General features: G+C 71.9%; 410 protein-coding genes, 3 tRNA genes, 3 rRNA genes, 25 pseudogenes and 2 riboswitches (2 of these 443 cut by a window edge). Of the genes and pseudogenes, 247 read left to right on the top strand and 194 right to left on the bottom strand.

What is annotated here, in order from left to right; all coding sequences use genetic code 11:
• The 3 genes from V2W30_RS19095 to V2W30_RS19085 form a co-directional block, all read left to right on the top strand.
• Positions 1-1,893, top strand: partial view of a DEAD/DEAH box helicase gene (locus V2W30_RS19095; protein ID WP_338698137.1) — the 3' portion only. 354 nt of this gene lie to the left of the window's left edge; the window shows 1,893 of its 2,247 coding nt (coding positions 355-2,247); the start codon falls outside the window, past its left edge; the stop codon is at positions 1,891-1,893.
• Positions 1,894-2,014: 121 nt separating this feature from the next.
• The gene (locus tag V2W30_RS19090; RefSeq protein ID WP_338698135.1) at positions 2,015-3,517 is read left to right on the top strand and encodes an amino acid permease; all 1,503 of its coding nucleotides are present in this window, start codon (positions 2,015-2,017) and stop codon (positions 3,515-3,517) included.
• A gap of 101 nt (positions 3,518-3,618) precedes the next feature.
• A tRNA-Lys gene (locus V2W30_RS19085) sits at positions 3,619-3,691 on the top strand.
• A gap of 118 nt (positions 3,692-3,809) precedes the next feature.
• On the opposite strand, the gene V2W30_RS19080 is transcribed toward V2W30_RS19085, so the two are convergent.
• Together V2W30_RS19080 and V2W30_RS19075 are read right to left on the bottom strand one after the other, a co-directional pair.
• Positions 3,810-4,061, bottom strand: coding sequence for a chaplin (locus tag V2W30_RS19080; RefSeq protein WP_425244563.1), 252 nt, complete (start codon positions 4,059-4,061; stop codon positions 3,810-3,812).
• Between the two features lie 438 nt (positions 4,062-4,499).
• Positions 4,500-5,699: an FAD-dependent monooxygenase gene (locus V2W30_RS19075; RefSeq protein ID WP_338698133.1), complete on the bottom strand. Its 1,200-nt coding sequence runs from the start codon at positions 5,697-5,699 to the stop codon at positions 4,500-4,502.
• 204 nt (positions 5,700-5,903) lie between these two features.
• Here V2W30_RS19075 and V2W30_RS19070 point away from each other — a divergent pair, with 204 nt between their 5' ends.
• Together V2W30_RS19070 and V2W30_RS19065 are read left to right on the top strand one after the other, a co-directional pair.
• Complete coding sequence (locus V2W30_RS19070) at positions 5,904-6,299, top strand: hypothetical protein (RefSeq protein WP_338698132.1); 396 nt, start codon at positions 5,904-5,906, stop codon at positions 6,297-6,299.
• Between the two features lie 158 nt (positions 6,300-6,457).
• The gene (locus tag V2W30_RS19065; RefSeq protein ID WP_338703686.1) at positions 6,458-6,724 is read left to right on the top strand and encodes a chaplin; all 267 of its coding nucleotides are present in this window, start codon (positions 6,458-6,460) and stop codon (positions 6,722-6,724) included.
• A gap of 110 nt (positions 6,725-6,834) precedes the next feature.
• Here V2W30_RS19065 and V2W30_RS19060 read toward each other — a convergent pair whose 3' ends face one another.
• From V2W30_RS19060 to V2W30_RS19045, 4 genes are all read right to left on the bottom strand, one after another.
• Entirely contained in the window at positions 6,835-7,704 is an 870-nt protein-coding gene (locus V2W30_RS19060) for a tyrosinase family protein (RefSeq protein WP_338698131.1), read from the bottom strand.
• 6 nt (positions 7,705-7,710) lie between these two features.
• The gene (locus tag V2W30_RS19055; RefSeq protein WP_338698129.1) at positions 7,711-8,160 is read right to left on the bottom strand and encodes a tyrosinase cofactor; all 450 of its coding nucleotides are present in this window, start codon (positions 8,158-8,160) and stop codon (positions 7,711-7,713) included.
• Between the two features lie 100 nt (positions 8,161-8,260).
• Positions 8,261-8,767, bottom strand: a complete 507-nt coding sequence (locus V2W30_RS19050) for a hypothetical protein (RefSeq protein ID WP_338698127.1) — start codon at positions 8,765-8,767, stop codon at positions 8,261-8,263.
• 151 nt (positions 8,768-8,918) lie between these two features.
• Positions 8,919-9,578 carry a vitamin K epoxide reductase family protein gene (locus tag V2W30_RS19045; protein ID WP_338698126.1) on the bottom strand — a complete coding sequence of 220 codons (660 nt, stop codon included), beginning with the start codon at positions 9,576-9,578 and terminating at the stop codon, positions 8,919-8,921.
• Between the two features lie 133 nt (positions 9,579-9,711).
• Between V2W30_RS19045 and V2W30_RS19040 the strand changes: the two genes are divergently transcribed.
• Positions 9,712-9,921, top strand: coding sequence for a hypothetical protein (locus tag V2W30_RS19040; RefSeq protein WP_338698124.1), 210 nt, complete (start codon positions 9,712-9,714; stop codon positions 9,919-9,921).
• A 65-nt stretch (positions 9,922-9,986) separates the two neighbouring features.
• Here V2W30_RS19040 and V2W30_RS19035 read toward each other — a convergent pair whose 3' ends face one another.
• The 5 genes from V2W30_RS19035 to V2W30_RS19015 all read right to left on the bottom strand — a co-directional run bounded on the left by V2W30_RS19035 (position 9,987) and on the right by V2W30_RS19015 (position 12,822).
• Positions 9,987-10,490: a DUF5949 family protein gene (locus V2W30_RS19035; RefSeq protein WP_338698122.1), complete on the bottom strand. Its 504-nt coding sequence runs from the start codon at positions 10,488-10,490 to the stop codon at positions 9,987-9,989.
• A 202-nt stretch (positions 10,491-10,692) separates the two neighbouring features.
• Complete coding sequence (locus V2W30_RS19030) at positions 10,693-10,938, bottom strand: chaplin (RefSeq protein ID WP_338698120.1); 246 nt, start codon at positions 10,936-10,938, stop codon at positions 10,693-10,695.
• A gap of 118 nt (positions 10,939-11,056) precedes the next feature.
• Positions 11,057-11,341 (bottom strand): hypothetical protein, encoded by a 285-nt coding sequence (locus tag V2W30_RS19025; protein ID WP_338698118.1) that lies wholly within the window; start codon positions 11,339-11,341, stop codon positions 11,057-11,059.
• Positions 11,342-11,509: 168 nt separating this feature from the next.
• Positions 11,510-12,331 carry a hypothetical protein gene (locus V2W30_RS19020; protein ID WP_338698117.1) on the bottom strand — a complete coding sequence of 274 codons (822 nt, stop codon included), beginning with the start codon at positions 12,329-12,331 and terminating at the stop codon, positions 11,510-11,512.
• A 251-nt stretch (positions 12,332-12,582) separates the two neighbouring features.
• The gene (locus V2W30_RS19015) at positions 12,583-12,822 is read right to left on the bottom strand and encodes a chaplin (RefSeq protein ID WP_338698116.1); all 240 of its coding nucleotides are present in this window, start codon (positions 12,820-12,822) and stop codon (positions 12,583-12,585) included.
• Between the two features lie 363 nt (positions 12,823-13,185).
• On the opposite strand from V2W30_RS19015, the gene V2W30_RS19010 reads away from it, so the two are divergent.
• From V2W30_RS19010 to V2W30_RS18970, 9 genes and pseudogenes are all read left to right on the top strand, one after another.
• Entirely contained in the window at positions 13,186-14,250 is a 1,065-nt protein-coding gene (locus V2W30_RS19010; protein ID WP_338703685.1) for a DUF3344 domain-containing protein, read from the top strand.
• 32 nt (positions 14,251-14,282) lie between these two features.
• On the top strand, positions 14,283-15,434 hold the full coding sequence (locus V2W30_RS19005; RefSeq protein ID WP_338703684.1) for a glycosyltransferase: 1,152 nt from the start codon (positions 14,283-14,285) through the stop codon (positions 15,432-15,434).
• The gene (locus V2W30_RS19000) at positions 15,431-16,903 is read left to right on the top strand and encodes an exopolysaccharide biosynthesis polyprenyl glycosylphosphotransferase (RefSeq protein ID WP_338698114.1); all 1,473 of its coding nucleotides are present in this window, start codon (positions 15,431-15,433) and stop codon (positions 16,901-16,903) included. Before V2W30_RS19005 ends, V2W30_RS19000 begins: the two co-directional genes overlap by 4 nt.
• 112 nt (positions 16,904-17,015) lie before the next feature.
• A complete protein-coding gene (locus V2W30_RS18995; RefSeq protein ID WP_338703683.1) occupies positions 17,016-18,263 on the top strand; it encodes an O-antigen ligase family protein in 1,248 nt (415 codons plus the stop codon).
• Positions 18,260-19,939, top strand: coding sequence for a murein biosynthesis integral membrane protein MurJ (murJ, locus tag V2W30_RS18990; protein ID WP_338698112.1), 1,680 nt, complete (start codon positions 18,260-18,262; stop codon positions 19,937-19,939). The genes V2W30_RS18995 and murJ overlap by 4 nt, the downstream gene beginning before the upstream one ends.
• On the top strand, positions 19,929-20,711 hold the full coding sequence (locus V2W30_RS18985) for a polysaccharide deacetylase family protein (protein WP_425244562.1): 783 nt from the start codon (positions 19,929-19,931) through the stop codon (positions 20,709-20,711). The genes murJ and V2W30_RS18985 overlap by 11 nt, the downstream gene beginning before the upstream one ends.
• Entirely contained in the window at positions 20,708-21,871 is a 1,164-nt protein-coding gene (locus tag V2W30_RS18980; RefSeq protein WP_338698110.1) for a glycosyltransferase, read from the top strand. The genes V2W30_RS18985 and V2W30_RS18980 overlap by 4 nt, the downstream gene beginning before the upstream one ends.
• Positions 21,871-22,500 (top strand): annotated as a pseudogene (locus V2W30_RS18975) (lipopolysaccharide biosynthesis protein); the annotation flags it as partial. The gene V2W30_RS18980 and the pseudogene V2W30_RS18975, both read left to right, overlap by 1 nt.
• A 31-nt stretch (positions 22,501-22,531) precedes the next feature.
• The gene (locus V2W30_RS18970; RefSeq protein ID WP_425244561.1) at positions 22,532-23,656 is read left to right on the top strand and encodes a GNAT family N-acetyltransferase; all 1,125 of its coding nucleotides are present in this window, start codon (positions 22,532-22,534) and stop codon (positions 23,654-23,656) included.
• 37 nt (positions 23,657-23,693) lie between these two features.
• On the opposite strand, the gene V2W30_RS18965 is transcribed toward V2W30_RS18970, so the two are convergent.
• Positions 23,694-25,007 (bottom strand): glycoside hydrolase family 26 protein, encoded by a 1,314-nt coding sequence (locus tag V2W30_RS18965; protein ID WP_338698107.1) that lies wholly within the window; start codon positions 25,005-25,007, stop codon positions 23,694-23,696.
• A 132-nt stretch (positions 25,008-25,139) separates the two neighbouring features.
• On the opposite strand from V2W30_RS18965, the gene V2W30_RS18960 reads away from it, so the two are divergent.
• Both V2W30_RS18960 and V2W30_RS18955 read left to right on the top strand, forming a co-directional pair.
• The gene (locus V2W30_RS18960; protein ID WP_338698106.1) at positions 25,140-26,429 is read left to right on the top strand and encodes an ATP-grasp domain-containing protein; all 1,290 of its coding nucleotides are present in this window, start codon (positions 25,140-25,142) and stop codon (positions 26,427-26,429) included.
• A complete protein-coding gene (locus V2W30_RS18955; protein ID WP_338698105.1) occupies positions 26,429-27,703 on the top strand; it encodes an NAD(P)-binding domain-containing protein in 1,275 nt (424 codons plus the stop codon). The genes V2W30_RS18960 and V2W30_RS18955 overlap by 1 nt, the downstream gene beginning before the upstream one ends.
• Positions 27,704-27,947: 244 nt before the next feature.
• On the opposite strand, the gene V2W30_RS18950 is transcribed toward V2W30_RS18955, so the two are convergent.
• From V2W30_RS18950 to V2W30_RS18940, 3 genes are all read right to left on the bottom strand, one after another.
• Positions 27,948-28,697 carry a chaplin gene (locus V2W30_RS18950; protein WP_338698104.1) on the bottom strand — a complete coding sequence of 250 codons (750 nt, stop codon included), beginning with the start codon at positions 28,695-28,697 and terminating at the stop codon, positions 27,948-27,950.
• A gap of 115 nt (positions 28,698-28,812) precedes the next feature.
• Positions 28,813-29,046: a chaplin gene (locus V2W30_RS18945; protein WP_338698102.1), complete on the bottom strand. Its 234-nt coding sequence runs from the start codon at positions 29,044-29,046 to the stop codon at positions 28,813-28,815.
• Between the two features lie 265 nt (positions 29,047-29,311).
• Complete coding sequence (locus V2W30_RS18940; protein ID WP_338698100.1) at positions 29,312-29,722, bottom strand: rodlin; 411 nt, start codon at positions 29,720-29,722, stop codon at positions 29,312-29,314.
• Positions 29,723-29,954: 232 nt separating this feature from the next.
• Here V2W30_RS18940 and V2W30_RS18935 point away from each other — a divergent pair, with 232 nt between their 5' ends.
• The 3 genes from V2W30_RS18935 (at position 29,955) to V2W30_RS18925 (ending at position 32,390) form a co-directional block, all read left to right on the top strand.
• The gene (locus tag V2W30_RS18935) at positions 29,955-30,365 is read left to right on the top strand and encodes a rodlin (RefSeq protein ID WP_338698098.1); all 411 of its coding nucleotides are present in this window, start codon (positions 29,955-29,957) and stop codon (positions 30,363-30,365) included.
• 547 nt (positions 30,366-30,912) lie between these two features.
• Positions 30,913-31,872, top strand: coding sequence for an LCP family protein (locus V2W30_RS18930; protein WP_338698096.1), 960 nt, complete (start codon positions 30,913-30,915; stop codon positions 31,870-31,872).
• 107 nt (positions 31,873-31,979) lie between these two features.
• Positions 31,980-32,390: a rodlin gene (locus V2W30_RS18925; protein WP_338698094.1), complete on the top strand. Its 411-nt coding sequence runs from the start codon at positions 31,980-31,982 to the stop codon at positions 32,388-32,390.
• Positions 32,391-32,453: 63 nt separating this feature from the next.
• Here the strand turns inward: V2W30_RS18925 and V2W30_RS18920 are convergent, their stop codons facing one another.
• Entirely contained in the window at positions 32,454-32,744 is a 291-nt protein-coding gene (locus V2W30_RS18920) for a hypothetical protein (protein WP_338698092.1), read from the bottom strand.
• 206 nt (positions 32,745-32,950) lie between these two features.
• On the opposite strand from V2W30_RS18920, the gene V2W30_RS18915 reads away from it, so the two are divergent.
• The 11 genes from V2W30_RS18915 to V2W30_RS18865 all read left to right on the top strand — a co-directional run bounded on the left by V2W30_RS18915 (position 32,951) and on the right by V2W30_RS18865 (position 45,014).
• On the top strand, positions 32,951-34,117 hold the full coding sequence (locus V2W30_RS18915; protein ID WP_425244690.1) for a 4-hydroxybenzoate 3-monooxygenase: 1,167 nt from the start codon (positions 32,951-32,953) through the stop codon (positions 34,115-34,117).
• Between the two features lie 41 nt (positions 34,118-34,158).
• Positions 34,159-35,844 (top strand): methyltransferase, encoded by a 1,686-nt coding sequence (locus V2W30_RS18910; protein ID WP_338698090.1) that lies wholly within the window; start codon positions 34,159-34,161, stop codon positions 35,842-35,844.
• Between the two features lie 439 nt (positions 35,845-36,283).
• Positions 36,284-36,697, top strand: coding sequence for a sulfite exporter TauE/SafE family protein (locus tag V2W30_RS18905; protein ID WP_338698089.1), 414 nt, complete (start codon positions 36,284-36,286; stop codon positions 36,695-36,697).
• The gene (locus V2W30_RS18900; RefSeq protein WP_338698087.1) at positions 36,694-37,008 is read left to right on the top strand and encodes a hypothetical protein; all 315 of its coding nucleotides are present in this window, start codon (positions 36,694-36,696) and stop codon (positions 37,006-37,008) included. Before V2W30_RS18905 ends, V2W30_RS18900 begins: the two co-directional genes overlap by 4 nt.
• A gap of 198 nt (positions 37,009-37,206) precedes the next feature.
• A complete protein-coding gene (locus tag V2W30_RS18895; protein WP_338698085.1) occupies positions 37,207-38,436 on the top strand; it encodes an alginate lyase family protein in 1,230 nt (409 codons plus the stop codon).
• A 56-nt stretch (positions 38,437-38,492) separates the two neighbouring features.
• Positions 38,493-38,566: transfer RNA gene (locus V2W30_RS18890), tRNA-Met, on the top strand.
• Positions 38,567-39,056: 490 nt separating this feature from the next.
• Entirely contained in the window at positions 39,057-40,088 is a 1,032-nt protein-coding gene (locus V2W30_RS18885; protein WP_338698083.1) for a cysteine synthase family protein, read from the top strand.
• The gene (locus tag V2W30_RS18880) at positions 40,088-41,320 is read left to right on the top strand and encodes an MFS transporter (protein WP_338698082.1); all 1,233 of its coding nucleotides are present in this window, start codon (positions 40,088-40,090) and stop codon (positions 41,318-41,320) included. The genes V2W30_RS18885 and V2W30_RS18880 overlap by 1 nt, the downstream gene beginning before the upstream one ends.
• Before the next feature lie 95 nt (positions 41,321-41,415).
• Entirely contained in the window at positions 41,416-42,528 is a 1,113-nt protein-coding gene (locus V2W30_RS18875) for a PP2C family protein-serine/threonine phosphatase (RefSeq protein WP_338698081.1), read from the top strand.
• Positions 42,529-42,732: 204 nt separating this feature from the next.
• Positions 42,733-42,879: riboswitch (cyclic di-AMP (ydaO/yuaA leader) on the top strand.
• 11 nt (positions 42,880-42,890) lie between these two features.
• Positions 42,891-43,937 carry a M23 family metallopeptidase gene (locus tag V2W30_RS18870; RefSeq protein WP_338698080.1) on the top strand — a complete coding sequence of 349 codons (1,047 nt, stop codon included), beginning with the start codon at positions 42,891-42,893 and terminating at the stop codon, positions 43,935-43,937.
• Between the two features lie 129 nt (positions 43,938-44,066).
• Positions 44,067-45,014, top strand: coding sequence for an aldo/keto reductase (locus tag V2W30_RS18865; RefSeq protein WP_338698079.1), 948 nt, complete (start codon positions 44,067-44,069; stop codon positions 45,012-45,014).
• Positions 45,015-45,025: 11 nt separating this feature from the next.
• Here V2W30_RS18865 and V2W30_RS18860 read toward each other — a convergent pair whose 3' ends face one another.
• The 4 genes from V2W30_RS18860 to V2W30_RS18845 all read right to left on the bottom strand — a co-directional run bounded on the left by V2W30_RS18860 (position 45,026) and on the right by V2W30_RS18845 (position 50,356).
• Entirely contained in the window at positions 45,026-46,321 is a 1,296-nt protein-coding gene (locus tag V2W30_RS18860; protein ID WP_338698077.1) for a PrsW family intramembrane metalloprotease, read from the bottom strand.
• Between the two features lie 57 nt (positions 46,322-46,378).
• Positions 46,379-47,119 (bottom strand): tRNA (guanosine(46)-N7)-methyltransferase TrmB, encoded by a 741-nt coding sequence (trmB, locus tag V2W30_RS18855; protein WP_338703680.1) that lies wholly within the window; start codon positions 47,117-47,119, stop codon positions 46,379-46,381.
• 523 nt (positions 47,120-47,642) lie between these two features.
• Positions 47,643-48,842 (bottom strand): L-2-hydroxyglutarate oxidase, encoded by a 1,200-nt coding sequence (gene lhgO / locus V2W30_RS18850; protein ID WP_338698076.1) that lies wholly within the window; start codon positions 48,840-48,842, stop codon positions 47,643-47,645.
• Between the two features lie 74 nt (positions 48,843-48,916).
• Positions 48,917-50,356 carry an MFS transporter gene (locus V2W30_RS18845; protein WP_338698074.1) on the bottom strand — a complete coding sequence of 480 codons (1,440 nt, stop codon included), beginning with the start codon at positions 50,354-50,356 and terminating at the stop codon, positions 48,917-48,919.
• A 616-nt stretch (positions 50,357-50,972) separates the two neighbouring features.
• On the opposite strand from V2W30_RS18845, the pseudogene V2W30_RS18840 reads away from it, so the two are divergent.
• Positions 50,973-53,065, top strand: a pseudogene (locus V2W30_RS18840) (asparagine synthase-related protein).
• A gap of 263 nt (positions 53,066-53,328) precedes the next feature.
• Positions 53,329-56,565 carry an ATP-binding protein gene (locus V2W30_RS18835; RefSeq protein ID WP_338698073.1) on the top strand — a complete coding sequence of 1,079 codons (3,237 nt, stop codon included), beginning with the start codon at positions 53,329-53,331 and terminating at the stop codon, positions 56,563-56,565.
• Here the strand turns inward: V2W30_RS18835 and V2W30_RS18830 are convergent.
• Positions 56,552-58,438: pseudogene (locus V2W30_RS18830) on the bottom strand (sigma-70 family RNA polymerase sigma factor). The gene V2W30_RS18835 and the pseudogene V2W30_RS18830 overlap by 14 nt on opposite strands.
• 225 nt (positions 58,439-58,663) lie before the next feature.
• Positions 58,664-59,428, bottom strand: a complete 765-nt coding sequence (locus V2W30_RS18825; protein ID WP_338698072.1) for a helix-turn-helix domain-containing protein — start codon at positions 59,426-59,428, stop codon at positions 58,664-58,666.
• Positions 59,429-59,790: 362 nt separating this feature from the next.
• On the opposite strand from V2W30_RS18825, the gene V2W30_RS18820 reads away from it, so the two are divergent.
• The 3 genes from V2W30_RS18820 (at position 59,791) to V2W30_RS18810 (ending at position 63,903) form a co-directional block, all read left to right on the top strand.
• Positions 59,791-61,224, top strand: coding sequence for an NAD(P)/FAD-dependent oxidoreductase (locus tag V2W30_RS18820; RefSeq protein WP_338698070.1), 1,434 nt, complete (start codon positions 59,791-59,793; stop codon positions 61,222-61,224).
• A gap of 158 nt (positions 61,225-61,382) precedes the next feature.
• Positions 61,383-63,035 carry an ATP-binding SpoIIE family protein phosphatase gene (locus tag V2W30_RS18815; RefSeq protein WP_338698068.1) on the top strand — a complete coding sequence of 551 codons (1,653 nt, stop codon included), beginning with the start codon at positions 61,383-61,385 and terminating at the stop codon, positions 63,033-63,035.
• Between the two features lie 49 nt (positions 63,036-63,084).
• A complete protein-coding gene (locus V2W30_RS18810) occupies positions 63,085-63,903 on the top strand; it encodes a class I SAM-dependent methyltransferase (protein WP_338698066.1) in 819 nt (272 codons plus the stop codon).
• Between the two features lie 7 nt (positions 63,904-63,910).
• Here the strand turns inward: V2W30_RS18810 and V2W30_RS18805 are convergent, their stop codons facing one another.
• A complete protein-coding gene (locus V2W30_RS18805) occupies positions 63,911-65,182 on the bottom strand; it encodes an MFS transporter (RefSeq protein ID WP_338703679.1) in 1,272 nt (423 codons plus the stop codon).
• 141 nt (positions 65,183-65,323) lie between these two features.
• Between V2W30_RS18805 and V2W30_RS18800 the strand changes: the two genes are divergently transcribed.
• The 5 genes from V2W30_RS18800 (at position 65,324) to V2W30_RS18780 (ending at position 72,500) form a co-directional block, all read left to right on the top strand.
• Entirely contained in the window at positions 65,324-65,878 is a 555-nt protein-coding gene (locus V2W30_RS18800) for a MarR family transcriptional regulator (protein WP_338698064.1), read from the top strand.
• 675 nt (positions 65,879-66,553) lie between these two features.
• A 16S ribosomal RNA gene (locus tag V2W30_RS18795) occupies positions 66,554-68,078 on the top strand.
• 304 nt (positions 68,079-68,382) lie between these two features.
• Positions 68,383-71,505, top strand: a 23S ribosomal RNA gene (locus tag V2W30_RS18790).
• An 88-nt stretch (positions 71,506-71,593) separates the two neighbouring features.
• Positions 71,594-71,710, top strand: a 5S ribosomal RNA gene (gene rrf / locus V2W30_RS18785).
• The 16S, 23S and 5S rRNA genes sit together here, the layout of an rRNA operon.
• Positions 71,711-71,954: 244 nt before the next feature.
• Positions 71,955-72,500 carry a GNAT family N-acetyltransferase gene (locus V2W30_RS18780; protein WP_338698062.1) on the top strand — a complete coding sequence of 182 codons (546 nt, stop codon included), beginning with the start codon at positions 71,955-71,957 and terminating at the stop codon, positions 72,498-72,500.
• Here the strand turns inward: V2W30_RS18780 and V2W30_RS18775 are convergent.
• Complete coding sequence (locus tag V2W30_RS18775) at positions 72,497-73,084, bottom strand: NAD(P)H-dependent oxidoreductase (protein WP_338698060.1); 588 nt, start codon at positions 73,082-73,084, stop codon at positions 72,497-72,499. The two genes, V2W30_RS18780 and V2W30_RS18775, sit on opposite strands and share 4 nt — an antisense overlap.
• A 29-nt stretch (positions 73,085-73,113) precedes the next feature.
• The gene (locus tag V2W30_RS18770; RefSeq protein ID WP_338698059.1) at positions 73,114-74,625 is read right to left on the bottom strand and encodes an MFS transporter; all 1,512 of its coding nucleotides are present in this window, start codon (positions 74,623-74,625) and stop codon (positions 73,114-73,116) included.
• A 93-nt stretch (positions 74,626-74,718) separates the two neighbouring features.
• Here V2W30_RS18770 and V2W30_RS18765 point away from each other — a divergent pair, with 93 nt between their 5' ends.
• Complete coding sequence (locus tag V2W30_RS18765) at positions 74,719-75,360, top strand: TetR/AcrR family transcriptional regulator (RefSeq protein WP_338698057.1); 642 nt, start codon at positions 74,719-74,721, stop codon at positions 75,358-75,360.
• 10 nt (positions 75,361-75,370) lie between these two features.
• Here V2W30_RS18765 and V2W30_RS18760 read toward each other — a convergent pair whose 3' ends face one another.
• The 6 genes from V2W30_RS18760 to V2W30_RS18735 form a co-directional block, all read right to left on the bottom strand.
• Positions 75,371-76,996, bottom strand: a complete 1,626-nt coding sequence (locus tag V2W30_RS18760) for a TraM recognition domain-containing protein (protein WP_338703677.1) — start codon at positions 76,994-76,996, stop codon at positions 75,371-75,373.
• Positions 76,997-77,004: 8 nt separating this feature from the next.
• Positions 77,005-78,420 (bottom strand): ATP-binding protein, encoded by a 1,416-nt coding sequence (locus V2W30_RS18755; protein WP_338698055.1) that lies wholly within the window; start codon positions 78,418-78,420, stop codon positions 77,005-77,007.
• 15 nt (positions 78,421-78,435) lie between these two features.
• Positions 78,436-79,995, bottom strand: a complete 1,560-nt coding sequence (locus tag V2W30_RS18750; protein WP_338698053.1) for an SCO6880 family protein — start codon at positions 79,993-79,995, stop codon at positions 78,436-78,438.
• Positions 79,992-81,344 carry a hypothetical protein gene (locus V2W30_RS18745; RefSeq protein ID WP_338698051.1) on the bottom strand — a complete coding sequence of 451 codons (1,353 nt, stop codon included), beginning with the start codon at positions 81,342-81,344 and terminating at the stop codon, positions 79,992-79,994. The genes V2W30_RS18750 and V2W30_RS18745 overlap by 4 nt, the downstream gene beginning before the upstream one ends.
• Positions 81,334-82,146: a hypothetical protein gene (locus tag V2W30_RS18740; RefSeq protein WP_338698049.1), complete on the bottom strand. Its 813-nt coding sequence runs from the start codon at positions 82,144-82,146 to the stop codon at positions 81,334-81,336. The genes V2W30_RS18745 and V2W30_RS18740 overlap by 11 nt, the downstream gene beginning before the upstream one ends.
• A 199-nt stretch (positions 82,147-82,345) precedes the next feature.
• A complete protein-coding gene (locus V2W30_RS18735) occupies positions 82,346-82,654 on the bottom strand; it encodes a hypothetical protein (protein ID WP_188337772.1) in 309 nt (102 codons plus the stop codon).
• Positions 82,655-82,984: 330 nt separating this feature from the next.
• On the opposite strand from V2W30_RS18735, the gene V2W30_RS18730 reads away from it, so the two are divergent.
• Both V2W30_RS18730 and V2W30_RS18725 read left to right on the top strand, forming a co-directional pair.
• Entirely contained in the window at positions 82,985-83,974 is a 990-nt protein-coding gene (locus V2W30_RS18730; RefSeq protein ID WP_338703676.1) for a bifunctional lytic transglycosylase/C40 family peptidase, read from the top strand.
• Between the two features lie 178 nt (positions 83,975-84,152).
• Positions 84,153-84,886 (top strand): annotated as a pseudogene (locus V2W30_RS18725) (phosphatase PAP2 family protein).
• 286 nt (positions 84,887-85,172) lie between these two features.
• Here the strand turns inward: V2W30_RS18725 and V2W30_RS18720 are convergent.
• Entirely contained in the window at positions 85,173-86,732 is a 1,560-nt protein-coding gene (locus V2W30_RS18720) for an FAD-binding oxidoreductase (protein ID WP_338698044.1), read from the bottom strand.
• Between the two features lie 70 nt (positions 86,733-86,802).
• Complete coding sequence (locus V2W30_RS18715) at positions 86,803-86,952, bottom strand: hypothetical protein (protein WP_338698042.1); 150 nt, start codon at positions 86,950-86,952, stop codon at positions 86,803-86,805.
• A gap of 118 nt (positions 86,953-87,070) precedes the next feature.
• On the opposite strand from V2W30_RS18715, the gene V2W30_RS18710 reads away from it, so the two are divergent.
• Positions 87,071-87,919 (top strand): hypothetical protein, encoded by an 849-nt coding sequence (locus V2W30_RS18710; RefSeq protein ID WP_338698040.1) that lies wholly within the window; start codon positions 87,071-87,073, stop codon positions 87,917-87,919.
• Between the two features lie 100 nt (positions 87,920-88,019).
• On the top strand, positions 88,020-88,199 hold the full coding sequence (locus tag V2W30_RS18705) for a hypothetical protein (protein ID WP_338698038.1): 180 nt from the start codon (positions 88,020-88,022) through the stop codon (positions 88,197-88,199).
• Positions 88,200-88,217: 18 nt separating this feature from the next.
• On the opposite strand, the gene V2W30_RS18700 is transcribed toward V2W30_RS18705, so the two are convergent.
• Positions 88,218-88,562, bottom strand: a complete 345-nt coding sequence (locus V2W30_RS18700) for a metal-sensitive transcriptional regulator (RefSeq protein ID WP_338698036.1) — start codon at positions 88,560-88,562, stop codon at positions 88,218-88,220.
• Positions 88,563-88,774: 212 nt separating this feature from the next.
• Between V2W30_RS18700 and V2W30_RS18695 the strand changes: the two genes are divergently transcribed.
• Positions 88,775-89,395, top strand: a complete 621-nt coding sequence (locus tag V2W30_RS18695) for a DUF47 domain-containing protein (protein WP_116512248.1) — start codon at positions 88,775-88,777, stop codon at positions 89,393-89,395.
• 9 nt (positions 89,396-89,404) lie between these two features.
• Positions 89,405-90,403, top strand: a complete 999-nt coding sequence (locus V2W30_RS18690) for an inorganic phosphate transporter (protein ID WP_338698033.1) — start codon at positions 89,405-89,407, stop codon at positions 90,401-90,403.
• A gap of 115 nt (positions 90,404-90,518) precedes the next feature.
• Here V2W30_RS18690 and pstB read toward each other — a convergent pair whose 3' ends face one another.
• From pstB to mshD, 13 genes are all read right to left on the bottom strand, one after another.
• A complete protein-coding gene (gene pstB / locus V2W30_RS18685; RefSeq protein ID WP_338698031.1) occupies positions 90,519-91,295 on the bottom strand; it encodes a phosphate ABC transporter ATP-binding protein PstB in 777 nt (258 codons plus the stop codon).
• A 46-nt stretch (positions 91,296-91,341) separates the two neighbouring features.
• Positions 91,342-92,406 (bottom strand): phosphate ABC transporter permease PstA, encoded by a 1,065-nt coding sequence (pstA, locus tag V2W30_RS18680; protein ID WP_338698029.1) that lies wholly within the window; start codon positions 92,404-92,406, stop codon positions 91,342-91,344.
• Positions 92,403-93,410 (bottom strand): phosphate ABC transporter permease subunit PstC, encoded by a 1,008-nt coding sequence (pstC, locus tag V2W30_RS18675; RefSeq protein WP_338698027.1) that lies wholly within the window; start codon positions 93,408-93,410, stop codon positions 92,403-92,405. Before pstC ends, pstA begins: the two co-directional genes overlap by 4 nt.
• Positions 93,411-93,523: 113 nt before the next feature.
• Positions 93,524-94,651: a phosphate ABC transporter substrate-binding protein PstS gene (gene pstS, locus V2W30_RS18670; RefSeq protein WP_338698025.1), complete on the bottom strand. Its 1,128-nt coding sequence runs from the start codon at positions 94,649-94,651 to the stop codon at positions 93,524-93,526.
• A 257-nt stretch (positions 94,652-94,908) separates the two neighbouring features.
• Positions 94,909-95,337 carry an NUDIX hydrolase gene (locus tag V2W30_RS18665; protein ID WP_338698024.1) on the bottom strand — a complete coding sequence of 143 codons (429 nt, stop codon included), beginning with the start codon at positions 95,335-95,337 and terminating at the stop codon, positions 94,909-94,911.
• Positions 95,334-96,290 carry a CHAD domain-containing protein gene (locus V2W30_RS18660; protein ID WP_338698023.1) on the bottom strand — a complete coding sequence of 319 codons (957 nt, stop codon included), beginning with the start codon at positions 96,288-96,290 and terminating at the stop codon, positions 95,334-95,336. The genes V2W30_RS18665 and V2W30_RS18660 overlap by 4 nt, the downstream gene beginning before the upstream one ends.
• Positions 96,271-98,688 carry an RNA degradosome polyphosphate kinase gene (locus tag V2W30_RS18655; RefSeq protein WP_425244560.1) on the bottom strand — a complete coding sequence of 806 codons (2,418 nt, stop codon included), beginning with the start codon at positions 98,686-98,688 and terminating at the stop codon, positions 96,271-96,273. Before V2W30_RS18655 ends, V2W30_RS18660 begins: the two co-directional genes overlap by 20 nt.
• A 97-nt stretch (positions 98,689-98,785) precedes the next feature.
• Positions 98,786-99,751 carry a hypothetical protein gene (locus tag V2W30_RS18650; protein WP_338698019.1) on the bottom strand — a complete coding sequence of 322 codons (966 nt, stop codon included), beginning with the start codon at positions 99,749-99,751 and terminating at the stop codon, positions 98,786-98,788.
• Positions 99,748-100,698, bottom strand: coding sequence for an ABC transporter permease (locus tag V2W30_RS18645; RefSeq protein WP_338698018.1), 951 nt, complete (start codon positions 100,696-100,698; stop codon positions 99,748-99,750). The genes V2W30_RS18650 and V2W30_RS18645 overlap by 4 nt, the downstream gene beginning before the upstream one ends.
• Positions 100,695-101,675 carry a hypothetical protein gene (locus V2W30_RS18640; protein ID WP_338698016.1) on the bottom strand — a complete coding sequence of 327 codons (981 nt, stop codon included), beginning with the start codon at positions 101,673-101,675 and terminating at the stop codon, positions 100,695-100,697. The genes V2W30_RS18645 and V2W30_RS18640 overlap by 4 nt, the downstream gene beginning before the upstream one ends.
• Positions 101,672-102,568, bottom strand: a complete 897-nt coding sequence (locus tag V2W30_RS18635; RefSeq protein ID WP_338698014.1) for an ABC transporter ATP-binding protein — start codon at positions 102,566-102,568, stop codon at positions 101,672-101,674. Before V2W30_RS18635 ends, V2W30_RS18640 begins: the two co-directional genes overlap by 4 nt.
• Positions 102,565-102,963 carry a GntR family transcriptional regulator gene (locus V2W30_RS18630; RefSeq protein WP_338703674.1) on the bottom strand — a complete coding sequence of 133 codons (399 nt, stop codon included), beginning with the start codon at positions 102,961-102,963 and terminating at the stop codon, positions 102,565-102,567. The genes V2W30_RS18635 and V2W30_RS18630 overlap by 4 nt, the downstream gene beginning before the upstream one ends.
• Before the next feature lie 149 nt (positions 102,964-103,112).
• A complete protein-coding gene (mshD, locus tag V2W30_RS18625) occupies positions 103,113-104,057 on the bottom strand; it encodes a mycothiol synthase (RefSeq protein WP_338698013.1) in 945 nt (314 codons plus the stop codon).
• Between the two features lie 201 nt (positions 104,058-104,258).
• On the opposite strand from mshD, the gene V2W30_RS18620 reads away from it, so the two are divergent.
• Together V2W30_RS18620 and V2W30_RS18615 are read left to right on the top strand one after the other, a co-directional pair.
• Positions 104,259-106,061: a bifunctional metallophosphatase/5'-nucleotidase gene (locus tag V2W30_RS18620; RefSeq protein ID WP_338698011.1), complete on the top strand. Its 1,803-nt coding sequence runs from the start codon at positions 104,259-104,261 to the stop codon at positions 106,059-106,061.
• Positions 106,062-106,224: 163 nt separating this feature from the next.
• Positions 106,225-107,469 carry a DUF2993 domain-containing protein gene (locus V2W30_RS18615; protein WP_425244559.1) on the top strand — a complete coding sequence of 415 codons (1,245 nt, stop codon included), beginning with the start codon at positions 106,225-106,227 and terminating at the stop codon, positions 107,467-107,469.
• Between the two features lie 27 nt (positions 107,470-107,496).
• Here V2W30_RS18615 and V2W30_RS18610 read toward each other — a convergent pair whose 3' ends face one another.
• From V2W30_RS18610 to V2W30_RS18585, 6 genes are all read right to left on the bottom strand, one after another.
• The gene (locus V2W30_RS18610; protein WP_338698007.1) at positions 107,497-108,921 is read right to left on the bottom strand and encodes a HAMP domain-containing sensor histidine kinase; all 1,425 of its coding nucleotides are present in this window, start codon (positions 108,919-108,921) and stop codon (positions 107,497-107,499) included.
• A complete protein-coding gene (locus V2W30_RS18605; RefSeq protein ID WP_338698005.1) occupies positions 108,918-109,658 on the bottom strand; it encodes a response regulator transcription factor in 741 nt (246 codons plus the stop codon). Before V2W30_RS18605 ends, V2W30_RS18610 begins: the two co-directional genes overlap by 4 nt.
• Before the next feature lie 41 nt (positions 109,659-109,699).
• Positions 109,700-109,867 carry a hypothetical protein gene (locus V2W30_RS18600; RefSeq protein WP_338698003.1) on the bottom strand — a complete coding sequence of 56 codons (168 nt, stop codon included), beginning with the start codon at positions 109,865-109,867 and terminating at the stop codon, positions 109,700-109,702.
• A 26-nt stretch (positions 109,868-109,893) separates the two neighbouring features.
• A complete protein-coding gene (locus V2W30_RS18595) occupies positions 109,894-111,069 on the bottom strand; it encodes a S1C family serine protease (protein ID WP_338698001.1) in 1,176 nt (391 codons plus the stop codon).
• 132 nt (positions 111,070-111,201) lie between these two features.
• The gene (locus V2W30_RS18590; protein ID WP_338697999.1) at positions 111,202-112,224 is read right to left on the bottom strand and encodes a LacI family DNA-binding transcriptional regulator; all 1,023 of its coding nucleotides are present in this window, start codon (positions 112,222-112,224) and stop codon (positions 111,202-111,204) included.
• Between the two features lie 52 nt (positions 112,225-112,276).
• Positions 112,277-113,086, bottom strand: coding sequence for a response regulator transcription factor (locus tag V2W30_RS18585; protein WP_338697998.1), 810 nt, complete (start codon positions 113,084-113,086; stop codon positions 112,277-112,279).
• A 230-nt stretch (positions 113,087-113,316) separates the two neighbouring features.
• Here V2W30_RS18585 and V2W30_RS18580 point away from each other — a divergent pair, with 230 nt between their 5' ends.
• The 14 genes from V2W30_RS18580 to V2W30_RS18520 all read left to right on the top strand — a co-directional run bounded on the left by V2W30_RS18580 (position 113,317) and on the right by V2W30_RS18520 (position 123,325).
• Positions 113,317-114,141 carry an alpha/beta hydrolase gene (locus tag V2W30_RS18580; RefSeq protein ID WP_425244558.1) on the top strand — a complete coding sequence of 275 codons (825 nt, stop codon included), beginning with the start codon at positions 113,317-113,319 and terminating at the stop codon, positions 114,139-114,141.
• Positions 114,142-114,171: 30 nt separating this feature from the next.
• Positions 114,172-114,426 (top strand): MoaD/ThiS family protein, encoded by a 255-nt coding sequence (locus V2W30_RS18575; protein WP_338697994.1) that lies wholly within the window; start codon positions 114,172-114,174, stop codon positions 114,424-114,426.
• A 5-nt stretch (positions 114,427-114,431) separates the two neighbouring features.
• Entirely contained in the window at positions 114,432-115,565 is a 1,134-nt protein-coding gene (locus V2W30_RS18570; RefSeq protein WP_338697992.1) for a hypothetical protein, read from the top strand.
• 171 nt (positions 115,566-115,736) lie between these two features.
• Entirely contained in the window at positions 115,737-116,465 is a 729-nt protein-coding gene (locus tag V2W30_RS18565; RefSeq protein ID WP_338697990.1) for a DUF2993 domain-containing protein, read from the top strand.
• Between the two features lie 204 nt (positions 116,466-116,669).
• Positions 116,670-116,750: a putative leader peptide gene (locus V2W30_RS41625; RefSeq protein WP_359274367.1), complete on the top strand. Its 81-nt coding sequence runs from the start codon at positions 116,670-116,672 to the stop codon at positions 116,748-116,750.
• Between the two features lie 115 nt (positions 116,751-116,865).
• Positions 116,866-117,711, top strand: coding sequence for a sulfurtransferase (locus tag V2W30_RS18560; protein ID WP_338697989.1), 846 nt, complete (start codon positions 116,866-116,868; stop codon positions 117,709-117,711).
• Between the two features lie 31 nt (positions 117,712-117,742).
• The gene (locus V2W30_RS18555; protein WP_127832476.1) at positions 117,743-118,030 is read left to right on the top strand and encodes a DUF1416 domain-containing protein; all 288 of its coding nucleotides are present in this window, start codon (positions 117,743-117,745) and stop codon (positions 118,028-118,030) included.
• Between the two features lie 120 nt (positions 118,031-118,150).
• Positions 118,151-118,411 carry a DUF3099 domain-containing protein gene (locus V2W30_RS18550; protein ID WP_338697983.1) on the top strand — a complete coding sequence of 87 codons (261 nt, stop codon included), beginning with the start codon at positions 118,151-118,153 and terminating at the stop codon, positions 118,409-118,411.
• Between the two features lie 178 nt (positions 118,412-118,589).
• Complete coding sequence (locus V2W30_RS18545) at positions 118,590-119,354, top strand: hypothetical protein (protein WP_338697981.1); 765 nt, start codon at positions 118,590-118,592, stop codon at positions 119,352-119,354.
• Positions 119,351-120,121 carry a hypothetical protein gene (locus tag V2W30_RS18540; protein WP_338697979.1) on the top strand — a complete coding sequence of 257 codons (771 nt, stop codon included), beginning with the start codon at positions 119,351-119,353 and terminating at the stop codon, positions 120,119-120,121. The genes V2W30_RS18545 and V2W30_RS18540 overlap by 4 nt, the downstream gene beginning before the upstream one ends.
• Entirely contained in the window at positions 120,118-121,032 is a 915-nt protein-coding gene (locus V2W30_RS18535) for a hypothetical protein (RefSeq protein ID WP_338697977.1), read from the top strand. Before V2W30_RS18540 ends, V2W30_RS18535 begins: the two co-directional genes overlap by 4 nt.
• A gap of 216 nt (positions 121,033-121,248) precedes the next feature.
• Positions 121,249-121,821: an FABP family protein gene (locus V2W30_RS18530; RefSeq protein WP_338697975.1), complete on the top strand. Its 573-nt coding sequence runs from the start codon at positions 121,249-121,251 to the stop codon at positions 121,819-121,821.
• A gap of 30 nt (positions 121,822-121,851) precedes the next feature.
• Positions 121,852-122,310: a Fur family transcriptional regulator gene (locus V2W30_RS18525; RefSeq protein WP_338697973.1), complete on the top strand. Its 459-nt coding sequence runs from the start codon at positions 121,852-121,854 to the stop codon at positions 122,308-122,310.
• A 34-nt stretch (positions 122,311-122,344) separates the two neighbouring features.
• Positions 122,345-123,325, top strand: coding sequence for a YgfZ/GcvT domain-containing protein (locus V2W30_RS18520; RefSeq protein ID WP_338697971.1), 981 nt, complete (start codon positions 122,345-122,347; stop codon positions 123,323-123,325).
• Here the strand turns inward: V2W30_RS18520 and dtd are convergent, their stop codons facing one another.
• Entirely contained in the window at positions 123,326-123,751 is a 426-nt protein-coding gene (gene dtd, locus V2W30_RS18515) for a D-aminoacyl-tRNA deacylase (protein WP_338697970.1), read from the bottom strand.
• Positions 123,752-123,950: 199 nt separating this feature from the next.
• Here dtd and V2W30_RS18510 point away from each other — a divergent pair, with 199 nt between their 5' ends.
• Together V2W30_RS18510 and V2W30_RS18505 are read left to right on the top strand one after the other, a co-directional pair.
• Complete coding sequence (locus tag V2W30_RS18510) at positions 123,951-124,565, top strand: ABC transporter substrate-binding protein (protein ID WP_338697968.1); 615 nt, start codon at positions 123,951-123,953, stop codon at positions 124,563-124,565.
• A gap of 71 nt (positions 124,566-124,636) precedes the next feature.
• Positions 124,637-125,917: a GNAT family N-acetyltransferase gene (locus V2W30_RS18505; protein ID WP_338697966.1), complete on the top strand. Its 1,281-nt coding sequence runs from the start codon at positions 124,637-124,639 to the stop codon at positions 125,915-125,917.
• Positions 125,918-125,986: 69 nt separating this feature from the next.
• Here the strand turns inward: V2W30_RS18505 and V2W30_RS18500 are convergent, their stop codons facing one another.
• Positions 125,987-126,172 carry a hypothetical protein gene (locus V2W30_RS18500; protein WP_255978162.1) on the bottom strand — a complete coding sequence of 62 codons (186 nt, stop codon included), beginning with the start codon at positions 126,170-126,172 and terminating at the stop codon, positions 125,987-125,989.
• 218 nt (positions 126,173-126,390) lie between these two features.
• On the opposite strand from V2W30_RS18500, the gene V2W30_RS18495 reads away from it, so the two are divergent.
• Positions 126,391-127,323 (top strand): winged helix-turn-helix domain-containing protein, encoded by a 933-nt coding sequence (locus V2W30_RS18495; protein ID WP_338697959.1) that lies wholly within the window; start codon positions 126,391-126,393, stop codon positions 127,321-127,323.
• A gap of 42 nt (positions 127,324-127,365) precedes the next feature.
• Here the strand turns inward: V2W30_RS18495 and V2W30_RS18490 are convergent, their stop codons facing one another.
• Entirely contained in the window at positions 127,366-127,557 is a 192-nt protein-coding gene (locus V2W30_RS18490) for a hypothetical protein (protein WP_338697957.1), read from the bottom strand.
• Positions 127,558-127,768: 211 nt separating this feature from the next.
• On the opposite strand from V2W30_RS18490, the gene V2W30_RS18485 reads away from it, so the two are divergent.
• The 3 genes from V2W30_RS18485 (at position 127,769) to V2W30_RS18475 (ending at position 130,539) form a co-directional block, all read left to right on the top strand.
• The gene (locus V2W30_RS18485; protein ID WP_338697955.1) at positions 127,769-128,647 is read left to right on the top strand and encodes a winged helix-turn-helix domain-containing protein; all 879 of its coding nucleotides are present in this window, start codon (positions 127,769-127,771) and stop codon (positions 128,645-128,647) included.
• Positions 128,596-129,480 (top strand): HAD-IA family hydrolase, encoded by an 885-nt coding sequence (locus V2W30_RS18480; RefSeq protein ID WP_338697953.1) that lies wholly within the window; start codon positions 128,596-128,598, stop codon positions 129,478-129,480. Before V2W30_RS18485 ends, V2W30_RS18480 begins: the two co-directional genes overlap by 52 nt.
• Positions 129,481-129,633: 153 nt before the next feature.
• On the top strand, positions 129,634-130,539 hold the full coding sequence (locus V2W30_RS18475) for a GntR family transcriptional regulator (RefSeq protein ID WP_338697951.1): 906 nt from the start codon (positions 129,634-129,636) through the stop codon (positions 130,537-130,539).
• Between the two features lie 16 nt (positions 130,540-130,555).
• Here the strand turns inward: V2W30_RS18475 and V2W30_RS18470 are convergent, their stop codons facing one another.
• The gene (locus V2W30_RS18470; RefSeq protein WP_338697949.1) at positions 130,556-130,750 is read right to left on the bottom strand and encodes a hypothetical protein; all 195 of its coding nucleotides are present in this window, start codon (positions 130,748-130,750) and stop codon (positions 130,556-130,558) included.
• A 210-nt stretch (positions 130,751-130,960) separates the two neighbouring features.
• Here V2W30_RS18470 and V2W30_RS18465 point away from each other — a divergent pair, with 210 nt between their 5' ends.
• The 5 genes from V2W30_RS18465 (at position 130,961) to V2W30_RS18445 (ending at position 137,985) form a co-directional block, all read left to right on the top strand.
• Entirely contained in the window at positions 130,961-131,839 is an 879-nt protein-coding gene (locus V2W30_RS18465) for a winged helix-turn-helix domain-containing protein (RefSeq protein ID WP_338697946.1), read from the top strand.
• Positions 131,840-131,987: 148 nt separating this feature from the next.
• A complete protein-coding gene (locus tag V2W30_RS18460; protein WP_338697944.1) occupies positions 131,988-134,255 on the top strand; it encodes an aminoglycoside phosphotransferase family protein in 2,268 nt (755 codons plus the stop codon).
• 45 nt (positions 134,256-134,300) lie between these two features.
• Positions 134,301-135,206 carry a carbohydrate kinase family protein gene (locus V2W30_RS18455; protein ID WP_338697942.1) on the top strand — a complete coding sequence of 302 codons (906 nt, stop codon included), beginning with the start codon at positions 134,301-134,303 and terminating at the stop codon, positions 135,204-135,206.
• A complete protein-coding gene (locus tag V2W30_RS18450; RefSeq protein ID WP_425244557.1) occupies positions 135,118-135,861 on the top strand; it encodes a TetR/AcrR family transcriptional regulator in 744 nt (247 codons plus the stop codon). Before V2W30_RS18455 ends, V2W30_RS18450 begins: the two co-directional genes overlap by 89 nt.
• A 75-nt stretch (positions 135,862-135,936) precedes the next feature.
• Positions 135,937-137,985 carry an AAA family ATPase gene (locus tag V2W30_RS18445; RefSeq protein WP_338697940.1) on the top strand — a complete coding sequence of 683 codons (2,049 nt, stop codon included), beginning with the start codon at positions 135,937-135,939 and terminating at the stop codon, positions 137,983-137,985.
• A 34-nt stretch (positions 137,986-138,019) separates the two neighbouring features.
• On the opposite strand, the gene V2W30_RS18440 is transcribed toward V2W30_RS18445, so the two are convergent.
• Positions 138,020-138,511, bottom strand: a complete 492-nt coding sequence (locus V2W30_RS18440) for a MarR family winged helix-turn-helix transcriptional regulator (protein ID WP_338697938.1) — start codon at positions 138,509-138,511, stop codon at positions 138,020-138,022.
• Between the two features lie 125 nt (positions 138,512-138,636).
• Here V2W30_RS18440 and V2W30_RS18435 point away from each other — a divergent pair, with 125 nt between their 5' ends.
• From V2W30_RS18435 to argG, 6 genes are all read left to right on the top strand, one after another.
• Positions 138,637-140,097, top strand: coding sequence for an MFS transporter (locus V2W30_RS18435; RefSeq protein WP_338697937.1), 1,461 nt, complete (start codon positions 138,637-138,639; stop codon positions 140,095-140,097).
• A 14-nt stretch (positions 140,098-140,111) separates the two neighbouring features.
• Positions 140,112-140,300 (top strand): pentapeptide repeat-containing protein, encoded by a 189-nt coding sequence (locus V2W30_RS18430; protein WP_338697935.1) that lies wholly within the window; start codon positions 140,112-140,114, stop codon positions 140,298-140,300.
• A gap of 74 nt (positions 140,301-140,374) precedes the next feature.
• The gene (locus V2W30_RS18425; protein ID WP_338697933.1) at positions 140,375-140,824 is read left to right on the top strand and encodes a TIGR03618 family F420-dependent PPOX class oxidoreductase; all 450 of its coding nucleotides are present in this window, start codon (positions 140,375-140,377) and stop codon (positions 140,822-140,824) included.
• A 59-nt stretch (positions 140,825-140,883) separates the two neighbouring features.
• The gene (locus tag V2W30_RS18420; RefSeq protein ID WP_338697932.1) at positions 140,884-141,468 is read left to right on the top strand and encodes a GNAT family N-acetyltransferase; all 585 of its coding nucleotides are present in this window, start codon (positions 140,884-140,886) and stop codon (positions 141,466-141,468) included.
• Positions 141,469-141,503: 35 nt separating this feature from the next.
• Positions 141,504-142,031 (top strand): HAD domain-containing protein, encoded by a 528-nt coding sequence (locus V2W30_RS18415; protein WP_338703672.1) that lies wholly within the window; start codon positions 141,504-141,506, stop codon positions 142,029-142,031.
• Positions 142,032-142,099: 68 nt separating this feature from the next.
• Positions 142,100-143,557: an argininosuccinate synthase gene (gene argG / locus V2W30_RS18410; RefSeq protein WP_338697930.1), complete on the top strand. Its 1,458-nt coding sequence runs from the start codon at positions 142,100-142,102 to the stop codon at positions 143,555-143,557.
• Positions 143,558-143,675: 118 nt separating this feature from the next.
• Here argG and V2W30_RS18405 read toward each other — a convergent pair whose 3' ends face one another.
• Both V2W30_RS18405 and V2W30_RS18400 read right to left on the bottom strand, forming a co-directional pair.
• Entirely contained in the window at positions 143,676-144,434 is a 759-nt protein-coding gene (locus V2W30_RS18405; RefSeq protein WP_338697929.1) for a VOC family protein, read from the bottom strand.
• 113 nt (positions 144,435-144,547) lie between these two features.
• Positions 144,548-144,940: a hypothetical protein gene (locus V2W30_RS18400; RefSeq protein ID WP_338697928.1), complete on the bottom strand. Its 393-nt coding sequence runs from the start codon at positions 144,938-144,940 to the stop codon at positions 144,548-144,550.
• Here V2W30_RS18400 and V2W30_RS18395 point away from each other — a divergent pair.
• Complete coding sequence (locus V2W30_RS18395; protein ID WP_425244556.1) at positions 144,932-145,294, top strand: hypothetical protein; 363 nt, start codon at positions 144,932-144,934, stop codon at positions 145,292-145,294. The two genes, V2W30_RS18400 and V2W30_RS18395, sit on opposite strands and share 9 nt — an antisense overlap.
• 53 nt (positions 145,295-145,347) lie before the next feature.
• Here V2W30_RS18395 and V2W30_RS18390 read toward each other — a convergent pair whose 3' ends face one another.
• Together V2W30_RS18390 and V2W30_RS41620 are read right to left on the bottom strand one after the other, a co-directional pair.
• Complete coding sequence (locus tag V2W30_RS18390) at positions 145,348-145,554, bottom strand: hypothetical protein (protein WP_338692543.1); 207 nt, start codon at positions 145,552-145,554, stop codon at positions 145,348-145,350.
• A gap of 99 nt (positions 145,555-145,653) precedes the next feature.
• A protein-coding gene (locus tag V2W30_RS41620) for an IS630 family transposase (RefSeq protein ID WP_425244458.1) occupies positions 145,654-146,726 on the bottom strand; the annotation gives its coding sequence in 2 pieces (ribosomal slippage) (positions 145,654-146,280 and positions 146,283-146,726; 1,071 coding nt in all).
• Positions 146,727-146,749: 23 nt separating this feature from the next.
• Here V2W30_RS41620 and V2W30_RS18375 point away from each other — a divergent pair.
• The 7 genes and pseudogenes from V2W30_RS18375 (at position 146,750) to V2W30_RS18345 (ending at position 151,599) form a co-directional block, all read left to right on the top strand.
• A complete protein-coding gene (locus V2W30_RS18375; protein ID WP_338697927.1) occupies positions 146,750-147,190 on the top strand; it encodes a hypothetical protein in 441 nt (146 codons plus the stop codon).
• Positions 147,191-147,552: 362 nt separating this feature from the next.
• Complete coding sequence (locus tag V2W30_RS18370; RefSeq protein ID WP_338697925.1) at positions 147,553-147,753, top strand: hypothetical protein; 201 nt, start codon at positions 147,553-147,555, stop codon at positions 147,751-147,753.
• A 69-nt stretch (positions 147,754-147,822) separates the two neighbouring features.
• Positions 147,823-148,319 (top strand): annotated as a pseudogene (locus V2W30_RS18365) (vitamin B12-dependent ribonucleotide reductase); the annotation flags it as partial.
• Positions 148,320-148,644: 325 nt separating this feature from the next.
• Positions 148,645-149,643, top strand: a complete 999-nt coding sequence (locus V2W30_RS18360) for a serine/arginine repetitive matrix protein 1 (protein ID WP_338697923.1) — start codon at positions 148,645-148,647, stop codon at positions 149,641-149,643.
• Between the two features lie 98 nt (positions 149,644-149,741).
• Complete coding sequence (locus V2W30_RS18355; RefSeq protein ID WP_338697921.1) at positions 149,742-150,413, top strand: hypothetical protein; 672 nt, start codon at positions 149,742-149,744, stop codon at positions 150,411-150,413.
• 142 nt (positions 150,414-150,555) lie between these two features.
• A pseudogene (locus V2W30_RS18350) lies at positions 150,556-150,779 on the top strand (hypothetical protein); the annotation flags it as partial.
• A gap of 163 nt (positions 150,780-150,942) precedes the next feature.
• Positions 150,943-151,599: a hypothetical protein gene (locus tag V2W30_RS18345; RefSeq protein WP_338697919.1), complete on the top strand. Its 657-nt coding sequence runs from the start codon at positions 150,943-150,945 to the stop codon at positions 151,597-151,599.
• 226 nt (positions 151,600-151,825) lie between these two features.
• On the opposite strand, the gene V2W30_RS18340 is transcribed toward V2W30_RS18345, so the two are convergent.
• Positions 151,826-153,142 (bottom strand): ATP-binding protein, encoded by a 1,317-nt coding sequence (locus V2W30_RS18340; protein ID WP_338697917.1) that lies wholly within the window; start codon positions 153,140-153,142, stop codon positions 151,826-151,828.
• 172 nt (positions 153,143-153,314) lie between these two features.
• Here V2W30_RS18340 and V2W30_RS18335 point away from each other — a divergent pair, with 172 nt between their 5' ends.
• The 5 genes from V2W30_RS18335 to V2W30_RS18315 all read left to right on the top strand — a co-directional run bounded on the left by V2W30_RS18335 (position 153,315) and on the right by V2W30_RS18315 (position 156,250).
• The gene (locus V2W30_RS18335; protein WP_338697915.1) at positions 153,315-153,722 is read left to right on the top strand and encodes a hypothetical protein; all 408 of its coding nucleotides are present in this window, start codon (positions 153,315-153,317) and stop codon (positions 153,720-153,722) included.
• Positions 153,723-153,780: 58 nt separating this feature from the next.
• A complete protein-coding gene (locus V2W30_RS18330; RefSeq protein ID WP_338697913.1) occupies positions 153,781-154,437 on the top strand; it encodes a hypothetical protein in 657 nt (218 codons plus the stop codon).
• A 290-nt stretch (positions 154,438-154,727) separates the two neighbouring features.
• Positions 154,728-155,141 (top strand): helix-turn-helix transcriptional regulator, encoded by a 414-nt coding sequence (locus V2W30_RS18325; protein ID WP_338697911.1) that lies wholly within the window; start codon positions 154,728-154,730, stop codon positions 155,139-155,141.
• A 22-nt stretch (positions 155,142-155,163) separates the two neighbouring features.
• Positions 155,164-155,778, top strand: a complete 615-nt coding sequence (locus tag V2W30_RS18320) for a hypothetical protein (RefSeq protein WP_338697909.1) — start codon at positions 155,164-155,166, stop codon at positions 155,776-155,778.
• Positions 155,779-155,914: 136 nt separating this feature from the next.
• Positions 155,915-156,250: a DUF2516 family protein gene (locus tag V2W30_RS18315; RefSeq protein ID WP_338697907.1), complete on the top strand. Its 336-nt coding sequence runs from the start codon at positions 155,915-155,917 to the stop codon at positions 156,248-156,250.
• Positions 156,251-156,393: 143 nt separating this feature from the next.
• On the opposite strand, the gene V2W30_RS18310 is transcribed toward V2W30_RS18315, so the two are convergent.
• The 3 genes from V2W30_RS18310 to V2W30_RS18300 form a co-directional block, all read right to left on the bottom strand.
• On the bottom strand, positions 156,394-157,767 hold the full coding sequence (locus V2W30_RS18310; protein WP_338697906.1) for a fused response regulator/phosphatase: 1,374 nt from the start codon (positions 157,765-157,767) through the stop codon (positions 156,394-156,396).
• Between the two features lie 285 nt (positions 157,768-158,052).
• Positions 158,053-159,114: a C40 family peptidase gene (locus V2W30_RS18305; RefSeq protein WP_338697905.1), complete on the bottom strand. Its 1,062-nt coding sequence runs from the start codon at positions 159,112-159,114 to the stop codon at positions 158,053-158,055.
• Between the two features lie 160 nt (positions 159,115-159,274).
• On the bottom strand, positions 159,275-160,072 hold the full coding sequence (locus V2W30_RS18300) for a class I SAM-dependent methyltransferase (RefSeq protein WP_338697903.1): 798 nt from the start codon (positions 160,070-160,072) through the stop codon (positions 159,275-159,277).
• Positions 160,073-160,269: 197 nt separating this feature from the next.
• Here V2W30_RS18300 and mshA point away from each other — a divergent pair, with 197 nt between their 5' ends.
• The 3 genes from mshA to V2W30_RS18285 all read left to right on the top strand — a co-directional run bounded on the left by mshA (position 160,270) and on the right by V2W30_RS18285 (position 163,918).
• Positions 160,270-161,613: a D-inositol-3-phosphate glycosyltransferase gene (mshA, locus tag V2W30_RS18295; RefSeq protein WP_338697901.1), complete on the top strand. Its 1,344-nt coding sequence runs from the start codon at positions 160,270-160,272 to the stop codon at positions 161,611-161,613.
• Positions 161,606-162,106 (top strand): YbjN domain-containing protein, encoded by a 501-nt coding sequence (locus V2W30_RS18290; protein WP_338697899.1) that lies wholly within the window; start codon positions 161,606-161,608, stop codon positions 162,104-162,106. Before mshA ends, V2W30_RS18290 begins: the two co-directional genes overlap by 8 nt.
• 174 nt (positions 162,107-162,280) lie before the next feature.
• Complete coding sequence (locus V2W30_RS18285) at positions 162,281-163,918, top strand: glycosyl hydrolase family 28-related protein (protein WP_338703671.1); 1,638 nt, start codon at positions 162,281-162,283, stop codon at positions 163,916-163,918.
• Here V2W30_RS18285 and V2W30_RS18280 read toward each other — a convergent pair.
• The 3 genes from V2W30_RS18280 to V2W30_RS18270 all read right to left on the bottom strand — a co-directional run bounded on the left by V2W30_RS18280 (position 163,915) and on the right by V2W30_RS18270 (position 165,837).
• Complete coding sequence (locus tag V2W30_RS18280; RefSeq protein ID WP_338703670.1) at positions 163,915-164,106, bottom strand: hypothetical protein; 192 nt, start codon at positions 164,104-164,106, stop codon at positions 163,915-163,917. The genes V2W30_RS18285 and V2W30_RS18280 overlap by 4 nt on opposite strands.
• A 68-nt stretch (positions 164,107-164,174) precedes the next feature.
• Positions 164,175-164,450, bottom strand: a complete 276-nt coding sequence (locus V2W30_RS18275) for a hypothetical protein (RefSeq protein WP_338697897.1) — start codon at positions 164,448-164,450, stop codon at positions 164,175-164,177.
• A 109-nt stretch (positions 164,451-164,559) separates the two neighbouring features.
• Positions 164,560-165,837, bottom strand: a complete 1,278-nt coding sequence (locus V2W30_RS18270) for an MFS transporter (RefSeq protein WP_338697895.1) — start codon at positions 165,835-165,837, stop codon at positions 164,560-164,562.
• Between the two features lie 135 nt (positions 165,838-165,972).
• Between V2W30_RS18270 and V2W30_RS18265 the strand changes: the two genes are divergently transcribed.
• Together V2W30_RS18265 and V2W30_RS18260 are read left to right on the top strand one after the other, a co-directional pair.
• A complete protein-coding gene (locus V2W30_RS18265; protein ID WP_338697894.1) occupies positions 165,973-166,734 on the top strand; it encodes a phosphoglyceromutase in 762 nt (253 codons plus the stop codon).
• Between the two features lie 118 nt (positions 166,735-166,852).
• A complete protein-coding gene (locus V2W30_RS18260; protein ID WP_338697892.1) occupies positions 166,853-167,284 on the top strand; it encodes a cytidine deaminase in 432 nt (143 codons plus the stop codon).
• 2 nt (positions 167,285-167,286) lie between these two features.
• On the opposite strand, the gene cpt is transcribed toward V2W30_RS18260, so the two are convergent.
• The 3 genes from cpt to phoU all read right to left on the bottom strand — a co-directional run bounded on the left by cpt (position 167,287) and on the right by phoU (position 171,008).
• Positions 167,287-167,808, bottom strand: coding sequence for a chloramphenicol phosphotransferase CPT (cpt, locus tag V2W30_RS18255; RefSeq protein WP_338697891.1), 522 nt, complete (start codon positions 167,806-167,808; stop codon positions 167,287-167,289).
• Positions 167,809-167,833: 25 nt separating this feature from the next.
• Positions 167,834-169,783, bottom strand: coding sequence for an Ig-like domain repeat protein (locus V2W30_RS18250; protein WP_338697890.1), 1,950 nt, complete (start codon positions 169,781-169,783; stop codon positions 167,834-167,836).
• 541 nt (positions 169,784-170,324) lie between these two features.
• Entirely contained in the window at positions 170,325-171,008 is a 684-nt protein-coding gene (phoU, locus tag V2W30_RS18245) for a phosphate signaling complex protein PhoU (protein WP_338697888.1), read from the bottom strand.
• A gap of 196 nt (positions 171,009-171,204) precedes the next feature.
• Here phoU and V2W30_RS18240 point away from each other — a divergent pair, with 196 nt between their 5' ends.
• Both V2W30_RS18240 and V2W30_RS18235 read left to right on the top strand, forming a co-directional pair.
• Positions 171,205-172,533 carry a sensor histidine kinase gene (locus V2W30_RS18240; RefSeq protein WP_338697886.1) on the top strand — a complete coding sequence of 443 codons (1,329 nt, stop codon included), beginning with the start codon at positions 171,205-171,207 and terminating at the stop codon, positions 172,531-172,533.
• On the top strand, positions 172,530-173,210 hold the full coding sequence (locus tag V2W30_RS18235; RefSeq protein ID WP_338697884.1) for a response regulator transcription factor: 681 nt from the start codon (positions 172,530-172,532) through the stop codon (positions 173,208-173,210). Before V2W30_RS18240 ends, V2W30_RS18235 begins: the two co-directional genes overlap by 4 nt.
• 111 nt (positions 173,211-173,321) lie before the next feature.
• Here the strand turns inward: V2W30_RS18235 and V2W30_RS18230 are convergent, their stop codons facing one another.
• Positions 173,322-174,050: a DUF461 domain-containing protein gene (locus tag V2W30_RS18230; protein WP_338697882.1), complete on the bottom strand. Its 729-nt coding sequence runs from the start codon at positions 174,048-174,050 to the stop codon at positions 173,322-173,324.
• A gap of 624 nt (positions 174,051-174,674) precedes the next feature.
• On the opposite strand from V2W30_RS18230, the gene V2W30_RS18225 reads away from it, so the two are divergent.
• The 9 genes and pseudogenes from V2W30_RS18225 to rlmB all read left to right on the top strand — a co-directional run bounded on the left by V2W30_RS18225 (position 174,675) and on the right by rlmB (position 183,525).
• Positions 174,675-175,157, top strand: a complete 483-nt coding sequence (locus tag V2W30_RS18225; RefSeq protein ID WP_003953493.1) for a CarD family transcriptional regulator — start codon at positions 174,675-174,677, stop codon at positions 175,155-175,157.
• Positions 175,158-175,390: 233 nt separating this feature from the next.
• Entirely contained in the window at positions 175,391-176,140 is a 750-nt protein-coding gene (gene ispD / locus V2W30_RS18220; RefSeq protein WP_338697880.1) for a 2-C-methyl-D-erythritol 4-phosphate cytidylyltransferase, read from the top strand.
• Positions 176,130-176,627 (top strand): 2-C-methyl-D-erythritol 2,4-cyclodiphosphate synthase, encoded by a 498-nt coding sequence (ispF, locus tag V2W30_RS18215; protein ID WP_338697878.1) that lies wholly within the window; start codon positions 176,130-176,132, stop codon positions 176,625-176,627. Before ispD ends, ispF begins: the two co-directional genes overlap by 11 nt.
• A gap of 153 nt (positions 176,628-176,780) precedes the next feature.
• Complete coding sequence (locus tag V2W30_RS18210; protein ID WP_338697876.1) at positions 176,781-177,344, top strand: GNAT family N-acetyltransferase; 564 nt, start codon at positions 176,781-176,783, stop codon at positions 177,342-177,344.
• Positions 177,344-178,510, top strand: a pseudogene (locus V2W30_RS18205) (ABC transporter substrate-binding protein); the annotation flags it as partial. The gene V2W30_RS18210 and the pseudogene V2W30_RS18205, both read left to right, overlap by 1 nt.
• Before the next feature lie 295 nt (positions 178,511-178,805).
• Positions 178,806-180,502, top strand: a pseudogene (locus V2W30_RS18200) (ABC transporter permease subunit).
• 135 nt (positions 180,503-180,637) lie between these two features.
• Positions 180,638-181,042, top strand: coding sequence for a PPOX class F420-dependent oxidoreductase (locus tag V2W30_RS18195; protein WP_338697875.1), 405 nt, complete (start codon positions 180,638-180,640; stop codon positions 181,040-181,042).
• A gap of 46 nt (positions 181,043-181,088) precedes the next feature.
• Entirely contained in the window at positions 181,089-182,492 is a 1,404-nt protein-coding gene (cysS, locus tag V2W30_RS18190; RefSeq protein WP_338697874.1) for a cysteine--tRNA ligase, read from the top strand.
• An 82-nt stretch (positions 182,493-182,574) separates the two neighbouring features.
• Positions 182,575-183,525: a 23S rRNA (guanosine(2251)-2'-O)-methyltransferase RlmB gene (gene rlmB, locus V2W30_RS18185; protein ID WP_338697873.1), complete on the top strand. Its 951-nt coding sequence runs from the start codon at positions 182,575-182,577 to the stop codon at positions 183,523-183,525.
• Here the strand turns inward: rlmB and V2W30_RS18180 are convergent.
• Together V2W30_RS18180 and V2W30_RS18175 are read right to left on the bottom strand one after the other, a co-directional pair.
• Positions 183,498-184,208, bottom strand: a complete 711-nt coding sequence (locus tag V2W30_RS18180; protein ID WP_338697872.1) for an NUDIX hydrolase — start codon at positions 184,206-184,208, stop codon at positions 183,498-183,500. The genes rlmB and V2W30_RS18180 overlap by 28 nt on opposite strands.
• Positions 184,209-184,226: 18 nt before the next feature.
• Positions 184,227-185,708 (bottom strand): hypothetical protein, encoded by a 1,482-nt coding sequence (locus tag V2W30_RS18175; RefSeq protein ID WP_338697871.1) that lies wholly within the window; start codon positions 185,706-185,708, stop codon positions 184,227-184,229.
• Positions 185,709-185,930: 222 nt separating this feature from the next.
• On the opposite strand from V2W30_RS18175, the gene V2W30_RS18170 reads away from it, so the two are divergent.
• Entirely contained in the window at positions 185,931-187,562 is a 1,632-nt protein-coding gene (locus V2W30_RS18170; protein ID WP_338697870.1) for a DoxX family protein, read from the top strand.
• An 86-nt stretch (positions 187,563-187,648) separates the two neighbouring features.
• Here the strand turns inward: V2W30_RS18170 and V2W30_RS18165 are convergent, their stop codons facing one another.
• The 3 genes from V2W30_RS18165 to V2W30_RS18155 form a co-directional block, all read right to left on the bottom strand.
• Entirely contained in the window at positions 187,649-188,413 is a 765-nt protein-coding gene (locus tag V2W30_RS18165) for a nucleotidyltransferase family protein (RefSeq protein WP_338697869.1), read from the bottom strand.
• Between the two features lie 69 nt (positions 188,414-188,482).
• Positions 188,483-188,941 (bottom strand): hypothetical protein, encoded by a 459-nt coding sequence (locus V2W30_RS18160; RefSeq protein ID WP_338697868.1) that lies wholly within the window; start codon positions 188,939-188,941, stop codon positions 188,483-188,485.
• A gap of 221 nt (positions 188,942-189,162) precedes the next feature.
• Entirely contained in the window at positions 189,163-190,299 is a 1,137-nt protein-coding gene (locus V2W30_RS18155) for a sn-glycerol-3-phosphate ABC transporter ATP-binding protein UgpC (protein ID WP_338697867.1), read from the bottom strand.
• 214 nt (positions 190,300-190,513) lie between these two features.
• Between V2W30_RS18155 and V2W30_RS18150 the strand changes: the two genes are divergently transcribed.
• Positions 190,514-190,587, top strand: a tRNA-Thr gene (locus V2W30_RS18150).
• Positions 190,588-190,658: 71 nt separating this feature from the next.
• Positions 190,659-190,937 carry a hypothetical protein gene (locus V2W30_RS18145; protein ID WP_338697866.1) on the top strand — a complete coding sequence of 93 codons (279 nt, stop codon included), beginning with the start codon at positions 190,659-190,661 and terminating at the stop codon, positions 190,935-190,937.
• 328 nt (positions 190,938-191,265) lie between these two features.
• On the opposite strand, the gene V2W30_RS18140 is transcribed toward V2W30_RS18145, so the two are convergent.
• Positions 191,266-192,687: an FAD-dependent oxidoreductase gene (locus V2W30_RS18140; protein WP_338697865.1), complete on the bottom strand. Its 1,422-nt coding sequence runs from the start codon at positions 192,685-192,687 to the stop codon at positions 191,266-191,268.
• A 163-nt stretch (positions 192,688-192,850) separates the two neighbouring features.
• Here V2W30_RS18140 and V2W30_RS18135 point away from each other — a divergent pair, with 163 nt between their 5' ends.
• A complete protein-coding gene (locus V2W30_RS18135) occupies positions 192,851-193,588 on the top strand; it encodes a DsbA family protein (RefSeq protein ID WP_338697864.1) in 738 nt (245 codons plus the stop codon).
• Here the strand turns inward: V2W30_RS18135 and V2W30_RS18130 are convergent.
• Complete coding sequence (locus V2W30_RS18130; protein ID WP_338703669.1) at positions 193,585-194,241, bottom strand: rhomboid-like protein; 657 nt, start codon at positions 194,239-194,241, stop codon at positions 193,585-193,587. The genes V2W30_RS18135 and V2W30_RS18130 overlap by 4 nt on opposite strands.
• A 33-nt stretch (positions 194,242-194,274) precedes the next feature.
• On the opposite strand from V2W30_RS18130, the gene V2W30_RS18125 reads away from it, so the two are divergent.
• Together V2W30_RS18125 and V2W30_RS18120 are read left to right on the top strand one after the other, a co-directional pair.
• Positions 194,275-195,174: an aminoglycoside phosphotransferase family protein gene (locus tag V2W30_RS18125; protein WP_338697862.1), complete on the top strand. Its 900-nt coding sequence runs from the start codon at positions 194,275-194,277 to the stop codon at positions 195,172-195,174.
• A 22-nt stretch (positions 195,175-195,196) separates the two neighbouring features.
• Positions 195,197-195,676: a GNAT family N-acetyltransferase gene (locus V2W30_RS18120; RefSeq protein WP_338697861.1), complete on the top strand. Its 480-nt coding sequence runs from the start codon at positions 195,197-195,199 to the stop codon at positions 195,674-195,676.
• 53 nt (positions 195,677-195,729) lie between these two features.
• Here the strand turns inward: V2W30_RS18120 and V2W30_RS18115 are convergent, their stop codons facing one another.
• Together V2W30_RS18115 and V2W30_RS18110 are read right to left on the bottom strand one after the other, a co-directional pair.
• A complete protein-coding gene (locus V2W30_RS18115; RefSeq protein ID WP_338697860.1) occupies positions 195,730-196,746 on the bottom strand; it encodes a zinc-binding dehydrogenase in 1,017 nt (338 codons plus the stop codon).
• Between the two features lie 55 nt (positions 196,747-196,801).
• Entirely contained in the window at positions 196,802-198,073 is a 1,272-nt protein-coding gene (locus V2W30_RS18110) for an NAD(P)-binding protein (protein ID WP_338697858.1), read from the bottom strand.
• 197 nt (positions 198,074-198,270) lie between these two features.
• On the opposite strand from V2W30_RS18110, the gene V2W30_RS18105 reads away from it, so the two are divergent.
• Complete coding sequence (locus tag V2W30_RS18105) at positions 198,271-198,954, top strand: pentapeptide repeat-containing protein (RefSeq protein ID WP_338697856.1); 684 nt, start codon at positions 198,271-198,273, stop codon at positions 198,952-198,954.
• A 27-nt stretch (positions 198,955-198,981) separates the two neighbouring features.
• Here the strand turns inward: V2W30_RS18105 and V2W30_RS18100 are convergent, their stop codons facing one another.
• The 3 genes from V2W30_RS18100 to V2W30_RS18090 form a co-directional block, all read right to left on the bottom strand.
• Complete coding sequence (locus V2W30_RS18100; protein ID WP_338697854.1) at positions 198,982-199,482, bottom strand: hypothetical protein; 501 nt, start codon at positions 199,480-199,482, stop codon at positions 198,982-198,984.
• A 291-nt stretch (positions 199,483-199,773) separates the two neighbouring features.
• Entirely contained in the window at positions 199,774-200,421 is a 648-nt protein-coding gene (locus V2W30_RS18095) for a response regulator transcription factor (protein WP_338697852.1), read from the bottom strand.
• 73 nt (positions 200,422-200,494) lie between these two features.
• Positions 200,495-201,673, bottom strand: coding sequence for a sensor histidine kinase (locus V2W30_RS18090; RefSeq protein WP_338703668.1), 1,179 nt, complete (start codon positions 201,671-201,673; stop codon positions 200,495-200,497).
• Between the two features lie 331 nt (positions 201,674-202,004).
• Between V2W30_RS18090 and V2W30_RS18085 the strand changes: the two genes are divergently transcribed.
• The 4 genes and pseudogenes from V2W30_RS18085 (at position 202,005) to V2W30_RS18070 (ending at position 205,896) form a co-directional block, all read left to right on the top strand.
• A complete protein-coding gene (locus tag V2W30_RS18085) occupies positions 202,005-202,568 on the top strand; it encodes a heme-binding protein (protein ID WP_338697850.1) in 564 nt (187 codons plus the stop codon).
• A gap of 180 nt (positions 202,569-202,748) precedes the next feature.
• A pseudogene (locus V2W30_RS18080) lies at positions 202,749-203,335 on the top strand (ankyrin repeat domain-containing protein).
• A pseudogene (locus V2W30_RS18075) lies at positions 203,332-204,443 on the top strand (YncE family protein). Before V2W30_RS18080 ends, V2W30_RS18075 begins: the two co-directional pseudogenes overlap by 4 nt.
• A gap of 49 nt (positions 204,444-204,492) precedes the next feature.
• On the top strand, positions 204,493-205,896 hold the full coding sequence (locus V2W30_RS18070; RefSeq protein WP_338697848.1) for a M1 family metallopeptidase: 1,404 nt from the start codon (positions 204,493-204,495) through the stop codon (positions 205,894-205,896).
• A gap of 26 nt (positions 205,897-205,922) precedes the next feature.
• On the opposite strand, the gene V2W30_RS18065 is transcribed toward V2W30_RS18070, so the two are convergent.
• Positions 205,923-207,488 (bottom strand): M4 family metallopeptidase, encoded by a 1,566-nt coding sequence (locus tag V2W30_RS18065; RefSeq protein ID WP_338703665.1) that lies wholly within the window; start codon positions 207,486-207,488, stop codon positions 205,923-205,925.
• A gap of 1,072 nt (positions 207,489-208,560) precedes the next feature.
• A complete protein-coding gene (locus tag V2W30_RS18060) occupies positions 208,561-209,136 on the bottom strand; it encodes a TerD family protein (RefSeq protein WP_338697847.1) in 576 nt (191 codons plus the stop codon).
• A gap of 201 nt (positions 209,137-209,337) precedes the next feature.
• Between V2W30_RS18060 and arfB the strand changes: the two genes are divergently transcribed.
• On the top strand, positions 209,338-209,763 hold the full coding sequence (arfB, locus tag V2W30_RS18055; protein WP_338697846.1) for an alternative ribosome rescue aminoacyl-tRNA hydrolase ArfB: 426 nt from the start codon (positions 209,338-209,340) through the stop codon (positions 209,761-209,763).
• A gap of 69 nt (positions 209,764-209,832) precedes the next feature.
• On the opposite strand, the gene V2W30_RS18050 is transcribed toward arfB, so the two are convergent.
• Positions 209,833-210,420, bottom strand: coding sequence for a flavin reductase family protein (locus tag V2W30_RS18050; protein WP_338697844.1), 588 nt, complete (start codon positions 210,418-210,420; stop codon positions 209,833-209,835).
• A gap of 374 nt (positions 210,421-210,794) precedes the next feature.
• Here V2W30_RS18050 and cdgB point away from each other — a divergent pair, with 374 nt between their 5' ends.
• Positions 210,795-212,480: a diguanylate cyclase CdgB gene (gene cdgB, locus V2W30_RS18045; RefSeq protein ID WP_338697842.1), complete on the top strand. Its 1,686-nt coding sequence runs from the start codon at positions 210,795-210,797 to the stop codon at positions 212,478-212,480.
• Between the two features lie 112 nt (positions 212,481-212,592).
• Positions 212,593-213,552 (top strand): carbohydrate-binding protein, encoded by a 960-nt coding sequence (locus tag V2W30_RS18040; protein WP_338697840.1) that lies wholly within the window; start codon positions 212,593-212,595, stop codon positions 213,550-213,552.
• Positions 213,553-213,567: 15 nt separating this feature from the next.
• Here the strand turns inward: V2W30_RS18040 and V2W30_RS18035 are convergent, their stop codons facing one another.
• From V2W30_RS18035 to V2W30_RS18025, 3 genes and pseudogenes are all read right to left on the bottom strand, one after another.
• Entirely contained in the window at positions 213,568-214,497 is a 930-nt protein-coding gene (locus V2W30_RS18035) for a 1-phosphofructokinase family hexose kinase (RefSeq protein ID WP_338697838.1), read from the bottom strand.
• Between the two features lie 125 nt (positions 214,498-214,622).
• Positions 214,623-215,759 carry an N-acetylglucosamine-6-phosphate deacetylase gene (gene nagA / locus V2W30_RS18030; protein WP_338697837.1) on the bottom strand — a complete coding sequence of 379 codons (1,137 nt, stop codon included), beginning with the start codon at positions 215,757-215,759 and terminating at the stop codon, positions 214,623-214,625.
• Positions 215,759-216,711, bottom strand: a pseudogene (locus V2W30_RS18025) (ROK family protein). The gene nagA and the pseudogene V2W30_RS18025 overlap by 1 nt, the downstream one beginning before the upstream one ends.
• Before the next feature lie 196 nt (positions 216,712-216,907).
• Here V2W30_RS18025 and V2W30_RS18020 point away from each other — a divergent pair.
• Genes V2W30_RS18020 through otsB form a run of 3 tightly spaced genes read left to right on the top strand, consistent with a single transcriptional unit; the run spans position 216,908 to position 219,289 of the window.
• The gene (locus V2W30_RS18020) at positions 216,908-218,176 is read left to right on the top strand and encodes an ABC transporter substrate-binding protein (RefSeq protein WP_338697835.1); all 1,269 of its coding nucleotides are present in this window, start codon (positions 216,908-216,910) and stop codon (positions 218,174-218,176) included.
• A gap of 10 nt (positions 218,177-218,186) precedes the next feature.
• On the top strand, positions 218,187-218,423 hold the full coding sequence (locus V2W30_RS18015; RefSeq protein WP_338697834.1) for a DUF3263 domain-containing protein: 237 nt from the start codon (positions 218,187-218,189) through the stop codon (positions 218,421-218,423).
• A 32-nt stretch (positions 218,424-218,455) separates the two neighbouring features.
• The gene (gene otsB, locus V2W30_RS18010) at positions 218,456-219,289 is read left to right on the top strand and encodes a trehalose-phosphatase (RefSeq protein WP_338697833.1); all 834 of its coding nucleotides are present in this window, start codon (positions 218,456-218,458) and stop codon (positions 219,287-219,289) included.
• A gap of 96 nt (positions 219,290-219,385) precedes the next feature.
• Here the strand turns inward: otsB and V2W30_RS18005 are convergent, their stop codons facing one another.
• The 3 genes from V2W30_RS18005 to V2W30_RS17995 all read right to left on the bottom strand — a co-directional run bounded on the left by V2W30_RS18005 (position 219,386) and on the right by V2W30_RS17995 (position 223,926).
• A complete protein-coding gene (locus V2W30_RS18005; RefSeq protein WP_338697831.1) occupies positions 219,386-220,768 on the bottom strand; it encodes a trehalose-6-phosphate synthase in 1,383 nt (460 codons plus the stop codon).
• A gap of 90 nt (positions 220,769-220,858) precedes the next feature.
• Positions 220,859-222,940 carry a hypothetical protein gene (locus tag V2W30_RS18000; RefSeq protein WP_338697829.1) on the bottom strand — a complete coding sequence of 694 codons (2,082 nt, stop codon included), beginning with the start codon at positions 222,938-222,940 and terminating at the stop codon, positions 220,859-220,861.
• Positions 222,941-222,978: 38 nt separating this feature from the next.
• Positions 222,979-223,926 (bottom strand): glucosyl-3-phosphoglycerate synthase, encoded by a 948-nt coding sequence (locus tag V2W30_RS17995; protein WP_338697827.1) that lies wholly within the window; start codon positions 223,924-223,926, stop codon positions 222,979-222,981.
• 159 nt (positions 223,927-224,085) lie between these two features.
• Positions 224,086-224,241, top strand: a riboswitch (SAM riboswitch).
• Positions 224,242-224,259: 18 nt separating this feature from the next.
• Here V2W30_RS17995 and thrC point away from each other — a divergent pair.
• The 4 genes from thrC (at position 224,260) to groL (ending at position 228,518) form a co-directional block, all read left to right on the top strand.
• A complete protein-coding gene (gene thrC, locus V2W30_RS17990) occupies positions 224,260-225,561 on the top strand; it encodes a threonine synthase (protein WP_338697826.1) in 1,302 nt (433 codons plus the stop codon).
• A gap of 51 nt (positions 225,562-225,612) precedes the next feature.
• Complete coding sequence (locus V2W30_RS17985; protein WP_338697825.1) at positions 225,613-225,888, top strand: MoaD/ThiS family protein; 276 nt, start codon at positions 225,613-225,615, stop codon at positions 225,886-225,888.
• Positions 225,889-226,320: 432 nt separating this feature from the next.
• Positions 226,321-226,527: a cold-shock protein gene (locus V2W30_RS17980; protein ID WP_005486335.1), complete on the top strand. Its 207-nt coding sequence runs from the start codon at positions 226,321-226,323 to the stop codon at positions 226,525-226,527.
• Positions 226,528-226,892: 365 nt separating this feature from the next.
• A complete protein-coding gene (gene groL, locus V2W30_RS17975; RefSeq protein ID WP_338697815.1) occupies positions 226,893-228,518 on the top strand; it encodes a chaperonin GroEL in 1,626 nt (541 codons plus the stop codon).
• Positions 228,519-228,618: 100 nt separating this feature from the next.
• Here the strand turns inward: groL and V2W30_RS17970 are convergent, their stop codons facing one another.
• From V2W30_RS17970 to V2W30_RS17955, 4 genes and pseudogenes are all read right to left on the bottom strand, one after another.
• Positions 228,619-228,906, bottom strand: a complete 288-nt coding sequence (locus V2W30_RS17970; RefSeq protein WP_338697812.1) for a hypothetical protein — start codon at positions 228,904-228,906, stop codon at positions 228,619-228,621.
• Positions 228,907-228,952: 46 nt separating this feature from the next.
• Positions 228,953-229,779, bottom strand: a pseudogene (locus tag V2W30_RS17965) (hypothetical protein).
• 272 nt (positions 229,780-230,051) lie between these two features.
• Positions 230,052-230,285: a DUF397 domain-containing protein gene (locus V2W30_RS17960; RefSeq protein ID WP_338697810.1), complete on the bottom strand. Its 234-nt coding sequence runs from the start codon at positions 230,283-230,285 to the stop codon at positions 230,052-230,054.
• Positions 230,266-231,105 carry a helix-turn-helix transcriptional regulator gene (locus tag V2W30_RS17955; RefSeq protein WP_338697808.1) on the bottom strand — a complete coding sequence of 280 codons (840 nt, stop codon included), beginning with the start codon at positions 231,103-231,105 and terminating at the stop codon, positions 230,266-230,268. The genes V2W30_RS17960 and V2W30_RS17955 overlap by 20 nt, the downstream gene beginning before the upstream one ends.
• Positions 231,106-231,185: 80 nt before the next feature.
• On the opposite strand from V2W30_RS17955, the gene V2W30_RS17950 reads away from it, so the two are divergent.
• Both V2W30_RS17950 and V2W30_RS17945 read left to right on the top strand, forming a co-directional pair.
• A complete protein-coding gene (locus V2W30_RS17950; RefSeq protein ID WP_425244555.1) occupies positions 231,186-231,455 on the top strand; it encodes a hypothetical protein in 270 nt (89 codons plus the stop codon).
• Positions 231,452-231,655, top strand: a complete 204-nt coding sequence (locus V2W30_RS17945; RefSeq protein ID WP_338703948.1) for a hypothetical protein — start codon at positions 231,452-231,454, stop codon at positions 231,653-231,655. Before V2W30_RS17950 ends, V2W30_RS17945 begins: the two co-directional genes overlap by 4 nt.
• Positions 231,656-231,786: 131 nt before the next feature.
• On the opposite strand, the gene V2W30_RS17940 is transcribed toward V2W30_RS17945, so the two are convergent.
• The 3 genes from V2W30_RS17940 to V2W30_RS17930 all read right to left on the bottom strand — a co-directional run bounded on the left by V2W30_RS17940 (position 231,787) and on the right by V2W30_RS17930 (position 235,372).
• Positions 231,787-233,301 (bottom strand): PTS transporter subunit EIIC, encoded by a 1,515-nt coding sequence (locus V2W30_RS17940; RefSeq protein WP_338697806.1) that lies wholly within the window; start codon positions 233,299-233,301, stop codon positions 231,787-231,789.
• A 46-nt stretch (positions 233,302-233,347) separates the two neighbouring features.
• Positions 233,348-234,289 carry an N-acetylmuramic acid 6-phosphate etherase gene (gene murQ, locus V2W30_RS17935; RefSeq protein WP_338697803.1) on the bottom strand — a complete coding sequence of 314 codons (942 nt, stop codon included), beginning with the start codon at positions 234,287-234,289 and terminating at the stop codon, positions 233,348-233,350.
• 162 nt (positions 234,290-234,451) lie between these two features.
• Complete coding sequence (locus V2W30_RS17930) at positions 234,452-235,372, bottom strand: MurR/RpiR family transcriptional regulator (RefSeq protein ID WP_338697801.1); 921 nt, start codon at positions 235,370-235,372, stop codon at positions 234,452-234,454.
• A 107-nt stretch (positions 235,373-235,479) separates the two neighbouring features.
• Between V2W30_RS17930 and V2W30_RS17925 the strand changes: the two genes are divergently transcribed.
• The gene (locus V2W30_RS17925; protein WP_338697799.1) at positions 235,480-235,860 is read left to right on the top strand and encodes a hypothetical protein; all 381 of its coding nucleotides are present in this window, start codon (positions 235,480-235,482) and stop codon (positions 235,858-235,860) included.
• A complete protein-coding gene (locus tag V2W30_RS17920; protein WP_338697796.1) occupies positions 235,857-236,141 on the top strand; it encodes a DUF4031 domain-containing protein in 285 nt (94 codons plus the stop codon). Before V2W30_RS17925 ends, V2W30_RS17920 begins: the two co-directional genes overlap by 4 nt.
• On the opposite strand, the gene V2W30_RS17915 is transcribed toward V2W30_RS17920, so the two are convergent.
• Positions 236,080-237,300 (bottom strand): Cmx/CmrA family chloramphenicol efflux MFS transporter, encoded by a 1,221-nt coding sequence (locus tag V2W30_RS17915; RefSeq protein WP_338703663.1) that lies wholly within the window; start codon positions 237,298-237,300, stop codon positions 236,080-236,082. The genes V2W30_RS17920 and V2W30_RS17915 overlap by 62 nt on opposite strands.
• Positions 237,301-237,463: 163 nt before the next feature.
• Positions 237,464-238,102, bottom strand: coding sequence for a hypothetical protein (locus tag V2W30_RS17910; RefSeq protein WP_338697794.1), 639 nt, complete (start codon positions 238,100-238,102; stop codon positions 237,464-237,466).
• Between the two features lie 156 nt (positions 238,103-238,258).
• Here V2W30_RS17910 and V2W30_RS17905 point away from each other — a divergent pair, with 156 nt between their 5' ends.
• Together V2W30_RS17905 and V2W30_RS17900 are read left to right on the top strand one after the other, a co-directional pair.
• A complete protein-coding gene (locus V2W30_RS17905) occupies positions 238,259-238,933 on the top strand; it encodes a maleylpyruvate isomerase family mycothiol-dependent enzyme (protein WP_338697792.1) in 675 nt (224 codons plus the stop codon).
• A 555-nt stretch (positions 238,934-239,488) separates the two neighbouring features.
• The gene (locus tag V2W30_RS17900) at positions 239,489-241,468 is read left to right on the top strand and encodes an AAA family ATPase (protein ID WP_338703662.1); all 1,980 of its coding nucleotides are present in this window, start codon (positions 239,489-239,491) and stop codon (positions 241,466-241,468) included.
• 388 nt (positions 241,469-241,856) lie between these two features.
• On the opposite strand, the pseudogene V2W30_RS17895 reads toward V2W30_RS17900, so the two are convergent.
• Positions 241,857-242,550 (bottom strand): annotated as a pseudogene (locus V2W30_RS17895) (copper homeostasis protein CutC).
• A gap of 50 nt (positions 242,551-242,600) precedes the next feature.
• A complete protein-coding gene (locus V2W30_RS17890) occupies positions 242,601-243,500 on the bottom strand; it encodes a hypothetical protein (protein ID WP_338697790.1) in 900 nt (299 codons plus the stop codon).
• A 171-nt stretch (positions 243,501-243,671) separates the two neighbouring features.
• Between V2W30_RS17890 and V2W30_RS17885 the strand changes: the two genes are divergently transcribed.
• From V2W30_RS17885 to V2W30_RS17875, 3 genes are all read left to right on the top strand, one after another.
• Positions 243,672-245,930, top strand: coding sequence for a heavy metal translocating P-type ATPase (locus V2W30_RS17885; protein WP_338697788.1), 2,259 nt, complete (start codon positions 243,672-243,674; stop codon positions 245,928-245,930).
• A 146-nt stretch (positions 245,931-246,076) separates the two neighbouring features.
• Positions 246,077-248,521, top strand: coding sequence for a helicase C-terminal domain-containing protein (locus V2W30_RS17880; protein WP_338697786.1), 2,445 nt, complete (start codon positions 246,077-246,079; stop codon positions 248,519-248,521).
• Between the two features lie 145 nt (positions 248,522-248,666).
• Positions 248,667-250,310, top strand: a complete 1,644-nt coding sequence (locus tag V2W30_RS17875) for a DNA repair helicase XPB (RefSeq protein ID WP_338697784.1) — start codon at positions 248,667-248,669, stop codon at positions 250,308-250,310.
• Here V2W30_RS17875 and V2W30_RS17870 read toward each other — a convergent pair.
• Positions 250,262-251,410: a glycosyltransferase 87 family protein gene (locus V2W30_RS17870; protein WP_425244554.1), complete on the bottom strand. Its 1,149-nt coding sequence runs from the start codon at positions 251,408-251,410 to the stop codon at positions 250,262-250,264. The two genes, V2W30_RS17875 and V2W30_RS17870, sit on opposite strands and share 49 nt — an antisense overlap.
• A 121-nt stretch (positions 251,411-251,531) precedes the next feature.
• Between V2W30_RS17870 and V2W30_RS17865 the strand changes: the two genes are divergently transcribed.
• Complete coding sequence (locus tag V2W30_RS17865) at positions 251,532-252,545, top strand: hypothetical protein (protein WP_338697783.1); 1,014 nt, start codon at positions 251,532-251,534, stop codon at positions 252,543-252,545.
• Positions 252,546-252,582: 37 nt separating this feature from the next.
• Here the strand turns inward: V2W30_RS17865 and V2W30_RS17860 are convergent, their stop codons facing one another.
• From V2W30_RS17860 to V2W30_RS17845, 4 genes are read right to left on the bottom strand one after another with little or no spacing between them, the layout of a single operon-like run.
• Entirely contained in the window at positions 252,583-253,557 is a 975-nt protein-coding gene (locus V2W30_RS17860) for an iron-siderophore ABC transporter substrate-binding protein (protein ID WP_338697781.1), read from the bottom strand.
• Positions 253,558-253,579: 22 nt separating this feature from the next.
• On the bottom strand, positions 253,580-254,380 hold the full coding sequence (locus V2W30_RS17855; RefSeq protein WP_338697779.1) for an ABC transporter ATP-binding protein: 801 nt from the start codon (positions 254,378-254,380) through the stop codon (positions 253,580-253,582).
• Positions 254,377-255,447, bottom strand: a complete 1,071-nt coding sequence (locus V2W30_RS17850) for an iron ABC transporter permease (protein ID WP_338697777.1) — start codon at positions 255,445-255,447, stop codon at positions 254,377-254,379. Before V2W30_RS17850 ends, V2W30_RS17855 begins: the two co-directional genes overlap by 4 nt.
• Entirely contained in the window at positions 255,444-256,439 is a 996-nt protein-coding gene (locus V2W30_RS17845) for an iron ABC transporter permease (protein WP_338697775.1), read from the bottom strand. The genes V2W30_RS17850 and V2W30_RS17845 overlap by 4 nt, the downstream gene beginning before the upstream one ends.
• Before the next feature lie 90 nt (positions 256,440-256,529).
• On the opposite strand from V2W30_RS17845, the gene V2W30_RS17840 reads away from it, so the two are divergent.
• On the top strand, positions 256,530-257,168 hold the full coding sequence (locus V2W30_RS17840; RefSeq protein WP_425244553.1) for an HAD family hydrolase: 639 nt from the start codon (positions 256,530-256,532) through the stop codon (positions 257,166-257,168).
• On the opposite strand, the gene V2W30_RS17835 is transcribed toward V2W30_RS17840, so the two are convergent.
• Positions 257,150-257,407, bottom strand: coding sequence for a hypothetical protein (locus V2W30_RS17835; protein ID WP_338697771.1), 258 nt, complete (start codon positions 257,405-257,407; stop codon positions 257,150-257,152). The genes V2W30_RS17840 and V2W30_RS17835 overlap by 19 nt on opposite strands.
• A 168-nt stretch (positions 257,408-257,575) precedes the next feature.
• On the opposite strand from V2W30_RS17835, the gene V2W30_RS17830 reads away from it, so the two are divergent.
• The gene (locus V2W30_RS17830; protein ID WP_338697769.1) at positions 257,576-257,959 is read left to right on the top strand and encodes a cold-shock protein; all 384 of its coding nucleotides are present in this window, start codon (positions 257,576-257,578) and stop codon (positions 257,957-257,959) included.
• 30 nt (positions 257,960-257,989) lie between these two features.
• On the opposite strand, the gene V2W30_RS17825 is transcribed toward V2W30_RS17830, so the two are convergent.
• From V2W30_RS17825 to V2W30_RS17810, 4 genes are all read right to left on the bottom strand, one after another.
• Positions 257,990-258,844, bottom strand: coding sequence for a 1,4-dihydroxy-6-naphthoate synthase (locus tag V2W30_RS17825; protein ID WP_338697767.1), 855 nt, complete (start codon positions 258,842-258,844; stop codon positions 257,990-257,992).
• A complete protein-coding gene (locus V2W30_RS17820; protein ID WP_338697766.1) occupies positions 258,841-259,530 on the bottom strand; it encodes a futalosine hydrolase in 690 nt (229 codons plus the stop codon). The genes V2W30_RS17825 and V2W30_RS17820 overlap by 4 nt, the downstream gene beginning before the upstream one ends.
• Positions 259,500-259,976, bottom strand: coding sequence for a DUF2771 domain-containing protein (locus V2W30_RS17815; RefSeq protein ID WP_338697765.1), 477 nt, complete (start codon positions 259,974-259,976; stop codon positions 259,500-259,502). Before V2W30_RS17815 ends, V2W30_RS17820 begins: the two co-directional genes overlap by 31 nt.
• Positions 259,977-260,078: 102 nt before the next feature.
• A complete protein-coding gene (locus tag V2W30_RS17810; protein WP_425244552.1) occupies positions 260,079-261,497 on the bottom strand; it encodes an MFS transporter in 1,419 nt (472 codons plus the stop codon).
• Positions 261,498-261,799: 302 nt separating this feature from the next.
• On the opposite strand from V2W30_RS17810, the gene V2W30_RS17805 reads away from it, so the two are divergent.
• The 3 genes and pseudogenes from V2W30_RS17805 to V2W30_RS17795 all read left to right on the top strand — a co-directional run bounded on the left by V2W30_RS17805 (position 261,800) and on the right by V2W30_RS17795 (position 267,302).
• Positions 261,800-262,726: a DUF3027 domain-containing protein gene (locus tag V2W30_RS17805; protein WP_338697764.1), complete on the top strand. Its 927-nt coding sequence runs from the start codon at positions 261,800-261,802 to the stop codon at positions 262,724-262,726.
• Positions 262,727-262,990: 264 nt separating this feature from the next.
• A pseudogene (locus V2W30_RS17800) lies at positions 262,991-266,191 on the top strand (sacsin N-terminal ATP-binding-like domain-containing protein).
• A gap of 166 nt (positions 266,192-266,357) precedes the next feature.
• A complete protein-coding gene (locus tag V2W30_RS17795; protein ID WP_338697763.1) occupies positions 266,358-267,302 on the top strand; it encodes a hypothetical protein in 945 nt (314 codons plus the stop codon).
• A 10-nt stretch (positions 267,303-267,312) separates the two neighbouring features.
• Here the strand turns inward: V2W30_RS17795 and V2W30_RS17790 are convergent, their stop codons facing one another.
• Complete coding sequence (locus tag V2W30_RS17790; protein WP_338697761.1) at positions 267,313-269,712, bottom strand: HAD-IC family P-type ATPase; 2,400 nt, start codon at positions 269,710-269,712, stop codon at positions 267,313-267,315.
• Between the two features lie 82 nt (positions 269,713-269,794).
• Complete coding sequence (locus V2W30_RS17785) at positions 269,795-270,076, bottom strand: DUF2530 domain-containing protein (protein ID WP_338697759.1); 282 nt, start codon at positions 270,074-270,076, stop codon at positions 269,795-269,797.
• Positions 270,077-270,340: 264 nt separating this feature from the next.
• Here V2W30_RS17785 and V2W30_RS17780 point away from each other — a divergent pair, with 264 nt between their 5' ends.
• Positions 270,341-271,789: an NCS2 family permease gene (locus tag V2W30_RS17780; RefSeq protein WP_338697757.1), complete on the top strand. Its 1,449-nt coding sequence runs from the start codon at positions 270,341-270,343 to the stop codon at positions 271,787-271,789.
• A 35-nt stretch (positions 271,790-271,824) separates the two neighbouring features.
• On the opposite strand, the gene V2W30_RS17775 is transcribed toward V2W30_RS17780, so the two are convergent.
• The gene (locus tag V2W30_RS17775) at positions 271,825-272,007 is read right to left on the bottom strand and encodes a ribbon-helix-helix protein, CopG family (protein ID WP_338697755.1); all 183 of its coding nucleotides are present in this window, start codon (positions 272,005-272,007) and stop codon (positions 271,825-271,827) included.
• 154 nt (positions 272,008-272,161) lie between these two features.
• Here V2W30_RS17775 and V2W30_RS17770 point away from each other — a divergent pair, with 154 nt between their 5' ends.
• The 3 genes from V2W30_RS17770 (at position 272,162) to thpR (ending at position 274,660) form a co-directional block, all read left to right on the top strand.
• Positions 272,162-272,599: a MarR family transcriptional regulator gene (locus V2W30_RS17770; RefSeq protein WP_338697754.1), complete on the top strand. Its 438-nt coding sequence runs from the start codon at positions 272,162-272,164 to the stop codon at positions 272,597-272,599.
• A gap of 43 nt (positions 272,600-272,642) precedes the next feature.
• Positions 272,643-274,001, top strand: a complete 1,359-nt coding sequence (locus V2W30_RS17765) for an MFS transporter (RefSeq protein ID WP_338697752.1) — start codon at positions 272,643-272,645, stop codon at positions 273,999-274,001.
• Positions 274,002-274,102: 101 nt separating this feature from the next.
• Positions 274,103-274,660 (top strand): RNA 2',3'-cyclic phosphodiesterase, encoded by a 558-nt coding sequence (gene thpR / locus V2W30_RS17760; protein WP_338697750.1) that lies wholly within the window; start codon positions 274,103-274,105, stop codon positions 274,658-274,660.
• A gap of 130 nt (positions 274,661-274,790) precedes the next feature.
• Here the strand turns inward: thpR and V2W30_RS17755 are convergent, their stop codons facing one another.
• Positions 274,791-275,780, bottom strand: a complete 990-nt coding sequence (locus V2W30_RS17755) for an aldo/keto reductase (RefSeq protein ID WP_338697748.1) — start codon at positions 275,778-275,780, stop codon at positions 274,791-274,793.
• A pseudogene (locus V2W30_RS17750) lies at positions 275,777-276,600 on the bottom strand (helix-turn-helix domain-containing protein). Before V2W30_RS17750 ends, V2W30_RS17755 begins: the two are co-directional and overlap by 4 nt.
• Before the next feature lie 269 nt (positions 276,601-276,869).
• On the opposite strand from V2W30_RS17750, the gene V2W30_RS17745 reads away from it, so the two are divergent.
• The 3 genes from V2W30_RS17745 to V2W30_RS17735 are packed head-to-tail and all read left to right on the top strand — an operon-like array spanning position 276,870 to position 279,341.
• Positions 276,870-277,532: a DUF4097 family beta strand repeat-containing protein gene (locus V2W30_RS17745; protein WP_338697746.1), complete on the top strand. Its 663-nt coding sequence runs from the start codon at positions 276,870-276,872 to the stop codon at positions 277,530-277,532.
• 40 nt (positions 277,533-277,572) lie between these two features.
• Positions 277,573-278,562: an ATP-binding cassette domain-containing protein gene (locus V2W30_RS17740; RefSeq protein ID WP_338697744.1), complete on the top strand. Its 990-nt coding sequence runs from the start codon at positions 277,573-277,575 to the stop codon at positions 278,560-278,562.
• Entirely contained in the window at positions 278,559-279,341 is a 783-nt protein-coding gene (locus V2W30_RS17735; protein WP_338697742.1) for an ABC transporter permease, read from the top strand. Before V2W30_RS17740 ends, V2W30_RS17735 begins: the two co-directional genes overlap by 4 nt.
• 140 nt (positions 279,342-279,481) lie before the next feature.
• Here V2W30_RS17735 and V2W30_RS17730 read toward each other — a convergent pair whose 3' ends face one another.
• Entirely contained in the window at positions 279,482-280,141 is a 660-nt protein-coding gene (locus V2W30_RS17730) for a GDSL-type esterase/lipase family protein (protein WP_338697740.1), read from the bottom strand.
• 106 nt (positions 280,142-280,247) lie between these two features.
• Between V2W30_RS17730 and V2W30_RS17725 the strand changes: the two genes are divergently transcribed.
• Entirely contained in the window at positions 280,248-281,204 is a 957-nt protein-coding gene (locus V2W30_RS17725) for a WD40 repeat domain-containing protein (RefSeq protein WP_425244551.1), read from the top strand.
• 186 nt (positions 281,205-281,390) lie between these two features.
• Here V2W30_RS17725 and serC read toward each other — a convergent pair whose 3' ends face one another.
• The gene (serC, locus tag V2W30_RS17720) at positions 281,391-282,509 is read right to left on the bottom strand and encodes a phosphoserine transaminase (protein WP_338697738.1); all 1,119 of its coding nucleotides are present in this window, start codon (positions 282,507-282,509) and stop codon (positions 281,391-281,393) included.
• Between the two features lie 159 nt (positions 282,510-282,668).
• On the opposite strand from serC, the gene V2W30_RS17715 reads away from it, so the two are divergent.
• Positions 282,669-285,626 carry an FAD-binding and (Fe-S)-binding domain-containing protein gene (locus tag V2W30_RS17715; RefSeq protein ID WP_338697736.1) on the top strand — a complete coding sequence of 986 codons (2,958 nt, stop codon included), beginning with the start codon at positions 282,669-282,671 and terminating at the stop codon, positions 285,624-285,626.
• Between the two features lie 31 nt (positions 285,627-285,657).
• Here V2W30_RS17715 and V2W30_RS17710 read toward each other — a convergent pair.
• Positions 285,658-286,562 (bottom strand): annotated as a pseudogene (locus V2W30_RS17710) (LysR family transcriptional regulator).
• 125 nt (positions 286,563-286,687) lie between these two features.
• On the opposite strand from V2W30_RS17710, the gene V2W30_RS17705 reads away from it, so the two are divergent.
• From V2W30_RS17705 to V2W30_RS17645, 13 genes are all read left to right on the top strand, one after another.
• Positions 286,688-287,632, top strand: a complete 945-nt coding sequence (locus V2W30_RS17705; RefSeq protein ID WP_338697733.1) for an EamA family transporter — start codon at positions 286,688-286,690, stop codon at positions 287,630-287,632.
• Between the two features lie 60 nt (positions 287,633-287,692).
• Complete coding sequence (locus V2W30_RS17700) at positions 287,693-288,409, top strand: alpha/beta hydrolase (protein WP_338697731.1); 717 nt, start codon at positions 287,693-287,695, stop codon at positions 288,407-288,409.
• Between the two features lie 55 nt (positions 288,410-288,464).
• Positions 288,465-289,118, top strand: a complete 654-nt coding sequence (locus V2W30_RS17695; RefSeq protein ID WP_338697729.1) for a class I SAM-dependent DNA methyltransferase — start codon at positions 288,465-288,467, stop codon at positions 289,116-289,118.
• Between the two features lie 22 nt (positions 289,119-289,140).
• Positions 289,141-289,809 carry a VOC family protein gene (locus V2W30_RS17690; protein WP_338697726.1) on the top strand — a complete coding sequence of 223 codons (669 nt, stop codon included), beginning with the start codon at positions 289,141-289,143 and terminating at the stop codon, positions 289,807-289,809.
• A 189-nt stretch (positions 289,810-289,998) separates the two neighbouring features.
• Positions 289,999-290,796, top strand: a complete 798-nt coding sequence (locus tag V2W30_RS17685; RefSeq protein WP_338697725.1) for a TIGR03084 family metal-binding protein — start codon at positions 289,999-290,001, stop codon at positions 290,794-290,796.
• Positions 290,793-292,499, top strand: a complete 1,707-nt coding sequence (locus V2W30_RS17680; protein WP_338697723.1) for an acyclic terpene utilization AtuA family protein — start codon at positions 290,793-290,795, stop codon at positions 292,497-292,499. Before V2W30_RS17685 ends, V2W30_RS17680 begins: the two co-directional genes overlap by 4 nt.
• Entirely contained in the window at positions 292,496-294,103 is a 1,608-nt protein-coding gene (locus V2W30_RS17675) for an acyl-CoA carboxylase subunit beta (RefSeq protein ID WP_338697721.1), read from the top strand. Before V2W30_RS17680 ends, V2W30_RS17675 begins: the two co-directional genes overlap by 4 nt.
• Positions 294,104-294,108: 5 nt before the next feature.
• The gene (locus tag V2W30_RS17670; protein WP_338697719.1) at positions 294,109-295,968 is read left to right on the top strand and encodes an acetyl/propionyl/methylcrotonyl-CoA carboxylase subunit alpha; all 1,860 of its coding nucleotides are present in this window, start codon (positions 294,109-294,111) and stop codon (positions 295,966-295,968) included.
• A complete protein-coding gene (locus V2W30_RS17665) occupies positions 295,965-297,131 on the top strand; it encodes an acyl-CoA dehydrogenase family protein (protein ID WP_338697717.1) in 1,167 nt (388 codons plus the stop codon). The genes V2W30_RS17670 and V2W30_RS17665 overlap by 4 nt, the downstream gene beginning before the upstream one ends.
• A gap of 34 nt (positions 297,132-297,165) precedes the next feature.
• On the top strand, positions 297,166-298,728 hold the full coding sequence (locus V2W30_RS17660) for a 4-coumarate--CoA ligase family protein (protein WP_338703659.1): 1,563 nt from the start codon (positions 297,166-297,168) through the stop codon (positions 298,726-298,728).
• Positions 298,729-298,737: 9 nt separating this feature from the next.
• The gene (locus V2W30_RS17655; RefSeq protein ID WP_338697715.1) at positions 298,738-299,490 is read left to right on the top strand and encodes an enoyl-CoA hydratase family protein; all 753 of its coding nucleotides are present in this window, start codon (positions 298,738-298,740) and stop codon (positions 299,488-299,490) included.
• Positions 299,478-300,071 carry a TetR/AcrR family transcriptional regulator gene (locus tag V2W30_RS17650; protein ID WP_338697713.1) on the top strand — a complete coding sequence of 198 codons (594 nt, stop codon included), beginning with the start codon at positions 299,478-299,480 and terminating at the stop codon, positions 300,069-300,071. Before V2W30_RS17655 ends, V2W30_RS17650 begins: the two co-directional genes overlap by 13 nt.
• 85 nt (positions 300,072-300,156) lie before the next feature.
• The gene (locus V2W30_RS17645; RefSeq protein ID WP_338697711.1) at positions 300,157-300,747 is read left to right on the top strand and encodes a hypothetical protein; all 591 of its coding nucleotides are present in this window, start codon (positions 300,157-300,159) and stop codon (positions 300,745-300,747) included.
• A gap of 182 nt (positions 300,748-300,929) precedes the next feature.
• Here the strand turns inward: V2W30_RS17645 and V2W30_RS17640 are convergent, their stop codons facing one another.
• Positions 300,930-302,042, bottom strand: coding sequence for a citrate synthase 2 (locus V2W30_RS17640; RefSeq protein ID WP_338697708.1), 1,113 nt, complete (start codon positions 302,040-302,042; stop codon positions 300,930-300,932).
• A gap of 311 nt (positions 302,043-302,353) precedes the next feature.
• Between V2W30_RS17640 and pdxH the strand changes: the two genes are divergently transcribed.
• Positions 302,354-302,989, top strand: a complete 636-nt coding sequence (gene pdxH, locus V2W30_RS17635) for a pyridoxamine 5'-phosphate oxidase (RefSeq protein ID WP_338703658.1) — start codon at positions 302,354-302,356, stop codon at positions 302,987-302,989.
• Between the two features lie 64 nt (positions 302,990-303,053).
• Here pdxH and V2W30_RS17630 read toward each other — a convergent pair whose 3' ends face one another.
• Complete coding sequence (locus V2W30_RS17630; RefSeq protein WP_338697706.1) at positions 303,054-303,917, bottom strand: alpha/beta hydrolase; 864 nt, start codon at positions 303,915-303,917, stop codon at positions 303,054-303,056.
• 498 nt (positions 303,918-304,415) lie between these two features.
• On the bottom strand, positions 304,416-305,108 hold the full coding sequence (locus tag V2W30_RS17625) for a metal-dependent transcriptional regulator (protein WP_338697704.1): 693 nt from the start codon (positions 305,106-305,108) through the stop codon (positions 304,416-304,418).
• A gap of 231 nt (positions 305,109-305,339) precedes the next feature.
• Here V2W30_RS17625 and V2W30_RS17620 point away from each other — a divergent pair, with 231 nt between their 5' ends.
• Positions 305,340-306,110 carry an SIS domain-containing protein gene (locus V2W30_RS17620; RefSeq protein WP_338697702.1) on the top strand — a complete coding sequence of 257 codons (771 nt, stop codon included), beginning with the start codon at positions 305,340-305,342 and terminating at the stop codon, positions 306,108-306,110.
• Between the two features lie 19 nt (positions 306,111-306,129).
• Here V2W30_RS17620 and V2W30_RS17615 read toward each other — a convergent pair whose 3' ends face one another.
• From V2W30_RS17615 to V2W30_RS17600, 4 genes are all read right to left on the bottom strand, one after another.
• On the bottom strand, positions 306,130-307,494 hold the full coding sequence (locus V2W30_RS17615; RefSeq protein WP_338697700.1) for a PAS domain-containing protein: 1,365 nt from the start codon (positions 307,492-307,494) through the stop codon (positions 306,130-306,132).
• 482 nt (positions 307,495-307,976) lie between these two features.
• Positions 307,977-309,620 carry a transporter gene (locus tag V2W30_RS17610; RefSeq protein ID WP_338697698.1) on the bottom strand — a complete coding sequence of 548 codons (1,644 nt, stop codon included), beginning with the start codon at positions 309,618-309,620 and terminating at the stop codon, positions 307,977-307,979.
• Positions 309,620-310,402 (bottom strand): ABC transporter ATP-binding protein, encoded by a 783-nt coding sequence (locus tag V2W30_RS17605; protein ID WP_338697697.1) that lies wholly within the window; start codon positions 310,400-310,402, stop codon positions 309,620-309,622. Before V2W30_RS17605 ends, V2W30_RS17610 begins: the two co-directional genes overlap by 1 nt.
• 42 nt (positions 310,403-310,444) lie before the next feature.
• Complete coding sequence (locus tag V2W30_RS17600; RefSeq protein WP_425244550.1) at positions 310,445-311,164, bottom strand: bifunctional DNA primase/polymerase; 720 nt, start codon at positions 311,162-311,164, stop codon at positions 310,445-310,447.
• Between the two features lie 242 nt (positions 311,165-311,406).
• On the opposite strand from V2W30_RS17600, the gene V2W30_RS17595 reads away from it, so the two are divergent.
• Both V2W30_RS17595 and V2W30_RS17590 read left to right on the top strand, forming a co-directional pair.
• Positions 311,407-312,798 carry a transcriptional regulator gene (locus tag V2W30_RS17595; RefSeq protein ID WP_338697694.1) on the top strand — a complete coding sequence of 464 codons (1,392 nt, stop codon included), beginning with the start codon at positions 311,407-311,409 and terminating at the stop codon, positions 312,796-312,798.
• Between the two features lie 197 nt (positions 312,799-312,995).
• Positions 312,996-314,354: a hypothetical protein gene (locus V2W30_RS17590; RefSeq protein WP_338703657.1), complete on the top strand. Its 1,359-nt coding sequence runs from the start codon at positions 312,996-312,998 to the stop codon at positions 314,352-314,354.
• Between the two features lie 22 nt (positions 314,355-314,376).
• On the opposite strand, the gene V2W30_RS17585 is transcribed toward V2W30_RS17590, so the two are convergent.
• Positions 314,377-315,693 (bottom strand): ABC transporter substrate-binding protein, encoded by a 1,317-nt coding sequence (locus V2W30_RS17585; protein ID WP_338697692.1) that lies wholly within the window; start codon positions 315,691-315,693, stop codon positions 314,377-314,379.
• A gap of 117 nt (positions 315,694-315,810) precedes the next feature.
• On the opposite strand from V2W30_RS17585, the gene V2W30_RS17580 reads away from it, so the two are divergent.
• Positions 315,811-316,311, top strand: a complete 501-nt coding sequence (locus tag V2W30_RS17580; RefSeq protein ID WP_338697690.1) for an SCO4402 family protein — start codon at positions 315,811-315,813, stop codon at positions 316,309-316,311.
• Between the two features lie 85 nt (positions 316,312-316,396).
• Positions 316,397-317,275: a formyltetrahydrofolate deformylase gene (gene purU / locus V2W30_RS17575; protein WP_338697688.1), complete on the top strand. Its 879-nt coding sequence runs from the start codon at positions 316,397-316,399 to the stop codon at positions 317,273-317,275.
• A 43-nt stretch (positions 317,276-317,318) separates the two neighbouring features.
• On the opposite strand, the gene V2W30_RS17570 is transcribed toward purU, so the two are convergent.
• Together V2W30_RS17570 and V2W30_RS17565 are read right to left on the bottom strand one after the other, a co-directional pair.
• Positions 317,319-318,518, bottom strand: coding sequence for a zf-HC2 domain-containing protein (locus V2W30_RS17570; RefSeq protein WP_338703656.1), 1,200 nt, complete (start codon positions 318,516-318,518; stop codon positions 317,319-317,321).
• A gap of 88 nt (positions 318,519-318,606) precedes the next feature.
• A complete protein-coding gene (locus tag V2W30_RS17565; protein ID WP_338697686.1) occupies positions 318,607-319,179 on the bottom strand; it encodes a sigma-70 family RNA polymerase sigma factor in 573 nt (190 codons plus the stop codon).
• A gap of 337 nt (positions 319,180-319,516) precedes the next feature.
• Between V2W30_RS17565 and V2W30_RS17560 the strand changes: the two genes are divergently transcribed.
• Entirely contained in the window at positions 319,517-319,891 is a 375-nt protein-coding gene (locus V2W30_RS17560; protein WP_338697684.1) for an STAS domain-containing protein, read from the top strand.
• Between the two features lie 161 nt (positions 319,892-320,052).
• Positions 320,053-320,550 carry an EF-hand domain-containing protein gene (locus V2W30_RS17555; protein ID WP_338697682.1) on the top strand — a complete coding sequence of 166 codons (498 nt, stop codon included), beginning with the start codon at positions 320,053-320,055 and terminating at the stop codon, positions 320,548-320,550.
• Between the two features lie 27 nt (positions 320,551-320,577).
• On the opposite strand, the gene V2W30_RS17550 is transcribed toward V2W30_RS17555, so the two are convergent.
• Positions 320,578-322,110 carry a class I adenylate-forming enzyme family protein gene (locus tag V2W30_RS17550; protein WP_338697680.1) on the bottom strand — a complete coding sequence of 511 codons (1,533 nt, stop codon included), beginning with the start codon at positions 322,108-322,110 and terminating at the stop codon, positions 320,578-320,580.
• 162 nt (positions 322,111-322,272) lie between these two features.
• On the opposite strand from V2W30_RS17550, the gene V2W30_RS17545 reads away from it, so the two are divergent.
• From V2W30_RS17545 to V2W30_RS17530, 4 genes are all read left to right on the top strand, one after another.
• A complete protein-coding gene (locus V2W30_RS17545) occupies positions 322,273-323,466 on the top strand; it encodes an amidohydrolase family protein (protein ID WP_338697678.1) in 1,194 nt (397 codons plus the stop codon).
• 11 nt (positions 323,467-323,477) lie between these two features.
• Positions 323,478-324,638, top strand: a complete 1,161-nt coding sequence (locus V2W30_RS17540) for an acyl-CoA dehydrogenase family protein (protein ID WP_338697676.1) — start codon at positions 323,478-323,480, stop codon at positions 324,636-324,638.
• Positions 324,639-324,640: 2 nt separating this feature from the next.
• The gene (locus tag V2W30_RS17535; protein WP_338697674.1) at positions 324,641-325,498 is read left to right on the top strand and encodes an acyl-CoA dehydrogenase family protein; all 858 of its coding nucleotides are present in this window, start codon (positions 324,641-324,643) and stop codon (positions 325,496-325,498) included.
• 432 nt (positions 325,499-325,930) lie between these two features.
• Positions 325,931-326,449, top strand: coding sequence for an ATP-binding protein (locus tag V2W30_RS17530; RefSeq protein ID WP_338697672.1), 519 nt, complete (start codon positions 325,931-325,933; stop codon positions 326,447-326,449).
• Positions 326,450-326,743: 294 nt separating this feature from the next.
• Here the strand turns inward: V2W30_RS17530 and V2W30_RS17525 are convergent, their stop codons facing one another.
• A complete protein-coding gene (locus tag V2W30_RS17525; RefSeq protein ID WP_338697670.1) occupies positions 326,744-327,670 on the bottom strand; it encodes a cyclase family protein in 927 nt (308 codons plus the stop codon).
• Positions 327,671-327,771: 101 nt separating this feature from the next.
• On the opposite strand from V2W30_RS17525, the gene V2W30_RS17520 reads away from it, so the two are divergent.
• The 4 genes from V2W30_RS17520 to V2W30_RS17505 all read left to right on the top strand — a co-directional run bounded on the left by V2W30_RS17520 (position 327,772) and on the right by V2W30_RS17505 (position 331,818).
• Positions 327,772-328,686 (top strand): SDR family oxidoreductase, encoded by a 915-nt coding sequence (locus tag V2W30_RS17520; RefSeq protein WP_338697668.1) that lies wholly within the window; start codon positions 327,772-327,774, stop codon positions 328,684-328,686.
• Between the two features lie 13 nt (positions 328,687-328,699).
• Complete coding sequence (locus V2W30_RS17515; protein ID WP_338697666.1) at positions 328,700-329,914, top strand: acyl-CoA dehydrogenase family protein; 1,215 nt, start codon at positions 328,700-328,702, stop codon at positions 329,912-329,914.
• Positions 329,911-330,960: a Zn-dependent alcohol dehydrogenase gene (locus V2W30_RS17510; protein WP_338697664.1), complete on the top strand. Its 1,050-nt coding sequence runs from the start codon at positions 329,911-329,913 to the stop codon at positions 330,958-330,960. Before V2W30_RS17515 ends, V2W30_RS17510 begins: the two co-directional genes overlap by 4 nt.
• Before the next feature lie 213 nt (positions 330,961-331,173).
• Positions 331,174-331,818, top strand: a complete 645-nt coding sequence (locus V2W30_RS17505; RefSeq protein WP_338697662.1) for a SnoaL-like polyketide cyclase — start codon at positions 331,174-331,176, stop codon at positions 331,816-331,818.
• A 33-nt stretch (positions 331,819-331,851) separates the two neighbouring features.
• Here V2W30_RS17505 and V2W30_RS17500 read toward each other — a convergent pair whose 3' ends face one another.
• Complete coding sequence (locus V2W30_RS17500; RefSeq protein WP_338697661.1) at positions 331,852-332,856, bottom strand: GlxA family transcriptional regulator; 1,005 nt, start codon at positions 332,854-332,856, stop codon at positions 331,852-331,854.
• Positions 332,857-333,002: 146 nt separating this feature from the next.
• Between V2W30_RS17500 and V2W30_RS17495 the strand changes: the two genes are divergently transcribed.
• Positions 333,003-334,301 carry an MFS transporter gene (locus V2W30_RS17495; protein WP_338703655.1) on the top strand — a complete coding sequence of 433 codons (1,299 nt, stop codon included), beginning with the start codon at positions 333,003-333,005 and terminating at the stop codon, positions 334,299-334,301.
• On the opposite strand, the gene V2W30_RS17490 is transcribed toward V2W30_RS17495, so the two are convergent.
• The 5 genes from V2W30_RS17490 to V2W30_RS17470 form a co-directional block, all read right to left on the bottom strand.
• Positions 334,291-334,911, bottom strand: coding sequence for a flavin reductase family protein (locus V2W30_RS17490; RefSeq protein WP_338697660.1), 621 nt, complete (start codon positions 334,909-334,911; stop codon positions 334,291-334,293). The two genes, V2W30_RS17495 and V2W30_RS17490, sit on opposite strands and share 11 nt — an antisense overlap.
• A 74-nt stretch (positions 334,912-334,985) precedes the next feature.
• Complete coding sequence (locus tag V2W30_RS17485; protein WP_338697659.1) at positions 334,986-335,780, bottom strand: enoyl-CoA hydratase/isomerase family protein; 795 nt, start codon at positions 335,778-335,780, stop codon at positions 334,986-334,988.
• 195 nt (positions 335,781-335,975) lie between these two features.
• The gene (locus V2W30_RS17480; protein WP_338697657.1) at positions 335,976-338,198 is read right to left on the bottom strand and encodes an acetate--CoA ligase family protein; all 2,223 of its coding nucleotides are present in this window, start codon (positions 338,196-338,198) and stop codon (positions 335,976-335,978) included.
• A gap of 174 nt (positions 338,199-338,372) precedes the next feature.
• Entirely contained in the window at positions 338,373-339,869 is a 1,497-nt protein-coding gene (locus tag V2W30_RS17475; protein WP_338697655.1) for a flavin monoamine oxidase family protein, read from the bottom strand.
• A gap of 159 nt (positions 339,870-340,028) precedes the next feature.
• Complete coding sequence (locus tag V2W30_RS17470) at positions 340,029-341,198, bottom strand: NAD(P)/FAD-dependent oxidoreductase (protein ID WP_338697654.1); 1,170 nt, start codon at positions 341,196-341,198, stop codon at positions 340,029-340,031.
• 197 nt (positions 341,199-341,395) lie between these two features.
• Here V2W30_RS17470 and V2W30_RS17465 point away from each other — a divergent pair, with 197 nt between their 5' ends.
• Together V2W30_RS17465 and V2W30_RS17460 are read left to right on the top strand one after the other, a co-directional pair.
• Positions 341,396-341,845 carry a DoxX family protein gene (locus tag V2W30_RS17465; RefSeq protein ID WP_338697653.1) on the top strand — a complete coding sequence of 150 codons (450 nt, stop codon included), beginning with the start codon at positions 341,396-341,398 and terminating at the stop codon, positions 341,843-341,845.
• Positions 341,845-342,297, top strand: a complete 453-nt coding sequence (locus tag V2W30_RS17460) for a Zn-ribbon domain-containing OB-fold protein (protein ID WP_338697651.1) — start codon at positions 341,845-341,847, stop codon at positions 342,295-342,297. The genes V2W30_RS17465 and V2W30_RS17460 overlap by 1 nt, the downstream gene beginning before the upstream one ends.
• A gap of 134 nt (positions 342,298-342,431) precedes the next feature.
• Here the strand turns inward: V2W30_RS17460 and V2W30_RS17455 are convergent, their stop codons facing one another.
• Together V2W30_RS17455 and V2W30_RS17450 are read right to left on the bottom strand one after the other, a co-directional pair.
• Positions 342,432-343,097, bottom strand: coding sequence for a pyridoxal 5'-phosphate synthase (locus tag V2W30_RS17455; protein WP_338697649.1), 666 nt, complete (start codon positions 343,095-343,097; stop codon positions 342,432-342,434).
• A 58-nt stretch (positions 343,098-343,155) separates the two neighbouring features.
• Positions 343,156-343,731, bottom strand: coding sequence for a CGNR zinc finger domain-containing protein (locus V2W30_RS17450; protein ID WP_338703653.1), 576 nt, complete (start codon positions 343,729-343,731; stop codon positions 343,156-343,158).
• A 91-nt stretch (positions 343,732-343,822) separates the two neighbouring features.
• Here V2W30_RS17450 and V2W30_RS17445 point away from each other — a divergent pair, with 91 nt between their 5' ends.
• The gene (locus tag V2W30_RS17445) at positions 343,823-345,079 is read left to right on the top strand and encodes an MFS transporter (RefSeq protein ID WP_338697647.1); all 1,257 of its coding nucleotides are present in this window, start codon (positions 343,823-343,825) and stop codon (positions 345,077-345,079) included.
• A 642-nt stretch (positions 345,080-345,721) separates the two neighbouring features.
• Here the strand turns inward: V2W30_RS17445 and V2W30_RS17440 are convergent.
• The 4 genes from V2W30_RS17440 to V2W30_RS17425 all read right to left on the bottom strand — a co-directional run bounded on the left by V2W30_RS17440 (position 345,722) and on the right by V2W30_RS17425 (position 348,878).
• Positions 345,722-346,270, bottom strand: a complete 549-nt coding sequence (locus tag V2W30_RS17440) for a TetR/AcrR family transcriptional regulator (RefSeq protein ID WP_338697645.1) — start codon at positions 346,268-346,270, stop codon at positions 345,722-345,724.
• A gap of 11 nt (positions 346,271-346,281) precedes the next feature.
• The gene (locus V2W30_RS17435; RefSeq protein WP_338697643.1) at positions 346,282-346,899 is read right to left on the bottom strand and encodes a sugar O-acetyltransferase; all 618 of its coding nucleotides are present in this window, start codon (positions 346,897-346,899) and stop codon (positions 346,282-346,284) included.
• Positions 346,900-346,976: 77 nt separating this feature from the next.
• Entirely contained in the window at positions 346,977-347,549 is a 573-nt protein-coding gene (locus V2W30_RS17430) for a dihydrofolate reductase family protein (protein WP_338697641.1), read from the bottom strand.
• A 150-nt stretch (positions 347,550-347,699) separates the two neighbouring features.
• Complete coding sequence (locus V2W30_RS17425) at positions 347,700-348,878, bottom strand: thiolase C-terminal domain-containing protein (RefSeq protein WP_338697639.1); 1,179 nt, start codon at positions 348,876-348,878, stop codon at positions 347,700-347,702.
• A gap of 105 nt (positions 348,879-348,983) precedes the next feature.
• Here V2W30_RS17425 and V2W30_RS17420 point away from each other — a divergent pair, with 105 nt between their 5' ends.
• Both V2W30_RS17420 and V2W30_RS17415 read left to right on the top strand, forming a co-directional pair.
• Entirely contained in the window at positions 348,984-350,177 is a 1,194-nt protein-coding gene (locus V2W30_RS17420; RefSeq protein ID WP_338697637.1) for an acyl-CoA dehydrogenase family protein, read from the top strand.
• Positions 350,177-350,665, top strand: a complete 489-nt coding sequence (locus tag V2W30_RS17415; protein ID WP_338697635.1) for a nitroreductase family deazaflavin-dependent oxidoreductase — start codon at positions 350,177-350,179, stop codon at positions 350,663-350,665. The genes V2W30_RS17420 and V2W30_RS17415 overlap by 1 nt, the downstream gene beginning before the upstream one ends.
• A gap of 78 nt (positions 350,666-350,743) precedes the next feature.
• On the opposite strand, the gene V2W30_RS17410 is transcribed toward V2W30_RS17415, so the two are convergent.
• On the bottom strand, positions 350,744-351,391 hold the full coding sequence (locus V2W30_RS17410; protein WP_338697633.1) for a TetR family transcriptional regulator: 648 nt from the start codon (positions 351,389-351,391) through the stop codon (positions 350,744-350,746).
• Between the two features lie 172 nt (positions 351,392-351,563).
• On the opposite strand from V2W30_RS17410, the gene V2W30_RS17405 reads away from it, so the two are divergent.
• The 3 genes and pseudogenes from V2W30_RS17405 (at position 351,564) to V2W30_RS17395 (ending at position 355,552) form a co-directional block, all read left to right on the top strand.
• A complete protein-coding gene (locus V2W30_RS17405) occupies positions 351,564-352,379 on the top strand; it encodes a VOC family protein (RefSeq protein ID WP_338697631.1) in 816 nt (271 codons plus the stop codon).
• A 164-nt stretch (positions 352,380-352,543) separates the two neighbouring features.
• Positions 352,544-354,900 (top strand): annotated as a pseudogene (locus V2W30_RS17400) (PQQ-binding-like beta-propeller repeat protein).
• Between the two features lie 58 nt (positions 354,901-354,958).
• A complete protein-coding gene (locus V2W30_RS17395) occupies positions 354,959-355,552 on the top strand; it encodes a hypothetical protein (RefSeq protein WP_338697629.1) in 594 nt (197 codons plus the stop codon).
• A gap of 29 nt (positions 355,553-355,581) precedes the next feature.
• Here the strand turns inward: V2W30_RS17395 and V2W30_RS17390 are convergent, their stop codons facing one another.
• The 3 genes from V2W30_RS17390 to V2W30_RS17380 form a co-directional block, all read right to left on the bottom strand.
• Positions 355,582-356,355 carry an enoyl-CoA hydratase/isomerase family protein gene (locus V2W30_RS17390; RefSeq protein WP_338697627.1) on the bottom strand — a complete coding sequence of 258 codons (774 nt, stop codon included), beginning with the start codon at positions 356,353-356,355 and terminating at the stop codon, positions 355,582-355,584.
• Positions 356,352-356,807, bottom strand: coding sequence for a Zn-ribbon domain-containing OB-fold protein (locus tag V2W30_RS17385; RefSeq protein WP_338697625.1), 456 nt, complete (start codon positions 356,805-356,807; stop codon positions 356,352-356,354). Before V2W30_RS17385 ends, V2W30_RS17390 begins: the two co-directional genes overlap by 4 nt.
• A gap of 74 nt (positions 356,808-356,881) precedes the next feature.
• Positions 356,882-358,030, bottom strand: coding sequence for a lipid-transfer protein (locus tag V2W30_RS17380; protein ID WP_338697623.1), 1,149 nt, complete (start codon positions 358,028-358,030; stop codon positions 356,882-356,884).
• Positions 358,031-358,130: 100 nt separating this feature from the next.
• Between V2W30_RS17380 and V2W30_RS17375 the strand changes: the two genes are divergently transcribed.
• Positions 358,131-359,711: a FadD3 family acyl-CoA ligase gene (locus tag V2W30_RS17375; RefSeq protein ID WP_338697621.1), complete on the top strand. Its 1,581-nt coding sequence runs from the start codon at positions 358,131-358,133 to the stop codon at positions 359,709-359,711.
• A gap of 28 nt (positions 359,712-359,739) precedes the next feature.
• Here the strand turns inward: V2W30_RS17375 and V2W30_RS17370 are convergent, their stop codons facing one another.
• Positions 359,740-360,399 (bottom strand): nucleoside/nucleotide kinase family protein, encoded by a 660-nt coding sequence (locus tag V2W30_RS17370; RefSeq protein WP_338697619.1) that lies wholly within the window; start codon positions 360,397-360,399, stop codon positions 359,740-359,742.
• 12 nt (positions 360,400-360,411) lie between these two features.
• On the bottom strand, positions 360,412-361,398 hold the full coding sequence (locus tag V2W30_RS17365; protein WP_338697617.1) for a helix-turn-helix transcriptional regulator: 987 nt from the start codon (positions 361,396-361,398) through the stop codon (positions 360,412-360,414).
• Positions 361,399-361,508: 110 nt separating this feature from the next.
• Here V2W30_RS17365 and V2W30_RS17360 point away from each other — a divergent pair, with 110 nt between their 5' ends.
• Both V2W30_RS17360 and V2W30_RS17355 read left to right on the top strand, forming a co-directional pair.
• Positions 361,509-362,288 carry an ABC transporter ATP-binding protein gene (locus tag V2W30_RS17360; RefSeq protein ID WP_338697615.1) on the top strand — a complete coding sequence of 260 codons (780 nt, stop codon included), beginning with the start codon at positions 361,509-361,511 and terminating at the stop codon, positions 362,286-362,288.
• Positions 362,288-364,807, top strand: a complete 2,520-nt coding sequence (locus V2W30_RS17355; RefSeq protein ID WP_338697613.1) for an ABC transporter permease — start codon at positions 362,288-362,290, stop codon at positions 364,805-364,807. Before V2W30_RS17360 ends, V2W30_RS17355 begins: the two co-directional genes overlap by 1 nt.
• On the opposite strand, the gene V2W30_RS17350 is transcribed toward V2W30_RS17355, so the two are convergent.
• Complete coding sequence (locus tag V2W30_RS17350) at positions 364,794-365,486, bottom strand: DUF4232 domain-containing protein (protein WP_338697611.1); 693 nt, start codon at positions 365,484-365,486, stop codon at positions 364,794-364,796. The genes V2W30_RS17355 and V2W30_RS17350 overlap by 14 nt on opposite strands.
• Positions 365,487-365,661: 175 nt before the next feature.
• On the opposite strand from V2W30_RS17350, the pseudogene V2W30_RS17345 reads away from it, so the two are divergent.
• Positions 365,662-366,971: pseudogene (locus tag V2W30_RS17345) on the top strand (helix-turn-helix domain-containing protein).
• A 10-nt stretch (positions 366,972-366,981) separates the two neighbouring features.
• On the opposite strand, the gene argS reads toward V2W30_RS17345, so the two are convergent.
• Positions 366,982-368,760, bottom strand: coding sequence for an arginine--tRNA ligase (gene argS, locus V2W30_RS17340; protein WP_338703652.1), 1,779 nt, complete (start codon positions 368,758-368,760; stop codon positions 366,982-366,984).
• A gap of 127 nt (positions 368,761-368,887) precedes the next feature.
• Entirely contained in the window at positions 368,888-371,224 is a 2,337-nt protein-coding gene (locus tag V2W30_RS17335; RefSeq protein ID WP_338697609.1) for a PA14 domain-containing protein, read from the bottom strand.
• 162 nt (positions 371,225-371,386) lie between these two features.
• Between V2W30_RS17335 and lysS the strand changes: the two genes are divergently transcribed.
• Positions 371,387-373,159 (top strand): lysine--tRNA ligase, encoded by a 1,773-nt coding sequence (gene lysS / locus V2W30_RS17330; protein WP_338697607.1) that lies wholly within the window; start codon positions 371,387-371,389, stop codon positions 373,157-373,159.
• 96 nt (positions 373,160-373,255) lie between these two features.
• Here the strand turns inward: lysS and V2W30_RS17325 are convergent, their stop codons facing one another.
• The 3 genes from V2W30_RS17325 to V2W30_RS17315 all read right to left on the bottom strand — a co-directional run bounded on the left by V2W30_RS17325 (position 373,256) and on the right by V2W30_RS17315 (position 376,513).
• Entirely contained in the window at positions 373,256-374,557 is a 1,302-nt protein-coding gene (locus V2W30_RS17325) for a DUF2637 domain-containing protein (protein ID WP_338697605.1), read from the bottom strand.
• 146 nt (positions 374,558-374,703) lie between these two features.
• On the bottom strand, positions 374,704-375,540 hold the full coding sequence (locus tag V2W30_RS17320; protein WP_338697603.1) for a DUF3558 domain-containing protein: 837 nt from the start codon (positions 375,538-375,540) through the stop codon (positions 374,704-374,706).
• Positions 375,541-375,703: 163 nt separating this feature from the next.
• On the bottom strand, positions 375,704-376,513 hold the full coding sequence (locus V2W30_RS17315) for a DUF3558 domain-containing protein (RefSeq protein ID WP_338697601.1): 810 nt from the start codon (positions 376,511-376,513) through the stop codon (positions 375,704-375,706).
• Positions 376,514-376,702: 189 nt separating this feature from the next.
• On the opposite strand from V2W30_RS17315, the gene V2W30_RS17310 reads away from it, so the two are divergent.
• Entirely contained in the window at positions 376,703-377,896 is a 1,194-nt protein-coding gene (locus V2W30_RS17310; RefSeq protein ID WP_338703650.1) for an RtcB family protein, read from the top strand.
• A gap of 47 nt (positions 377,897-377,943) precedes the next feature.
• Here the strand turns inward: V2W30_RS17310 and V2W30_RS17305 are convergent, their stop codons facing one another.
• On the bottom strand, positions 377,944-378,795 hold the full coding sequence (locus tag V2W30_RS17305; protein ID WP_338697599.1) for a hypothetical protein: 852 nt from the start codon (positions 378,793-378,795) through the stop codon (positions 377,944-377,946).
• Positions 378,796-378,953: 158 nt separating this feature from the next.
• On the opposite strand from V2W30_RS17305, the gene V2W30_RS17300 reads away from it, so the two are divergent.
• The 3 genes and pseudogenes from V2W30_RS17300 to V2W30_RS17290 all read left to right on the top strand — a co-directional run bounded on the left by V2W30_RS17300 (position 378,954) and on the right by V2W30_RS17290 (position 382,241).
• Positions 378,954-379,817 carry a GNAT family N-acetyltransferase gene (locus tag V2W30_RS17300; protein ID WP_338697597.1) on the top strand — a complete coding sequence of 288 codons (864 nt, stop codon included), beginning with the start codon at positions 378,954-378,956 and terminating at the stop codon, positions 379,815-379,817.
• Positions 379,818-379,827: 10 nt separating this feature from the next.
• Positions 379,828-380,654 (top strand): annotated as a pseudogene (locus tag V2W30_RS17295) (sugar nucleotide-binding protein).
• A 144-nt stretch (positions 380,655-380,798) separates the two neighbouring features.
• On the top strand, positions 380,799-382,241 hold the full coding sequence (locus tag V2W30_RS17290; RefSeq protein ID WP_338697595.1) for an MFS transporter: 1,443 nt from the start codon (positions 380,799-380,801) through the stop codon (positions 382,239-382,241).
• A gap of 38 nt (positions 382,242-382,279) precedes the next feature.
• On the opposite strand, the pseudogene V2W30_RS17285 reads toward V2W30_RS17290, so the two are convergent.
• Positions 382,280-383,168 (bottom strand): annotated as a pseudogene (locus tag V2W30_RS17285) (NADP-dependent oxidoreductase).
• Positions 383,169-383,341: 173 nt separating this feature from the next.
• Here V2W30_RS17285 and V2W30_RS17280 point away from each other — a divergent pair.
• Positions 383,342-383,755 carry a helix-turn-helix domain-containing protein gene (locus V2W30_RS17280; RefSeq protein WP_338697593.1) on the top strand — a complete coding sequence of 138 codons (414 nt, stop codon included), beginning with the start codon at positions 383,342-383,344 and terminating at the stop codon, positions 383,753-383,755.
• A gap of 184 nt (positions 383,756-383,939) precedes the next feature.
• On the opposite strand, the gene V2W30_RS17275 is transcribed toward V2W30_RS17280, so the two are convergent.
• The gene (locus V2W30_RS17275; protein ID WP_338703648.1) at positions 383,940-384,356 is read right to left on the bottom strand and encodes a MarR family winged helix-turn-helix transcriptional regulator; all 417 of its coding nucleotides are present in this window, start codon (positions 384,354-384,356) and stop codon (positions 383,940-383,942) included.
• 103 nt (positions 384,357-384,459) lie between these two features.
• Positions 384,460-384,909 carry a hypothetical protein gene (locus tag V2W30_RS17270; protein WP_338697592.1) on the bottom strand — a complete coding sequence of 150 codons (450 nt, stop codon included), beginning with the start codon at positions 384,907-384,909 and terminating at the stop codon, positions 384,460-384,462.
• Between the two features lie 108 nt (positions 384,910-385,017).
• Here V2W30_RS17270 and V2W30_RS17265 point away from each other — a divergent pair, with 108 nt between their 5' ends.
• From V2W30_RS17265 to V2W30_RS17250, 4 genes are all read left to right on the top strand, one after another.
• Complete coding sequence (locus V2W30_RS17265; protein ID WP_338697591.1) at positions 385,018-385,353, top strand: YnfA family protein; 336 nt, start codon at positions 385,018-385,020, stop codon at positions 385,351-385,353.
• Between the two features lie 75 nt (positions 385,354-385,428).
• Positions 385,429-386,196 (top strand): SDR family NAD(P)-dependent oxidoreductase, encoded by a 768-nt coding sequence (locus V2W30_RS17260; protein ID WP_338697590.1) that lies wholly within the window; start codon positions 385,429-385,431, stop codon positions 386,194-386,196.
• On the top strand, positions 386,186-386,368 hold the full coding sequence (locus V2W30_RS17255) for a hypothetical protein (protein WP_338697588.1): 183 nt from the start codon (positions 386,186-386,188) through the stop codon (positions 386,366-386,368). The genes V2W30_RS17260 and V2W30_RS17255 overlap by 11 nt, the downstream gene beginning before the upstream one ends.
• 22 nt (positions 386,369-386,390) lie before the next feature.
• On the top strand, positions 386,391-386,822 hold the full coding sequence (locus V2W30_RS17250) for a GNAT family N-acetyltransferase (RefSeq protein ID WP_338697586.1): 432 nt from the start codon (positions 386,391-386,393) through the stop codon (positions 386,820-386,822).
• Between the two features lie 33 nt (positions 386,823-386,855).
• Here the strand turns inward: V2W30_RS17250 and V2W30_RS17245 are convergent, their stop codons facing one another.
• Positions 386,856-387,656: a helix-turn-helix domain-containing protein gene (locus V2W30_RS17245; protein ID WP_338697584.1), complete on the bottom strand. Its 801-nt coding sequence runs from the start codon at positions 387,654-387,656 to the stop codon at positions 386,856-386,858.
• A 79-nt stretch (positions 387,657-387,735) separates the two neighbouring features.
• On the opposite strand from V2W30_RS17245, the gene V2W30_RS17240 reads away from it, so the two are divergent.
• The 4 genes from V2W30_RS17240 to V2W30_RS17225 all read left to right on the top strand — a co-directional run bounded on the left by V2W30_RS17240 (position 387,736) and on the right by V2W30_RS17225 (position 391,248).
• The gene (locus V2W30_RS17240; protein ID WP_338697582.1) at positions 387,736-388,326 is read left to right on the top strand and encodes a TIGR03086 family metal-binding protein; all 591 of its coding nucleotides are present in this window, start codon (positions 387,736-387,738) and stop codon (positions 388,324-388,326) included.
• Positions 388,327-388,429: 103 nt separating this feature from the next.
• Entirely contained in the window at positions 388,430-389,521 is a 1,092-nt protein-coding gene (locus tag V2W30_RS17235) for an LLM class flavin-dependent oxidoreductase (protein ID WP_338697580.1), read from the top strand.
• Positions 389,518-390,168: a CE1759 family FMN reductase gene (locus tag V2W30_RS17230; RefSeq protein WP_338697578.1), complete on the top strand. Its 651-nt coding sequence runs from the start codon at positions 389,518-389,520 to the stop codon at positions 390,166-390,168. The genes V2W30_RS17235 and V2W30_RS17230 overlap by 4 nt, the downstream gene beginning before the upstream one ends.
• 72 nt (positions 390,169-390,240) lie before the next feature.
• Positions 390,241-391,248: a S66 peptidase family protein gene (locus V2W30_RS17225; protein WP_338697576.1), complete on the top strand. Its 1,008-nt coding sequence runs from the start codon at positions 390,241-390,243 to the stop codon at positions 391,246-391,248.
• An 11-nt stretch (positions 391,249-391,259) separates the two neighbouring features.
• On the opposite strand, the gene V2W30_RS17220 is transcribed toward V2W30_RS17225, so the two are convergent.
• Complete coding sequence (locus tag V2W30_RS17220; protein WP_338697574.1) at positions 391,260-391,838, bottom strand: TetR/AcrR family transcriptional regulator; 579 nt, start codon at positions 391,836-391,838, stop codon at positions 391,260-391,262.
• Between the two features lie 92 nt (positions 391,839-391,930).
• On the opposite strand from V2W30_RS17220, the gene V2W30_RS17215 reads away from it, so the two are divergent.
• Positions 391,931-392,377 (top strand): DUF1772 domain-containing protein, encoded by a 447-nt coding sequence (locus V2W30_RS17215; RefSeq protein ID WP_338697573.1) that lies wholly within the window; start codon positions 391,931-391,933, stop codon positions 392,375-392,377.
• Here V2W30_RS17215 and V2W30_RS17210 read toward each other — a convergent pair whose 3' ends face one another.
• The 4 genes from V2W30_RS17210 to V2W30_RS17195 form a co-directional block, all read right to left on the bottom strand.
• A complete protein-coding gene (locus V2W30_RS17210) occupies positions 392,378-392,566 on the bottom strand; it encodes a GntR family transcriptional regulator (RefSeq protein WP_338703647.1) in 189 nt (62 codons plus the stop codon).
• A 212-nt stretch (positions 392,567-392,778) separates the two neighbouring features.
• Positions 392,779-393,420: a glyoxalase gene (locus V2W30_RS17205; protein WP_338697572.1), complete on the bottom strand. Its 642-nt coding sequence runs from the start codon at positions 393,418-393,420 to the stop codon at positions 392,779-392,781.
• Positions 393,421-393,493: 73 nt separating this feature from the next.
• On the bottom strand, positions 393,494-395,008 hold the full coding sequence (locus V2W30_RS17200) for a hypothetical protein (protein ID WP_338697571.1): 1,515 nt from the start codon (positions 395,006-395,008) through the stop codon (positions 393,494-393,496).
• Positions 394,968-396,263 carry a glycosyltransferase family 4 protein gene (locus V2W30_RS17195; RefSeq protein ID WP_338697570.1) on the bottom strand — a complete coding sequence of 432 codons (1,296 nt, stop codon included), beginning with the start codon at positions 396,261-396,263 and terminating at the stop codon, positions 394,968-394,970. The genes V2W30_RS17200 and V2W30_RS17195 overlap by 41 nt, the downstream gene beginning before the upstream one ends.
• A 166-nt stretch (positions 396,264-396,429) precedes the next feature.
• Here V2W30_RS17195 and V2W30_RS17190 point away from each other — a divergent pair, with 166 nt between their 5' ends.
• The 3 genes and pseudogenes from V2W30_RS17190 (at position 396,430) to V2W30_RS17180 (ending at position 399,581) form a co-directional block, all read left to right on the top strand.
• A complete protein-coding gene (locus tag V2W30_RS17190) occupies positions 396,430-397,149 on the top strand; it encodes a response regulator transcription factor (protein ID WP_338697568.1) in 720 nt (239 codons plus the stop codon).
• 1 nt (position 397,150) lies between these two features.
• Positions 397,151-398,643 (top strand): annotated as a pseudogene (locus tag V2W30_RS17185) (HAMP domain-containing sensor histidine kinase).
• A 71-nt stretch (positions 398,644-398,714) separates the two neighbouring features.
• Positions 398,715-399,581 carry an LLM class flavin-dependent oxidoreductase gene (locus V2W30_RS17180; RefSeq protein WP_338697564.1) on the top strand — a complete coding sequence of 289 codons (867 nt, stop codon included), beginning with the start codon at positions 398,715-398,717 and terminating at the stop codon, positions 399,579-399,581.
• Positions 399,582-399,688: 107 nt separating this feature from the next.
• On the opposite strand, the gene V2W30_RS17175 is transcribed toward V2W30_RS17180, so the two are convergent.
• Positions 399,689-400,288 (bottom strand): hypothetical protein, encoded by a 600-nt coding sequence (locus V2W30_RS17175; protein ID WP_338697562.1) that lies wholly within the window; start codon positions 400,286-400,288, stop codon positions 399,689-399,691.
• Positions 400,289-400,551: 263 nt separating this feature from the next.
• On the opposite strand from V2W30_RS17175, the gene hemL reads away from it, so the two are divergent.
• The 7 genes from hemL (at position 400,552) to ccsB (ending at position 408,286) form a co-directional block, all read left to right on the top strand.
• Positions 400,552-401,877, top strand: coding sequence for a glutamate-1-semialdehyde 2,1-aminomutase (hemL, locus tag V2W30_RS17170; RefSeq protein ID WP_338697560.1), 1,326 nt, complete (start codon positions 400,552-400,554; stop codon positions 401,875-401,877).
• Positions 401,874-402,566, top strand: coding sequence for a histidine phosphatase family protein (locus tag V2W30_RS17165; RefSeq protein WP_338697559.1), 693 nt, complete (start codon positions 401,874-401,876; stop codon positions 402,564-402,566). Before hemL ends, V2W30_RS17165 begins: the two co-directional genes overlap by 4 nt.
• A gap of 342 nt (positions 402,567-402,908) precedes the next feature.
• On the top strand, positions 402,909-404,015 hold the full coding sequence (locus V2W30_RS17160) for a hypothetical protein (RefSeq protein ID WP_425244689.1): 1,107 nt from the start codon (positions 402,909-402,911) through the stop codon (positions 404,013-404,015).
• Positions 404,016-404,081: 66 nt separating this feature from the next.
• The gene (locus tag V2W30_RS17155; RefSeq protein ID WP_338697558.1) at positions 404,082-404,702 is read left to right on the top strand and encodes a TlpA disulfide reductase family protein; all 621 of its coding nucleotides are present in this window, start codon (positions 404,082-404,084) and stop codon (positions 404,700-404,702) included.
• Positions 404,703-404,747: 45 nt separating this feature from the next.
• On the top strand, positions 404,748-405,485 hold the full coding sequence (locus V2W30_RS17150) for a cytochrome c biogenesis CcdA family protein (RefSeq protein WP_338703646.1): 738 nt from the start codon (positions 404,748-404,750) through the stop codon (positions 405,483-405,485).
• A gap of 3 nt (positions 405,486-405,488) precedes the next feature.
• Positions 405,489-407,204, top strand: a complete 1,716-nt coding sequence (resB, locus tag V2W30_RS17145; protein ID WP_338697557.1) for a cytochrome c biogenesis protein ResB — start codon at positions 405,489-405,491, stop codon at positions 407,202-407,204.
• Positions 407,201-408,286 (top strand): c-type cytochrome biogenesis protein CcsB, encoded by a 1,086-nt coding sequence (gene ccsB, locus V2W30_RS17140; protein WP_338697555.1) that lies wholly within the window; start codon positions 407,201-407,203, stop codon positions 408,284-408,286. Before resB ends, ccsB begins: the two co-directional genes overlap by 4 nt.
• A gap of 27 nt (positions 408,287-408,313) precedes the next feature.
• Here the strand turns inward: ccsB and V2W30_RS17135 are convergent, their stop codons facing one another.
• Positions 408,314-409,294 (bottom strand): isopenicillin N synthase family dioxygenase, encoded by a 981-nt coding sequence (locus tag V2W30_RS17135; protein WP_338697554.1) that lies wholly within the window; start codon positions 409,292-409,294, stop codon positions 408,314-408,316.
• 109 nt (positions 409,295-409,403) lie between these two features.
• Between V2W30_RS17135 and V2W30_RS17130 the strand changes: the two genes are divergently transcribed.
• Both V2W30_RS17130 and V2W30_RS17125 read left to right on the top strand, forming a co-directional pair.
• The gene (locus tag V2W30_RS17130) at positions 409,404-410,138 is read left to right on the top strand and encodes a PucR family transcriptional regulator ligand-binding domain-containing protein (protein ID WP_338697553.1); all 735 of its coding nucleotides are present in this window, start codon (positions 409,404-409,406) and stop codon (positions 410,136-410,138) included.
• A complete protein-coding gene (locus tag V2W30_RS17125; RefSeq protein ID WP_338697551.1) occupies positions 410,099-410,659 on the top strand; it encodes a helix-turn-helix domain-containing protein in 561 nt (186 codons plus the stop codon). Before V2W30_RS17130 ends, V2W30_RS17125 begins: the two co-directional genes overlap by 40 nt.
• Here V2W30_RS17125 and V2W30_RS17120 read toward each other — a convergent pair.
• Entirely contained in the window at positions 410,608-411,201 is a 594-nt protein-coding gene (locus V2W30_RS17120) for a TetR/AcrR family transcriptional regulator (protein WP_338697549.1), read from the bottom strand. The two genes, V2W30_RS17125 and V2W30_RS17120, sit on opposite strands and share 52 nt — an antisense overlap.
• Positions 411,202-411,303: 102 nt before the next feature.
• Between V2W30_RS17120 and V2W30_RS17115 the strand changes: the two genes are divergently transcribed.
• The gene (locus tag V2W30_RS17115; protein WP_338697548.1) at positions 411,304-411,903 is read left to right on the top strand and encodes an LppU/SCO3897 family protein; all 600 of its coding nucleotides are present in this window, start codon (positions 411,304-411,306) and stop codon (positions 411,901-411,903) included.
• A 66-nt stretch (positions 411,904-411,969) separates the two neighbouring features.
• Here V2W30_RS17115 and V2W30_RS17110 read toward each other — a convergent pair.
• The 5 genes and pseudogenes from V2W30_RS17110 to V2W30_RS17090 form a co-directional block, all read right to left on the bottom strand.
• Positions 411,970-412,937, bottom strand: a pseudogene (locus V2W30_RS17110) (quinone oxidoreductase family protein).
• 57 nt (positions 412,938-412,994) lie between these two features.
• The gene (locus V2W30_RS17105) at positions 412,995-414,401 is read right to left on the bottom strand and encodes a purine-cytosine permease family protein (protein ID WP_338697547.1); all 1,407 of its coding nucleotides are present in this window, start codon (positions 414,399-414,401) and stop codon (positions 412,995-412,997) included.
• A 99-nt stretch (positions 414,402-414,500) separates the two neighbouring features.
• Complete coding sequence (locus V2W30_RS17100; protein ID WP_338697546.1) at positions 414,501-414,950, bottom strand: nucleoside deaminase; 450 nt, start codon at positions 414,948-414,950, stop codon at positions 414,501-414,503.
• A gap of 15 nt (positions 414,951-414,965) precedes the next feature.
• Positions 414,966-416,366, bottom strand: a complete 1,401-nt coding sequence (locus V2W30_RS17095; RefSeq protein ID WP_338697545.1) for a purine-cytosine permease family protein — start codon at positions 416,364-416,366, stop codon at positions 414,966-414,968.
• Positions 416,367-416,449: 83 nt separating this feature from the next.
• Positions 416,450-416,839, bottom strand: coding sequence for a PLD nuclease N-terminal domain-containing protein (locus tag V2W30_RS17090; RefSeq protein ID WP_338697544.1), 390 nt, complete (start codon positions 416,837-416,839; stop codon positions 416,450-416,452).
• Positions 416,840-416,936: 97 nt separating this feature from the next.
• Between V2W30_RS17090 and V2W30_RS17085 the strand changes: the two genes are divergently transcribed.
• Together V2W30_RS17085 and mqnP are read left to right on the top strand one after the other, a co-directional pair.
• A complete protein-coding gene (locus V2W30_RS17085) occupies positions 416,937-418,394 on the top strand; it encodes a menaquinone biosynthesis decarboxylase (RefSeq protein ID WP_338697542.1) in 1,458 nt (485 codons plus the stop codon).
• Positions 418,394-419,299 (top strand): menaquinone biosynthesis prenyltransferase MqnP, encoded by a 906-nt coding sequence (gene mqnP / locus V2W30_RS17080; protein ID WP_338697540.1) that lies wholly within the window; start codon positions 418,394-418,396, stop codon positions 419,297-419,299. Before V2W30_RS17085 ends, mqnP begins: the two co-directional genes overlap by 1 nt.
• A gap of 79 nt (positions 419,300-419,378) precedes the next feature.
• Here the strand turns inward: mqnP and V2W30_RS17075 are convergent, their stop codons facing one another.
• Positions 419,379-419,990: a rhomboid family intramembrane serine protease gene (locus tag V2W30_RS17075; RefSeq protein WP_338697538.1), complete on the bottom strand. Its 612-nt coding sequence runs from the start codon at positions 419,988-419,990 to the stop codon at positions 419,379-419,381.
• Between the two features lie 95 nt (positions 419,991-420,085).
• Between V2W30_RS17075 and V2W30_RS17070 the strand changes: the two genes are divergently transcribed.
• The gene (locus tag V2W30_RS17070) at positions 420,086-420,766 is read left to right on the top strand and encodes a UbiX family flavin prenyltransferase (protein ID WP_338697536.1); all 681 of its coding nucleotides are present in this window, start codon (positions 420,086-420,088) and stop codon (positions 420,764-420,766) included.
• On the opposite strand, the gene V2W30_RS17065 is transcribed toward V2W30_RS17070, so the two are convergent.
• The gene (locus V2W30_RS17065; RefSeq protein ID WP_338703946.1) at positions 420,763-420,897 is read right to left on the bottom strand and encodes a hypothetical protein; all 135 of its coding nucleotides are present in this window, start codon (positions 420,895-420,897) and stop codon (positions 420,763-420,765) included. The genes V2W30_RS17070 and V2W30_RS17065 overlap by 4 nt on opposite strands.
• 148 nt (positions 420,898-421,045) lie before the next feature.
• Between V2W30_RS17065 and V2W30_RS17060 the strand changes: the two genes are divergently transcribed.
• Positions 421,046-421,501 (top strand): Lrp/AsnC family transcriptional regulator, encoded by a 456-nt coding sequence (locus V2W30_RS17060; RefSeq protein WP_018528218.1) that lies wholly within the window; start codon positions 421,046-421,048, stop codon positions 421,499-421,501.
• A gap of 74 nt (positions 421,502-421,575) precedes the next feature.
• The gene (gene mqnE, locus V2W30_RS17055) at positions 421,576-422,739 is read left to right on the top strand and encodes an aminofutalosine synthase MqnE (protein ID WP_338697533.1); all 1,164 of its coding nucleotides are present in this window, start codon (positions 421,576-421,578) and stop codon (positions 422,737-422,739) included.
• A 31-nt stretch (positions 422,740-422,770) separates the two neighbouring features.
• Here the strand turns inward: mqnE and V2W30_RS17050 are convergent.
• Positions 422,771-423,292 (bottom strand): annotated as a pseudogene (locus tag V2W30_RS17050) (N-acetyltransferase family protein); the annotation flags it as partial.
• Between the two features lie 107 nt (positions 423,293-423,399).
• Between V2W30_RS17050 and V2W30_RS17045 the strand changes: the two are divergent.
• The 3 genes from V2W30_RS17045 (at position 423,400) to V2W30_RS17035 (ending at position 426,215) form a co-directional block, all read left to right on the top strand.
• On the top strand, positions 423,400-423,705 hold the full coding sequence (locus V2W30_RS17045; protein ID WP_338697531.1) for a DUF4229 domain-containing protein: 306 nt from the start codon (positions 423,400-423,402) through the stop codon (positions 423,703-423,705).
• 403 nt (positions 423,706-424,108) lie between these two features.
• Positions 424,109-425,425: a dicarboxylate/amino acid:cation symporter gene (locus V2W30_RS17040; protein WP_338697528.1), complete on the top strand. Its 1,317-nt coding sequence runs from the start codon at positions 424,109-424,111 to the stop codon at positions 425,423-425,425.
• Between the two features lie 196 nt (positions 425,426-425,621).
• Positions 425,622-426,215, top strand: coding sequence for a TetR/AcrR family transcriptional regulator (locus V2W30_RS17035; protein WP_425244688.1), 594 nt, complete (start codon positions 425,622-425,624; stop codon positions 426,213-426,215).
• Between the two features lie 45 nt (positions 426,216-426,260).
• On the opposite strand, the gene V2W30_RS17030 is transcribed toward V2W30_RS17035, so the two are convergent.
• Both V2W30_RS17030 and V2W30_RS17025 read right to left on the bottom strand, forming a co-directional pair.
• Positions 426,261-427,124, bottom strand: a complete 864-nt coding sequence (locus tag V2W30_RS17030; protein ID WP_338697525.1) for a MaoC family dehydratase — start codon at positions 427,122-427,124, stop codon at positions 426,261-426,263.
• 58 nt (positions 427,125-427,182) lie between these two features.
• Positions 427,183-428,501: pseudogene (locus tag V2W30_RS17025) on the bottom strand (3-oxoacyl-ACP reductase).
• 69 nt (positions 428,502-428,570) lie between these two features.
• On the opposite strand from V2W30_RS17025, the gene V2W30_RS17020 reads away from it, so the two are divergent.
• The gene (locus V2W30_RS17020; protein ID WP_338697523.1) at positions 428,571-429,875 is read left to right on the top strand and encodes an acetyl-CoA C-acetyltransferase; all 1,305 of its coding nucleotides are present in this window, start codon (positions 428,571-428,573) and stop codon (positions 429,873-429,875) included.
• Between the two features lie 12 nt (positions 429,876-429,887).
• Here V2W30_RS17020 and V2W30_RS17015 read toward each other — a convergent pair whose 3' ends face one another.
• On the bottom strand, positions 429,888-430,754 hold the full coding sequence (locus V2W30_RS17015; RefSeq protein WP_338697522.1) for a helix-turn-helix transcriptional regulator: 867 nt from the start codon (positions 430,752-430,754) through the stop codon (positions 429,888-429,890).
• A 228-nt stretch (positions 430,755-430,982) separates the two neighbouring features.
• Between V2W30_RS17015 and V2W30_RS17010 the strand changes: the two genes are divergently transcribed.
• Positions 430,983-432,410: an MFS transporter gene (locus V2W30_RS17010; RefSeq protein ID WP_338697520.1), complete on the top strand. Its 1,428-nt coding sequence runs from the start codon at positions 430,983-430,985 to the stop codon at positions 432,408-432,410.
• 34 nt (positions 432,411-432,444) lie between these two features.
• Here the strand turns inward: V2W30_RS17010 and V2W30_RS17005 are convergent, their stop codons facing one another.
• Positions 432,445-433,263: an AraC family transcriptional regulator gene (locus V2W30_RS17005; protein WP_338697519.1), complete on the bottom strand. Its 819-nt coding sequence runs from the start codon at positions 433,261-433,263 to the stop codon at positions 432,445-432,447.
• Positions 433,264-433,312: 49 nt separating this feature from the next.
• On the opposite strand from V2W30_RS17005, the gene V2W30_RS17000 reads away from it, so the two are divergent.
• Positions 433,313-433,777, top strand: coding sequence for a DUF2000 domain-containing protein (locus V2W30_RS17000; protein WP_338697518.1), 465 nt, complete (start codon positions 433,313-433,315; stop codon positions 433,775-433,777).
• Between the two features lie 33 nt (positions 433,778-433,810).
• Here V2W30_RS17000 and V2W30_RS16995 read toward each other — a convergent pair whose 3' ends face one another.
• Positions 433,811-434,125 (bottom strand): AzlD domain-containing protein, encoded by a 315-nt coding sequence (locus V2W30_RS16995; RefSeq protein ID WP_338697516.1) that lies wholly within the window; start codon positions 434,123-434,125, stop codon positions 433,811-433,813.
• Positions 434,122-434,769 (bottom strand): AzlC family ABC transporter permease, encoded by a 648-nt coding sequence (locus tag V2W30_RS16990; protein WP_338703645.1) that lies wholly within the window; start codon positions 434,767-434,769, stop codon positions 434,122-434,124. The genes V2W30_RS16995 and V2W30_RS16990 overlap by 4 nt, the downstream gene beginning before the upstream one ends.
• A 230-nt stretch (positions 434,770-434,999) precedes the next feature.
• Between V2W30_RS16990 and V2W30_RS16985 the strand changes: the two genes are divergently transcribed.
• Positions 435,000-435,578 (top strand): XRE family transcriptional regulator, encoded by a 579-nt coding sequence (locus V2W30_RS16985; protein ID WP_338697515.1) that lies wholly within the window; start codon positions 435,000-435,002, stop codon positions 435,576-435,578.
• Positions 435,579-435,825: 247 nt separating this feature from the next.
• Here the strand turns inward: V2W30_RS16985 and V2W30_RS16980 are convergent, their stop codons facing one another.
• Positions 435,826-436,029 (bottom strand): cold-shock protein, encoded by a 204-nt coding sequence (locus V2W30_RS16980; RefSeq protein WP_003948780.1) that lies wholly within the window; start codon positions 436,027-436,029, stop codon positions 435,826-435,828.
• A gap of 365 nt (positions 436,030-436,394) precedes the next feature.
• Here V2W30_RS16980 and V2W30_RS16975 point away from each other — a divergent pair, with 365 nt between their 5' ends.
• From V2W30_RS16975 to V2W30_RS16950, 6 genes and pseudogenes are all read left to right on the top strand, one after another.
• Entirely contained in the window at positions 436,395-437,189 is a 795-nt protein-coding gene (locus V2W30_RS16975; RefSeq protein ID WP_425244687.1) for a menaquinone biosynthetic enzyme MqnA/MqnD family protein, read from the top strand.
• Positions 437,190-437,378: 189 nt separating this feature from the next.
• Positions 437,379-438,584, top strand: a complete 1,206-nt coding sequence (locus V2W30_RS16970; RefSeq protein WP_338697499.1) for a serine/threonine-protein kinase — start codon at positions 437,379-437,381, stop codon at positions 438,582-438,584.
• Positions 438,520-439,008 carry a hypothetical protein gene (locus V2W30_RS16965; protein WP_338697497.1) on the top strand — a complete coding sequence of 163 codons (489 nt, stop codon included), beginning with the start codon at positions 438,520-438,522 and terminating at the stop codon, positions 439,006-439,008. Before V2W30_RS16970 ends, V2W30_RS16965 begins: the two co-directional genes overlap by 65 nt.
• A 2-nt stretch (positions 439,009-439,010) precedes the next feature.
• Positions 439,011-439,675: pseudogene (locus V2W30_RS16960) on the top strand (prepilin peptidase).
• A gap of 57 nt (positions 439,676-439,732) precedes the next feature.
• Positions 439,733-440,941: a cyclic dehypoxanthinyl futalosine synthase gene (gene mqnC / locus V2W30_RS16955; RefSeq protein ID WP_338697495.1), complete on the top strand. Its 1,209-nt coding sequence runs from the start codon at positions 439,733-439,735 to the stop codon at positions 440,939-440,941.
• A gap of 14 nt (positions 440,942-440,955) precedes the next feature.
• Complete coding sequence (locus V2W30_RS16950; RefSeq protein WP_338697493.1) at positions 440,956-441,552, top strand: imidazolonepropionase-like domain-containing protein; 597 nt, start codon at positions 440,956-440,958, stop codon at positions 441,550-441,552.
• Between the two features lie 11 nt (positions 441,553-441,563).
• Here the strand turns inward: V2W30_RS16950 and V2W30_RS41615 are convergent, their stop codons facing one another.
• From V2W30_RS41615 to V2W30_RS16920, 7 genes are all read right to left on the bottom strand, one after another.
• A complete protein-coding gene (locus tag V2W30_RS41615) occupies positions 441,564-441,986 on the bottom strand; it encodes a DUF3152 domain-containing protein (RefSeq protein ID WP_425244686.1) in 423 nt (140 codons plus the stop codon).
• Complete coding sequence (locus V2W30_RS41610; RefSeq protein WP_425244549.1) at positions 441,905-442,525, bottom strand: hypothetical protein; 621 nt, start codon at positions 442,523-442,525, stop codon at positions 441,905-441,907. The genes V2W30_RS41615 and V2W30_RS41610 overlap by 82 nt, the downstream gene beginning before the upstream one ends.
• Positions 442,515-443,309: a hypothetical protein gene (locus tag V2W30_RS16940; RefSeq protein WP_338697491.1), complete on the bottom strand. Its 795-nt coding sequence runs from the start codon at positions 443,307-443,309 to the stop codon at positions 442,515-442,517. The genes V2W30_RS41610 and V2W30_RS16940 overlap by 11 nt, the downstream gene beginning before the upstream one ends.
• Before the next feature lie 8 nt (positions 443,310-443,317).
• The gene (locus tag V2W30_RS16935; protein WP_338697488.1) at positions 443,318-443,917 is read right to left on the bottom strand and encodes a SigE family RNA polymerase sigma factor; all 600 of its coding nucleotides are present in this window, start codon (positions 443,915-443,917) and stop codon (positions 443,318-443,320) included.
• A gap of 94 nt (positions 443,918-444,011) precedes the next feature.
• Positions 444,012-444,446, bottom strand: coding sequence for a helix-turn-helix transcriptional regulator (locus tag V2W30_RS16930; protein WP_338697486.1), 435 nt, complete (start codon positions 444,444-444,446; stop codon positions 444,012-444,014).
• Between the two features lie 69 nt (positions 444,447-444,515).
• A complete protein-coding gene (locus V2W30_RS16925; protein WP_338697484.1) occupies positions 444,516-445,496 on the bottom strand; it encodes a hypothetical protein in 981 nt (326 codons plus the stop codon).
• Positions 445,497-445,663: 167 nt separating this feature from the next.
• Complete coding sequence (locus V2W30_RS16920; RefSeq protein ID WP_338697482.1) at positions 445,664-446,095, bottom strand: hypothetical protein; 432 nt, start codon at positions 446,093-446,095, stop codon at positions 445,664-445,666.
• A 297-nt stretch (positions 446,096-446,392) separates the two neighbouring features.
• On the opposite strand from V2W30_RS16920, the gene V2W30_RS16915 reads away from it, so the two are divergent.
• From V2W30_RS16915 to V2W30_RS16900, 4 genes are all read left to right on the top strand, one after another.
• Positions 446,393-446,950, top strand: coding sequence for a hypothetical protein (locus V2W30_RS16915; RefSeq protein WP_338697480.1), 558 nt, complete (start codon positions 446,393-446,395; stop codon positions 446,948-446,950).
• 63 nt (positions 446,951-447,013) lie between these two features.
• Positions 447,014-448,597 carry a peptidoglycan-binding protein gene (locus V2W30_RS16910; protein WP_338697478.1) on the top strand — a complete coding sequence of 528 codons (1,584 nt, stop codon included), beginning with the start codon at positions 447,014-447,016 and terminating at the stop codon, positions 448,595-448,597.
• Positions 448,594-449,343 (top strand): ABC transporter ATP-binding protein, encoded by a 750-nt coding sequence (locus tag V2W30_RS16905; protein WP_338697476.1) that lies wholly within the window; start codon positions 448,594-448,596, stop codon positions 449,341-449,343. Before V2W30_RS16910 ends, V2W30_RS16905 begins: the two co-directional genes overlap by 4 nt.
• Before the next feature lie 20 nt (positions 449,344-449,363).
• A protein-coding gene (locus tag V2W30_RS16900) for an ABC transporter permease (protein WP_338697475.1) crosses the window boundary here: on the top strand, positions 449,364-449,512 show its 5' end (the start). Its footprint extends 1,192 nt past the window's final position; 149 of the gene's 1,341 nt are visible here — the first part of the coding sequence; its start codon is at positions 449,364-449,366; its stop codon lies beyond the right edge, outside the window.

Below are 449,512 nucleotides of genomic sequence, written 5' to 3'. Positions count from 1 at the left end.
ATCATCCTCACGCCGACGCGTGAGCTCGCGATGCAGGTCGCGGACGCGCTCCAGCCCTACGGCGACCAGGTCGGCCTCAAGATGAAGGTCGTCTGCGGCGGTACGTCGATGGGCAACCAGATCTACGCCCTGGAGCGCGGCGTCGACATCCTCGTCGCCACCCCGGGCCGCCTGCGCGACCTCATCAACCGCGGCGCCTGTGACCTGAGCAACATCGAGGTCGCCGTCCTCGACGAGGCCGACCAGATGTCCGACCTGGGCTTCCTGCCCGAGGTCACCGAGCTGCTCGACCAGGTCCCGGCCGGCGGCCAGCGCATGCTGTTCTCCGCCACGATGGAGAACGAGATCAAGACCCTGGTCTCGCGCTACCTGAACAACCCGGTCAGCCACGAGGTCGACAGCGCCCAGGGCAACGTCACGACGATGTCGCACCACATCCTCATCGTGAAGCCCAAGGACAAGGCGCCGGTCACGGCCGCCATCGCCTCCCGCAAGGGCCGCACGATCATCTTCGTCCGCACCCAGCTGGGCGCCGACCGCATCGCCGAGCAGCTCTGCGACGCCGGTGTGAAGGCCGACGCGCTGCACGGCGGCATGACGCAGGGCGCCCGTACCCGCGTCCTCGAAGACTTCAAGAAGGGCTACGTCAACGCCCTCGTCGCCACCGACGTCGCCGCGCGCGGCATCCACGTCGACGGCATCGACCTGGTCCTGAACGTGGACCCGGCCGGCGACCACAAGGACTACCTGCACCGCGCGGGCCGCACGGCGCGTGCCGGGCGTACGGGCACGGTCGTGTCCCTCTCCCTGCCGCACCAGCGCCGCCAGATCTTCCGCCTCATGGAGGACGCGGGCGTCGACGCCGGGCGTCACATCATCCAGGGCGGCGCCGCGTTCGACCCCGAGGTCGCGGAGATCACCGGTGCCCGGTCCATGACCGAGGTCGAGGCCGAGTCCGCGGGCAACGCCGCGCAGCAGGCCGAGCGCGAGGTCTCCAGCCTGACCAAGCAGCTGGAGCGCGCGACCCGTCGCGCCGCCGAGCTGCGCGAGCAGGCCGACCGCCTCACCGCCCGTGCCGCCCGTGACCGTGGCGAGGACGAGGAGGGCGTGGCCGCGGCCGTCGCCGCCGCAGCCGAGGCCGCCGCCGAGCAGGTCGCCCAGGCCGTCGCGGCGCAGGAGCCGGAGCGCTCCGAGTACACCGAGCAGCCGCGTCAGCGTCGTGACGACCGCGGCAACTACGAGCGTCGTGACAACCGCGGCGGCGGTTTCGACCGTCGTGACAACGACCGTGGCGGCGACCGCGGTGGCTTCCGCGGCGGCGACCGTGGCGGGCGTTCCTTCGAGCGTCGTGACAACGACCGTGGCGGCGACCGCGGCGGCTTCCGCCGTGACGACCGCGGTGGCGACCGCGGCGGGCGTTCTTTCGAGCGTCGTGACAACGACCGTGGCGGCTTCCGCCGTGACGACCGTCCCTCGGGTGACCGTGGTGGCTTCCGTCGCGACGACCGTCCGTCCGGTGACCGTGGTGGCTTCCGCCGTGACGACCGTCCCTCGGGTGACCGTGGTGGCTTCCGCCGTGACGACCGTCCCTCGGGTGACCGTGGTGGCTTCCGCCGTGACGACCGTCCCTCGGGTGACCGTGGTGGCTTCCGCCGTGACGACCGTCCGTCCGGTGACCGCGGCGGCTTCCGTCGCGACGACCGCCCCGCCGGCGGTCACCGGGGCAGCGACCGCCCGTTCAACCGCGACCGCCGCGACGACCGTCCGGCGACCGGCGGCCACCGCCCCTACGGCCGTCGCGACGACCACCGCGGCACCGGCTCGGCCTCCGGCTCGGGTTCGTCCTCCTTCGGCCGCCGTGACGACAAGCCGCGCTGGAAGCGCAACGGCTGACGTCTGACCACAGCACGCTGAAGCGGGCCCACTCCTCACGGGGTGGGCCCGCTTTGTCGTACGGGGACTTGCCCCTTGATCAGGAGCTTGCCGTGCCCCCGGCAAGGGAATCGCTGGGGGCATGACAAGTGATGCCAGCAAGGCCACTGACCGGAATCCGCCCCCGGCGACCGCCGCGGCCGGGTCCGACGAGGAGCGGCTCGCCCAGCTCGGCTACACGCAGGTGCTGGCCCGCCGGATGTCGGCGTTCTCCAACTACGCCGTCTCCTTCACGATCATCTCGGTCCTCTCCGGGTGTCTGACGCTGTACTTGTTCGGCATGAACACCGGCGGGCCGGTCCTCATCACCTGGGGCTGGGTCGCGGTGGGCCTGATGACGCTGTTCGTCGGGCTGTCGATGGCCGAGATCTGTTCGGCGTACCCGACGTCGGCGGGCCTCTACTTCTGGGCGCACCGCCTTGCGCCGCCGCGCTCGGCGGCCGCGTGGGCCTGGTTCACCGGTTGGTTCAACGTCCTCGGTCAGGTCGCGGTGACCGCCGGCATCGACTTCGGCGCGGCGTCCTTCCTGGGCGCCTACCTGAACCTTCAGTTCGACTTCGAGGTGACGCCGGGCCGCACGATCCTGCTCTTCGCCGGGATCCTGGTGCTGCACGGCCTCCTCAACACCTTCGGCGTGCGCATCGTCGCCGTCCTCAACAGCGTCAGCGTGTGGTGGCACGTGCTGGGCGTCGCGGTGATCGTCGGCGCGCTCGCCTTCGTGCCCGACCACCACCAGTCGGCCTCGTTCGTCTTCGGCGAGTTCGTCAACAACACCGGCTGGGGCAGCGGCGCGTACGTCGTCCTGATCGGGCTCCTGATGGCGCAGTACACCTTCACCGGCTACGACGCCTCCGCCCATATGACGGAGGAGACCCACGACGCGTCGACGGCGGGCCCGAAGGGCATCGTCCGCTCGATCTGGACGTCGTGGATCGCGGGCTTCGTCCTCCTCCTGGGCTTCACGTTCGCGATCCAGTCGTACGACGGTGCGCTCGGCTCGGCGACGGGCGCGCCGCCGGCGCAGATCCTGCTCGACGCCCTCGGCGCGACGGCCGGCAAGCTCCTGCTCCTGGTCGTCATCGGCGCTCAGCTCTTCTGCGGCATGGCCTCCGTGACCGCCAACTCCCGCATGATCTACGCCTTCTCGCGCGACGGGGCGCTCCCCTTCTCCCGCGTCTGGCGCTCGGTCAGCCCGCGCACCCGGACCCCTGTCGCCGCGGTCTGGCTGGCGGCGGCGGGCGCGCTGGCGCTCGGCCTGCCGTACCTGATCAACGTCACGGCGTACGCGGCCGTCACCTCGATCGCGGTCATCGGCCTCTACATCGCGTATGTCATCCCCACGCTGCTGCGGCTGCGCAAGGGCGACTCGTTCGAGCGGGGCCCGTGGCACCTCGGCCGCTGGTCGACGCTGATCGGCGTCGTGGCGGTGGCCTGGGTGGTCGTCATCACCGTTCTCTTCATGCTGCCGCAGGTCTCCCCGGTGACCTGGGAGACCTTCAACTACGCCCCGATCGCGGTCCTCGTGGTCCTGGGGTTCGCGGGGGCGTGGTGGGCGTTCTCGGCCCGCCACTGGTTCCTGCGCTGACCCCCGCGCCACCACTCGCCCGCCCTACGATCCCGATACCCGATCGGCGACCGGGGCCCGGCGGGCTATGCTCGGGGGTGCGTCGACTCCGGTCGGCGTGTGGACCCTTAGCTCAATTGGCAGAGCAGTGGACTTTTAATCCATTGGTTGTGGGTTCGAGTCCCACAGGGTCTACGAGTACGGGGCAGCGCCCGGGTCGGCTTCGGTCGGCTCGGGCGCTTCTTCGTCTCCGGGCCGGGACCGGCGTGTCCGCCGCCGGTGACAGCACCGGCGGCGGACACGGCGGGGAACCCTAGTCGTTCACGCAGGTGTTGCCGAACGCCGGGTTGAGCAGCCCCACGAGGTTGAGCGAGTTGCCGCAGGCGTTGACCGGGACGTCGACCGGGATCTGGACGACGTTGCCGGACAGGACGCCGGGGCTGTGCGCGGCGACCCCGGTCGCGTGGGCCCCGTCGGGGCCGTCCAGCGCGGAGGCCATGGCGGCCGACCCCAGAACGGACGTCCCGGCCAGTACCGCGGCGGCTGCGAATGCGCGAAGACGCATCGGTTCTCCCTGAAAGGTGAGGGAATATGACGCGCCAATCACACCGCCGCCCGGTACCCGGGACGAGGAATTGAGCCGTCGGCGGGCGTGTCCGTCAATGCCGCCTGTTCGGCGGTTGATCCACGCGGACCCAGCCACGGGCGGGCCGCCCCGGGCGGCCCTGCCGGGGGATCTCCCTGCCGTGCGCCTGCCACAGTCGGACCACGGTTTCGTAGATCGGAGTATCCGATGTGCGCAGTGACGTGACTGTCGGATCGTTTCTCTTCTTCTCCATGGTCTGCTCAACGAATTCCGCCGACCGGGGGGACCGATTGTTATCCGGGCGAAATGTCCTCTCATCCTTCCCGGTCGGCGCGGGGCCCGGGACCCGGTTCTTCCGTTCCGGTCTAGAACAAGCTGTCTAGAGCAAGCTGTCTAGAACGAGCTGTCTAGAACACGTCAGGGAGAGTTCTGCAGGAAGCGGGCGAGACGAGGTCCGACCCAACGCTTCAGCGAACGGAGCACCTGCGTCCGGTCCACCGCCCGGTCCACCCGGTAGTACAGCTGCGGAGGGATGTACGGGAGCAGCGGCGAGTGCCGCTGGCCGAGCAGGGCGAACATCTGATGCGGTTCCAGGTGGATGTAGCGCGTCAGGTTCTCGTACCAGTCGGCGCTGTGCCGGGCCGCGCTCTGGAGCGGCAGCAACTCGCGCCTGCGGACCCGCTCGTAGTGGCCGAGGGCCGAGGCGAGCGGGGCGGGGCCGCGCAGGGCCTCGGCCAGGGCCATGGCGTCGTGCATGGCCAGTGTGGTGCCGGCGCCGATGGAGTAGTGCGTGGTGTGGGCGGCGTCCCCGAGCAGCACCAGATTGCCGTGCGACCAGACGCGGTTGGTGACGGTGCCGAACTGCTGCCACTGCGACGGCCCGTCGACATCCGTACGGCCGATGAGCGGGTGCCCTTCGAGGGGCTCCGCGAAGAGTTCCTCAAGGAGCTTCAGGGCGGCGTCCCGCACCATGACGTCGAGGCCGAGCCCCGCCCAGGTGGCGGGGGAGCACTCGACGATGCAGGTGCTGTGTTCGCCGTCGAAGCCGTACGCGTAGCACCAGAGCCACCCGTGGTCGGTCTCCACGAAGGCGAAGGTGAAGGAGCGGAAGACCTTCGTCGTACCGAGCCAGACGAACCGGTTGTGCCCCGGCGCGACGTGCGTGCCGAAGTGGTCCGCGTGCTGGTCGCGCAGGGCGCTCCGCGCCCCGTCCCCGGCCACGATCAGGTCGCCGTCCAGGACGGGGTCGCCGGGCGAGACCGGGTGGCCGAAGTGCACCTCGACACCGAGGGACGTCGCTCGTTCGGCCAGGATCGTCAGCAGCCGGTGGCGGCCGATCGCGAAGCCCTCGTCGCCGTGGTGGACCGTGGTGCGTCCGCGGACGTGCGCCACGCCGTCGTTCCACCGCACCGAGTGCTCCTCGATGGCGCGTGCGGACACCTCGTCGTGCGCCGAGAGCGCGTCGAGCATGTCGGGCCAGTAGGTGACGCCCCAGCCGTACGTCGCTCCCGCGGGGTTCCGCTCGTACACGGTGACGTGCCGGCCGCGGTCCTGCTGTTTCAGGAGGATGGCCAGGTACAGCGACGCGGGTCCTCCACCGGCGCAGACCACCTTCATGTGTGCTCCCTCATGCGGCCCGGAAAGTACCGGTTGGTACTAATGAGGAAACGACGGGGCGGTCGCGGGGTTCTTGAGGAGTTCCCGCTCTTCGCGGCGGGGTGCCCGTTCGGTTCCCTCCGCCTGCGCGGGGCCGCGGAGGGGATCAGTCTGGGATGTACCCGGCCACTGCGGTGGAGGTGCGAACGAAAGGCATGTACAGGGATGTTCCTCACGCGATGTGCTCTCCTGGCCGGCGCGGTGACGCTCGCCTGGCTGCCCGCTTCCTCCGCCGGCGCGGACAGCGAGGACCCGCCGCCCCTGCTGACCGCGGCGGAGTGCCGGGCGGAGGGCGGTACGCCCGCGTTCCGTTTCTACGGGGGCGGCGACGCCTATCGGTGCGTCAGGGAGGCGGCAGGCGCCGGTCCCGTCGCCGCGGGATCGGACCCGGGTTTCGCCTTCGTCCGCAGACCGCATTTCGATCTGGACTACCTGGCGCCCGCCGAGTGCCAGGTGGGCGGCGGCGTCATGAGCTGGGAGGAAGGCGGCGATGCGGGCGGCGGATCGCAGGTGTGTCAGGGCGGTCTGTACGACGGGAAGACGGTGGCGCCCGCCTTTTGAAAAGCGGGTACGGGTGAAGAATTGAGCCAGGTGGGGCCCATTCCTTCCCTTTTCATGATGTATCGCTGTATCAGCCGTTACTCCCCGTGCCGCATTCCGTTGAACAGGCCGACGGCTGCGACGACGCGGCCGCACCTGCCAAGCAAAAGGAGAACGTGATGTCTCGCATCGCGAAGGCAGCCGCTGTCGCTTTCGGCACGGGTGCTGTGGTGCTCAGCGGCGCCGGTCTGGCCATGGCCGACGCAGGCGCCCAGGGCGAAGCCACCAACTCGCCGGGTGTCCTGTCGGGCAACCTGCTCCAGGCTCCGATTCACGTCCCGGTCAACGTCTGCGGCAACACCGTCGACGTCATCGGCGTGCTGAACCCCGCGTTCGGCAACACGTGCGTCAACAGCGACGGTGGCGACTCCGGTTACGGCGGCTGACACCTCCGTACCCACGGGGAACACGGCCGACGGGACCGGTTCCACGCGCTGAGCCCTGACGACGTCCCCCGGCACACACCGTGCCGGGGGACGTCGTGCGTGCGGGGCGGTCACTCGTAGCGGTACAGCGACGTGTGGTCGAGCATGTCGCGCAGGGGCGTGTCCCACGGCGGCATGGTGTCGCCCGCGACCAGCACCCGGCCGTGCTGGGCATGGCCCAGCGGCGGCGCTTCCACCGGCAGGTAGGGAGCCGCCCCCTGATGCCGCTGCCGCCACCGCGACCAGCACAGATCGACGAAGGCGTGGTGGAGCCAGAAGATGGGGTCGTTCACCGAACCGGCGCCGAGCATGTGCCCGCTCACCCAGCGGTGCACCCGGTTGTGGTTGAACCAGGTGCGGTCCCCGCGGCGGGTGGGCCAGCCTTCGAGCCGGTTGCGAAAGCCCTTGGGGGAGAGCGAGTTCCACGGCTCCACGTCGTACGTGGACTCGCCCATGGCCCGGTCGAGCTCTTCCTTGCTCGGCAGTTCGACAGGGGCCTGCGGCCGGCCGAAGTCCCGCATGAGGAAGTCGCCGTCCGTCACGGCCTCGGTGACGGTCCATCGGCCGCTTCGGCGGGCGAAGGGCCCGGACATCACCTGGCGGTCGGACCGGCGGCCGTTGCCCCCGAGGAAGCCGTCGCTCCACAAGGAAGCGCCCGCCGTACGGTCCACGGTCCAGTCCCAGTAGGGAACCGAGACGCCCGGATCCACCCGCTGCAAGGCCCGTTCGAACTCGAGCAGGAACTTGCGGTGCCACGGGAAGAACGACGGGGTCATGTGCGCCACCCGCAGGCCGCCGTCGCCGTCCCCCATGTAGAAGTCGATGTGCATCCGCACGAACTCGTCGTACCGGCCCTTGGCCTTGAGGGTCAGCACGGCCTCCACGAAGCGCCGCTTCTGGGTCTTGCTGAGCGCGCTCTGGTTCTGACGCACGTGAGCCATCGGGCATCACACCGTTCGGTCGGGGGACGACTGCAAGGCCTGGCCGCCGAGCTCCGCCACGGCGCCTCGCGCCGCGGCGAGCGGGGTGGGGTACGACTCGTAGTGATCGACCATGCTCAGATACGAGCCGTCGGCCCGGCGCATGAGGTGCAGCGGGCGCCCGTCGACGCTGACCTGCCACGCACCCGCGGTTCCCGCCGTGTCGGGGAGTCGCGTGCCGGTGATCCGCCGCCCGCGGTACGTCTCGTCGAACGCCTCGGGCACGGCCTTCGGCTCCTCGCGCCCGAGCGGCCGGATCCGCAGGACGGCGGTGGCGGTGCCGGCCGCGCCCAGCAGGATCAGGCACGCGCTGCGCCGGGTCAGCAACGGTCTCGCGCGCGCTCCGGGCTCCGTGGCGGCGGGCGCGGTCGCGCTCCGCGCCGCACGCTCGTCGATCGACGACACCTGGGGATTCACGTGCATCTCCTCCTGCGGGTCTGGAGCCCGCCCACCGCCGGGGAACGCCGGTGAGTCGGGTGGGCCAGGACGGGCTCATGGGCCGGCCCACCCGGCGCTTCTAGCCGAGTGCCAGGTCCGCCCCCGGCTGCGCCTGTACGTCGGGGGTGCCGACGGCGGCCTGCGGGGCCGACACGTCCGGCAACCCGAACAAGTGGGGCCGCGGACCGCTCAGCGGGGGATTCACGGAGGCTCCCGGCGTGAGGGTCCGGACGGCGGACTCCTCGGTCGTGAGTCCCAGGCGGTCGACGTCGTCGGTCGCCAGGAGCTGAGGCAGCGGCACCTCGGCGTCGGTGGCGGGCAGTTCGCTGCTGAGGGGAAGCCGCGGCACCGCGTGCTCGGGCAGGACATGGTCCTTCGCGTACCGAGGTCCCTCGGGAGTGCCGGGGATCGGGATGGGCGCCTCCGTGCTCAGCCGGGGTGCGTCGATGTGCAGCGCGTTCTCCACGCCGCCGAGGGGCACCTCGATGGGTACGTTCCCCGAGGCGACGGCCGGGGCGCTGGAGCCGGCGGCCGCGGCGATGCAGCCCGCGAGCACGGCGATCGTTCCTCGTAGTGTGATGCTCATTCTGGGTGGGTCCCCTTCAGCTCAGGATGATGACGCAACAGGGGTAACGACCCTTTCCGTGGCATCAGTGCAGAATTCCCTCTGCGGGACTAATCCGTAGATTTTTGGCTTCCCGTGCGGTCGCTTTGCCGGACAAATGACCGCCCAGTTCTCAGCTCGTCCAGAAATCCCACCAGCGGGTCAGGATCAGCATTCCTACGGCGCCGATGTGCAGCGTGGGCGGAACCCAGGAGAACTCGGTGAAGAAGGTGCGCACCGCGCGTCCCGCGGGCAGAAATCCGTTGCGGACGTTGAATGCGGCCAGGCTCCAGAACATGACGATCGTGGCCACCCAGGCGAGGCAGCACCACAGGCACAGCGAGTGGATCCGGTAGAGCGACTGGAACTGCAACCACGACACGAAGCCGACCCCGAAGAGGCACCCCGCCTGGAAGGTCAGCCAGTACCAGCGGGGGAACCGCGCGCGGGCCAGGAGGCCCGCCCCGGCGGCGACCACCACTCCGTAGGCGATGAGCCCGAGCATCGGGTTGGGGAACCCGAAGGCGGCCGCCTGTGCGCTCTTCATGATGTTCCCGCAGGACACCACGGGGTTCAGGCTGCACCCGGGGGTGAAGTTCGGGTCTTCGAGGAGCTTGAACTTGTCGAGGGTGATGACCCAGGAGGCGAGCAGCCCGGCGACTCCGGTGAGGACGAGGACCAGCGCGAACCCGAGGTGCCGCTCGGCAGGGGGCGCCGCTTCCTCGCTCCGTACGGGCTGACGGTCGGCCGCGGGCCGAACAGGCGCGGCGGCCCTCTGGACGTCGGTGCTCATGGAGCCCTCCTGGCGGTGACGAGCAGGGTCGATCGCGGAGGGTCACGGACGGTGACTCTCGGCGCGACAAGTGCCGGAGGGGGGACTAGCGTCGCTCATGTCCCCAAAAAACCGGCTAGATAGGACTTCTCCCGTGAAGCAGATAGCCCGGCGGACCTCTGTGGCCGCCCTGTTCGCCGTAGCCGCGATCCTGCCCCTCACCGGTGTGGCTCAGGCCGCCACGCCCCAGGCACCCGCCCAGTCCGTGGCCTCCCACCCGTGCGGTGGCGACTGGGAGTGCTGGCACCACTGGCACCACCACGGCCTGGACCTCGGTCTGGGTCTGGGCGTCTCGCTCGGCTGAGACAGCGCGTAGAGGTCATCGATCGTGGTGCGGAGTCGGCCGGCTCCGCACCACGATCGCGTGTGTCACGTGCGGATGCGGCGGATGGGCAGAAGGCAGTGCGCGGCGGCGTTGAGGGTCTCCTCGTCGCCGGCGAACTTCTGCAACTCGCTCTCGGTGACGGGCTGCCCGGGAGTGGCGGTGGGCCAGGGGCGGGCGGTGAAGAGGAAGTACGCGGTCCCCGTCTCCTCCGCGGCCTCCAGCCACTCCGGCGGTACCGGGCACTGGGCGTTCAGCAGGGGCATCGAGACGACGGCCTGGCCTGCCTCCACGAGCAGGGAGACGGGGAAGCTCGGATGGCGCGACCCGTCGTGGACGGTGGTGCCGATGGTCAGCCCGTTGTTGCTCAGGAGGGCCCGCACGGCGGCCTCCGAGGCCTCGGGGCCCGCCGGGGAATCACCCATGGAGTAGGCGAGAAGGAAAGGCGTGGCGCCTTCTTCCTCCGCGTGTTCTCCACTCCAGGCGATGACGGCGAGAGTTCCCAGATCTGCGGCCCGAAACGTGGTGTCAATACTCGACGTTGAAGTCACCTGGGGAGCCTAGCCAAGCGGTCGGGGACCCTTGTCGCACCGTCACTCGATCGGGCCAATGAAGCACACTCGAACGAGGAGCGCGGGACCGTGTATTTGACCCGCACGTACGAATTCAGGGGTGAAAACGCCGAAGGCTGGTTCGATTTCCGAACCAGCCTTCGTGCGGGGACCAGCGTGCGGAGTGGAGCGCCGCGCTGTGTCAGTCGTTGACGGCGCTGTTGCCGAAGGCCGGGTTGAGGCCCGCGATGCCGTTGACGGTGTTGCCGGAGACGTTGACCGGAACGTGCACCGGGAGCTGGCCGACGTTGCCCGAGGCGACACCGGGGGAGTTCACGGCGGCACCCTCGGCGCTGGCGCCACCATCGGCGAAAGCGGCGCCCGACGCGGCACCCGCCGCGAGGCCGGCCGTGGCAATGACGAGAGCGGCCTTCTTGGCAGTGTTCATTTTCAGAACCTTCCTTCGGGGGTTTTCGTGGATCGTATGGGGGCGGTCTGCACGGTCAGCCGTAAAGACACACCCTCATAAACCCTTCGCTCATTCGGGCCAATGAGCGGGAAGGGGACTACTTCGCGAGGGGGAGGCCACCGAGCAGGTCGGTGGGGGCGCCCGCGGCGTCGGCCGGGTTCAGGCCGTCGGCGGCACCCGTGACGGTGTCGACGACACCGTTGCCCTTCGGGTCGAGAAGGTTGCTGTCCAGCGGCTGCACGTCGAGCGTCGGCTGGCTGGCGATGGTGTCAAGGGCGCCGTTGAGGCTCGTCGGAGTGAGGTCCGAGGCAAAGGCGGGCGCAGCGGCTCCGGCGATCACCATGGAACCGGCGACAACGGCAGCGGCCTTCAGAGCCTTCATTATTTATCCTTTCTTCGATGGCTTATCGCCATCGGCGTGGCATATTCACCGTTCGAGGCATTGGGAATGCCTGATGTATCGCTTCTCCCTGCTTAACGACGGTGTTCGCCGACGGAAACTCCGGTGCGCCTCGATTTGTTGATCCCACTCGAAAGAACGGTGCGGCGGTCATACATATGAAAGTGCGCGGGCATGCCGAGAGCCCGCCGGGGGCAGCGGTGCGGCTGCCCTCGGCGGGCTCGGGCGCCTGCTTCGCCGCAGGCGCGAGGCGGCTAGGAGGTGAGGGGGTCTGGGGAGGGCCGGTGTCTGCGGGACGGCCGGTGTCTGGGGCAGGGTCGGGGTCTGCGGTAGCGCGGGGGTCTCGGGCACGGCGGGCGTGGGCGGGACCGGCACGCTGGACGTCGGCAGCTGCGGGAGCGCGGGGAGGCCGGGCAGGTCGGGCGCCGGGAGCCCGCCGCTGAGCAGCGTGGCCGCGACGAAGTTGACCAGTCCGGTCACGACGACGGGGGCCTGGGTGGCGACGGCGGTGACGTCGCCGGCCGTCGCGGCCTTCACGAGGGCGTCGACCGCGGACTGCAGCGCGGTCAGCGCGTCGCCCTTCACGTCGAACAGCGCTTTCGCGTCGTCAGGAACCGCCGCGTCGGGGGCCTTCGGCACCGGGACCGCGGCCGCCGGTTCCTTCGCCGCGTCGATGGCGGTCTTGACCGCGTCGGCGTGCTTCTGGGCTTCGTCGGCGGGCAGCTTCCCGTCCTTCGTCTTGAGGACGGCGTCGAGGAGGTCGGTGACCGGCGTCAGGACCCCGCCGGTGTCCTTCAGGGTCTTGACCTGACCGAGCAGGGCACTGGCGTCGGGGACCGGGGCGGATGACACAACCGTGCGGCTGACGCGCTCATCGGCGGAGTCCGCGGCGAAGACCGGAGCTGCCGCACCGATCAGGAAGGACGCGCAGAGAGCGGAGGTCGCAAGGCGCCGTACGGGCAGAGCGGGCATGATTTTCCCTTTCGAGGGCGTGTTGGTGCTTGAGTTCACCGTGAGATGCCCTACTACAACTTGCAACCGAGCGACCGCTCTCCGTGTCCGGTCAGCGCCTTCGTCCTCGTCGTTCTCCCTGGTGGGGGCCTGTATGACGGCCTGTCGGCCGCCCACCTCCATACGAGGCACACGGGCGCGGACGGGTGAAGGCGCACAAAAGCAGCCGCCCCTGGAACAGGGGCGGCTGAGGAAGAGTCAGGCTGCGCGGGTCAGCTGTTGACGCAGCTGTTGCCGAAGGCCGGGTTCAGCAGGCCGATGACGTTCACGGTGTTGCCGCAGGCGTTGACCGGCACGTGCACGGGCACCTGGACGACGTTGCCCGAGACGACTCCGGGGGAGTCGGTGGCGGCACCCTGCGCGCCGCTGTCGGCGGCGGCGATGCCGGCGGTGCCGGCCATGGCGGCGGCGGCCATGGCGGAGAAGACGACTGCCTTCGCGGTACGCGACATGAACATGCTCCTTGGGTCGTTCTGTACGGCCGGGACAGGCGCCCGGCGGGTGGTGCAACGGAGCGGCACCGCACGGGGTTGCGGCTCCGAACGAGTGAATGGCCTTTAGGTCATTGCAGTGCGCTGCGGAGAGTTGACGCACGGGAGCCGGGAATTTCACAACTCCAACACACATCGTGTATCAAGTGAAACTGACTTTCTGGCCGCTACTGTTGGCCGCTCCCCGTTCGGGCGGTAGGTGCTGCGGGGGATCGACAGATAAGTGTGACTTTCCTATCTACTTGCCTGGTGCTGCAGAGCGTCTGCTCATTCCTGAAAGGGACGCCGGCCGTGCGTAATTTCAAAGGCTGTTTCCTGCGCCGCATGACGGTGGGCCTGCTGTCGCTGGCGGCGGCGTCCCTGCCCTGCCAGGCAGCGGCGACGGCGACGGAGCCGAGTACCGAGAAGCCCAGCATCCCGTTCACCACGCGGTACGACGCCGAGCTCCATGGCGGAATCGTCCGTGCGGCGAATGCCGCCATCACGTGCCGCGGTGCCGACCCACTCAAAAGAGTGGGGTGCGCCGAGGCCCGTTCGGGCGCTATCGCAAGCAATGGCGATTTCGACATGTTCTATACGGACATCGACGACGACCCGAACACGTACAACTCTTCGAGTGCCGAGGTCCGCATTCCCGCGGGATCTCGCGTGACATACGCACGTTTGTACTGGGGTGGAAATCTCCGGGTCGGCGAGCAGAAGCCGCCGCGGGACAACGGGCGGGTGCTGGTCGCCGAGCCCGGCGGCGCGTACAAGCAGGTGCTCGCCGACACCGTGGTCGGGCACCGGGTCGCCAACGGCGCGGACGCCTACCAGGCCTCCGCGGACGTCACCGAGCTGGTGCGCTCCAGCGGCGCCGGCCTGTACACCGTGGCGCAGCTGAACGTCGCCATGGGGCGTACCGCCGCCGGCGCCTGGGGCGGCTGGACGCTCGTGGCCGCGTACGAGAATCCGTCCGAGCCGCTGCGGCGGCTGTTCGTCCGGGACGGGTTCGACACCTTCACGCGGCAGCAGCCCAGCAGGACCTTCCGCATGACGATGCCGCTCGCCGAAGGGGCGAGCGGCTCTGCCGGGCTCGTCGCCTACAACGGCGATCGCGGCAGGGGCGGTGACTCGCTGACCGTCTCGACCGGGCGGGGCGGCCCCGTGGCGCTGTCCGACCGGGCCAACCCCGCGGACGACGTCCTCAACTCGACCATCAGCCAGCCGGGCGAGCGGCAGCCGGAGCGGGTCCCGGCCCACGCGAACACCCTCGGCTACGACTCCGACGTGTTCTCGCTGGACAAGGCCGTGGCCCGGGGCGGCAGGTCGCTGGACTTCCGGCTGGACTCGGCCGAGGACACGGCGTGGATCGGAGCGCTCTTCGGAGCGGTCGACGTCCGGTCCTAGCCGCTTTCTTCAGTGCACCCATGGAAGAGGCGATGCATGTGACGTCCGCACCCTTGCCGCTACGCGTGCTCCACGTGACGCAGCCGGTCGACGGCGGAGTGGCGCGCGTAGTGGCCGACCTCGTGCGCATGCAGCGTGCCGCCGGGATGAGCGTACGGGTGGCATGTCCGCCCTCCGGCAGCCTCCCCGGCCACCTGACCGACCTCGGATGCGAGGTCCTGGCCTGGGAGGCATCGCGGTCTCCGGGCCGCAGCGTCCTGGGCGAGGCGCGCCGGCTCGCCGAGGTGGTGGACCGGGTCCGCCCCGATGTCATCCACGCCCACAGCGCCAAGGCGGGACTGGTCACCCGGCTCGTCGTCCGGGGGCGCATCCCCACGGTCTTCCAGCCGCACGCCTGGTCCTTCGAGGCCGTCGAAGGGCTCGGGGCGCGGATGGCCCTCACCTGGGAACGGCGGGGGGCGCGCTGGGCCTCCCGGCTGATCTGCGTCAGCCGGGCCGAGCGGGACACGGGCACCGCCCACGGGATCGCCGCGGAGTGGCGACTCGTGCCCAACGGCGTGGATCTGGAGCGGTTCAGTCCCGCGGGGCCGTCCGCGGCGGGGCGATTCGGCCTTCCCGCGACGGGCCCGCTCGTCGTGTGCGTGGGCCGGCTGTGCCGTCAGAAGGGCCAGGACGTGCTCGTCGAGGCGTGGCGGGGCGTGCTCCGCGAACGGCCCGGGGCGCACCTGGTCCTGGTGGGGGACGGGCCGGACCTGGCGGAGCTGCGGGCCGCCGCTCCCCCGTCCGTCACCTTCGCGGGGAGCGTCGACGATCCGGCTCCCTGGTACCGGGCGGCCGACCTGGTCGTGCTGCCCTCGCGGTGGGAGGGCATGGCGCTCGCCCCCCTGGAGGCCATGGCCTGCGGGAGCCCGGTTCTCGTCACGGACGTGAACGGGGCCCGCGAGAGCCTGCCGCCCCCTCTGGCACCCAAGTGCCTGGCCCCGCCGGAAGACCCCGCTGCCCTGACCCGGGCGCTGGTCGGTCTGCTGAGCGACGCCGAAGACCTTCGCACGCTGGGCCGTGACGCCCACCGCCATGTGCACGCACACCACGACGTCCGGCGCACGGCAGCAGCGGTCGCGGATGTGTATGGCGAACTTCTGGGTCTGGAGACCATCAAGTGCAGAGAGCCGGTCACGACATGACCCCGGAACGAACCGTCGCCTCGTCCACCGAACAGCAGCGTGCCGTGGAGGAGGCAGGCGCCTTCGCCACGGTCATCGCGCAGCGGACCGCCGACGGCAACAGGACCACGCTGGTCGGCGGCCCGGAGCAGGACCACTCCTCCCGCGCCTTCCTGCTCGCGATGGACAGCACGGCCGCGCTGCTCGGCACCGTCGCCCTCTCTCCGCTCCAGCGCCACCCGCTGCTGGTGGCGGGATTCCTCGTCCTCGTCCTCGGCCTGTACCGCAACGCGGGCCTGTACGGCCTGTTCGGCAAGCGGTACATGCTCGACGACTGCCCTGCCGTCGTGGGCCGTATCGCCCTCGCGTGGTGTGTGCTGACGGCCGTCTCGGCGAGCCTGCCCGTGATGCGGCCGATTCCCGTGACGTCGGTGCTGTCGGGGTGCGCCGTCCACTGCGTCCTCACCCTGATGGGCCGCGCGCTCGTCCACTGGCGGCGGCGGGTGGCCATGGTCCGGCGGCCCTGCACGACGCTCCTGGTGGGCCCGGAGCCCGCGGCCGCGCGGGTCGCCGCCGCCCTCCAGCGGTGTCCGCGCAACGGGATCCGCCTGGTGGGCATCGTCAGCGACGGTGCGGCGGAGCAGGAGCAGCGGAAGAGCGGCGCGGCCCTGCCGGTGCTGACGAGCGTCGGGGACATGCGGCGCGCGGTGATCCAGAACGACGTGCGGCGGGCCATCGTCCTGGGCAGGTCGAACGCTCCGGAGTACCTTCCCTGCCTGCGCAGCCTCAGCGAACTGCGCTGCGAGGTATGGGAGTTGGACCCGGACCCGTCGGCGTACGTCCCCGAGGGCCGCGAGCGGCTCCAGCACCTGGCGGGGTTCCGCTGCCGGCCGGTCGTGGGGCCGCCCTTCCCGCCGCACCCGGGCAAGCGCGCCCTGGACCTGGTGATCTCCTCGCTGCTGCTGGTGCTGTTCAGCCCGGTGCTCCTGACCTGCGCCGTGTGGCTCCGGCTCAGCGAGGGGCCCGGTGTCGTCTTCCGGCAGGAGCGGATCGGGAAGGACGGCCGGCCCTTCACGCTGCTCAAGTTCCGCACGCACCGCCCCGCCGACCCGATGGAGTCCGCGACGCGCTGGAGCGTGGCCAACGAGCACCAGATGCCGTGGTTCTGCAGCTTCCTGCGCCGCACCTCGCTCGACGAGCTGCTCCAGCTGTGGAACGTCTTCCGCGGCGACATGAGCCTGGTCGGCCCGCGCCCCGAACGCCCGTACTTCGTCGTGAAGTTCAGCGAGCTGCACCCCGGCTACAGCGAGCGTCACCGTATGCCGACCGGCATCACCGGCCTCGCGCAGATCAACGGGCTGCGCGGTGACACCTCCATCGAGGACCGCTGCCGGTTCGACAACGCGTACATCGACGGGTGGTCGCTGTGGCGGGACATCAGCATTCTGATGCGCACGGCGACCGAGTTCTTCCGTCCGACGGGAAGTTGACGACGTGACGGTTCTCCCTGTCCTCGCCGCCCCGCCCGCCGGACCCGCGGCTTCGGTCCGCGGTGCCGTGCGCCGGGCCGGACCCGTGATCCCCGTACTGCTGCTGGTCGCCATGCTGGCGCTGCCCCTGGGCGCGGGCAGTGACCAGGAGGGCAGCGGCGGGACCCTCGCCGACGCCGTCTCCGGTCTGGTCGTGCTCTTCTGCGCCGTCCGTGCCGTGCGGCTCGGACAGCGCACGCTGACGCGCACCGCCTACGTCGTGCTGGGGCTGCCCGTCGTCGCCGTCGCGGTCGCCGCGCTCGGCGCGGACTCGCTGCCCAACGCCCTTGAGGGGCTGGTGCGTTACTACCAGATCCTGGTGCTCGTCCCGGCGGCCGTGCTGCTGCTCGTCCGCGACCGGCGCGACTTCCGGCTCGTCGGCTGGGCGCTGGTCGCGCTGGGCCTGTGGCAGGGGGCCATCGGCGTCTACCAGTACCTGACCGGTACGGGCGCCTCGTACGCCGGGGAGGACATCCGGGCCGTCGGCACGTTCGGGGCCACGGACGTGATGGGCATGTCCACCGTGGTCGCGTACGGGCTGGTCTGCGCGGTGGCGCTGGCCCTCGGGGGCGGCACCGCGCGCGGGCGGCTCGTCGCGCTGCTCTGCGCGCTCGGTCTCCTGGTGCCCCTGGCGCTCTCCTTCAGCCGTGGCGCGTGGATCGCGACGGCCGTGGTCTGCGTGGCGCAGATCGTGCTCGCCGGACTGCGCCGGGCCGCACGCCTGCTGGCGGTCGGCGCCGCCGCGGCCGTCGTCCTCGTCGGTGGGTTCGGCGTGGGGACGTCGATGCTCCAGGAGCGGCTGAGCAGCATCACGCAGGTCACGGCCGCGCCGGACCAGTCCGTGACGGACCGGTACACGATGTGGGCGGCGGCCGTGGACATGTGGGAGGAGCACCCCGCCACCGGGGTGGGGCTCAAGAACTTCCCCGCCTACCGCGACAGCCACGCCTCGATCGCGCTGTCCGCGGGCAGCGACGTGGCCGGTGCGGGCGCGGAGTTCCGCAGGCAGCCGCTGCTGTCGCCGCACAACATGTATCTGCTGGTCCTCAGTGAGCAGGGGCTGCTCGGCCTGTGCGCCATCGTGGGGGCCTGGGCGGCGCTGCTCGTGCTGGGCGTGCGCAGGCTCGCCACGGCGCACCGCGAGGCCCGCGGCCTCGACTGCGCGCTCATCGCCTGCGGACTGCTCACCTGGCAGATGATCGACTTCGTCTACGCGGACATCGGCGGCCCCTCGACGGTGCTCACCGCCGTCGTGTTCGGCCTGGTCGTCTGGTGGGCCCTGGCGCCGGCGGCGGTCTGCGAGGCGTCGACCGAACGATGAAACCGACCCTTCCCGCCGACGGGGACGAGACCCTGCTGGCCCCGGCCGTTCCCCCGCAGCAACCCGCTCCGGCCGCCGTCGACACGGCTCAGGAGCAGCACCGTACGTCGAACACCTTCCTGGTCAGGGCCGCGCTGCTGACCGCCTCGCTGTCCGCCGCCGGGTCGCTCCTCGGCCTCGGCCGGGACCAGGCGCTGGCCCATCTCTTCGGGGCGGGCAGCGAGACGGACGCCTTCCTGGTGGCCTGGACCGTGCCCGAGGTGGCCTCGACGCTGCTCATCGAGGACGGGCTCGCGTTCATGCTGGTGCCCGCCTTCAGCGCGGCCATCGCCGCGCGCGGCGCCTCGGCGGCGTCGGGCCAGGGCCACCAGGACCCGGTACGGGCCCTGGTGGCGACCTCGCTGCCGCGCCTCGCCCTGGCGTTCGTGGCCTGCGCGGTGCTCCTGATGATCAGCGCGCCGCACCTGGTCGCGCTGCTCGCCCCGGGGCTCCCCGACCCCCAACTCGCCGTCGACTGCACGCGGTTGACCGCCACCTGCGTCCTGACCTTCGGGCTCACCGGGTACTGCAGCGCCGCGCTGCGCGCCCACAGCAGCTATCTCGCCCCGGCCGCCATCTATGTCGCGTACAACACGGGCATCATCGTCACCCTGTTGCTGCTCGCCGACCGCTGGGGTGTGCGGGCCGCCGCCGCGGGAGTGGCGGTGGGCGGCTGTCTGATGGTGCTGGTGCAGGCGCCGTCCCTGCGCCGCAGGCTCAGGAGCACCGCGCCTGCGGCCCGGGTGGACGGAGGTGAGGCGAAGGCGTCGAAGAAGCAGTCGATGAACATGGCGCTGATCGCGACCGTGCTGCTCTTCGCGCTGTGCCGGCAGTCGCAGGTCTTCATCGAGCGCTTCCTCGCCTCCTCGCTGCCGTCGGGCGCCATCTCGCACCTCAACTACGCGCAGAAAGTCGCGCAGTTGCCGATGGTGCTGTCGCTGATGCTGTGCACGGTGACCTTCCCCGTGGTGGCGAAGGCGCTGGCGCGCGGCGACACCGAGCGGGCCCGGGACCGGGTCGAGCGTGATGTCGCGCTCGCGGCCTGCATCGTCCTGTCGGGCGCGGCCGTGGTGTTCGCCTGCGCCCCGCAGATCGTCCACCTTCTCTTCCAGCGCGGGGCGTTCACGTACGAGGACACCGCCGCCACCGCGGACATCATGCGGGTCTACTCGCTGGGGCTGCTCGGGCACTGTCTCGTCGGCGCGCTGGTCCGCTCCTACTTCTCCGCCGGGCGGCCCACCTGGTACCCGGTGGCCTCGATGGCCGCGGGCATGACGCTCACGGCCGGGGCGGGCACCTGGGCGGTCCACGCCTGGGGGGTCGGCGGCATCGCCGCGGCCAACGCCCTGGGCATCACGTTCACCGCGGTGCTGCTCCTGACGGCGATGGACAAGCGCAGCGTCCCTGTCCGCATCCCCGTGGTGCTGCTCGAACTCGGCAAGACGCTGCTCGCGGCGGTGGCCGCCACCGCCGCGGGGATGGCGTGCGCGGCCCGGGTCGCGCAGCCGCTGGGCTCCCTCGCCGTCGGCTGCCTGGCCATCGGCGCCGTCTTCGGCCTCCTCCTGTGGGCCCTGAAGGTCCAGGCATTCCTGCCCGCCGTCCGCATCGTGACCAGAAAGCACCGCAATGCCCGCTGACACAGCACTCCAGGAACCCTCCGGCCCCAGAACGAGGGAACTGCTGCCCGGGCGCCCCCCGTGGGTGGCGATGTACCACTCGGTGGACGACTGCACCGACGACCCGTACAACGTCACCGTCACCCCCGACCGCCTGCGGGAGCAGCTGCGCTGGCTGCGCTCGCGCGGACTGCGCGGCGTCAGCGTGGCCGAACTCCTCGACGCCAGGAGCCAGGGCGCCGACCGCGGTCTCGTCGGACTCACCTTCGACGACGGGTACGGGGACTTCGTCGAGAACGCGCTGCCCCTGCTCAGGCACTACGAATGCTCCGCCACGGTCTTCGTCCTCTCCGGCCGCCTCGGCGGGGAGAACGCGTGGGACGAAGAGGGCCCGCGCAAGCCCCTGCTGACCGCGCAGGGCATCAGGCAGGCCGCGGCCGCCGGTATGGAGATCGGCTCCCACGGCCTGATGCACGTCGACCTCACCCGCCTCGACGAGGAGGCGCTGCACGCCGAGATCCGGCGGAGCAAGGCACAGCTCGAAGAGATCACCGGCCGGACGGTGCACGGCTTCTGCTACCCGTACGGGCACGTCGACGCGGCGACCGCGCAGGCCGTCCGCCGCGCCGGCTACCGCTACGGCTGCGCCATCTCCCCGGGCCCCCTGACCAGCGTGTACGCGATGCCGCGGGTGTTCGTCGGCCAGCGGGACACCTTCTGGCGGCTCGAACTCAAGCGCCGCGTCCACCGGGTCCGAAGACGCGCCTGGCGGATCGGGGAGGACGCCCGGTGAAGGTCCTGCACGTCATCACCGGCCTGGGAGCGGGCGGCGCGGAACAGCAACTGCGCCTGCTCGTACGCCACCTGCCGGGACCGCACGACGTCGTGACGCTGACGAACCCGGGGCAGGTCGCCGAGGGGCTGCGCGGCGACGGGGTGCGCGTCGCCCACCTGGGCATGGCCGGCAACCGGGACGCACGCGCCGTGCCCCGCCTGGCGCGGCTCATCCGCGGCGGGCGGTACGACGTCGTCCACACGCACCTCTACCGCGCCTGCCTGTACGGCCGGATCGCCGCACGGATGGCCGGCGTGCGGGCGGTCGTCGCCACGGAGCACTCGCTGGGCGACGCCCAGATCGAGGGGCGGCCGCTGACCCGCGGCGTGCGTGCCCTCTACCTGGCGGGCGAGAAGCTCGGCCGGACGACCATCGCGGTGTCCCCGGCGGTCGCGGACCGGCTGCGCCTGTGGGGCGTGGCCCCGCACCGTGTGGCCGTCGTCCCGAACGGCGTCGACGTCCCGCGCTTCGCCTTCGACCCCGCGGCCCGCGCCGCGACCCGGCTCGCCCTCGGCCTGCCGCCCGGAGCCTTCGTCGTCGGCGGCGTGGGGCGCCTGGTGGCGGGCAAGCGGTTCGACGTACTGGTCGCCGCGCTGCGCGACCTCCCCGACGACGTCCGCCTCCTCCTGGTCGGCACGGGCCCCGAGGAGGAGGCCCTGCGCCGGGCGGCCCGGGAGTCCGGCGTGCTCGACCGTGTCGTCTTCGCCGGGGAGCGCCCGCACACGGCGCCGGGCCCTGCGGGCGCCACGGTCGACCTGCCCGCCCTGATGTCCGCCATGGACGTGCTCGCCGCGCCGTCCGTCGACGAGGCGTTCGGCCTGGCCGTGGTCGAGGCGCAGGCCAGCGGACTGCCGGTGCTCTACGTGACCTGCCCCGCGGTCGACGACCTGCCCGCGGGGACACGCGCCCGCGCCGTCCGTGTCCCGTGCGACGCCGCCTCGTTCGTCCGTGAAATCCGTCGTGAAATCCGTGCAGCCCACAGCTCCCGCGAGGAGTCAGGCGGCCCCAGAACGCCGTCGGAGGCTGCCCTCCACTACAGCATCGCCCGCAGCGCCGCCCTGCACGAGGACGTGTACGCGACGGCCATGGGCGCACCGACGTCAGGAATGAGTACGTGATGACCGAAGCAGCCCAGGACAGCGGAACCCCGCGCGCCCCGTTCGCCCGGACCGGCACCCGCCCGAGGAGGCTGCCGCGGTGGTGGCCGCTGCCCGCGGGCATCCTGCTCGGCGCGCTCGGCGGCGGCCTGTACGGCGCGGTCAGCACGCCCCAGTACACGGCCACGAGCTACGTGATCGCCGTACCGACGGAGAAGTCCGACCCGATGTCGGCGCTCGGCTTCGCCCAGGCGTACAGCCGCGTGGCGACGCAGGTCGCCGTACTGAGCGACGCCCAGGTGGCGGCCGGTGTGCCGGTCGAGACCCTCCAGGCGAACGTCCGCGCGGAGACGTCGCCCGACGCGCCCATGGTCGCGATCTCGGCGTCGTCGGCCGAACCGGCCCAGGCCATGGAGATGGCCAACGCCGTCGCCCGCGCGCTCACCACGAACGCCAGCCACACCAAGGACGACACCCATGTGGAGCTCCTGCGGTTCACGCGGGCCGTCAAGCCCACCGAGCCGTCGACGGCCTCGGCCGCGCTGACCACCCTCGTCGGCGCGTGCGCGGGCGGGCTGCTCGGTGGCCTCGCCCTGCTGATCCGCCCGCGCCGCGAGTCGGAACCGGCCACGGCGACGGTTCCGGCCCCGCGCACGCGGCCGCGCTGCGGGGCGGCGCCTGATGCCGAGCGTCGTGTCCGCGCCTGTCGTCACGGTGTGCACGGACCCGGCCGAGTTCGCTGCGCTGCGCGAGGAGTGGAACCGCCTGCACCGGTCGTCGGCGACCGCGACACCGTTCCAGAGCCACGCCTGGCTCCACTCCTGGTGGCTCTCCTACGGCGGCGCGCGCCGGCTGCGCGTCGTCCTCGTACGCCAGGAGGGCCGACTCGTCGCGGCCGCCCCGCTGATGCGGCAGACCCGGCCCTTCCCGACCCTGAGGCCGCTGGGCGCGGAGATCTCCGACTTCAGCGACGTCCTCGTCGACCAGCGCTCCGCCGGAACGGCCGACCGGGCCGTCGACGCGCTGGGCGCCGGGCTGTGGAAGCTGGCCCGCGGAGCCGTGATCGACTTCCGCGAGGTGCGGCCGGGCAGCGTGGTGGAGACCCTGCACGACCGGTGGCCGGGCCCGCGCCGCCGTCTCGACGACTCGGCGTGCCTCGAACTGCCGGCGCTGCCGATGGACGATCTGGTGCAACGGCTGCCGCGCCCGCGGGCGCAGCGGGCGCGGGCCAAGATGCGGAAGCTGGACGCGACGGGCATCGAGCGCCGGGTCGTGCCCGCGGACGAGGTCGGTTCCTCGGTACGGCGCCTCCTCGACCTGCACCGATTGCAGTGGCAGGAGCGGAAGGTGACGACCGAGCACGTCAAGCCGCGCTTCGCCGAGCACCTGACCCGCTCGGTCACCCTCATGGCGGAGACGGGGGACGCCGTCGTCACGGAGTTCACGCTGGACGGCACCGTGGTCGCCGCCGATCTGACCTTCGTGTCCCCCCGGCTGGCGGGCGGATACCTGTACGGCGCCCACCCGCAGCTGCGGGAACGCAAGATCGACGTCGCCACGATGCTGCTCCGCTCGTGCGCGCAGCACCTCCAGGACGGCTCCCAGGCCCAGGTCCTGAGCCTGTTGCGCGGTACGGAGCCGTACAAGATGCACTGGCGCCCCGAGCGCCTGGTGAACCAGCGGTTCCTGCTCGCGCGCCGCAGCTCCGCGCCCCAGCTGGGCGCGCTCCTCGCGGACGTCCGTGCCCGGTCCGTGGCGAAGCGGGCCCGACGCGCCTGGAAGGAGCGCGGTGACGGCCCGGCCTAGTGCTCGGGCCGCCACCCGGTGGACCGGTGACGCCGGTTCAGGAGTTCCGCTCCCACCAGTCGAACCGCAGGCAGAGCTTGCCGCCGAGCCAGTGCTCGACCCAGTCGCCCAGGTCGACCGGGGAACACTGCGGAGGCTGGACCGGAGGCGTGGGCTCGGTCGGCTTGTCGCGTCCGGTCAGCGCGGCCCGGTAGATCTCCGCGGCCTTCGGGTTCTCGTCGCACTGCCACACGCCGTGCGGGCAGTAGTCCGTGAGCGTGTTGTAGAGCGGCTTGTGCTCGTCCATCCACCCGAGCATCCGCCGCATGTACTCGGCGTTGTCCCCGTTACGGAACAGCCCCCACTCCGGGTAGGAGATCGGCTTGTCGTGCTTCGCCGCGAAGTCGACCTGGGCCTGAAGTCCGTAGGGCTCGGAGACCTGTTCGTCGAAGGACTTGCCCTCCGGCTGGTCGTACGAGTCCATGCCGACGATGTCCACGACGTCGTCGCCCGGGTAGCACTCGGTCCACGGCACGGCGTCCCGGCCGCGGCTGGGCGTGAAGTCGAAGCGGAACTTCTGCCCCGGCACGGACCGCATCACCGTGACGATCCGGGTCCAGTACTTCTTCCACGCCGCCGGATCGGGTCCACAGCGGTGTGTGTAGGTGATGCCGTTCATCTCCCAGCCGAGCACCACGACGGTGTCCGGCACGTCCAGATCGACCAGGCGCTCGGCCAGCGTCCGGAAGTGCTCGTCGAAGTCGCCCGCCGCGCCCTGCTGGAGCAGGCCGCGCACCTGGGCGTCCGGGACGCCCTCCTCGTTGCGCTCCAGCATGGGCACGTTGAGGACGAAGAGCCGGTCGTCGCGCTCGCGGCGCCACTTGGCCCAACTGTCGAGGAACGACGGGGAGCCCTCGATGTTGCTCCACCGGTCACCGGGAAGATAGGTGTGCCCGACGCGCAGATCGGCTCCCCCGAGCCACTGCGACAGCTTCGCCATCCGGGTCACGCCGCGCGGGCCGAAGTCCAGGTAGGCCCCGAACGCGGGGAACCTGTCCGCCGCGGGTGTCGTGTCCGGATCGGGCGACGCCGTCGCGGACGGGGTCGGATCCGGGCTCGGTGACGCGCTCGGTGACGTGCTCGGCAGCGTGGAGGGCTGGGTGCTCGCCGGTTCCGTGGGAGTCGGATCGCCCGTGTCGGACGGCCACCACGGGATGGGGCGGGTCGGGGCGGGCGGGGTCGGCTCGCTCCGTGGGCTCGCGTCCGCGCGCTCGATGGACACGGATCCTGACGCCACCACCAGGGAGATCAGGGCTCCCGCCGCGATCAGTGGGAGTTTTCTGCGCTTCGCCCATCGGCGTTCTCCGACCATGCCTGCTCCTCATGCCGCTCTCGCTCCATTTCTGACACTCAGTCATATGAATGCTTATGGCGCCAATCGTGGAGCAGCCGATGGCTGCCCTTCGTCACCCTCACGGGCTAGTTCCTGGAAAGGAATCGACACATGCTCGACCCCTGTGTCCCGGTCGTGCTGCTGCGGATCGACCCCAACCCCTTTCACCACGGAACGCTGGGGGCGGTCCGCTCCCTGGGACGCTGCGGCGTGGAGGTCCATGTGGCCGCGGAGGCCGAGGGCAGCCCGGTCGCCCGCTCGCGCTTCGTCAACCGGATGCACCTGCCGCCGCCCCCGGGAGCGTCCCCGGACGAGGTGGTCGAAGTGCTGCGGCGGACGGCGGCCCGGATCACCCGACCGGCCGTACTGATCCCGATGGACGACGCCGGAGCCATCGCGGTGAGCCGTTCGCGTGAGGCGCTCGCCGGGACCTTCCTCCTGCCGGAGCAGCCCGGACACCTCGCCGAGCGCGTCGCCGACAAGGCGCGGCTGCCGGAACTCTGCCGCTCCGTCGGCATCGGCCACCCGGTCACCGTGCGGCCGCGCGACGAGCACGAGGCGTACGCCGCGATCGCCGGCCTGGGCCGTCCCGCCGTCGCCAAGTGGAGCCGCCCGTGGCTCCTGCCCCAGGGCTCCGGGTTGCGCAGTACGAGCCTGGTGAGCTCCCCGGCCGAGGCGCGGAGCCTCTACCGGCGGGGCCTGGGCACGGGCAGCGAACTCCTGCTCCAGAAGTACCTGCCGGCGGGGCGCGGCGGCGACTGGTTCTGCCACGGGTACGCCGACCGGCACGGGCAGCTGCACGGCGGCGGCGCCGGCAGCAAGGACCGGGCGTGGCCCCGAGGCGCGGGGTTGACCGCGGTGGGCCGCTGGGCCCACGTACCGGAGCTGCGCACCATGGTCGAGCGGCTCGTCGCGGCCCTGGAGTACCGGGGCATCTTCGACATCGACTTCCGGGTGGACGTCGACTCGGGCCGGTACTGCCTGCTGGACTTCAACCCCCGTCCGGGAGCGCAGTTCCGGCTGTTCGCGGACGGCAACGGCCTGGACGTCGTCCGCGCCCAGTACCTCGACCTGACGCACCAGCCGCTCCCCGCCGGGCACGCCCTGCCGGGACGCACCTTCGTCGTCGAGAACTACGCGCCGCTCTCCGCGCTGCGGGCCCTGATGACCTCCGCGCTGCCCGCCCAACGCGGCGCGGCCGCACGCGAATTCGCCTGGCACGCCCAGGACGACCCCGCGCCCGGCCGGAGCATGGCCGCCGAGTGGTCGCAACACGCGGCCCGCCGACTGCTCCGCCGGGCCCGCCCGGCGGCCGGGGGCCCGCCCCCTGGCAGCACCGAACCCGTGATCGCCGCCCCGACCGCCCCGACCGCCCCGGCCGAACGAAAGATGAGCTGTTGATGTACGACCTGCTGATCGTGGGGGCCGGTCCCTACGGCCTGTCCATCGCCGCGCACGCCGCAGCCCGAGGACTCGACACCCGGGTCTTCGGCCGGCCGATGGAGTCGTGGCGCCACCACATGCCCCGCGGCATGTTCCTCAAGTCGGAGCCCTGGGCCTCCAACCTGTCCGCGCCCGGCTCCCGATTCCGCCTGGACCAGTACTGCGCCGGCCGTGGCGTGACCGCCGAGCACGGCCACCCCATCCCCGTCGACATGTTCGCGTCCTACGGCCTGTGGTTCGCCCGCCAGGCCGTGCCGCGGCTGGACGAGCGGATGATCGAGCGCATCGACGCGGCCCCCGACGGATTCACGCTGGAGACCGAGGACGGAGAGGTCCTGCGCGGCCGGGCGGTCGCCCTGGCCACCGGAGTGCTGCCGTACATGAACCTCCCGGAAGCCCTGCGGGATCTGACCGAGGAGCATGTGACGCACAGCAGTCGGCACAGCGACCTGGCCCGTTTCAGGGAAGCGGACGTCACGGTCGTGGGCGGCGGCCAGGCGGCGCTGGAGACCGCGGCGCTCCTGGCCGAACAGGGCACGCGCGTACGCATCGTGGCGCGCTCGCCGGAACTGGCCTGGAACAGCGTCCCCCCGCCGTGGAAGCGCCCCTGGTGGCAGAGCCTGCGCGCCCCGCACAGCGGCCTCGGCTGCGGCTGGCGCAACTGGTTCTACGCGGAGCGGCCGGGGGCGTTCAGCAGACTGCCCGAGCACGTGCGCGCCGGGATCAGCGCGACCGCGCTGGGGCCCGCAGGCGCCTGGTGGGTCAGGGACCGGGTGGCGGCCGGGGACATCGACATCCGGATGGGGCGGCAGATCGTGGAGGCGCGGCTGTCGTCCGGGCGGCTTCAGGTGCACACGGCCGGTGCGTCGGCGGGCGCGGAGGTCTTCGAGACCGATCACGTCATCGCGGCCACGGGCTTCCGGGCGAGCTGCGCGCGGATGACGGTGCTCGCGCCGCGCGTGAGAGGCGTGCTCGCGCGCTCCGCCGACGGCACCCCGCGCGCGCGGCGGGGCTTCGAATCCGCCTACCCGGGCCTCTTTCTCGCGGGCCTGGTGACAGCGGCCGACTTCGGGCCCGCCATGCGGTTCGTCCACGGGGCCTCGTACACCGCGCCGACGCTGGTCGACGGAGTCGAGCGGCATCTGAGGCGCCGGCCACGGCCGGGCGGCGGGGTGGTTCCGCCGGGCAGGAAGCACGCACGGGAATCGGTGACGGTCCCGTCCGACGGCTGATCAAGTGCCTTTCGGGACACGGGACTTGTGTGCGCGCCGGGACCCGTTGGGGTGACTTCGCGGGCGAACGGGTGAACCGGTTCCTCGGGGCGGGAACGCCGGTGGTCCACTGGGCCCTGTCATGAGAATGGCCGCGCTGCCCTCCTCCCCAGCCGTCGGCTTCGTGCCGTGGGACGGCAGTCTCCATCCGCGGCATCCTCTGTGGGTCGGGAAGAGCTGCGCACAGCTCTTCCCGACCTGACGGTCAGCGTCCCGCGGCACGTGCCCTGCGGTACAGGATTCCGCCTCCCACGAGAAGACCGGCGCTGGTGGCCGCGGCCGCCAGGAGGTTCTGGTCGACGCCCGTGTCCGCGAGCTGGTCGTGCGCCACCGGAGGCGCCGCGGGAGCGGGCGGAGCGACCGGCGTCTCGTAGGTGGGCAGCCCCTCCTGCCGCACCGTCGGCTTCGGTACGGAGACCTGAACGGGCTGCGGAAGTCCCCGGGTCGTCGGCGGCGTGGGCGGGGTCACCGTCTCCGCCGGGGGGAGTTCGCCGGTGGGCGGGGCCGAGATCGCGACCGACTCCGCCGAGCTCGCGCAGGAATTGCCCGTCGCGGGATTGGCCGCACCCACCACGTCGACGGTGTCGCCGCACAGATTCAGGCCGATGCTCACCGGGGCCTGCACCGAGTTCCCCGACAGGAACCCCCCGGACTGCGTGCCGTGGTCGGCCTCTTCCTCGTCGTACCCGCTGGTCTCGTCCGCCTCGTCGCCGCCCGAAGAGGCGACAGCGGTCGCGTCCGCTTCGCCGGCGCAGTCGTTGCCCGAGGCAGGGTTCGCCGCAGCCAATACGTCGATGGTGTCGCCACAGAGGTTCACGGGAACCGCCACCGGAACCTCGACCGAGTTGCCCGACAGCACGCCGGCCGAACCGCTCGGCTGCTCCTGGTCACCGGTCAGGGCGGAGGCGCTCGCTCCGGGCATGGACAGCATGCCCGTCGCCGCCGCGGCCGCCATGACACCGATCCTCAGTGCCTGCCTCAATGCATTTCCCTTCGTGCTCGAAACTGAAGCCGACCCTGGATCGCGAAGGCGTCCAGGGTCGGCCGGGAGGCGGACTGCCGTATCGGTGTCAGTCGTTGACGCAGGTGTTGCCGAAGGCCGGGTTCAGCAGCGCGATGACGTTGACGCTGTTGCCGCAGACGTTCACCGGCACGTGGACGGGGACCTGCACGACGTTGCCGGACAGGACACCCGGGGAACCGGCGGCGACGGCCTCGGCGCCGGAGTCGGCGAAGGCGGGGGCGGCCATGCCGAGAGCCATGATCGCGCCGGCCATGATCGTGGCGGTCTTCTTCAGGGACATGTTTCTCTCCTTTTATCGAAAAAGATGACTCAGATGCCTTTCGGGACGGGTCGTCCGCCCCAACCGGCTCCTGTGGAATGCAAACGAGTCACCATTGGGTGAGGAAACTGTGAAACCCCGCCTGCCGCACAGATTCACTCCGATGAAGTTGCGTACGCAATCGGCGGAATGCTGATCCGGCTAAAGCTTTAAAGCCCATGGCGACAAAAAGCCCGGGTCGCCACCGGTTGGAGGTGGCGACCCGGGCTTTCTGCGCAGCGGCTGATCAGCCGTTCTGCACACCGTTGCCGGAGAGGACCGGGATGTCGCTCAGGATGTGCGACAGCGGCTCGTCGCCCTTGGCCTGGGTCGAGTTCTCGGTGCACTGCTGGTTCTGCGGGGCCGACAGGACGGGGATGTCCTGGACGGCGATCGGCACGAGGCCGACCAGGGAACCGGCGTTGGCCTTGGCCGGCAGGCCGATGCAGGGCTTGTTGAGCGAACCCTGGACCAGGCCGAGCTGCGGGCTCATGTCACCTTCGGTCATGGAGTTGCCGAAAGCCTGCTGGGCGCCGTTGCCGCTGGACGAGGTGGTACCGCCGTCGTCGCCGAGGGCGAGCGCCTGCGGGGCGGCCGCAGCCGAGACACCGACGACCGAAACGGCGACTGCCGCGGCAGCCATAACCTTCTTCAGCATTGTTTTTTCCTTTTCTGACAGGCACCGGTTACTGCGAAGGAAACAACTTCGTCACGGCGGGAATAGTTCTGCGGGTTCACCCGGATGGCCAGCGGATATGCTCACGCGATTGTCATACTCTTCGGGTAAAGAGTATGAGAGGTACTCCCCATCCGGGTGAACCAGGACAACCGATCCAGAAGAACGAAGTTGAACCCGGTGCTCCGATCAAGCAAATGAAGGGGAACCTCTCATGATGAAGAAGGCTGTGGCTGCCGCGGCTGTCACCGCGTCGCTCGTGGGTCTTGCGGCGGCGGCGGCTCCGCAGGCCCTGGCCGTCGGCAACGACGGCGGGACGACCTCCGAGAGCGGCAACAACGCCGAGCAGGCGTACGGCAACTCCGCCACGTACGGCAACATGAGCCCGCAGATGGCGCTCATCCAGGGCTCGCTCAACAAGCCCTGTGTCGGCCTGCCGGCCAAGGCCAACCTCGGGTCGCTCGTCGGCGTCGTCCCGGTGTCGGTCCAGGACATCCCCGTCCTGTCCGCCCCGCAGAACCAGCAGTGCACCGAGAACTCGACCCAGGCGAAGGGCGACGAGCCGCTGTCGCACGTCCTGGACGACATCCCGGTCCTGTCGGGCAACGGCGCCGGCAACCACTGACGGAGCGCGTAGTTCGGTTGGGCCGCCAGTCATGGCGGCCCAACTTTTTTTATTCCGACCCGGGCCAGAAATCGCGGGAGACGAGATCGGTCCACTCCGCGTCGAAGCGGTCCGGAAGTGTTTTTCCTTCCGCGCGCCATTCGTCCATCAGGGACGAGTAGATGGGTGCTGCGCACGGGGTGTCGGGTGACGTTCTGCTGGTGGGGATCAACCCTTGTCGTCGCCAACGCTCGTGGGGGACTCCCATGTCATCGACCTTTGCTGTCTAGCGGTCAGTTGTGTGTTCCATACCGCCGCCGGCCAGGAGGCGAATCGCGCCGTGCGGCGAAAGGGTTACTTTCGCCCGACGCGGCGCGAGCCGCCTGATGAGAAAACGTGATCTGCCTATCCTCATCTCGCACCTATCCCTTCTCAGTGGAGTGTCAGGATGAGGAAAAGACTCCTCCGGGGCGGCCGTGGAGGTATTGCTCTCGGAGCGTTGGCGCTTGGCTTCCTGGCATTCTCGACCGCCGGGTTCGGACAGGTCGCGGGAGCCCTTCCGGGCCGCGTGGACGCATTCAACGGATTGGCGTCCCGGCCCGACGGCGGGGCGGGTACCAACATTCTTCTGCTGGGCACGGACGGCCGGAACACCATCACGCGTGCGGAGAAGGAACGTTTCCACGCCGGTGGTGTCGCCTGCAATTGCAGCGACACCATGATGCTGGTGCACCTGTCGGAGGACCGCGACCGGGTCAGCGTGGTGAGCCTGCCGCGGGACTCGTACGCGGAGATCCCCGAACACCGCGCTGCCGACGGGTCGTTGAGGGAGCAGCACCCGGCCAAGATCAACGCCGCGTACGCGGAGGGTGGGGCGCCGCTCGCGGTGCAGACGGTCGAGTCGATGACCGGTGTGCGTATCGACCACTTCCTGCAGATCGACTTCCGCCGGTTCATCGACAGCGTCGACGCCGTGAAGGGAGTGGATGTCTGCACCACGCGCCGGCTCTCGGACTCGGCCACCAAGCTCGACCTGCGCCCGGGGCGGCACCGTCTCGCCGGAGGTCCCGCGCTCCAGTACGTGCGCTCACGCCATGTGGACGCGAGCGCGGATCTGGGACGCGTGCAGCGGCAGCAGCGATTCCTGGTCAACGTCCTGCGGAACGCCGGTCTGAAGTCGATCCTCGCCGACCCCCGCAGGTCCGCGGAACTGGCCCGGACCGTGCTCGGTTCGATGTCGGTGGACCAGGGATTCAGCCTGGACGACCTGCTGTCCATGGCTCGGGATCTTCGGGCCGTCCCGCTGTCGCGGACGGAATTCGGGACGGTGCCCATCGGCGGCTTCAATCCGCTGATCGAGAACGTGGGTTCGACGCTGCGCTGGGACCAGGAGCGCGCCGCGCACCTCTTCTCCGACCTCCGGGAAGACCGTCCCGTCACACCCCCCGGCTCGCACGACGAGCCCCAGGATCCGCCGCGCCTGAACGTCCAGACGTTCGTGCACGGCGACACGTTGGACTGCGCGTGACGCGTGGCGCTGGGCCGAACGGGTCTCGGTCCGCAACCGTCTGTTTTCTGACCAGTTGATCAGACGTGACTCCGCAATCGGAGTTCGTTTCAGTGAAGGGAATTCCTATGAACAAGAAGCTGTGGGCAACCGCAACGATCGCTGCTTCCGTCGCCGGCATGTCGGCGGTCGCTGCCCCCCAGGCCCTGGCCATCGGCGACGACGGCGGCACGACGTCCAACAGCGGCAACGGGGCGCAGCAGGCGTACGGGAACTCGGCGACGCACGGTGACATGAGCCCGCAGCTCGGTCTCGTCCAGGGCTCGCTGAACAAGCCCTGTGTCGGCCTGCCGGCCAAGCTCAACGCCGGTTCCCTCGTCGGCGTCGTGCCGATCGCCGTCCAGGACATCCCGATCCTGTCGGCGCCGCAGAACCAGCAGTGCACCGAGAACTCGACCCAGGCCAAGGGCGACGAGCCGCTGTCGCACGTCCTGGACGACATCCCGGTCCTCTCGGGCAACGGCATCGAGAACCACTGAACAACCGGAAGGGGCGGCGGATCGCGTGCGATCCGCCGCCCTTCCCGTGTGCCTGGTGGGTCTCTACTGGACCGACGGGACCATGTTGGTGACCGGGGCCACCAGGTCCGTGAGCTGGTGCAGTTCGTTCAGCCGGTCGAGCCCGGAGAGCTGGCCGGCCGTGGTGGGCAGGTCGCCGCGGTGCTCGGCGGGGATCGCCATGGTGGACACCGAGTCAAGCGTCGCGACGGGGGAGATGGCGTCGCTGCCCTCACCGGTCAGCGGGAGCGGAGCGGCCCCGGCGGTCGGCATGGCGATCGCGGTGGCTCCGACTGCGAGCAGGACCGCGGTGATGGCTCGTCGAGTTGAGGTCATGCCGGGTACAACGGCCGCCGAGTCCGGGCAGATACGGGAGAGGAAAGGCACCCACCCGTCAGGTCTAAAGCGGTGGGCGGGCCGGGCCCCTCTTTGTTTCCTCTGACCGCTATCTGATCATTCAGGTGATTTCTGATCAGCTAGGCACTTTGGCCCACTTAGTATCCGGTCTCGTGACAGACGGGCAGATGCCGGCAGTTGCCGAAGTGGTCATCCTCGGCGCCGGACCGGCCGGGCTCGTGCTCGGCAATCTTCTTCAGGACAGCGGGATCGACTGCGTCGTCCTTGAGCGGGCGGAGCGTGCCCGGCTGCACGCGCGGGCGCGGGCCGGATTCCTGGCCGCCCACACCGTGCGGGTCCTCGAACGCAACGGGCTCGCCGAGGGCATCGCGCTGCGCGGGCAGCCGCACAGCACCTGCGAGTTCCGGTCCGCGGACGGGCGGTTCCGGCTCGACTACAGCGGGCTCGGGCGGCGCGAGCGGCACACGGTGTATCCGCAGCAGGAGCTGGTCGGCGATCTGCTGGCGCGGTTCGAACAGCGCGGCGGGCGGGTCGAGTTCGGGGTGGAGGCCCTGGCCGTGCGCGACGCCGACACGCGCCGCCCCTCGGTCTCCGTACGGGCGGCCGACGGGCGGCCCGGGACCTGGCGGGCGCGGTACGTGGCCGGCTGCGACGGGCGCCACGGTGCGGCCCGGCGCTCGCTCCCGGACGGATCGGTCCGTCGCCACCAGCGCGACCACGGGGTGACCTGGCTCGGGCTGCTGGCCGAGGCGCCGCCCAGCCTGGACGCCGTCGGGTACGCCGTGCACGAGCGGGGCTTCGCCGGGCACATGGCGCGCACCAGCGAGATCACCCGCTACTACCTCCAGTGCGAGCGGGGCACTCCGGCCGACGCCTGGTCCGAGGACCGGATCTGGGACGAGCTGGCGCTGCGGATGGGCGAGGAGAAGTACGGGGCGCTGCTGCGCGGCCCCGTCGTCCAGCGGACCGTCGTCGACCTGGAGTCCGACGTCCTCGAACCGCTGCGCCACGGTGCGCTGTTCCTGGTGGGCGACGCCGCGAGCCTGATCAGCCCGTCCGCCGCGAAGGGCGCCAATCTCGCGGTCCTCGAGGCGGAGCTCCTCGCCCGTGCCCTCACCGACGACCTCCGGCGCGGTGACAGCGCCGGGATCGGCGCGTACTCCGCGCGGTGCCTCGCCCGCATCTGGCGGGCCCAGGAGTTCTCGCACTGGATGGTCGGGCTGCTGCACGGCCCGGCCGGCTCCGACGGCGAGGCCCTGTTCCACAACTCCCTGCGGCGCTCGCGACTCGCCTCGCTGCGGACGTCGCGCAGCCAGCAGGACTGGTTCGCCGAGCACTACGTCGGCGTCTGAACTCCATCTCCTCGTACGCCCCGAAAGAGGGTTCCCTCGTCATGATCACGACGTTGTCCGGTGACACGTCCCGCCTGCGCGCGGCGGTCGACTTCGTCAAGGAGCAGGACACCACCACGCTCCTGCCGCTGCTGCTGCCCGGACTCGACGGTCCGGAGCTGCGGGCGCTCGTGGAGCGCTGCCGGTTCTCGCACGCGGCGCTGCTCGTCTTCCCCTCGGACGAGACGGAGCTGACGGAGCTGCTGGCCGGCTGCGGGCTCGTCGCGGACGCCCCGCCGTGGCCGAGCGTCGTCGTACGGGAGCGGCTCGCGGCGCGGCACCGGCGGCCGGTCGCCGAACTGGACGTCGGCATCCTGCGGCCCGCCGTGACCGGGGCCGACGGCGCGAAGCGGGTCGTCGAGGTGTTCGCGCTCGCCGTGCCGCCGGGGTCGGGCCTTGAGGAGGTCGCGGCGTACGAGCGGGAGCGGCAGCACGAGGCGCACGTCGCCTTCGACGTGTCGGTCCCTGACCCGCTGGTGCTGCGCGGTCTGTGCGCGGCGTTCGGACGGTACGGGGCCGTGCCCGACGGCGGCGGCTACAACCCGCACGAGAACGGCACGGTCTTCTACTTCGCCACGTCCGCCGAGGCCAAGGCCGGGTACGGGCGCGTGGAGCTGTACGCCCCCGGCGACTACCGGGACATCCTCGCCGCCCACCTCGACGCGCACCGGGCCCGGCAGCCCTCGGAGGCGCTGCTGCGGCTGCTGACCGGGGCGTGGACGACGCAGGCGCTGGCCGCGTTCGCGCGGCTCGGGGTCGCCGACGCCCTGGACACCGAGCGGGGGACGGGCGTCGAGGAGATCGCGGCGGCGGTCGGGGCGCGGCCCCGGAACCTGGCGACGCTGCTGCGCTATCTCGCGATGGTGGGCGCGGTGGCCGAGACGCACGACGGGTTCCGGCTCACCGAGATCGGCGGGCTGCTGCGGACGGGCGCCGCGGGGTCGATGCGGGCGCTGGCGCTGATGTACGGCGGACCGTTCTACCAGTCGTTCGCGGGGCTCGGGCACACCGTGCGGACGGGAGAGGTCGCGTTCGAGCACCACTTCGGCGAGAACCACTTCGACCACTTCGCGCGGGACCCCGAACTCGCCGCGCTGTTCGACCAATCGATGGCCGCGGGGGCCGCCATGTTCGACCCGGTCCCCGCGCATCCGGCGTTCACCGCCGCGGCCGACGGGGCGACCGTGGTCGACATCGCGGGCGGCAACGGCGAACTCCTCGGCCGGGTTCTCACCGCGCACCCGCGCCTGAACGGGATCCTCCTCGAACGCCCGCACGCCGTCGAAGCGGCCCGCCACCGGATGGCGCAGGCGGGGCACGCCGACCGGTGCGCCTTCCGCGCCGGTGACTTCGCCGACGTACCCGAAGGCGGCGACATCTACGTACTGTCCCGTGTCCTGCACGACTGGGACGACGACCGCTGCCGCGAGATCCTGCGGCACTGCGCCCGCGCGATGCCCGACCACGCCGACCTGCTCGTCGTCGAACGCGTCCTGCCCACCGACGGATCGCCCTCGCTGGCCACCGCGTGGGACCTCCACATGATGTGCAACGTCGGCGGCCGCGAGCGCCAGGCCGCCCACTACGCGCGGCTGTTCGCGGACGCGGGCCTCGAACTGGCGGGGCGCTCGCCGCTGCCGCTGGAAGGGCATGTGCTGCACGTCAGGAAGGCGGCGGCGGTCCGGTGACACGGTTGCCCGCCGCCCGCGTTGCCTGAACGATTCAGCGGATGACGACGCTGTTCCCGATGGTCGGCCTGCCGGGGGCCGGGAGGACGACCCGGGCCCGTGCGGGAAGCGGGACGTCCGCGAAGGACGGCCGCTGCGGCTCGCCCTGGAGCACCGCGCCTGGGGACGGACGTCGTCCTGGACTTCGGGTGCCGGCCGCGGGAGGAACGGCTCGCGATCCGCCGGCTGAGCCCGGACCCGAGGAGACCGAGGGCGCCCTACGGTCGCGGCGCGGCCGGCGCGCGCGGCGAGGCACGGGCCCGCTGTACGCCGCGGGACCGCACGGGCTGCGTCACGTACAGGCCGGGGCTCGCCGCCCTGTCGGGCGGCGCCCTGTTCGTCGACGTGATGACCGACGTACGCTCCGCCGGACGGTGATCGGCGACAGGGGTGCGTGCGCATGGGCGGGGCGGGCGAGCTGGCGCTGGCCGTGCTGGTGGCGGTCGCCGGGTGCGCCCAGTGGCTGACCGGCATGGGGTTCGCGCTGATCGCCGCGCCCGCCCTGGTGCTGCTCCTCGGCCCGACCGACGGGGTGCTCCTCGCCAACTGCGGTGCGGGGCTGGCGAGTTGCGCGGGCCTGGTCGGCAGCTGGCAGCGGGTGCGGCTGCGGGCGATGCTGCCGTTCGTCGCGGCGTCCGTGTGCACGGTTCCGGTCGGGACGTGGGCGGCGGCCCGGCTGCCGGAACCCGTCCTGATGATCGTCCTCGGCGCGCTGGTGTGCCTCGCCGTGGCCCTGGTCGCCCGCGGCCTGCGGCTGCCCGCGCTCGGCGGCACCGGCGGCGCGGTCGCCGCCGGGGAGCGGGCGGCTTCATGAACGCGGCGGCCGGTGTGGGCGGGCCGCCGATGTCGCTGTACGGCGTCAACGCGGGCTGGTCCATGCGGGAGTTCGTGCCGAACGCGCAGTTCTACGGGGTCGTGGTGAACGTCGTCTCGATCGCGGCGGGCGGGCTGCCCGGCCTCGACCGCGGGACGTGGTGGGCTGCGGGCGGCGCCCTGGTCGTGGGCGGGCTCGCCGGGTGGGGCCTGTCCGGCCGGGTCCCGGACCGCGGTCTGCGCGGCATGGTGCTCGGCCTCGCGCTGGTCGGCGGCTGCGTGGCCGTGGCCAAAGGACTGTGGGGGCTGTAGCCCGCACGTCACCCCGCGCGCCGACCCGTATGTCACCCCGCGCGCCGACCCGAGCGGCTCCCGAGCCGCCCCGGCGCCCCGCGCACGACCGGCGCTTTAAGCAATCTTGACGCGAGCACCGCTCCCGACCGGCGCAACAGATCCTGCGGCCACCGTCCGCACAGGTCAGGCTTCCAGTGACCGAACCGGAGGTGTTGCATGGCAGCGGGCCCGCGGACGCGACGCGTTCTTCTGGGGACCCTCGTCCCCGTCCTCGCCTGGGCGGCGACCGCCTGCGGCTCGTCGGCGGGGTCCGTCGGCGCGGACGTCGCCGCGCACCCCGACCCCCGCCCCTCCGGCGCTCCCTTCGCCCACCCCGGTGTCCTGGTCGACAAGGCGCAGCTCACCTCGGCCCGCGACCACGTGGCCCGCGAGGAAGAGCCGTGGCTGTCGGCGTACAAGGAGATGAGCGGCAGCAAGTACGCCGACCTCGACTACAGGGCGAAGCCGTACGACGTGGTGGAGTGCCCGCCCGACACCCGCCCGGGACAGGGCTGCGTCGAGGAGCGCGAGGACGCCATCGCCGCCTACACGCAGGCACTCCTGTGGAACATCACCGGCGAGAAGGCCCACGCGGACAAGGCCGTGCAGATCATGGACGCCTGGGCGGGCACCGTGAAGGAGCACACCGAGGGCAACGCCGGACTCCAGACCGCCTGGGCCGCCACCTCCTGGGCGAAGGCCGGCGAGCTGATGCAGTACACGTACGACGGCTGGCCGGACGGCGAGGAGCTCAAGTTCCAGCGGATGCTGCGGGAGGCCTACCTGCCGGTGGTCGAGACGGGCTCCGCCGACTTCAACGGCAACTGGGACCTGGTCATGGCCGACGCGACCATGAGCATGGCCGTCTACCTGAACGACCAGGCCGCCTTCGACAAGGCCGTCGGACACTTCCGTACGCGGGTGCCCGCCTACTTCTACCTGGAGTCGGACGGGGCGCTGCCGGTGAAGCCGGCCGGCAGCGACATCGACACCCCGGCGGAGCTGCGGACGTACTGGTTCGGGCAGTCCACCTTCAAGAACGGCCTCGCCCAGGAGACCTGCCGCAACTTCAAGCACGCCAGCTACTCCCTCGCCGCGACCTCGCACATCGCCGAGACCGCCTGGCACCAGGGCGTCGACCTGTACGGAGAGGTGAAGGACCGGCTCGCGGCCGCCCTCGAATTCCACTCCAAGTACCAGCTGGGCGCCGCCGCCCCCGCGTGGCTGTGCGGCGGGAAGGTGCAGCGGGACATGGGCCCCGACACGGAGGTGGGGCTCAGCCACCTCCAGGGGCGGCTGAAGATGGATCTCCCGCAGACGCAGGCGCTCACCCGCAAGCAGCGGCCCGAGGGCACGGACGACCTGTTCGTCGCCTGGGAGACCCTCACCCACGCGCAGTCCGCCTGACCCGTCTGAACGGATTCGCCTCACTGCTCCTGATGGCGTAGAGTTGCATTCAACGGCGCGGGGTGGAGCAGCTCGGTAGCTCGCTGGGCTCATAACCCAGAGGTCGCAGGTTCAAATCCTGTCCCCGCTACTGAAGAACCGGGCCCGGAATCTTTCGAGATTCCGGGCCCGGTTCGTTTTTGCCGTTGTTCCGTCACGCGTCGTAGTCTCGTCCGGACGATGAGTGACGTGCGGCGAGGGTGGACGAGAGCGGCGGCGCTGACCGTGCTGCTCGCCCTGTGCGCGCTGTTCCTCTCCGGCTCCTGCCACGAGGGGTACGACACCGGCGCCGTCGCCCATCACGACCACCACCAGTGCGCCCCCGCCGAGCAGCACGTCGCCGCCGCGCAGCCCGGCGACCGGGAGCGGCCCGACGGTCCTGGTGGACCCCAGGCCGCCCGGCACGGCGGCGCCCCTGGTCGCCGGTGGCGTACGCCACGGCTCCCCGCCCGCGCCGCGCGCCGCCGCCTCCCGCGGGACACCGGCTGCTCATCGCCCTCGGCGTCGACCGGAACTGAGGCCCGCCCGCCTCAGCACCTCCGAAGGACGGATCAGAACACCCGAAGGGCCACCACCACCCCATGCTCGGAAAGCTTCAGCCCACGGCCGCCCCGGCCGCCGTGGGAAACACGCCCGTGCTCGCGATCGACGGCTACTGGGCCAAACTCGAAGGCTTCAACTTCGGCGGCATCAAGGACCGCGCCGCGCTGTACATGGTCGAACGGGCCCGCGAACGCGGGGAGTTGCGGCCGGGCGGCGCCGTCGTCGAGTCGACCTCCGGCACGCTCGGGCTCGGACTCGCGCTGGCCGGGGTGCACTACGGGCACCCCGTGCACGTCGTCACCGACCCCGGGCTCGAACCCCTCGTGGAGCGCATGCTGGCCGCGCACGGCGCCCGCGTCCACGTCGTCGCCGCGCCGCACCCGGTGGGCGGCTGGCAGCAGGCGCGGGTCGAGCGGGTCGCCGAACTCATGGCGGAACTGCCCGGGTCCTGGTGCCCGAACCAGTACCACAACCCCGACAACCCGGCCGCGTACACCGGTCTCGCGGCCGAACTCGCCGAACAGGTGGGGGAGTTCGACGTGCTCGTGTGCGCGGTGGGGACCGGCGGGCATTCGGCGGGGATCGCGCGGGCGCTGCGGGGGCGGTACCGGATGCCGGACCTGGAGCTGGTCGGCGTCGACTCCGTCGCCTCGACGATCTTCGGGCTGCCCGCGGGGCCCCGGCTGATGCGGGGGCTCGGCTCGTCCATCCACCCCTCGAACGTCGACCACGCCGCCTTCGACGAGGTCCACTGGGTCGGCCCGGCCGAAGCGGTGCGCAGCGCGCGGGAGCTGGCCGGGCGGCAGTTCGCGACCGGCGGCTGGAGCGTGGGGGCGGTGGCGCTCGTCGCCGGGTGGCTGGCGCGGACCCGGGCGGCGGGGACGCGGATCGTCGCCGTGTTCCCCGACGGGCCGCAGCGCTACTTCGACACCGTCTTCAGCGACGAGTACTGCGCGCGGCACGGGCTGCTCGGCGCGGCGGTGCCGCACGCGCCGCGGGAGGTCGCCGGCCCCGAGCCGGGGATCACCGGCTGGTCGTACACGGCGCGCCGCCGGGCGGGGGTGCGGTGATGGCCGCCGCCCGACTCATGGCCCGGACACGGCGGTTCGACCCCGCCGTGCGGCTCCTCTTCGTCAACCAGTTCTCCATCAACCTCGGCTTCTACATGCTGATGCCGTATCTCGCGGCGCATCTGTCGGGCCGGCTCTCGCTCGCCGCCTGGGCCGTGGGGCTCGTGCTCGGCGTACGGAACCTGTCGCAGCAGGGGATGTTCCTGGTCGGCGGGGCGCTCGCGGACCGGCTCGGGTTCAAGCCGATGATCGTCGCGGGATGCGCGCTGCGGACGGCCGGGTTCGGGGCGCTCGCCGTCGCCGACACGCTGCCGGTGCTCATCGGGGCGTCGGTCGCGACCGGGCTCGCGGGGGCGCTGTTCAATCCGGCGGTGCGCGCGTACGTCGCCGGGGAGGCGGGGGAGGAGCGCAGGGTCGAGGCGTTCGCCCTGTTCAACGTCTACTACCAGGCGGGGATCCTGCTCGGGCCGCTCGTCGGGCTCGCCCTGACCGGCGTCGACTTCCGGCTGACGTGCGCGGTGTCGGCCACCCTGTTCGCGGTGCTCTCCGTCGTGCAGACGGTCCGGCTGCCCGCGCGGCGGCGTACGGACGTGTCCGGGGACGACGGCCGGGGGCAGTGGGCGAGCGTCCTCGGCAACCGCGCCTTCTGGCTGTTCTCGCTGGCGATGACCTGCTCGTACGTCCTGTCCTTCCAGATCTACCTCGCGCTGCCGCTCACCGTGGAACGGCTGGTCGGCGACGGGACGGCCGGGCAGGTCGCGACCAGCGCGCTGTTCGTGGTGTCGGGGGTGGTGGCGCTCGCCGGGCAGCTGCGGATCACCGACCGGTGCCGGCGGACCTGGAGCCGGGAGCAGTGCCTGGTGGCGGGGCTCGCGCTGATGGGCGCGGCGTTCCTGGTGCCGGCGGCGGGCGGCACGGGGTGGGTCGGGATCGCCGGTCTGCTGCTGTGCGCGGCGGGGCTCGCTACGGCGACGGCCGTGCTCTACCCGTTCGAGATGGACACGGTCGTCTCGCTCGCGCGGGGGCGCTGGGTCGCCACGCACTACGGGCTCTACAACACGGTGTGCGGGGTCGGCATCACCGTCGGGAACCTGGCCGTCGGGGCGCTGATGGAGTCCGACGGCGTGTGGTGGGCGCTGGCCGGGGTGGGCGGTCTCGGGGCGGTGGCGCTGCACCGGATCGGGGCGTCGCGGACCGCTGTGGCGGCGAGCGCCGCGGGCCCGCCGGGGTAACCCGTACGGCCCACCCTGCTCGCAGCCGTCCCGGTCGCCGGGAACCCTTGGTGAGACGCCCGGACAGCGGGCGCGGACCTGGCGGGAGACGAGCGGTGGGGCAGCGAGGAGGGAGCCGGAACAAGCATCGCCACAGGTCGGACACCGGCGCCACCCGCACCTTCCTCCGGCTGCTGCCGCTCCTGCTCGTCCTCTGCGGCGCGCTCTACGAGTACTTCACCCCGGCCGGATTCTCCGGGGCACCCCTGTTCAGCGCCGCGCCGCTGGTCGCCGCCCCCTTCTTCCTGCTGCGCGGCACGCTCTGGACCGGGGTCCTGTCGATCGTCCTGATCATCGCCGTGCACCGCAGGTACACGGGGGAGTTCGGCTCCGACGTCATCACGGAGATCCTCACCGTGGCGACCGTGTGCGCGCTGGCCTGCTTCATCAACCGGATCGTGCGGCGCAACGACGAACAGCTCGCGTCCGCGCGGCAGATCGCCGAGGCCGCGCAGTTCGCCGTGCTGCCCGTGCCGGCCGGGCGGATCGGCGGGCTGGCCGTCGCCGCGCGCTACGAGGCGGCGCAGGCGGGGGCGTTCATCGGCGGGGACCTGTACGCGGTGCAGGACACCCCGCACGGCGTCCGGGTCGTCGTCGGTGACGTACGCGGCAAGGGCATGGGCGCGGTCGCCGCCGTCGCCGTGGTCATCGGCGCGTTCCGGGAGGCCGCCGAGCAGGAGGGCAGTCTGGAGGCGGTCGCCCAGCGGCTGGAGCGGGCGCTCGCCCGCGAGGGCACCCGGCGCAGCGGCATCGACGACTTCGAGGGGTTCACCACCGCCGTGCTCGCCGAGATCCCGCACGGCGACACGGTCGTCCGCGTCCTCAACCGCGGCCACCCCGAACCCATCGTGCTGCTCGGCGACGGCACCGTACGCGTCGTCGGACCCGACGAGGCGGCGCTGCCGCTCGGCCTGAGCGAACTCGGCAGCCGGCCCGACCGGTCCACCGTGACGGACTTCCCCGCCGGGGCCACCCTGCTGCTCTACACGGACGGGCTCTCCGAGGCGCGGGACGCGGACGGTGTCTTCTACGATCCCGCGACCCGGCTCGGCGGGCGCCTCTTCCCCGGACCCGACGAACTCCTCGCGGCGCTCGCGGTCGAGGTGCACGCCCACACCGGGGGCGCCGCGACCGACGACATGGCGCTGCTCGCCGTACGCCGGCCGTGACTCTCCGCATAACAATTGACGCACCGTCAGGATTGCGGCCGGTTCGAGTGCTCGGCCAAGTCGACCCGTTCCGCCCGATCTTGGCCTGTTAAGTCCTGGCCAAAGACGTGAACGATCAGTGGGAACGGCTTGGAATTAGTGTCGGCTGTCTATTAACGTTCGATAACGCAGCGCGGTCGTCCCAGCCGTCACAAGAGATGGCTCCGTGCGCACACGCTTAATCCCGCAAGGGAGCCGGGGAACCACCAACTTGGGGTGAATCGGACATCGTTGATGTGTCGGCGATGTCGGTAGGAGACCTTCCTGCTCCGAACCCGTCAGCTAACCCGGTAGGCGAGAAGGAAGGAAAGGAGAGCGCCCCCGTGGCGTCGAACCGGCCTGCCCCCGAGGCCCCCACGTTCTCCTACGGCTCCGCCGAAGCACCCGCTTTCGGCGTCGAGCAGGAGAGCTGGGAGGAGTGGAACCCCACCGAGGAGTCCGTCCGCCCCGTCCGCGGCAAGCACCGCGTCGCACGGCAGCGCGGCGGACTCGCCCGCAGCTCCACGGTCCTCGGCGTCGGCGTGATCGCCGCTGTCGGCGCGGGCGGCATCGCCACCGCGCAGGGCGGCAAGCCCGCGGTCCAGATCTCCATGCCCGACCTCTCGGCCGTCAAGGACTCGCTGCCGGAGGCCAAGTCGCTGCCCGGCGTGGGCGCGCTGATATCCGACGACTCCGACACCACCCCGGCCGCCGCGGCCGCCCCGCTCACCACCATGGGCACCGGCAGCGGACAGTCGGACGCCGGCGAGACGCTGCGCGCCCGCATCATGCAGCAGGCCGAGACGCAGCAGGACGCCGCCGACGCCGCCCAGAAGCAGGCCGCCGAAGAGGCCGCCGCGCGGCAGGCCGCCGAGGAAGCCGCCGAGAAGCAGAAGGCCGCCGAGACCAAGGCCGCCGCCGAGAAGAAGGCGGCCGAGGAGGAGGCGCGCAAGAAGGCCGAGGCCGAGCGCCTCGCCAAGCTCGCCAAGAGCTACAAGATCCCTGTCGCCTCCTACACGCTCACCGGCACGTTCGGGCAGCCCGGCGCCATGTGGTCCTCCGGCTACCACACGGGTCTGGACTTCGCCGCTCCCACAGGTACCCCGATCTACGCCATCCACTCCGGCACCATCACCGAGGCCGGCTGGAACACCGCGTACGGCTACCGCACGGTCCTCACCCTCGACGACGGCACCGAGCTGTGGTTCTGCCACCAGTCGTCGATGAACGTCACGGTGGGCCAGAAGGTCACCACCGGCGACGTCATCGGCCGCGTGGGCGCCACCGGCAATGTCACCGGGCCCCACCTGCACCTGGAGGTCCACCCCGGCGGGCAGGCCACCGGCATCGATCCGGCCGCCTGGCTGCGCGGCAAGGGCCTCACCCTCTGACGTCCGCCCCCGATCTCCGGCGGTCCTGGCGGCAACCCCCCGACGTCAGGGCTGCCGGTTCCCCCGTGCCCGGGGGCTGACCTCGGCGTCTACGGAATATCGCATTCTGTCCGGGTGTTGAGCCGACACATGACTTCTCTTCGCAAGCTCGGCTCCTCGGACCTCGAGGTCTTCCCCCTCTCCCTCGGCGGCAACGTCTTCGGCTGGACCGCCGACGAGGCCACCTCGTTCGCGGTGCTCGACGCGTACGTCGCCGGGGGCGGCAACTTCATCGACACCGCGGACTCGTACTCGGCCTGGGTCGACGGCAACGAGGGCGGCGAGTCGGAGACCATCATCGGCAAGTGGCTCGCCTCCCGCGGCCACCGCGACGACCTCGTCGTCGCGACCAAGGTCGCCCGCCACCCCGACTTCAAGGGCCTGCGCGGCGCGAACATCAAGGCCGCCGCCGACGCCTCCCTCAAGCGCCTGGGCACCGACCACATCGACCTGTACTACACGCACTTCGACGACGACGAGACGATCCCCGTCGAGGAGATCATCGGCGCGCTCGACGAGCTGGTGAAGGCGGGCAAGGTGCGCAACATCGCCGCTTCCAACATCTCGCCCGCGCGGCTCCAGGAGTCCCTCGACTTCTCCGACCGCGAGGGCGTCGCCCGCTACGTCGCCATCCAGCCGCACTACAACCTCGTCTCGCGCGACACGTACGAGGGCGCCCGCCAGGACATCGCCTCGCGCGCCGGCCTCGGCGCCGTCCCGTACTACGCGCTCGCGTCGGGCTTCCTGACCGGCAAGTACCGTCCGGGCGCCACCGTCGACAGCGCGCGGGCCGCCGGTGCCGGCCAGCACCTGGAGACCGAGCGCGGCCGCAAGGTGCTCGCCGCCCTCGACGAGGTCGCGCAGGCCCACGGCGCCGAGATCGCCACGGTCGCCCTGGCCTGGCTCGCCGCGCAGCCCACCGTGGCCGCGCCGATCGCCTCGGCCCGCGTCGTGGAGCAGCTCCCCGCGCTGCTCGCGGTCGCGGACCTGGAGCTGACCGACGCCGAGGTCCGGTCGCTGACGGCGGCTTCCGCGTAGGTCGCGGGTCCTCAGTACCGGTACGGGTTGTACGCGGGGCCGTGCGTCAGCGCCGGGCCCGCGTACACCGGCGGCAGCCACACCGGGGCCGCCGCCCGTGACCCGTACGCGAGCGCGGCCCGCGCGTAGCCGCGCCGCTCCCACAGCGCGTCCAGCAACTGCCGTTCCCGTACGACGTAGTCGGCGCCGGCCCGGCCCCTGCGGCCGCGGTGGCGGAGCAGCGCGAGCGTCGTCGCGTACGACTCGTACTCGGCGACCGCCGCGGCCGCCGTCCGGCCGCCGTAGTGCGCGGCGTACTCCCGCGCCAGGCGCCGCGCCTTGAGCGAGCCGAGGGCGAACGGCTCGGGCGGTGCCAGCCAGCCCGCCGCGACGTACGCGGGCAGCTCCTGCCGCACGGCGCGCAGTTCGCGCTGGCGGACGAAGACCGCGAGCCAGGTCAGCAGGCCGAACACCGGCACCATGAAGGCCGCGTACACGGCGAAGAATCCGTACTCGCCGAGCGACGACGAGCCGTTCCAGAAGGCGTGCATGCCCATCGCGGCCAGCAGCCCGCCGAGCGGGAGCAGCAGGCGGCGGGCCCGGCCGCGGTCGGGCGCCATGACGGACGCGATGCCGAAGCCGATACCGGTGAGCACCGTGAACAGCGGGTGCGCGAACGGCGACATGACGATGCGGACGAAGAACGTCGCGGCGGTGACCGAGCTGAGCCCGGGGCCCGTGCCCGTGAGCTGGTCGGTGCCGAAGGCGTTGCCGAGATAGAGGATGTTCTCGGTGAACGCGAAGCCGGTCGCGGTGACGCCGGCGATGACGACCCCGTCGACGATCCCGTGGAAGTCCCGTCTGCGGAAGAGGAAGACGAGCAGCACGGCCGCAGCCTTCGCGGACTCCTCGACGATCGGGGCGATGACGGTCGCGCCGAGGGTGTCGGCGCGGGACGGGTCGGCGGTGGCGGTCTCGATCCACCGGGTCGCGAAGCTGTTGGCGACGATCGCTATCAGGGCGGCCGCGCAGGCGCCCCAGGCGAAGGAGAAGATCACGTTCCGCCAGGGTCCGGGCCGCACCCGGTCCAGCCAGCGGAACGCGGCTATGAGCAGCGGGACGGGCAGCACGGCCAGCCCGAGCCCGACCAGGAACCCTTCGGTGCCGGTCTGTTCGCGTACGAGGGCGAGGATGACGACCCCGGACAGCGCGAGCAGGGTCGCGAGCGCGGTGACCCGCACGCCCTTCCGCTCCCACCACCGCGGATGCGGGACCGCGCCGCCGGGGGCGGGGTCCTGGTGGTGCGGATAGGCGGGGTACGGGTCCACGGATTGACCCTAACGAGGGATGCGGAGCGCCGCGACGGGGCGTCGGAACGCTGCGGCTCAGCGGCGCCTGAACAGCAGGTCGTGCACTACATGCTGCTTGTCCAGACCCTTGCCCTCGAAACGGGTCAGCGGGCGGAAATCGGGGCGGGGCGCGTAGCCGCCGTCGGCGATCGTGTTCGCGTAGTCGGGGTGGGCGGTGAGCACGTCGAGCATCTGCTCGGCGTAGTCCTCCCAGTCCGTCGCGCAGTGCACGAGGGCGCCCGGCTTGAGCGGCCCGGCCACCAGGGAGAGGAACTCCGGCTGGATCAGCCGCCGCTTGACGTGGCGCTTCTTGGGCCAGGGGTCGGGGAAGTAGACGCGCAGCCCGTCGAGGCTGTCATCGGGGAGCATCGCGCGCAGCAGGATGATCGCGTCGCCGTTCGCCACCCGTACGTTGGTGAGGCCGGCCTGGTCCGCGAGGTTCAGGAGGTTGCCCTGGCCCGGCGTGTGCACGTCGACGGCGAGGATGCCGGTCGACGGGTCGTCGGCCGCCATCTGGACCGTGGCCTCGCCCATGCCGAAGCCGATCTCCAGGACGATCCGCTCGACGCCGGAGAACATCCCGGGCAGGTCGAGGACCCGCTGCCCGTCGATGTCCAGGCCCCACTTGGGCCACAGCCGTTGCAGCGCGTCGGCCTGTGCGGTGGTGACCCGGCTGCGGCGCGGCTGGAAACTCCGGATCCGCCGCTCGAAGTGCGACCCGGCGGGATCGGGCTTGGGCCCGTCGGGGAACCGGGGCTCATTGGGGCGGACGGGCACGGGGCCGTGGCCGGCGGCGGGCTCGGCGGCGTGGGCTTGGGCTTCAGACGACTCAGACACAGTGCGCCTGATTTTACGGACTCCGGGAGGGCCGGGCCTCTCCGGTGGCTTCGGTCCGGGGCGGAGCGCCGGAACCGCGCCACGAGGGCCGGGCCGCGTCCCGAGGGCCGGGCCGCGTCCCGAGGGCCGGAACCGCGCCACGAGGGCCGGGCCGCTCCGGCGACTCCGGATCGGGGGCGGTGTCCTGGAACATCGGCGATCGGTCCGGGGGCGGGGCGGGGCGCCGGAGCCTCGGCGATCGGTCCGGGGCGGGGCGGGGCCCTGGAACATCGGCGACGAAGGTCGGGCCTCTCCGGTGGCTTCGGTCCGGGGTGGTGTCCTGGAACTTCGGCGACGAAGGTCGGGTCGCTAGGTGGCTCGGTCCGGGGCGGGGCCGCGGAGCCTCGGCCACGACGGCCTGGCCGCACCGGTGGCTTCGGCCGGGGGCGGAGACCCTGGGCCCCGGGCGCGACGGCCCGCACGTTCACAGCAGGGCCAGGGCCCGTCGCGCGACCTCCCGGCCGATGGGCAAGGACGCCGTGGCCGCCGGAGAGGGCGCGTTCAGCACATGGACCGCGCGCTCCCCCTCCCGGATCAGGAAGTCGTCCACCAGCGTCCCGTCCCGGAGCACCGCCTGCGCCCTGACCCCCGCGTCGGCGCGGACCATGTCCTGCGGATCGACCGCCGGCACCAGCCTGCGCACCGCGTCCGTGAACGCCCGCTTGGAAGCGGAGCGCCTGAGCTCTCCCGCCCCGTACCGCCAGTGCTGCCGCGCTATCCGCCACGACCCCGGCCACGCCAGCGTCCCGGCCAGCTCGCCGGGGCGTACGACACTCCAGCGGTAGCCCTCGCGGGCCAGCGCCGGTACCGCGTTCGGTCCCACGTGGACGCCGCCGTCGATGCCGCGCGTGAGGTGCACGCCGAGAAAGGGGAACGCCGGGTCCGGCACCGGGTACACCAGGCCCCGCACCAGCTCGGGCCGGGCCAGCTCGTAGTACTCGCCCCGGAACGGAACGATCCGCATCTTCGGGTCGTCCCCGGTCAGGCGCGCGACCCGGTCGCACTGCAACCCGGCGCAGTTCACCAGGACCCGGCCCCGGACGATCTCCCCGGCAGCCGTCCGCACGGCCACGCCGAGCCCGGCCCGCCGGTCGATCTGCACCACGTCGGCCCCGTAGCGGATGTCCGCCCCGGACGACTCGGCGAGCCGCTCGGCGACGGCGCGATAGTCCGCGATACCGGTCGTGCCGACATGGATGGCGGCGAGCCCGCGCACCTCGGGCTCGTACTCCTGGATCTGCGCGGGGCCCAGCTCCCGCACCGGAATACCGTTCTCCCTGCCGCGCTGGACGAGGGCGTGCAGGCGCGGCAGCTCGTCGCGCCCGGTGGCGACGATCAGCTTCCCCGTGACCTCGTGCGGCACCCCGTACTCGGCGCAGAACTTGACCATCTCGGCCGCTCCGCGCACCGCGAACCGCGCCTTGAGCGACCCGGGCCGGTAGTAGATCCCGCTGTGGATCACACCGCTGTTGCGCCCGGTCTGGTGCCGGGCGGGCCCGGCCTCCTTCTCCAGGACGACGACCCGCGTCCCCGGCGCGGCCCGCGAGACGGCATAGGCGGTGGAGAGCCCGACGATCCCCCCGCCGACCACCAGCACGTCCCCGTCATACGCAGCCGTCCCCACCAGGCCTCACCTCCACGCCCTGCATCTTGCCCGACGCCACTGACAATCCAACCGGGACGCCCGCATCGCAGTACCTACGCCGGAGCCATCAGCAGGGGCCGCGCCCGCTCGCGCAGCTCCACCACCCGCGGCTCGTCCCCGTACGGCTCCAGGCGGTGCAGCAGGTCCCGTACGTACTCCGTGGTCCGCGCGGACGAGATCCGTCCGGCCACCTCCAGCGCCCGGGTGCCCTGCTCGCAGGCCGCGTCCAGGTTCCCCGACTCCAGCTCGGCGACGGCCGACACCACGAGCCGCAGGCCGTGCGAGCGCACGAACTCCTCCGTCGGCTTCGACAGCGCCTGCTCGGTGAAGCGGCGCACCTGTCGCGGTGCCTTCAGGTCGCGGTAGCACTCGGCCGCGTCCGCCGCGAAGCGGTCGTAGGAGTAGAAGCCGAGCCAGGAGGGGTCGCTGTCGCCGTCCCGTGCCCGCTCCAGCCAGCCCTCGGCGGCCCGCAGCGCCGCACCCGCCGCGTGCGCGTCACCGGCGCGTGCGTGCGCGCGTGCCTCGATGAGCCGGAAGAAGCTCATGGTCCTGGCGGTCGCGAGCCCCCGGTTGCGCTCGATCGCGGCCTGCGCGAGGTCGACGCCCTCGTCCCCGAACCCGCGGTAGGTGGCCTGGAGCGACATGGAGGCGAGCACATAGCCGCCGAGCGGCACGTCGGCCGCGGCCCGCGCCAGCCTGAGCGCCTGGATGTAGTACCGCTGCGCGGCCTCCTGCTGCCCGGTGTCGAACGCCATCCAGCCCGCGAGCCGCGTCAGTTCGGCCGTCGCCCCGAAGAGCGAACGGCCGACGTCGTCCGAGTACGAGCCGAGGAGCAGCGGGGCCGCCTCGACCCGCAGGCACTCCGGCACCATCGACGAACGCCAGTCACCGCCCCCGTACTTGGAGTCCCAGCGCCGTGCGTCCTGGGCGGCCTCGCGCAGCTTCTGCACATCGCTGTGGCCGACCTTCTGGACCTTCTGGGGCGCCTCCTCGGCGCCCTCCACCACATGGTGCGGCTCCCGCGCGACCGACGAGTCGGCCGGCGTTATCAGCCACCGGGAGGCGGGGGTCGCGTAGGCGCTCACCGCGAAGGAACCGGCCAGCGACTGCCAGATCCCGCCGCTGCCCGCCCGGCGCCCGGCGAGGTCGAGCCGGTACAGCTCGGTCGCCGACCGCACCGCGGCCTGGACGTCGCGCGGGAACGCGAGACCCACCTCGGGCGCGGGATCCGCGTCGGCGAGGCCGATCTCGTGCAGCGGCACCGGCCTGCCGAGCTTCTGGCCGATGGCGGCGGCGATCAGGTGCGGGGCAGCGCCCTGCGGCACCATGCCCTTCGACACCCAGCGCGCCACCGACGTCTTGTCGTAGCGAAGTGTCAACCCGCGTTGGGCGCCAAGGTCGTTGACGCGGCGTGCGAGTCCTGCGTTGCTGATTCCCGCGAGGGCGAGAACGGTGCCGAGTTTCTCGTTCGGCCCGCGTTGCTCCCTGGACATGCGCCACCCCTCGACACAGACGGCTGCCGAGCCAGGCAGCTACGCCGGAAGAAGAGCCCGACTCGATCTGGCATAACCGCGCGGCATTCGTACACCCAGCGTAGTTCGCCGCATCCCAAGCGTTAAGGGCGTGGTTCCGGATGGCGGGATTGTTGTCCGTACTGAAGTACGGCGCAGGCCACGCCGTGTGACCGTGTGCTCCGGCCGTGGTGCCGTGCGCCCGTGCGTGCGCTCTTACCCGGACCCCCGGTGAGCGCTTGCATGAGACCTGCGTGGGTCGGCCCGCTGTACTGGATCCAGTGGGCTGGGGGACACCGCCGCCTACATCCCCGCGGGCGGCGGACCGGTCCGGGAGGCGAACTACGCCTCCCGGACTGTGCGTTGCGCGCTGTGGCCGAAGCGGGGTGTCCAGCTCCGGCCATCACGGGCCGATTTGGCCGAATCTCGACCCCGTCGTCCTGCGTCGCGGGGGTAGTGCCACGGTTCAACCACCGCTCAAAAGGGGCGCATTCGGGAGCGCAGAGGCCATTTCGCGCTCCTCACTTGCCCCCTCTTCGACGCCTCCTTCGTGGCAGCATGGGGACCTCCTGGTTGTCCACAGCTTGTGGAGGCGGCGATGCGGTGGTTGGTGGGGTGGAGCAGTACCGCCCCCGGGGCGCTCGCCCTCGGCTCCGCGGGGGCCACCGGCACGGAGGGCGAGACGGTACACCCGGTCGGGTCCCAACTCCTGTGGGGCGACCCGGATCCGCTGTGGGCGGTCGGCGACTGGCGCCCCGACGAAGTACGCATCGTGAAGGCCGACGACCAGACCCGGATCGCGGTGCTCGGCGTGTGCGGCGCCTCCGACGAACAACTGCGCGTGGGCCTGTTCGCCGCGCGCGGCGGCGCCCTGCGCCACCTCACGGCCTGGCCCGGCAGCTACACCGCGGTCGTCCAAGTGGGCCGCCGCGTCATGGTGGTGGGCGATCTGGCGGGCGCGCGGCCGGTGTTCTACACCCCGTGGGCGGGCGGCACGGCGTACGCGACGGCGGCGCTCCCGCTCGCCGACCTCATCGAGGCCCACCTGGACGTCGGCCACCTGGCGGCGCTGCTCGCCGCCCCGGACGTCCCCGAAGCGCTGCACGACTCGACGCCGTACCAGGGCGTGCGCCGCATCCCGCCCGGCCACGCGCTGGTCCTGCGCGCGGGCGCCCGCGAGATCGCCGGCTACGAGGCCGTGGCGTCCCTCGCGGTGGCCGCGCCCTCCGGGGACCCGGAGCGCGCCGTGGACGGCGTCAGGGACGCCCTCGTGGACGCGGTACGGACCCGGCTCGCCGCACCCCGGCACGTACCGGGCACCGACCTGGACCCGGGGCCCGTGCCCGGCATGGGACCGGCCGAGCGCCGCGCGGCCCGCGGCATGCCCGTGCCCGGCATCGGCGCCGACCTCTCCGGCGGCCCGGCCTCCGGCACCCTCGCGCTGCTCGCGGCGGGGCTGCCCGGCATGCCCGGCACGGTCCTCGGCCACGGCACGGGAGCCGGCGAGCGCCTCCTCGCGGTGACCTTCAACGACATCTCGACCGCGACGTCCCACCACGAGGCGGAACTGGAGCGGGCCGGGGCGATCGCGGCCAACCCCCGCCTCCACCACGTGGTGGTGGCGGCGGGCGAGGAGGCCCTGCCCTACGCCGACCTGGAGGGGCCGCTCACCGACGAGCCCAGCTCCGCCCTCGTCACCGCGGCCCGGCACCGCGCCCGCCTCGCCTCCGGCAGCGCCGACCACTTCACCGGCTACGGCGCGCGCCAGGTCCTCGACGCCCATCCGGCGCGCCTGGCCGACCTGTTGATGGACCGGCGGCGCCGCTCGATGCTGCGGCCGGTCGCGGCGCTCACGAAGGCGGACGGTTCGTTCACCGTTCCGGCCCGCGTCTACGGAGCGGCCAGAAAGCTCGCCCGTACGTCCTACAAGGCGGGCCTCGACGGTCTCGCCGACCGCCTGCTGCACCGCCGCTTCGACGAGCCGGGCGGTGCCGTCGGCGCGTCCCTCGCCGCGCTCGCGTGGGCCAGACCCGGGCCCGCCGCGCGCTGGCTGACCGGTGAGGCCCTGGCTGAAGTATCGGTTCGCCTACAGGAGGGGACGACGCGGCCAGGGGCGGCCCGGGGCAGCGGCCCGGAGAGTTCCGGGCCCGCGCCGCCCTCGCCCGGCACGCGTCCGACCTGCGCATCCTCGAACAGGCGGCGGAGGTCCGCTTCCAGCGCCTGCACGCCCCGTTCCTCGACAACCAGGTGGTCCGCGCCTGCCGCGCCCTGCCCGAGTCCCTGCGCGTCCAGCCCGGCGCCCGCGCGGCGATCCTGCGCACCGTCCTGGAAGGCGCCGGCGTCAGCGACCTGCCGCCGGGGTGGGGCGCCCCGTCCCACGCCACCTCCGCGGCGGCGGCCCGCACCGGCCTGCGCGTCTCGGCGGACACCCTCATCGCCCTGTTCGACACCCCGCTGCTGGCCCAGACCGGACTCATCGAGGCCCGCGTCGTGCGCAAGGCCCTGCGCGCCGCCGCCGACGGCGAACCCCTGCCCCTCGACGGCCTCGCGGACCTCGTCGCCCTGGAGCTGTGGCTGCGCCGCCTCCTGTCCCGGCGCGGCACCTGCTGGACCGGCACCCCGGCCCGCGCGCGTGCCGTCCCCACCGGCAGCGTCGTACCGGAGAGGGCCTTGGGGGCGGGCACGTCCTGACCGGACCTGCCTCGGGGCCTGCCTTCGGGGCCTGCCTCCGGGTCCCGCCTCGGGGTCCCGCCTTCGGGTCCCGCCCGAGGGACCGTCCTGGGCGGACCCGCCCCGGGCATCGGCTCCCGCCCGCCGCCACGTCCTGGGCGGACCCACCCGGTGGCCCCGGCCCCCGCCCGAGGGCACATCCGGAGCGGACCCGTCCCCTGGCCCCGCCCGAGGCCCGCTCAAAAGGTCGGGTGTCCCGGGGCCGCCTCGGCGACAATGCCCAGGTGCAGTACACGATCCTGGGAACCACGCAGGCACACGACGACGGCACCCCCGTACCCGTAGGGGGGCCGCGGCTGCGTGCCCTGCTCGCGTCCCTGGCCCTGCACGTCCCGCACGCCGCGCCGACCGACGCCCTCATCGACGACGTCTGGGCGGACGATCCGCCCGCCGACGCCCCGGCCGCCCTCCAGGCCCTCGTCGGGCGGCTGCGCCGGGCGCTCGGCAAGGACGCGATCACCTCGCAGGCGGGCGGCTACCGGCTCGCGGCGACCCGCGACGACATCGACCTGTACGTCTTCGAGCGCCTGGTCAGGGAAGGCACCGCGGCCCTCGGCGCGGACGATCCGGAGACGGCCGCCCGCACCCTGCGCGAAGCCCTCGCCCTGTGGCAGGGCCCGGCCCTCGCCGACCTCCCCGACCACAGCGCGGGCACCCGCCCCGAGGCCCAGCGCCTGGAGGCCACCCGCGCGCGCGTGAGCGCCGACCTGCGGCTGGGCCGCGCCGCCGAACTCGTACCGGAACTGCGGGAACTCACCGCGGCCCACCCGTACGACGAGCCGCTGCACGCCCTGCTCATCCGCGCCCTGCGCGCCGCGGGCCGGGGCGCCGACGCGCTCGCCGCGTACGAGGAGGCCCGCCGCACGCTCGCGGACGGCCTCGGCGCCGACCCCGGACCCGAACTCGTCGCGCTGCACGCGGAGTTGCTGGCCGAGCCCGCCCCGCGAGCCACGCCCGCCCCGCACACCGCATCCGCACCCCGGGCCCCCTCCGGACCTTCCGTCGCACGGCCCCCGGCCAGGACCGGCAACCTGCGCCCCCGCCTGAATTCCTTCGTCGGCCGGGAACCCGAACTCGACGCGATCCGTTCCGACTTGCGAGGAGCACGCCTGGTCACGCTCACGGGCCCGGGTGGCTCCGGCAAGACCCGCCTGGCAGAGGAGGCCGCCTTCCCGGCCGCCGGCGCCTGGCTGGTCGAGCTGGCGCCGCTCGAGGACCCGCGGGCGGTCCCGGGCGCGGTCGTCAGCGCACTGGACCTGCGGGAGACGACTCTGATCACGAGCGAGATGTCCGTATCGCCGCACGACGATCCGACCCGGTTCCTCATCGAGCACTGCGCCCAGCGCACCCTGCTCCTGATCCTTGACAACTGCGAGCATGTGATCGACGCGGCAGCCGAGCTGGCGGAGACCCTCCTCACCCACTGCCCGGGCCTCACGATCCTCGCCACCAGCCGCGAACCCCTCGGCGTACCGGGGGAGTCCGTCCGCCCCGTCGAGCCGCTGCCACCGGACCCGGCCCACCGCCTGTTCACCGAGCGGGCCGCCACGGTCAGCCCCGGCTTCGACCCCAGCCAGGATCCACAGGCCATCGCCGAGATCTGCCGCCGCCTCGACGGCCTGCCGCTCGCCATCGAGCTGGCGGCCGCCCGGCTCCGGCTGCTCACGCCCCGCCAGATCGCGGACCGCCTCGACGACCGCTTCCGCCTGCTGACCAGCGGCAGCCGCACCGTGCTGCCCCGCCAGCAGACCCTGCGCGCGGTCGTCGACTGGTCCTGGGAGCTGCTCGACGAGCGCGAGCGCACCGTGCTGTGCGAGCTCTCCGTCTTCGCGGGCGGCTGGGACCTGGAGGCGGCCGAGACGGTCTGCTCCCCGCAGGGCGCCGCCGACATCGTCGGCTCCCTCGTGGACAAGTCCCTGCTGATCGCCACCCCGGCCGCCCGCGGGGCGTCCGGCATGCGCTACCGGATGCTGGAGACCATCCACGAGTACGCCACCGAGCGCGCCGCCGAGACCCCCGGGCTCCAGCGGGACGCCGAGCGCCGCCACCTCGCGTACGTGCGCGCGCTGGTCGCGGAGGCCGACCCCAAGGTGCGCTCCGCCGAACAGCTCCCGTGGATCCAGCGCCTGGAGACGGAGCTGGACAACATCCGCGCGGCCCTGCACCGCGTCACGTCCTCGCCCGACCTGATCGACGAGGAGACGGCGATCGCCGTGGCGCTGCACATGGGCTGGTTCTGGTGGCTGCGCAACTACCGCCCCGAGGGCTCGGAGTGGGTCGAGGCCGTCATCAAGCTGATGCCGGACCGCACGGCTCCGGACGACCCGGCGGACCCGCTGTACTGGCCCCGGATGAATCTGCGGCTGCTCGCCCTGTTCCTGATCTCCGAGTCGCATCCCCATCAGGCCGTCGCCAGTGACGAGGACCGCGCGTACGTGGACCGTGTGCGCGCCGCCTTCGCGCCCCCCAGCCGCATGGGCGCCCGGTTCCCGGGGATCATCTGGCCCTTCTCGCTCTTCCTCACGGAGAACGTGCGGGACGTGCGCGCGGCGCTGGACTCCGCCGTCGCCAACTGCCGCCGCTACGGCGGCGACTGGGAGGTCGGCGTCACCCTCATGTTCCGTACGCACACGGCGGTCGACGCGCCGGGCAACATGCGGGGGGTGGACGAGGACCTCGCCGAGCTGCGGGACATCAGCCGGCGGGTGGGCGACCGCTGGATGCGGGCGCAGGTACTCAGCGCCGCGGGCGAGGCCGACATGGGGCGCGGCCGCTTCCAGGAGGCGAAGACCGAGTACGAGGAGGCGCTGCGGCTCGCCTACGAGGTGGGGGCGTACGCCGAGACGCCGTTCCTGATGGCGCGCCTCGCCGAGATCGCCTTCCGCGCGGGCGAGCGGGAGGACGCGCAGCGGATCCTCGACGCGGCGAGCGAGGAGGCGGAGCAGTACGGGACCAAGGACAGCGAGGCGTTCGCCGCGCTGCTGCGGGCCCAACTCGCCCTTTCCGACGGGCAGGTGGCCCGCGCGCGCGAGCTGTGCGGGATCTCCCGCAGGGTGGCCCGCGAGGGCACACCGCCGCCGCAGTTCATCGCGGCGCTCACCTTGGTCGACGCGCGGTCCACGGCCGCCGAGTCGGGTCCGCAGGCCGGTCTCGCGCTCCTCGCCGAGGCGCTGGCGGACGAGCTCCTCGACCGCTGTTCGGAGGCGGTCGGCGCGGCCCTGGTGGACGTCGGCGCCGAACTCCTGGCCCGCTGCGGCGACATGGCGCGCGCGGCACGCCTGTTCGCGTTCTCGGAGGTGCTCCGCGGGGGCCGGCCGCGGCCCATGCCGGAGCGCGAGGAGTGCGCCGCCGTCGAGGCCGAGGTGCGGGCCTCCCTCGGTGCCGAGCGGTACCTGTCCGAGTGCGCGGCGGGCGCCGCCCTCACCAGGCCCGAGGTCCTGGCCGAGCTCAGCCGCAGGTGAAGCGGGACTCCGCCCAGTCGGCGAGGGCCACCGAGCCGAACGGGGTGTGGGGTTCGACCACGAGCCTGATCGTCTTCGCCCCCGCCAGGTTCACGTGCACCGGCACCGCCGGGTCGTGGCCGTGGACCACCGGCGACTGCCAGGCCCGCGCTCCGTCGACGTAGACGGAGAACCGGACGGCGCCCAGGCCCAGCGTCATGTCGTCGACGCCGGCGACCGCGTCGTACGCCGTGCAGCCGCGGTTCAGGTCGATGGTGACCGAGGACTGCGCGTGCACCGAGACCCCGTTCGCGTACTGCTTGTTGCCGATCGACAGGCCGTAGCGCTGCCACACCCAGCTGCTCTCGCCGAGCCGCATCTCGGGCTTGGTGCCGTCGCCGAGTGCGCCGTACGCCAGCTGGTTCCACTGGTAGACGGCCGGGGGCGCCGGCGGGGGAGTCGGCTTCGGGGTCGGCGTCGGGGTGGGCTTCGGCTTCGGTTTCGGCTTGGGGGGCGTCGGCTTGGGGTGGGCTTGGGCTTCGGCGTGGGGGTGGGCGTCGGCTTCGGGGTCGGCGTCGGGGTGGGCTCCGGCGCCGGGGCTCGGGCCGCTGCTTCGCGGGCTCCGGCGACGGCTTCTGCGGCACGATCGGCTGCGAGACCGGCGGCTTCTCCTGCTTCGCCTCCGGCTCGGCCTTCTTCGGCTCGGCGCCGGTGAGCGCGATCGCCAGCGCCGCGGCGGTCGCGGCCGCCACCACACCGGCCGCGATCCCGGCCTTCGCGGGCGCGCCGAGCCCTCGGAGGCGGCGGCGCCACCGGCCGCACCGCCCGACGAGCCACCCGACGCCGCGGCCGCACCCGCGGCCCCCGCGCCCGCCGCACCCGCGGCGCCACCGCCGATGAGGGCGGCGGCCTTCGCGTACCCGGCGGCACCGAACCAGCCGATGACCGCGATCGGCACGACACCGGGGATGCCGCTGGCGACTTCCTTGATCTGCCCGGCCGCGAGGCGGCACTTGGCGCACTCCTCCAGGTGCTTGCGCAGGCCGCGCTCGGCCCGGGTGCGCAGGCTGCCGCGGGCGTACGCGCCGAGCCGGTCCGCGTACCGGGAGCACTCCTCGGACTCGGTCAGCGTGGCCGAGACGTGCGCCTGGAGGTAGGCCTCCTTGAGGCCCTCGCGGGCGCGCTTGGCGAGCACCCGGGTGCCGTTGGCGTCGAGGCCGAAGAGCGTGGCGACGTCACTGGGCGACTCGTCCTCGACCTCGGTGTGCCACAGCACGGCCTGCCAGCGCTCGGGCAGTGAGCGGAAGGCCTGCATGGCCATCGACTGCTCGGCCTCGTGCATGGCGAGGACGTCGGCGCCGAGGTCGAGGGTGTCGTCGTCGGACACCTCGTTCGTCCGGGAGGCCTGCGCGGCGAACACCGCGAAGTCATCTACCAGATGTTCCCTTTTGGCCGACTTCGTCCACCCCGCGGCGACGCGTCGCACGGTGGTCAGCAGATAGGCGCGCACGGCGTGCTCGGGCCCGCTGCCGCCGCGCACGGCCTGGAGCATGCGGGCGAAGACCTCGGCGGTCAGGTCGTCGGCGGTGTGCCCGTCCCGGCAGCAGGTGCGGGCGTAGCGGCGTACGGCGGCGGCGTGCCTGCGGTACAGCTCCTCGTACGCGGTGTCGTCGCCCCCACGCATCCGCCCGATCAAGTCGGCGTCGGAGGAGGGAGGTTCACCCGGTCCGCTCTCGCGCTGCGCCGGGACGGACGCCTCGGCCCCGGTCCCGGCCCGTGCCGCGCCCGACGCCCGCCCGGGGCCGCCCTGGCTCGGCACCTGCTGGACCACGGGTTCCCCGGCGCTCTCCCCCTCACCGTCCGACCGCTGCTCGTCCCGCCCGTCAACGCTCATCGCGGAAAGCCCCCGACCCCACACTCTGACCCGACCACCGGGAAAGAGTGCCACACGGGCCGAGTGCGGAGCGGGTCCCTGCACGGCAACCACTCATCCGTGGAGACTTCCCGGACCTGAGCACTACGGCTCACCCGTACGGGGAAGGATCAACGAACTGTCCGTGTAAGGGAGTTGACCGCGAGCGGCGCGATCCTGCCGCCCGCGGTCACCTCACCCGACGTGCTATGCGGGCCGCGAGCGCAGCCCTTCCAGAAGGATGTCCAGCAGCCGCGAGGACGCCGCCTGCTGCTGCGCCGCGTCCGGCAGCGAGGGCGCCGCCGTCGCGATGACGAGCAGCACGTCCGAGACGGTCACGTCCGACCGCAGTTCGCCGGCCTCGCGCGCCCGGTCCACGAGCCGCCCCACGACCTCGAGCAGCGCCGCCGCCCCCGCGTCGTCCGCGGGCACACCGTCCTGCACCGGCGTCCGCTGCTCCACGAGCCGCAGCTCGGGCCCGTCCGCCGCGGCCCGCTGCTGCGGAACCCTGGTCTCGTCCCGCTCGGCGCCTTCGTCCGCGACGCCCACGCGCAGCACCTGGGGCGGCAGCAGCCGGCCCGCGCCCGAGGCCACCGAGGTCCGCAGGAAGCGCGAGAGCGCCGACCACGGCTCGTCCTCCTGGCCGAGCGCCGTCCGCGCCTGGTCGGTCAGCCGGGAGGTCTCCTCCTCGGCGATCCGTCGCACCAGTACGTCCTTGCTGGGGAAGCGCCGGTAGACCGTGCCCACACCGACGCGGGCGCGACGCGCCACGTCCTCCATGGGTGCCCCGTACCCCAGCTCGCCGAAGACCTCGCGGGCCGCGCGCAGCACGTGTTCGAGATTGCGCTGTGCGTCCACGCGCAGGGGCGTGTTGCGCGAACTGTCGCTCGCACCGCGCCCGTTGGCGCCTCCGGCGACGCCCGAAGGCGCGACGGCAGACGCTGAGGTCCAATGAGAGTCCTGAATGTGCATATGTGTTCCCCCGGTAATGACGTCTCCCCCCGGAGACACTCCCCGTCATTGTCAGCCGGAGCGTGAGGAACAGACAGCGATTTCCGGGTCCGCCTGACGGGCCCGCCAGTGCATCCCCCGACACCCCGACAGCACACGAACATAGTTGAGCGGGAGTCAATTCAGAAGGGGCAGGTTCCGCACAGAGCGCCCCCCGAACGGAGTACCCGCCGTTTCCGCCCCGATTGCACCCCTGTCGTCCACCCCCCGTGCGCCCCCTGACCTGCGGACCTTTCCCAGCCCCCGGTCGGCCGCCGGACCGGTACGAGCCCTTCCGTTCCGTCACACAAATTGTCGGGGCTGTGGACAAACACAAGGGGCCGATGCGTCATGGGAGGGTGAGGGCTGCAAACAAGCGGGGGACGACCCCCGAACCCCCGAGGGGTGCGCGCATTCTCGTTGTCGGCGGCGGCTACGTCGGGATGTACACGGCCCTGCGCCTCCAGAAGAAGCTCAAACACGAGCTCAGGAGCGGCGCGGTGGAGATCGTCGTGATCACCCCCGACCCGTACATGACGTACCAGCCGTTCCTGCCCGAGGCCGCCGCGGGCTCCATCTCGCCGCGCCACGTCGTCGTCCCGCTGCGCCGCGTCCTCGACCAGTGCCACGTCATCGTCGGCGAGGTCGTCGCCGTCGACCACACCAAGCGCAGCGCCACGTACACCACCCTCGCCAGCGACGAGGAGGGCACCGGCCCGGCCGCGCTCCCGTACGACGAACTGGTCCTCGCGCCCGGCTCGATCTCGCGCACCCTCCCGGTCCCCGGACTCGCCGACCACGGCATCGGGTTCAAGACGGTCGAGGAGGCCGTCGGCCTGCGCAACCACGTCATCGAGCAGCTCGACATCGCGTCCTCCACCCGCGACCCGGCGATCCGCGACGCGGCGCTCACCTTCGTCTTCGTGGGCGGCGGGTACGCGGGCGTCGAGGCGCTCGGCGAGCTGGAGGACATGGCCCGGTACGCGGCGAAGTACTACCACAACGTGAAACCCGAGGACCTGAAGTGGATCCTCGTCGAGGCCAGCGACCGGATCCTCCCCGAAGTCGGCCCGGAAATGGGCCGGTACACGATCCGTGAACTGCGCGGCCGCAACATCGACGTACGCCTGGAGACCCGCCTCGAATCCTGCGAGAACCGGGTCGCCGTGCTCAGCGACGGCTCCCGCTTCCCCACGCGTACGGTCGTGTGGACGGCCGGCGTCAAACCGAGTCCGCTGCTCGCCGCCACGGACCTGCCGCTGAACGAACGCGGCCGCCTCAAGTGCACCGCGCAGCTCGCCGTGGACGGCGCCCCGCACGCGTGGGGCGCGGGCGACGCCGCGGCCGTCCCCGACGTCACCGCGCCCGGCAAGGAGTGCGCGCCCAACGCCCAGCACGCCGTGCGCCAGGCCAGGACCCTCGCCGAGAACATCGCGGCCTCCCTGCGCGGGCAGCCGCTCACCGACTACGAGCACGCCTACGTGGGCTCGGTGGCCTCGCTCGGCCTCCACAAAGGCGTCGCACACGTCTACGGACGCAAGGTGAAGGGCTACCCTGCCTGGTTCATGCACCGCGTCTACCACCTCAGCCGGGTGCCCACCGTCAACCGGAAGGCCCGCGTCCTGACCGAATGGACCCTCTCAGGACTGTTCAAGAGGGAGATCGTCTCGCTGGGTTCCCTGGAGCAGCCGCGCGCCGAGTTCGAACTCGCGGCCGGTGCCGTCCCTCCTGAGGACCCTTCCGCACCGCCGTCCGGCAGCCCGAAAGGGTCGCCCTGACCGCTCTGTTGACGCCATCGCGGGCGTCCGGCCCACCGGAACGCGGAACTCCCGCCCACGGACCGGCGTCTGATGTTTGTCAGTACGGTCGGCCAGACTGGTCCACGACCATGGGCGGGCTCTTCGCCCGCCCTCGACCCCACGAGGCTTGTCCCACAGTGAACTTCACGCGCTGGAGCGCCCGGCTCCCCGGAACGCAGCGCCGCGCCGCGGCGCGGGTCGACCACGGCGTACCCCAGCGAGGCGACGGCGCGGTGCCCGCGGCCCGCGCCGAGCAGCTGCCGACCGACGAACTCCCCGAGGACGGCGGCGGTGGCGTCGTCGGCGAGCTGCCCGTCCGCGAGGTCCTCGACCGCATCCCGGCCCTGGTCGCCCTGGTGCACGGCCCGGAGCACCGCGTCGCGTACGTCAACGACGCGTACACCGCGGCCTTCGGCGACCGCCCCACCGGCGAACCGGCCCGCGAGGCCCTGCCCGAACTCGCCGACCTGAGCCTGCTGCCCCTGCTCGACCAGGTGCTGCGCAGCGCGAAGCCGCGCACGGTCAAGTCCCGCAAGGCCGCCGGCGGCCGCTCGTACACGATCACCTGCACTCCGCTGGAGACCGCGGAGGGCCCCGGCGTGCTGATCTTCGCGGCCGACGTCACCGACCACGCGGAGGCCGCCGAGCGGCTGCGGACCAGCGAGCGCGAGCAGCGCGAGACGGCCGTCACCCTCCAGCGTTCCCTGCTGCCCCAGGAGCTGGAGGAGCCCGACGACCTGCGGATCGCCGCCACCTACCAGCCCGGCGGCACCGAGGCCGCGGTCGGCGGCGACTGGTACGACGTCATCACCCTCGGCGGCGGCCGCACGGCCCTGGTCATCGGCGACGTCATGGGCCGCGGTGTCCGCGCGGCGGCCGTCATGGGCCAGCTCCGCACGGCGGTCCGCGCCTACGCCCGCCTCGACCTGCCCCCGCACGAGGTACTGCAACTCCTCGACGGCCTGGCCACGGAGATCGACCCGCAGCAGATCGCCACCTGCGTCTACGCCGTCCACGACCCGAACGAGGGCCGCCTGGTCTACGCGTCCGCGGGCCATCTCCCCATCCTCGTACGCGACGAGAACGGCACGATCCACCGCGCCGAGGAGCCCACGGGCCCGCCGCTCGGCACCGGCGGCTGGCTGCACACCTCGGGCTCGGTGCCGCTCGGCCCCGGCTCGACCGCCGTCATGTACACCGACGGTCTGGTGGAGCGCAGGGACGAGGACATCGACGAGGGCGTGGCCGCGCTCGAACGGGCGCTGGGCGGTGCGACCGGCACGCCCCAGGTCGTCTGCGACCGGCTGATCCGCGCGCTCGGCGTCACCGCGGACCACGACGACGACGTCGCGGTCCTGGTCCTCCAGCACCCGGCCCGCAAGGGCGCGGACGGCGAACTGTTCCGCAACGCGGCGCTCGAACTCCTCGGCGGCGTCGAGGCGGCACCGCGCGCGCGGGCCTTCGCCTCCGGCGTCCTGTCGAGCTGGCGCTTCACCCCGGAACTCCACGACCTGGGCGTCCTCGCCGCGAGCGAGCTCGTCGCCAACTCGCTCCAGCACGGCACCCCACCGATGCGGCTGCGGCTGCGCCGCACGGACCGCCGCCTGATCATCGAGGTGACCGACGGCGACGACCACCTGCCCCGTCGCCGCAGAGCGGACCCGGCGGACGAGACGGGCCGGGGCATCGCCATCGTCGCGACGATCACCTCGAACTGGGGCTCGCGGCGCACGCCGGGCGGCGGCAAGGCGGTGTGGTGCGAGTTCGTCCTCCCGCGCGCCACGGGCTGAGAGGCTTCCGCCCGCCGGGCGGGGGTGCTAGTCAGCTCCTATGACCGACATGAGCGACGCCTCAGCAGGTTTCCACCTCACCGGCAACGCCCCCGAGCGCTACGAGCGGTACGTCGCCCCGATCATGGCGCCGTTCGTCACCGCGCTCGTCGACAGCGCGGGTCTCGCCCCCGGCGACTCCGTCCTCGACCTGGCCTGCGGCACGGGCTTCACCGCCCGGCTCGCCGCGGCCCGGGTCGGCCCGACCGGCCGGGTGCACGGCGCGGACGTCAACGCGGCGATGCTCACGGTCGCCCTCGCGCACCGGCCGCACCTCTACCCCGACATCGAGTTCACCGAGGCTCCCGCCGAGCACCTGCCGTACGACGACGACCTCTTCGACGCGGTCCTGTGCCAGCAGGGCGTGCAGTTCTTCCCCGACCTCGCGACGGCGCTCGGCGAGGCGGCCCGGGTCACGCGCCCCGGCGGCCGGTTCGCCGCCACGACCTGGACGCATCCGGACCGTTCCCCCTACTTCACCGCACAGCACGAGGCCGTCGACCGGTACGCGGGTCCGGACGCCGCGACCGACTTCACCGCGGCGTTCCGCTGCACCGGCGACGTCGTCGCCGAGGCGCTGCACAAGGCGGGCTTCCACGACGCGACGTCCCGCGTCCTCACGCTCGACGTGACGCTGCCCCCGCTCGCCGGCTTCGCGGCGGGCCATCTGTCGGCGCTGCCGTGGGGCCGCAGGATCGCCGAGGCGCACGGGGAGCAGGCGCTGAAGGAGACCGGCCGTGTCCTCGCCGCCCGCTTCGCGGACCGCACGTCCCCCGACGGCACGGTGACGCTCCCCTTCACGGCGACGCTGACGACCGCGACCCGCTGACCCGCGCTCACGCCTCCGCTGCGGCCGGCTCCGGCACGCTCTGCGCCACGACCCGGCTCCCCGCCAGCGACGGCTGGTTCTGTACGGGGGTCAGCCGCTTCCCGAGCCGCAGCGCGAGGACCGTGATCCCCAGCGAGAACAGCACGAACGTCACGATGTACGGGCCGTGCAGCGCGGCCCCCATCGGCCCGCCCACGGCCGGACCGACGGCCAGCGCGAGCTGCTTGACCAGCGCGAAGGCCGAGTTGTACGAGCCGACCATTCCGGCCGGCGCGAGATCGGCGACCAGCGGCGCCACGGTCGGCGACAGCATCGCCTCACCGAGCCCGAACAGCGCGTACGTGGAGATGAACGCGGCGGTGGCCATGGCCTGGCTGCCGCCCCCGAGCCCCGCGTACCCCGCCGCGATCCAGGCGACGGCCCAGATCAGCCCGACGGAGGCGATGACCCGCGACCGCTTCCTGCGCTCGACGAACTTGAGCACGGCGAACTGCGCGACGACGATCATGGCCGTGTTGGCGGCCAGCGCGATGCCCAGCGTGGACGGGGAGATCCCGGCCGCCTCGACACCGTAGGCACTCAGCCCCGACTCGAACTGCCCGTAGCAGGCGAAGAACAGGACGAAGCCGAGCACGCACAGCTGCACCATCGCCCGGTGCCCGAGCAGCGTCCGCAGCCCGCCCCCGCCCTGCCCCTTCGGCACCGCGTCACCGATGCCGGGCGCGTGCGGGATCCGTACGGTCAGGACGACACCGGCGAGCACCAGGAACATCACGGCCTCGATGCCGAAGAGCAGCAGGAAGCTGTCCGGGCGGCTCTCGTCCACGATCTGGCCGCCGATGAGGCCGCCGATACCGAGACCCAGGTTCTGGAGGAAGAACTGCATGGCGAAGGAGCGCGTCCGTGTCTCCGGCGCCGAGCACCACACGATCATCGTCGCGAGCGCGGGCTGGAGCACGGCGGTACCCGCACCCAGCACGGCGGCCGCGGCGATCGCGGTCGCCTCACTGTTCGCGAGCCCCAGGCTCAGCGCACCGACGGACGCCACGACGGACGCCGCCACCAGTACGGGCAGCGGTCCGCGCCGGTCGATCGCGCGACCGGTGAAGGGCAGGACGATGAGGGCGGCCATGGCGAACGCGGCCAGCACGATGCCGGCCGCCCCGGCCCCCAGCTCCCTGACCTCCGCCACATACACGTAGAGGAACGGAACCGTGAAGCCGATGCCGAACGCGCTCAGCGCGCTGCCCACCTGGATCCGGCGCATCGCCGCGCCCATCGCCCTGGTCACTTTCACCTGCCCTTTCGAGTGTGCCGCCGTCAGGCGTTAGACCTGAAGACTTCGAAGCTAAAGTTCGATGCTAAACAGTACACAGAGAAGGACTTCAACGCCAACCACATGCGTGCCATACTTCCCGCCATGGCGGACACCCCCGGCGGGCCGACAGCCGAGCCGACCCTCGAAGAGCAGATCGCCGCGTACCAGCGCGAGTTCCAGGACCTCGACCCCCAGGTCGAGCAGATCGTCTCGGCGCTCGGCAGACTCAACCGCCGCATGAACGTGGCGTACGGCCGGCAGACCTCGGAGATCGGCATCAGCAACGCCGAGTGGGAGGTCCTCAAGGCCCTGGTCCTCTCGGGCGCCCCCTATCGGATGGGCCCCGGCGACCTTGCCAAGCGGCTCGGCCTCACCCCCGCCGCGATGACCCACCGCATCGACCGCATGGTCCAGGAGGGCCTGGTCACGCGGGACCGCGACGAGAGCAACCGCGTCCGCGTCATCGTCGAGCTCACCGCCGAGGGCCGCGAGAAGTGGCTGGCCGCGATGCGCCTGGCCTCGGTCTTCGAGGAGGACCTCCTCCAGGACCTCACCCCCGCGGAGCGCGGCGCACTCGGCGAGGTCCTCACCCGCCTGCTGCGCCGCGTGGAGGACGCCCAGCCGGACGCCGGCGGCCGCCTCAACGACCTCGACTGAGGCTCCCAGAGATTCATGGAGGCGGGGGTTGACACGCCCCCGCCCGATGCGTAAGGTTCTTCGGGTTGCCGCAGAGCCGTAACGGTTCTCCGACAACACCTTCCGCCGCTGATGCGGCACCCAAAACACCAGCACGATCTCCTTCCGGGATTGTTTTCGGCATGCCCGAATTCGATTTCGACCCCGATTAGGTACGGGGGCGGGAATCCGCTAATGTTCTGGACGTCGGAACGGCCCAACAGCCGCAAAGACAAACCCGGTTGACTGGGAATCAGGCCCGAAAGGATCTGATAGAGTCGACACCGCAGGAAGGCCGAAAGGCCGGAAAGCGAAAAGCAGGACCAGCAAGACCCCGAGGAAATCGGATCGGAAAGATCTGATAGAGTCGGAAACGCAAGACAGCAAGACCGAAGGGAAGCGCCCGGAGGAAAGCCCGAGAGGGTGAGTACAAAGGAAGCGTCCGTTCCTTGAGAACTCAACAGCGTGCCAAAAATCAACGCCAGATATGTTGATACCCCGTCTCCGGCCCTTTCGGGTCGAAGATGAGGTTCCTTTGAAAAAGTCCTGTCGGCCTCTAGTGGGTTGGCAGGCGCACAGCGAGGACGCTGTGAACGACCGGGATTATTCCTCCTGGTTGTTCCGCTCTCGTGGTGTCACCCCGATTACGGGGAAACATTCACGGAGAGTTTGATCCTGGCTCAGGACGAACGCTGGCGGCGTGCTTAACACATGCAAGTCGAACGATGAAGCCCTTCGGGGTGGATTAGTGGCGAACGGGTGAGTAACACGTGGGCAATCTGCCCTTCACTCTGGGACAAGCCCTGGAAACGGGGTCTAATACCGGATACCACCTCTCCTCGCATGGGGGAGGTTGAAAGCTCCGGCGGTGAAGGATGAGCCCGCGGCCTATCAGCTTGTTGGTGAGGTAGTGGCTCACCAAGGCGACGACGGGTAGCCGGCCTGAGAGGGCGACCGGCCACACTGGGACTGAGACACGGCCCAGACTCCTACGGGAGGCAGCAGTGGGGAATATTGCACAATGGGCGAAAGCCTGATGCAGCGACGCCGCGTGAGGGATGACGGCCTTCGGGTTGTAAACCTCTTTCAGCAGGGAAGAAGCGAAAGTGACGGTACCTGCAGAAGAAGCGCCGGCTAACTACGTGCCAGCAGCCGCGGTAATACGTAGGGCGCAAGCGTTGTCCGGAATTATTGGGCGTAAAGAGCTCGTAGGCGGCTTGTCACGTCGGTTGTGAAAGCCCGGGGCTTAACCCCGGGTCTGCAGTCGATACGGGCAGGCTAGAGTGTGGTAGGGGAGATCGGAATTCCTGGTGTAGCGGTGAAATGCGCAGATATCAGGAGGAACACCGGTGGCGAAGGCGGATCTCTGGGCCATTACTGACGCTGAGGAGCGAAAGCGTGGGGAGCGAACAGGATTAGATACCCTGGTAGTCCACGCCGTAAACGGTGGGAACTAGGTGTTGGCGACATTCCACGTCGTCGGTGCCGCAGCTAACGCATTAAGTTCCCCGCCTGGGGAGTACGGCCGCAAGGCTAAAACTCAAAGGAATTGACGGGGGCCCGCACAAGCAGCGGAGCATGTGGCTTAATTCGACGCAACGCGAAGAACCTTACCAAGGCTTGACATACACCGGAAAGCATTAGAGATAGTGCCCCCCTTGTGGTCGGTGTACAGGTGGTGCATGGCTGTCGTCAGCTCGTGTCGTGAGATGTTGGGTTAAGTCCCGCAACGAGCGCAACCCTTGTTCTGTGTTGCCAGCATGCCCTTCGGGGTGATGGGGACTCACAGGAGACCGCCGGGGTCAACTCGGAGGAAGGTGGGGACGACGTCAAGTCATCATGCCCCTTATGTCTTGGGCTGCACACGTGCTACAATGGCCGATACAATGAGCTGCGATACCGCAAGGTGGAGCGAATCTCAAAAAGTCGGTCTCAGTTCGGATTGGGGTCTGCAACTCGACCCCATGAAGTTGGAGTTGCTAGTAATCGCAGATCAGCATTGCTGCGGTGAATACGTTCCCGGGCCTTGTACACACCGCCCGTCACGTCACGAAAGTCGGTAACACCCGAAGCCGGTGGCCCAACCCCTTGTGGGAGGGAGCTGTCGAAGGTGGGACTGGCGATTGGGACGAAGTCGTAACAAGGTAGCCGTACCGGAAGGTGCGGCTGGATCACCTCCTTTCTAAGGAGCACTTCTTACCGAGTTCGCTCGGTCAGAGGCCACTACGTCGGCAAACGTTCGACGGTGGTTGCTCATGGGTGGAACGTTGATTATTCGGCACACTTGACCTGCTCTGGTCGTAAGTACTGCTTCGGCGTGGAAAGCGAAAAGATCAGGCGAGGGTGTCGGGCACGCTGTTGGGTGTCTGAAGGTACGGCCGTGTGGTCGCCTTCAGTGCCGGCCCCAGTGCACTCGAACCGGTTGGTTCGGGGTGATGGGTGGTTGGTCGTTGTTTGAGAACTGCACAGTGGACGCGAGCATCTGTGGCCAAGTTTTTAAGGGCGCACGGTGGATGCCTTGGCACCAGGAACCGATGAAGGACGTGGGAGGCCACGATAGTCCCCGGGGAGCCGTCAACCAGGCTTTGATCCGGGGGTTTCCGAATGGGGAAACCCGGCAGTCGTCATGGGCTGTCACCCATACCTGAACACATAGGGTATGTGGAGGGAACGCGGGGAAGTGAAACATCTCAGTACCCGCAGGAAGAGAAAACAACCGTGATTCCGGGAGTAGTGGCGAGCGAAACCGGATGAGGCCAAACCTTGTATGTGTGAGACCCGGCAGGGGTTGCATGCAGGGGTTGTGGGATCTCTTTGTCACAGTCTGCCGGCTGTGAGACGAGTCAGAAACCGTTGATGTAGACGAAGGACATGCGAAAGGTCCGGCGTAGAGGGTAAGACCCCCGTAGTCGAAACGTCAGCGGCTCGTTTAAGAGACACCCAAGTAGCACGGGGCCCGAGAAATCCCGTGTGAATCTGGCGGGACCACCCGTTAAGCCTAAATATTCCCTGGTGACCGATAGCGGATAGTACCGTGAGGGAATGGTGAAAAGTACCGCGGGAGCGGAGTGAAATAGTACCTGAAACCGTGTGCCTACAAGCCGTGGGAGCGTCGCGCAAGGAACTTGTTCCTTGCGTCGTGACTGCGTGCCTTTTGAAGAATGAGCCTGCGAGTTTGCGGTGTGTTGCGAGGTTAACCCGTGTGGGGAAGCCGTAGCGAAAGCGAGTCCGAATAGGGCGATTCAGTAGCGCGCTCAAGACCCGAAGCGGAGTGATCTAGCCATGGGCAGGTTGAAGCGGAGGTAAGACTTCGTGGAGGACCGAACCCACCAGGGTTGAAAACCTGGGGGATGACCTGTGGTTAGGGGTGAAAGGCCAATCAAACTCCGTGATAGCTGGTTCTCCCCGAAATGCATTTAGGTGCAGCGTCGTGTGTTTCTTGCCGGAGGTAGAGCACTGGATAGGCGATGGGCCCTACCGGGTTACTGACCTTAGCCAAACTCCGAATGCCGGTAAGTGAGAGCACGGCAGTGAGACTGTGGGGGATAAGCTCCATGGTCGAGAGGGAAACAGCCCAGAGCATCGACTAAGGCCCCTAAGCGTACGCTAAGTGGGAAAGGATGTGGAGTCGCAGAGACAACCAGGAGGTTGGCTTAGAAGCAGCCACCCTTGAAAGAGTGCGTAATAGCTCACTGGTCTAGTGATTCCGCGCCGACAATGTAGCGGGGCTCAAGCGTACCGCCGAAGTCGTGTCATTCCAGCATATAGGGCCAACGCCTGCTGGGATGGGTAGGGGAGCGTCGTGTGCCGGGTGAAGCAGCCGCGGAAGCGAGTTGTGGACGGTTCACGAGTGAGAATGCAGGCATGAGTAGCGATACACACGTGAGAAACGTGTGCGCCGATTGACTAAGGGTTCCTGGGTCAAGCTGATCTGCCCAGGGTAAGTCGGGACCTAAGGCGAGGCCGACAGGCGTAGTCGATGGATAACCGGTTGATATTCCGGTACCCGCTGTGAAGCGTCAAACATCGAATCCAGTGATGCTAAGGCCGTGAAGCCGTTCCGGACCCTTCGGGGAATGGAAAGTGGTGGAGCCGCCGGCCCAAGTTGGTAGTAGGTGAGTGATGGGGTGACGCAGGAAGGTAGTCCAGCCCGGGCGGTGGTTGTCCCGGGGTAAGGGTGTAGCCCGTGTGATAGGTAAATCCGTCGCACATGAGGGTGAGACCTGATGCCGAGCCGATTGTGGTGAAGTGGATGATCCTATGCTGTCGAGAAAAGCCTCTAGCGAGTTTCATGGCGGCCCGTACCCTAAACCGACTCAGGTGGTCAGGTAGAGAATACCGAGGCGTTCGGGTGAACTATGGTTAAGGAACTCGGCAAAATGCCCCCGTAACTTCGGGAGAAGGGGGGCCATCACTGGTGATTGGATTTACTCCATGAGCTGGGGGTGGCCGCAGAGACCAGCGAGAAGCGACTGTTTACTAAAAACACAGGTCCGTGCGAAGCCGTAAGGCGATGTATACGGACTGACGCCTGCCCGGTGCTGGAACGTTAAGGGGACCGGTTAGTGCACTTTCGGGTGTGCGAAGCTGAGAACTTAAGCGCCAGTAAACGGCGGTGGTAACTATAACCATCCTAAGGTAGCGAAATTCCTTGTCGGGTAAGTTCCGACCTGCACGAATGGCGTAACGACTTCTCGACTGTCTCAACCATAGGCCCGGTGAAATTGCACTACGAGTAAAGATGCTCGTTTCGCGCAGCAGGACGGAAAGACCCCGGGACCTTTACTACAGTTTGATATTGGTGTTCGGTTCGGCTTGTGTAGGATAGGTGGGAGACTTTGAACCAGCCACGCCAGTGGTTGGGGAGTCGTCGTTGAAATACCACTCTGGTCGTGCTGGATGTCTAACCTGGGTCCGTGATCCGGATCAGGGACAGTGTCTGATGGGTAGTTTAACTGGGGCGGTTGCCTCCCAAAGAGTAACGGAGGCGCCCAAAGGTTCCCTCAGCCTGGTTGGTAATCAGGTGTTGAGTGTAAGTGCACAAGGGAGCTTGACTGTGAGACCGACGGGTCGAGCAGGGACGAAAGTCGGGACTAGTGATCCGGCGGTGGCTTGTGGAAGCGCCGTCGCTCAACGGATAAAAGGTACCCCGGGGATAACAGGCTGATCTTCCCCAAGAGTCCATATCGACGGGATGGTTTGGCACCTCGATGTCGGCTCGTCGCATCCTGGGGCTGGAGTCGGTCCCAAGGGTTGGGCTGTTCGCCCATTAAAGCGGTACGCGAGCTGGGTTTAGAACGTCGTGAGACAGTTCGGTCCCTATCCGCTGCGCGCGCAGGAGTCTTGAGAAGAGCTGTCCCTAGTACGAGAGGACCGGGACGGACGAACCTCTGGTGTGCCAGTTGTCCTGCCAAGGGCATGGCTGGTTGGCTACGTTCGGAAAGGATAACCGCTGAAAGCATCTAAGCGGGAAGCCTGCTTCAAGATGAGGACTCCCACCCCCTTTGAGGGGTTAAGGCTCCCAGTAGACGACTGGGTTGATAGGCCAGATCTGGAAGCCCGGTAACGGGTGGAGGTGACTGGTACTAATAGGCCGAGGGCTTGTCCTCAGTTGCTCGCGTCCACTGTGTTGGTTCTGAAACCATGAACAACCGTCGTAGTCATAGGCCACGACTCCGGTTGACAGTTTCATAGTGTTTCGGTGGTCATAGCGTGAGGGAAACGCCCGGTTACATTCCGAACCCGGAAGCTAAGCCTCACAGCGCCGATGGTACTGCAGGGGGGACCCTGTGGGAGAGTAGGACGCCGCCGAACAAGTTTTAGGGAAAAGCCCCGTGCCTCTGGCACGGGGCTTTTCTGCGTTTCAAGGGTATTCGAGGCGTTCCGTCTTCTAGGCCGGCTCCACCAATTACGAGGTCGAGGACGGACTCCACCCGGGAGCGCGGGATGCCGTGGGTCGCCGGACAGGACCTAGCTGAAGTCGTCCGAGCGCACCCGGCACCGAGCAGCGGAAAATGGTGTAGTACCCCGGTACTGCGGGCCCGTAGGGTGCGGACGCATGGACTACGAGATTCGCCCGTTGCGTGCCGATGAGTGGGCCCTGGCGAAGGAGTTGCGGCTCGCCGCGCTGCGGGACGAGGCCGCGCCGATCGCCTTCCAGGAGTCGTACGAAGAGGCTCGCGCGCGGTCGGACTCCTTCTGGCGGGACCGGGCCGCGGGGAACGCGCGCGGCACGGACTCCCGGATGTTCGTGGCGGTCGCCCCCGACGGGCGGTTCGCGGGCAGCGTCGTGCTGCTCGTGGAGCGGGCCGGGGCGAAGGACTACCTCGGCACGGTCGTGGACCGCACCCAGGGCGTGATCGTCGGCGTGTACGTACGGCCCGAGGCGCGCGGCGGCGCCGTGATCCGGGGGCTGTTCGACGCGGCCGTGGCATGGGCCTGGACGCTCGACGGGGTGGACCGCGTGCGGCTGTACGTCCACGAGGACAACGCGCGGGCCGAGGCGTGCTACCGCCGGTACGGCTTCGTGCCCACCGGAGAGGTCACCCCGATGGCGAGCGACCCCTCGCGGATGGAGCGCGAGATGGAGTTCGAGAAGCCCTAGCGGTACGGGGTCTGGGCCCGTGCGGTGCGCAGGGCGCGGGCCCACCAGTCCAGCTGGTCGAGCATGACCTTGGCGGCGCCGGCCGCGCCCCGCTCGTCGTGGGCCAGGCCGCCCTCGGCGAAGTGGTCGCCGGTGACCTTGTGGAAGCTGACGCCGTCGCGGACCGTGGCGCAGTGCAACTCGGCGAAGACCAGGCGCAGTTGCTCCACCGCGCGCAGGCCGCCCGCCACGCCCCCGTACGAGACGAAGCCGACCGGCTTGGCCTTCCACTCGGTGTGGTGGAGGTCGATGAAGTGCTTCAGGTGGGCGGGGAAGCTGTGGTTGTACTCGGGGGTGACGATCACATAGGCGTCGGCGTCCTCGACGCGGGCCGCCAACTCGGCCTGGGCGGGGGTGCGTTGGTGTCCCCAGCTCGGATGGGTGTCCGGGAGGTCCAGGTCGGCGAGGTCGATGACGTCGAAGTGGGTGTGGGGGGAGTGGCCGCGGGCGCGGTCAGCGAACCAGGCGCCGACGGTGGGGGCGAGGCGGCCTTCGCGGGTGGAGCCGATGACGACGGCGACGCGGAGGGGCGTGGTGCTGGACATCTGGGTTCTCCTCGGGTGTGGGTCGGGGGTCAGGCTGTCTTCGTGTACGGGGAGGTGCCGGCGCGTGGTGCCGGGCGCCGGGCGGGAGGGGACAGCAGCCGGTACGTGAGCGCCGCCAGTGCCGCCATCAGGCCGGTCACCGACCACAGCGCCACTTTCCAGGCCGCTGTGAACGCGGCCGCGTGGCCGCCCGCGCCCGCCGTGATCCGCGCCGCCGACACGTCGGGGCCGACGCGGGACTCGACCGCGGTGAGGAGCAGCGCCCCGAAGGCCGTGAGCATGACGGCGCCGGTGCCGCCGCGCACCGTGTTCAGGAAGCCGGAGGCCATGCCGACCTCGGACGGGGCGACCATCGACAGGGCCTGCGCGTCGACGATGCCGAGGGACAGGCCCTGGCCGGCGCCGATGGTGAGCAGCGGGCCCGCGAGGGCGGTGGCGGGGATGTCGGGGTGGAGCGTGGTCAGCCAGGCGTTGCCCGCCGCGATCAGCAGCAGGGACAGGACCAGGAGGTGCCGGGCCGGGACGCCGCGGTTGACCAGGCGGGCGCCGAGCGGGGGCAGGGCGAGGACCGGCACCGTCATCAGGAGGAGGGTCAGGCCCGCGGTCCCGGCCGTCGTGCCGCTCGCGCCCTGGAGGTAGGTGGGCAGGAAGGCGAGGACGCCGGTGGTGCCCGCGCCGAGCCCGAAGGCGCCGACGATCCAGCCGAGGAACGCGGGGTTGCGGGCGAGCCGCAGATCCAGGATCGGGCGGCCCTCGCCGCTGCGGACGACGCGGCGCTCGACCCGTACGAAGGCGAGCAGGAGGGCCGCCGCGAGCGTCGCGGGCAGCAGGGTGGCGGGGGCGGTCGGGCCCGACGCGGAGCCCTGGGTGACGGCGAAGAGGGCGAGGGCCAGGCCGGCGATGAACGTCGCGGCGCCCGCCTTGTCGACGCGCGGCGCGAGGTCGGCCCGGGACTCGGGCATCAGGCGCGTACCGGCGAGGATGACGGCGCCCACGGCGACGTACGACAGGAACGTGGCGCGCCAGCCGAGGGCGTCGACCAGCCGGCCGGAGAAGGTCGGGCCGAAGGCGAGGCCGAGGCCCGCCGTGGTGCCGAGCGAGGCGAAGACGCGGGTGCGGGCCGCTCCGGTGAAGGTGGCGGCGAGCAGGGAGCCGCCGCTCGCCATCACGCCCGCGGCGCCGACGCCGGACAGGAGGCGGGCCGCGTCGAGCAGCAGGATGTGGTGCGCGAGGGCCGAGGCGAGGGTGCCCGCCGTGTAGAGGGCGGCGCCCGTCGTGAGGATCCTGCGGCGGCCGTAGAGGTCACCGAGCGACCCGGCGACCAGCATGAACGAGGAAGCGGCGAGGAAGTAGCCGACGACCACCCACTGGAGGGCGGCGCCGGAGGCGTCGAGGTCGGCGCCGATCCGGGGCAGGGCCACGGTGGTGCCGGACATCGCCATCGGGAGCGTGAGCATGCCGAGGAGGACGACGATCAGGGTGAGAGCGGCGCGGCCGCCGCCGACTTCGCGGGCCGCCGATGCCTGGGGTGCGGTTGCCATGCCGGTAAAGTACAACCGTGGTTGTAGTAGGTGCAACGGTCGTTGTACCTAGGTCTCTGTGCCTAGGCTGGACGTGAGCGGAGGAGTTCTGGCATGGCGGAGCAGCGGCAGGGGCGCAGGGGCACGGCCGAGAAGCGGCAGGCACTGCTGCGCGGGGCGCGGACGGTCTTCGGACGCGAGGGCTACACGCGCGCGGGCATCGACGAGATCGCGGCCGAGGCGGGGGTCTCGACGCGCACGCTCTACAACCACTTCGGCGGCAAGGAGAACCTCTTCCGCGAGGCGCTGCTCGACAGCGCCGCCGCCGTCACCGCGGTCCATGTCGCCATCGCGGAACGGCACTTGAGCAAGGTCACGGACGTCGAGAAGGACCTCGTCGCCTTCGCCCGGGAGTGGATGGGGCGGCGCGGCGAGCACGCCGCGCACATGCGGCTCGTACGCCAGATCATCTCCGAGGGGACGCGGCTGCCCGCCGGTGTCGTCGAGGAGTGGCAGCGCACGGGACCGCGCGCGTCGGTGGAGGCGGTGCGCGAGCGGCTCGCCGAGCTGGGCGCGCGGGGGCTGTTGGCGATCGACGAGGACGGATCGGCGGAAGCGGCACGGTACTTGATGCTGCTGGTGCCGGGGTCCGTGACCGTCGACACGTTCTTCGGGGTGGTGCCGATGCCGGAGGCGGAGGTCGAGGCGCGCGTGGAGAGCGGCGTGCGGACGTTCCTGAAGCTGTACGGGGTGTGAGCGACTCGCCTCAGGCGAGCGGCAGTTCCGCGTCCGGCCAGCGGGAGCGGCCCTGTTCCCGGGACCGGAGCAGGGCCAGGGTCAGAAGGCCCCGGTCCGCTCCGGTGGACAGCAGCTCCGGCAGCTGGGGAAGCGGAGCCACCGCCGCGACGTCGTCCAGGACGAGCGTCATTGGTGGGTCGAGCCGACCGGCGGGTGACCGTTCGGCCATGCGCCGGCCGTGCTCGACCACGCTCGAGGCGAGGGCCGTCAGGAGCGGCATCGCACCGGGATTTCCCTTCGGGTCCTCGATGGGTTCACCCACCACATAAAGCGTGCCCCCTTCGTCCACGAAGGAATCCAGGGTGAGCGCATCAGTTCGGTTCGGGGTGCACGCCTCACGGATGTGCACGGTGAACAGGGAGGACAGGGCGCGGGCGGTCAACTCCTGTGCCATGTCGCGGCGTTCGGGGTGCGAGGTGAGGGCGGCTTCGAGTTCACCCGCTGTGCCGGAGACGGCCTTGGGGTTCGTACGGAGGATGCGCACGGCGTCCTGGACCTGGGTGCCCTGCGCCCAGCGGTGGACATGGCGGAACGGTTTGCCTTCGGCGGCCGCGGCGTGCAGGTAGCAGCGCAGGAGGATCTCGGCGGTCTCGGCCAGCTCGGAGTCGAGGCGGGCCGTCGGCCTTATCGGGGCGAGCAGCGCACTGGCCCGGTGCGCCGCGACCGCCTTGTTCTCGCAGCCGGACGCGGGGTTCCAGTGCATACGGGCCGGGGTGTCGCAGCGGTGCGTGGGGTCGTAGAGGAGGACCGGGCCGAGCTTGGCCCGCGCGTCCTTCGTCTCCTCCCAGACCTGCGGCGACGACGTGATGACGAGGGCCGGGCCCTCGGCGTCCTGGATGGCCTGGACGGCCTGGGGGTGGCGGTCCTGGGGCGTGCCCAGGAGGAGGGGGCCGCGCGGGGCCGGGAGCCCCGCATGCACCACAGGCTCGGCCTGGACGGGGGATTCGGCTTGCGCCGGGGGTACCGCTTGGGTCGGGGATGCCGTTTGAACCGGGGGTACCGCTTGGTCCGGGGATGCCGCTTGAGCCGGCGGGGGTGCGGCTTCGAGGGGAGGTTCGGCCTCGACCGGGTGCGGGACGGGCGTCCGCCGGGCCGGAGGTTCGTCGTCCGTGACCGGCGCGGGAGACTGGCCGCGCCCCGCGGGGGAGCCGCTGACCGACACGGCCCCGCGCCCCCGGCGGGCGGCCCGCTCGGGGGCTCCCCGGCGCACCGCGCGCCACCGCGCCAGCGTTCCCGCCACGAACACCGCGAGGACCACCAGGATCATCAGCTGCCCGATGAACAGGCCCCAGAACAGGCCGTACCCCGACAGCTGGGCCTTCGGGGTGTTCGGCCAGGCGCCCACGAGATCGTGCGGCGCCGCGATCAACGACCGCATGGCGAGCGGCGTATGACCGAACGTCACCCGGTTCGGCCACGCGCCCTTCGCGAACAGACCCGAGAGGCCCGTCGCCGTCCACACCAGGATCGTCATGCCGAGCAGGAACGCCAGCACGCCGACGAGCAGGCCGTCCGGGACACCGCCACGGCCGCGCTCGTCACCGCCGTACCGGCGCCCGTCGTCACGTCGGTACCCGCGCTCGTCCCGCATCATCATCTCGCTCAGGCCACCGTGGATTCGGAGGAGTCGCTCAGCCGCTGCTCGACGAACGCCGCCGCCCGCTCCTCCGCCTCCAACTCGGCGGCGTGCAGGGCGTCCTCGGCCAGATGCTCCTCGGACGTCTCGGTCATGGCGCGGTCGGTGAAGACCAGTGGGCGTTCCGTCTCGGTGATCAGGTGCTTGACCACCTGGACGTTGCCGTTGACGTCCCAGACCGCGATGCCCGGTGTGAGCGTCGGGATGATCTCGACCGCCCAGCGTGGCAGCCCGAGGACGCGGCCCGTGGCCCGCGCCTCGTCGGCCTTCTGGGCGTAGATCGTCCTCGTGGAGGCCATCTTCAGGATCGCCGCGGCCTCCTTCGCCGCCGCGCCGTCCACCACGTCGGACAAGTGGTGGACCACCGCCACGAAGGACAGGCCGAGCCGTCGCCCGAACTTCAGCAGACGCTGGAACAGCTGCGCCACGAACGGGGAGTTGATGATGTGCCAGGCCTCCTCGACCAGGAAGATGCGCTTCTTCCGGTCGGGGCGGATCCAGGTGTGCTCCAGCCAGACGCCGACGATCGCCATCAGGATCGGCATCGCGATCGAGTTGCGGTCGATGTGCGAGAGGTCGAAGACGATCAGCGGCGCGTCCAGGTCGATGCCGACCGTCGTCGGGCCGTCGAACATGCCGCGCAGGTCACCGTCGACGAGCCGGTCGAGGACGAGAGCGACGTCGAGCCCCCAGGCCCGTACGTCCTCTATGGCGACGTTCATCGCCTCGGCCGACTCCGGTTCCGGGTGGCGCAGCTGCTCGACGATGTCGGTCAGGACCGGCTGGCGCTCGACGATGGTCTCGTTGACATAGGCGTGCGCGACCTTCAGGGCGAAGCCGGAGCGCTCGTCCAGGCCGTGCCCCATCGCGACCTCGATGATGGTGCGAAGGAGCGCCAGCTGGCCCGTCGTCGTGATCGCCGGGTCGAGCGGGTTGAGCCGGATGCCCATGTCCAGGGCGGCCGTCGGGTCGAGCCGGATGGGAGTTATCCCCAGCTCCTGCGCGATGAGGTTCCATTCGCCGACCCCGTCCTCGCCCTGCGCGTCGAGGACGACGACCTGCCGGTCGCGGAACCTCAACTGCCGCAGCACGTACGTCTTCTCCAGCGCCGACTTGCCGTTCCCGGACTCGCCGAGGACCAGCCAGTGCGGCGCGGGGAGCTGCTGCCCGTACAGCTGGAAGGGGTCGTAGATGTAGCCCTTGCCGGAGTACACCTCACGGCCGATGATCACGCCGGAGTCGCCGAGCCCGGGGGCGGCGGTCGGCAGATAGACGGCCTGGGCCTGACCCGTCGACGTCCGGACGGGCAGCCGGGTCGTCTCCACCTTCCCGAACAGGAAGGAGGTGAAGGCGTCCGTGAGAAGCGACATCGGATCCCGCATGCGCGCGCTCTCCCTCTACCGTCGGATGCCGGTGGCGAACGGCAGGGTGTTCACGAACGCCCGGTGGTGCTCGCGGTCGCACCATTCCAGCTTCAGGTACGACTTTCCGGCCGACGCCCTGATGGTCCGCTTGTCCCGGGCCAGGGCGTCCGGATTGCGCGAGGAGACCGTGATGTAGCCGACGATGTTCACGCCGGCCGCGCCGCTCGCCAGGTCCTCGCCGCGCTGGTCGAGGCGGCCGTGCGCGGCGATGTCGCGGGGGTCGACGGTCCGGTTCATCTTGGCGGCGCGGGACGCCTCCGCCTCGTCGTTCGTCTTCTCCGTCAGCATGCGCTCGATGGCGACCTCCGTCGGTTCCAGGTCCATCGTGACGGCGACGGTCCTGATCACGTCCGGGGTGTGCACGAGCAGCGGCGCGAGGAAGTTGACGCCCACCGGCGTCATCGGCCACTCCTTGACCCAGGCCGTGGCGTGGCACCAGGGCGCGCGCGTCGACGACTCGCGCGTCTTGGCCTGGAGGTACGTGGGCTCCATGGCGTCGAGCTCGGCCGGCCAGGCATTACGTTTCGTCATCGCCTGGATGTGGTCGATGGGGTGGTCCGGGTCGTACATGGAGTGGACCAGCGAGGCGAGCCGCCCCTGGCCCAGCGGCTGCCGGACCCGGATGTCGGCCTCCTGCAACCGCGAGCAGATGTCGGTCAGTTCCCGGGCCATGACGACCGCGAGCCCCGCGTCCCTGTCGACCTTCTTGCCGGCCTTCGGGCGGGTGGCGCGGGCCATCGCGTTGGCCTCGGCGGCGAGCTCGCGGGTGTAGTGCATGCAGGCCACCAGGTACGCGCGGTGCTGCTCACTGCTCGTCGACACCATGGACTGCAACTGTTCGTACGACTCCTGGAGCCAGCCGGGGGCGCGGTCGTCACCGCGTACCGCGACGTCCTTGGCGTGGGCGTCGGGGTCGGCGGGCAGGGTGCGGGCGAGCATCTGGAGCCGCGTCACGAACCCGTCCCCGTTGGCGACGTGCTTGAGCAGCGTCCCGAACCGGTCGACGAGGGCCTCCTGGTCCTCGGAGTCGCGCAGGCCCACACCCGGGCCCTCGATCTCGATGGCGGCGGTCACCGTGCGCCGGTCGGCGTGCAGCAGGACGGCGATCTCGTCAGGGCCGAACGGCGCGGCGAGCCAGGTCAGGCGGCCGATCCCGGGCGGCGGCCCGACCTCGACCTCACGCCCGTCGAGCCGGGTGCCGGCCTCCATGGGGCGCGAGCGGTAGGCGGTGCCGCGCCGCAGGGACCGCTTGTAACTCCGGTTGATCTCGAACCACTTGTAGAACGTGCGGTGCTTGTACGGGACGTAGACCGCGGCGAGTGCCAGCAGCGGGAAGCCCATGAGCAGCACGATCCGCAGGGAGAGGACCGGGACGAGAAGACCGCACATCATGCCGAGGAAGGCACCGACGATGATCAGGGCGAGCTCGCCGGATTCGCGGTTCCTGCCGACGATCGCGTTCGGCCGGGCGCGGCCGATCAGATATGTACGGCGGGGCGTGACCTGGGGGGACACATGGGACTGGGTCGTCAACGCCCTGCACCTCCTTGCGGTTTGCCGTTGCTTCGGGGACCGGTGTCGCTACCGCCGCGGCTGCCCGCGTGCGGGGTGTTCGTGGGACTCGTACGGGGTGGGGGTGCGGCGGAGGGGACAGTTCCGCCGCCGCCCCCTGACCCGCCCTGCCGCGAGCTGTGCGCGGCCACACCACCGGACGCGGGGTTGGACGGACGGGCCTGGCCGGCTCCGCCCGAGGCACCTCCGCTGTCCGCGCGGGTGCTGTGGGTCTTGATGCCCTGCGAGACGAGCGCGGCGGGCGAGGAGATCATCGCGGCGGCCTTGCCCTCGGCGCCCTGCATGATCCGGTTCTTTCGTACGTTGGCCATCTCGTCGCCGAAGCCGGGGACGAAGCGGTAGATCATGCCGCTCGCGAAGATGGCGAGCAGCACGATGGCGAGTCCGGAGACGACGGCCGCGAGCGCGTCCGGTCCGTCGTCGCTGCTGGACAGCGCGCCCGCGAGCCCGAGCACGATGACGATCACCGGTTTGACGAGGATGACGGCGACCATGATCCCGACCCAGCGGCGGACATGGCCCCACAGGTTCTTGTCGACGAGCCCCGAGTACACGATGACGCCGAGCAGGGCACCGACGTACAGCAGCACGGCCCGCAGATACAGCTCCAGGTAGAGCACACCGGCGGCGATGATCGACACGAGCGAGACGATGATCAGCATGATCGGCCCGCCGCCGATGTCGTCGCCCTTCTTCAGCGCCTGCGAGAACGTCCCGAAGAACGTGTCCGTCTGGTTGCCCGTCGCCTTGGCCAGCACGTCGGTGACGCCGTCCGCCGCGGAGACGACCGTGTACAGGATGAGCGGCGTGAACGCCGACGCCAGCACGGTCAGCCAGAGGAAGCCGACGGCCTCCGAGATCGCCGTGCTCAGCGGCACGCCGCGCACGGCCCGCTTGGCGACGGCGAGCAGCCACAGGAGCAGCGTGAGGATCGTCGACGCGGCGAACACGACGGCGTACTGCTGAAGGAACTTGGTGTTGGTGAAGTCGACCTCGGCGGTCTTCTTCACGGCCTCGCTGAGCAGGTCGACGGTCCAGGACGCGGCGTCGGCGCAGCCCTTGGCGAGGCTGGACAGGGGGTCGAGGGGGTTGGTGACGTCGGGGGTGGTCCCGCCACCGCCGGTGGTGCCACCGGTGCCGCCCTTGTCGCCGCGCTCGCAGTACTGCTTGGCGCGGCCGTGGATGAGGCCGCAGGGGTCGCTGGTGGGTTCGGGCGCGGCCATGGCCCGCGTGGCCAGCAGGACGGCCGTGGTCTGTACGGCCGCGACGGCGGCGGTGATCCTGAGCGCGCGGCGTGGACTACCGGGCATACGAGAACCCTCCGTACTCCTCGATGGCCTTGCTGATGTCGTCGGAGTCGGAGGCCCGCTGGTCCCCGGGGACGGGGGTGGGCCCGTCCTTCTGGGAGTCGGAGACGATCTTCCAGTCGCCGCCGGTCCAGCGCAGGTCGAAGGTCCAGGTCTGCCAGGTCGTGGTGACCGGGTTCGTGGAGTTCGTGCCGGAGACGCCGAGGAGCCCCATGAACCAGACCGAGACCTTCGCGGTGCCGCCGCCGTACCGGAGCGTCTTCGTGCCGGCCGGAATCGTGCGCGAGACGAACGTGCTGCCCTGCGGCGCCCGGCCGTCGGCGTCGAGACCCAGCTTGCTCAGGAAGTCCGTGGAGTACGCCTTGTCCATCGGGTCCTTGAGCCTGGCCGCCGCGGCGCTCGTGTAGAGGGCGTCCACGATGGAGTGCCGCCGCTCGGTGTTGAACATGCCGTCCCCGCCGAGCTGCACCGCGTAGTTCGCCGCCGCGGACTGCGCCCCCTGCTCGTCGTGGGCGAAGCCCGAACTCACCGGCTTCGTGCCGGTGGGGGCCGTCGGGGACGCCCCCGCCGCGGCCTCGGAGCCCGCCTCGCCGCCGGACGGCCCGTCGTCGCCGCGGTTCGCGAACGCGATCGCCGCGATCAGGAGCACCACCACGCCGACCACGGTCACCAGGGAACGGGACGAGGAGCGGCCCGGTCTGCGGGAACCGCCGTAGACATCGCTGCCCGAGCCCTCGGGGAGCCGGGTGCGGGTCTGCCCCGTACCGCCGTAGAAGTCGTCGTCACCACGGTCGTCGAGACTCATTCGGCGCACGCCCCCTCAACCTCTGGTTGAACCACCGCATACGACGGTAGCCGTGCTGGTTCCCGCGCGGGCGCGGTGTGGTGACTCGACATCAGGGAGACGCAACCTCAGCCGGTGGGCACGACGGGACGTGGGGGACAGGGGTGAAGGAGAGGTAACCGGGTGGGACCGGCCCGAAACTGACGGTGCGTGGGCCGGGCTAGACGGCCATGCCGTACACGATGGTGAAGAGCGTGCCGAGGGACCCGATGATGAAGACCCCGGTCAGGCCCGCGATGATCAGGCCCTTGCCCTGCTCGGCGCTGAAGGTGTCGCGCAGCGCCGTCGCCCCGATCCGTTGTTTGGCCGCGCCCCAGATCGCGATGCCGAGGCACAGCAGGATGGCCACCGCCATCACCACCTCGATCATCACGCGCGCCTCGTTGCCCAGGGTCCCGAACGGGCCCCAGTCAGGGGCGATCCCGCCGATGATGGTCGTGATGTCGCCCTTTTCGGCTGCCAGCAGCATGTGTAACTCACCGCCCCATGTGGGTAGTTCTGTCGCCCCCGCCGCAGCGCAGAGGTCAAGCCCATTCTTCCTCAGAACGCCGCTGATGCCTGCACACTTGGCGCCATTCCTTGGCTGAGTTCCTACGCCTCCGCGCTCGGAGGCCCGCTGTGGGAGGCGGGTCCGTATGCGAAGGAACGTATGGTCACTCTGTGTATCACGGGGGATTACGTGGAGCAATGAGCTGGGAGAACGCCACGACAGGCGACAACACCCCCTGTGTCCCGGCGGCCGCCCGTAGAATGCGGGCGTCCGGGCGTGGGACTTCCTTGTGGCGAGAGGCGGTTGACGGTGCGTAAGGCGTGGATCGTCGCGGGATCGGCCGTCGCCGGGGGCACCGGATTCATGACCCTGCTGGTCGTCGGCACGTACATGGCGGCGGGAAGCCTGACCAACGGGGTCGGGCAGGGGGCCGTCGGCCTCGCCAAGGGCTCCGTGCCGGCCGCGTACCAGGCGCTCGTGCAGAAGTGGGGCAATCTGTGCCCCGCGATCAACCCGGCGCTGCTCGCCGCGCAGCTCTACCAGGAGAGCGGGTTCAACCCGAAGGCGACGAGCCCGGCGAAGGCCTACGGGATCGCGCAGTTCATCGCCGGGACCTGGGCCACGCACGGGGTGGACGGGGACGGGGACGGGGACCGCGACATCTGGGACCCGGACGACGCCATCCCGTCGGCCGCGAGCTACGACTGCAAGCTCGCCTCGTACGTGAAGGACGTGCCCGGCGACGCGACGAAGAACATGCTCGCCTCCTACAACGCGGGCGCGTACGCCGTCATCAAGTACAAGGGCGTGCCGCCGTACCGCGAGACCCAGAACTACGTGAAGACGATCACGACGCTGGAGAAGTCCTTCGCCCGGCCGGTCGGGCGGGTGCAGCCGTCGCAGCAGGCCGCGGCGGCCATCTACTTCGCGCAGAAGAAGCTCGGCACCCCGTATCTGTGGGGCGGGAACGGCACCGCCGACCAGGGCGGGCGGTTCGACTGCTCCGGGCTGACCAAGGCCGCGTACGAGACGGTCGGGATCACGCTGCCGCGCGTGGCGAACGACCAGTACAACGCCGGACCGCACCCCAAGCGCGCCGAGCTGCTCCCGGGTGACCTGGTGTTCTTCTCGGACGACCTCACCAACAGCCGGGCCATTCGCCATGTGGGGATCTATGTCGGGGGCGGGTACATGATCGACGCCCCGCGGCCGGGGGCCGTCATTCGATTCGACCCCATCGACACGCCTGACTACTTCGGTGCCACGCGCGTCACCGAGGACGGGGCGAAGGCGCTGTGACGTGGCTTGAACTCTCTGTTAATGCCTGGCCCTGAGCTGCGGGTTTGTATCTCTCTTCGATAACGTCTGCGTGATCATTCGGTGGAGTGTGGAACGTAGGGAGTGGGACCGTGCGTTCCTTTTGCTGAACCGGAAAAACAACCACGGGGGTGGCTGAAGACGAAGGGGCCGCTGAACTATGGCTGGACTCGTGGCACTGGAAGCGCTCGAGACATCCGGATCCAACCCCGACGTCACGCTGCTCTACGACATCAACGGTCTGGCGCAGGACTCCCCCGGCTGGTTCGACCGGACCATGGAGTTCGTCGGCGAGTACGGGATCCTGCTCGGGCTCGTGCTGGTCGTGCTCTGGTGCTGGTGGGGAGCCCGTAAGCGGGGCGCCCTCGAAGACGCCGCCTCGTCCGTCGCCGCCGTCGTCTGGGCGCCGCTCGCCGCGGGCGTCGCCGTCCTCGTGAACGTACCGATCCGGTCGTTCGTCGAGCGGCCGCGGCCCTTCAAGGACCACGACGGACTGACCGTCCTCGTCGACGGGAAGAACGACTTCTCGTTCGTGAGCGACCACGCCACCCTCGCGATGGCCATCGCCGCCGCCCTCTTCGTCGCGAACCGGAAGATCGGCTTCGTCGCGATCGGTCTCGCCGCCCTCGAAGGGTTCTGCCGGGTCTTCATGGGCGTGCACTACCCGACCGACGTGATCGGCGGGTTCGCGCTCGGCACCGCCGTCGCGCTGCTGCTGTCGCCGCTCGCGTCGGCGCTGCTCACGCCCGTGGTGCGGGCCGTCGGGCGCTCCGGCGGCCGCGTGTCGCGGCTGGCCTGGGCGCCTACGACTGTGGCGTCGGCGTCCGGAGCGGTGGAGCTTCCTGAGGCTCGGGGTCCTCGGGTTCCTCGGAGGAGCGGGACTTGGCCGCGTAGTCGCGCCGCGGCGGGCCAGGGCGGTGCCGGTGGCGCCGGCCGCGACGGCGATGCCGGCGCAGGCGGTGGCCAGCAGTCCCGCCGCCGGATGGGCCGCTCCGTCGTCGACGGCGGAGGCGGTGGCCGCGCCCAGGGTGAGGACGGCCGCGGTGGCCGCCGTGGCGGCGGCTATTCGGGGAGTGTTCATGGATCCAGGGCAACCCCGGCCGGAGCTTTGGGCCACCCGAGGGCGTGTCGTGTGCGCCATACGGGGTGGGGGTTCCCCGGTCCGGCCCTCGCGCCCGGCCTACAGGGCCTGCGGGAAGGTGAAGAAGCCTGACGGGTCGTAGGACCGCTTCACCTTCGTCAGGCGGCTCGCCGCGTCCCCGTAGTACGCCCGCTTCCAGTCCTTCAGCGTCGCGTCCGTGTAGTTCTGGTACGCCGCCCCGGACGCGTACGGGCCCATCGCGTCGTGTGCCCTTTTCAGCCAGCCGCGGGCCGCCGTGCCGGACGTGCCGGCCCGCCACGACACGATGTACTGCGCGAGCATCCGCGAGCGGCGGTGGACGAACGCCGTGGCCGTCGGGTCGACCCGGTTGATCGCGCCGCCGAGCGCGGTGAAGGCGATGGAGCCCGCGCCCGCCGTCACGGTCTCGATCTGCTTCAGGAGCGCGCGGATCCCCGCGTCGGAGAGCGCGCGGTCGAAGAAGTCCGAGTGCGCCGCGTACGTCTCCCGCTGCAACGCGCCCTGCGGGGAGCGGCCCGGGGTGGCGCCGGGCAGGTGGCACTGGGCGTCCGAGGAGAACGCGGAGCAGCCCGCGTACACCTCCATCGACTCCTCGTAGGAGCGGCGCTTGAGGGAGACCGACGTCGCGGAGCCCGGACCGCCGGGGCCGTCGGCGAGGCGGTCGACCGCGTTCTGGAGCTCGGTGTAGGTGCCGAGCGAGAAGGCCGCGACCGAGATCGTGGGACGGCCGCCCGCCGCGTTCGCCACGTGCAGCGACGACCAGATCTCGTCCGGCTGGTCGGGGCCCCACTTCTGCCACGCCGTCAGCACCGCCGCCGCCTTCGACCAGGGCCACGTCATGTACGCCGAGACGCCCTGCGGCGCCGGGTGGGTCCTGAAGCGGAGCTCCGTGACGACCCCGAACTGGCCGTTGCCCGCGCCGCGCAGCGCCCAGAACAGGTCCTTGTGCGTGGCCGCGTCGGCGGTGACCTCCTTGCCGTCCGCCGTGATCAGCGTGGCCCGGGTCAGGCTGTCGCAGGTCAGACCGTACGCGCGCGAGACCACGCCGTGGCCGCCGCCGAGCGTGAGGCCCGAGACGCCCACCGTGGGGCAGGAGCCCGCGGGGATCGTGACGCCCTGGGCGGCCAAGGCGCGGTAGACGTCGATGAGTTTGGCGCCCGCGCCGACGACCGCCTCGTTCGCCGAGGCGCGGACCGTCCTCATGCGCGAGACGTCGAGGATCAGCCGGCCGTCGCCGGACGACCAGCCCGCGTACGAGTGGCCGCCGTTGCGGATCGCGACCGGGACCTCGCGGGCGCGGGCGTACGCGAGCACCGTCCGGATGTCGTCGGGCCCCGCGACGTAGGCGACCCCGCTCGGCTTCAGCGCGTCGAAGCGGGTGTTGTACAGCTGGCGGGCCGCCGCCCAGGAGGACTGCCCCGGGCGCACCAGGGAGCCGTCCAGGTCCTTGGCGAGCGCCGCCAGGTTCGCGGCCGCGCGGGTGGACGCCGACGCGCTCGTGGAGCGGACCGGGGCCGACGAGGAGGCCGCGCGGGACGGGTGGCCGCCGCCCGGGGTGCAGGCCGACAGCGCGCCCGCCGCGACCGTCGCCGAAGCCGCTATGAACGTACGACGCTGCATGCCGTGTCTCCCTCGGGCACCCGATGCTTCCCCGGGGTACGAGACGGCGTACAGGAGCGGGGGGTTCCCCTCACGCCGTGCTGGTGTGGTCCTCGGCGTCCGAGCGGGCCTTGCTGCGCGCCCTGCGGGCCGGCCCTCGCCAGCCGCAGGTGCAGCGGGCCAGACAGAACCGGCCCTGCTCGACGACGGTCGTCGTGTGCTCGTGCTGCTGTTGTGCCACCCCGCCACGGTAGCGGGCCGATGTAAACCCCCCGTTCGCGTGACGGGTGCCCCTACTCGTCGTTAACCCGGCGACAGGGGGCCGCACACCCACGGACCAGCTTGGGGGTAGACAAGCGATGGTGGTGCAGCAGCACGGGCGCCCGGGAGACTCGGCAGGGGTCCCGGCGAGGAGAGTGGCGGCGGCGGTGGCCGTGGCGTCCCTCGTGGCCGGCGTCAGCGGGTGCGGCGGCGGAGCAGAAGCGGGCGACCGGAACGCGGACCCGACGCAGGCCGTGCGCGAGGCCCCCGACCGGCTGGTCCGCGAGGGCAGTTCACGGGCCCGTACGGCGATGGAGATGGCCAGCGGCGGTACCCGCGTGACCATCGAGGGCGAGGGCGTCTACGACTACCGCAAGGGCATCGGCGAGCTGAAGGTGCGGCTGCCGCAGGACGCGGCCGGGGCCCAGGAGCACCGCCCGATCACCGAACTCCTCGCGCCCGGCGCCCTGTTCATGAAGAACCGCGGCTCGGGCGTGCCCGACGACAAGTGGGTCCGCGTCGACACCGCGTCCCTGACCGACGGCAACCTGGTCACCGGCGGCGCCACCGACCCGCTCGCGGCGGCCGAACTGCTGCGCGGCGCCCGGCAGGTGACGTACGCGGGGGAGAGCGAGATCGAGGGGACGACGACCCGGCACTACCGGGGGAGCATCGACCTCACCGCCGCCGCGCGGGCCGCGTCCAGGGGGAACGAAGGGGCGCTCGCCGCGGCGGCGAAAGGGTTCGGCAAGGAGCCGGTGCTGTTCGACGTCTACCTCGACGAGGACGGGCTGATCCGCAAGGTCCGGCACCGCTTCGGATTCGCCAACGGGCCGCAGAAGAAGGAAGTGGCCTCCACGACCCTGTTGTACGGGTTCGGGAAGACCGTCCAGGTCCGGCTTCCGGACAAGAAGGACATCTTCTCCGGGCGGGTGGCCGAGAAGTAGGGCTCCTCGGCCACCGGAAATGGTTCTTCCGTGCCATGCGCGCTGCGTAGGCCGCTCCCTACGCTAGGAAGTCGCATACGGCTGGAAGAGGTGATGCACCGTGGCTCCGGTGGGTGGTACGGCTGTGCAGGACCGCGTCGCCCTCGCCGAGATCGAGTTGTGCGGTGAATTGATCATCGCGGCGTCCGCGGTCCCCGACGAGCGGCTCAGCGTGGACCGGATCGACGAGGTGCTGCGGCTCGCCGAGGCGCTGCCCGAAGGGCCGGACGACGAGGGGTGACGGCACCCCGGGCGGTGGTCAGGTGCGCAGCATCCGGGCGATCGCCTTCGTCGCCTCTTCGACCTTGGCGTCGATCTCGTCGCCGCCCTTGATCGCGGCGTCGGCGACGCAGTGCCGCAGGTGCTCCTCCAGGAGCTGGAGGGCGAAGGACTGCAAGGCCTTCGTGGAGGCCGACACCTGCGTGAGTATGTCGATGCAGTAGACGTCCTCGTCGACCATGCGCTGGAGCCCGCGGATCTGCCCCTCGATGCGGCGCAGGCGCTTGAGGTGTTCTTCCTTCTGGTGGTGGTACCCGTGGATGCCTCGGTCGTGGTCGGTCACGATCTCGGCCGTGGGCCCTGCTTGTGTCGCGTCCGTGGTCATCGTGTCCGACCTCCCGTTGTCGATCTCACATACCCCCGGTGGGTATATGGTACCGGATTTTCCCCGGCCGCGGCCGGTTCGTCCCGGCTTGACCGGACCCCGTGCTGATCACTGTGCCTGATGGGCGACACTGGGGGAACGCCGGTTAGCCGTGGCCGGATGATGCGCCTAGCATCAGCCTGACCGAATCCAGAGCACCCCGAGGACCCCACGTGCGCTTTCGTCTGACCCCCAGGGAGACGAGCTTCTACGACATGTTCGCCGCATCCGCGGACAACATCGTCACGGGCTCGAAGCTCCTGATGGAACTGCTCGGGGCGGATTCCTCCGCCCGGGCCGAGATCGCGGAGCGGATGCGGGCAGCGGAACACGCCGGTGACGACGCCACCCACGCGATCTTCCACCAACTGAACTCCTCGTTCATCACGCCCTTCGACCGCGAGGACATCTACAACCTCGCGTCGTCCCTCGACGACATCATGGACTTCATGGAGGAGGCCGTCGACCTGGTCGTCCTCTACCAGGTCGAGGAGCTGCCCAAGGGTGTGGAGCAGCAGATCGAGGTCCTGGCCCGCGCGGCCGAGCTGACCGCGGAGGCCATGCCGAACCTGCGCACCATGGACAACCTCACCGAGTACTGGATCGAGGTCAACCGGCTGGAGAACCAGGCCGACCAGATCCACCGCAAGCTGCTCGCGCAGCTCTTCAACGGCAAGTACGACGCCATGGAGGTGCTGAAGCTGAAGCAGATCGTGGATGTGCTGGAAGAGGCCGCCGACGCCTTCGAGCACGTGGCTAACACGGTGGAGACCATCGCCGTGAAGGAGTCCTGAGGCCGGCTCATGGACACCTTCTCCCTGATCGTGACGATCGCCGTCGCGCTCGGATTTACGTATACGAACGGCTTTCACGACTCTGCGAACGCCATCGCCACGTCCGTCTCCACGCGGGCGCTGACGCCTCGCGCGGCGCTGGCCATGGCCGCCGTGATGAACCTCGCCGGTGCCTTCCTGGGCAGCGGTGTCGCCAAGACGGTGAGTGAGGGGATCATCGCCACGCCCCACGGCGACAAGGGGATGGGCATCCTGTTCGCGGCCCTCGCGGGCGCGATCGTCTGGAACCTCATCACCTGGTACTTCGGGCTTCCCTCGTCCTCCTCGCACGCCCTGTTCGGTGGCATGGTGGGCGCCGCTCTCGCGGGCGGCACCACCGTCTACTGGTCGGGCGTGTGGGAGAAGATCGTCATCCCGATGTTCACGTCGCCGGTGATCGGTCTCGTCGTCGGTTACCTCGTGATGTGCCTCATCATGTGGCTGTTCCGGCGGTCCAACCCGCACAAGGCCAAGCGCGGATTCCGTATCGCGCAGACCGTCTCGGCGGCCGGCATGGCGCTCGGCCACGGCCTCCAGGACGCGCAGAAGACCATGGGCATCGTGGTCATGGCGCTCGTCATCGGCGGTCACGAGTCGTACGACGACCCGATCCCGGTCTGGGTCAAGATCGCGTGTGCGCTGATGCTGTCGCTCGGTACGTACGCCGGTGGCTGGCGGATCATGCGGACGCTCGGCCGCAAGATCATCGAGCTGGACCCGCCGCAGGGCTTCGCCGCGGAGACGACGGGCGCCTCGATCATGTTCGGGTCCGCGTTCCTCTTCCACGCGCCGATCTCGACGACGCACGTCATCACGTCCGCGATCATGGGTGTGGGCGCGACCAAGCGGGTCAACGCGGTCCGCTGGGGTGTCGCCAAGAACATCATCCTCGGCTGGTTCATCACGATGCCGGCCGCGGCGCTCGTCGCCGCCGGTTCGTACGGGATCGTCTGGCTGGCCTTCGGGTAGGCCCGAACCCCCGAACACGATCGAAGGCCCGCCCCTCGCAGAGGGGCGGGCCTTCTCTCTGTCCTCGTGGTGGCACCGCCATGCAGCACCACGAGGGGTCGGGGTGTCCCGGGGATCAGCCGAAGCGGCCCGAGATGTAGTCCTCGGTGGCCTGGACCGACGGGTTGGAGAAGATGCGTTCCGTCTCGTCTATCTCGATGAGCCGGCCGGGCTGGCCGACCGCCGAGAGGTTGAAGAACGCGGTGCGGTCCGAGACGCGGGCCGCCTGCTGCATGTTGTGCGTCACGATGACGATCGTGAAGCGCTCCTTGAGCTCGCCGATGAGGTCCTCGATGGCGAGCGTGGAGATCGGGTCCAGGGCCGAGCAGGGCTCGTCCATGAGCAGGACCTGCGGCTCGACCGCGATGGCGCGGGCGATGCACAGACGCTGCTGCTGACCGCCGGAGAGACCGGAGCCGGGCTTGTTCAGGCGGTCCTTGACCTCGTTCCAGAGGTTGGCGCCCTTGAGGGACTTCTCGACGACGTCGGCCAGCTCGGACTTCTTGTAGTTGCCGTTCAGGCGCAGGCCCGCCGCCACGTTGTCGAAGATCGACATCGTGGGGAAGGGGTTGGGGCGCTGGAAGACCATGCCGACGGTGCGGCGCACGGCCACCGGGTCGACGTGGGAGCCGTACAGGTCCTCGTCGTCCAGGAGCACCTTGCCCTCGACGCGGCCGCCGGGGGTGACCTCGTGCATCCGGTTGAGGGTGCGCAGGAACGTCGACTTGCCGCAGCCGGAGGGGCCGATGAAGGCCGTCACCGAGCGGGGCTCGACGGTCATCGAGATGTCTTCGATCGCCTTGTGGGCGCTGTAGTAGGCGGTGAGACCGCTTACGTCGATTCGCTTGGCCATGGGGTCAGTTCACTTCCGATACGTCTGTCGCTGAGGGAAGGTCGCGTCAGCGACCGGCGCTCGGGGACTTCCAGCGGGCGATGCCGCGAGCCACGAGATTGAGGATCATGATGAAGGCGATGAGGACCAGGGCCGCGGCCCAGGCGCGGTCGTACGCCGCTTCGCTGCCGCCGCTGCCCGCGTACTGCTGGTAGATGTACAGCGGCAGCGAGGCCTGCGGGCCGTCGAACGGGTTGGCGTTGATCAGCGGGTTGCCGAAGACCAGGAGCAGCACCGGGGCCGTCTCGCCCGCGATCCGGGCGACCGCGAGCATGATGCCCGTGGTGATGCCGCCGATCGACGTGGGCAGGACGACCTTGAGGATCGTGCGCCACTTCGGGACGCCGAGGGCCAGGGAGGCCTCGCGCAGCTCGTTCGGGACGAGCTTGAGCATCTCCTCGGTGGAGCGGACCACGACCGGGATCATCAGGATCGACAGGGCCATCGAGCCGGCGAAGCCGGAGAAGCCGAAGCCGAGGATCAGGATCCAGAAGGACAGGACGAACAGGCCCGCCACGATCGAGGGGATGCCCGTCATGACGTCGACGAAGAACGTGACCGCCTTCGCGAGCTTGCCGCGCCCGTACTCCACCAGGTAGATCGCCGTGAGCAGGCCGATCGGGACCGAGATCAGGGTGGCGAGGCCGACCTGCTCCAGCGTGCCGAGGATGGCGTGGTAGATGCCGCCGCCGGGCTGGTAGCTGGTGACGAAGCCCATCGAGTGCGTCAGGAAGTACGGGTCGAGGACCTTGATGCCGCGCTGCACCGTCTCGTAGACCAGTGAGGCGAGCGGGACCACGGCGAGGATGAAGGCGACCCAGACGATGCTGGTCGCGACGCGGTCCTTGGCCTGGCGGGTGCCCTCGACCTTGGCGGCGAGCCCGTACGTGACGAGGACGTAGAGCAGCGCGGCGATCAGACCCCACTGGATCCGGCTGTCGAGGCCGCCGCCGAGCCCGATGGCGCAGCCCGCGGCGACCGAGCCGACCGCGATGGCCCAGGAGGACCAGCGGGGCAGGCGCGCGGCGCTCAGGGACGTGGCGCGCTTGGCGGGGATGGTGGCGTGGCTCATGCGTTGGCCCCCGAGTACTCCTTGCGGCGGGCGATGATCAGGCGGGCCGCGCCGTTCACCAGCAGGGTGATGACGAACAGGACCAGACCCGAGGCGATCAGGGCGTCGCGGCCCTGGTCGTTGGCCTCGGAGAACTTCGCGGCGATGTTCTGCGCGAACGTGCCGCCGCCCGGGTCGAGCAGGCTGGCGTGGATCAGGAAGTCGGGGGAGAGGACCGTGGCGACGGCCATCGTCTCGCCGAGCGCGCGGCCGAGGCCGAGCATCGACGCGGAGATCACACCGGAGCGGCCGAAGGGGATCACCGACATGCGGATGACCTCCCAGCGGGTGGCGCCGAGGGCGAGGGCCGCCTCCTGGTGCATCAGGGGGGCCTGCCGGAAGACCTCGCGGGAGACGTTCGTGATGATCGGCAGGATCATGATCGCCAGCAGGATGCCGACGGTGAGCAGGGTGCGCGGGGCGCCGCCCTGGTACTCGAAGATTCCGGTCCAGCCGAAGTAGTCGTCGAGCCAGCTGAACAGGCCCTGCATGTGCGGCACCAGGAAGAGGGCGCCCCACAGGCCGTACACGATGGACGGCACGGCGGCCAGCAGGTCGATGACGTAGGCGATGGTGCCGCTCAGCTTCTTCGGCGCGTAGTGCGTCAGGAAGAGCGCGATGCCGACGGCCACGGGGACCGCGATCAGCATGGCGATGACCGACGTGACGATCGTGCCGAAGGCGAGGACGGCGATGCCGAAGACGGGGGGTGTCGCGGTCGCGTTCCACTCGAAGGTGGTGAGGAAGTTGCCCTCGTTCTTCGAGAGGACCAGCGAGGCGCGGTAGGTCAGGAAGACCGCGATCGCGGCCATGATCACCAGCAGCAGGATGCCCGAACCGCGCGAGAGACCGAGGAAGATCCGGTCACCGGGGCGGGTGGCGCCGCGGGCGGCGCGCTTCTGCTGGGCCGGGGTCGGGCGATCGGCGGGCGCGGGTGGCGCGGGTGATTGCGTGGTTATGTCCATGGGGGTTCTCCGGTCTGCGAAGTCCCGTGTCACGCGGAGCAGTGACGGGACTTCTGGCGGCGGTGCACCGGACGGTGCGGGCCACCCGTGGTTCGGGTGGCCCGCACGCTGGGTCAGCTGAGGCCGGCGACGGTCTCGCGGACCTTGGCGTTGATCTCGGTCGGGATCGGGGCGTAGCCGAGCTTGGCGAGCGCGCCCTGGCCCTCGTCCGAGGCCGTGTAGGTCAGGAAGGCCTTGGTGGCGGCCAGGGTGTCCGCCTTGTTGCCCTTGTCGCAGACGATCTCGTACGTGACCAGGGTGATCGGGTACGCGCCGTCGGCCTTGGTGGCGTAGTTCAGCTCGAGGGCGAGGTCCTTGCCGGTGCCCACGACCTTGGCGTCGGCGATCGCCTTGGTGGCGTTCTCCGTGGTCGCCTTGACCGGGGCCGAGGCGCCCGTGTCGATGTCGACCGTCTTGATGTCCTTGGCGTAGGACAGCTCGAAGTAGGAGATGGCGCCGTCGACCTGCTTGACCTGCTGCGCCAGGCCGGAGGAGCCCTGCGCGGACTGGCCGCCCTTGGCCTGCCAGGCCTTGCCGCCCTCGTACTTCCAGTCGTTCGGGGAAGCGGCCTTGAGGTACTTGGTGAAGTTGTCCGTGGTGCCGGACTCGTCCGAGCGGTGGAACGCCTGGATCTTCGTCGACGGGAGCTTCGCCTCGGGGTTCAGCTTCTTGATCGCCACGTCGTTCCACTTGGTGATCTTCGAGTCGAAGATCTTCGCGAGGGTCGACGCGTCCAGCGTCAGGCTGTCGACGCCCGAGACGTTGAACGCGACGGCGATCGGGCCGCCGACCATCGGGAGGTCGATGCCCTGGCCGGTCTTGCAGACCTTCTTCGAGGCGGTGATCTCCTCGGGCTTGAGCGCCGAGTCCGAGCCCGCGAAGGCGACCTGGCCCTGGTTGAACGCCGTGACACCGGCGCCCGAACCGTCGGGCTTGTAGTTGATCTGGACACCCGAGCAGGCCTGGGCGAAGGACTGGCGCCAGGCGTCGACCGCGTTGGCCTGGGCGGAGGAACCGATGCCGAGGAGCTGGCCCTTGGCGTCGTCGCACTTGATGTTGCCGGCCTTCGCGGAGGAGCTGGAACCGCCCCCGCCGGTGCTGTTGGTGTCGTCGGAGCCGCACGCCGTGAGGGCCAGGGCGCCGGAGACGGCGAGAGCGCCGAGAGAGAGGGCGCGGAGCCGGTTCTTGCGCTGAAGCTTCACCTTCGGATGTTCCTTCCAGGAGCCGCCGGCCTCTTGTCGTCTGTGGCGGCGTGCGGAGTCTGCGGAGTGTTCGGTGCGCGGTGAGTCCTGCCTCCGGAGTCCCCGTAGTCCCCCGTGGTCGTTCCGGGGGCGGTGACTCACCGCGTAAGGCCGAAATTAGGCAGATCAGGTGAAGCGGTCGATGGGCATGAGTGAACGGCGGGTGAACCTAAGCAGGCGGTGTGGTTAGGTCACGGAGCGATTACGCCCGGTACAGGTCAGGCGACGCGGAGGGCGTCGAGCAGCGCGTCCACGAGCTTGCGGTCGCGGGGCTGTGTGAGGCGGTTTCTGGCCGCGGCCGGCGAGAGCCAGACAATGCGGTCGACCTCGGCGTTCGGGGTGAAGGCGCCGCCCGCGGCCTCCGCCGCCCAGTAGTCGACGCGCTTGGGGCGGCCGTTCGCGACGTAGCGGACCGTGGGCAGGGTGGTGCCCGGGGTGCAGGAGTGGCCGGTTTCCTCCGCCACCTCGCGCAGCGCGCCGGCCAGCGGGGCCTCGCCGCGCTTCAGCTTCCCTTTGGGGTGCGACCAGTCGCCGTACTTCGGCCGGTGGACCAGGCAGATCTCCAGGCCGTCGTCGAACGGCGAGCGGCGCCACAGGACGCAGCCCGCCGCTCGCACCGTGCGGGTGTCGTCCTCGGGTGCGGTCATGGGGTGCCCACCGCCTCTCGCTGCCATGTCTGCCGGAACTCGATCCTGGCGGCTTCCACCGCGTGCCGCTGGTCGGCGTGGAGCACACCGAGGGCGTACGCCGTCGCGGGGGCGATGCGCGGGGTGCGGGCCGCGTGCGCGGCGGCGGCCGCGGCCTCGGCGGCGTCCCGGTGCGTGTTCAGGGCGTGCGCGGCCCGCCGCAGCCGCGGGTCGGCCGCCGGTACGCCGAGCACGACCTCCTCGGCGTACCGGTGCAGGCGCAGCAGCAGGCGTACGTGGTGCCAGGGCGTGTCGGCGTCCGCGTTGTACGGGTGGCCGGTGTGGCGCAGGGCGGCGACCGCCTCGTCGAGCCGGGACGCGGCCTCCGCGGCGAGCTTCTCCAGGCCGGTGCCCGCGCCGGACAGCGGGACCTCGCTGGCGAGCACCGCGACGTTGTCCGCGACCGCGTGGAAGCGGGACGAGCCGAGGGCCTGGAGCGCGGTGCTGTGCGCGCGGGTGCGGGCGAGGGTGAGCTGACGGTCGAGCAGCGCCGCCGCCTTGGCCGCGCCGACCGTCAACGCGGTGGTGCCGGGCGCCTGTTGGGGCAGTCGGGCGGCCGGCGCGGGCCCGTTGGTGGTGAGCCGTTGCAGCGCGCCGTTCAGCCGGTCGAGGCGGTCGCCGTACGCGTGCTCCTGCGCCAACGTGCCGGACAGCCATGCCAGTTCGGGCCGCAGCGCGTCCGACCAGTCCGCGTCGAGCAGCGGGCGGAAGGTGTGCAGGGTCCCGCTGATCCGGCGGGCGGCGCGGCGCAGGGCGAGGGCCGCGTCCGCCGTGTCGCCGCCCGCGCCGCTCTCGCGGTGCAGGCGCAGCGAGCGCAGGAACTCGGTGGCCTGGGACCGCAGGTGGCACCCCAGGACCGTGCCCCCGTCCCGCGCTGTCGACGGCCCGCTGGAATCAAGGTGTCGCTGTGCCACGCCGGCGCCTCCGGGCGTCTATGAGCATCTCCTGTACGTTGCGCAGGGGGCGTCCGGCAGGATCCTGACTGTCCACCGCGTGGCGGGTCCAGTTGCCGTCCGGGCCCAGGTGCCAGGAGGCGGTGGCGTCGGACATCCCCGTTTCGAGCAGCCGGTTGAGGGCGGCCCGGTGGGCCGGGTCCTCGACGCGGACCAGGGCCTCGATGCGGCGGTCGAGGTTGCGGTGCATCATGTCGGCGCTGCCGAACCACACTTCGGGCTCGCCGCCGTTGCCGAAGGCGAAGACGCGTGAGTGCTCCAGGAAGCGGCCGAGCACCGAGCGGACCCGGATGTTCTCCGAGAGGCCCACGACGCCGGGCCGCACCGCGCAGATGCCGCGTACCCACACGTCGACCGGGACTCCGGCCTGCGACGCCCGGTAGAGGGCGTCGATGACGGCCTCGTCGACCATCGAGTTGACCTTGATACGGACGTACGCGGGGCGTCCCGCGCGGTGGTGCTGGACCTCTTTGTCGATCCGCGTGATCAGTCCCGTACGCAGGGACTTGGGGGCGACGAGGAGGCGGCGGTAGGTCTCGCGGCGCGAGTAGCCGGACAGCCGGTTGAAGAGGTCGGAGAGGTCGGCCCCGACCTCCTGGTTGGCCGTGAGCAGGCCCAGGTCCTCGTACAGGCGGGCGGTCTTGGGGTGGTAGTTGCCGGTGCCGACGTGGCTGTAGCGGACGAGCGAGTCGCCCTCCTGCCGGACCACGAGCGACAGCTTGCAGTGCGTCTTGAGGCCGACGAGGCCGTAGACGACGTGGCAGCCCGCCTCCTCCAGCTTCCTGGCCCACTTGATGTTGGCCTGCTCGTCGAAGCGCGCCTTGATCTCGACGAGGACGAGGACCTGCTTGCCCGCCTCGGCGGCGTCTATCAGCGCGTCCACGATCGGTGAGTCGCCGGACGTGCGGTACAGCGTCTGCTTGATCGCCAGCACGTCCGGGTCGTTGGCCGCCTGTTCCAGGAAGGCCTGTACGGAGGTGGAGAAGCTGTCGTACGGGTGGTGCAGGAGGACGTCGTGGTTGCGCAGGGCCGCGAAGATGTCGGGCGCGGACGCGGACTCCACCTCGGCGAGGTCGCGGTGGGTGCCCGCCACGAACTTGGGGTACTTCAGCTCGGGCCGGTCCAGGCCCGCTATGGAGAACAGGCCGGTGAGGTCGAGCGGGCCGGGCAGCGGGTACACCTCGGCCTCGCTGATCTTCAACTCCCGTACGAGCAGGCTCAGTACCTCGGAGTCGATGGTCTCCTCGACCTCCAGGCGGACCGGCGGGCCGAAGCGGCGCCGCATGAGCTCCTTCTCCAGGGCCTTGAGGAGGTTCTCCGCGTCGTCCTCCTCGACCTCCAGGTCCTCGTTCCGCGTGACGCGGAACATGTGGTGCTCCTCGATCGTCATGCCGGGGAACAGCTCGGCGAGGTGGCGGGGCGCGGAGATGACGTCCTCGATGGGGACGTAGCGCTGCGGGGACGCCTCCAGGAAGCGGGAGAGCAGCGGCGGCACCTTGACGCGGGCGAAGTGGCGGTGGCCGCTCACCGGGTTGCTGACGACGACCGCGAGGTTCAGGGACAGTCCCGAGATGTACGGGAACGGGTGCGCGGGGTCGACGGCCAGCGGGGTGAGGACCGGGAAGATCTGCTGCATGAACAGCGTGTAGAGCCGGGCCTGCTCCTTCTCCGTCAGCTCGTTCCAGCGCACGACGTGGATGCCCTCGTCGGCCAGTGACGGGGCGACGTCGTCCTGGTAGCAGGCGGCGTGCCGGGCCATGAGCTCGCGGGAGCGGTTCCAGATCAGTTCGAGGACCTCGCGGGGCTGGAGCCCGGAGGCCGATCGGGTGGCGACACCGGTCGCGATGCGGCGCTTGAGGCCCGCGACGCGGACCATGAAGAACTCGTCCAGGTTCGAGGCGAAGATCGCCAGGAAGTTGGCCCGCTCCAGGAGCGGGGTGTTCGGGTCCTCGGCGAGTTCGAGGACCCGTTCGTTGAACGCCAGCCAGCTGCGCTCGCGGTCCAGGAAGCGGCCCTGCGGCAGCTCGGCGCCGTCCTGGTTCGCGTATTCGTCCTCGTAGTCGTCGGGATCCGCGTCGATGTCGGCGACGATCCCGGCGAGCTTCGCGTCGAAGTCGCCGGACGCCACGGGATGCGGGCGGTGGGCGGCGAGGGAGCCCACGGAGGGCTGGGGCTGCGGGGCCGAGGGGGCTGCGGACTGGTCCTGGGCGGCATTCGGCTGGCTCATGGACCCATTCTTCCGCGTGGAGACGCTCTCGGGCGCGCCGACGAGGTCGCAGAGCGCGGGCGCGAGCCGGAGCCGGGCCTGGGGGGCCGGTTCCTGCGGGGCCTTCGAGGGGTCGGGCGCGGGGGGCTGCATTCCGTGAGCGTCGCAAGTCCGTCTGAATCGCTGGTTACGGCGACATGACGTCCGGGCTATGGGCGGGCGGCCCCCCGCTGTCCGGGGGCCTCGCCGGTCAGGCCGTGCGGCGTTTCAGCAGCCGGAAGGCGACGGCGGTGGCGAGCGCGGCCAGGATGAGCACCACGGAGGTTTCCGCCAGTTGGAGGGGCCAGTAGTGGGACTTCGGGTGGTACGTCACCCAGAAGTCCTGGAACTTCTGGGTGCAGCGGTGGAGGTCCGCGGCGCTGTCGGTGCCCACGCACGCGTTGTCGTTGGTGAGGCGTTCGCCGGTGCCTCGGAGGACGGCGCCGTGGACCAGGACGTCGGCGTCGGCGGGTGGATTCAGGGCCTTCCGGCCGGTGTCGGTGACGGTGGGCCACAGGCTCGGGCGGTAGCGCATGCCGAGGGTGCCGACGACGAGGAGGACCGGGATGCCGGCGAGGGCCGCGGCCGCCGTCTTGCGGTAGAGCACGCCCGCCAGCGCCCCGGCGCCGAGGCCGAGGAGGACCCGGGCGAACGGGAGGGGGCCCGTGAAGGCGAAGACGTCCGGGTCGTGCCAGGCGTGGTCGGCGGCGGGCAGCGGTCCCGAGGACCACACGAGGCGGTGCAGGACGACCAGCGGGACCAGGCCGGTGAGGAACCAGGCGGCGGGCACCGCGAGGGTCGTGGCCAGCCAGCGCGTCGGGGAGACGGACTGCACCCAGGTCAACTGGGCGGTTCCCTGCTCCAGTTGACGGCCTGTGCAGAGGCCGCCGATGAAGATCGCCGCGAGGTACGGGGTGGCGGAGATGACCGCGGTGGTCAGCCCGTAGAGGGCCTCGTACGTGTCGTACGCGCCGTTGGTGGGCTCGCAGGTCCCGGTGCACCGGGCCAGTTCGCGTGCCGCCGCGTCCGCTCCCGGCCCGTACAGCCACAGCAGCAGTCCGGTGGTGGCGAGGACGACGCCGGTCCAGGTCCACAAGGTGAGGCGGTGCAGCCGGAAGACCGTCCAGGTCAGCCCCGTGAGACGGCGGGGCCGCAGGGCCGGGAGCGCGTACGTCATGAACCCACTCTCCTGCTGAGGACGCGGAAGACGATCAGGGTGATGACTCCCGCGGCGCCCAACAGGAGTCCGGTCTCGACCAGTTGGAGCGGCCAGAAGTGGGAGGGCGGGTGGCCCTCGGTGTAGTAGCCGGTGATGTGGTGGTCGGTGAGGCAGGCGGTGTCGTCGCCGCAGAAGGGGTCGGCGATGTGGGCGCCGGAGGCGGTGACGGCCCCGTCGCCCATGGTCACGCCGGCGAAGGGGAGGTTTCCCTGGGCGACGGTGCCGACCACGGTCTTCGTCGGCCACAGGTGAGGGCTCAGGTACCCGGCGGTCTGCCACAGCAGGAGCGTGAGGACGAAGCCGACGCCCGCCCCGGCGAGCATCCGGCGCCGCAGCAGGGCTCCGAGGGTGCCGCAGGCCAGGCCCAGCAGCGGCAGCGCCACCACGATCGGGCCGAGGACCTCGAAGTTGTCGGAGAACGAGAACCACCGGTTGTCGGCGAGGTCGGGCTGTTGCGCCGCGACCGCCCGGCGCAGCAGGACCAGGATCCCGGTGCCGAGGGTGAGCGCCAGTGCGGGCAGGACCAGCTTGGCCATGAGCCAGCGTGTGGGGGACACCGACTGGGTCCACGCCAGGTGGGCGGTGCCGCTCTCCAGCTCGCGGCCGATCAGCGTGCCGCTCGCGAACACCGCGACGGCCAGCGGCAGGAGGGTGAGGAAGGTGTCGACGGTCAACAGGACGTAGTGGTAGGCGTCCGCGGTCGGGCCCTTCGCGGCGCAGGCGTTCGCCACCAGCGAGGAGCAGTGCCCGGTGACGCCGAGCCCCGCGGTGCCGGGGCCCCAGGCCCACAGCAGCAGGCCCGCCGCGACGGCCACGTAGGCGCACCACAGCCACAGGGCGCCCCGGTGCAGGCGCAGCACCGTCCAGTTGAGGCCGGTGGAGGGGGAGAGGAGTGCGGTGCTCACGCGGTGGTCTCCTTCTTCGGCTGGTACCGGCGCAGCACCAGGAACGCGGCGACGACGGCGAGCGCGGTGAGGCCGAGCAGGATGCCCGTCTCGGTGAGCTGGCGCGGCCAGTAGTCGGGGGAGGGCAGGTAGTGCCGGGTGAAGCCGGTGACGTGGTGGCTGTCGAGGCACCTCTGGTCCAGGTAGCAGCCGGGGTCGCTGATCTCCGCGCCGCCGGACGTGATCGCCTTGCTGTGCACGGGCAGCACCGGCTGCTGGTAGGCGCCCTGGAACGGCCAGGAGTTGCCGCGTGCCGCGCCGACCAGGTACTGGCCGATCCCGGCGACGGCCATCGCGGGCAGCGTGCGGCGGAGCACCAGCGCGGCGAGCACGCCGAGGGCGAGACCGAACAGGGCGTTCGCGATGGTCGCGGGGCCGACGGAGAAGGCGACGTCGCGCGGGCCGATCCCGGCGATCAGCAGGTGGTTGCCGTCGTCCCACACCAGGCGGTAGAGGGCGACGACCAGGCCGGTGCCGACCGTGATCAGCAGCGCGGGCACGGCCAGCTTCGCGGCGAGCCAGCGGGCCGGCGACACGGACTGCGTCCACGCCAGCCGCGCGGTGCCCGACTCCAGTTCGCGGGCGATCAGCGGGCCCGCCGCGAACACGGCGACGGCGACCGCGACGATCCGGGTCAGCGTCAGCGGATCGTAGAAGAGGGCGTCGAAGGAGGTGCCCACCCCGGGGAAGGAGAGGGAGCGCCCCTCCCACCCGTTCTCCTGCGCCCCGGCGTAGCCGAACGTGTCGAACGCCTTGCGCGCGGCGGACGAGCCCGGTCCCCACAGCCAGAGCAGCAGGCCCGCGCTGACGGCGACGTATCCGGCCCACACCCACAGGGCGGTGCGGTGCAGCCGGCGCACGGTCCACACGAGGCCGTCGGTGCCGGGCAGGGTGCGGCGGGCCGGGGCGACGGGCCGCTCCAGGGTCGGGGCGCTCATGCGGACACCGCCGGACGGTACGTGCCCGCGGTGGTGCCCGGGGTGAGCAGGGCGGGGGCCTCGGGGGAGCGCAGGTGCGCGAGGAGCAGCTCCTCCAGGGAGGGCTCCTGCACCTGCCAGCCCTCGCCGACCGGTCCGTCGCGGCGGATCAGGGCGGTGAGGCCGCGGCCCGAGGGGCGGGACTCGACGACCGTGTGGCCGCCGAGGTCGCCGCGGCCGGTGACCAGGCTGTGCGCGCCGATCAGATCGTCGATGCCGCCGCCGAGACGGATGCGGCCGCCGCCCAGGAGCAGCAGGTGGTCGCAGGCGTCGGCGAGCTCGGAGACGATGTGCGACGACATCAGGACGGTCGTGCCGTGCTCGGCGGCGTCCGCCATCAGCGTGCCCATCAGCTCGTGCCGGGCCAGCGGGTCCAGGTCGGCCACCGGCTCGTCCAGGAGCATCAGCTCGGGCCGCTTGCCGAGGGCCAGGGCGAGCGCGACGCGGGTGCGCTGGCCGCCGGAGAGGGTGCGGACCTTGGCCCGCGGGTCGAGGGAGCCCTGCTCGACGATGCCCGCCGCGTAGGCCGCGTCCCACCGGCCGGGGTTCAGCTCGGCGCCCATGCGCAGCGTGTCCGCGATGGACAGCTGGGGGTGCAGGGGCTTGTCCTGCGAGAGGTAGGAGACCTTGGCGCGGTGCTCGCCGGGGGCGCCGCCGAGCACGCTGATCCGGCCCGAGCTCTGCCGCAGCAGACCGGCGGCTATGGACAGCAGCGTGGACTTGCCCGCGCCGTTGGGTCCGACGAGGGCGCTGATCCGGCCGGCGGGCAGCCGGAAGGAGCAGTCCTCCAGGGCGGCGGTGGCGCGCCGCCCGTAGCGCTTGGCGAGACCGGTGGCCTCGATGGCCGTGCTCATGCGTTCCCCTTGGTGGTGATGGTGCCGAAGTGCGCTTCCAGCGCGCTGCTGAACAGGGCCGCCACGTCGTCGCGGTCGAGCCCCGCCTCCCTGGCCCGCCGCGCCCAGTCGTCGAGCTCGCCCCGGAGGGGGGAGTCGGCGGGGGCGGAGCCGAGCGTCCTGCGCACGAAGGTGCCGAGGCCCCGGCGGGCCTCGACGAGACCCGCGCGCTCCAGCTCGCGGTAGGCCTTGAGCACCGTGTTCGGATTGATGGCCGTCGCCTCGACGACCTCGCGGGCCGTGGGCAGCTTGTCGCCGGGCTCGAGCATGCCGAGCCGCAGGGCCTGCTCCGTCTGATGGACGATCTGCAGGTAGGTGGAAACGCCGCTGTGCCGGTCGATCCGGAACTCGATCACACGCTCGGACTCAGCCACTGGCGCACCCCCCTTTCACTAATCAAGTAGTGAAAGGGTCATGCAAGAGAGGGGGCGGCGTCAAGCGACGCCGCCCCCTCTTTTGGAAATCCCAGGTCAGAGCGGTCTCAGGGCGCTGGACGGCCCTCGGGTCAGGACTCGGTGCGGTACATCAGGTCCGTTTCGTACGTAGTGAAACCCAGCCGCTCGTACACGCTCACGGCCGCCTTGTTGTCCGCGTCGACGTAGAGCATCGCGGTCGGCAGACCGGCCGCGGCGAGGTGCCGCAGGCCCGTCGTGGTGAGCGCCTTGCCGAGGCCGCCGCCCTGCTGTCCGGGTGCGACACCGACCACGTACACCTCACCGAGTTGCTCCTCGGCGTGCACCTTCGTCCAGTGGAAGCCGACCAGCGTCTCGCCCTTGAACGCGAGGAAGAAACCGGCCGGGTCGAACCACGGCTCCGCCTTGCGGTCGTCCAGGTCGCGCTGGGTGAGGGAGCCCTGCTCGGGGTGGTGGGCGAACGCCGCGGCGTTCACCGCCAGCCAGGCCGCGTCGTCCTGACCGGGTACGAACGTGCGGATCCGCACCCCCGCCGGGACCACGGGGTCCGGCAGGCCGAGGTCGTCGGCTCCACCCAGGGGCCGCCGCATCTGCCGCAGTTCGCGGAACAGGGTGAGCCCGAGCACCTGCGCGAGATGCCGCGCCGCGCTGTGCCCGCCGTGCGCCCACACCCGCAGCCGCTTGCCGGACGCCGCGAGCAGCGCCGCGCCGAGCGCCCGCCCGTGCCCGTGCCCGCGGTGCGCCGGGTGCACGACCAGCTCGGCGGCCGGGGCCTCGATCGGATCGGTGTCCTCCAGCTGCGCGTATCCGACCAGCTGCCCGTCGACGCGGAGCAGCAGATGCCGGACCCCCTCTCGCTCCCCGCCGCGCAGTTGCAGCCGCCCCTGCTCCGAGACGGCCTGCTGCCCGTCGGCCCGCGCGGCCTCGGCGAGGAGGGCGAGCACGGCGCCGGCCTGCTCGGAGGTCAGGGTGGTGAGCGTCTCGACGGAGCGGCCGGAGGAGTCCGGATCGGTGCTGGGTGCGGGGTCCGTGGTCATGGGTACGAGGGTACGGCGCGGGTGTGACGAGGCGATGGCAACGAGCTCGTAACCCGCAATCCCCTGTTGCGCTACGCGCGTTGACCCTAGGCTGCCCCCGCGGTCACCGACCTCGCGCGTCACGCACGGCGCGCACGGCACGGACCGAACCCGCAGCACGCACAGCAGGTACAGCACGCACCGCATCCCCAGGGGGGACACATGCCCGCACAGAACCGTAGGCCGGGGCGCCGCCTGAGAGCCGCTCTCGCCGGTGCCGCCACGCTCGCCACCGCAGGGGCGCTGATCGCCGCCCTGCCCGCGGACGCCGCCCGCCACCCCGCGCAGGGCCGCTACCAGGACGTACAGCTGCTGTCCTTCAACGACCTGCACGGGAACCTGGAGCCGCCGACGGGCTCGTCGGGCCAGGTCACCGAGACGCAGGCGGACGGGACGACAAAGAAGATCGACGCGGGCGGTGTGGAGTACCTCGCCACTTCCTTGCGCACCGCGCGCAAGGGGCACCCGTACAGCGTGACCGCCGCGGCCGGCGACCTGATCGGCGCCAGTCCGCTGCTCTCCGGGCTCTTCCACGACGAGCCCACCGTCGAGGCCATGAACAAGCTCGACCTGGACGTCACCGGTGTCGGCAACCACGAGTTCGACGAGGGCGCCACCGAACTGGCGCGCCTCCAGAACGGCGGCTGTCACCCCAAGGACGGCTGTTACGAGGACGGCCGCACCTTCGAGGGCGCCGACTACCCGTACCTCGCCGCCAATGTGACGGACGAGAAGACCGGCAAGCCGATCCTCGCCCCCTACTGGGTGTGGAAGCAGCACGGCGTGAAGGTCGGCTTCATCGGCGTCACCCTGGAGGGCACGCCGAACATCGTGTCCGCCGAGGGCGTCAAGGGACTGAAGTTCCACGACGAGATCGAGACGGTCAACAAGTACGCGAAGATCCTCGACAAGCAGGGCGTGAAGTCGATCGTCGCGCTCATCCACGAGGGCGGCACCCCCGCCTCCGGTTCGTACAACTACACCTGTGACTCGCCCGGCGCCGGTGACGGCATCTCCGGCCCGATCGTCGACATCGCCAAGGGCATCACGCCCAAGGTCGACGCCCTCGTCACCGGCCACACGCACCAGGCGTACGTGTGCACCGTCCCCGACCCGGCGGGCAACCCGCGCATGGTCACGTCCGCGTCCTCGTACGGGAAGCTCTACACCGACACGACGCTGACCTACGACCGCCGTACCCAGGACATCGTCCGCACGTCGGTGAAGTCGCCGACGTCGGCGAACCACGTCGTGTCGCGTACGCAGGAGAAGGCGCCCGACATGACGGCGCTGATCGGGCAGTGGAACAAGCTGGCCGCGCCGGTCTCGAACCAGAGCGTCGGGTACATCTCCGCCGACATCCCCGGGCGCGGTGCCACCACACCCGAGGAGCCGCTCGGCGACCTGATCGCGGACGCGCAGCTCGCGCACGCCAAGTCCCTCGACCCGAAGGCCTCGCTGGCCCTGATGAACCCGGGCGGCGTCCGCTCCGACCTGGTCTTCAAGGCGAGCGGGAGCGAGGGCGACGGGGTCGTGACGTACGGCGAGGCGTTCACCGTGCAGCCGTTCAGCAACACGGTCAACCTGGTCGATCTGACCGGTGAGCAGGTCGTCACCGCGCTCCAGCAGCAGGTCAGCGGCTCCAACGAGGCGTCGCCGAAGATCCTTCAGCCGTCGGCCGGACTCACCTACACGCTCGACATGACGAAGTCGGGCGCGGCCCGTGTGGTCGTCGACTCCATCAGGCTGAACGGGGCCGCGATCGACCCGGCCGCGACCTACCGCGTCGCGATGAACTCCTTCCTCGCGGGCGGCGGCGACGGCTTCGCGGCGCTCGGCGCCGGCAAGAACCCGCTGGTCGGCAGCGACGACCTGAAGGCGTTCAACGACTACCTGACCGCCAACTCCTCGGCGGCGAACCCGATCGCGCCGCCCGCCGCGAACCGGATCACCCTCATCAAGTAGCCCCACCGGGCGGCACCGAGCGGCATCAGGCAGCAGCCGCACGGGCCGCGACGCGGTCTTCCCGTCGAGTGGCCTACGGTCGAACCGTGGGCCACTCGGCGTTGACTCGTACGCGGTGAAGATCGTTTGCGTAGAGGGTGGGGGTGTGTGGTGGAATCAGCCGATGCGTACCCCCCACCGCATGTCCGACGACCACATATCCAACGACCGCGCTCTGTCTGATGGTTGGCCGGAGGAATTGGTTCCCCTCCGGGAGCTGTACGACGACGAGGCGGACGACCACGACGACCGCGCGGACGGCCCCGCGCGCGATACGGCGGTCGACGAGGACGCCTGGTCGCCGCCGAACCACCGGCGCGGCAGCCGCCGCCGCAACCGGTTCGCGGGCCTGCCGCTCGTCGCGAAGGGCCTCGTCGCGCTCGTCGTGCTCGTGTCGTTCCTCGCCCTCGCCGACCGCTGGGCCGTCCTGTACGCCGAGCATCGCGCCGCCCAGCAGCTCAAGAAGGAGCTGAAGCTGACGGCCGCGCCCGAGGTCGAGATCGAGGGCTTCCCCTTCCTCACCCAGCTCGCCGACCGCCGCGTCGACGAGCTGAAGGTCACCGTCCCCGACGTCGCCGCCGACCGCGTCACCCTCGCCAAGGTCTCCGCGACCGCGAAGGACGTACGGATCACGGGCTCGGGGCTCACCGGCATCAGCGGCGCCACCGTCGACGCGATGCACGGCGAGGTGCTGCTCAGCTTCGCCGACATGAACCGTGAACTGGGCGCCTCCCAGGTCACGTTCAGTGGCCACGGCCACGACCGGGTCCTCGCGCGCGGCACGCTGCCCGTCGCCGGGCACGACGTGAAGGTGCGGGCCGACGCCACGATCCGGCGGCTCGGCGCGCGCGGCGTCGCCACCGACATCGACGGGATGCGCCTGGACCTCGGCGACCTGGCCACGTACCGGCCGGGCACCGGCGAGAGCGAGGGCCTGCACCTGACCGCGAAGTCGGTCGCCCGGATCACCGAGGAGACCGACAAGGCCAGGCGGCTGCTGGCCATCCCCGCGCTCGCGCACCGCGCGGGCGTGCCGGACGCGGCGCTGCACCAGGCGCTGAGCAGCGACGAGAAGGTGAGCGAGCTGACCGGTTCGCCGCGCTTCGTGAAGAACCTGATGAAGATGAACCTGATCGACATCGCGCTCGACCACCCCTGGCTCCTGAAGAAGATCGGCCTCGACCCGGCCCTCCTCGACGGCCTGACCCGGCTCACCCGTCCGCAGCTCGCCGACCGCCTCTCCCTCGCCTTCAACCTGCCGAAGGTGCCGGGCGACCACGGATATGTGCGGCTGCGGGACGTCACCGTGGAGAAGGACGGCATCCGCGTCGACCTGTCGGGCGCCGGCCTCTCCGTGGGGCACCAGTAGGACTTTGTCAGGCGGTGCGGCCGAGGATCAGGGGAGCTCGGGGGGCGGGGTCGGGGCGCCGGGCAGGCGCAGCGTCGCGACCGTGCCGCCGCCGTCCGCCGCCGCGAGCGTGACCTGGCCGCCGTAGCTCTCCACGGTGCGGGCCACGATCGACAGGCCGAGACCGGAGCCCGGCAGCGCGCGGGCCGTCGGTGAGCGCCAGAACCGGTCGAAGACGTGCGGGAGTTCGTCGGCCGGGATGCCGGGGCCGTGGTCCCGTACGGTCAGCGTGCCGCGCATCAGGTGGACCTCGACGGTGCCGCCGGGCGGGCTGAACTTCACCGCGTTGTCGAGCAGGTTGACGATCGCGCGCTCCAGGGCGGCCGGCTCCGCCCGCACGTACCAAGGGGCCAGCTCGGAGACGATCTTCAGCTCGGGGCCACGCAGCCGGGCGCGCTCCAGGGCGGCGCGGGCCGTCTCGTGCAGCGACACGACCTTGAGCGGGCCGTCGTTCCCGCTCAGCCCGCTGCGGGACAGCTCCTGCAAGTCGCCGATGAGCGCGGCCAGTTCGGTCATCTGCGCCTTCAGGGACGCCATCAGGGCCTTGCGGTCGTCCGGCGGGATGGCGCGGCCCGTCTCCTCGCTGCGGGTGAGCAGTTCGATGTTGGTCCGCAGGGAGGTCAGCGGCGTACGCAGCTCGTGGCCCGCGTCGGCGATGAGCTGTTGTTGCAGTTCGCGGGAGGAGGCCAGCGAGGCGGTCATCGAGTTGAAGGACGCGGAGAGGCGGGCGATCTCGTCGTCGCCCTCGACCGGGATGCGGACCGTCAAGTCCTCTGTTCTGGCGACGTGTTCGACGGTCTTGGTGAGGTCGTCCACGGGCCGCAGCCCGGTGCGGGCGATCCACAGGCCGGCCGCCGTGGCTCCCAGCACGCCGATGCCGCCCACGAGGAGCAGGACCCAGGCGAGGGTGGTGAGGGGCTTCGTCACTTCGGACAGAGGGGTGGCGATGGACACCGCCACGCCTTGCAGCGTGCTGCCCGGACCGGGGCTCACCGGGACGGTCAGCACGCGCATGGCGTCGCCGTCGTCGTTGTCGGTCGTGTGGTACTCGGGGTCGGCCGTACCGTTCGCGACCGCGAGATCGGAGGGCTGCACGGGGATGGCCGGCTCCCCCTGCCACAGGCATACGTTGCCGTTGGACCAGACGACCTGGACGGTCGGGCCGGGACCCTGGCGCTGGGGCGTCGTGGTGTCGTCGATGCACGTGAGCAGTCCCGACGACCCGCGGCTCTGGCTCAGCGTCTGCACCTGCTTCTTCAGGTCCTGGTCCATCTGCCCGTACAACTGCCCCCGCGTGATGACCCAGCACGTCACCGCGACCGCCGCGACCGCCGCCGCCACCGCGACCGTCACCAGCAGCGCCAGCCGCGACCTCAGCGGCAGTGACCGCAGGCGTCGTAGGACTCTGTTCACTCCGACGCCCCGCCCGCACGCAGCACGTACCCCACACCCCGCACCGTGTGGACCAGCCGCGGCTCGCCGCCGCCCTCCGTCTTCCTGCGCAGGTACATCACGTACACGTCGAGGGAGTTGGACGACGGCTCGAAGTCGAAGCCCCAGACCGCCTTGAGGATCTGCTCCCGCGTGAGGACCTGGCGCGGGTGGGCCAGGAACATCTCCAGGAGCGTGAACTCGGTGCGGGTCAGCTCGACCGTGCGGTCGCCCCGCGTCACCTCGCGGGTCGCCAGATCCATCCGCAGATCGGCGAAGGAGAGCACGTCCGCGTCGTCGGCACCGCCGACCGAAGCGGCGGCGTAGGAGCTGCGCCGCAGCAACGCCCGTACCCGCGCGAACAGTTCGTCGAGCTCGAACGGCTTGACCAGGTAGTCGTCGGCGCCCGCGTCGAGCCCGGTGACCCGGTCGCCCACGGTGTCGCGGGCGGTGAGCATCAGGATCGGTGTCGTGGAACCCGTGGCGCGCAGCCGCCGCGCCGCCGTCAGGCCGTCCATGCGCGGCATCTGGATGTCGAGGACCACCAGGTCGGGGTGGTACGCGGTCGCCTTCTCCAGCGCGTCCGCACCGTCGACGGCGACCTCGGTCCCGTACCCCTCGAACGCGAGGGAACGCTGGAGTGCCTCCCGCACCGCGGGCTCGTCGTCGACGATGAGAATGCGGTGCTGGGCGTCGCGGTCGCCTTCGGCGGGGCTCATGGGCGGGGCTTCCTCACAGGTGGGTACGGGCAGGCCGGTTCTCAGCCTCGCACGGCCGCGCGGCGGGTGCGTGCCGCGCGGCGCGGCGCCGCGGGGGCCACTTCCGGCGCCCGGGTGACGGGCTCGTGCAGGGCGGAGGCGACGGCGACCGGGAGGGCGATGTCGGCGGGCCCGGTGCCTTCGGTGGTGTGACGGACGGTGCGGATCATGGTGGTTCCTCCCTGGGCGGGAACGGTCAGCTGTCGGAGCCTCCGGCCCGCAGCGAGTCGAGGTCGGCCTTGACGGTGTTGATCGGGATGGCGAAGCCGAGGCCCACGCTGCCCGCGCTCGACGAGGAGGAGGACGAGTCCGAACCGGCCGAGTACATCGCGGAGTTGATCCCGATGATGTTGCCGTTCATGTCGATCAGGGCGCCGCCGGAGTTGCCCGGGTTCAAGGACGCGTCGGTCTGCAACGCCTTGTACGTGGTGGTGGACGAGCCGGTGTCGCCGTTGAACTGCTGACCGCCGTACTCGAACGGCCACTGGTCTCCGCCGCCCTGCTGCCCCTGCGATTCCTCGCCCGTGGAGACGGTGACGTCGCGGTCGAGTGCGGAGACGATGCCGCTGGTGACCGTGCCGGTCAGACCCTCGGGGGAGCCGATGGCGACGACGTCGTCGCCGACCTTCACGCCGTCGGAGTCGCCGAGCGTGGCGGCCTTGAGGCCCGAGGCGTTCTTCAGCTTCAGGAGCGCCAGGTCCTTCTTGGCGTCGGTGCCGACGACCTCGGCGGTGTACGACGTGCCGTCGCTCGTCCGCACCTTCACCGAGGAGGCGCCGGAGATGACGTGGTTGTTGGTGAGGATCTCGCCGTCGCTGGTCAGGATGACGCCGGAGCCGGTGGACGAGCCCGAGGTGAGCGTCGCGTTGACCTCGACGATCGACGGGCTGACCGCTTCCGCGACCCCGGCGACGGTGCCCTTCTTGGCGCTCGGTACGACGGTGGTGCTGGTGGAGCTCGACGCCGTCGCGGCGTCGGAGCCGGTCAGCTCCTGGAAGGCGTACGCGGTGCCGCCGCCGACGGCCGCCGCCGCGATGGCCACGGCCGCGAGCAGCCCGAAGGGCCCGCGCATCCGCTTCTTCCTCGGCTGCTCGCCGACCACCGGACCGGCGGCCGGCGGCTCGGCGCCGAAGGCCGCGAACCGGCTGGTCGGCTCGCCGCCGTCGCCACCGTCACCGTTGCCGCCGCCCGGCCACACCGTGGTGCCCGGCGCGACGCCGACCGGCTCGGCCGGCCGGTAGGCGGGCGGGGGCGGCCACGCGCTGTCGACCGGGGTCGACGCGGTGGGGTGGTTCTGCTGCGGGCTCTCGGAGTACGGGGACTGCTCGTGGCCCTGGGGGTACTCGCCGTCGCGGCGGAAGCTCTCGGTCATGGAAGCAAGCGTGTGCCGCCTACATGAGAGCCGCCTGAGCGTGTCCTGAGAGTCCCGGCAGAACCCTGTTTGCCCGAAATAAAGAGAGGCCCGCGCGGTGACGCGCAGCGCAGGACCGACGGGTCCGCGCGGTTACGCGCAGCCGCAGGACTGACGGACCACGAGCCGCGACGGGAACAGCTTCAGGCGCTCGCGCCGCGACCCCGCCACCCGCAGCGAGTCGTCGAGGACGAGGTCGACGGCGGCCCGCGCCATCGCCGAGCGGTCGGAGGCGACCGTGGTCAGCGGCGGATCGGTGAGCCCCGCCTCCTTCACGTCGTCGAACCCGGCCACCGCCAGCTCGCCCGGCACGTCGATGCGCAGCTCGCGCGCGGCGCGCAGCACACCGATGGCCTGGTCGTCCGTGGAGCAGAAGATCGCCGGCGGCCGGTCGGGCCCGGCGAGCAGACCGAGCGCCACCTGGTACGCGTCGTAGCGGTTGTACGGCGCCTCGAAGAGCCGGCCCTCGGTGGAGCGGCCGGCCTCGTGCATCGCGCGCCGCCAGCCCTCGACGTGGTCGGAGACGGGGTCGCCGACGGTCGGCGTCTCGGCGGTGCCGCCGAGGCACGCCACGTACTCATTGCCGTGTTCGAGGAGGTGCCGGGTGGCGAGCTGGGCGCCGCCGACGTCGTCCGTCACGACGGCGACGTCGTCGATGGCCTCGGGCCGCTCGTGCAGCAGCACGACCCGGGCGTCCCACGCCTCGATCTCGGCGGCCGCCAGGTCGTTGAAGCCGTGGCTGACGAGGATCAGCCCGGACACGCGCATGCCGAGGAACGCGCGCAGATAGTGGACCTCGCGGTCGCCGACGTAGTCGGAGTTGCCGACGAGGACCATCTTTCCGCGCTCGGCGGCCGCCTGTTCCACGGCGTGCGCCATCTCCGCGAAGAACGGCTGGCGCGAGTCCGGCACGATCATGCCTATGAGGTCGGTACGCCGCGACGCCATGGCCTGGGCGACCCGGTCGGGCCGGTACCCCAGCTCCTTGATCGCGGCCTGTACGCGCTCGCGCGTGGCCGGGGCGACCGGCCGGGGTCCGTTGTTGATCACGTAGGACACGACGGCGGTCGAAGTACCCGCCAGTCGCGCAACGTCGTCCCGAGTCACCTTGGCCACGCGCGGAGTCTACGCGGATGGACCACCCTCTGGGCAGGCCGTTCCGGTGTTCCTACGGTTCGGCTGTGACGGCTTCCCCGCGCACCCCTGCCGGGCTGTCCGCTTCGTCCGCCTTGGGGGCGGGGACATCCGCGACCTTCTCGTGCTTGTCCGCGATCTTCTCCGCGTGCTTGTCGGCGTGCTTCTCCGGCTTCTCCGGAGTGACGAAGCGGTAGCCGACGTTGCGCACGGTGCCGATCAGCGACTCGTGCTCGGGGCCGAGCTTGGCGCGCAGACGCCGTACGTGCACGTCCACCGTCCGGGTGCCACCGAAGTAGTCGTAGCCCCAGACCTCCTGGAGCAGCTGGGCGCGCGTGAACACGCGACCGGGGTGCTGCGCCAGGTACTTGAGGAGCTCGAACTCCTTGAAGGTCAGGTCGAGGACCCGGCCCTTGAGCTTCGCACTGTACGTCGCCTCGTCCACGGAGAGGTCGCCGTTGCGGATCTCCATGGGGGAGTCGTCGGCGACGATCTGCTGGCGGCCCATCGCGAGCCGCAGCCGTGCCTCGACCTCGGCGGGGCCCGCCGTGTCCAGGAGTACGTCGTCGATGCCCCAGTCGGCGGTGACGGCCGCGAGGCCGCCCTCCGTCACCACGAGGACGAGCGGACAGCCCGGTCCGGTGGAGCGGAGCAGCTGACAGAGACTGCGGACCTGCGGGAGGTCACGGCGCCCGTCGATGAGGATGACATCGGCACCGGGGGTGTCGACGAGAGCGGGGCCCTCCGCCGGGGCCACTCGCACGTTGTGCAGGAGCAGGCCGAGAGCGGGGAGCACCTCCGTCGACGGCTGAAGGGCATTGGTCAGGAGCAGCAGAGAACTCATCGCCGCCCACCTGCCTGGGTCGTCTTACGTTCGTGCACGGTTCGCTCGCCCATAACGTCTGGTTCCTCCTCGGTCCCTGCGAGGACGTTTGCGGCACTGCTTCGTACTGCGGTGGGCCCGCGCCCTGGGCCCTGCACCTGCGGGAGTGAGGTCGTATACAACGCTCCTGAAAGCACAAAAGGACTCGGGGGCTGCATTGCCCGAGTCCTCTGCCCAGCAGAATAGCCCACATGAGTTGGGGTCCGGCAGGTGACGAACATGGATCTTCTGTGCGGCCGATCACTGAACGGCGACGACGCGTGATGCTTCGGACACAGGACGACGTCCTCGTCGACGCCGCGTACGACCCCGGTCCCGGCGGTCCCGACGCCCCGGTGATCGTGCTCGCGCACGGGTTCACCGGGGATCTGGAGCGGCCTCATGTGCGGCGCGCGGCAAGGGTGTTCGCGCAGCGTGCGGCCGTGGTCACGTTCTCGTTCCGGGGGCACGGGCGGTCCGGCGGGCGGTCGACCGTCGGCGACCGGGAGGTGCTCGATCTCGCGGCGGCCGTGGCCTGGGCGCGTTCGCTCGGCCACGCGCGCGTGGTGACGGTCGGGTTTTCGATGGGTGGTTCGGTGGTGCTGCGGCACGCGGCGTTGCACAGGGGGCGCACGGAAGCGCGCACGGACGCCGTCGTGGCGGTGAGCGCTCCGGCCCGCTGGTTCTACCGCGGGACGGCTCCGATGCGGCGGCTGCACTGGGTGGTGACGCGGCGTTCGGGGCGGATGGTGGGGCGGCTCGGGCTGCGTACCCGGATCCAGCCCTACGACTGGGACCCGATCCCGCTCTCGCCGGTCGAGTCGGTCCCGCTGATCGCGCCGACCCCGCTGCTCGTGGTGCACGGCGACCGCGACCCGTACTTCCCCGTCGACCATCCGCGGATGCTGGCCGGCGCCGCGGAGGGCGGCGCCGAGCTGTGGCTGGAGCCGGGGATGGGGCACGCGGAGCACGCGGCGAGCGACGACCTGCTCGGCAGGATCGGGGCGTGGGCCGTCGCGGCGGTTGCCGCACAATAGGACGCCGCACCACTGAGAGGAGCCGGGAGCATGGCGCGAGGCACGATCCGCTACTGGGCTGCGGCCAAGGCTGCCGCCGGCATCGCGGAGGAACCGTACGACGCCGAGACGCTGGCCGCCGCCCTGGCCGGGGTCCGCACGCGACACCCCGGTGACCTGGTGCGTGTCCTGCAACGTTCGTCGTTCCTGGTCGACGGCGATCCCGTGGGTACCCGGGAACATGAGACGGTACGGCTTGCCGAGGGCGGCACGGTCGAGGTGCTCCCGCCGTTCGCAGGAGGGTGACCCCGATGAGCGACAACCAGCAGTATCCGCAGTACGACCAGTACGGGCAGCCCTACGACCCGTACGGGCAGCAGGCGCAGCAGGCTCAGGCCCAGGCGCGGCAGCACTACGACTACGACGCGCCGCAGACCCAGCAGTGGCAGGCGCAGACGTGGGACACGCAGGTGCAGCCCGCGCAGGCGCCCGTCTCCCAGGCGTATCTGCCGCCGCAGGGCCAGGACCAGCAGCACCAGAACCAGCACCAGCAGCAGTGGGCGTCGTACGAGCCGCAGCCGCAGCCCCAGCCGCAGGTCCAGCCGCAGCCGCAGCCCGTGGCCGCCGAGCCCGTCGTTCCGGCCGGTGAGCCCGCCTACGGGCCCGCCACCGTCACCGGCAACACCCGGGTCACCGACGCGCAGCGCGCGCGTGCCGAGGGCCGTTCGCCGGTCATCGAGCCGGGCATGCAGCCCGCCGCGCTCACCGCGCTCCTCGGCCTGCTGCTCGCGGGCGGCGCCGCGATCGGCTCGTACGCGCTGGTGATCCCGCTCCTGATCCTCCAGGCCGTCACGGCCGCGGGCTGGTTCCGGCTCAACGGGATGTGGCCCGCGCGGCAGGGCATCGTGCTCGCCTTCGCGGGCGGCGTGGTCGCGGACGTGGCGCTGCTCGCGGCGGGCCGGGAGCACGGTCCCGCCGCGATCCTCGGCACGCTGGGCGTCTGGGTCCTGCTCACCCTGGTCCTCCAGCTGCGCTCGCACGCCTCGCCGGACGAGCGGATGTACGGCCTGATGGCGACGGTCGCCTCGGCGGCGCTCGCGATCATGGCGACCGGCCACCTGGCGGCCGAGCCGGACGCGGTGTCGGTCGGCGCGGTGTCCGTGGCGGTCGCGATCGTGGCCCGCGCCCTGCCGCTGCCGACGCCCGCGTCCGTCATCGTGTCCCTGGCGGCCGCCGCCGGTGCGGGGATCGCCGTCGGCGGCATGACCGGGCTCGGTTCGAACGGCGCGCTCCTCGGCCTCGGCGCCGCGGTCTGCGCCCTGATCGGCCACCGCGCGGCCTCGTACGACTACCCGTCCCGCTTCGTCCACATGACGGCGGGCGTGGCGCTGCCGCTGGCCGCCGCGGCTCCCGCGGTCTACGTCCTGGGCCGGGCGTTCGCGTAGCGGCGGGTCCGTGCTGCGGGGGCTCGAACCGCTGATCGACAACTTGGTGACAACTCCCTGTGCGGGGAGCTGTCACCGCCCCCGTCCACGTACGCTCGCGACCAGAAGCACTCCCGGCCGGGGGACCACAGGGCTGCCGGGGGACACCGGACGTGGGGGAGCCTCCAGGCCATGCGCGCACTGCGAATACTGCTGATCTTCGTCGTCATCGTCGGCGGCCTCTTCGTGATCGCCGACCGCGTCGCGGTCCACTTCGCCGAGGACAAGGCCGCCGACAAGATCCGCACGAGCGAGGGGCTGGCGAGCACCCCGGACGTGTCGATCAACGGCTTCCCGTTCCTGACCCAGGTCGCCGGCGGCACCCTGGACGACGTGGAGATCGGCATCCAGGACTACGAGGCCAAGAGCGGCTCGGACTCGATCCGGATCGCCGATCTGAAGGCCGAGATGCACGGCGTCACGTTCGACAGCAGCTACAGCTCCGCCACCGCCGAGTCGGCCACCGGCACCGCCCTCATCTCCTACGACGAGCTGCTCAAGGCCGTGAAGCAGCAGGAGCCCGCCGAGGTCGCCCCCGGCGTCACCGCGTCGATCGACGGCCTCACCTACGGCGGCGGCGACAAGGTCAAGGTGACGATCGCCGTGAAGACGCCGCTCGGCACGCTGCGCCCGCACGTCCTCAGCTCCGTCAAGGTCACCGACGGCAAGGTCTCGGCCCGCGCCGACAGCCTGCCGAAGGTGGGCGCGTTCGACCTGGCCGAGGGCCGGGTCCGCGGGGTCATCGACTTCCAGCAGGCCATCGACGACCTGCCCGCCGGCATCAAGCTGGACAAGGTGCAGGCGGGCACGGACGGCGTCGAGATCTCGGTGAAGGGTTCCGACCTCGACCTGGTCGGGTAGGACGGACCGTGAGGGCTCGGGACCGGCGTTGTCCGCGATACGAGACGGCGCCGTCCGCCCAGCAGAAGTGAGCGGAGCCACAGCGGGCCCGGGGTTCGACGGGACGGGCTTCTCGGCGTGATCCATCTCGGATCGTGGACGATCGCGTCTCATCATCCGACACGCCGGTGACACGGCCGCCGATGCGTCCTTACGATCGGTGTCATGCAGCGACAGGCGGATCTCACGAAGCGGCGGGCAGTAGACCTGTGCCGCGTCGCCGCCATGCTCTGTCGCACCGTCTGAGCGGGACGGTCAACCCCCGCCTCCAGCAGGCCCCTCGAGACGACTCGGGGCCGGCCGCGCACCCGTGCGCACACCCCTTCCGCATGCCCCCGCAACTGCCCCGGAGGAACACAGCATGAGCCGCAGCGACGTCCTGGTAGACGCCGATTGGGTCGAGGCCAACCTCGACAACGACAACGTGGCGATCGTCGAGGTCGACGAGGACACGTCCGCGTACGAGAAGAACCACATCAAGAACGCGATCCGCATCGACTGGACCAAGGACCTCCAGGACCCGGTCCGTCGCGACTTCATCGACCAGGCCGGCTTCGAGGAGCTGCTGTCGAAGAAGGGCATCGCCAACGACACGACCGTCGTCCTCTACGGCGGCAACAACAACTGGTTCGCCTCGTACGCGTACTGGTACTTCAAGCTCTACGGCCACCAGGACGTCAAGCTCCTCGACGGCGGCCGCAAGAAGTGGGAGCTCGACTCCCGCGACCTGGTCGACGGCTCGCAGGTCCCCAACCGCCCGGCCACGCAGTACAAGGCCCAGCCGCAGGACACGTCGATCCGCGCCTTCCGCGACGACGTCGTCAACGCGATCGGCAACCAGAACCTGGTCGACGTGCGCTCGCCCGACGAGTTCAGTGGCAAGCTGCTCGCCCCGGCCCACCTCCCGCAGGAGCAGTCGCAGCGTCCGGGCCACGTCCCGTCCGCCCGCAACATCCCGTGGTCGAAGAACGCCAACGACGACGGCACCTTCAAGTCGGACGAGGACCTGAAGGAGCTGTACGCCGCGGAGCAGGTCGACCTGGCCAAGGACTCCATCGCGTACTGCCGTATCGGTGAGCGCTCGGCGCTCACCTGGTTCGTGCTGCACGAGCTGCTCGGCGTCGAGAACGTCAAGAACTACGACGGCTCGTGGACCGAGTACGGCTCGCTGGTCGGCGTGCCGATCGAGCTCGGCGCCAACAAGTAAGCAACCCGCCCTTTTCTTCTAGGAGTTCAGCATGTGTGGAGCGAAGGCCGGCGGCCCCGACGCCTCGACGATCAAGCCCGGCGAGACCACCATCCAGGGTCAGGTCACGCGTGACGGCGAGCCGGTGACGGGCTACGTCCGTCTCCTGGACTCGACCGGCGAGTTCACCGCCGAGGTCCCCACCTCGGCCACGGGCCAGTTCCGCTTCTACGCGGCCGAGGGCACGTGGACGCTGCGCGCCCTGGTCCCCGGCGGTACGGCGGACCGCACGGTCGTCGCCCAGACGGGCGGGCTCGCGGAGGTAGCGATCGCCGTCTGAGCGGTCGGTGACGTGGTCGCCGACCACGTATGAACGGCTGAAGGGCCGCACCCCCGGGGGTTGGACGCCACTGGTACGGGGTGCGGTCCTTCGGCTTGCCCGCAGGCTTACGCTGGAGGCATGTACGCGCGGCGAAAGCATCTCTACTTCGCCATGATGGGCGTCTGCATCGCCCTCTTCGTCCTGGCGTGGGGCGTCGTTCGCCTCTGGTCCGTCCCCGCCGCCGTCGCCATGTGTGTCGTCGCCATGGTCATCCCGCCCGTCGCCGCGATCGTCGCGAACCGGCGCGGCCCGGACGACCGGTGGTGGGACGACCCGTCCGGTGACCCTGAGTCGGACGAGTGGTGGGACGAGATCGACGGGAAGAAGCGCCCGCGTTGACCGGTTGGTGCTTTTCGTTACTGGCCGAGTCGTATTCGTGACCAACTTCCGTGCAACCTGAGGCAGTTGTTGTGAGTCTCCTGTGCGCGCGGATACGGAATCCGTGCTTCGAGTTCCGTGGGGGGACCCGTTGGATCACGTACAACACGCACAAAGCGTGCCGGAATCACCGCCTGACATGCCCCTGCCTCCCTTGCCGCCCCTGCCGCAGCAGGAGGAAACGCAGTCGCAGCCCCGCCCCCGGCGCCGCGGCCGCACCGCCGCCCTGATCGCCTGCGCCGCCGTCCTCGGCGTCGTCGTGGGCGTGTGCACGGGGTATGTGGTGCAGGCGGGGCGGGAGCCGGACGCGTTGCCGCCGCTGGCGCAGCAGAACGTGGCGCGGGCCAAGGGCGGCAAGGCCCCCGAGCCGCTCTCCGCCACCCGCGACCACCGCGTCCGCACCGACGGCGACCTGCGCAAGCTGCTCGTCCGCCGGCCCGCGGGCACCCAGAAGGCGGAGTCCGTGCAGGGCTGGCTCGACCAGTACGCCTACGCGAACTACTTCAAAGCGCCGGACGACATGTTCGCCGACTTCTCCGCCTCCCGCTTCCGGCGGGCCGCGCTGACCGCCTGGGAGAAGGGGCAGTCGGCCACCTCGGTCCAGCTCGTCCAGTTCCGGGACGCCCAAGGCCTCGGCTCCCGCGACTTCCTCAGCGGACAGCAGGGCTACATGGCGGGGAACGAGTGGGCGGGCAATCTGGGCGAGGCGATCCCCGGCAGCTCCAACGGTCGCGTCTACGTCTTCGACAAGCCGCGCACCGAAGCCGGCTACCTGCCGCTCTACCAGGCCAGGGCGCTCGCCGCGACCGGCGACATCGTCATGGACATCTGGTTCTACGACACCAAGCCCATCCCGAAGAAGACCGCGATGGATCTCGCCAAGCGGCAGTTGGAGCGCCTGTGAGCGACCAGTTCCCGCCCCCGCCCGCCGTCGCGCCCGAAACGGCTCCGCGACGGCCCCGGCGCTGGCCCGCCGTCGTCATGGCCTGCGCGGTCGTGCTCGCCGTCGCGGGCGCCGCCGCCGTCACCGTCACGAAGGTGAAGGACGCCGACCGCACGGTCTCCACCTCGGTGTGGGGCAAGCCGAAGACGCCGAAGCAGCACGCGGGCGGCAGCGCGAGCCGGTCCGACCTGCGCTCGCGGCTGCTGCCGATGCCCGACGGCTACGTCCCGGGCCCTGACATCGACGAGTTCGGCAACGACAAGGCCATCGGCAGCAAGGAGGCCGTGGCCCGTTTCAAGAAGAGCAGCGACGACCTCCCGGCCCGCCAGCGCGAGGCCCAGCGCCGCTCCATCGACAAGCTCAAGCTCAAGGGCCTGGCGATGCGCAGCTACTCCGCCGAGGACACCGATCTCGTCGTCGAGATCCAGCTCGCCCAGCTCCAGAACCGGCAGGCGGGCCGCGACCTCAAGGCGTTCCAGTCGGAGTTCCTGCGCTCGCTCGGCGTCCTCACCAAGGGCCCGAAGATCAAGGGGCACCGCAACGCGGACTGCTTCCTGGGCCCCCGGGACAAGGACACCAAGCTCGACCTGCTGATCTGCAGCGCGTACGAGGACGACCTCCTGGTGTCCGTCACCGCCACCGGCCCCAAGGCGCTCGACAGCAAGGCCGTCGCCGACCTCCTCGCCCAGCAGCTCAACCACATCACGTCGCGGGGGGAAGCGGTATGACCCAGCAGCAGCCCGAGACGGCTCCGGGGACGATCCCCGAGACGGCGCCCGAGTCGACCATGCAGCTCGGTGTCGTGCCGCCACAGCCGGCTCCGTACCCGTATCCGCCCGCCTACGGCCAGCAGCCGCCCGGCCTCGTCGTTCCCGTCCCCGTGAAGAAGGACCGGCGGGTGCTGCGGGCCGTGCTGCGCTGGACCGCGGCCGTCGTCGTGTTCGGCGTGGTCGGGGCCGGTGTCGCGTACGGCGTCACCGAGCAGAAGCGCGGCGACCTGCCGGGCCTCGCCACCGAGAGCGACGGGCGGTGGGAGTACCCGACGATCGAGCGGCCGCCGCTGCCCTCCGGCGCCCCGGATCCCTTCGCCGAGGAGAACACCCGCGAGGAGCACTTCGCCGACCTCCGCGCGCTCGTGCTGCCCGCGCCCAAGGGCGCCACGGCGGACAAGAAGCTCGCCGGGGACGACGGCTGGCTGCCCGGCGCCACCTACGTGGACACGTACGACAAGGACTCCCGCGGAGATCTGCGTACGTCCCTGAAGGAAGGCGGCCTGCGGCAGATCGCCGCGCGCGGCTGGACCATGCCCGACGGCACGCGGACCCGTATCTACCTGCTGCGCTTCAACACCTCGGCGTTCGCCCGCGAGCACCTGAACGCCATCACGGACAACGGCGCCACCCTGCTGGGCGCGGCGGACGTGGAGGAGAGCTACGGGTGGTCGGCCAAGGGCAGCAAGGTGCCGTTCACCTCCCTGCACGTCTACGACGAGCAGAAGCCCTACGGCAAGGAACAGCTGCGCCAGGCCTACATCCAGGCCGGTGACGTGATCGGCCTCGTCGTGCAGTCCGGCGCGGGGACCACGCCGAAGATCCCCTTCCAGCAGACCGTCGCCCTCCAGAACCAGCTCCTGGGCTGAGCGGGAGGCGACCTCGCCGAGAGGTCCGGGCCCCACCCGACTAGAGTGGGGTCCGGCTCTGTTGTCCGCATCCCGCTCACCGAGGAGCATCCGCTGTGACCGTCTTCTTCGAAGCCCTTCTTGTCCTGGTCTGCGTCGGCGTTCTCGCCTTCGCCGGTCTGACCGTGAAGAAGCTGTACCAGGGCCAGCGCTGACTCCCCACTGATTGAGCTCCCCATGATCCAGATCCCGTCCGACCTGCACCCCGACCTCGTCCCGCTGGTGTTCCTGCTGGGCAACTGGGAGGGTGCGGGCGTCACCGACTTCCCCGGCGCCGAGAAGGCCAACTTCGGCCAGGAGGTCTCCTTCACCCACGACGGGCGGGACTTCCTCGAGTACCACTCGCACACGTGGATCCTCGACGCCGAGGGCAACAAGGTGCGGCCGCTCGAGTCGGAGTCCGGCTACTGGCGCGTCGACAAGGACCGCAAGGTCGAGGTCGTCATGGTCCGCGACGACGGTGTCGTCGAGGTCTGGTACGGCGAGCTGGCCGACAAGAAGCCGCAGATCGACCTGGCGACGGACGCCGTGGCCCGCACCGCGGCCTCCGGCCCGTACACCGGCGGCAAGCGTCTGTACGGCTACGTGAAGAGCGACCTCATGTGGGTCGGCGAGAAGCAGACCCCCGAGGTCCCGCTGCGCCCCTACATGTCGGCCCAGCTCAAGAAGGTCGTCACCCCGGAGGAGGTCGCCGAGATGGCGCGCAACCTCCCGGACATGCCCGACGACGGCATCGCCTTCTTCAAGTAGTCCCCGGACCCGGTCGTTAGACTCGGTGGTGTGGTGAGCACCGAAGGACTCGACTGGAAGAGTGATCTGCGGCAGCGCGGCTACCGGCTGACGCCGCAGCGCCAGCTCGTTCTCGAAGCCGTGGACACCCTGGAGCACGCGACCCCCGACGACATCCTGTGCGAAGTGCGCAAGACGGCGTCGGGGATCAACATCTCCACGGTCTACCGGACCCTGGAGCTCCTGGAGGAGCTCGGGCTCGTCTCGCACGCGCACCTGGGGCACGGCGCCCCCACGTACCACCTCGCCGACCGGCACCACCACATCCACCTGGTCTGCCGCGACTGCACGAACGTGATCGAGGCCGATGTCGACGTGGCCAAGGAGTTCACCGACAAGCTGCGCTCCGAGTTCGGCTTCGACACCGATCTGAAGCACTTCGCGATCTTCGGCCGGTGCGCCGACTGCTCCGAGAACCGGGAAGCCGTTCCGCGGGCCGTCCAGGAATAAGCGCGTCCGTCCGCTCGTCGTAGTGTGTGTGACCATGCAGCGACACGCGACGAACAGCCCCCTGCTGACCCTGCCCGGCGCCGTCCCCGGCGAAGGCGTCGACGAAGGCGTCGCCGCGCACTACGGCGACCTGTTCCGCGAGCAGCGTTCCCTCGCCGACGGCACGGGCGTCGTCGACCTCTCGCACCGCGGCGTCATCGCCGTCACCGGCGACGACCGGCTGAGCTGGCTGCACCTGCTGCTCAGCCAGCACGTCAGCGACCTGCCGCCGAACCAGGCCACCGAGGCGCTGATCCTCTCCGCCAACGGGCACATCGAGCACGCCCTGTACCTCGTCGACGACGGCACGACGACCTGGGCGCACGTCGAGCCCGGGACCCAGGAGGCGCTCCTCGCGTACCTGGAGTCCATGAAGTTCTTCTACCGGGTCGAGGTCGGCGACCGCACGGGCGAGTTCGCGGTCGTGCACCTGCCGGCCGGTTCCATCGCGCCGGTCCCCGACGGGGTGGCCGTGCGCGAGACGCCGTACGGGCGTGATCTCTTCCTGCCGCGCGCCGACCTGGAGTCGTACGCCGCCGCCCACGGGCCCGCGATCGGCCTGCTCGCCTACGAGGCGCTGCGCGTCGAGCAGCACCGGCCGCGGCTCGGGTTCGAGACCGACCACCGCACGATCCCGCACGAGCTGGGTTGGATCGGCTCGGCCGTGCACCTCCAGAAGGGCTGCTACCGCGGGCAGGAGACGGTCGCCCGCGTGCAGAACCTCGGCAAGCCGCCGCGCCGCCTCGTCTTCCTGCACCTGGACGGCAGCGAGGTGCACCTGCCGCCGCACGGCGCCGAGGTGCGGCTCGCGGCGGACGGCCCCGAGGGCCGCAAGATCGGCTTCGTCACCACGTCCGTACGCCATCACGAGCTCGGCCCGATCGCGCTCGCCCTGGTGAAGCGGAACGTGGCGGTCGACGCGGAGCTGATGGCCGAGACCACCGCGGCCGCCCAGGAAGTCGTCGTCGAGCCGTAGCTACATCTCGAGCAGGACCGTGAACGGGCCGTCGTTCGTCAGGGACACCCGCATCTGCGCCCCGAACCGGCCCGTCGCCACGGTCGCGCCGAGCGCCCGCAGCTGCGCCACGACCTCCTCGACCAGCGGCTCGGCGACCTCGCCGGGCGCCGCCGCGTTCCACGTGGGACGGCGGCCCTTGCGGGCGTCGCCGTAGAGCGTGAACTGGCTGATGACCAGGAGCGGCGCGTCGATGTCGCTGCACGACCTCTCGTCGGCGAGCATCCGGATCGACCAGAGTTTGCGGGCCAGTTGGGCCGCCTTCTCCTTGGTGTCCTCGTGGGTGACCCCGACGAGGACGCACAGGCCCTCGCCCTTGATCTCGCCCACGACGTCCTCGTCCACGACGACGCTCGCGCCGTCCACTCTCTGCACCACTGCACGCATACGGCCATCATGCCGTGCCCTCGCGGCGCCCTCGTCCCGCACTCCTGCGTGCTCCCGAACCCCCCATCCGGGGCGGATATGGGGCACTCGCGCACTTAGCGGCCATCAGGAGTGGCACCATGCTCACACGTGGTGCGCCGATGGCGCGCCGCGTCAGTCCGGTCGAGGGGACGGTAAGCACGCCATGGATGCCAATGCCATGAGCCACACCACTAGTTCGGGGCTGCCCGCTCCGCCCGGGGCACCCGTGTCGCTGACGCACGGGGGCCGGGGCGCGGCGCTCGCCCGGCCACCTGTCCAGCGCATCGGCAGCCCGGAGCTGCCGCCCGCACCCACGCCCGAACTGTCGGACCTGCGCCTGCCCGAGCTGCGGACGCTGCGCCGCGACTCGCAGCAGGACGAGGCGGACCTCAGTTACGTACGGCGTCTGCTCCAGGGGCGGATCGACATCCTGCGGGCCGAGTTGGCGCGCCGGCGCGATCCGGAGAGCCCGGTGGTGGACCGGCTCTCGGAGATCCTGCGGGACCAGCCGACGCGACAGCGCTCCTCGGCCCGGCACGTCACGCTGGGTACGCCGCACAGCGAGGAGTTCCGGCGGCTGGCCGCCGACATGCTCTCGGAGGTCGAGCTGTCCGACCTGGACGCGCGGACCGACGACGAGCTGCACACCGCGATGGGGCGCCTGGTCCGCTACGAGCAGCAGGTCTCCCGGCGCCGGCAGCAGTTGCAGCGCACGGCGGACGGATGCAGCGCGGAGATCGCGCGGCGCTACCGGGACGGGGAGGCACAGGTCGACGACCTGCTCGGCGGGTAGCACCCGGGCAGCCGGGGCGGCGCCGGGAAATCCCCGCGACACCGGCCCGGCCGCCGACCTAGCGTGAGGTCATGACCACCCGCACCGCCGAGGGCGCAGACGTACGGACGATCACCGATGACGAGCTGCCCGCGTGGCTGCGCTCCCTGAACACCGGATTCCTGCTCACCCCGACCGCCTCGGCGGAGCGCCTCGCCAAGGTGCGCGCCCACTTCGACCTCACCCGCACCCGGGCCGCCTTCGCGCCGGACGGGTCCGGTGACGTCCGGCAGGTCGGCACGTTCCGCTCCTTCGCGCAGCGGCTCACCGTCCCCGGCGGCGCCCGCGTCCCCACCGACGCGATCAGCAACGTCACGGTCAGCTCCACGCACCGCCGCCGCGGTCTGCTCAGCCGCATGATGGCCGACGCCCTGACCGACGCGAAGGCGCGCGGCGACGTCGCGGCCACGCTGATCGCCGCCGAGTACCCGATCTACGGGCGGTACGGGTTCGGGCAGGCGACCACGGCCACGGCCTGGGAGATCGACGTCGCCCGGACCGGGCTCGACCCGCGCTGGTCGGGCCCCGACGACGGCGGCCGGATCGACCTCGCGGACATGGCCGAGCTGCGCAAGGTCGGGCCCGAACTGCACGAGCGGCTGCAACGCGGGCGGATCGCGGGCGTGATCTCGCGCGACGACTTCTGGTGGCAGTACAACACCGGCCTGTGGCCGACCCCCGAGGACCCGTGGAACGAGCCCTTCTGCGCCGTGTACCGCAGCGCGCGCGGCGAGGTGGAGGGCCTGGTCACCTACCGGGTGGACGACCGCTGGGGCGACGCCAAGCAGCCGCGGAACACGGCGAAGGTGCTGAGCCTGACCGGTGTCACGCCGGCCGCCGAGCGTGCCCTGTGGCACTACCTGTGCGCGATCGACTGGGTGACGACCGTGCGCAGCGGCCTGCGCGCCCCCGACGACCTGCTGCCGCACCTGCTGCCCGACCCCCGGGCCGCCCGCGTCGTGACGCAGGCCGACTTCCTGTGGGTGCGGATCCTGGACGTCGTACGGGCCCTGGAGGCGCGGTCGTACGACGCGAGCGGTGAGCTGGTGATCGAGGTGCGCGACCGGGCCGGGCTCGCCGGGGGACGGTTCAGGTTGGCGGCGGCGCCCGACGGAGCGGTCTGTGAGCCGAGCGCCGCGGCACCCCAGCTCACGCTCGACGTAGGTGAGTTGGGGGCGTTGTGGCTGGGTGACGCGTCCGCGGTGCGGCTCGCCGCCCTGGGCCGGGTGGTGGAGGAGGAGACGGGCGCCGCCGTCGTCGCCGACGCCCTGTTCCGTACGCCGCGGCGACCGTGGTGCCCCGACGTCTTCTGACGGCCCGGTGAGCCCCGCTGGGGCTCAAGACCGACCGGGCTCCCGGCTCCCCTCCGGAAGGGAGCCCGGTCAGCCGCTCTGAGCCAGCAGCATGACGAGGACGACCGCCCCGATGCCGCTGATCATGGTGTTCTTGGCTTTGAGTCCGATGGAAAGCACGATGAACGCGATGATGCCCATCGGCCCGTACTTCCACTGGATGAGCTGCTCGAATCCGATGGCGAGCGCGGCGATGAGGATGGCGAAGACCGGCATGGGACTTACCTCCTTCGGGACCTATGGGTCCGAGTGGTGACCAACTCTCCCGACATAGCGGTGACGTAGACCAACCTGTGTGACCGACGCCAACCCCCGAGGTTGTCCGACCAGGTCGCTCAAGTTGGTCACCAACTCACAGGTACTTATCTCCGCTGAAGCACGACTCATAACCACCTTCTTCTCAACTCCCCAAAGATGGCGGGAAGTTGTAGTGTTTGGTTGTGAGTGCGGAGCATGCAGCCGTCAACGGACGGCCCACGTCACAGCGGGCGCAGCAGTCGTACCGCGAGGTGGCAGATGAGCTGCGCGCCCGGATCAGGTCCGGGCTGCTGAGTCCCGGCCAACGCATGCCTACGCAGGCGCAGTTGGCGGACGAGTTCGGTGTGGAGCGGTCCGCCGTACGTCAGGCGCTGCGCGTTCTCCAGTCCGAGCACCTGCTGGCCAATGTCTCGAAGGGCAGCCCGGCCACCGTCGCCGAGAACACCAGGTCGGCCTTCCTGGGCCCCGGCGCGCCGCCGCAGCCCACGATGGTGGCCCTCGCGCCGCGGATCGCGACCGCCTTCCAGGAGCGCGACGTGGAGATCGACGCCCTGTGCCTGACGGCGGTCTCGCTCACCCTCGCGATGGGGGAGCCGCTGCGCCACATCCACGCGGGCCGCATGAAACCGGCCAAGGTGCGCGTACGGGTGCTGCTGCCCAGCAACGACATCGAGCTCGCCTTCCCGGCCCCGGCCGACGGCGAGGAGGGCTCCGGGTCGGGCGCGGTGGTCGGCGGCCGGCTCCAGCGCAGCTGGCTGGCGCAGCGCAACGCGCAGGGCCAGGTGCTCAGGCACAACCTGCTGGCCCTGCGCGCGACGCACGGGATCGACGTGTCGGTGGAGTTCCGGGCCCTGCCGTTCACGCCACCGGTCAAGCTCTATCTGCTCAACAGCAACGAGGCGCTGTTCGCGTACTACACGCTGTCCCGGCGCGGCGCGCAGATCGACCACGAGCGGGTGGACGTGTACGACGCACAGGGGGTGCGGCAGATGCTCTTCGCCTTCGAACAGGGGGCGGGACTGCGCGACACGACGTTCGTGGAGCAGTCCCACCTGTGGTTCAACAGCCTCTGGAACACCATCAGTTCGGACCTGACGCTCAGTTCCTAGATGCGGGGTTCCCAGCTGTGTCGACCCGCCCGGTGGGGAGGATCAGTGGAGCGCGGGGCCGGCCACCATGATCGCGAGCAGTACGCCGCCGATGGAGCTGCAGGTGGCGTTGCGGGCCTTGACGCCGAGGGTCAGCAGAAGCAGACCCGCGATGCCGGCCGGTCCGTAGTGCCACTGGACGAGCTGCTCGAAGGTGATCACGAACACCGCGGAGAGGAGGCTCAGGAGAGGCATGACGGTTTCCTCCTGCATCGGCTTCGGACTCGTACGGTGGTGACGGTTGGTCTAGGTGCTCGCCATCTCCGGCTAGCTTTCGCCAAGTTGGCTACCAACTGTATGAAGGTTGTCCCCACTTGGTTGCGGTACTAAAACAAGTCGCCAACAACTCCCGCCAAATCAAGGGAAGTTGTACCGTTTGGTTGTGACTCAGGAGAGCGTGGCAGACATGGCGGACACGACACTGAACGGCAGCAGAAGGCGCGGACCTCAGGAGATAGCCGACGACCTGCGCGAGCGCATCAGGGCCGGCGAGCTCAGGGCGGGCGACCGGCTGCCCACGCAGGCGATGCTCGCCGAGGAGTTCGGCGTGGAGCGCGGCACGGTCCGCCAGGCCCTCCAACTCCTCCAGACCGACGGCCTGTTGAGCAACATCAGCAAGGGCAGCCCGCCCCGGATCGCCTCCTCGGCCCCCGGCGGTGACCAGCCGCAGCCCACGATGGTCGGCCTCGCCCCCCGCCTGGTCGAGGCGTTCGACGCGCCGCACGTACGCATCGACGCGGTCTGCATGACCTCGGAGACGCTGATGCTGGCGCTCGGCGAGCCGCTGCGCCTCATCCACGAGGGCCGGATGCGCCCCGAGTCCATCGACGTACGCATCCTGCTGCCCAGCCGCGACATCGACCTCGCGTTCCCCGTCCCCGTCGCCGACGGATCGAGCGCGACCGACGAGGAGACCGTCCACCGGCGCTGGCTCGCCACGCGCAACGCGCAGGGCCAGGTGCTGCGCCACAACCTCCGCTCGCTGCGCTCCTCGCACGGCATCGACGTCCACGTGACCTTCCGCGCCCTGCCGTTCACCCCGCCGGTCAAGCTCTATCTGCTCAACGACGCCGAGGCGCTCCTGTCGTACTACATGGTCACGCGCCGCGAGGAGGAGATCGACAGCGGCACCAAGCTGGAGATGTACGCCGCCACGGGCACGCAGGCGCTGCTCTTCTCGTTCGAGAAGCGGGCGGGGCACCGGGACCGGGCGTTCGTGGAGGAGTCGCAGAAGTGGTTCACCGCCCTCTGGGAAACCATCACGTCCGACCTGACACTCTCCTAGTGACTTCAGATGCGACGAAGCAGACTGTTCCGGTGGCAGACGAGAAGGAACCTCAGCGGGAACCGGGCGAGCTGAGCGAGTCGGTGGAGCGGGCCGGTCCGGTGGAGCGCGCGGAGACGGCGGAGCCGGCCGCCGGGCCGGAGGAGCTGGCCGAGTTGGTCAAGGGCGCGCGCTACGTGCTCTTCGACTTCGACGGGCCGATCTGCCGGCTCTTCGCGGGCCGGCCGGCATCGATGATCGCCCGCGCGCAGGTGGAGTGGCTGGACGGACAGGGCCTGGGCGAGGCGCTGACCCCGGCCGAGCGCGTCGACGAGGACCCGCACAGCGCGCTGCGCAGCCTGGGTCTCCAGCGCCCCGACAGCGACCTCGTCGTCGAGATGGAGAAACGTCTCACCGACCAGGAGCTGCGCGCCGTCCGCTCCGCGTGGCCCACGGAACACGCGGATCCGCTCATCCGCACCTGGACCGCGGTGGGCGCGCGCCTCGCCATCACCACGAACAACGCCCCCGAGGCGGCCCGCCGCTACATCGAGGGCCGCGGCCTGTCCGCGTGCTTCGAGCCGCACATCTACGGCCGCACCCAGGACCTGAAACTCCTGAAGCCGGACCCGTACTGCCTCAACCGCGCGCTCCAGGCGATGGGCGCGGCCCCCGCGGCGACCCTGATGATCGGCGACACCCCCACGGACCTCGCGGCGGCGCGGGCCGCGGGCGTCGGATTCCTCGGTTACGCCCGCAACGAGCGCAAGGCCGGGCTGCTGCGGGACGCGGGGGCACGGCATGTGATCGGTTCACTGCAGACGCTCCTGGGCATCCTCATCAAGCGCACCTGACACGGCCCGACCCCGCCCGACCCTCTCCGTCCATGCCCTTCACCTGCCCGTTCAGGGAGTCGCACGCATGTATGCACGCACGCCTGGGCGAGTTGGCAGCCAACTGACGTAGAGTTGACGGGACTTGGCATGGCGCGAGGGGAGTGGGTCGCGGTGAACGACAAGAGCAACGCCCGCCCCGGATCCGCCCCCGGGTCCCCGTCGCGGGCCACGTCCGAGGAGATCGCCGACGAACTGCGCGCCCGCATCAAGGCCGGCACCCTCCGCCCCGGCGACCGGCTGCCCACGCAGGCCGCGCTGGCGGAGGAGTTCGGCGTGGAGCGCGGGACGGTGCGCAACGCGCTCCAGCGGTTGCAGGCGGACGGGCTGCTGACGAACGTGAGCAAGGGGAGTCCGCCGCAGGTCGCGCCCTCGGCCGTGGAGCCACCGATCGGCTCGCGCTCGGCCCGCAGCATCCTGGGTCCGCGCCTGGTGGCCGCCTTCGAGGACCCGGACGTACGGGTGGACGTGGCCTGCCTGACGGCGGAGACCCTCATGACGGCGCTCGGGGAGCCCCTGCGGCATGTGTACGAGGGGGCGAGCCGGCCGCGCTCGGTCTGTCTGCGTGTCCTGCTGCCCAGCCTGGAGCAGGACCTCGACTACCCGTCCCCGGTGGCCGGTTGGGGCCACGACGAGAAGCTGGAGAAGGCCGTCAAGGAGCGCACCCGCATCCAGCGGGAGGCCCAGAGCACGGTGCTGCGCAGCAACTTCGCGGGACTGCGGCGCAGCGGGATCGACGCGCGGATCGAGTTCCGCTACACGATCGGCACCCCGAGCCGTAAGGCGTACCTGCTGAACCGGCAGGAGGTGCTCATCGGCCACTACGTCCCCGGCCGCTTCCTGCGCGAGGTCGACGAGTACGCGGGGCCGAGCCCGGTGGAGCTGTGCGACGTGGAGGGGTTCGACACGTCGATGTTCGTCTTCGACCGGTCGAGGGGCGTGGGCGAGGCGACCTTCGTGGACGCGGAGCAGGCCATGTTCGACGGGGTCTGGGACCATGTGGCGCGGGGGCACGCCTGAGGGGCGGGCCCCGGACTCAGGACGTCTGCGCGAGGAGCAGCAGCGCCAGTACGGCACCGACGGCGGCCCACGGTACCGACTTGCGCTCGGCGGACCAGGTGAGGGTGCAGACGGTCAGGGCGAGGAGGCCGAGCAGCCCGTACTCGGAGCGGACGAACTCTTCGAGGCCGTAGCCCAGGAGCGTCGCCAGTACTTCGGGTATCAGGATCATGGTTCCCACCCCTTGTGTCATCGCCGGCGCGAGGTCGCCGTACGGACAATCGCTGTCAACTGTCGGACCAACCGGCCAACTGGACCGATTGGACTGGTTGACTTGGATTGGGTTTCCCCTGGCCGGGAGATCGTTACTCAACACCCAATAAATGTGCGAAAGTTGACTGAATCTGGTGTGCCGTTGGGCTGACAGCGGTACGTTCCCCCTGTGACGAACGGCCGGAGTGGTGGGAGTGGCGGCAGGGAGGTCTTCCGTGTCGTGGAGGAGCTGCGGGCCCGCATGGCCGGCGGCGACTACCCGCTCGGCTCCCTCCTCCCGGCGCAGCGCAAGCTGGCCGACGAGTTCCACATCTCCCGGGACACCGTGCAGCGCGCTCTGGAGCAGCTGGCCGGCGAGGGCTGGATCGAGGCGCGCCAGGGCAGCGGCACGCGGGTCATCAGGGCGCAGCAGGTGCAGTCGTACACGGCGCGGGCGGCCAAAGAGGGCAGGGTGACGCTGCGTGAGTTCTTCGACGAGGCGTTCGCCGGGCCCGACGTCGTCCTCGACGTCTGCACGCTCACGTCGGAGTCGCTCGATACGCAGGTGAAGGGGCAGATCGACCGGATCAGGTCGGGCCTGACGGCGCCGCGCAGCATCTCCATTCGTATGTTGCTGCCGACGGAGTCACTCGAATTGCCGTATCCGCGGGCACTGGACGACGCGGGCGGGGAACTCACCGCCCAGCTCCGGCAGCGGTTGCTGGGGATCACGCGGCGGCACAGTGGATCGATCCGGGCGGAGCTGCGCCAGCTCCAGGCCGAGAAGCTGGTGGAGTCCGCGCGCATCGACATCCGGCATGTGGACCTCACGCCGACCTTCAAGCTGTACTTGATCAACGGCACGCAGGCGCTGCACGGCCCGTACGAGGTGATCGAGCGGCCGATCGTCCTGGGGGACACCGAGGTCGACGCCCTGGACGTCCTGGGGCTCGGGGCGATGCTCACCCACTACGCCGTGGACCAGAACAACCCGGACTCGCGCGGATCGGTCTTCATGAAGGCCTGGCAGGCGTGGTTCGACTCGGTGTGGACGAACCTGGCGCACTGAATCGGTCATCGGTCGAACGCTGAGACCCGAGAGAGTTTCTTTACGTCGCCGATACAGCACACTCTCGGACTCCGGTAGTGGGGCCCCTGGTACGGCATTACTCTGTGGCCCTGTTGCGGCCCGATGCATAAGTAACCAGGAGCGGCCTGTGGGCGCTGTCATCGCCCCGAGTGCCAGTACGTCCGGCCAGATCGCCGACGCGGACGTCGACGACGTGTGGCGTGGCGTCGTGGCGCGTGCGCAGCGTCACGGCGAGGGGATGAGCGGGCACCACAACCTGAACCATGTGGTCACGCTGTCCGACCAGGAGGCCGCTCGTCTCGGGCTGTCCGCCGACACCCGTGTCATGGTCAGGCGGCGGAAGCCCGGGATCGCTCCGGTCGTGATCCGGACGTGGCGCGAGGAGCAGGCGGTCCTGGGCGCGATGGGCGGAACCCTGCGGCACGTGCCTCAGTGCCTGGCGCGCTTCGGGGACACGTCGATCCACAGCTACATGGAGGGCACACCACTCTCCAGCATCTGCCGGAACGGCAAGCCGGTGGACGCCCTGCTGATCGAGGCCTTCGCCGGGCTGCTGGCGGACATGGCGAAGGTGCCGTCGCACGCGCTGCCCGCCTGCCCCGAGTATTGGCCGAGGGACGGCGACAGCCGAGGGTTCCTGAGGACCCTGCTGATCCAGGCGGAGGGGCAGATCCGTCAGCCCAACTGGGCCGAGTTCGGTGGACTGTTCGTGGCGCTGGGCGTCCCGGAGAACGCCCTGCGGTTGTCGGACGTGTGGGCGCCCAATCTCACCCGCCGTCCGTTCCAACTCCTCCACGGTGACCTGCACCGGGACAACGTCATCGTCACGTACGAGGGCCGTCGGCCGTTCCGGCTCCTCGAGAGCGGTCCGGGCCGGGAGGTCGGAGGCATCACGTACGACGGCGAGCCTCCGATGGTCTGTGTGGACTGGGAGTTGGCGACGTACGGGGATCCGCTCCACGACCTCGCCGTCCACCTGGTGCGGATGCAGTACCCGCCGGATCAGGAGTCGGAGGTGATCAGGTGCTGGGAGAAGGCGATGGGGCAGGTCCGCCCCGAGGCGACCCGCGGCCTCGACGCCGATCTGCGGCACTACATCGACTTCGAGCACGCCCAGTCCGTGTATCCGGACGTGATCCGTGCGGTCGGCTCGCTGGGCGAGAACTTCAGCCAGAGCGATCTGGAGGGCGCGGCGGCGGAGGTGCACCGCGCGCTCACCGTCGCCCGCCGCCCGCTCAGGCTGCGCAATGTCCTGGAACCGGCGGCGATCGAGCCCCTGCTCTACCGCTGGCGGGTGGCCCGGGGCGCACGCCACCGCGGCACGTTCTCGGCCTCCATCAACTGGCAGCGGGACGAACGCGTCCAGTTGCGTGAGCACTTCACCGCCTCGGAGGTCGAGGAGGCGCTGTGGGCGGAGGGCGCGGCCACGGCCCGGCAGGTCTTCAAAGGCACCGCCCACCTGGGCACGGTCGTTCGCGTCGCGGGCTACGGGCCCGTCATGGTGCGCCGGAAGGTGGGCAACGCGACCCCGATCGAGCCCCGGTCGCTCTCGGAACACTCGGTGCTCCGGGCGATCGAGGACTCGGGTGCGGCCGTCAGCGTGCCCAAGGTCCTCGCGCTGGGGGTCAGCGACGTCGAGGACCAGTTCACCATCCAGTCCTACGTGGGGCCCTCCGACATCCAGAGCAGCCCGGTGCACCCGGTGCACGGACTGCTTCCCGGCGAGGCGCACGACCTGGTGGACCAGCTGGTGGCACTGTCGCAGGTCGACAACCGGTCGTTGACCCAGGACATGAGCGGCGTCGGCTTCTACGCGTGGATGTGCTCCCAACTCGCTTTGATGGTGCGGCAGTTCTCGCGCAAGACCAAGGATCTCGCCGCCATGCTGGGCCTGCCCGACGAGGTCGAGCTGGAGCTCAGGCTGCTCAGTCATGACGTGACGGATCGTCACTACAGCCTGCTGCACGGTGACTTGAATCCCTGGAACCTGGTGCGACAGGAACGCGGCTTCGGTCTCGCGCTCATCGACTGGGAGATGGCGATGGTGGGTGACCCGCTGTATGACCTCGTGCGGCACATCCATCTGACGCCGACGACCAGGGAGATCAGGGAGCGGATGTACTCCCGCTGGGAGCGGTGTCTTCCCGAGCGCTTCACCCGAGGCTGGGAGGGGGACGTCCCCGCCTACCGCGGCCTCGAACAGGTCCGCTCGGCCTATGTGGACCTGGACCGGCTCGTCACCGGCTCCGGCCTGGACGCTCCCAATGTCCGGCGGGCCGTCGGCTCCTACAAGACGACCCTCCGCAAGGCCCTTCACTGGCTGGAAATGCCTCAGGCGACACCGCAGGCAGCCAATCCCTACCTTGCCCTGGCCCTGCCGCACGCGGACGATTGACCTCTGCCCGGGTGCCGGAGCACCAGGTGACTACGAGGGAGCCGCATGGCGTCGACGGCCCTGTTCTGCGGAGACATCGCGTTCGACGTGGCGCTCAGGGTGCCTCGCCACCCCGTTCCCGACGAGAAGACGCACGCGTACGAGCATCTGTTGAGCGCCGGCGGAGTGGCCGCCAACTCGGCGGTCGCCTGTGCCCGGCAGGGCGTTCGCACGTCGCTCCTCGCCGTGGTCGGTGACGATGTGCTGGGGACCTACGCCGTCGACCTTCTGGCGAAGCGCGGTGTCGACGTCACGGGCGTCACCGCGATCCCCGGAGCGACCGCGGTCTCGGTCTGCACGCTGGCCGAAGACGGTGAGAAGCACCTCGTCTACACCTCGTCCGTCTCCCAGTACCCGCCGGTGGAGCGGCTGCGCGACGTCGACCTGCGCGGTGTGGACTGGGTGCACACCTCATGCCTGCACCCCGAGACCGCCGCTGTGCTGGCGGAGCGGGCACGCGCTACGGGCACGCCGCTGTCGATCGACCTGGAGCCCGCCGCTCTCGGCGAGGGCCTTCCCGCCCTGGCCGCTGCTCTGCACGGAGCCGAGGTCGTGTTCCTCAACGAGCAGACGGTGGCCCGGGTCGGTGACGTACGGGCGTTCGCCGCCCGTCACGACCTCAAGGCTGTCGTGTGCACCCGGGGCGAACGGGGTGCGGTACTGACGGCAGGAGCGCGGGAAACGGTCGTCGTTCCCCCGCCGGCCGGCCGGATGGTCGACACCACCGGAGCCGGCGACTGTCTGGCCGGGGTCTACATCGCCCGCGTGCTCTCCGGCCGGGACCCGCGCGAGGCGCTGCGGGCCGCGGTCGTGTCCGCCACCCATGCGTGCGGCCACCTCGGCGCCCAGGGCGGATACCCCGACCGGGAGACGACGGACGCGCTCCTCGGAGCCGTACCCTCCTCCCCATGACCCAAGGCCCCACCCCCACCCCCACCCCTCCCTCCGGGAGCGCAAGAAGCAGCGGACGCGCGCGTCGCTCTCCGAAGCCGCGATCCGGCTGTTCATGGAGAAGGGGTACGACCACGTGTCCGTCGCCGAGGTGGCCGCCGCGGCCGAGGTGTCGAAGCCGACCCTGTTCCGGTACTTCGCGAGCAAGGAGGACCTCGTCCTGCACCGGTTCGCCGATCACGAGGACGAGGCGGCGCGGGTCGTCGAGGGGCGGGCGGAGGGCGTGTCGGCCCTTGAGGCGTTGCGGCGGCAGTTCGTGGACGGGCTCGCGCGGCGGGATCCGGTGACGGGGCTGTGCGATCACCCCGCCGTGCTGGCGTACCAGCGGCTGCTGTTCGGGACGCCGTCGCTGGTGGCGCGGTTGTACGGGTACCGGGAGCGGTCCGAGCAGGCGCTGGCGCGGGCGCTGGGCGGGCCCGTGATCGAGGCGCGGCTCGCCGCCGGGCAGATCGTGGCCGTCCAGCGGGTGCTCGCCGAGGAGAACGGGCGGCGGATCGCGGCAGGGGAGTCCGCCGACGCCGTCGAGGAGGACGCGGTGCGCGCCGCCGAGGTGGGGTTCCGGCAGTTGGCGGACGGGTTGCCGGACCACCTCACCGGCGCCGGGCGGCCCGCTTAGGGCGGGGGGCGGCGCAAAGAAGAGGTACACGGTAAAAGATTTAACTCGGTAACGTTATTGCGTTACCGTGGAGCCATGACCGCTGCCGCCGCCCCCACCTCCGGCACCCTCGACGCCGAACGCCGCTATCACGACGCCTGCCGCGCCGCCCTCGCCGCCATGGTCGACGGCGCCGACGAACAGGTCGTCATCGGGGAGAACGCCTCCGCGTCCGGCGCCGACGCCGAAGTGCTCGGCTATCAGCTGCGCAGCAGGGCCAAGGGACTTCGGGAGCTGCCGCAGGCGCCGTCGTTCTTCGGGCGGCTCGACTTCGGGGCGGGCGGGGAGCACGCCGGGCAGCGTTACTACGTAGGGCGGCTGCGGATCAGTGAGCATCCGGCCGCGCCCCCGCTCGTCGTCGACTGGCGGGCACCGGTGTCGCGGGCGTTCTACCAGGCCGGAGCCACGGATCCCCAGGGTGTGGACGTACGGCGGCGCTTCGGGTGGGCGCCGGGCAGCGTCGGCGACTCGGCCGATCTGACCAGCCTGGAGGACGAGCGGCTCGGTGCGGGGGAGGCGGGTGGCGGCAGCCGGATCCTCGCCGGGGAGATCGAGCGGCCCCGCGTCGGACCCATGCGCGACATCGCCGCGACCATCCAGCCCGAGCAGGACGACCTGGTGCGGGCCGAGGTCGCCGCGTCCGTGTGCGTCCAGGGCGCGCCCGGCACCGGGAAGACGGCCGTCGGGCTGCACCGGGCCGCGTACCTGCTCTACACGTTCCCGCAGCGCGTTCAGCGGGGAGGGCTGCTCGTGCTCGGGCCCAACCGGACCTTCCTCTCCTACATCTCCGCCGTGCTGCCCGCGCTCGGGGAGACCGGGGTGCGGCAGTCGACCGTCGAGGAGCTCGTGGCGCACGGGGAGGTGCGGGCGTACGACGACGAGGCCGCGGCCGCCGTCAAGCACGACGTCCGGATGGCCGAGGTGCTGCGGCGGGCGCTCTACGCGCGGGTGCGGACCGGCCCCGTCGACCCGGGTGACGCGGTCGCGGTGCCCGAGGGCGCGTACCGGTGGCGGGTCCCGGCCGGTGAACTGCGCCGGATCGTCGACGGCGTACGGGCCGAGGGGCTGCCGTACGCCGTCGGGCGCGAGCGGGTGCGCAGCCGGATCGTGGCGTACCTCCAGGTGCAGGCCGAGCGGCGCGCGTGGCCCGTGAACGCCGCCTGGGTGCAGAAGATCGGGCGGGCGCGGTCCGTGAAGGACTTCGTGGACGCCGTGTGGCCGCGTGTGCGGCCGCAGGAAGTCGTGGCGCAACTGCTGTCGGACGAGCGGGAGTTGAGGGTGGCCGCCGAGGGGGTGCTGGAGGAGAGCGAGCGGCGGGCGCTGCTCTGGGCGAAGCCTCCACGCTCGTACAAGTCCGCCAAGTGGTCGGCCGCCGACCTCGTGCTCCTCGACGAGGTCGCCGGGCTGCTCGCACACCCCGAGAGCTACGGGCACATCGTCGTCGACGAGGCGCAGGATCTGTCACCGATGCAGGCGCGGGCCATCGCCCGGCGTGCGGAGTTCGGTTCGCTGACCGTGCTCGGCGATCTGGCGCAGGGCACCACGCCCTGGGCGGCGCGGAGTTGGCGCGAACTCCTCGGACACCTCGGCAAGCCGGAGGCGGCGGTGGTACCGCTGACGACCGGTTTCCGGGTCCCGGCCGCCGTGGTCGCCCTCGCCAACCAGGTCCTCGACCAGATCGACGTGGACGTGCCGTCGGCCCGATCGCTGCGCGGGGACGGGGAGTTGAGGGTCGAGCGGGTGGGCGACGTGGTCGTGGGCGCCGTCGACGCCGTGCGGCGGGCGCTCGCGTACGAGGGGTCGATCGGGGTGATCGCCGCCGAGGCCGACGTGGACGCGGTGCGCGAGGCGCTGGCCGCGGCGGGTGTCGCTGCGGCCGGGCCCGACGACCTGGGCGCCCGGGTCACCGTGCTCGCCGCGGGCGTCGCGAAGGGGCTTGAGTACGACCATGTCGTCGCCGTCGAGCCGGCCGCGATCGCCGAGGCGGGTACCCGCGGGCTCCAGCGGCTGTACGTCGTGCTGACCAGGGCGGTGTCGCGGCTGGACGTGGTGCACGCGCGGGCGTTGCCGTTCGCCCGAGCCTGAAAGAATGCCCGTCCGCCCGTGCCGGGCCCGCTGCTCAGCCGCGCTGGCGTGGCCGGCGGGCCGTCGCCGGGCTCGGTGACGGGGTGCTGAGATACCCGTCCACCAGGTGGTTCAGCAGGCGCAGGAACGTCTCGCGGTCCTCGGGCGGGAACGCCCCGAGGGCCTTCTCGTGCACCCCGTCCACGATCTCCTGACTGCGCGCCGCGACCCGCGCGCCCTCCTCCGTCACCGCGATGATCCGCGCCCGCCGGTCCGTCGACGACGGCCTGCGCTCCGCGAGGCCCGCCTTCTCCAGGGCGTCGACGGTCACCACCATCGTCGTCTTGTCCATGTCGCCGATCTCGGCGAGCTGGTTCTGGGTGCGCTCCTCCTCCAGGGCGTGCACGAGCACGCAGTGCATGCGCGCCGTCAGACCGATGTCGGCGAGCGCCGCCGCCATCTGCGTACGCAGTACGTGACTGGTGTGGTCCAGGAGGTACGAGAGGTCGGGCCTGGTCCGGGTGGGTGCGGGCGTCATGGCGGTCATGGCTCCAGGGTAGTCCACGGCTAGTTCCGAGAAATATAGTCTGCAACGGAACTATCTGTTACGGTCGTGTTGTCGCCGCAGCCCGGAAGGGGCGCGGCTCGACCGTCCGACCGAAGGGGTCCGCCATGTCCGCAGCGCCCGTCCCGTCCGCGTCCCCGGGAAGCCGGTCCCGCTGGCTCGCCCTCGGCGTCATCGCCGCCGGAACCCTGATGATCATCCTCGACGGTTCGATCGTCACCGTCGCGATGCCGGCCATCCAGAGCGACCTCGACTTCAGCCCGACCGGCCTGAGCTGGGTCGTGAACGCCTACCTCATCGCCTTCGGCAGCCTGCTCCTGCTCGCCGGGCGGCTCGGCGATCTGCTCGGCCGCAAGCGGATGTTCCTCGCGGGAACCGGCGTCTTCACCGCGGCCTCCCTCCTCGCGGGGGTCGCCACCAGCCCCGCGATCCTGCTCGCGGCCCGCTTCCTGCAAGGGGTCGGCAGCGCCATGGCGGCCGCCGTCGGCCTGGGCATCCTCGTCACGCTCTTCGACGACCCGCGCGAACGGGCCCGCGCCATCGGGGTGTTCAGCTTCACCGGCGCCGCGGGCGCCTCCATCGGGCAGGTGCTCGGCGGCGTCCTCACCGACGCCCTCGACTGGCACTGGATCTTCTTCATCAACCTGCCCATCGGCGCCGCCGTCCTCGCCCTCGCCGTGTCCGCGCTCCCCGCCGACCGGGGCCTCGGACTGCGCGCCGGGGCCGACGCCTGGGGTGCGCTGCTGATCACCGGCGGTCTGATGGCGGCGATCTGGGGGGTCGTCAACATCGATGCGTACGGCGTGAGTTCGGTGCGCGGGGGCGGTCTGATCGGGGCGGGGATCGTGCTCGTCGCGGCGTTCGTCGTGCGGCAGGCGCGGACCCGGACGCCGCTCATGCCGCTGCGCGTCCTGCGCTCCCGCACCGTCGTCGGCGCCAACGTCACCCAGATCCTCACCCTCGCCGCCATGTTCGCCTTCCAGGTGCTCGCCGCGCTCTACATGCAGAAGGTCCTCGGTTACGGGGCCGCGAAGACCGGCCTCGCGATGCTGCCGGCGGCCGTCGCGATCGGAGCTGTCTCGCTCGGCGTCTCGGCGCGGCTCGCGGCGCGCTTCGGGGAGCGGCGGGTGCTCCTGGCCGGGCTCGTGCTCCTCGCCGGAGCGCTCGGGTATCTGTCCCGGGTGCCCGTGCAGGGCTCGTACGTCCCTGATCTGCTGCCCGTGATGCTGCTGGTGTCCGGCGGCGGCCTCGTCCTGCCCGCGCTGGCCGGGCTCGGCATGTCGGCGGCGAACGAGGAGGACGCGGGGCTGGCCTCGGGCCTGTTCAATACGACCCAGCAGATCGGTATGGCGCTGGGTGTCGCGGTCCTGTCGACGCTGGCGGCCTCGCGCACCGACTCCCTCGCGGCGGACGGCAGTTCGGCGGCGGTGGCGCTGACCGAGGGATACCGGCTCGCGTTCGGGGTCGGGGCCGGGCTGATCGGGGCGGCGATCGTGGTCGCGCTGGTGGTGCTGCGCCCGGCGGCGGAGCGGGTGGCCGAGCCGGGGACTCCGGTGCCGGTGGCCTGAGGGGCGTAGTCCTGATGGGCGCCCTGACGAACGCAGACCTGATGGACGCAGACCTGATCAACGCAGTCCTGATGGACGTAGACCTGATGAACGCAGTCCCGATGAACGCAGTCCTGATGAACCTAGACCTGATGAACGCAGTCTTGATGAACGCAGTCCCGATGGACGCAGTCCTGATGGACGTAGAGACGACACACCCCTGATCGCCCTGATCGACATACACGTAGACCTGACCGCAGCACCCCCGATCGATCGTTCTCACCGAAGGAGACTTCTCATGGCCGGCGCCCCACCCCGTTCGCTCACCGAGTCCGAGCTTCAGCAGATCCTCGAAGAAGGGAACTTCGGTGTGCTCGCCAGTGTGCGCGCCACCGGGCACCCGCACCTGACGACGGTCCTGTACCACTGGAGCCCCGAGGAACGCATGCTGCGGATCTCCACGACGGAGGGGCGCCTCAAGCCCCGCCACTACCGGGCCGATCCGCACGCCGCGCTGCACGTCAGGCGCGACGACTTCGCCTTCGCCGTCGCGGAGGGGGAGGTCGAGGTGACCGATCCGACGGCGGAGCCGGGCGACGCGGTGGGGCGCGAACTGCTCGCCATGGCGGGGGACTTCCCCTCCGAGGCGGACGAGAAGGCGTTCCTGGCGGAGGTGGTCGCCGAGCGGCGTGTGGTCGTACGCATCAAGGTGGCGCGCCTCTACGGCACCGCGCTCGACATCGGCTGAGCCGCACGTCCCGGAAATGCGGTGGACCGGGGGAGGGCGCCCTCCCTACGGTGCCGCCCATGACCACTCAGCCCGCGGTTCCCCTGCGCCTGCGCCCCTCCCGCCCCGACGACGCCGAACGCGTGGCCCTGCTGCACGCCGACAGCTGGCGGCGGCACTACCGGGGCGCGTACGCCGACGCGTTCCTCGACGGTGACGTGGTCACCGACCGGCGGCGGGTGTGGCGGGAGCGGCTCGCCGGGGCGGCCGCGGGAGGCGGCGTGACGGTCCTCGCGGAGGACGGCGCGGGGTTCGCGGGGTTCGTGCACGTGGTGCTCGACGCCGACGCCCGCTGGGGCAGCCTCGTCGACAACCTGCACGTCACGCACGACCGCAGACGTACGGGCGTGGGGGCGGCGCTGCTGACCCGCGCCGCCGAGATCGTCACGGAGCACGCGAACGGCTCCGGCCCGGCACCCCTCTACCTGTGGGTGCAGGAGCAGAACACCGCGGCGCGGCACTTCTACGCGGCGATGGGCGGCACGACGGTCGAAACGGCCCCGATCGCACCACCGGGCGGCGTCCCGGAGTGGCTGAACGGCTCACCGAGGAAGCTGAGGGTGGCGTGGGAGAGCGCGACGTCACTGGGCCGAAAGCCGAGTTGACCTCCCGCCCGGTGCCGGTGCCCGCACCCGTGCTCGTGCCCGCACCCGTTCCCCTGCCGCTGCTGTTCCTGGACGTCGACGGCCCTCTGATTCCCTTCGGCCCGCCGCCTCCGGGGGGCCACCCGACCTACGCCCCGGATCCGGACCCGTCCGGCCACCCACTCCTCGCCCGCGTGAACCCGGCCCTGGGGGCGGCACTGGCCGCCCTGCCCTGCGAGCTGGTGTGGGCCACGACCTGGATGGACGACGCGAACGCGCTCGTCGCCCCGCGCCTGGGCCTTCCGGCCCTGCCGGTCCTGGACCGGCAGGAGGAGGACGCTGCGACGAGGGAGCACGAGGCGCTCCACTGGAAGACCCGTGCGCTCGTCGCCCAAGCGGCCGGGCGCCCCTTCGTCTGGATCGACGACGAGATCGGCCGTGCCGACCGGGACTGGGTCGCCGCGCATCATCCGGGACGGGCCCTGCTGCGCCGGACAGACCCGTGGCGGGGCATCGCGGCAGGTGACCTCGACGTCGTAGGGGAGTGGTTGAGAGGGCTCCGGAGGGTGGGGGAGGGGCTGTAGCGGGGGCGGTGCAGTGGGGGGCGGGATGGGGCGTTGCATGGTCATGCGTAATCGTGCATACTCTTCCTATGTCTAAGGTTCTCACTTCCCTCCCCGTCGGCGAGCGCGTCGGCATCGCCTTCTCGGGTGGCCTCGACACCTCCGTCGCGGTCGCGTGGATGCGAGACAAGGGCGCCGTCCCGTGCACGTACACGGCCGACATCGGTCAGTACGACGAGCCGGACATCGCCTCGGTACCCGGCCGGGCGAAGAGCTACGGTGCCGAGGTCGCGCGTCTGGTCGACTGCCGCGCCGCCCTCGTCGAGGAAGGGCTCGCCGCGCTGTCCTGCGGCGCGTTCCACATTCGTTCGGGCGGCCGGGCCTACTTCAACACCACGCCGCTCGGCCGCGCCGTCACCGGCACGCTCCTGGTCCGCGCCATGCTCGAGGACGACGTCCAGATCTGGGGCGACGGCTCGACCTTCAAGGGCAACGACATCGAGCGGTTCTACCGCTACGGCCTCCTCGCCAACCCGAACCTGCGGATCTACAAGCCCTGGCTCGACGCCGACTTCGTGACCGAGCTCGGCGGCCGCAAGGAGATGTCGGAGTGGCTGCTCGCCCACGAGCTGCCGTACCGGGACTCCACGGAGAAGGCGTACTCCACGGACGCCAACATCTGGGGCGCCACGCACGAGGCGAAGGTCCTTGAGCACCTGAACACGGGCGTCGAGACCGTCGACCCGATCATGGGCGTCAAGTTCTGGGACCCGTCCGTCGAGATCGCCACCGAGGACGTGACGATCGGCTTCCAGCAGGGCCGCCCGGTGACGATCAACGGCAAGGAGTTCGCCTCCGCCGTCGACCTCGTCATGGAGGCCAACGCCATCGGCGGCCGCCACGGCCTGGGCATGTCGGACCAGATCGAGAACCGGATCATCGAAGCCAAGAGCCGCGGCATCTACGAGGCGCCCGGCATGGCCCTCCTGCACGCCGCGTACGAGCGCCTCGTGAACGCCATCCACAACGAGGACACCCTCGCCCAGTACCACAACGAGGGCCGGCGCCTCGGTCGCCTCATGTACGAGGGCCGGTGGCTCGACCCGCAGGCGCTGATGGTGCGCGAGTCGCTCCAGCGCTGGGTCGGCGCCGCCGTCACCGGCGAGGTCACCCTGCGGCTGCGGCGCGGCGAGGACTACTCGATCCTCGACACGACCGGCCCCGCGTTCAGCTACCACCCGGACAAGCTGTCCATGGAGCGGACCGAGGACTCGGCGTTCGGCCCGGTCGACCGGATCGGCCAGCTCACCATGCGCAACCTCGACATCGCCGACTCGCGCGCCAAGCTGGAGCAGTACGCCGGTCTCGGCCTGCTCGGCGCCGTGAGCCAGTCCGCCGACGCCGCGATCGGTGCGGCCCAGGCCGCCGCGACCGGCCTGATCGGCAGCCTCCCCGAGGGCGGCGCCGAGGCCATCGCCTCCCGCGGCGAGGTCTCCGGCGACGACGCGGCGCTGGACCGCGCGGCGATGGAGTTCGGCACGGACTAGTACGGGCCACCGCCGGTACGCCGATCACCGGTACGTACCGGCCAGTGCTCACCAGGGTCGGCTGACGCTCGGCGTCAGCCGACCCTTGCGCGTCCCGGCGCGGCGGCCCCGCGGTCCCTCAATGCGGCGCCAGTACGCAGAACTCGTGGCCCTCCGGATCCGTCAGGCACGTCCACGGGACATCGCCCTGGCCGACGTCGAGGTCGGCGGCGCCGAGGGCGCGCAGGCGGGAGACCTCCGCCGCCTTGTCGTCGCCGGGGTAGGGCAGCAGGTCGACATGGAGGCGGTCCGGCACCGGCCGCGTACCGGGCGTGCGCAGGAATTCGAGGTACGGGCCGACGCCCTTGGCGGAGCGGAACACCGCCTGGTCATCGGTGACTTGGTGCGCGGTCCAGTCCATCGCCCCGCCCCAGAACCGGGCCATCGCCCGCGGGTCCGCGCAGTCGACCACCACGGCGGCGATCGGCCCGGTGTCCCGGTAGACCTCCCGGGGCTCCAGCACGCAGAACTCGTTGCCCTCGGGGTCGGCGAGGACCGTCCACGGGACGTCGTCGCCCTGCCCCACGTCGACGGGCGACGCGCCCAACGCCGTCAGCCGCGCGATCAACTCCGCTTGATTGGCCGGGGACGTGGTGGCCAGATCGAGGTGCACGCGGTTCTTCACCGCCGGGTTCTTCGGCTCCGGCACGGGTACCACGTCGATACCCAGGAAGACCGGGTCCGGCCAGACCGGCTTCCCGTCCGCGCCACCGGCGGGACCGACATACGTGACGACGCCGGGGCTGTACGCGTTCCAGCCGAGCGCCTCCGCCCAGAACCGGCCGACCGCCGAGGCGTCGACTGCCTTGAGGATCACGTGAACCGGTCGCAGCGCCATGCCGGCGATCCTAGCCTCGGCCGGTGTCCCGTCTCGGTCGAGGTGAACCATGACGAGGTGTTGGCCGGCAGTGGTTCATCGTGGCTGAAACGCTGTTCGGTGCGGCGTCTCACTCAACCCGAGGTCTGTGAGTCCTGCGCCGCCTCGCGCTCGGCGGCGAACTCGTCGAGGAGCTCGAACAGGACCGTGATCGCCCGCTGTTCGTCCTCAGGCGGAAGATTCCACAAGTCGTCCCAGCCGTTCGGGAGGACGAGGTGGAGGATCTGGCCCGGCCAGGCGTGGTTGCAGTCGCGTCCGCGACGGGCGACGAGCCAGTCGTGCCAGCCGGTGAGACCGGGCCCACCGTGCCGAAGAGCGTGCTGGTCATAACCGGTCAGGAACGCGGTCAGCGCGTGGAAGGAGGGCTTGCCGACGAACATGCCGGGACGTCGGCCGACGCTGGCGAAGTACTCCGCGGCGCCGATCCGGAAGGCGATGCGGTATTGACCATCGACGAGATGGAGCACGTGATCGCCACCTGGATCGTTGCTATCTGGCAACGACGTAAGCTCGGCGACTACGCACCCAGCTGGGACCCAGGCGGCGATCACAGCCCCAACTCGCTGTTCGCGGCCTCGTTCGCACAGGCTGGCTTCGCCATGGAGATCCCGTCACCGGAGCTGTTCTACGAGCTGCTGCCCGTCTACTACGTTCAGAAGATCGATGCCCGGCGCGGGGTGAAGATCCTCGGACTTCGGCGCCATGCGCAGCGTCGGAACGTTGGTCTCCACCAGCCAGTACTTCATGGACCTGCGCACGCTCATGGCCTTGATCTTTGCGTCCTGGCCCGCTGGACGCACCTACTGACCTTCAAACGGTGATGTCGTAGTGGATTCGACGCCGGGGCGGTCGGGCGAGCCTGATTCGGGGGCGTTCACAAGCCCCGGAGTGCCTGCTCCAGGTTGGGGTAGGCGGCCCAGCACAGGATCGAGCCGTCGTCGTGGATCGTCCCCATGTACCAGTCCTCGTCGTCGATGCACTTCACAATGCATAGGTGGTGGCATGCGATGACGATCTCTGGCTGAAGGGTGAGGATGCTTGCGTCGGCAGGCTGACCAGGGAGGTCGGCTGTGACGGTCATGGTGGGCTCCAGCGGGATGGCGGTGTCGTCGCCCGACACTGTGCGCAGTCGTTCTACTGTCCATCCACTAAGCAAGGGGCTCATCACAGAGCCAGTGTGTCAGTTGCCGCCGAGCACGGTGATGGACGCGAGTCCGGTGCCGGCCAGTGCGCCGTTGATGAGTCCGGGCCGATACTGGATCTCGCGCAGGTTGCGACGGACAGCAGCAAACAGGTGCTCAGGGTCGGCGAACGCGGTGTTGGCCAGGTCTCGACGGACCAGAGACCAGATGCCTTCGACCGGGTTCAGCTGCGGAGCATAGGCAGGCAGTTGGATCACGGTGAGCCAGTATCGGTCGGCGATGAACTGCTTCATCCCGCCGGTCAGGTGGGTGTTCAAGTTGTCCCAGACTAGGACGATCGGACCACCGAGCTGAGCGTGGGCAACAGTCAGCAGATCGCGGTAGTCGGTCCAGGCGAAGCTCTTGCGTCCGTCGGCACGTCGATCGGGTGCAGGACGGTAGATCAGCCGGGACCGTTCGCCGGGTTTGTAGCAGACCAGCGCCGCCACCGACAGTCGGCGTCGGGACCGGCCCCGGACGACGACCACGGGTGTGCGTCCCTGCTTGGACCAGGTGCGGGCGGTCGGCGGCGTCATCGTGAACCCGGCCTCGTCTTCGAAGATCAGCCAGGCTCCGAGCGCCGCCCGGGTGCTTCCACGTTTGGCCAGGTCTCCTTCACCCAGCCGGCCACCGCGGCTTCGTCGCGCTCGACTGCCCGACGGGCCGGTACCTGCACCGACCAACCATGTCTCCGCAGCAGGTAGTGCACACCCTGCACGGTGTAGGACTTGTGGAAACGCCGACCAATCAGCGTCTTGATCCGCGCCAGGGTCCATGTCTGATCTGGCCAGCCGTGCGTCGTCGGACCACGGGCAAGCTCGATCTCGAGCACCGCGAACTGCTCGTCCGTCAGGTGTGGGTGGCTCGGCGGACCCTTGGAGACCAGGGATGCTTCGCCACCAGCTGCCCAGGCCGCCCGCCAGCGCTGCACCGAACGCACATGTACCCGAAGCACCTTCGCCACGGTCGCGGTGTCATCCCCAGCGGCGAACCGCTCAGCCGCCGACATCCGGATCTGCTCCCGGAACGCCTGCCGCTCAGCGGTCAGCCCACCCCCTTGCGGATACCTCACGTCATAGACGTACCGCTGGAACTATGACCTGTCAGCCCTCTACGACATCGCCCATTGAAGGTCAGTATGCGGCTACCCAGAGCCTCGCATCGGCCCTCGACGCGGAAGCCGAACGCCGGCACAAGGCATACCGCGATCTCCAGGCGAGGCCAGGCAAGCGCCACCACTCGCGGGCCTACTCCGCTCCACCCGACGACGCCGTTATCACCGGCGCAGTTCTCGGCATCGCCGAGACTCTCCTCAGAATCCAGGACCACGACACAGCCACCGAGAGCTTCTTCCCCTTCGTATTCCAATCGATTGACCGCGACCCGGCCGCGAGTTACTACCTACGCGCTATGCGCCGCGGTACCTCGCCGTCCTTGCACGCGGCGCTGCACGTCGACCGACGCAAGGGCGAACTCCGGGCCCACGCCCGCGGTGACAACAGCGCGAGTCTGGGAGCCTCCGGCTCTCGACGATGACATAACTCGGGGTCCTCGGGTACCTGCGCTACGCGTCCGTGATGACGACCTGCCTGCGGTGACCACATGTGTGGCAGGTCACACTGAATGCAGAGTGCACCCGCCAGGGTCGCTCGGGTCCAGTCCCTTCTAATTTCCTCGGAGAAAGTAGAAGGGCGACTACATACAGTGGCGCTGTGCAGGAGGAAGGGGCCTGGTCGCCCCTTTCGACTTGTGGTCATCGGTCTGTCGCTGTCGCGCTGCGTCAGTAGACTCTGCCGAGACGCAAAAGGAGCCCTGATCCCCGGTGGTTTCTCAGGCCAGAACCGGGAGGGCTCCTTGCGCGGTGTCCCACCACGTCTGCATGACGAAAGGAACTCCGTATGGAGCAGAGTAGCCGGAAACGCAGCATCAAGCACAGCGCTCGCCTGGACGGGTGGTGCGTGTCCACCACCCGCCACCTGCGGAAATGGATGGCCAGGCATGGACAGAATGTCCAGCATCAGTTCATTCATGGGGCGGCGTACACCCTGGGCAGCGGCGCGGTGAGCCTGATCGTCGTTTGGGTTCAGAGCCGCTTCTGATCTGGCAGAACTGCGAGGCCCGTTACCTTTCTGGTGGCGGGCCTCATTTCGTGAGGGGCCTTCGACAAGATGTTCTGGGAGCGTCGTGACGTCGTCATGACCAACTGGCGCGACGGCTCGATCAACTTCGAGCAGCGTGGCGTCGAGTCCCCGACTTCTGGTCGGTGAACGCGGTCAACATCGTCACCAGCAAGTACTTCCGCGGGGACGTCGGTACACCGCAGCGCGAGACCAGTCTCAAGCAGCTCATCGACCGGATCGTGGAGACCTACACCAAGGCCGGCGAGGACTACGGCTACTTCGCCTCGCCCTCGGACACCGAGATCTTCGAGCACGAGCTGGCCTACGCCCTCCTGCACCAGATCTTCAGCTTCAACTCCCCGGTGTGGTTCAACGTCGGCACCCCCAGCCGCAGCAGGTCTCCGCCCACTTCATCCTGTCCGTCGACGACTCCATGGAGTAGATCCTCGACTGGTACAAGGAAGAGGGCATGATCTCCAAGGGCGACTCCGACACCGGCCTGAACCCCCTCCGGCATCCGCTCCTCCAATGAGTTGCTCTCCTCCCTTTATCTAGCGCTAGAGGGCACTATGCGCAGGCCAGACCGTATGCCCCGATGCCAGGCAGGTTTGGCAAGTGCGACTTGGAGTGCCGGTAAGAACGGTGGTCTCCGGGGTGAAGTTGGGCGCCGTTGATGTCCTTGCAGAAATCATCACGCACCCTCGGCCGGGGTAACCCGTCCGGCAAGGGGGACACTATGACGCCGTGGGCTGATGAAGGGGTGATGGGGCGATGACGCCGGACGGAGAGCACCATGAGAACGGGACGAGCGCGGGGCCGAGGCACCCGCGTCGGCCCCGCTCTGCTCCTCCCCAGCTCAACTTTCCGCTCGTGCGCAACGGGCTGGACTACCTGGAAAGCGTCGTCAACCACCTTGACGAGAATGAGTCGTTGGTGACGCCCCGGGATGTGAAGTACGCCGTGCTCCATCTCCAGGCGGCCGTGGAGGTGCTCCTCAAAGCCCGGCTGCTGGTCGAGCACTGGAGCCTCGTCTTCAGCAATCCTGGTGAGGCCACGCGTAAGGCACTCGATGAAGCCACGCTCTCCAGCGTCTCGACCGAACATGCTGTCACTCGCCTACGGAACATCGCGGGTGTGGACATCACGGATAAAGAAGCGACGGCGCTCAAGCACCTGGCGAAGGACCGCAACAAGCTCCAGCACTTCGCCATGACAGCCCCGGCCCCCGTGATCGAGGCCCGGACTGGCGAAGTCCTCGACTTCCTGATCCGCTTCGTCGACGACGAACTGTTACCTCGCCTCAACCACGAGGAGAAGACCGAGGTAGGGGAGACGTTGGGCCGACTGCGCGGCGGCCTGGCCAGCATCAACACCTTCGTCCGGAAGAGAACCAACCGCATCCGCGGCGAGGTGACGAAAGCTGGCGCCGAGAACCGGACCATCAAATGCCCCGAGTGCGACCATCTGGCCCTCGTGCTCGGTGAGGCGGCAGGTCCAGACGGTGAGACAGCATGGGCCACGTGCCGGTTCTGCATGATCCGATGGGAGCAGGAGGAACTGCTGTACTGCTTCCTGGAGGACGACCGGGGCGAAACCAGCGAGCTCAACACCTGCCCGCAGTGCAGAGAGTGGACCCTAGGTTGGGGCATCCGGGTACTTAGCGACCCTGAGAAAGACGTGCCCTTCTGCTTCGCGTGCTCCGTCGCCTTTCCCTCCGTCGTGCCCTGCGACCGGTGCGCGAGGCCAGTCGACCATGCAGGTGACAGCGGGGAGACCCTGTGCGGACGCTGCTGGGATGACGCAGTGGAGGAGGACCGCTACGGGCGGGAGGACCCCACGGATTACGGCTACGCCGAGGAACCAGGGTAACGGTTGGTTTCTGAGCTGATACGGGACCCCTATCAGCCCCCGATCATGTCCCGGTCCGGACACTCCACCGGGTGCGGCCGCTGCTGCTACGGTCCGGCATGAACACTGACGACTGGACGGCGTTCGGCGTCATTGTTGCTGCGGTCGGGGTGGTGGTCGCCGCGGTCATGGCGTACTGGACGACCAGCAAAGCGGCGGCGGCCGCCGCGGACTCGGCTGATACCGCGCGAGAGGTGGCGCAGATCGAACGCGACCGCTGGCACCGCGAGCTGACTCCTGAGTTGACCTTCAGCCTGATCCGCGTGGGCCACAGCCGTCTGAGGCTCACCACCACACTCGCCGGCCCGGTCGGCCTGGATCACCTCGACACGATCACCCTCACAGTGCGCGACGAGGCCGGACGGGATCACTCAGCCAGACCGCATTACGACGAAGCTATGCGTACGGAGCTGCCGTCGGTGATCTGGGGGCCCGCCCGATTCAGCCCCGGGGTCGACGGGGTTGCCGCGCCCGGCCGCCAGAGCATTATCCGGAGCCTGGAGCGCGGCAACTTCGTGTACCGGCAGATGGATAACTCCGAGCCGCCGAGCTGGTTCCAGGACCCGGGAGACTGGGTGGACGGGTACTGGGAGGCGAGACTGCGCTTGCACGCGGTCTGCGAAGTGGAGGGGCATAGACCCTGGATCGTCGTTACCGAGGTCGAGAACCCGGGGGTGGAGTACATCTCCGACGGCTCAGACGAGATGGAAATTCCGGAGCAATACCGCTGAATCACGGCTGCCCGGGGTCGAGGCCCCGGAGGACCCCGGCGGCAGGCCCTCGCCGAGCGCCGCTGAACGCCACCGGCCCCGGGCCAGCACAAGCAGCTCGCCCGGAGTCGATACGCCGCTGGAGAATCTCACCCGAGATATCTCCGGCGGCAACGCCTCTGGCCCGGTCTCCTTCATGCGCGGCGCCGATGCCTCCGCCGGAACGATCACTCGGGCGGGGCCACCCGCCACGCCGCCAAGATGGTCATCCTCGACGTCGACCACCCGGACATCGAGGACTTCATCGAGACCAAGGCCAAGGAGGAGATGATCCGCGCCCTGCGCGACGCGGGCTCCGACATGGACCTGGGCGGCGACAACATCACGCCGTCCCCTACCAGAACGGGATGCCGACAGCGACTGGCCCTGTCCGAGCCACTGGGAGCGATGAGATGAGCCGCCGCGACCTGCGGAACGACGGGTAGACCGGCACGGGGCGATCGCTCGGACGTGTCTTCGGCCGGTGTCTCGAATCCATATCCTGGCCACCATGGGCAAGAAGAAGAGCGGCAAGCTCGCGGCCGACCAGTTCCGGGTCACCACTCGGCGGATACGTGACTACCTTGATGAGATCGACGGCTTTAGTCTCACAGATCAGGCCGTGACCTGGGCGTACGAGTCCGCCCTGATCAAGACGAGCGTCGCGTTCGAGAAGCTGATGCTGGAGTGTTTGATTGTCGCACTCAACAAGAACACCCAGCCGTTCAGTGAAGCGACCGGAACCACGTTTCCGAAGCACCTGAACCAGAAGGTCTGCCAGTACCTCATCACTGGGGGCGGCTACTTCGACTTCAAGGGACGTGGAGCCTTGCTCGGCGACATGAAGAAGATCTCCGGTGAGCCTCACTACCTTCTTGCCGCGGTCAGCAAGGACAGGTACTACCACTCGCTTGAACTCCTATTTTCCCTAAGAAATTACGCCGCTCATGAGAGCCCGCAGAGCAAGGAAAAGGTGCGCGCGACTATCTTCTGCGCCCGAAAAAAGATCAAGAATCCGAAGTCCAACCAGCAACACGCCGCCGATTTCGCCAAGGCAAAAGCTCCGACGAGCGCGGGATCGTGGCTGAAGCGGCAGAATCGACTGCGCGGAATCCTCGATGATCTAGAAGCGTTGGCCAGCGACATCCATGCGGGTTCACCACACTGACGGTTATAGAAGCCGGAGGTCGTTCCAGCCCTCTGCGGTGACGGAGATGAGGAGCGGCCCGAGGCCCGTTATCTGGGTGCCCTCCGGACCCGTCCCGAGATCTACGGGACGCGGAGTCTGGAGGGTCGCACGACAGGTCGATGCAACCTCACGAGCCGTTGACCTGCGGGCTCTTGCCTCAACGGCACGTACCTACCGTGCTCCGGCTGGCCCCGCGCAAGGGCGATCACTTTGCCCGCAGCCGTACCTCGACTACCCGGTTGCCTTCGACGTCGGGATTGGTGGCCACGTCCACACCGAACAGCGTGTAGAAGCGCTCAAGCGCTTCGTACGCGTCCCGTTCCGGATCACCATTTGCCACCCAGGACCGGTCCCAGGTGTCATCGCTGGCTGGGACGGCTTCGCTGAGGAAGCTCTGCATCATGCCTCCCCCCGGGGCCAGGAAGCGTGGTTCCTCGCCTCCGAAGCGGTGCACGACGATGCGGTGCCGCCATGGCCCGGGCACGCGTGGGACGACCAGCCTGTCGGCGAGGCGGAAGTACTCGAGGGTCATCTCCGTCACGACGTGAGCGTTGATACGCATCACAACCGGGGCCGACTGCTGCGCGCCCCAGCAGAGCATGTCGGGATTGGCCACCGCGCCGGCGGTCATCAGGCCGTCGGGCCGCACCCACACCGCGCTACGCGGGCGGCCGATGAATAGGCCACCGCTGAGAGTCTGTAGGCGTCCGGTGTTGTCGGCGAAGTTGAATCCGGAGCCCCGCAGGACGTCCTGGTTACGCAGAGCGCCCTTGATCCCGTCGTGGCTGTGGAGTCCAGGCAGGATCTGTGACGGTGGCTGGGCCGGGATGCTCTGCCAGAACAGCACCGGCGTCTCCTCCCAGTCCTGCCGCTGCTCCAGCTCGTCCAGGACCTCGTCGGGCTCTTCGTGCCACTGTTCGTGCGCGGGCACCAGCACACCGGTGGGGGCGGTATCCCGCGCCCGCAGGCCCTCGTTGATGAGCTGATACACGTCCTCCGAGGGCATGTACACCGTCCGGTCGCCGTGGCGAACGGAGATCGCGAGCCCCTCGGCGAGCTTGTCCTTATCGTTGATCAGCTTTCGGACCAGGACGTACCGCGAGAGCTCCGGGAGCGGTTCCACTTCGAGCACCAGGTAGTACAGATCGGTTCCGGCGGTGCTCCGGCCTGGGTCGCGGTACCAGTGGTGGCTGATCTCTATGCGAGGGCGTAGGTACTCGTTCAGGGTGTCGACGTACTGGACGACGTCCGCGCGTTCCTGTGGGAAGGGGTGAAAGCTGGTGGCGACCTCCAGCGCCTGATTGCTCTTCTTCTCCGCCGTCACACCCAGCACGAGCAGCCCACCGTGCGCGTTGGCGAAGGCGGCCACATCCTTGCAGAGTTCGAACTTGCCCTTCTCGGATGCCAGGTTGTACGGAGACCGTTTGAAGTCCAGCCACGAGGTCTCGGCCACGCCGAGGAGGTCATCGGGACGGCCAGAGGTCAGCGACTCGATCAGCGCAGAGCGACTCAGAGATGTCACTCAGTCACCCTAGTGGGCGAGCGCGTTGGGAATGTTCGCTCGGTCGTCGCTGCGTCGCCGGGGCCGCTTCTCATCCGGCTCCCCTGCTGGAACCTCGGATTCATCTGCCGATGTCCGCTACCGGTTGCACAATGAACTCCTTCGCGTCCAGCCCTGATTCGTCACACTCCTGATGGCGCCGGACCTCGGCGCCACGCGCAGCGTCGGAACGTTGGTCTCCACCAGCCAGTACTTCATGGACCTGCGCACGCTCATGGCCTTGATCTTTGCGTCCTGGCCCGCTGGACGCACCTATGCGGCTACCCAGAGCCTCGCATCGGCCCTCGACGCGGAAGCCGAACGCCGGCACAAGGCATACCGCGATCTCCAGGCGAGGCTGGACCAATCGATTGACCGCGACCCGGCCGCGAGTTACTACCTACGCGCCATGCGCCGCGGTACCTCGCCGTCCTTGCACGCGGCGCTACACGTCGACCGGCGCGCGGGGGATCTCAGGGCCCACGCCCGTGGTGACAACGGCACGCGGCAGGGAGCCCTCAAAAACCTCCGTGACATCACCCGGCTCTGGGCCGCAAGCTGAATCGTCAAGCGAAAGGCTTTTGTCCATGTGTGACAAGGAAGGCAGCACACACTCAAGCGTGAAGCCTGCCGAAGAGACAGCGGCCAGGGTGGTCACGGCTTTGCTCGCTGCCGATCACAACGGTGCGGTGACGATCGAGCACTGGGACGTGCCACCCCGCCAGGGTGCCCATGACTTCTGGCTGCATCGCGGAGGGAAGCGAGAGGCGCTGGAGATCACCACGTTTGCTGAGCAGGACACCAAGACGCGTTCGGCGCATTGGCAGAAGCGGGGGCCCGGCTACTCCACGACGGTGGAAGGCATCACATCAGCCTGGACCATCATGGTCGACCAGGAGTTTCGCGCGGACGCGCTCACGAAGAACCTCTCCGGATGGCTCCGATCCCTGGAGGCCGAGGGCATTCGTGAGACCGGCCGATGGGACTCCCGTCGCGTCTATTCGCATCCGGTGATAGCTGCACTGGCCGAAGCCGGGGTGATGATCGCGCGGGTCGTTTCGGGGCCCCCGGCCGGGTTGGTGTCGTTGAGCTACGTCTCTGCCGTCCCTACGCGGACGGCGGGAGATCCCGGCCATGTCTCCAGAGCGTTGACGCAGGTGCTGGGCCTGGAGCGTCATCAGAAGGACGCTGCCAAGCTCGACCGCTCTGGCGTCTCAGTCAGACATCTCTTCCTCTGGGTCGACCCAGCCAGTCGCTGGGACGTGGTGCGGGCATGATGACCGGATCACGTGGGTATGGCTCGCCGTCCCCACTGAGCATGGTGCCCAGGTGCTGCGGTGGTCGGCGCCTTCTGGCTGGCTCCGAGACGACGTGACGATCCCCCTGGAATAGCCCCGGCAGGTGAAGCGCTGCTCGCGGCTGCCCACCCATCTGATCAAGGTGGTGACAATAAGCCCTGCGAAGTGACACCTATCGCTGCGAGGCACAAGCCGGGCCGCACGTGGTGCGGGACACTTTTGCAAGCAGGCGCTTGCAATTGTTAGCGCGAGTGCGGCAGTATCAACGTATGGCATCGCTCAACGTCGGAAGTCTCGGCGAATATCTGCGCGAGCAGCGTCGCAACGCGCAGTTGTCGCTCCGTCAGCTCGCCGAGGCCGCCGGGGTGTCCAACCCGTATCTCAGCCAGATCGAGCGCGGACTGCGCAAGCCGAGCGCGGAGGTCCTGCAGCAAGTCGCCAAGGCGCTGCGGATCTCGGCCGAGACGCTGTACGTACGCGCCGGCATCCTCGATGCGGAGCGCGAGCGGGACGAGGTCGAGACGCGTGCGGTGATCCTCGCCGACCCCTCGCTCGACGAACGACAGAAGAACGTCCTGTTGCAGATCTACGAGTCCTTCCGCAAGGAGAACGGGTTCGGGATCGCGGGCAGCGGGGCAGCCGAAGAGACCGGCGGCGATGCCGAGCCCTCAAGCAGCAGTTGATGTGATCCGGGAGGACCACGCCATGGCCATCAAGGACGACCTGCGCAAGACCCTCACCGACCCGACGCCGCTCTACTTCGCGGCCGGCACCGCCGAGTTGGCGTTCCAGCAGGCCAAGAAGGTGCCGGGACTCGTCGAGCAGCTGCGCGCCGAGGCGCCGGCGCGCTTCGAGAGCGTACGCAACACCGACCCCAAGGACGTACAGGAGAAGGCGGCGACCCGGGCCAAGGAGGCTCAGGCGACCGTCACCGCCAAGGTGAACGAGATCGTCGCCACGCTCGACACCGACCTGAAGAAGATCGGTGAGACCGCTCAGGAGATCGCGCTGCGCGGTGTCGGCTTCGCCGCCGAGGCCGCCGTGAAGGCGCGCGAGACGTACGAGAAGGTCGCCGAGCACGGCGAGGAGGCCGTGAAGGCGTGGCGCGGCGAGGCCGCCGAGGAGATCAACGAGATCGCCGTGGCCGTCGAGCCGGACGCCGAGCCGAAGTCCGAGGCGACGCCCGAGGAGAAGTCCGAGGCCGAGGCCAAGACCGCGGCCGCCAAGAAGACGACCGCCGCCAAGAAGACGGCGCCGGCCAAGAAGACCGCTCCCGCCGCGAAGAAGACGGGTTCCGGCTCCACGCCGCCCGCCAAGTAACAGGGCGTGTCGACGGGCCGGGCACTTGTGGAGTGTCCGGCCCGTTGTCCGGGTACGGTGGCCACGGCGGCCGCAGGCCCGGTCTTTCAGAAGTGTTCAGGCAGTCGAAGTCGATTCTGGTGGTGGCGTTGTGCTGATGCAGGGTTTCAACACGGTGATGTCACTGCTGAGCCTGGCGCTGATCGTCTTCAGCGGCTTCGCGTTCATCGACGCCGCCACCCGGCGCGAGGACGCCTACCGCGCCGCCGACAAGAAGACCAAGCCGTTCTGGCTGATCATCCTCGGCATCGCGTTCGTCGTGAACCTGCTGTTCCCGATCCTGTCGTTCCTGCCGATCATCGGGCTCGTCGCCACCATCGTGTACATGGTGGACGTGCGGCCCGCCGTCCGGCAGATCTCCGGCGGCGGGGGCCGCAAGGGCCGCGGTTCCAGCAGCGACGGCCCGTACGGGCCGTACAACGGCGGGCGCTGACCCGACCGCCGACCCCTGAGCGGTCCCAGCGGTCGGTCCTAGCGGTCCCACGGGTCCTACTGCCGGTCCTCCGTCTCAGCGGTGCCGACCGTCCGTTCCCCCCGTCTCAGCGGCGCCGACCGTCGGTTCCTCCGTGTCAGAGGTCAGCGGTCGAGCAGCAGCACCGCCACGTCGTCCGTCAGGTCGCCGCCGTTGAGGTCGCGGACCTCGTTCATCGCCGCTTCCAGGAGCGCGTCGCCGGTCAGACCCGCCGCGCGCTGGCGGCGGACCAGGTCGACCATGCCCTCCTGGCCCAGGCGCTGGTTGCCCTCGCCGATCCGGCCCTCGATCAGGCCGTCCGTGTAGAGCATCAGACTCCAGGACGCGCCCAACTCCACCTGCATACGCGGCCAGCGCGCCTTCGGCAGCAGACCGAGCGCCGGGCCGCTGTTCTGGTACGGCAGCAGCGTCGCGGCGCGTCCCGGGCTCGCGATCAGCGGCGACGGGTGGCCCGCCAGGCACAGACCGGCGCGCCGTCCGTCCGGCGATATGTCCACCGTGCACAGCGTCGCGAAGATCTCGTCGTCGGCCCGCTCGTGCTCCAGGACCTGCTGGAGCGTGGAGAGGAGTTCGTCGCCGCACAGACCCGCGAACGTCAACGCCCGCCAGGCGATGCGTAGTTGCACGCCGAGCGCCGCCGCGTCGGGGCCGTGCCCGCAGACGTCGCCGATCATCGCGTGGACCGTGCCGTCGGGCGTGCGCACCGTGTCGTAGAAGTCGCCGCCGAGCAGTGCCCGGGAGCGGCCGGGGCGGTACCCCGCGGCGAAGCGCAGCGGTGAGCCGTTCAGGAGCGGTGTCGGCAGCAGGCCACGCTCCAGGCGGGCGTTCTCCTGCGCGCGCAGCCGGGACTCGGTGAGGCCGCGCTGCGCGATGTCGGCGCGCTTGCGCTCGACCGCGTAACGGATGGCCCGGCCCAGCAGGCGCGAGTCCAGCTCGTCCCTGAACAGGTAGTCCTGGGCGCCCACGCGCACCGCCTCGGCGCCGCGCTCGGCGTCGCCGGACGTGGTCAGCGCCACGACGGCCTGGCGGGGCGCGAGGCGCAGGATGTGCCGCAGGGTCTCCAGCTCGTCCCCGTCCGCACGGGCCTTGGCTCCGGGCAGTGCGAGGTCGAGCAGGATGCAGTTGACGTCGTCCGTGAGCAGCCGCGCGGCCTCGGTGAGGTTGCGGGCGGTGCGCACACGGGTCGGTCCGCCCGAGGAGTCGGGCATCTCCGGGATGCTGAGGGACCCGGTGGGGTCGTCCTCGATGACCAGGAGGGTCAGCCCGGCGGCCGGAGCCGCCGGGGTGTCCACGGGCGCCGTGGCGTCCGTGGCCCGTGCGGCGTGCGCGGTGCGTGCGGCGGCGGTGCTGTGGTCGTGGTCGTCGGTCGCCTGCCGGGGCAGGTCGGCGGAGTGCAGAGTCGCTGGCGCGGACGCAGCGTGAGCCTGACCACCTTCCACGGCCGGGATTGCTCTCTGCCGCGGTACGGGTACGGGCATCGCTTCGGTTTCCTTCCCTCCCCCCGAGGGCGCGGTGGGACGAAGGTCCTCGAACCACCGACGGGGACATTAGCGGTAGCCGACGCCCGAACGGAATGGTGAGCGGCAAACGGCCAGCGTCATATGCCGTCACCAGTACCGCAATTGGGCAGGTTCCGGCCTTCCGTCCGGCGGTACGGGATGACGAACATCACGTGGAGGCGCCGGAACCGGAGCGCTGTGAGTGCGGTGCGTCACATGGGACGGGTCACGCGTCCCGGACACCCGCGCGCCTACGGGCCGACATCAGGCGTCGGGCCGTACAACACCCAATATCGCCATGGATCCGGCACCCGCGATCGTCACCGTGCGCCCGGGTCGGGGGGCGTGGATGATCGCGCCGTCGCCGATGTACATCCCGACGTGACTGGCGTCGTCGTGGTAGATGATCAGGTCGCCGGGGCGCATGTCCTTGATGTCGATGTGCTTGAGCTGCCTCCACTGCTCCTGCGAGGTGCGCGGTATCGGCTTTCCCGCCGCCGCCCACGCCTGGGAGGTCAGCCCCGAGCAGTCGAACGACTTCGGCCCCTCGGCGCCCCAGACGTACGGCTTGCCTATCTGGGCGCCGGCGTACCGCACGGCCGCCTCGCCGGCCTTCGTCGCCCTGCCGTTGATCTCCTTGAGGACGCCCGAGGAGAGCCAGGCCGACTGCGCCTTCTGCTCGGCCTCCTCCTCCAGCTTCTTCAGCCGGTCGCGCTCCTTCTTCTCCAGCGTGCCCTCAAGGTCCTGAGCGGCCTTGATCTGCTTCTCGATCCGCTTCTTGGCGGCGGCCTTCTCCTTGCGGCCCTCTTCCAGCCGCTTCCACTGGTCGGAGGCGTCCTCGGCGTATCCCGCCAGCGCGTTCTGCGTCTTGGTGAGCTGGGACATCAGGTTCTTGGTGGCCTGCTGGCCCTGGTACATCCGGCCCGCGTTGTCCAGGAACTGCTGCGGGTCGCCGGAGAGCAGGAACCGGGCCTCGCGCGGCACGCCGCCGGTGCGGTACTGCTCCCGCGCGGTCGCGCCCGCGCTCGACTTCAGCCGGTCCAGCTTCTGCTGGCCCGCCGCGATCTTCTGCGCCAGCTTCACGATCTCGACGGACTGCCGGTCGGCCTTCTCCTCCGCCGCGTTGTACTCGTCGGTCGCGACGCCCGCGTCGTGGTAGAGCTTGTCGATCTTCTTGCGGACGGCTTCGAGGTCCGTGCCGCCGGCGGGTGTCGAGGGCGAGGGTGTGGGAGCCGGCGCCGCGTACGCCGCACCCGGCGCCGTCAGGACGGTCAGGGCGCACACCAACGCCACGGCCGCCATCGTCGTCGTACTCCGCTTGCTCATCCGCTCCGCCCCCACAGCCGAGACCACCTGACGCCATGCCATAACTGATTTACCGTCAGTAACTTCCGCGTGCTCCGGGGATGGTGCCATGCGCACGCCCAATACGACAGACCCCGCACGGTGTGACGAACGGGACCCGTAGATCGTTCCCCCGGTCCGCTCAGCCCTCGCGGGGGGCCAACGCCGCCCAGTCCACGGTCACTTCGCCCTGCCGCCACCGTGCGGGACCGTCCACCACCGGCCAGTGGCCCGTCAGATCGCGCACCGCCCGGATCCAGCGCTGGCGCGCGCCGTACGAGGCGTAGGGCGCGGCCGCCGCCCACGCCCGGTCGAAGTCGCGCAGGAACGCGTGCACCGGCTCGCCGGGCACATTGCGGTGGATCAGCGCCTTGGGCAGCCGCTCGGCCAGGTCGGACGGGGTGTGCAGGGAGCCGAGCCGGGTCGCGAACGTCACCGTCCGCGGGCCCTCGGGCCCCAGCGCCACCCACACGTGGCGCCGCCCGATCTCGTCGCAGGTGCCCTCCACCAGGAGCCCGTCGGGCGCGAGCCGCGCGCACAGCCGCTCCCAGACGCCGGTGACCTGGTCCTCGTCGTACTGGCGCAGCACGTTCGCCGCGCGGATCAGCAGCGGGGGAGCGGAGAGGGGCAGTTCGAAGCCGCCGTGGCGGAATTCCAGGCCCTCGCGCTCGTACGGTTTCGCGGCCGCGACCCGCGCCGGTTCGATCTCGATGCCGACCACGCGCGCGCGGGGCGCGGTGTCGCGCAGCCGCGCCAAAAGCTCGACGGCGGTCCAGGGCGCCGCTCCGTAGCCGAGGTCGACGGCCACCGGGTCGGCCGCCCGGCGCAGGGCGGCGCCGTGCGCGGCCGCGATCCAGCGGTCCATGCGGCGCAGCCGGTTCGGGTTGGTCGTTCCTCGCGTCACCGTTCCCACGGGGCGGGAAGGGGTACGCGGGCTCATGGGAAAAGGGTATGCGGTGCGGGAGACGGGGCTCGGGTTGAGTCTCGTACGGTAATGATTCGGCAAAGTGGAAATGGAGGGCCTCGCTCCGGCGTTGCCGCCCTTGGACGGGGGCTTCTGCCCTCTCCCAGCCGTGCCCGCACGGCGCCCGTATGTGTCGTACGCCGCTGTATGCCCCACCAAGGAGGGCCCGCCACGTGAGTCAGTACGTGACCAGGTTCCGCCGTTCCGGGGCGGCCCCGGCCCGCCTCCGCTTCCCGGGGGCGCACCGGCGCCCGCGCCGCGTGGCGATGCTCAGCGTCCACACCTCGCCGCTGCACCAGCCCGGTACGGGCGACGCGGGCGGCATGAACGTCTACATCGTGGAGCTGGCCAAGCGTCTCGCCGCGATCAACATAGAAGTCGAGATCTTCACGCGGGCCACTACAGGCGGCCTGCCGCCGGAGGTCGAGCTCGCGCCCGGCGTTCTCGTCCGGCACGTGGACGCGGGCCCCTACGAGGGTCTCGCCAAGGAGGAGCTCCCCGCGCAGCTCTGCGCCTTCACGCACGGCGTCATGCAGGCGTGGGCGGGGCACCGGCCCGGCTACTACGACCTGGTCCACTCGCACTACTGGCTCTCCGGGCACGTGGGCTGGCTGGCCGCCGAGCGCTGGGGCGTGCCGCTCGTGCACGCCATGCACACCATGGCCAAGGTCAAGAACGCGGCGCTGGCCGAGGGCGACACCCCCGAACCGGCCGCCCGCGTCATCGGTGAGACGCAGATCGTGCGCGCCGCCGACCGGCTCGTCGCGAACACCTCCGAAGAGGCCGACGAACTGGTCCGCCACTACGAGGCCGACCCCGGGAAGGTCGCCGTCGTCCACCCGGGCGTCAACCTGGACCGGTTCAAGGTCGGCGACGGCCGGGCCGCCGCGCGCGCCCGCCTGGGCCTGCCGCAGGACGCGCTCATCCCGCTCTTCGCGGGCCGCATCCAGCCCCTGAAGGCGCCCGACATCCTGCTCAAGGCCGTCGCCGTGCTGCTCGACGAACGCCCCGAACTGCGCTCCCGGCTGCTCGTGCCGGTGGTCGGCGGCCCCAGCGGCAGCGGCCTCGCCAAGCCCGCCGCCCTCCAGAAGCTCGCCGCGCGGCTCGGCGTCGCCGACGTCGTCCGCTTCCAGCCGCCGGTCGGCCAGGAGCAGCTCGCGGACTGGTTCCGCGCCGCGTCCGTCCTCGTCATGCCGTCCTACAGCGAGTCCTTCGGGCTCGTCGCCATAGAGGCGCAGGCCGCGGGGACGCCGGTGCTCGCGGCGTCCGTGGGCGGCCTCCCGGTAGCCGTGCGCGACGAAACCACCGGCTTCCTTGTCGACGGCCACGAACCCGCCCGCTACGCGCGCGTGCTGCGCGAGTTCGCCGACCATCCCCACCTGGTGGACACGATGGGCGCGGCGGCCGCCCGGCACGCCCGCTCCTTCGGCTGGGACACCTCGGCCTCGGCCACGGCGGACGTCTACACCGCCGCCATGCAGGAACACCGCCGTCACGTACCCTCGCACCATGGCTGAGCACCTCACCCCTGCGGCGACCGTCGAGTCCGTGCTCAAGGACGCCGAGCTGGAGTGGGAGAGTCCGGAGCCGGGCTCGTACGTGGTCACACTCCCCGGCACCCGCAAGCTCTCCACCACGCTCTCGCTGCGCGTCGGCCGGCACAGCCTGTCGCTCAACGCCTTCGTGATCCGCCACCCGGACGAGAACGAGGCCGGGGTCCACCGCTGGCTCTTGGAGCGCAATCTGCGCCTGTACGGCGTGAGTTACGCGGTCGACCAGCTCGGCGACATCTACCTCGCCGGCAAGCTCCCGCTCTCCGCGGTCACGCCCGACGAGCTCGACCGGCTCCTCGGCTCGGTCCTGGAGGCGGCGGACGGCGCGTTCAACACGCTCCTGGAGCTCGGGTTCGCGAGCTCGATCCGCAAGGAGTACGCGTGGCGGGTGTCGCGCGGCGAATCGACGCGCAATCTCGACGCGTTCACGCATCTGATCGAGCGCCCCTCCAAGTAGCGGATCTCTTCCGCCGGCTGATGACTGCCTGACCCCTTCCGTGTCAGGGGTCTCCGTGGCATGCTCGCGCCCGGCACTCACATGAACGTCGTTCATATATCTGTACGTCGACTGGTTGTCCGTCGGTGAAGGGTGGCAGGGGTGGCAGCGGTACGGGATCTCAGCAGACGCGGCATGTTGGGCGGGGCGGTCGCCGTGGCGGCCGCGGCGGTGACCGGGATCGGGGCGGGGCCCGCGAGCGCGCGGGCGGGCCATGTGCCGGACATCTGGACCGAGTTCGCGAAAGCCCCCTTCACCCATCCGCAGATCCCGTACGTCGGCCGCGCGGGCTCCCGCCGGGCCGCCCGCCCCGACCGTCCCTCGCGCGTGCTGCGCGCCGAGTCCTACGGGGCCGTCGCCGACGCCACCACCGACAGCGCCCCCGCGATCAACCGTGCCCTCGCCGCCGCCGGAAGGGCCGGCGGGGGCACGGTGCTCCTCGGCGAAGGCACGTACCGCATCGACGACCTGATCCACATCGGCCACGACGACGTCGTCCTCAAGGGCGCGGGCAGCACCCGCACCAAGCTGTACGCCACCAGGAACCTCACCGAACTCATCGGCGTCTACGGCTCCCGCTACGGCGGCGACAAGTCCTCCTGGTCCTGGGCGGGCGGCCTGATCTGGCTCTGCCCGGCCGATCGTTTCCGTACGCTCACCGACGCGATCCGCGCGCGGGCCTGGCCGTTCGAGGGCTGGACCGGCAACCGGCGCGACGAGTGGCGGACCCTGACGACCGTCGCCCCGGCCCGGCGCGGTTCCTGGTCGGTCACGGTCGCGGACGCCGACGGGCTCCGCTCCGGCGACCTCGTCCTCCTGCGCCTCGCCGACGACGCCGACCACACCCTCCTGGAGCACATGGCGGGCGGCGGACCCGGCCCCGAGGCGTACTTCTGGGACGACAAGACCAAGCTCACCTCGTACGTGCCCTACGAGTGGCCGGTGCGGATCGCGGCCGTGCGCGGCACCCGCGTCACCTTCGAGCGGCCGCTCCCGCTCGACGTCAGGCCGGAGTGGGACCCGCGCCTCACCACCCACGTGACGGCCCTGACCGGCGCGGGCGTGGAGGGTCTGACGCTGGAGGCGGTCGAGACCCCGCAGTCCCCGCACCTCCTGGACAAGGGCTACAACGGCGTCGCGCTCCAGTGCACGTACGACTGCCTGATCGACGACGTCACGGTGTGGAACGTCGACAACGGCTTCGGGTTCGTCGCCGCCTCCGCCTCGACGCTGCGCCGCACCCGCGTCGGCGGTCGGGGCGCGCACCACCCGTACTTCTGCCGCGAGGGCTCGCACGACAACCTGGTCGAGGACTTCGCGATCGAGGGGCGCACGGTCCCGGCGCCGTCCGGCACGCAGCTGCACGGCATCAACGTGGAGGGCCTCTCCTCCTCCAACGTGTGGTCGCGCGGCCGCATGGAGATGGGCACGTTCGACTCCCACCGCGGCATGCCGTTCGCGAACGTCCGCACCGACATCACGGTGAACAACAACGGCCGGCACGGCGGCGACGCCTCCGCCGGGCCGCTGTTCGGGGCGCGCTTCACCCACTGGAACATCCGGGTCACCAACGAGCGCGCGGGCCTGATGAAGATCGACGGCCTCGCGCCGTACAGCGCGACGGTCGGCGTCAACACGGTCCGCGAGTTCGACCAGACCGACGTCCCGGACTTCACGGGCGACCTCAACTCCCGTCTGGAGCTGTACGGAACGACGGACGAGGTGCGCCCACGCAACCTGTACGAGGCCCAACAAGACCTTCGGCTGGGCTAGTTGAGGGCGACCATCCGCACGACGGTCACGGTGAGCACGGAACCGGAGACGTAGTAGAGGACTATCGCCCCGCCGATGGTGGCCTCGCGCCGGTCGCGTTCACCGGCCACCGTGGTGGAGCCGTGCCCGTACGGATCGTGGGCGAGGGTGCGGTTCATCTCGGCGCGGAACGCGTCCGGTTGGGCCATCTTGGCCAGGGTGTCGTCGGCGGGCGGTGCGTACGCGATACGGCAGGCGCTGCGCCTGCGGCGCCGGCTCAAGCCGTGCCCCGCCTCTCCGCCTCGTCGCGGGCGAGCCGGGCGAGGATCGCGTCGGCCTCCGGGTCGGGCACGGCCTCCAGCATCCAGTGCCGCATCACGGCGTGGATCTGGTCGACCCCGGCGGCGTTGATGGCCTTGTCGAACTCCGTGCGGCGCTTCGGATCGAGCGCCGCACGGATCGCCGGGATGTTGTTGGGCACGTCGACCTCGACCCCGCCCACCAGCGTTCTGGGTGGCTCGTCGGTCCTCGTGCTCCTCGGGGATTCGGGCATGTATGGTCCCGTACCCGCCGAACTGCCCGCCCACGCGGGGCGGTTCGGGCCGGGGCTCGCGATGCCCGGCGGCGGACCCGGGCCGACAGGCCTGACGACGAGGACGTCGTCAGGCCGCCTGGCCCGTCGCGGCGGCCGTCGGTGCGTCCGCCGGGGCGGCGGTCTGCTGCGACGGCTTCGACTCCTGCGCGGGCAGTGCTCGCATCAGGACCCGGTACCCGGCCGCGGTCACCGTGCCGAGCGCCGCGCACCCCGCCCACAGCCAGCCCGCGCCCGCCGAGTCGAGGACCCAGCCGCCCGCGAGCGGGGCGACGAGCGCCGCCGCCGACCACGACATCGTGTAGACGCCCTGGTAGCGGCCGCGTCCCTCGGCGGGGGAGAGGCGGGCGACGAGACCGGACTGGGTCGGCGCGTTGACCATCTCGCCGAGCGTCCAGACGATCACCGTGAGGGCGTACGCGGCCAGCGATCCGGCGAAGGCGGTGAGCGCGAATCCGTAGCCGATGAGGAGCGAGGAGACGGCGAGCAGCCGGCCGGGGTCGCGGCGCTCGATGAACCGGGTCAACGGGATCTGGAGCGCCACGATCACGACACCGTTCACGGCGGCGACGAGCCCCACGTCCGCGCTGGAGAACCCGTTCTCGCCCATGACGATCGGCAGCCCGACCGAGCTCTGCGTGAAGACGACGGCGACCAGGAACGACAGGCCGACCATGAGCATGAAGCGCCGGTCGCGCAGCACCGTCCCCATGGTGACGGCCGATCGCTGCCCGGGAACCGGCCCGCCGCCGGACGGACGCGACTCCTTGACCTTCACGAAGACGACGCAGGCGCACGCCAGGGTCATGGCCGCCTCGACGAGGAAGCCCAGCGTGTAGCTCTGGGCGACGAGGAAACCGGCGTACACGGACGAGACCGCGAACCCCAGGTTGATCGCCCAGTAGTTGAGCGAGAAGGCCCGCACCCGGTCCTCGGGGCGCACGATGTCGGCCATCATCGCCTGGATCGCGGGCCGCGACGCGTTCGAGGCGAGCCCGAGCGCGAAGCCGGTGACGGCGATCGAGACCGGGTCGCGCACGAAGGCCAGGACGGCGACGGTCGCGGCGGTGGCCAGCTGCGCGCCGAGCAGCGTGGGCCGCCGCCCGACCCGGTCGGCGAGCACCCCGCCGACCATCGACGCGATGACGCCGCCGAGCCCGATGAGCGAGGCGACGAGACCGGCGTACGCGGCCGAGAAGCCGCGCGCGGCGGTCAGGTACAGCGCGAGGAAGGTGAGGACGAAGCCGCCCAGCCGGTTCACGAGGGTGCTCGTCCACAGCCACCAGAACTCCCTCGGCAGCCCGGAGACGGACTCCTCGGCGGCACGTCTGAGCGAGGCGACTGACATGGGTGCATCCCCCGGGGGTGGTGTAAGTGGTGCGGCAGGTTTACGTAACTTACGACCCGGGTAATCGTGCGCGCCAATCAATTGACGACCACCGTCAATCGGCGAGGACGAGAGCCGTGGATTAGGCTCGGGGCCATGGCCGACGCACCGTACAAGCTGATCCTCCTCCGTCACGGCGAGAGCGAGTGGAACGCGAAGAACCTGTTCACCGGCTGGGTGGACGTCAACCTGAACGAGAAGGGCGAGAAGGAGGCGGTCCGCGGCGGTGAGCTGCTGAAGGACGCCGGCCTGCTCCCCGACGTGGTCCACACGTCGCTCCAGAAGCGCGCGATCCGCACCGCGCAGCTCGCTCTGGAGTCCGCGGACCGCCACTGGATCCCCGTGCACCGCTCGTGGCGCCTGAACGAGCGCCACTACGGCGCCCTCCAGGGCAAGGACAAGGCGCAGACCCTCGCGGAGTTCGGCGAGGAGCAGTTCATGCTGTGGCGCCGCTCCTACGACACCCCGCCGCCGGCGCTGGACCGCGACGCCGAGTACTCGCAGTTCTCCGACCCGCGCTACGCGACGCTCCCGCCGGAGCTGCGTCCCCAGACGGAGTGCCTGAAGGACGTCGTCGTCCGCATGCTCCCGTACTGGTTCGACGGCATCGTCCCCGACCTCCTGACGGGCAGGACGGTCCTGGTCGCGGCCCACGGCAACAGCCTCCGCGCCCTGGTCAAGCACCTCGACGGCATCTCGGACGCCGACATCGCGGGCCTGAACATCCCGACCGGCATCCCGCTCTCGTACGAACTGGACGCCGACTTCAAGCCGCTGAAGGCGGGCGGCACGTACCTGGACCCGGACGCGGCCGCGGCGGCGATCGAGGCGGTCAAGAACCAGGGCAAGAAGAAGTAAGCCCCACGCTCTGAGCCCCCTGCTCGCGGAGTGTCCGTGAGCAGGGGGCTTGTCGCTGACGTACGCCGCGACCCGGCGCCCCTTCCCGGCAGCTCCCCGCGCATGGCATTTTCGGGGGGTGACGATTCAGCAGCCTCATCCGCCCCGTACCGACGACATCGACCGCGAGCTCGTCGACGTCGCCGCCGACATCGCCCGGACCCGGTGTCGCGGTGACAACCACACCGTCGCGTCCGCCGCCCGGGACCGGGACGGGCGGATCGTGAGCGGGGTGAACGCGTACCACTTCACCGGCGGGCCCTGCGCCGAGCTGGTCGTCATCGGGGCCGCCGCCGCGCAGGGCGCGTACGAGCTGGAGACGATCGTCGCCGTGGGGGACCGGGAGCGCGGGGTGATTCCGCCGTGCGGGCGGTGCCGGCAGGCGCTGCTCGACTACTTCCCGCACATCAACGTCATCGTCGGTCCGGCGGACGCCCTGCGTGCCGTGCCCGTCGCCGAGCTGCTGCCCGAGACGTACGTCTGGGCCGACCACCAGCTCGACGCCGACTGAGGTCAGCGCACGCGGGCCGCGATCTCCCGGGCGCACGCCAGGGATTCGGCCCGCGTCGTGTCGACGACCAGGTCGTACGTGACGCCCTGGTGCACCGACTCGGCCTGCGACGCGGCCATCCCGGGCACCCGGTTCCCGCGCGCCACCTCGCGCCCCGCCGCCGTCCGCGCGTCGCAGCGCACCCCGACCCAGAGCACGTCGAGTCCGTCGAGCGCCTTGGACCAGCGGGCCTGTGAGTGCGGGCCGCCCAGGAACACCTCGTCGACGATCACCTTCGCCCCTGCCGCGGCCATCGCCGCGACGCCCACGGCCCAGGCCTCCTCCGCCCGACGGAAAGCGGGGCCGACGGACACGGATCCGTCGGCCCCGAAGTCGATCCCGCCCCCGGCCGCCGGCAGGGCGTCGACGAGCGTGTCGACGCCGAGCGTCAGCCATGACTCCGGCAGCAGCAGATGCTGGAGGCAGCGGGCGATGCCCGACTTGCCCGAGCTGGAACCCCCGTTGAGGACGATCACGTCAGTCATGGCGCCAACGTAACCGTCCGTGGGGTCAGTTGGACCAGTACAGGTACTTCCACGAGCCGTACGTCGTCGTGTTGACGTTGTCGCCGGACGAGGCGTTGATGTACGACGAGCGGACCCGCGCCTTCACACCGGACGTGCCCGCGGCGCCGGTTCGTGCCACCGAAGTGCCGTCGGACTTCAGCTCGATCCAGGAAGAGTTGCGTCCCACCCAGTGGCGGTCCACGTAGACCTGGAGCTGGAAGTACTGGTCCCGCTTCGGGTAGTAGCTCATCTTCGTGGTGAGCAGCGGGTTGGTGTCCTTGTGGAACCAGTAGTACGTGTGCGTCCCGATCGCGCCTGTCCTGTAGTGCTTGGAGACGGCCATGGACACCTTCACGCGCGCGTACGCCGTCGACTTCACGGACTTCGAGGCGGTGCGCCCGTCACCCGCGAAGACCGCGGTGACGACGGTGTCCCGGGTCATGTCGACCGTCGCGGAGAAGTTCCCGCTGGAGTTGACCGTCCCGGACTTGACGAGCTTGTCCGGGCGGTCGCCGCCGTACGGGTTCGCCCAGATCTCCACGGTGCGGTTCTTGTACGTCGTGCCGAGGTGCGCGGTGAAGGAGACGTCCGTGCCGTACGCGTAGACGTTGCCGTTCTTGTTGAGCGACAGGGACGGTGTCGTACGCGCGATGGAGACCTGGTCGGACGCGGTGGCCGGAAGGTGGTCCGCGTCGCCCGCGTACGCCACCCGGTAGGTGACCGTGCCGCCGGCCGGCGGCACATCGGTGAAGTGGTACGAGCCGTCGGCGCCGACGGTGGCGGAGGGGAGCGCCTTGCCGCCGGGGCTCTCCACGTCGACACGGGTGACGCTCAGCGTGGTGCCGGCCGGCAGCGGCACGCTCGCGGTGGCCGTCCCGGTCACGGTGATCTCCTTGCCGCGGGTGGCGGTCGAGGGGGCGTTGACCGTGAGGGTGGGATTGCTGAGCGTGGGGTCGGTCAGGACCTTGAGCGTGTGGACGTTGGTGCCGGAAGGGACCAGCGCGAAGATCCGGGAGGAGTCCGGGGCCCACGCGAGTTCGTCCCGGCCGGGGATGCCGAGGTCGTCCTGCGGGTTGATGGAGCCGGTCTCGTACGTGTGCAGCGCCTGCGTCGAGCCGGGCCGGAAGACGGCGACCCGGTCGCCGGTGGCCTGGGCGACGAGGCCGTTCGGCGCGACGTCGGCGGCGCGGGCGGCCGGAAAGGCGCCGGCGTCGGTGAAGGACCCGCTCGCGTAGTCGGCCCGTTGGTACCCGTTGGCGAGGACCTGCGGAGCGCCGGGAATCAGGTCGATGTCCCACAGGTCCGCGCTCATCAGGGCGTCGGTGCGAGCGGTGAACTCGGGCACGGCCCCGGAGACATCGACCACGGCGGCCTGGTGCGCCCCGTTGCCCACGACGCTGAGGGCGAGCGTCCCGGGTCGGCCCGGGTCGGCGTCGATCTTCAGCTGACCGAACAGGGCGGCGTCCGCCGGAAGCCGGTCGAGGGCGACCGTCCCGGAAGCCGGGTCCAGCGACCCGATGGTGGGTCCCTGGCGGCCGCTGTGCGTGAACCACAGCTTTCCGGCGGTGAAGGCGACGTGATCGGGACCGGCGGCCGCCGCGACCGGGTACCGGGCGGTGACGTCCAGCGTGGCCGTGGACAGCGCCACGATCTCGTGGGCGCCGGGGAGCGTGGCGTAGAGCGTCGCCCCGTCGTCGGACAGCGCGAGGTCCGTGACGAGCGGCAGACCGCTCACCGAGTCGACCACGCTGCCCGCGTAGTCGGCGGCCACGATCCGGCCGTCCGCGCGGTCGCCGACGAACACCCGGCGCTGCGCCCCGTTCACGACGATGCCGCCGGACGAGCGGACGGACACGATGTCGGCCGAGGCGGAGCCGGTCGCGGCGGCGCTCAACGCCACCGAACCGACAAGGACCGCGAGCGCTGCCGCGGTGGAAATGCTGCGCTTACGCACAGGTATGAACCCCCACACAGAGATCCCGGCGGACAGCCGGGAGACGAGGGCGCCGCGCGACGCCCCGGTTGCCTTGCGACGGCCCGGGGGCGCGGCTGCCATCGCGCAGCGTAAGGCACGAAGTTGCCTGATGGGGAGGGGGTTTGCCAGGGAGGGGAGTGACCAGGGAGAGACGGTGGCCGCGCGGCCGGGACGCGCGGCCGCGGGCGCGGTCGCCGACTCCCGCGCACATGTGCGCCGTTGATGCGCCCACCCCCCTGGGCATCAAATGGGAGAGGTACTCCATCGCGGAGGCCACCGAGGAGGGAAAACCGATGGCTGCCGAGTCCCCCAGGCCCGACCAGACGCCAGAAGCCCCCGTTGAAGTGAGCCGTCAGATACCGCAGTTGGTGCTGCTCGGAGCCTGTGGATGCGGCTCGGGGTGTGGCTGCGGCTGCCAGTCGGGCGCGCCCTGCCAGTGCGGCGGCTGCTGCGGCTGACGCGAGACGCGCGAGGGCCCCGCACGGCGCGACCGTGCGGGGCCCTCGCGTACGCGCGGGTGTCAGGCTCCCTCGGCGGCCGCGGCCGCCGACGCCTGTACGTCGTCCGCGTGCTCGCCCGTCACCAGATAGACGACGCGCTTGGCGACCGAGACCGCGTGGTCGGCGAAGCGCTCGTAGTAGCGGCCGAGCAGCGTCACGTCGACCGCCGTCTCGATGCCGTGCTTCCACTTCTCGTCCATCAGGTGCTGGAAGAGCGTGCGGTGCAGCAGGTCCATCTCGTCGTCGTCCTGCTCCAGCTGCATCGCCAGATCGACGTCCTTGGTGATGATGACCTCCGCCGCCTTCGCCATCAGGCGCTGCGCGAGCTGGCCCATCTCCAGGATCGTCGCGTGCAGGTCGTGCGGCACGGCCCGCTCGGGGAACCGCAGCCGGGCCAGCTTGGCGACGTGCTGGGCGAGGTCGCCGCTCCTCTCCAGGTCCGCGCTCATCCGCAGCGAGGTGACGACGATCCGCAGATCGGTCGCCACCGGCTGCTGCCGGGCGAGCAGGGCTATGGCCCGCGCCTCCAGTTCGTGCTGAAGATCGTCCACCCGCTGGTCGGCGGCGATCACGGTCTCGGCCAGCTTCAGGTCGGCGTCGAGCATGGCCGTGGTGGCGCGCCCGATCGCCGACCCGACAAGGCGGGCCATCTCGACCAGGCCCTCGCCGATCGAGTCCAGTTCCTCGTGGTACGCGTCACGCATACGACGTTCCCTCTCGTACGGGGTCTTCCGGTGCGGCGCTGCTGCGCCCACGGTCCCACGTTCGGCCCTGTACGCGTCGGGTTCCGGCACCCCAAGTGAATCAGCACCGTACCCAAGGTGAACTCTGGGCGACGAGTGTTCGAGCGACCACCCGGACGGCTGTGGAGGAACCGCTCCGCACGCATAACCTGAAGACATGGACGTGAACGCGGCGGTCGCCGCAGCGGCAGCGATCGCCGGAGTGTGTACCGGCGTGATCGCCATGCTGGCGTTTCGCTGGAGCGAACGCGACCAGAAACGCCCCACCCGCACCTCTCTGCACACGGACCCCGTGCTGCCGCCCGGCGTCGACACGGTCCTGTCCGTGCTGCGCTCCTCCGCCGTCGTCCTCGACGAGGCGGACAGCGTGGTCAAGGCCAGCTCCGCGGCGTACGCCCTCGGACTCGTACGCGGCGGGAAGCTCGCCGTCGAACCCATGCTGCAGATGGCCCGCGACACCCGGCGCGACGGCGAGATACGCCAGGTGGAGCTGGACCTGCCGCGGCGCGGCACCGGCCGGGGCGACGCCCTCGCCGTGTCGGCGCGCGTGGCCCCGCTGGGCTCCCGGCTCGTGCTGCTCCTCGTCGAGGACCTCACCGAGGCCCGGCGCATCGAGGCCGTACGACGCGACTTCGTCGCGAACGTGAGCCATGAGCTCAAGACCCCGGTCGGCGCGCTCTCGCTGCTCTCCGAGGCTGTCATGGACGCCTCCGACGACCCCGAGGCCGTCGAGCGGTTCGCCGGCCGCATGCAGATCGAGGCGACCCGACTGACCAGCCTCGTCCAGGAGCTCATCGACCTCTCCCGGGTGCAGAACGACGACCCGCTGGAGGACGCCGAGCCGGTCCGCGTCGACGAACTCGTCGCCGAGGCCATCGACCGCTGCCGCCAGCCCGCCGCGACGAAGCAGATCACCATGGCCACGAGCGTGGCGGCCCCCGCAGGGCCCGATCAGGATGGTGGCGGGCGACGGGCGGGCGGCACCGCCGACCTGTACGTATGGGGCAACCGCGGCCAGCTCGCCGCCGCCCTCGGCAACCTCGTCGAGAACGCGGTCAACTACTCACCCGCCCGGACCCGCGTCGGGATAGCCGCCCGCCGGGTCACGGCACCCGGCGGCGACCTCCTGGAGATAGCCGTCACGGACCAGGGCATCGGGATCTCCGACAAGGACAAGGAGCGTATCTTCGAGCGCTTCTACCGCGTCGACCCGGCCCGCTCGCGGGCCACCGGTGGCACGGGCCTCGGCCTCGCCATCGTCAAGCACGTGGCCGCCTCGCACGGCGGGGAGGTCACCGTGTGGAGCTCGGAGGGACAGGGCTCCACGTTCACCCTGCGGCTGCCCGAGGCGGCCGCCCCCCGCGGCACCCCTCAGACCAACAGCTCAGAAGGCTCCGGAAACGTACGCGACGAAGACGACGCACACGGGCCCGACCACACAACCGCATACGCATCCATTCCTGCCGCCCCGGAGGTCCTTCCGTGACCCGAGTGCTCGTCGTGGAGGACGAAGAGTCCTTCTCCGACGCCCTGTCGTACATGCTCCGCAAGGAAGGCTTCGAGGTCGCGATCGCGGCCACCGGGCCGGACGGCCTCGACGAGTTCGAGCGCAACGGCGCCGACCTCGTCCTGCTCGACCTGATGCTGCCGGGCCTGCCCGGCACCGAGGTCTGCCGCCAGCTGCGCGGCCGCTCCAACGTTCCCGTGATCATGGTGACGGCGAAGGACAGCGAGATCGACAAGGTCGTCGGCCTCGAAATAGGAGCCGATGACTACGTCACCAAGCCCTTCTCCTCGCGCGAACTGGTGGCCCGCATCCGGGCCGTCCTGCGCCGTCGCGGGGAGCCCGAGGAGGTCGCCCCGCAGGCCCTGGAGGCGGGCCCGGTCCGGATGGACGTCGACCGGCACGTGGTGACGGTGTCCGGCTCGAAGATCGACCTCCCGCTGAAGGAGTTCGACCTGCTGGAGATGCTGCTGCGCAACGCGGGCCGCGTGCTGACCCGTATGCAGCTCATCGACCGGGTCTGGGGCGCCGACTACGTGGGCGACACCAAGACGCTCGACGTCCACGTGAAGCGCCTGCGCGCCAAGATCGAGCCGGACCCGGGGGCGCCGCGCTACCTGGTGACGGTCCGCGGCCTGGGCTACAAGTTCGAGCCGTAGGCCGGACCCACGGTCTCCCGCAACGCCTGAGGGCGGCCTCCCCGACCGGGGAGGCCGCCCTCAGGCGTTGCACGACTGACGAGGCCGTTACGAGCTCGTACGGGGCGTCGCTCAGTGGCCCGCGGCCGAGTGCGACGCCGACGCGTCGGCGTCCGGCGTGGCCGAGCCGGAGGCCTCCGTGCCCGCGGCCGAGTGCGACGCCGACGCGTCGGCGTCCGGCGTGGCCGAGCCGGAGGCCTCCGTGCCCGCGGCGCCGTCGGCCGACTCCGACGGAGAGGCCGACGAGGACGAGGTGGCCGAGGCCGAGGCGCTCGGCGTGGCCGGCATCTCGCTCGGGCCCCACTTCTCGAAGTAGCTCTCGGCGGGGACGACGAACGCCTTCATCTTGACGTCGCCGGCCTTGCTGAACGAGAAGGTGATCGCCTGGGCGTTGCCGTCCAGGACCGCGGTGCGGCTGTTCGGCAGCTCGGCGGAGGCGTTGCCTTTGCCGCCCAGGACGATCGAGCCACCGGCCGGGACCGAGATGGTCGAGCCGCCCTTGGCGTCCGAGAGCTCCGCGGTCTTGCCGACCCCGTCGACGGTGATCGAGTCCAGGGTCTGGGCCTCGGTGCCGTTGTTGAAGAGCGTCGCGGTGACCACGGCCGGGCCCTTGGACGTGCGGTCGGGCTGGGTGATGACGGTGGCGTTCTGGATCTTGATGTCACCGACGGAGGTCGCGGCGTTGTCCGGCTTGACCTCGAGTGTCTGGGCGTTGTTGCCGGCACCGCACGCGGCGAGCGAGGCGATCGAGAACGCGATGGCGGCGGCGGCGAGGGCGCCGCGTCGAAGGCTGCTGCTCACGGCGGCGGCAACTCCTAGAACGTGGGCGGAGCGAACGGCGTCACGGGGTTGTAAAGCCGTCCTAAGGGTCTGTCAGCGGCCTTAGGTTACCGAGCCGTTCCCGCGCCGCCGCACCCGACCCGCCCCTAGAGCGTGGTCCGCCGCTTCGCCACGGTCGCACACACCCCGCGTACCCCGCGCTGCGCACCGTCATCGACGACCCCATTGGCATCCCGTTCACCATTCAAAAAACCGCTGTCCAGCGCCCCGTACGGATTTCCGGTAAGGAATGCGGGGCGGTACGGAAAAACGATCACCTGGGGCCGGGATTCGCGATGATCAATTCCGGATTCGACCCGAACGAGTCTCCGGTTCCTCGAACGGAGCAGCGGAAGTTCCTCGCTCCGAACCGCCCAAACCGGGACGTTCGACCCCTTGGGCGGCTGTTCAGACGCCTGTAACGTACGCGTTTCTGCCCCGCCGGAGAGCCGCTCCGACCTGCGAATACCCGCTTCCGCGACCCCTCCGCAGCACGTTCCTGTTGTTGTTGTCAAGCCCCGAGATATGCCCTGACCTGCGAAAACGCCATTCAGAACCCGCCGTTTCCGTGTTACCCTGGATAGCCACGGAAGGGGTACCTGTCACATGACGTTCAAGGTTGGCGACACCGTGGTCTATCCCCATCACGGGGCCGCGCTGATCGAGGCTATCGAAACTCGCCAGATCAAAGGCGTGGACAAGACCTACTTGGTGCTGAAGGTCGCCCAGGGCGATCTGACGGTACGTGTGCCAGCGGACAATGCGGAGTTCGTCGGCGTGCGTGATGTGGTCGGTCAGGACGGGCTGGACCGGGTCTTCGAGGTACTGCGCGCGCCGTACGCCGAGGAGCCCACGAACTGGTCGCGCCGTTACAAGGCAAACCTGGAGAAGCTCGCCTCCGGCGATGTCATCAAGGTCGCGGAAGTCGTACGTGACCTGTGGCGTCGGGAGCGCGAGCGCGGACTGTCCGCGGGTGAGAAGCGCATGCTCGCCAAGGCTCGCCAGATCCTGGTGAGCGAGCTCGCTCTCGCGGAGAACACGAACGAGGACAAGGCCGAGGCCCTGCTCGACGAGGTTCTCGCGTCCTGATACGCGCTGCCGCGCAACATGAATAAATGCCGTGGTGCCCGATGACCCCTGATGGTGTCGCCGGGCGCTGCGGCATGTTTCGTACCCGTACACACGAACATCCCCGGTACTTGGCGTGCCGGGCCCGGGCAGCTGGCTCGACCGGTGTCACGGAAGGGTCCGGTCAAGGCGTCGCGCCCGGCACGATGTGGCCATACCCACCCTTCCCGAGCGTACAAACCTGAACGGAACCGATGTCTGACGAAACGCGTCCCGTTGCCGGTGGCGCACGCACCGCGGCCGTGATCCCGGCCGCCGGACGGGGCGTGCGGCTCGGCCCCGGCGCCCCCAAAGCGCTCCGTGCGCTCAGCGGCATTCCGATGCTGGTCCACGCCGTCCGTGCGATGGCCGCCTCCCGCTCCGTCTCCCTCGTGGTGGTCGTCGCACCGCCCGAAGGGGCCGCCGAGGTGAAGAGCCTGCTCGCCGATCACGCGCTGCCCGAGCGCACCGACTTCGTCGTCGTGCCCGGCGGCGAGTCCCGCCAGGAGTCCGTGAAGATCGGGCTCGACGCGGTGCCGGACGGGATCGACATCGTGCTCGTGCACGACGCCGCCCGCCCGCTGGTGCCGGTCGACACGGTCGACGCGGTCATCGAGGCCGTCCGGGACGGGGCTGTGGCCGTGGTGCCGGCGCTGCCGCTCGCCGACACGGTCAAGGAGGTCGTGCCGAGCACCGACGGCTCGCCGGAGCCCGTCGTCGCGACGCCCTCGCGGGCCCGGCTGCGCGCCGTGCAGACGCCGCAGGGCTTCGACCGCGCGACGCTGGTGCGGGCCCACGAGGCCGTCACCGACGACGTGACCGACGACGCGAGCATGGTCGAGAAGCTGGGGCTCCAGGTCGTCCTCGTGCCCGGTCACGAAGAGGCGTTCAAGGTGACCCGGCCGCTCGACCTGGTGCTCGCCGAGGCCGTGCTCGCCCGCAGGAGGGCCAACGATGGGTTCTGACCGCATGCCGTTGCCGCAGGTCGGCATCGGGACCGACATCCATGCCTTCGAGGACGGGCGCGAGCTGTGGTGCGCCGGGCTCAAGTGGGAGGGCCAGGGCCCCGGGCTCGCCGGGCACTCCGACGCCGATGTCGTCGCCCACGCGGCGTGCAACGCCCTGTTCTCCGCCGCCGGGCTCGGTGACCTCGGGCAGCACTTCGGTACCGGGCGGCCCGAGTGGTCGGGGGCGAGCGGGCTGACGCTGCTCACCGAGGCCGCGCGGATCGTGCGCGACGCCGGGTTCGAGATCGGCAACGTGGCCGTGCAGGTCGTGGGCCCCCGGCCCAAGATCGGCAAGCGGCGGGACGAGGCGCAGAAGGTCCTGTCGGAGGCCGCCGGAGCCCCGGTGTCGGTCTCGGGCGCCACGACCGACGGGCTCGGGTTCCCCGGGCGCGACGAGGGCCTGATGGCGATCGCGACCGCGCTGGTCGTGCGGACGGACGGCTGACCGGCGCTGACCTGACGCTGACCAGGCGCTGACCAGGCAGCCGCTTCAGGGCGGCTGACCTGGGGCGCGGACCGGCCTCCCGGCTTATTGCACATGGCTTGCAGTTAGCATGGGCAGGCACGTGTCCGGTGGTGGTGAAGGCGGCGGCAGCTGATGGTGGTCGGTGAGTACGAGATCCGCGTGGCCGGTGACGGCGACGTGGACGGGGCCCGCGCCGTCATGCTGGACACCGTCTACGGCGACCTGCGGTCGGGGTACGTGCCGCGCTGGCACGCCGACATCATCGACCCGGCCGCCCACTACCTGCGCCCCGAGCGCCGCACCCTGCTCGTCGCCGAGCACCGCGCGAGCGGCGAGATCGTCGCGACCGGCGGCGTGCGCGACCGGGGTCCCGCCGCCCCGCCCAACCCGCGGTGGGTCGCCGACCGCTTCCCGTCCGGCAGCACCGCCCAGCTGTGCCGGATCTACGTACGGCCCGCACACCGCAGGCACGGCCTCGCGCGGGCGCTCGTACGGGAGTTGACCGACTTCGCGGCCCGCGTCGGCGGGTACGAGGTGCTGTACCTGCACACCGATCCGGCCGTGCCCGGGGCCGAGCCGTTCTGGCGGTCGATCGCCCACGAGGTCTGCGACGAGCGGGAGCTGCCCGGCGGCGGACAGGGCATCGTCCACTTCGAACTGCCGCTGCCCGCACCGGTTCCCGCGTCCGTCGCCTGATGCGCCGCCGCGGCTTCCTGCTGGCGGCGGCCGGGATCGGGCTCACCAGCGCGTGCGGCTCGTTCACCGGGACGTCGGGCGGCGGCCGGATCGCCGTCGACCTCGCCTTCGCCCCCACCCAGGGCCTGTCCCCGTACGGCGACGACGGGCTGCTGCTCAGCCGGCTCGCCGTCGTCGACGGCCTCACCCGCATGGACACCGACGGCGGCATCCACCCGGCGCTGGCCACGACCTGGTCCCGTACGAACGCCACCACCTGGGAGTTCACGCTGCGGGACGCGCGGTTCCAGGACGGCGGGGACGTCACCGCCGCCGCCGTCGTCCACGCGCTGCGGCGGGCCGGGCGGGCCGAGGTGACCCCGCGCGTGCTCAGCGACGTGGAGCTCGGTGTCGAGGCGCTCGGGGAGCGACGGGTGCGGATCGTGACCGGCGCCGCCGATCCGCTGCTGCCCGCGCGGCTCGCGAACCCGTCCCTCGCCGTCTTCTCCCCGAGGGCGTACGGGAAGGACGGCGCCGTCGACCCGGTCGGCACCGCCACCGGGCCCTTCGCGCTCACGCGGCTGAACGGGGCGGTGTCCGCGACGCTCGACCGGTTCGACGGGCACTGGCGCGGGCGGGCCGCGGCGCGCGGCGTCGACGTGACGTTCGTCGCCGACAACAACGCCCGCGCCAACGCCCTGCGTTCGGGCCAGATCGGGCTCGCCGAGTTCGTGCCCGCCGCCCAGGCGCTGATCCTCGGGGAGCGGGCCCGCAAGGTCGCCACCGTACGGACCACGACGCTGTACCTGAACACCGGCGCCGGGCCGCTCGCGGACGCCGGGCTGCGGGCCGCGGTCCGCGAGGGCATCGACGCGAGCGCCCTCGCGCGCAGCGTGTACGAGGGGTACGCCGAGCACGCCACCGGACTGCTCGGGCCCGGGTTCGCGTGGGCCGGCGGCGCCCGGCCGCCGGTCCGGGGAAGGGCGTCGGCGTCGAAGCCGCGCGGGCGGCGGATCACGCTCGCCACCTACGGCAACCGGGCCGAGCTGCCCGAGGTCGCCGCCGCGCTCCAGCAGCAGCTGGCGAAGGCCGGGTTCGACGTGCGGCTCGTCGTCAAGGACTACGCGCGGCTCGAAGCGGGGGCGCTCGACGGGGAGTACGACGCGTTCCTGATGTCGCGCTCGACGGCGCTCGACACCGGCGACCCCGTCTCCTACCTGGCCTCCGACTTCACGAGCGGCGGCAGTTTCAACATCGCGCAGCTGGCCGACCGGGACGTGGACGCCGCCGTGCGCGACGCCGCCGGACGGGAGGGGCCGCGCGGCGGCGGGCCGTGCTCGTCGCCGAGGCCGCGATCCTGCGCACCGACGCGGCCGTCCCGATCGTCCACGAGGAGCATGTGCAGGGCGTCGGCGCCGGGGTGCGCGGGGTCGTCCTCGACCCCTACGAGCGACAGTTCGTCGGTCTGGAGACACGCGGCTGATGAAGGTGGTGTGCGGGCGGCTGCTCGCGGCCGGCGGACTCCTCGTAGTGACGGCGCTGCTGCCCTGGCTGACCAGGACCGATCCGGCGCTCACCGTGCTGCACGCGCGGTACGGCGACGCGCCCACGACACCCGGACAGCTCGCCGAGGTGCGGGCGCAGCTCGGTCTGGCCGAGGGCCCCTTCACGTTCCTCGGGCAATGGGTGCGGGGGATCGCGCACGGTGACCCGGGCACGTCCTGGGTGACGGGCGCCGACGTCGGCCCGGACGTCGCGGCCGCGTTCGGGGTGTCCCTCTCGCTCATGACGTACGCGATGGTCGTCGCGGTCCTCGTGGCCGTCGCGCTGTGCGTGCCGACGCTGCGCCGGGCCCGGCCCGAGCCGGTGGCCGGGGCGGGCGCCGGGGTGCTCGCGGCGCTGCCCGAGTTCCTCCTCGCCTCGGTCCTCGCGACGGTGTTCGCCGCGCGGGCCGGCTGGTTCCCGGCCCAGGGCTGGGCCTCGCCCGCCTCCGCCGTGCTGCCCGCGCTCGCGCTCGGCATCCCGGCCGGTGCCGTCCTCGGGCGGCTCGGCCAGGACGCGCTGCCCGCCGCCTTCGCCGAACCCTGGGTACGGACCTGGCGGGCCAACGGCATGCCCCGCTCCCGCGTCGCCCGGCACGCGGCGCGGCGCGCGCTGCCCGCGGTGCTGCCGCAGGCGGGCCTCACCGTGGTCGGTCTCACCGGGGCCGCGGCCGCCGTCGAAGCGGTCTTCGCGATCCCGGGCCTCGGCGGAACGGCGGTCGCCGCGGCGCTCGACCTGGACCTGCCGCTGCTCCAGGGCTGCCTCCTCGTCCTGCTCGCCCTGGGAGCGGCGGCCGCCGTGGTCGTCGCTCTGGTACGGCGACGGCTGCTGGGCCCCGCCCTGAAGGCGGGCGCGCTGCCGGGGCTCGCGCGGGCGCGCGGGGCGGGCCCGCCCGGCTGTACGCGGCGGGGGCGACGGCCGCGGTGCTCCTGGCGATCGTGGTGTGGGGGCTCACCCGGGACCCGCTCTCCGTCGACCTCGGGGCCCGGCTCGCCGCACCGTCCTGGACGCATCCCTTCGGCACCGACGCGCTCGGACGCGATGTGCTCGCGCGGCTCGGGCACGGGGCGCTGCGCACGCTCGCCGTGGCCGCCGCGGTCTGCGCGGGCTGCTTCGTCGCCGGGGTCGCGCTCGGGCTCACCCGCTGGGCGACGGGCGTCACCGAGGTCGCCAACGCGCTGCCCGCGATCCTGGCCGGACTGCTGGTCACCGGGTTGTTCGGCGCGGGCACGGCGGGCGCCGCCGTGGCCGTCGCCGCGGTCGGGTGGGCGCCGCTCGCCGCGCACACCGCCGCGCTGGCCGAGACCGAGCGGGCCTCGGGGCATGTGGAGGCCGCGCTCGTGCACGGGGCCGGACGGTGGCACGTCCTGCGCCACCACGTGCTGGGCGGGGTGCTGCCCCCGGTCGCGCGGCACGCGGCGCTGCGGCTCGCGCCGACGACGCTGGCGCTGGCCTCGCTGAGCTTCCTGGGCCTGGGCACGCAGCCGCCCGAACCCGAGTGGGGGCGGCTCCTGATGGAGAACCTGCCGTACGCGGAGCGGGCGCCGTGGTCCGTCCTCGTACCCGCGGCGGCGCTGGCGGCGGTGGGTGCGGTGGTGGTGCTGGCCGGGTCGGCCCCGGCCCGGCGCGGCCGGTGACACCCGTGTGAAGCGGAGGCCGAAATACGGGCACGGGCCGATGTCTTCCCGCAGGATCGGGTACGCGTCAACCGACGCACGTGAAGTCCCCCCTGTGAAGTTCACCCGTGAAGTCCTGCGCAAAGGAGTGAGGCCATGTCCGCCCAGCTGTCCGACGAGCTCAAGGCGCTGCTCGACAGCACCGTCTTCATCGCGGTCGCCACGATCCAGCCCGACGGGAGCCCCCAGGTCTCCCCGGTGTGGGTCAAGCGCGACGGCGAGGACGTCCTGTTCTCCACGACCGTGGGCCGCCAGAAGGAGAAGAACCTGAGCCGCGACCCGCGCGTGACGGTCCTGGTCCAGCCCGCCGACAACCCGTACGCCTACGCCGAGATCCGCGGCAACGCCGAGATCACGACGGAGGGCGGCCAGGAACTCATCGACGAACTGTCCGTGAAGTACACCGGCAAGAAGTACGCGGACTTCAACCCCGCGTCGGGGCAGGACGCCGAGCGTGTGGTGGTGCGGGTGCGGGCGCGCAAGGTGGTCGGGCGGATCTGAGGGGCATCGGCCCATGGCACTCCTCCGGGCCCACTACCCTGGAGGGGTGACTATTCGCCTGTACGACACCAGCGCCCGGCAGATTCGTGACTTCGAGCCCCTCATGCCGGGCTGCGTCTCGATCTACCTGTGTGGCGCTACCGTCCAGGCGGCCCCGCACATCGGGCACATCCGGTCGGGGCTGAACTTCGACATCATGCGCCGCTGGTTCACGTACCGCGGCTACGACGTCACGTTCGTGCGGAACGTGACGGACATCGACGACAAGATCATCAAGAAGTCCGCCGAGCAGAACCGGCCCTGGTGGTCGATCGGGTACGAGAACGAGCGGGCGTTCAACGACGCCTACAGCGCGCTCGGTTGCCTGCCGCCCACGTACGAGCCGCGGGCGACCGGGCACGTCACCGAGATGGTCGAGATGATGCGCGGCCTCATCGAGCGCGGGCACGCGTACGAGGCCGACGGGAACGTCTACTTCGACGTGCGGTCCTTCCCCGGGTACCTCGAACTGTCGAACCAGGAGCTGGACAACCTGCTCCAGCCGTCCGGCGAGGGCGAGACCGGCAAGCGCGACCCGCGGGACTTCGCCATGTGGAAGGCCGCGAAGCCCGGCGAGCCCAACTGGGAGACGCCGTGGGGACGCGGCCGTCCCGGCTGGCACCTGGAGTGCTCGGCCATGGCCCACAAGTACCTGGGCTCCGCCTTCGACATCCACGGGGGCGGGATCGACCTGATCTTCCCGCACCACGACAACGAGATCGCGCAAGCCAAGGCCTACGGCGACGACTTCGCCCGGTACTGGGTGCACAACTCGTGGGTCACCATGAGCGGCGAGAAGATGTCGAAGTCGCTGGGCAACTCGGTCCTCGTGAGCGAGATGGTCAAGCACTGGCGGCCGATCGTGCTCCGCTACTACCTCGGCACCCCGCACTACCGCTCCACCATCGAGTACAGCGAGGCCGCGCTGCGCGAGGCTGAGTCCGCGTTCGCGCGGATCGAGGGCTTCGTGCAGCGGGTCACCGAGCTGGCGGGCGGCACCGTCGCCCCGGCCGACGAGGTGCCCCCGGCGTTCGCCGAGGCCATGGACGACGACCTCGGGGTCCCGCAGGCCCTCGCGATCGTGCACACCGCCGTCCGGCAGGGGAACTCCGCCCTCGCCGCCGACGACAAGGAAGCCGCCGTCGCCCGCCTCGCCGAGGTGCGTGCCATGCTCGGGGTCCTCGGTCTGGACCCGCTCGACCCGCACTGGGCCGGAGCGGCCGACAGCGGCACCGAGGACCTGCACGGCGTCGTCGACAGCCTCGTACGGCTCGTGCTCGACCAGCGCGAGTCGGCCCGTGCCCGCAAGGACTGGGCCACCGCCGACGCCATCCGCGACCAGCTCGGCCAGTCCGGGCTCGTCATCGAGGACAGCCCGAGCGGTCCGCGCTGGACGCTCGGTCCGCGCTGACACCTCGGTAAATGTGCCGCCCGGCTGTCCGGGCGGCACACTTCATAGACGTACACACATTCACGTAAGAGACAGGTAGGTCATGGCCGCCAACAACAACCGCCGCATGTCCGGCAAGAAGGGCGCGCAGGTCGGCAGTGGCGGCCAGCGGCGCAAGGGTCTCGAAGGGCGCGGTCCGACGCCGCCCGCCGAGATGCGCAAGAAGCACAAGAAGAACCGCATCGCCACCGCCCAGGCCAAGCGCGCCCAGGGCCGTCCCACCAGCCGCAGCGGCGGCCCGCGCGGCAAGGCCACCTCCGAGATGGTCGTCGGCCGCAACCCGGTCGTCGAGGCGCTGCGCGAGGGCGTGCCCGCCACGACCCTGTACGTGCAGCAGTTCATCGACAACGACGAGCGGGTGCGCGAAGCGCTCCAGCTCGCCGGTGAGCGCGGCGGCATCCACCTCATGGAGGCCCCCCGCCCCGAGCTCGACCGCATGACCAACGGCCTCAACCACCAGGGCCTCGTCCTCCAGGTCCCGCCGTACGAGTACGCGTTCCCGGAGGACCTCGCCGCCGCCGCGTACGACGCCGGTGAGGACCCGCTGATCGTCGCCCTGGACGGCGTGACGGACCCGCGCAACCTCGGCGCCGTCGTCCGCTCCGTCTCCGCCTTCGGCGGCCACGGCGTCGTCGTGCCCGAGCGGCGCGCGGCCGGCATGACCGCCGGTGCCTGGAAGACGTCCGCCGGCGCCGCCGCCCGTACGCCCGTCGCCCGCGCCACCAACCTGACGCGCGCCCTGGAGCAGTACAAGAAGGCGGGCATCGCCGTGGTCGGCCTGGCCGCCGACGGCGAGCACACGGTCGGTGACCTGGAGGCTCTCGCGGGCCCCGTCGTCATCGTCGTCGGCAGCGAGGGCAAGGGCCTGTCCCGCCTCGTCGGCGAGACCTGCGACTTCCGGGTCCGCATCCCGATGCCGGGCGGCACGGAGTCCCTGAACGCCGGTGTCGCCGCCGGTGTCGTGCTCTACGAGGCGGCCCGCCGCCGTTCCTGATCCGCCACGCCGGACCAGCGGGCCCGCGCGAGGACGGCGATGGTGAAGGCGTCGGAGATCCGGCCGTCCGTCACCATCGCCTCCGCCTCGGCGAACGGCACGGTCAGCGCGGAGCGGATGCCCTCGCCCGCGGCGAGGGTGCCCACGCCGTCGACGTGCGCCGCGAACAGCAGCACCCGGCTGCCGAGCATCCCGCTGTCCGGGTACACCTCGCCCAGCGGCAGCAATTCCCGTACGGACGCGCCGATCTCCTCGTGGAGCTCCTTCGCGGCGTTCTCCGCGTCCGTCAGGCCGAGGGTGCCGAAGCCGCGCGGGACCTCCCACCGCCAGTCGCGGGTGGCGTGCCGGAAGTGCTCGACGAGGACCACCTCGCCGTCGACGAGCGGCAGGATCACACAGCCCGGCTCGGCCGTCGGACCGATCGACCGGATGTAGGTGCCCGCCCGGCCGTCGGGGAACCGCACCGGGTCCCGCAGCAGGATCATGTACGGGTCCTCGTACAGCACCCCGCCCGCCGCCGCGACCGACTCCGGGTCGGTGAGGATGTCGATGCCGCCGGGCGCGTTGGTGAACAACTCCGGTCGCTGGGCGCGCAGTTGCTCGTAGCGCCGGACCCCGTCGGTGCCGCCGGCCCCTCCGGCGGGCTCGGCGGACTCGGTGGCTTCGGTGTGGTCGCTGTTCACGGGGGCCCCTCGGTCGGATCAGCTGCTGCCCGGGGCCTGGAGGTCGGCGAGGCTGTCGCGGTGACCGCGGTTCCCCTCGACGACCCGGCCGCCGTAGACCCGCAGGATCGTCTGCCAGTCCTTCTGGAGATTGCCCAGCCGTACGGCCGGAAACGTGATGCTGTGCCCGAGGCCGCCGCGGCCCCCGGACCGCAGCCTGCCCCGGTCCTCGAAGAGCAGCCGCATCACCAGCGGGCCCGCCGCCGCGGACGCCGCCTGGATCGAGCCGGACAGGACCGTCACCTCACCGCTGACCACCTGAAGGGTCAGACCGGCCGACTCCAGGAGCAGGGTCACGCCCATCTCCCGCTGGAAGCCGCGATGGCCGCGGCTGATCTTGCGGGCCTTGCCGAGCATGCGCGCGTGCAGCCGCGCGATGGACGACGCGGACTCGCTGAGCTCGTCGGGCGCGGGCACCCGGCCGCTGGTGAACCGCCCGAAGACCAGCGCGTTCAGCGCGTCGATGTAGTTCCGCCACTCCTCCTCGCGGCGCAGCGCGAGCACGTCCGAAAGGGACAGTGAGCCGTAGGAGTTGGGGCCGTCGACCGCCCGATGCAGATCGTCGGCGAAGAGCTGGCGCAGCAGCAGGCCGATCGACTCCGGGTCGCGCGGCTCGTCGGTCACCTGGTTCAGCTCGTCGAGGACCGAGCGGGGCGGGGAGTCCGGCGGCGTCAGCGGCACCACCGAGCCCGCCTTCGCCGGGACGCCGACGCTGTAGAGGAGGTCGACGAGTTGCTTCGCCGGGATGATCTGGTCGCCCTCGCGCAGCAGCAGATCGTGCGGCTCGGTGCCGGGGCGGGTGAGGAACTGCCGGTAGAGGCTGTTGCGGGTGATGTCCGAGTCGAGGTCCTGCTCGCCCGCCCAGACGTAGATGTCCTTGAGGATGCCCTGGCGCAGCGCCTGGGCCCGCTCGGTCGACAGCCGCAGGTGCTCGGCGAGCAGCGGGGCCGGGATGCGGCGCAGGGCGGATATCTGCCGGGAGAAGTAGCGGCCCACCACCCCGTTCTCCGTCGCGTTCGCCGTGTCGTCCCAGGAGAAGCGGACGCAGGCCGGCTCCGCCTCGTCGGCGATCAGCCGCCGCCAGGCGCCGTGCACGGTCCTGTCGTACGCCCACGCGTACTCGCCGCCCGCCTCGCGCTCGGTGTACAAGTACGGGACGATCACCCGGTCGTTGAGCAGGCGCGTGAAGGCGAGCCGGTCCGCGGGGTCCGCCGTCGGCAGGTAATTGCCGTACAGGGCGGGGTTGTTGACCAGGTGGGCCCGGTTCACGACGAGGGTCGCGCTGTTGACCAGGCAGCGCCGCAGCTCGGCGGCAGCGGCCCGGACCGTCTCCTCGGTCGCCCCGGTCGGGGCCCCGCGGCGCTGCCGTCCCGCGGCCAGGTCGGTCGGCATCCACTGGTTGTCGAGCGCCTGCGACATGACCGTGTAGTCGGTCAGATCGTCGAACACGAGCTGATGCATGGAGGGAGCCCTTACGGAACGGCGGCGGGGACCGGACGGCGAACGAGAACGCGGGTACGAACAGGAACCGGAGCGCTGAGAAGGGGACTGTGCAAGACAAGTGACGTCCCATGAGGTGAATTCGTTCCCTCGCGCCCGCCCGGGGACCCTCATCGGCGTTGACGCGTCTCGGACAGATCGGCACAGTCAAGGCAGTGTCCTAAACACACATCACTCGGTTAGATGAGTGTGGACACCAGAACGCCCCGCACACCCTCGGGGGACCGCTCGTCGGGCTTCGACGACGCTCCCGCGCTGAGCATGGTGAAGGTTCCGTGCGACCCGGCGCAGGTCATCGTCAACCACGCGAGCTTTCGCGTGCAGCTCCCCAGGGTGCAGCAGACGCAACTCCCGCGCATCGCACGGCACATGAGCGCCCTGAGCGTTCCCGGAGCCGACGCGGCGACCACCCGTATCCCTGTCATCACCGCCGCCGGGACGCCGGGCGCCCGGCGCAGGCCCGTCGTCATGAGCGGCGGCGGCGACCTCGCCGCCAGCGGCCTCCTCCAGGGCGCGCGCCGCGCGTCGGACCTGGACGAAGGCGGTGCCACGCAGGTCATTCCGCGCATCGACCGCGACACCGACCTCTACTCGGGCGATCCCACCGAGGAGACGCCCGTCGTCGGGCTGCACCCGGGCGGCGACGGCAACCGGATCCTGCCGCAGATGCGGCAGTCGGGCAGCGCCTTCGAGGACTCCGGAGAGCTCGCGCAAGTCCGGTACAGAGACGGCGAGTTCGACGACTTCGACGACGAGAGGGAGAGTGAGAGCACCGCCGCCCGGCGCTACGGGCCGGTCCGGCACGCCTACTATCCCGGCCGCCGGATGAACCTCGGCGTCGTGCTGCTGCCGCTGCGCGTCTTCCTCGGCTTCATCTCCATCTACGCCGGCATGGGCAAGCTCTGCGACCCCGTCTACTTCGACGGCGGCGAGCGCGGCTCCATGGTGAAGTGGCTGAATTCGCTGCACCCTTGGGCGCTCGCCGAGCCGATGCGCGACTGGGCGCTCCAGCACCCGGTGGGTGCCGGACTCGCCATCGCCTTCCTCCAGGTCATCGTCGGCGTCCTGACCGTGCTCGGCCTCTGGCAGCGGGTCGCCGCCGTCGTGGGCGCGCTGCTCTCGGCCGCGCTGCTCCTCACCGTCAGCTGGAAGACCGTCCCCGCGTACGACGCGCCCGACATCATCTACCTCGCCGCCTGGTCGCCGCTGATCATCGCGGGCGCCCCCGTCTACTCGATCGACGGACGGCTCGCGGGCGGCGCCTGGCGGCGGCTCGGACCGCGCGCCGCGCTGTGGGAGCTGCGCCGGTACGTGCTGCGCCGCGGCACCGTCGTCGCCACGCTCGTCATCGGCGGCACGCTGCTCATCGGTTCCCTGCTCGGTGGCGCCGTGCGCGACGCCGACCGGGTCACCGCCCCGGGCCCCGGCGACGCCCCGCGCAATGAACTGCCGGGCTCGCCGCTCCCCTCGGAGCCGGGCCGCAAGCAGCACCGCGAGTCGTCGAGCCCCTCGGCCTCGAACTCGCCGACGCAGGGCACCACCGCCAGCCCGTCCGGTGCGGCCAGCTCGCCCGGTGCCGCCCCCGCGACCGGCAGCACCAGCAGCGGTACGACGACGACCCCGACGCAGGGCGCCACCGCCGGTCAGGCGCCGCCGCGGCAGACGACGCCGCAGCAGCCGCCGACCAGCACCACCAGTGGGCCGACCTCCGGGGGCACGACCTCCGGCGGCACCTCGGACGGCGGGGCGTCGTCCGGTGGCGGCGGCGCCGACAGCGGCAAGAAGCCCGGCCTCGTGGGCGGCCTGCTCGGCTGACCCCGTTCCTTACGTACGCCGATGGGGCCCCGCACCAAGCAGGTGCGGGGCCCCATCGGCGTACGGGACGAAGGAAGGCCGGTGGCTCAACGGGTGAGCGCGGCGAGCTCCTTCGCGGCCTCCGTGAGGTCCTTCGCCGTGTCGATCGCCCGCCAGTACGCGCCCTGCGGGATGGGGAAGCCGGCCAGGCGCTTGGCGCGGGCCAGGCGCGGGAACGTGGTGCGCTCGTGGTCACCGGTGTCCGGGAGCAGTGACGCGAACTCGGGGGAGAAGACGTACACGCCCGCGTTGATCAGGTACGGCGACGGCGGGGCCTCGATGAAGTCCGTGATGTGGCCGAAGGCGTTCGTCTCGACGGCGCCCCACGGGATGCGCGGCCTGGCCAGCGCCAGCGTCGCGGTGGCCTCGCGCTCCACGTGGAAGTCGGCCATCTCCTGGAGCGAGAAGCGGGTCCAGATGTCGCCGTTCGTGGCGAACCAGGGGCGGTCCTGGTGGGGCAGGTGCGAGGCCGCGAACTTCAGGCCGCCGCCGCGGCCCAGCGGCTCCTTCTCGACGGCCGTGGTCACGCGCAGCGGCAGATCGGCCGAGGCGAGCCACTCCTGGAGCACCTCGGCGAGATGGCCGCAGGAGACGACGGCGTCGGTGACGCCCGCCTCGGCGAGCCAGGTCAGCTGGTGGCCGATGATCGGCGTCCCCGTACCCGGGATCTCCACCATCGGCTTCGGCCGGTCGTCGGTGTACGGGCGCAGCCGCGAGCCCTGGCCGCCCGCCAGGACGACGGCCTGGGTGGGGCGGAGCTCCTGGCGCGGATACGAGTGCGGGCCGTGCGCGGACGGTTCAGCGGTCGTCATGACCGGAACTGTACGTGCGCACGGCCCGTCGCGTTCTACGGGTTCGTCCGGCGGTTCATCCCCGCTCGGTCAGGCGCGGAAGCCGGCCACCCCCGAGGCGAAGGAGGTGTCGCAGACCGGGCGGGCGTACGACTGCGCGCGTGCCGGTCCGTAGGCCTGCACGGCCGCGCGGCCGAGGGCCTTCGCGATCGACATGCAGTGCTTGGCGAGGGAGGGGCGCCGGTCGACCTCCTGCTGAAGGTGGGTGAGCGCGGTGCCGGGGTCCTTCTCCTGGAGCTCCAGGAGAAGACGGTCGCGCAGTACGTCCTGGGGGGCGCGCGATTTGGCGCGCGCGGAGACGTCCTGTGAGGAAGCTGTGAGGATGGACTCGGAGGAGCCCCCCGACCAGTTGACTCGGGTGACCGCCAGGGTCCCGGAGAGCACCAGCATCACCGGCAGGACGAAGGCGAGCGTGCGGGCGGCGCGGCGGGCGGGGCCCCGGCCCGGGGCCCGGCGCGACTTCTGGGTGTAGGTAGCGGAGTGCGTCACGCGAGTGAGCGTAGCGGTAGGTGATGATTTGGCGACATTTAGTCACTCTGATGAGGGACTATCAATTACGTTTTGATGCTTACGTGTTGACGTTGGTGGTCCAAATGTCCGAGTTGCCGGGGTATTTGTCGACAACGTGAGGTGACGCACGACGGGCCCCGCACCGAAGTGCGGGGCCCGTCGGACGAGTTGCGGCGTGCCGATCGCCGCGTGCGCCGGCGTCAGTCGGTGAGGCGCTCGCCCGTGGAGGTCGCGAACACGTGGGTCTCGCCCGGACGCGGCACGACGTGCAGCTGGGTGCCCTTCTCCGGGACCCGGCGGCCGTTCACGCGGACGACCAGGTCCTTGTGCTCGCCGCCGACCTGGGCAGCGCCGTAGACGTAGCCGTCGGCGCCGAGCTCCTCGACGACGTTCACGGAGACCGCGAGGCCCGCCGGGGCGTCGCTCGCGTCCTTCGTGAGGCTCTTCACGGCCTCGCCGTCGTGCTCGACGATGTCGAAGTGCTCCGGACGGACACCGACCGTGACCGTGGTGTCGCCCTTGTCGGCGGCGGCCTTGAGGGCCTCGCGGTTGACCGGGACGACCGAGTTGCCGAACTTCACGCCACCGTCGGTGATCGGGACCTCGACCAGGTTCATGGCCGGGGAGCCGATGAAGCCGGCGACGAAGAGGTTCGCGGGGCGGTCGTACATGTTGCGCGGGGTGTCGACCTGCTGGAGCAGACCGTCCTTCAGGACGGCGACGCGGTCGCCCATGGTCATGGCCTCGACCTGGTCGTGCGTGACGTACACGGTGGTGATGCCGAGACGGCGCTGGAGCGACGCGATCTGCGTACGGGTGGAGACACGGAGCTTGGCGTCGAGGTTCGACAGCGGCTCGTCCATGAGGAACACCTGGGGCTCACGCACGATGGCGCGGCCCATGGCGACACGCTGGCGCTGACCACCGGAGAGCGCCTTCGGCTTGCGGTCCAGGTACTCGGTCAGGTCGAGGATCTTCGCGGCCTCTTCGACCTTCTGCCGGATCTCCGCCTTGTTCACGCCGGCGATCTTGAGCGCGAAGCCCATGTTGTCGGCGACGGACATGTGCGGGTAGAGCGCGTAGTTCTGGAACACCATGGCGATGTCCCGGTCCTTCGGCGGCAGGTGCGTGACGTCGCGGTCACCGATGCGGATCGCACCGCCGTTGACGTCCTCGAGACCCGCGAGCATGCGCAGGGAGGTCGACTTGCCGCAGCCGGAGGGACCGACGAGGACGAGGAACTCGCCGTCCTCGATCTCGATCTCCAGGCCGTCGACCGCGGGCTTGGTGGAACCCGGGTAGACGCGGGTCGCCTTGTCGAACGTGACAGAAGCCATGGCTGTGAAGCCCCCTTCACCGGCAGGAACGTGCCGGACGATCCGAGTAAAGGTGGTGAACCCCGCCGGGCGTTCCCGGAGAGGTGTAGTCCACACGAGTGAACTGATCGGACCGTACCCGGGGGGTGCCCGTTCTGTCAGTAGGTCCGGGGCTGTGAGATTCGCCGAAATTTTCGAGGGGAGGGGTGCCTGGTTTGGTTACACTGCTCAGGCTGCCTCCTTAGCTCAGATGGCCAGAGCAACGCACTTGTAATGCGTAGGTCGTCGGTTCGAATCCGACAGGGGGCTCCGTGAAACCCCAGGCCAGCCCGCTCTGACCTGGGGTTTTGATGTTCGCGCCATCCTCGGGGGGAGATCACATGAAGCGCGCTTTCGCCGTCCTCGCCACCGTCGTCGTGCTGGCCGCGCCGCTGACGGCCTGCGGCAGCGACTCGAAGTCCGTGACCGGCACGGTCGTCAGCAAGGACACGGACCACGAGTGCTCGAAGAAGAAGGGCAAGAAGACCCGCAGCTGCCACACCGAGTACGAGCTCCAGATCCGTACCAAGGGCGGGGACCAGGAAGAGGTCGACGTCAGCAGCAGCGCCTACGAGAAGTGCGCCGAGGGAGCCACGTACCCGAAGTGCGCCGACCGCTGACCGTCGGCGGTCACCGGCGGCCGGCGCGGCAGGGTGCGAAGAGGGCCCGGCCCATGGGGCGGGTGTCCGCGTACGCGCGGATCTCCGTGATCCTTCCGGCGCGCCCTTGACGAAGAAGTCGTCGATGAGCGCGTCGCGGCCCTGCCAGGCGCCGGACAGCGGCAGGTCCCTGCCGGGGAAGTGCCGGACCCCGTCCTCGGCGTCCCGCGAGGTGTCCACGGCACGGGAGTGAAGCAGGGCGCGCCGGGCGTCCACGACAACTCGCAGGCTGGAAGGTGGAGTTGAGGTCGACGCCCGGAGTGGACGCGGGGTGTCGGTGATCTCCCGGTCAGTGGCGGCCCGCCACCCGGTCCGCCGCCTTGGCCAGGCGGGAGGAGTCCGGGGTGTGGGTGGTCAGTTCGCGACGGTCGGCGGCGTAATAGGTCGCGTACATGCCGTGGACGCCGAGCCAGCGGAACGGCTCGGGCTCCCACTTGCGGACCTTGTGGTCGACCCAGGGAAGGGCGGTCAGGTCGGTGGGGCCCGACTGGCCCGAGTCCTGCTGGACCAGATCGCGCAGGGTGCGGGCCGCCAGGTTCGCCGTCGCCACGCCGGAGCCCACGTAGCCGCCCGCCCAGCCGAGGCCCGTCGAGCGGTCGAGGGTGACCGTGGCGCACCAGTCGCGGGGGACGCCGAGGACGCCGGACCAGGCGTGGGCGACCTCGACGCCGGCCAGCTGCGGGAAGAAGCGGGTCAGGATGGAGTACAGGGCCTCGACCGTGCGGGGCTGGGTGCGGCCGTCGTTGTCCGTGCGCGAGCCGAAGCGGTACGGGACCCCCCGGCCGCCGAGTGCGATGCGGTCGTCCGCCGTGCGCTGCGCGTACATGTACGCGTGGGCCATGTCGCCCAGCGTCTCGCGGCCCTCCCAGCCGATCGACTCCCAGACGTCCGCCGGCAGCGGCTCCGTCGCGATCATCGAGGAGTTCATGGGGAGCCAGGTGCGGCGCTGGCCCTTGAGGGACGCCGTGAAGCCCTCCGTGCAGCGCAGGATGTAGGGGGCGCGGACCGTGCCGTACGGGGTCGTCGCGTGCTTCGGCTTGATCTCGGTGACCGGGGTCGACTCGTGGATGGTGACGCCGAGCTCCTCGACCGCCCGCGCCAGTCCCTGGACGAGCTTCACCGGGTGCAGGCGGGCGCCGTGCGGGGTCCACGTCGAGCCGACCGCGCCCGCGACCCGGACGCGCTCCGCCGTCTCGCGGGCGCCGTGCAGGGTGCGTTCCTTCTCGCCGTAGCTCAGCTCCGTCGCGTGGAAGGCCTTGAGGCGGGCCAACTGGGCCGGGGTGTAGGCGACTTCGAGGACGCCGCCGTGGTGGATGTCCGCGTCGATGGACTCGGCGCGCGCCACGTCGATGACCTCGGTCACCGTGTCGTTCATCGCCTGCTGGAGGCGGACCGCCGCGTCGTGGCCGTGGAGCTTGGCGTAGCGGTCGCGGCCCGCGATGCCGTTGTAGAGCCAGCCGCCGTTGCGGCCCGAGGCGCCGTAGCCGCAGAACTTCTGCTCCAGGACGGTGATGCGCAGGAAGGGCGCGGCCTTCTTCAGGTAGTACGCCGTCCACAGGCCGGTGTAGCCGCCGCCGACGATGACCACGTCGGCGCTCGCGTCGCCGGACAGGGGCTCGCGGGCGACGGGGATGCCGACGCCCTGATTCCGGGCGTACCAGAACGATATGCCGCCGTTGACCGTCGCCGTCGCGTTGTTCGAGCTGCTCATGGCGGTGGACGTTACTGGGCGGGAGGGGCGTCGCGGCAGGGGGGCGGGGCCCTTGGTCCCGGCGGATCGGGTCCTTCGGCGGGCCGAACCGGCGTAAGGCGTGCGTAAGTTGGGGTGATCGGAACGATTCCGGACGCTTTGTATGACTCGGGAGGCTTTTGGTATGCGGAGCGCGGTGCGTGGCGCGGGGGCGGCTGCCCTGGCCCTGGGGCTCGGGGTGGCGGTCGCCGCCTGTTCGAGCGGTGCGGGGGTGAGGTCCGGGGCGGCCGAGGACTTCGGGGACTCCAGGCCCGCCGAGGTGCGGGCCGTCGCCGATCCGGGCGGGCTCGCCGGGGTGCCCGCCCGGGTGGACGGTGCCGTCGTCACGGTCGGCGACGCGGACGCGCCGCACACGGTGCGGGTCTACGAGGACGCCCGCTGCCCGTACTGCAAGAAGTTCGAGGAGGGCGGGGCGCGGGCGCTGGTCGGGCCGGTGGCCGACGGTGACGTGAAGGTCGAGTACACGATCGCGTCGTTCCTCGACAAGAACCTCGGCGGCTCCGGTTCGGTGAACGCCGCGAACGCGCTGCGCGCCTCCGTGGACGCCGGGAAGTTCCCCGAGTTCCACGCCGCCGTCTTCGCCAACCAGCCCGACGACGAGTCCGTGGACGCGTACACCGACGCCTTCCTCCTCAAGGTCGCGGACACGGTGGACGGGCTGCGCTCCGACGCCTTCGACCGGGCCGTGAACGACGGCTCGTACGAGACGTGGGTCGATGACGCGATGCGGGCGTTCCGCGACGACGGGGTGCGGGGCACGCCGACCGTCCTGATCGACGGGAAGAAGGCGGGCGGCGGTGAGGACGCGATGTACGGGCAGACGTCGTTCGCGGCGGTGCTGAAGGACGCCGGGATCGGCTAGACGTGCCCCGCGCCGGTCTCGACCCGCCGACGGAACGGGTTCCAGGGCGCGCCCCGGTCCCGTACCAGCGGGTGGCAGGCCAGACCGATCAGGACCGACGTGAAATGGCCGAGGTCGGTGAACGTGCGGCCGGTGATCAGCGGGCTGCCGTAGACGACGAGGACGCCCGCCAGATACCCGTAGCGCCAGGGCGACGCGATCCGGTACGTGAGGACCGCGACGATGCCCGCGAGGGCGTAACTCACGCCGACATCGAGCGTGTTGATCGATGAGGCGGGCGCGTGACCGTGCCGGATCGCCCAGAGCAGGGCGCCCTCGCTGATCAGCGTCGCGAGGATGTGCGCGGCGGCGGCGACCCCGAGCCAGCGGGCCGTACCGAGCCAGCGTTCCGCCTGCGCGTGGAAGACCGTGTAGAGCACGGCGTACGGCCACCAGCTGCCGCCGTCGATCCAGAACGCCGACGAGACCAGGACCCGGACCGGGTCCTCCGTCAGCTCGTGCAGGTTCGTGGAGCGCTGGCGCAGGAACTCCTGCTCGAAGTCGGGGCTCATGTGGTGCACGGCGACCGTGGTGACGAACAGCGCGGCCAGCCAGATGTACGTGCCGGGCGCGCTGCGGACGTAGGCCCTCACGCGGTGCGGAAAATGACGCATGGCTGATTGAGGCACGTCGGTAGGGTCGGCGCCGTGATCGACATTCCGGACGGCCTGGTGGAGTCGCAGCACACGTACGCGGGAGAGGCGGGCCGCGCCTTCATCGCGGCGCTGCCCGCGCGGGTCGAGGAGTTCCTGGAGCGCTGGGACCTGCGGCCGGACGGCGCCGCGATGCACGGGATGGCCGCGCTGGTGCTGCCCGTGGTGCGGGCGGCGGACGGCGTCCCGGCCGTGGTGAAGTTCCAGGTCCTCGACGAGGAGACCGAGGGCGAACCGGTCGCGCTGCGGGTGTGGGACGGCGACGGCGCGGTGCGGCTCCTCGACCGCGACGCCACGCACGGCACCGGCACGATGCTGCTCGAACGGCTCGACGCGGGGCGGACGCTGAGCGGCGTCGAGGACTCGCGGAAGGCGGTGCTCGTCGTCGCGGACCTGCTCGCGCGGCTCACGGCGGGCGCCGCCCCGGACGGCATGCGGCGCCTGTCGGACGTCGCGCGGCAGATGCTCGCCGACACACCGGACGCGCTGGGGCGGCTCGCCGACCCGGTCGAGCGGGGGATCGTGGCGGACTGCGCGGCCGCGGTGCGGGAGGTCGTGGACGAGCCAGGGGACCGGCTCCTGCACTGGGACCTGCACTTCGAGAACGTGCTGGCGCCCCGGGAGACCGCCGAGCGCGGGCCGTGGGTGGCGATCGACCCGAAGCCGCTCGCCGGGGACCCGGGGTTCGACCTGTGGCCCGCGCTCGACAACCGCTTCGAGCCGGACGAGGTGGTGTGGCGGTTCGAGGCGATGACCCACGTCCTCGGCCTCGACCGGGAGCGGGCCAGGGCGTGGACGCTCGGGCGGGTGTTGCAGAACGCCCTGTGGGACGTGGAGGACGGCCGCCCGCTCGCCGCGGACGGGCTGGAGATCGCGCGGCGGCTACGGGCGTGACCTGCGGCGGTACCCTGCGCGCATGATCCGTCACGCCACATCCGCCGATGTCCCCGTCATCCACGCCATGGTCCGCGAACTCGCCGACTACGAGAAGGCGTTGGACGAGGCGCGGGCCACCGAGGAACAACTGCGCGAGGCGCTGTTCGGGGAGCGGCCCGCCGCCTTCGCGCACATCGCCGAGGACGACACGACCGGCGAACCCGTCGGCTTCGCCCTCTGGTTCCTCAACTTCTCGACGTGGCGCGGGGTCCACGGCATCTACCTGGAGGACCTGTACGTGCGCCCCGCGGCACGCGGGGCCGGCCACGGCAAGGCGCTGCTGACGGAGCTGGCGCGGATCTGCGTGGCGCGCGGCTACGAGCGCCTGGAGTGGTCGGTCCTGGACTGGAACGAGCCGTCGATCGACTTCTACCGGGCGCTCGGGGCGCGGGCGCAGGACGAGTGGACGGTGTACCGGCTGACGGACGGGGCGCTCGGCGCGCTGGGTTCGGCCGGCTGAGCCGGTTCGGCCGGCCCGCCCGATGCGGCTGGTGCGGTTCGTTCGGCGGGGTTCTACGGTTCCAGGACGACCTTTCCCGTGGTGCCGCGCGTCTCCAGGGCGCGGTGGGCGGCGGCGGCTTCCGCGAGGGGGAAGCGGTGCACGGCCGGGATGAGGGTGCCGCTCGCGGCCTGGGCGAGGGCGGCCAGTTCGAGGGTGCGTACGGGGTTGTCGCCGCCGCCCGCCTTGCGCATCATCGCGGGGCCGAGGACCTGTTCCTGGGTGATCGACCGGCGGGTGAGTTCGTCCTCGTCGAGCAGGAGCGGGCCGCCGTCGTCGCCGATGCCCTGTTCCGACCAGCCGAAGATGAGGTGCTGTCCGCCGGGGCCGAGGAGGTCGAGGGCGGCGGTGGCCGTGGCGCCGCCGACGCCGTCGAAGAGGACGGTGGCGCGCAGGCCGCGTGCGGAGAGGAACTCCGCTGCCCGGGTCGGCCAGTCGGGCTCCTTGTAGTCGAGGGCGAGGTCGGCGCCGTTCGCCTCGACCTGGGCCGTCTTCGCGGGGCCGCCCGCCAGGCCGACGACCGTGCCGCCCGCGTGCTTCACGTACTGCACGAGGAGCGTGCCGATGCCGCCGGCCGCGGCGGGGACCAGGGCGACGGTGTCGGGCGTGACCGTCGTGAAGTTGAGGATGCCCAGCGCCGTACGGCCCGTGCCGATCATGGCGACGGCTTGTGCCGCGTCCAGGTTCGGCGGGATCTCGTGCAGCCGGGCGGTGTCCGTGACGGCGAGTTCGGCATAGCCGCCGGGCGCGAAGCCGAGGTGGGCGACGACCCGCTTGCCCAGCCAGGACGGGTCGGTGTCCGGGCCGAGCGACTCCACGGTGCCCGCGACCTCGCGGCCGGGGATCGTGGGCAGGTCGGGGAGCTGGGGGAGCGGACCCCTGGTGCCGCCGCGCAGCGCCGTGTCGAGCAGGTGGACGCCCGCCGCCGCGACCGCGATCCGGACCTGGCCGGGGCCCGGCTCGGGGTCGTCGGTCTTCTCGTACGTGAGGTTCTCGGCGGGGCCGAAGGCGTGCAGACGGATGGCGTGCATGGGCGCTCCCGTGAAGTGTCCGGGGCCGTTGGGGCCGGGCCGCCAGTCTTCGACCTCAAGCGCGGTTGAGGTCAAGGCCGGGGCGGCGGATCCGGGCGCGCAGGGCCAGCGTGGTCGCCTCCAGGGCGCTGGTGAAGGAGACCTCGGACAGGACGCCCGGGGCCGCGACCATGTCGCCGGCGAGGTGGACGCCGTCGCCCCGGTCGATCGCCGGGCGGTCCCGCCACGTCGTGCCGGGGCGGTCCAGGGCGCCGGTGCGGCCCTGGGCGACGGCGTCGCGGCGCCACGTCGTCCGCCCGCGCCAGCCGGGGAACGCGAGATCGAGGAGGCGGTCCGCGCGGGCGGAGCCGTCGGCCTTCGACTCGCCCGGCGCGATCGGGACCTGCCCCTGGATCAGGCTCTCGCCGTGCGGGGCGAGGGACTTGTCCTGCGCCGTGAACCGTTCCAGCCAGGCCGGGAAGTCCAGGCCCGAGACCGCGAAGGCGTCGCCGCGGCGGCCGCGGACGGCCAGGTCGATCAGTGTCGTCCGGCCGCTGTCCCAGACGAGGGAGTCGTCGCGCAGGAGGCGGCGTGCGGCGTCCAGGGACGTGGCGACGACCACGGGGCCGTGGGCGGGCACCTCGTCGACGCGGCTCAGGGTCTCCACGCGCACGCCCAGGTTCCAGGCGCGGGCCGCCATCCGGTCGATGACCGACGACCAGCCGCCGACCGGATAGCGGGCCTCGGGCGGGACCTTGGCGGTGCGGCGCAGGCGCTCCTGCACGAAGCGGGCGGAGAGCGAGCCGGGGTCGTGGTGGAAGAGGGCGACCGCCGTGTAGTGCGCGGCGGCGCGGGCTCCGGCGGCGCCGACGAGGCGGGTGGCCCACGTCGTGAAGTCCTCGTCCACGGGAGCCTGTCGGGGACTGCGGACCAGCAGGCGCAGGAGGGCCGCGGGGGGCGTGCGGCGCAGGGCCCCGTCACGGTGGAAGCGTAGGCGGCCGCCTTCGAGGAGCGGGATCGGGGCGAGGGGTCCGAGCAGGTCGCGCTGCGCGAGCCAGGTCCAGTGCGGGCCGCCGCTGTAGAGGGCGTGCGGGCCTTCGTGGGTCAGGTACGGGGCGTCGGCGGTGCGGGCCCGGCCGCCGAGGGTGTGGTGCGCCTCGTGGAGGGTGACGCGGGCGCCGGCCTCGGCGGCGGTGATCGCGGCGGTCAGCCCGGCGAAACCGCCGCCGATGACGGTGAGGGTGGGGGCGGAGGCGGAGCGGGGGGTGGAGGTGCGGGCGTCATGGGCGTGCGTGTGCGTGTGCGCGTGCGTGTCGGTGTGGGCACGGGCGGGGGTGCTGCGGGGCATGTTCCGACTCCTGCCTGGCGTGGGCGGTGCGCTGTCCTGCGGGGTGCTGTCGCTGTCGTGCGGAGTGCTGCTCCGGCTTCGCGTGTGTCCTTCCTCCGTACGACCGATCCGCGGGGCCCGAATGTGACATCGGGGGAGTCGGCGCAGGTCAGGGGTGTGGCTGGGGGATTGTCAGTGGGGGCGTGCAGCATGGGGGCATGGCGGACAGGCGTGGTGCGGCGGCGAAGGTGAAGAAGGCGCGGCGGCCGGAGGTGCGGCTGCCTCCTCTGGTGCCGTGGGAGGACGGGGCCGGCCTTGAGCCGGACGGGGATTACGACGGCGTGGAGATCCGCGACGCGGACTTCGCGGGGCAGGAGGGGATCGGGGCGCGGTTCATGGACTGCGCGATCGAGGGGTGCGGTCTCGACGGGACGGGGCTGGCGCGGGCGCGGATCCTGGACTCGACGCTGACCGGCGTGCGGGGTGTGGGCACGGACCTGGCGGGGGCGACGCTGCGGGACGTGGAGCTGGTGGACGCGCGGCTCGGCGGGGTGCAGCTGCACGGGGCCGTCCTGGAGCGGGTGGTGATCCGGGGCGGGAAGATCGACTACCTGAATCTGCGCAAGGCCAGGCTGAAGGACGTGGTCTTCGAGGGGTGCGTCCTGGTGGAGCCGGACTTCGGGGGAGCGAAGCTGGAGCGGGTGGAGTTCGCGGGGTGTGTCCTGAAGGGCGTCGACCTCACCGGGGTGACGCTGACGGACGTCGACCTGCGGGACGCGGCGGAGCTGGACATCGCCCGGGGGGTGGACCGGCTCGGCGGTGCCGTGATCTCCACGTCGCAACTCCTCGACCTGGCACCGGTGTTCGCGGGGTTCCTGGGGGTGCGGGTGGAGGGGAACTGAGGGGGACGGGCGCCCTGAGGAGCGCTGTTACTTCACGCGGGGGAAGCGGCCCTGGAGGTCCCAGATCGCCGGGTTGTCCGCCAGGTCCTCGTGCATGTCCGTGAGGTCGGCGATCAGGTCGTGCAGGAAGTCCCGTGCCTCGCGGCGGAGTTCGGAGTGGGAGAAGGTCAGCGGCGGCTCGTCGCCCGGCATCCAGTCGGCCTCGATGTCGACCCAGCCGAAGCGGCGCTCGAACAGCATGCGGTCGGTCGACTCCGTGAAGTCGAGCTCCGCGTACTGGGGGGTCGCGGAGCGGCTGCCGCGCGGGTCGCGGTCGACGCGCTCCACGATGTCGCACAGCGCCCACGCGAAGTCGAGCACCGGCACCCATCCCCAGGCTGTGGACAGCTCCCGGTCGGCCTTGGTGTCGGCCAGGTACACGTCGCCGCAGAACAGGTCGTGGCGCAGCGCGTGGACGTCCGCGCGCCGGTAGTCCGTCTGCGGCGGGTCCGGGAAGCGGCGGGAGAGGGCGTAACCGATGTCGAGCACGTAGGAGATGGTGTCACGGGCGCCGGACCCGGGCGCACGGGAGCCGGGCCGTGGCTGGGGGCGGGCCTTGGTTCGCGGGCGGCGGGCCGTGGCTCGCGGGCGCCGGATCGCGGCTTGTGGGGGCGGGCCTCGGTTCACGGGCGCCGGACCGCGGCTCGCGGGCGGCGGGCCCCGGCTCACGGGCGCCGGACCCTGGCTCGCGGGCGCCGGACCCTGGCTCGCGGGCGGCGGACCCTGGCTCGTGGGCGGCGGGGCTGAGGGGAGTCGCGGGGCTGAGGGGAGTCGCCGGGCTCAGGGCAGCAGTCGTTGCTCCTTCGCCACCGCGACCGCGCCCGCCCGGGTGTCGACGCCGAGCTTGTCGTAGATCCGGCCGAGGTGCGTCTTCACGGTGGCCTCGCTGATGAACAGGGCCTTGGCGATGTCCCGGTTGCCGAGCCCGTGCGCGAGCTGGGCGAGGATGTCGCGCTCGCGGTCGGTGAGGGTGGGCCGCGGCTTGCGCATGTTGGCCATGACGCGGCTGGCGACCGGGGCGGACAGCGTCGTACGGCCCTGAGCGGCGGCGTGGATCGCGGCGAACAGTTCCTCCGGGCGCTCGGCCTTCAGGAGGTAGCCCGTGGCGCCGGCCTCGATGGCGCGGGTGATGTCGGCGTCGGTGTCGTACGTGGTGAGGACGAGGACGTGGGGTCTGCCGCCCGGGTCGGCGGACGTGAGGCGGCGGGTCGTCTCGACGCCGTCGATGCCGTCGCCGAGCTGGAGGTCCATCAGGACCACGTCCGGGGACAGTTTCGCGGCGAGGGCGACGGCCTCCTCGCCGGTGCCCGCCTCGCCGACGACCTCGATGTCCGGGGCGCTGTCCAGGAGGGCGAGCAGCCCGGCCCGCACGACCACGTGGTCGTCGCAGAGCAGGATCCGGGTGGGCGGCTCGGCGGGGCCGGTCATGTGGTGGTGCCTCCTGGTGGGTGCGGTCGGGTCGGGCGCCGTCGTGGCGGGGCGGGGTGGTCCCCCGCGCTCCTCAAGGGGCCCGTGGTTCGAGGGGGACCGAGACGGATCCGAGCGGGACCGAGACCGAGAGGACCGTCCCCTCGCCGGGGGCCGACTCGATCGTCAGGGTGCCGCCGAGCTGGTGGACCCGCGCCCGGATCGCCGGAAGACCGTGGCCCCGTACGCCGGAGGGAGCCGCGGACACCGCCGCCGGGTCGAAGCCGTGGCCGTCGTCGGCGATGTCGAGCAGCGCCCGGTCGTCGTCGAGCAGCGTCAGCGTCACCGCCGCCGTGGTCGCACCGGAGTGCTCCCGTACGTTGGCCAGCGCGCCCTGCGCGATCCGCAGCAGGCCCGACCGCACCCGGTCGGGAAGCTCCGCGCCCCGGGCGCTCTCGGCGGCGTCGACGTGGACCCGTACGGTCAGCCGCTCGCCCGACTCCCGTCCGGCGAGCGCCCGCAGCGCCTGCTCCAGGCCGCCGCCGCGCGCGAGGTCCGCGGGCGCCAGGTCGTGCACGAAGCGGCGCGCCTCGACGAGGTTGTGCTCGGCGATCGACGCGGCGGTGCGCACGTGCGTGTGCGCCTTGTCCGGCGCCGAGTCCCACACCCGGTCCGCCGCCTGCAACAGCATCTGCTGGCTCGACAGGCCCTGCGCGAGGGTGTCGTGGATCTCCATGGAGAGCCGCTGCCGCTCGGCCAGCGTGCCCTCGCGGCGTTCGGACGCGGCCAGTTCACGGCGCGTACGGATCAGGTCGTCGATCAGCGCCCGCTGGCGCGCCGACTGCCGCTGCATCTGGAGGAAGACGGCGGCGGCGAGCGCGGAGACGGCCGGCGGGCCGAGCACCAGGTCCGGGTCCCAGCGCCCGGCGAGCCGCACCTGGGAGGCGACGACCAGCACGGTCAGCAGGCCCACGAGGACGAGGGCCGCGCGGGTGGGCAGGGTGCGCAGACCGGTGTAGAAGAGCGGGACCCCGACCCAGGCGAAGCTCGGCGCGAGGCCGACGAGCACGACGACCACCGCGACCACCAGGGCCAGCCAGAGCCGCCGCACGGCCGTGCGGCGCCGCGGGTTGTCGAGGGCGACACCGGCGACGTACAGCACCGCGAGGACCACGCTGAGGGCGATGATCCAGGGCGTCCGGGCGCCGCCGGGGTGACGCAGCAGGAACCGTGCGAGGGCGACGGCGAGCAGCAGGAAGAACGCGGCGTGCATGACGACCGTCAGCCACCGGGTGTCGTTCTCGTACGACCGGGCGGCGCGCACCGGGTTTCTGGCCTCGGCCACGGCCACCTCCTCATCGACCCCTGCACGTACGGGCTCCGAACTGGGCAAACACTGTCATTGTCGCCCGGCCGTCCGCCCCCGGGGTCAACCGATCGGATGACCCCGGTGTCGGCTGCTCGGCACGCCGCGACCAACCGGTCCGTCGATGGGTCCGGGCCGGTTCCGGACCCAGGATTGATGTCAGAGCGGGACGGCGGCGACCGGGCGGAACCGGAGAGCCGGACCCCGCCCCACCCCTTTCCCCCTGGAGTTGTTCCTCATGAAGCACGTCAAGAAGGTCTCGAAGCGCACCCGCGTCCTCACCGGCTCCGCCCTCGCCGCGGCCGTCGCCCTCGGTGGCGTCGGCGCCTACTCGGCGAGCGCCGCCGACACCGCCGCTCCGGCCGCCGCCAAGCCCGCCGCGGTGAAGGCGGGCAACACCCTCCAGACGAAGCACCTGACGATCGACGCCGCCCAGGACGCCGCCGAGGCCGTCCTCGACGCCGCGAAGAAGGAGAACCAGAAGGTCTCCGTCGCGATCGTCGACCGCAACGGCAACACGATCCTGACCCTGCGCGGCGACGGCGCGGGCCCGCAGTCCTACGAGGCGGCCGAGAAGAAGGCGTTCACCGCCGTCTCGTGGAACGCCCCCACCTCGGAGCTGACCAAGCGCCTGGAGTCGGCCCCGACCCTGAAGGACATCCCCGGCACGCTGTTCCTCGCCGGCGGCGCCCCGGTCACCGCCGACAACGCCCCGATCGCCGGCATCGGCGTCGCGGGCGCCCCGTCCGGCGATCTGGACGAGAAGTTCGCCCAGGCCGGCGTGGCCGAGCTGGCGAAGTAGGACGTACCCGGCAGGTTTCCCCGCCGGCCCCCGGGACGCCGCACCGAAGGTGCGCGTCCCGGGGCGCGGGGAACCGCGCGAGCAACCACGATGGTGTGGCACCCGCCCATGACACAACACCTGCGACGGCGCGTGGGCGGAGCGGTGCTCCAGCCCCGCCGCCTCACTCGGAAGGTCCCGATGAACCGCACCCTGCTGGAAGCGGCCCGCACCGGCGACGCCGCGGCCGTCCGCGCCGCCCTCGCCGCGGGCGCCGACCCCGAGGCCCGCGACGCCCACCGCCGCACCCCTTTGCTGCTCGCCGCGTTGAACGACCACGTGGCCGCGGCCGAGATCCTCGTCGCGGCCGGTGCCGATCCGAACGCGCAGGACGACCGTGACGACAGCGCCTGGCTGGTCACGGGTGTCACCGGCAGCGTCGCCATGATGCGGACGCTGCTGCCCGCCCGCCCGGACCTGAAGGTCACCAACCGGTTCGGCGGCGTCTCCCTCATCCCCGCCTCCGAGCGCGGCCACGTCGACTACGTACGGGCCGTGCTGCGCGAGACCGACATCGACGTCGACCACGTCAACCGGCTGGGCTGGACCGCCCTCCTGGAGGCCGTGATCCTCGGCGACGGCGGCCGCGCGCACCAGGAGATCGTGGAGCTGCTCATCACCGCGGGCGCGACGCCCGGCCTGCCCGACGGCGACGGCCTCACGCCGCTCGACCACGCCGAGCGGCGCGGCTTCCCGAGATCGCCGGTCTGCTGAGGGCCGTACGGTGAGGCGCGCGGCCCTCGCCGCCCTGGCCGCCGCCGTGCTCGCCACCGGCTGCGCGGCGACGCGGGACGAGGCCGAGCCCGCCGACCGGCTCACGGACCAGGCCACTTCGGCCGCGCCCGCCCCTCGGGCCGTACCCCGGACGGCACGCTGCTCGTCGCCGACTTCGGTGCCGACACCGTCACCTTCGTCGACCCGGACCGGGGCCCCGTCGACTCGGTGAAGGTCGGCCGGGCCCCCTACGGCCTGGCCGTCGGCGCCGACGGGCGCGCCTGGGTCGCCACCGCCGAGGGCGTCGCCGTCGTCGACACGGCGACCCGCGAGCGTATGGACCTCGTCCCGTACGAGACGCGGAACCTGGGCCCCGTGACCGACGGCGAGTACCGCGGCGGCGGCATGGGCATCGCCCTCGCGCCCGACGGCGAGCACGTGTACGTGGGCGTCAACGTCCCGGGCGGAGCGGGCGCGTTGGAGACCATCGACACCAGGACGCGGACGGTCACCGACACCACGGATGTCGGCCGCCGCCCCTTCGACGTCGACGTGTCGCGCGACGGCCGGGAGGTGTACGCGACCGACCACGACTCGTTCGACGTCACGGTCGTCGACGCGCGCACGCACGACACGCGCCGCATCGAGGTCGCCCCCTACGGCACCGAGGGCGGCCTCGGCTCCTGGCTCAAGCCGCACTACGCCGCCGTCCGGCCGTCCGACGGCAAGCTGCTGCTGCCCTTCGAGGGCGAGCGGCTCGTCGTGCTCGACCCGCGGACCGGCCGCTCGACCGTCGAGCGGATGACGGCCGACACCCATCAGCACGGCGTGACGATCACCCCCGACGGCACCCTGCTCGCCGTCGGCACGGGCCCGATCGACCCGGCCGAGGACGAGGGCCCCTCCCTGACGGTGCGGACGAAGGACGGCAAGGAGAAGGTCGTCCCGCTCGAAGGGCCGCACGAGGACGTCGCCGTCTCCGCCGACGGCCGCACCGCGTACGTCACCGGCGGCTTCACCCGCGACGGCTACTGGAACGGCATCACCGTCGTCGACCTCGGCAGCGGCGACACCCGCAGACTGGCCGCCGGGGAACGGCCGTTGGGCATAGCCGTGCTGTAGCCGGGCCGCGGACCCGCCCCCCGGGCATAAGCGGTCATAGGATCACGAGGTGCGCACCCCCCGCCTCCTCGTGGCCCTCCCGGCCCTCGCCGTCCTCGCCGCCCTCACCGCCTGCGACGGCGGCGTCCACGGCACCCCGGGCAGGGCCGGGCTGCGCGACCCGTACTTCCCCAAGCTGGGCAACGGCGGATACGACGTCGGCCACTACGCCCTGGATCTGTCCTACGACCCCGACACGCACCGCCTGACCGGCACCGCCGACATCACGGCGAAGGCCGGGAAGGACCTCAGCGCGTTCAACCTCGACCTGACCGGGATGAAGGTCCGGAGCGTCACGGTCGACGGCGAGCCCGCCACGGCCAGCCGCGCCGGGCACGAGGTGACGGTCAGGCCGCACGACGAACTCCGGCGGGGCGCCACGTTCCGCACCGTCGTCCGCTACTCCGGAGAGCCCGCCACCATCACCGACCCGGACGGTTCGCGGGAGGGCTGGCTGCGGACCCCCGACGGCGCGCTCGGGCTCGGCGAGCCCACCGGTTCGATGGCCTGGTTCCCCGGCAACCACCACCCGTCGGACAAGGCGACGTACGACATCACGGTCACCGTCCCCAAGGGCCTGAAGGCCGTCTCCAACGGCGAGTCGAAGAGTACGCGGACCTCCGCCGACGGCGCGGGGACGACCTACGCCTGGCACGTCCCGCAGCCCATGGCGAGCTATCTGGCGACGGTCGCGATCGGCCGTTTCGAGACGAGCCGGTCCACGACACCCTCCGGACTGCCGGTCTACACGGCCGTCGATCCCCAGGAGGCGGCGGCGAGCGCGAAGGTGCTCGGCCGGCTCCCCGAGGTCGTCGCGTGGGAGGCGGAGAACTTCGGCCCGTACCCGTTCTCCTCCACCGGCGCGATCGTCGCCCGCGACGGCGCCGCGGGCTACGCCCTGGAGACGCAGAACCGCCCGGTCTTCCCCGGCGCCCCCGACATCGGCCTGCTCGTCCACGAGCTGGCGCACCAGTGGTACGGCGACTCGGTCACCCCGAAGTCGTGGCAGGACATGTGGCTCAACGAGGGCTTCGCGACGTACGCCGAGTGGCTGTGGGAGGAGGACCACGGGGGCGACACGGCGCAGCGGACCTTCGAGGCCCTCTACGACACCGACGGGAGCGACGCCGTCTGGTCCTTCCCGCCCGCCGACCCGCCCAGCGCCGCGCACATCTCGGACGCGCCGGTCTACGAACGCGGCGCGATGGTCCTGCACCGCGTCCGCCAGGTGATCGGCGACGCCGCGTTCGCGAAGCTCCTGCGGAGCTGGCCGACCGACCACAGGTACGGGAACGCGGACACGGACGACTTCACGGCATACGTGGAGAAGCGGAACCCCGGCAAGGAAGAGGCCCTTGCCGGGGTCTGGGAGGACTGGCTCTACGGCAGAGGCAAGCCGCAGCGGTCCCGTTGATCCGCCCGCCGATGTGACGCGGCGCGCTAGTTCACGTTGACCCCGGTCCAGGCGGCCGCGACCGCCGCCCGTTCGGCGCTGCTCGCGCCGTACAGGTCGGACGCCGCCTGGAGGGTGGCGGTGCGCGCGGCGGCGTAGTCCGTCGACGACGTCATGTACGTCGTCAGCGCCTTGTACCAGATCTGCTGGGCCTTGTCCCGGCCGATGCCGGTGACCGAGGAGCCGTTGTACGTCGGCGAGTTGTAGCTGACACCGTTGATGGTCTTCGCGCCGCTGCCCTCGCTGAGCAGGTAGAAGAAGTGGTTGGCGACGCCGGACGAGTAGTGCACGTCGAGGCGGCCCACGCTGCGCGACCAGTAGTCGGCGGACCCGCCGTCCTTGCTGGGCTTGTCCATGTAGCGCAGCGGGGTGCCGTCGCCGTTGATGTCGATCTTCTCGCCGATGAGGTAGTCGCCGACGTCCGCGGAGTTGGCGGCGTGGAACTCCACCGCGGTGCCGAAGATGTCGGAGGTCGCCTCGTTCAGACCACCGGACTCGCGGCTGTACTTGAGGCCCGCGGTGGCGGCGGTGAGGCCGTGGCTCATCTCGTGCCCGGCGACGTCGAGGGAGGTCAGCGGGTGCTGGTTGCTGATCCCGTCCCCGTACGTCATGCAGAAGCAGCTGTCGTTCCAGAAGGCGTTGACGTACGCGTTGCCGTAGTGGACGCGGCTGTAGGCGGCCTTGCCGTCACCGGCGATGCCGTTGCGGTTGAAGGCTTCCTTGTAGAAGTCCCAGGTCTCGGCGGCTCCGTAGGCGGCGTCGACGGCGGCGGTCTGCCGGTTGCTCACCGTCCCGTCGCCCCAGGTGTCGTCGGCGTCGTGGAAGAGGGTGCCGGTGCCGGACGTGCCGCCGTTGAGGTCGTACGTCTTGTGGCCGCCGCGCCCGCCGTCGGTCAGGTCGAAGCCGCCGGAGGCGGAGGCGGTGCTGCCGACGGCGACGGTGCCGCTGTACTCGCTGACGCCCGTGCCGTTCTCGATGGCCTGGTAGCGGTACAGCTCCTTGCCGCTGGTGGCATCGGTGACGACGTGCAGCTCGCTGGGGGTGCCGTCCTTCTGGGTCCCGGTCACGACCGTCTCGTACGCGAGCACGGGCGCGGCGGACTTGTCGGCCGCCCACACGATCTTCCGTACGGAGTCGGCGGCGGCGCCCTTGATGGACTTGTCGGCGGCGACGGCGGACTTCTTCGCGGCGGCGGTGCTCGTCGCGGCGTCCGTCGACGCCACGGATATCGCACCCTTGCGGGCCTTCGTGGAGCCCTTGAGCGCGCCGTCCTTCGCGGTGTGCACGACGAGGTCACCGCCGAGGACGGGCAGTCCGTCGAAGGTCCGCTCGTAGCGGGTGTGGACGGTGCCGTCCGCGTCCTTGACGACGTCGCGGGCGACGAGCTTCTCGCCGTCGGCGAGGCCGAGCCGGCCGGCCGTGGCGGAGGCGTCGGCCTGCGCGTCCTTGAGGGCCGTGGCCCGTTGGGAGGCGCTGAGGGGGAGGGCGGCGGCGCCTTCCGCGCGGTCGGCGGCGCTGGCGGACGTGCCCGTCTGGACGCCGAGGACGACCATCGCGGCGGAGGCGACGAGGGCGGCGAGGCGGGGAGCGGTAGAGCGGTGTCTCACTCGGACTCCTTGGTGACCCGGAGAGTGCGTGGGGGGCGCGGGGAGAGAGTGACACCGGGCAGCCCTCGTTTGACAGGCCGCCGTCAAAGTTTTGCCGGTTCGTGTCCGGATGGGGCGGGAGGCTGTCCGTTAATCGACGGGGCTCGGCCGGTTCGCGCCCTTGCGCACCACTCGGCAGGGCCGTGCGAGACGACGGTCGGGCCGTTCCGGCCCCTGGGGCGATCGAGCAGCGGGATCCGGGGCGGGGTTCCGTGGCCTGCCCGGCATGGCTGACACCGTCGCCCTCCGAAGCGATGCCGAGACGGAACATGCGCTGGACGTTCTCACGGGCGACGCCAACTCCCGGTCCGCCGCTGTTCGGCAGGCCGTAGGGGAGGCCGCTCTCCGCAAGGAGAGGGCGGCGGCCATGCGGCGGGCGGTGTCACGGATGCCGAGAGGGGAGCCGGACGGGGGCGATGCCGGAGCGGAGATCGCGCGCGATCGCGAAGGCCGGCGCTGATGATCTCTCTCGATACGGCCGCGGTCGTGAAGCTCGTCCCTGCGGAAGCCGAGTCGCAGGCGCTGCGTGCGTGGCGCGACGAGCGGGCGGAGACCGGGGGCGAGCTCTGTTCTGCTGGAGATCGAGGCCTCGCGTGCCCTGGCCCGCTACGCCCCGGAGGCGGTGACGAGGCTGCACCCGGTGCTTGATCTCATCGAACCGCTGGAACGCGACGCGGCCACCCGGGTCCTGGCGCAGACCGTGAAGCCCGTGACCGTGCGGGGCTCGGACGCGGTGCACTTGGCGACAGTCCTGCGGAGGGGGTCGCGGCGCACGTCGTTCGTCACCTACGACAAGCGGCTCGCCGACGCCGCACGTCGTTCGTCACCTACGACAAGCGGCTCGCCGACGCCGCACGTGACGCCGGGCTGTCGGTGGAGGCTCCCGCTTGAGCCGTCGCCGAGGGGGCGGAGTGCGAAGAAGCGCGGCCCTCGGTGCGCATGTCGCACACCGAGGGCCGCCCCAACTGCCTCACGAACCTCAGACGTTGACGCCGAAGTCCTGCGCGATGCCCGTCAGGCCCGAGGCGTAGCCCTGGCCGACGGCGCGGAACTTCCACTCCGCGCCGTTGCGGTACAGCTCACCGAAGACCATCGCCGTCTCCGTCGCCGCGTCCTCGGAGAGGTCGTAGCGGGCGATCTCCGTGCCACCGGTCTGGTTCACGATGCGGATGTACGCGTTGCGCACCTGGCCGAAGTTCTGCGAGCGGGTCTCGGCGTCGTAGATCGAGACCGGGAAGACGATCTTGTCGACGTCGGCCGGCAGGGCCGCCAGGTTGACGTTGATCGCCTCGTCGTCGCCCGCGCCCTCGCCGGAGCGGTTGTCACCGGTGTGGACGATGGACTGGTCCGGCGTCTGCTTGTTGTTGAAGAACACGAAGTGGGCGTCCGAGTAGACCTTGCCCTGCGTGTTCACCGCGATCGCGGAGGCGTCCAGGTCGAAGTCGGTGCCGGTGGTGGTGCGGACGTCCCAGCCGAGGCCCACGGTGACGGCGGTCAGGCCCGGAGCCTCCTTGGTGAGCGAGACGTTGCCACCCTTGGACAGGCTTACAGCCATGGTTCGGGAGTCCCTTCCCTCGTTTAAGTACGGCGTACGTGATGTACGTGTGCAGCCGAAGCTACTCGTACCCGTATGAACGCGGAGAGGGGTACCTCAGGTTCCAGGTCTCTTTACTTTCTTTACCCGGATGTCCGGAAGCCGGTCGGAGCCCCGGAAATACGGGTGACGCGGAGCGTACGGACACGCGACCATGGACGCATGTCCGGTCCTTATCCCATCCGCGGTTCGGTCGTCCTTCCGGAGGCCGAGCTCCTCTGGCGTTTCTCGCGGTCGTCCGGGCCGGGCGGGCAGCACGTCAACACCAGCGACTCGCAGGTGGAGCTCCGCTTCGACCTGGCCGCCACGAAGGCGCTGCCCGAGGTGTGGAAGGCGCGCGCCCTGGAGCGGCTCGCCTCCCGTCTGGTGGACGGCGTCGTCTCCGTACGGGCCTCGGACCACCGCTCGCAGTGGCGCAACAGGGAGACGGCGGCGACCCGCCTGGCCGCCCTGCTCGCGGAGGCCAGCGCCCCGCCGCCCAAGCAGCGCCGCCCCACCCGCATCCCCCGGGGGATCAACGAACGCCGCCTTCGGGAGAAGAAGGCGCGCTCCGACACCAAGCGCGGCCGCACGGGCCGGGACTGGTAACCCCACCGGTCCCACCCGCCCTACCGGTCCCCCCTGGTCCCACCGGTCTCATCCGACCGGTCCGACGGGCTACCCCAGGTGCCGGTAGCGCCCGCGGAAGTACGTCAGCGGGCCCCCGTCCGCGCTCGGCACCGCCGCGCCGAGCACCCGCCCGATCACCAGCGTGTGGTCCCCGGCCACGACCCGCTGCTCCGTGCGGCACTCCAGCGTCGCCAGCGCCCCGCCGACCAGCGGGGCGTTCGTGTGCTCACCGCGTACGTAGGGGATGTCCTCGAAGAGGAGGCGGTCGCTGATGCGGCCCTTCATCGCGAACCGGCCCGCGATGTGGCTCTGGGACTCGGAGAGGACCGAGACGGCCCACAGGGGCTGGTCGTCGAGGAGGTCGTCCATCCGGGAGCTGTTGCGCAGCGACACCATGACCAGCGGCGGGTCGAGGGACACCGACATGAACGCGGTGGCCGTCATCCCGGCGTCCTCCCCGACCGGTCCGTCGGGGTCGAGCGCGGGCTCGTGCGCGGTCAGCAGGACGACGCCGGCGGCGAGGCGGGACAGGGCTGCGCGGAAATCGTCGTTGCTCACCCCCTCAGCATGCCCGGGGGAGCGGGGTGCGGGGGTGACGGGAGCGGCGGGGGGAGTGGCAGGGGGAGTCTTCAACACACCTGAGACGCTAACCTCGCGTCCACGCGCTCCGCATCGGGCCGACGACCGAGACCGGTCCTAGGACTCCGGCCCCATCGGCGGCGCCCGCCAAGGCCCGCCAAGGCCCGATCGGGGTCCGGCCCCGGGGTTCCGTCACCGCCCGCGTTCAGCAAACGCACAGACTCCGCACGGAAAGCCGCCCCAACCCTCCATAACCTGCTGTGACTTGAGTCACAGGGGCCATATTTTGTTGACCCTGTGTACCGGGTGGGCAGCGCGCTGTGATTCAGTGGCGGACGACACTGCGAGATGAACGTGCTGCTGCACGTGCGAGTGAGAACAGAGCCGATCAGAATTCTGGAGTGCTGTCGAGGTCTCGGGGAGAACTGAGCATGGAGACCGAGTCGGAGCCCTACGTCCGTCTTGCGACCCTGCGTCAGCTGCACCAGGTCATGGCGGACATGAACACCGCCCGCAGTCTGGCCGACACCTTGCAGACCGTCGCCGACGGTGTCGTCAACGGGCTCGGTTACGAGCTGGCCTGCGTCAATCTCGTACGCCCCGACGGAGACCTGGTCGTCGCCGCCTTCGCGGGGAACTCCGCCGCCGAAGCCCTGATCACCGGCCGGGTCGGCTCCCGCGCCTCCTGGGACCGCCGCCTGAACATGGGCGAGCGCTGGGGCGAGCTGCGCTTCATCCCGTACACCGAGGGCTGGATCCTCGACGAGGACGACGTGCCGCAGTGGTTCACCGACGGGCCGCCGCCCCGGTTCGACGACGAGTGGCACCCCTCCGACCGGCTCTTCGCCCCGATGTTCGCGACCGGCGCCTCCGGCGGCGAGCTGCTCGGCGTCATATCCGTCGACCGCCCGCGCAACGGACGCAGGCCGGGCGCCTGGGGCCGTGAAGCCCTTCAGATGTACGCCTTCCAGGCCGCGATCGCGATCAGCAACGCCCGGCTGCGCGCCAACATGCAGCGCGCCCTCGTCCGCCTGGAGCGCGAGCAGCAGGCCCTGCGCGCCAGCGAGGAGAGCTTCCGCCAGGCCTTCGAGTACGCGCCCTCCGGGATGGCCATCGCCGAGATGGGCGGGGACCAGCACGGCCGGATCCTGCGGACCAACGACGCGCTGTGCCGCCTCCTGGGCCGGCCCGCCTCCGCGATGCGGCGCTACTCCTTCTCCGACCTCGTCCACCCCGAGGACATAGGCACCCTGCTGCGCACCTCCGCCGAGGGCGGCCGCGCCGAGCTGCGGCTCGGGCGGCGCGACAACACGTACGTCTGGGTCAGCCTGCGCAACTCCGTGGTGGCGGACGCCGCCGACGGGCCGCGCTTCCTGCTCACGCACGTCGAGGACATAGAGGAGCGCAAGCGCCGCGAGCTCCAGCTCGCCCACCGCGCCTCGCACGACTCCCTGACCGGCCTGCCGAACTCGGCCGAGCTGCGCTCCCGCCTCTCCGCCCGGCTCTGCCGGCGCCCCCGGGAGGCCAGGCCGAGCGCCGTCGACTCGCTGGACGCGGCGTACGGGGACCACGGCGCCCTCGCGGCCACGGACTCCAACGGGCACGGCTTCGACTTCGCCGCCGTCCACGGCTCCGGCCTCTACGACGGGCTCGACGGCTTCGACCACCATGTGCACGTGGCGGCACCCGGCGGTGACGACTCGGGCGCGGACGACGGCACCAAGGGCCTCGCCGTCCTCTTCTGCGACCTCGACGGCTTCAAGTCGATCAACGACCGGTTCGGGCACAACGCGGGCGACGCGGTCCTCATCGAGGTCGCCCGGCGCCTGACCAGCGTGGTGCGGGACGGCGACACGGTCGCCCGGCTCGGCGGCGACGAGTTCGTGGTGCTCGCCGACGGACTCGGCCGGGCCGACGCCCAGGACCTCGCCGTCAGGTTGCGGAACGCCATCATTCCGCCGATTCGGGTGGACGGCCGCGCGGTGCGCGTCGGCGCCAGTTTCGGCATCGGCTGGGCCCACTGCGGGATGACCGCCGACGAGGTCCTGAGCTCCGCTGACCAGCGGATGTACATAGAGAAAAGATCGCGTGCCAAGCAGCACAGGCGCGCCGGCTGACCGTGCCCGGCACCGCGGTTCCCCGGTCTCGGTGAGGTCAAGGCCACTCCTTGGGGTGACTCGCAGCGGGTACGCTCGCCCCGGTAAGCAAACGTGTAGGGAGTGATCAGGGATGGCGCCCGGCAACAACGGCGCGAGCACCACGCCCGAGGACGACGATCCGTTCGGCTATCTGTACGCCGACGGACAGGCGGCCGGGGCGACCCCGCCCAGCGGTGGGGGCGGCGGCTACGGCTACCCGAATCCCCGTACACCCCGTTCGTACAACCAGGTCCGCGCGGTCGGCGAGCGCCAGTACGGGCAGCAGCCCGCGCAGCCGACCCAGCCGACCCAGGCGTATCAGCAGCCGAACACGTACTACCAGGCGCCCGAGACGCTGGCCGGTGGTGGCGTGCCCACCCAGCCGGGTCCGCCGCAGGCGCCGTCGCGCGGCCGGGGCTCCGGCGGGCGTGGTCCGAACACCAAGGCGCTGCTCATCGGCGCGGTCGCGGTGGTCGCGGCCGTCGTCATCGGCATCAGCGTGGCCATGCTCAGCAACGACTCGAGCGACGACAAGGGCGGCGAGGCCGGAGCCACGCCGTCGAGCGACTCGCAGACGGTGAAGCCCAGCCAGACCCCGTCGAAGTCGGCCGCGGCCGACCCGGTCGACCTGCCGAAGACGGACGCGAAGACCCTCAAGCTCGCCGGTGGCACCGCCGTGGCCTCCGACGTGAAGGGCGCGAAGGCGGCGGGCGGTGTGTACGTCGCGGGGTTCGACAAGGTCGGCGCGAGCGTCACCTGGACCGTCAACGACATCCCCAAGGACGGCCAGTACCGCCTGTACGTCAACTACGGCGTGCCCGGCAAGGACTCCGACGCCACGATCAACGTCAACGGCACGAAGCAGTCCCGCCCCCTGAACATGAAGAACTTCGCCGGTGCCGGTGAAGGCGACTGGGAGAAGGGCTGGACCAACACCTGGGCCATCGTCCAGCTCACCAAGGGGACGAACGCGATCACGGTCTCCTGCGAGCAGGGCAACACGTGCGACGCGAACCTCGACCAGATGTGGCTGACCGGCGGGAACGGCTGAGCCGTCCGGCCGGGCCTAGGCCGCCCCGAGTCGTTCGGCGACCGTGACCCGGCCGACCAGGTCCTCGTAGGTCGGCCGGTCGAACTCGCCGGCCACCGGTGAGACCACCGTGGCCGCCGACAGGGCGACCGCGCGGGCCAGCCGGTCGGGCCACGGCAGGCGCTCCGCGTGGCCGGAGAGCAGTCCCGCGACCGCCGAGTCGCCGGCGCCCGTCGGGTTGCCGGCCAGCCGGTCGGGGGCCGGGGCCCGCCACTCGCCGTCCGGGGTCAGGGCGCACAGCCCCTTGGCGCCGAGCGAGGCCACCACGGCGTGCGCGCCGCGCCTGCGGGCGTCCTTCATGGCCTGCAACGGCTCGTGGGAGCCGGTGAGTTCGGCCAGCTCGTCCGCGTTCGGCTTGACCATGTCGGGGCGGGCCGCGACACCGCGCCGCAGCGGTTCGCCACTGGTGTCGAGCAGCACCGGCACGGACGCCGCCCTGGCCGCCCGTACGAGCGTCGCGTACGCGCCGACCGGGACGCCCGGGGGCAGGCTGCCGCACAGGGCCACCGCGGACGCGGAGCGCAGCAGGTGCTCGTACGCCTCCTGGAAGGCCGACCACTCGGCCGGTGAGATCAGCGGGCCCGGCTCGTTCAGCTGGGTCGTGTCGCCGGTCGAGGTGTCGACGACGGCGACCGTGCGACGGGTCGAACCGTTGACGGGGACGAGGGCGTCCGACATCCCCTCGGCGTCGCGGAGCCGGTCCTGGAGCGAGCGTCCCGTCGCGCCGCCCACGAAGCCCGTGACGGTCACCTCGTGGCCGAGCGCGGCGAGCACCCTGGCCACGTTCAGGCCCTTGCCGCCGGGCCGTTCGGTGACCTCGGTGACGCGGTGCGAGGCGTGCGGGCGCAGCGCCTTGACCCGGTAGGTGATGTCGAGCGCGGTGTTCAGCGTGACGGTGAGGATCACCTGGCCCCTCCCCCTTACGTACTTTCGGTAACGGGGGCCGATCATGCCAAAGTCAGGGCGGTTGGCCCAGACCTCGGACCAACCGCCCTGACCGGCACCCGACCGGCACCTGGCCGGCAAGGGAGTTACGGCTGGACGATCCACTCGCCCTGGCGCATCACGCCCTTGAGCTCGAACTCCTCGTCCAGGACGACCAGATCAGCGTCCTTGCCGGGGTCGAGCGAGCCCACGGTGTCGTAGATCCCCAGGAGCTTGGCGGGGTTGGCGGAGATCGCGCTGACGATGTCCTCGACCGGCAGCCCGTCGATCGTGGCCGCCCGCTTGAACGCCCGGTCCAGGGTGAGCGTGGAGCCCGCGATGGAGCCGCCCTCGACGAGCCGCGCCACGCTGTCCTTCACCTCGACCTCCAGCGGGCCGAGCATGTAGCGCCCGTCGCCGAACCCGGCGGCGTCCATCGCGTCCGTGATGAAGGCGACCTTGTCACCGCCCTTGTGGTGGAAGGCCAGTTCGAGGGCGGCGGGGTGCAGATGCGTGCCGTCGTTGATCAGCTCGACGGTGATCCGGTCGTCCTCCAGGAGCGCGGCGATCGGGCCGGGCGCGCGGTGGCCGAGGGCCGGCATCGCGTTGTAGAGGTGGGTGGCGACCGTGGCGCCGGCGTCGATGGCCTGCACCGTCTGCTCGTACGTCGCGTCGGTGTGGCCGATCGCGGCGATCACGCCGTGCTCGGCGAGCAGCCGTACGGAGTCGACGCCGCCGGGCAGTTCGGTGGCGAGCGTGACCATCTTGGCGCGGCCGCGCGCGGCGTCGATCAGCTTGCGGACCTCGGCCGGGTCGGGGTCGCGCAGCAGCGTCTCGTCGTGGGCGCCCTTGCGGCACGGCGAGATGAACGGGCCCTCGAAGTGGATGCCGGCGATCTCGCCCTGCTCGGCCAGCTCGGAGAGCAGGCCCGCGCGCTGGGTCAGGAAGTCCATCTCGCCGGTGACGAAGGAGGTGACGACCGTCGTCGTGCCGTGCAGCCGGTGGGTGTGGACGCCCTTGAGGATCTCCTCGACGGTGCCGGAGGTGAAGGACGCGCCGCCGCCGCCGTGGTTGTGCATGTCGACGAAGCCGGGCACCACCCAGTGGCCGGAGAGGTCGACGACCGCGGCGTCCGCGGGAGCGCTCCCGGCGATTCTTCTGCCGTCGACGATGACGCGTCCGTCGGTGACGGTCCCGGTGGGCAGTACCACCTTGGCGCCGGCGAGCACCTTTGCTGTGGCCATCAGGCGGTTACCTCCGAGGGTCCAGTGGGTCCAGTGGTGTCGAGCAGGTCCCAGGCGAGGAGCCCCGCGCCCAGGCATCCGGCGGTGTCCCCGAGGACGGCCGGGACGATCGAGGGAAGCGACTGGAACGTCACGCGCTCCGCGACGGCCGCCCGCAGTGGTGTGAACAAGGTTTCCCCGGCCTCGGCGAGACCGCCACCGATGATCAGCGTGCGCGGGTCCAGCAGAGTGAGCGCCATGACCAGGCCGTCGGCGAGCGCGTCCACGGCGTCCTGCCAGACCTTGGCGGCCATCGGGTCCCCGGCGTCCACGGCCCGCGCGCAGTCCGCCGCGGTGGCCTTCTCGTCGCCGCTCGCGGCCTGCCAGGCCAGGGTGACCGCGGACGCGGACGCGTACCGCTCCAGGCAGCCGCGCTGACCGCAGCCGCAGGGCACGCCGCCGGGGCGCACCACCACGTGGCCGATCTCGCCCGCGGAGCCGTGCGCGCCGGGTTCGATGCGGCCCGCGATGCCGATGGCCCCCGCGATCCCGGTGCCCAGCGGCAGGAACAGGAACCGGTCGGCGTCCCGGCCCGCGCCGAGCCGCCCTCGCCGAGGCCGCCGGTGCGCACGTCGTGGCCGAGGGCGACGGGGATGGCGCCCAGGCGCTCGCTGAGCAGGGCCCGCATGGGGACGTCGCGCCAGCCGAGGTTGGCGGCGAACAGCGCGATCCCGTTCGCCTCGTCGACGACGCCGGGCACGGCGACGCCGGCGGCCACCGCGGGCTCGCCGAGGTGCTCCTCGCCGTACGCGCGCAGCTCGGCGGCGAAGTCGAGGATCGACGCGACGACCGCGTCGGCGCCGCGCTCGCGATCCGTGGCCCGGCGCGCCTGGTGCAGCAGCGCGCCGTCCGCCCCTACCAGGGCGGCCTTCATTCCGGTGCCGCCCACGTCCAGGGCGATGACATGTCTCACGGGGGACAGTGTCGCGCGTGCACCCCTGAGAGGTCTAGTCCACTGCGCGAGGAGCATGGTCAACTCGCGGGCGCTCCTGGGGAGGTGTGACCGGTTGTCGAACGTGCGTTTCCGCTGTGAGCCGCATGTGGTGTAGACCTTGTGCGACCGTGGGAGATCCTCGCGGCGATCGAGCAGGGCAGGGGTGGGTGCGGCAGTGCGCAAGGGGAGGGTGGCGCTGACCGCGGCGGCCGCGCTGGGTGTCGTGGCGACGTCCGCGCTGGTGACGGGCTGCGGAAGCGGCGGTTCCGACGATGTGACGCTCAAGCTGGTCGCCGCCGACTACGGCGACTCCTCGGCCAATGGCTCCCAGAAGTACTGGGACGAACTGACCGCGGCCTTCGAGAAGGACCACCCGGGCATCAAGGTCGACGTCGACGTCTACTCGTGGGACGTCGTCGACGACAAGGTCAAGGAGATGGTCGACGCGGGCAAGGCCCCCGACATGGCGCAGATCGGCGCGTACGCCGACTACGCCGCCGCGGGCAAGCTCTACTCCGCCGACCGGCTGCTCTCCATACCCGTCCAGGCCGACTTCCTGAGCGAGACGCGCGACGCCAGCCAGGTCGACGGCGTGCAGTACGGGCTGCCGTTCGCCGCCTCCACGCGCCGCCTCTTCTACAACAAGACGCTCTTCGAGAAGGCCGACATCGAGCCGCCGAAGACCTGGTCGCAGCTGGTCGCCGACGCCCGCGCGCTCAAGGCGCAGGGCGTGCGCTACCCCTTCGCGCTGCCGCTCGGCAAGGAAGAGGCGCAGGCCGAGACGCTGATCTGGACGCTGAGCAACGGCGGCGGCTACATCGACGACGTCGGCGGCTACGCCATCGACGACAAGCGGAACATCGCGGCCGTCGACTGGCTCAAGAAGGACCTGGTCGACGCGGGCCTCACCGGCCCCGTCACCCCCGCCAAGCTCAACCGGACCCCGGCCTTCCAGGCGTTCGCCGCCGGCCAGGTCGGCATGCTCGCCGGGCACCCCACGCTGATGAACATGGCCAAGGCGAAGAAGCTCGACTACGGCGATGTCGCCATCCCCGGCCCCGACGGCACGCCCAGGTCCACGATGGGCGTGAACGACTGGATGATGGCGTTCAAGCAGGGCGGCCACCCCGACCAGGTCGGCGACTTCCTCGACTACGTGTACAGCGAGAAGAACGTCCTCGCGTTCTCCCGCGAGTACACCCTCGCCCCGGTGACCGTCTCGGCGTCCGAGACGATGGCGTCGTCGGCCCGCGACAAGGACATCCGGCCGTTCATCGACGAGCTCAGCGGCGCCACGTTCTACCCGGCGAACAAGACGTCGTGGCCGCAGGTCAGCGCCGACATCAAGGCGCAGATCGGCACGGCCGTCTCGGGCGACGTCAGCGCGGCGGCCGTCCTCGGCGGGATCCAGAACTCCGCGGCGGCCGCGGAAGCCGCCGAGTAGCGTGACGGGCATGGACCCACGACCCCCTCTGGGCGCGCGCGAGCGCGCGCTGCTCGCGTTCGAGGGCCGCGGTTTCGCGTCACCGGGCGCGAAGGAGCGGGCCATCCGCGAGGAGCTCGACCTGGCGCCGGTCCGCTACTACCAGCTCCTGAACGCGCTGCTGGACGATCCCCGGGCGCTGGAGGAGGCGCCCGTGACGGTGAACCGGTTGCGGCGGGTCCGTGAGGACCGGCGCGGTCTGCGCTGACCCCGTTCCCCCGACGGGGCTATCGTCGTCGCATGGCCAGTCATCATGACCACCTCATGAGCCCGCGCACGGCCGCCGGACGGGACGGCCTCGCCGCCATCGTCGCCCGCCCGGACCGCGCCGTCATCGCCCTGGACTTCGACGGGACCCTGGCGCCGATCGTGCCGGACCCCGATCAGGCCCGCGCGCACCCGGACGCCGTCGCCGCGCTCGCCGCGCTCGCGCCGCGGGTGGCCTCCATCGCGGTGATCACCGGCCGGCCCGCGGGCGTCGCCGTCCGCCACGGCGGCTTCGCGGGGGTGCCCGGCCTCGAACACCTCGTGGTCCTCGGCCACTACGGCGCCGAGCGCTGGGACGCCGTCACGGGCACGGTGCACGCGCCCGCCCCGCACCCCGGGGTCGCCGCGGTCCGCTCCGAGCTCCCCGGCGTCCTGGCCGACCTGCACCTCTGGCACGACACGTACGTCGAGGAGAAGGGCCGCGCCGTGGCGGTCCACACCCGCCGCGCGTCCGACCCGCAGGGGGCGTTCGAGACGCTCCGCCGCCCGCTGTCCGACCTCGCGGCGCGGCACGGCCTGGTGGTCGAGCCCGGCCGCATGGTCCTGGAGCTGCGCCCGCCGGGCGTGGACAAGGGCGTGGCACTCACCGAGTACGTCCGCGAGATCGGTGCCGAGTCGGTGCTCTACGCGGGTGACGACCTCGGCGACCTCCCGGCGTTCGCGGCGGTCGAGAAGCTCCGCTCGGACGGGGTGCCCGGCCTGCTCGTGGCGGCGGACACGGTGATCACGGAGCTGGCGGAGCGCGCGGACCTGGTCCTCGACGGTCCCGCGGCCGTGGTGGGTCTGCTGCGCGATCTGGCCCGGTAGGGCGGGCGCACGGGGCGCGGGGCGCCGCGCGACCAGTCACCACGGCGCGGCACCCGCCGACGCATCCCCACCGGCAAGGGCGCCGGGGCCCGGCGCCTACTCCGCCTTCAGGGCCTCCAGCTGGTCCAGGAACCACTGCCCCGGGGGCAGCGCGGTCGCCGCGCCGGCCAGCCGCTTCGTGCGCTGCGCCCGCTCGTCCTCCGGCATGGCCAGCGCGGCGCCCAGCGCGGCCGCGGTCCCCGTCACGTCGTACGGGTTGACGACGAGCGCGTCCTCGCCCAGTTCCTCGTACGCCCCCGCCTCCCGCGAGAGCACCAGGACGCAGCCGTCGTCGGAGACCACCGGGACCTCCTTCGCGACCAGGTTCATGCCGTCCCTGATCGGGTTCACCAGCGCCACGTCCGCGAGCCGGTACGCCGCGAGGGAGCGCGCGAAGTCGTCCTTCACATGGAGGATCACCGGCGTCCAACCCTCCGTACCGAAGCGGGAGTTGATGGCCTGCGCCACCCGCGACACCTCGGCCGTGTAGTCCCGGTACACCGCGAGGTCCTGCCGCGACGGGTACGCGAACGCCACGTGGACGACCTTCTCGCGCCACTCGGGGCGGGTCTCCAGGAGGAGTTCGAAGGCGTGCAGGCCGCGCACGATGTTCTTCGACAGCTCCGTGCGGTCGACCCGCACGATCACCTTGCGGTCCTCGCCCACCTGCTCGCGCAGCGCCGTGAGCCGCTCCCCGACGTCGTCGCGGTGCGCCCGCTCGCGCAGGAAGTCCGCGTCGGCGCCGAGCCCGTGCACGCCGATCCGGGTGCCGGACGTGCCCCCGAGGATCCGCGTACAGCAGTCGGTGAAGGCGTCCGCCCAGCGGCGGGTCAGAAAGGCCAGCCGGTCCGCGCCCAGCATCCCGCGCAGCAGCTGCTCGGCGATGTCGTCGGGCAGCATCCGGAAGTAGTCGACGGGCGCCCACGGCGTGTGCGAGAAGTGGCCGATCCGCAGATCGTCCCGCAGCTCGCGCAGCATCCCCGGGACCAGCGCCAGGTGGTAGTCCTGGACGACGACCGTCGCGCCCGGCGCCGCCTCCTGCGCGAGCGCCTGCGCCAAGGCCCGGTTGTACGCCTCGTACGACGCCCAGCGGCGGCGGAAGTCCGTGCCGAACGACGGCTCCAGAGGCGTCTGGTAGAGCATGTGGTGCACGAACCACAGCACCGAGTTCGCGACCCCGTTGTACGCGTCCGCGTACACGTCGGCGTCGATGTCCAGCATCCGCACGCCCGGCTCGGCGACCCCGCGGCGCACCGCCTCGCGGTCGCCGTCGTCGAGGGCTGCGCACACCCACAGTTTGTCGTCGACGACGCTCAGGGCGGAGACGAGTCCGCCTCCGCCGCGCTTCGTCTCGATCGATCCGTCGTCGCCGACCGCGTAGGAGACGGGGCCGCGGTTGGACGCGACGAGAACCTCAGCAGCACCATGCGTGGAAGCCATAAGCCGAAACTAGCCCACCCCGGAAACGCTCAAACGTACGGCCGGGCTCCATCAGGAGCCCGGCCGTATACAACGCCCTGCGGGAGGGGGTCAGTCCTTGCGGCCGCGGACCGCCGCGAGGACCAGGGCGCCGAGTCCGCACAGCGACACGGCGAGCCCGCCGTAGAGCAGCGTGTGCGAGCCGGAACCGGTCTCGGCCAGCTCCTCGCCGGAGGCCGGCGGCACGGGCCTGGCCTGTCGGCGCTCGGTGACGACGACCGCGGTGCACGGGTCGTCGCCGCCGCGGGAGCGGGCGGCGCAGTTGGTGTGCGACACCTCGCCGGTCACCGGGATCACGGTGACGGCGCCGGGGGTGCAGGAGATCTTCACGGCGCCCTTGATCACGACCTTGCCGTGGGCGGGCACGTCGCCGGTCCAGAAGAAGGCCGAGCCCTTCCTGGTGAGGGTGCCCGACGAGGCGGTCGGGGTGCCGGTGAAGTTCTTCGCGGGCCAGGAGATCGTGGCGTCCGCGCGCGGCCGGTCGCCGGTGTTGCGGACCGTGATGGTGTCCTTGACCGTCGCGCACGGGGGCGCGGACGGCGTCTGCGGCTGGTGGACGATCTCCAGGCCCGGGGTGGGCGCGGGCGGCTCCTCGACGACGGGCGCGATGCCGCACTTCGGGTCCGTGGAGCCGTCCTCGCAGTTGGTGCGGGGGGTGTCGGCGACGATGTTGTTGGTGAGCCTGCCGTCGCCGCTGACCGGGTCGTTGATCTTCACCGAGTACGTGATGGTGGCCGTCTCACCGGCCGGGATGTCACCGGTGTAGCTGATCTTCGGAGCGGTGTAGGAGACGTCTCCGACGCTCGCCTTCGCGTCGCCGTTGTACGTCGCGTCGTCGAGGTTCTCGCCGAGGTCGTCGGTGAACTTGGCGTTCGGGTAGTCCAGCTTGCTGATGTTGTGGGCCGCGACCGTGTACGTCACCGTGTCGCCCGGCCGCACCTGGCTCGGGCTCGCCGTCTTGGTGATCTCCAGGTCGGGCACCGGGACGGACAGCGCGAACGCGGAGGGGACGTAGGTGTCGCCCTTGGTGGAGAAGCTCAGCGTGGTCGAGGTCGCGCCGACCGGGATCGGTTCCGCCTGGACGGCGGCCCGGGTGGCGCCGCCCGAGACGTCGAACTCCTTCGCGTCGATGCTCAGGTTGTTGCGCATCTTCGGGTCGAGGGCACCGTCGTCCTCGGAGATGAAGAAGTTGTTGGTGTTGCCGGTGTGCGTCTCGGTGATGTTCTGCCCGCCGACCGCGAACCTGTCGCCGGGGGTGTTCCAGTCGCCCTCGTACGCGGTGACGCTCGCCCGGGGCCTGCCCGAGGTCCGGTAGAAGCCGTCGACGGTGACCGTGGTGGCCGCTGACGTGGAGCGCTGGAGGACGTGGCCGCCGTAGATGTACACGTTGCGGCGGTCGGGCGCGTAGTCGTCGTTCGGCGCGTCGTACTTGTAGACGACGGTCATCGACCAGCCCGCGACGCAGCCCTTGCCGGTCGGCGCCCAGATGTCGCCGACGGCGACGGGGATCGGGGCGCCGGTCCCGGTGACCCCGCTGAACAGGTTCGTGACGTCGGCCTCGCCGGTGTAGTAGTGCGGGCCGCTGGTGCTCGCCGGGTCCCGCACCAGGTTCCGCGGGGTGACCTCGCTCGGCGCCGTGCCGTTCACGCCGACCACCGGGACCGCGGCGAGCGGGTCGCCGGGGGAGGGCTGCACGTCCGCGCCGGAGATGTCGCAGCGCTTGAGCTGGGCGCCGCTGGGGCCCTTGTACGTGCCGTCGTTGCCGCCGAAGAAGAGGCGGGCGTAGGCGACCTTCGCGCCGGGCGGGACGGTGACCCGGCCGGTGCTCGACCCGTAGCCGTCGGTCGTCCCCGCCCGGTTGATCCGCTCCATGACGAAGGTGTTGTTGTTGTCCTTGCCCTCGCCGTTCGCGGCGACGGCGCAGCGTGCGGGCATGTCGTCGGCGGTCGTCGGACAGCCCATCACGGTGTTGCCGATGGTCGTGAAGTCGCCGTAGATCGACTCGTCGTAGCGCTTGGCGAAGGGGGAGACGACGTCCGCCGCGGCCGGGACCGCGGCGGCACCGATCAGCGAACCCGCGAGTGCGGCCGTGGCGGCGAAGGCCGCGGTGCCCTTGAGCTGTCTGAACCACATAAAGGGCAATTTAGGCAAAATGCATGATGATCTACGGATTACGCCACGCGACGCTCCGCGTACTCACTGATTTCGGTCATCGGGGGCCGCTCCTCGGTGTCCACCGCGTACGTCCGCGGCTCGAACCCGTCCTCGCCGCGCTCGAACTGGGTGAGCACCGGACGCACCAGATGCCCGCGCGCGAGCCGCAACTGCGCGGTGCGGTAGATCGCCGCGGCCATCCGGCCGAGCGCCTGCCCGTCCTGGTGCCGGTGGATCCTGACCCCCACGTCGACCTGGGCGAGCGCGTCCAGGCCCACGGTGTGCAGCGCGTCCACCAGCAGGCCGAGCTCCACCCCGTAGCCGACGGGGAACGGCAGCTGTTCCAGCAGGGAGCGCCTGGCCGCGTACTCGCCGCCCAACGGCTGGACGAATCCGGCGAGTTGGGGCCAGTGCAGATTGAGGATCGGCCGCGCCATCAGCTCCGTCACGCGCCCGCCCTGGCCCGCCGCGCCGGCCAGCGGCCGGTCGTACATCGCCTTGACGAAGTCCACGCCCGGGTCGGTGAGCAGCGGCCCGATGATCCCGGAGACGAAGTCCGCCGAGAACTCCTTCAGGTCCGCGTCGACGAAGCAGACGATGTCACCCGAAGTGACGAGCAGGGAACGCCACAGCACCTCACCCTTGCCTGGCCTGGCCGGGACGCGCGGCAGGATCGCGTCGCGGTGCTCGACGCGCGCGCCGGCCGCCGCGGCCACCTCGGACGTGCGGTCCGTGGAGCCGGAGTCGACCACGACGATCTCGTCGACGAGCGGAGCGGCCTCCGTCATCAGCTCGCGCCGGATCACCGAGACGATCTCGCCGACCGTCCCCTCCTCGTTCAGCGCGGGCAGGACGACACTCACCGTCCGGCCCGACGCCCGTTTCGCGGCGATCAGCTGGTGCAGGGGGCGGTCGGCCACGGACCAGGAGCGCCTGCTCAGCCAGCGCTCGACTTCTTCCAGCACGTTGCGCGGCTCCTCACGGTGCGGGGGATGTGATCCATCTCGCGGTTCGGACGACTATCTCAAGGGTCCAGGGCGTCGGTTACAGTCTTGAACAAGGCCGGTGACCATCGCATGTCGGGGTCGCCGCCGCGCATCACCGCATGACACACAACCGAATACCGCTCATCCAGAGGGGCAGAGGGATACGGCCCGTTGAAGCCCCGGCAACCCTCCAGCCGGTCTCGTGTGACTGTCATCGTCGACGTCGCGAGGCTCCCGGCTAGGGAAGGTGCCAAATCCGTCTCGCGGCGAGGTGCGCCGCGAGGAAGATGAGGAGAAAGGGCCTCGCCTCTCATGGCTGTACAGACTGTCGCCACCGAAACCGCCGCTGTGACCGTTGATCTCGGTCCCGCCGCGGGCCTCTCCTGCCGCGAGTGCGGCGCCCGGTTCCCGCTCGGGCCGATCTTCGCCTGCGTCGAGTGTTTCGGGCCTCTGGAAGTCGCGTACGACCTTCCCGTCGGCGACCCCGAGGCGCTCCGCAAGCAGATCGAGGCCGGGCCCGCCAACATCTGGCGCTACGCCCCCCTCCTGCCGGTCCCGGCCGACGTCGCCGAGAAGCCGAACCTGAACCCGGGCTGGACCCAGCTGGTCAAGGCCGACAACCTGGCCCGTGAACTCGGCGTCGAGCAGGGCAAGTTGTTCGTCAAGGACGACTCCGGCAACCCGACCCACTCGTTCAAGGACCGCGTCGTCGCGCAGGCCATCGAGGCCGCCCGCGCCTTCGGCTTCACCACCCTCTCCTGCTCCTCCACCGGCAACCTGGCCGGCGCCGTCGGCGCCGCGGCCGCCCGCGCCGGCTTCCGCTCCTGTGTGTTCATCCCGCACGACCTGGAGCAGGGCAAGGTCGTCATGGCCGGTGTCTACGGCGGTGACCTCGTCGCCATCGAGGGCAACTACGACGACGTGAACCGCTTCTGCTCCGAGCTCATCGGCGACCCGCTGGGCGAGGGCTGGGGCTTTGTGAACGTGAACCTGCGCCCGTACTACGGCGAGGGCTCCAAGACGCTCGCGTACGAGATCTGCGAGCAGCTCGGCTGGCAGCTCCCGGACCAGCTGGTCATCCCGATCGCGTCCGGCTCGCAGTTCACGAAGATCGACAAGGGCCTCCAGGAACTGATCAAGCTCGGTCTCGTCGAGGACAAGCCGTACAAGCTCTTCGGCGCCCAGGCCGAGGGCTGCTCGCCGGTCTCGGTGGCGTACAAGGCCGGCACGGACGTCGTACGGCCGCAGAAGCCGAACACGATCGCCAAGTCCCTTGCGATCGGGAACCCGGCCGACGGCCCGTACGTGCTCGACATCGCCCGCCGCACCGGTGGCGCCGTGGAGGACGTGAACGACGAGCAGGTCGTCGAGGCGATCAAGCTGCTCGCCCAGACGGAGGGCATCTTCGCGGAGACGGCGGGCGGCGTGACGCTCGGTGTCGCGAAGAAGCTGATCGAGTCGGGCCACATCGACCCGTCGCTCACCACGGTCGTCCTGAACACGGGAGACGGGCTCAAGACCCTCGACGCGGTTGCCGATTCGTCTCAGGCGACCGCCACGATCCGGCCGAGCCTCGACGCGTTCCGCGACGCCGGTCTCGCCGCCGACCACTGAGCCGACCGCACCTGAGCCGACTGAACCTGTAGGAACGGGAGTCACCCAGCCATGAGCGTCAACGTACGCATCCCCACCATCCTCCGCACCTACACCGGCGGCCAGGCGGAGGTCCCCGCCCAGGGCGCCACGCTCGCCGAGGTCATCGCCGACCTGGAGAAGAACCACACGGGCATCGCCGCCCGCGTCCTGGACGACCAGGGCAAGCTGCGCCGCTTCGTCAACGTCTACGTCAACGACGACGACGTCCGCTTCGAGCAGGGCCTGGAGACGGCGACGCCGGACGGCGCGGGCGTCTCGATCATTCCCGCCGTCGCCGGCGGCTGATCTTTCGCCGTTCTACCCAGAGTCACGTGAATTGCCCCCTCCGCGAGAGAAGCGGAGGGGGCAATTCTGCATGGTTGAGCGCGGTACAGTTGGGGAACCTGATTCGTTTCCCCGAGTGGTGCATGACGGGCGCATATGAGTTCTCGCCCGAAGCCCGCCAAGAAGTAGCCAAAGTGCGCAGCCCTTTCGGGCCCTTTATGGCATTTATCTGGCCCGACTTGCCCTGGGATCTGTCCAGTTGGACCGTTTTCCCCGATCGGGCGTGCCCAGAATTCTCGTCCGACTGACCTGTTGCAGACGGCAGTTGGGCAGATACATTCAGCCGCGGTCGACGCGTTCCGGCGCACACCCCCAAACCCTTTGGGGAGTGAGGTCTGACCCGGGACCGCGAAGTGTGGTCTCGCGCAAGGGCCAGTAATAGGGGAGTTAGGCATGGCTCAGGGCACCGTCAAGTGGTTCAACGCGGAGAAGGGGTACGGCTTCATCGCGGTCGACGGTGGTGCGGATGTATTCGTCCACTACAGCGCGATTCAGATGGACGGCTACCGCACCCTCGAAGAGGGTCAGCGAGTTGAATTCGAGATCTCGCAGGGCCAGAAGGGGCCGCAGGCCGACATGGTCCGCCTGGCCGCCGGCTGAAGCGCGCGCGTCCGACTGACAGCTTCGTACGTCGCACGTCCATGGAGGGTCCGTCTCCCGGTCACCGGGGACGGGCCCTTCGTGCTGCGCCCGCCACCTGGGTCTTCACGGGAGCACCTTGCGCCCGCCCGTCGCCCGACCACCACCCCCCAACGATCCCGCTTCGCGGGAGCACCTTGCACTCGAAGGGGTCGAGTGCTAATCATTGGCGTTAGCACTCTCCGCGTGAGAGTGACAGAACTTGGATCGAGTCGGTGAGGTCCGCAGGCCGGTGGGGCAAGGAACCACAAGGGCTGTAGGCCGTCCGTCGCGGGCACCTGCACGATCCGTTTGCGTTTCCACCCCGTCCGGGAGGACCACTTCACATGGCCAAGATCATCGCGTTCGACGAGGAGGCACGGCGCGGCCTCGAGCGCGGCATGAACCAGCTCGCCGACGCCGTCAAGGTGACCCTGGGCCCCAAGGGTCGCAACGTCGTCCTCGAGAAGAAGTGGGGCGCCCCCACGATCACCAACGATGGTGTGTCCATCGCCAAGGAGATCGAGCTCGAGGACCCGTACGAGAAGATCGGCGCCGAGCTGGTCAAGGAGGTCGCGAAGAAGACGGACGACGTCGCCGGTGACGGCACGACGACCGCGACCGTCCTGGCCCAGGCCCTGGTGCGCGAGGGTCTGCGCAACGTGGCCGCCGGTGCCAACCCGATGGCCCTCAAGCGTGGCATCGAGAAGGCCGTCGAGGCCGTCTCCGCCGCTCTCCTCGAGCAGGCCAAGGACGTGGAGACCAAGGAGCAGATCGCTTCGACGGCCTCCATCTCCGCCGCCGACACCCAGATCGGCGAGCTCATCGCCGAGGCCATGGACAAGGTCGGCAAGGAAGGCGTCATCACCGTCGAGGAGTCCCAGACCTTCGGTCTGGAGCTGGAGCTCACCGAGGGTATGCGCTTCGACAAGGGCTACATCTCGGCGTACTTCGCCACCGACATGGAGCGTATGGAGGCGTCGCTGGACGACCCGTACATCCTGATCGTCAACTCGAAGATCGGCAACGTGAAGGACCTCCTTCCGCTGCTCGAGAAGGTCATGCAGTCCGGCAAGCCGCTGCTGATCATCGCCGAGGACGTCGAGGGCGAGGCCCTGTCGACCCTGGTCGTCAACAAGATCCGTGGCACCTTCAAGTCCGTCGCCGTCAAGGCCCCGGGCTTCGGTGACCGCCGCAAGGCCATGCTCGGCGACATCGCCATCCTCACCGGTGGCACCGTCATCTCCGAGGAGGTCGGCCTCAAGCTGGAGAACGCCGGTCTCGACCTGCTCGGCCGCGCCCGCAAGGTCGTCATCACCAAGGACGAGACGACGATCGTCGACGGCTCCGGTGACAGCGACCAGGTCCAGGGCCGCGTCAACCAGATCCGCGCCGAGATCGAGAACTCGGACAGCGACTACGACCGCGAGAAGCTGCAGGAGCGCCTGGCGAAGCTCGCCGGCGGTGTTGCGGTCATCAAGGCCGGTGCCGCGACCGAGGTCGAGCTCAAGGAGCGCAAGCACCGCATCGAGGACGCCGTTCGCAACGCGAAGGCGGCCGTCGAAGAGGGCATCGTCGCCGGTGGTGGCGTGGCTCTCCTCCAGGCCTCCGCGGTGTTCGAGAAGCTGGAGCTCGAGGGTGACGAGGCGACCGGCGCCAACGCCGTGAAGCTCGCCCTGGAGGCCCCGCTCAAGCAGATCGCCGTCAACGGTGGCCTTGAGGGTGGCGTCGTCGTGGAGAAGGTGCGCAACCTTCCCATCGGTCACGGCCTGAACGCCGCGACCGGCGAGTACGTCGACATGATCGCCGAGGGCATCCTCGACCCGGCCAAGGTGACGCGCTCCGCGCTTCAGAACGCCGCGTCGATCGCCGCGCTGTTCCTCACCACCGAGGCCGTCATCGCCGACAAGCCGGAGAAGGCGGGCGCTGCCCCGGCCGGCGGCGGCATGCCGGGCGGTGACATGGACTTCTGAGCCGGATCTTTCGGTTCAGCCGGTCTGTACGTTCCGAGGGCGGTACCTCCTCTTCACGAGGGGGTACCGCCCTCGGGCGTTTCCGGAAGGCGGCCCTGTCTCAGGAGGCGCCCTCTTCGTACGTGCTCCACGCGTCACGGCCCGCCCGCGCGGCGCTCTGGGTCGCCGTCTGCGCCTGGCGGAAGGCGCGGTGCGCCAGCTCCGTGGGCGGCACCTCCCAGCTGCCGGTCCAGTTGCGGCCCGCGCGGGCCAGCTCGTAGACGAGGAGGCCGACGCCCGCGGTGGCGACGACCATGCCGATCCCGGCGAGCCCCGCTCCGGCGGTCAGCCGGCTTCGGTTCGGGCGGAACTCGGTCCAGGAGATCTTGGAAAAGGTGCTGTCAGCCATGGGGCCAGGATGCGGGAGCGCGGCGCGGGGCGCATGTGGAGCGCGGTCATACGCGTGTTCGCTCGGCCCGGGGCAGCATCGCCGCGCGGGCCTCGGCGGCGCGGGCGCGGACGGCCTCCGGTGTGAGCGGACCCGTGGGCGGCCAGGCGGGGCGGGCACCGCGGCACCCGGAGCAGAATCCGCCCGGCAGGGCCTGTGGGGGCCGGGTGTCCCGCAGGTCGCGCACTCGATGAGGCGCAGGACGGGGCGGGCGGCGACGGGGGCCGGGGCCGGGATCTTGTCGATCAGGCGGCGGTGCAGCAGGGCGGCCGGGCTGTGGACGGGGCTGGGCAGTCCCGCGGTCAGGGCGTGCCGCAGGTCGTCCTCGGTGGCGCCTCGCGTGAACCACCGCTCCACCTCCGGCGCGAGCCGCGCGCACTCGGCGGCCGACAGCGCCAGGGACGGAGCGGTGCGGCCGAGAGCGGCCAGGAGCAGGAACGCCCGGGTGCGGGTGGGGCGGGGAGCCGCCCGCGTCGCGTCGGGGTCCGGCTCCGGTACGTCGCCCTTCGCGTACGCCGTCCACCAGGCGTCGCCGCGCGCGGTACGGGAGAACCAGGTGCGTGTCACCCAGCGCGCGCTGCCCGAGCCCTGGACGTGCTCACGGCCGCGCCTCAAGTGGCCCGCGCGCTGCAGGTTGTTGAGTGCCGTACGCATGGCCGCCTGCCCGTACGGGAGGCAGCGGGACAGCGCCTTCACGGAGATGTCGGCGCCGTCGGGCAGCCGGTCGATGAGGCCGGCGATGTGCGCCTCGCGTTCCGGGAGGTGCGCGAAGTCGTGCGCGGTGCGCGGGAGTTGGTCCGGCGCGGAGCGTTTGCCGTAGCCGGGGTTGGCCAGCGGGTGGGGTTCCTGGGCAGGGGCAGGACTAGACTGGGCGTCAGCCACGGGATCTCCTTGGGTGAGATCTTGATGGTCAGACCCCCGCATGGTGTTGCTAGCACCGGCGGGGGTCGTTCGTTGTCCGGGCACGCTAGAGCGCTGTCACGCTCCGTGGCAAATCGGTGCCGGAAAGTGTCCGGATTTCTCAACTCGCTGGGTGGGAGGGTGGGTTGAGGCCCACCTCCCGTTCCTTGAAAAGAGGGCTCGGGGCTCGGGGCTTGAGCTTCGGGTCAGTTCCGCCGCAGGTCGGCGATGAACGCGGACCAGGCCTCCGCCCGGAGCCCGAGCTTCGGGCCGTCGGGGTTCTTGGAGTCGCGGACCGGCACGATGCCGGTGGATGGGGTGTGGGCGTCGGCGACTTCGAGGCAGTCGCTGCCTTCGCCGCCGCTGTACGTGGACTTGCGCCAGCTCCGGGCGGCGGCGTCGTGCAGGTCGAGGTCGAACTCAGGGGTGCTGTTCCTCATGGCCGTAATCATGCGCCACGGCCTCGATGAGGGCCAGGGACTGCTTCGGGGTGAGCGAGTTGGCCCGCACCAGGTCGTAGGAGAGTTCGTTGCGGGCGACCGTTGCCGGGTCGTCCAACAACCGCCCTGTTGTGGGGGCTTCGATGAAGGAGAGAGGCGGGGCGTCGTCGAAGTACATGAGCTTCAGTGAGCCGTGCAGGGAGGCGTGGCCGCCTGCCGAGAACGGGAGCACCTGGACGATGACCCGGCGGGCGCGCACCAGGGCGGCGATGTGGTGGAGCTGGTGCGCCATCACGGCGGCGCCGCCGACCGAGCGACGCAGGGCCGCCTCGTCCAGAACGGCCCACAACAACGGCTTTGTTGGGTTGTCCAGGAGGCGGGTGCGCTCCATGCGGGCGGCCAGCAGCTCGCCGATGGTCTCGTCGGGGGCCGTGGGCTGGTAGTCGAGGAACACCGCGTGCGCGTAGTCCGCCGTCTGGAGCAGGCCGGGGATGAGCAGTGCCCCGTACTGCCTGATCTCTGTCGCGAGGGCCTCCGCCTCGGCGGCCTCCGCGAACTGCTCAGGGTGCCGGGACCGGTTCGCCTTCTTGCAGTGGCGGGCGAAGAAGTCGCCGGTCGCCAGCGTCTCGTCCAGGCGCTCCGCCATGTCCGGCAGGATCCGCCGCGTCCCCGCCTCCATCTGTCCCACGTACGAGCCGCTCACGAACAGCAGTTCCCCCAGGGCCTGTTGGGTGAGGTCCGCTCTCTCGCGGGCGTGGCGCAGTTCCTCGCCGATCATCACGCGGCGGGACGAGGGGTCGAGGTCCTTGGGTCCGGTCATGCGCATCAACTCCCGTTGCGAACAAGGGGCTTTGTTGGGGCGTGCCCCTGGAAAGCGTAGAGCCGACACGGTCACGCTGGGTGAGGAATGCGGAACACTCGGTAGGAGAGGTGCTGATCGGGATGGTCGTGCGGGGCGCGGAGCGGATCCTGGTGGTGGAGGAGGTGGTCACCCAGCTCAAGGCGGAGCTGGAAGGCGCGGGGGTGCTGCTGCCGTCGTTGCGGGTCGACCCGGTGTCGGCGGCGGGGGAGACGGCGTACCCGCTGGTCGACCTGGGGTGTGTGAACCTCGATACGGCGATGCGGCTGGTGGCCGTGTTGCACGGGGGCCGCGGGGCGGGTGCGCGGTGAGCGTCGGGACGTACGTGATCGACCGCAGGGACGGTCGGGTCGGGCAGATCATGGGGCACGAGGGCGGTTACGTGCAGTTGCGGCCGCCGGGCGGGGGCCGGGAGTGGGACTGCCCGCCGGACGCGGTCGAACCGGCGCCGGTGGGGGAGGTGCTGCGGGAGCGCGTCCGGCGGGTCAACCGGGAGGGGCGGTTGCCGTGAGAGGCGGACGGCTCCCGACGGTCCACTGCGACCGGGGGTGACGTGCGCCAGGTGCGGCCGGACATGGGCCGGGCCCCACGGAGCTCGGGGGAAGCGTCCGTGAGGCCCGGGGCTCGGGGTCGGCGGAAGGGTCAGACCTTCGCCGGTTCCTTGGGGGTGCCGGTGACGGGCGGGGCCGACGGGCCCTCCTCCGCGTGGGCCTCGGGGGATTCGCCGAGGTCCACGTCCGCGTTGAACTCGACCATCATCTCCTTCGTGAAGCCGAAGTAGTACGTGGCGAGGTAGCCGACGATGTAGCCGACGAGCAGGCCGCCCGCGTAGATCGCGCAGGTCACGCCCAGGCCCTTGTTGCCGTCGAGGAGCGGGAAGAGCGCCCAGCCGGACGGGCCGATGGCCGTCGAGCCGACCTGCGTGCCGAGCATCGAGAAGAGGCCGATGAACGCGCCGCCCGCCGCGCCGCCGACGCACGCCGTGATGAACGGGCGGCCCAGCGGCAGCGAGACACCGTAGATGAGGGGTTCGCCCACGCCCAGGAAACCGGCGGGCAGCGCCGACTTGATGGTCTTGCGGATCGACGTGTTGTTCTTGAGCTTCCGGTAGACGGCGATCGCCGCACCGACCTGGCCCGCGCCCGCCATCGCGAGGATGGGGAGCAGGACCGTGTAGCCCTGCTGCTCGATCAGGGTGGTGTGGATCGGGATCAGCGCCTGGTGCAGGCCCAGCATCACCAGCGGCAGGAACAGCCCGCCGAGGACCGCGCCGGCGAAGATGCCGGTGTTCTCCAGGAGCCAGTTGGCGCCGTCGCCGATCGCGGTGGAGACCTCACCCGCGACGAACATCAGGCCGAAGATCGTGACCAGGCCGGAGATCAGGACCGTGAGGGTCGGGGTGACGAGGACGTCGACCGCCTCCGGCACCCACTTGCGGCACCACTTCTCGACGTAGACCGCGAGGACCGCCGCGCCCAGCGCGCCGAGCACACCGCCCTGGCCGGGGGAGAGGGTCTGGCCGAACACGTCGATGTTCGCGACACCCGGGTACACGATGATCGCCGCGACCGCGCCGCCGAGGATCGGCGTCCCGCCGAACTCCTTCGCCGTGTTGTAGCCGACGAAGACCGCGATCAGCGCCATGAAGCCGGAGGCGATGGCCGCGAGGGCCGGGGTGACACCGGGCAGCCAGTGCAGGTTGATCAGCAGGCCGTTGATGCCCGCGATGATGCCGCAGCCGATCAGGGCCGGGATCAGCGGCACGAAGATGTTGGCGATCTTCCGCAGGAAGAGCTTGAACGGCGTCGCGTTCTTCGCCTTCTGCCGTGCCCTGAGCTCCGCGCCCTGCGCCGCCAGCGCGTCGGCGGTCGGCGGCTGCGGGCCGGGGGCGGCGGCCTTGCCGTCGTTCACCAGCTCCTCGAACTCCGGGGTGACCCGGGCGACCTTCCCCGGGCCGAGGACGATCTGGTACGTGTCGTCCTCGACGACGCCCATGACATCGGGCAGCGCCTTGAGCGCCTCTTCCTGGACGAGCGAGCGGTCGGCCAGGCCCAGTCGGAGCCGGGTCATGCAGTGGGCTACGGACGTGACGTTCGCGGCACCGCCGACGAGCGGCAGGATCGAGGCCGCCACGTCGCGGTTCTTGTTCTCAGCCATGGTGCGTGCTGCCTTGCTGTGCGGGGAGGGAGGGGACGAGTGGGGGTCAGAGGGTGGCCGCCGCCGCGAGGGCGGCGCGCAGGTGGCCGTTCGCCTCGGTCAGCAGACGGGCCGCCGTCGGCCCGTCCACGTCGCCGAGCACGACGAGGATCGCGTTCTTGACCTCGCCGTCGGTGGCGGCGAGCGCGGCCTCGATGGCGCTGTCGTCGGCGCCGGTGGCCAGGGAGACGATGCGGCGCGAGCGGGCGCGCAGCTTCTCGTTCGACGCGCGTACGTCGACCATGAGGTTCCCGTACGTCTTGCCGAGCCGGATCATGGTGATCGTCGACAGCATGTTGAGGACGAGCTTCTGCGCCGTGCCCGCCTTCAACCGGGTCGAACCGGTGAGGAGTTCGGGGCCCACGACGACCTCGATACCGTGGTCGGCGGCGGCCGCGAGCGCGCTGTCCGCGTTGCAGGACAGGCCCACGGTGAGCGCGCCGTACGTGCGGCGGGCGTGCTCGACGGCGCCGATCGCGTACGGGGTGCGGCCCGAGGCGGAGATGCCGACCACGATGTCGTCGGCCGTCAGGTTCAGCGCGTCCAGGTCCTCGGCCGCGAGCTCCTTGGAGTCCTCGGCGCCCTCGACGGCGGTGACCATCGCGGACGGGCCGCCCGCGATCAGGCCGACGACCTCGCTCGGGTCCGTGTTGAAGGTGGGCGGGCACTCGGACGCGTCCAGGACCCCGAGCCGGCCGGCCGTGCCGGCGCCCGCGTAGATCAGGCGGCCGCCACGGGCCATCCGCTCGGCCGTGCCGTCGATCGCGGCGGCGATCGCGGGGAGCTGGGCGGCGACGGCGGTGGGGACGGAGGCGTCCTCCGCGTTCATGATCTTCGCGATCTCCAGCGTGGACTGCTGGTCGATCTCGGCGAGCTCCGGGCGGAACGCCTCCGTCGTGAGGGTCGCCAGCTGGGCGCGGAGTTCGGTGTACGTGGCGTCGGTGGACATCGTCGTCTCGGGGCCTTCTGTGGGGTGCGGGTGTTTTTCTGCCGGGTGTGTGCTGTGTGTGCGGGGTGCTGTCGTGCGGGGTGCTGTCGTGCGGGTGCGGGGCTCCGCCCCGGACCCCGCTCCTCGATCGCCGGAGGGGGCTTGAAAGGGGGCTCGAACGCGCTACTTGCGGGAGGAGGTTCGGTGGCGGTGGGCCAGGGCCTCGTAGGAAGCCGAGAGGGCCGGGGCCGTCGTCTCGTACGTGCGTTGCGCCACGCCCACGAACAGGCAGTCCACCACGAGGAGTTGGCTCGTGCGGGATGACATCGCGGCGGGGCGCAGCTCGCTCTCGCGGGCGATGGACGTGGTCAGGACGTGGTCGGCGTACTGCGAGACCGGGCCGTCGGGGCGGCCGGTGATCGCGATGGTCGTCGCACCGTGCTCGAAGGCGACGCGCAGCGGCTCGATGACGTCACCGGTCCCGCCGGAGTGCGTGATGGAGACCGCGACGTCGCCGGAGCGCAGCGTCACCGCGTTCGTGATCGCCAGGTGCGGGTCGCTGTGGGCGTGGGCGATGTGCCCGATCCGCAGCAGCTTCTGCGCGAGGTCCTGGGCGACGAGACCGGAGGCGCCGACGCCGTACACGTCGACGCGGCGGGCGGCCGCGAGGGCGTTCACGGCGGCGCCCAGCTGCACGGTGTCCAGACCGGCCGCCGTGTCCGCGAGGGTCTGCTGCTCGTCGTACGCGAGCTTGGCGACCACGTCGGCGATCGGGTCGTCGACCGCGATGTCGGCGGTGACGGCGGGGGCCCGGCCCGACTGCTGCTGGGCGGCGAGCCCGGCGAGGGCCAGGCGCAGGTCACGGTAGCCGGGGTAGCCGAGGAGGCGGGCGGTGCGGACCACCGTGGCCTCGCTCGTGCCGGTGAGCTCGGCGAGTCCGGTGACGGTCAGCGCCGCGCAGCCCGCCGGGTCACCCGCGACCGCCTCGGCGACCCGCTGCATGGAGCGGGTCATCGACGGCGCGAGGGTGCGCACCTTGGCCGCGAGGGCCGCCGGGGCGGGGGGCGCGTCACTCGCGAAACTTTCCTTCACGTTATTGCTCACGTACTGAAAGATATTTTCGCGGAGTGTCGTGGTCAAGAGTCCTTCGACCGGGACATGGGTCACATATGGGGGGCGTGAGGTGCGCGGGGTGGCGGGACAATGGGTCCATGGATTCCGTCAGCCCGCTCGAACAGGCCCTGCACGCCGCCCGCGCCCTCGTCCTCGCCGACCTCAAGGCGGTGGACGTCGCCGACGCGGACGTCGTCTCCCTCGTCGAGGAGTCGATCTCCTCGCGCCGCTGGTGGGTCGAGCAGTGGCCGGAGGGCGTCGCGTACGTCACCGGGCTCGTCGCGCAGGACGTGAAGGACGGCCTCCTCGAACGCTACGGCCGGTGGCCGCTCTGCCCCGTGTGCGGCGCGGGCTCGGGCACGGAGGGGCCGCACGCCCTGGACGTGGAACCGGAGCTGGGCGCCGACCCGCACTGGGTCTGCTCCGAGGCCGGGGTCGTGGTCGCCCCGGTGGGATCGCTCGGGACCGTGACCGGATGACCGTCTACATCGATCCGCCGACCTGGCCGGGGCACGGCCGGATGTGGTCCCACCTGGTCAGCGATGTCTCGTACGACGAACTGCACGCGTTCGCCGAGCGGTTGGGGGTGCCGCCGCGCGCCTTCGAACGCGACCACTACGACCTCCCGTCGCACCGCTACGAGGACGCGGTGCGGGCGGGGGCCGTGGCGATCGGGTCGAAGGAACTCGTGCGCAGGCTCACGGACGCGGGGCTGCGGCGGCCGAAGGGGCGGCCTGCGGTGCCGCCGCCGAGCCCGTGACGATCTTCGATCCGGTGCGGCGGTGCAGGCGCAGCGCGACGGCCGTCGCGGCGAGGGCCACCACCGTCATCGCGGCGCCCGCCCAGGCGGTGGCCGGGTAGCCGAGGTCCGCGTCGATGACCGTGCCGCCGAGCCACGGGCCGCCCGTGTTGCCGAGGTTGAACGCCGCCGTCGTGGTGGCACCGGCCAGGGTGGGGGCGGCGCCCGCGACGTTGAACATGCGGGCGTTGAGCGCCGGAGCCGTGTAGAACGCGGAGAGGCCGAGCAGGAACGACAGCGCCACCGCCGCGACCGCGACGTGACCGAGGACCGCGAGCGCCGCGAGGAAGACGGTCGAGGCGGTGATGCCGGTCAGCAGGACGCCGAAGAGGTGCGCGTCCGCGACCCGGCCGCCGATCGTCGTGCCGACCAGGGCGCCGATCCCGAACAGGGCGAGGACGCCGGGGACCCAGCCCTCGGGCAGACCCGCCACGTCCGTCAGGAGCGGCGAGAGGTAGCTGAACGCGCAGAAGACGCCGCCGGCCGCGAGCGCCGTGACGACGATCGAGAGCCACACCTGACGGTCGGCGTAGATGGCCAACTCGCGCTTGAGGCGCGGGCGTTCGGCCGGGAGCGGGATCGCGGGGACCAGCGTGACGATACCGACCAGGGCGACCGCGGAGGCCGCGCCCACCGCCCAGAACGCGGCCCGCCAGCCGAGCCCGTCGCCGAGGAAGGCGCCCGCCGGGACGCCCAGCACGTTCGCGATCGACAGGCCGCCGATCATCACGGCCATCGCGCGGGCCCGCTGGTTCACCGGCACCATCGCGATGGCGACCGCCGCGCCCACGGCCCAGAAACCGGCGCAGGCCAGCGCCGAGACGACACGGGACGCGAAGAGGACGGCGTACGACGGGGCGAGCGCGCCCGCGATCTGGCCGAGGCCGAAGACCGTGATCAGCGCGATGAGGGTGGTGCGGCGGGGCAGGCGCAAGGTCGCCACCGCGAGGAGCGGGGCGCCGACCACCATGCCGATCGCGAAGGCCGAGATCAGCAGACCGGCCTGCGGAATGGTGACGTCCATGTCGTCGGCGACCGCGGGGAGCAGGCCGGAGAGCATGAACTCGCTCGTGCCGAGAGCGAAGACGCTGAGGCCGAGGATGTAGACGGCCAGGGGCATGCGGGTGGGGGCGGGGGCGGGCTGAGGCGGCATGTAAGGGGTCAACCGGGGGCGCGGGCGTGGCATTCCCGGGAGGGCTTGGTCCGGAGGGTCGCGCCGGGGAGGTCCGAGTGATGCCGTTTCGCGCCGGTCTGGTTCGTTCTGTTCCCCGTTGCTGTGGGCGCTACTGGGGGCCCTGGAGCAGGTCGAGTTCCGTCCCCAGGTTCTCGCGGGCCGCCGACTCCCAGTGCTTCACCCCGTGCGGGGTCCTGAACAGCCGTGGCAGGTCGAGGAGTTGGCCCAGGACCGCCGCCCGGCCCGCGCGGAACGCCTCGTCGGGGACGAACGCGTACTCCTCGCGGACCGCCCTCGTGTACGCGGCGTACGTCTGCGCGTCCGAGGCGAGGATCGCCAGGTCGGCGTCGCACAGGGCCTCGCCGTTCGTGTCGCCGTCGGCCGGGTCGTGGGTGGTCGTGAGGCGGACCAGGCGCGCGACCTCGTCGACCCGCTCCCGCGCCAGTCCCGCTTCGTGCAGGGCGCGTTCGGCCAGGACGGCCGAGCGCTCCTCGTTCTCGGAGCGGTCCGGCCGGTACACCGCGTCGTGGAACCAGGCCGCGAGACGGACGAGGTCGGGGTCGTCCGCGTGCTCGGCCAGGGCGTCGACGTGGTCGAGGACCGCCTGGAGGTGCGCCGTGGTGTGGTAGCGGCGCTGCGGCTCCGCCCAGCGGGCCAGCAGGTTGTCGGCGTACGGGTACGGGTCGATGTCCGGGGTGCCGGTCGTCGCCCGCAGGGTGCGGGCCCAGCGCTCACGCAGCTCGGTCATGGGACGACCTTAACCGGCGGCGGACAGGGGGACGGCCCGCCGTCGCACACCCCCCGGGGGTGTGGGGCCGGCGGGTCGTCCGGCCCGGCCCAACGGGGCGGCACCGGAAGGCAGTTGTCCCTTCGTCGCGGGCGGCGGGCGCCCTACCGTGTGGTCATGACGACAGATGCCGTACGAGACGACATGCGGGACCCGGAACTGCCCGGACGGCTCCTGACCGCGGAACGGGACGTCCTGATCCCCCTGCTGAGGGCGCGGCCCGACACGGACTTCGCGCTGCGGACCGCGTGTCCGGGGTGGACGGTGCGGCATGTGCTCGCCCACTGCTCGGCCGCGCTGATACGCGTGGTGGAGAGCCGGTTCGAGAAGGGGGTCTTCAGCCCCGAGTGCAACGACCGGGACATCGCCGAACGGTCCGGCCGGTCGAACCAGGAGATCGTGGACGAGCTGGAGCGCGGGATGACCGAGGCGGGCGCGGCGATCGCGAAGGCGGGCGGCGTCCTGGACGGGGTGGCGCTCGGGGAGTGGATCCACGCGGGCGACGTACGGGAGGCCTTCGGCGAGCCGGGGGCGTACGCGGGCGCCGGGCTGCCGCTCGCGCTGGAGCTGCTGGTGCGGATCAGCCGGGACCGGGGGCACGTGGCGCTCCACGCGGACGTGGACGACCTGGACGCCCCGCTGGTGCTGGGCGCGGCCCCGGGCGACAAGCCCCCCGCGCGGTACATCGGCGGTGCGGGCGTGCTGCTGCGGCTGTACTCGGGGCGGCCCGTGGTCGGCGCGCGGTACGAGCTGGCCGGGGTCGCGGAGGCGGAGCTGAACCTGTTCGGGTGAGCCGTGCGGGGGTCCCGCGCCGGGTCAGGGCGCTTCACGACGCCCGCCGCGCGGAGCGTCGCCGGGTCCGTCGTGCCCAGGATCGCCACGCTGAACGCCGCGCTCGCGAAGACTCGGATCGCCCGCACCGCGTCGCCGACGCGGTGCGGGCGGTGGGTGCCCGTCGCCGCTGTGGCGCCGGACGGGGCCGGGGTGATGGTCGCTGTCGTCATGCTTCCAGCATGCGATTCGGGCATACCGTGCACATCGGCCCCAGGGTGTAACCCTCGTACGACCCCCGGGGGACCCGTCCCCTAGGGAACCCGGGGCGACCACCCGGGTGGCCCGCACGGCGGGGAAAACCGTTGGCATCGGCACCCATCCGTCCCGTACACTCCCCGTCTTCCCCGCCTCCCTTCGCCCGTGTCGAAGCCGGAGCGCGCCGCCGACCGGACGGAAACCGGCCGGACCCGTTGCGTACCCGTACCTCGGAGCCGGAGGCAGAACCCCGTGAGCACGTCACCGCTCGACCGCGAGCGCGCGCACCTCGTGTCGTCCCGCGCCGCCCTGCGCGCCATGCGCGAGGACGCCCAGTCGCTCGACATCCGCGACGTCACCGCGAACTGGGTGAACGCCGAGGTGCTCCAGCGCCAGATCGACGAGCGGATCAAGGCGCTGGCCGACCTCAGCCACACCCCGCTGTTCTTCGGCCGGCTCGACTACCTGCACGCGCCCGGCGCCGACCGGGCCGAAGGCGCCGAGGGTGAGCAGTTCTACATCGGGCGCAGGCACGTCCACGACGGCGATGGCGACCCCATGGTCATCGACTGGCGCGCGCCCGTCTCGCAGCCGTTCTACCGGGCCTCCAAGAAGGACCCGATGGACGTCGCGCTGCGCCGCCGCTTCGGCTACACCGGCGGCGAGCTCACCGCGTACGAGGACGAGCACCTCTCCGACCCGGAGGAAGTGGCCCGCACCAGCGCCCTGCTCCAGCAGGAGATCGAGCGGCCGCGCGTCGGCCCGATGCGCGACATCGTGGCGACCATCCAGCCCGAGCAGGACGAGATCGTCCGCAGCGGCCTCGCCGGATCCGTCTGCGTCCAGGGCGGCCCCGGCACCGGAAAGACCGCCGTCGGCCTGCACCGTGTCGCCTACCTGCTGTACGCGCACCGCGAGCGGCTCGCCCGCACCGGCACCCTCGTCATCGGGCCGAACAAGTCGTTCCTGCACTACATCGAGCAAGTGCTGCCCGCGCTCGGCGAGTTGGAGGTCAAGCAGGCCACCGTCGACGACCTCGTCGCCCAGGGGACCCAGGTGGAGGTGCGCGGCACCGACGACTCCGCCGCCGCGGTGATCAAGGGCGACGCCCGGATGGCCGAGGTGCTGCGGCGCGCCCTGCGCTCGCACATCACCGAGCCGACCGAGGGCGTCGTGGTCGTCCGCGGCTCACGCCGGTGGCGCGTCCCCTCGTACGAACTCCAGGACATCGTGCGGGAGTTGGCCGCACGCGACATGCGGTACGGCGCCGCGCGCGAGGCGCTGCCGCGGCGGATCGCGCACGCCGTGCTCGTCCAGATGGAGCGGGCGGGCGAGGCGCCGGACGACCGCGTGCAGGACTCCGTCGCGCGCAACACCGCCGTGAAGGCCGCGGTCAAGGCCGTCTGGCCGGCCGTGGACCCGGCGAAACTGGTGCTGCGGCTGCTGTCCGACGCGGAGTTCCTCGCCGAGCACGCGGAGGGTCTGCTCGACGAGGCCGAACAGAAGGCCATCCTGTGGCAGAAGCCGGCGCGCAGCGTGCGGTCCGCCAAGTGGTCCGCCGCGGACGCCGTGCTGATCGACGAGGTCGGCGATCTCGTCGAGCGGACGCACTCGCTCGGGCACGTCGTCCTCGACGAGGCGCAGGATCTGTCGCCGATGCAGTACCGCGCGGTCGGGCGGCGGGCGACGACCGGCTCGGTGACCGTGCTCGGCGACCTCGCGCAGGGGACCACGCCCTGGGCGACGCGGAGTTGGGGCGAGGCGCTCGCGCATCTCGGCAAGGCCGACGCGGTGGTGGAGGAGCTGACGGCGGGCTTCCGTGTGCCGACGGACGTCATCACGTACGCCTCGCGGCTGCTGCCGCACATCGCGCCCGGACTCGCGCCGGTGAAGTCGGTGCGGGAGAACCCGGGGCAGTTCGAGGTGCGGGCCGTCACGGGTGACGCGGAGATCGTCGACGCGTGTCGTCGGGCGCTGGAGAACGAGGGGTCGGTCGGGCTCATCGCGGCGGACGCGCGGTGCGAGGGGCTGGGGGCGGCTCTGGGCGAGGCGGGCCTCGCGTATCTCTCGCCGGGGGAGGAGACGACGGCCGAGTCGCGGTTGACGCTGGTGCCGGCGTCGCTGGCCAAGGGGCTCGAGTACGACTACGTGGTCCTGGACGAGCCGGGGGCGATCGTGGCGGGGGAGCCGGATGGGCGGACGGGGTTGCGGCGGTTGTATGTGGCGCTGACCCGGGCGGTGTCGGGGCTTGTGGTCGTACATTGCGCTCCGCTGCCGGGGGAGTTGGGGCGGGTGTAGGTGCGGGGCGCGCCTTCTTTGGTGGCCGGGCTTGGATGGGCAGCCGGGGCTGGGGCCGAGGTCTCGGGGCTCCGCCCCGGGCCCCGCTGCTCAATCGCCGCAGGGGCTTGATTGGGCTGGGTGGTTCGTTTGCTGCGGGGCGGGGCGGGGCGGGGCGGGGCGGGGCTTGGGCGGGCGGCCGGGGCTGGGGCTGAGGTCTCGGGGCTCTGCCCCGGGCCCCGCTGCTCAATCGCCGCAGGGGCTTGATTTGCTGGGGTGGTTCGTTTGCTGGGGCCGGGGCTGGGGCTGAGGTTTCGGGGCTCTGCTCCGGGCCCCGCTGCTCAATCGCCGCAGGGGCTTGAATTGCCCGGGTGGCTCGTTCGGCGTGGGCCCGGTGGCGTGGCCGGGCTCAGGTGTCCAGGGCGTTTCGCCATACTCGGACCGCTTCCGCCGAGACCGGGCCCGTCCAGCCTGTCGGGCGGGAGGCTCCGCCGATGTGGAAGGCGGTGATTCCGGCCTCGCGCAGGCGCGGGACGTGGTCGAGGCGGAGGCCGCCGCCGACCAGGATCTGCTGCTCGTAGCCGGGCTCGCCGGACGCCGCGCGGGCGGCCTCCGCGATCAGGACGTCGAGGCCGGCGTCCACGCCGTCGGCCGAGCCGGCCGTCAGGTACGTGTCGAGGCCGGGCAGGTCGGCGAGCTGCTTGCGCAGGGCGTCGCGGTCCGCGGCGCGGTCGACGGCCCGGTGGAACGTCCAGCGGCAGCCGTCGAGCTCCGCGACGAGCCGCTCGACGGCGGTGAGGTCGGGGCCGCCGTGCTCGTCCAGGAAACCGAGCACGAACTCGTCCGCGCCCGCCGCGCGCAGCGCGCGCGGCGCCGGTCAGGGCGTCCACGTCACCCGCCGCGAAGCCGTCGGCGAGGCGCAGCATCACGCGCAGCGGGATGTCCACGGCCGCGCGGATCGCCGCGAACGTCTCCACGGACGGGGTCAGGCCGTCGGCCGCCATGTCCGTGACCAGCTCCAGCCGGTCCGCGCCCCCGGCCTGGGCGGCGATCGCGTCCTCGGCGTCGAGGGCGATCACCTCCAGGACTGCCCGCTTGCTCATGAGGCCCCTCACACGTACGCCGATAGGTCTAGTCCAATGTCCCGCCCAGCCTACGCCGCGTGCACCGTGAACGCAGCCGTCCTGACCTCGCCGTCGTGCTTGAAGTCCAGGAAGAGGCGGTACGTCCCCGTGCTCGGCGCGGTCGCGGTGAACGAAACCTCCGGGCCCGGCCTGCCGTCATGCGGGTGAACGTGAAGGTACGCGAGGTCGCCCGAGCGCAGCGCGACCAGGTGCCCGTACGCGCCGAGGTACGGCTCCAGATCGGTGACGGGACGGCCGTCCTTGCTGACGCTGAGCGTGAGCGCGCTCGCCGCGCCCGCCCGCAGCTCCCCGTCGACCTTCACCTCGTACCCGTCCGCGACCTTCGCGGTGTCCGCGTGCTCGGGGAGCGGAGCCGGAGCATAGGTGCCCGCGACCCCCAGGCCCGCGCCGAGGGTGAGCCCCTCCTTCTCGCCACGCGGTGTGAAGTCGGCGAAGACCCGGTAGTCGCCCGCCTTCGGCAGTGAGACCGGCGTCGACCAGGTGCCGTCCGCGGCCCGTACGGGATGCAGATGCCGGTACGCGGTCAGGTCCCGCGAGGCGACGATCAGGTGCAGCTCCTTGCCGTGCTCCTTCGTGTACGCGGTCACGGGCTTGCCGGTGGCGTCCTTGCGGATGGTGAAACGGATCTCGCCGGTCCGGCCGGGCAGCCGGTCCCGCGCGAGGTCGAGCGTGTAGCCGCGCTCGGAGACCTGGAGGCCGCCGGGCGTCGTGCTCGCGGCCGTGGCCCCGGTCGCGGCGTCGGTTCCGGTGCCTTCCTCGTGGCCGCCGTGGCCGCCCTCGTCCCCGTGGGCCCGCGCCGGGCGCTCCTGTGCGGTGACGGGGCCGACCCCGCTCCCCACTCCGTACGCGGTGCCGAACGTGGCGGCGACGCCGGCGGCGAAGGCGGTGATCTTCAGTCCAGTGCGCATGACGACTCCCGGGTCCGGAGGGGGCGGGCCGGGCGGCCCGTGACAACGAAGATACCCCCAGGGGGTATGAAGTCAAGTCCGGAATCCTCTTGCCCCCGATACCCCCTAGGGGTATAAATGGATCTCGTCGAGGGGTACCCGGCCGGGGTATTCCATCACCGAGGAGGCCTCATGTCGGCGCACACCGTCGCCCCACCCGCGCAGGTGGAACTCGCCATCGGCGGCATGACCTGCGCGTCGTGCGCCGCCCGCATCGAGAAGAAGCTGAACCGCATGGACGGCGTCGAGGCGACCGTCAACTACGCGACCGAGAAGGCGAAGGTCTCCTTCGCGGACGGCGTCGACGTCGCCGACCTCATCGCGACCGTCGAGGCCACCGGGTACACGGCACAGGAGCCCACGCCCCCGGCCGCTTCCGGTGGCGGCGAGGCGGACGGGGCCGCCGACGCCGACGAGCTGCGGCCGCTGCGGCAGCGGCTGATCACCGCGGTCGTCCTCTCCGTACCCGTCGTCGCGATGGCGATGATCCCGGCCCTCCAGTTCGAGTACTGGCAGTGGCTGTCCCTGACGCTGGCCGCGCCGGTCGTGACCTACGCGGCCTGGCCCTTCCACAAGGCGGCGTTCACCAACGCGCGGCACGGCGCCGCCACGATGGACACGCTGATCTCGATCGGCACGTCCGCCGCGTTCCTCTGGTCGCTGTGGGCGCTGTTCTTCGGCACGGCCGGCACCCCCGGCATGACGCACCCCTTCGAGTTCACCATCGAGCGCGGCGACGGCGCGGGGAACATCTACCTGGAGGCCGCCGCCGGCGTCACCGCGTTCATCCTCGCGGGCCGCTACTTCGAGGCGCGCTCCAAGCGGAAGGCGGGCGCCGCGCTGAAGGCCCTGCTCGAACTCGGCGCCAAGGACGTCACCGTGCTCCGGGGCGACGGACGACGTGAAGAGACCGTCCCCGTGAGCGAGTTGAAGGTCGGCGACCGCTTCCTCGTACGGCCCGGCGAGAAGATCGCCACGGACGGCACGGTCGTCGAGGGCTCCTCCGCCGTCGACGCCGCCATGCTCACCGGCGAGTCCGTGCCCGTCGAGGTCGCGACCGGCGACACCGTCACCGGCGCCACGCTCAACGTCGGCGGCCGCCTCGTCGTCGAGGCCACCCGGGTCGGCGCCGACACCCAACTCGCCCGGATGGCCCGGCTGGTGGAGGACGCGCAGAACGGCAAGGCCGCCGCCCAGCGGCTCGCCGACAGGATCTCCGCCGTCTTCGTGCCCGTCGTCATCGCGCTCGCCGTCGCCACGCTCGGCTTCTGGCTCGGCAGCGGCGCGGGACTGACCGCCGCGTTCACCGCCGCCGTCGCCGTCCTGATCATCGCCTGCCCCTGCGCCCTCGGGCTCGCCACGCCGACCGCGCTCATGGTCGGCACCGGCCGCGGCGCCCAGCTCGGCATCCTCATCAAGGGCCCCGAGGTCCTGGAGACGACCCGCGAGGTCGACACGATCGTCCTCGACAAGACCGGCACGGTCACCACGGGCCGCATGACGCTGCTCGCCACGCACGTCACGGACGGTACGGACACGGAGGAAGTCCTGCGCCTCGCCGGGGCGTTGGAGCACTCCTCCGAGCACCCGATCGCGCGCGCCGTCGCCGCCGGGTACGCGGGTGAACTGCCCGCCCCCGAGGACTTCGCGAACGTCGCCGGGCTCGGTGTCCAGGGCATCGTCGAGGGCCACGCGGTCCTCGTCGGACGCGAGCAGCTGCTCGCCGAGTGGGAGATCCACCTGCCCGTCGAACTGGCCCGCGCCAAGGCGGCGGCCGAGGCGGCAGGCCGTACGGCCATCGCGGTGGCCTGGGACGGGGAGGCCCGCGCGGTCCTGGAGGTCGCCGACGCGGTGAAGGACACCAGCGCCGACGCGATCCGCAGGCTGCGCGCGCTCGGGCTGCGCCCGGTGCTGCTGACCGGGGACAACGAGGCGGTCGCGCGGTCCGTCGCCGCCGAGGTCGGCATCGACGCGGCGGACGTCTTCGCCGAGGTCCTGCCCGAGGACAAGGTCGACGTCGTCAAGCGCCTCCAGAAGGAAGGGCGTTCGGTGGCCATGGTCGGCGACGGCGTCAACGACGCGGCGGCGCTCGCCCAGGCGGACCTCGGCCTGGCCATGGGCACCGGCACGGACGCGGCGATCGAGGCCGGCGACCTCACCCTCGTACGGGGTGACCTGCGGTCGGCGGCCGACGCGATCCGGCTCTCCCGCAAGACGCTGGGCACGATCCGCTCGAACCTGTTCTGGGCGTTCGCCTACAACGTGGCGGCGCTGCCGCTCGCCGCGGCGGGCCTCCTGAACCCGATGATCGCGGGGGCGGCCATGGCCTTCTCCTCGGTCTTCGTGGTCGCCAACAGCCTGCGGCTGCGGCGGTTCCGGGCCGGCTTCTAAGGTCTGTCCGGCGGATCCTGTCGCGGACGCGACCGAGGCCCGGGGCCCTGCCCCGGGCCTGTCGCCGTCTCACCGCGGGAGCTCGGGCGGCTCACCCGGCGTCGCGGGGACGTGACCCCGGGAACCCACCCGCTACCGTGGACCAGATGAGCCCCAACGAGCAGAAGCCGGCAGCCCCCCGGTCCCTCGCGGAAGCGCTCCGCGCCCGGGACGACGCCTCACTGGCGCGGCTCCTGCGGGCCCGGCCCGATCTGCTCGGGCCCGTGCCGAACGACCTGACACAGCTCGCCACCCGGGCCGGGACCCGCGCCTCCGTCATCCGGGCCCTGGATCATCTGGACCGGTTCACGCAGCAGGTGGCGCAGGCGCTCGCGGTGGGGCCCGAGCCGGCGACGTATGCCGAACTGCTCGCGCTGCTGCCCGGCGAGCGCACCGCCGACGTCCTGCCGGGTGCCGTCGCCACCCTGCGGGAACAGGCCCTGGTGTGGGGCGGCGACGATCAGTTGCGTCTGGTGCGGACCGCGCGTGAGCTGCTCGCTCCGACTCCGCAGCACCCCTCCCCGACGGGCCTCGGGCCGACCGTGGCCGAGGCGACCTCGGGCATGTCGCCGGGGCGCATCCAGGAGATCGTCGTGGCGGCCGGACTCTCCTCCACCCACGACCCGGTCTCGGCGGTGGCCGCGCTCACGCAGCTGTTCACCTCCCCCGACCGGATGTCGGCGCTGCTCGACGAGGCCCCGGCCGAATCCGTCGACGTACTGAACCGGCTCGTGTGGGGACCCCCGTACGGGCAGGTCACCGCACGGCCCGCCGCACACCTGCGCTGGCTGCTCGACCGGGCGCTGCTCGTGCCCACGAACCCGGGCACCGTCGTGCTGCCCCGCGAAGTGGCCCTGCACCTGCGCGGCGGCCGGGCGCACCGGACCCTGGAGCCCCTCGCCCCCGACGTGCGGGAGAAGGCCACCCACCGTCCACAGGTGGTGGACGCGGCGGCGGCCGCCCAGGCGCACACGGCGCTCGACACCGTCGAGGAGCTCCTCAAGGACTGGGACGAGGGCGGTCCGGCCGTGCTGCGGGCCGGCGGTCTGAGCGTGCGCGACCTCAAGCGCACCGCGACGGCCCTCGACACGTCCGAGCAGGTCGCCGCCTTCTGGGTCGAACTCGCCTACGCGGCGGGCCTGTTGGCGTCCGACGGCGAGGCCGACGAGCGGTTCGCGGCGACACCCGCCTACGACGAGTGGTCCGAGCGGCCCCCGGCCGAGCGCTGGACCCGGCTCGCGGCGGCGTGGCTCGCGGCGACCCGCACCCCTGGTCTGGTCGGCGGGCGCGACGGGAAAGACCGGACGCTGTCCGCGCTCGGCCCCCACCTGGACCGAAGCGCGGCTCCGGAAGTGCGGCGCCGGGTGCTCGGCCTGGTGGCGGACCTACCGGAAGGCGCCGCGCCCGACCCCGAGTCCGTGACCGACCGGCTGACCTGGGAGAGGCCCTCGCCGGGCGCCCTCGACCTGCGGACCCGGCTCGCCCGCTGGACGCTGGAGGAAGCCGAACTGCTCGGCGTCACCGGACGCGGCGCGCTCTCCGCGCACGGCCGGGCCCTGCTCGGCGCCTCCCCGGACGACACCGGGGCCGCGGCCACCCCCGCCGAGGCCGCCGCCCGCGCCGAGAAACTCCTCAGCCCCCTGCTGCCCGAGCCGCTCGACCACGTCCTGCTCCAGGCCGACCTGACCGCCGTCGCCCCCGGCCCGCTGGAGCGGCCGCTCGCGGAGACCCTCGCCGTCCTCGCCGACGTCGAGTCGAAGGGCGGCGCGACCGTCTACCGGTTCACGCCGGGCTCGGTGCGCCGCGCCCTCGACGCCGGCCGCACCGCCTCCGACCTGCACACCTTCCTGACCGCGCACTCCCGTACGCCGGTCCCGCAGCCGCTCGCCTACCTCATCGACGACGTGGCCCGCCGCCACGGACACCTGCGGATCGGCGCCGCCTCCGCCTACGTGCGCTGCGACGACGACGCCGTGCTCGGCGAGATCCTCGCCGACTCGCGGTCCGCCGCCCTGCGCCTGCGCCGCCTCGCCCCCACGGTCCTCGCCGCCCAGGCCGACCCCGGCACGCTCCTCGAAGGGCTGCGCGCGATGGGATTCGCGCCCGCCGCCGAGACCCCCGACGGCGACGTCATGATCACCCGTGCCCACGCCCGCCGCACCCCGCCGCGCACCGCCCCCGAGCCGGTCCCCGAGGGCCCGCCGCTGCCCGACGGCCCCCTCCTCGACGCCGCGATCCGGTCGATCAGAGCGGGCGACATGGCCGCCACCACCCCGCGCAAGGCGGCCGTGCCCGCCCACCCGGGAGGCAGCGCGCTGCCGCGCACCACCGCCGCCGACACCCTCGCCACGATGCAGGCCGCGGTCATGACGGGCGAGAGCCTGTGGATCGGCTACGTCAACGCCGAGGGGGCCGCCAGCCAGCGCGTCATCGCCCCGATCCGGGTCGAGGGCGGCTTCGTCACCGCGTACGACCACACGGCCGACGAGGTCCGTACGTATCCGCTGCACCGGGTGACCGGTGTCGCCGAGCTGGAGCCGGACGCGACCTGAGGGCCCGCCGCCCGAGCCCCGCCCGCGCACCCCGGGCGGACGGCGGTGGCCCACCGGCGGACTCCCGTCACGCCGCGCACCCCGCGTCATGCGGCACACTGGACGTTTGGCCGAACGCCCGAGGCCGAACGGAAGGGTGCCACGCGTGAATGGTCCACTCATCGTCCAGTCGGACAAGACCCTGCTCCTGGAGGTCGACCACGAGCAGGCCGACGCCTGCCGCCGCGTGATCGCCCCGTTCGCCGAGCTGGAGCGGGCGCCCGAGCACATCCACACCTACCGGCTGACGCCGCTCGGGCTGTGGAACGCGCGGGCCGCGGGCCACGACGCGGAGCAGGTCGTCGACGCGCTCGTCGAGTTCAGCCGCTACCCCGTGCCGCACGCGCTGCTCGTCGACATCGCCGAGACGATGGACCGCTACGGCCGCCTCACGCTCTCCAAGCACCCGGCCCACGGGCTCGTCCTGACCTCCACCGACCGGCCGGTCCTGGAAGAGATCCTGCGCTCCAAGCGGATCCAGCCGCTGGTCGGCGCCCGCATCGACGCCGACACCGTCGCCGTGCACCCCTCCGAGCGCGGCCAGATCAAGCAGACGCTCCTCAAGCTGGGCTGGCCCGCCGAGGACCTCGCGGGATACGTCGACGGCGAGGCGCACCCCATCGAACTCGACGAGGACGGCTGGTCGCTGCGCCCGTACCAGAAGCAGGCCGTGGAGGGCTTCTGGCACGGCGGGTCCGGCGTCGTCGTCCTGCCCTGCGGCGCGGGCAAGACGCTCGTCGGCGCCGGCGCGATGGCGCAGGCCAAGGCGACGACCCTGATCCTCGTCACGAACACCGTCTCGGCCCGCCAGTGGAAGCACGAGCTGGTCAAGCGCACCTCGCTCACCGAGGAGGAGATCGGCGAGTACAGCGGCACGAAGAAGGAGATCCGCCCCGTCACCATCGCCACCTATCAGGTGCTGACGACGAAGCGGAAGGGGATCTACCCCCACCTGGAACTCTTCGACTCCCGCGACTGGGGCCTGGTGGTCTACGACGAGGTGCACCTGCTGCCCGCGCCGGTCTTCAAGTTCACCGCCGACCTCCAGGCCCGCCGCCGTCTCGGACTCACCGCCACCCTCGTGCGCGAGGACGGGCGCGAGTCGGACGTCTTCTCGCTGATCGGGCCGAAGCGGTTCGACGCGCCGTGGAAGGAGATCGAGGCGCAGGGATACATCGCGCCCGCCGACTGCGTCGAGGTCCGCGTCAATCTCACCGACTCCGAGCGGCTCGCGTACGCCACCGCCGAGGCCGAGGAGAAGTACCGGTTCTGCGCCACGACGGCGACGAAGCGGAAGGTCACCGAGGCGCTCGTGCGCAAGCACGCGGGCGAGCAGACCCTCGTCATCGGGCAGTACATCGACCAGCTCGACGAACTGGGCGCCCACCTGGACGCCCCGGTCATCAAGGGCGAGACGACGAACGCGGTCCGCGAGAAGCTCTTCGAGGCGTTCCGCCAGGGCGAGATCTCCGTCCTCGTCGTCTCCAAGGTCGCGAACTTCTCCATCGACCTGCCCGAGGCGACCGTCGCGATCCAGGTGTCGGGCACCTTCGGCTCCCGGCAGGAGGAGGCACAGCGCCTCGGCCGCGTCCTGCGCCCGAAGGCCGACGGCCATGAGGCCCGCTTCTACTCCGTCGTCGCCCGCGACACCATCGACCAGGACTTCGCGGCCCACCGCCAGCGCTTCCTGGCCGAGCAGGGCTACGCGTACCGGATCGTCGACGCGGACGAACTGCTCGCCGACGGCTGACGGCACCCCGCGAGGACGAAGGCGACCCCCAGCAGCGGATAGGGGGACGCCAACGGCTGCTGCCACCAGTCCAGTTGGAGATCCAGGTCTCCCTGGTGGGGCAGCAGCCACATGGTGCGCGCCGTGAAGACGAGGGCCAGCGCCACGGTCGTACGGCGCCGCCCCTCCGCCCACAGCACGGCCAGCAGCGGCACGCACCACACCCAGTGGTGGGACCAGCTGACCGGCGACACGAGCAGCCCGGTCAGCGCCGTGTACGCGATCCCGCGCGCCGGGGTACGGGCGGTGCGGGCCGCGTACAGGCCCGCCGCACCGGCGAGCACCGCCGGGACCGCCCAGAGCGCGCCCGGCTCCGCCGTGTGCAGGACGCGCGCGACCAGCCCCTGCAAGGACTGGTTGTCGACGATCCACGCCTTGCCCACCCGGCCCGTCTCGAACAGCCGCCGGGTCCAGAACTCCCAGGTCGCGTACGGCAGTACGGTCGCGCCGACCGCCACCGTCCCGGCGAATCCGAGCGCGGCGCGGCCCGCCTCGCGGCGGCGCCCGGTGAGCAGCAGGTAGGCGACGAAGACGGCCGGGGTGAGCTTGACCCCGATCGCGACGCCGAGCGCGAGGCCCTTGCCGCGGGCCCCGTCCGGCCGGTTCAGATCCCACAGGACCAGACAGGCCAGCGCCAGGTTGATCTGCCCGAACAGGACGGTCTGGAAGACCGGTTCGAGCCACAGGGCGCCCGCCGTGACCGCGCAGACCGAGGCCCGCGTCGGCCGCAGCCCCGCCGCCCGGCAGGACAGGTGGACCAGGAGGGCGAGCAGCGCGATGTTGCCGAGGAGACACACCGCCTTGAGCGCGGCGAGCGGCGGCCAGGCCGCCGGCACGAACAGCAGCGCCGCGAACGGCGGGTAGGTGGCGGGCAGTTGCCACCGCGTCACCGTGAACCCGTACAGCCCGGCGCCGCCGTCCCCGCGCGCCGCCGCGGCCCCCTCCGCGCGGTACACCAACGTGTCGGCCATCGGGGCGTGTTGGGCGACGCAGAGCGTCACGAACGCCGCGACGGACACGGCGAGCAGGAGGTGGGCGATGGTGCGTGTGCGAACGGTCACGGGAGGTGACTGTAGGTGATCCCGGGCGAATCGGGCGGTGTTGTCCCGCGGCCGGGTGCCCGGAAGCCGCGGGGGCGCGATACCGTCGGGACGTCAACCGCACCGCCCCGGAGGGGACTTCGTGGGGATCGAGAGCGACCAGATCGTCTTCGACTATCTGAGCAGGGTCGGGGACCTGGCCCAGCAGCGCCAGTTGCCGTCCCAGACCCGGATGCGCCTGGTCTCCGAGCTGCGCAACGAGATCGACCGGCGCCGCGCCAAGGTCACCGTGGACAGCCCCGCCGCCGTGCGCCGCATCCTGGGGCACCTGGGCAGCCCGGACCGGATCGTCACCGAGGCGGGCGAGAGCGCCGGTACGGGCGGTGGCGGCGCGCCCGTCGCGTTCGCGCCGGAGGTGCCCGAGCAGCGGACCGGCCGGAGCGGCGGCCTGCGCAAGATCGTGCCGCGCCCGCGTCGCGACCCCGCCCCCGAACCCGTACGGGACACCGACCGCGACGCGCCGTCGCCGCCGCACCTCGCCGGGACCGACGAACTCGGCTCGTCCGACGTGGACATGGACTGGTGGCGGACCGTCGGCGACACCGGGCCCGGCGGAGCGGCCGAGACCGATGTCGTGCCCGGGTTCACGGGCGGCGTCGAGATCCCCGACATCCTCAAACCGCCGCCGAAGCGGAACGCCCCCGACCTGCGCAAGAAGCCGGCCGCCGAGCCCGAGCCCGCAGCGCAGGACGAGGAGGAGGACGAAGCCGTCGAGGTCGCGGGACCGAGGCGGACACTGCCCCGTCTCGGTCCCGTCGGCGGCTGGACCAACCCGCTCCTGCTGCTCGCGGCCGTCGCGCTCGTGGCCGGCGCGGCCTTGGGCAACGTCCTCGCGCTGCTGCTCGGCTGGGCCGTCGTCTACCTCTCCCGGCGCCTGACCCTCGGCCAGAAGAAGTGGGCCGTGTTCGGCCTGCCGGGGCTCGCCGCGACGGGCGGCATCGTCTGGCTGTGGGGCCGCAGCGAAGGCCGGTGGGGCGAACCCATCGCCGACGGGCGGATGAGCGGCGCGCTCTCCGACACCTGGCCGTGGGTGCTGCGCTGCGCCGCGATCGCCTCCGCCCTCTACCTCGTCTGGCGCTCCCAGCGGAACCGCTGACCGCTGACCTCCGGCCCCCGACCGCTCACCGGGTCAGTCAGCGCGTCAGGTCCGACTGGAGCTCCGCCAGGATCCCGTTCGCCGCCGTGTAGCCGATGCCCTGGATCCACAGCTCGTCGTCGACCTGGAAGACCTTGCCGTCCTTGACCGCCCTGAGGTTCTTCCACAGGCCGCTCGTCGTGGTCTGCGTGACCTTCGCCTTGCCCGGACTGCCGTAGGTCGACGTGAAGATGACGTCCGCGTCCGCCGCGTCGATCTGCTCCGGACTCACGTCGTACGAGAACCCGTCCTTGGCCTTGTCGGTGATCGCGGGCCGCCCGACGCCGACGTCGGCGAGGATCGTGCCGATGTAGTTCCGCTTCCCGTAGACGCGGATGTCGGCGCCCTCGACGAAGCGGACGACGTTGACCTCCGTCGCGGCCGCCTTCTTCCTGCCGCCGAGCGCCTTGGTGACGGCCGCCGCGTGCGCCTCGTACTTCTTGATCACCTTCTTCGCCCGCGGCTTCCTGCCGAGCGCGTCGGCGTGCACCAGGAAGTTCTGCTTCCAGGGGTAGCCGGTCGTCTCCGTGAGGACGGTCGGGGCGATGGCGCTGAGCTGCTTGTACCGCTGACCGTCGCGGACCTCGCTGCTGAGGATCAGGTCCGGCTTGAGACCCGCGATCTTCTCCAGGTTCGGGGCGGTGATCTCGCCGACCTCCGTGATGCCCTTCGTCGCGGACGCCGGGAGGTAGGAGAGGAAGGCGTCCTCGGCACCGGCGCGGGTCGCGCCGACCGGCTTCACCCCGAGCGTGATCGCCGAGTCGAGCTCGGCGGTGTCCAGGACGACCACGCGCTTCGGAGCGTTCTTGACCTTGACGTCGCCCCTGGCGGTCTTCACCGTGTGGGTCCCGTTCGGACCGGCGCTCCGGCCGCCGTCCTTCGCGCCGGAGTCGGACGAGCTACAGGCGGACAGGGCCAGGGCCGTGGTGAGGGTGAGCGTTCCGATGACAGTGCCGCGGTGCCTGAGGTGCATGGGGTGCCTTTCGGGGGCGCTTCTACAGGGTGGACGTTCCTTGCCACGGCGCTCCCGGAACCACCAGCGGGGAGCCCGTCACGGGGTCGGGCACCACCACGCAGTCCAGACCGAAGACCTCCTTGACGAGGCCGGCCGTGACGATCTCGTCCGGGGCGCCCTCGGCGACGATCCGGCCCGCCTTCATGGCGACGAGGTGGTCGGCGTAGCGGGCCGCCTGGTTGAGGTCGTGCAGGACGACGGCGACGGTGCGCTTCTTGTCGTGGTTCAACTGCCGTACGAGATCCAGGACTTCCACCTGGTGGGAGATGTCCAGGTAGGTGGTGGGCTCGTCCAGCAGGAGGATCTCGGTCTCCTGCGCGAGCGCCATCGCGATCCAGACGCGCTGGCGCTGCCCGCCGGACAGCTCGTCGACGTTGCGGTCCGCGAGAGCCGCGACATCGGTGCGCTCCATCGCCTCCGTCACCGCCCGCTCGTCCGCGTCGGACCACTGCTGCCACCAGTGCTGGTGCGGCTGACGGCCCCGCGAGACGAGGTCGGCGACCGTGATCGCCTCGGGCGCCACCGGCGACTGCGGGAGCAGCCCGATCTGCTGGGCGATCCTCTTCGTGGGCAGCTCGGCGAGGGCCCGCCCGTCGAGCAGGACGGAACCGCCCGCGGGCTTCATGAGACGGCCGAGCGCCCGCAGCGTCGTGGACTTCCCGCACGCGTTCGGCCCGACGATCACGGTGACCCGCCCGTCGGGCACGGCGAGGTCCAGGTCGTGCACGACCGTGCGGTCCTCGTAGGCGAGCGTCAGATCGCGGGCCGAGAGCCGGCTCATGCGGTGCCTCCGGAAGGGCGGACGGTACGGCTGCGAACGATCAGCCAGATCAGGTACGGGGCGCCGACCGCGGCGGTGAGCACGCCGACCGGCAGTTCCGTGGGGGAGAAGAGACGGCGGGCCAGCAGATCGCCGACGACCACGATCAGCGCGCCCAGCAGCGCCGAACAGACCAGCGGGATCTGCGCGGTACGGGTCAGCCGGCGGGCGATCTGCGGGGCGAGCAGCGCCACGAAGTCGACCGGACCCGCGGCGCCCGTGGCCACGGACGCCAGGATCACGCCGAGCGCCACCAGCCCCAGCCGGACCCGGCCGAGCCGGACGCCGAGCGCCGTCGCCGTGTCGTCGTCCAGGGAGACCGTGCGCTGCGCACGGGCCGCCCACGCCACGCACGGCACGAGGACGAGCAGCACCAAGGCGAGGGGCCGCGCCTCGGGCCAGCCGCGCCCGTTCAACGAGCCCGTCATCCAGATCTGCGCCTGCTGGGCGACCAGATAGTCGCCCTTCGTCATGAAGAGCGTCGTCACCGAGCGGAGCGCGATCGCGAAACCGATGCCGATCAGCACGAACCGGGTGGCGTGCAGGCCGCCGCGCCAGGCGAAGAGGTACACGAGCGCGGCCGCGACGACACCCCCGGCGACGGACACGTACGGCAGCGCGGCGGTGCTGGTCAGACCGAAGGGCATCGCCGCGACCGTCACCGCGCTCGCGCCCTGGCTGATGCCGATGATGTCGGGGCTGGCCAGCGGGTTGCGGGCGACCGTCTGGATCAGCGCGCCCGCGACGCCGAACGCCGCGCCCACCAGGAGCCCGACGACCATGCGCGGCTCCCGCAGCGTGCCGACCACGAGCTCGTCCGGCGACGGCCGGCCCGTGACGACCTTGAAGACCTCGACCGGGCTGGTGAACGTCTCGCCCACGCACAGGTACGCGAGACAGCCGACGGCGAGGAGCACGGCCAGGACCGTCGCCACCACCGTCGCCCTGCGGTGCAGCAGGAAACGGGCACGGCCCGCGCGCAGCACGGTGTAGCCCGCGGGACGCACTCCCCGTACGAGCGTGCTCATGCGGGCACCGCCTTCCTGCGCACCAGGGTCACCAGGAACGGGACGCCGATCAGTGCCGTCATCACGCCCGCGGGCACCTCGCTCGGCGGGAAGATCACCCGGCCCACGGTGTCCGACACGAGGAGCATGACCGGGCCGGTGAGCGCCGCCATCGGCAGCAGCCAGCGGTGGTCGGAGCCGACCAGGGCGCGGGCGATGTGCGGCACGGCCAGACCGATGAACGCGATCGGCCCGGCGGCGGCCACCCCCACACCCGTGAGGACCGTCGCGCCGAGCCCGCCGACGATCCGTACCGTCGCGACCCGCTGCCCGAGGCCCTTGGCCACGTCCTCGCCGAGCGCGAGCGCGTCCAGGCCGCGCGCGACCGCGTACACGAGGACGACGCCGACGAGGAGGAACGGCCAGATCTGGCCGACCAGCTCGGAGTCCCGGCCGGACAGCGAACCCACCTGCCAGAACCGGAACTCGTCGAGCGCGGAGGCCTTCGTGGTGAGGACCGCCGTCGTCACGGAGACCAGGAGGGCGTTGATCGCCGCGCCGCCGAGCGCCAGCTTCACCGGTGTCGCGCCGCCTCTCCCGCTGGACGCGATCGCGTACACGGCGACGGACGCGATGCCCGCCCCCGCGAACGCGAACCACACGTACCCGGTCAGCGTGTGGATGCCGACGTACGCGATCGCGAGCACGACCCCCACCGAGGCGCCCTGGCTGATGCCGAGGATGCCCGGGTCGGCGATCGGGTTGCGGGTGATGCCCTGGAGCACGGTGCCCGCGAGCGCGAGCGCCGCCCCGACCATCAGGCCGACCAGTGTGCGCGGCAGCCGCAGCCCCCGCACCACCTCGGCGGCGTCGCTGTGCCCGCCGTGCAGCAGGGCGTCGAACACGGCGGACGGGGCGATCGCGCGGGCGCCGACCGCGAGGCTGAGCAGCACCGCGAGGGCCAGGGCCACGACCGCCGCCACGATCGCGACGGCGCGGCGTCTGACGGGCATGTGCGTGCTCTCTCCACAATCAACGGGACACGGCCTTGGTAAGGCTTAGCTAAGTATGCGCTGTGAAGGGTCATCGTATGCCCGGGCACAATGGCCCCCATGGCTGCCCTCAAGGACCCCACGTTCACCGTCGGCTTCGACCTCGACATGACCTTGATCGATTCCCGGCCCGGTATCCGCGCGACCTGGATCGCCCTGTCGGAGCAGACCGGCACGTACGTCGACGCCGATCTGGTCGTCACGCGCCTGGGGCCGCCGCTCACCGACGAGCTCGCGCACTGGTTCCCCGCCGAGCGGATCCCGGCCATGGCCGACCTCTATCGTGAGATGTATCCCACATACGGCATCGAGCCGACGCTCCCGATGCCGGGCGTCCACGAGACGATGGCCGCCGTGCACGCCGCCGGCGGCCGGGCGATCGTCGTCACCGCCAAGTACGAGCCCAACGCGAAGCTGCACCTCAAGCACCTGGGCATCGACGCCGACGCCGTCATCGGCGACCTGTGGGCCGAGAGCAAGGGCGAGGCGCTGCGCGAGTACGGGGCGAGCGTGTACGTGGGCGACCACGTCGGCGACGTACGCGGCGCCCGCACGGCCGAGGCCCTGTCCGTGGGCGTGCCGACCGGCCCGTGCGACGCCGCCGAACTGCTCGCGGCCGGCGCCGACACGGTCCTCGCGGACCTGACCGAATTCCCGGCCTGGCTGGAAAGCTACGTCGAACGCGCCTGACGCCGCTGCACCGCGATACCGCGCAGAACTCCCGCCGCGGCCAGCAGAAAACCGACGCCCATCAACATGCACACCGCATAAGCGAGGGACGGGAACGGCTCGGTGCCGAGAAACAGAGGGGCCATCGTGACGAGGGTGGCGATCGCTCCTACGACGAAGACGATGCCACCGGCTTTCACGAGGCCGTCGCCGGGTCCTGACTCGGTGGCCCGGGAATTGGCTTGGGTTTTGTCGCGCACCCAGCCAGGGTAGTTCCCAGCGCAGAGGGGCAGGAAAAGGGAACCGTTCGGGGACACCTTGTCACCGGCTCCGTGCGCCATAGTCTTGGTCACGGCGGGTCGCACACCACGACCCGCTGCACTGCTATCCAGAGCGTTTTCTTTCTAGTACGAGGACGAGGACTTCACGTGCCTACCGGCAAGGTCAAGTGGTTCAACAGCGAGAAGGGCTTCGGCTTCCTCTCCCGCGACGACGGCGGCGACGTCTTCGTGCACTCCTCGGTACTTCCCGCCGGCGTAGACGCTCTCAAGCCCGGCCAGCGCGTGGAGTTCGGGGTGGTCGCGGGCCAGCGCGGCGACCAGGCGCTCTCGGTCACCATCCTCGACCCGACCCCCTCCGTCGCCGCGGCCCAGCGCCGCAAGCCGGACGAACTGGCCTCCATCGTCCAGGACTTGACGACACTGCTCGAGAACATCACGCCGATGCTGGAGCGCGGCCGCTATCCCGACAAGGCGGCGGGCGCGAAGATCGCGGGCCTGCTGCGCGCGGTCGCGGACCAGCTGGACGTCTGACCCCGGCGGCGCGCGGTCAGCCCGTGAGGCTCACGGGAACGCCAGCGCGTCCGGGCCGAGGGCCGGGACCAGGCCCTCGGCCGCCGCCCGGGTGAGCAGGCCGCGGATCGCCGCGTAGCCGGCCTCGCCGAGGTCGGCGGTGAACTCGTTGACGTACAGGCCGATGTGCTGGTCGGCGACGGCCGGGTCCATCTCCTGGGCGTGCTCCATCACGTACGGGCGCGAGGCCTCGGGGTCGTCCCAGGCCGCGCGGACGGACGCGCGGATCGTCTCCGCGTAACCGCGCAGCGTCTCGGCGCCCAGGTCGCGGCGGGCGATGATCGCGCCGAGCGGGATCGGCAGGCCCGTCGTGGCCTCCCAGTGCTCGCCCATGTCGGCGAGCTTGTGCAGGCCGTAGTTCTGGTACGTGAAGCGGGCCTCGTGGATGACGAGTCCGGCGTCGATCTTCCCGTCGCGCACGGCGGGCATGATCTCGTGGAACGGCATGACGACGATCTCGCCGACCCCGCCGCCCGGCACGACGTCCGCGGCCCACAGCCGGAACAGCAGGTAGGCGGTGGACGTCTCGCTCGGGACCGCGACGCGCTTGTCGGAGAGATCGACGTCCGGCTCGCGGGTGAGGACGAGGGGACCGCAGCCGCGGCCGAGCGCGCCGCCGCACGGCAGGAGCGCGTAGTCGTCGAGGACGTACGGCAGGACCGCGTACGAGACCTTGAGGAGGTCGTACGCGTCCTCGCGGCGTTCGGCGACGCCGTTGGTGATGTCGATGTCGGCGAAGGTCACGTCGAGCGCGGGGGCGCCCGGGACGCGGCCGTGGGCCCACGCGTCGAAGACGAAGGTGTCGTTCGGGCAGGGCGAGAAGGCGATGCGTGCGGTGTCCGTCATGTGTTCTTCCAACTCTCCAGTACGGGCGCCCACTTCCCGAACGCGCCGGTGAGCGCGGCGAGCGCGTCCCCGATGCGCCAGGCGGCGCGGTCGCGGGGGCCGACGGCGTTGGAGACGGCGCGTATCTCGGCCACGGGGACGCCGTGCGCGGCGGCGGCCTCGGCGACCCCGAAACCCTCCATGGCCTCGGCCACGGCGCCGGGGTGCGACCGGGCGAGCAGGGCCGCGCGGTCGGCGGTGCCGGTGACCGTGGAGACGGTGAGCACCGTGCCGACGGCGGAGTTCGTGGCCGCGGCGAGGTCTCGTACGAGGGATGCCGGCGGACGGTGGGTGACGGTGCCGAAACCGAGGTCGGTGACCGGGACGAAGCCGTCGGGGGTCTCGGCGCCGAGGTCGGCGGCGGTGATCGCGTCGGCGATCAGGAGCGCGCCGGGCGGGGCGGTGAAGCCGCCGCCGATGCCGGCCGAGACGACCAGGGCGTAGGGGCGGCCGGTGAGTTCGGCGCGGGTGAGGGCGGTGGCGGTGCCGGCCGCGGCGGCCGCGGGACCCACGCCCACGGCGATCACGTCGATGCCGGGATGTTCACGTACGCCCCGCGCCACCGCGTCCCGTTCGGCGGGGACGGCGGTGGCGACGAGGACGCGTGCGGTATCCGTCAGGAGTCCTTCTTGAGCTTGAACGACCACAGGCCGTACGCCTTGGAGTCGCCGCCCGACAGGATCGTGACCGTCGTGGCCGAGCCGGTCGCGCCGTACTGCTGGTTGAAGAACACGCTGCCCGGGACGGTGCGGTACGTCTTCTTGCTGGAGTCCGTGAGCGGCTGACCGTTCATCAGGAGCGTCCAGCCCTTGTCCGCGATCTCCGGGTCGACGCCGAAGCGGACCGTCTCGTCGGGGTCGACCTTGATGGACTTGGCGTCCTTGTCCTTGAGGCAGCCCTGGAGCGACGACGGCTTGAGCGAGTCGCCGTCGTTGTAGCAGGTGGCCTCGGAGTTCACCGTGCTGCGGCCCACCGTGACGGTGGCCAGCGGGGTCGGCTTGTCGCAGGCGGAGAGGACGAGCAGTCCGGCGCCGACGGCACCGGCGGCGGCCATGGCGCGGCGGTGGCGCGCGGCGAAACGCTGGGAGGTCATGGGCGAAGGCTATCTGGACCCGCGTCCACGGTCGCCGGGTGGGTCGATCGTCGGCGTGTGCGGGCGGCCGCGCCCGGCGGCGCGCCGGAGCGCGGCCCGGGTTCAGGCGACCCGGGCCGACCGCGTCGGGCCGCTCCGCCGGGCCGCCGCGAGCAGGCCCCGTACGGTCGTCAGCCAGCCGACGGCGACGATCCCCGCCGCCACGGACAGCCCGAGCGACCCGTTCAGCGGCAGGGCGATCCCGATCGCGCCGCCCACCACCCAGGCCACCTGCAACATCGTCTCGGACCGGGCGAACGCGGACGTACGGACCTCCTCCGGCACATCCCGCTGGATCGTCGCGTCCAGGGACAGCTTGGACAGGGCCTGCGCGAATCCGGCGACGGCCGCGAGGAACGCCGTCATCAGCGCGCCGAAGAAGATCGCCGAGGTGATCGCCACGCCGAGGACGACGGCCACGACGGTCACGATGATGACCTCGGGCGCCCGTGCCTTCAGCCAGGCCCCCACGGCCGTGCCCAGCGCGTTCCCCGCGCCCGCCGCCACGCCGACGATGCCGAGCGAGACGGCCGCGCTCTGCCCGGTCATCGGATGCTCGCGCAGCAGGAACGCCAGGAAGAAGATCAGGAACCCGGAGAGGCATTTCAGGGACGCGTTCGCCCCGAGCGCGTGGGTGACGGCCGGGCCGACCGTGCGCAGACCGGGCCTGCGCTGCCGCTCGTGCCGGGCGGGGCCGTGCAGATGCTCCTCGTCGGCGGCGAGCAGGGCCTTGCTCTCGCCCTTCGCCGAGTCGACCTTGTGCGGCATCGAGAAGGACAGGAACATCCCGGTCACGTACAGCGTGAACGCCCCGAACAGCGGCCAGCGCGGGCCGATCGCCTGGAGCCCCGCGCCGATGGGCGCCGCCACGCCGGTGGCGAGCAGCCCGGCGAGGGTCACCCGCGAGTTCGCCTTCACCAGGGAGAAGCCGGGTGGCAGCAGGCGTGGCACGACCGCCGAGCGCACGACCCCGTACGCCTTCGACGCCACGAGCACGCCGAGCGCGGCCGGGTAGAGCTGGAGGCTGCCGCTCACCACGGCGCCCGAAAGGACGAGGGCGAGGAACGCGCGGGCCAGCATCGAACCGGCCATCGCGGCCCGCCGCCCGTGCGGCAGCCGGTCAAGGAGCGGGCCGATGACGGGGGCGAGGAGCGTGAACGGCGCCATCGTGATCGCCAGGTACAGCGCGACCCGCCCGCGTGCCTCGTCCGTCGGCACCGAGAAGAACACGGTGGAGGCGAGCGCAATCGTGATCATCACGTCACCGGCGCCGTTCACCGCGTGCAGTTCGATCAGTTTTCCGAGGCCCGACTCGCCCGCGCCGTGCGCGTGTGTCGCCTTCCTGATCCCGCGCGCGGTGCCGGTGAACGGCAGGTGGAGGGCGCGCCCGACCGAGCGGACGGCCCCGCGTACCGGGCCCGAACCGCTGTTCTCGTACCGTGTCGCGCCGGACGGACCGGACGACGACCTTGCGGCAGCCACCCAGTCATAGTGCCCCTTGAACGGGCGTACTAGTGCCGATATGGGCACGCGGGTCGGCTTTCGCGTCCGGTGCGGCTCGTACGTCGGTGTGGGCGCAGGGCGCGGGAAGAGGTAGCGTGCGTAGCGCGCCCGCGGCGGTTGTTCTCGGCCGCGCGCCTCTCAGCCATCCCGCAGAATGGATGGCGTAGGTGCGCCCGGAACGTCGGGCGCGGACGTCGACGCGGCCCTCCGGTCCGCTCCGTCCGCGCTCCCGCTCACCGGACGGCGCACTCGTGAGACGGCGTAGGAGAGAAGCGATACCTGTGAGCGCAGCGACAACGCGAAGCCGCACCCCTGACCGTCTGTGCGCCGAGGCGGTCGACCTCGCCCGGACAGCGGCCGAGGAGGCCGCGGCCCCGGGAGTGGTCGGCGAGCACGTCGAGACGGTCGTCGAGGGCGACCGCGTCGTCACGCATCTCTTCGAGTGCAAGGAGTTCGGCTACCGCGGCTGGCGATGGGCGGTGACCGTCGCCCGCGCCTCGCGCGCCAAGTACGTCACCCTCGACGAGACGGTGCTGCTGCCGGGCCCCGACGCCCTCCTCGCCCCCGAGTGGGTGCCGTGGAGCGAGCGGCTCCGCCCCGGTGACCTCGGCCCCGGCGACCTGCTGCCCACCGAGTCCGACGACCTGCGCCTGGAGCCCGGCTACACCGGCGAGGACGTACCGCCGCCGAACTCGCCGCTCTCCGAGGAGATGGCCGAGCTCGTCGAGGCGGAGGACGCCGAACTCACGGAGCTGCCCGCCCCCGGGCCCGTGGTCGCGCCGTCCCGCGGCTCGATCGCCGCCGTCGCCGAGGAGCTGGGGCTGCGCCGCGCCCGCGTCCTGTCCCGGTACGGGCTGCACGTCGCGGCCGACCGCTGGGAGGAGTCCTTCGGCGCGAAGACCCCGATGGCCCAGGCGGCCCCGGCCACCTGTGTCTCCTGCGGCTTCCTCACCCCCATCGGCGGCTCCCTCGGCCAGGCCTTCGGCGTCTGCGCCAACGAGTTCTCCCCGGCGGACGGCCGGGTCGTCTCCCTGGCGTACGGCTGCGGCGGCCACTCCGAGGCGGCGGTCATGCCGAAGCCCCCGCGCCCGGCCCCGCCGGTGATCGACGAGACCATGGTGGACGTGCTGCCTCTGCGGCCGGCGGCGGACTCCGGGTCGGTCGGGGCGGCTCCGGTGGACGGGGCGGACGACTTGGGGCACTCCTAGCCCACTCGCCTGTGGGCGCTTGCGCGGGCGGGTGCGGCTTTCGTCGTGGCTGGTCGCGCAGTTCCCCGCGCCCCTGAGGGCTTGCGGCTTCGCCGCTTGCCTTCACAGGGGGAAATGCGACGCGGAGCGTCTGCATTTCAGAGGCGCGGGGAACTGCTTGACCAGCCCCCACGCACCCGCACCCGGCGATCGCACCGCAAGGGGCACTCACCCGAGCCGCGATAACGTGCCGCGGACCATTCCAGCCCCCCAGAGGGAGACACCGTGAGCGTCAGCAAGGCCGCGCGTCCGGCGCCGCAGGGCATCGACCCGTTCGGCACCGCCAGACTGCGGCGCGCGGTGCTGGACGGCTGGGCGGGGAGCGGGGCCCGGTTCCGGGAGGACGCCAACGCCGAGGAGGATCTCGCGCTCGGCGGGTACCGGGACCGGCTCGTGGTGGAGCTCGCGCAGAACGCCGCCGACGCCGCCGGGCGGGCCGGTGGCCCCGCTGGCGGCGGACGGCTCGCGCTCACCCTGAAGGACGGTGTGCTCGCCGCCGCGAACACCGGCGCTCCGCTCGACGCGGCCGGTGTCGAGTCGCTGTCGACGCTGCGGGCGTCCGCCAAGCGCGCGGACGCGGACACCGCCGTCGGCCGGTTCGGTGTCGGGTTCGCCGCCGTGCTCGCGGTGTCCGACGAGCCCGCCGTCGTCGGCCGCGGCGGCGGCGTGCGCTGGTCGCTCGCCGAGGCGCGGCTCGCCGCGGCCGAGACGGCCCGGCACAGCCCCGCCCTCGGTGACGAGCTGCGCCGCCGGGACGGGCACGTGCCGCTCCTGAGGCTGCCGTTCGCGGCGGAGGGGACCGCTCCCGAGTCGTACGACACGGTCGTCATCCTGCCGCTGCGCGACGCCGCCGCCGAGGCACTCGCGGCCCGGCTGCTCGACGCCGTCGACGACACGCTGCTGCTCGCCCTGCCCGGCCTCGCCGAGGTCACCGTCACCACGGACGCGGGCACGCGCGTGCTGCGCCGCCGCACCGTCGCCGACGAGGGCCCGTACACCGTTGTCTCGGACGACGCCCGCGAGCCCGCCGAACTGCGCTGGCGCACCGTCAGCCACAGCGGGCCGCTCGCCGCCGAACTGCTCGCCGACCGGCCCGTCGAGGAGCGGCTGCGCCCGCACTGGTCGCTCACCTGGGCCGTGCCGGTCGACGCCGACGGCGCCCCGCAGGCCCCGCGCAGCGCGCCCGTGCTGCACGCGCCGACCCCCAGCGACGAGCCGCTCGGGGTGCCCGCGCTGCTCATCGGCTCGTTCCCGCTGGACACCGCGCGGCGGCACGTCGCCCCGGGTCCGCTCACCGACTTCCTCACCCAGCGCGCCGCCGACGCGTACACCAAACTCCTCGGCGACTGGCGGCCCGTGGGCCCCGGCATCCTCGACCTCGTACCGGGACCGCTGGGCCGCAGCGAACTCGACGGAGCCCTGCGCGCCGCCATCCTGGAGCGGCTGCCCCGGACCTCCTTCCTGCCGCCCGCCGTCGCGCCGGACGGCGAGGACGACGACCGGCCCGCCGCGCTCAGGCCCCGGGACGCCGAGGTCGTGGAGGGCGCGGGCGCCGACACCGTGCGGGTGCTCGCCGACGTCCTGCCCAGCCTGCTGCCCGCCGGGCTCGAACGGCGCCCGGAGCTGCGGATGCTGGAGGTCGCCCGCGTCCCGCTGGCCGAGGCGATCGACCGGCTCGCCGGCCTGGAGAAGGAGCCCGGCTGGTGGTGGCGGCTCTACGAGTCCCTCGCCGGCGTCGACCCGGACCGGCTCAGCGGGCTCCCCGTGCCGCTCGCCGGGGGCCGCACCGCGATCGGGCCGCGCCAGGTGCTGCTGCCGACCGCCGACGGCGCTTCCCGCCCGTCTCCCGCCACCGCCCCCGACGGCGATGCCGACAGCGCCGTGACGGGTCTGCCCGGTGACGCCCTGGCCCGGCTCGGCCTCAAGGTCGCCCACCCCGACGCCGCCCACCCGCTCCTGGAGAAGCTCGGCGCGCTGCCCGCCACCCCCGCGCGGTCCTGACGACGCCGCAGGTGCGGGCCGCCGTCGCCCGGTCGCTCGACGACGAACCCGCGTGGGACGACGAAGGCGCCCTGGGCGCCGACGAGTTGGCGGACGTCGTCCTCACCCTGGTGCGCGACGCCCACCTCGGCGTCGGCGACGAACCGTGGCTCGGCGCCCTCGCCCTGCCCGACGAGGACGGCGAACTCGCCCCCGCCGCCGAACTCGTGCTGCCCGGCAGCCCGATCGCCGACGTGCTGCGCGAGGGCGAACTCCCCTACGTGGACGACGAACTGGCCGAGCGCTGGGGCGCGGAGCCGCTGGCCGCCTGCGGTGTGCTCGCCACCTTCGCCCTCGTCCGCGCCACCGACGTCGTCCTCGACCCGGACGAGTTCGAACCGCGGGACAGCGATTTTCCCGAGCCGGACGACGCCGGACTGCTCGACGCCGTCGACGTGTGGTGCGAGGACGTCCTCGACCAGCTGCCCGACACGCCCGTGCCGCCCGTCGCCACCGAGCTCGTCGCCGTACGGGATCTGGACCTGGTCGACGAGGACCGCTGGCCGCAGGCGCTCGCGCTGCTGTCCCGGCCGCCGCTGCGGGACGCGCTCACCCAGCCCGTCCGCGTCCTGCTGCCCGACGGCACGCACGAGCTCGTCCGGCCGTACTCCGCCTGGTGGCTGCGCGGGAACCCGGTGCTCGACGGTCGCCGCCCCGCCGGGCTGCGCGCCGAGGGCGGTGACCCGCTGCTCGAAGGGCTCTACGAACCCGCCGACGCCTCCGGGTTCGAGGACGAGCAGGTGCTGCGCGCCCTCGGGGTGCGTACCTCCGTCGCCGCGCTGCTCGACGAGCCCGGCGGCGCCGCCGAACTCCTGGACCGGCTCGCCGACCCCGACCGCGAGGTCGGCGCCGCTCAACTCCACGCCCTGTACGGCAGGTTGGCCGAGCTCGACCCGGAGCAGGTCACGCTGCCCGACGAGGTGCGGGCCGTGCGGGACGGCGAGATCGTGGTCGTCGACGCCGCGGACGCGCTGGTCGCCGACGCCCCCGACCTGATCCCGCTCGCGGGGGCCGCGCGCTGCTCCCGGTCGCCCCGGACCGGGCCGCCCAGCTCGCCGAGCTCTTCCAGGTGGGCCGGCTCGGCTCGGCCGTCGACGCGGACGTGACCGAGGCGGGGGAGGAGCACCCCGTGCCCGACTCCGTCCGCACCCTCCTGGGACCGGCGACCCCGTCTTCGTACGTCGAGCACGAGGAACTGTTCGTCGCCGGGACCGAGGTCGACTGGCGGCGCACCCCGACGGGACCGTGCACGCCGCGACCCTGGAGGGCGTCGCCGCGGGCCTCGCCTGGGCGGCGGGCCAGTGGCCGCGCCGCTTCGAGGTCGCGGCCCTCCTGGAGGACCCGTCGCGCACCGAGGAGTTGGCGCGGGACCGCTGGTTCGACTGAGGCGCAGATCACTGAGAGAAACTCAGAAAAGGGGCCCGTTCCCGTACAACCAGATGCGGGACCCGGTGGTCTATCACGCGAGTCAACAGACTCCTCGACCACTTGGGTCCCGTGTGACGGCAACTGCACCACGGGATCCCTTCTCCACCATGGGGAACACATGCGCATGCGTGCCATAGCGGCTGCCGCTTCTCTTTCCGGCGCCCTGGCGTTCACCGCTCTCGCCGTCCCGGCCGCCCAGGCCGACGGCTCCGCCGCGCCCACCACCCGCGAGGCCCGCGACTTCGCGAAGCAGGCCGCGGCCTCCGCCGACGCCGGCTCGAAGTCCCGGAGCCTGGCCGCCGACGCGTCCGGCGACCCGTACGCGATCGACGCCACCTTCTCCAACGTGAAGGTCAACGGGGGCAAGCCGATCGTCGCCGGTACCACCAGCGTCGTGCACGCCCCGGTCAGCTACACCCTGACCCACCCGGCCGACGTGGACGTCACCTCGCCCGAGGTCCTGACCGACGTCGACATCTACTGGGTCAACGCCGACGCCAGCGACGGCAACGTCCTGTTCGACCTGGACTACGCGACCTGCACGCCGGTCACCGCCACGACCGCCACCTGCACGCAGAGCATCGACGTCGACCCGGCCGACCTGTGGAACGTGGACGCGGGCAAGGCGTGGAAGGCCGAGGGTTCGCTCGTCGACACCAACGGCATCGACCTGACCGACGAGAACGCCGACTTCAGCCAGGTCGGCTTCGCCTACCAGGACCAGCTGGCCTCCACCACGCTCCAGCGCCGCTCGACGCTGACCGTGAACGCCTCGCCGGAGCCGGTCTACAAGGGCCGCACGATCACGGTCACCGGTTACCTCAAGCGCGCCAACTGGGACACCGCCAAGTACGCGGGCTACACGAAGCAGGCCGTGAAGCTCCAGTACCGCAAGAAGGGCACGACGTCGTACCCGTCGACGTACCTGAAGACGGCGACCTCGTCCTCCACCGGCTACCTGAAGACGACGTACACCGCGTCGGCGGACGGCTACTGGCGCTACAACTTCCTCGGCACCTCGACCACCCCGGCCGTCAAGGCCTCGGGTGACTACGTCGACGTGCGCTGACCCACCGGTCTCAGGCAGGAAAGCGGCGGCCGACCCACTTCCACAGGAACTCCAGGACGGCCGCCGCCACCGCCGCCACCCCCACCGCGGTCCACGGCATCACGCTGCCCACCAGCTTCAGCGCGAAGAACTCCTGAAGCCACGGCACGACCAGGACCAGCAGGAAGCCGAGACCCATCGCCGCCACCAGGCAGATCCGCCACCACGTGTAGGGACGGGCGACGATGGCGAGCACCCACATCGAGATCAGGAACAGCGTCAGCGTCGCCGAGCTGGTCTCCGCGTCCAGCGCGCCCGTGCCGCTGTAGTAGTGCCGGGCGATCATGTACATCACGAACGTGGCGGTTCCGGCCACGATCCCGCCGGGGACCGCGTACCGCATCACCCGCCGCACGAAGTGCGGCTGCGCCCGCTCCGTGTTCGGCGCGAGCGCCAGGAAGAACGCGGGGACGCCGATCGTCAGCGTCGACAGCAGCGTCAGGTGCCGTGGCAGGAATGGGTACTCCACCTGGAAGCAGACCACGAGCAGGGCGAGAAGCACCGAGTAGACGGTCTTGACCAGGAACAGCGTCGCCACGCGCGTGATGTTGCCGATGACCCGGCGGCCCTCCGCGACCACCGAGGGCAGCGTCGCGAACGAGTTGTTCAGGAGCACGATCTGCGCGACCGCCCGGGTCGCCTCCGAGCCCGAGCCCATGGACACCCCGATGTCGGCGTCCTTGAGCGCGAGGACGTCGTTCACACCGTCGCCGGTCATCGCGACCGTGTGCCCGTGCGACTGGAGGGCCGCGACCATGTCCCGCTTCTGCTGCGGCGTGACCCGGCCGAACACCGTGCCCGCGTCGAGCGCGTCGGCCATCCCGGCCCGGTCCTCGGGCAGGGTCCGGGCGTCGACGGTGTTCTCCGCGCCGGCCAGGCCCAGCTTCCCGGCGACCGCGCCCACGGACACCGCGTTGTCACCGGAGATGACCTTGGCCCTGACGTCCTGCTCGGCGAAGTAGCGCAGGGTGTCGGCGGCGTCCGGGCGCAGCCGCTGCTCCAGGACGATCAGCGCGGCGGGCCGCGCGCCTTCCGTGACCCGGGCGTCCTCCAGGTCCCCGGCCACCCGGGTGAGCAGCAGCACGCGCAGCCCCTGCCGGTTGAGGCCCTCGGTCTCGGCGAGGGCCGGATCACCGGCCGGGAGCAGCACGTCCGGCGCGCCGAGCAGCCACGCGCTGCCCGTCCCGTCGCCCTCGCTGAACGCGGCGCCGCTGTACTTGCGCGCCGAGGAGAACGGCAGCGACTCGACGCAGCGCCACTCCTCGCTGTCCGGGTAGGCGTCGATGATGGCCTGGAGCGAGGCGTTGGGCCGCGGGTCGGACTCACCGAGCGCGCCGAGCACCTTGCGTACGTACGTCTCGTCGGCGCCGTTCAGGGGCCGCAGCTCGGCGACGTCCATGCCGCCCTCGGTGAGCGTGCCCGTCTTGTCGAGGCAGACGGTGTCGATCCGGGCGAGGCCCTCGATGGCCGGGAGCTCCTGGACGAGGCACTGCTGGCGGCCGAGCCGGATGACGCCGATCGCGAAGGCCACGGACGTCAGCAGCACGAGGCCCTCGGGGACCATCGGGACGATGCCGCCGACCGTGCGCGCCACGGAGTCCTTGAAGCCGTGCTCCTTGACGACGAGCTGGCTGATGACCAGGCCGATCGCGGTCGGGATCATCATCCACTGCACGTACTTGAGGATGGTGGAGATGCCGGAGCGCAGTTCGGAGTGGACGAGCGTGAACCGGCTCGCCTCCTCGGCGAGCTGCGCGGCGTACGCCTCGCGGCCCACCTTCGTCGCGGTGAACGCGCCGCCGCCCGCGACCACGAACGACCCCGACATGACGTCGTCGCCGGGCCGCTTCACGACCGGGTCCGCCTCACCGGTGAGCAGCGACTCGTCGATCTCCAGGCCGTCGGCCTCCGCACAGGTGCCGTCCACGACGATCTTGTCGCCGGGGCCGATCTCGATGAGGTCGCCGAGCACGATCTCCGAGGTGGAGATCTCGGTGGCGGCCCCGTCGCGCCGCACCGTCGGCCGGGCCTCACCGATCACCGCGAGCGAGTCCAGGGTCTGCTTCGCCCGCCACTCCTGGATGATGCCGATCCCGGTGTTCGCGATGATCACGAAGCCGAAGAGGCTGTCCTGGATCGGCGCGACGAACAGCATGATCAGCCAGAGCACGCCGATGATCGCGTTGAACCGGGTGAAGACGTTCGCACGGACGATCTCGGTGAGCGAGCGTGAGCTGCGCACCGGTACGTCGTTGACCTCGCCCCGAGCGACGCGCTCGGCGACCTCGGCGCCGGTCAGCCCCGCCGTGCGCTCCGGTACCGGTACCGGGTGCACCGGGTCGAGTTCGGCGCCCGCATCGATGTGCGTCATGGGATCGACAGTACGGGCGATGCCGGGGGTTCACCCGTCGACCGGGTGAAAGGTCCGACCTGGGGAGGACGGGGGAGGGCCCCTATGCTCCCGGGGTCGTAGCCGCTGCTCCCGGGGTCGTAGCCGCCGCCCGCTTGATCGCCGCGTCGCGCTTGCGGACGTACCAGATGCCGATGAGGCCGAGCCCGGCTCCGGCCAGGCAGGTCCACACCCACCAGGTGGTCCCGCGGTCGTCGAACCAGCCGTAGAACGGCAGCTGCGCCAGGAACAGGACGAACCAGAGGATCGTGCCGCCCGTGATGGTGGCGACCACGGGCCCCTCCAGGGGTTCCGGTGCCTCGTGCTTCGGGGTCCACTTCGCCATGTGCACAGCTTACGAGGCGCCGTCCGCTGGGCATGCGACCCCCGTTCCACCCCCGTATACCAAGGGTCTACGCGCGGAGATAGCGATTTCGGCCTCATATGTTCATACTGAAACGGCCTGAGTCTGTCTACTTCTGTTCGTACGAAACACCAACAGCAACATCGGGGAAACCTGTTGGTGATCGGCCGACGGCCAGACTTGATCGCGCTCCCGCCAACAGATCGCCGCAGATCTGCTCACTGCTGAATACCGCTGAGGTCACTCATGTCCACACCGGCCACCGCCCCGGTCGACGTCAACAGCCAGCCGCCGCAGGCTCCGAAGAACGGTTTCGACCGGTACTTCAAGATCTCGGAACGCGGCTCGACGGTCGCCCGTGAGGTCCGCGGCGGTTTCGCCACGTTCTTCGCGATGGCCTACATCATCGTGCTGAACCCGATCATCCTCGGCAGCGCGAAGGACATGTACGGGCACCAGCTCGACAACGGCCAGCTCGTCACCGCGACCGCCCTGACCGCCGCCTTCACCACGCTGCTCATGGGCGTCATCGGCAACGTGCCGATCGCGCTCGCCGCCGGCCTCGGTGTGAACACGGTCGTCGCCCTCCAGCTCGCGCCGCGCATGTCGTGGCCGGACGCGATGGGCATGGTCGTCCTCGCGGGCTTCGTCGTGATGCTGCTCGTCGCCACCGGGCTCCGGGAGCGCGTGATGAACGCGGTGCCGCTGAGCCTGCGCAAGGGCATCGCGATCGGCATCGGCCTGTTCATCATGCTGATCGGTCTCGTCGACTCGGGCTTCGTGACCCGTATCCCGGACGCCGCGCAGACGACGGTCCCGCTCCAGCTCGGCGTCGGCGGCCACCTCGTGGGCTGGCCGGTGCTCGTCTTCGTGCTCGGTGTGCTGCTGACCCTGGCGCTGCTGGTGCGCAAGGTGCCCGGCGCGATCCTGATCTCGATCGTCGTGATGACGGTCGCCGCGATGATCATCGACGCCGTCGCCAAGGTCCCGTCCTGGGGCCTGACCACCCCGAAGTGGCCCGGCAACCCGGTCTCGACCCCCGACTTCGGTCTGGTCGGCGAGGTCAGCCTGTTCGGCGGCTTCGAGAAGGTCGGCATCCTCACCGGCATCCTCTTCGTCTTCACCGTGCTGCTGTCGTGCTTCTTCGACGCGATGGGCACGATCATGGGCATCAGCGACGAGGCGCACCTGACCGACGACAAGGGTCAGATGCCGGGCATGAACAAGGTCCTGTTCATCGACGGCATCGCCGTCGCCGCCGGCGGTGCCTCGTCCTCCTCCGCCACCACCTGCTTCGTGGAGTCCACGGCCGGTGTCGGCGAGGGTGCGCGCACCGGCTTCGCGAACGTCGTCACCGGTGGTCTCTTCGCCGTCGCGCTGTTCCTCACGCCGATCGCCACGATGGTCCCGTCCCAGGCGGCCACCCCGGCGCTGCTCGCGGTGGGCTTCATGATCCTCGCCGGTGGCATCCGCGCCATCGACTGGGGCGACTGGACGATCGCCATCCCGGCCTTCGTCACGATGCTGATGATGCCGTTCACGTACTCGATCACGAACGGCATCGGCATGGGCTTCATCACCTTCACCGTGCTGCGCGTGGTCGCGGGCCGGGCGAAGGAGGTCCCGGCCGCGATGTACGCCGTGTCGGCGGTCTTCGTCTTCTACTACCTGATGCCGTCGCTCGGCCTCACGTGAGCCGGCAGCCTGTCCGCGCGGGCAGGCGCTGAGCCTCAGGCGGCCCCGTAGAACTTCTCCGTCTCCTCGACGGCCGTCTTGAAGCGTTCGTCGAAGTCATCCCGAATGAGCGTCCGGACCACATAGTCCTGGACGCTCATTCCCCTTTTGGCGGCGTGCCTCTTGAGCCGGTCGAGCAGCTCACCGTCTATCCGCAGGCTGAGCACTGTCGATCCCATACGGAACAGGGTCGGGGCGGGGGATGTGTGCGCGTGTCACTTTCCGGATCCGGCTCACTCGTTTGAGTGACGCGGTGGTTGGGTGGCCGGGATCACGGGAAGTCCGCGCCCCACCTGTAGTCGTTAGAGGAAGTAATGAGTTACGCTAACGAACATGCCGGACCTCTCCCATGGTGACGATGCCGCCGCCGTGAACTCCCTGCGCTCCGCCGTGATGCGCCTGTCGCGCCGACTCAAGCACCAGCGGGTCGACGAATCGCTGAGCCCCACCGAGATGTCGGTGCTCGGCACCCTCGCGAACTGCGGCACCGCCACCCCGGGCGAACTGGCCCGCAAGGAGCATGTGCAGCCGCCGTCGATGACCCGCATCGTCGCGCTCCTGGAGGCCAAGGGACTGGTCAGGCTGGAGCCTCACCCCGAGGACCGTCGGCAGAAGGTCGTCACCTCCACCGAGCAGGCCGAGACCATGCTCCTGGAGAGCCGCAGGAAGCGGAACGCCTGGCTGGCCGCCCTGGCCGACAGCCTCGACGAGGACGAATGGGCCAAGCTGCGCGCGGCCGCCCCCGTCCTCGAGAAGCTCGCCCACCTCTGAGCCCCCACGGGGGACCGACGACCGCCGAGGAGGCGAACGCACTTTGAGTACGGGATCCGGAGCAGACTCCGCCCCCGTCCCAGCCGCCCACGACACCCCTTCCCGCCCCTCAGACACCCGCAAGACCTCGATGTTCGCCAGCCTGAAGGTGCGCAACTACCGCCTCTTCGCGACCGGCGCCGTCATCTCCAACACCGGCACCTGGATGGCCCGCATCACCCAGGACTGGCTGGTGCTCTCCCTGACGGGATCGTCCGCCGCCGTCGGTGTCACCACGGCGATGCAGTTCCTGCCGATGCTCCTCTTCGGCCTGTACGGCGGTGTCATCGCCGACCGGTTCGCCAAGCGGAAGCTGCTCTTCTGCACCCAGGGCGCGATGAGCCTGTCCGGCCTGTTCCTCGCCGCGCTGACGCTGTCCGGCCACGTACAGGTCTGGCACGTCTACCTCGCCGCCTTCTTCACCGGCCTCGTCACGGTCGTCGACAACCCGACGCGGCAGTCCTTCGTGTCCGAGATGGTCGGCCCGGACCAGCTCCGCAACGCCGTCTCCCTGAACTCCGCGAACTTCCAGTCCGCGCGTCTCATCGGACCGGCCGTCGCCTCCGCGCTCACCGCCGCCGTCGGACCGGGCTGGGCGTTCCTCGCGAACGGCCTGTCCTTCCTCGCGCCGCTGACCGGCCTGATGCTCATCCGCACCGGCGAGCTGCACAAGACGAAGCTCGCCCCGCGCGGCAAGGGGCAGCTGAAGGACGGCCTGCGGTACGTGTCGCAGCGTCCCGAGCTGATCTGGCCGATCGTCCTCGTCGGGTTCGTCGGCACCTTCGGGTTCAACTTCCCGATCTGGCTCAGCGCGTACGCCGACGACGTGTTCCACGGCGGCGTCGGCCAGTACGGCCTGTTCAACACGCTCATGGCGATCGGCTCGCTGGCCGGCGCGCTGCTCGCCGCCCGCCGCCGCTCGACCCGGCTGCGGGTCCTGGTCGGCGCCGCCGTCGGTTTCGGTGTCCTGGAGGTCCTGGCCGCGTGGGCGCCGGGGGTCTGGGCGTTCGCGCCGATGATCGTGCTCCTCGGCATCCTCGGCCTCACGGTCAACGTGACCGCCAACTCCACGGTCCAGATGGGCACGGACCCGGAGATGCGCGGCCGGGTGATGTCCCTGTTCATGATGGTGTTCACCGGCGGCACCCCGCTGGGCGGCCCGCTCTTCGGCTGGCTCGCCGACCAGTACGGCGTCCGCGTCAGCTTCACGCTGGGCGGCGTGATCTGCGCCGCGGCGGCGGTCGGCGTCGGCCTGATGCTGGCCCGCGCGGCCAACCTCCGCCTCAAGGTCGACCTGCGGCGCGGCGAGCGCCACCTCCAGTTCGTCCCGAGGGAACCGCAGCCGCTGGCCGCGGTGGCCTGACCGGCCGGGCCCCGCGCCTGCGGGCGCGGGGCCCGGTGGGGCCGGGCGGTCGGCCGGACACCGGGCGGTCGGCCGGACACCCGGCGGGGAAACTGGGCCCCATGAGACTCTTCGCCGCCGTGCTGCCGCCCGCCGACGCCCTCGCCGAACTCGGTCACGCCGTCGACCGGCTGGCCGACAGCGCCGGCCCACGCTGGACGGGCCGGTCCGGCTGGCACCTCACCCTCGCCTTCTACGGGGACGTGCCCGAGGCGACCGTGCCCGAACTGGAGGAGCGGCTCGCGCGGGCCGCGGGACGCAGCGAGGAGTTCCGGCTCACGCTGCACGGGGGCGGGCACTTCGGCGGCCGGGCCCTGTGGGCGGGGGTGCGCGGCGACGTGGACGCGCTGCGCCGGCTCGCCGAGCGGGCCGAGGCGGCGGGGAGGAAGGCCGGGCTGCCCGGGGAGCACCGGCGGTACCGGCCGCACCTGACGCTGGCCCGCAGCCGGGAGCCGTTCGACTTCGGGGCGCACGTCACCGCGCTCGCCGACTTCGCCGGGTCACCCTGGACGGTCGGCGAGCTGGCCCTCGTACGGAGCGATCTGCCGACGTCCGGGGTACCGGGCGAGCGGCCGCGGTACGCGAAGGTCGGCGGATGGGAGCTTTCGGGCACGCGTTAGGCTCGACGCGTGGACCCGAAGACGCGGAACCGGATCATGGCCGGTGTGCTTGTGCTGATGTTCGTCGTGGTGGCGGTGGCGGCGGCCGTCGGCCAGTAGGCGCTCGTGCCCGACGGCCGCCGCGGCGCGCCTACCAGGCGAAGGCCTCCGGCGACGGACCCGGGCCGGGGAAGATCTCTTCCAGGGACGCCAGGACGTCCTCGCCCAGTTCGAGCTCGACCGCGCGCAGCGCCGAGTCCAGCTGCTCCTGGGTGCGCGGACCGACGATCGGGCCGGTCACGCCCGGACGGGTGAGGAGCCACGCCAGCGCCGCCTCGCCCGGCTCCAGACCGTGCTTGTCGAGCAGGTCCTCGTACGCCTGGACCTGCTCGCGCACCTTGGTGTTCTCCAGGGCGCTCGCGGACCGGCCCTCGGTGCGGCGCTTGCCCTGCGCCTCCTTCTTGATCACACCGCCCAGCAGCCCGCCGTGCAGCGGCGACCAGGGGATGACGCCCAGGCCGTACTCCTGCGCGGCCGGGATGACCTCCATCTCGGCGCGGCGCTCGGCGAGGTTGTAGAGGCACTGCTCGCTGACGAGGCCGACGCGGCCGTGGGCCTTCGCCAGCTCGTTGGCCTGGGCGATCTTGTAGCCGGGGAAGTTCGACGAGCCGGCGTAGAGGATCTTGCCCTGCTGGATCAGGACGTCGATCGCCTGCCAGATCTCCTCGAACGGCGTGTGCCGGTCGATGTGGTGGAACTGGTAGATGTCGATGTAGTCGGTCTGGAGCCGCTTCAGCGACGCCTCGACGGCCCGGCGGATGTTCACCGCGGAGAGCCGGTCGTGGTTGGGCCACACGTCGTCGCCGGCCGTCATGCTCCCGAACACCTTGGTGGCGAGGACGGTCTTGTCGCGGCGGCCGCCGCCCTCCGCGAACCAGGTGCCGATGATCTCCTCGGTACGGCCCTTGTTCTCACCCCAGCCGTACACGTTGGCCGTGTCGAAGTAGTTGATGCCGCCGGCCAGCGCCGCGTCCATGATGGCGTGGCTCGCGGCTTCGTCGGTCTGCGGACCGAAGTTCATGGTGCCGAGGACGAGCCGGCTGACCTTGAGTCCTGTGCGTCCGAGCTGCGTGTACTTCATGAGTCCTCAGCCAAGGACGTGGAGTGCGCTCTAGGCAAGGGGGTTTCGCCTGTTTCGACGTCCGTTTCGGTGGCTGTTCCGGCGGTGGGGGCCGCGTCGGGGCGGGGAGCGGGTTCGGTGTTCAGGATGTCGCGGGCCTGTTCGGCGGCGCGGCTGATGCTCTCGCCGACGAAATCCATGAAGCGGGCGATGTTCTCCAGGCGCACGGCGGCCGGGGTGCCGGGGCCGAGGACGCCGACACCGCGGCGGGCGGTCACGGCGAGATCGGCGTTGGCGCGGGCGGTCGCGGCCATGCTCTGGTACCAGACGTCGTTGCTCACGAGATAGCGCTCGCGGCGGCCCTCGCCCCGCTCGCGGGCGATCAGCCCCTGGGCTTCGAGGTACGCGATCGCCTTGGAGACGGAGGCCGGGCTGACCTGGAGGCGCTGGACGAGTTCGGCCGCGGTGAGGCTGCCCTCGTCGGTGGTGAGCAGGCAGGTGAGCACCTGCGCCATCATCTTGGGCAGCCCCTGCTGCATCAGCAGCGTGGTGAACGCCTCCCCGTACTCGCGCACCGCCTCGGGGTCGCGCCCGTGGGCGGGCTCGGGGGACTGCGGGCCGCTCCGGGGGCGGCCTGGCGGCGCTGGTGGGCGCGGCGCTCGGTGGCGCGGTGGGCGAGGTCGGCGCGGTAGCCGGCGGGGCCGCCGTTGCGCATGACCTCGCGGGTGATGGTCGACGTGGGGCGGTCGAGGCGACGGGCGATCTCCGCGTAGGCGAGGCCGTCGGCCAGGCCCAGCGCGATCTGCTGTCGTTCCGGCTGCGTGAGCCTGCCTCCCGGCATCGGGGTCTCCTTCGTGGTGCGTCGCCGTCGTCGTTCTCGGCCTCTCAGTCGCCAGCATAGCGTTCACGTTCATTCCATTGCAACGGATCGGTGTGCGTTGTTGCGTTAGATTCTCATTCATTGCAACAAATTCTTGGCTCTGACCTGCAATTACTGGGTTCTCTTGCAACGGAGCTATTGAGCGATCATGAAACGCAACGTAGCGTTTGCGATGTCAGAAACCGCGGCAAGCAAGCGGACAAGCGAGTAATCGAGCACAGGAGAGAACGATGCAGAAGTTCGAGACCACCGCCCCGATCACCACCGTCCTCGACATCCCCGCCGGCCGCGTGCAGCTGATCGCCGCCGACCGCGCCGACGTCACCGTCGACGTCCGGCCCGTCGACACCACCAAGAGCCGCGACGTGAAGGCCGCCGCCGAGGTCCAGGTCGGCTTCGCCGACGGAGTCCTGCGGATCGACGCCCCCGCCGCCAAGAAGCAGTACTTCGGCCCCTCCGGCTCCCTGGAGATCACCGTCCAGCTGCCCGCCGGGTCCCGGGCCGAAGTCGCCGCGTCGTGCAGCGAGTTCCGGGCCGTCGGCCGCCTCGGTGACGTCGTCGTCGACGGCGCCTACGGCCCGGTCAAGATCGACGAGGCCGCGAGCATGCGCCTCACCGCCACCGGTGACGTCACGGTCGGCCGGCTGACGGGGTCCGCCACCATCAGCACCCAGAAGGGCGACATCACCGTCTCCGAGGCGACGAGCGGCAGCGTCCAACTCACCACGCAGCAGGGCGACATCACCGTCACCGCCGCCCGCGGCGTCTCCGCCTCCCTCGACGCCGGCACCACCCAGGGCCGGATCGACAACGCCCTCGCCAACACCGGCACCCCCGGCCTCACCGTCCGCGCGACCACCTCCCAGGGCGACATCACCGCCCGCAGCCTCTGAGCAACCCGTCGGCAGCCACCGCCACCAAGGAGTACGCGTCATGAGCACCCCGGCCATCGCGGCACACGGCCTGCGCAAGTCCTACGGAGACAAGGTCGTCCTGGACGGCATCGACATCGAGGTGCCGAGCGGCACGGTCTTCGCCCTGCTCGGCCCGAACGGCGCCGGCAAGACCACCGCCGTCAAGATCCTCTCCACTCTCATCTCGCCCGGCCCCGACTCCGGCCCCATCACGGTCGGCGGCCACGACCGGGCCACCGAGGCCCAGGAGATCCGCGCCGCGATCGGCGTCACCGGCCAGTTCTCCGCCGTCGACGGGCTGATCACCGGCGAGGAGAACATGCTCCTCATGGCCGATCTGCACCACCTCTCCAAGGCGGAGGGGCGGCGCATCGCCGCCGAACTCCTGGAGCGCTTCGACCTGGTGGAGGCCGCGAAGAAGCCCGCCTCCACCTACTCCGGCGGTATGAAGCGCCGCCTCGACATCGCCATGACGCTGGTCGGCGGTCCGCGGATCATCTTCCTCGACGAGCCGACCACCGGGCTCGACCCGCGGTCCCGGCACACCATGTGGCAGATCATCCGCGGCCTGGTCGCGGACGGTGTCACCGTCCTGCTCACCACCCAGTACCTGGAGGAGGCGGACGAACTCGCCGACCGCATCGCGGTGTTGCACGACGGCAAGATCGCCGCCGAGGGCAGTGCCGAGGAGCTCAAGCGGATCGTCCCCGGCGGACACGTCCGGCTCCGCTTCACCGACCCGGCCGCCTACCGGTCCGCCGCGGCCGCGCTGACCGGGGCCGCCCGCGACGACGAGGCGCTCGCGCTCCAGCTCCCCTCGGACGGCAGTCAGCGCGAACTGCGCGCCGTTCTCGACCGGTTGGACGCCGCCGGCATCGAGGCGGACGAACTGACCGTGCACACCCCAGACCTCGACGACGTCTTCTTCGCCCTCACCGAGAGCCCCGCGAGCCCCGCGGGTTCCGCACGCCCCGACCTCGCCGCCGCCACCAAGGAGTCAGTCCGATGAGCTCGCTCTCCCTCGCCGCCCGCGACTCGGCCACGATGCTGCGCCGCAACCTCCTGCACGCCCGCCGCTACCCATCGCTCACCCTGAACCTGCTGCTCACACCGATCATGCTGTTGCTGCTGTTCGTCTACATCTTCGGCGACGCGATGAGCTCGGGCATCGGCGGCGACCGCTCCGACTACATCGCGTACGTGGTGCCCGGTCTGCTCCTCATGACCATCGGCTCCACGGTGATCGGCACCGCCGTCTCCGTCTCCAACGACATGAGCGAGGGCATCATCGCCCGGTTCCGCACCATGGCGATCCACCGCCCGTCCGTGCTCGTCGGACACGTCGTCGGCAGTGTCGTCCAGTCGGTCGTCAGCGTGGTCCTCGTCGGCGCCGTGGGTGTCGCCATCGGCTTCCGCTCGACCGACGCCACGGCCCTCGAATGGCTCGCCGCCTTCGGGATGCTCGTCCTCTTCGCCCTGGCGCTCACCTGGATCGCCGTCGGCATGGGGCTGGTCAGCCCGACCGCCGAGGCGGCCAGCAACAACGCGATGCCGCTGATCCTGCTGCCGCTGCTCTCCAGCGCCTTCGTCCCGCTCGACTCGATGCCGGGCTGGTTCCGGCCGATCGCCGAGTACCAGCCGTTCACCCCGGCCATCGAGACCCTGCGCGGCCTGCTCCTGGGCAGCGAGATCGGGCACAACGGCTGGCTGGCCGTCGGCTGGTGCGTGGGCCTCACGGTCCTCGGCTACTTCTGGTCGACCGCCACGTTCAACCGCGACCCCAAGTAAGCACCGTGGCGGCCTTCAGGGCGGCGCACACCGACGAGGAGTCGGTCGTGCGCCGCCCTCGGCGTTTCCCGGAACAGTCCTCGGAACAGCCCACGGAACAGCCCACGGAACAGCCCACGGAACAGCGCTCGGAAGAGTGCTCAGGAGAGGCCGCGGTAGGGGCCGCCGATGCCCCACGCCTGGTGCAGCGCGTCCGCGAAGGCGGCGGCCAGCTTGTGCTCGCCGGAGGCGTTCGGGTGCGTCCCGTCGTACGTGTCCTGGTGGATGTCGTAGGACTCGGGGACCGACGCGAGCAGCAGCGGCGAGCGGGGCTCCGACAGGTCCGCGACCGCCTTCGCGAGCAGCGTGTTGAAGTGTGCGACCTGCGCCGCGAAGGGCGCGTCGGACTCGGCGCGGATGTTCGGGATGACGGGGAGCGCGACGATGCGGACGGTGGGGTTCGCGGCGCGGGCCCCGGCGACGAAGCGGCGTACGTTCTCGGCGGTCTGCTCGGCGTCCGTGTAGAAGCCGAGGTCGATCAGGCCGAGGGAGATCAGGAGCGTGTCCGCGCCGGTCGACGTGATCGCGTCGCCGATCAGCGGCGCCATGTGCTGCCAGCCCTCGCCCCAGCCGGCCAGATGGTGCTGCGGGAAGTCCGGGTCGGCGTAGTCGTGGCCGCCGCCGTGCAGCGCGGTGCGCGGGCCGACCACGGCGCAGTCGGTGCCGGTGGCGCGCAGGTGCTGCCACATGCGATGGCGCCAGGTGTGCTCGCCGGCGCCTCCGATCGTCATGGAGTCACCCACGAACATGAACCTGAGCATCCGCTCATCATGGTCGATGCCGCGGAGATCACCACGGGCGCGTGCGTGTGAGACCGAACACGCCTGGCAAGCTGGGGGCATGCGTCCGTACAAGGTGTCGTCGCGTGTGGGTGGGGCCGTGGCCGCCGCCGCTCTGCTGCTGGGTCCGGCAGCGCTGCCCGCGGCCGCCGCCGACCGGCCCGCGGGGTCCGACGGCTTCACGATCCAGGACCCCCGGATCACCGAGTCCAGCGGCCTCGCCGCCTCCCGCGCCCACCCCGGCGTCTACTGGACCCACAACGACAGCGACGACGGCGCGTACCTGTACGCGATCGACGGCCGTACCGGGAAGACCGTCGCCACGCTCACCCTCACCGGCATCGGCTCCCCGCGCGACGTCGAGGCGATCTCGATCGGCCCCGACGGGGACCTCTACGTGGGCGACATCGGGGACAACCTCGGCGGCACGTGGGACCACGTCTGGATCTACCGGCTCCCCGAGCCGAAGGAGCTCCGTGACCAGACGGTCCGGGCCACGCAGTACGTCGTGCAGTACGCGGACGGGCCGCGCAACGCCGAGGCGATGATGGTCCACCCGAAGACCGGCCGGGTCTACCTGATCGAGAAGGACGAGAACGGCGGCGGTCTCTACGAAGGCCCCGACCCGCTGAACTCCTCCGCCACGAACACCTTCAAGCGCATCGCCGACATCGACCTGTGGGCGACCGACGCCGCCTTCTCGCCGGACGGCAAGCAGCTCTCCGTGCGCGGCTACTTCGGCGGCATCGCGTACTCCTGGAACGACGGGAAGCCCGAGCGGCAGGGCCAGTTGAGCGTGCCGCTGCAACCGCAGGGCGAGTCGCTGACGTACACCGTCGACGGGAAGACGCTGCTGTACGGGAGCGAGGGCAAGGGCAGCTCGGTCGAGCCGGAGGACGTCGAGGGCGCCGCGGACGACGACGGCGGCGGCAGCGGCTCCCACGCGTCGGGCGGCGGCGCGAGTTCGGGGAGCGGCGGGAGCGACGACGGCGGGTTCAGCGGGAAGGCGGGGCCGTCGGCGCCGCCGTGGTCCTCATCGCCGTGATCGGGATCGGCCGGCTGCTGCGCAAGCCGAAGCGGGACTGAGCGACCCGGGCCCCGGCCGGAGGCCGTGTGAGCCGGTCGTGTGCGCCGGTCCGCGAGTTCGGGGCCCGGTCGCGTGGCCGTACGTCCGTGAACGCGCCGGCCGGGCGTGCTGACACGCCCGGCCGGTGTTCGTGCGACGTACGGGTCAGAGCTGACCGATGACGTAGTCGATGCAGGCCGTCAAGGCCGTGATGTCCGCCGGGTCGATCGCCGGGAACATCGCGACGCGCAGCTGGTTGCGGCCCAGCTTGCGGTACGGCTCGGTGTCGACGATCCCGTTGGCGCGCAGCACCTTGGCGACCGCGGCGGCGTCGATCTCGTCCGCGAAGTCGATCGTGCCGATGACCTGCGAGCGCTTGGCGGCGTCCGTGACGAACGGCGTCGCGTGCTTCGACTCCTCGGCCCACGTGTACAGGCGCGACGAGCTGTCCTTCGTCCGCTCCGTCGACCAGGCGAGACCGCCCTGGCCGTTGATCCAGTCCAGCTGCTCGGCGAGCAGGAAGAGCGTGGACAGGGCCGGGGTGTTGTACGTCTGGTTCTTGCGGGAGTTGTCGATCGCCGTCGGCAGCGAGAAGAACTCCGGGATGTGTCGTCCCGACGCGTGGACGCGCTCGGCGCGCTCGATCGCGGCCGGCGAGAACACGCCGATCCACAGGCCGCCGTCGGAGGCGAACGACTTCTGCGGGGCGAAGTAGTAGACGTCCGTCTCGGTGATGTCGACCGGCAGGCCGCCCGCGCCGGACGTGGCGTCCACCAGGACGAGGGCGCCCTCGTCGGCACCGGCCACGCGCTTGATCGGGGCCGCGACACCGGTCGAGGTCTCGTTGTGGGTCAGGCCGTAGACGTCGACGCCGGCCTCGGCCTTCGCCTCCGGGTGCGTACCCGGGTCCGAGCTGATCACGGTCGGCTCGGCCAGCCAGGGCGCGAGCTTGGCGGCCTTGGCGAACTTGGAGGAGAACTCGCCGAAGTTCAGGTGCTGCGACTTGTTCTCGATCAGGCCGTGCGTCGCGACGTCCCAGAACGCGGTCGAGCCGCCGTTGCCGAGGATGACCTCGTAGCCCTCGGGGAGGGAGAAGAGGTCCTTGACGCCGTCCCGCACGCGTCCGACCAGGTTCTTGACCGGGGCCTGGCGGTGGGAGGTGCCGAGCAGGGAGGTACCGGTGGCGGCCAGGGCGTCCAACGCCTCCGTACGCACCTTGGAGGGGCCAGCGCCGAAACGTCCGTCGGCGGGCTTGATGTCAGCGGGAATCTGGATCTCAGCCACGTCATGGAGGGTAGCGGGTGGTTCTGGTGGGCCTGAGCGGTGTCCGGCGGCTGAGATGCGAGGTCTCGTCCGCCGGGTGGGGGCGGGGTGCCGGACGGGGAGTCGCCGCACCCGCCTCACCACCCCCTGCACAGGCGTGTCCCGGGCATCCTGGAAGGCATGGCTGACGACATCGGTAAGGCCCTACGGGACGTGATCCGCGGCGACGTCGACTTCAGTACGACGGCCCGCGCCCTGCACACGATGGACGCGTCGAACTACCGCAGAGTCCCCCGGGGGGTCGTCGCGCCGAAGGACGCCGACGACGTCCGCGCCACTCTCGCCCTCTGCGCGGAGCGCGGCGTCCCCGTCGTCGGCCGGGGCGGCGGCACCTCGATCGCCGGACAGGCCACCGGCACCGGCGTCGTCGTCGACTTCACCCGCCACATGAACCGCGTCCTCGACATCGACCCGGCGACCCGGACCGCCCGCGTCCAGCCCGGCGTGATCCTCGACCGCCTCCAGACGGCGGCCGCCCCGCTGCGGTTCGGACCCGACCCGTCCACGCACAGCCGCTGCACCCTCGGCGGCATGATCGGCAACAACTCGTGCGGCTCGCACTCCGTCGCCTGGGGCACGACCGCCGACAGCGTTGCCGCGCTCGACGTGGCCGCCGCGGACGGCACGGCGTACCGGCTCGGGCAGGGCTGGTCCGGCGCCCCGGCAGGGCTCCAGGCGCTGGTGGAGGGGGAGTTGGCGGCGATCCGTACCGGTTTCGCCCCGTACGCGGGTCTGCCGCGCCGGATCTCCGGATACGCCCTCGACGCGCTGCTGCCCGAGAACGGCACCGACCTCGCCCGCTTCTTCTGCGGCACCGAGGGCACCCTCGGGCTCGTCACCGAGGCGACGGTCAGGCTCGTCGAGGCGCCGCCCGCGAAGGCGCTCGCCGTCCTGGCGTACGCCGACGAGAGCGCCGCCGCCGAGGCCGCCGCCGGTCTGCTGCCGTACGGGCCGCTCACCGTGGAGGGCATGGCCGCCGACCTCGTACCGCCGGGTTCGGGGCTGCCGAAGGGCGGCGCGTGGCTGTTCGTGGAGACCGGCGGCGCGACCCCGGCCGAGGCGCGGGCCGCCGCCGAGCGGATCGTGCGGGCCGCCGACGTCGTGGCCGCGCTCGTCGTCGACGACCCGGCCGGGCAGCGCACGCTGTGGCGGATCAGGGAGGACGCGAGCGGCACGGCGACCCGTATGCCGGACGGCAGCGAGGCGTGGCCCGGCTGGGAGGACTGCGCCGTGCCGCCCGCCCGACTCGGCACGTATCTGAGGGAGTTCAGGGGTCTGCTGCGCGAGCACGGGCTGCGCGGAACGCCGTACGGGCACTTCGGCGACGGCTGCATCCACGTACGCATCGACTTCGATCTGCTGACCGAGCCGGGCATCGCGCGGTTCCGCCGCTTCTCCGAGGAGCTCGCCGGGCTCGTCGTCGCGCACGGCGGGTCGCTGTCCGGCGAGCACGGCGACGGGCAGGCGCGCGCCGAACTGCTGCCGCGGATGTACGGGGACGGGCTCGTGGGTCTCTTCGAGCGGGTGAAGGGCGTCTGGGACCCGGCGGACGTGCTGAACCCGGGGATGCTGGTGCGGCCCGCGCGGCTCGACGAGAACCTGCGGTTCGCGGTGCTGCCGCGAAAGCCGGTCGACGTGGAGTTCGGCTACCCGCACGACGGCGGGGACTTCGGCGCCGCCGTGCGCCGCTGCGTGGGCGTGGCCAAGTGCCGTACGCAGACGGCGGGTCCGGGCGGCGGCGTGATGTGTCCCTCCTTCCGCGCCACCGGCGGGGACGAGACGCACTCCACGCGCGGGCGGGCCCGGCTGCTGCACGAGATGCTCGCCGGTGAGGTCGTCACGGACGGCTGGCGGTCGACGGAGGTGCGGGACGCGCTCGATCTCTGCCTGTCCTGCAAGGGGTGCAGGAGCGACTGCCCGGTGGGCGTCGACATGGCCACGTACAAGGCGGAGTTCCTGCACCACCACTACGAGGGCCGGCGGCGGCCGATGGCGCACTACACGATGGGGTGGCTGCCGCGCTGGCTGGCACTCGTGGAGCGCACCCGGACCGCGCCCGTCGTCAACGCCCTCGCGCGGGTGGGGGTGGTGGCCGGTCTCGGCAAGCGGCTCGGCGGGATCGCGCCCGAGCGGCGGATCCCGCGGATCGCGCGGCGGACGTTCAGCACGTGGTGGCGGCGGGACTTCCGGCGGCGGAGCCGCGGGTGGCCGGAGCGGTTCGAGGGGGTGCGGGAGGGGGCGATTCTGTGGCCGGACACCTTCACCGAGCACCTCGCGCCCGAGGTCGGGCAGGCGGCGGTGCGCGTCCTGGAGGCGGCCGGGGTGATGGCGCTGATGCCGCCCCGGACGAGGTTCGAGCTCACCTACGGTCCTGACGGCGTCGAGGGGGTCGCCGGGGGCCGCTTCGTCCTCGACCCGCGGCGCCCCCGCGTCTGCTGCGGCCTCACCTACGTCTCCACCGGGCAACTCGACCGCGCCCGTACGGTGTTGAGGCGCACCCTCGACCTCGTGCCCTCCTTCGGCGACGACGACCTGCCGATCATCGTCCTGGAGCCGTCCTGCGCCGCCGCTCTCCGCTCCGACCTGCCGGAACTCCTCCCCGACGATCCGCGCGCCCAGCGCCTCGCCGACCGCGTCCTCACCTTCGCCGAGGCCCTCGAACGGCTCGCCCCCGACTGGATTCCGCCCCGCGTCGACCGCCCCGTGGTCGGCCAGACGCACTGCCACCAGCACGCGATCCTCGGCGACGCGGCGGACCGCCGTCTGCGCGAACGGATGGGCCTGGACGGCGAGTTGAGCGGGGGCTGCTGCGGGCTCGCGGGCAACTTCGGCTTCGAGAAGGGACACGGTGAGGTGTCGGCGGCCTGCGCCGAGGAGCAACTGCTCCCCGCGGTACGGGCGGCGCGGGACGGTTCGGTGACCCTGGCGGACGGCTTCTCGTGCCGGACGCAGCTGGAGCAGTTGGGGGGTGTGCGGGCGCGCCACCTGGCGGAGGTCCTGGCGCAGGCGCTGGACGACACCGGCGCGCCCTGCGGTCCCTCCGGTCCCTCCGGTTCCTCCGGTTCGTCCGGAGGCTGAGGGGCGGGGTCCGGGGGCGGGGCCGGTCGGCTCAGTCGGTGACCCCGTCGGCCACGTCGTGCGCGAGGGCGATGAGTTCGGCCGCCGCCGGATGCCCGCCCGCCCCCTGACGCCGGGCCAGGAACACCGGCAGGGCGGACGCGTCGCTCAACGGCACGTACACGACCCCCGGGTGCGGGTGTATCCGCACGGTGGCGGTGGACGTCACCCCGACCGCCTGGCCCGAGGCGATCGCGGCGAGCCAGTCGTCGGTGTTGGCGACGGTCAGCGTCGCGGTCGGCCGGGCGTCCGGCGGCCACAGGTCGAGCGCGGTCGTGCCGGAGACCGTGTTCAGGGCGATGACCTCGCCGATGAGATCGGCGAGGCGGAGGCGGTCGCGGCGGGCGAGCGGGCCGTCGGCGGGCAGCGCGGCGACCCGGTCCTCCTCGTACAGCAGCTCCGTCACCAGACCGGCCGTGTCGACCCGGCCGCGCAGCAGCGCGACATCGACGGCGCCGCGCGTGAGCCCCGCCGTACGGTCGTCGATCCGCAGCAGCTCCAGGGGATGTCCGGATGCGCGGCCCGCCAGCGCCGCAGCAGCGGGGTCGTGTAGGCGCCCGCCGCCGACCAGGCGTGGCCGAGGCGCAGCGGCCGGTACGCGTTACGGGCGGCGGCCAGCGCGTCCTCGAACGCGGCGACCGCCACGGCCGCCTTCTCGCGGAACGCGTGACCCTCGGGGGTGAGCGCCAGATGGTGGGTGGACCGGTCGACGAGCCGTACGCCGAGCCCGTCCTCCAGGGCGGCGAGCGTGCGGGAGACGGCGGGCTGGGTCAGGCGCAGGCGGGCGGCGGCGCGGGTGACGTTGCCCTCGTCGGCGACCGCGAGGAAGCAGCGCAGGTGGCGGAGTTCCAGTTCCCTGGTCATGTCCACCGAGCATAAGCGGAGCGCAGACGGCATTTCACAGGGCGCGGCGGCGGGTCCTAGCGTGAAGGGTCACGGTCGCAGGACAGTCCATTGCGCTGTCCTGTAAAGTCCAATGAACTGAACTTGGCGTGTGGGTGAGAGTGAGCAGGAGTGAGCGCGTGAGCGGCACGGAGACCCGGACGGCCCAGGCCCCGGCGCGGACCACCGACGCCGCCGGGGGCGCGCCCGCGCCCCGCCGCGGCGGGGCGCTCGGACCGGTCGGCCTGGTCCTCGCGGGGTGCGTCTCCGTGCAGTTCGGCGGCGCGCTCGCCGTGAGCCTGATGCCGCGCGCCGGTGCCGTCGGCGTGGTCACGCTGCGCCTGGTCGTGGCCGCCGTGGTCCTGCTGGTGGTGTGCAGGCCGCGGCTGCGCGGCCACTCCCGCGCGGACTGGGGCACGGTCGTCGCGTTCGGCGTCGCCATGGGCGCCATGAACCTGCTCTTCTACCAGGCGGCGGCCCGCATCCCGCTGGGCCTCGCGGTCACCTTCGAGGTCCTCGGCCCGCTGACCCTCTCCGTCATCGCCTCCCGCCGCGCGATCAACTTCGTCTGGGCGGGCCTCGCCCTGTGCGGCGTCTTCCTGCTCGGCGGCGCGGGCGACGGCCTGGGCGGCCTCGACCTGGTCGGTGTCGCCTTCGCGGTGGCGGCGGGTGCCATGTGGGCCGCGTACATCGTGTTCAGCGCCCGCACCGGCCGCCGCTTCCCGCAGGCCGACGGGCTCGCCCTGGCGATGGCGGTGGCCGCGGTCCTCTGCCTCCCGCTGGGTGTGGCGACGGCCGGATCCAAGCTGCTCGACCCGGTCACCGTGGGCCTCGGCGCGGCCATCGCGATCCTCTCCTCGGTCCTCCCGTACACCCTGGAACTCATCGCTCTGCGCCGCCTGCCCGCGTCCACGTTCGCCGTGATGATGAGCCTCGAACCGGCCATCGCGGCCCTCGCCGGCTTCCTCGTCCTGAGCCAGGCGCTCTCCTGGGTGGAGGCGGCCGCCATCGCCCTCGTCATCGCGGCGAGCATGGGCGCGGTCCGCACCCAGGTGAGCGGCGCGATGCCGCCGCCGAGGGACTGACGGCTCTGCTCCGAGCCGACTTCCTGGCCGCCGCCGTGGCGCGGGAGGCAGGATCGGAGGATGCGGCCCGTCTTCGTGCTCGTCCACAGTCCGTCCGTAGGTCCGTCGACCTGGCACCCCGTGGCCGAGTGGCTGGCGGGGCAGGGGTACGGGGTGCGGGTCCCCTCGCTCCAGCGCATCGGGGCCGGCGATCCGCCGTTCTGGCCCCAGGTCGCCGACGCCGTCCGCGCGGCGGTCCAGGACGTGCCCGCCGACCGGCCCGTCGTGCTCGTGGCGCACAGCAACGCGGGGCTCTTCCTGCCCACGATCCGCGCGGGGCTCGGCGGCCGCGCCGTGGCCGGGTCGGTGTTCGTCGACGCCGCGCTGCCGGACCCGGCCGGCCGGACCCCGGTCGCCGAGCCCGCGTTCCTGGAGTTCCTCCGTCCGATGGCCGTCGACGGCAGGCTGCCGCGCTGGACCGACTGGTGGGACGACGCGGACATCGACCCGATGTTCCCGGACCCGGTGACGCGGCGGACGATCGTCGAGGAGCAGCCCCGGCTGCCCTTGTCGTACTACGAGCAGCACATCCCGGTCCCCGACGGCTGGGACGATCACCCCTGCTCGTACCTGCTCTTCGGCCCTCCGTACGAGGATCTCGCCGACGCGGCGCGGGCCCGTGGCTGGCGGGTGGCGCGGCTGCCCGGTGAGCATCTGCACCAGGTGGTCGACCCGGCGGGCACGGCACGGCTGATCGTCGAACTCGCCGACGGCTCAAGGCCCTCCGTGAGCGGGTAGACGGCGGTGGCCGATCGCCGGTGGCCGCCGGGCGGCGACCCGCTACGGTCTCCGGATGACCGAACCCGAGACGCTGCACGCCACCCGTGCCGCCTACGACGCCATCGCCCCCACGTACGCGGAGCTCTTCCAGGACTCCCTGCGCGACCGCCCGCTGGAGCGCGCGCACCTGAGCGCCTTCGCGGAGCTCGTGGGGGCGGCCGCCGAGGGGGGCGGGGTGGTCGCGGATCTCGGGTGCGGGCCCGGGTACGTCACCGCTCACCTGCACGGCCTCGGCCTGAACGCCTTCGGTGTCGACGCCTCCCCGGTGATGATCGAACTCGCCCGCGCGGCGCACCCCGCGCTGCGGTTCGAGGTCGGTTCGATGGCCGCGCTCGACCTCGGCGACGGCGCCCTGGGCGGGGTGCTCGCGCGGTGGTCCCTCATCCACACCCCGCCGCCGGAACTGCCCGCCGTCCTGGCCGAGATCTCCCGGGTCCTCGCCCCCGGCGGGCACCTGCTGATCGGCTTCCCCGCCACCGACGGCCCCGGCCAGGAGACGCAGGCCTACGACCACGCGGTGACCACGGCGTACCGCTGGGCCCCCGACCGGTTCGCCGCGCTCCTGCGGGAGCACGGGCTGGTGGAGACGGCCCGTACGGTGATCGAGCCGAAGCCCACGGACCGGCGGCAGTTCCAGGAGGTCCAGCTTCTCGCGCGCAAGGCGTAGGCCCGGAGGGCAGGATCGGGGCATGGACAAGCTCGCGACTCCGGAGATCCTCGCCGCCCTCGCCGACCGCCTCGGCGACTGGCGCAAGCTCGCTCAGCCGCTCGTCGCCCGCTACCGGGTCGCCGGTCTCGGCGAGGGCGCGGCGTTCGTCGCCGCCGTCGCCGAGGTGGCGGCGGCCGCGGGCCGGGAGCCTGACGTGCGGCTCGGCTCCGGGTTCGTCGAGCTGGCGTTGTGCACGGCGGACGGTGACGGCGGTCGCTGGATCACCGGGGCCGATCTGCACCTTGCCCAGGCGGTCAGCGCGTTGGCTCGGAAGCATGGGCTGCGGGCCGTCCCGGGCGAGGTGGCACAGCTCGAACTCGCGCTGGACGCCGTCGACTTCGACCTCGTCGGGCCCTTCTGGTCGGCCCTGCTCACCGGCTCCCCGGACCACATCGTCCGCGACGACGTCATGGACCCGGGCCGGCGCGTCCCCAACGTGTGGTTCCAGCGCACCGACGCCCACGAGACCCCGCGCCAGCGCTGGCACCCCGACCTCTGGCTGGCCCCCGAGGAGGCGGCGCCGCGCATCGCGGCCGCCGTCGCCGCAGGCGGCACCGTCGTCGACTCCAGCTCCGCCCCGTCGTTCACCGTGCTCGCCGACCCGGAGGGCAACCGTGTCTGCGTCTGCACCGCCGAAGGGCGCGACTGAACCGCCCGTCACACCGTGAAGCAGTGCCCCCCGGGGCGCCTCGTCCGCTGATCGCCGGGGTCGCCCGTCGGGGATCAAGGGGCGCGCGCACCCGCCCTCCTTTTTCATGCAAGCACGCTTGATTGTTTCTCTTCGCGCTGCCATGCTCCAGGCACGCCGCACACCGCCGTGCCCGAAGGGGAGCGCACCGTGTCCGAACAGCCGTCCGTGTTCGATGACTTGCGGGACGAGAGCGAAGAACTCGACCTCCTCGTCGCCGAGTTGGGGGAGAGCGAGTGGGCGCTGCCCACCCCCGCCCCCCGCTGGACCGTCGCCCACCAGATCGCCCATCTCGCCTGGACCGACCGCGCCGCCCTGCTCGCCGTCGAGGACCAGGACGCCTTCGCGGGCGAGGTGGCGAAGGCCATCGCCGCGCCGGAGTCGTTCGTCGACGACGGGGCCGACGAAGGGGCCGCGCAGGCGCCGGACGCCCTGCTCGCCGGGTGGCGGGACGGGCGGGAGCGGCTCCAGAAGGCGATGCGTGCCGCCGCCGCGAGCAAGGCCAAGTTCCCCTGGTACGGGCCGCCCATGTCCGCCGCTTCCATGGCCACCGGGCGGCTCATGGAGACGTGGGCGCACGGGCAGGACGTCGCCGACGCGCTCGGTGCCGTGCGCGTCCCGACCGACCGGCTGCGGCACGTCGCCCGGATCGGCGTGCGCGCCCGCGGATTCGCCTTCGGGGTGCGCGGCCTGGACGTACCGGGGGAGGAGTTCCGCGTCGAACTCCGGTTGCCCAGCGGCGAACCGTGGACTCACGGGCCCGAGGACGCCGCCCAGCGGGTCACCGGGTCCGCGCTCGACTTCTGCCTCCTCGTCACCCAGCGCGCCCACCGCGACGACCTCGACGTACGCGCCGAGGGCCCCGACGCCGACCGCTGGCTCGACATCGCCCAGGCCTTCGCCGGACCACCCGGAAAGGGACGCGCCGCCAAGGGGGCCACCCCGTGACCCCGGCCCCCCTGCGCATCGGCAACGCCTCCGGCTTCTACGGCGACCGGTTCGACGCCCTGCGGGAGATGCTCGACGGCGGCGACCTCGACGTCCTCACCGGCGACTACCTCGCCGAGCTGACCCTGCTCATCCTCGGCCGCGACCGCCTCAAGGACCCGGGGCGCGGCTACGCCCGTACCTTCCTGCGGCAGCTGGAGCAATGCCTCGGGCTCGCCGCCGAGCGGGGCGTCAAGATCGTGGCCAACGCCGGTGGGCTCAACCCCGCCGGCCTTGCCGACGCCGTACGGAAGTTGGCCGCCCGCCTGGACGTGCCCGTGCGCGTCGCCCACGTGGAGGGCGACGACCTGCTCGGCACCGGGCGCTTCCCCGGCGCCCTCACCGCCCACGCCTACCTCGGCGGCGCCGGGATCACCGCCTGCCTGGAGGCCGGCGCCGACATCGTGGTCACCGGACGGGTCACCGACGCCGCCCTCGTCAGCGGGCCCGCCGCCTGGCACTTCGGATGGGCACCGGACGCGTACGACCGGCTCGCCGGGGCCGTCGTCGCCGGACACGTCCTGGAGTGCGGCACCCAGGCGACCGGTGGGAACTACTCCCACTTCGCGCGCCACAGCCGCGAACTGACGCGGCGCCCCGGCTTTCCCCTCGCCGAGATCCACGACGACGGGTCCGCCGTCGTCACGAAGCACCCCGGCACCGGCGGGCTCGTCGACATCGGGACCGTCACCGCCCAGCTCCTGTACGAGACCAACGGCGCCCGGTACGCCGGGCCCGATGTCACCGTGCGGCTCGACACCGTCCGCCTCGCCCAGGAGGGGCCCGACCGGGTCCGCGTCCACGGGGTGCGCGGCGAGGCGCCCCCGCCCACGCTCAAGGTCGGCCTCAACCGGCTCGGCGGCTTCCGCAACGAGGTCGTGTTCGTGCTGACCGGCCTCGACATCGACGCCAAGGCCGCCCTCGTCCAGGACCAGATGGAGGACGCCTTCGCGCGGGCCACGTCCCGCCCCGAACACGTGCGGTGGGAGCTGGTCCGCACCGATCGGGCCGACGCCGGGAGCGAGGAGACCGCCAGCGCCCTGCTGCGTCTCGTCGTACGGGACCAGGATCAGAACGCCGTCGGCCGGGCGCTGAGCGGCGCCGCCGTGGAACTCGCCCTCGGCTCCTACCCCGGATTCCACGTCACCGCCCCGCCGGGCGAGGGCGCCCCGTACGGCGTCTTCGAGGCCGCGTACGTCGACCGCCGCGACGTCCCGCACCGCGCCGTGCTGCCCGACGGCGAGCGCCGGGAACTGCCCCCGTACGACGGGCCCACACGCCCCCTCGAACCCGTCGCCGCACCGGATCCGCCCGACCCGCTGCCCGCCGGGCCCACCCGCCGCGCCCCCCTCGGCCTCGTCGCGGGAGCCCGCAGCGGGGACAAGGGCGGCGACGCCAACATCGGCGTATGGGTCGAGACCGACGACGCCTGGCGGTGGCTCGCGCACACCCTGACCGTCGAGCGACTGCGTGAACTCCTCCCGGAGACCGCCGACTTGCGCGTCACACGCCACGTCCTGCCCCGACTGCGCGCCCTGAACTTCACCGTCGAGGGCATCCTCGGCGAGGGCGTCGCCGCGCAGGCCCGCTTCGATCCGCAGGCCAAGGGCCTCGGCGAATGGCTGCGCTCCCGCCACCTCGACCTACCGGAGGCACTCCTGTGACCGTCCTGGCCAGCGCCCTGGACACCCGGTCCGACGAGTACGGCGCCCGCCGCGCCGCCCTGCTCGACAAGCTCACCGCACTCGACGCCGAACACGCCAAGGCCCTCGCGGGCGGCGGCGAGAAGTACGTCCAACGGCACCGCGCACGCGGCAAGTTGCTCGCCCGGGAACGCGTCGAGCTGCTCCTCGACCCGGACACCCCGTTCCTGGAACTGTCGCCGCTCGCCGCCTGGGGCAGTGACTACGCCGTCGGCGCCTCGCTCGTCACCGGCATCGGCGTGGTCGAGGGCGTCGAATGCCTGATCACCGCCAACGACCCGACCGTGCGCGGCGGCGCCAGCAACCCGTGGTCCCTGAAGAAGGCGCTGCGGGCCCACGAGATCGCGTACGCCAACCGCCTGCCCTGCATCTCGCTCGTCGAGTCCGGCGGCGCCGACCTGCCCTCCCAGAAGGAGATCTTCATACCGGGCGGCGCGATCTTCCGGGACATCACCCGGCTCTCGGCGGCCGGCATCCCGACGATCGCCGTCGTCTTCGGCAACTCCACCGCCGGAGGCGCGTACGTCCCCGGCATGTCCGACCACGTGATCATGGTGAAGGACCGGGCGAAGGTCTTCCTCGGCGGACCGCCGCTCGTGAAGATGGCCACCGGCGAGGAGAGCGACGACGAATCGCTCGGCGGCGCCGGGATGCACGCCCGCACCTCCGGCCTCGCCGACGGCTTCGCACTCGACGAGCAGGACGCGATCCGCCAGGCGCGCCGCGTCGTCGCCCGCCTCAACCACCGCAAGGCGTACCCCGATCCGGCGTATCCACAGGCTGTGGAGCCGCCCACGTACGACCCCGAGGAACTGCTCGGGATCGTGCCCGAGGACCTGAAGGTGCCGTTCGACCCGCGCGAGGTCATCGCCCGGCTCGTCGACGGCTCCGACTTCGACGAGTTCAAGCCGCTGTACGGGGCGAGCCTGGTGACCGGCTGGGCCGCCCTGCACGGCCACCCCGTCGGAATCCTCGCCAACGCGCAGGGCGTGCTGTTCAGCGAGGAGTCCCAGAAGGCCGCCCAGTTCATCCAGCTGGCGAACCAGCGCGACATCCCGCTGCTCTTCCTGCACAACACCACCGGCTACATGGTCGGCAAGGAGTACGAGCAGGGCGGCATCATCAAGCACGGCTCGATGATGATCAACGCGGTCAGCAACAGCCGGGTGCCGCACCTGTCCGTGCTGATGGGCGCCTCCTACGGCGCCGGGCACTACGGCATGTGCGGGCGCGCCTACGACCCCCGCTTCCTCTTCGCCTGGCCCAGCGCCAAGTCCGCGGTCATGGGGCCGCAGCAGCTCGCCGGCGTCCTGTCGATCGTCGCGCGCCAGTCGGCCGCCGCGAAGGGCCGCCCCTACGACGACGAGGCCGACGCCGGGCTGCGCGCCATGGTCGAGCAGCAGATCGAGGCCGAGTCCCTGCCGATGTTCCTGTCCGGGCGGCTCTACGACGACGGCGTCATCGACCCGCGCGACACCCGCACCGTGCTCGGCATCTGCCTGTCCGCGATCCACACCGCACCGTACGAGGGCGCCCGCGGCGGCTTCGGCGTCTTCAGGATGTGACCCCGATGAACCTCACCCGTGTTCTGGTGGCCAACCGCGGCGAGATCGCCTGCCGCGTCTTCCGTACCTGCCGTGAGCTGGGCCTGCGCACCGTCGCCGTGCACTCGGACCCGGACGCCGACGCGCTGCACGTGCGCGAGGCCGACCTCGCCGTCCGGCTTCCCGGCGCCACCCCCGCCGAGACGTATCTGCGCGCCGACCTCGTCGTGAAGGCCGCGCTCGACGCGGGCGCCGACGCCGTGCACCCCGGGTACGGCTTCCTCTCCGAGAACGCCGACTTCGCGCGGGCCGTCACCGACGCCGGACTCGTGTGGATCGGTCCGCCGCCCGAGGCGATCGAGGCGATGGCGTCCAAGACCCGCGCCAAGGAACTGATGGGCGTCGCGCCGCTGGGCGAGGTGACCGAGGCCGATCTGCCCGTCCTCGTGAAGGCCGCCGCCGGCGGGGGCGGGCGCGGCATGCGTGTCGTCCGCGAACTCGCCGCTCTGGAAGCCGAGGTGGAGGCGGCTCGGAGTGAGGCCCTGTCCGCTTTCGGGGACGGTGAAGTGTTCGTCGAGCCCTATGTGGAGGGCGGGCGGCACGTCGAGGTGCAGGTGCTCGCCGACACGCACGGCACGGTCTGGGTGCTCGGCACGCGCGACTGCTCGCTCCAGCGCCGCCACCAGAAGGTCATCGAGGAGGCGCCCGCACCCGGCCTCCCTCCCGAACTGGTCACGGAACTGCACGAGTTGGCCGAGCGGGCCGTACGCGCCACCGGGTACGTCGGCGCCGGGACCGTCGAGTTCCTCGTCGCCGACGGCGCCGCGCACTTCCTGGAGATGAACACCCGCCTCCAGGTCGAACACCCCGTCACCGAGGCCGTGTTCGGCGTCGACCTCGTCGCGCTCCAACTGCTGATCGCCGAGGGCGACGCGCTCGACCCCGAACCCCCCGCGCCGCGCGGACACGCCGTCGAGGCCCGCCTGTACGCCGAGGACCCGGCCGCCGCCTTCGCCCCGCAGACCGGCACCCTGCACCGCCTGTCCGTGCCCCCGGGCGTCCGGCTCGACACCGGGTACACCGACGGCGACACGATCGGCGTGCACTACGACGCCATGCTCGCCAAGGCCGTCGCGCACGCGCCCACCCGCGCCGCCGCCGTCCGCGCCCTCGCCGGGGCCCTGGAACGCGCCGAGGTGCACGGCCCCGTCACCAACCGCGACCTGCTCGTCCGGTCCCTGCGCCACCCGGAGTTCACCGACGGTCGGATGGACACCGGGTTCTACGAACGCCACCTCGCCGAGCTGACCGCTCCCGCCGTCGACCCGTACGCACCGCTCGCCGCCGCCCTCGCCACGGCCGGCGGACACCGGTTCGGCGGCTTCCGCAACGTCCCCTCGCAGCCGCAGACCAAGCGCTACCGCAGCGAACCCGACGGCACCGAGCACGAAGCCCGCTACCGGCACACCCGCACCGGCCCCGCCGCCGACGACAGCGGCGTACGCGTCGTGCACGCCTCACCCACCCGCGTCGTCCTCGACATCTCAGGGGTGCAGCGCAAGTTCGCCGTCGCCTCCTACGGAGACCGGGTGTACGTCAACGACGTCGCCCTCACCGCCCTGCCCCGCTTCACCGACCCGAGCGAGCAGCGCGCCCCCGGCTCCCTGCTCGCCCCCATGCCCGGCACCGTCGTCCGCGTCGCCGAGGGCCTCGTCGAGGGCGCCGCCGTCACCGCGGGACAGCCCCTGATCTGGCTGGAGGCCATGAAGATGGAGCACCGCATCAACGCTCCCGCCTCCGGAACGCTCACCGCTCTGCACGCCGGCGTCGGCCGTCAGGTCGAGGTCGGCGCGCTGCTCGCCGTCGTACAGGAGGAACAGAAGTGACCGCTCCCGTCCTCGAAACCGAAGAGCACCAGGCGCTGCGCGCCGCCGTCGCCGCCCTCGGCAAGCGCTACGGCCGCGACTACCTGACCCGCGTCGCCGACGCGGGCGGACACCCCGACGAGCTGTGGGCCGAGGCGGCGAAGCTCGGCTACCTCGGCGTGAACCTGCCCGAGGAGTACGGAGGCGGTGGCAGCGGCATCTCCGAACTCTCCATAGTCCTGGAAGAGTTGGGGGCCGCCGGGTCGCCGCTGCTCATGATGGTCGTCTCGCCCGCGATCTGCGGCACGGTGATCTCCCGCTTCGGCACCGCCGCACAGAAGCGGGCCTGGCTGCCCGGTCTCGCCGACGGCAGCCGCACCATGGCCTTCGGCATCACCGAACCCGACGCCGGCTCCAACTCCCACCGGATCACCACCACCGCCCGCCGCGACGACGACGGCTCCTGGGTGCTGACCGGCCGCAAGGTGTTCATCTCCGGCGTCGACATCGCCGACGCCACCCTCATCGTGGGCCGCACGTCCGACGCCCGCACCGGCAAGCTCAAGCCGTGCCTCTTCATCGTCCCGCGCGACACCCCCGGCTTCGAGCGGCGGCAGATCGACATGGAACTCCAGGCCGCCGAGAAGCAGTTCGAGCTGACCCTTGACGACGTGCGGCTTCCGGCCGACGCTCTGGTGGGTGACGAGGACGCCGGACTGCTCCAGCTCTTCGCCGGGCTCAACCCGGAGCGCATCATGACCGCCGCCTTCGCCATCGGCATGGGCCGCTACGCGCTGGACAAGGCCGTCGCGTACGCCAGGGAACGCACCGTGTGGAAGACCCCCATCGGCGCCCACCAGGCCATCGCGCACCCCCTCGCCCAGGTCCACATCGAACTGGAACTGGCCCGCCTGATGATGCAGAAGGCGGCCCGACTCTACGACGCGGGCGACGACATCGGCGCGGGCGAGGCCGCCAACATGGCCAAGTACGCGGCCGCCGAGGCGTGCGTGCGCGCCGTCGACCAGGCCGTCCACACGCTCGGCGGCAACGGCCTGACCCGCGAGTTCGGCCTCGCGGGCCTCATCACCGGCTCACGGGTGGCGCGTATCGCCCCGGTCAGCCGGGAAATGATCCTCAACTACGTGTCCCACCAGACCCTGGGACTGCCCAAGTCGTACTGACCCGACATCCCTACCCGCGCGAGGAGTTGGCATGGTGTTCCGGAGCGAGTACGAAGACGTGGCCGTCGTCGACGAGCCCATTCACGACGCCGTGCTCGGGGGAGCCGCCGCCCGCGGCGACGCCCCCGCCCTCGTCGACGGCGTGAGCGGCGCGACGCTCACGTACACGCAGGTCGACCAGTACCACCGGAGGATCGCCGCCGCCCTCGCCGAAGCGGGCGTCCGCAAGGGCGACGTGGTGGCCCTGCACAGCCCCAACACGGTGGCCTACCCGGTCGCCTTCTACGGGGCCACGCGCGCCGGCGCGTCGGTGACGACCGTCCACCCGCTGTCCACGCCGGAGGAGTTCGGGCGGCAGCTGCGGGACGCCGCCGCGAGCTGGATCATCACCGTCACACCGCTCCTCGACGCGGCGCGCGCGGCCGCCGAGATCGCGGGCGGCGTACGGGAGATCTTCGTCTGCGACCCGGCGGGGGAGTCCGGCCACCGCTCGCTCATGGACCTGCTCGGCACGAGCGCGCCCGAGCCGGACATCGCCATCGACCCGGCCGAGGACGTGGCCGCGCTGCCGTACTCCTCGGGCACCACCGGCGTCCCCAAGGGCGTCATGCTCACCCACCGCAACATCGCCACGAACCTCGCCCAGCTCGAACCCCTCATGCCGATGGGCCCCGACGACCGCATCCTCGCGGTCCTCCCGTTCTTCCACATCTACGGCCTCACCGCCCTGATGAACGCCCCGCTGCGCCAGGGCGCGACCGTCGTCGTCCTGCCCCGCTTCGACCTCGACCAGTTCCTCGCCGCCATCGAGCAGCACCGCATCACCGGCCTGTACGTGGCCCCGCCGATCGTCCTCGCGCTCGCCAAGCACCCGGCCGTCGAGGGCTACGACCTCTCCTCGCTGCGGTACGTCATCAGCGCCGCCGCGCCCCTGGACGCCGAGCTCGCACGGGCCTGCTCGCGCCGCCTCGGCCTGCCGCCCGTCGGCCAGGCGTACGGCATGACGGAACTCTCGCCCGGCACCCACTGCGTCCCGCTCGCGGCGAAGAACCCGCCGCCCGGCGCCGTCGGCAAGCTCATCGCGTCGACCGAGATGCGGCTGCTCAGCCTCGACGACCCGGGCAAGGACGCGGCCCCTGGCGAGCCCGGCGAGGTCCTCATCCGCGGCCCCCAGGTCATGAAGGGCTACCTCGGCCGCCCCCAGGCCACCGTCGACATGATCGACCGCGACGGCTGGGTGCACACCGGTGACGTCGGCGAGGTCGACGCCGACGGCTGGCTGTTCGTCGTCGACCGCGTCAAGGAACTCATCAAGTACAAGGGCTTCCAGGTCGCCCCCGCCGAACTGGAGGCACTGCTGCTCACCCACGACGCCATCGCCGACGCGGCCGTCATCGGCGTCACCGACGAGGACGGCAACGAGATCCCGAAGGCGTTCGTCGTCCGCTCCGACCCCGCGCTGAGCGAGGACGAGGTCCGCGCGTACGTCGCCGAACGCGTCGCCCCGTACAAGAAGGTCCGCCGCGTGACGTTCATCGACGGGGTGCCGCGCGCGGCCTCCGGGAAGATCCTGCGGCGTCAACTCAGGGAAGGATGAACCCCGTTCATGGCAGCAGGAAACCTGGTGCACTGGGGGCACGCCCGCGGTGTCACCACGCTGGCCCTCGACGCGCCCGCCCGCCGCAACGCCCTGTCGTCGGCGCTCGTCGGCGAACTGACCGAGCGGCTCCGGCGGGCCGAGAAGGACGGCGACGTACGGGCCGTGGTGCTCACGCACCGCGGCGGCACGTTCTGCGCGGGCGCCGACCTGCGCGACCCGCCGGACCCGGACGCGCTGGTCGGCCTGCTCCGGCGGATCGTCGCGTCGGACAAGCCGGTCGTGGCACGGGTCGACGGCCAGGTACGGGCCGGCGGACTCGGGCTGCTCGGCGCGTGCGACATCGCGGTGGCGTCGGCGCGGTCGTCGTTCGCGTTCACGGAGGTGCGGATCGGGGTGGCACCCGCGGTGATCTCCCTGCCGCTGCTGCCGCGCGTCGACCCGCGCGCGGTGGCCAGGTACTACCTGACCGGGGAGCGGTTCGACGCGGCGGAAGCGGCGCGGATCGGGCTGGTGACCGCGGCCACGCCCCCCGAGGAGGAGGTCGACACGGCCCTGGAACCCGTGCTCGACGGCCTGCGGCGGGCGTCCCCGCAGGCCCTGGCCGAGACGAAACGGCTGCTCACGGTTAAGGTCCTGGAAGCCTTCGACCGGGACGCGGAGCCGCTGACAGCGCTGTCGGCACGGCTGTTCGCCTCCGACGCGGCCCGCGAAGGGATGACGGCCTTCCTCGAACGACGGGACCCCGCATGGGTGTTGTGACCCCGCGCACCGCGACGCCACCGAAACAGGACCGCTCGCGCGCGACCCGGCAGAAGCTCCTGGAGTCGGCCGTCGCGTGCCTCGCCGCACGCGGCTGGTCCGGGTCCACGGTCTCCGTGGTCGCCGAGCACGCCGGCGTCTCGCGCGGCGCCGCGCAGCACCACTTCCCGACCCGCGAGGACCTGTTCACCGCGGCCGTCGAGTACGTCGCCGAAGAGCGCTCCGTGGCGCTGCGCGGGCTGCGGCCGCAGGGCAGGGCGGAGGCGGTGGCGGCGCTCGTCGACCTCTACACCGGGCCGCTGTTCCGGGCGGCGCTGCACCTGTGGGTGGCCGCGTCGAACGAGCCGCAACTGGGCGGACGCGTCGCCGAGTTGGAGGCACGGGTCGGGCGCGAGACACACCGAATGGCGGTCGAGCTGCTCGGTGCGGACGAGTCGCGGCCCGGAGCCAGGGAGACGGTCCAGGGGTTCCTCGACATGGCGCGCGGCCTCGGCCTCGCCAACCTGCTGACCGACGACCAGGGCCGCCGGGAGCGCGTCGTCGCCGAGTGGGCGGGGATCGTGGACCGGGCCCTCGGCTGAGCCACGGGCCGCCGTCCGCCCGGTTCCCTTGTCAGTGGCTGCCCCTAGGGTGCTGAGGCAAGGGCGCGTAGGGGAGGGGCGGGGCATGGGTGACTGGTTCCAGCGGATCGTGGACCTGGACGCGACGGAGGAGGACGCCGGGCGGCTCGGTGCCGAGATCAAGCGCTGGCTGATCGAGCGCGGCGTCGTCGTGGCCGAGGAGGACGACTGCGTCCTGGGCGCGGAGACCGGCCACCGCCCGGGACCCCACGTCGACGAGGTCATCGAGGCCCCCGTGACGACGGAGTGGACGCGGTTGTGGACCTGCGGCCTTGACGTGGAGACCGGCCGCACGGTCTTCGACGGCGGCCAGGGCGAACCCCAGGCGGTGAGCTGCCCCCGCTGCGCCACCCGCATACGCCTCGTCACCGACAACTGGGAGCCGATCGACGACGCCTGGGAGCCCTTCGGCGCGGCCATCACGCAGTGGTACGAGACGGGCGCGGCGGACATCACCTGCCCCCGGTGCGCGACACCGGTCCCGCTGCGCGAGTGGCAGTGGGCCGACGACTACTTCGCGTTCGGCTGCCTGGGCTTCGAGTTCTGGAACTGGCCGCGGCTGACGGACGCCTTCGTGAGCGAACTCGCGGAGCGGCTCGGGGGACACCGGGTGGTCCACATCGAGGGCAAGCTGTAGCCCGCGTCGCGGGCGCCCCCGGGCGAGCCGCGCTGGAGGAGGTACCCCCTTCAGAAAAATGTCGCACGCGGGCGCCGCGTGCGACATTTTTCTGAACACACCCCACCCGGCGGGCCGGGAGCGAGGAGTCGCCGACGGGTCCGAGGAGCGGCGGCGCCCCGTGCCCGGCCGTCCGGCAGGCGCTAGTGCGAGATGTCCGCGTACCCCTCGATCTCCCGCGGCGGCCGCGACGAGGGGCCCGTGTACCGGGCCGAGGGACGCACGAGGCGGCCCGTGCGCTTCTGCTCCAGGATGTGCGCCGACCACCCCGCCGTACGGGCGCACGTGAACATCGACGTGAACATGTGCGCCGGTACCTCGGCGAAGTCGAGCACGATCGCCGCCCAGAACTCCACGTTCGTGGCGAGCACCCGGTCGGGCCTGCGCGCGTGCAGCTCGGCGAGCGCGGCCTTCTCCAGGGCCTCGGCCACCTCGAAGCGCGGGGCCCCCAACTCGCGGGCCGTGCGGCGCAGGACGCGCGCCCGCGGGTCCTCGGCCCGGTACACCCGGTGCCCGAAGCCCATCAGCCGCTCGCCCTTGTCGAGCGCCTTGCGGACGTACGCGTCGGCGTCGCCGGTCCGCTCGATCTCCTCGATCATGCCGAGGACGCGGGACGGGGCGCCGCCGTGTAGCGGCCCGGACATGGCGCCGACGGCACCGGACAGGGCGGCCGCCACGTCGGCGCCGGTGGAGGCGATCACGCGGGCCGTGAAGGTGGACGCGTTCATGCCGTGCTCGGCGGCGGAGGTCCAGTACGCGTCGACGGCCGCGACGTGCTTCGGGTCCGGCTCGCCGCGCCAGCGCTTCATGAACCGCTCGACGACCGTCCCCGCCTTGTCGATCTCGCTCTGCGGCACCATCGGCAGGCCCTGACCGCGAGCCGACTGGGCGACGTACGACAGGGCCATGACGGCGGCGCGGGCCAGATCGTCGCGGGCCTGCTTCTCGTCGATGTCGAGCAGCGGTTTGAGGCCCCACACGGGGGCGAGCATGGCGAGCGCGGACTGCACGTCGACCCGGATGTCGCCGGAGTGGACGGGGATCGGGAACGGCTCGGCCGGCGGCAGCCCGGGGTTGAAGGCGCCGTCGACCAGCAGCCCCCACACGTTCCCGAACGACACATGGCCGACCAGATCCTCGATGTCGACGCCCCGGTACCGCAGGGCGCCGCCCTCCTTGTCCGGTTCGGCGATCTCCGTCTCGAACGCGACGACTCCTTCGAGGCCAGGGACAAAGCCGGGGTCGAAGTCGGACATCAGGCGGCTCCTCTTGAGGCGTGGACTGCTGGGGGCGGATGCGCGGCGGCTCGTGCTGCGTTCCGTGCTGACGCGCACGGACCCGCACTGACTCGCGCTCCGGGTCGGTCACACCCGTGATGCCCCGTACGGCATCACGCTCAACCGTTTCGGCATCTGGAAGATAGCCCTCGGTGCCACACTTGGCGAGAGTTTGCGGCACTGAGTGCCACGTTTCACTCCGTGTTTGCCGCGGGCCCTCCGTCCGGCAGGATGACGCCGTGAGCGCCCACGAGAGTCCCGAGCCGGACCCGCAGCCCGACCCCGCCGCCATGCGCGAGCAGTACCGCACGCACGACGGCGGCCTCCTGGAGTCCGATCTCGCCCCGCATCCGATGGAACAGTTCACCCGCTGGTTCAAGCAGGCGGCGGCACCCGGTTCCGCGCTGCCCGAGCCGAACGCCATGGTCGTCTCCACGGCCGACGCCGAGGGCCGCCCCAGCTCCCGCACGGTGCTGCTCAAGTCGTACGACGACGAGGGCTTCGTCTTCTACACCAACTACGGCTCCCGCAAGGCCCAGGACCTCGGGGCGAACCCGCACATCGCGCTCCTGTTCCCCTGGCACCCGGCGAGCCGGCAGGTCCTCGTCACGGGGACGGCGGCGCGCACGTCACGGCAGGAGACCGAGGAGTACTTCCACTCCCGGCCGTACGGGTCGCAGCTCGGGGCGTGGGCCAGCGCGCAGTCGTCCGTGCTCGCGTCACGGACCGAACTCGACACGGCGTACGAGGAGTTGGCCCGCCGTCACCCGCCCGGCTCGACGGTCCCCGTGCCGCCGCACTGGGGCGGTTTCCGGATCACGCCCCGCACGGTCGAGTTCTGGCAGGGCAGGGAGAACCGCCTCCACGACCGCCTGCGCTACGTCCGCGCGGACCCGGGCTGGCGGGTGGAGCGCCTCAGCCCCTGAGGGGGACGGGCGCGCGGCGCACGCCTCCAGGGGCGCGGGGACCCGCGCGACCGGCCCGGCCCCGCTAGAGCTCGGCCAGCACCCCGTCCAGGAACGGTTCGATCGCCGCCCGCCAGGCCTCCGGCTGGTCGTAGTGCACGAGATGCCCCGCGTCGGCCACCTCCGCGTACTGCCCGCGCGGCAGCACCCGGACCATCTCCTGCGCCTCCGCCCGGCCCAGCTCCCCGTCGAGCCCCCGCACCACCAGCGACGGGCACTGCACGGCGGAGAGCTCCTCCCAGTGCGCGTCGTAGACCCACGTCGACCGGGCCGCCAGCATCTGGCGCCGGGAGAACACCGGACGCCAGCCGTCCGTGGACTCGGTCATGACCTCCGCGTAGAACTCGCCCCGCGCCGGATTGGGCCGCTCCACCCACGGGTCGTCCTCGCCGAACCACTTCCGGACGTCGGCCAGCGTCGCGAACGGCAGCGGCCACGCCTTGAACCAGTCCTCCCACTCCCGCTGGGAGGCGGCGCCGAGCGCCGAGGCCCGCATGTCGCAGATCACCAGGCCCCGGACGAGGTCGGGTCGGCGCGCGGCCAGCTGCCAGGCGGTCAGCGCGCCCATCGAGTGCCCGATCAGCACGGCCGGCTCCAGCCCCAGCTGCACCAGCGCCGCCTCCGCGTCGAGCACGTACGCCTCGCGGTCGAAGGGGCCCTGCGGAGGCTTGTCGCTCTGGCCGTGCCCGCGCTGGTCGAGCGCCACTGCGCGGTGCCGCTCGGCGAGCCAGCGCGCCGTGCCGGCCCAATGGGACGCCCGGCCCATCAGGCCGTGCAATAACAGGACCCCTGGCGAGCGGCCCGCCTCGCCCGTCTTGGGCGGGTCGGCGAACTCCCAGGCCGCCAGGCGGACCCCGCCCGCTCCGGTCACGTCGATGCGCCGTGCCATAGGCCCTGGCACCCCCTTGTGGTCGCGCCTGCAGTCGCGTACCCGCGCACGCTATCGAACCCTTTTTCGAAAGCGTGGTGCTCTCCGGCAACACCCCTCGTACGAGTGACAACGCTCAAGGAATGACCGGCGCCGCCGAGGGGATCTCTTCAGCGGGAGGCGGACCGCTCGGGGAAAACGGTCCGAGGGGATCGACCCTGGGAGCTCGGGGCTCCGGGTCGGAACAGGGGAGGACAGGCCCCGGCGCCGCAAGGCGCCGGGGCCCTCTGCTGTCTGTGGCCCCCGCCTGCGTCGCACCCCGAACGGCCGGTCCATCGCTGGCCCCCTCCGGTCATATGCCTCACGCGACAGCCTGGCACGCAAAGCGCCCGACCGCTGCGATTCCGCACAGTGAATCTTGCTTTCTGTGCGAACGTGCCGGATACACCGAGATAGTTCAACTTTCCCGCGCACCACAGCAGTTGACGCCCGTCAGGGAACGACGGACGTCAGACGGGGTCAGCGCTTGGCCACGAACACGTGCGACGCCACGTCCGCCTCCAGCTCGGCCGCCTCGCCGCTGCTGCCCACCAGGACCCCGCCCGGCGACTGCGTCACGCTGACCACCGAACCGGGCTGCACGCCCGCCCGGCGCAGCGTGTACATCAACTGCGCGTCCGTCTGGATCGGCTCACCGATGCGCCGTACGACGACCGTCTTGCCGTCCGTCCCCGCGTCCAGCTCGGCGAGCGAGACCATGCCCTCGTCGAGGAAGGGGTCCGCCCCGTCCTTCTCGCCCAGCTCCTCCAGACCCGGGATCGGGTTCCCGTACGGCGACTCCGTCGGGTGACGGAGCAGTTCGAGGACGCGGCGCTCCACGGCCTCGCTCATCACGTGCTCCCAGCGGCAGGCCTCGGCGTGCACCTGCTCCCACTCCAGGCCGATCACGTCCACGAGCAGACACTCGGCGAGCCGGTGCTTGCGCATCACGCGGGTGGCGAGGCGGCGCCCCTCGTCCGTCAGCTCCAGGTGCCGGTCGGCGGCCACGGCCACCAGGCCGTCCCGCTCCATACGGGCCACGGTCTGCGAGACCGTCGGACCGCTCTGGTCGAGCCGCTCGGCGATCCGGGCGCGCATGGGGACCACACCTTCCTCCTCGAGCTCGAGGATGGTGCGGAGGTACATCTCCGTGGTGTCGATCAATCCGGACATACGTGCCCCTCGTGTAGCTCTCTGGCTCCGCGGCAGCGTCTGCTCGCTCACCGCGTCGCTCGTGCGCTGGCCCTGCCCCCAATTCTGACGCATACCGCTGACAACCGTGCCGCGCCAGGGAAAGCGCGCCCCGACGCGGCCCCGGACCGTATTGACAGGGCCCTGGTCCAGACCGCACGGTGATCCGCGACACAGAGCGTCACGACCCACAGGATCCGAGGGGCCACGCCGATGACCGACCGCACCAGCACGCCGGCCGCGCAGTACCTCGACGCCGCGATCGCCCTGCTCCAGCGGGTCCGCGACGAGGAGCTGGACACCGTCGCCGCCGCGGGCGAGCTGCTCGCCGACACCGTCGCCGCGGGTGGCCGCCTCTTCGCGTTCGGCGCCGGTCACTCCTCGCTCGCCGCGCAGGACGTCGTCTACCGCGCCGGCAGCCTCGCCCTGATGAACCTGCTCGCCGTGCCCGGCGCCGTCGGCGTCGACGTCATGCCGGCCACCCTCGGCTCCGCCCTGGAGCGGGTCGACGGCCTCGCCACGGCGGTCCTCCACTCCAGCCCCGCGCGGGCCGGTGACGCGCTGGTGATCATCTCCCTCTCCGGCCGCAACGCCCTGCCCGTGGAGATGGCCATGGCCGCCCGCGCCCTCGGGATGAAAGTCATCGGCGTGACCTCCCTCGCCTACGCCACAGGACCCGACGCCCCGAAGTCCCGGCACTCCTCCGGCACGTACCTGCGCGACCACTGCGACGTCGTCCTCGACTCGAAGATCGACGTCGGCGACGCGGAGCTCTCCTACGAGGGTGTCGACGCGCCCTTCGCCTCGGCCTCCACCGTCACCACCAGCGCCCTGATGCAGTCCACCCTGGCCACCTGCGCCGCCACCCTCGCCGACCGCGGCATCCAGCCCCCGCTGCTGCGCTCCGGGAACGTGGACGGCGGCCTCGCGTGGAACGACCGGGTCTTCGACGAGTACGCCGACCGCATCTTCTACCGCCGCTGAGCCCCTCGCGGGCGGACGCTCAGCGGCCGGGCGACGTCACCAGCGCCAGGTCCACCGCGGCCGCGATCCGCACGGCGACACTCTCCGCGTACGTCGCGTCCCCGCGCTCGAACGCGGCCCGGCTCGCCCCGCGCAGGAACGTCACCACCCCGAGCGTCCGTCCCCGGCTGCGCAGCACCGCGCACAGCCCGAACACGGAGCCCTCGGGCCACTGCCGGTCCGCCGCCCAGGTCGCCGCCGCGGTCCCGTCCGCGGCGGCGGCCCGTACGGAACCGGCCCGCGCCACGCACTGCAACGCCGGATGCCCCTCGGTGTACCGCACGGGCAGCGCGCCCCGCATCAGCAGCAGACTCGCGCCGGGCGCCCCCGAGGGCGTCGCGGCGGCCCGCACCAGACGCAGCGGCTCCTCGTCCGTCACCAGGTCGATCAGCGCGTGGTCGGCGAACCCGGCCAGCGCGAAGTCCAGATGCACCGTCGCCGCCTCGGCCGGGTCCTCGCACTCCGCGGCGGCCCGCGCCGCCCGATGCAACTGGAGCCCACGGAAACGGAGTTGAGCCGCCTCCTGCTCCGACTGCTTCGCCTCGGTCACGTCCTGGAAGAGCCAGCCGACGCCGAGCGGTACCGGCTCCTCCGTCAACGGCGAGGCCAGGCGCACGAACCCGCTCCGCCAGCACCGCCGCTCCTGCCGGCCCTCCGGCAGCCGCAGCGTGACCCACACCTCCATCGGCGACGGCGGAGCGCCCTCCGCCAGCACGTGCGCCAGCGCGCTCTCCAGTTCCTCGACGCCCTGCGCGATCAAGTCCCCCAGCGGGCGCCCCAGTACGGCGGTGCGCCCGGAGCCGAGGGCCCGCGCCGCGTGCGCGTTGACCACCGCGGGGCGCAGGTCGGCGTCGACCAGCACGACCCCCCACGCCGCGTCCTCGAACAGGGCCTCGCTCAGCGCGATCGACCGCTCCAGGTCGATCTGCGTGTGCACCTCGCTGAAGGCGCAGTACACCCCCGCGGGCTTCCCGTCGGGGCCGCGCACGGCGGCGGACTGGGTGCGGACGAGGATCCGGCCGCCGTCCTTGGTGACGAGCGCGAACTCGTTGACCTGCCGGCCCGGCGCGTGCATCGCCGCGAGAATCCGGCCCTGCACCTCGTCCGCGTCGGCGGACCGCACGGCCCAGCCCGCGAACCCGGTCCGCCCGACCGCCTCCGCCGCCGACCAGCCCAGGATCCGCTCGGCCTCCCGGTTCCAATGGGTCACGACCCCATCGGCGTCGAAGGCGCACAGCGCGGCGTCCATCCCGTCCAGCAACGCGGCCAGCAGATCGGCCCCGTCCCGCTCGGGCTCGTCCGGCCCGAGCGCGTCAGCGGTCCCACTACGCCGGGAAGCACTCACCTGGAACCCCCTGCAGGCTGTGTCGGCGCGACGATGTCCTCCAGATCATTCAACTCGAACGTGACGCATCCCACACGGACTTCGGTCAACTTCCTGGAATCCGATAAGCGCACACCCCCAGCATGCGCCCTCGCGCGTAAATCGGTTGAAGGGTGCCCGGAGCCTTCCTAGGGTGGCTCGTACACGAGAAGGGAGGTGGTTCGGCAGATGTATGAGAACCGGACGCGTGAGGTGACTGCGGGCTAGCGGCCCGACGTCGCATCTCGGATTCGGCGCCGGACCAGCACGTGTGTCATGCGTGCAGCCGGCCCTATTCCCACAGCAGTCACCCGACCCGCGAGCCGCCGGTACGTCCGGCCGGCTTCCGACCGTCTCGCACGGAAGGAACCACGGCTCGCGGGTCGCCTGCGTTCAGGCGCCGACGCGGCCTCGCGCCCACGCGCGCGCCGCCGGGATGTCGGACGGTCCCACTCAGGCGAGCCCTAGCCCTTGCTGACCGCCGTCAGGATCTCCGGCAGCCGCGCCGCCGTGCGCGGAGCCGCCATACGCAGGCCGAGCAGCGTCACCGCCGCGCCGTACGCCGCGCCGACCGGCAGCAGCAGCCAGCTCCAGGCGTCCGCGCCCGTCGCGTGCAGGCCGATCGCCAGGGCGAGGACGGGGGCGCAGAGCAGGGCCGCCGCGACCATCCCGCCGAAGATCGAGATCCAGGCGAGGCCCGCCTGCCCCGGCGCGACGTTCTTGTAGCCCTCCTGCGGGATCGAGTACGGGAAGCGCGCCGAGGACCAGGCGCCGGTCGCGAGCATCGCCCCGAGCAGCGCGAAGGAGATCCCGAGCACCTCCGCCAGATCGCCCCACGCGCCGAGCATCGCGGTCGTGACGAGCGTGACCAGGGTCGCGTACGGAAGCGTGATCACCAGCAACGCCAGGGCGCGGGCGCGCAGTTCGACGTACGCGTCCCGCGGCGACGCGATCGTCATCGCCACCATCCAGAACGCGGACGTGTCCTGCCCGAACTGGTTGTACATCTGGATGCCGAGCATCCCGGCGGCGAAGCACGCGAAGTAGACGGAGCCGGTGCCCTGGAGGGCGTTGAAGACGGGGACGATCAGGCCGATGGCCAGGGACGTCACCCAGGCGGCCTTCGTCTTGGGGTCGCGCCACACGTAGCGCAGGCTGCGCTCCATGACGGTGCCGGTGCGGCCGGACGGCAACAGCCGGCGGCCGCTCGGCTCGCGCCGCCCGCGGGTGGGCTCGGCGGCCTGGAGCGTCGAGCCGTCCGGCGCCGTCATGAGGCGGGTGAGCGCCCGCCGCCACAGGACGAGCAGACCCGCCAGGGCCGCCACGCAGAGCACGAGCTGGATGACCGCCGTGCCGTACGAGCCCTCGCCGGTCGCCGCGACCGCCCCGATCGCCGAGGCGGGCGGCACCCAGCGCAGCACGTCGGCCACCGGGTCGAGCGCGCCGACGCCACCGGCCGAACCGAGCCGCTGCGCGCCGAAGTTGACGAGCTGCGCGCCGATCGCGATGACGAGACCGCTCAGGACGGCGAGGTCGCGCCCCTTGCGGCTGGTGAGCAGCCGGGTGTTGGCGGCGGCCACCGTACGGGCGAGGGCGACGCAGGTCAGCACGGTGAGCGGCACCGCGAGCACCGCGACGACCCCGGCCGCCGCCCCGCGCGCCACCGCGTAGCCGGAACCGGCCGCGAGACAGAGCGTGAACAGCGGCCCGACCCCGACGAGGGACGACACGAGCAGGCCCCGTACGAGCGGATCGGGGCGCAGCGGCAGCATCACGAGCCGCGTCGGGTCGAGGGTCTCGTCGCCGCTCGGGAAGAACAGGGGCAGCACGGCCCAGCCGAGGGCGAGGACGGCGGTGAGGACGACGGCGACGGTGGGCGCGTGGGTGGTGCCGTGCAGGAGGACGAGGCCGAGGAGCTGGAGCACGGCGACGAGGAGCGCGGCGGCGACGGAGGCGATGTACGCGGCGCGCCGCCCCGCGGACTGGCGCAGGCCGTTGCGCAGGAGCGCGAGCTTGAGACGGATCAGGGTGCGGGTCACGGAGCTCGGCCCCGCACTCCGCTCCTCGATCGCCGGAGGGGCTTGAGGAGCCCGGCCGTCGCCGCTCATCAGCGGGCACCCCCGCCCAGCCAGTCCAGGGCCCCCTCGTCACCGCGCCCGCGCGCCCCCACCAGCTCAAGGAACGCCTCCTGCAAGGAGGCCGCCCCGCCCCGCACGTCCGCCAGCGGCCCCTGCGCCCGGATGCGGCCCGCCGCCATCACCGCGACCCAGTCGCACAGCGACTCGACGAGTTCCATGACGTGGGAGGAGAAGACGACGGTCGCCCCGGAGCGGGTGAAGCGCTCCAGGACGCCGCGGATCGTCTGGGCCGAGACGGGGTCGACGCCCTCGAACGGCTCGTCCAGGAAGAGGACTTCGGGGTTGTGGAGGAGAGCTGCCGCGAGGCCGATCTTCTTGCGCATGCCGGTCGAGTAGTCGACGACGAGTTTGTGCTGGGCCGACGCCAGGTCCAGCACGTCCAGGAGCTGTCCGGCCCGGCTGTCGACCTCCTCGCCGGGCAGGCCGCGCAACCTGCCCGTGTACGCGAGGAGTTCACGCCCCGACAGACGCTCGAAGAGGCGCAGGCCCTCCGGCAGGACACCGATCCGGGCCTTGACGGCGGCCGGGTCGGCCCAGACGTCGTGGCCCGCGACGTGCACCGTGCCGCGGTCGGGCCGGAGGAGGCCGGTGATCATGGAGAGCGTGGTCGTCTTGCCCGCGCCGTTCGGGCCGACCAGGCCGATGAACCTGCCTGCGGGCAGGGCGAGTTCAATGCCGGCCACGGCGGTCTGCTGCCCGAAGGACTTCCAAAGGTCGTGGACGCGTACGGCTGCTGCGGGTTCCCCGGTCATCCCGGCACGATACGTGGGCCGGGTGGCGACGGCGCGGAGGCGCTACTTGCGGTGGCCCTCACGCCCGCACGCGTACGCGAGCGGGGAGATCAGTTCCTCGGCGTCGGGCAGCCAGCGGTTCGCCGCGGTCGGGCGGCAGGCCCACTGGACGGCGCCCTGGCTGCCGAAGCGGGTCGGGGGAGCGGCGACGAAGCCGCCCTCGCCGAGCGCCACCAGGTCGAGGGAGGCCGGGGTCCAGCCCAGCTTCCGCACGAGGTCCGCGACCTTGAGGGTCGCACCGGGGAGCACGAAGAACTGCATGCGCCGGTCGGGCGTGCAGGTGACCGGGCCGAGGGTGAGCTCCATCCGCTCCATACGGGCCAGGGCGAGGAACCCGGCGGTCTCCGGCACGTCGATCGCGTCGAACGTCCGGCCCGTGGGGAGCAGGATCGACGCGTTGGGCTGCTTGGACCACAGGCGCCGGGCGACGGTGGCGCTGCCGGTCGCCTGCGTCGCCCAGTCGGGGCGCGCGGGGTGGGCGCCGGGAGCGGCGCACTGGACGTCGCCGCACGAGCAGCGCTGGACGCCCTCGTCGAACTCCAGCCAGGTGCCGGGGAACACGTCCCAGTGCCGTTCTTCCGCGTAGCGCACGGCCGTGTCGAGGAGGGATTCGCCGCGCTGTTGCGGGATCTGCCCGGCCGCGGTGACGGGGTTGACGGATGACGTGACGTCCGAGGTGCCTGCGATGGTCTCTTCCACGGAGTTCTCAACTCCCGCCGCCATCAGGGGTTACGGGCGCACGTGCGGGTGGGGCGGGAGCATCGTTCCCGCATGTGGGGCGCATGGGTGCATGGGCGGGGGCGCGCGGGCGAGGCGGCAGCGGGGTGTGGGTAGCTCCCCGTGTGGACGAGAGGGAGATCTCTGGGCGGGTTATGTGCTTCGTACCCGTTCGTGATGCATCTTCCGTTTGTCCGTAGGGCATTGATCCACCGATCACCGTCGACGCGCACAGCAGGGGGTACGCCATGGCCGCACGGCCACTCGTCGCGCGACAGCCCAACGAAAGGCTGCAAGCGCTCATCCAGGAAGCCGGCTGCTCGAACGCGGGCCTGGCCCGCCGGGTCAACATGTGTGGTGCGGAGCACGGCCTGGACCTGCGCTACGACAAGACGTCCGTGGCCCGCTGGCTGCGCGGGCAGCAACCGCGCGGCCGGGCGCCCGGCATCATCGCGGAGGCCCTCGGCCGCAAGCTCGGCCGCACGGTGACCATCGACGAGATCGGCATGGCCAACGGCAAGAACCTCGCCTCCGGGGTGGGGCTCCAGTTCTCGCCGACCGTGCTGGGCGCCATCGAGCAGGTGTGTGAGCTGTGGCGCAGCGACGTGGGGCGGCGGGACTTCCTCTCCGGTTCCTCCGTCGCCTCGTCCGCGCTCGTCGAGCCGAGCCGCGACTGGCTGATCTCCGTGCCGGACTCGCAGGTCGCGCGGAGCGCGGGGCCGCGGGTCGGGCCCTCCGACGTGGCGGCGGTGCGCGCGATGACGCAGGCGCTGACCGACCTCGACCACCAGTACGGCAGCGGTCATGTGCGGCCGGTCGTCGTGCACTACCTGAACAGCGTGGTGAGCGGGCTGCTCGCCGGTTCGTACCGGGAGGCCGTGGGGCGTGACCTGTTCGCCGCCGTCGCGCGGTTGACGGAGCTCGCCGGATACATGGCGGTCGACACCGGGCAGCCGGGCCTCGCGCAGCGCTACTACATCCAGGCACTCAGGCTCGCCCAGGCGGCGGGGGACCGCGGTTACGGCGGGTACGTCCTGGCCGCGTCGATGAGTCATCTCGCGGCGCAGCTCGGCAACCCGCGCGAGATCGCCCAGCTCGCCCGCGCGGCTCAGGAGGGGGCGCGCGGACGCGTGACGCCGCGCGCGGAGGCGATGTTCTACGCCGCCGAAGCGCGCGGCCACGCGCTCCTGGGGGACGCGCGGTCCGCACAGGCCGTCAGCGGCAAGGCCCTCGCCGCGATGGAGCAGGCCGAGGGCCGGTCCGGGTCCGGGGACGACCCGGTCTGGATCGCGCACTTCGACCACGCCTACCTGGCCGACGAACTCGCGCACTGCCACCGGGACTTGGGGCAGGCCCGGGACGCGGCACGGTGCGCGCAGGAGTCGCTCGACGGGCATCCGGAGTCGCGGGCGCGCCGCCGCGCCATCGGACTCGTCCTCCTCGCCACCGCGCAGGTGCAGCAGCGCGAGGTGGAACAGGCCTGTCACACGGGACTTCGGGCCGTGGAGCTCCTCGGCACCGTGCGCTCCAACCGCGGGGCGGAGTACCTGGACGACTTCAAGGAGCGCCTGGAGCCCTTCCGGGAGGAGCCGGTGGTACGGGAGTTCGGGGCGCGGGTGGAGTTGCAGGCGGCCGCGTAGGGAGGGAGGGGTTCAGGGGGATCTGTGTCACCAGGAGGTGCGTAGCACGGGCGTGCGGGAACCCGGTAGCGTGAGCCGACGATTCCGATGGTCCCCCCTACGTAGGAGTCCCGGTGACGCAGCAGAGCGGACAAGGCGGCCACAACGGCCACGGTGACGGTCCGCACCCGCAGGCTCGGCAGGCGCACGAAGGCGTCGTGCTGCCCGCCGACGGCTCGGAGCCCCTGTTGCCGGGCACGTTCGGTGACCAGGCGGGGCCCGCCGCGGCCGCTCCCTGGGGCCAGCCGTGGGGGCCCGAGTCCCAGCAGGCGCAGGCCGCGGGTCCGATGCCGACGTACGAGTGGGGCCAGCCCGCAGGCCAGCAGCAGCCCCCGCAGCAGCAACAGCAGCAGTATCAGCTTCAGCAGCCGCAGGCCCAGGCGCTGCCGCCGGAGCGCTCCGCGCCGCTGCCGCCCGCCTACGAGGGCACGTACGGGAACGGGTACGGAGCGGGCTACGACGGTGACGCCACCCAGTACATAGCCCCGGTCGCCGCCTCGCCGCTGCCGCCGGAGGCGCCCGCGGCCGACGCCACCCAGTTCCTGGGGCGGACCGTCGACCGGCCGCTGCCGGGCCCACTGCCCGACGCGGTGCCGGGCGGCGCCGGGGTCTCGGACAGCGACGCCACGCAGTACATACCGCCGGTGCCCGCGCAGCCGCAGGCCGCCGCCCCGTACGGCGTGCGTCCCGGCGGCCCGGAGGACCGGCAGCCGCCGGCCGAGTTCGACGCCCTGTTCCGTACGGAGCCGGAGGGCGGGGCCGCGGCCACGCAGCAGATGCCGCGCTTCGACCCGCACAGCCAGGGGCCGCAGGGGCCGCAGGGCCCGATGGTCCCGCCGGTGCAGCAGCACGCGTACGAGCCCGAGCCGCCGTCGCGCGGCAAGGCGCGCACCGGTTCGAAACTCCCGTTGATCGCCGCGATCGGCGTCGGCATCCTCATCGTCGGCATCGGCGCGGGCGCCCTGCTCGGCGGCGGCGGTGACGACGAGAAGAACACGGATGCCTCGAAGAACGTCTCGGCGACCGCCCCCGCCTCCGAGCAGGCCTCGCCGTCGGCCGACCCCGTCAAGGCGCAGGCGGTCGAGCTGGACAAGCTCCTCGCCGACTCCAACAACAGCCGCGACTCGGTCGTGCGGGCCGTCGCCAGCATCGGCTCCTGCAAGGACCTGCCGGCGTCCTCGACGAACCTGCGGAACGCGGCGAAGCAGCGCTCCGACCTCGTGACCCGGCTGAGCGGCCTGTCCGTGGACAAGCTCCCCGACCACGCCGCCCTGACCGACGCGCTCACCAAGGCGTGGCAGGCGTCGGCGTCGGCGGACAACCACTACGCCGCGTGGGGCGACCAGGTCGCGGGGAAGAAGGGGTGCCACAAGGGGCACGCCCGCCCCACGCCGGAGCGCAGGGCGGGCGACGCCGCGAGCGGCACGGCCTCCCAGCAGAAGGCGCGCGCCGCGAAGCTGTGGAACCAGATCGCCACGACGTACGGCCTGACCCAGCGCTCCGCCGTCCAGCTGTAGGGCGGCCGGGCGCCGGGGAGCGTCAGGGCGCCTCCGCCAGGGTGTTCGTCACGTCGACCATCCCCTTGCGGGTGGCGACGAGGCGGCCCTGCTCCACCTTCTGGAACGAGACCCGCGCGTTGACCAGGCGCGGGAAGTCGCCGGCCGCCGACATGTGGTCGTAGCCCCAGCGCAGCGACGGCGTGAGGCCGCCCGTGGTCACCTTCAGGCCCTTGTCCAGGGCGATCCGCACGGTGCGCGCGCTCACCTCGCCCTCGCCGAGGGACTCGACGACCTGCTTCAGGATCGTGTAGGCGATCCAGGTCGTCTGGACCCCGGTGTCCGCGGGGTCGATGCGGTTGTCGCCGAACGCCTGCTCCCTGATCACCTGGCGCATCGGCTTCCAGCGCGCGTCGTCCGCCGCCGGGTACCAGCCGGTCACGTACGCGCCCTCGTACGGGCTCTTCGCGCCGCCGGTGCGGTTGATCTCGGACTGGTCGACGCTGCCGAGGACGGACGCCGTGCGCACCGCCGGGTAGTCGGCGCGCATCCGCCGGAACGAGTCGAAGAACGTGTCCGTACGGTCGCCGAGCACGGCCACGACGCAGCCGTCGCCGGTGGGGTCGGCGCCCGCCGTGCCGAGCGCCTGCCGGGCCTGGCCCGAGTAGTCGGTGGCGTCCTCGGCGACGCGCAGGTCGGTGACGGCGGGGCGGTGCTCCAGGGCGAGGCCGGTGTTGAGCAGCGGCGACAGTTCGTCGCCCGCGATGGTGTCGGGGCGGACCAGGACGGTGCGGGCGCAGGGCTTGCCGAGCTGTTCGCCGTTGCCCGCGAGCAGCGCGGCCTGGCCGCCGTTGACCGGGTACGACAGCGGGCTGGTGAACTCCGCGTCGCTCGCCCCGTAGCCGCCGAGGTAGGGGACGCCGGCCGATTCCAGGGTGGAGAGGAAGGCGCGGCCGTGCTGGCTGTACGAGCCGACGACGGCGACGGCCCCCTGGTCGACGGCCGAGCGGGCGCACCTGGCGGCGGTCACGCTGTCGTTGTGGTCGTTGCAGGTCAGGACCCGGAGCGGGTGGCCTCCGATGCCGCCGTGGGCGTTGACCCAGCGCGCGTACGCCTGCGCCATGGCGGGCATGCCCGGCATGTTCGTGGCCTTGGTGTCGGCCGGGGCCCAGGTCATCACGGTGATCGGCTGATCCGCGGAGCCCGCCGTGGTGCCGGGTATCAGTCCGCACCCCGTGACCAGGGCCGCGCCCGTGACCAGGGCGGCCAGGGTGCGCGCGGTACGCACGGGGCGTGGGGGACTGGGGGTGAGCGCGGGAGTGGGGGCGTGCTCGTTCGGGGTGGGGCGCCGGCCGGTCATGGGCCTGCACGATTCCGCCGCATCCCGAACCGGCGTGTTACCCGTGGTCGACGCGTGGTGACGCGGAGGTGAATTACGGGGGTCGGTCGGGGAGTCGCGGCGCGGCACGTACGATCGATGACCGTGCAAAGCTCGGAGAAGTCTTCCCGCCGCGGCCGTCGCTCCACAAAGATGGGCGACATGCCACTCAACGACATGCCGTGGTGGCGCTGGCGCAGCAATGTGCGCTCCGCGCTGCACATGCTCTCCGACCCGTCCTTCCAGCGGGGCGTATGGCTCGCAGGGGTGGACGGCTACGGGGACGTGACCGACGCCGTGTACCGACTCGTCGAGGACACCTGGCTGGACAACTGGTCCGCCGAGAAGTACGTCGGGACGATCTTCCGGGACTCGCAGGAGGCCGCGCTCGTCGACACCGCCGTGCTGCGGGTGCTGCGGATCATGCACCAGGTCGGCCCCGACGCCCCCGTCTCCGCGTATCTGGACGACCCGGCGTGGGACGAGGCGGTGCGGGCGGCGCGCGACGCGCATGTGAGGCTCGCCACGAGCGACGGCGACGACCCCGACGCCGTGCCGCAGACCCTGGAGGTCCTGCGCATCATGACGCGGGCGGCCTGACGGCCGGTGCCCCGGGTCCGGTCCGCGTGGTCCGGCCCTCGGGACGGCGGACCGCCGGGGTCCGCGGTGTGCGAACCTTTTCTGCATGAATCCGCAGTCCGCCGCCGCTTCCGGTCCTGAGCAGTACGTCCTCACCCTCTCCTGCCCCGACAAGCAGGGCATCGTGCACGCCGTGTCGAGCTATCTCTTCATGACCGGCTGCAACATCGAGGACAGTCAGCAGTTCGGTGACCACGACACGGGACTGTTCTTCATGCGCGTCCACTTCAGCGCGGACGCCCCCGTCACCGTGGAGAAGCTGCGGGCCAGCTTCGCCGCGATCGGGGACTCGTTCCAGATGGACTGGCAGATCCACCGGGCCTCGGACCGGATGAAGGTCGTCCTGATGGTCAGCAAGTTCGGGCACTGCCTGAACGACCTGCTGTTCCGCGCGCGGATCGGCGCGCTGCCCGTCGACATCGCCGCGGTCGTCTCGAACCACACGGACTTCGCCGAGCTGGTCGCCTCGTACGACATCCCCTTCCGCCACATCCCGGTGACGAAGGAGACGAAGGCGCAGGCCGAGGCGCAGGTCCTGGAACTGGTCCGCGCCGAGGGCGTGGAGCTGGTCGTGCTCGCCCGGTACATGCAGGTGCTCTCGGACGACCTGTGCAAGCAGCTCAGCGGGCGGATCATCAACATCCACCACTCGTTCCTGCCGAGCTTCAAGGGCGCGAAGCCGTACCACCAGGCGCACGCGCGCGGGGTGAAGCTGATCGGCGCGACGGCGCACTATGTGACCGCCGACCTCGACGAGGGGCCGATCATCGAGCAGGAGGTCGAGCGGGTCGCGCACGACGTCACGCCGGACCAGCTGGTGGCGATCGGCCGCGACGTCGAGTGCCAGGCGCTGGCACGGGCCGTCAAGTGGCACGCGGAACGGCGCATCCTGCTGAACGGGCGCCGGACCGTCGTCTTCGCCTAGAACGGCCCGCGGATCGGGGCGCCCCCGCCGGGGGCGCCCTCCGCTACATCCGGCTCAGTGCCGCCGTCGCCGACAGGACGTCCCTGATCGCCTCGCGGTCACCGCCCTGGCCGGCGGCCGCCTCCTCCGGGGAGACATGCCCCGCGGCCAGCTGGCAGAACTCCACGCCGTCCAGCGCGACATGGGCCACCTCCCGCTCGGCGGAGCCCACCGCCGCGGGGGAGTCGAGCGAGATCAGCCACTCGCCGCCGCCCGCGCCCTCGACCTCCAGGCGCAGGCTGCGCCCCGGCGTACCGGCCGGGAGCAGCTCCCGGGCGGGGGCCGCGAGCCCGGCCCGGCGGCGCGCGGCGAGCGAGTCGGGGAGCATCCGGGCGGCGAGGTCGATCATCCGGTTCAGATGGCGCGGGGACGGAGCCTCGTACGGATAGTCCACCGCGTCCGCGATGTCCCCCGCGTGCACCCAGCACTCGAAGGCCCGGTCGACCATCGCGTCGCGCAGCGGCAGCTCGAAGTCCCCGTACGGGACCGGGAGCTGTCCCGAGCCCTCGCTGTCCGCCGGGTTCGAACCGGCGAAGGAGACCGTGCGGACCAGGGCGTGCGCCTGGTCGCGCCAGGGCACCCGGACCGCGCGGGTCGGCGGGAAGTAGGACGCCTTCCAGTACGCCTCCGTGCGCGCGTCCGGGCCGGGGTGCTCGGAGGAGCCCGGCGGGCCGAGCGGGTCGTCGAGTCCGAGGGCGCGGGCGATCATGCCGTCGACGCTCGTGAGGTGGGCGATCACCCCGGCGACGGTGGTCCTGCGGCTGACCTGCTCCTCGCCCGCGTACCAGCGCAGCCGCACCGGCGCGTGCCACTCCCCGTCGCCTATGTCCTTGAGCAGCGCGTCGAGGCGTGCGGTCTCCGCGTCGTACGGGAGGGCCCAGGCGGGCACGGGGATGCGGGCGGGGCGCCGGGTCAGGCAGCCTTCGAGGACGCGGGAGCGCAGCATCGGGTCGAGGTCCAGGGACTCCTCGGGGTGCAGCAGGAGCACGGCGTCGCGCAGCCGCAGCGCCTCCTCCGCGCAGGGGCCGCAGTGGCCCAGGTGGTCCTCGACGGCGGCGGTCTCCGCGGGCGAGCAGGCGGCGAGCGCCCACGCGCCGAGCAGCGACTTGAGGACCCGGTGCTCCAGAACGAGCGGCCGCTCGGGCTCGGGGAGATCGGGCAGCGGACGCTCACCTTCCTCGACGGAGGACCGCGGCAGCGGTATGCGGGCGCGCCCGCCGCGCCGCCGTTGTCGCGCGGGCCCTGCGGTCCGTCGCCGTACGGACCGAAGCGGTCCGGGCCGTTCGTGCCGCTCACGCCGGCCTCCCGTAGCCCGCGGGCGGCGAGCCGCTGTCGTGGGCCGTGGACAGCAGTTGCAGGCCGAGGCGGAGGCGGCGGCGCGCCTCGTCCTCGGTGACGCCGAGGTCGGCGGCGGTCTGGCGGTAGTCACGGCGCTGGAAGTAGGCCAGCTCCAGGGCGGCGCGCAGCGGTGCGGGCATCGACGTCACGATGTAGTCGGCGCGGGCCGCGGCGGACGCGCGGCGCACCTTGCGCTCCAGATCCTCCGTGGTGCCGAGGCCGGTGCGCACGAGCGCGGCGGACTCGGTCTGGCGCAGCCGCTGGACGGCCTGGCGGTGGGCGAGCGTGGCGACGAAGGAGCGCAGGGGGCCCTGCTTGGGGTCGTACGCCTCGGGGTCCTCCCAGAGCTGGGTGAAGACCTCGCGGGTGATGCGGTCGGCCGCGTCCTCGTCGTCCAGGACGCGGTGGGCCAGGCCGTGCACCAAGGACGCGAAGCGGTCGTAGAGCTCCGCGAGCGCGGCGGCCTCGCCGTGCGCCAGGCGCTGCTGCATCCTCCGGTCCCAGCGGGACGGAGTGTCCTTGGGCATGAGGCCCCCTCACCCACCGACTGCCCGAACTACTTGCTGTGTACTCGAATGTAGTCGGCGGCGGCGACAGCGCACGACCCTTTGCCGTACAGAGGGTTGCTGTTTTCGCTTTGCTTCGAATGTGACCGGCTCGGTCTTATTCAGGCCATATGTGATAGGTGTGCCCGAGGGCAACGGCGTTTCATCGGACTGCGGCCGGGCAGCCGCACTCGGAGGAAACGTAAGGACAGGTTCCGGATAGAACAGGTTCCGGACGGACGGGAACTGCTGCACGAGAACTGCTGCACGAAGACTTCTCGTCAGGACCGTCGAGACCGTCGAGCGAGAGGCGTGGCGCGTGGCGCTCAAGGTGACCGGGGGAGTGAAGGGCGACTGGGCCGTCGTGCGGGTGTCGGGCGAGATGGACCTCGTGACGTCCCCCGCGCTGCGGCAGGAGGTGCACGACGCGGTCGCCGACGGACGCCACAGCCTGGTCCTCGATCTGTCCGACGTCCTGTTCTGCGACTCCAGCGGCGTCGGCGTGCTGATCGCGGCCCGCCGCCTGATCCGCTCCTGCCAAGGCCGGCTGCGCCTGATCCTGCCCGCGCAGGGCGCGGTCGACGGCTCCCACGTGAACCGCGTCCTCGGCGCGCTGGGCGTGCGGCGCCTCTTCGACGTGTACCCGGACGTGGCGGCGGCGCTCGACGACGGAGCCGAGCCGATGTCGGCATAGCGGAGCGGCACAGCCGCAGGGCATAGCGCGTTGGCACGGTGTTGTCCCGGATTTCTCCTGGTCCTGCCACAACCGGCTCACTTCCGGTTCCGCGCGCCCCTGTTCGACGTACGCTCCCAGGCGTACCACCCACCGACCAATGCGAGAGGCGGCCCCAGAGCATGGACGAGCGGAGGATCGCGAGCCGTTTCGCCGGCTTCGACCAGGACGGCAACGGCTACATCGACCGCGAGGACTTCTACAGCGCGGCGAAGGCACTGCTCGCCGAGTTCGGTGTCCCGGCCCGCTCCGAGCGGGGCCAGGCGCTGTACGCGGGCGCCGAGGCGTTCTGGCAGGGCATGGCCGGGATCGCGGACGTCGACGGCGACCAGCGGGTGACCCGGGAGGAGTTCGTGACCGGGGCCGTGAAGCGGCTGCGGGACAGCCCGGAGCGGTTCGCCGAGATCGCGCGGCCGTTCCTGCGCGCCGCGATGGCGGTGGCGGGCCCCGAGGGCCCCGGCGTCGGCACGGACACCGCGCAGCGGGTGCTGCGCGTGCTCGGGGTCGCCCCGGAGCTCGCCGAGGGGGCCGTCGCGGCGCTCGACGCGGACGGCGACGGCCGGATCTCGGAGGACGAGGCGGTGCGGGGCTTCGCCCTGTACTTCACCGTGCCGGAGTGAGGGACCGGGGGGCGGCCGTCGTGCCCCTCACGCGTACCGCTCCCGCAGTTTGTACTTCAGGACCTTGCGGAGCGTGTCGTTGCGGGGGAGCGCGTCGAGGATCTCCAGCTGTTCGGGGAGCTTGAAGGTCGACAGGCCCTGCTCGCGCAGATGGGCGGTGACCTCGGGCAGCGTCAACTCGGCTGCCCCGTCGCACAGTTCGAGGACCGCGCAGACCCGCTCCCCGCGCTCCGCGTCCGGGAGGCCGATCACCGCCGCGTCCTGGATCGCGGGGTGTCCGTGCAGGAGGTCCTCGATCTCCTTCGCGGAGATGTTCTCGCCCTTGCGGATGATGATGTCCTTGGCCCGGCCGGTCAGCACGAGATGGCCGGTGGGCAGGACGTGGCCGAGGTCGCCGGTGATCAGGAAGCCGTCCGCGTCGAAGGCCTGCGCGGTCTGCGTCGGGTCCAGGTAGCCCTGGCAGACGGCCTCACCGCGCAGGCGGACCTCGCCGTCGACGCCCGGCGGGACCTGCTTGCCGTCCGCGTCGACGACACGGATCTCCATGCCCTCCGGCGGGCGGCCCTCCGCCGTCGCGAGCATGTCGGACGTGTCGTCCGGCGCGCCCATCGTGATCATCGGGACCTCGGTCATGCCGTAGCCGTGGGTGAGCTGGACGCCCTCCATCTCGCGGACCACGGCGTGGTAGATCTCCGGGGGTTTCGGGGCGCCGCCGCCCGCGAGCAGGCGCAGGGTCGGGATCACCTTCCGGGACGGGTCCTTGCGTTGCTCCGTCAGGAACATCGAGTAGAAGGCCGTCGAGCCGCCCGCGACCGTCACGCCGTGCCGCCGGTACTCGTCGAGCGCGTCCGGCAGCGCGAAGTGCTCCAGCATCACCGCGGGGAAGCCGTACAGGAGCAGCATCACCGTGTAGTCGGGGCCGGCGATGTGCGCGTACGGGAACGCCATCGAGCCCACGTCGGAGGCCGACAGGCGCAGGGCGTGGGCCAGGCACGAGCCGCCCGCGATCAGTGAACGGTCCGTGTGCAGGACGCCCTTGGGGTCGGAGGTCGTGCCGGACGTCCAGTAGATCCAGCGGACGTCCGTGCCGGAGGCGGGGGGCGCGGGCAGCGTCGACGGGTCGCCCTCCGGCAGGTCCTCGTACGCCTCGAAGACGCCCTTGGCGCCGAGCCGGCGTGCCATCTCCGTGTGGTCGAAGCCGCGCCAGACGCCCGGTGTCGCGAAGAACTCCGCCTTCGACTCCCGCAGCGCGAAGCCGACCTCGCGGTCGCGGTAGAAGGGGATGATCGGCGTCTGCGTCGCGCCGACGCGGGCCAGCGCGAAGGTGAGCAGCGCTGTCTCGATCCGGGTCGGCAGCTGCCAGGCCACCACCGTGCCGGGACGGACGCCCTGCGCGTAGAGGCCCGCCGCCACGCGCTCGGCGCGGTCGCGCAACGCGCCGAAGGTCAGGGTCCGTTCGCCCTGGAGGAGGACCGGGCGGTCGGGGGTCAGGGCGGCGCGGCGTTCGACGAGTTCCCAGAGCGTGCGGGACGCGCCCAGGGCGTGTGCGGTGTCGGTCATGGCCTTGACCCCCAGGGAGATCGCAGAGATCCGCCGGCGCAGAGCTGACGGGTAGTCAGATGTGGCTCAGAGCGTAAGCCCGCACTTCTTGTCGGTCCAGAGGTGCGCGGCTAGCCTGGAATCTGACGGGTCATCAGATCTCAGTAGTCCTGAGGGGTATTCATGACGGAACTGCCGCGCATCGTCAGCGTCGACGACCACGTGATCGAACCGGCCCATCTCTTCGAGACCTGGCTGCCCGCCAAGTACCGCGAGCGCGGCCCGCGACCGCTCACCGCGGGAATCGGTGAACTCGCCTACGTGGCGGGGAAATACCAGATCACCATGGACCCGGACGGGCCACCGACCGACTGGTGGATCTACGAGGACCTGAAGTTCCCGTACAAGCGCAACATCGCCGCCGTCGGCTTCGACCGGGACGACATGACCCTGGAGGGCATCACCCGCGCCGAGATGCGGCGCGGCTGCTGGGACCCCAAGGCGCGGCTCGACGACATGGACCTCAACCACGTCGAGGCCAGCCTCTGCTTCCCGACCTTCCCGCGCTTCTGCGGGCAGACCTTCGCCGAGGCGCACGACAAGGAGGTCGCCCTGGCCTGCGTGCGCGCGTACAACGACTGGATGGTCGAGGAGTGGTGCGGGGACAGCGGCGGGCGGCTGATCCCGCTGTGCATCATCCCGCTGTGGGACATCGACCTCGCCGTCGCCGAGATCCGGCGCAACGCCGCCCGCGGCGTGCGGGCCGTCACCTTCTCGGAGATCCCCACCTACCTCGGACTCCCGTCGATCCACTCCGGGTACTGGGACCCGTTCTTCGCTGTGTGCCAGGAGACCGGGACCGTCGTCAACATGCACATCGGCAGCAGCTCCCAGATGCCCGCCGCCTCCCCCGACGCGCCGCCCGCCGTCCAGGCCTCGCTCAGCTTCAACAACGCCATGGCCTCGATGATGGACTTCCTGTTCAGCGGCGTGCTCGTGAAGTTCCCGACGCTCAAACTCGCCTACAGCGAGGGGCAGATGGGGTGGATCCCGTACGCCCTGGAGCGCGCCGACGACGTGTGGCAGGAGCACCGCGCCTGGGGCGGCGTGCGCGATCTGATCCCCGAGCCGCCGTCCACGTACTACTACCGGCAGATGTTCTGCTGCTTCTTCCGCGACAAGCACGGGATCGCGTCCCTCGACGTCGTCGGGCGGGACAACGCCACCTTCGAGACCGACTACCCGCACGTCGACTCGACGTTCCCGAACACCAAGGAGGTCGCGCTCGACCACGTGAAGGGGCTCGACGACGAGACGGTCTACAAGCTGATGCGCGGCAACGCCATCCGCATGCTCGATCTCGACCTGGACCGGTAGGGCCGCCGTCCATGGACCTCACGTACACCGAGGAGGAAGAGGCGTTCCGGGCACGGCTGCGGGAGTGGCTCGGCCGGGTGCTGCCCGCCCTGCCGCCCAAGCCGTCGCCCGCCGACTGGCCGGGGCGGCGCGCCTACGACACCGGCTGGCAGCGCAGGCTCTACGACGCCGGGTACGGGGACGTGCACTGGGGCGCCTCGCCGACCACCCGGCTGATCTTCCTGGAGGAGACGGAGCGGGCCGGGGCCCCGTACGTGGGGGCGAACTTCGTCGGGCTGCTGCACGCGGGCCCCACCATCGCCACCGAGGGCAGCCCGGAACAGCGCGAGCGCTGGCTGGAGCCGGTGCTGCGCGGCGACGAGGTGTGGTGCCAGGGGTTCAGCGAGCCGGACGCCGGGTCCGACCTCGCGGCGCTGCGCACGCGGGCGCGGCGCGAGGGCGACACGTACGTCGTCAGCGGGTCGAAGATCTGGACCTCGCACGCGGAGGTCGCCGACTGGTGCGAGCTGCTCGTGCGGACGACACCGGTGAGCGAGGCCACCCCCAAGCACCGGGGCATCACCTGGCTCGCCCTGCCGATGGACGCGCCGGGGATCACCGTGCGACCGCTGCGCACGCTCGCCGGGTCGACGGAGTTCGCCGAGATGTTCCTCGACGACGTACGGATCCCCGTGGCCAACCGGGTCGGCGCGGAGGACGACGGCTGGCGCGTGACGATGGTGACCCTGTCGTTCGAGCGCGGCACCGCCTTCGTCGGCGAGGTCGTCGCCTGCCGGCGCGTGCTCGGCGAACTGGCCGCCCACGCGCGCAAGAGCGGGCGCTGGGACGACGCCGTCCTCCGGCGCGAACTGGCGCTCCTCGCAGCCGAGTTCAGCGCACTGTGGCGGCTCACGCAGTGGAACGTGAGCGAGGCGCAGCACTCCGCGAGCGGCGTGCCGGGCGTCGGCGGATCCGTCTTCAAGCTGCGGTACTCGCACGCGCGGCAGCGGCTGTACGACGTCGCGGCCCGGGTCGCCGGCGGCGCGAGCGCCCTCGACGCCGGGCAGGAGTGGACCCTCGACCGGCTGTCGTCGCTGTCGTACACGATCGCCGCGGGCACGTCGCAGATCCAGCGCAACATCGTCGCCGAGCGGATCCTCGGACTGCCGAAGTCAGGGAAGGGGGGTCGCTGAGCGTGGACTTCCAACTGAGCGTGGAGCAGAAGGCGTTGCGGGCCGGGATACGGGAGGTGCTCGCCGGGCGGTTCGGGCGGGACGCGCTGCGCGGCGCCGTGGACCGGCCGGGCGTGGACCGGGGGCTGTGGCGAGAACTGGGCGGCGCGGGGCTGTTCTCGCTGTGCCTGGCGGAGGCGCGGGGTGGCGTCGGGCTCGGGCTCGCGGAGGCCGTCGTCGTCTTCGAGGAGTGCGGCCGGGCGCTGCTGCCGGGGCCGCTGGTCGCCACGTTCCTCGCGGCGGGCGAGGTGCCGGGCGCCGGGTCCGGGGACACGGTGGTGACCTCCCCGTACGGCGGACTCGTCCCGTGGCTCGACGCGGCGGACGTGGTGCGCGGCGATGTGGCGGGCGCCGAGCCGCTCGCGTCCGTCGACCCGCTCACCCCGCTGCACAAGCTGCCCGCGGCCGCCCCCGTGCCCCGGGAGGCCGCACTGCTGTACGCCGCCGAACAGCTCGGGTCGGCCGGACGCACGCTCGACATGGCCGTCCAACACGCCCGGGAGCGCGAGCAGTTCGGACAGCCCGTCGGAGCCTTCCAGGCCGTCAAACACCTCTGCGCCGACATGCTCGCGCGCGTCGAGGTGGCCCGCGCCGCCGTGTACGCCGCCGCCGTCACCGGGGACCCGGTCGAGGCGGCCGCCGCCAAACTCCTCGCCGACGAGGCGGCCGTCCAGGGCGCCCGCGACTGCCTCCAAGTGCACGGAGGCATGGGATTCACCTGGGAGGCCGACGTCCATCTGCATCTGAAGCGGGCCTGGCTGCGCGCCGAGTTGGGCGGATCCGCGCGGGACGCCGAGGAACTGCTCGCGGCCTCGCTGTGACGCCGGCGGGCCGGCTCTGAGGAAGGGTGCACGGACGGTGACTGTGTGTCGATATCGGGTTGTGTCCTTCGCGGGGCCCGTCACGGCGCGGAGTCGGCGTCCGGCTCCGCTACCTTGTGGCAGATGCGAGTGGTGCTGAACCCGAGCAAGGAAACCGGTGCGGCCTGTGAGGCGGCCCCGGAGCCGGGGATGCGCGCCGGTCGCCGTGCACGGCGGGTCGGCACGCCCGCCTGTTCGACCCCTCTGAAGACGCGTCGCACAGTATGGCGTACGCGTACTCCTTCGCGCTGGAATATGCCCGAAGCGCTTGTTGGGGTGACTGTACGTCAACCATGCTGTGCGGTACGGAGATCACGGTCCGTGATCCTCTTCAGTGGCCAGCATGGTCAGTGGCGCGAGGCGATGTGTCCGCCGGTTCGGATGGTGTGAGCGGTGCAGGTGCTTCAGGTTCAACTGAAGGTCGGAGCCGACCCCGCGGAGGTGGGGCGGGCTCGCAGGTGGGCGCGCTCGCGCCTCGCCGGGTCGGGGATAGAGGCCGACGAGCCGTTGGCCGAGACGCTGATCCTGATCGTGTCCGAGCTGGTCACCAACGCGGTGGTGCACACCGGCCGCCCCGCGGTCCTGCGGATGGTGCTGCCCGGCGTCCAGGAGCGCTGTCCCGGCACCGTGCGGGTGGAGGTGGCCGACGCCAGTACGCGCCCGCCGACGCCTCGGCACGCGGAGGGCGACGAGACCAACGGACGGGGTCTGGAACTCGTCGAGGGGCTCGCCGACCGCTGGGGCTGGTGCGCGGAGGACGCGGGCAAGACCATCTGGTGCGAGATCGACCGGAGCGCGGCCACCACGGGAGCCGGGTCCGGGTACGCGGACGCGACGCGTGAAGGCGCCGCGTACCGGAGCGTCACGTACGAGGGCGTCGCCTACGACGGTGTGGCCTTCGAGGCGGTGTGAGGCGCGGCGCCCCCGGCGCCTTCCCGGAGGACCCGGCGTGAATGCGCCGCGTTCACCCCTGCCCAATGCTTCAGTGCGCGCCGGAACAATAGGCACATGAACGGCAAATCCCCGGACGGGTGTTGACGCCGCGTGTCCGTTTGATCACGCTTGTGTTCAGCGATTCGCTGCGAGGGGACGTCGAGGGTCCTTGTGACGGGGGCCCTCGGCGAGTGTGGGTCGTCCTATGGTGCGGCTCCGCTGTCCCGGGGGTCGGGTGACGGGGCCTCGCCGTAGGCAGGTCGCACGCGGTGGCTACAGGATCGCCACCGGCGCGACCGGGGTGCCCGTGGCCCCCTGGAAGGGCTCGGGCATCGCCGAGAGCAGGAAGGAATAGCGCGACTCCTGTCCACAGGCTGTGGACAGGGATTCGAGATTCCAGTTCTGGCCCTGGAGCATGCCCATCTCCACCAGGTCGAGGGCGTGCACCGGCAGCCACAGATCCTCGATCTCCGGCGGGAAGATCTCGAAGGTCAGGGTGTCGTTGGCGACGGCCGCCACGTCGTGGGCGTGGAACCACTCCGGCGTACGGACCGACAGGCCCGGGGACGGATAGCCGTACGCGTGCTTGTCGCCCGCCAGGTACACCTGCACCTGTCCGGTGCGGACCAGGACGATGTCGCCCGCCCGCACCTCCACCCGCCCGAACTCGGCCGCCTCGTCCAGGTCTTCGGGGGTGACGGCGTGGTCGCCGGGGAGCCGGTCGAGGCCCTTGGCCGCCGCCACGTCGAGCAGGACGCCGCGCGAGACGATGTACGGGGCCTTGTCGATGCCGCTGAACTCCGAGCCGCCGTGCGCCGTGATGGTTGACGCCGGGCGGCCGTTGTAGAGCCGGCCAGAGTGCGAGACGTGGGTGAGCGCGTCCCAGTGGGTGGCGGCCTGGAGCCCCATCGTCACGGCGTCGTCGCTGCAGGCCACCGTCCCCGGGCCGAAGATCTCCTGGTTGATCTGGACCATGGTGTGCAGCGGATTGACCCGGCCCGGGATCATGCCGGACTGGACGCCGTCCTCCTTCAGGGGCAGCGCCAGCGGGACCCGGCGGCCCGTGCGGACCTCTCCGGCGGCCGCGCGCACGACCTCGTCGGTGACCAGGTTCAGGGTGCCGATCTCGTCGGCGTCCCCCCAACGCCCCCAGTTGTTCACGCGTTTGGCGATGTCATGGAACTCGGCGGGCAGGGGCATCGGGTCCTCCCGGGTCTTGTGTTCCGGTATCTGACGGGTCGTAGAATCCGCAGCAGAGTGAAATCTAACGGGTCGTCAGAAACCGCGGGAAGGGGCCGGGCGTGGGGAACTTCTTGGCAGGCAAGGTCGTCGCCGTGACGGGGGCGGGGCGCGGCATAGGCCGCGCGGTGGCGCTCGCGTGCGCCGCCGAGGGCGCGAAGGTCGTCGTCAACGACTACGGGGTGTCCATCGAGGGCGGCGAGCCCACCTCCGACGTGGCGCTCGGCGTCGTCAAGGAGATCGAGGCCGCGGGCGGCAGCGCGGTCGCCGTCGCCGACGACGTGTCCACCATGGCGGGCGGGCAGCGCGTCGTGGACACCGCCGTCGGCGAGTTCGGGCGGCTCGACGGGGTGGTGTGCGTCGCCGGGATCCTGCGTGAGCGGATGCTGTTCAACATGTCCGAGGACGAGTGGGACCCGGTCGTCGCCACCCATCTGAAGGGCACGTTCACCGTGTTCCGGGCCGCGTCCGCCGTCATGCGCAAGCAGGGCACCGGCACCCTGATCGGGTTCACCAGCGGGAATCACCAGGGGTCCGTCGCGCAGGCCAACTACAGCGCGGCCAAGGGCGGCATCATCTCGCTGGTGCGCAGCGCCGCCCTCGGACTGCACAAGTACGGGGTGACGGCCAACGCCGTGGCGCCCGTCGCCCGTACGCGGATGTCGGCCAACGTGCCGATGGAGCTCAAGGAGATCGGGGAGCCCGAGGACGTCGCCGCGCTCGTCGTCTACCTGCTCAGCGAGCGGGCCCGCGACGAGAAGATCACCGGGCAGGTCTACACGGTGGCCGGACCGAAGATCGCCGTCTGGGCGCAGCCGCGCGAACTGCGCGCCGGGTACGCGGAGGGCGGGGCCTGGACGCCGGAGCGGATCGCGGACTTCCTGCCGGGGACCGTCGGGACCGACCCCATGCCGATGCTGGCACGCCTGGAGGAGATGGCACGGGCCGCCGCGGCCAAGGAACGACCCAACGGCTGACAGGGGGCGCGGCGTGGAGTTCGGTTTCGGGGAGGACGACGAGGTCTTCCGGCGCGAGGCGCGGGAGTGGCTGGAGAAACATCTCGTCGGGCGGTTCGCGGGCGCCGTGGGGCGCGGCGGACCGGGCAGCGAGCACGAGGGCACGGCGGAACGGCGCGCCTGGGAGCGGGAGTTGGGCGAGGGCGGCTGGATCGGACTCGGCTGGGGCCGGGCCGGCTACGGCAACCGGGTCGCCACGCTCACCCAGCAGGTCGTCTGGGCCGAGGAGTACGCGCGGGTCAGGGCGCCGGGCCGCTCCGGGCACATCGGCGAGAACCTGCTGGCCCCGACCCTGCTCGCGTACGGGGACGAGGAGCAGCGGCGCCGCTTCCTGCCGCCGATCGCGCGCGGCGAGGAGTTGTGGTGCCAGGGGTACAGCGAGCCCGGCGCCGGGTCCGACCTCGCCTCGCTGCGCACGGCCGCCGAGCGGGACGGCGACGGGCACTGGCGGGTCACCGGGCAGAAGGTGTGGACGTCGCTCGCGCACGAGGCCGACTGGTGCTTCGTGCTCGCGCGCACCGAACCCGGCTCGCGCCGCCACCACGGCCTGTCGTTCCTGCTGGTGCCCATGGACCAGCCGGGGCGCGTCGACGTACGGCCGATCCGGCAGCTGACCGGGACCAGCGAGTTCAACGAGGTCTTCTTCGACGGGGCCCGCGCGGTGGGCGTCGTCGGCGGCGAGGGCAACGGATGGCGGGTCGCCATGGGGCTGCTCGCCTTCGAGCGCGGCGTGTCGACGCTCGCCCAGCAGATCGGGTTCGAGGAGGAACTGCGGGCCGTCGTGCGGGCCGCCGTCGGATCGGGGGCGGTGCGCGATCCGGTGATCGCGGACCGGATCGTACGGCTCTGGGCCGAGCTGCGGACCATGCGGTGGAACGCGCTGCGCACCCTCGGCGGCGCGCCGGACGCCGGGGCGCCGAGCGTCGCCAAGCTGCTCTGGGGCGGCTGGCACCAGCGGCTCGGCGAGCTGGCGCTGCGGGTGCGCGGGCCCGCGGCGGCCGTCGGGCCCGGCGACTGGACGGCCGACGCTCCGTACGAACTCGACGAACAGCAGCGGCTGTTCCTGTTCAGCCGGGCCGACACCGTCTACGGCGGCTCGGACGAGATCCAGCGCACCATCATCGCCGAGCGCGTGCTCGGTCTTCCGAAGGACCAGCCGAAGGATCAGCCGAGGGAGGCGTCGTCGTGAGGGGTGTTCTCTTCGACGGTCAACAGGCCGTCGTGGTCGATGACTTGGAGATACGTGAGCCGGGCCCGGGGGAGGTGCTCGTCTCGGTCGCGGCGGCCGGTCTGTGCCACAGCGACCTGTCGGTGATCGACGGGACGATCCCGTTCCCGCGGCCCGTGGTGCTCGGGCACGAGGGCGCCGGTGTGGTGGAGGAGGTCGGCGCCGGCGTGAGCCATGTGGTGCCCGGCGACCACGTCTCGCTGTCCACCCTCGCCAACTGCGGGGCCTGCGCGGAGTGCGACCGGGGCCGGCCGACCATGTGCCGCAAGGCGATCGGGATGCCGGGGCAGCCGTTCTCGCGCGGCGGCGACCCCGTCTACCAGTTCGCGTCGAACTCGGCGTTCGCCGAGCGCACCGTCGTGAAGGCCGTCCAGGCGGTGAAGATCCCGAAGGAGCTGCCGCTGACATCGGCCGCGCTGATCGGCTGCGGCGTCCTGACGGGCGTCGGCGCCGTGCTGAACCGGGCGCGGGTCGACCGGGGTGACTCCGTCGTCGTCATCGGCACCGGCGGCGTCGGCCTCAACGTGCTCCAAGGGGCCCGGATCGCGGGGGCGTTGAAGATCGTCGCCGTCGACGCGAACCCGGCGAAGGAGGAGGTGGCGCGGCGGTTCGGGGCGACCGAGTTCCTCACGGACGTCGGCGAGGTGCGCGGCGTGCTGCCCGAGGGGGCCGACCACGTCTTCGAGTGCGTGGGGCGGGTCGAGCTCGTGCGGGCCGCGATCGACCTGCTCGACCGGCACGGGCAGGCGGTGCTGCTCGGGATGCCCGCGGCCGACGCGGAGGCGTCGTTCGTGCCGGCCCAGCTCTTCCTGGACAAGTCGGTGCTCGGCTGCCGGTACGGCTCGTCGCGACCGCAGCGCGACATCAAGCTGTATGCCGATCTGTACGCGCGGGGCCGGCTGCTCCTGGACGAGCTGGTGACGCGGACGTATCCCGTGGAGGAGTTCGGCAAGGCGGTCGAGGACGCGGAGGCGGGGCGGGTGGCGCGGGGGGTGCTGACGTTCTGAGCGGAGCGTTCCGTTTCGGATGGCGTGCGGAGTGAGTGCGGCGCGTTAAGTGCCCGTAAAGAGTGGGGAGTTGGGGCTGTGGATTGAGTGCGGACGGGTTGTGTAGAAAGTGTGGCCGAATGAGTATGTCTCCGGTCGCCTTTCAGCATCTCAGCGACCGAACTTGTTCGGTACTGCTCGCTTCGTGCTCGTATCCCTGAAGGGTTCACTTTCATGCCGGAAGCAGCTCTGCCCCCGCTGTGGCTCCAGGGCCGGTCCGCGGTGATCGCCGCCGCGGACCCGTCCGACTGGCGGGAGGAGGCGCCCGACTACCACCTCTCGCACACGGACATGCCGGCCCAGCGCACCACCGAACACGCCCCCGGCTCGCTGGAGGCGATCGTCGAGGGCGTCGTGCAGGTCTTCGAGATGGAGGTCTCGCACAAGCACGACCCCGCGACCTGGGTCTCGATGGTCTCGGAGCGGTTCCGTACGAGGGCCAACGGCGGCCCGTGGGCGGACGCCGCGGACATCGTGGACCGCGGCAGTTACAACATCCTCATCGGCGACAGCGTCTTCTACGGCGACGAGACCTTCGAGTCCTCGCACGACGTCTTCCACACGGCCTTTCCCGGCGGCTTCTTCTGGGAGGTCACCGAGGTCCTGTCCGGGCCGCCGACCATCACCTTCAAGTGGCGCCACTGGGGCACCTTCGACGGCACGTACAAGGGCTTCGAGTCGACCGGCGAGAAGATCGAGATGTTCGGTGTGAGCGTCGCGAAGGTCAGCGACGACCTGCGGCTCCTGGAGGTCGAGCACTTCTACGACCCGAACGCGTTCCTCGGGAAGCTGACCGGGGGCTGCCCGGTCGCGCACTGACCTCCTCCCGTACGGGGGCCACGCGTACGGGAGTCACTCGCCCGGGAGGCGGCGGAACGTCGCCCGGTACGCCCGTGGCGTCACGCCGAGCGCCGTCTGGAGATGCTGCCGCATCGACTGGGCGGTGCCGAAACCGGCGTCATGGGCCACCTGGTCGATGGGCAGCGCCGAGGACTCCAGCAGGTGGCGGGCGCGCTCGACGCGCTGCCGGGTGAGCCACTGCCCCGGGCTGACGCCCACCTCCTCGCGGAAGCGGCGCGTGAAGGTGCGGACCGACATGGCCTCCTGCTCGGCCATGTCGCGCAGCTGGATCGGCTCGTGGAGGTGGCCGAGGGCCCAGGCGCGCGCGTTCATCGTGGTCGCCACCTGCGGTTCGGGGACCGGGCGTTGGATGTACTGGGCCTGGCCGCCGTCGCGGTGCGGCGGCACCACCGTGCGGCGGGCCACGTCGTTGGCGACGCCCGAGCCGTGGTCGCGGCGCACCAGGTGCAGGCAGAGGTCGATGCCGGCGGCGACGCCCGCCGACGTGAGCACGTCGCCGTCGTCGACGAACAGGACGTCGGCGTCGACCCGTACGGACGGGAACATCGCCTGGAAGGCGTCCGCGTCGGCCCAGTGCGTGGTGGCGGGCCGCCCGTCCAGGAGGCCCGCGGCGGCCAGGACCCAGCTGCCGGTGCAGATCGAGACCATGCGGGTGCCCGGCCGTACGTGCGCGAGCGCCGCGGCCAGCTCGGGGGTGAGCCGGCCCTCCTCGTGGACGGGGCCCAGTTCGTACGAGGCCGGGACGATCACCGTGTCCGCCGTCCCCAGGGCGTCCGGGCCGTGCCGGGTGATGATCGAGAAGTCCGCCTCGGCCTGGACGGGGCCGGAATCGTCCCGGACCGCGCAGGTGAGCACCTCGTACAGCGGTTCGCCGGTGGTGGGATGCCGGGCGCGGCCGAAGATCCGGTGCGGGATGCCGAGTTCGAACGGGATGACGCCGTCGAGGGCGAGCACGGCCACGCGGTGGCGGACGGAGTCGCTCGGGGATCCACTCATGGCCCGATCCTAACGAAGGCTGGCATTCAGGCCACTCGTTCGGCGGGCCCGGCTGCCCCAAGCTCTCTGATGTGACGACGACGCAGACCTCCGAGCCGACAGAGCCCACGGAGCCCACGGAACCCACGGAGCCCACGGCACCGGCTGTGCCGGTCGAGCCGGCCGCGCGGCCGGGAGCGGCCCTCCGGCGCGGGCGCCCGCACCGGGCCTGGGCGGTCGCCGCGGTCACCTTCGTGACGATCATCGGCGCCGCCGGCTTCGCGTCACTGCCCGGACTCCTCATCGAGCCGCTGCACGACCCCGTGACCGGCTTCGGCTGGTCGCGCGGCACCATCGGCCTCGCGGTCTCCGTGAACCTCGCCCTGTACGGGCTGATGGCGCCGTTCGCCGCCGCGCTCATGGACCGCTTCGGCATCCGCAGGGTCGTGGCCGTCGCCCTCACCGTCATCGCGGCGGGCTCGCTGCTCACCGTGTGGATGACGGCGGCCTGGCAGCTCGTCCTGTACTGGGGCGTGCTGGTCGGGCTCGGCAGCGGGTCCATGGCGCTGGCCTTCGCCGCGACCGTGACCAACCGCTGGTTCGTCGCCCGGCGCGGTCTGGTGACCGGCGTCCTGACCGCGGCGGGCGCCTCCGGGCAGCTCGTCTTCCTGCCGCTGCTCGCGTGGGTCGTGGACCGGCACGGCTGGCGTCCCGCCGCCGTCACGGTCGCCCTGTCGGCCCTCGTGGTCGTCCCGTTCGTCTGGCTGCTGCTGCGCGACCACCCGGCCGACGTGGGCGTGAAGCCGTACGGCGGGAAGGAGTTCGTGGCGAAGCCCGCTCCGGTGCCGGGCGCGGCCCGGCGCGCGGTGAGGGTGCTGTTCGGGGCCGCCCGCACCGGTCCCTTCTGGCTGCTCGCCGGTACGTTCGCGATCTGCGGCGCCACGACGAACGGCCTGGTCAAGACGCACTTCGTGCCCGCCGCGCACGACCACGGGATGCCGGTGCCCGCGGCGGCGTCGCTGCTCGCGGTGGTCGGGGTCTTCGACGTGGTGGGGACGATCGCGTCGGGCTGGTTCACCGACCGCTTCGAGGCGCGGCGCCTGCTCGCCGTGTACTACGCGCTGCGCGGGGTGTCGCTGCTCTTCCTGCCGATGCTGCTCGCGCCGACCGTCCACCCGCCGATGCTCTTCTTCATCGTGTTCTACGGCCTCGACTGGGTCGCCACCGTCCCGCCGACCATCGCCCTGTGCCGGGAGTACTACGGCGAGGACAGCGCGATCGTCTTCGGCTGGGTGCTCGCCTCGCACCAGGTGGGCGCGGCCGTGGTCGCGGTCCTCGGGGGCGTGGCGCGGGACGTGTTCGGCTCGTACGACGTGGTCTGGTACGCGTCGGGGGCGCTCTGCGCGATGGCGGCGCTGATGTCGCTGGTGATCCGGCGCCGGCCGGGGGCCCTGGCTAGTCCGTGAGACGGCCGAAGCGGCCCCGGTGGAAGAGGAGCGGGCCGGTGTCGGTCGGGGCGGTGCCGAGCGCGGTCACCCGCCCGACCACGATCAGGTGGTCGCCGCCGGTGTGCACGGCGTGGACCGCGCAGTCGACCCACGCGGCGGCGCCGTCCAGCCGGGGCGACCCCGAGACGGGAGCCTCGTCGTAGGAGACGCCCGCGAACTTGTCGGCGCCGCTGATCGCGAACGCGCGGCACAACTCGCCCTGGTCCGCGCCCAGTACGTTCACGCAGAAGACGCCCGCGCGGGCGATCCGCGGCCAGGTCGTCGACGTACGCGCGACCATGAAGGCGACCAGCGGCGGGTCGAGCGACAGGGACGCGAAGGACTGGCAGGCGAAGCCGGCGGGCGGGTCGCCCGGCTCGGGGCCCGGGGCCGTGATGACGGTGACGCCGGTGGCGAAGCTGCCGAGGACGCGCCGGAACTCGGCCGGGTCGACGGGCGCCCGCTCGTCGTCGCGGACCGCGCGCAGAGCGGGCCGGGGCAGCATGTCCACGGGCCCGGCCGTGGTGGGGGCGCCGACCGACTTGAGGTACCGGACGACGGTGGCCGCCATCCCTGCGTGTCCCATCATGTTCCTCAGTGAAGCTGACGGAGCGTCAGATTGGAAGGGGTGCGGGACGGCCGGGTGCCGTCGGCCGCGCCCGGTCAGCGGCCCTCGAACTCCGGATGCCTGCGCTCCACGAAGGAGGCGACTCCCTCGTTCGCGTCGCGGGTCGTCATGTTGAGCTCCTGGGCGGTGGCCTCCGCCGCGAACGCCGTCGCCCGGTCGCTGTCCAGGGACGCGTTCACCAACTGCTTGGTGAGCGCCAGGGCGCGGGTCGGCCCGGACGCGAGGCGCTCGGCCCAGTCGCTCGCCGTCTTCGCCAGCTCGCCGTCCGGGACGACCCGGTTGACCAGGCCGAGGCGTTCCGCGTCGGCCGCGCCGAGGGCGTCGCCGAAGAACATCAGCTCCTTCGCGCGGTGCGGGCCGATCAGCCGGGGCAGGAGGTAGGCGCCGCCGCCGTCGGGGACGAGACCGCGCCGTACGAACACCTCGATGAAGCGGGCCGACTCCGCCGCGACGACCAGGTCGCAGGCGAGGGCGAGGTGCGCGCCGATCCCGGCGGCCGTGCCGTTCACCGCGGCGATCACCGGCTTCTCGCAGTCCAGGACGGCGGCAACGAGGCGCTGGGCGCCGCGCCGGATCGTCCGGGAGATGTCGCCGACCACGGGGCGCCCGGCGGGTGGGGCGCCGCGCAGGTCCGCGCCCGCGCAGAAGCCCTTGCCGGTGCCGGTGACGACGACGGCGCGGATCTCGGGGTCCGCGGAGGCGGCTTCCAGGAGGGTGATCAGGTGGTCGCGCTGGGGAGGGGTGAGGGCGTTCATCGCCTCGGGCCGGTTGAGGGTGATCCGGGAGACGGCGTTCTCGGTGGTGTGCAGGATCTCGGGAGGCGGGGTCATAGGAGGCTCCGGGGCTGGGGGCGGATGGTTACCGCAGGGGTGGGGTTTCGTCGCCGTGTGCGGGCCGCGTCGTGGCTGGTCGCGCGGTTCCCCGCGCCCCGCGGCGGGCGGCTGCGCCGCTCGGCCTTCGCCGGGGACCCGCGCGCGCCGCGCGGGCGGGTCAGGGGCGCGGGGAACCGCGCTCTCGGCCCCCGCTCACCGGCACACGGCCAACGCGTCCAGTGCCACCGCCCCCTGCCCCCGCGGCAGCACCATCAGGGGATTGATGTCCAGCTCCGACAGTTCGGAGCCGAGTTCGAGGGCCATGCGCTGCACCCTGAGCACCACTTCCACCAGCGCTTCGATGTCGGCGGGGGGCGCGCCCCTGACTCCGTCCAGCAACGCCCGGCCCCGCAACTCGGAGAGCATCGCCCGCGCCTGGTCCTCGCCGAACGGCGGTACGCGCACGGCCGTGTCCCGCAGGACCTCGACCAGGACGCCGCCCAGCCCCACCGTCACCGTCGGCCCGAACAGGTCGTCATGGGTGACGCCGACGACCATCTCCACGCCCCGCTCCACCATCTGGCAGACGAGGACCCCGTCCAGATCGATGCCCTCGTAGCGGGCGATGTCGGTCAGGTCGCGGTACGCGTCCCGCACCTGGCTCGCGGACGTCAACCCGACCTTCAGCAAGCCCAGTTCGGACTTGTGCGCCAGCTGCGGCGCGGACGCCTTCATGACGACCGGGTAGCCGACGAGCGACGCGGCGCGCACGGCCGCGGCCGCGCTCGTCACCAACTGCTCGCGCGGTACGCGGATCCCGTACGCCCGCAGCAACTGCTTCGCGGCGTGCTCGCTGAGCTGGTGGCCCGGACGCATCAGGGCCTGCGCCTTGCGGTAGGAGGGCGACGGGGTGCGCGGCGCCTCCTCGAACGGTGAGCGGTAGGCGGCCGTGAAGCGGTGGTGGCCGAGGTAGGCGCGGACCGCCGTGATGCAGTTCGCGAACGTGCGGAAGGTGGCGACGCGGGACGAGCCGAGCAGCGTCGTGCGGTACGCGTCCTCCGTGCCGACCGGCGACCCCCACACCACGCACACCAGCTTGTCGCTGCGCTCGGCCGCGTCCACCAGGTCCTGCGCGAGCTTGTCGCTCATGGGCGGGAAGGGGCCGGTGATCGGACAGATCAGGACGCCGACGGACGGGTCGTCGAGGATCGCGTCGATGATCTTCGGGCCGCGCTCGTCGCCGACGGGGTGGCCGCCGTTGTCGACCGGGTTCGCGACGTTCAGGTACTCCGGTATCCACTGGTGCAGCTCGCTCTGCTTGGCCTCGGAGAGGGTGGGCAGGGGCAGGCCCGCCGCCGTCGCCAGGTCGGAGAAGTGCGCGCCGGTGCCGCCGGAGATGGAGTAGACGACGACACCGTCCGCCTGCGGGGGCCTGGCCCGCGCCAACAGGGCGGCGGTGTCCTGGAGTTCGTCGAGACCGTCGACCCGGATGACGCCGAACTGCCGCATCGCCGCGTCGACGACCGTGTCCGCGCCGGTCAGCTTCCCGGTGTGCGAGGCGGCGGTGCGCGCGCCCGTCTCGGTGCGGCCCACCTTCACGGCGACGACGGGCACCCCGGCCCGCGCCGCCCGGTCGGCGGCCAGCAGAAAGGAGCGGCCGTCCTTGAGGCCCTCCACGTAGCAGGCGATGGCGCCCACCTCGGGCCGCTGGGAGAAGTACGAGATGAAGTCGGAGGTCTCCAGATCGGCCTCGTTGCCGGTCGGCGCCCAGTGGGAGAGCCGGATGCCGAGTTCCTGGAGGGCGAAGACGGGCCTGCCCTGGTGTCCCGACTGGGTGATGAGCGCGACGGCCGGACCGTCGAGGTCGTCGCGGAACCGCTCGAAGGCGTTGAGGTTCGTGTTGGGCCCGAGCAGCCGCAGACCCGAACGCCCGACGGCCGCCGCGAGCCGCTGCTGCGCGACCGCGCCCGCGTCGCCCGTCTCGGCGAACCCGGAGGCGAAGGCCACCGCGAACTTCACCTTCGTATCGGCGAGTTGCTCGATGACCGGCAGCGGATCGGCGACCAGCAGGACCGCCAGGTCGACCTGTTCGGGCAGGTCGGCGACGGACGGCACGCAAGGGCGGCCGAAGACGGACGTGCGCGTCGGGTGCACCGGGTGCAGCCGGGCGCCGACCCGCTCCGCCCAGGCCGTGAGCTGCCGCGTGATCCCGGTGTTGGGGCGGCCCTCGGTGTCCGAGGCTCCGACGACCGCGACGGACTCGGGCCGGAAGAACCGGTCGAGGTCCGGTACGTCGGCGTGGAGCGGACGGCCGCTGACGTCGCGTTCGTCGGCGCCGGTCCTGCCGTGCACCGCGGGGCCGGGCTGCTCGCCGCAGGCGATCACGCGGGCCCGGCGGGAGTCGGTGGTCAAGGTGCCGTAAGTCGATCCAAGCATCGGTCCGCCCGCTCCTGTGTGACAGTGGGAACAGTTCCTGAGGCTTCCGGAGGCCTGCTGGATGCTCCTGGAGCCCATGAATCCGTAGCTGACGCACTGTCAGATTACTGAACTGACGCTCCGTCAGGAACAGGGCTGCACAGAAAGTCCCCCGAGGAACGGGCGGACGGCTCGCTACAGCGCCGCGAGCACCTCCCGCGCGACCCGCTCGCCGGAGCGCACCGCACCGTCCATGTACCCGTTCCAGTACGACGACGTCTCGGTGCCCGCCCAGTGGATGCCGCCCACCGGCTGCCGCAGCGCGGCCCCGTACCGGGACAGGACACCGGGCGGGGCGTACGCGACCGGACCGCCGCGCGAGAAGCCCTCGTTGTCCCAGCGCTGGAGGACGAAGCCGGTGGGCGACGCGGCCTTCGCGCCGAAGTAGGTGACGTAGTCCTTGAGGACCGCCGCCTTCACCTCCGCCTCGGACGCGGCGTCGTACGCGCGCATCTCGTCCGCCTCGATGAAGCCCATGAGCGCGCCGTACGACCCGTCGGGCGGCGAGTTGTCGAACGTCGAGCGGACGACGCCCGCGTCACTGACGACCTGCCCGTTGAGCCCGTCCGCCCGCCAGAACGGCGTCGCGTACACGGCGATCGCCTTGCCGATCGCGCCCATCGGCAGCCGCTGCGAGAGCTGGTCGCGGGCGGCCGGGAGCAGCGGGTCGAAGTCGATACGGGCCGCCAGCGGCGGCGGTACGGCGACGACGACGCGGCGCGCGGTGACGGTGACGCCGTCGGCGGTGACGGTGTAGCGGCCGTCGGAGCCGCGCGCGATCCGGCGCACGGGCGCGGAGAGCCGGACGCGGTCCGCGCCGAGCTTCGCGGCCAGCTTCAGCGGGACCAGCTGCGAGCCGCCCACGAAACGGGTGGCCTGCGCGCCGTCCGCGGTCTCCGTGAGCCGCTCGAAGGTGCCGGGGGTCGACTCGTTGCCGGCCGACGCGATGTAGAACAGGACGTAGAGCAGCGAGAGTTCGCGCGGCTGGGCCGAGAAGATCGAGGTGCAGGCGACGTCGAAGAGGAAGCGGGCCGAGGGGATCACGGCGTTGGCCCGCAGCCACGTCTCGAACGTCTGGCGGTCCCACTCCTCGGCCTTCTCCGCGGTCCACGGCGCGTCCACCGGGACCTTCTTGGCCATGTCGTCGAGGAGGGCCTGCACGGCGGCGGCGTTGGCGAGGCCGGCCGCGTCGATGGGCGGGACGGAGCCGAGGAGCCCGTCGGTCGCGTACGGAGTGCGCCTGCCGTCCTTGTAGAGGACGTTCTTGCCGGTGTTGTACGTGGCGAAGGTGGCGACGCCCAGGTCGTCGGCGAGGGCCTTGATCCGGTCCTGCGTCGGGCCGATGAACTCGCCGCCGCCTTCGGAGACTCCGCCGTTCGGCAGGGGGAGGTTGACGACGCGGCCGCCCACGCGGTCACGGGCCTCAAGGACGAGGACGGTCCTTCCCCCGGCGGAGAGGTCGCGGGCGGCGGTGAGTCCGGCCAGACCGCCGCCGATGACGGCGACGTCCACGTCCCGGGTGTCCGCCGCGACGGCCGTTCCGGTACCGGTTCCCGTGGCGATCAGGGTGGTGGCCGCCGCCCCGCCCAGGAGGGCTCGGCGGCGGGTGAGCGGGTGTCTTTCGCGTGCCATTGCGGGGTACTCCGTCTCGCTCGGTGGGCCCGGCGGTCTCGGCCGCCGGGCCTCGCGGATGGGGTCGCGCTGGTGCGGGTGTGTTCGGCGGGAGTGATCGTGGGGTGGGTTCGGCGGATGTGCGTCCGTGTGCGGGGGAGAGCGTGGGCGCCGTCGCGCCTACCGCTTGGCCAGGGCCTTCGCGATGCGGGTCGCGTCGAGGGCCATCTCGCGGAACATGCCGCTGATCGGGTTGGAATAGCCCTGGAAGAAGAGGCCGGGTGCTGCCGGGAGGGTGCGCGGGCCGTGCGGGAGGGGGCGGCCGGTGGCCGGGTCGAGGACGCCGAGGTGGCCCACCAGGTCCTCCAGGCCCTGCCGGTACCCCGTCGCCGCGATCACCGCGTCCGGGGTGATGCGCGTGTCGTCGGCGAGGACGACCTCGGTGCCGTCGAAGGACGCGACGGCCGCCACCGGCTCGACCTTCCCCGTGCGGACCGCGTCGATCAGGCCCACGTCCTGTACGGGGATGGAGCCCTCGCGGACCCGCGCGTACAGGCCGGTGTCGGGGCGCGGCAGACCTCGCGAGGAGAGGTCGGGGACGCTCAACTTGCCCAGCGGTACGGCCAGTCGGTCCACCAGGGGCACCGGGAGGCGGCGGCAGAGGATGCCGGTGAGCTGCGCGGGCCAGCCCAGCGTGCTGCGCCGCACGATGTGCGGGGCGGTGCGCACGGCGAGGCGGACGCGTGCGGCGCCGCCCTCGATCAGGTCGACGGCGATCTCGGCGCCGGTGTTGCCGACGCCGACGACGAGCACGTCCTGCCCGGCGTACGGGGCCGGGTTCCGGTACTCGCTCGCGTGCAGCAGCGTGCCGGTGTACGTGGCCGCGCCCGGCCAGTCGGGCAGGCGCGGGGTGTGGTTGTAGCCGGTGGCGACGACGACCGCCGTGCCGGTGAGCTCCCGTCCGCCCGTCGCGTGCAGCAGCCAGCCGGAGCCGCCGGGCGCGGCGTCGATGCGGGTGACCTCGACGCCGGTGACGACCTCCAGGTCGTGGTACTCGGCGTACTTCTCCAGGTAGCGGATGACGTCGTCGCGGGCGACCCAGCGGCCGAAGCGGCGCGGGATCGGCAGGCCGGGCAGGGCCGAGAGGCGGCGCGTGGTGTGCAGGTGGAGGCGGTCGTAGTGGCCGCGCCACGAGGCGCCGACCCGGTCGGAGCGCTCCAGGACGACGGCTCGCACGCCGTGCGCCTTGAGGCTCGCGGCCGCGGCCAGACCGCCGGGTCCGCCGCCGACGACGTACACGGGCGGACGTTCATGGGTGCGGACGGCCGGTGACGGATTGGGGTCGGTCATGTGCGGGAGCGTAATCCGGCACGGAGTTGATGGGGCTCGGTCAAGTCTGAAATCGGTTGCGAATTGATCACGAGGTCCGGGGCGGGTCGGGGCGGGTCCCGGCGGCCGGGTCCGGTCGCGTCCGGGCTCTTGCGGAGTCGGCGCCGGATGCGCTGAACTGACGTACCGTCAGATGACGTGGAGGGGCGGTCCGGTACATGGACGCGATAGGTCTCGGTGGCGCCGAATGGCTGGCCGTGCTGCGCATCGGCCTCGGCCTGTGGTGGCTGGAGAGCTGGCGGCACAAGGACAAGAAGGGCTGGTTCGAGCGCGGCACCGGGATCGCGTGGGCCGCGGACGTGGCCGCCAAGCACCGGTGGAACGCCGTGCGGAGCGGGTTCGACACCGTCGTCAGGCCGCGGCCGAAGACGATGGCGTACGTCGTCGTGTACGCCGAACTCGCCCTGGGGCTCGGCCTGGTGGTCGGATTCCTGACCCCGATCGCACTCGTCGGCGGGCTGCTCCTGAACCTTCTCTACTTCACGCTCATGATCCATGACTGGGCCGAGCAGGGGCAGAACGCGATGATGGGCCTCGTCTCGCTCGTCGCGCTGTTCGCCATGTCCTGGCAGACCTGGTCCCTCGACCACGCGATCGGACTGTTCTGATGGCCGCGACCTCGCGGGTACGGTTCGACGTCCCCGAGCCCGACGCGTTCACCCGCCCGTACTGGGACGCGGCCGCCGAGGGGCGGCTGATCCTCCGGCACTGCGCGGCGTGCGACCGGTACCACCACTATCCGCGCGAGTTCTGCCCGTTCTGCTGGAGCGATGCCCCCGACGTCGTGTCGTGGCGGCCCGCGAGCGGGCGGGCCACGCTCTACACCTGGTCCGTCGTGCACCGCAACGACCTGCCGCCCTTCGGCACCCGCACCCCGTACGTCGCCGCCGTCGTCGACCTCGCCGAGGGGCCGCGGATGATGACGGAGGTCGTGGAGTGCGCGGCGGCGGACCTGCGGGTGGGCATGGACCTCGTCGTCGCGTTCAGGGGCGACGGGCAGGACGGCTTCACCGTGCCCGTGTTCCGGCCGGCCGGGCGCGACGGCGGCACGGGCGGATGACGGGCGCCGCCACCGGGCGCCGCGCGTGACCGGCGCCCGGGTGCCGCCCTTGACGGACCTCGGCCGTCCGGCGAGCGACGTCCCCACCGGAGCCTCGGGCGCCGGCCCGTCCCGCTATGCCGCGCCCCGGACGCTCACGGCCACAGCAGTTCCTTGCCCCATGTGCCGTCCCGCAGGCTGTACTTGACTCTGACGTGCCGTCTGCGGGCGTCGCCCTGGAAGAACTCGACCTCCTCCGGCGCGAGGGCGTACGCCGTCCAGGACGCCACCTCCGCGTCCGGTTCCGCCCGCGCCCGCTCCCAGGCGGCGTCGGAGGCCCGCTCCAACTCCTCGTAGGACGAGAGCGGTTCGCTCTGGTGCCCGACGAGCGCGGAGGCGAGCGCGCCGGTCGAGCGGGCGTGCAGATCGGCGTACGCGACCTCGGCGGGGGCGACGCGGACGGGGCCGCGCACCCGGACCTGGCGCCCGAGCACCGGCCAGTAGAAGCCGAGCGCCGCATACGGGCGGGCGGCGAGCTGGCGGCCCTTGGCGCTGCCGGAGTGCGAGGCGAAGTGGAAGCCGTCGGCGTCGGCGCCGTGCAGCATCACCGTACGGACGTCCGCGCGGCCCTCGGTGTCCGTGGTCGCGAGCGACGGCGTGTGCGGCTCGGTCTGCCCGGCGTCCACGGCCGCCGCGAACCACTCCACGAACAGCGGGAGCGGGGCGTCGGGCGCCGAAGCCGGGTCGAAGGCGGGCAGCTCGGTGTCCCACACGCGCAGGGAGCGCAGCAGGGCCTGGAGGCGGTCGGGTTCCTGATCCATGGGGCGATTGTCGCTCCTGGCGCGCTCCCGGGCCCGTCCGCCCGGTCCCGTCCGCGGCTCAGTCCCGGGGTGCCCTGCGCGCCCGGTGGGCGGCGGCCTTGACGCGGCTCCGGCACGCTGTGGAGCAGAACTGCCGGGCCGCGTTGCGTGACGTGTCGACGTAGACCCGATCGCATCTCGGGGCCTCGCAGACGCCGAGACGTCCGGCGAGATCGCTGCCGATGGCGAGGGCGAGGGCTGTGGCGCAGCCGGCGCTCCACCCCACGTCGACGGTGTCGCTGCTGCCGTGGAAGTGGACCTGCCAGGGCTCTCCGGGCACGTGGTCCAGTTGCGGCCGGGCGCCGGAGTCGCGCAGCAGGGCGTTCAGGTGCTCCGCCGCCCGGTCGATGTCCCCGCTCTCGACGGCGGTGAACACGAGGCGCAGCCGCTCGGCGGTGCGGGCCAGTCGCTCGGCCTGCTCCCGGCTGATCTCCGCGGCGGTGACGCCGCCCGGGGGAAGGGCGGCGACCACGGCGTCGACGAGGTGGCCGTCGCGTGGCGCCTCGTAGCTCCTGCCGCGCCGGGAGCCGTCGGTCAGCTCGTTCACGAGCGACGCGGCCACCTCCAACAACGTCGCGATGTGACAGTCGAACATCACTTGACCGGTCACTCCCTCGGGATCTAGCGTGCGTGACAGTCATTATGCAATTTGCCGGTGACGAACGGGGAGGGCTGGGGTGCGTCCGATGCGTCTGGTGCGTCTTCTGTCGAGGGGACCGGCGTCGCCCGGACCGGCACTGCCACGTGCGGTGTGGTGGCTCATCGCGGCGCGCGCGGTCAACCGGCTCGGGGCGTTCTCCCTGTCCTTCCTCACCGTGCTGATCGCCACCCGGTACGGCGCGAGCGCCGCGACCGCCGGGCTGGTCTCGGCCGCCTTCGGCCTGGCGACGATCCCTTCGCGACTGGTCGGCGGACGCCTCGCGGACCGGCTCGGGCGGCGCCGGACCATCGTCGTCGGACTGACCGGCTGCGCGGTGGCCCAGCTGGGGATCGCGGCCGCCGACAGCCTCGCCGTCACCGCCGGGTTCGTGGTGCTGCTCGGGCTCGTCTTCGAGCTGTACGAGCCGCCGAGCCAGGCGCTGATCGCCGACGCGGTCGGAGCTTCGGAGCGGGTGCGCGCCTACAGCCTGCTCAACGCCGCCCTGGCCGCGGCCGGGATGGGGGCAGGACTGGTCGCGGCGGGCCTCGGGCGGTGGGACCTGCGGTGGCTGTTCGTCGCGGACGCCGTGACGTGCCTGGTCTGTGCGCTGGTGGTGCGGCGGGTCCTGCCCGCTGACCGGCCGCGTGTCGGCCGTGCCGCGGAGCGGGCCGGTGACATCGCCCCGTGGCGTGACGCCACGCTCCTGGCCCTGCTCGCCTCGGGCACGCTCTTCGCGCTGGTCTATCTCCAGATCATGATCACTCTGCCCCTCGCGCTCGCCCACCGCGGCCTGCGGCCGGCCGACGCCGGACTGCTGTTCACCGCCTCGGCGCTGACCATCGTCGTCGGGCAGCCGCTGCTGCGGCTCAAGCCGCTCGCCGCGCTGTCCACACCCGCCGCCTTCGCCACGGGGTACGTCCTGCTCGCGGCGGGCCTGGCCGGATACGGAGCGACGCACTCGCTGGGCGCCCATGTCGTGCCGACCGTGGTGTGGAGCCTGGGCGATCTCGTCCTCATGGGCCGGGTGTACGCCCTGGTCGCGGACCTCGCCCCGGCCGGCGGCACCGGCCGCTACCTGGCCGTCTTCGGCACCAGTTGGGGAATCGCCGGGGTCGTGGCCCCGGTCGTCGGCACCCAACTCCTCCAGCACCTGGGCGTCACCGTGCTGTGGCTGACCATGTCCGCCGTCTGCCTCGCCCTGGCCGTCACCCAGCCGTTCCTCGCACACGCCGTCGCCGCGCGCACGTCACCGGCGCCGGCGGCGGCCACGCGCACCCCTGCGGCCGAGAACCCCGCGCGGTAAGCGGTAAGCGGAGGCGACTCCACCGGTTCCTCGCCCTGTGACTCAGTCGCGGGTGAGGCCCGCCCCCGTGCCGAGCGTCCTCCAGACGCCGCGGTCGCGGCGCTCGACCCACACGGGGCGGCTGGTGCCGTGGCCGAGGAAGCCGGGGTGCAGTCGCCCTGGAGGCCGTTGACACGGGCCTCGGGCAGGGCGGCGGCCAGGTCGGCGCGGACGCTCATGTCCTCGGCCGCCCGCGCCCGGAACGCGGCGACGACGGCCTGCGTCGCCACGTACTGCTCCAGGGCGCCCGGCCGCTTCATCAGCGGGCGCACCGGGTCGCGCGGGCTCCGCACCCCGAGGGCCGGCAGCCGCTCGGTGTGCCGGACGCGTTCGAGGTACGAGGCGCACCGCCCGCCGGGACCGGCGTCCGGCTGGGTGACCGCGGTGAGCGCCGCGTCGTCGGCCGCCTGGCAGGTGCGCGGCGCGCGCACGGCGTCCGACGCCGGCTCCGGAACGCCCGGCTCGCCAGATGCCCCGGATGCCGCATGGGTAACGGTTCCGCCTCGCCCACGGCACGGCGGGTCGTGGCCCCGAAGGCGGTGCGCCAAAGCCCGTGGGGCGCGGTGTCAGGCCCGCGCCCCACGGGCGGTCCAGGGGGAGGCGTCAGTCCGCGGTGCGGGTGACGCGGGCGACGGCCTGACGGGTGAGCGCGCGGTCGTGCGGCTCGTCGTCCAGGGCCCGGTGCAGGGTCAACCCCTCGATCAGCGCGTCGAGTTGGCGGGCCGTCGCCGCGTCGAAGTGCTGTTCGAGCAGTTCCCGGCTGCGCCGCATCCATGCCTTCGTGAGCTGTCGGTACTCCGGCCTGCGGGCGGCCAGCGTGTAGAGCTCCTGGGTGAGGACGAGGTCGCGGCGCGGCCCCTCGGAGAGCACGTGCACCAGCTCGGTGACGGCCTCGCGCGCCTCCTCGACCCCCGCCGGCCGCCGCAGGTGCTGCTCGAAGACGGCCACGATGTGGTCGGCGAACCGCGTGAACGCCTCCCGCAGCAGCTCGTCGATCCCGCGGAAGTGGTACGTCATCGAGCCGAGCGGCACATCGGCCCGCACGGCGATCTTCCGGTGGGAGATCCCGGCGACACCCTCGTCGGCGATGAGGTCGAGCGTGGCGGCGAGGATGCGCTCGCGGCGGTGCGGGTCGGTCTGCCCGGTGGCCATGTCCGCCGCCCTCAGAGTTCCCGCACGACGCGGGCGGGGTTGCCGACGGCGACGACGTTCGCGGGGATGTCCCTGGTCACCACGGCCCCCGCGCCGATGACGGAGTTGTCCCCGATCGTCACGCCGGGGCAGACGATGACGCCGCCGCCGAGCCAGACGTTGTCGCCGAGGGTGATGGGCTCGGCCGCCTCCAGCTTGTCGCGCCGGGGCTGCGGCTCCAACGGGTGGGTGGGCGTGAGCAGTTGGACGTTCGGCCCGATCTGGCAGTCCGCGCCGATCACGATCGGCGCGACGTCGAGCGCGGTGAGGTGGTAGTTGACGAAGGTGCGCGCCCCGATGGAGATGTTGCTCCCGTAGTCGACCGCGAGCGGCGGACGCACCTCGACGCCCTCGCCGACCTCGCCCAGCAGCTCGGCGAGGATGCCCGCCGCCTCCCCGTCGCCCTCGACGAACGCGCTCTGGTACCGCGCCGCCAGCCGCATCGCCCGCCGCTGCCGCCGCGCGATCTCCGGATCGTCGGCGATGTAGAGATCCCCCGCGCGCATCCGCTCCAGATTGCTGCGCGGGTCGCCCGCGAAGTAGTCGGTGGGCGTGGCGGCGAGGCTGTCCGTGCTGTCGGTCGTCGGCATGCGTACGACCGTACACCTCGAAGCGTACGGTCGTACACTCCGAGGGGCCCGGCTCGGCGCACCACGTCGGACCCGGGTCAGCGCACCACGTCGAAGACGTTCTTCTGGATCCCGTTCGCGTACGTCTCGGACTCGACCAGCCTCAGCTTCTGGGCGTCCTTGTCCGCCGTGCTGAACAGGCGCTTTCCCGCGCCGAGGAGGAGCGGGAAGACGAGCAGGTGGTAGCGGTCGACGAGGCCGGCGTCGGACAGGGCCCGGTTCAGGGCGGCGCTGCCGTGCACGATGATCGGGCCGCCCTCGGTCTCCTTCAGGGCGGCGACGTCGTCGAGGGAGCGCAGGATCGTCGTCTCGCCCCAGCCGTCGACGAGGTCGTCGTCCGTGAGGGTCGTCGAGACGACGTACTTCGGCATCACCTTGTAGTCCGCGAACTCCGGCATGCCGGGCCACACCGGGCTGAACGCCTCGTAGCTCACGCGGCCGAGCAGCATCGCGGCGGACTCCTTCTGCTCCCGGCCCTTGATCTCGTAGGCCTCGGGGAGGAACTCGATGTCCTTGAAGGTCCAGCCGGAGTTCCGGTAGCCGGGCTCGCCGCCCGGGGCCTCGACGACACCGTCGAGCGAGACGAAGGCGGTGCTGATGAGCTGGCGCATGGTGGTCTCTCCAGGGCTTTCGTGGCTCCCGCCCGGGTGCGGGGCGCCGGTCGCTGCCCATGATGACCGGGGCGCCCGGAGAAACTCATCGGCGCGCGGTGACGTTTCTTCCGAGCGGCCCCGCTCCCGGGGGAGGAACCGGCGTCCCGGCTACTCGCGGCCCAGGACCACCGTCCCCGCCGAGCAGAACCAGCCGCCCGTGCCGGAGGCCACGGCCAGCCGGGGCAGGGTGCCGTCCGGTCGTCGCACCTGGTGCCCGTCCGCCTCGCCGCGCAGTTGCCGTACCGCCTCCACGAGGAGGAACAGGCCCCGCATGCCCGGGTGCTGGGCCGAGAGTCCGCCGCCGTCGGTGTTCGTCGGCAGGTCGCCGTCCCAGCGCAGCCGGCCCTTCTCGACGAACGCGCCGCCCTCGCCCTTCGCGCAGAACCCGAGGTCCTCCAGGGTCACCAGCGTCATGTACGTGAAGGCGTCGTAGATCTCCGCGATGTCGATGTCGGCCGGGGTGACACCGGCCCGCTCGAAGGCGAGCCGGCCGCTGACCGCCGCCGGGGAGACCGTGAAGTCGTCCCACTCGGACATGGTCGTGTGCGAGACGTACTCGCCCGAACCGAGCACCCACACCGGCGACGTGGCGCAGTCGGGCAGCAGGTCCTCGGCCACGAGCAGCACGGCCGCGCCGCCGTCGGAGCGGATGCAGCAGTGCAGTTTCGTGAACGGGTCGGCGATCATCGGGCCCGACAGGACGTCGTCGACGGTGATCGGGTCGCGGAACATCGCGTCGGGGTTGCGGGAGGCGTTCTGCCGCGCCTGGACGGCCACCTGGGCGAGCTGTTCGAGCGTGGTGCCGTACGCGTGCATGTGACGGCGGGCCGCCATCGCGTACTTGCCGACGAGCGTGTGACCGTACGGGACCTCGAACTGGAGGGGGCCGCGGGCGCCGAACGAGAGGTTCGACGTGCGGCGGCCCGCCTTGATGTCGGCGCGGGCCGTCGAACCGTAGACGAGGAGGACCGCGCGCGCGTGACCGGCGGCGATGGCGTCCGCCGCGTGCGCCGCCATCACCTCCCACGTCGAGCCGCCGACCGAGGTGGAGTCCACCCAGCGGGGTGTCAGGCCGAGGTACTCGGCGACCTCGACCGGGGCGAGGGTGCCGAGGCCCGCGCTGGCGAAGCCGTCGACGACGTCCGGGGTGAGTCCGGCGTCGGCGAGGGCGCGGCGGGCGGCCTGGGCGTGCAGGGCGTAGGGGGTGGCCTCGTCGACGCGTCCGCAGTCGGACAGGGCGATGCCCGCGACGGCGACCCTGGGGCGTGATCCACTGCTGCCAGTCATAAATCTGACGGTACATCAGATAATGGGTGCGGCGCAGGGGGCGTGCGGCTCTTCCCGCTCGCACCCGCCCGCCCTAATATGACGATCCGTCAGAAAGGGGCTCGCATGGACGCCAGGTTCACCGAGGAGCAGCAGGAGATCCGCCGCACCCTGCGCGAACTCACCACCAAACGCTGTACCCCGGACGACATCAGGGCCGCCACCCGCACCCCGGCGGGCCACGACCCCGAACTGTGGGGCACGCTCGGCAGCGAGCTCGGGCTGCCGGGACTCGCCCTGCCCGAGGGCAGCGGGGGAGTGGGCGCCACGCTCACCGAACTCGCCCTGGTGGCAGAGGAGCTGGGGCGAGTTCTCGCGCCGAGCCCGCTGCTCGCCACCTGCGGCCTCGCGGCCCCCCTCGTCGCCGCACTCGGCACCGGCGCGCAGTGCGAGGCGCTCCTGCCGCGCATCGCCGACGGCTCCCTGACCGCCGCCCTCGCCGTCCCCGGCACCGGACTCGCCACCGCCCTCGGCCTCGTCGCGGACAACGCGGGGGACTGGGCGGGCGGCGGCCGGGCCGGTGGCGTCCAGGCCGCGCGGCAGGACGACGGATGGCGGCTGTACGGGCAGGCCGAGCAGGTCCTCGACGGGCACAGCGCCGGGCTGCTGCTCGTCGCCGCGCACACCGGCGGCTTCGCCCGCTCCCGGACGCTGCTGTTCCTGGTGCGGCAGGACGCCCCCGGGCTCGTCCGCACCCGGCAGACCTCGCTCGACGAGACCCGCCCGCAGGCCCGCGTCGAACTCCGCGACGTCGGCGCCGAGTTGCTGGGCGAGCAGGACGCCGACGTGGCCGGCGCCCTCGCCGCCGTGGGGAACGGGGCCGCGACGCTGCTCGCCACCGAGGCCGTCGGCGCCGCCGACCGGGCCCTGGAGCGGACCGTCGCCTACGTCAAGGAGCGCGAGCAGTTCGGGCGGCCCGTCGGGTCCTTCCAGGCGGTCAAGCACCGGCTCGCCGACGTGTACGTCCAGGTGCAGGCGGCGCGCTCGGCCGCGTACTACGCCGCGTGGGCCGCAAGTGACGTACAGGAGGAGGCGGTTGGCGGGCTCGCGCTCGCGCAGGGCCTGGAAGCGCTGCGGACCGCCGCCGCCGAGGCCGTGCAGCTGCACGGCGGCATCGGGTTCACCTGGGAGCACGACGCGCACCTGTACCTGAAGCGGGCCGCCGGCGACGAGCTGCTGTTCGGGCCCGTGCATCTGCTGCGGGCGCGGGCGGCACAGGCGGCGGAGCTGTTCGCGGCGCCGGCCGAGGCGGCTCTCTGATGGCCCCGCCCGGACTGCGGTTCGTCCAGAAGGTGTCGTCGACCCGGACCTTCGCCCGCGTCGCCCCGCACGTCATCCCCGCCATGGACCGCGCCGTCCACCGCCTCACCCGGGGAAAGGTGCTGCTCAGCGCGCAGATGCTGCCGGGGGTGATCCTCACGGTGCGGGGCGCGAGAAGCGGACTGCCGCGGCGTACTCCGCTCGCGTGCATGCCCGAGGGGGACCCCGCCACCGGCACCTGGCTGCTCATCGGGTCGAACTTCGGCAGGCCGGGGCACCCGAACTGGACGGCGAACCTGATGGCCCACCCGGACGCCGAGATCAGCTGGCGCGGCGAGGACGTCCCGGTGACGGCCCGGCTGCTCGGTGGGCAGGAGCGGAAGGCCGCGTGGGAGGCGGCGCTGAAGTTCTGGCCGCCGTACGCCGCGTATCAGGAGCGCATCGACCGGGAGATCAGACTGTTCTGCCTGGAGCGGCGGCGTCGGTAACTGCAACGGCGGCGGTTCACGTTGCACCACGCGAACCGCCGCCGCACGACAGGACCAGGAAGGAAAAGAGGATCCGTACTACTTGGTCGGCTTTCTTCCCGTCACGCCCAGATGCACCAACAGGGCCAGATTCGGCTTCAGTTCGGCCTGCTTGACGCCCCAGGTCTGGAAGCCCTTCTGGTGCGAGGCGACCGCCGCGAGCATCGCGACCAGCGAACCGGCCACCGCCGCCGGGCTCACGTCCTTGTCGACCTTGCCCTTGTCCTGGAGCTCCTTCACCGCTTCCGCGAGCGAGTTGTTCACGGAGTTCAGGATCTTCATGCGGATCTTGTAGAACCGCTTGTCGCCCTCGGCCGCACCGAGGTCGACGACGCGCAGGATCGCGTCGTTCTTGCGCCAGAACTCCAGGAAACCGTCCACGAGTTCCTGCGCGGTCGCCCAGCCGGCCTTGCCGACCCACGAGCGGTCGGCGACCAGATCGGTCAACCCCGCGCCCTCGGTGGCCATTTGCTCGGCGATCTCCAGGACGGCACCCTCGACGTCCGGGAAGTACTGGTAGAACGTGGCGGGCGAAGTGCCCGCCTTTCGGGCCACATCAATGACTTTGACGTCCCGGTAGGGCGAGGAGCTGAGCATCTCGCCGAGGCATTCGAGCAGCTTCTGACGTGTTGCCTGACCACGCCGTCCGGCCACACGGCCGTCGACGGTACGTACTTGTCCTGTCATGCCGTCAGCTTACCGAGGGGTGATCGGAGCGCGATCTGGCCGACTGCAAATGGGTCCTGACCCGGGAAACAGGACTCGGCTCCGGTCAAATGACGCGCCGCGAGCGACCGGAATTGGCCAGACGTTCGAATCCTGGCCGCGGGTGTGCGGCGGCCGTGGCTAGCGTGACGCCATGTACGCCACGGCCGCGATCTGCCCCGGCTTCCCCGAAGGCGCCCCGTGCTGGGCCGACGCCCGGCTGCCCGACGTCGAGGCGGGCAAGCGGTTCTACGGAGATCTCTTCGGGTGGACCTTCGACGAGGGTGCCGGAGCCGAGCGCGGCTACTACACGGCGGCCTACGGGGAGGACCGCGCCGTCGCCGCCCTGGCCCCCGGGGCCGCGGCCTGGACCGTGCACTTCGCGGTCCGTGACACGTACGCCACCGCCGAGCGGGCCGTCGCCGCCGGCGGCGGGATCACCGCGGGCCCGGTGTCCGACGGGGCCGTCGCCACGGTCGCGCGGGTGGTCGGACCCGAGGGAGCGCCGTTCGGGCTGTGGCAGGCGGGCAGCCACCAGGGCTTCGAGCGGACCGGCGCCCCGGGCGCGCTGTGCCGGGCCGAGCTGCACACCCCGGACGCCGCGCTCAGCGACTCCTTCTACGAAGGTGTCTTCGGATACGCCGCCGAGGAGCGGGGCCACGGCCTGCGCGACTGGCACCCGCGCGAACCCGCCCCCGCGGCAGCCTCCGCGGCAGCCCCCGCCGCCGCCCCCGCCACCGTCCGCGCCCCCGGACTCGCCCGCCTCGCCGCCTCCGGCACCGCGCGGCCCCGCTTCCTGCTCCACTTCGGCGCCACCGACCCGGACGCCTCCTGCGCGGAGGCCGTCCGGCTCGGCGGACACGTCCGGGTGGCACCGCACGACACCCCGTACGGCCGCCGCGCCGTCCTCGTCGACGACCAGGGCGCGGAATTCGGCCTGTGCGCGCCCCTGGAGCCGACCGGCGCCTGAGACACCCCGTTGTGCCCCCGGGTTCGCAACGAGAGCCCCGGACAGGAAGAATCGGGGTGCGTGCCGCCGTAGCGCTGCGGTGGTGAGACGCTGACGGGGGCTCGAATGTGCGGTGTACCAGGAAACCCGGGGATTCCGGTCCCGTACGGGGAGGTGGCAGGCAAGTGGTGGATCAGCTGACGCAGCACGATCCGAGGCGGATCGGTCCGTTCGAGGTTCTGGGACGGCTCGGCGCGGGCGGCATGGGACTGGTCTATCTGGCGCGGTCCGCCTCAGGGCGGCGCGTGGCGATCAAGACGGTGCGTACCGAGCTCGCCGAGGACCAGCTCTTCCGCGTCCGGTTCACGCGCGAGGTCGAGGCGGCGCGGGCGGTGTCCGGCTTCTACACGGCCGCCGTCGTCGACGCCGACCCGCGCGCGGCCGTGCCGTGGCTCGCCACGGCGTACGTGCCCGCGCCCTCCCTCGAGGAAATAGTGAATGAGTGCGGGCCGCTGCCGGCCCAGGCGGTGCGCTGGCTCGCGGCGGGAGTGGCCGAGGCCCTCCAGTCGATCCACGGCGCCGGCCTGGTCCACCGCGACCTGAAGCCGTCGAACGTGCTGGTGGTCGAGGACGGGCCGCGCGTCATCGACTTCGGCATCGCGTCCGGGGTCTCCAACACGCGCCTGACCATGACGAACGTGGCCGTGGGCACCCCCGCGTACATGTCGCCCGAGCAGGCGAAGGACTCCCGCAGCGTGACCGGGGCGAGCGATGTCTTCTCGCTGGGCTCCACCCTTGTCTTCGCCGCCACCGGGCACGCGCCGTTCCACGGCGCGAACCCCGTCGAGACCGTCTTCATGCTGCTGCGGGAGGGCCCCGACCTGGAGGGGCTCCCCGACGAGCTGCGGCCCCTGATCGAGACCTGCATGCACATGGAGGCGACGATGCGGCCCTCGCCCGCCGACCTCCAGGCCCAGCTCGCGCCGCACCTCTTCGGTTCCGGCAGCGACGACAGCGGTACGGCGTCCGCGTGGCTGCCCGAGCGGTCCGTCGCGCTGATCGAGGAGCGCAGGGGCGGCCGCACCGCCGTGAAGGCGCAGCAGCCGCGGACCCCGGGGCACGGCGCTCCGATGCCCGCGATGCCGCCGCAGCCGCCGGGCCCCTGTCGGCGGACGGCCGGCGTCCGTCGCCGGTCTCCGTCGCCGCCGACGGGCCGGTCCACCTGGCCGGTGCGCAGGTGCCGATCGGGCCGGGACCGCGGGTGGCCGACGCGCGCGCCGCCGCCGTGAAGGCGCCGCCCGCCGAGTCGGGCCTCGCCGCGTCCTGGTCCCGGGCGAAGCCGTCCGTCAACGGTGTCGTGGACCCGGCGGGGGCCGTCGCCCCCGTCGTCCCCGCGCCCGCCGTCGGCGATGGCTCCGCCTGGCGGCCCTGGCGTTTCCGCATGTCGAACGATGTGTGGGGCACGCCGACCGTCGCCGGTGACCTGGTCTACGTCACGTCCTTCGAGGTGCACGCCCTCGACGTGGCCACCGGCCGGCGCCGCTTCAAGACCCGCGACGTCGCCTGGTCCATGGCCGTCGCCGACCACCGCATCCACGCCTCCGACGGCCCGACCCTGTGGGCGCTCGACGCCCGCGAGGGCAGCGACCTGTGGCGGTTGCAGAGCGACGCCTGGGTGTACGCGCTCCAGGCCGACCGAGGCACCGTCGTCACCGGCACCCGCGGCGGCGGCGTCCAGGCCCGCGAGGCCGCCACCGGCGAGCCGCTCTGGGAGATCACCGGCTGCCAGACCGACTTCGAGGCCCCGGAGACGGGCCCGGTCGTGCACGACGGCACGGTGTACGTGTGGCAGGACGCGCGGCTGCGCGCCCTGGAGGCCCGCACCGGCGAGGAGCGCTGGTCGTACCCGATCGGCGACGCGGCGTCCTGCGGCGGCGTCCCGGTCCGCCTCACCCCCGCGTCCGACGGCTACGTCTACGTCTCCGCCGGCACCCGGGTCCTCGCCATCGACGTCGGCTCGGGCCATGTGCGCTGGCACTTCGAGGCACCGGCCGTGTTCCTGTGCCCGCCCGCGTACGCGCCGGGCCCCGCGGTCACGGGCGGCGGCGTCTACCTCGTCGACCACCTCGGCACGGTGTACGCGCTCGACGCCACGGACGGCCGCGACCGCTGGCGCATCGCGACCGAGCCCCGGCCCACGGCGGTGGACCCGGCGCTCGTCTCCCACGGGCACGTCCATGTGGGCAGCGGGCAGGGGCTCTACACGCTGGACGCGGTGACGGGCACCCCGAAGTGGCGGTTCCAGGCGGGCGGCGAGATCGTCGGCTCCCCGGTGGTCGCCGACGGCAGGATCCACTTCGGCTCGACCGACCATCTGCTGTACACGCTGAAGGCGGACGACGGGCGGCTGCGCTGGAAGCTGGCGACCGGCGGCGAGATCACGGGCACGCCCGTGGTGACGGCCGGGGTCGTCTACGCGTGCAGCAAGGACCGGTGCGTGTACGCGCTCGACGCGGAGAAAGGCACCGGAACCAGCCGGTAGCGCGGTGCCCGCCGCCCGTGTTCCACGGAACCGCGCGGCGGGTAGGGTGCCCGGCGTGATGAAACGGGGAATCAAGCTGACGGCTCTCGCGACCCTGGTGGCCCTCGCGCTCACCGGGTTCACGACCGGCCGGGGGCACGGCGGACGCGGCGGGCACAAGTCGAGCGGGAGCGGTGGGGGAGGGTGCAGCAGCTCCTCGCAGAACCACGGCGGTTCGTCGAACGCGAACTCCAACTCCTCCAGCTCCGGTGGAAGTTCGCGCTACGACGACAGTGACAGCTATGGGAACTCCGGCAGTTCGGGTACGTCGGGGAGCTCCGGCCGCACGCCGCGTCACCGCTCCACTCCCTCGTCGTCCGCCAGTGGTGGTGGCTCCTCGCTGCGGGACGCCACCGTGAAACTCGTCAAGTGCGCGTCCGTGTCGGCGCCGTACGCGACCGTCGAGGTCAGCAACCCGAACCGGAGCACGCAGACCTTCCAGATCTCGGTCGACTTCCAGGACGCCGACGGCATCCGCGTGACCAGCGACGTCGACCAGGTCAAGGTGAAGGGCAAGGGAACGGCGCGGGCCCGCCTCAAGGTCGACGGAGAAGGACTTGTCGGCGAGATCGACAGGTGCGACGTCGATCCCGTCGGGTACGTCAAGCGCTGAGGTCGTTCCCCGCCCCTCCGCCGGCCTCGTCAGCGGGTCCGATGGGTGCCCGGCGCCCGGGAGTTGAAAAGTCGCGCCTGTTCGTCGTCGGAGATGTTGCCCAGCGCGATCAGGTGCGGGGCCTGGGCGAACGCGTGGGCGCGGGACGCCTCCGTCGCCGCCCACACCGCCCGTACCGTGCCCTGGACCGCGGCGGTCGGGCAGGCGGCGATCGTGGCGGCGCAGCGGACCGCCGCCGTCAACGCCCCGCCCGGCGGCGTCACTTCGCTGATCAGGCCCGTCTCGTGGGCGCGGCGCGCGGACAGGCGTTCCGCCGCGCCCATGAGCGCGAGGCGGGCCACTTCGCCGGGCGGCATGCGCTGGGCCAGGTATCCGGTCTCGTAGGCGCTGACCATGCCGTACGTGGTGTGCGGGTCGAAGAAGGTCGCCGTCTCGTCGGCGATCGCGAAGTCCGCCTCGCCGATGAGGTAGAACGCGCCGCCGCACGCCATCCCGTTGACCGCGGCGATCACCGGTTTCCACAGGTCGTTCGCCTTCGGCCCGACCGTCAGGAGCGGGTCGTCCATGGAGTACGGGGAGGACGGCTGCGGGGCGTCGATGTCGCGGTCGACGCCCGTGCAGAAGGCCCGGTCCCCGGCGCCGGTGAGGACGATCGCCCGTACGGTGTCGTCGGTCCTGAAATCCCGCCAGGCGGCGACGAGTTCGTCGATGGTCGTCCGGTCGAGGGCGTTGTGGCGGTGCGGTCGGTCCAGGGTGACCACGGCCACCCCGGTCTCCTTGTCGGTCTCGACGCGCAGGCTCATGGGCGCTCCAGGACCCAGCGGGGGACCCTGACGCCGCCGGTCTCGGTGAAGACGGCCTGGACGCGGGCGCCGATCCGGATGCGGTCGGGGTCGACGGAGTCGAGGCGGGCGTCGGCGGAGCTGACGAGGTTGCCGACGAGACGTATCCGGGGCGCCTCCGCGAGTTCGACGACGATCGCGTTGTACGGGGCCTGCGCGGCGTAGGCCGGCAGGAGCGGCGGGTGCGGCACGACGTACGACCAGATGCGGCCGCGGCCGCTCATCCTGCGCCAGGTGGAGTCGAAGGACCGGCAGTGCGGGCAGCAGGGGCGGGGCGGGAACCGCAGTTCGCCGCAGTCCGGGGCGGCGCAGGCCTGGACGCGCAGTTCGTGGCGCGCGGTGTACTCCCAGAAGGGGGCGCCGTCGTCGTCGGGAACGGGGGTCAGGAGGGCTTGGTCGGTCGGGTCTGCCATGGGGCTCGTCCTTCTCGGGTGCGGCTCGGTCGGGTGCGGCTCGTCGTGGGCCGGTCGCGCGGTGTCCCGTGTGCTCATGACGTCAGGAGCAGCGCGGACGTCGGGACGCCTTCGCCCGCCGTCACCAGGCACGTCCGGGCGTCCGGCACCTGGGCCGTGCCGACGCCCCGCAGCTGCTTCACGCCCTCGTTGATGAGGTTGAAGCCGTGGACGTACGCCTCCGAGAGGCCGCCGCCGCCCGTGTTGATCGGGAGGCGGCCGCCGATCTCCAGGGCGCCGCCCTCCGTGAACGAGGCGCCCTCGCCGCGGCCGCAGAACCCGTAGCCCTCCAGGGAGAGCGGGATGAGTGGCGTGAACGCGTCGTAGATCTGTGCCACGTCGACGTCCTCCGGGGTGACGTCGGAGTGCTTCCACAGGTGGCGGGCCGCCGTCCAGGCCGGTCCGGTGAGCGGGTCGTCGTTCCAGTAGTTGACCATGCCGTGGTGCTGCGCGGGCAGGCCCTGGGCGGCGGCGTGGACGTACACCGGTTTTTGGCGGCAGTCCCGGGCGCGCTCGGCGGAGACGACGACGCAGGCCAGCGCCCCGTCGGTCTCCAGGCAGTTGTCGAAGAGGCAGAGCGGTTCGCTGATCCAGCGGGACGACATGTACATCTCGCGGGTCAGCGGGCGCTCGTACATGATCGCGGCCGGGTTCTGGTTGGCCCGGTTGCGGCAGGCGAGCGCGACGTTGAAGAGGTGGTCGCGGGTCGCGCCGTACTCGTGCATGTAGCGGCGGGCCAGCATGCCGATCTCGTCGGCCGGGCGCAGCAGGCCGAAGGGCCGTGTCCACTGGGCGGGCGTGGGGAGTTGGACCGCCGTGTTCTTCCACGGACGCGGTCCGCTGCCGCGCTTGCGGGAGCGCCAGGCGACCCCGACGGTGGCCTGACCGGTGGCGATGGCGGAGGCCAGGTGCGCGACCGTCGCGCAGGAACCGCCGCCGCCGTAACCGGCCTTGGAGAAGTACGTGACGTCTCCCGCGCCGATCGACTTCGCGACCTCGACCTCGTCGGTCTCCTCCATCGTGTACGAGGCGAACGCGTCCACCTCGGACGGCGCGATGCCCGCGTCGTCGAGCGCGGCGATGATCGCCCGGCACGCCAACGTCTTCTCGGATTCGGGGAGTTGCTTCGCGAAGGCCGTCTGGCCTATGCCGACGATCGCCGTCGCGTCCTTGAGTCCCGTCATGGGCACCCCCACCTGCGCACCTGGATCCGTTTGCTGACAGCGCGTCAGGCTACAGCTAATCTGACGGATAGTCAGCTACGGCGTTGTGGGAGGTCTCTCGATGCGTACGGACGACGCGAAGGGCACGTGGGGGACGATCCCGGAGCTGGTGCGGGACGCGGCCGCGCGGCACGGCGGACGGGAGGCCGTCGTCGACGGCCGCACCCGGATCACGTACACGGAACTCGGAGAGCGCGTCGAGCGGGCCGCCGCCGCGTGCGTCGCCTCCGGCGTCGAGCCGGGCGACCGGGTGGCGATCTGGGCGCCGAACACCCTGGACTGGATCGTCTCCGCGCTGGGCGCGGTGAGCGCCGGGGCCGTCCTCGTCCCCCTCAACACACGGTTCAAGGGCACCGAGGCCGCCGACGTGCTCGCCCGCTCACGGGCCCGGCTGCTCTTCGTCACGGGCACGTTCCTCGGCACCTCGTACGTCGCCTCACTGCGCCGGGCCCAGCAGGCGGGGGCCGAACTCCCGCACCTGGAAACGGTCGTGGTCCTCGCGGACAGCGCGCCGGACGCGCCCGGCTACCGCACCTGGAAGGAGTTCCTGGCGGGCGGCGACCAGATCACGGGCGAGGAGGTCCGCGCGCGATCGGCGGGCATCGCACCCGCCGACCCCTCGGACATCATCTTCACCTCCGGTACGACGGGACGCCCCAAGGGCGCCGTCATCACCCACGCCCAGACGCTGCGCGGCTACGCGATCTGGTCCGACCTCGCGGGCCTGCGCGAGGGCGACCGCTACCTGATCGTGAACCCGTTCTTCCACACCTTCGGCTACAAGGCGGGCATCATCGCCTGCCTGACGCGCGGCGCGACGATGGTCCCGCAACCCGTCTTCAACGTGGACACCGTCCTCGCCAACATCGCGGCGGAGCGCATCTCGGTCCTGCCCGGCCCGCCCACGCTCCACCAGTCCCTCCTCGACCACCCCGCCCGCGACACCCACGACCTGTCGGCGCTGCGCCTCGTCGTCACCGGGGCTGCGGTCGTCCCGCTGCGCCTGGTCGAGCGGCTGCGCGGCGAACTCGGCGTCGGCACGGTCCTCACCGCGTACGGGCTCTCCGAGGCCAGCGGCATCGTGACGATGTGCCGCCGGGGCGACCCCGCCGAACTGATCGCGGCCACCTCGGGGCGGGCGATCCCGGGCACGGAGGTGCGGGTGGAGTCCCCCGGGCCCGGCGAGCCCGGCGAGGTCCTCGTCCGCGGCTTCAACGTCATGCGCGAGTACTTCGAGGACCCGGACGCCACGGCCGAGGCCGTCACGGAGGAGGGGTGGCTGCACACGGGCGACGTCGGCGTCCTGGACGACCAGGGCTACCTGCGGATCACCGACCGCATCAAGGACATGTTCATCGTCGGCGGCTTCAACGCGTACCCGGCCGAGATAGAGCAGCTCCTCGGACTGCACCCGGCCGTCGCCGACGTCGCGGTGGTCGGAATGCCGGACGGGCGGCTCGGCGAGGTCGGCAAGGCATATGTGGTGCGGCGGCCGGGATCGGTGGTGACCGCCGACGACCTGATCGCATGGGCGCGACGCGAGATGGCGAACTACAAGGTCCCCCGCCAGATCGCCTTCGTCGGCGAACTCCCGCGCAACGCGAGCGGCAAGGTGGTGAAGGGAGAACTCCGCGACGCCTGACCCCGTGGCCGCACCCGCGCGGCCGGGCTCAGCCGACGTGGTCGCAGCCCCGCGCCGCGCGCCGCACCACCACGTCCGCCCGCTGCCGGCCCGATGCCACCCGGCGGGCGTTCGCCTCGTCCGAGCGCAGCACCCAGGCGCGGGCGTCGGCCGGACTCTTGCCGAACTCGACGTGCCGGGCGATGAGTTGCTCCACGCGCGTCTCGTCGTCCACATCGACCCACCACACCTCGTCCAGGAGCGGACGCACCGCCGTCGACCACGGCTCCTCGTCCAGGAGCAGGTAGTTGCCCTCCGTGACGACCAGCGGGACGTCCGGCGGCACCGGGAGCGCTCCCGCGACCGGCTGCTCCAGCTCCCGCTCGAAGCACGGCGCGTACACCGTCTCGCCGTCGCGCGGAGTGCGCAGCCGGGTCAGCAGCGCCGCGTACCCGTACGCGTCGAACGTGTCCGGCGCACCCTTGCGGTCCGCACGGCCCAGGCGGGCCAGTTCGGTGTCAGCGAGGTGGAAGCCGTCCATGGGGACGAGCGCGGCCAGGCCGTCCAGGGCGCCGACCACCGCCTCGGCGAGCGTGGTCTTGCCCGCGCCCGGCGGGCCCGCGATGCCCAGGACGCGGCGGGCGGAGCCGTCGGCGCGGGCCAGGGCACGGGCGCGGGCGGCGAGTTCATCGACGTACGGCGAAGGCATGGGCCGACCCTGTCAGATCCAGCCCCGCTCCTTGGCGAGCAGCCCCGCCTGGAAGCGGTTCGCCGCGCCGAGGCGGAGCATGATGTCCGAGATGTACCGGCGGAACGTGCGCAGCGAGACGCCCATCTCGCGGGCCGCCGACTCGTCCTTGTCGGCCCGGGTCAGGAGGTCGAGGACCCGGCGTTCGAGGTCGGACAGCGGCGGGTCGGCCGGGTCGTCCGGCGCCTCCCGCGCGGGCAGCGCGCCGGCCGCCTCCCACACCTGCTCGAACCAGGCGACCGTGTTGGCGACCACCCCGGGCTGCCGGACGATCAGCGTCGCCCGCTGGTAGTCGTCCGGGTTCGCCGGGATCATCGTCACACCCCGGTCCCAGATCACCATCCGGCGGATCGCCAGCTCCGTGTACCGGACCTCGCCGCCCAGCGCGGTGAGTTCCCGCAGATACGCGCAGGTGGCCGCGTCCGCGAGGGCCTCCGGGCCGATGACCGTGCGCCAGCGGATGCCGCGCCGCAGCATCCGCAGGTCGGACGGGCGGGCCTGCTCGATGTCCGGCTCGCTCCAGGGCCCCGGCACCAGTGCCATCAGCTCCCGGAACGTGAAGAACGCCAGGTCACCGAGGCGGTCACGGACCGAGTCGAGACCGTCGACGCGCTCGATCTCGCCCGCCGGGGCCTCCTCGACGCCGTGCCGGTGGTCCTCGGAGAGCGAGCCGATCACCTGCCGGGCCGACGTCACCAGGTCGCTCTCCGCCTTGAGCTCGCCGAGCCGCTGCTCGATCAGCCACTCCACCGCCACCGCCGGATCGGAGACCAGGACCGTGGCGCTGTCGGAGAGCCGCACCAGATCCTTCGCCTGGAGGCCGTCGAGCGCCTCGTCGACCCGGTCCCTGTCCCAGCCGAGCGAGGCGCACGCCGCCCCCGCACCCCGGCCGGGACTCCTCAGGAAGTACCGGTACAGCCGCACCTGCTCGTCCGTGACCCCCACCGCGGACAGACTCATCAACGCCCCCCTGCGTCCTGTCAGTTGACGCACCCCGCATGGCAGCAAGCTGTCACGCGGTGCCCTTTCTGACTCTAGAGCAGCGCCCCCCGACTGATCACCCTGGAGGCATGCCTCGTATCAGAGCCGCCGCCCCGCCCGCCCCCGACCGGTCCCTGTCCGACGACGTCGTACGGCTCACCGCCGTCAGCAAGGTCCACGGCCGCGGCGCCGGTGCGGTCCGGGCGCTGCGCGGGATCGACGTCCGTGTCGCCCGCGGCGGCTTCACCGCCGTCATGGGCCCCTCGGGCTCCGGGAAGTCCACCTTCCTGCACTGCGCCGCCGGGCTCGACCGCCCCACCGAAGGCACCGTGACCCTCGGCGGCCAGGACCTGACCGGCATGGACGAGACCGCCCTGACCCGGCTCCGCCGCGACCGGGTGGGCTTCGTCTTCCAGGCCTTCAACCTCATGCCGTCGCTGACCGTCCTGGAGAACATCACGCTGCCGCTGCGCCTCGCGGGCCGCCGCCCCGACCGGGCCCACCTCGCGTCCGTCGTCGAACGGGTCGGTCTCGCCGACCGCACCGGACACCGCCCCGGCGAACTCTCCGGCGGGCAGCAGCAGCGCGTCGCCCTCGCCCGCGCGCTCGTCACCCGCCCCGAGGTGGTCTTCGGCGACGAGCCCACCGGGGCCCTCGACACGATGACCGCGAAGGAGGTGCTCGGCCTGCTCCGCGAGACGGTCGACGACCTCGGCCAGAGCGTCGTCATGGTCACCCACGACCCCGTCGCCGCCTCCTACGCGGACACCGTCCTCTTCCTCGCCGACGGCCGCCTCGTCGACACCCTGTCCGCACCGACCGCCGACCGCGTCGCCGACCGGATGAGCCGCCTGGGAGCGTGGGCCTGATGTTCTCTCTCGCCGTCAGTACGCTGCGCGCCCGCAAGGGCGCCTTCGCGGGGGCGTTCGTCGCCCTGCTGTGCGCGGCCGCCCTGGTCACCGCCTGCGCCGCGCTCCTGGAGACCGGACTGCGCGGAAAGATCCCCACCGAGCGGTACGCCGGTACGCCGCTGCTCGTCACCGCCGACCAGAACGTGCACTTCACGAAGGTCAAGAAGGGCAAGACGAAGACCAAGTCGAAGCCGCTGACCGAGCGGGCCTGGATCGACGCGGGCCTCGCCGAGCGGCTGGACCGGGTGGACGGGGTACGGGCCGTCGTCCCCGAACTCACCTTCCCCGCCGCCGTGGTGGGGACCGGCGGCGGCACCACCTCCTGGGGCCACGCCTGGGACTCCGCCCGGCTCACCCCGTTCACCCTGCGCTCCGGACACGCGCCCGGCGCCGGTGAGGTCGTCCTCGACGCCGCCGTCGCGCGCGCCGCGGGAAAGCAGGTCGGCGAACGCGTCACCGTGCAGTCGACCGGCGCCCCCACCGCGTACCGGATCGCCGGGATCGCCGCCCCCGCCGGGCGCGACGCCCTCGACCGGCAGTCCACCCTCTTCTTCTCCGCCGCCGATGCCCGCCGCCTCGCCGCACACCCCGGCCGCGTCTCCACGATCGGCCTGCTGACCGCGCCGGGCGCCGACGTCACCGCCGTACGGGAACGCGCCGCCGAGGCGCTCACCGGCACGACCGCGCAGGTCAGGACCGGCGACGACCTCGGCCCCGCCGAGTTCCTCGACGCGGGCAAGGCGCGCGTCAGCCTGGTCAGCCTCGGCGCCGCGATGGGCGGCACCTCGCTGCTCGTCGCGCTGCTGGTCGTCACCGGAACGTTCGCGCTCTCCGTGCAGCAGCGCGCGCGGGAACTGGCGCTGCTGCGCGCCATCGGGGCGACCCCGCGCCAACTGCGGCGCATGGTCGGCCGCGAGGCCCTCGTCGTCGGCCTGCTGGCGGGAGTGGCCGGCGCGTTCGCGGGGCTGCTGCTGGCCCGCTGGATGTACGCGCGGTTCGTCGCCGTCGGCGCCCTGCCCGACACCCTGCACCTGACGCTGAGCGCCTTCCCGCCGCTGCTCGCCGTCCTCGCCACGCTGCTCGCCGCCTGGGGCGCGGCCCGCGCCGCCGCCCGCCGTCCGGCCCGCGTCCGGCCCACCGAGGCACTGGCCGAGGCGTCCGTGCCGGGGCGCGGCTTCAGCGTCGTGCGGCTGGTCGCGGGCGTGCTCGCGGCCGCCGGGTACGCGGTCCTCGTCCTCGTCCTGTCCGGCCTGCGCACCGAGGCCGCCGCCACCCCGGTCACGTTCCTGACCGTCATCCTGGCCGCCGCCGCGACCGCGCTGCTCGGCCCGCAGCTCGCCCGGGTCGCCGCGGCCGTCGTCGGCGGTGTCGTCCGCCGTGTCTCGCCCGCCGCCGGCTTCCTCGCCGACCGCAACTCCCGTACGAACGCCCAGCGGTTCGCCGCCGTCGTCACCCCGCTCAGCCTCGCCGTCGCGATGACCTCCACCATCCTGTTCACCCAGACCACGGCCGGACACGCGGCCCGCGAGCAGATGCTCGACGGCACCACCGCCTCGTACGTGCTCGCCGCCGCGGGACCCGGCGTGCCGCGCGCCGCGGCCGAGGCGGTCCGCGAGGTGCCGGGCGTCAGCGCGGCCACCGAGGTCGTCCGCACCCAACTCCGCGCCGGACAGGACAAGTTCCCCGCTCAGGGCGTCACCCCCGAGGGGCTGACGGCGTCCCTCGATCCGCGGGCCGTCGCCGGTTCGGTCGGGGACCTCGGCCGCGGCACGGTCGCGCTCAGCGAACTCGCCGCCGCCACGAAGGGCGTCGACGTCGGCGACCGGCTGCCGCTGACCCTGGGCGACGGCACGAAGGTCAGGCCGCGTGTCGTCGCCGTCTACGCGCGCGGCCTCGGCTTCGGGGACGTCCTGCTGCCGTTCGACGTCGTCGCCGCGCACGTCGACCATCCACTGGCGTCGTCGGTCCTGATCGCCGGGGCGCGCGTCGACGCCGACCGGCTGAGGGCCGCCGTACGGGAGTTCGCCGCCGTCCGCGTCCTGGACCGGACGCGGGCCGACGCGGTCCAGCGGGCGCAGGAGGGCACCCAGGCGCAGGTCAACCTGGTCGCGATGGGCCTGATCATCGCGTTCACCGGGATCGCCGTGGTCAACACCCTGGTGATGGCGACCGCCGCCCGCCGCCGCGAACTGGCCATGCTCCGCCTGATCGGCACGACCGCACGGCAGGTACGGGCCATGCTGCGCTGGGAGACGCTCACCGTGGTGCTCCTCGCCGTCGCCCTCGGCACCGGCATCGCCTACGTCACGCTCAGCGCGTACAGCCGGGGGATGACGGGCAGCGCCACGCCGTACGGGCCGCCGCTGACCTACCTCGGCGTCGTCGCCGCGGCCACCGTCCTCGCCTTCACGGCGACCGCGCTCCCGGCCCGCGCCGCGCTGCGGGCCCCGGCGCACGCCACGCTCACCAGGACATGACGTCGTCCATCGACTGCTGCCAGTACGTGACCTTGATCGAGTCGTCGATGAAGAGGCCCTCGGCGGGCAGCGCCGGCCGCGCCGGGGCGGTCTGCTCGCCCTCGGTGCGGCCGGCGAAGTGGACGGTCAGGGACTTCTCGGTGTGACCGTTCGCGCCGCTGCCGTCGTCACCGCCGGACAGGCGCACGGAGGCGTAGCCGGACTCGCCCGGCTTCAGCGTCACGACGGCCTGCGGGTGCGTCTCCTCGTCGGCCGGCGGCACGGACTGGGCCTCGCCGAACCGCACGGCCGGATAGCCGTAGAGGTAGCAGGTGGCACGGCCGGTGTTGGTGACGGTGAGCAGCATGTGGTTGATGGGACGGGTGAGCGGCGCCGCGACCGTCTTGGTGTCGGTGCCCTGGCAGGTGACGGGCTTGGTGGCGGCGGGCGCCTTCGTCGCCGTGGGGGCCCGGCCCGCGGGGGTGCTCGCCGCGGGCTTCGACGCGGGGGCGGTCGTGGGCTTCGCGTCGTCGCCGCCGGGCGTCGTGGCCGGGGCCGAGGGGGTCGAGGACGACGGGACGGACGCGCCCTCGTCGTCGACGCCCGTGCCGTCGTTGCACGCGGTGAGCGAGAGCGCGGCGAGTGCGACGGTCGCGGCGGCGGTCAGGAAGCGGGTGCGGGAGGTGCGGTTCTTGGCCATGTGGTCGAGCCCCTTCGAAGTCCGGGTCGGTGTGGTGCTTGGATGACTGGAGCTTGTGGGGTGATCCGTCCCAACGGCCATGTCTGCCGGGCAGTTGGGGACGCTGGAACGCTGAAACGGGCTCTGGCCTGCAAGAACGTACGTGCCCTGGAATGCGTGAACGGGACACGGGGGGATGGAGGAACGGGTGTCTGGGGATTTCGCGGAGCTGCTGCGAGAGGTGAAGGACCGCTCGGGACTCAGCTACGGCACCCTCGCCAAGCGGCTGCACATGAGCACGTCGACGCTGCACCGCTACTGCAACGGCACGGCGGTGCCGAACGAGTACGCGCCGGTCGAGCGCCTCGCCCGGGTGTGCAGGGCGACCCCCGACGAACTCGTCGAGCTGCACCGCCGGTGGATCCTGGCGGACGCGGGGCGGGGGCGTAAGGGGGAGCCGCGGGCGGCGGCGGGCACACCGGAGGCGGCTCCGGTCCCGGCCTCGGCGCCGGTCCCGGCTCACGTGGAGACCCCGGCGGCCCCCGAACCGGAGGTGACGGTTCAGGCCGACACCGGTACCGAGGCCGACACCCCCGACCGCCCCGCCCCGCCGACCCGCCGCCGCACCGCACTCATCGCCGCCGTGGCCGTCGCCGCCGTGCTCGGGGCCGTGACGCTCGCCGTGAACCTGGCCTCCGGCGGCGGGAACGACGGCTCCGCCGACCGGCGACAGGCGGCCGGGTCCGCCGCGGAGGCGACCGGCGGCAGCCGCGGCCCGCGCACCTCACCGTCCGCGTCGCCGTCGGCGAGCCGCACACCCTCCTCCGGCGCGAGCGCGTCCGCGTCCGCGTCGGGGACCCTCCCCGCCCCGGTGCTTCCAAGGGCGGCGCCCGGAACCCCGCCGCCGTCCCCCTGAACGTCGCCACCCGCCCGTACGTCTACGACAGCCCGTGCAGCCAGCACTTCCTCGTCGACAGCGAACCGGAGCAGGTCGGACCGCCCGCGGGCGAGCAGGACGCCGTGCGCTGGGCCGGCGCCTACGGGGCCGTGTCCGCGGGCGAGCAGCGCGTCGCCCTCACCGTGCAGGGCACCGGCGAGGACACCGTGGTCCTGGAGGCGCTGCACGTCCACGTCACGGGCAAGTCCGCGCCGCTCGCCTGGAACGACTACGCGATGGGCGTCGGCTGCGGCGGCAACGTCGAGACCAAGTCGTTCGACGTCGACCTCGACAACGGCAGCCCCACCCTCTCCGTCAAGAACGGCCAGCGCGACTTCCCGTACAAGGTCAGCGAGTCCGACCCCGAGGTCTTCTACGTCACCGCGCACACCACGGCCCACGACGTCCGCTGGGAACTGACCCTGGACTGGTCGAGCGGCTCGCGCCACGGCACCGTACGCGTCGACAACTCCGGCACCCCGTTCCGCACGAGCGCCGACGTCGGCCGCCCCGGGTACGACTACCCGCTGGGCGGCGGCGAATGGATCACGCGGGAGGAGCAGCCCTGACCCCGAGGGGTCAGAGCTTCTCGGGGGTGCGGATGCCCAGCAGCGCCATGCCCTCGTGGAGCGTCCGGGCCGTCAGGTCGCAGAGGAACAGACGGTTCTCGGCGATCTCCTGCGCCGGGCGCGGCTTGATCACCGGGCACTGGTCGTAGAACGTCGTGAACAGCGACGCCAGCTGGTAGAGGTACGCGGCCAGCTTGTGCGGCGCGTACTCGGCCGCCGCCTCGAAGACCGTGTCGCCGAACGCGTCCAGGTGCAGGCCGAGGGCCCGCTCCGCCGGGGCGAGCGCGAGCTCCGGGTGCGCGACGGGCCCGGCGCTCTCACCGGCCCGGCGCAGGATCGACTTGATCCGCGCGTACGCGTACTGGAGGTACACCGACGTGTCGCCGTTCAGCGACACCATCTGGTCCAGGTCGAACTTGTAGTCGCGGCTCGGCGACGTCGACAGGTCCGCGTACTTCACGGCGCCGATGCCCACGTACCGGCCGTTCTCGACGATCTCCTCCTCGGTCAGGCCCACCTTCTCGGCCTTCTCGCGCACGACGACCGTGGCCCGCTCGACGGCCTCGTCGAGGAGGTCCTCCAGCTTCACCGTCTCGCCCTCACGGGTCTTGAACGGCTTGCCGTCCGCGCCCAGGACCGTGCCGTAGCCCATGTTGTGGGCCGTGACCTCGTCGTTCAGCCAGCCGGCGCGGCGGGCCGTCTCGAAGACCATCTTGAAGTGCAGCGACTGCCGTACGTCCACGACGTAGATCAGCGACGTGGCGTGCAGCTTCTGGACCCGGTCACGGATCGCCGAGAGGTCGGAGGCCGCGTAGCCGAAGCCGCCGTCCTTCTTCTGCACGATCAGCGGGACCGGCTGGTCGTCCTTGCCCTTGATGTCGTCGAAGAACACGACCAGCGCGCCCTCGGAGCGGACGGCGACGCCCGACTCCTCCAGGAGCCGGGCCGTCTCGGCCATCATGTCGTTGTACGCGGACTCGCCGACGATCTCCTCGTCGCGGATCTCCATGTCGAGCTTCTCGAAGACCGAGTAGAAGTAGACCTTCGACTCGTCGACGAACCGCTGCCACAGGTCGAGCGTCTCCTTGTCACCGGACTGGAGCGCCACGACCCGCTTGCGGGCCCGCTCCTTGAAGTCCTCGTCCGCGTCGAAGACGGCGCGCGAGGCCTTGTACACCCGGTTGAGGTTGCTCATCGCCTGCTCGCCGTCGACCGCGTCCTCGGCGGCCGGGGCCAGGGCGTCGGGGTTCTCGATCAGGTACTGGATGAGCATGCCGAACTGGGTGCCCCAGTCGCCGATGTGGTGCCGGCCGATCGTCCGCTCGCCGGTGAAGTCGAGCATGCCGCGCAGCGCGTCCCCGATGACCGCCGACCGCAGGTGGCCGACGTGCATCTCCTTCGCCACGTTCGGCTGGGCGTAGTCGACGACCGTGATGCCCGGCCGGTCCTTCGTGGGCACGCCGAGCCGGTCGCCGTCCGCGGCACGGGCGGCGAGCGTCTCGGTGATCGCCCGGTCGGTGACCGTGACGTTCAGGAAGCCGGGACCCGAGACCTCGACGTCGGCGAGCAGGTCACCGGTCACGATCTTCTCGACGACCTGGGTGGCCAGCTCCCGCGGGTTCGCCTTGGCCTTCTTGGCGAGCGCCAGGATCCCGTTGGCCTGGTAGTCCGCCCGGTCGCTACGTCGCAGCAGCGGATCCGCGCCCGTACCGGCCTCGGGGAGGGCGGCGACGAGGGCGTCGGAGAGACGCTGGTGGACGGAGGACGTGAGGGACGTGACCGAGGCCATGGAGAGGATGCCGTTCCGCTCGTAGGAGTACAGGTAGGGATACCGAAGACGTCCCCAGTCTCCCACGGGGCGGAGCGGGCGGTCGCACGGATTACCGCCCGCCCGCCCCACCCCCGGGCCCGTCACCTCAGGACACGGGCGGGATCACCACCGCGGCGAGCGCCGGAGCGGACTCGGTGCCGTCCGCGGCCACCGCCGTCACCCGGTAGTAGACGGCCGTTCCGGCCGGGGCGTCCTCGTCCCGGTAGTGCCGGAAGGCGTCGTTGCCCGAGTTCACCAGCGCCCCCTCGGCGATCCGCGTGTAGGCGCCCGCGGCACGGTCCCAGCGGTACACGCGGTACGCCGTGGCCCCGTCGACCGCGGTCCAGTTCAGGGCGGCGTCGCCCGCGTTCGCCACGGCGTCGAGCCCGGTCACCGGGGAGCCGGGCGCGGTCGCCTCGGCGGGCCGGGTGTCCTGCTCGGTCGCGTGGACGGTGACGGCCTCGCTGTAGTTGTTCGAGCCGTCCACCGCCCGCAGCTCCCAGCAGCGGTCCTCGCCGTCGGGCAGGCCCGCGGTGTCCTGGAAGGACGTGACGCCGCCCGCCAGCACCTCCGTGTCGCCGCCGGCGCAGGTGAGCACCCCGTCGACCGTCTCGGGACGCCCCGCGCGCAGCCAGTAGGTGTGCAGGTCCGCCGCGCCCGGCGCCTCCCAGCGCAGGTCGGTGCCCCACGCCGTCGGCGTCGCGGTGAGCGCGGCCGGGCGGGCCGGGGCGGTGGTGTCCTGGTACGCCACGGCCTTGAAGTCGGTCGACAGCACCCCGTTCCCGGCCACCGCGAAGACGGTGACATAGCGGTCCGTCGAACCGCCGAAGTCCGTCAGGGTGCACCGGTACTCGACGTACAGGTCCGTGCTCAGGACCTCCTCGGGCGCGCAGGCCCGCGGGTTGGTGCGGACCGTGGAGGCGCTCGTGCCGGAGTAGACGCGGAAGCCGCCGCTGTGGTCGTTGTCCGCCGCCACCCGGATGGTCAGGACCGGCCTGCCGTCCGCGTCGGGACGCAGCCCCACGGGCATCGCCGGGGCCACCTGGCGCCGCGCGCTGATCTTCGCCGCCGTCGCGGAGCGGTGCCCGGCCGCGTCGAGCGCGTACACCGTGTACGTGCGGGTGACGCCCGGCTTCGCCGTGGTGTCGCGGTACGCGGCGGCCGTGGCCGTGCCGAGCAGCACCGGCTCGGCGCCGCCGTCCGCGCCGTAGACCTGCCAGCGCACGGCGTCGTCCGCCGACGCGTTCCAGGACAGGGCGACCGCGCTGGTGTCCGCCTTCGCCGCGAGGCCTGTCACCGCGCCCGGGGCGCCGATGTCGGGGGTGGTCACCGCGACCGGCGCGGTCCGCGCCGACGTGTTGCCCGCGACGTCGGTGGCCGTCGCCGCGTAGTAGTACGTCCGCTTCTCGGCGGCCGTCTCGTCGTACAGGTACTGCTCATCGGGCGTCTGCCGCAGGTCGAGGGCGGCGACCTTGGTGAACGGGCCCGCCGCCGCCGTCGCCCGCCACAGCGTGAAGACGGGACCGTCGGACGGCCAGACCTGCCCGAGCCAGACGTTGACGCGCGGGATCGGCGTGCCGTCGGAACCCTCGTAGCCGCTGGTCACCGTCACCGTGACATCGGAGGCGCGGACGTCGGGGACCGCCGGGGCCGTCGTGTCCGGCGTCGTCACGTACGGGCCGCACGCGGTGGCGCCGTAGTTCGTCCACCGGTCGACGGCCTGCACGCAGAACCGGTACTTCCTGCCGTCCTTCGGCGGCGTGTACGAGGCCGTGGTGCCGGTCGTCGTCCAGCTCGACACCCCGCCCTCCGGCGTCTCCACGGTGACCCGGTAGTGGGCGATGTCCAGCTCCCGGTTCTTCTTCCAGGAAGCGCTCGCCCGTCCGGTCGCCGTGTCGTACGCGGTGGTGATGCCGGCCGGAGCCAGCGGAGCCTTGCTGTCGGAGGACGCGGGCCAGGTGAACTTGACCCGGGACAGGCCCGTCCAGTTCACGTGGTCGACACGGACGGTGTGCGAGCCCGAGCCGACACAGAACGTGCCGGGGACGCTGTTGCCCGCGTCCCCCGTGTTCGTCCACTTGTTGACCTTGCGCACCCCGTCCACGTACAGCCGCAGGCCGTCCGTGCCGGACAGGCGGTAGGTGAAACAGCCGCCCGAACCGAAGTCGCGGGTCAGGGACCAGCGCACGCCGAACGAGTTCTTCGCCATCCCGGTGAGCGGCGCACCCGTCCAGTTCTGGTCGATCGTGGTGTCGCAGTCCGTCTTCCTCGGCGTGCCGGAGAACGACGTGTTCGCGTAGAACGTCCGCTTGAACGTGGTGTCGCCGCAGGTCACGGCGGCCTCGGCGGCAGGGGCCGCCAGGACGAGGCAGGCCGTGGGCAGCGCCATCGCGAGTCCGGCCGCTCCCACGCGCAGCCCGGCCCCGAATCTGTCTGTGATCACGCACAGAGGACCGCCGCGCACCCCCTGGGGTTGTACGGCCGGGCAATCCGTTTTCCGCCAGGAACCGGCGCGGGTGACAATGGGCGGCGGGGCAGGACCGCCGGACGGCGCCGCCCCGCGGACATCACTTCAGGACGTACGAGCAGAACGAGGAAGAAGGACGTGCCGACCGTGGCCCAGAGCACCGGACCGGAGACCCCAGAGAACGCCGACTGGGTCTCCCGTTACGCGGACGATGTCATCGCCGAGTCCGAGCGTCGTGCCCCGGGCAAACCGGTCGTCGTCGCCTCCGGCCTCTCCCCGTCGGGCCCGATCCACCTCGGCAACCTCCGCGAGGTCATGACCCCGCACCTGGTCGCCGACGAGATCCGCCGCCGCGGATACACGGTCAGGCACCTGATCTCCTGGGACGACTACGACCGCTACCGCAAGGTCCCCAACGGGGTGCCGGGCACGGACGCGTCCTGGGCCGACCACATCGGCAAGCCGCTCACCGCGGTCCCGGCCCCGGCCGGCTCCGCGTACCCGAACTGGGCCGAGCACTTCAAGGCCGCCATGGTCGACGCCCTCGCCGAGCTCGGCGTCGAGTTCGACGGCATCAGCCAGACCGAGCAGTACACGGCGGGCACCTACCGCGAGCAGATCCTGCACGCGATGAAGCACCGCGGCGACATCGACGCGATCCTCGACCAGTACCGCACGAAGAAGGATCCCGGCAAGAAGCCGCAGCAGCAGAAGAACCAGAAGCCGGTCGACGAGGCCGAGCTGGAGGCCGCCGAGGGCTCCGGCGCCGCCTCCGAGGACGACGGCAGCGGCGGCGCGGGCGGCTACTACCCGTACAAGCCGTTCTGCGGCGAGTGCGGCAAGGACCTCACCACCGTCACCTCGTACGACGACGCGACGACCGAGCTGTCCTACACCTGCACGCTCGACGGCTTCACCGAGACCGTCCTGCTGTCGGAGTTCAACCGCGGCAAGCTGGTCTGGAAGGTCGACTGGCCGATGCGCTGGGCCTACGAAGGCGTGATCTTCGAGCCGTCCGGCGTCGACCACTCGTCCCCGGGCTCGTCGTTCCAGGTCGGCGGCCAGATCGTCGACCGGATCTTCGGCGGCAAGCAGCCCATCGGCCCGATGTACGCCTTCGTCGGCATCAGCGGCATGGCGAAGATGTCGTCGAGCAAGGGCGGCGTCCCGACCCCCGGCGACGCCCTCCAGATCATGGAGCCGCAGATCCTGCGCTGGCTCTACGCCCGCCGCCGCCCCAACCAGTCCTTCAAGATCGCCTTCGACCAGGAGATCCAGCGGCTCTACGACGAGTGGGACAAGCTCGGCTCCAAGGTCGCCGACGGCAGCGTGCTGCCCGCCGACGCGGCCGCGTACAGCCGCGCCGTCGGCACCGCCGCCGGCGAACTGCCGCGCACCGAGCGCCCGCTGCCGTACCGCACGCTGGCCTCCGTCGCCGACGTGACCGCCGGGGACACGGAGCAGACGCTGCGCATCCTCTCCGAGCTCGACCCGGAGAACCCGGTCACCGACCTCGCCACCGTCCGGCCCCGCCTGGACAAGGCCGAGGCGTGGATCACCAAGTACGTGCCCGCCGAGTCCCGCACCATCGTGCGCACGGAGCCGGACACGCAGGCGCTCGCCGGTCTCGACGACGCGTCCCGCGACTCGATCCGCCTCCTCCTGGAGGGCCTGGACGACAACTGGTCCCTGGACGGCCTGACCCACCTCGTCTACGGCGTCCCGAAGGTGCAGGCCGGCTACTCCGCCGACGCCACCGCCAAGGAACTCCCGCCGGAGATCAAGACCGCCCAGCGCACGTTCTTCGCCCTGCTCTACGACCTCCTGGTCGGCCGGGACACCGGCCCGCGCCTGCCCACGCTGCTCCTCGCCGTCGGCGCGGACCGCGTCCGCAAGCTGCTCGGCGCGTAACCGCGACAACGGGAGAGGGCGGCACCGGAGAACTCCGGTGCCGCCCCTCTCCCGTCGACCGGTCACCTTTGAGGAACCGGGGACATCCGTCCGGCCTCAGGCCACGTGATCGTCCAGAAGTTCCCTCTCCAGGCGCGGCGTGAACAGGTCCATGTAGTTCCGCAGGTCCTGGCCCTGCATCCGGACACCCGGATACTGCGCCTCCACGTTCGCCGCGAACGCGCCCGGCGTCGGCATCATCCCGTCCTCGCGCGACAGCCGGAACATCCGGTACAGGTCGTCCTCCGTGGGCCCCTCGGCAGCCGCCTCCGCGACCCCGTCACCCAGCGGACGCGTCCCGCCCGCCCCGTTCGGCACGGGGAACTCCGGTTCCGTCACCGGCACCGGCTCGGGCTCGGGCCCCCGAGGACGCGGCACGGGCACCGGAATCTGCTGCGGCTGCTCCTCGTACCACTCCTGGTGCTCCTGCTCCGGCACGAACGTCGGCGGCTCGAACCCCGGGTCGTACCCGCCGTGGTACTCCTTCGGCTGCGGCTCCGCGAACCACTGGCTCGGCGCCTCGGCCACCTGCTGCCGCGCCGCCACCGGCTGCTGCCCCGGCACCGGCTGCCCCGGCCCCTGTTGCTCCGTCGCCATCTGCTGCTGCGCGACCGGCGCCTCCAACTGGGCCGGACCGGACGCCACCGGATGCGGCGGCAGCAACTGCGGCTCGATCCCCGCCGCCGCGAGACCCGCCGGAGCGGTCTCCGCCAGCGGCACCCCGTACCGCGCCAGCCGCAACGGCATCAGCGACTCCACCGGAGCCTTGCGCCGCCACGCCCGCCCGAACCGCGACCGCAGCCGCGCCTGATAGACGAGCCGCTCCTGCTCCAGCTTGATCACCGCGTCGTACGACCGCAGCTCCCACAGCTTCATCCGCCGCCACAGCAGGAACGTCGGCAGCGGGGAGAGCAGCCAGCGCGTGATGCGCACGCCCTCCATGTGCTTGTCCGCCGTGATGTCCGCGATCCGCCCGATCGCGTGCCGGGCCGCCTCCACCGCCACCACGAACAGGATCGGGATCACCGCGTGCATCCCGGTGCCCAGCGGGTCGGGCCACGCCGCGGCGCCGTTGAACGCGATCGTCGCCGCCGTCAGCAGCCACGCCGTCTGACGCAGCAGCGGGAACGGGATCCGGATCCACGTCAGCAGCAGATCAAGGGCGAGCAGCACACAGATGCCCGCGTCGATCCCGATCGGGAAGACGTACGAGAAATTGCCGAAGCCCTTCTCGATGGCCAGCTCCCGCACGGCAGCGTACGAACCGGCGAAACCGATCCCCGCGATGACGACGGCACCGGCCACCACCACAGCGATGAGTATCCGGTGCGTCCGTGTCAGCTCCAGTGGCGCGGCCACTCCAGTTCCCCTCCCAGTTCGGCATGTTGCGTCCCACAGACTGGCACACGCGTGCGGACAGCCGTGGGCCGGTACGCCCGGAGCCCGGCACCCCACGGGGGCCGGGCTCCTCAAACAGCGGACGAACAGAGCCTGTTCGCTCGTTCTCAGTCCTTCTTGGAGTCCGAAGAAGCGGAGGACTTCGCGGACGGCGACTTCGACGACGAGGACTTCGACGACGGCGACGTCGACGCGGAGGCGTCCGACGACGGGGACTTCGCGGCGGAGGCCGAGTCCACGACCGACGCCACCGCCTCCTTGGCCGCCTTCTGCGCGTCCTTCGACAGATCGCTCGCGTCCGGCGTCTTGTCACCGGCCAGACCCGAACCGTTGTAGTCGACCGTCACCACCACGTTGTCCACGCGCGAGACGACCGTCTGCTGCCGCGACGTGACGTCCTTGCCCTTCTTCTCCTCGTACTTGCTGTCGTAGCGCACCAGCGTCGCCTCGTCGCCCGTACCGGAGACCGGCGACGTCTTGACGCTCTTCGCGCCGTCCGTCGCCTCGGCGTCCTTGACCTGCTTCGCGTAGTACTCCGCCGCCAGCTTGTCGCCGCTGCCCCGGTTCACGTCCGAGTCGAAACGCATCAGCGAGACGCTCAGCCAGCGGTACTGCGAGCCCTTCACGCCGTTGCTGTCCAGGCTCGCCCAGGAGCAGCTCGCACGCGTCGACTCGTCGTCCGACGAACCCGCCTTGCTCGTGCCCTTCGGCACCAGATCGCCCAGCGTCTTCTTCGAGAGCGCCGAGCACGCCTGCGGCAGGTCCTTGTACGTCGCGGCCTTCACCTTCTTCGCCGCGCCCCCGGCGGTCGACGCGGAAGCCTTCGCCTGGGATTCCCGCTTCGCACCGTCACCGGAACCCGAGCCGGAGTCGGAGGAGCAGCCGGCCACGACGAGCACCGCCGGCACGGCGGCTGCGCAGACGAGGAGGCGGGGGAGTCGCATGGTGGGACGGTGCATGGTTCCTTCACTGGGCCGCTGACAGGACACCGGCCCCGGTCCGGGGGCGGTGTACCACCCCTTCGCCCGGGTCCGATGGGCCACCGTACGCCGAAGCGGCCCCGCACGCCTCGCCTTCCCCGGACCGCGACCGCCCGCCCCGCGGGCCCTACTCGCCGAACTGACCGACCAGCTTCCGCGCCAGCTCACGCGCTGTGTCCTGCATTTCTTCACTGTCCGGCGTCTCGCCGACGACCGCCGACTGCGCCTCGTACTCGACGGTCACCAGCACGTTGGACGTGCGGAACACCACAGTCACCGTCCGCTTCCCCGACGCCGTGCCCGACAGCACATCGTCGACGAACGCCTCGTCGCCGAGATCGTCCAGCACACGCGGCTGAAGCTCCGACGCCGAGGGCGACGCCGTCCCGGCCTCCTGCGACGGCTCGTCGGACCCCTCCTGCGACGGCTCGTCCGACGCCTCGTCCGTCGGGTCCTCGGCGGGCGACGAGGACACCGGCGCCGGCAGGTCCGCCGCGACCTGCTTCGACGCGAACACCTCCTGCGCCTCCGCGTCGTCGCTCACCGTCGTGCCGTACGACACCACCCGCTCGAAGTCGAGCGTCAGCCGGTGCGTGCCGTCCTTCGCCGAGTCGTCCTTCCACCGGCACCCCACCCGCCGGCCCGTGTCGAACGTGGTCGTCGCCACACCCTCGTACGCCTTCTCGCGCTGCTCCTCGTCGGGCACCTCGGCGATCCCCGGCAGCATCTCGTCCAGCGTCGCCTTCCCCGGCTGGGAGCAGGGCTCGGGCAGCGTCCGGTACTTGCCGGGCTGGGCCATCGACGCCGACGCGCTCACCTCACCGGGCTTGGAGTCGTCCGCACCGCCGTCGGGGTCGGAACTTCCGGTGCAGCCCGTGAGCAACGCCGTCAGGAGCACGGCGGCACCCGGCACCAACGCGTAGGACTTCCGCTGCACCGTGGGGGCTCCTCTGTTCGCCGGTGTTATTCGGTTGCCGCACGGGGCGGCCGGTGACGACGATATCTATCGCACGCACCGCCGTGGGCGCCGGTCCGCCGTCCGCTTCGTCGACTTGGCACCGGTATGCGCGCATCCATACTTCTGACCGGCGATCTGTCCCAACCGGTCCTGTTCACGGGGGATTTCATGTCATACGTAGAGGTGCCGGGGGCCAAGGTCCCCATCCGCATGTGGGCCGACCCGGCGTCGGTCGACGACGGGGCGATGCAGCAGCTGCGCAACGTGGCGACCCTGCCCTGGATCCAGGGCCTGGCCGTGATGCCCGACGTCCACTACGGCAAGGGGGCGACGGTCGGTTCGGTCATCGCGATGCGGGGCGCGGTCTGCCCGGCGGCGGTCGGCGTGGACATCGGCTGCGGCATGAGCGCGGTCAGGACGTCCCTGACGGCCAACGACCTGCCCGGCGACCTCTCCCGCCTCCGCGCGAAGATCGAGCAGGCGATCCCGGTGGGCCGCGGCATGCACGACGACCCGGTCGACCCGGGCCGGCTGCACGGCTTCGGCACGGCCGGCTGGGACGACTTCTGGGCGCGGTTCGAGGGGGTCGCCGAATCGGTCAAATTCCGTCAGGAACGCGCTCATAAGCAGATGGGAACGCTCGGAGCCGGAAATCATCTGGCTGAAGTGTGCCTTGATGAGTCAGGTTCGGTATGGCTCATGCTGCACTCCGGTTCCCGCAACATCGGCAAGGAACTCGCAGATCACCACATCGGCGTCGCACGGAGCCTCCCGCACAACCAGAACCTGGTCGACCGCGACTTGGCGGTGTTCATAGCGGAGACCCCGCAGATGGCGGCGTACCGGAACGATCTGTACTGGGCCCAGGAGTACGCCAAGTACAACCGCGCGATCATGATGGCGCTTCTCAAGGACGTGATCCGCAAGGAGTTCAAGAAGGCGAAGCCGACCTTCGAGTCCGAGGTGTCCTGTCATCACAATTACGTGAGCGAAGAGCGCTACGACGGCATGGACCTGCTTATTACGCGCAAGGGTGCCATCCGGGCCGGCGCGGGCGACTACGGGATCATTCCCGGCTCCATGGGGACCGCGTCGTACATTGTGAAGGGCCTGGGAAACAGCAAGGCGTTCAACTCGGCTTCGCACGGTGCTGGTCGGCGTATGAGCCGCAGTGCGGCGAAGCGGCATTTCACGGTGCGCGACCTGGAGGAGCAGACGCGGGGTGTGGAGTGTCGCAAGGACTCCGGCGTGCTGGACGAGATTCCCGGCGCGTACAAGAACATCGAGCACGTGATGGAGCAGCAGCGCGATCTCGTGGAGGTCGTGGCGAAGATCAAGCAAGTCATCTGTGTGAAGGGCTGAACTGCCGTTAGGGCCCGAGCCGGTAGCGGCTCGGGCCCACATTCCGGCTATTCGGGCATGGATACCCGCCCGGTGCGCAGGCGCCACTGCCGCAGTTGGCAGCTCTGGTAGCTGCGGCCCAACTCCTCGGCGGCTGCGGTGATGCTGCTGTGCCCGAGGAGGATGCGGTCCTCCCATTCCCTCCAGCGGCGGTGGTGGGGAGAGGTTTTCATGCCGGGCGGGCGCACCCAGGCGTGCAACGAGTCGGCGGCTGCCTGCTTGCGCTCAAGTGCGAGGCAGCCCGGATAGTAGAGATGCGCCGCCAGGGCCTGGGACGCCTCCTTCGAGTACAGGATGTTGTAGATCGCGTCCCGCTCGTTCCGGCCCGGGTGCCGGGAGGCACCAGTGATCTTCTTGGCGTAGAAGCAGAAGTACGCGGCGATCGCGGTGCTTGCCGTCGTGAGGGAGACGAACGGCAGCCCCTGCTTCGTGTAGCCCACGGACCCGTCGGCGTCGATCACGCCCCGCAGGTAGTCGGGCCGTGAGAACGGCACGCGGGGCGGCTTGATCTGCTGGGACTTGCGCCCGTACGGCAATCCGAGCTCATTGAGCTTCGTGCGCGCTTCCAGCGAGCACAGGGTCCAGATCGCCGAGTGGTGGGACGTGGCGAAGTTCGTCGACCGTACCCGCTCGGAGATGGTGCTGTTGTACGGCGTCAACTTCTGGAAGCTGCGCAGGATTTCGATGTCACGGATGTTGATCTCGACGGTCATGCGGCCCCGGTCGCGGGATTGTCGCGAGAGGTGCCCGTCCATCTGCAGAAATCCGTACATGTACGAGTACTCCGGCACCCCCAGGTCCATGAATCCCGAGGAGACGTCGAACGCCAACTGGTGAGCGCTAGGCTCGCGTTCAGCCATGGGAAGTCACTGCCTTCCTTCTGGTCAGGCCCCCGGCCGGGACTGCAATCCCGCCGGGGGCCGCACTGTTTTTGGTTGTCGTCCATGACGCTAGCCAGCGCGTTGTAGCTCGACCGGAAAATCGATCAGCGTCACTCGTGTGAGTGGGATCATGCGGCATGCACTCGGACCACTGGCACCTCACCGAAGACCTGGACGGCTTTCTGGACCGGGCGGGGGATTTCGTACGGTCGCGGCCCGTCGCGCACCTGGTGCAGCTGACGGCGCTCGCGCGGCTGCGCAAGCGCGGGGCGGCCTGGTACGGGCCGGACGCGCCGTTGTTCGGCAGCCTGGAGCGGGCCGACGGCGGGATCGAGGGCACGTTCCACCGGCTGCCCTCGCAGGGGGTCGGGCTCACGCCGCTCACCCCCGAGCAGGCCGACGGGCTCGCCGCGCGGTTGGCGGGGCGGGGGGTTGGTGTCCCGTACGTCAGCGCCGACCGGGCCACCGCCGACGCGTTCGTCGCGGCCTGGCAGCGGCACACCGGTGTCACGGCGGAGCTGCGGGTGCCGATGTGTCTGTACCGGCTGGGCACGCTGACGCCGCCGGAGCCGTTCCCGGCGGGGCGGGGCCGGGTCGTGGAGGGCGCGGACCGCGAGCAACTCATGCGCTGGTGCCGGGAGTTCGCCGCCGATGTCGGGGAGGATGTCGTCATCGACGCCGGTACGTGGTCGGGCACGCGGTTCGCCGACAAGACGTACACGTTCTGGGAGGCCGAGGACGGGACACCGTTGTCCATGGCCGGGGTGAACCCGGTGGTGGAGGGGGTCGCCCAGGTGGACCCCGTCTACACCCCGGCCGCGCTGCGCGGACACGGGTACGCGGCGGCCGTGACGGTCGAGGTGAGCCGCGCCGCGCTGGCCGGGGGCGCCAGGGAGGCCGTCCTGTGCACGGACGCGACCAACTCCACGAGCAACGCCCTCTACCGGCGGCTCGGGTACGAACTGGTCACCGACTGGTCCGTGTACGACTTCGCGTACTGAGGCGGCTTCGATGCTCATCGTGGGCGGCAGCGGGTTTCTGGGGCGGCTGCTGGTGCGGGCCGCCCTCGACGGCGGGCGGGCCGTCGCGGCCACGTACGCCTCACGCCCCGGGGGTGAGGGTGACGTCAGGTGGCTCGCGGCCGATCTGCGGGAGCCCGGTTCCGTCGCCGCTGTTCTCGACGCCGTACAGCCGCGTGTCGTCGTCAACGCGTCGTCGGGCGGGGCCGATTGGGCGGTGACCGCCGACGGCGCCGCGCACCTGGCGGTCGCCGCCCGCGCGCGGGGGTGCCGGCTCGTCCACGTGTCGAGCGACGCCGTCTTCTCGGGTGCGGACGTGCGCTACGACGAGGGGTGCCCGCCCGATCCGAACACGACGTACGGCGCGGCCAAGGCGGCGGCCGAGACGGCGGTCCGCGCGGTCGACCCGTCGGCGGTCGTGGCCCGGACGTCCCTGATCATCGGCGGCGGACCTGCCGAGGACCCCGGTCGCGCGGGGTGCTCGAAGCACGAGGAGTTCGTGCACGCGCTCGCGTCCGGCCGACGCCAGGGCGTGCTGTTCACCGACGACGTGCGCTGCCCGGTGCACGTCGGGGATCTCGCGGCCGCGCTGCTGGAGCTGGCGGACGGGGACGCCGCCGGGGTCGTGCACCTCGGTGGCGCCGACGCGGTCAGCCGCTACGAGCTCGGCGCGCTGATCGCCCGCCGGGACGGGTGCGACCCGGCCGCCCTGCGCGCCGGGCGTGCCCCGCGGCGCGGGACATCCGGCTCGACAGCACGCGGACGCAGGCGGCGCTGCGGGTCCGGCTGCGGGGCGCGCGGGAGTTCCTGGCGGGCTGAGCGCGGGTCCGGTCCGTGGGCTTGACAGTGCCGTCGCCCCGCCCGCATATTTATCTGTGTCACGCAGCTTCTGCGCGACGCCGATGGAGTAGGACACAGTGCCGGCGTCGCGGCTGCATTCCGTCCGCACCTTGGGGATCACCCATGACTTCCACGCTTCCGGCCGCCCCGAGCGCGGCCGAGGCTCCACCCGCCCTCGGCGCCGGCCGGCGCTGGGCCGTGCTCGGCGTCGTCCTCGCCGCCGACGTGCTCGACCTCGTCGACGCCACCGTCACCAACGTCGCCGCCCCGACCATCGCCCGCGACCTCGGCGGCGGCCCCGGGCTCGTCCAGTGGCTCGGTGCCTCGTACGCCCTCGCCCTCGGCGTGCTGCTCGTGCTCGGCGGCAGGCTCGGGGACAGGTTCGGCAGGCGCCGCCTCTTCCTCCTCGGGCTCGGCGGGTTCACCGTCGCGTCCGTCGCCTGCGGACTCGCGAACGGGCCCGAACTCCTCGTCGCCGCACGGCTGGTGCAGGGCGCTTTCGGCGCCCTCGTCATCCCGCAGGGCTTCGGCGTCCTCGGCGCCACCTGGCCGCGCGAGCAGATCGGCAAGGCGTTCAGCCTGTTCGGGCCCGTGATGGGCCTGTCCGCCGTCGGCGGTCCCGTGCTCGCCGGCTTCCTGATCGACGCCGACCTCGGCGGGCTCGGCTGGCGCTCCATGTTCCTCGTCAACATCGTGCTCGGCGGTGCCGCCTTCCTCGCCGCCGTCCTGCTGCTGCCGCGTGATCGCGGCGACCGGTCCACCGTCGTCGACTCGCTCGGCTCCGTGCTGCTCGGGCTCGCCATGCTCGGGCTGCTCGGCGGGTTCATCGAGGGCGCGGGCCACGGCTGGTCCGCGGGCCCGGTCGCGCTGCTCGTCGCCGGGGCCGGCTTCTTCGCCGCCTTCGGCCGGCGCCAGCGCGTCGCGCCCCACCCCCTCATCCGGCCGTCCCTGCTGCGCAACCGCGGGTTCACGGCCGGACTTCTGCTCGGTGTCGTGTTCTTCGCCGCCGTCGCCGGACTGCTGTACGTCGTGTCGCTGTTCCTCCAGGACGGCCTGCGCAGGTCGCCCTCGGAGGCGGCCCTCGCGCTCGTTCCGCTCTCCGCCGGGATCGTCGTCGCGTCGATCGCCTGCTACCGGCTGATCGGCCGGTTCGGCCGCCGGCTGGTGCTCGCCGGACTGTGCGTCACCCTGCTCGGCACGCTCTGCCTGCTCGCCCTCGTCGCCGACAGCGGTGTGGACGTGGGCGGTTGGCCGCTCGGTGGCTGCCTGTTCGTCATCGGCGTCGGGATGGGGACCTGCTTCGGGTCCACGTACGACGTCACCATCGGCGACATCGCCCCGGACGAGGCCGGCAGCGCGAGCGGCGCGCTCGGCGCGGTCCAGCAGCTCTCCAACGGGCTCGGCGCCGCCCTCGTCACCACCGTCTACTTCCACGCCGCCGCCGACGGGCGCGGCGCGGCCCACGCCACCGTCGTGAGCCTCGCCGTCGTCGCCGTCGTCGCCCTGGTCTGCTGCGGTGTCGTGCGCCTGCTGCCGCGCGAGGCCCCCGCGAATCACCCGCACTAGAGGCCCGGTCGGCGTCAGGGGGCCCGAGGTCCCCGAGGTCAGGGGATCAGGACCAGACGTCCCCTGACCCCGCCCTCGGCGAGCCGCGCGTGGGCCTTGGCCGCGTCGGTGAGGGCGTACGTCTCGGCGACCCGTGTCGTCAGGACGCCCTCGTCGGCGAGGCGGACCAGTTCCGCGAGGCGCGTGCCGTCCGCCGCCACCTCCACCGCCCCGGTGCGCACCCCGCGCTCCGGGGCCGGTGCCGCGCCGAGGATCACCCCGACGTACGCGCCCCGTCGCGCACCCACGACAGCGCCTCGGCGCCGATGACGGCGGTGTCGAGGACGCCGTCCGCGAGGTCGGGGTGGTGCCGCGCGGCACGAAGCGGGTGGCGCCGAGGGAGCGGACCAGGTCCTCGTCGCCGGGGCCCGCGTACGCGGTGACCTCGACGCCCCGGTGCGCGGCGAGCTGGATCGCGTAGCCGCCGACCGCGCCCGCCGCGCCGGTCACGAGGAGCGTCCGGCCGGGTTCCAGGGCGAGTCGGTCGAGTGCCTGGGCGGCGGTGAGGGCGTTGAGGGGGAGGGTCGCGGCGTCGACCGGGTCGAGGGAGGTGGGCGCGGCGGCCGCCGCCGACGCGTCCACGACCACGTAATCGGCGTGCGCGCCAAGGGGGTTGGCCGTTCCGTAGTGCAGGGCGACCACCTGGTCGCCGACCGTCCAGCCGGTGGCGACACCGGTCGCGTCGACGGTCCCGGCCACGTCCCAGCCGAGGCCGAGCCGCTTGCCGGCCCCGCCGAAGACGCCGGAGCGGATGCCCGCGTCGACCGGGTTGAGGGTGGCGGCGGCGACCTTGACGCGGATCTGGGCCGCGCCCGGTTCGGGGATCTCGACGTCCGCGATCTCGACCGCTTCCGGACCGCCGAACGTCGTGACGACTGCTGCGCGCATGGGAGCAACTCCTGCCGTGTATAAGGGGGTTGGTGGTGCTCTGTGGGGCTTTCCTGCCCACGACCGCAACCTTAGGGAGCGCTACTCTCTTTCGGTAAGTACGTACTCGGAGGTGCGTACGTCACCACGGAGTGCGCGCGGACGACGTACGCGTCGCACGGAAGGGCGGGGACATGGCGACGATGACGGCGGCGCAGCGCCGCGAGCAGGCGCGGTTCGCGTACGACGCGTTCCTGCGGGAATGCCCGACGAACCAGCTGCTCGCGCGGCTGAGCGACAAGTGGGTGAGCCTCGTGGTGAGCGCGCTCGCCGGGCACGAGGGGCCCATGCGCTACTCCGACCTCGGGCGGAAGATCGCGGGCGTCAGTCAGAAGATGCTGACGCAGACCCTGCGGACGCTGGAGCGGGACGGGATCGTCGCGCGGACCGTGACGCCGTCGGTGCCGGTGCGGGTCGACTACGAACTGACGGACCTGGGCCGGAGCCTGAGCGGCCTGCTGCTCGCGGTGAAGGACTGGGCGGAGACGCACATGGACGAGGTGGCGGACGCCAGGGAGACCTACGACGCCGCGGCCGGAGCCGCCTAGGCCATGTCCGGCGGACCTGGTCGCGGACGCGGGGTCTGCCACGCCGACCTGCGGCGCCGGCGCGGGTTGCCGGCGCTCCGCGTGGACGCCCTCCGCCGCCGTGCGTCTCGACGCGTCGGACCCCGCTCACCGGCGCGGAAGGGCGCGGGCCACCCCGGCCGCGACCTGGTCCGCCGGACAGGACCTAGCCGAAGTCGTCCGAGCGCAGCCGCTCGACCTGGCCCGCGCTGAACTCCACCGTGCGCTTCATGTGCCGCACGATCAGGGCGAGTTCGCTGTCGTCGAGGTCGTCGAAGAGCGTGGACCAGCCGGCCCCGAGCCGGTCCCACATGCGGCCGAACTCGGCGACCTTCTCCGGCACGGGCACGACCAGGACCCGGCGCCGGTCGGCCGTGTCCCGCTCGCGCACCACGTAGCCGGCCCGCTCCAGGCGGTCGACGAGCCGGGTCGCCGAGCCCGTCGTCAGGCCGGTGAGCTCGGCGATGCGGCCCGTGGTGACGGGGGCCTTCTCCAGGGTGAGGAGGTTGAGGCACTGGAGGTCGGTGGGGTGCAGCCCGATGTGGTCCGCGACGGCCTGGTTGAACAGGGCGTACGACGCCATGTAGCGCCGGGACTCGACGGACAGCTCGGCGAGCAGTGCGGGCCGGCGGGAGGCGGGGGCGGTCTGCGACTCGGACGTGGGCACGGGCCCCAACGTAGCCGCCTCAGAAGTAGTACGTGTCGCCGGTGTCCAGGACCAGGACCCGGTGCCGGTTGTTCTGCCCGTTGTGGTCGACGGGGCCGCCCGTCCAGACCGTGTCGATCCGCACGGTGACCTCGGTGGTGGCGGCGGCCAGCCGGACGTCGACGGTGAACGGGGTCCCGTACGCCGCCGCGGGCAGCGCGCCGGTGCGGCAGTCGACGGTGCGCGGGCCGCTGCGCAGGCAGGCGTCGGGCAGCGTCTGGTCGTCGGCGAGCGGCACGGACCAGGCCAGGCGCAGGGTGCTGTCGGTCACGTCGGACGGTCCGTGGTTCTGCGGGGTGAGGGCGACGGCGACGTGGGCGCCGGTCATGGTGATGCCGCCGTGGTGCGCGAGGTCGGCCTCGGGCGTGGTGCCTTCGGCCGGGACGGTGAGGAGCAGGGCGACGGCGGCGGGGACGAGCGCGGGGTGCATGGTGACCTCCGTACGAAGGGGTGGCCGGGCGCCGGATGTATCCCACGCCGGCCGGACCACGACACGCGAGCCGCGTCCGCGCCACCCGTGCGTGACACCCTGGGGCGCATGATCGTCGCCCGTTCCGTGCTCCTGTTCGCGCTGGCCGCCCTTCTGGAGATCGGTGGCGCGTGGCTGGTGTGGCAGGGGGTGCGGGAGCATCGCGGCTGGGCGTGGATCGGGGCCGGGGTGATCGCGCTCGGTCTGTACGGGTTCGTGGCGACGCTCCAGCCGGACGGCGAGTTCGGGCGGATCCTCGCGGCGTACGGCGGGGTGTTCGTGGCCGGGTCGATCGCCTGGGGCATGGTCGTGGACGGCTACCGGCCGACGCGGTGGGACGTGACCGGGGCCCTGATCTGCCTGGTCGGGATGGCCGTGATCATGTACGCGCCGCGGGGCGACTGATCCACGCCGCCCGGGGCGCCCCCGGGCGGCGGCCTATCCTGGGCCGGAAGCGACCACACGTACGAGGAGTAGCTCATGGCCCCCGCAGCAGCGTCCCGCATCGCCGTCGTCACGGGTGCCAGCAGCGGTATCGGCGCCGCGACGGCGCGGCAGCTGGCGGCGGCCGGGTACCGGGTCGTGCTGACGGCCCGCCGCAAGGACCGGATCGAGGCCCTCGCCGAGGAGATCACGGCGGCCGGTCACGACGCGGCGGCGTTCGCCCTCGACATCACGGACCGCGCGGCGGTCGACGAGTTCGCGTCCGCGTTCAGGACGGTCGGTGTCCTGGTGAACAACGCGGGCGGCGCGCTCGGCGCGGACCCGGTCTCCTCCGCCGACCCCGAGCAGTGGCGGCAGATGTACGAGACGAACGTCCTCGGCACGCTGAACGTGACGCAGGCCCTGCTGCCCGCCCTCACCGCCTCCGGCGACGGCACGGTCGTCGTCCTCTCCTCGACCGCCGGGCACGGCACGTACGAGGGCGGCGGCGGTTACGTGGCGGCCAAGCACGCCGAGCACGTCCTCGCGGAGACGCTGCGCCTGGAGATCGTGGGCACGCCAGTGCGGGTCATCGAGGTGGCGCCCGGCATGGTGAAGACCGACGAGTTCGCGCTGACCCGGTTCGGCGGTGACCAGGAGAAGGCGGCGAAGGTGTACGCGGGTGTGGCCGAGCCGCTGACGGCGGACGACGTCGCGGACACCATCACGTGGGCGGTCACGCGGCCCCCGCACGTGAACATCGACCTGCTGGTGGTCCGCCCGCGCGCCCAGGCCTCCAACACGAAGGTGCACCGTGAGCTCTGACGCTCCCGGTGCTCCCGACCCGCTGGAGGCGCTCCAGCGGGAGTACGACGAGCGCCGCCTCGCCCAGGAGAAGAAGGGCGAGCGGTACATGTGGTGGTACCTGGGCTACTTCCTCTTCGGTATCCACCTGGTGGCGTTCGTGATGATCTACGCGATCTCCCACGCCAAGTAGCCCGACCCGTACGCTTCGGCGCATGAAGACAGTCGATCTCGAGCCGGGTGACGAGCGTCTCGCGGCCGAAGTGCTGCCCGTGCTGCGGGAGTTGCGCCCGCATCTGACCGCCGACCTGTTCCGCGAGGTGTACGCCGAGGGGTACGGGCAGGGGCTGCGGTTCACCGCCGCGTACGACGACGGCGGCGCGTGCGTCGGCGTCGCCGGGTGGCGGGTGGTGGTCAACACCAGCGCGGGACGCAAGCTGTACGTCGACGACCTGGTGACCGGCGAGGCGGCCCGCTCGGGCGGGGTGGGCCGGGCGCTGCTCGGGCATCTGGAGGAGCGCGGGCGGCAACTGGGCTGTGTGCAGCTCGACCTGGACTCCGGGACGCAGCGCACGGACGCGCACCGGTTCTACCTGCGGGAGCGCATGAAGATCACGTCGTTCCACTTCAAGAAGTCGCTCCGGTAGGCCGCTCGCCGGGCCCGGCGTCGCTCGTGGGGCTCAGCCGGGGTAGGCGGTCGGCGGGACGCCGACCGTCGCGGTGAAGTCCCGTACGAGGTGGGCCTGGTCGGCGTAGCCGAGGTCGGCGGCGAGGGCCGCCCAGTCGATGTCGTCGCGCCGGGCGGCGGTCTCCAGTGCCTCGTGGATGCGGTAGCGCAGGACGCACCACTTGGGGCTGACGCCGACGTACGCGGAGAACAGCCGCTGGAGCGCTCGCACGGACAGCCCCGTGGCGCGGGCGAGGTCGGCGACGCGGCGCAGCTCGCGCTCGGCGCGGATCCGGGCGACGAGGTCGCGCGCGAGCTCGGCCCGCGGGTCGGGCCGGGCGGGGGCGAGGGGCAGCAGGTAGGCGTCGAGGGCGTCGATCCGGTCCTGGTCGTCGGCGGGGGAGAGGATCGCCGCGGGGTCGGTGGGCGGGAAGACCTCCTCGTACGGCAGGACCCGCCCGGTCCACTCGGCGACCGGCACGTCCGGCGCGAACGGGCGGAACGCCCCCGGCCGGAACTTCACCCCGCACACCTGGCCCCGCCCGCCGAGCTTGCGCGTGTAGATCCCGGGCGCGAAGACCCCGGTGAACTCCCCGTACGCGGGCTCCGTCGCCTCGTCGCGCTGGAACGTCAGGTTCACGGCGGGGTGCGGCACGATGTGCGAGGCGTAGGGCGCGGGCAGGTCCCAGTCGATGAACCAGTAGTTCTCGACGTACGGGCGCAGCGCCTCGGCGGGGTCGTGCCGCCGGAACCGCACGCGCGTGAGCAGCGCGGAGGGGTCGACGATCCCGCGGGTGTCACGGTCGTGGGCCATGCGCGGATCGTACGGCGGGGCACTGACAGCGTCGCGTTCGTTCAAGAGGCGCGGGGCGGATCCTCGTAGCGTCGATCGCATGGACACGAACGAGAACGTGACGGCGAACGAGAGCATCGGTGACCTGATCGGCGCGGCGGTGGAGCGGGCCGTGCCCGTCGTGGCCGGGATCGAGGACAAGGCGCTCGCGGAGCCCACGCCCTGCGCGGACTACGACGTGAAGGCGCTGGTCAACCACCTCTTCCAGGTGGTGGTGCAGTTCCAGAAGCTGGCGGCGAAGCAGCAGGACGACTTCACCGTGACCCCCGATTTCGTGTCGCGGGACGGCTGGCGCGAGCGGTTCGCCGCGGAGGCCGGCGCCCTGGTGGCGGCCTGGTCGGCGCCCGGCGCCGAGGACGGCACGACCGGCGCGATGAACATGCCGGCGCGGCTCGTCGGCTCGATGGCGCTGCTCGATCTGACCGTGCACGCGTGGGACCTGGCGCGGGCCACGGGACGGCCGTTCGAGCCCGCGCCGCGGGCGGTGGCGCCGCTCGCGGCGGCGGTGGCCGAGCTGGGCCCGACCGCGCGGTCGATGGGCGTGTTCGGGGAGCCGGTGGCGGTGGGCGAGGACGCGTCGGCGTTCGAGCGGCTGCTGGCGGCGACCGGGCGGGATCCCGTACGGGGGTGAGGGCCGGGGCTCCGGGGGCCCGGGAATAGCGGGGGCGGGGGCACCGTTCAGCAGGTATAGTTGAAGCATCAACAACCTGCGGAGGGTGAGCAAGGTGAGCAGCATGCAGTTCGGAATCTTCACCGTCGGAGACGTCACCGTCGACCCGACGACCGGACGCGCTCCCAGCGAGCACGAGCGGATCAAGGCGATGCTCGCCATCGCGCAGAAGGCCGAGGAGGTCGGGCTCGACGTCTTCGCGACCGGCGAGCACCACAACCCGCCGTTCGTCCCGTCGTCGCCGACGACGATGCTCGGCTACATCGCCGCGCGCACCGAGAACCTGATCCTGTCCACGTCCACGACGCTGATCACCACCAACGACCCGGTGAAGATCGCCGAGGACTTCGCGATGCTCCAGCACGTCGCGGAGGGGCGGGTCGACGTCATGATGGGCCGCGGCAACACGGGCCCCGTCTATCCGTGGTTCGGCAAGGACATCCGCGACGGCATCGACCTGGCCATCGAGAACTACGCGCTGCTGCGCCGCCTGTGGGACGAGGACGTCGTCACCTGGAAGGGCAAGTTCCGCACCCCGCTCCAGTCGTTCACCTCGACTCCCCGCCCGCTCGACGGGGTCGCGCCCTTCGTCTGGCACGGCTCGATCCGCTCCCCGGAGATCGCCGAGCAGGCCGCGTACTACGGCGACGGCTTCTTCCACAACCACATCTTCTGGCCCGCGAGCCACACCAAGCAGATGGTGAACCTGTACCGGCAGCGCTACGCCCACTACGGGCACGGCACCCCCGAGCAGGCGATCGTCGGGCTCGGCGGCCAGGTGTTCATGCGCAAGAACTCGCAGGACGCGGTGCGCGAGTTCCGCCCCTACTTCGACAACGCGCCGGTGTACGGGCACGGCCCGTCCCTGGAGGAGTTCACGTCGCAGACGCCGCTGACGGTCGGCTCGCCGCAGGAGGTCATCGAGCGGACCCTGTCCTTCCGTGACTACGTGGGCGACTACCAGCGCCAGCTGTTCCTGATGGACCACGCGGGCCTGCCGCTCAAGACGGTCCTGGAGCAGCTCGACCTGCTCGGCGAAGAGGTCGTCCCCGTCCTGCGCAAGGAGTTCGCGAACCGTCGCCCGGCGAACGTGCCGGACGCGCCCACCCACGCCGCCCGTGTCGAGGCCAAGCGCCAGGAGGTGACGCAGGCATGAAGCTCGTCGTCGTGTCGGCGGGGCTGAGCGCCCCGTCGTCCACCCGGCTCCTGGCCGACCGCCTCACGGCGGCCACGACCGCGCACGTCGACGCGGAGGTCGAGGTCATCGAACTCCGCGACCTGGCGACGGAGATCGCCCAGCACTTCGTCACGGGGTTCCCGCCGGCCCGGCTCGCCGCCGCGCTCGACGCGGTGGCCTCGGCGGACGGCCTGATCGCGGTCTCGCCGGTCTTCGCGGCGTCGTACAGCGGCCTGTTCAAGTCGTTCTTCGACGTCATCGACAGGGACGCGCTGACCGGCAAGCCCGTACTGATCGGGGCGACCGGCGGCACCGCACGCCACTCGCTGGTGACCGAACACGCCCTGCGCCCGCTCTTCACGTACCTGCGGGCCCTCGTCCTGCCGACCGCCGTGTACGCGGCGTCGGAGGACTGGGGCGAGGAGGGCCTCGCGACCCGGATCGCCCGCGCGGGCGGCGAGCTGGCCCGCTTCATGGCACCCGCCACCGTCCCGGACGTCGACACCACGGCGGCGATCGCACCCCGCTCCCTGCACGGCGCGATCACCTCCGTCGACCCGTCGGCCGGCTTCGCGACGGGCCTCGTACCGTTCGAGCAGAGACTGGCGGCGCTGCGGGGCGAGTGAGCGGGGCCGGACGGATGCCCGGCCCGGATTAATGCGTGGCGTGGGGCCGGGCGGCGTCGCGATACTGCGGCGGTGATCAATGCCGCTCTGCCCCAACTGCTGCGCCCGCGCGCCCTGTTGCCCGGAGACCTCGTCGTCGTGGCGGCGCTCTCCGGGCCGCTGCATCCCCAGTACGAGCCCGATCTCCGGCTGGCGGTCGCCGAGTTGGAGCGGATGGGGTTCCGGGTGCGGCTCGCGCCGCTCCTCGAAGCGGGCCGGTCCCGGTGGTGGAGCGCGGCGCGGCCGGACGAGATCGCGGCGGAGTTCAACGCTCTGCTGCGCGACCCCGAGGTGCGGGCCATCGTCGGGCACGACGGCGGGCAGACGGTGTTCGGCTACCTCGACCTGATCGACTTCGACGCGATCACGGCCGACCCCAAGCCGGTCCTCGGCCTCAGCGACATCTCGCTCCTGCACCTGGTGCTCCACGCGCGCACGGGCCTGGTCGGCTTCCACACCGACCTGGCCACGCCCGGCCTCGGCGGGCACTGGCAGCGCGCGACCCCGGCCCGCAGGGACGAACTGCGCAGGCTCTACGCGGCGTTGCTCACCGGCACGGATCCGCTCGGCACGCTGCCCACCGCCCCGACCTGGGAGTGCTGGCGCGCGGGCCGGGCCGAAGGTCCGCTGGTCGGCGCGGTCATCAACCGCATGGTGCTCGTGCAGGCGACGCCGTACGCGCTGCCGCCGGAGCGCTTCGACGGCGCCGTGCTGTTCTGGGAGGAGCTGGGCGGCCAGGCGTCGCACGTCTGGACCTTCCTGCAGATCATGCGGCACAGCGGCATCCTCGACCGGATCTCGGGCATGGTCGTGGGCGTCCCGGAGGCGATCGAAGGGCTCGCCGGCCCCGGCTCGCCCGACGGCGCCCCGCCCCTCCGGGAACTGGTACTCGACGCCCTCGGCGACCGCGACATCCCGGTCCTCGGCCACGTCGACTTCGGCCACGCGGGCCCGAATCTGCCGATGCCCGTGGGCGTGCGCGCCGCCCTCGACGCGGGCGAACGCACGCTGTCCCTGCTCGAACCGGCGGTGGTTCCGTAGGCCGTAGGGCCTCAGTGGACGGCGAGCCGGTCCACCAGCAGGTCCACGCGCGCCTTGGTGTGCTCCGGAGGCAGCCGTCCCGCCCGGGTCAGGGTCGCGAGGCCGTGCAGGCACGCCCAGAACGTCTCCGTGAACAGGCCCGGTCCGACACCGTCGCCCGCGACCTCGCCGAGGGTCTCCTGGAGCGCGGCGAAGGCATCCTTCAACGGCTCCGGGGTGTCCTCCTGCGCGTACGCGAGGCCGCCGTCGAGCTGGAAGAGGGCGTCGTAGGCCGCCGGGTTGGCCGCGGCGAAGTCGAGATAGGCGTGCGCGAGCGCGGCGACGCGCTCGCGCGGGCCGGTCGCCGCGGCGGTCGCGGCCCGCACCGCCACGGCCATCTCGCCGGCGCCCTGGAGGGCGACCGCGCCGATGATCTCCCGCTTGCCGCGGAAGTGGCTGTAGAGGACGGGCTGGCTGTACTCGATGCGCTCGGCGAGGCGGCGGGTGGTGACCGCGTCCCAGCCCTGCTGCTCGGCGAGCTCGCGGGCCGTGGCCACGATGAGGCGCTCACGTTCCGCCCGTTCGCGCTGCTTGCGTTCCTGTACCGACATGACTGAAATGCTAGCACCGCTAGACAAGCGAGCGACAGTAGAGCTAGCGTTGCCTCATCAGCTAGCAACGCTAGAAATCCGGAGGGGTCGTCATGCTCAACGCACTTGAGGTCTTCACCACCGTTTCCGTCGGCCTGATGGTGGGGGTGGAGTTCTCCGTCGCCTTCGTCATGAACCGGATCTTCCACGCGCTCCCGGACGACGCGAATCAGCAGGCCCACTCCCACGGTGGCCGGATGCTCGGCGCCGCGATGCCGGTCTGGTACATCAGCTCGGTCGTCCTCGTCGCGATCTGGGCGGTCGCGGGCTGGGGCGATGCGGGCACGGGCCTCGTCGTCACCTCGGGCGTGCTGCTCATCGTCAGCGTGATCATGTCGCTGCTGCTGCTCGTCCCGATCAACAACCGGGGCAAGACGTGGACCGCGCAGAACCGCCCCGCGGACTGGAAGGAGCAGATGAAGCGCTGGGAGAGCTACCACTACGCCCGCGTCGCGGTCATCGTGGCCGCCTTCGTCGCGCTTGTGGCTTCCCTCGTCTGACTAGCGCGGCGCCACGAAGGACCCCATCCCCGGGGTCGTGGTGATCAGGCCCTCTTCGCGGAGGGCCTTGGTCGCTTTGCGGACGGTGTCGCGGGCGACGCCGAACTCGGCTTCCAGCTTCACTTCGGAGACGAGGCCCTTTTCCGGGTACTCGCCGCCGGCGATCCGCTCACGGACCACCTCGGCGATCTGCTCCCACTTCGGCCTGGTCGGGCTCGGTCGCGGGGGTCTGTCGTACGTCGCTCTCTATGGCTGGCTGAATAGCAGTTGCCGGAGCAGCGGCGGCGTTCGCGTATGACGATCCGGGTCTATGACGTCACCGTCGACGGGGTCGTCGTCCGGGAGCGGGGCGAGACACGGGTTCGGGGGCGCGGCTGAGCCGGAGGCCGCGACCCCGGCCCTCACGACGTCGTGGTCGCCGACGCCGTCGCCTCCCACGCGAACCCGTCCGGGTCCGTGAACGGGGCGGCGGTCGTGCCGCCGAGGGCGAGGCGGTGGGAGCCGGAGCCCTCGACGGGGACGCCCGCGTCCTTGGCCAGGGCGCGGCGCTTGTAGAGGGCGAGCTTGACGGGGCTCGACTCCTCGGCGGCGAACTCGACGTACTTGCTGCCGAAGCTCCTGCCCACCGTCAGGCCCTGCTCGACGTAGAACTGCTTCGTGGCCTTGACGTCCTCGACGCCGAGCAGCAGCACCAGCTCGCCGATCTCCCGGGTGGCCGGGCCCGCGTCCTTCTTCGCCGAGGTGGCGAGCTTCCAGATCGTGCCGTCGGGGGCCTGGACCACACCGCCGTAGCCCCACAGGGACTTCGCGGCGGGCTTGATCGTCGTGGCACCGGCCGCGACGGCGGAGGCGAGGAAGCTGTCGACGTCCGAGGGCCGGGCCACGGTGATCGACATCGTGAACCCGCGGAACCCCTCGGTCGGGGCGTCGCCGGCGCGCAGGCGCAGACGGGGTGCGGTGAGGCCGAAGGCGTCGGCGTAGAAGCGTTCGGCGGCGGCGAGGTCGGTCACTTCGAGGGTGACGGACGTAAGAGAAGAAGTCATGTCCTCACGCTAGGAGCCACGGGGCCCGACTGGCTTCTCGGATCCTGCTCGATGCGGCGCGACCGCCCGTGGATCATGGATTCAGGAGCTGCAGGCGGTACGGCACCGGCGCCTTCCAGGCCGTCATGCCGTCCGAGTGCGGCAGCTCGTACGGGGTCCAGTCCCGGGCGAACCCGGGCGGGCGCCGCCCCGGCTCCGTGAGGACGACCGTGGGGACACGGGTCGCGCGCCGCACCAGGGCGGCCCGCGTCGTGGACGCGTTGTTGCCCCGGGTCTGGGCCGAGGCGCACCCCGCCGCGTAGCCGATGGGCAGCGCGCGCGGGCCCGTGACCAGGCAGGGCGGGGTCACGCCCATCGTGCGCAGGCCGTGCGCGGCGGCGACGTACCGCGCGTTCGTCGCCCCCGTCGACGCGGCGACGCGGTTCAGCACGGCGTACTGGGTCGCCAGCTGGAGCGCGACGACGGCGACCGCCGTGATCGCGAGCGGGCGGGTGCGGCCCATGCGGCGCAGGAGCACGGCGACCGGGAGCGACAGGAGCGCGTACGTCGGGAGCAGGAAGCGCGGCGCCGCGTACCCGATGAGCAGGACGTACGGGACGCTCAGCGACATCGCGCAGACCACCGGCAGGACCGTCGGCGCCGGACGGCGCTCGCGGACGGCCACGTACACCGCGGCGGCCGTCAGGAAGGGCAGCGCGAGCCACCACAGGGCGAGCTCGGGGTGGTGCGGCGGGCCCGCCGTGCACGGGCGGCACAGGAGCCCGCCGTTCACGGTGTGCCAGACCGTGCCGAGGTTGAGGTGCAGGCCCATGTCGCCCTCGGTGACGCTGGACACGCGCAGCCGCTCGGCGACCCCGCCCCACCGCGCGTACGCCTCCACGACCCACTGCGCGAGCCCCGCGGCGAGCCCCGCCGCGAGATACGGCAGCAGGCGGCGCCTGTCCCGTACGACCAGGGCGTACGCGGCGAGCGGCAGCACCAGCCACACCGCGTCCGGCGCGCGGAACAGGGCCACGAGCGCGACGCACCCCGCGAGCCACCGGCCGCCGCCGCGCAGGAACCAGCCGACCGCGCCGACCGCGCCGAACGCCACCCACAGGTTGGGCATGGCCATCGCGCCGGAGAGCGTCGCGATCCACAGCGTGCCGAAGAGCAGTGCCGCGAACGCCGTCGTCCGCGCCCCGACCAGCGGCCGCCACACCCGGAACGCGGCGTAGAGCGCGGCCGAGGACAGCGCGGCGAGCACGAGGCGCAGGGCGAGGGTGGAGCCGGTCGCCGCGACGATCGGCGCGGTGAGCAGGCTGGTGCCGCGCGAGCGCGGGGCGCTGAAGAACACGGCCGGGTTCCGCGGGTCGTACTGCGACACGTACACGGCCTCGTCCCAGCCGAGCCCGTGACCGCCCAACCGGGTGACGGCGAAGAGGAGCTGGGTGAGGAAGTAGAGCGCGGCGACCGCGACGAGCCAGGCGCCGGGGCGGGTCGTGCGCAGGCGTCCGGGCAGCGCGACCGGGCGGACGCGCGGTGGAGCGGCCCCGCCCGGGACCCGCTTACGGGAGCCGAGGGCGTGCGGTGCGGCGGCGTCGGTCATGTGAGGTCCCCCCTGGCCCGGCGGGCAGCAGTGCGCGTACCGAACGGGCCTTTCGGCGTGCCCAGTTGGTGGCACGGGCGTGCAGCCGCTGCCCCGCTCGGCGGCGGCGCGACGCCCGGAGTTCCGTGAAGAGCGCGGCGTAGCGTTCGACGATCGGCTCGGGGTCGTAGCGGTGCGCCGACGCGAGGGCCGCCGCGCCCATCCGCGCGCGGGCGGGGCCGTCCTCGATCAGGTCGACGAGCGCCTCGGCGAGGCCGCGCGCGTCCCCGACCGGCACGAGGCGCCCGTCGACCCCGTCCGTGACGATCTCGGCGGGCCCGAGCGGCGCGTCCGTGCTGACCACGGGCACCCCGCAGCGCATCGCCTCGACCAGCGTCATCCCGAACGACTCCGCGTCCGAGGCGCTGACCACGATCGACGCCCGCGCGAACTCCGGCTCGATCGGCGACACCGCCCCCATGAGGCGGGCCCGGCCGGTGAGCCCGAGCCCGGCGATCAGATCGCGCAGCCGGTCCTCCTGCGGGCCGCCGCCGTAGATCCGCAGCTCCCAGGCCGGCTCCTTCGCGGCGACCGCCGCGAACGCCTCCAGGAGCAGGTCGTACCGCTTGCCGGGGGTGAGCCGCCCGGCCGCCGCGACGACCTTCGCCGTGCCGTCGGAGGGCGGCACGGCGACCGGCGGCACGATGTTGGGCACGGCCGCCACCCGGACACCGGGCAGCGGCATCCGGCGCCGGTACACGGCCGCGTCCGCCTCCGTCGTCGTCACCACGGCGTCCAACTCCCGGTAATGGCGGGTGAGTTGGGCGCGGAGCTTCTTGCTGTGCGCGTCGTGGCGCAGATGCTCCTGCGCGATCCGCAGCGCCCGCCGCGGACCCCACAGGGCCAGATAGACGTTGATGCCGGGCCGCGTACCGAGGACGATGTCCGCGTCGCAGCGGTCCTCCAGGTACTCCCGTACGCGCAGGTCGTGCAGGAGCGTGTACTGCCCGTACCGCTTCTCGGCCGCGGGGAAGTCCCGCGACGGCTTCCCGTACGCGGGCTGCCGCAGGTCCGCGCTGCCCGCGCGGGTGTCGACCAGCGGGACGAGCGCGATCCGCGGATCGACCGCGAAACGGGGGCTCTCCCGGTGCCGGGACATCGACACGATCTCGACCTCGTGGCCACCGTGCGTGGCGAGCGCGGCGGCGAGGTTGAGCGTCGTGCGCACCGTGCCGCCGATGGCGTACACGTTGTGCAGCAGGAACACGATCTTCATGCGTAGTGCCTTCCCCGGCGGGCGCCCGGCGTGGGCCCGTTGTCGTCGCTCACCGTCCTGTACGCGGGTAAGCCGCTGCTCCGGGCCGGGTGAGAGGCGGGTAAGAAGCCCTTTGGCGGACGTCCGATCGGGGGATGCGTTCCGGCCACCGGGGCACACTGGCTGCGTGTCCGAACCCGACTCCGCCGCGAGGCCCGCCCCCACCGTCCTGCTCGCCGAGGACGACCGCGCCATCCGCAACGCCCTGGAGCGCGCCCTCACCCTGGAGGGATACGCCGTCACGGCCGTCGCCGACGGCGTCGAGGCGCTCGCCGCGGCCCACCGTACGAAACCGGACATCCTCGTCCTCGACGTGATGATGCCGGGCATCGACGGACTCCAGGTCTGCCGCGTGCTGCGCGCCGAGGGCGACGTGACACCGATCCTGATGCTGACCGCGCTGGTGGAGACCCCGGACCGGATCGCGGGCCTGGACGCGGGCGCCGACGACTACGTGGTGAAGCCGTTCGACATCGAGGAGGTCTTCGCCCGGCTGCGCGCCCTGCTGCGCCGCACGGCCCCGCAGCCCGCCGCGGAACCCGACACCCGCCAGATCACCGCCGCCGACCTGCGCATCGACCCGCAGGCCCGGCGCGCCTGGCGCGGCAGCCGCGAACTGGAGCTCACCCGCACCGAGTTCGACCTGCTGGAACTCCTCGCCCGCAACTGCGGCATCGTCCTCGACCACGCCACGATCTACGACCGGATCTGGGGCTACGACTTCGGGCCGGGATCGAAGAACCTCGCCGTGTACGTCGGCTACCTGCGGCGCAAGGTGGACGAACCGGAGGGCGTCCCGCTCCTGCACACGGTGCGCGGCGTCGGCTACGTCCTGAGAGAGGGCTGACGTGCCGTCCGGGCGCGCCCCGCACCGGCGGACACCGCGGAGCCTGCGCACCCAGCTCGCGGTCTCCTTCGCGGCGGTCGCGGCGGGCGTCACCGCGCTGGTCGGCTTCCTCTCGTACGACTCGGCGGCCCGCCTGGTCCGCGTCGACCAGCAGGCCGTCTTCGACGAGACCGTGCACGACCTGCGCGCCCAGGTGCAGCAGGAGCGGCTCACCCCCGACGACTTCGTCTACGGCGACCCGGACCACGACGGCCCGCGCGACGACCTGACCAGCCCGGCCGGGACCGACGTCCAGGTCCTCGGGCCCGACGGGGACGTCGTCGACAGCGGCAGCCCCCGGCTCCCCGTCGACGCCGAGGCCCGCAGCGTCGCGGGCGCCCGCGCGGCCGGCACCTTCGCGCAGCGCGACGACGTCGAGATCCGCGGCGACGAGTACCGCACGGCCACCGTCGCGCTCGGCGGCGGGCGCGGCGCGGTGCAGGTCGCGCAGGAGTTCAGCGACACCGAGGACCTGCTGCGCGAACTCCAGCGGCGCACGCTCCTGTACGCCGCCTCCGTGGTGCTCGCGGCCGGCCTGTTCGGCTGGTGGCTGGCGCGCCGCGTCACGTCCCGCCTGATCCGCCTCGCGGAGACCGCGGAGGACGTGGCGTCGACCGGACGCCTCGACGTGGCCGTACCGGTCGAGGGCGGCGACGAGGTCGCCAGCCTCGGCCGCTCCTTCGACCGGATGCTGGGACGCCTGGCCCGCTCGGTGGAGGACCAGCGCCGCCTCGTGCAGGACGCGGGCCACGAACTCCGTACGCCGCTGACCTCGCTGCGCACGAACATCTCGCTGCTGCGCCGGATCGACGAACTGCCGCCCGCCGCCCGCGAGGAACTCGTCGCCGACCTCGCCCAGGAGTCCCGCGAACTCACCGACCTGGTCAACGAGTTGGTGGACCTCGCGGCCGGCAAGGAGGACGACGAGCCGGTCGTCGAGGTCGACCTCGCGCAGACCGCCGAGGACGTCGCGACCCTGGCCCGCCGCCGCACCGGTCGCACGGTCACCGTCCGCGCCGAGAGCGACGGTACGACGATCGCGGGCCGCCCCGCGCTGCTCCAGCGGGCGCTGTCGAACCTGGTGGAGAACGCCGCCAAGTTCGACCGCGACGGCACCGGCCCCATCGAGATCGCCGTCGGCCGCGCCCCGGGCGGCGGCGTCCGCGTGGAGGTCCTCGACCGCGGCCCCGGCCTCGCCGCGGACGACCTGGACCGCGTCTTCGACCGCTTCTACCGCGCCCCGACGGCCCGCAGCCTGCCCGGCTCCGGCCTCGGCCTGTCGATCGTGCGGGAGGTCGCGGCCGCCCACGACGGGACGCCGTTCGCGGGGCACAGGGAGGGCGGGGAGCGGTGATCGGGTTCACGGTGCGGGGCGTCGGCGCCCCGGACGCCGACCGGCCGGCCGGAGGGCAGCGGCGCACCACACCGCGGCGCGGCCCCAGAGCGGCCCGCTGACCCGCTCCGTGCCACCGGCGCCCACCGGCCAACTCCTCCCGGATCAAGCCCGGTTCCGGCACGATGACCGCATGCGCTTCTCTCTCAACATCCCGAACTTCGGTGACTTCGCCGACGCCCGTACCGTCGCGCGGACGGCGGCCGCGGCCGAACAGGCGGGCTGGGACGGCCTGTTGATCTGGGACCACGTCGTGCATGACAAACAGGTCCAGCGCGGCAAGCCGTTCGGCGACCCGTGGATGCTGCTCACGGCGGCGGCCCTCGCCACGAGCCGGCTGCGGCTCGGCACGCTGGTCACCGCCGTGCCCCGCTACCGGATCGAGCAACTCGCCCGCCAGGTCGCCACGCTGGACGCCGTCAGCGGCGGCCGGGTCGTCTTCGGTGCGGGCCTCGGCGGGCCCGCCGAGGACGAGTACGGCAGCTTCGGCGACACCGTCGACCGGGTGGTGCACGCCGAACGCCTCGACGAGGGCCTCGACCTGCTGACCCGCTACTGGTCGGGCGGGACGGTCGAGCACGACGGCCCCCACTACCGCGTCCGCGAGACCCAGCTGCTCCCCGCCACCGTGCAGCGGCCCCGCCCGCCCGTCTGGCTCGGCGGCTTCTGGCCGAACCGCCGCCCGATGCGCCGCGCGGCCCGCTGGGACGGGGCCGCCCCGCTGTTCGCCGACGCGCTGCACGGCGTACCGCCGCGCCCGGACCAGTTCGCGGACGTCGTCGCGTACGTGAACGAACACCGCGACGTCGCCGACGCCCCCTTCGAGTTCGTCGTCGGCGGACTCACCCCCACCGACAGGGCGGCGGCCCTCGACATCATCGGCCCGCTCGCCGACGCGGGCGCCACCTGGTGGGACGAGCGCCAGCTCCAGACGGGCGGACTCGTCGATTCATATGACGCGGTACTGAAGCGCGTCGAGGCGGGCCCACCCCGGCTGTGAGACCGGGCGACCCGAGGAAGACCAGGGCCTCGCGCGCGGCGCGACCGTCAAGGGTTCCAGGAGGAGCCGCTGCGACGTTAGCCCGGGGGCCGCGGGCGAGGACGGGCTCAGGGCCAGACCAGGCAGTACGGCTGGTGTCCCGCCTCGTGCAGGCGGTGGCTGAAGTCCTGCCATTCGTGCAGGAGTTGGTACACATTGAACGCGTCGCGCGGGCCGCCGCGGTCCGGGACCGTCGACCAGATGAACGCCGCCGCGCCGACCGCCTCCTCGCCGACGCCGCGCAGCGGGTCGACGACCGTCATGGGGAGCTTGACCACCGCGTAGTCGGGGTGCAGGACGACCAGCTCCAGCGGAGGGACCTTGTGCAGGGGTATGCCCTCGATGCCGGTGAGGACCATCGCCGCCATCGTCTCCGGCTTGATCTTGGTGAACATGCCGCCCATGCCCAGCTCGTCACCGCCGAGCTCCTCGGGGCGCATGGAGATCGGAACGCGGGCCGCCGTCGCGCCGTCGGGCGCGCCGAAGTATTTGTACGTCACCCCCACCCGGCCACCATTCCCGCTGTCCCCGCCGTCCGTGTTCCCCGCGGCTCGCTGGATCCGGGCCGCCGCCTCGTCATGGCCGTCGCGCCGGTGCTTCCCCCGTCGGGCACGCCGGGGGCCCAGGTCGTCGGTCCCCTCGCCCAGTCCGCCGCCACCGCGATGCATATCTCCACCCGACTGCTGTTCTCAGGGCGCCCTCGCCCTTTTCTAGGCCGCGCGACCGCCGACGCGCAACCCGATCATCGTGTCAGTGACCTCCCCCACGGTCACCCGCCGAAACGTCCGACTGAGACAACTGCGCGAGTCCCCGGGCCATGCCGCTCCCGCGCCGCCGCTCCAGATGCTGTACAGGGTTCTGACAGCGAGAGTCTATGGCGCCCCGGGTCCGCGCGGAGGGTGCCGAGGGCACTGGCCGTACGCTGAGAGGCATGGCAGAGGCGAACAACACCCCCTATCCCTACGAGGCACCCGTGTCGCAGGGACTCTTCGACCGGGCGTCCGTCGTCACGCCCGGTGGCGTGAACTCCCCCGTGCGCGCGTTCCGCGCCGTGGGCGGTACGCCCCGTTTCATGGTGTCCGGTACCGGTCCGTACCTCACGGACGCCGACGGACGCGAGTACGTCGACCTGGTGTGCTCCTGGGGGCCGATGATCCTCGGCCATTCCCACCCGGAGGTCATCGCGGCCGTGCAGGACGCCGTCTCCCGCGGCACCTCGTTCGGCACGCCCGGCGAGGGCGAGGTCGCCCTCGCGGAGGAGATCGTCGACCGGATCGCGCCGGTCGAGCAGGTCCGGCTCGTGTCCTCCGGCACCGAGGCCACCATGTCGGCGATCCGGCTGGCCCGCGGCTTCACCGGCCGCGCCAAGGTGATCAAGTTCGCCGGGTGCTACCACGGGCACGTCGACGCGCTGCTCGCCGCCGCGGGCTCCGGCGTCGCCACCTTCGGCCTGCCGGACACCCCGGGCGTCACCGGCGCCCAGGCCGGCGACACGATCGTCCTGCCGTACAACGACATCGAGGCCGTCCGCGCCGCGTTCGCCGCGCACCCCGGCGAGATCGCCTGCGTCATCACGGAGGCCTCGCCCGGCAACATGGGCGTCGTGCCGCCCCGCGACGGCTTCAACGCCGGACTGAAGGCGGTGTGCCAGGAGAACGGCGCGCTGTACATCTCCGACGAGGTGATGACCGGCTTCCGTACGTCGAAGGCCGGCTGGTTCGGCGTCGACGGTGTCGTCCCCGACCTGATGACCTTCGGCAAGGTCATGGGCGGCGGCTTCCCGGCCGCGGCCTTCGGCGGCCGCGCCGACGTCATGGCGCATCTCGCCCCGGCCGGACCCGTCTACCAGGCGGGCACCCTGTCCGGTAACCCCGTCGCCACCGCGGCCGGCCTCGCCCAGCTGCGGCTGCTCGGCGACGCCGAGTACGCGAAGGTCGACGCGGTGAGCGAGCAGCTCCGTACGCTCGTCAGCGACGCGCTCACCAAGGAAGGCGTGGCGCACCGCGTGCAGAACGCCTCCAACATGTTCTCCGTCTTCTTCACCGAGGGCGAGGTGCGGAACTACGACGACGCGAAGGGCCAGGAGTCCTTCCGCTTCACCGGCTTCTTCCACTCGATGCTGGAGCAGGGCGTGTACCTGCCGCCGTCGGCCTTCGAGTCCTGGTTCGTGTCGACCGCCCACGACGAGCGGGCGATCGAGCGCATCGCCGCCGCGCTCCCCGCCGCCGCCCGCGCCGCCGCGGAGGCCACCGCATGAGCGCCCCGAAGAGCGACAGCGACATCACCGTCGTCCACCTGATGCGCCACGGCGAGGTGCACAACCCGGAGGGGATCCTGTACGGGCGGCTGCCCGACTACCACCTCTCCGAACTGGGCCGGCAGATGGCCGACCGGGTCGCCGAGCACCTCTCGTCCCGCGACATCACGCATGTCGTCGCCTCCCCGCTGGAGCGGGCGCAGGAGACGGCGACGCCGATCGCCAAGGCGCACGGGCTCGACCTGGACACGGACGGCCGGCTCATCGAGGCGGGCAACGTCTTCCAGGGCAAGACCTTCGGCGTCGGCGACGGCGCGCTGAAGAACCCGGACAACTGGAAGCACCTGGTCAACCCGTTCAAGCCGTCGTGGGGCGAGCCCTACATCGACCAGGTCGTACGGATGATGGGCGCGCTCGACGCCGCCAAGGACGCGGCGCGCGGCCACGAGGCGGTGTGCGTCAGCCACCAGCTGCCGATCTGGATCGTGCGCAGTTACGTGGAGCGGCGCCGCCTGTGGCACGACCCGCGCAAGCGGCAGTGCACGCTGGCCTCGCTGACCACGTTCACCTACCGCGGCGACAAGATCGTGTCCGTGGGCTACACGGAGCCCGCCATCGATCTCGTACCGGCCCATCTGCGGGCCGGCGCCAAGCCGGTGAAGGGCAAGGACAAGGCGTTCGGCGCCTGATCCCGCACCCCGTCGCACGTCCCGAAGGGCCGCCGTCAACCGGCGGCCTTTCGCGTCCCCCATCAAAACACCGCAAATACCTCCGAGTTGTCGGAACCCGCGTGTTTGTCGCGCCCTCTAACTGTGCGCCCGCCATGAATGGGTGCACGGCGCGACGAATGGGGACGGTATGCGCGATGTCAGTCGTAGGGGACTTCTCGGTCTGGGAGCCGGAGCGGCGGCCGCCGCGGCGCTCGCCGGCTGCGGGTCGGGCACCGGGTCCGGTGCCGGGGAGCCCCGAGCGTCGCGCCCGGCGACGAGGGCCACCCCGGCCCGCCGCCCCAGCGCCCCGACGCCAAGCCCATCGGCGACGGCTCGACCGCGTACACCGGCAAGCAGCCGCACCAGCCGGCCGCGCCGGAGCGGCTCGAACCGGGGCAGCGGCCACCGCAGTTCGTGATCTTCTCCTGGGACGGCGCGGGCGAGGTCGGCAACGGCCTCTTCCCCCGCTTCCTCGAACTCGCCGAGCGGCACGACGCGCACATGACCTTCTTCCTGTCGGGCCTGTACCTGCTGCCCGAGTCGAAGAAGCGCCTCTACCACCCGCCGAACAACGCCGTCGGCGCCTCCGACATCGGCTACCTCACCGACGCGCACGTCAAGGAGACCCTGAAGTACGTGCGGCAGGCCTGGCTCGACGGGCACGAGATCGGCACGCACTTCAACGGCCACTTCTGCGCCGGCTCCGGCTCCGTCGCCCACTGGACGCCCGCGCAGTGGCGCAGCGAGATCGACCAGGCCACGTCCTTCGTGAAGCGGTGGCGCACGCACACCGGCTGGACCGACCTGCCCGCCCTGCCCTTCGACTACGACAAGGAGCTGACCGGCGGGCGCACCCCCTGCCTGCTCGGCCAGAGCAGCCTGCTGCCCACCGCCCGCGAGCTCGGCTGGCGCTACGACGCCTCCTCGCCCGGCGGCCGGCAGCGCTGGCCCGACAAGAAGCAGGGGGTGTGGGACCTGCCGCTCCAGGCCGTCCCGTTCCCCGGACGCAGCTTCGAGGTCCTGTCGATGGACTACAACATGCTGGCCAACCAGTCCCTCAACACCACCCGGGCCCCCGCCCACAACTACCCGGCCTGGCGCGCGCAGTCCACGCAGGCGTACATCCAGGGCTTCCGGCGGGCCTACGAGACGAACCGGGCCCCGTTCTTCGTGGGCAACCACTTCGAGGAGTGGAACGGCGGCATCTACATGGACGCCGTGGAGGACGCGTTGAAGCACATCGCGGCCACCGCCGAGAAGCACGGCGACGTACGGCTGGTGTCCTTCCGGCAGTTCGTCGACTGGATGGACGTACAGGATCCGAAGGTGCTCGCGAAACTGCGCACGCTCGATGTCGGGCAGCGGCCCGCCGGAGGGTGGCGCCGCTTCCTCGCCGACCCGGGAAGCAGCCGCTCAAACCCCTCCTGAAGTGGGCTTTTCCCGCCCCGAGGGGGGTGCGGAAGATCCCCTAAACAGACATGCGAAACTTTTCACATGAGTGCCGCCTGCCGCGCCCCCCGCACCGCCGCGACCACGCGTCGCGCCGTGAAGCTGACCGTAGGAGCCGCCGTCGCGGCCCTCGCGCTGACGGCGTGCGGCTCCGGCGGCACGAACGGCGGCGGTGGCAGCACCAACTTCGTGACGAACTCCGGCGGCATCGCCACGGTCGCGAAGGGCGAGCGGCAGCCCGCCCCCGACCTGGCCGGAACCGACCTGGAGGGCAAGTCGATCGACCTCGCCGACTACAAGGGCAAGGTCGTCGTCCTGAACGTGTGGGGCTCCTGGTGCAGCCCGTGCCGCGCCGAGGCCCCGAACCTCGTCAAGGTCGCGAACGCCACCAAGGACAAGGGCGTCCAGTTCGTCGGGATCAACACCCGCGACACCAAGACCAGCCCGGCCAGGGAGTTCGAGAAGGACTTCGGCGTCGCGTACCCGAGCTTCTACGACCCGTCCGGCAAGCTGCTCCTCAGGTTCAAGAAGGGCACCCTCAACCCGCAGGCCATCCCCTCCACGATCGTCATCGACCGGGACGGGAAGATCGCGGCACGGGCCCTGAAGGCGCTGAGCGAGAAGAGCCTGCGCAGCATGCTCGACCCGGTCGTCGCGGAGAAGTGAGCGACGGTGTCCCCCACGCTTGTCACCACCCTCGCCGCTGACGGCATGAACGACACCGTCTTCAGCGGCGCCCTGATCCTCGCGATCCCGGTCGCCCTGCTCGGCGGTCTGATCTCCTTCTTCTCGCCGTGCGTCCTGCCCCTCGTCCCCGGCTACCTGTCGTACGTCACCGGGGTCAGCGGCACCGACCTGATGGAGGCCCGGCGCGGCCGGATGGCGTCGGGGGCCGCGCTGTTCGTGCTCGGCTTCACCGTCGTGTTCGTCTCGGGCGGCGCCCTGTTCGGCTACTTCGGGCAGACGCTCCAGGAGTACCAGGGCACGCTCACCAAGGTGCTCGGCGTCCTCATGATCGTCATGGGCGTCTTCTTCATGGGGCTGATGCCCTGGATGACCCAGCGGGAGTTCCGCTTCCACCGCAGGCCCACCGCCGGGCTTGTCGGTGCGCCGCTGCTCGGCGCGCTGTTCGGCATCGGCTGGACCCCGTGCATCGGCCCGACCCTCGCCTCCGTGATCGCCCTCTCCTCGCAGCAGGGCAGCGCCGGACGCGGGGCCATACTGACGGTCGCGTACTGCCTCGGACTCGGCGTGCCCTTCGTGCTCGCCGCGGTCGCCTTCCGCAAGGCGCTCGGCGCCTTCGGCTGGGTGAAGAAGCACTACGCCTGGGTGATGCGCATCGGCGGCATCATGATGATCGCGACCGGCGTGCTCCTGCTCACCGGTGTCTGGGACACCCTCGTGCAGCAGATGCAGACCTGGTCCAACGGCTACTCGGTGGGAATCTGATCCATGAGCAAGACGAACGCCGGTCCCGAGGGCCCGGACTCCACCGACCTGGAAGCCGCCTCCCAACTGAGCACGGCTCCCACGGAGGACCGCTCGCCGACGCTGCCCAAGCTCGGCGTCATCGGCTGGGTCCGCTGGTTCTGGCGGCAGCTCACCTCGATGCGGGTCGCCCTGATCCTGCTGTTCCTGCTGTCGCTGGGCGCGATCCCCGGATCGCTGATCCCGCAGCAGGGCACCGACCCGCTCAAGGTCACCGACTTCCAGAAGGCGCACACCACGCTCGGGCCGCTCTACGAGAAGCTCGGCCTGTTCCACGTCTACAGCTCGGTGTGGTTCTCGGCGATCTACATCCTGCTGTTCGTCTCCCTCATCGGCTGCATCGTGCCGCGCACCTGGCAGTTCGTCGGCCAGCTCCGCGGCCGCCCGCCGGCCGCGCCCAAGCGGCTCACCCGGCTGCCCGCGTACGCGACCTGGCGCACCGAGGCCGACCCGGAGCAGGTGCGCACCGCCGCGCTCGCGCTCCTGAAGAAGCGCCGCTTCCGCGCCCACCTCGCCGGGGACGCGGTCGCCGCCGAGAAGGGCTATCTGCGCGAGGTCGGCAACCTGGCCTTCCACATCGCGCTGATCGTGATGCTGGTCGCCTTCGCCTGGGGGCAGCTGTTCAAGTTCGAGGGCGGCAAGCTCATCGTCGAGGGCGACGGCTTCGCCAACACCCTCACCCAGTACGACGACTTCAAGTCCGGCAGCCTCTTCGACAGTGACGACGACCTGTCGCCGTTCAGCTTCACCCTCGACAAGTTCACGGCGACGTACGAGCGCACGGGCCCCGAGAAGGGCACCCCGCGCGTCTTCCGTGCCGACGTCAGCTACAGCGAGGGCGCCGACGGCAAGGAGAAGAAGACCTCGATCCAGTCGAACCACCCGCTGGACATCGACGGAACCAAGATCTTCCTCAACGGGCACGGCTACGCCGTGAACGTGACCGTCCGCGACGGCAAGGGCAAGGTCGTCTCGCAGCAGACCGTGCCGATGCTGCCGGTCGACTCCAACATCACCTCGCAGGGCGCCGTCAAGGTGATGGACGGCTACCGCAACGCGAAGGGCGAGAAGGAGCAGCTCGGCTTCAGCGCCTGGTTCGTCCCCACGTTCGCGGGCGCCGGCCAGGGCACGATGTTCTCCCAGTTCCCCGGGCTCGACTTCCCCGTCCTCGCGCTCAACGCGACCCACGGCGACCTCGGCGTCAACGCGGGCCTGCCGCAGAACGTGTACCAGCTCGACACCACCCACATGAAGGCCTTCAAGGACTCCAAGGGCAAGGCGATCAAGCAGCGGCTGCTGCCCGGCGAGACGATGAAGCTGCCGAATGGGGCGGGCTCCATCACCTTCGACAAGGACATCAAGGAATGGGTCACCTTCCAGATCTCCCACCAGCCCGGTGACACCTGGGCGCTCGCCGGTGCCGTCGCCGCGATCTTCGGCCTGGCCGGCTCCCTGTTCATCCAGCGCCGCCGCGTGTGGGTGCGGGCCGTCGAGGGTCCCGACGGCGTGACCGTCGTCGAGATGGCCGGCCTCGGCCGCAGCGAGTCCGCGAAGCTCCCCGAGGAGCTGGGCGACCTGGTCGGCCTGCTGCACACCGAGGCGCCCAGCGCCCCCGAACCTCCGCAGTCCTCCGAAACATCCACTGCTGTTCCTGCCGCCGAAGGGGCTGAGACGAAGTGATTCTCGCCGCCGCAACCAATGAGAACCTGGCGCACACCAGTAACGTCCTCATCTACTCGTCCATGGCCGTGTACCTGCTGGCCTTCTTCGCGAACATGGCCGAGTGGATCTTCGGCAGCCGCAGCAAGGTCGGCCGCACCGCCGCCGCCCTGACCGGGAAGGCCACCGCGACCACCGCCGCGCCGGCCGTGACCGTGCAGCGCAAGAACGGCGGGACCGCCGTCCTGGAGCGGCCCGAGGTCGTCACCCGCGCCGCCGCCGGCGCCCGCGACGTGCCGGACGGGCCGGGTGCCTCCGGCGGCGACGAGCAGGGCGACCTGTACGGGCGGATCGCGATCTCGCTCACGGCCCTCGGCTTCCTCGTCGAGTTCGCCGGTGTGCTCACCCGCGCGCTCTCGGTGCAGCGCGCGCCGTGGGGCAACATGTACGAGTTCAACCTGACGTTCTCCACCGTCGCGGTCGGCGTGTACCTCACGCTGCTCACGCTGAAGAAGAACGTCCGCTGGCTCGGCCTGCCGCTGGTCACCACGGTCCTGCTCGACCTCGGCCTCGCCGTCACGGTCCTCTACACCGCCAGCGACCAGCTCGTCCCCGCGCTGCACTCGTACTGGCTGTACATCCACGTCTCGACGGCGATCTTCTGCGGCGCGGTCTTCTACGTCGGCGCGGTCGGCACGATCCTGTACCTCTTCAAGGACTCCTACGAGAACAAGCTCGCGAGCGGCGGCAAGCCGGGCCGGTTCGCGACCTCGGTCATGGAGCGGCTGCCCGCCTCGCAGTCCCTGGACAAGTTCTCCTACCGGGTGAACGCGGCGGTCTTCCCGCTGTGGACGTTCACGATCATCGCGGGCGCCATCTGGGCCGGTGACGCGTGGGGCCGCTACTGGGGCTGGGACCCCAAGGAGACCTGGTCGTTCATCACCTGGGTCGCCTACGCCGCCTACCTGCACGCCCGCGCGACCGCGGGGTGGAAGGGCCGCAAGGCCGCCTACCTGGCGCTGGTCGCGTTCGGCTGCTGGCTGTTCAACTACTACGGCGTCAACATCTTCGTCACCGGCAAGCACTCGTACGCGGGCCTGTAGGAACCCCGAGCCCGTCGTGGGGCGGGCTCAGCCGACGGTGATCGCGTCCAGCTTCCCGCGCAGGTACACGTGCGAGTCGACCGGCTCGTACGCGACCCTGCCCTTGGGCGCGGGCACCGGCTCCACCGTCGTGCGCGGGTCGCACTCGTAGAAGTAGACGAGCGACATCAGCTCCTCGGCGGGCGCGTCCGCCGGCGGGGGGAGCACGCGGTGGCGGCCCGAGCGCCAGCGGTCGCCGGTCCAGCGGGCCATCAGGTCACCGATGTTGATGGTGAAGGCCTCCGGGTCGAACGGCGCGTCCTCCCAGCCGCCCTCGTCCGTGAAGACCTGGAGCCCGCCCTTGCCGGCCTGCCGGTCGAGGACGGTCACCGTGCCGAAGTCGGTGTGCGGGCCGATCCGGAACTGGCCGGGCTCCGGGGCGCCGACGACCTCCGTGCCCGGATACCAGTTGATGTTGAAGCCCCAGGTGGGGTGCGCGGTGTGCCGGGTGAAGAAGTCGGCCGGCTCGTCGAGGGCGACCGCGAGCAGTTCGAGCAGCTGGTCGGAGAGCGACCGCATCCGGGCGAGGTACGTCTCCACCAGGCCCCGCAGGCGCGGGGTCTGCGCCGGGAAGACGTTCTCGCCGGACCACTCGGCGTGCACCGCCGGATCGTCGAAGGCGGTGTCCGTCGCGTACGACAGGGACTCCTTCAGGTCGGGCGGCGTCTCGGTGCCCTCCGAGTAGCCGTTGGCCTCGGCGCCGGGACCGAGCCAGCCGCGCCCGCCGACCTTCACGGCGTACGGCTCCTTCACCGTCGGCGGCAGCCGGAAGAACGCGCGGGCCTCCTCCCGGATCGCGGTGCGCAGCGCCGGGTCGACCCCGTGCCCGGTGACCAGCAGGAACCCGGCCGTCTGAAGGGCCCGGTCGACCGTGCGGGCGATCTCGGCGCGGGCTGCGGGGTCGCCGGACAGCCACGGCAGCAGGTCGATGGTCGGGATGCGGGGCTCGGCGCCCGGAGCAGCAGTCATGCGTCCACTCTCGCGGCGCGGAAACACCGGGGCAACGTGCGCACCGTACTCTCCGGGCAGCCCGCACCCCGACGGAATGTCCGCACCGTCCGTACGCCCGGGAGGCCCCGTGCCCGCTCTCACGCTCCGCGAGATCCTGGCCCTCGACGTCGTCGCCGACGCGTCGCCCGAACTCCTCGCGGGGGACGGCGCGCTGGACCGGCCCGTGCGCTGGGTGCACTCCAGCGAGGTCTACGAAGGCGCCGGGTTCCTCGACGGCGGCGAGCTGCTCCTGACGAACGGCTTCGCGTTCCTCGGCGCCGACGAGGGCGCGCTGCGGTTGTACGTACGGGAACTCGCGGCCCGCGGTGTGGCCGGGCTCGCCGTGGAGGTGGGGCGTTCGCTGGAGCGGATGCCCCGCGAAGTGGTCGCCGCGGCGCGCGAGTTGGGGTTTCCGCTGGTGGCGCTGCGGCGCGTCGTGCCGTTCGTGCGGATCGCGGAGGCCGCCAACCGGGCCATCGTCGCGCACGGCCTCGCCGCCCGCGCCGTCCCCCACGTACGCGACGCCGACCAGGGTGCGGCGCTGCTCGCCGACCTCGCCGACGGGCAGCCCTCAACCAGCCGGAGGTGCAGGCCCGTTCGGCGCTCGCCGGGTTCCGGGCCGGGCCCGGGGCGCGGCTCGTCGGCGTCTCCGTGCACGGGCCGAGCGCGGTCGCCCTCGCGGCGGTGGACCGGGTCGCGGGGCGCCGGGTGCTGCGGGCGGCGTTCCCCGGCGATGTGCTCGCGCTGCTCGTGGCACCGCCCGGCCGGGACGCCGTACGGGCGGTGCGCGACGCGTTCCGCGCGACGGCCGAGCCGGGCCTGACGATCGCCGTCGGGCACGCCGTGGGCGCCGGCGACGGCTGGCTGCGCTGGAGCGACACGCTGCGCACCGCCCGGACGACGCTGGAGCTCGCGCTGACCGTGCCAGCGGCCGAACCGGCGTACGGGGACGGGCCGTTGGTGACGTCGTCGCGGGCGCTCGCCCTGGAGCGGGAGCTGACGCGCGGCGGTGTCGAGGCCAACAGGGACCGGCTGACCCGGCTCGTCGGCGACGTCCTCGGGCCGCTCCTGGAGTGGGAGGCCACGCACGGCAGCGACCTCGTGCGCACCCTGGAGGTGCATCTGCGGCACGGGTGCAGCCCCACCCGCACGGCCGCGCTCCTGCACATCGGGCGGCAGTCGCTCTACCAGCGGCTGGAGCGGATCGAGTCGCTGCTCGGCGTGGAGGTCGGCGACCCGGAGCTGCTCGGCGAACTGCTCGCGGCGGCGTGCGCCGCGCGGGTCGTCCGGCCTCAGGGGGCCAGCGAGCGCCAGATCCTGTCGGGCAGGACCCGGGCCGCCTGAGCGAGGTCGACGTCGTCGAGCCCGGAGAGGTGGCGGCGGGCCGTCGCCACGACCGGGCCGAGGATCAGCCCCTCGATCAGCGGCAGCGGCAGCGCGACCAGCTCGCCCGCGGCGATCCGCCCGTCCACCCACGCGGCCACCGGCGACAGGCGCGCCTCCTGCGCGTCCCGCACCTGCCTGGCCTGCGCCATGTTCATCCGGTCCGCGTACGAGGAGTGCAGCAGGCGGGCGGCGTCCGGGTGCTCCTCGACGAACCCCAGGTAGGTCTGGACGACGGCCCTGATCCCGGTGCGGGCGGTGCGCGAGCGCTCCAGGGCGGCGGTCAGCTCCCCGAGCAGCCGGGTCAGCCAGCGCGTCAGCAGCGCGTCCATCAGACCGTCGACGCTGCCGAAGTGGTGGTACATGCTGCCGAGGCTCACACCGCTCGCCCTGGTCAGGGCGGAGACGGTGACGCCCTGCTCGCCGGCCTCGGCGTACACCTGGAGGGCGGCGTCCAGGAGTCGGTCGGCGGTCTCGGCGCCGCGCTGCTGCTTGGGGGTCATGGTGACAGCAAGCGTAGAACACGTCGTTCCGGTCGTGATGGATGGAATGAATTTCTAGAAACTCGTTCCACTTCGTGGGCCCACTGCGCCACACTGACCACCGTGTCCCAGCAGATACCCCCCACGCCCCCAGGACCGCCTCCGACCCCAGCGAACAACGCCCGCGGCTGCCTGGTGGCGGTCGCCACGGTCGCGGCCATGGCCTTCGTCGTGCTGCTCCTGATCCAGCTCGGCGAGGGCGACGACGACACGGACGACGCGGCCTCGTCGGCGTACTCGTCCCCGGCGGCGAGCGCCCCGTACTCGACGGACCCCTACTCGACCGATCCGTACGCCTCCACCGATCCGTACGCGTCGCCCGATCCGTATGCCTCGACCGATCCGTACGGCACCGCCACTCCCGATGCCGCCGTCACGCCCACCGCCGAGGACCCCAGCCCGTACACGTCGGGCACCTGCCTCAACGGTTCGCTGCCGGACTCGACCACCGCCCAGGAGGTCGACGACGTCGACGAGGTCGACTGCTCCGCCGCCGACGCCCACTACAAGGTGATCCAGACCATCCCGATGACGTCCGATCTGACGCGGTGCGGCGGCAACTCGCGGACCGAGTACGCCTTTTCGTCCCGGTACACGATGAACGGCACGGTCATCAACGAGTACGTCTACTGTCTCGTGGGACTCGGCTCCTACGCCCGATGACCGGACGGGCGGCGGACACGGTGCGGGCGCCGGAGGGGGGCATCCGCACCGTCGCCGCCCGTTCCCTCAGTCCGCGATCCGCAGCAGCAGCTTCCCCGTGGTCGTGCGCGAGCCCATCGCGCGATGGGCCTCGGCCGCGTCGGCGAGCGGGTACTCGCCCGTGACGGGGAGTTCGACACCCGGGACGGCGAAGGCGCGTTCGGCGAGGGCGCGCAGCTCGTGCGGGGCGGTCCGCGCCAGGTTGAGGATGGAGAAGCCGCCGACGGACAGGCCCGTCGGGTAGAGCTCGGCCTGGCCGATCTGCCAGGCGGGGGACGAGGACGCGTTGCCGAAGGAGACGACGCGGCCGAACACCGCGAGCGCCTCGCGGGTCTCGCGCAGCGTCTCGCCGCCCACCGGGTCGAGCGCCAGGTCGACGCCCCGGCCGCCGGTCAACTCCCTGGCCGAGGAGCCGAATCCGTCGGCGAGGACCACGTCGTCGTACCCGTACTTGAGCGCGTACTCCGCCTTCGCCGGGCTCGACACGACGCCGATGACCCGCCCCGCCCCGGCCGCTCGCGCCAACTGCCCGGCCACGGTGCCGACTCCGCCGGCGGCGCCCTGGACGAGCACGCTCTCCCCTCCCGCAGCCGGCCCACCGCGTGCAGCAGCGCGTACGCCGTCGGCAGGACCGTCGGCAGGGTCGCCGCCGTGCGCAGGTCGAGGCCCGCCGGGAGCGGGAACGCGGTGACGGCGTCCGCGACGACGACCTCCGCGTAGGCGCCGCCCTCGGTCAGCGCGGCCACCTCCTGGCCGACGGCGAGACCCTCGACTCCCGCCCCCAGGGCGCGAATCCGGCCGGAGACCTCAAGGCCGGGGACGTACGGCAGGGACGTCACCCGGTACCCCTCGGCGCGCGCCTTCAGGTCGGCGAAGTTCACGCCGACGTAGGCGACGTCGACGGCGACCTGGCCCGGCCCCGGCTCGGGGACCTCCACGTCCGCCGTCGTCAGGACCTCGGGGCCGCCGTACTCGCCGAATCGCACCGCACGCATGACGCACGCCTTCCGTCGCACCCACCAGTGTTCGTCGGCCGACGAACACCTGAGGGCTCAGACTGTACGACGCGAAGCGAACACTCGGCAAGCGATGGCGTACACCGCCGCGCTCACCGCGAACCCGACCACGCACGTCACGTCACCGAGCGAGGGCCACCGCTCCGGCGCCCACCCCACGTACTTCTCCTGGTTGGAGAAGAGCGGCACCGAGACCGCGATCCCGACCAGCAGGGCCGCGAAACCAGGCCAGTTGGCGAAGCCCTTGTCCGTCAGGCGCCCCGCGAGCTCCTCGTCCGGCGTCCGCGCGCGGCGCCACCGCTCGACGAGCACCACGCCCAGCCACGGCCCGATCCAGTACGCGATCACCAGCAGGAACGCCTCGTACGCGTGCCCGGCGTCGGCCAGCGACGACCACGCCGCGGCCGTGCCCGCGAGCCCCGAGACCACCACGAGCGTGCTGCGCCCCAGCCAGGACGGCAGCCGCAGACCGAGCGAGGTGACCGACATGGCGGACGAGTAGATGTTCAGCGCGTTCGCCGACACCGCGCCCAGGATGATGGCGAGCAGCACCAAGTGGCCCAGCCAGGACGGGAGATGGCCGGTGAACGCGGCCGTCGGCGTCGCGTCCGCGGGCGCCACGATCGTCGCCGAGGCCGCGCCGATCAGCGAGACGACCGACACCGAGACGAACAGGCCGAGCGCCGGGTAGAGCACGGTTCGCCGCCGGTCCGCCGTGCGTGGCAGATAGCGCGAGTAGTCCGACGCCCCCGGGTTCCAGCCCGCCGCGTACCCCCACGCCGTGCTGAACGCGAGCAGGAACCCGCCGATGCCGCCCCCGCCGCCGGACCCCGACAGGTCCGCCTCGCCGAACGTCCACACCCCCGCGAGCAGGAACACCACCGCGAGGACCGGGAACGCGTACTTCTCGAAGGCGTGCACGAAGTTGTGCCCGATGAAGCCGATGACGATCTCGGCCGCGACGACGAGCAGCAGCGACGGCAGCGGCCGCAGCCCGGTGAGCGTGTTCAGGGCGAACGCGGCGCTGACGCTGTTGACCGCGAACCAGCCGACGCCCGCCACCAGGGCGTTGACCCCGGCGGGCAGCGCGTTGCCCCGGTGGCCGAAGGCGAGCCGCCCGATCGCCATCTGCGGCACGCCGAACCGCGGCCCGTCGAGGGAGAGCACGCCCTGGGTGAGCGAGCCGAGCGCCGTGCCGAGCAGCAGCGCGGCCGCGGCCTGCCAGAAGGTCAGGCCGAAGAACAGCACCGAGATCACGCCGATGTAGACGGTCGCGAACTCGATGTTCGGCGAGGCCCACGTCCACAGCAACTGCCGCGGGCCACCGTGCCGTTCGGCGTCGGGGATGGGCTCGGCCCCGGCCGTCTCGACGGCGATGACCTTGTCGCCGTACGCGGGCGGGGGCAGGGGCGCGGGATGCGGGCTGGTGGAGGCGGTCGTCATGCCCCCTGAGTGTCCGGTCACGGACGCGCGCCGCACAGGGGCGCACTGTCCGCTTCAGGGGGCGTGACGACGTACAAGCTGTACGTGGACGTCAGCGGCTCAGACGCCGATGTCCTCGTTCCACAGCTGCGGCTCGGCCGCGATGAAGTCCTCCATCATGCCGAAGCACTCCGGGTCGTCCAGCAGCACGATCTCCACGCCGTGCTCGGCCAGCCAGTCGTGCCCGCCGTGGAAGGTGCGCGCCTCGCCGATCACGACCCGCGAGATCCCGAACTGCCGCACCAGGCCCGAGCAGTACCAGCAGGGGCTGAGCGTGGTCACCATGGTGGTGCCCCGGTACGAGCGCTGCCGCCCGGCCGCGCGGAACGCGTCGGTCTCCCCGTGCACGGACGGGTCCGCGTCCTGCACCCGGCGGTTGTGGCCGCGGCCGAGCACCTCGCCGTCGGCCGAGTACAGGGCGGCCCCGATCGGGATGCCCCCTTCGGCGCGGCCGGCCCGCGCCTCCTCGACGGCGGTGGCGAGCCAGGTGCGGGCGAGATCGAGATCCATGAGGTACGGGCCTTTCTAGCGAAGGGAGTCGGTGGTGTCGCGGCGGCGCAGCACGGCGTACAGAAGCGCGCCGAGCACGAAGCCGACCGGGCAGGTCAGGTCGCCGACGGCCGGCCAGGTGCTGGGCACCCAGCCGACGAACACGGCCTGGTTGGAGAAGAGGGGCACCGACACGGCGACGCCGACGAGCAGCGCGATCAGACCGGCCGGATTGCCGAACGCGCGGTCCTGGAGCCGCGCGGCGAGGGCGTCGTCGGGCAGGGCGCGCAGCCAGTGCTCCATGAGGACGACCCCGAGCCAGGGCGCGATCCAGTACGCGATGACGAGCAGGAAGTTCTCGAAGGCGTGGCCCGCGTCGGCGAGCGAGGCCCAGCCGGCGGCGGTGCCGATGGCGCCGACGAGGGCGACGAGGGCCGCGCGGTTCATCCAGCGCGGCAGCGTCAGGTCGAGGGAGGAGATGGAGACGGCCGCCGAGTAGACGTTCAGGGTGGCCGCGGCCATCGCGCCCAGGATGATCGCGACGAGCGTGAGGTTGCCGAGCCAGCCCGGGAGCTGACCGGTGAACGCGTCGGTGGGCGAGGCGTCGGCGGGCGCGGCGAGCGTGGCGGAGGCCGCGCCGATCACCGAGACGACGGCGACGGAGACGAACAGGCCGAGCCCGGCGTACCAGGCGGTGGCGCGGCGCGAGGTGTCGGCGGGGAGGTAGCGGGCGTAGTCGGCGGCGCACGGGTTCCAGCCCGCGGTGAAGCCGAAGACGGCGCTGAAGGCGAGCATGAACCCGCCGAAGCCGCCGCCGGAGCCCGAGCCCTGGAGCTCGGCCCCCTTGAAGATCCACACCCCGGCGAGCAGGAAGATCACGCCGAGGACGGGGAACGCGTACTTCTCGAAGCGGTGCACCAGATCGTGCCCCACGTACCCGATGACGATCTCCAGGACCACCAGGATCAGCAGGCTCGGCAGCGGCGCGAGCCCGGTCAGCGAGTTGAGCGCGAAGGCGCCGCCGACCGTGTTCACGGCGAACCAGCCGACACCGGCGACGAAGGCGTTGACCGCGGACGGCAGGGCGTTGCCCCGGTAGCCGAACGAGAGCCGGCCGATCACCATCTGCGGGACGCCGAACCGCGGCCCGTCCGTGGACAGCAGACCGTGGGCCAGCGAGCCGAGGCCCGCGCCGAGCACCAGCGCGGCGACCGCCTGCCAGAAGCTCAGGCCGAACGCGGAGACGGACAGCACCCCGATGAACACGGTGGCGAAGCCGACCTGCGGGGAGGCCCAGGTCCACAGGAGCTGACGGGGGCTGCCGTGCCGCTTGTCGTGCGGGACCGGGTCCGCGCCGTGCTCCTCGACGGCGATCAGTCTCTCGGGTCCCGTGACGACGTCGGGGGCGGGCGCGGAAGGGTGCGTGGGTCTGGACATGGGCCTTTACGGGGGACAGGGGAGGGAAGGGTTCCGCCTACCAGTGTGCGGTACAGCTACCGCGGCCCGGGACCGGCGCTCGGTCAGTCCTTGCCCTGCTCGCGCTCGCGCCGCTTGAGCTCCTCCTCGCGGCGGCGCAGATCCGCCTCCCAGTCCTTGAGCAGCGTCTCGTCCTTCTTGTTCTCTTCCTTCAGGGACTGGAGGAACTCCGGGTTGTCGTCCGGCGCCACGAACGGCGCCCTGTGGTTGCGGTGCCACTCGGAGGGCGTGGAGCCACCGGCCGGGGCGTGCCGCCGCTTCCCGGCCGCGAGCCACGCGATCGGCCCGACCAGGACCTCGCCGAAGAGCAGGATGATGATGACCCAGACCACCTTGGGCAGCCCGCGCACCTCCTCCTCCGGGGTGTTGAGGCAGTCGATGAAGGCGTAGATCCACAACGCCAGGACCAACAGGAACGGCAGATACCTCAGCACGGCCGGACAACCCCCTAGTGAGACGAGAGGCACAGGGTAGCGGGAACCGGTGACACCCCCGCCAAGATCCGTGGTGCGGGATGACAAACTGGAACACATGGCTTACGACGATCTTCGCTCCCTGCTCCGGGCGCTGGAGCGCGAGGGCGACCTGAAGCGCATCAAGGCCGAAGTCGACCCCTACCTGGAGGTCGGTGAGATCGTCGACCGGGTGAACAAGGCAGGCGGCCCGGCCCTTCTCTTCGAGAACGTGAAGGGCTCGGCGATGCCCCTCGCGATGAACGTGTACGGCACCGACCGCAGGCTCCTCAAGGCCCTCGGCCTGAAGTCGTACAGCGACATCAGCGACAAGATCGGCGGTCTGCTGAAGCCCGAGCTGCCGCAGGGCTTCGTCGGGATGCGCGAGGCGTTCGGCAAGCTCGGCTCGATGGTGCACGTGCCGCCGAAGAAGGTGAAGTCCGACGCGGCCCCCGTGCAGGAGGTCGTGCTGCGCGGCGACGACGTCGACCTGGACAAGCTCCCGGCCCTGTTCACGTGGCCCGAGGACGGCGGCTCCTTCTTCAACCTGGGCCTCACCCACACCAAGGACCCCGAGTCCGGCGTCCGCAACCTGGGCCTCTACCGCCTCCAGCGCCACGACAAGCGCACCATCGGCATGCACTGGCAGATCCACAAGGACAGCCGCAACCACTACCAGGTGGCCGCCAAGCGGGGCGAGAAGCTGCCGGTAGCGATCGCCTTCGGCTGCCCGCCGGCCGTGACGTACGCGTCGACGGCGCCGCTGCCCGGTGACATCGACGAGTACCTGCTCGCCGGGTTCATCCAGGGCAAGCGCGTCGAGATGGTCGACTGCAAGACCGTCCCGTTGCAGGTCCCGGCGCAGGCCGAGGTCGTCATCGAGGGCTGGCTGGAGCCGGGCGAGATGCTCCCCGAGGGCCCCTTCGGCGACCACACGGGCTTCTACACCCCGCAGGAACCCTTCCCGGCGCTCACCATCGACTGCGTGACGATGCGCAAGCGCCCGCTGCTCCAGTCGATCGTGGTCGGCAGGCCCCCGACGGAGGACGGCCCGCTGGGCCGTGCCACGGAGCGCTTCTTCCTCCCCCTCCTCAAGGTGATCGTCCCGGACATCGTGGACTACCACCTCCCCGAGTCGGGCGGCTTCCACAACTGCGCGATCGTCTCGATCGACAAGAAGTACCCGAAGCACGCCCAGAAGGTGATGTCCGCGATTTGGGGCGCGCACATGATGTCGCTGACGAAGCTCATCGTCGTCGTCGACTCCGATTGCGACGTGCACGATCTTCATGAAGTCTCGTGGCGCGCGCTCGGCAACACGGACTACGCCCGCGACCTGATGATCACCGAAGGCCCTGTCGACCACCTCGACCACGCCTCCTACCAGCAGTTCTGGGGCGGCAAGGCCGGTATCGACGCGACGAGGAAGTGGCCCGAGGAGGGCTATACGCGGGACGGGGGCTGGCCCGAGATGGTCGTCTCCGATCCCCGGACGGCGTCCCTCGTGGACCGCCGCTGGAAGGAGTACGGACTCTAGTGAGCTCAGCATCCGCGGCGCTCCCGCAGCAGCCGGGCCGCACCAAGGCGTTCCTGCGCCTGGTCATGATCGAGCACTCGGTGTTCGCGCTGCCGTTCGCCTACATCGCCTCCCTGACGGCGATGTTCGAGCTGGACAAGAACATCCACTGGGGCCGGCTCCTGCTGGTCACCATCTGCATGGTGGGCCTGCGCACGTTCGCGATGGCGGCGAACCGGATCATCGACCGCGAGATCGACGCCCGTAACCCGCGCACCGCCCACCGCGAGCTGGTCACGGGCGCGGTCTCGGTGAAGTCGGCGTGGACGGGCGCGCTGATCGCGCTGGTCGTCTTCCTCGCCTCGGCGGCCCTCCTGAACCCGCTGTGCCTGGCGCTCGCGCCCATCGCGGTGATCCCGATGGTCGTCTACCCGTACGGCAAGCGGTTCACGAACTTCCCGCAGGCCATCCTCGGTCTCGCGCAGGCCATGGGCCCGATCGGCGCGTGGATCGCGATCACGGGGGAGTGGTCCTGGACCGCGGTGATCCTCGGCCTCGCGGTCGGCATCTGGATCGGCGGCTTCGACCTGATCTACGCGTGCCAGGACGTGGAGACCGACCGCGAGGTCGGCGTGAAGTCGGTCCCCGCCCGCTTCGGCATCCCCGGCGCGATCTGGGGCGCGCGGGTCTGCCACTTCCTCACGACGGCGCTCTTCGTCTGGTACGCGCTGGCGACGGATGCCGGAACGTTCTTCTGGGTCGGTCTCGTCATCGTCGCGGGTGCGTTCCTCTACGAGCACTCGATCGTCAAGCCGCACGACCTGTCCCGTCTGAACCGCGCCTTCTTCCAGGTCAACGGCTTCATCGGGATCGCGCTGTTCGTGTGCGCGCTGCTCGATCTGCTGGTGCGCGGCCTGACGGTGTAGTTCCCGCGTCCGTACGCGCCGAGGGCGGCGGCACCGGTCCACGGTGCCGCCGCCCTCAGCCGTACCGGGGTCCGAAGCCTCAGGCCGCCGGAAGTCGGGGGCGTCGCCGCCGCGCGACGACGAAGGCCGTGGCCACCCCCGCCGCGAGGCCGATCAGATGGCCCTGCCAGCTGACGCCCTCGTTCGTCGGGGAGAGGCCCGCCAGGAACGTCGTGCCCCAGTAGGCCGCTATCAGCAGGCCGACGACGATGCCGAGCGGGCGGCGCTCCACGAAGCCGGACAGCACGACGAAGCCGAACAGGCCGAAGATCAGGCCCGACGCGCCCGCCGTGTTCGTGTGGTCCGGGGCGACGAGCCAGACGCCGAGTCCGTCCGCGACGACGATCAGCGTGGCGGCCAGCAGGAAGCGGCGGATGCCGGAGAGCGCGGCGACGAAGCCGAGGACCAGCAGCGGGATCGAGTTCGCCGCGACATGCGCGAAGCCGAAGTGGATGAAGGCCGCCGGGACGACGTCGGCCAATTCGGCCGGATCGCGCGGCTGGATGCCGAAGCGGTCGAGGGCGTGGCCCGACGCCACGTCGAGCGCTTCGAGGGCCCACAGCAGGGCCACCCAGCCCACCATGAGTTTCCCGGCGGCCAGCGCGCGATCCCGCGCCGTCCACTGGTCCGTGTGTATCGCCTTGTCCGTCATCTCAGCCCCCACCCCTGGAGCCCGCGCCGTCGCGGGCTGAACGACCAGGCCCCTGGTCAAGTTCCCGCACCAGCATGCCGGATAGGCTCGGTGGTGTGGAGCACGTCAACCCAAGCAGCCGCAGACCGTGGGTCGTCGGAGTGTCCGGCGCGTCCGGGACCCCGTACGCCGCTTCCGTGCTGCGCGCGCTGATCGACGCCGGTGAGGCCGTCGACCTGGTCGTGTCGCGGGCCTCGCGGCTCACGCTGCTCGACGAGACCGGCATCTCGTTCCGGGACGCGCACTGGCGCGAGGACCTGGGGGAGTGGCTGGCGCGCGGCGCGGACGGAAAGCCGGGCACGTTCGGCGGGATCGACCTGAGCGGCGTGCGGTACTGGGCCGCCGGTGATCTCGCGGCGGGCCCGTCCTCGGGCTCGTACCCGGTCAAAGGCATGATCATCGTGCCCGCTTCGACGGCGTGCGTGGCGGGTGTGGCCCTCGGCCTGTCGAAGGACCTGTTGCAGCGCGTGGCGAGCGTGACGCTCAAGGAGCGGCGCAGGCTGGTGGTCGCGGTGCGGGAGACGCCGCTCAACGGGCAGACGCTCAAGCACTTGGTGGCCCTGGACGAGGCGGGCGCGGTCGTGCTGCCCGCCTCGCCGGCGTTCTACGCGGGGGCGACGCACATCCAGGATCTGGTGGACTTCGTCGCGGGGCGGGCGCTGGACGCGGCAGGGGTGCCGCACACGCTGTACCGCCGTTGGGAGGGAGAGCTGGGGGGTGGCTCCCGGGAGGGTTAGCTCTTCTTGGCGCGCGCGGCGGGCTTCTTGGCCGCCCGGCGCTCGGCGGTGGCGGACTGGTGGACACGGGAACGATTGGCCTCGGCCTGCATCTCGCGCATGCGGGCGTACGCCATCTCGATCGTGAACACGGTGACAACACTCCTGAAGATCGTTGAATCCGCGGATCTTCGGTGATCCGCCGACTGAGGTTTAGATTTTGCGGGGTGTCGCCCCCGCTCGCCTTAGATTCTACACGTAAACTCGCGTCAACGCTGAATAATGAAAGGCTTTGGACCTATGGACGCCGTGGACAGGCAGCTCATCCAGGCCCTGCGCGAGAACGGCCGCGCCTCCTATGCCGAGTTGGGCCGTCTCGTCGGCCTGTCGGGGCCGAGCGTCACGGACCGCATCAACCGCCTGGAGGCGGCCGGCGTCATCACCGGCTACCGGGCCACCGTCGACTCGGCCTCGCTGGGACTGGGCGTCATCGCCCTCATCGGCATCTCGCTCTCCGACGCCGCCGACCACGAGGACGTCGCGCACCGCCTGAAGGACCTGCACGAGATCGAGGACTGCTGGTTCATCGCGGGCGACGACTCGTACATGCTCAAGGTGCGCGCCAGCGACGTGGACGGTCTGGAGAAGACGATCCGCCGCCTCAGCGGCACGAAGGGCGTGTCCCGCACCCGGACGACCATCGTGCTGTCCACCAAGTGGGAGAACCGGGTCGGGGAGCTTCCCGAAGAGGTCTGAGCCGCCCCGTCGGGGCGTGGGCGTACGGTGGACCGGACTCTTATGGGTCTCTTGAGTTGAGGAGAGGTACGGGCATGGACGCAGGGCTCAAGCGCGAGCTGGAGCAGAAGGTCAGGGACGGCGAGCGGCTGTCCCGCGAGGACGGCATCGCGCTCTACGAGTCGGACGACCTGGCCTGGCTCGGCGGCCTCGCGCACGAGGTGCGGACGCGCAAGAACGGTGACGTCGTCCACTTCAACGTCAACCGCCACCTCAACATGACGAACGTCTGCACCGCCTCGTGCGCCTACTGCTCGTTCCAGCGCAAGCCGGGCGAGAAGGACGCGTACACGATGCGCATCGAGGAGGCCGTGAAGCTGGCCAAGGCGATGGAGTCGGAGAACCTGACCGAGCTGCACATCGTCAACGGCCTGCACCCGAACCTTCCGTGGCGCTACTACCCGCGCTCCCTGAAGGCCCTCAAGGAGGCCCTGCCGAACGTCGGCCTGAAGGCGTTCACGGCCACCGAGATCCACCACTTCGAGAAGATCTCGGGGCTGTCCGCCTCCGACATCCTCGACGAGCTGATCGAGGCCGGTCTGGAGTCGCTGACCGGCGGCGGTGCCGAGATCTTCGACTGGGAGATCCGGCAGCACATCGTCGACCACGACACCCACTGGGAGGACTGGTCGCGGATCCACCGGCTGGCCCACCAGAAGGGCCTCAAGACGCCGTCGACCATGCTCTACGGCCACATCGAGGAGCCCCGCCACCGCGTGGACCACGTGCTGCGGCTGCGCGAGCTCCAGGACGAGACCGGCGGCTTCCAGGTCTTCATCCCGCTGCGCTACCAGCACGACTTCGTGGACATGAAGGACGGGAAGGTGCGCAACCGCCTCCAGGCCCGTACGACCATGGCCACCGGCGCCGAGGCGCTGAAGACCTTCGCGGTCTCGCGCCTGCTGTTCGACAACGTCCCGCACGTGAAGTGCTTCTGGGTCATGCACGGCCTGCACACCACGCAGCTCGCGCTCCAGCACGGCGCCGACGACATGGACGGCTCGGTCGTCGAGTACAAGATCACGCACGACGCGGACAACTACGGGACGCCGAACAAGCTGACCCGTGAGGACCTGCTCGACCTGATCCGCGACGCCGGCTTCCGGCCCGTCGAGCGCAACACGCGCTACGAGATCATCCGCGAGTACGAGGGTGCCGACCCGGCCCGCCGGGACTCGCCGCAGCCGATGCGGATCTGAGTCGCGCGCGGAGTCCGGGGACGGGCTCCTGGAGCGGCAGCATCATGTGGACGTCGTCCCGGTCGTCGCCCGGGGCCACCCGGATCGCGCCCGGGACGCGGCCGACCTCCTGGTAGCCGCACGCCGCGTAGAAGTGGTCGGCGCCCGTACCGCCGCGGCAGGTGAGGCGGATCGCCTCGATGCCGTCGAAGGTGCGGGCCGCGTCCGCCGCCGCCGACATCAGGGCGCGGCCGTAGCCCTTGCCCTGGTGGTCGGGGTGGACCATCACCGCGTAGAGCCACAGGTGGTGCTTCATCAGGCGGTGCGCGTTGTACGCGAGGAACGCGGACGCCGCGACGCTCCCGTCCCGCGCGTCGCGGCCGACGAGCAGACGGGTCCGCCCGTCCGCCAGCTCGGCCAGCCGCTTGACCAGCTCGGGGCGTATCTCGTCCGGCGTGACGGGCGGGACGAAGCCCACGGCGCCGCCGGCGTTCGAGACGTCCGCCCACAGGGAGAGCAGCCCGTCGCGCAGAGCGGGTGTGACGGAGGGGTCCAGTTCGAAGTGCGGGGACATGCGGGGAGCGTAGCCAGCCGGCGGTCACCCCGCCGTTCCCGGGCGCTGCCGTGCGTGCTTCACTGGATGAGCGCTCGCACCTTTTAGGAACGGAAGAGTGGATTGACATGGCCCGCTACACGCTGATGCGCCTCGGAATCTTCGTGGGCTGCTTCCTCGTCGTCTGGGGACTCGTCGCCACGGGCATCGTGCCCCGGGGCCTCGGCGGTTCCAACTACCTCTGGATCGCGCTGCTCGCCCTGGTGGTCTCCGCGCCGCTCAGCTTCGTCCTGCTCCGCAAGGAGCGCGACCGGGCCTCCGAGAAGATCGTCGCCCGCGTCGACCGCGCGAAGGCCAACATGGCCGCCAGCCGCTCCATGGAGGACGAGGCGGACGACGCCGCCCGCTCCCGCGCGCACACGCAGGGCGCGTAGTCCCCGTGTAGGTTCCGCGTAAGTTACGTCACAGCAGGCTTCGGCCCCGGCATCGCTCAGATGCCGGGGCCGCCTGCGTTTTCAAGGTAAATCGGGCTTTAGGGGCGTAGAGGAGTCTCGATTTCCTCAAAGAACCCCTTTGATGTTCTCAAAGCGCTGGTGTTAACGTTCCTGTCATGAAGACATCAGCCGCGCCCCGTACCGCCCTCGGCGGTCCTGCCCTGAGCGTTCCGCTCGTGGCGCGCCTGCATGTCGATCTCTGCCGCTGCATGTCCGCGGCCTGTCGCGCCTGACGCGATCTCTCCCGATGCAGCGGCGCCGTTGACCTCATCTCGCGGTCGCCGCTCCTGCACGTGCCCCGTCACATCGACTCGTCCCCACGCGACATCACTGGAGTGCCTCCGTGTCCGCGAACACCCCCGCAGCCGATCAGAAGACCGGCTTCCGCATACCGAAGATCCCGTTCTGGGCCCAGGTGCTGCTCGGCCTCGTCGTCGGTCTGCTCCTCGGCTACGTCGCCCGTACCGCCGACGTGTCCTGGCTCGGCACGACCCTGGCGAAGGTCGGCGAGATCTTCGTCCAGCTCCTGAAGCTGGCCGTCGCCCCGCTCGTCTTCTTCGCGATCCTCGTGTCGATCACCAACCTGAGGAAGGTCGACAACGCCGCCCGGCTCGCCGGCCGCACGCTCCTCTGGTTCATGATCACGTCGCTGATCGCGGTCGTCATCGGCCTCGCCATCGGCCTGCTGACCAACCCCGGCAACGGCACGACGCTCTCGGCCGCCGACGCCGCGAAGCCCGAGACCCAGGGCTCCTGGATCGACTTCCTCACCGGCATCATCCCGACCGACATCATCACGCCGTTCACCGAGCTGAACGTGCTGCAGATCGTCTTCATGGCCGTCGTCGCCGGTATCGCGATCCTGAAGGTCGGCGAGAAGGCCGCCCCGGTCCTCACCCTCTCCGAGTCGATCCTCGAGCTGCTCCAGAAGGCCCTGTGGTGGGTCATCAAGCTCTCCCCGATCGGCTCCGCCGGCCTCATCGGCAACGCGATCGTCCAGTACGGCTGGGACCTGATCGGCAAGTACGCGACCTTCACCGCCGACATCTACGTCGGCTGCGCCCTGGTCCTGTTCGGCGTCTACCCGCTGCTGCTCTCCACGGTGGCCAAGCTGAACCCGATCCAGTTCTTCAAGGGCGCCTGGCCCGCCATCCAGCTGGCGTTCGTCTCCCGCTCCTCGGTCGGCACCATGCCGGTCACCCAGCAGTCCGCGATCCGGCTCGGTGTCCCGAAGGACTACGCCTCGTTCGCCGTGCCGTTCGGCGCGACCACGAAGATGGACGGCTGCGCCGCGATCTACCCGGCGATCGCCGCGATCTTCGTCGCGAACTTCTTCGACGTCGACATGGGCGTCAAGGAGTACCTGCTCATCGCGTTCGTCTCGGTGATCGGCTCCGCCGCCACCGCCGGTCTCACCGGCGCGACGGTCATGCTCACCCTGACCCTCTCCACGCTGGGCCTCCCGCTGGAGGGCGTGGGTCTGCTCCTCGCGATCGACCCGATCCTGGACATGATGCGCACCGCGACGAACGTCGCCGGCCAGGCGCTCGTCCCCGTGATCGTCGCCGCCCGCGAGAAGATCCTCGACCACGACAAGTACAACCAGGTCACCGCGTCTCCCGTCGACGAGCCGCAGCAGCAGGTGGCGGTCGCCGCCTGACGTCCCCCGGCGCGCCGTCCACCGGCCGTGCCCCGCCCCCGGACCTGGTCCGGGCGGCGGGGCACGGCCGTTTCGCGCTGCGTACCCTGAACCGTGCACAGCGCGTGAACGAAGGGCGGCAGGGGTGGGCGGCGTGAAGGCCGGGCAGCAGAGCGGGCGGGCCAAGCGGCTGCCGCGGGCCGAGCGGGAGCGGCAGATGACGGACGCCGCGGTACGGGTGTTCGGCGAGCGCGGCTACCGGGCCGCCTCGATGGACGAGATCGCGGACCTCGCCGGAGTCTCCAAGCCGCTGGTGTATCTGTACCTGAACTCGAAGGAAGACCTCTTCACCGCCTGCATCCGGCGCGAGGCGGCCGCGCTCGTCGCCGCCGTACGGGCGGGCGTCCGCGCCGACGCCCCGGCCGACCGGCAGCTGTGGGAGGGGCTCACGGCCTTCTTCTCGCACACCGCCGAACACCCCGACGGATGGGCCGTCCTGCACAGCCACGCGCGCACGGGCGGTGAGCCGTTCGTCGCCGAGGTCGGGGCGATGCGGGACGAGATCGTGTCGTTCGTGACGACGCTGATCGCGGCGGCCGCGCGGGAGGCGCACGGCGATCCCGAACTCGCCGAGCGCGAGGTCGCGGGCCTGGCGCAGGCACTCGTCGGCGCGGCGGAGGCCCTCGCGGGCTGGGCCAACGCCGACCCGTCCGTCTCCGCGAAGGAGGCCGCCACGACGATGATGAACTTCGCGTGGTCCGGGCTCGGCAGCCTGATGGACGGACAGCGCTGGTCGGACCGGCGCCCTTGACGGACACGCTGGTCGGATCGGTGGCCCCAGGGGCCACCGCGCCGGTCAGTCCGGCGATCCCAGGGGCCGCACCTCGCCGCTCACGTGTGTGCGGCCGTCCTTCGCCGACCGCAGCTCGAAGGCCGTGCCGCGCGCCGCGTACGTCACCGCACCCGGCAGCAGCACCGGCGCCCTGAACCGCGCCGTGACGTCGACGGGCCCCCGCGCGCCGAACTCCGCGAGGCAGCGGGCCACCGTCCACATGCCGTGGGCGATCGCGCGCGGGAAGCCGAAGAGGCGGGCCGTCAGCGGGTGCAGGTGGATGGGGTTCCGGTCGCCGGACACGGCGGCGTAGCGGCGTCCCAGGTCGGCGCCGAGGCGCCACTCGGCGAGCGCGGGCAGCGGTTCGGGGGTGCCGGGAGTCTCGGGGGCGGCGGGCGTCCGCGTCCGGTGCCGGGAGAGGTACGTACTGGTCGACCGCCAGGCGGGAGCGCCGCCGTCGAGGAGCTCGGTGACGACGACGGCCTCGGTACCGCGCCGGTGGGGCCTCAACCCGGTGACGACGACGGCGAGTTCGTACGCCTGTGTCGGGGAGAGGTCGTGGTGCTGCGTGATCCCGATCGACGTGTGGACGAGGCCGAGCAGCGGCAGCGGGAAGCTGCGGGCCGCCATCAGCCGCATGGCCAGCGGGAACCCGAGGAGGTGCGGGTAGCTGACCGGCAGTTCGGGCCGGCCGGTCGGGAAGCCGCAGACCCGCTCGTAGGCGGCGAGGTGGCGGTCGCGTATCCGCAGGTCGCCGACGTGGAGCCGGGCGCCGTCCCAGGCGGCGGCCTCCCGCGGCCTCTTGAGCGGGGAGAGCACGGCTCCGCGGATCATCGCGGGGCCGAGGGAGGGCACGGACGGGAGGCTGACGGTGCGCGTCGCGGTCATGGCGGGTCCTGGGGGTCGGCTGTCGGGCGCGGGGGTGGTGGGGGCGGCGGCTCTGCGGCTACGCCCCCAGGAGGCTCTGCCCGCACACCCGCACCACCTGACCGTTCACCGCTCCGGACGCCGGTGACGCGAGCCACGACGTCGTCTCCGCCACGTCCACCGGAAGCCCGCCCTGCGCGAGGGAGTTCATCCGCCGCCCCGCCTCCCGGATGAACAGCGGCACCGCCGCCGTCATCCTCGTCTCGATGAAACCGGGGGCCACCGCGTTCACCGTGACCCCGTGCTCGGCCGCCGCGCGCGGCGCCAGCGACCGTACGAGACCGACGATGCCGGCCTTGCTCGCGGCGTAGTTGGTCTGGCCCGCGTTGCCCGCGAGCCCCGCGATGGACGCCGTCGCGACGATGCTGCCGCCGCGCCGCACCGCGCCCGACGTGAGCAGCGCGTCCGTCGTGCGCAGCACACTGCCGAGATTGACGTCGAGGACCGAACTCCAGCGCTCGGCCGGCATGTTGGCGAGGCGCCGGTCGCGCGTGATGCCCGCGTTGTGGACGAGGACGTCGAGGCCGTCGGTGAACGCGGCGATCCGCTCGCCCGCGTCCGCCGCCGTGATGTCCAACGGCAGCGCCCGCCCGCCGAGCCGCTCCGCGACCTTCGCCAGGTCCTCCTCGGCGGACGGCACATCGAGCAGGACGATCCGCGCCCCGTCCCGTACGAGGGTCTCGGCGACGGCCTCGCCGATGCCGCGCGCGGCGCCGGTGACCAGCGCGGTCCGCCCGGCGAGCGGCCGCTCGGCGTCGACGGTCGGTGTCGACTCCGCGCCGGTGGCGGCCACGTCGACGACCTGGCCGCTGACGTACGCCGACTTGGGGAGAGCAGGAAGCGCAGGGTCGACGCCGCCGCCGTCACCGGGGCCGCGAGCCGGACCAGGTTCACGGTGCGGCCGCGGCCGATCTCCTTGCCGAGGGAGCGGACGAAGCCCTCCAGAGCCTGCTGCGCCGCCGCCTGGTGGTGGTCGTCGGCGGACGGCGGCATGCCGAGGACGAGCACGCGGCCGCTCGCCGCGACGGACCGTACGACCGGATGCAGCGCGGCGTGCACCGCGGCGAGGGCGTCCGGGCCGGTGACGGCGGTGGCGTCGACGACCACCGCGGCGGGCCGCTCGGCGGTGGCGGCGACCGGGAGCCCGGTGTCGGCCAGCACGGCCGCGAGCGCCTCCCGGTGCGCCGGATCGCCGACCGTGAGGTGCAGCAACGTCCCTTCCAGAAAGGGGTGTTCGGGGCTCCAGCGGTGCAGGGGCGCGGGCTGCGGCAGGCCGAGGCGGCGGGTCAGGAAGCGGCCGGGAGCCGTGCCGGTGAAGTTCAGATAGCGGTCGGCCATTGTCCAACTCCCTGCGCGGTCGTAAATTTACTTCGGAGTAAGGTTACTCATTAGTCAGGAGTTGTCGAGATGGTACGTCCCGCGCAGTCCCCGGCGTCCCCTGCGCTGCCCCGCCGCGTCGCCGTCGTCGGCGGCAGCCGCATCCCCTTCGCGCGCTCCGACGGCCCGTACGCCACGGCCTCCAACCAGGAGATGCTGACCGCCGCGCTCGACGGCCTTGTCGGCCGGGCGGGGCTCCACGAGCCGGGCGCCGTGGGGGAGTTCGTGGCGGGCGCCGTCCTCAAGCACAGCCGGGACTTCAACCTCGCGCGCGAGACCGTGCTCGGTTCGACGCTGGACGCGCGCACCCCCGCGTACGACGTCCAGCAGGCCTGCGGCACCGGGCTCCAGGCCGTGATCGCCGCCGCCAACAAGATCGCGATGGGTCAGACCGAGAGCGCGATCGCGGGCGGCGCCGACACGGCGAGCGACGCCCCGCTCGGCGTCAACGACGCACTGCGCAAGATCCTCCTCGCCGCCCGCCGCGCGAAGTCCACCGGCGACCGGCTCAAGGCCCTCGCCCGGATCAGGCCGCAGCACCTCGTCCCCGACATCCCGCGCAACGCCGAGCCGCGCACCCACCTGTCGATGGGTGAGCACGCCGCCGTCACCGCCCGCGCGTGGGGCATCGGACGTGCGGCGCAGGACGAGCTGGCCGCCGCCAGTCACCAGCGGCTCGCCGCCGCGTACGACCGGGGCCTCCTGGACGAACTCGTCGTCCCCTACCGGGGACTTGAGCGCGACCAGAACCTGCGGCCCGGCTCGACCGTCGAGCAACTCGCCACGCTCAAGCCGGTGTTCGGGGTCAAGGGCCCCGACCCGACGATGACGGCGGGGAACTCGACGCCGCTGACGGACGGCGCCGCCGTCGTACTGCTCGCGAGCGAGGAGTGGGCACGCGGGCGCGGCCTCGAACCGCTGGCCTGTCTGACGGCCTACGAGACCGCCGCGGTCGACTTCGTGCACGGCGATGTCACCGGTGACGGCGGCGACGGACTGCTGATGGCACCCGCGTACGCCGTGCCGCGGATGCTGGAGCGGGCGGGGCTCGGCATCGAGGACTTCGACCTGTTCGAGGTGCACGAGGCGTTCGCGTCCCAGGTCCTCGCGACGCTCGCCGCCTGGGAGAAGCAGGGGCTCGCGCCGGTGGACCGGGACCGGCTCAACGTCGCCGGTTCGTCGCTCGCGACCGGCCACCCCTTCGCGGCGACCGGGGCGCGGATCGTCGCCACGCTCGCCACGCTGCTGGCCCGGCGCGGCGGTTCGGGCCGCGGGCTGATCTCGATCTGCGCCGCCGGGGGCCAGGGGGTGACCGCGATCCTGGAGCGCGCCTGAGGCGGACGGGCCCTAACTGTCGCGGCCGCCGCCGGACGGCGCCGAATGGGCCGGGTCCAGCTTCAGCATCGCCGCCTCGTCCGGCGAACCGGCCGGTGCCTGGTACGTCACCAGGCGCTGGCCGCCGGTGCGCGCCAGCTGCATCACCTCGTACGTGAGCGTCATCGCGCCCACCTTCGGGTGGTCGAACGTCTTCGTGCCGCCGCCGCGCTCCTGCACCTCGTACCGCTCCCACATCGGCCCGAACTCCGGTGACTTGACCAGGAGTTCGCCGACCAGCCCGGTCAGCCTCGGGTCGTCGGGATCGGCGCCGCCGACCGCGCGCAGATGCGCCACCGAGTGGGCGACGGTGTCCTCCCACGGCACGTACAGCGTCCGGCCGACGGGGTGCAGGAAGAGGTAGCGGGTCACGTTGCGCTGCTCCGGCGGCAGGTCCCACATGCCCGGCAGCAGCCTGCGGCCCGCCGGGTTCGCGGCCAGCATGTAGCTGAACCGGCTCACCACGTACGCCGGCAGCGGCCGCAGCGCCTCCAGCATCTGGAGCACCGAGTCGCGCACCGTGTCGTCGGGCGTGGGCCTCGGTTCCGAGAGCCGCCCCGAGGCCAGTTCGGCCAGGTCGTGGAGGCGCTCGTGGGCGTCGCCGCGCAGCCGCAGGGCCCGCCCGATGGCGTCGATCACCGCGGTCGACGGGTTCGTCTCGCGGCCCCGCTCCAACCGCGTGTAGTAGTCGACGCTCACGCCCGCGAGCGTCGCCAGCTCCTCACGGCGCAGGCCCGGCGTGCGGCGCAGCCCGGTCCCCGCGGGCAGACCGGCCTCGGCCGGGGTGACCTGGGCCCTGCGGGCCCGCAGATAGCGGCCCAATTCCGTGATCTCAGCCATGTGTTCCATTGTCCACGGGCCGCCGGTGCCGTGCGGGGGTGTGTCAGGGCCTGGAACGCGGGACCCCGGTGAGGCGCGGCCTGCCACCCGGGCGCGAATCCGGAGAGAGTGGCTCTTGTCGCGGGTGGCTGGGGGGTTCGGAGCCCAGGGAGCGCATGTCGCAGGGCCGCGGCCCGAGCTCCCCACCCACCCGCTCGTTCCGTCCGTTCCGCGCCCAGGGAGGCCCGCGTGACATCCACCATCGACACCGAAGCCGGCATCGACACCGGTACCGGCGGAGGGCCCCTGACGGGGGCCCGCCCGGGTGTCACCCGCAGTGGCGCGGCCCTGGTCGCGGCGCTGCTCGGCTTCACCGTCATCACCATCGACGTGTCCGCCGTGAACATCGCCCTGCCCGACATCCGTTCGTCGCTGGACAGCAGCATGACGGGGCTCCAGTGGGTCGTCGACGCGTACACGCTGATGTTCGCCGGCCTGATGCTCTCTGCCGGAGCGCTCGCCGACCGGGCCGGGGCGCGCCGCGCCTACGCCTGGGGCGTCGGCCTGTTCACGCTCGCGTCGCTGGCCTGCGCCGTCGCGCCCGGCATCGGGACGCTCGTCGCGGCCCGCGTGGTGCAGGGCGGGGCGGCGGCGATCGTCATGCCGTCCTCGCTCGCGCTGATCCGGCAGGCGTACGACGACGCGCGGCGCAGGGCGCGGGCCATCGCGCTGTGGACCGTCGGCGGCTCCGTCGCGATGGCGGCGGGCCCGGTGCTCGGCGGCGTCCTGACGGAGACCGTCGGCTGGCGCGCCGTGTTCTTCGTCAACCTCCCCCTGGGCGCCGTGATCCTCGTCCTGCTCACCCGCGTCGCACCGTCCACCCGGCGGCCCGCCCCGCTGGACGTGCCCGGACAGGTGTCGGCCGTGCTGGCCCTCGCCGGACTGGCCTTCGCGGTGATCGAGGGCGGCCACGCGGGGTGGACGTCGGCGCCGGTTCTGAGCTCGCTCGGCGTCGCGGTCCTCGCCGCGATCGCCTTCTACGTCACCGAGAAGCACCACCGCGCGCCGATGGTCCCGCTGTCGATGCTGCGGCAGCGCACGGTCACGGTGTCCCTGGCGGTCGGCTTCGCGATCAACGTCGGGTTCTACGGCCTGATCTTCCTGCTCGGCCTGTACCTCCAGCAGGCGCGCGGCATGTCCGCGGTGGCCGCGGGTCTGGTCTTCGTCCCGCTCGCCGTGATCATCACGTCGACGAACCTGGTCTCGCCGCGCATGGCCGAGCGCTTCGGGCGCCGCCCGGTCATCGTCATCGGCCAACTCGTCCTGTCCCTGGCCATGTTCGTGCTGATCCCGGTCGGCGTCGACACGCCCCTGTGGCTGCTGCTCGTGCTGCTCGTGCCCACCGGTCTGGGCGGGGCGTTCGCGGTCCCCGCGGTCACGGCGATGCTGATGGACTCCGTCCCCGGGCCGCGCGTCGGTACGGCTTCCGGGCTGCTCAACGCGCTGCGGCAGACGGGTGGGGCGCTGGCCGTGGCCGTGTTCGGCGCGCTGGTGGCCGGGGCCGGCGACGGGTTCTCGCTGAGCGGGATGCGGGTGAGCCTGATGATCGCGGGCGGTGTCCTGTGTGTGACGGCGGGCCTGGCGTGGTGGCTGCTGCCGCGCCGGGCGGACTCCTGAGACGCGGGGCGGTCGCGGTTCTTCGCGCCCCGGCTCAGAGGCCCCGCGCGTAACGGCCCGGCGGAACCCCCACCACCCGCTTGAAGTGCCGGGTCAGATGCGACTGGTCGTAGAAGCCGACCGCCGCCGCGACCTCGCCGGCCGGCTGCCCGTCGAGCAGCAGCCGACGCGCCCGGTCCACGCGCCGCGCCATCAGGTACTGGTGCGGCGCGATCCCGTACGCCGCGCCGAACGACCGCACGAGGTGCGCCGGGTGCGCGTGCACCAGAGCCGCCGCCTCCGCCAGGTCGATGCCCTCGACGAGCCGCGCGTCGAGCAGGTCGCGCAGCGAGGCGGCCACCCGCCGGTCCGGCTCGGGACCGCGCCGCTCGGCGAGGCGCGGCCGCAGGCGGGTACGCAGCCGCTCGCCGACGAGCGTCAGCCGGGCGGCCGCCTCCAGCTCGTCGCCGGGGTGCGCGAGCGCGGTGTGCAGCTGCCCGATCCGGTGCCGCAGCAGCGGGTCCACCAGGTCGGGGCTGTCCACGGCGGGCCCGACGAGCGACGCGTCGAGCGGTCCGGCCCCCGGGTCGAGGTACAGGACCCGCTTGCGGAAGCCGCCCGGCGTGGCCGCCGAGCCGTTGTGCGGGACCTGCGGCGGCAGCAGCGAGACCGTGCCGAGCGGCGTGCCGTGCTCGTGCCGCTCCAGGTCGTAGCGGACGGCGCCCTCGTCCACGATCAGCAGCGTCCAGGTGTCGTGGACGTGCATCGGGTACGCGTGCCGCGTGAAATGGGCGTGGAAGACCTCCGCGACGCCCCGCACCCGAGGGCGCCACGCGGTGATCTCCTCGCGCGGCGAGGTTCCGTCGGGCGCCATGCAAAGAACGTACAAGACCGGGCGGGGGAGCGGTCGGCAGTCTCGTCCCATGAGCACAGACACCGCCCCGGCCCCCTCGGGGACGCCGGAACCGCAGGCCCCCGTCCGCTTCGACACCAAGATCGCCGTACTGCTCCGTGACGACCTGGAGACCTGGCAGCGGCTGAACGTGACCGCCTTCCTCGTGAGCGGTCTGGGCTCCGAGCTCCCCGAGGTCGTCGGGGAGCCGTACGCGGACGCCGACGACACCCCGTACCTGCCGATGTTCCGGCAGCCGGTGCTCGTCTTCGAGGGCGGCAAGGAGACGCTGAAGGCCGCGCACGAACGCGCCCTGCGCCGTGGCCTGCCCCGCTCGGTGTTCACCTCCGATCTGTTCGCCACCGGCAACGACCGGGACAACCGCGCGGCCGTGCGCGCCGTCGCCACCGCCGATCTCGACGTCGTGGGGATCGCCGTCCACGGGCCGCGCAACGCGGTCGACAAGGTCCTCAAGGGCGCGCGCATGCACCCGTAGGAGTACGGCGTACGGCACGGCCGGTGGGGCGGGCTACGGGAGGCCGGCCAGGCGCAGCAGCCCCGTGACGGCGGCCGCCGCGACGACGACCACGGCGAACGGCGCCCGCCGCCACGCGAGCACCCCGCCCACGACGACCCCGGCGGGCCGCGCCCACCCGGCGAACTCGTGCCCCGCCGTCAGCGCCCCCGTTGCCAGCAGCGCGACGAGCAGCACGGTCGCTCCCGCGCCGAGCAACTCCCGTATCCGGTCCGGCAGTTCCACCCGGCCCTGCAGGACGGGACCGGCCAGCCGGAAGGCGTACGTGCCGACGGCGAGCGCGAGGACGGCGACCAGCTGGGCGTTCACCGGGACCACCGCCGGGAGGACAGCAGCGACAGCCCGGCGAGCGCGAGCAGCACGGGCGCCCCGGACGGCAGGAACGGGGTGGCGGCGACCGCGACGGCGCCCCCGGCCGCGGCGGCCCGCCGCACCCCGCGGCTCTCCCGCAGCGCGGGCAGCACCAGCGCGAGCAGCACCGCGGGGAAGGCCGCGTCGAGCCCGAACCGATCGGTGTCGCCGAGGGCGGCTCCGGCGAGCGCGCCGCCGAGCACGCTCACGTTCCAGGCGGCGAAGAGGCCGACGCCCGCCACCCAGAAGGCGGTCCTGCGCTGCTCCGGATCGGTCCGGGCCAGCACGAACGCGGCCGTCTCGTCCGTCACCAGATGCGCCCCGACCAGCCGGGCCGGCCACGATCGCCCGAGTGCGTCGGCGACGGCGAGGCTGAAGGCGGCGGTACGGGTGTTGAGCAGCAGCCCGGTGGCGGCGGCCGCGACGGGCCCGCCCCCGGCCACCAGGATCCCCACCGCGCTGAACTGCGCCGACCCCGCGAACACCACCAGGGACATCAGCACCGGCAGCCACACGGGCAGCCCACCGGCGACGGCGACGGCCCCGAACGAGACGCCGACGACGGCGTCGGCGAGGCAGACGAGCGCGACGTCCCGCACCAGCCGCGGGTCCAGGGCGGCGGTGCGCGGGCGCGGACCGCGCGCTCGGCGGGACGGGCCGGAGGCGCGGCGGGACGAACCGGCCGTCCGGCGAAGCGAACCGACTGTTCGGTGGAGCGGGCTGAGTGTTCGGTACGGCGAACGCATAGGGCGAGCATGCGACCGTCGCTGGCCGTTCGTCAAGCCGAACGATAGGCTCGCCACACCGAACGATCGGCCTCAGGAGCGCAGCCATGACCCACCCGGATCCGGTGAGTGACGCCGGTCGTCTGCCCCTCGACCGCATCGCCGCGGCCCTGCGCCGCGAACGCACCCGGGCCGGCCTCTCCCTCTCCGAGCTGGCCAAGCGGGCGGGCATCGCCAAGTCCACGCTCTCCCAGCTGGAGGCGGCGAACGGCAAGCCGGGCCTGGAGACGATGTGGGCGCTGAGCGTCGCCCTGGACGTCCCGCCGAGCACCCTCCTCGACCCGCCGCGCCCCACGGTCCACGTGATCCGCAAGGGCCAGGGCCCGGCCGTCCCCTCCGAACTGGCCGACTACAGCGCGACGTTGCTGTCCGCCAGCCCGCCGGGCGCCCGCCGCGACCTCTACTTCCTCCAGGTCGAGCCGGGCAGCGCCCGCGACTCGGACCCGCACCAGCACGGCACCACCGAGCACATCGTCGTCGCCACGGGCCGTGTCCTGGCCGGCCCGCAGGACGCCCCGGTGGAGCTGGCCGCGGGCGACTACCTCTCCTACCCCGGCGACGTCCCGCACACCTGCCGGGCCCTGGAGCCCGGCACCACCTGCGTCCTGCTCATGCAGCACACGTAGGCCCTAGCATCGGCGGCCCTCGCGGACCACCGATGATCCGACGGCGATCCGGGAGCGGTCGCCGGGAGACGCGAGGGCTGGCGGGTGACGCATGGGCTTCCACGAGCGCTCCGCCGAGGGGGCCCGACCCACGCAAGGCAGGAGCCCCGTCTTCCCGCCGACCGGGGTCGGTGGGGAGCGGGGCTCCTTGGGTACTGCTCTAGGTTCCGGATCAGGTCACGGCACCTGCCGTGAGATCACGAAGGGACTAGGCGGGGGTGACGTTCTCCGCCTGCGGGCCCTTCGGGCCCTGCGTGACGTCGAAGGTCACGGCCTGGTTCTCCTCGAGGGAGCGGAAGCCGTTCGCGTTGATCGCCGAGTAGTGGACGAAGACGTCCGGGCCGCCGCCTTCCTGGGCGATGAAGCCAAAGCCCTTTTCAGCGTTGAACCACTTCACGGTTCCGGTAGCCATAAGCCCTCCTATGGGCCAAAGGGTCGCCCTGCTCCAGAACCTGCATATGCAAAAGTCTGAAAACGACGAGAGCCCGCGGTCACATGCTCCGCAGGCTCTGTACTGCAAGGGAAACCAAACTGCAACTTGCGGCGAGCCTAGCACGCAGGCAGCCGAACGCAATAGAGGGCAAGATCACGTCACCCGGAGGTTTGATGGGGGCTTGGTGCGGGTTGACCGTGTCGTCCCCCGACCCGAAGCCTGCACCGTACCGCACGAGGTCTAGCCTCGCCGATGTGGACAATTCTCCCGAGACCCAGCATGAGACACCCACGGCCGCGCGGCGCATCCGGCCGCGCGTCGGCCACATCCAGTTCCTGAACTGCATGCCCCTCTACTGGGGGCTCGCACGGACGGGCTCGCTCCTCGACTTCGAGCTGACGAAGGACACCCCGGAGAAGCTCAGTGAGCAGCTGGTCAAGGGCGACCTGGACATCGGTCCGATCACCCTCGTCGAGTTCCTGAAGGCCGCCGACCAGCTCGTCGCCTTCCCCGACCTGGCCGTCGGCTGCGACGGCCCCGTCATGTCCTGCGTGATCGTGTCGCAGGTCCCGCTCGACCAGCTCGACGGGCGTCGCGTCGCGCTCGGCTCCACCTCGCGTACGTCGGTGCGGCTGGCGCAGCTGCTGCTCGCCGAGCGCGTCGGCGTACGGCCCGACTACTACACGTGCCCGCCCGACCTGGGCCTGATGATGCAGGACGCCGACGCGGCGGTGCTCATCGGGGACGCGGCGCTGCGGGCCAACCTGCACGACGCGCCCCGGCTCGGGCTCCAGGTGCACGACCTGGGCGCCATGTGGAAGGAGTGGACGGGACTGCCGTTCGTCTTCGCGGTGTGGGCGGCGCGCAAGGAGTACGCGGCGCGCGAGCCGGAGATCACCGGCAAGGTGCACGAGGCGTTCCTCGCCTCGCGGGACGTGTCCCTCGAAGAGGTCACCAAGGTCGCCGAGCAGGCGGCCCGCTGGGAGGTCTTCGACGAGGCGGTTCTGGAGGAGTACTTCACGACCCTCGACTTCCGGTTCGGCCCGGCCCAACTGGAAGGCGTCACGGAGTTCGCGCGGCGGGTCGGACCGACGACGGGATTTCCCGCCGACGTGAAGGTCGAACTGCTCGCTCCTTGAGTGCGTCGTGTTCCTTTGTGGGGCCCGTGCGGAATTCGGCGCGGTCCGCCGGTGGAATTCCGGTGAACGGTATTGCCGATTTCCGTGCGGCCTGCGTGGAATCGAGGTGAACGGACGGTATTCGTGCCGCAGGGCTACTCTGCTGGGGCGCGCGTGCCGTACGGGGGAGACCGGGGGAGGTTCACCAGCATGCAACCGCTACAGGCCGACGAGCCGACGACGGTGGGTCCCTACCGGCTGCTCGGGCGGCTCGGGCACGGCGGAATGGGCCGCGTGTACCTGGGCCGCAGCGCCGGCGGGCGGACCGTCGCCGTGAAGGTGGTGCATCCGCACTTCGCGCTCGACGACGAGTTCCGGGAGCGCTTCCGGCGCGAGGTGGACGCGGCGCGGCGGGTCGGCGGGGCGTGGACGGCGCCGGTGCTCGACGCGGACCCCGAGGCGCGGGTGCCGTGGGTGGCGACCGGATTCGTCGCCGGGCCCTCCCTCGCCCAGGCGGCGGGGTCGGGGCACGGGCTTCCCGAGCACTCCGTACGGGTCCTCGGCGCGGGCCTCGCGGAGGCGCTGGCCGCGGTGCACGGGCTCGGCCTGGTCCACCGTGACGTGAAGCCGTCGAACGTGCTGCTCACGGTCGACGGGCCGCGCCTCATCGACTTCGGCATCGCGCGGGCCACGGACGGCACCGCCTCCCTCACCTCCACCGGCGTCTCCATCGGCTCGCCCGGCTACATGTCGCCCGAGCAGATCCTCGGCAGGGGTGTCACCGGCGCCGCCGACGTCTTCTCGCTGGGCGCCGTCCTCGTGTACGCGGCGACCGGCGACTCCCCCTTCCCCGGCGACTCCTCCGCCGCGCTGCTCTACAAGGTCGTCCACGAGGAGCCCGAACTGGGCGCGCTGACCGGCGAGTTGCGTGAGGTCGCGGCGGCCTGCCTGGCCAAGGACGCGGCCGCGCGGCCCACCCCCGAAGAGGTCGCCCGGCGGCTCGCTCCCGAGGGCGCGGCCCGGCTCGTCGCGGCGGGCTGGCTGCCCGGGGCGCTGGTGGAGCAGGTCTCGCGCAGCGCCGTACAGCTCCTCGACCTGGAGGGCACCCCCGCCGAGGCCCCCGCCTCGGGGCCGGTCGGCTTCAGCAGCCCCTCGGTGAACGGGAGTTCGCCGCCCCGGGCGCCTTCGGGCCGCCCGACCCGTCGTACGCGTCCGCCCTCCCGCGCCGCGCACCGAGGTCCCCGCGGAGGACGCCAGGCCGGGCCGGCTGTCCGTGTCCGTATCGGCGACGTCGACCCCGGCGACCGAGAACGGCCGCGGGCGCAGGGTGAGTTGCTCGGTCGCCCTGGCCGTGGCCGGCGCGCTGGCGGCGGTGACGGTGGGCGGCATCCTCGTCGTGAACATGCTGCCCGGTGACGGGGGGAGCAACGACGCGGGCAGCGACACCGGGGCGCGTCCCACGGCGTCCTCGGCCCCGTCGGACGCGGCGGGAGTGCCGACGTTCTACGTCGGCACGTGGGAGGGCCGGGCCACCACGGACCTGGGCACCTCGACCGACACCTACCGCGTCGAGCTGGAGGACGCCGCCGTGGGGGAGAAGGTGGGCACCGTGACCTCGACCGACCTCCTGGGCCTGGAGTGCGTCGACGTGCTGACCCTGACGTCCGTCACCGGCAGGGAACTCGTGGCCGCGGGCGAGGGAGCGCCGGACAACGGCGGCAACTGCGCCAAGGGCGCCCACACCGTGCGCCTGACCCGCGACGGCGCCTCGCTGACGTACACCTCGCGGTACCCGAACGCGGGCAATCCCACCGCCGACCTGAAGCGGGTGGAGCAGTAACCGTGCCGCTGATCCTCCTCGCCGCCCTCTGGGGCGCGGTCACCGGACTGCTCCTGGCCCGCCCCGCCCACCGCCTCTCCGTACCGGCGGGGGAGCCGTGGCGCACGGCCCGCGGCTGGGTCGGGGCCGGGGCGGGGTCCGGGAAGCTCGCCGTGGTCGGCGCGGGCGCCTGCGCGCTGCTCGCCGCCGCCACCGGTACCCGTCCGGAGCTGGCGGCCTGGCTGCTGCTCGTGCCGGTCGGGGTGCTGCTGGCCACCGTCGACTTCGCCGTGCACCGGCTGCCGGACGTGCTGACGCTGCCGCTGGCCGGGCTCGCGCTGCTCGCGCTCGGCGGGGCCGCGCTGCTCCCGAGCCCGGCGGATCGTGGCGCGGGGCCGTGCTCGGCACCCTCGGCCTGGGCGGCGGGTACCTGGTCCTGCTCCTCATCCATCCGCAGGGCATGGGGTTCGGGGACGTGAAGCTGGCGCTCGGGCTCGGGGCGGCGCTCGGCTGGTACGGGTGGGGGGTGCTGTTCATCGGGGCGTTCGCGGGCGTGCTGTTCAACGGCCTGTACGCGCTGGTCCTGGTCGTCGCCCGGCGCGCGGGCAGGAAGAGCGAGATCCCGTTCGGGCCTTTCATGATCCTCGGGGCCTACACGGGGGTTCTGCTGGGTGCCCTGGCCGCCTGACGTACGCTGAGATTTCAGCTCCACACCCTGAGAAACACTCCGAAAGGGGCACGCCCGGTGACCGAGAAGGCCGCGCAGCAGGCACTGATCGCCGTACTCGACCGCGCCGCCGCCGGTGGGCGCATCACCCCTGAGGAGGCTGTCGAGCTCTACCGGGACGCCCCGCTGCACGCCCTCGGCGCCGCCGCCGACGCCATCCGCCGCCGCAAGTACGCGGGCATCGAGCACATCGCCACGTACATCATCGAGCGGAACATCAACTACACGAACGTGTGCGTCACGGCGTGCAAGTTCTGTGCCTTCTACGCGGCCCCCAAGGACACGAAGAAGGGCTGGTCGCGCGACCTCGACGACATCCTGCGCCGCTGCGCGGAGACGATCGAGCTCGGTGGCACGCAGATCATGTTCCAGGGCGGGCACCACCCGGACTACGGCGTCGAGTACTACGAGGAGCACTTCTCCGCCATCAAGAAGGAGTTCCCGCAGCTCGTCATCCACAGCCTGGGGGCGAGCGAGGTCGAGCACATGGCCCGGATCTCCAAGGTGTCGGTGGAAGAGGCCATCCAGCGCATCCACAGCGCCGGGCTCGACTCCTTCGCCGGCGCCGGCGCCGAGCTGCTGCCCGAGCGGCCGCGCAAGGCCATCGCCCCGCTGAAGGAGTCCGGCGAGCGCTGGCTGGAGATCATGGAGACCGCCCACAACCTGGGCGTCGAGTCGACCTCCACCATGCTGATGGGCACCGGCGAGACCAACGCCGAGCGCATCGAGCACCTGCGCATGATCCGTGACGTACAGGACCGGACGGGCGGCTTCCGCGCCTTCATCCCGTACACGTACCAGCCGGAGAACAACCACCTCAAGGGCCGTACGCAGGCGACGCTCTTCGAGTACCTGCGGATGATCGCGATCGCCCGGATCTTCCTGGACAACGTCCAGCACATCCAGGGCTCGTGGCTGACCACCGGCAAGGAGGTCGGCCAGCTGTCGCTGCACTACGGCGCCGACGACCTCGGCTCGATCATGCTGGAGGAGAACGTCGTCTCCTCGGCCGGTGCCAAGCACCGCTCCAACCGCATGGAGATCATCGACCTGATCAGGAAGGCCGGCCGGGTGCCCGCCCAGCGCGCCACGACGTACGAGCACCTCGTCGTGCACGACGACCCGGCGAACGACCCGGTCGACGACCGCGTCGTCTCCCACATCTCGTCCACCGCGATCGAGGGCGGCACGGCCCACCCCGAGCTCAAGCTCGTCTCCACGAACTGAGGCCCCGCGCACACGTGTTGACACTTCACGCCACCGACGCGGACGGGTCGGCCGTCCTCGTCGACGGCGAGTACGTCACGGCGCTCGGCCCGTACGAGGACCTGGCCGCCGCCCACCCGTCCGCCCGGGTGCGGCGCTGGCCCGGCATCCTCACGCCCGGACTGCTCAACCCGTACGGCCCGGAGATCCTGGAGCACACGTACCACCCCGATCCGCGCGAGTCCGAGACGTACGGGACCACCCCGATCGGCGGTGAGCGGGCGCGGCAGATCTTCCGCGCCGACCCCTCGCGGCTCGGCGCCAGCGCCCGGCGCGGCGTGCAGCGGCTGTTCGCGCACGGCACGGTGGCCCTCGCCGGGGAGCTGCGGGCCAAGGCGGTCCTGGAGGTGGCGCGGCGCTCCGGGCTCGTGTTCGGCGGCCGCCCCGACCGGCTCCCCGGGCCGGTCTCGCTCTCCCCGCGGCCGATGGTCCTGCTGCCCGCGCTCACCGTGGGCGGACCCGCGCGGTTCGCGGTGTTCGACGTGGCGGACCGGGCGGACCTGGTGCGGCGCGGGGCCGCGACGTGCGTGGCGACCGTGATCGGCGGACGGCTGGTGTACCGGGCGCGCTGAGGCGCCGGGCGTCAGGGGACGGTGGGCCCGCTCAGATAGCGGCCGGCCGCGTCGTACGGCCAGGCGTTGGCGACACAGCCCAGCAGGCCCTTGATCTGCTGCATCATCGCGGGCGCGGGGCGTCCGGGACCCGGGCACGTCTCGTGGCCGTGGCCGAGCCAGTGGCCGACCTCGTGGTTGACGATCAGGGCGCGGTACTCGTGCAGCGGGCCGGGGAACCGCGGGGAGCCGAGCTGCCAGCGCCGCAGGTTCACCATCACGGCGGAGCCGCCGCTGCAATTGACCTCGCCGTGCGTGTTCAGGCCGTAGGCCGCGCACAGCCGGTCCGTGGTGGCCGGGGTCGCGATCCGGATCACCAGGCCCGCGGAACCGTCGGCGACCTGGTGGAACGTGTGGGCGCCGCCGTGCGCCCAGCCGCGCGGGTCCGCGAGGATCCCGGCGATCTCGGCCGCGGCGCGGTCGGGTCCACGCCGCTGCCGTCCTCCACCTCGACGCGGTAGCGGCTGCCGCCGGACGCGGTGGACGCCGCCGCGCGGGCGACGGTGAAGGTGCCACGGCCGGTGCCGGGCACGGCGGCCGTGGACGCCTTCGCGGAGGGCTTGGCCGGTGACGCCGCGTGGGTCGCTTCTGGTGACGCCGTCTTCGAGGGGCTCGCCGTTGACGGGGACGCCTCCGCCGGATGCGGCGACGCTGTGGCGTCCGGTGCCGAACGGGCCGTCGTTGGCTCCGCCGCGGTCAGTGTCCCGTGCGGGAGCGGCGCCCAGCGGAACGCGGCGACCGCGGCCATCGCGACGGCCGCGAGGACGAGGGCGACGAGCACGCCACGGCCGCGGCGCGACGCGGGTCCTCGGCGCTCCCGCGGGCGGCGGTCCGGCGAAGAGGGCGGCCGGCGGGGCGCGTTGGAGCCGTTCCCCGCCGGCCTGCTCAGGAGGAGCGTGTCCTCGCTCGGGGGTGCGGGGCGGTCAACCGGCACGGTCCGCCCCTTCGGTGAGCACCGGATTCCGGTCGGCGTCCCGTACCAGCTTCTGGAACGCGGCGCCGCTCGCCGCCTCGGTCAACTGCTCCACGGTCACCGGCAGGGGCGCCGAGCCGTGCGGGTCGGGCGACACCGTCAGGGACACCTCGCTGTCGCCCTCGCGGAACTGGAGCGAGATCTCGCTGCCGCCGCCCGCCGCCGCGGGCAGCGTGTAGGCGTGCGCCGTCCGCCCGTCGGTGAGCCGGGTGGCACGGCACGTCAGGCCCTTCTCGGGGGCGTCCTCGCACGCGCGCAGGGCCGCGCCCGGCGCCCGCCGCACGGTCAGCGCGACCGGGTAGGACCGCTCGCCGGAGCGCGCCACGAACGACCGCACGTCGTCCGCGCCCGCCGGGGAGACCCGGCCCAACGCGGCCGGCAGCGCCGCGTCGAGGGCCCCCGCCGCCTTCATCCGGTACGCGGTGAGCCGCACGTCCTCGTCCGTCCCGGACGCCGGGGCCGACGACGCGGCGGACGGCGCACCCGCCGGGTCCGCGGCGCCGTGCGACGGGGAGCCGGACAGCGAGGGCAGCCAGGCGGCGCCGACGGCCACGGCGGTGACCGCCGCGAACGCCGCGCCCGTCTTCACGGCCCGCGCCCTGGCCCGGCGCCCGCGGCCCAGCTGCTGAGCCCGCGGCACCAGGTCGGGCAGCGGCGGCAGGTCCTCGGCCGCCCGGGACAGGGCGGACCTGAACAGCGCCGCGTCCTGGTCCTCGTACTCCTCGTGCTGAGATTTCGTGTTCACGACCGGTGTCAACTCCCGCTGGAGTACTCGTGGGCGTCGCCCAGGCGGGCGCGCAGGCGGGTCAGGGAGCGTGAGCACTGGCTCTTGACCGTGGACTCGCTGCACCGCAGCAGCGACGCGACGGACTCCACGCTCAGGTCCTCCCAGTAGCGCAGCACCACCATCGCCCGTGCGCGGGGCGGCAGTTCGTCGAGGAGCGCGAGGAGCGTGACCCGCAGATCGGCGTGGTGGGCCGGCTGGGTCTCGGTGCGCGCGGCGCTGCGCGTGTGGGCCAGCAGGTCGCGCAGGGTGCGACGGCGTTCGGCGACGTACGTGCGGACCAGGACGGTCTTGGCGTACGCGTCGATGTTGTCGGCCCTGCTCGCCTTCCGCCAGTGCTGGAACAGTTTGGCGAGCGTCGTCTGGGCCAGGTCCTGCGCGCCCTCGGCGCTGCCGCACAGCAGATAGGCCGTCCGGTAGAGGCGGCGCTGGCCGACTCTGGCGTACTCCTCGAAGGACGCGGCGCCCCGGTCGGCCGAGGTGCCCCCGCGGCCCGAGCCGTCGGCCGGGCTCGCGGTGTCGGCGTGGGTGGCCGTCCCTGCCGGCATCCCGCCCCCCTTCTCGCTCATCGCTGCGCGCTCTCCCGTGTTCGGCTTCCACACTCTTCAGAGCGCCGCCGCCCCGGAAAGGTTGAAGTCGAATTTCCGGCGGCCCGCGACGGGCTCATCCGGGGCTGTCGCACGACACGGGAACAGCGGAGACGTCACCGTCGAGACCTCGCGGCTTTGCGAAGGCGTCTGCGCAGGAGAGGCAGACCGACGGGATGCCCTGCCGGTTCATGGCGGACAGAAGGCACAGGCCGAGCCTGCTCAGGCCGCCGATCTTGGCCCGTAGATTGGTGATATGGAATTTCACCGTCCGCGGCGCCATATGCAGAAGCGCGGCGATCTCCATGTTCGACGGAGCGCAGTACAGCGTCGCGAGAACGCGCTCTTCCGTCGGTGTCAGCGTTAAGTCGGGAGCGACGATGAGAGCTGTGGCAGGGCTCGCGTCGGATAGTGCATCCGGCCCATCGGCGCTGCCATGACCAGCACAGATAATGCAGCTGAGTGACAAGATCCCCCCCCGGGTCTTGGTTTGGCGACGGGAATCTAGCACGGGGGATTCCGCCGCCGACCGCCTCTGCGGGTCACCGGAAGGGGATGGTCCGGATAGTTTTGCCAGTCCTCAGGCGGTCAGTTCGGCCGCCCTGCGCAGTCGGTCCTGCGACTGCTTCCTGAGGAGTTCCAGCGTCTCGCCATTCTTGTCGAGAAGGCGTTTCTGATAGGCACTCTGCACCGCGAAACGAATTCCCGAATAATTCACGTCGGCCTTGCAGCGCACGTCTGCCTTTGCTGCCGCGATCGCCTTGGGCGTGTTCCGCGCGTCGTCCGCGATGCCGAGGTCCCGGGTGACCGACGCCGGGTCGGCGGTGGTGTAGCCGGCCTTCGCCATGCAGCCGGACCAGGCCTTGGTGGCCTTCTTCACGCGGGAGTCGCTGAGCGCGCGGGACTCGGCCTCCGCCCGGAGGTTGAAGACGTACATCACGTCGACAGCGTCCGCCTTGGGGGCGTACAGATCGAGGAACGCTTCCCGCGAGCAACCCCCGACGGGAACGTCCTTGCCGTTCACCACGAAACCGCTCTTCTTCGCCCGGGAATCGGCCAGGCTCATCGGGACCTTGCCGCCCCGGGCGCTGCCGTCGCCCTTCTTCCCGTCCGGTCCCGTCAGCACCTGCTCGCCCGTCGCGCCCAACTGCGAGGCGGGCCGCTTCTGCGGTGTCCCGCCGCTGCGCGGGGGCTCGGCGTAGCCGTAGCGCGCCGCGTCACCGGCGTCAACGAGGCCGAAAATCTTCGCGTTTGGCTGGGACTTGGCGGTGGCCGCGGGTGCCGGGGCGGCGTAGTCGAAGCCGTAGCGCTTCATGCACTTCGTGACGAGGACGTTCTGCGCGGCGTCGAGCTGGCGGATCTCGGTGGCCGAGCGCTCGTACGCGTCGAGCGGGAAGACGAGCCCCGCGGTCTCGGTGAGCTCGCGCACCTTCCCGAGCGGCGGCTCGCCCTTGCCGTCGTCCCCCGAGTCGCTCTGCGAGGCGGCGCAGCCGGACAGCGCCAGGACGGCGGCGACGGCCGTGAGGCGGGCGAGGAGGAGGCGTCCGGAGGGTGCGGGCATGGGGCGTCCTTGTATCGGGGGAACGGGAGAACAGCGGTATCGGGGTGGCCCCGGCCGGGCGGTAGTGTGCGCGAACCGCTGTCCTGCCCGGCTCCAACGGGCAGGACAGCGGCTGGTGCGTCGGGTGTCACCCCGGGTGGTTCAGACGGCCGGCCTTACGGGACCGGTCAGTTGGCGTCGAAGGGGTACGCCGAGGTGATCGTGTTCTTGAAGGTGCTGGACGCGTTGCCGACGTAGCCGGCCGGCAGGTTGCCCTCGGAACCCGTGGCGTCGCTGCCGGTGTACACGTACCAGCGGTAGGTGTCGTTGTTGTGGTACGAGGCGGTGTTGTTGTTCGTCGACTGGCCCTGGCCGTTGCAGGAGCCGACGAACGCCTTGAAGTAGTCCCCGCTGAAGTTCGTGTCCGAGGAGTACAGGTCGAAGACGCAGCCGCCCTGGTCGGAGTTGTAGTACAGGCCGAACTCGCCACCGTCGAGGTAGCCGTCCTTCGGCGCGTACACCGCGAAGGCGCTGCCCGCGGTCGCCAGACCGGCACCGGTCAGAGCGGTCACGGCGAGCGCGAGGGTGGCGGCGCGGCGGCCGAATGTGGACTTCAACATGCTGGATTCCCTGTTCTCTTGTGCTTCCTGAGGTACCTGTGAACGCGTTCGTTCGAAGCCAAGCCGAGCGGGCGCCGGGCGTCTACTGGCCTTCGGGGCAGTAGACGGCGCCGGGTGGCGGGGCTAGTTTCGGCGTGCGGAGAACGGCCGCCTGTGCGGTGAACGTCCCTGCTCCGCAGGCGAGTTGGCGGGGTGTACGGACTCACGGGCCGAGGTGCCGGCCGAGAGCGCGCCCCGCGCCGACCTCTTCGTTCCCCCGCCGGCCTGTCCTCGGCCCGGCCTGCCCCAGGAGCCCCCATGCGTGCCATGACCCGTACCGCCAGGCTGGCTTCGGCCCTCTTCGTCGCCGCCCTGCTGAGCGCCGGCTGCGCCGGGGGCGGTGACGACGAGGCCGGGGCCGGCGGGAAGTCGACGGTCGCCGCCGACGACCAGGACGCCCCGAGCCCTGCCGAGACCCAGGACACGGACCAGGCCGCCTATTTGGACTGCCTCGCGGCAGCCGGGGTGAAGCTCACGACGACGTCCGAGGGCGTACGGCAGGTCGACAAGGACCATGTGAGCGCCGCGACGCTGAAGGGGGCGGAGCAGAAGTGCGTGGACAAGCTGCCCGCGACGGCCGGGGGCGGCGGCGACGGAGCGGTCTCCGCCCAGCGGCTCGCCAAGGCGCGCAAGGCGAGCGCGTGTGTACGCGGCGAGGGCTTCCCCGACTATCCGGACCCCGACCCGAAGACGGGCGAGATCCCGGTGACCGAGGACCTCGCCAAGTCCCTCAAGGGAGACCCGAAGCTGGTCGCGGCGCTCCAGAAGTGCGGCGGCAAGTCCGGGTCCAACGGCGGCGGCAAGATCGGCGGCTGAACCGTGCGCACCCGGACCGGCCGGCGTCCGGTTCCGGCCGACCGAACGAAGGAACTGCGAGGCGTGGTGGTGGAGATGGGCGACGGCGAGGGCGACGCGGGCATCGCCGACGAGAGCGCCGGGGGTGCCGAGAGCGGGAGCGGGTCCGGCGCCGACGGTGGCGCGGCGCCCGGCGGCCGGCTGTCCCGGCGGCGGCGCTGGGTGACGGGCCTCGTCGTGGGCGCCGTGGTGCTGGCCGGCGGCGGGGTCGGCGCGGCCACGCTGATCAAGTCGCCGTCGCAGGCGGCCGCCGACGCGCGGCCGCCCGCCCCCAGCGTGCTGACCGCCGACGTGGAGTACCGGGTCCTCGCCTCCACGGTGATCACCCGCGGGCAGGTCACGGCCGGCCAGTCGGTGCAGGTCGCCCCGCAGATCTCCGGCGGCGAGGGATCGGGCGCCCCGGTGGTCACCAAGGTGGGCGTCGGTGTGGGCGACACCGTCCGGGCGGGACAGGTGCTCCTCGAAGTGTCGGGGCGGCCCGTGATCGCGCTCCCCGGCCGGGTCCCGGTCTACCGCGACCTCAAGCCCGGCGCGACCGGCGGCGACGTACGGCAGCTCCAGGAAGCGCTGCGCGGCCTCGGGCACGGGACGGGCGGCGACGCGCTCGGCACGTTCGGGGCCGGGACGAAGACCGCGCTCACCGCGTTCTATGCCTCCCTCGGCTACGACCCGCTGCCCGCCCTGGACGACGACGGCGCGGGCCTCAAGTCGGCCAGGGACGCGGTGACCGGCGCGCAGCGGGCCGTCGAGGACGCGCGGGCCGGCGGCCGGGGCGGTGGCGACTCCGCGGCGGGCGAGGAGGCGAGCGGCGGCGACTCCGGGCGTCAACTGGAGCGCGCCAAGGAGGACCTGGCGACCGCCCGCACCGAACTCGCCAAGGCGGAGGCGGCCGCGGGCCCCAAACTGCCCGCCGGCGAGGTCGTGTTCCTTCAGGGCTTCCCGGCCCGCGTCGACGCGGTGCAGGGCAAGGTCGGCGCGCAGGTCACCGGGGCCGTGATGACGGTCTCCGCCGGCCGCCTGATCGTCCAGGCGTACCTCCAGGAGCACCAGAAAGGGCTCGTGCGCAAGGGGCAGAAGGTGGAGATCCACTCGGAGCTCACCGGAATCAGCGCCCGTGCGAAGGTCACGTCCGTCGCCGACACGCTCTCCGCGCAGGGGCAGGACACCGGCGGTTCCGGCACCGCGACGGGCGGCCAGGGCGACAACCAGGACGGCGGCAACTCCCGGACGGGGGAGAGCGGTTACCTCCTCGAGGTGACTCCCGACCGGCCCCTCGACGCCAAACTCGCCGGGCAGGACGTACGCCTCGCCGTGCAGGCCGCGACGACCGACGGCAAGGCGCTGGTCGTGCCCATCACCGCGATCACGGCGGGCGCCGACGGCCGCACCACCGTCACCGTCCTCACCTCCGGCGGTGCCCGGCGGCAGGTGGAGGTCGAACCCGGCACGGTCGGCGACGGCTTCGTCGCCGTCACCCCGACCGGCGGCGCGACCCTGAAGAAGGGCGACAAGGTCGTCACCGGCGTCACGTCCGACGGCGCGAACGCCAAGGGGAGCGGCGGGGGAGCGGCGGACGGCGAAGGCGACGGGGCGGAGGACGTCCGATGACCGGATGGCCCACGGTTCCGACCGATCCCGCAGCCCCCGTCACCCCTCTCGCCCCCACCGCCCCCGCCGTCATCGAGTTCCGGCGGGTCGGCCTGACCTATCCGGGCCCGCCGCCCGTCCCCGCCTTCAAGCCGTGCGATCTGCGCGTGGAGCAGGGCGAGTTCGTCACCGTCGTCGGGCCCTCCGGGTCGGGGAAGTCGACGTTCCTGAACATCGTGGGCCTGCTCGACGCCCCCACCGAGGGCACGTACCTGCTCGACGGGCACGACACGGGCGCGCTCCGCGACGCCGACCGCACCGCGCTGCGCGGGCGCCGCATCGGGTTCGTCTTCCAGTCCTTCCACCTGCTGCCGCACCGCTCGGCCATGGAGAACGTCATCCTGTCGATGGTCTACACGGGCGTGCCGCGCGCACGGCGCGTGAGCCGGGCCCGCGAGGCGCTCACCCGGGTCGGCCTGGCCCACCGGGTCGACGCGCTGCCCACCCGGCTGTCCGGCGGCGAACGCCAACGCGTCGCCATCGCGCGCGCGTTGGCCGGATCGCCCGCTCTGCTGCTGTGCGACGAGCCCACCGGCAACCTCGACACCGCCAACGCCGCCACGGTCCTGCGTCTGCTCGACGAACTCCACGACGACGGGATGACCGTACTGATGATCACGCACGACCCGGAGATCGCCGCACGCGGCGGCCGGACCGTCACCATCCGCGACGGAATCCTCGCCGAGCCGCACCTCTCCGTCTCATGAACCGCCGTATGAACAGCCTCATGAACCGCCTGATCCACCGCCACAGGAGCCCTCTCGTGGGGCGCGCCCACCGCGGGCCGCACGGTCCGAGGAACCCGCTGCGGCGCGGGCGACGGCCGAGGGCCTCCGCCGCCGTGGAGCGCTCCGTGCTGCGCCCCAGGGACCTGCT

Source organism: Streptomyces sp. Q6, from assembly GCF_036967205.1.
In the GTDB taxonomy this organism is placed as follows: domain Bacteria; phylum Actinomycetota; class Actinomycetes; order Streptomycetales; family Streptomycetaceae; genus Streptomyces; species Streptomyces citrinus.
The sequence above is the reverse complement of the archived record's forward strand: the minus strand, read 5'-3'. Positions and strand labels throughout refer to the sequence as shown.

Bases quoted from the DNA above. Each gene is read 5' to 3' on its own strand.
- V2W30_RS17780 (WP_338697757.1), top strand. From the start codon at position 270,341: ATGTCCACACCGGCCACCGCCCCGGTCGACGTCAACAGCCAGCCGCCG.
- V2W30_RS17850 (WP_338697777.1), bottom strand. From the start codon at position 255,447: ATGAGCACGCTCGTACGGGGAGTGCGTCCCGCGGGCTACACCGTGCTG.
- V2W30_RS18345 (WP_338697919.1), top strand. From the start codon at position 150,943: ATGGGCAAGAAGAAGAGCGGCAAGCTCGCGGCCGACCAGTTCCGGGTC.
- V2W30_RS41625 (WP_359274367.1), top strand. From the start codon at position 116,670: ATGCAGCGACAGGCGGATCTCACGAAGCGGCGGGCAGTAGACCTGTGC.
- V2W30_RS17490 (WP_338697660.1), bottom strand. From the start codon at position 334,911: ATGATGGGACACGCAGGGATGGCGGCCACCGTCGTCCGGTACCTCAAG.
- V2W30_RS18015 (WP_338697834.1), top strand. From the start codon at position 218,187: ATGGACCCACGACCCCCTCTGGGCGCGCGCGAGCGCGCGCTGCTCGCG.
- V2W30_RS18600 (WP_338698003.1), bottom strand. From the start codon at position 109,867: ATGATCCGCACCGTCCGTCACACCACCGAAGGCACCGGGCCCGCCGAC.
- V2W30_RS16920 (WP_338697482.1), bottom strand. From the start codon at position 446,095: ATGTTGAAGTCCACATTCGGCCGCCGCGCCGCCACCCTCGCGCTCGCC.
- nagA (WP_338697837.1), bottom strand. From the start codon at position 215,759: ATGGCCACAGCAAAGGTGCTCGCCGGCGCCAAGGTGGTACTGCCCACC.
- V2W30_RS17005 (WP_338697519.1), bottom strand. From the start codon at position 433,263: ATGGCGCCCGACGGAACCTCGCCGCGCGAGGAGATCACCGCGTGGCGC.
- V2W30_RS17630 (WP_338697706.1), bottom strand. From the start codon at position 303,917: ATGGCACGGCGCATCGACGTGACCGGAGCGGGCGGGGTCCGCCTGGCG.
- V2W30_RS17060 (WP_018528218.1), top strand. From the start codon at position 421,046: ATGGACGCCGTGGACAGGCAGCTCATCCAGGCCCTGCGCGAGAACGGC.
- V2W30_RS17385 (WP_338697625.1), bottom strand. From the start codon at position 356,807: ATGGCAGACCCGACCGACCAAGCCCTCCTGACCCCCGTTCCCGACGAC.
- V2W30_RS17355 (WP_338697613.1), top strand. From the start codon at position 362,288: ATGTTCTCTCTCGCCGTCAGTACGCTGCGCGCCCGCAAGGGCGCCTTC.
- V2W30_RS17735 (WP_338697742.1), top strand. From the start codon at position 278,559: ATGAGCTCGCTCTCCCTCGCCGCCCGCGACTCGGCCACGATGCTGCGC.
- V2W30_RS18425 (WP_338697933.1), top strand. From the start codon at position 140,375: ATGGCCGGCGCCCCACCCCGTTCGCTCACCGAGTCCGAGCTTCAGCAG.
- V2W30_RS18995 (WP_338703683.1), top strand. From the start codon at position 17,016: ATGCTGGCGCTGCCCCTGGGCGCGGGCAGTGACCAGGAGGGCAGCGGC.
- V2W30_RS17640 (WP_338697708.1), bottom strand. From the start codon at position 302,042: ATGTCCGACTTCGACCCCGGCTTTGTCCCTGGCCTCGAAGGAGTCGTC.
- ispD (WP_338697880.1), top strand. From the start codon at position 175,391: ATGTCTGACGAAACGCGTCCCGTTGCCGGTGGCGCACGCACCGCGGCC.
- V2W30_RS18445 (WP_338697940.1), top strand. From the start codon at position 135,937: ATGACCGCTGCCGCCGCCCCCACCTCCGGCACCCTCGACGCCGAACGC.
- V2W30_RS18805 (WP_338703679.1), bottom strand. From the start codon at position 65,182: ATGGGCGCGGCGATGCGCCGGATCCAGGTGGGCAGCGCGCTGAGCGCG.
- V2W30_RS19060 (WP_338698131.1), bottom strand. From the start codon at position 7,704: ATGGCTCACGTGCGTCAGAACCAGAGCGCGCTCAGCAAGACCCAGAAG.
- V2W30_RS18760 (WP_338703677.1), bottom strand. From the start codon at position 76,996: ATGATGCGGGACGAGCGCGGGTACCGACGTGACGACGGGCGCCGGTAC.
- V2W30_RS18845 (WP_338698074.1), bottom strand. From the start codon at position 50,356: ATGTCCAGGGAGCAACGCGGGCCGAACGAGAAACTCGGCACCGTTCTC.
- V2W30_RS17585 (WP_338697692.1), bottom strand. From the start codon at position 315,693: ATGACCGGCCGGCGCCCCACCCCGAACGAGCACGCCCCCACTCCCGCG.
- V2W30_RS18570 (WP_338697992.1), top strand. From the start codon at position 114,432: ATGAGCGACAACCAGCAGTATCCGCAGTACGACCAGTACGGGCAGCCC.
- V2W30_RS17425 (WP_338697639.1), bottom strand. From the start codon at position 348,878: ATGACTGGCAGCAGTGGATCACGCCCCAGGGTCGCCGTCGCGGGCATC.
- V2W30_RS17260 (WP_338697590.1), top strand. From the start codon at position 385,429: ATGGCCCCCGCAGCAGCGTCCCGCATCGCCGTCGTCACGGGTGCCAGC.
- V2W30_RS16915 (WP_338697480.1), top strand. From the start codon at position 446,393: ATGCGTGCCATGACCCGTACCGCCAGGCTGGCTTCGGCCCTCTTCGTC.
- V2W30_RS17915 (WP_338703663.1), bottom strand. From the start codon at position 237,300: ATGCCCCTGGCCGTCTACATCCTCGGCCTCAGCGTCTTCGCTCTCGGC.
- V2W30_RS18620 (WP_338698011.1), top strand. From the start codon at position 104,259: ATGCCCGCACAGAACCGTAGGCCGGGGCGCCGCCTGAGAGCCGCTCTC.
- V2W30_RS18720 (WP_338698044.1), bottom strand. From the start codon at position 86,732: ATGCAGCGTCGTACGTTCATAGCGGCTTCGGCGACGGTCGCGGCGGGC.
- V2W30_RS17785 (WP_338697759.1), bottom strand. From the start codon at position 270,076: ATGGCGAAGTGGACCCCGAAGCACGAGGCACCGGAACCCCTGGAGGGG.
- V2W30_RS19090 (WP_338698135.1), top strand. From the start codon at position 2,015: ATGACAAGTGATGCCAGCAAGGCCACTGACCGGAATCCGCCCCCGGCG.
- V2W30_RS18095 (WP_338697852.1), bottom strand. From the start codon at position 200,421: ATGACCGGCCCCGCCGAGCCGCCCACCCGGATCCTGCTCTGCGACGAC.
- V2W30_RS18000 (WP_338697829.1), bottom strand. From the start codon at position 222,940: ATGTGGTTCAGACAGCTCAAGGGCACCGCGGCCTTCGCCGCCACGGCC.
- cpt (WP_338697891.1), bottom strand. From the start codon at position 167,808: ATGACTGACGTGATCGTCCTCAACGGGGGTTCCAGCTCGGGCAAGTCG.
- V2W30_RS17715 (WP_338697736.1), top strand. From the start codon at position 282,669: ATGGCTGACGACATCGGTAAGGCCCTACGGGACGTGATCCGCGGCGAC.
- V2W30_RS18970 (WP_425244561.1), top strand. From the start codon at position 22,532: ATGCCGAGCGTCGTGTCCGCGCCTGTCGTCACGGTGTGCACGGACCCG.
- mqnE (WP_338697533.1), top strand. From the start codon at position 421,576: ATGGACGCAGGGCTCAAGCGCGAGCTGGAGCAGAAGGTCAGGGACGGC.
- V2W30_RS17925 (WP_338697799.1), top strand. From the start codon at position 235,480: ATGGATTCCGTCAGCCCGCTCGAACAGGCCCTGCACGCCGCCCGCGCC.
- V2W30_RS17420 (WP_338697637.1), top strand. From the start codon at position 348,984: ATGGACGCCAGGTTCACCGAGGAGCAGCAGGAGATCCGCCGCACCCTG.
- V2W30_RS17940 (WP_338697806.1), bottom strand. From the start codon at position 233,301: ATGGCTGAGAACAAGAACCGCGACGTGGCGGCCTCGATCCTGCCGCTC.
- V2W30_RS17605 (WP_338697697.1), bottom strand. From the start codon at position 310,402: ATGACCGGGGAACCCGCAGCAGCCGTACGCGTCCACGACCTTTGGAAG.
- V2W30_RS18700 (WP_338698036.1), bottom strand. From the start codon at position 88,562: ATGACCACGGACGCGACACAAGCAGGGCCCACGGCCGAGATCGTGACC.
- resB (WP_338697557.1), top strand. From the start codon at position 405,489: ATGAGCAAGACGAACGCCGGTCCCGAGGGCCCGGACTCCACCGACCTG.
- V2W30_RS17745 (WP_338697746.1), top strand. From the start codon at position 276,870: ATGCAGAAGTTCGAGACCACCGCCCCGATCACCACCGTCCTCGACATC.
- V2W30_RS17120 (WP_338697549.1), bottom strand. From the start codon at position 411,201: ATGACCCCCAAGCAGCAGCGCGGCGCCGAGACCGCCGACCGACTCCTG.
- V2W30_RS18470 (WP_338697949.1), bottom strand. From the start codon at position 130,750: ATGATCCTGATACCCGAAGTACTGGCGACGCTCCTGGGCTACGGCCTC.
- V2W30_RS17365 (WP_338697617.1), bottom strand. From the start codon at position 361,398: ATGAGTCTGTCCGCGGTGGGGGTCACGGACGAGCAGGTGCGGCTGTAC.
- V2W30_RS18005 (WP_338697831.1), bottom strand. From the start codon at position 220,768: ATGGCTTCCACGCATGGTGCTGCTGAGGTTCTCGTCGCGTCCAACCGC.
- V2W30_RS17280 (WP_338697593.1), top strand. From the start codon at position 383,342: ATGGCGACGATGACGGCGGCGCAGCGCCGCGAGCAGGCGCGGTTCGCG.
- V2W30_RS17000 (WP_338697518.1), top strand. From the start codon at position 433,313: ATGAGCACAGACACCGCCCCGGCCCCCTCGGGGACGCCGGAACCGCAG.
- V2W30_RS17350 (WP_338697611.1), bottom strand. From the start codon at position 365,486: ATGGCCAAGAACCGCACCTCCCGCACCCGCTTCCTGACCGCCGCCGCG.
- V2W30_RS17235 (WP_338697580.1), top strand. From the start codon at position 388,430: ATGCAGTTCGGAATCTTCACCGTCGGAGACGTCACCGTCGACCCGACG.
- V2W30_RS17740 (WP_338697744.1), top strand. From the start codon at position 277,573: ATGAGCACCCCGGCCATCGCGGCACACGGCCTGCGCAAGTCCTACGGA.
- V2W30_RS18370 (WP_338697925.1), top strand. From the start codon at position 147,553: ATGGAGCAGAGTAGCCGGAAACGCAGCATCAAGCACAGCGCTCGCCTG.
- V2W30_RS17695 (WP_338697729.1), top strand. From the start codon at position 288,465: ATGACCGAACCCGAGACGCTGCACGCCACCCGTGCCGCCTACGACGCC.
- hemL (WP_338697560.1), top strand. From the start codon at position 400,552: ATGGCAGAGGCGAACAACACCCCCTATCCCTACGAGGCACCCGTGTCG.
- V2W30_RS18740 (WP_338698049.1), bottom strand. From the start codon at position 82,146: ATGAGTCTCGACGACCGTGGTGACGACGACTTCTACGGCGGTACGGGG.
- V2W30_RS16980 (WP_003948780.1), bottom strand. From the start codon at position 436,029: ATGGCTACCGGAACCGTGAAGTGGTTCAACGCTGAAAAGGGCTTTGGC.
- V2W30_RS17900 (WP_338703662.1), top strand. From the start codon at position 239,489: ATGCGCGAGGACGCCCAGTCGCTCGACATCCGCGACGTCACCGCGAAC.
- V2W30_RS18105 (WP_338697856.1), top strand. From the start codon at position 198,271: ATGGCGGACAGGCGTGGTGCGGCGGCGAAGGTGAAGAAGGCGCGGCGG.
- V2W30_RS17105 (WP_338697547.1), bottom strand. From the start codon at position 414,401: ATGACGACCGCCTCCACCAGCCCGCATCCCGCGCCCCTGCCCCCGCCC.
- V2W30_RS17245 (WP_338697584.1), bottom strand. From the start codon at position 387,656: ATGGCCCACGACCGTGACACCCGCGGGATCGTCGACCCCTCCGCGCTG.
- V2W30_RS18940 (WP_338698100.1), bottom strand. From the start codon at position 29,722: ATGCTGAAGAAGGTTATGGCTGCCGCGGCAGTCGCCGTTTCGGTCGTC.
- V2W30_RS18530 (WP_338697975.1), top strand. From the start codon at position 121,249: ATGATCCAGATCCCGTCCGACCTGCACCCCGACCTCGTCCCGCTGGTG.
- V2W30_RS17980 (WP_005486335.1), top strand. From the start codon at position 226,321: ATGGCTCAGGGCACCGTCAAGTGGTTCAACGCGGAGAAGGGGTACGGC.
- V2W30_RS18640 (WP_338698016.1), bottom strand. From the start codon at position 101,675: ATGAGCGCCCCGACCCTGGAGCGGCCCGTCGCCCCGGCCCGCCGCACC.
- V2W30_RS17195 (WP_338697570.1), bottom strand. From the start codon at position 396,263: ATGAAGATCGTGTTCCTGCTGCACAACGTGTACGCCATCGGCGGCACG.
- V2W30_RS17305 (WP_338697599.1), bottom strand. From the start codon at position 378,795: ATGGCTGAACGCGAGCCTAGCGCTCACCAGTTGGCGTTCGACGTCTCC.
- V2W30_RS17795 (WP_338697763.1), top strand. From the start codon at position 266,358: ATGCGTGCCATAGCGGCTGCCGCTTCTCTTTCCGGCGCCCTGGCGTTC.
- V2W30_RS18555 (WP_127832476.1), top strand. From the start codon at position 117,743: ATGTGTGGAGCGAAGGCCGGCGGCCCCGACGCCTCGACGATCAAGCCC.
- V2W30_RS17085 (WP_338697542.1), top strand. From the start codon at position 416,937: ATGGCTTACGACGATCTTCGCTCCCTGCTCCGGGCGCTGGAGCGCGAG.
- V2W30_RS18485 (WP_338697955.1), top strand. From the start codon at position 127,769: ATGGCGGACACGACACTGAACGGCAGCAGAAGGCGCGGACCTCAGGAG.
- V2W30_RS18580 (WP_425244558.1), top strand. From the start codon at position 113,317: ATGAGTTGGGGTCCGGCAGGTGACGAACATGGATCTTCTGTGCGGCCG.
- V2W30_RS17220 (WP_338697574.1), bottom strand. From the start codon at position 391,838: ATGTCGGTACAGGAACGCAAGCAGCGCGAACGGGCGGAACGTGAGCGC.
- V2W30_RS17410 (WP_338697633.1), bottom strand. From the start codon at position 351,391: ATGACAGGACAAGTACGTACCGTCGACGGCCGTGTGGCCGGACGGCGT.
- V2W30_RS18335 (WP_338697915.1), top strand. From the start codon at position 153,315: ATGGCGCCGGACCTCGGCGCCACGCGCAGCGTCGGAACGTTGGTCTCC.
- V2W30_RS17075 (WP_338697538.1), bottom strand. From the start codon at position 419,990: ATGACGGACAAGGCGATACACACGGACCAGTGGACGGCGCGGGATCGC.
- pstB (WP_338698031.1), bottom strand. From the start codon at position 91,295: ATGGCCAAGCGAATCGACGTAAGCGGTCTCACCGCCTACTACAGCGCC.
- V2W30_RS18145 (WP_338697866.1), top strand. From the start codon at position 190,659: ATGAAGCGCGCTTTCGCCGTCCTCGCCACCGTCGTCGTGCTGGCCGCG.
- V2W30_RS17275 (WP_338703648.1), bottom strand. From the start codon at position 384,356: ATGGCGTCGTACGCCCTGTTCAACCAGGCCGTCGCGGACCACATCGGG.
- V2W30_RS17380 (WP_338697623.1), bottom strand. From the start codon at position 358,030: ATGACGGGACTCAAGGACGCGACGGCGATCGTCGGCATAGGCCAGACG.
- V2W30_RS17015 (WP_338697522.1), bottom strand. From the start codon at position 430,754: ATGGCTGAGATCACGGAATTGGGCCGCTATCTGCGGGCCCGCAGGGCC.
- V2W30_RS18895 (WP_338698085.1), top strand. From the start codon at position 37,207: ATGGCAGCGGGCCCGCGGACGCGACGCGTTCTTCTGGGGACCCTCGTC.
- V2W30_RS18435 (WP_338697937.1), top strand. From the start codon at position 138,637: ATGTCCGCAGCGCCCGTCCCGTCCGCGTCCCCGGGAAGCCGGTCCCGC.
- V2W30_RS18375 (WP_338697927.1), top strand. From the start codon at position 146,750: ATGACCTGTCAGCCCTCTACGACATCGCCCATTGAAGGTCAGTATGCG.
- V2W30_RS18585 (WP_338697998.1), bottom strand. From the start codon at position 113,086: ATGAGTTCTCTGCTGCTCCTGACCAATGCCCTTCAGCCGTCGACGGAG.
- V2W30_RS17890 (WP_338697790.1), bottom strand. From the start codon at position 243,500: ATGCGCACTGGACTGAAGATCACCGCCTTCGCCGCCGGCGTCGCCGCC.
- V2W30_RS17545 (WP_338697678.1), top strand. From the start codon at position 322,273: ATGACGGAACTGCCGCGCATCGTCAGCGTCGACGACCACGTGATCGAA.
- V2W30_RS17610 (WP_338697698.1), bottom strand. From the start codon at position 309,620: ATGAGCGGCGACGGCCGGGCTCCTCAAGCCCCTCCGGCGATCGAGGAG.
- V2W30_RS17755 (WP_338697748.1), bottom strand. From the start codon at position 275,780: ATGAAGTACACGCAGCTCGGACGCACAGGACTCAAGGTCAGCCGGCTC.
- V2W30_RS18950 (WP_338698104.1), bottom strand. From the start codon at position 28,697: ATGGCGGCCGCGGCGGCGACGGGCATGCTGTCCATGCCCGGAGCGAGC.
- V2W30_RS18910 (WP_338698090.1), top strand. From the start codon at position 34,159: ATGATCACGACGTTGTCCGGTGACACGTCCCGCCTGCGCGCGGCGGTC.
- V2W30_RS18280 (WP_338703670.1), bottom strand. From the start codon at position 164,106: ATGGCCCAACCGGACGCGTTCCGCGCCGAGATGAACCGCACCCTCGCC.
- V2W30_RS18560 (WP_338697989.1), top strand. From the start codon at position 116,866: ATGAGCCGCAGCGACGTCCTGGTAGACGCCGATTGGGTCGAGGCCAAC.
- mshD (WP_338698013.1), bottom strand. From the start codon at position 104,057: ATGACCACGGACCCCGCACCCAGCACCGATCCGGACTCCTCCGGCCGC.
- V2W30_RS17405 (WP_338697631.1), top strand. From the start codon at position 351,564: ATGTACGCCACGGCCGCGATCTGCCCCGGCTTCCCCGAAGGCGCCCCG.
- V2W30_RS17100 (WP_338697546.1), bottom strand. From the start codon at position 414,950: ATGGATCTCGATCTCGCCCGCACCTGGCTCGCCACCGCCGTCGAGGAG.
- V2W30_RS18735 (WP_188337772.1), bottom strand. From the start codon at position 82,654: ATGCTGCTGGCAGCCGAAAAGGGCGACATCACGACCATCATCGGCGGG.
- V2W30_RS19025 (WP_338698118.1), bottom strand. From the start codon at position 11,341: ATGAAGGCTCTGAAGGCCGCTGCCGTTGTCGCCGGTTCCATGGTGATC.
- V2W30_RS17700 (WP_338697731.1), top strand. From the start codon at position 287,693: ATGCGGCCCGTCTTCGTGCTCGTCCACAGTCCGTCCGTAGGTCCGTCG.
- thrC (WP_338697826.1), top strand. From the start codon at position 224,260: ATGGCTGTACAGACTGTCGCCACCGAAACCGCCGCTGTGACCGTTGAT.
- V2W30_RS17430 (WP_338697641.1), bottom strand. From the start codon at position 347,549: ATGCGCCAGCTCATCAGCACCGCCTTCGTCTCGCTCGACGGTGTCGTC.
- V2W30_RS17265 (WP_338697591.1), top strand. From the start codon at position 385,018: ATGATCGTCGCCCGTTCCGTGCTCCTGTTCGCGCTGGCCGCCCTTCTG.
- V2W30_RS17815 (WP_338697765.1), bottom strand. From the start codon at position 259,976: ATGACCTCCCAGCGTTTCGCCGCGCGCCACCGCCGCGCCATGGCCGCC.
- V2W30_RS18210 (WP_338697876.1), top strand. From the start codon at position 176,781: ATGGTGGTCGGTGAGTACGAGATCCGCGTGGCCGGTGACGGCGACGTG.
- V2W30_RS17920 (WP_338697796.1), top strand. From the start codon at position 235,857: ATGACCGTCTACATCGATCCGCCGACCTGGCCGGGGCACGGCCGGATG.
- V2W30_RS17855 (WP_338697779.1), bottom strand. From the start codon at position 254,380: ATGAGCCGGCTCTCGGCCCGCGATCTGACGCTCGCCTACGAGGACCGC.
- V2W30_RS18225 (WP_003953493.1), top strand. From the start codon at position 174,675: ATGACGTTCAAGGTTGGCGACACCGTGGTCTATCCCCATCACGGGGCC.
- V2W30_RS17300 (WP_338697597.1), top strand. From the start codon at position 378,954: ATGCACTCGGACCACTGGCACCTCACCGAAGACCTGGACGGCTTTCTG.
- V2W30_RS17485 (WP_338697659.1), bottom strand. From the start codon at position 335,780: ATGACCCCGCCTCCCGAGATCCTGCACACCACCGAGAACGCCGTCTCC.
- V2W30_RS19080 (WP_425244563.1), bottom strand. From the start codon at position 4,061: ATGCGTCTTCGCGCATTCGCAGCCGCCGCGGTACTGGCCGGGACGTCC.
- dtd (WP_338697970.1), bottom strand. From the start codon at position 123,751: ATGCGTGCAGTGGTGCAGAGAGTGGACGGCGCGAGCGTCGTCGTGGAC.
- V2W30_RS18945 (WP_338698102.1), bottom strand. From the start codon at position 29,046: ATGTCCCTGAAGAAGACCGCCACGATCATGGCCGGCGCGATCATGGCT.
- V2W30_RS17625 (WP_338697704.1), bottom strand. From the start codon at position 305,108: ATGTCCGGATTGATCGACACCACGGAGATGTACCTCCGCACCATCCTC.
- V2W30_RS18285 (WP_338703671.1), top strand. From the start codon at position 162,281: ATGTTGGGCGGGGCGGTCGCCGTGGCGGCCGCGGCGGTGACCGGGATC.
- V2W30_RS18065 (WP_338703665.1), bottom strand. From the start codon at position 207,488: ATGGTCGTCCTCGGCGTCCAGACGGGCACGTCCGCCAGCGCCGCCGAC.
- V2W30_RS18195 (WP_338697875.1), top strand. From the start codon at position 180,638: ATGTCCGCCCAGCTGTCCGACGAGCTCAAGGCGCTGCTCGACAGCACC.
- V2W30_RS18175 (WP_338697871.1), bottom strand. From the start codon at position 185,708: ATGCATCAGCTCGTGTTCGACGATCTGACCGACTACACGGTCATGTCG.
- V2W30_RS18120 (WP_338697861.1), top strand. From the start codon at position 195,197: ATGATCCGTCACGCCACATCCGCCGATGTCCCCGTCATCCACGCCATG.
- V2W30_RS16935 (WP_338697488.1), bottom strand. From the start codon at position 443,917: ATGAGCGAGAAGGGGGGCGGGATGCCGGCAGGGACGGCCACCCACGCC.
- V2W30_RS17165 (WP_338697559.1), top strand. From the start codon at position 401,874: ATGAGCGCCCCGAAGAGCGACAGCGACATCACCGTCGTCCACCTGATG.
- V2W30_RS18395 (WP_425244556.1), top strand. From the start codon at position 144,932: ATGGAGCACGTGATCGCCACCTGGATCGTTGCTATCTGGCAACGACGT.
- V2W30_RS17730 (WP_338697740.1), bottom strand. From the start codon at position 280,141: ATGCTCAGGTTCATGTTCGTGGGTGACTCCATGACGATCGGAGGCGCC.
- V2W30_RS18755 (WP_338698055.1), bottom strand. From the start codon at position 78,420: ATGCGGGATCCGATGTCGCTTCTCACGGACGCCTTCACCTCCTTCCTG.
- V2W30_RS17045 (WP_338697531.1), top strand. From the start codon at position 423,400: ATGGCCCGCTACACGCTGATGCGCCTCGGAATCTTCGTGGGCTGCTTC.
- V2W30_RS19045 (WP_338698126.1), bottom strand. From the start codon at position 9,578: ATGAGCACCGACGTCCAGAGGGCCGCCGCGCCTGTTCGGCCCGCGGCC.
- V2W30_RS18325 (WP_338697911.1), top strand. From the start codon at position 154,728: ATGGCATCGCTCAACGTCGGAAGTCTCGGCGAATATCTGCGCGAGCAG.
- arfB (WP_338697846.1), top strand. From the start codon at position 209,338: ATGTCCGGTCCTTATCCCATCCGCGGTTCGGTCGTCCTTCCGGAGGCC.
- V2W30_RS17030 (WP_338697525.1), bottom strand. From the start codon at position 427,124: ATGACCGCGACGCGCACCGTCAGCCTCCCGTCCGTGCCCTCCCTCGGC.
- V2W30_RS17175 (WP_338697562.1), bottom strand. From the start codon at position 400,288: ATGCATCGCGGTGGCGGCGGACTGGGCGAGGGGACCGACGACCTGGGC.
- V2W30_RS18595 (WP_338698001.1), bottom strand. From the start codon at position 111,069: ATGACCGAGAGCTTCCGCCGCGACGGCGAGTACCCCCAGGGCCACGAG.
- V2W30_RS18800 (WP_338698064.1), top strand. From the start codon at position 65,324: ATGGCGGACACCCCCGGCGGGCCGACAGCCGAGCCGACCCTCGAAGAG.
- ispF (WP_338697878.1), top strand. From the start codon at position 176,130: ATGGGTTCTGACCGCATGCCGTTGCCGCAGGTCGGCATCGGGACCGAC.
- V2W30_RS17550 (WP_338697680.1), bottom strand. From the start codon at position 322,110: ATGACCGACACCGCACACGCCCTGGGCGCGTCCCGCACGCTCTGGGAA.
- V2W30_RS18275 (WP_338697897.1), bottom strand. From the start codon at position 164,450: ATGCCCGAATCCCCGAGGAGCACGAGGACCGACGAGCCACCCAGAACG.
- V2W30_RS18655 (WP_425244560.1), bottom strand. From the start codon at position 98,688: ATGCAGCCCCCCGCGCCCGACCCCTCGAAGGCCCCGCAGGAACCGGCC.
- V2W30_RS18450 (WP_425244557.1), top strand. From the start codon at position 135,118: ATGCGTGCGGCCACCTCGGCGCCCAGGGCGGATACCCCGACCGGGAGA.
- V2W30_RS17595 (WP_338697694.1), top strand. From the start codon at position 311,407: ATGGCCGCACGGCCACTCGTCGCGCGACAGCCCAACGAAAGGCTGCAA.
- V2W30_RS17215 (WP_338697573.1), top strand. From the start codon at position 391,931: ATGCTCAACGCACTTGAGGTCTTCACCACCGTTTCCGTCGGCCTGATG.
- V2W30_RS17465 (WP_338697653.1), top strand. From the start codon at position 341,396: ATGGACGCGATAGGTCTCGGTGGCGCCGAATGGCTGGCCGTGCTGCGC.
- V2W30_RS17540 (WP_338697676.1), top strand. From the start codon at position 323,478: ATGGACCTCACGTACACCGAGGAGGAAGAGGCGTTCCGGGCACGGCTG.
- V2W30_RS18665 (WP_338698024.1), bottom strand. From the start codon at position 95,337: ATGACCGCACCCGAGGACGACACCCGCACGGTGCGAGCGGCGGGCTGC.
- V2W30_RS18430 (WP_338697935.1), top strand. From the start codon at position 140,112: ATGGGCGCCCTGACGAACGCAGACCTGATGGACGCAGACCTGATCAAC.
- pdxH (WP_338703658.1), top strand. From the start codon at position 302,354: ATGCGCGAGCAGTACCGCACGCACGACGGCGGCCTCCTGGAGTCCGAT.
- V2W30_RS17445 (WP_338697647.1), top strand. From the start codon at position 343,823: ATGCGTCTGGTGCGTCTTCTGTCGAGGGGACCGGCGTCGCCCGGACCG.
- V2W30_RS18310 (WP_338697906.1), bottom strand. From the start codon at position 157,767: ATGCCCGTACCCGTACCGCGGCAGAGAGCAATCCCGGCCGTGGAAGGT.
- phoU (WP_338697888.1), bottom strand. From the start codon at position 171,008: ATGCGTGACGCGTACCACGAGGAACTGGACTCGATCGGCGAGGGCCTG.
- V2W30_RS18900 (WP_338698087.1), top strand. From the start codon at position 36,694: ATGAACGCGGCGGCCGGTGTGGGCGGGCCGCCGATGTCGCTGTACGGC.
- V2W30_RS17370 (WP_338697619.1), bottom strand. From the start codon at position 360,399: ATGCCTTCGCCGTACGTCGATGAACTCGCCGCCCGCGCCCGTGCCCTG.
- V2W30_RS17620 (WP_338697702.1), top strand. From the start codon at position 305,340: ATGACCGACCGCACCAGCACGCCGGCCGCGCAGTACCTCGACGCCGCG.
- V2W30_RS18885 (WP_338698083.1), top strand. From the start codon at position 39,057: ATGCTCGGAAAGCTTCAGCCCACGGCCGCCCCGGCCGCCGTGGGAAAC.
- V2W30_RS18825 (WP_338698072.1), bottom strand. From the start codon at position 59,428: ATGCACATTCAGGACTCTCATTGGACCTCAGCGTCTGCCGTCGCGCCT.
- V2W30_RS18165 (WP_338697869.1), bottom strand. From the start codon at position 188,413: ATGACGACCGCTGAACCGTCCGCGCACGGCCCGCACTCGTATCCGCGC.
- V2W30_RS17360 (WP_338697615.1), top strand. From the start codon at position 361,509: ATGCCTCGTATCAGAGCCGCCGCCCCGCCCGCCCCCGACCGGTCCCTG.
- murJ (WP_338698112.1), top strand. From the start codon at position 18,260: ATGAAACCGACCCTTCCCGCCGACGGGGACGAGACCCTGCTGGCCCCG.
- V2W30_RS17480 (WP_338697657.1), bottom strand. From the start codon at position 338,198: ATGCTTGGATCGACTTACGGCACCTTGACCACCGACTCCCGCCGGGCC.
- V2W30_RS17475 (WP_338697655.1), bottom strand. From the start codon at position 339,869: ATGGCACGCGAAAGACACCCGCTCACCCGCCGCCGAGCCCTCCTGGGC.
- V2W30_RS18510 (WP_338697968.1), top strand. From the start codon at position 123,951: ATGAGCCACACCACTAGTTCGGGGCTGCCCGCTCCGCCCGGGGCACCC.
- thpR (WP_338697750.1), top strand. From the start codon at position 274,103: ATGAGACTCTTCGCCGCCGTGCTGCCGCCCGCCGACGCCCTCGCCGAA.
- V2W30_RS18635 (WP_338698014.1), bottom strand. From the start codon at position 102,568: ATGAGCACGGCCATCGAGGCCACCGGTCTCGCCAAGCGCTACGGGCGG.
- V2W30_RS18455 (WP_338697942.1), top strand. From the start codon at position 134,301: ATGGCGTCGACGGCCCTGTTCTGCGGAGACATCGCGTTCGACGTGGCG.
- groL (WP_338697815.1), top strand. From the start codon at position 226,893: ATGGCCAAGATCATCGCGTTCGACGAGGAGGCACGGCGCGGCCTCGAG.
- V2W30_RS18905 (WP_338698089.1), top strand. From the start codon at position 36,284: ATGGGCGGGGCGGGCGAGCTGGCGCTGGCCGTGCTGGTGGCGGTCGCC.
- V2W30_RS17960 (WP_338697810.1), bottom strand. From the start codon at position 230,285: ATGAGGAACAGCACCCCTGAGTTCGACCTCGACCTGCACGACGCCGCC.
- pstA (WP_338698029.1), bottom strand. From the start codon at position 92,406: ATGAGCCACGCCACCATCCCCGCCAAGCGCGCCACGTCCCTGAGCGCC.
- V2W30_RS16970 (WP_338697499.1), top strand. From the start codon at position 437,379: ATGCAACCGCTACAGGCCGACGAGCCGACGACGGTGGGTCCCTACCGG.
- V2W30_RS17035 (WP_425244688.1), top strand. From the start codon at position 425,622: ATGACGGACGCCGCGGTACGGGTGTTCGGCGAGCGCGGCTACCGGGCC.
- V2W30_RS17240 (WP_338697582.1), top strand. From the start codon at position 387,736: ATGGACACGAACGAGAACGTGACGGCGAACGAGAGCATCGGTGACCTG.
- V2W30_RS17825 (WP_338697767.1), bottom strand. From the start codon at position 258,844: ATGACGGACACCGCACGCATCGCCTTCTCGCCCTGCCCGAACGACACC.
- V2W30_RS18520 (WP_338697971.1), top strand. From the start codon at position 122,345: ATGCAGCGACACGCGACGAACAGCCCCCTGCTGACCCTGCCCGGCGCC.
- V2W30_RS19015 (WP_338698116.1), bottom strand. From the start codon at position 12,822: ATGTCGCGTACCGCGAAGGCAGTCGTCTTCTCCGCCATGGCCGCCGCC.
- V2W30_RS18710 (WP_338698040.1), top strand. From the start codon at position 87,071: ATGGTGGTGCAGCAGCACGGGCGCCCGGGAGACTCGGCAGGGGTCCCG.
- murQ (WP_338697803.1), bottom strand. From the start codon at position 234,289: ATGTCCACCGACGCCACGTACACCGAACTCCGCGCCCAGCTGGCGACC.
- V2W30_RS18820 (WP_338698070.1), top strand. From the start codon at position 59,791: ATGCGTCATGGGAGGGTGAGGGCTGCAAACAAGCGGGGGACGACCCCC.
- V2W30_RS17310 (WP_338703650.1), top strand. From the start codon at position 376,703: ATGTCATACGTAGAGGTGCCGGGGGCCAAGGTCCCCATCCGCATGTGG.
- V2W30_RS18765 (WP_338698057.1), top strand. From the start codon at position 74,719: ATGGCGGAGCAGCGGCAGGGGCGCAGGGGCACGGCCGAGAAGCGGCAG.
- V2W30_RS19005 (WP_338703684.1), top strand. From the start codon at position 14,283: ATGCATGTGACGTCCGCACCCTTGCCGCTACGCGTGCTCCACGTGACG.
- V2W30_RS17390 (WP_338697627.1), bottom strand. From the start codon at position 356,355: ATGAGCCTGCGCGTCGAGACCGACAAGGAGACCGGGGTGGCCGTGGTC.
- V2W30_RS19070 (WP_338698132.1), top strand. From the start codon at position 5,904: ATGTTCCTCACGCGATGTGCTCTCCTGGCCGGCGCGGTGACGCTCGCC.
- V2W30_RS17200 (WP_338697571.1), bottom strand. From the start codon at position 395,008: ATGACCGACGCCGCCGCACCGCACGCCCTCGGCTCCCGTAAGCGGGTC.
- V2W30_RS17670 (WP_338697719.1), top strand. From the start codon at position 294,109: ATGAACCTCACCCGTGTTCTGGTGGCCAACCGCGGCGAGATCGCCTGC.
- V2W30_RS18615 (WP_425244559.1), top strand. From the start codon at position 106,225: ATGCGTACCCCCCACCGCATGTCCGACGACCACATATCCAACGACCGC.
- V2W30_RS17580 (WP_338697690.1), top strand. From the start codon at position 315,811: ATGACCGTGCAAAGCTCGGAGAAGTCTTCCCGCCGCGGCCGTCGCTCC.
- V2W30_RS17415 (WP_338697635.1), top strand. From the start codon at position 350,177: ATGGCCCCGCCCGGACTGCGGTTCGTCCAGAAGGTGTCGTCGACCCGG.
- V2W30_RS17095 (WP_338697545.1), bottom strand. From the start codon at position 416,366: ATGTCCAGACCCACGCACCCTTCCGCGCCCGCCCCCGACGTCGTCACG.
- V2W30_RS17885 (WP_338697788.1), top strand. From the start codon at position 243,672: ATGTCGGCGCACACCGTCGCCCCACCCGCGCAGGTGGAACTCGCCATC.
- V2W30_RS17250 (WP_338697586.1), top strand. From the start codon at position 386,391: ATGAAGACAGTCGATCTCGAGCCGGGTGACGAGCGTCTCGCGGCCGAA.
- V2W30_RS17435 (WP_338697643.1), bottom strand. From the start codon at position 346,899: ATGCCGACGACCGACAGCACGGACAGCCTCGCCGCCACGCCCACCGAC.
- V2W30_RS17505 (WP_338697662.1), top strand. From the start codon at position 331,174: ATGCCGGAAGCAGCTCTGCCCCCGCTGTGGCTCCAGGGCCGGTCCGCG.
- V2W30_RS17645 (WP_338697711.1), top strand. From the start codon at position 300,157: ATGGGTGACTGGTTCCAGCGGATCGTGGACCTGGACGCGACGGAGGAG.
- V2W30_RS18265 (WP_338697894.1), top strand. From the start codon at position 165,973: ATGGCCGACGCACCGTACAAGCTGATCCTCCTCCGTCACGGCGAGAGC.
- V2W30_RS18315 (WP_338697907.1), top strand. From the start codon at position 155,915: ATGCAGGGTTTCAACACGGTGATGTCACTGCTGAGCCTGGCGCTGATC.
- V2W30_RS18300 (WP_338697903.1), bottom strand. From the start codon at position 160,072: ATGAGCCCGCGTACCCCTTCCCGCCCCGTGGGAACGGTGACGCGAGGA.
- V2W30_RS19020 (WP_338698117.1), bottom strand. From the start codon at position 12,331: ATGCCCGCTCTGCCCGTACGGCGCCTTGCGACCTCCGCTCTCTGCGCG.
- V2W30_RS18880 (WP_338698082.1), top strand. From the start codon at position 40,088: ATGGCCGCCGCCCGACTCATGGCCCGGACACGGCGGTTCGACCCCGCC.
- V2W30_RS19010 (WP_338703685.1), top strand. From the start codon at position 13,186: ATGACGGTGGGCCTGCTGTCGCTGGCGGCGGCGTCCCTGCCCTGCCAG.
- V2W30_RS17600 (WP_425244550.1), bottom strand. From the start codon at position 311,164: ATGGCGGCGGGAGTTGAGAACTCCGTGGAAGAGACCATCGCAGGCACC.
- V2W30_RS17775 (WP_338697755.1), bottom strand. From the start codon at position 272,007: ATGGGATCGACAGTGCTCAGCCTGCGGATAGACGGTGAGCTGCTCGAC.
- V2W30_RS18270 (WP_338697895.1), bottom strand. From the start codon at position 165,837: ATGTCAGTCGCCTCGCTCAGACGTGCCGCCGAGGAGTCCGTCTCCGGG.
- V2W30_RS18550 (WP_338697983.1), top strand. From the start codon at position 118,151: ATGTACGCGCGGCGAAAGCATCTCTACTTCGCCATGATGGGCGTCTGC.
- purU (WP_338697688.1), top strand. From the start codon at position 316,397: ATGAATCCGCAGTCCGCCGCCGCTTCCGGTCCTGAGCAGTACGTCCTC.
- V2W30_RS18565 (WP_338697990.1), top strand. From the start codon at position 115,737: ATGCGCGCACTGCGAATACTGCTGATCTTCGTCGTCATCGTCGGCGGC.
- V2W30_RS17525 (WP_338697670.1), bottom strand. From the start codon at position 327,670: ATGCCCCTGCCCGCCGAGTTCCATGACATCGCCAAACGCGTGAACAAC.
- V2W30_RS16925 (WP_338697484.1), bottom strand. From the start codon at position 445,496: ATGCCCGCACCCTCCGGACGCCTCCTCCTCGCCCGCCTCACGGCCGTC.
- V2W30_RS18505 (WP_338697966.1), top strand. From the start codon at position 124,637: ATGACCACCCGCACCGCCGAGGGCGCAGACGTACGGACGATCACCGAT.
- V2W30_RS17910 (WP_338697794.1), bottom strand. From the start codon at position 238,102: ATGACCGAGCTGCGTGAGCGCTGGGCCCGCACCCTGCGGGCGACGACC.
- V2W30_RS18140 (WP_338697865.1), bottom strand. From the start codon at position 192,687: ATGAGCAGCTCGAACAACGCGACGGCGACGGTCAACGGCGGCATATCG.
- pstC (WP_338698027.1), bottom strand. From the start codon at position 93,410: ATGGACATAACCACGCAATCACCCGCGCCACCCGCGCCCGCCGATCGC.
- V2W30_RS17020 (WP_338697523.1), top strand. From the start codon at position 428,571: ATGGTACGTCCCGCGCAGTCCCCGGCGTCCCCTGCGCTGCCCCGCCGC.
- V2W30_RS17155 (WP_338697558.1), top strand. From the start codon at position 404,082: ATGAGTGCCGCCTGCCGCGCCCCCCGCACCGCCGCGACCACGCGTCGC.
- V2W30_RS18170 (WP_338697870.1), top strand. From the start codon at position 185,931: ATGAGTGTGGACACCAGAACGCCCCGCACACCCTCGGGGGACCGCTCG.
- cdgB (WP_338697842.1), top strand. From the start codon at position 210,795: ATGGAGACCGAGTCGGAGCCCTACGTCCGTCTTGCGACCCTGCGTCAG.
- V2W30_RS18440 (WP_338697938.1), bottom strand. From the start codon at position 138,511: ATGACCGCCATGACGCCCGCACCCACCCGGACCAGGCCCGACCTCTCG.
- V2W30_RS16975 (WP_425244687.1), top strand. From the start codon at position 436,395: ATGCCCCTCTACTGGGGGCTCGCACGGACGGGCTCGCTCCTCGACTTC.
- V2W30_RS19000 (WP_338698114.1), top strand. From the start codon at position 15,431: ATGACCCCGGAACGAACCGTCGCCTCGTCCACCGAACAGCAGCGTGCC.
- V2W30_RS18240 (WP_338697886.1), top strand. From the start codon at position 171,205: ATGGACGTGAACGCGGCGGTCGCCGCAGCGGCAGCGATCGCCGGAGTG.
- V2W30_RS18390 (WP_338692543.1), bottom strand. From the start codon at position 145,554: ATGACCGTCACAGCCGACCTCCCTGGTCAGCCTGCCGACGCAAGCATC.
- V2W30_RS17440 (WP_338697645.1), bottom strand. From the start codon at position 346,270: ATGGCCACCGGGCAGACCGACCCGCACCGCCGCGAGCGCATCCTCGCC.
- V2W30_RS17655 (WP_338697715.1), top strand. From the start codon at position 298,738: ATGGCAGCAGGAAACCTGGTGCACTGGGGGCACGCCCGCGGTGTCACC.
- V2W30_RS18355 (WP_338697921.1), top strand. From the start codon at position 149,742: ATGAACACTGACGACTGGACGGCGTTCGGCGTCATTGTTGCTGCGGTC.
- V2W30_RS18745 (WP_338698051.1), bottom strand. From the start codon at position 81,344: ATGCCCGGTAGTCCACGCCGCGCGCTCAGGATCACCGCCGCCGTCGCG.
- V2W30_RS17180 (WP_338697564.1), top strand. From the start codon at position 398,715: ATGCGCTTCTCTCTCAACATCCCGAACTTCGGTGACTTCGCCGACGCC.
- V2W30_RS18090 (WP_338703668.1), bottom strand. From the start codon at position 201,673: ATGCACGCCGCGTTCTTCCTGCTGCTCGCCGTCGCCCTCGCACGGTTC.
- V2W30_RS18290 (WP_338697899.1), top strand. From the start codon at position 161,606: ATGGCTGAGCACCTCACCCCTGCGGCGACCGTCGAGTCCGTGCTCAAG.
- V2W30_RS17470 (WP_338697654.1), bottom strand. From the start codon at position 341,198: ATGACCGACCCCAATCCGTCACCGGCCGTCCGCACCCATGAACGTCCG.
- V2W30_RS18405 (WP_338697929.1), bottom strand. From the start codon at position 144,434: ATGGCGCTGCGACCGGTTCACGTGATCCTCAAGGCAGTCGACGCCTCG.
- V2W30_RS18810 (WP_338698066.1), top strand. From the start codon at position 63,085: ATGAGCGACGCCTCAGCAGGTTTCCACCTCACCGGCAACGCCCCCGAG.
- V2W30_RS17395 (WP_338697629.1), top strand. From the start codon at position 354,959: ATGAAACGGGGAATCAAGCTGACGGCTCTCGCGACCCTGGTGGCCCTC.
- V2W30_RS17985 (WP_338697825.1), top strand. From the start codon at position 225,613: ATGAGCGTCAACGTACGCATCCCCACCATCCTCCGCACCTACACCGGC.
- argG (WP_338697930.1), top strand. From the start codon at position 142,100: ATGTCTAAGGTTCTCACTTCCCTCCCCGTCGGCGAGCGCGTCGGCATC.
- V2W30_RS18920 (WP_338698092.1), bottom strand. From the start codon at position 32,744: ATGACCTCAACTCGACGAGCCATCACCGCGGTCCTGCTCGCAGTCGGA.
- V2W30_RS17205 (WP_338697572.1), bottom strand. From the start codon at position 393,420: ATGACTTCTTCTCTTACGTCCGTCACCCTCGAAGTGACCGACCTCGCC.
- V2W30_RS17135 (WP_338697554.1), bottom strand. From the start codon at position 409,294: ATGACTGCTGCTCCGGGCGCCGAGCCCCGCATCCCGACCATCGACCTG.
- V2W30_RS17955 (WP_338697808.1), bottom strand. From the start codon at position 231,105: ATGACCGGACCCAAGGACCTCGACCCCTCGTCCCGCCGCGTGATGATC.
- V2W30_RS18985 (WP_425244562.1), top strand. From the start codon at position 19,929: ATGCCCGCTGACACAGCACTCCAGGAACCCTCCGGCCCCAGAACGAGG.
- V2W30_RS17860 (WP_338697781.1), bottom strand. From the start codon at position 253,557: ATGCACCTCAGGCACCGCGGCACTGTCATCGGAACGCTCACCCTCACC.
- V2W30_RS16985 (WP_338697515.1), top strand. From the start codon at position 435,000: ATGACCCACCCGGATCCGGTGAGTGACGCCGGTCGTCTGCCCCTCGAC.
- V2W30_RS17455 (WP_338697649.1), bottom strand. From the start codon at position 343,097: ATGGATCAGGAACCCGACCGCCTCCAGGCCCTGCTGCGCTCCCTGCGC.
- V2W30_RS17770 (WP_338697754.1), top strand. From the start codon at position 272,162: ATGCCGGACCTCTCCCATGGTGACGATGCCGCCGCCGTGAACTCCCTG.
- V2W30_RS18130 (WP_338703669.1), bottom strand. From the start codon at position 194,241: ATGCGTCATTTTCCGCACCGCGTGAGGGCCTACGTCCGCAGCGCGCCC.
- V2W30_RS18865 (WP_338698079.1), top strand. From the start codon at position 44,067: ATGACTTCTCTTCGCAAGCTCGGCTCCTCGGACCTCGAGGTCTTCCCC.
- V2W30_RS18605 (WP_338698005.1), bottom strand. From the start codon at position 109,658: ATGAGCCCCGCCGAAGGCGACCGCGACGCCCAGCACCGCATTCTCATC.
- V2W30_RS18775 (WP_338698060.1), bottom strand. From the start codon at position 73,084: ATGTCCAGCACCACGCCCCTCCGCGTCGCCGTCGTCATCGGCTCCACC.
- V2W30_RS18500 (WP_255978162.1), bottom strand. From the start codon at position 126,172: ATGCCGGTCTTCGCCATCCTCATCGCCGCGCTCGCCATCGGATTCGAG.
- V2W30_RS18060 (WP_338697847.1), bottom strand. From the start codon at position 209,136: ATGGCTGTAAGCCTGTCCAAGGGTGGCAACGTCTCGCTCACCAAGGAG.
- argS (WP_338703652.1), bottom strand. From the start codon at position 368,760: ATGGCCTCGGTCACGTCCCTCACGTCCTCCGTCCACCAGCGTCTCTCC.
- V2W30_RS17555 (WP_338697682.1), top strand. From the start codon at position 320,053: ATGGACGAGCGGAGGATCGCGAGCCGTTTCGCCGGCTTCGACCAGGAC.
- V2W30_RS18115 (WP_338697860.1), bottom strand. From the start codon at position 196,746: ATGCACGCCATCCGTCTGCACGCCTTCGGCCCCGCCGAGAACCTCACG.
- V2W30_RS18960 (WP_338698106.1), top strand. From the start codon at position 25,140: ATGCTCGACCCCTGTGTCCCGGTCGTGCTGCTGCGGATCGACCCCAAC.
- V2W30_RS17880 (WP_338697786.1), top strand. From the start codon at position 246,077: ATGAGCCCCAACGAGCAGAAGCCGGCAGCCCCCCGGTCCCTCGCGGAA.
- V2W30_RS18135 (WP_338697864.1), top strand. From the start codon at position 192,851: ATGCGGAGCGCGGTGCGTGGCGCGGGGGCGGCTGCCCTGGCCCTGGGG.
- V2W30_RS18085 (WP_338697850.1), top strand. From the start codon at position 202,005: ATGAAGCACGTCAAGAAGGTCTCGAAGCGCACCCGCGTCCTCACCGGC.
- V2W30_RS17320 (WP_338697603.1), bottom strand. From the start codon at position 375,540: ATGCGACTCCCCCGCCTCCTCGTCTGCGCAGCCGCCGTGCCGGCGGTG.
- V2W30_RS18690 (WP_338698033.1), top strand. From the start codon at position 89,405: ATGGACACCTTCTCCCTGATCGTGACGATCGCCGTCGCGCTCGGATTT.
- V2W30_RS17230 (WP_338697578.1), top strand. From the start codon at position 389,518: ATGAAGCTCGTCGTCGTGTCGGCGGGGCTGAGCGCCCCGTCGTCCACC.
- V2W30_RS18650 (WP_338698019.1), bottom strand. From the start codon at position 99,751: ATGACGTACGCGCTCCCGGCCCTGCGGCCCCGCCGTCTCACGGGGCTG.
- V2W30_RS18420 (WP_338697932.1), top strand. From the start codon at position 140,884: ATGACCACTCAGCCCGCGGTTCCCCTGCGCCTGCGCCCCTCCCGCCCC.
- V2W30_RS17690 (WP_338697726.1), top strand. From the start codon at position 289,141: ATGGACAAGCTCGCGACTCCGGAGATCCTCGCCGCCCTCGCCGACCGC.
- V2W30_RS18535 (WP_338697977.1), top strand. From the start codon at position 120,118: ATGACCCAGCAGCAGCCCGAGACGGCTCCGGGGACGATCCCCGAGACG.
- V2W30_RS18155 (WP_338697867.1), bottom strand. From the start codon at position 190,299: ATGGCTTCTGTCACGTTCGACAAGGCGACCCGCGTCTACCCGGGTTCC.
- V2W30_RS16905 (WP_338697476.1), top strand. From the start codon at position 448,594: ATGACCGGATGGCCCACGGTTCCGACCGATCCCGCAGCCCCCGTCACC.
- V2W30_RS18780 (WP_338698062.1), top strand. From the start codon at position 71,955: ATGGACTACGAGATTCGCCCGTTGCGTGCCGATGAGTGGGCCCTGGCG.
- V2W30_RS18935 (WP_338698098.1), top strand. From the start codon at position 29,955: ATGATGAAGAAGGCTGTGGCTGCCGCGGCTGTCACCGCGTCGCTCGTG.
- V2W30_RS17845 (WP_338697775.1), bottom strand. From the start codon at position 256,439: ATGCCCGTCAGACGCCGCGCCGTCGCGATCGTGGCGGCGGTCGTGGCC.
- V2W30_RS17500 (WP_338697661.1), bottom strand. From the start codon at position 332,856: ATGAGTGGATCCCCGAGCGACTCCGTCCGCCACCGCGTGGCCGTGCTC.
- V2W30_RS17905 (WP_338697792.1), top strand. From the start codon at position 238,259: ATGACGACAGATGCCGTACGAGACGACATGCGGGACCCGGAACTGCCC.
- V2W30_RS17790 (WP_338697761.1), bottom strand. From the start codon at position 269,712: ATGACGCACATCGATGCGGGCGCCGAACTCGACCCGGTGCACCCGGTA.
- V2W30_RS17840 (WP_425244553.1), top strand. From the start codon at position 256,530: ATGGCCCCCATGGCTGCCCTCAAGGACCCCACGTTCACCGTCGGCTTC.
- rlmB (WP_338697873.1), top strand. From the start codon at position 182,575: ATGGCCGCCAACAACAACCGCCGCATGTCCGGCAAGAAGGGCGCGCAG.
- V2W30_RS17565 (WP_338697686.1), bottom strand. From the start codon at position 319,179: ATGCCCAAGGACACTCCGTCCCGCTGGGACCGGAGGATGCAGCAGCGC.
- V2W30_RS18490 (WP_338697957.1), bottom strand. From the start codon at position 127,557: ATGCCTCTCCTGAGCCTCCTCTCCGCGGTGTTCGTGATCACCTTCGAG.
- V2W30_RS18110 (WP_338697858.1), bottom strand. From the start codon at position 198,073: ATGCCCCGCAGCACCCCCGCCCGTGCCCACACCGACACGCACGCGCAC.
- V2W30_RS19065 (WP_338703686.1), top strand. From the start codon at position 6,458: ATGTCTCGCATCGCGAAGGCAGCCGCTGTCGCTTTCGGCACGGGTGCT.
- V2W30_RS17270 (WP_338697592.1), bottom strand. From the start codon at position 384,909: ATGCACCCCGCGCTCGTCCCCGCCGCCGTCGCCCTGCTCCTCACCGTC.
- V2W30_RS17970 (WP_338697812.1), bottom strand. From the start codon at position 228,906: ATGGCTGACAGCACCTTTTCCAAGATCTCCTGGACCGAGTTCCGCCCG.
- V2W30_RS17650 (WP_338697713.1), top strand. From the start codon at position 299,478: ATGGGTGTTGTGACCCCGCGCACCGCGACGCCACCGAAACAGGACCGC.
- V2W30_RS18770 (WP_338698059.1), bottom strand. From the start codon at position 74,625: ATGGCAACCGCACCCCAGGCATCGGCGGCCCGCGAAGTCGGCGGCGGC.
- otsB (WP_338697833.1), top strand. From the start codon at position 218,456: ATGGCCAGTCATCATGACCACCTCATGAGCCCGCGCACGGCCGCCGGA.
- V2W30_RS17450 (WP_338703653.1), bottom strand. From the start codon at position 343,731: ATGTTCGACTGTCACATCGCGACGTTGTTGGAGGTGGCCGCGTCGCTC.
- V2W30_RS19050 (WP_338698127.1), bottom strand. From the start codon at position 8,767: ATGAGCATCACACTACGAGGAACGATCGCCGTGCTCGCGGGCTGCATC.
- V2W30_RS18965 (WP_338698107.1), bottom strand. From the start codon at position 25,007: ATGGTCGGAGAACGCCGATGGGCGAAGCGCAGAAAACTCCCACTGATC.
- V2W30_RS17150 (WP_338703646.1), top strand. From the start codon at position 404,748: ATGAACGACACCGTCTTCAGCGGCGCCCTGATCCTCGCGATCCCGGTC.
- V2W30_RS18040 (WP_338697840.1), top strand. From the start codon at position 212,593: ATGGCGCCCGGCAACAACGGCGCGAGCACCACGCCCGAGGACGACGAT.
- V2W30_RS18305 (WP_338697905.1), bottom strand. From the start codon at position 159,114: ATGAGCAAGCGGAGTACGACGACGATGGCGGCCGTGGCGTTGGTGTGC.
- V2W30_RS17375 (WP_338697621.1), top strand. From the start codon at position 358,131: ATGCGTACGGACGACGCGAAGGGCACGTGGGGGACGATCCCGGAGCTG.
- V2W30_RS19075 (WP_338698133.1), bottom strand. From the start codon at position 5,699: ATGAAGGTGGTCTGCGCCGGTGGAGGACCCGCGTCGCTGTACCTGGCC.
- V2W30_RS17290 (WP_338697595.1), top strand. From the start codon at position 380,799: ATGACTTCCACGCTTCCGGCCGCCCCGAGCGCGGCCGAGGCTCCACCC.
- V2W30_RS18955 (WP_338698105.1), top strand. From the start codon at position 26,429: ATGTACGACCTGCTGATCGTGGGGGCCGGTCCCTACGGCCTGTCCATC.
- V2W30_RS19030 (WP_338698120.1), bottom strand. From the start codon at position 10,938: ATGAACACTGCCAAGAAGGCCGCTCTCGTCATTGCCACGGCCGGCCTC.
- V2W30_RS18925 (WP_338698094.1), top strand. From the start codon at position 31,980: ATGAACAAGAAGCTGTGGGCAACCGCAACGATCGCTGCTTCCGTCGCC.
- V2W30_RS17460 (WP_338697651.1), top strand. From the start codon at position 341,845: ATGGCCGCGACCTCGCGGGTACGGTTCGACGTCCCCGAGCCCGACGCG.
- V2W30_RS18575 (WP_338697994.1), top strand. From the start codon at position 114,172: ATGGCGCGAGGCACGATCCGCTACTGGGCTGCGGCCAAGGCTGCCGCC.
- V2W30_RS18320 (WP_338697909.1), top strand. From the start codon at position 155,164: ATGGCCATCAAGGACGACCTGCGCAAGACCCTCACCGACCCGACGCCG.
- V2W30_RS18545 (WP_338697981.1), top strand. From the start codon at position 118,590: ATGCCCCTGCCTCCCTTGCCGCCCCTGCCGCAGCAGGAGGAAACGCAG.